The 325821-nt window shown below is 71.8% G+C and carries 261 protein-coding genes, 1 tRNA gene, 3 pseudogenes and 1 riboswitch; of the genes and pseudogenes, 158 read left to right on the forward strand and 107 right to left on the reverse strand.

Annotated elements, in window-relative coordinates:
* Positions 1–228: 228 nt before the first annotated feature.
* Positions 229–301 (forward strand) — tRNA-Thr (locus ACIRRU_RS11230).
* 63 nt (positions 302–364) lie between these two features.
* On the opposite strand, the gene ACIRRU_RS11235 is transcribed toward ACIRRU_RS11230, so the two are convergent.
* On the reverse strand, positions 365–2992 hold the full coding sequence (locus tag ACIRRU_RS11235) for a SpoIIE family protein phosphatase (protein ID WP_403678758.1): 2628 nt from the start codon (positions 2990–2992) through the stop codon (positions 365–367).
* A gap of 401 nt (positions 2993–3393) precedes the next feature.
* Between ACIRRU_RS11235 and ACIRRU_RS11240 the strand changes: the two genes are divergently transcribed.
* From ACIRRU_RS11240 to ACIRRU_RS11290, 11 genes are all read left to right on the forward strand, one after another.
* Entirely contained in the window at positions 3394–8871 is a 5478-nt protein-coding gene (locus ACIRRU_RS11240) for a HAMP domain-containing protein (protein ID WP_403678759.1), read from the forward strand.
* A 244-nt stretch (positions 8872–9115) separates the two neighbouring features.
* A complete protein-coding gene (locus ACIRRU_RS11245; RefSeq protein ID WP_363201856.1) occupies positions 9116–9799 on the forward strand; it encodes a response regulator in 684 nt (227 codons plus the stop codon).
* Positions 9800–9991: 192 nt separating this feature from the next.
* Complete coding sequence (locus ACIRRU_RS11250) at positions 9992–12763, forward strand: DNA translocase FtsK (RefSeq protein ID WP_403678762.1); 2772 nt, start codon at positions 9992–9994, stop codon at positions 12761–12763.
* Positions 12764–13101: 338 nt separating this feature from the next.
* Complete coding sequence (locus ACIRRU_RS11255) at positions 13102–13902, forward strand: helix-turn-helix domain-containing protein (RefSeq protein ID WP_403678763.1); 801 nt, start codon at positions 13102–13104, stop codon at positions 13900–13902.
* Between the two features lie 163 nt (positions 13903–14065).
* Positions 14066–15550: a 30S ribosomal protein S12 methylthiotransferase RimO gene (rimO, locus tag ACIRRU_RS11260; RefSeq protein WP_403678764.1), complete on the forward strand. Its 1485-nt coding sequence runs from the start codon at positions 14066–14068 to the stop codon at positions 15548–15550.
* On the forward strand, positions 15547–16428 hold the full coding sequence (gene pgsA, locus ACIRRU_RS11265; protein ID WP_403678766.1) for a CDP-diacylglycerol--glycerol-3-phosphate 3-phosphatidyltransferase: 882 nt from the start codon (positions 15547–15549) through the stop codon (positions 16426–16428). Before rimO ends, pgsA begins: the two co-directional genes overlap by 4 nt.
* Complete coding sequence (locus ACIRRU_RS11270; protein ID WP_403678768.1) at positions 16425–16949, forward strand: CinA family protein; 525 nt, start codon at positions 16425–16427, stop codon at positions 16947–16949. Before pgsA ends, ACIRRU_RS11270 begins: the two co-directional genes overlap by 4 nt.
* Before the next feature lie 94 nt (positions 16950–17043).
* A complete protein-coding gene (locus tag ACIRRU_RS11275; RefSeq protein WP_069169097.1) occupies positions 17044–17427 on the forward strand; it encodes a helix-turn-helix domain-containing protein in 384 nt (127 codons plus the stop codon).
* A gap of 265 nt (positions 17428–17692) precedes the next feature.
* A complete protein-coding gene (locus ACIRRU_RS11280) occupies positions 17693–18163 on the forward strand; it encodes a DNA starvation/stationary phase protection protein (RefSeq protein WP_363201850.1) in 471 nt (156 codons plus the stop codon).
* 78 nt (positions 18164–18241) lie between these two features.
* Positions 18242–18418, forward strand: coding sequence for a CsbD family protein (locus ACIRRU_RS11285; protein WP_363201867.1), 177 nt, complete (start codon positions 18242–18244; stop codon positions 18416–18418).
* A gap of 223 nt (positions 18419–18641) precedes the next feature.
* On the forward strand, positions 18642–19100 hold the full coding sequence (locus tag ACIRRU_RS11290) for a hypothetical protein (protein ID WP_403679149.1): 459 nt from the start codon (positions 18642–18644) through the stop codon (positions 19098–19100).
* On the opposite strand, the gene ACIRRU_RS11295 is transcribed toward ACIRRU_RS11290, so the two are convergent.
* The 3 genes from ACIRRU_RS11295 to ACIRRU_RS11305 form a co-directional block, all read right to left on the reverse strand.
* Entirely contained in the window at positions 19048–19812 is a 765-nt protein-coding gene (locus tag ACIRRU_RS11295) for an SDR family NAD(P)-dependent oxidoreductase (RefSeq protein ID WP_403678770.1), read from the reverse strand. The two genes, ACIRRU_RS11290 and ACIRRU_RS11295, sit on opposite strands and share 53 nt — an antisense overlap.
* A gap of 123 nt (positions 19813–19935) precedes the next feature.
* Complete coding sequence (locus ACIRRU_RS11300; protein WP_403678772.1) at positions 19936–20787, reverse strand: Fpg/Nei family DNA glycosylase; 852 nt, start codon at positions 20785–20787, stop codon at positions 19936–19938.
* An 84-nt stretch (positions 20788–20871) separates the two neighbouring features.
* Positions 20872–25557 (reverse strand): DEAD/DEAH box helicase, encoded by a 4686-nt coding sequence (locus ACIRRU_RS11305; RefSeq protein WP_403678774.1) that lies wholly within the window; start codon positions 25555–25557, stop codon positions 20872–20874.
* Positions 25558–25704: 147 nt separating this feature from the next.
* Between ACIRRU_RS11305 and ACIRRU_RS11310 the strand changes: the two genes are divergently transcribed.
* Genes ACIRRU_RS11310 through ACIRRU_RS11320 form a run of 3 tightly spaced genes read left to right on the forward strand, consistent with a single transcriptional unit; the run spans position 25705 to position 27807 of the window.
* On the forward strand, positions 25705–26568 hold the full coding sequence (locus ACIRRU_RS11310) for an AraC family ligand binding domain-containing protein (RefSeq protein ID WP_403678776.1): 864 nt from the start codon (positions 25705–25707) through the stop codon (positions 26566–26568).
* A 10-nt stretch (positions 26569–26578) separates the two neighbouring features.
* Positions 26579–27505 (forward strand): AzlC family ABC transporter permease, encoded by a 927-nt coding sequence (locus ACIRRU_RS11315; RefSeq protein ID WP_403678777.1) that lies wholly within the window; start codon positions 26579–26581, stop codon positions 27503–27505.
* The gene (locus ACIRRU_RS11320; RefSeq protein ID WP_403678779.1) at positions 27502–27807 is read left to right on the forward strand and encodes an AzlD domain-containing protein; all 306 of its coding nucleotides are present in this window, start codon (positions 27502–27504) and stop codon (positions 27805–27807) included. Before ACIRRU_RS11315 ends, ACIRRU_RS11320 begins: the two co-directional genes overlap by 4 nt.
* Before the next feature lie 103 nt (positions 27808–27910).
* Here the strand turns inward: ACIRRU_RS11320 and ACIRRU_RS11325 are convergent, their stop codons facing one another.
* Positions 27911–28825, reverse strand: a complete 915-nt coding sequence (locus ACIRRU_RS11325) for a hypothetical protein (RefSeq protein WP_403678781.1) — start codon at positions 28823–28825, stop codon at positions 27911–27913.
* Positions 28826–28904: 79 nt separating this feature from the next.
* On the opposite strand from ACIRRU_RS11325, the gene ACIRRU_RS11330 reads away from it, so the two are divergent.
* The 4 genes from ACIRRU_RS11330 to recX all read left to right on the forward strand — a co-directional run bounded on the left by ACIRRU_RS11330 (position 28905) and on the right by recX (position 32635).
* Positions 28905–29099: a DUF3046 domain-containing protein gene (locus tag ACIRRU_RS11330; protein ID WP_403678783.1), complete on the forward strand. Its 195-nt coding sequence runs from the start codon at positions 28905–28907 to the stop codon at positions 29097–29099.
* 185 nt (positions 29100–29284) lie between these two features.
* Positions 29285–30412 (forward strand): AI-2E family transporter, encoded by a 1128-nt coding sequence (locus tag ACIRRU_RS11335; RefSeq protein WP_403679128.1) that lies wholly within the window; start codon positions 29285–29287, stop codon positions 30410–30412.
* 273 nt (positions 30413–30685) lie between these two features.
* Positions 30686–31816 (forward strand): recombinase RecA, encoded by a 1131-nt coding sequence (recA, locus tag ACIRRU_RS11340; protein WP_403678785.1) that lies wholly within the window; start codon positions 30686–30688, stop codon positions 31814–31816.
* 3 nt (positions 31817–31819) lie between these two features.
* Positions 31820–32635: a recombination regulator RecX gene (recX, locus tag ACIRRU_RS11345; RefSeq protein WP_403678787.1), complete on the forward strand. Its 816-nt coding sequence runs from the start codon at positions 31820–31822 to the stop codon at positions 32633–32635.
* A gap of 191 nt (positions 32636–32826) precedes the next feature.
* Here recX and ACIRRU_RS11350 read toward each other — a convergent pair whose 3' ends face one another.
* The 9 genes from ACIRRU_RS11350 to ACIRRU_RS11390 all read right to left on the reverse strand — a co-directional run bounded on the left by ACIRRU_RS11350 (position 32827) and on the right by ACIRRU_RS11390 (position 41144).
* Positions 32827–33531: a hypothetical protein gene (locus tag ACIRRU_RS11350; protein ID WP_403678788.1), complete on the reverse strand. Its 705-nt coding sequence runs from the start codon at positions 33529–33531 to the stop codon at positions 32827–32829.
* A gap of 349 nt (positions 33532–33880) precedes the next feature.
* Positions 33881–34309: a rhodanese-like domain-containing protein gene (locus tag ACIRRU_RS11355; RefSeq protein ID WP_403679130.1), complete on the reverse strand. Its 429-nt coding sequence runs from the start codon at positions 34307–34309 to the stop codon at positions 33881–33883.
* A 32-nt stretch (positions 34310–34341) separates the two neighbouring features.
* Positions 34342–34881: a cysteine dioxygenase gene (locus ACIRRU_RS11360; RefSeq protein ID WP_403679132.1), complete on the reverse strand. Its 540-nt coding sequence runs from the start codon at positions 34879–34881 to the stop codon at positions 34342–34344.
* Positions 34882–35138: 257 nt separating this feature from the next.
* On the reverse strand, positions 35139–35225 hold the full coding sequence (locus tag ACIRRU_RS11365; RefSeq protein ID WP_311605579.1) for a putative leader peptide: 87 nt from the start codon (positions 35223–35225) through the stop codon (positions 35139–35141).
* Positions 35226–35557: 332 nt separating this feature from the next.
* Complete coding sequence (locus tag ACIRRU_RS11370) at positions 35558–37345, reverse strand: FAD-dependent monooxygenase (RefSeq protein ID WP_403679133.1); 1788 nt, start codon at positions 37343–37345, stop codon at positions 35558–35560.
* Positions 37346–37553: 208 nt separating this feature from the next.
* The gene (locus ACIRRU_RS11375; RefSeq protein ID WP_403678790.1) at positions 37554–38501 is read right to left on the reverse strand and encodes an amino acid ABC transporter permease; all 948 of its coding nucleotides are present in this window, start codon (positions 38499–38501) and stop codon (positions 37554–37556) included.
* Positions 38498–39145, reverse strand: a complete 648-nt coding sequence (locus ACIRRU_RS11380) for an amino acid ABC transporter permease (protein ID WP_363201836.1) — start codon at positions 39143–39145, stop codon at positions 38498–38500. The genes ACIRRU_RS11375 and ACIRRU_RS11380 overlap by 4 nt, the downstream gene beginning before the upstream one ends.
* Before the next feature lie 187 nt (positions 39146–39332).
* Positions 39333–40256, reverse strand: a complete 924-nt coding sequence (locus ACIRRU_RS11385; RefSeq protein WP_363201835.1) for a glutamate ABC transporter substrate-binding protein — start codon at positions 40254–40256, stop codon at positions 39333–39335.
* A gap of 102 nt (positions 40257–40358) precedes the next feature.
* On the reverse strand, positions 40359–41144 hold the full coding sequence (locus tag ACIRRU_RS11390; protein WP_363201834.1) for an amino acid ABC transporter ATP-binding protein: 786 nt from the start codon (positions 41142–41144) through the stop codon (positions 40359–40361).
* 352 nt (positions 41145–41496) lie between these two features.
* On the opposite strand from ACIRRU_RS11390, the gene ACIRRU_RS11395 reads away from it, so the two are divergent.
* Both ACIRRU_RS11395 and ACIRRU_RS11400 read left to right on the forward strand, forming a co-directional pair.
* Positions 41497–42189: a response regulator transcription factor gene (locus tag ACIRRU_RS11395; protein ID WP_363201833.1), complete on the forward strand. Its 693-nt coding sequence runs from the start codon at positions 41497–41499 to the stop codon at positions 42187–42189.
* A gap of 18 nt (positions 42190–42207) precedes the next feature.
* The gene (locus tag ACIRRU_RS11400) at positions 42208–43602 is read left to right on the forward strand and encodes a sensor histidine kinase (RefSeq protein WP_403678793.1); all 1395 of its coding nucleotides are present in this window, start codon (positions 42208–42210) and stop codon (positions 43600–43602) included.
* Between the two features lie 83 nt (positions 43603–43685).
* Here the strand turns inward: ACIRRU_RS11400 and ACIRRU_RS11405 are convergent, their stop codons facing one another.
* Positions 43686–44684, reverse strand: coding sequence for a TAXI family TRAP transporter solute-binding subunit (locus tag ACIRRU_RS11405; protein ID WP_403678795.1), 999 nt, complete (start codon positions 44682–44684; stop codon positions 43686–43688).
* 111 nt (positions 44685–44795) lie between these two features.
* On the opposite strand from ACIRRU_RS11405, the gene miaB reads away from it, so the two are divergent.
* On the forward strand, positions 44796–46316 hold the full coding sequence (miaB, locus tag ACIRRU_RS11410) for a tRNA (N6-isopentenyl adenosine(37)-C2)-methylthiotransferase MiaB (protein ID WP_403678796.1): 1521 nt from the start codon (positions 44796–44798) through the stop codon (positions 46314–46316).
* Between the two features lie 198 nt (positions 46317–46514).
* The gene (locus tag ACIRRU_RS11415; protein WP_403678797.1) at positions 46515–47231 is read left to right on the forward strand and encodes a class III extradiol dioxygenase subunit B-like domain-containing protein; all 717 of its coding nucleotides are present in this window, start codon (positions 46515–46517) and stop codon (positions 47229–47231) included.
* 98 nt (positions 47232–47329) lie between these two features.
* Here ACIRRU_RS11415 and ACIRRU_RS11420 read toward each other — a convergent pair whose 3' ends face one another.
* Positions 47330–47689, reverse strand: coding sequence for an antitoxin (locus ACIRRU_RS11420; RefSeq protein WP_403678799.1), 360 nt, complete (start codon positions 47687–47689; stop codon positions 47330–47332).
* 238 nt (positions 47690–47927) lie between these two features.
* On the opposite strand from ACIRRU_RS11420, the gene miaA reads away from it, so the two are divergent.
* The 6 genes from miaA (at position 47928) to hflX (ending at position 55955) form a co-directional block, all read left to right on the forward strand.
* On the forward strand, positions 47928–48866 hold the full coding sequence (gene miaA, locus ACIRRU_RS11425) for a tRNA (adenosine(37)-N6)-dimethylallyltransferase MiaA (protein ID WP_403678801.1): 939 nt from the start codon (positions 47928–47930) through the stop codon (positions 48864–48866).
* A gap of 107 nt (positions 48867–48973) precedes the next feature.
* Complete coding sequence (locus ACIRRU_RS11430; RefSeq protein ID WP_403679134.1) at positions 48974–49426, forward strand: hypothetical protein; 453 nt, start codon at positions 48974–48976, stop codon at positions 49424–49426.
* A 65-nt stretch (positions 49427–49491) separates the two neighbouring features.
* Positions 49492–50358, forward strand: coding sequence for a diaminopimelate epimerase (gene dapF, locus ACIRRU_RS11435; protein WP_403678803.1), 867 nt, complete (start codon positions 49492–49494; stop codon positions 50356–50358).
* A 216-nt stretch (positions 50359–50574) separates the two neighbouring features.
* Complete coding sequence (locus ACIRRU_RS11440; RefSeq protein ID WP_403678805.1) at positions 50575–52752, forward strand: RelA/SpoT family protein; 2178 nt, start codon at positions 50575–50577, stop codon at positions 52750–52752.
* A gap of 105 nt (positions 52753–52857) precedes the next feature.
* Positions 52858–54303: a M1 family metallopeptidase gene (locus ACIRRU_RS11445; RefSeq protein ID WP_403678806.1), complete on the forward strand. Its 1446-nt coding sequence runs from the start codon at positions 52858–52860 to the stop codon at positions 54301–54303.
* Positions 54304–54434: 131 nt separating this feature from the next.
* Positions 54435–55955 (forward strand): GTPase HflX, encoded by a 1521-nt coding sequence (gene hflX, locus ACIRRU_RS11450; RefSeq protein WP_403678807.1) that lies wholly within the window; start codon positions 54435–54437, stop codon positions 55953–55955.
* 77 nt (positions 55956–56032) lie between these two features.
* Here hflX and ACIRRU_RS11455 read toward each other — a convergent pair whose 3' ends face one another.
* Positions 56033–57256 (reverse strand): trypsin-like serine peptidase, encoded by a 1224-nt coding sequence (locus tag ACIRRU_RS11455; protein ID WP_403678809.1) that lies wholly within the window; start codon positions 57254–57256, stop codon positions 56033–56035.
* Between the two features lie 300 nt (positions 57257–57556).
* Between ACIRRU_RS11455 and ACIRRU_RS11460 the strand changes: the two genes are divergently transcribed.
* The 5 genes from ACIRRU_RS11460 to ACIRRU_RS11480 all read left to right on the forward strand — a co-directional run bounded on the left by ACIRRU_RS11460 (position 57557) and on the right by ACIRRU_RS11480 (position 65763).
* Positions 57557–58951 carry a diaminobutyrate--2-oxoglutarate transaminase family protein gene (locus tag ACIRRU_RS11460; protein ID WP_403678811.1) on the forward strand — a complete coding sequence of 465 codons (1395 nt, stop codon included), beginning with the start codon at positions 57557–57559 and terminating at the stop codon, positions 58949–58951.
* A gap of 28 nt (positions 58952–58979) precedes the next feature.
* Positions 58980–60878: an IucA/IucC family protein gene (locus tag ACIRRU_RS11465; protein ID WP_403678813.1), complete on the forward strand. Its 1899-nt coding sequence runs from the start codon at positions 58980–58982 to the stop codon at positions 60876–60878.
* A gap of 74 nt (positions 60879–60952) precedes the next feature.
* The gene (locus ACIRRU_RS11470) at positions 60953–61744 is read left to right on the forward strand and encodes a GNAT family N-acetyltransferase (RefSeq protein WP_403678814.1); all 792 of its coding nucleotides are present in this window, start codon (positions 60953–60955) and stop codon (positions 61742–61744) included.
* Between the two features lie 60 nt (positions 61745–61804).
* Positions 61805–63754 (forward strand): IucA/IucC family protein, encoded by a 1950-nt coding sequence (locus tag ACIRRU_RS11475; protein ID WP_403678816.1) that lies wholly within the window; start codon positions 61805–61807, stop codon positions 63752–63754.
* Between the two features lie 38 nt (positions 63755–63792).
* A complete protein-coding gene (locus ACIRRU_RS11480; protein WP_403678818.1) occupies positions 63793–65763 on the forward strand; it encodes an ATP-dependent DNA helicase in 1971 nt (656 codons plus the stop codon).
* A gap of 150 nt (positions 65764–65913) precedes the next feature.
* Here ACIRRU_RS11480 and lexA read toward each other — a convergent pair whose 3' ends face one another.
* On the reverse strand, positions 65914–66711 hold the full coding sequence (gene lexA / locus ACIRRU_RS11485; protein ID WP_403678820.1) for a transcriptional repressor LexA: 798 nt from the start codon (positions 66709–66711) through the stop codon (positions 65914–65916).
* Positions 66712–67244: 533 nt separating this feature from the next.
* Here lexA and nrdR point away from each other — a divergent pair.
* Positions 67245–67757, forward strand: coding sequence for a transcriptional regulator NrdR (nrdR, locus tag ACIRRU_RS11490; protein ID WP_403678822.1), 513 nt, complete (start codon positions 67245–67247; stop codon positions 67755–67757).
* A gap of 165 nt (positions 67758–67922) precedes the next feature.
* Complete coding sequence (locus ACIRRU_RS11495) at positions 67923–70817, forward strand: vitamin B12-dependent ribonucleotide reductase (RefSeq protein ID WP_403678824.1); 2895 nt, start codon at positions 67923–67925, stop codon at positions 70815–70817.
* Between the two features lie 185 nt (positions 70818–71002).
* Here the strand turns inward: ACIRRU_RS11495 and ACIRRU_RS11500 are convergent, their stop codons facing one another.
* On the reverse strand, positions 71003–71539 hold the full coding sequence (locus tag ACIRRU_RS11500; RefSeq protein WP_363201813.1) for a TerD family protein: 537 nt from the start codon (positions 71537–71539) through the stop codon (positions 71003–71005).
* Positions 71540–71778: 239 nt separating this feature from the next.
* Between ACIRRU_RS11500 and ACIRRU_RS11505 the strand changes: the two genes are divergently transcribed.
* From ACIRRU_RS11505 to ACIRRU_RS11530, 6 genes are all read left to right on the forward strand, one after another.
* Positions 71779–72384: a YdbC family protein gene (locus ACIRRU_RS11505; protein ID WP_403678826.1), complete on the forward strand. Its 606-nt coding sequence runs from the start codon at positions 71779–71781 to the stop codon at positions 72382–72384.
* A gap of 84 nt (positions 72385–72468) precedes the next feature.
* Entirely contained in the window at positions 72469–73131 is a 663-nt protein-coding gene (locus tag ACIRRU_RS11510; RefSeq protein ID WP_363201811.1) for a histidine phosphatase family protein, read from the forward strand.
* A 12-nt stretch (positions 73132–73143) separates the two neighbouring features.
* Positions 73144–74091, forward strand: a complete 948-nt coding sequence (locus ACIRRU_RS11515) for an ADP-ribosylglycohydrolase family protein (protein ID WP_403678828.1) — start codon at positions 73144–73146, stop codon at positions 74089–74091.
* Between the two features lie 227 nt (positions 74092–74318).
* On the forward strand, positions 74319–76154 hold the full coding sequence (locus ACIRRU_RS11520; RefSeq protein ID WP_403678830.1) for a DUF4153 domain-containing protein: 1836 nt from the start codon (positions 74319–74321) through the stop codon (positions 76152–76154).
* Between the two features lie 163 nt (positions 76155–76317).
* Positions 76318–77028 carry a ribonuclease HII gene (locus tag ACIRRU_RS11525; protein ID WP_363201808.1) on the forward strand — a complete coding sequence of 237 codons (711 nt, stop codon included), beginning with the start codon at positions 76318–76320 and terminating at the stop codon, positions 77026–77028.
* 63 nt (positions 77029–77091) lie between these two features.
* On the forward strand, positions 77092–77724 hold the full coding sequence (locus tag ACIRRU_RS11530; protein ID WP_403678832.1) for a hypothetical protein: 633 nt from the start codon (positions 77092–77094) through the stop codon (positions 77722–77724).
* Between the two features lie 184 nt (positions 77725–77908).
* Here ACIRRU_RS11530 and ACIRRU_RS11535 read toward each other — a convergent pair whose 3' ends face one another.
* A complete protein-coding gene (locus tag ACIRRU_RS11535; RefSeq protein ID WP_403678834.1) occupies positions 77909–78550 on the reverse strand; it encodes a hypothetical protein in 642 nt (213 codons plus the stop codon).
* Positions 78551–78880: 330 nt separating this feature from the next.
* Here ACIRRU_RS11535 and ACIRRU_RS11540 point away from each other — a divergent pair, with 330 nt between their 5' ends.
* The 7 genes from ACIRRU_RS11540 (at position 78881) to ACIRRU_RS11570 (ending at position 89894) form a co-directional block, all read left to right on the forward strand.
* Complete coding sequence (locus tag ACIRRU_RS11540) at positions 78881–81040, forward strand: RecQ family ATP-dependent DNA helicase (RefSeq protein ID WP_403678836.1); 2160 nt, start codon at positions 78881–78883, stop codon at positions 81038–81040.
* A 143-nt stretch (positions 81041–81183) separates the two neighbouring features.
* Positions 81184–82638 carry a DUF4192 domain-containing protein gene (locus tag ACIRRU_RS11545; protein WP_403678838.1) on the forward strand — a complete coding sequence of 485 codons (1455 nt, stop codon included), beginning with the start codon at positions 81184–81186 and terminating at the stop codon, positions 82636–82638.
* A gap of 599 nt (positions 82639–83237) precedes the next feature.
* Entirely contained in the window at positions 83238–83996 is a 759-nt protein-coding gene (locus ACIRRU_RS11550; RefSeq protein ID WP_403678840.1) for an NUDIX domain-containing protein, read from the forward strand.
* A 170-nt stretch (positions 83997–84166) separates the two neighbouring features.
* Positions 84167–86008 (forward strand): ATP-binding cassette domain-containing protein, encoded by a 1842-nt coding sequence (locus ACIRRU_RS11555; protein ID WP_403678842.1) that lies wholly within the window; start codon positions 84167–84169, stop codon positions 86006–86008.
* A 160-nt stretch (positions 86009–86168) separates the two neighbouring features.
* Complete coding sequence (locus tag ACIRRU_RS11560; RefSeq protein WP_363201801.1) at positions 86169–87056, forward strand: FadR/GntR family transcriptional regulator; 888 nt, start codon at positions 86169–86171, stop codon at positions 87054–87056.
* A 323-nt stretch (positions 87057–87379) separates the two neighbouring features.
* Positions 87380–88930 (forward strand): RNA polymerase sigma factor, encoded by a 1551-nt coding sequence (locus ACIRRU_RS11565; protein WP_403678844.1) that lies wholly within the window; start codon positions 87380–87382, stop codon positions 88928–88930.
* Between the two features lie 133 nt (positions 88931–89063).
* A complete protein-coding gene (locus ACIRRU_RS11570; RefSeq protein WP_403678846.1) occupies positions 89064–89894 on the forward strand; it encodes a serine protease in 831 nt (276 codons plus the stop codon).
* A 102-nt stretch (positions 89895–89996) separates the two neighbouring features.
* Here ACIRRU_RS11570 and ACIRRU_RS11575 read toward each other — a convergent pair whose 3' ends face one another.
* Entirely contained in the window at positions 89997–90227 is a 231-nt protein-coding gene (locus ACIRRU_RS11575) for a hypothetical protein (protein ID WP_403678848.1), read from the reverse strand.
* Positions 90228–90674: 447 nt separating this feature from the next.
* On the opposite strand from ACIRRU_RS11575, the gene ACIRRU_RS11580 reads away from it, so the two are divergent.
* The 3 genes from ACIRRU_RS11580 to ACIRRU_RS11590 all read left to right on the forward strand — a co-directional run bounded on the left by ACIRRU_RS11580 (position 90675) and on the right by ACIRRU_RS11590 (position 95066).
* A complete protein-coding gene (locus tag ACIRRU_RS11580; protein ID WP_403678850.1) occupies positions 90675–92801 on the forward strand; it encodes a type IIA DNA topoisomerase subunit B in 2127 nt (708 codons plus the stop codon).
* A 220-nt stretch (positions 92802–93021) separates the two neighbouring features.
* Positions 93022–93477, forward strand: coding sequence for a DUF485 domain-containing protein (locus ACIRRU_RS11585; protein ID WP_403679136.1), 456 nt, complete (start codon positions 93022–93024; stop codon positions 93475–93477).
* Positions 93474–95066: a cation acetate symporter gene (locus ACIRRU_RS11590; protein ID WP_403678852.1), complete on the forward strand. Its 1593-nt coding sequence runs from the start codon at positions 93474–93476 to the stop codon at positions 95064–95066. The genes ACIRRU_RS11585 and ACIRRU_RS11590 overlap by 4 nt, the downstream gene beginning before the upstream one ends.
* Positions 95067–95195: 129 nt before the next feature.
* Here ACIRRU_RS11590 and ACIRRU_RS11595 read toward each other — a convergent pair whose 3' ends face one another.
* Positions 95196–95879: a response regulator gene (locus tag ACIRRU_RS11595; RefSeq protein ID WP_403678854.1), complete on the reverse strand. Its 684-nt coding sequence runs from the start codon at positions 95877–95879 to the stop codon at positions 95196–95198.
* Entirely contained in the window at positions 95876–97576 is a 1701-nt protein-coding gene (locus tag ACIRRU_RS11600) for an ATP-binding protein (RefSeq protein ID WP_403678856.1), read from the reverse strand. The genes ACIRRU_RS11595 and ACIRRU_RS11600 overlap by 4 nt, the downstream gene beginning before the upstream one ends.
* Before the next feature lie 283 nt (positions 97577–97859).
* On the opposite strand from ACIRRU_RS11600, the gene ACIRRU_RS11605 reads away from it, so the two are divergent.
* The gene (locus ACIRRU_RS11605; protein ID WP_403678857.1) at positions 97860–98879 is read left to right on the forward strand and encodes a LacI family DNA-binding transcriptional regulator; all 1020 of its coding nucleotides are present in this window, start codon (positions 97860–97862) and stop codon (positions 98877–98879) included.
* A 94-nt stretch (positions 98880–98973) separates the two neighbouring features.
* A complete protein-coding gene (locus tag ACIRRU_RS11610) occupies positions 98974–100179 on the forward strand; it encodes a CobW family GTP-binding protein (RefSeq protein ID WP_403678859.1) in 1206 nt (401 codons plus the stop codon).
* Positions 100180–100217: 38 nt separating this feature from the next.
* Here the strand turns inward: ACIRRU_RS11610 and ACIRRU_RS11615 are convergent, their stop codons facing one another.
* Positions 100218–102671 carry a DNA topoisomerase (ATP-hydrolyzing) subunit A gene (locus tag ACIRRU_RS11615; protein ID WP_403678861.1) on the reverse strand — a complete coding sequence of 818 codons (2454 nt, stop codon included), beginning with the start codon at positions 102669–102671 and terminating at the stop codon, positions 100218–100220.
* Between the two features lie 260 nt (positions 102672–102931).
* Between ACIRRU_RS11615 and ACIRRU_RS11620 the strand changes: the two genes are divergently transcribed.
* The 4 genes from ACIRRU_RS11620 (at position 102932) to ACIRRU_RS11635 (ending at position 107851) form a co-directional block, all read left to right on the forward strand.
* Positions 102932–104314 carry a M16 family metallopeptidase gene (locus ACIRRU_RS11620; protein WP_403678863.1) on the forward strand — a complete coding sequence of 461 codons (1383 nt, stop codon included), beginning with the start codon at positions 102932–102934 and terminating at the stop codon, positions 104312–104314.
* 26 nt (positions 104315–104340) lie between these two features.
* Positions 104341–105711: a pitrilysin family protein gene (locus ACIRRU_RS11625; RefSeq protein ID WP_363201862.1), complete on the forward strand. Its 1371-nt coding sequence runs from the start codon at positions 104341–104343 to the stop codon at positions 105709–105711.
* A gap of 219 nt (positions 105712–105930) precedes the next feature.
* Positions 105931–106097: riboswitch (cyclic di-AMP (ydaO/yuaA leader) on the forward strand.
* A 15-nt stretch (positions 106098–106112) separates the two neighbouring features.
* The gene (locus ACIRRU_RS11630) at positions 106113–106928 is read left to right on the forward strand and encodes a M23 family metallopeptidase (RefSeq protein WP_403678865.1); all 816 of its coding nucleotides are present in this window, start codon (positions 106113–106115) and stop codon (positions 106926–106928) included.
* Between the two features lie 221 nt (positions 106929–107149).
* On the forward strand, positions 107150–107851 hold the full coding sequence (locus ACIRRU_RS11635; RefSeq protein WP_403678866.1) for a GntR family transcriptional regulator: 702 nt from the start codon (positions 107150–107152) through the stop codon (positions 107849–107851).
* Positions 107852–108014: 163 nt separating this feature from the next.
* Here ACIRRU_RS11635 and ACIRRU_RS11640 read toward each other — a convergent pair whose 3' ends face one another.
* Positions 108015–108296 carry an HPr family phosphocarrier protein gene (locus ACIRRU_RS11640; protein ID WP_007449776.1) on the reverse strand — a complete coding sequence of 94 codons (282 nt, stop codon included), beginning with the start codon at positions 108294–108296 and terminating at the stop codon, positions 108015–108017.
* A gap of 171 nt (positions 108297–108467) precedes the next feature.
* Between ACIRRU_RS11640 and ACIRRU_RS11645 the strand changes: the two genes are divergently transcribed.
* From ACIRRU_RS11645 to ACIRRU_RS11660, 4 genes are read left to right on the forward strand one after another with little or no spacing between them, the layout of a single operon-like run.
* Positions 108468–111365, forward strand: a complete 2898-nt coding sequence (locus ACIRRU_RS11645; RefSeq protein ID WP_403678868.1) for a GNAT family N-acetyltransferase — start codon at positions 108468–108470, stop codon at positions 111363–111365.
* Between the two features lie 54 nt (positions 111366–111419).
* Complete coding sequence (locus ACIRRU_RS11650; protein ID WP_363201785.1) at positions 111420–112016, forward strand: DUF5998 family protein; 597 nt, start codon at positions 111420–111422, stop codon at positions 112014–112016.
* On the forward strand, positions 112016–113203 hold the full coding sequence (locus ACIRRU_RS11655) for an alkaline phosphatase family protein (protein ID WP_403678870.1): 1188 nt from the start codon (positions 112016–112018) through the stop codon (positions 113201–113203). The genes ACIRRU_RS11650 and ACIRRU_RS11655 overlap by 1 nt, the downstream gene beginning before the upstream one ends.
* A gap of 45 nt (positions 113204–113248) precedes the next feature.
* The gene (locus ACIRRU_RS11660) at positions 113249–113905 is read left to right on the forward strand and encodes a thymidine kinase (protein ID WP_363201783.1); all 657 of its coding nucleotides are present in this window, start codon (positions 113249–113251) and stop codon (positions 113903–113905) included.
* A 194-nt stretch (positions 113906–114099) separates the two neighbouring features.
* Here ACIRRU_RS11660 and ACIRRU_RS11665 read toward each other — a convergent pair whose 3' ends face one another.
* Positions 114100–114885 carry a VOC family protein gene (locus ACIRRU_RS11665; protein WP_403678872.1) on the reverse strand — a complete coding sequence of 262 codons (786 nt, stop codon included), beginning with the start codon at positions 114883–114885 and terminating at the stop codon, positions 114100–114102.
* Positions 114886–115162: 277 nt separating this feature from the next.
* Between ACIRRU_RS11665 and ACIRRU_RS11670 the strand changes: the two genes are divergently transcribed.
* Positions 115163–115993 carry a sulfurtransferase gene (locus ACIRRU_RS11670; RefSeq protein ID WP_403678874.1) on the forward strand — a complete coding sequence of 277 codons (831 nt, stop codon included), beginning with the start codon at positions 115163–115165 and terminating at the stop codon, positions 115991–115993.
* Between the two features lie 76 nt (positions 115994–116069).
* Here the strand turns inward: ACIRRU_RS11670 and sepH are convergent, their stop codons facing one another.
* Positions 116070–117158, reverse strand: coding sequence for a septation protein SepH (sepH, locus tag ACIRRU_RS11675; protein WP_403678876.1), 1089 nt, complete (start codon positions 117156–117158; stop codon positions 116070–116072).
* 495 nt (positions 117159–117653) lie between these two features.
* On the opposite strand from sepH, the gene ACIRRU_RS11680 reads away from it, so the two are divergent.
* A complete protein-coding gene (locus ACIRRU_RS11680; protein WP_403678878.1) occupies positions 117654–118781 on the forward strand; it encodes a hypothetical protein in 1128 nt (375 codons plus the stop codon).
* A gap of 75 nt (positions 118782–118856) precedes the next feature.
* Here the strand turns inward: ACIRRU_RS11680 and ACIRRU_RS11685 are convergent, their stop codons facing one another.
* Positions 118857–120176 carry a D-arabinono-1,4-lactone oxidase gene (locus tag ACIRRU_RS11685; RefSeq protein WP_403678880.1) on the reverse strand — a complete coding sequence of 440 codons (1320 nt, stop codon included), beginning with the start codon at positions 120174–120176 and terminating at the stop codon, positions 118857–118859.
* Positions 120136–121380 carry an MFS transporter gene (locus tag ACIRRU_RS11690; RefSeq protein WP_363201777.1) on the reverse strand — a complete coding sequence of 415 codons (1245 nt, stop codon included), beginning with the start codon at positions 121378–121380 and terminating at the stop codon, positions 120136–120138. The genes ACIRRU_RS11685 and ACIRRU_RS11690 overlap by 41 nt, the downstream gene beginning before the upstream one ends.
* A 195-nt stretch (positions 121381–121575) precedes the next feature.
* Between ACIRRU_RS11690 and ACIRRU_RS11695 the strand changes: the two genes are divergently transcribed.
* Together ACIRRU_RS11695 and ACIRRU_RS11700 are read left to right on the forward strand one after the other, a co-directional pair.
* Positions 121576–122703, forward strand: a complete 1128-nt coding sequence (locus tag ACIRRU_RS11695; protein ID WP_403678882.1) for a ferrochelatase — start codon at positions 121576–121578, stop codon at positions 122701–122703.
* Between the two features lie 65 nt (positions 122704–122768).
* Positions 122769–123569: an inositol monophosphatase family protein gene (locus ACIRRU_RS11700; RefSeq protein ID WP_403678884.1), complete on the forward strand. Its 801-nt coding sequence runs from the start codon at positions 122769–122771 to the stop codon at positions 123567–123569.
* Positions 123570–123670: 101 nt separating this feature from the next.
* On the opposite strand, the gene ACIRRU_RS11705 is transcribed toward ACIRRU_RS11700, so the two are convergent.
* A complete protein-coding gene (locus ACIRRU_RS11705) occupies positions 123671–123844 on the reverse strand; it encodes a hypothetical protein (RefSeq protein ID WP_363201774.1) in 174 nt (57 codons plus the stop codon).
* Between the two features lie 357 nt (positions 123845–124201).
* On the opposite strand from ACIRRU_RS11705, the gene ACIRRU_RS11710 reads away from it, so the two are divergent.
* The 4 genes from ACIRRU_RS11710 (at position 124202) to ACIRRU_RS11725 (ending at position 127772) form a co-directional block, all read left to right on the forward strand.
* Positions 124202–124855 carry a response regulator transcription factor gene (locus ACIRRU_RS11710; RefSeq protein WP_363201773.1) on the forward strand — a complete coding sequence of 218 codons (654 nt, stop codon included), beginning with the start codon at positions 124202–124204 and terminating at the stop codon, positions 124853–124855.
* A gap of 5 nt (positions 124856–124860) precedes the next feature.
* Complete coding sequence (locus tag ACIRRU_RS11715; RefSeq protein WP_403678886.1) at positions 124861–126105, forward strand: sensor histidine kinase; 1245 nt, start codon at positions 124861–124863, stop codon at positions 126103–126105.
* A gap of 403 nt (positions 126106–126508) precedes the next feature.
* Positions 126509–126805, forward strand: coding sequence for a DUF4193 domain-containing protein (locus ACIRRU_RS11720; RefSeq protein ID WP_003965732.1), 297 nt, complete (start codon positions 126509–126511; stop codon positions 126803–126805).
* Between the two features lie 13 nt (positions 126806–126818).
* Positions 126819–127772 carry a hypothetical protein gene (locus ACIRRU_RS11725; RefSeq protein WP_403678888.1) on the forward strand — a complete coding sequence of 318 codons (954 nt, stop codon included), beginning with the start codon at positions 126819–126821 and terminating at the stop codon, positions 127770–127772.
* Positions 127773–127793: 21 nt separating this feature from the next.
* On the opposite strand, the gene ACIRRU_RS11730 is transcribed toward ACIRRU_RS11725, so the two are convergent.
* A complete protein-coding gene (locus tag ACIRRU_RS11730; RefSeq protein ID WP_403678890.1) occupies positions 127794–128252 on the reverse strand; it encodes a DUF3093 domain-containing protein in 459 nt (152 codons plus the stop codon).
* A 58-nt stretch (positions 128253–128310) separates the two neighbouring features.
* On the opposite strand from ACIRRU_RS11730, the gene ACIRRU_RS11735 reads away from it, so the two are divergent.
* From ACIRRU_RS11735 to ACIRRU_RS11770, 8 genes are all read left to right on the forward strand, one after another.
* Positions 128311–128895 carry a PaaI family thioesterase gene (locus ACIRRU_RS11735; RefSeq protein WP_363201769.1) on the forward strand — a complete coding sequence of 195 codons (585 nt, stop codon included), beginning with the start codon at positions 128311–128313 and terminating at the stop codon, positions 128893–128895.
* Positions 128895–129422 (forward strand): dUTP diphosphatase, encoded by a 528-nt coding sequence (dut, locus tag ACIRRU_RS11740; RefSeq protein WP_363201768.1) that lies wholly within the window; start codon positions 128895–128897, stop codon positions 129420–129422. Before ACIRRU_RS11735 ends, dut begins: the two co-directional genes overlap by 1 nt.
* A gap of 1 nt (position 129423) precedes the next feature.
* Positions 129424–130188 (forward strand): DUF3710 domain-containing protein, encoded by a 765-nt coding sequence (locus ACIRRU_RS11745; protein ID WP_363201767.1) that lies wholly within the window; start codon positions 129424–129426, stop codon positions 130186–130188.
* A gap of 222 nt (positions 130189–130410) precedes the next feature.
* On the forward strand, positions 130411–131145 hold the full coding sequence (locus tag ACIRRU_RS11750) for an ABC transporter ATP-binding protein (RefSeq protein ID WP_403678892.1): 735 nt from the start codon (positions 130411–130413) through the stop codon (positions 131143–131145).
* 170 nt (positions 131146–131315) lie between these two features.
* The gene (locus tag ACIRRU_RS11755) at positions 131316–133859 is read left to right on the forward strand and encodes a DUF4118 domain-containing protein (RefSeq protein WP_403678894.1); all 2544 of its coding nucleotides are present in this window, start codon (positions 131316–131318) and stop codon (positions 133857–133859) included.
* A gap of 157 nt (positions 133860–134016) precedes the next feature.
* Positions 134017–134712, forward strand: a complete 696-nt coding sequence (locus tag ACIRRU_RS11760; protein ID WP_403678895.1) for a response regulator — start codon at positions 134017–134019, stop codon at positions 134710–134712.
* 142 nt (positions 134713–134854) lie between these two features.
* Positions 134855–135280, forward strand: coding sequence for an OB-fold nucleic acid binding domain-containing protein (locus tag ACIRRU_RS11765; RefSeq protein ID WP_403678897.1), 426 nt, complete (start codon positions 134855–134857; stop codon positions 135278–135280).
* Between the two features lie 3 nt (positions 135281–135283).
* Positions 135284–136078 carry a DUF3159 domain-containing protein gene (locus tag ACIRRU_RS11770; protein ID WP_403678899.1) on the forward strand — a complete coding sequence of 265 codons (795 nt, stop codon included), beginning with the start codon at positions 135284–135286 and terminating at the stop codon, positions 136076–136078.
* Positions 136079–136187: 109 nt separating this feature from the next.
* On the opposite strand, the gene ACIRRU_RS11775 is transcribed toward ACIRRU_RS11770, so the two are convergent.
* Both ACIRRU_RS11775 and ACIRRU_RS11780 read right to left on the reverse strand, forming a co-directional pair.
* Positions 136188–136874 (reverse strand): potassium channel family protein, encoded by a 687-nt coding sequence (locus ACIRRU_RS11775; RefSeq protein ID WP_403678901.1) that lies wholly within the window; start codon positions 136872–136874, stop codon positions 136188–136190.
* Entirely contained in the window at positions 136874–137542 is a 669-nt protein-coding gene (locus tag ACIRRU_RS11780) for a TrkA family potassium uptake protein (RefSeq protein ID WP_363201760.1), read from the reverse strand. The genes ACIRRU_RS11775 and ACIRRU_RS11780 overlap by 1 nt, the downstream gene beginning before the upstream one ends.
* A gap of 321 nt (positions 137543–137863) precedes the next feature.
* On the opposite strand from ACIRRU_RS11780, the gene ACIRRU_RS11785 reads away from it, so the two are divergent.
* The 5 genes from ACIRRU_RS11785 to ACIRRU_RS11805 all read left to right on the forward strand — a co-directional run bounded on the left by ACIRRU_RS11785 (position 137864) and on the right by ACIRRU_RS11805 (position 143959).
* Complete coding sequence (locus tag ACIRRU_RS11785) at positions 137864–139921, forward strand: APC family permease (protein ID WP_403678903.1); 2058 nt, start codon at positions 137864–137866, stop codon at positions 139919–139921.
* A 133-nt stretch (positions 139922–140054) separates the two neighbouring features.
* Positions 140055–141383 carry a class I SAM-dependent RNA methyltransferase gene (locus ACIRRU_RS11790; protein WP_403678905.1) on the forward strand — a complete coding sequence of 443 codons (1329 nt, stop codon included), beginning with the start codon at positions 140055–140057 and terminating at the stop codon, positions 141381–141383.
* A gap of 588 nt (positions 141384–141971) precedes the next feature.
* Positions 141972–142673 carry a DUF3375 family protein gene (locus ACIRRU_RS11795; RefSeq protein ID WP_403678907.1) on the forward strand — a complete coding sequence of 234 codons (702 nt, stop codon included), beginning with the start codon at positions 141972–141974 and terminating at the stop codon, positions 142671–142673.
* Between the two features lie 286 nt (positions 142674–142959).
* Positions 142960–143325 (forward strand): hypothetical protein, encoded by a 366-nt coding sequence (locus ACIRRU_RS11800; RefSeq protein WP_401914188.1) that lies wholly within the window; start codon positions 142960–142962, stop codon positions 143323–143325.
* Between the two features lie 79 nt (positions 143326–143404).
* Positions 143405–143959, forward strand: coding sequence for a restriction endonuclease (locus ACIRRU_RS11805; RefSeq protein WP_366846838.1), 555 nt, complete (start codon positions 143405–143407; stop codon positions 143957–143959).
* Between the two features lie 613 nt (positions 143960–144572).
* On the opposite strand, the gene ACIRRU_RS11810 is transcribed toward ACIRRU_RS11805, so the two are convergent.
* From ACIRRU_RS11810 to ACIRRU_RS11825, 4 genes are all read right to left on the reverse strand, one after another.
* Positions 144573–145523, reverse strand: a complete 951-nt coding sequence (locus ACIRRU_RS11810; RefSeq protein WP_403678909.1) for a hypothetical protein — start codon at positions 145521–145523, stop codon at positions 144573–144575.
* The gene (locus tag ACIRRU_RS11815; protein WP_403678911.1) at positions 145511–146680 is read right to left on the reverse strand and encodes a hypothetical protein; all 1170 of its coding nucleotides are present in this window, start codon (positions 146678–146680) and stop codon (positions 145511–145513) included. The genes ACIRRU_RS11810 and ACIRRU_RS11815 overlap by 13 nt, the downstream gene beginning before the upstream one ends.
* The gene (locus ACIRRU_RS11820) at positions 146677–147984 is read right to left on the reverse strand and encodes a class I SAM-dependent DNA methyltransferase (RefSeq protein WP_403678913.1); all 1308 of its coding nucleotides are present in this window, start codon (positions 147982–147984) and stop codon (positions 146677–146679) included. The genes ACIRRU_RS11815 and ACIRRU_RS11820 overlap by 4 nt, the downstream gene beginning before the upstream one ends.
* 389 nt (positions 147985–148373) lie before the next feature.
* Positions 148374–149498, reverse strand: a complete 1125-nt coding sequence (locus ACIRRU_RS11825) for a DUF4062 domain-containing protein (protein ID WP_403678915.1) — start codon at positions 149496–149498, stop codon at positions 148374–148376.
* A 78-nt stretch (positions 149499–149576) separates the two neighbouring features.
* Between ACIRRU_RS11825 and ACIRRU_RS11830 the strand changes: the two genes are divergently transcribed.
* Both ACIRRU_RS11830 and ACIRRU_RS11835 read left to right on the forward strand, forming a co-directional pair.
* Positions 149577–150029, forward strand: coding sequence for a hypothetical protein (locus tag ACIRRU_RS11830; protein WP_366846818.1), 453 nt, complete (start codon positions 149577–149579; stop codon positions 150027–150029).
* Between the two features lie 215 nt (positions 150030–150244).
* Positions 150245–151834, forward strand: a complete 1590-nt coding sequence (locus tag ACIRRU_RS11835; RefSeq protein ID WP_403678917.1) for a hypothetical protein — start codon at positions 150245–150247, stop codon at positions 151832–151834.
* Positions 151835–152209: 375 nt separating this feature from the next.
* Here the strand turns inward: ACIRRU_RS11835 and ACIRRU_RS11840 are convergent, their stop codons facing one another.
* The 6 genes from ACIRRU_RS11840 to ACIRRU_RS11865 form a co-directional block, all read right to left on the reverse strand.
* Positions 152210–155683, reverse strand: coding sequence for a ThuA domain-containing protein (locus tag ACIRRU_RS11840; RefSeq protein WP_403678918.1), 3474 nt, complete (start codon positions 155681–155683; stop codon positions 152210–152212).
* Between the two features lie 87 nt (positions 155684–155770).
* On the reverse strand, positions 155771–156679 hold the full coding sequence (locus ACIRRU_RS11845; RefSeq protein WP_403678920.1) for a sugar phosphate isomerase/epimerase family protein: 909 nt from the start codon (positions 156677–156679) through the stop codon (positions 155771–155773).
* Positions 156676–157911 carry a substrate-binding domain-containing protein gene (locus ACIRRU_RS11850; RefSeq protein WP_403678922.1) on the reverse strand — a complete coding sequence of 412 codons (1236 nt, stop codon included), beginning with the start codon at positions 157909–157911 and terminating at the stop codon, positions 156676–156678. The genes ACIRRU_RS11845 and ACIRRU_RS11850 overlap by 4 nt, the downstream gene beginning before the upstream one ends.
* Entirely contained in the window at positions 157908–158936 is a 1029-nt protein-coding gene (locus ACIRRU_RS11855; protein WP_403678924.1) for an ABC transporter permease, read from the reverse strand. Before ACIRRU_RS11855 ends, ACIRRU_RS11850 begins: the two co-directional genes overlap by 4 nt.
* A complete protein-coding gene (locus ACIRRU_RS11860) occupies positions 158933–160021 on the reverse strand; it encodes an ABC transporter permease (protein WP_403678926.1) in 1089 nt (362 codons plus the stop codon). Before ACIRRU_RS11860 ends, ACIRRU_RS11855 begins: the two co-directional genes overlap by 4 nt.
* On the reverse strand, positions 160018–161502 hold the full coding sequence (locus tag ACIRRU_RS11865; protein ID WP_403678928.1) for a sugar ABC transporter ATP-binding protein: 1485 nt from the start codon (positions 161500–161502) through the stop codon (positions 160018–160020). The genes ACIRRU_RS11860 and ACIRRU_RS11865 overlap by 4 nt, the downstream gene beginning before the upstream one ends.
* 96 nt (positions 161503–161598) lie before the next feature.
* Here ACIRRU_RS11865 and ACIRRU_RS11870 point away from each other — a divergent pair, with 96 nt between their 5' ends.
* Positions 161599–162870, forward strand: a complete 1272-nt coding sequence (locus ACIRRU_RS11870; RefSeq protein ID WP_403678930.1) for an ROK family protein — start codon at positions 161599–161601, stop codon at positions 162868–162870.
* Positions 162871–163561: 691 nt separating this feature from the next.
* Here ACIRRU_RS11870 and ACIRRU_RS11875 read toward each other — a convergent pair.
* Positions 163562–163768: a hypothetical protein gene (locus ACIRRU_RS11875; RefSeq protein ID WP_403678931.1), complete on the reverse strand. Its 207-nt coding sequence runs from the start codon at positions 163766–163768 to the stop codon at positions 163562–163564.
* 293 nt (positions 163769–164061) lie between these two features.
* On the opposite strand from ACIRRU_RS11875, the gene ACIRRU_RS11880 reads away from it, so the two are divergent.
* From ACIRRU_RS11880 to ACIRRU_RS11890, 3 genes are all read left to right on the forward strand, one after another.
* A complete protein-coding gene (locus ACIRRU_RS11880; RefSeq protein WP_403678933.1) occupies positions 164062–166551 on the forward strand; it encodes a PQQ-dependent sugar dehydrogenase in 2490 nt (829 codons plus the stop codon).
* Positions 166548–168737 carry a ThuA domain-containing protein gene (locus ACIRRU_RS11885; protein ID WP_403678935.1) on the forward strand — a complete coding sequence of 730 codons (2190 nt, stop codon included), beginning with the start codon at positions 166548–166550 and terminating at the stop codon, positions 168735–168737. The genes ACIRRU_RS11880 and ACIRRU_RS11885 overlap by 4 nt, the downstream gene beginning before the upstream one ends.
* A 459-nt stretch (positions 168738–169196) precedes the next feature.
* On the forward strand, positions 169197–170480 hold the full coding sequence (locus ACIRRU_RS11890; RefSeq protein WP_403678937.1) for a sulfite oxidase: 1284 nt from the start codon (positions 169197–169199) through the stop codon (positions 170478–170480).
* A 126-nt stretch (positions 170481–170606) separates the two neighbouring features.
* Here ACIRRU_RS11890 and ACIRRU_RS11895 read toward each other — a convergent pair whose 3' ends face one another.
* A complete protein-coding gene (locus ACIRRU_RS11895; protein WP_403678939.1) occupies positions 170607–170972 on the reverse strand; it encodes a peptidase inhibitor family I36 protein in 366 nt (121 codons plus the stop codon).
* Positions 170973–171114: 142 nt separating this feature from the next.
* On the opposite strand from ACIRRU_RS11895, the gene ACIRRU_RS11900 reads away from it, so the two are divergent.
* Together ACIRRU_RS11900 and ACIRRU_RS11905 are read left to right on the forward strand one after the other, a co-directional pair.
* Entirely contained in the window at positions 171115–174030 is a 2916-nt protein-coding gene (locus ACIRRU_RS11900; protein ID WP_403678940.1) for an AfsR/SARP family transcriptional regulator, read from the forward strand.
* A 360-nt stretch (positions 174031–174390) separates the two neighbouring features.
* Positions 174391–175614, forward strand: coding sequence for an FAD-dependent monooxygenase (locus ACIRRU_RS11905; RefSeq protein WP_403678942.1), 1224 nt, complete (start codon positions 174391–174393; stop codon positions 175612–175614).
* A gap of 48 nt (positions 175615–175662) precedes the next feature.
* Here the strand turns inward: ACIRRU_RS11905 and ACIRRU_RS11910 are convergent, their stop codons facing one another.
* The 6 genes from ACIRRU_RS11910 to ACIRRU_RS11935 form a co-directional block, all read right to left on the reverse strand.
* Positions 175663–176391: an ABC transporter ATP-binding protein gene (locus ACIRRU_RS11910; RefSeq protein ID WP_363201729.1), complete on the reverse strand. Its 729-nt coding sequence runs from the start codon at positions 176389–176391 to the stop codon at positions 175663–175665.
* Positions 176392–176401: 10 nt separating this feature from the next.
* Positions 176402–177235: an ABC transporter ATP-binding protein gene (locus tag ACIRRU_RS11915; protein ID WP_403678945.1), complete on the reverse strand. Its 834-nt coding sequence runs from the start codon at positions 177233–177235 to the stop codon at positions 176402–176404.
* Positions 177232–179346: an ABC transporter permease gene (locus tag ACIRRU_RS11920; protein WP_403678947.1), complete on the reverse strand. Its 2115-nt coding sequence runs from the start codon at positions 179344–179346 to the stop codon at positions 177232–177234. The genes ACIRRU_RS11915 and ACIRRU_RS11920 overlap by 4 nt, the downstream gene beginning before the upstream one ends.
* A 1-nt stretch (position 179347) precedes the next feature.
* A complete protein-coding gene (locus ACIRRU_RS11925) occupies positions 179348–180547 on the reverse strand; it encodes an ABC transporter substrate-binding protein (protein WP_403678949.1) in 1200 nt (399 codons plus the stop codon).
* A 76-nt stretch (positions 180548–180623) separates the two neighbouring features.
* Positions 180624–181028: a roadblock/LC7 domain-containing protein gene (locus ACIRRU_RS11930; RefSeq protein WP_363201725.1), complete on the reverse strand. Its 405-nt coding sequence runs from the start codon at positions 181026–181028 to the stop codon at positions 180624–180626.
* Positions 181025–183382, reverse strand: a complete 2358-nt coding sequence (locus ACIRRU_RS11935) for a nitrate- and nitrite sensing domain-containing protein (protein WP_403678951.1) — start codon at positions 183380–183382, stop codon at positions 181025–181027. Before ACIRRU_RS11935 ends, ACIRRU_RS11930 begins: the two co-directional genes overlap by 4 nt.
* Before the next feature lie 550 nt (positions 183383–183932).
* Between ACIRRU_RS11935 and ACIRRU_RS11940 the strand changes: the two genes are divergently transcribed.
* Positions 183933–184865, forward strand: coding sequence for a zinc-binding alcohol dehydrogenase family protein (locus tag ACIRRU_RS11940; protein ID WP_403679139.1), 933 nt, complete (start codon positions 183933–183935; stop codon positions 184863–184865).
* A 143-nt stretch (positions 184866–185008) separates the two neighbouring features.
* On the opposite strand, the gene ACIRRU_RS11945 is transcribed toward ACIRRU_RS11940, so the two are convergent.
* Positions 185009–185389, reverse strand: a complete 381-nt coding sequence (locus ACIRRU_RS11945; protein ID WP_403678952.1) for a winged helix-turn-helix transcriptional regulator — start codon at positions 185387–185389, stop codon at positions 185009–185011.
* Between the two features lie 306 nt (positions 185390–185695).
* On the opposite strand from ACIRRU_RS11945, the gene ACIRRU_RS11950 reads away from it, so the two are divergent.
* The 4 genes from ACIRRU_RS11950 (at position 185696) to ACIRRU_RS11965 (ending at position 191729) form a co-directional block, all read left to right on the forward strand.
* On the forward strand, positions 185696–186598 hold the full coding sequence (locus ACIRRU_RS11950; RefSeq protein WP_403678954.1) for an LLM class flavin-dependent oxidoreductase: 903 nt from the start codon (positions 185696–185698) through the stop codon (positions 186596–186598).
* The gene (locus tag ACIRRU_RS11955) at positions 186595–189426 is read left to right on the forward strand and encodes an AAA family ATPase (RefSeq protein WP_403678955.1); all 2832 of its coding nucleotides are present in this window, start codon (positions 186595–186597) and stop codon (positions 189424–189426) included. Before ACIRRU_RS11950 ends, ACIRRU_RS11955 begins: the two co-directional genes overlap by 4 nt.
* A 207-nt stretch (positions 189427–189633) precedes the next feature.
* Entirely contained in the window at positions 189634–191073 is a 1440-nt protein-coding gene (locus tag ACIRRU_RS11960) for an aldehyde dehydrogenase family protein (protein WP_403678957.1), read from the forward strand.
* Between the two features lie 47 nt (positions 191074–191120).
* Entirely contained in the window at positions 191121–191729 is a 609-nt protein-coding gene (locus ACIRRU_RS11965) for an antibiotic biosynthesis monooxygenase (protein WP_403678959.1), read from the forward strand.
* Between the two features lie 118 nt (positions 191730–191847).
* On the opposite strand, the gene ACIRRU_RS11970 is transcribed toward ACIRRU_RS11965, so the two are convergent.
* The 8 genes from ACIRRU_RS11970 to ACIRRU_RS12005 form a co-directional block, all read right to left on the reverse strand.
* Positions 191848–192756 (reverse strand): TIGR03619 family F420-dependent LLM class oxidoreductase, encoded by a 909-nt coding sequence (locus tag ACIRRU_RS11970; protein WP_403678960.1) that lies wholly within the window; start codon positions 192754–192756, stop codon positions 191848–191850.
* Positions 192757–192957: 201 nt separating this feature from the next.
* Positions 192958–194040 carry an MBL fold metallo-hydrolase gene (locus tag ACIRRU_RS11975; protein ID WP_403678962.1) on the reverse strand — a complete coding sequence of 361 codons (1083 nt, stop codon included), beginning with the start codon at positions 194038–194040 and terminating at the stop codon, positions 192958–192960.
* 18 nt (positions 194041–194058) lie between these two features.
* Positions 194059–195201: an NAD(P)-dependent alcohol dehydrogenase gene (locus ACIRRU_RS11980; RefSeq protein WP_403678963.1), complete on the reverse strand. Its 1143-nt coding sequence runs from the start codon at positions 195199–195201 to the stop codon at positions 194059–194061.
* Between the two features lie 594 nt (positions 195202–195795).
* Positions 195796–196797, reverse strand: a complete 1002-nt coding sequence (locus ACIRRU_RS11985) for a hypothetical protein (RefSeq protein ID WP_403678965.1) — start codon at positions 196795–196797, stop codon at positions 195796–195798.
* On the reverse strand, positions 196794–197417 hold the full coding sequence (locus ACIRRU_RS11990; protein ID WP_403678966.1) for a hemerythrin domain-containing protein: 624 nt from the start codon (positions 197415–197417) through the stop codon (positions 196794–196796). Before ACIRRU_RS11990 ends, ACIRRU_RS11985 begins: the two co-directional genes overlap by 4 nt.
* Positions 197418–197816: 399 nt before the next feature.
* Positions 197817–198038, reverse strand: coding sequence for a hypothetical protein (locus ACIRRU_RS11995; protein WP_403678968.1), 222 nt, complete (start codon positions 198036–198038; stop codon positions 197817–197819).
* Between the two features lie 213 nt (positions 198039–198251).
* Entirely contained in the window at positions 198252–200183 is a 1932-nt protein-coding gene (locus ACIRRU_RS12000; RefSeq protein WP_403678969.1) for a S9 family peptidase, read from the reverse strand.
* A 196-nt stretch (positions 200184–200379) separates the two neighbouring features.
* Positions 200380–201114 (reverse strand): MerR family transcriptional regulator, encoded by a 735-nt coding sequence (locus ACIRRU_RS12005; protein ID WP_403678971.1) that lies wholly within the window; start codon positions 201112–201114, stop codon positions 200380–200382.
* A gap of 488 nt (positions 201115–201602) precedes the next feature.
* Between ACIRRU_RS12005 and glgA the strand changes: the two genes are divergently transcribed.
* Both glgA and glgC read left to right on the forward strand, forming a co-directional pair.
* Positions 201603–202766, forward strand: a complete 1164-nt coding sequence (glgA, locus tag ACIRRU_RS12010) for a glycogen synthase (protein WP_403679141.1) — start codon at positions 201603–201605, stop codon at positions 202764–202766.
* Between the two features lie 38 nt (positions 202767–202804).
* Entirely contained in the window at positions 202805–204022 is a 1218-nt protein-coding gene (glgC, locus tag ACIRRU_RS12015) for a glucose-1-phosphate adenylyltransferase (protein ID WP_403678973.1), read from the forward strand.
* A 79-nt stretch (positions 204023–204101) separates the two neighbouring features.
* Here the strand turns inward: glgC and ACIRRU_RS12020 are convergent, their stop codons facing one another.
* On the reverse strand, positions 204102–205088 hold the full coding sequence (locus ACIRRU_RS12020) for an aldo/keto reductase (RefSeq protein ID WP_403678975.1): 987 nt from the start codon (positions 205086–205088) through the stop codon (positions 204102–204104).
* Between the two features lie 237 nt (positions 205089–205325).
* Positions 205326–206387: an ABC transporter substrate-binding protein gene (locus tag ACIRRU_RS12025; RefSeq protein WP_403678977.1), complete on the reverse strand. Its 1062-nt coding sequence runs from the start codon at positions 206385–206387 to the stop codon at positions 205326–205328.
* A 121-nt stretch (positions 206388–206508) separates the two neighbouring features.
* On the opposite strand from ACIRRU_RS12025, the gene ACIRRU_RS12030 reads away from it, so the two are divergent.
* Positions 206509–207582: a FecCD family ABC transporter permease gene (locus ACIRRU_RS12030; RefSeq protein WP_403678979.1), complete on the forward strand. Its 1074-nt coding sequence runs from the start codon at positions 206509–206511 to the stop codon at positions 207580–207582.
* Positions 207579–208628 carry a FecCD family ABC transporter permease gene (locus ACIRRU_RS12035; protein ID WP_403678980.1) on the forward strand — a complete coding sequence of 350 codons (1050 nt, stop codon included), beginning with the start codon at positions 207579–207581 and terminating at the stop codon, positions 208626–208628. The genes ACIRRU_RS12030 and ACIRRU_RS12035 overlap by 4 nt, the downstream gene beginning before the upstream one ends.
* 89 nt (positions 208629–208717) lie before the next feature.
* Here ACIRRU_RS12035 and ACIRRU_RS12040 read toward each other — a convergent pair whose 3' ends face one another.
* Entirely contained in the window at positions 208718–209164 is a 447-nt protein-coding gene (locus ACIRRU_RS12040; protein ID WP_403678982.1) for a cold-shock protein, read from the reverse strand.
* 195 nt (positions 209165–209359) lie between these two features.
* Positions 209360–210889: a cryptochrome/photolyase family protein gene (locus ACIRRU_RS12045; RefSeq protein WP_403678984.1), complete on the reverse strand. Its 1530-nt coding sequence runs from the start codon at positions 210887–210889 to the stop codon at positions 209360–209362.
* A gap of 327 nt (positions 210890–211216) precedes the next feature.
* Here ACIRRU_RS12045 and ACIRRU_RS12050 point away from each other — a divergent pair, with 327 nt between their 5' ends.
* Entirely contained in the window at positions 211217–212248 is a 1032-nt protein-coding gene (locus ACIRRU_RS12050) for a hypothetical protein (protein WP_403678986.1), read from the forward strand.
* Between the two features lie 96 nt (positions 212249–212344).
* Here the strand turns inward: ACIRRU_RS12050 and ACIRRU_RS12055 are convergent, their stop codons facing one another.
* On the reverse strand, positions 212345–212839 hold the full coding sequence (locus ACIRRU_RS12055) for a MarR family winged helix-turn-helix transcriptional regulator (RefSeq protein ID WP_403678988.1): 495 nt from the start codon (positions 212837–212839) through the stop codon (positions 212345–212347).
* Between the two features lie 359 nt (positions 212840–213198).
* Here ACIRRU_RS12055 and ACIRRU_RS12060 point away from each other — a divergent pair, with 359 nt between their 5' ends.
* From ACIRRU_RS12060 to ACIRRU_RS12075, 4 genes are all read left to right on the forward strand, one after another.
* Positions 213199–214245: an iron-siderophore ABC transporter substrate-binding protein gene (locus tag ACIRRU_RS12060; protein WP_403678989.1), complete on the forward strand. Its 1047-nt coding sequence runs from the start codon at positions 213199–213201 to the stop codon at positions 214243–214245.
* Between the two features lie 50 nt (positions 214246–214295).
* The gene (locus ACIRRU_RS12065) at positions 214296–215333 is read left to right on the forward strand and encodes an iron ABC transporter permease (RefSeq protein ID WP_363201699.1); all 1038 of its coding nucleotides are present in this window, start codon (positions 214296–214298) and stop codon (positions 215331–215333) included.
* Complete coding sequence (locus ACIRRU_RS12070; RefSeq protein ID WP_403678991.1) at positions 215330–216406, forward strand: FecCD family ABC transporter permease; 1077 nt, start codon at positions 215330–215332, stop codon at positions 216404–216406. The genes ACIRRU_RS12065 and ACIRRU_RS12070 overlap by 4 nt, the downstream gene beginning before the upstream one ends.
* A 146-nt stretch (positions 216407–216552) precedes the next feature.
* Positions 216553–217203 carry a hypothetical protein gene (locus ACIRRU_RS12075; RefSeq protein WP_403678993.1) on the forward strand — a complete coding sequence of 217 codons (651 nt, stop codon included), beginning with the start codon at positions 216553–216555 and terminating at the stop codon, positions 217201–217203.
* A gap of 60 nt (positions 217204–217263) precedes the next feature.
* Here the strand turns inward: ACIRRU_RS12075 and ACIRRU_RS12080 are convergent, their stop codons facing one another.
* Both ACIRRU_RS12080 and ACIRRU_RS12085 read right to left on the reverse strand, forming a co-directional pair.
* Positions 217264–217926: a DedA family protein gene (locus ACIRRU_RS12080; protein WP_403678995.1), complete on the reverse strand. Its 663-nt coding sequence runs from the start codon at positions 217924–217926 to the stop codon at positions 217264–217266.
* Positions 217927–217997: 71 nt separating this feature from the next.
* Positions 217998–218897: an SIS domain-containing protein gene (locus ACIRRU_RS12085; protein WP_403678997.1), complete on the reverse strand. Its 900-nt coding sequence runs from the start codon at positions 218895–218897 to the stop codon at positions 217998–218000.
* Positions 218898–219159: 262 nt separating this feature from the next.
* Between ACIRRU_RS12085 and ACIRRU_RS12090 the strand changes: the two genes are divergently transcribed.
* The 9 genes from ACIRRU_RS12090 to ACIRRU_RS12130 all read left to right on the forward strand — a co-directional run bounded on the left by ACIRRU_RS12090 (position 219160) and on the right by ACIRRU_RS12130 (position 228626).
* Positions 219160–219957, forward strand: a complete 798-nt coding sequence (locus tag ACIRRU_RS12090; RefSeq protein ID WP_403678999.1) for a DeoR/GlpR family DNA-binding transcription regulator — start codon at positions 219160–219162, stop codon at positions 219955–219957.
* Positions 219958–220086: 129 nt separating this feature from the next.
* The gene (locus ACIRRU_RS12095; protein WP_403679001.1) at positions 220087–220491 is read left to right on the forward strand and encodes a cell division protein SepF; all 405 of its coding nucleotides are present in this window, start codon (positions 220087–220089) and stop codon (positions 220489–220491) included.
* A gap of 337 nt (positions 220492–220828) precedes the next feature.
* Positions 220829–221197 carry a nucleotide pyrophosphohydrolase gene (locus tag ACIRRU_RS12100; protein WP_363201692.1) on the forward strand — a complete coding sequence of 123 codons (369 nt, stop codon included), beginning with the start codon at positions 220829–220831 and terminating at the stop codon, positions 221195–221197.
* 124 nt (positions 221198–221321) lie between these two features.
* Complete coding sequence (locus ACIRRU_RS12105; protein ID WP_403679003.1) at positions 221322–221855, forward strand: DUF6099 family protein; 534 nt, start codon at positions 221322–221324, stop codon at positions 221853–221855.
* A 70-nt stretch (positions 221856–221925) separates the two neighbouring features.
* Positions 221926–222849: an LLM class F420-dependent oxidoreductase gene (locus ACIRRU_RS12110; protein ID WP_403679005.1), complete on the forward strand. Its 924-nt coding sequence runs from the start codon at positions 221926–221928 to the stop codon at positions 222847–222849.
* Positions 222850–222998: 149 nt separating this feature from the next.
* Positions 222999–224024, forward strand: a complete 1026-nt coding sequence (mmuM, locus tag ACIRRU_RS12115) for a homocysteine S-methyltransferase (protein WP_403679006.1) — start codon at positions 222999–223001, stop codon at positions 224022–224024.
* 264 nt (positions 224025–224288) lie between these two features.
* Entirely contained in the window at positions 224289–225521 is a 1233-nt protein-coding gene (locus ACIRRU_RS12120; protein WP_403679143.1) for an arginine deiminase, read from the forward strand.
* Between the two features lie 290 nt (positions 225522–225811).
* A complete protein-coding gene (gene argF, locus ACIRRU_RS12125) occupies positions 225812–226816 on the forward strand; it encodes an ornithine carbamoyltransferase (RefSeq protein ID WP_403679008.1) in 1005 nt (334 codons plus the stop codon).
* A gap of 370 nt (positions 226817–227186) precedes the next feature.
* Complete coding sequence (locus ACIRRU_RS12130; RefSeq protein WP_403679009.1) at positions 227187–228626, forward strand: amino acid permease; 1440 nt, start codon at positions 227187–227189, stop codon at positions 228624–228626.
* On the opposite strand, the gene ACIRRU_RS12135 is transcribed toward ACIRRU_RS12130, so the two are convergent.
* Positions 228577–229026 (reverse strand): ATP-binding protein, encoded by a 450-nt coding sequence (locus ACIRRU_RS12135; RefSeq protein WP_363201685.1) that lies wholly within the window; start codon positions 229024–229026, stop codon positions 228577–228579. The genes ACIRRU_RS12130 and ACIRRU_RS12135 overlap by 50 nt on opposite strands.
* A gap of 255 nt (positions 229027–229281) precedes the next feature.
* On the opposite strand from ACIRRU_RS12135, the gene ACIRRU_RS12140 reads away from it, so the two are divergent.
* Both ACIRRU_RS12140 and ACIRRU_RS12145 read left to right on the forward strand, forming a co-directional pair.
* Positions 229282–230109, forward strand: coding sequence for an enoyl-CoA hydratase family protein (locus ACIRRU_RS12140; protein WP_403679010.1), 828 nt, complete (start codon positions 229282–229284; stop codon positions 230107–230109).
* A gap of 131 nt (positions 230110–230240) precedes the next feature.
* The gene (locus ACIRRU_RS12145) at positions 230241–232493 is read left to right on the forward strand and encodes a bifunctional salicylyl-CoA 5-hydroxylase/oxidoreductase (protein WP_403679144.1); all 2253 of its coding nucleotides are present in this window, start codon (positions 230241–230243) and stop codon (positions 232491–232493) included.
* On the opposite strand, the gene ACIRRU_RS12150 is transcribed toward ACIRRU_RS12145, so the two are convergent.
* Genes ACIRRU_RS12150 through ACIRRU_RS12160 form a run of 3 tightly spaced genes read right to left on the reverse strand, consistent with a single transcriptional unit; the run spans position 232480 to position 235514 of the window.
* Positions 232480–232962, reverse strand: coding sequence for a hypothetical protein (locus ACIRRU_RS12150; protein ID WP_403679012.1), 483 nt, complete (start codon positions 232960–232962; stop codon positions 232480–232482). The genes ACIRRU_RS12145 and ACIRRU_RS12150 overlap by 14 nt on opposite strands.
* A gap of 53 nt (positions 232963–233015) precedes the next feature.
* Complete coding sequence (locus ACIRRU_RS12155; RefSeq protein ID WP_403679014.1) at positions 233016–233837, reverse strand: PaaX family transcriptional regulator C-terminal domain-containing protein; 822 nt, start codon at positions 233835–233837, stop codon at positions 233016–233018.
* 9 nt (positions 233838–233846) lie between these two features.
* Positions 233847–235514, reverse strand: a complete 1668-nt coding sequence (locus ACIRRU_RS12160; protein ID WP_403679015.1) for an AMP-binding protein — start codon at positions 235512–235514, stop codon at positions 233847–233849.
* Between the two features lie 253 nt (positions 235515–235767).
* On the opposite strand from ACIRRU_RS12160, the gene ACIRRU_RS12165 reads away from it, so the two are divergent.
* From ACIRRU_RS12165 to ACIRRU_RS12205, 9 genes are all read left to right on the forward strand, one after another.
* Positions 235768–237000 (forward strand): acyl-CoA dehydrogenase family protein, encoded by a 1233-nt coding sequence (locus ACIRRU_RS12165; protein WP_403679017.1) that lies wholly within the window; start codon positions 235768–235770, stop codon positions 236998–237000.
* Positions 236997–237398 (forward strand): RidA family protein, encoded by a 402-nt coding sequence (locus ACIRRU_RS12170; protein WP_403679019.1) that lies wholly within the window; start codon positions 236997–236999, stop codon positions 237396–237398. Before ACIRRU_RS12165 ends, ACIRRU_RS12170 begins: the two co-directional genes overlap by 4 nt.
* A 330-nt stretch (positions 237399–237728) precedes the next feature.
* Positions 237729–240632, forward strand: coding sequence for a Na+/H+ antiporter subunit A (locus ACIRRU_RS12175; protein ID WP_403679021.1), 2904 nt, complete (start codon positions 237729–237731; stop codon positions 240630–240632).
* On the forward strand, positions 240629–241249 hold the full coding sequence (locus tag ACIRRU_RS12180; protein ID WP_403679022.1) for a Na(+)/H(+) antiporter subunit C: 621 nt from the start codon (positions 240629–240631) through the stop codon (positions 241247–241249). Before ACIRRU_RS12175 ends, ACIRRU_RS12180 begins: the two co-directional genes overlap by 4 nt.
* The gene (locus tag ACIRRU_RS12185) at positions 241246–242898 is read left to right on the forward strand and encodes a Na+/H+ antiporter subunit D (RefSeq protein WP_363201676.1); all 1653 of its coding nucleotides are present in this window, start codon (positions 241246–241248) and stop codon (positions 242896–242898) included. Before ACIRRU_RS12180 ends, ACIRRU_RS12185 begins: the two co-directional genes overlap by 4 nt.
* A complete protein-coding gene (locus ACIRRU_RS12190) occupies positions 242895–243521 on the forward strand; it encodes a Na+/H+ antiporter subunit E (protein ID WP_403679024.1) in 627 nt (208 codons plus the stop codon). Before ACIRRU_RS12185 ends, ACIRRU_RS12190 begins: the two co-directional genes overlap by 4 nt.
* Entirely contained in the window at positions 243518–243862 is a 345-nt protein-coding gene (locus tag ACIRRU_RS12195) for a monovalent cation/H+ antiporter complex subunit F (protein ID WP_403679026.1), read from the forward strand. Before ACIRRU_RS12190 ends, ACIRRU_RS12195 begins: the two co-directional genes overlap by 4 nt.
* Positions 243859–244212, forward strand: coding sequence for a monovalent cation/H(+) antiporter subunit G (gene mnhG / locus ACIRRU_RS12200; RefSeq protein ID WP_363201673.1), 354 nt, complete (start codon positions 243859–243861; stop codon positions 244210–244212). Before ACIRRU_RS12195 ends, mnhG begins: the two co-directional genes overlap by 4 nt.
* 73 nt (positions 244213–244285) lie before the next feature.
* Positions 244286–245026 carry a CDP-alcohol phosphatidyltransferase family protein gene (locus ACIRRU_RS12205; RefSeq protein WP_403679028.1) on the forward strand — a complete coding sequence of 247 codons (741 nt, stop codon included), beginning with the start codon at positions 244286–244288 and terminating at the stop codon, positions 245024–245026.
* Here ACIRRU_RS12205 and ACIRRU_RS12210 read toward each other — a convergent pair.
* Entirely contained in the window at positions 244995–245444 is a 450-nt protein-coding gene (locus ACIRRU_RS12210) for an adenylyltransferase/cytidyltransferase family protein (protein ID WP_363201671.1), read from the reverse strand. The genes ACIRRU_RS12205 and ACIRRU_RS12210 overlap by 32 nt on opposite strands.
* 150 nt (positions 245445–245594) lie before the next feature.
* Here ACIRRU_RS12210 and ACIRRU_RS12215 point away from each other — a divergent pair, with 150 nt between their 5' ends.
* Genes ACIRRU_RS12215 through ACIRRU_RS12225 form a run of 3 tightly spaced genes read left to right on the forward strand, consistent with a single transcriptional unit; the run spans position 245595 to position 249783 of the window.
* The gene (locus ACIRRU_RS12215) at positions 245595–246857 is read left to right on the forward strand and encodes a glycosyltransferase (RefSeq protein ID WP_403679030.1); all 1263 of its coding nucleotides are present in this window, start codon (positions 245595–245597) and stop codon (positions 246855–246857) included.
* Positions 246854–248542 (forward strand): lipopolysaccharide biosynthesis protein, encoded by a 1689-nt coding sequence (locus tag ACIRRU_RS12220; RefSeq protein WP_403679032.1) that lies wholly within the window; start codon positions 246854–246856, stop codon positions 248540–248542. The genes ACIRRU_RS12215 and ACIRRU_RS12220 overlap by 4 nt, the downstream gene beginning before the upstream one ends.
* Positions 248539–249783 (forward strand): hypothetical protein, encoded by a 1245-nt coding sequence (locus ACIRRU_RS12225; protein WP_403679034.1) that lies wholly within the window; start codon positions 248539–248541, stop codon positions 249781–249783. The genes ACIRRU_RS12220 and ACIRRU_RS12225 overlap by 4 nt, the downstream gene beginning before the upstream one ends.
* Here ACIRRU_RS12225 and ACIRRU_RS12230 read toward each other — a convergent pair.
* Complete coding sequence (locus tag ACIRRU_RS12230; RefSeq protein WP_403679036.1) at positions 249752–251305, reverse strand: hypothetical protein; 1554 nt, start codon at positions 251303–251305, stop codon at positions 249752–249754. The two genes, ACIRRU_RS12225 and ACIRRU_RS12230, sit on opposite strands and share 32 nt — an antisense overlap.
* A 110-nt stretch (positions 251306–251415) precedes the next feature.
* Here ACIRRU_RS12230 and ACIRRU_RS12235 point away from each other — a divergent pair, with 110 nt between their 5' ends.
* Positions 251416–252579: a glycosyltransferase gene (locus tag ACIRRU_RS12235; protein WP_403679038.1), complete on the forward strand. Its 1164-nt coding sequence runs from the start codon at positions 251416–251418 to the stop codon at positions 252577–252579.
* Between the two features lie 12 nt (positions 252580–252591).
* On the opposite strand, the gene ACIRRU_RS12240 is transcribed toward ACIRRU_RS12235, so the two are convergent.
* The 4 genes from ACIRRU_RS12240 to gmd all read right to left on the reverse strand — a co-directional run bounded on the left by ACIRRU_RS12240 (position 252592) and on the right by gmd (position 257830).
* Entirely contained in the window at positions 252592–253431 is an 840-nt protein-coding gene (locus ACIRRU_RS12240; protein WP_403679040.1) for a glycosyltransferase family 2 protein, read from the reverse strand.
* Positions 253428–254159, reverse strand: a complete 732-nt coding sequence (locus ACIRRU_RS12245) for a hypothetical protein (protein WP_403679042.1) — start codon at positions 254157–254159, stop codon at positions 253428–253430. The genes ACIRRU_RS12240 and ACIRRU_RS12245 overlap by 4 nt, the downstream gene beginning before the upstream one ends.
* Positions 254160–254162: 3 nt before the next feature.
* On the reverse strand, positions 254163–256424 hold the full coding sequence (locus tag ACIRRU_RS12250) for a LamG-like jellyroll fold domain-containing protein (RefSeq protein ID WP_403679044.1): 2262 nt from the start codon (positions 256422–256424) through the stop codon (positions 254163–254165).
* 392 nt (positions 256425–256816) lie between these two features.
* Positions 256817–257830 carry a GDP-mannose 4,6-dehydratase gene (gene gmd / locus ACIRRU_RS12255; RefSeq protein WP_403679046.1) on the reverse strand — a complete coding sequence of 338 codons (1014 nt, stop codon included), beginning with the start codon at positions 257828–257830 and terminating at the stop codon, positions 256817–256819.
* A 115-nt stretch (positions 257831–257945) separates the two neighbouring features.
* Here gmd and ACIRRU_RS12260 point away from each other — a divergent pair, with 115 nt between their 5' ends.
* Entirely contained in the window at positions 257946–258929 is a 984-nt protein-coding gene (locus ACIRRU_RS12260) for a GDP-L-fucose synthase family protein (protein WP_403679048.1), read from the forward strand.
* 62 nt (positions 258930–258991) lie between these two features.
* Here the strand turns inward: ACIRRU_RS12260 and ACIRRU_RS12265 are convergent, their stop codons facing one another.
* From ACIRRU_RS12265 to ACIRRU_RS12310, 10 genes are all read right to left on the reverse strand, one after another.
* Entirely contained in the window at positions 258992–260542 is a 1551-nt protein-coding gene (locus tag ACIRRU_RS12265) for a sugar transferase (protein WP_403679049.1), read from the reverse strand.
* Positions 260543–260916: 374 nt separating this feature from the next.
* Positions 260917–263145, reverse strand: coding sequence for a hypothetical protein (locus ACIRRU_RS12270; protein ID WP_403679051.1), 2229 nt, complete (start codon positions 263143–263145; stop codon positions 260917–260919).
* 75 nt (positions 263146–263220) lie between these two features.
* On the reverse strand, positions 263221–263757 hold the full coding sequence (locus tag ACIRRU_RS12275) for a hypothetical protein (protein WP_363201659.1): 537 nt from the start codon (positions 263755–263757) through the stop codon (positions 263221–263223).
* Between the two features lie 167 nt (positions 263758–263924).
* Positions 263925–264554 (reverse strand): alpha-ketoglutarate-dependent dioxygenase AlkB, encoded by a 630-nt coding sequence (locus ACIRRU_RS12280; protein ID WP_403679053.1) that lies wholly within the window; start codon positions 264552–264554, stop codon positions 263925–263927.
* Positions 264555–264648: 94 nt separating this feature from the next.
* Complete coding sequence (locus ACIRRU_RS12285; RefSeq protein ID WP_363201657.1) at positions 264649–265512, reverse strand: carbohydrate ABC transporter permease; 864 nt, start codon at positions 265510–265512, stop codon at positions 264649–264651.
* Entirely contained in the window at positions 265509–266483 is a 975-nt protein-coding gene (locus ACIRRU_RS12290; protein ID WP_403679055.1) for a carbohydrate ABC transporter permease, read from the reverse strand. The genes ACIRRU_RS12285 and ACIRRU_RS12290 overlap by 4 nt, the downstream gene beginning before the upstream one ends.
* Complete coding sequence (locus tag ACIRRU_RS12295) at positions 266480–267796, reverse strand: ABC transporter substrate-binding protein (protein WP_403679056.1); 1317 nt, start codon at positions 267794–267796, stop codon at positions 266480–266482. The genes ACIRRU_RS12290 and ACIRRU_RS12295 overlap by 4 nt, the downstream gene beginning before the upstream one ends.
* Positions 267797–267993: 197 nt before the next feature.
* Positions 267994–268800, reverse strand: coding sequence for a sugar phosphate isomerase/epimerase family protein (locus tag ACIRRU_RS12300; protein ID WP_403679058.1), 807 nt, complete (start codon positions 268798–268800; stop codon positions 267994–267996).
* The gene (locus ACIRRU_RS12305; RefSeq protein WP_403679060.1) at positions 268797–269822 is read right to left on the reverse strand and encodes a Gfo/Idh/MocA family protein; all 1026 of its coding nucleotides are present in this window, start codon (positions 269820–269822) and stop codon (positions 268797–268799) included. Before ACIRRU_RS12305 ends, ACIRRU_RS12300 begins: the two co-directional genes overlap by 4 nt.
* A gap of 198 nt (positions 269823–270020) precedes the next feature.
* Positions 270021–271157, reverse strand: a complete 1137-nt coding sequence (locus ACIRRU_RS12310) for a GntR family transcriptional regulator (RefSeq protein ID WP_403679062.1) — start codon at positions 271155–271157, stop codon at positions 270021–270023.
* 125 nt (positions 271158–271282) lie between these two features.
* Between ACIRRU_RS12310 and ACIRRU_RS12315 the strand changes: the two genes are divergently transcribed.
* The 5 genes from ACIRRU_RS12315 (at position 271283) to ACIRRU_RS12335 (ending at position 277368) form a co-directional block, all read left to right on the forward strand.
* Positions 271283–272317 carry an NAD-dependent epimerase/dehydratase family protein gene (locus ACIRRU_RS12315; protein WP_403679063.1) on the forward strand — a complete coding sequence of 345 codons (1035 nt, stop codon included), beginning with the start codon at positions 271283–271285 and terminating at the stop codon, positions 272315–272317.
* Positions 272317–273372 carry a dihydrodipicolinate synthase family protein gene (locus ACIRRU_RS12320; protein WP_403679065.1) on the forward strand — a complete coding sequence of 352 codons (1056 nt, stop codon included), beginning with the start codon at positions 272317–272319 and terminating at the stop codon, positions 273370–273372. The genes ACIRRU_RS12315 and ACIRRU_RS12320 overlap by 1 nt, the downstream gene beginning before the upstream one ends.
* 67 nt (positions 273373–273439) lie before the next feature.
* Positions 273440–274420 (forward strand): polysaccharide lyase, encoded by a 981-nt coding sequence (locus ACIRRU_RS12325; protein ID WP_403679066.1) that lies wholly within the window; start codon positions 273440–273442, stop codon positions 274418–274420.
* Positions 274421–274495: 75 nt separating this feature from the next.
* The gene (locus ACIRRU_RS12330; RefSeq protein WP_403679068.1) at positions 274496–276298 is read left to right on the forward strand and encodes a glycoside hydrolase family 20 zincin-like fold domain-containing protein; all 1803 of its coding nucleotides are present in this window, start codon (positions 274496–274498) and stop codon (positions 276296–276298) included.
* Positions 276295–277368: an acyltransferase domain-containing protein gene (locus ACIRRU_RS12335; RefSeq protein ID WP_403679070.1), complete on the forward strand. Its 1074-nt coding sequence runs from the start codon at positions 276295–276297 to the stop codon at positions 277366–277368. The genes ACIRRU_RS12330 and ACIRRU_RS12335 overlap by 4 nt, the downstream gene beginning before the upstream one ends.
* Positions 277369–277395: 27 nt before the next feature.
* On the opposite strand, the gene ACIRRU_RS12340 is transcribed toward ACIRRU_RS12335, so the two are convergent.
* The 9 genes and pseudogenes from ACIRRU_RS12340 to ACIRRU_RS12380 all read right to left on the reverse strand — a co-directional run bounded on the left by ACIRRU_RS12340 (position 277396) and on the right by ACIRRU_RS12380 (position 285101).
* Positions 277396–278928, reverse strand: a complete 1533-nt coding sequence (locus ACIRRU_RS12340; RefSeq protein ID WP_403679072.1) for a hypothetical protein — start codon at positions 278926–278928, stop codon at positions 277396–277398.
* Entirely contained in the window at positions 278925–279557 is a 633-nt protein-coding gene (locus ACIRRU_RS12345) for an ATP-binding cassette domain-containing protein (RefSeq protein ID WP_403679073.1), read from the reverse strand. The genes ACIRRU_RS12340 and ACIRRU_RS12345 overlap by 4 nt, the downstream gene beginning before the upstream one ends.
* Positions 279554–280291: a class I SAM-dependent methyltransferase gene (locus ACIRRU_RS12350; RefSeq protein WP_403679075.1), complete on the reverse strand. Its 738-nt coding sequence runs from the start codon at positions 280289–280291 to the stop codon at positions 279554–279556. The genes ACIRRU_RS12345 and ACIRRU_RS12350 overlap by 4 nt, the downstream gene beginning before the upstream one ends.
* On the reverse strand, positions 280284–280856 hold the full coding sequence (locus ACIRRU_RS12355) for a CypD family RiPP peptide-cysteine decarboxylase (protein WP_403679077.1): 573 nt from the start codon (positions 280854–280856) through the stop codon (positions 280284–280286). The genes ACIRRU_RS12350 and ACIRRU_RS12355 overlap by 8 nt, the downstream gene beginning before the upstream one ends.
* Positions 280853–281419 (reverse strand): hypothetical protein, encoded by a 567-nt coding sequence (locus ACIRRU_RS12360; RefSeq protein WP_403679079.1) that lies wholly within the window; start codon positions 281417–281419, stop codon positions 280853–280855. The genes ACIRRU_RS12355 and ACIRRU_RS12360 overlap by 4 nt, the downstream gene beginning before the upstream one ends.
* A complete protein-coding gene (locus ACIRRU_RS12365; RefSeq protein WP_403679080.1) occupies positions 281409–283166 on the reverse strand; it encodes an alpha/beta fold hydrolase in 1758 nt (585 codons plus the stop codon). The genes ACIRRU_RS12360 and ACIRRU_RS12365 overlap by 11 nt, the downstream gene beginning before the upstream one ends.
* A 100-nt stretch (positions 283167–283266) precedes the next feature.
* Positions 283267–283470 (reverse strand): cypemycin family RiPP, encoded by a 204-nt coding sequence (locus ACIRRU_RS12370; protein WP_403679081.1) that lies wholly within the window; start codon positions 283468–283470, stop codon positions 283267–283269.
* Between the two features lie 495 nt (positions 283471–283965).
* Positions 283966–284246 (reverse strand): annotated as a pseudogene (locus tag ACIRRU_RS12375) (aminoglycoside phosphotransferase family protein); the annotation flags it as partial.
* Between the two features lie 198 nt (positions 284247–284444).
* A complete protein-coding gene (locus tag ACIRRU_RS12380; RefSeq protein ID WP_363201639.1) occupies positions 284445–285101 on the reverse strand; it encodes a fasciclin domain-containing protein in 657 nt (218 codons plus the stop codon).
* A gap of 803 nt (positions 285102–285904) precedes the next feature.
* On the opposite strand from ACIRRU_RS12380, the pseudogene ACIRRU_RS12385 reads away from it, so the two are divergent.
* The 5 genes and pseudogenes from ACIRRU_RS12385 to ACIRRU_RS12405 all read left to right on the forward strand — a co-directional run.
* Positions 285905–286069, forward strand: a pseudogene (locus tag ACIRRU_RS12385) (XdhC family protein); the annotation flags it as partial.
* A gap of 79 nt (positions 286070–286148) precedes the next feature.
* The gene (locus tag ACIRRU_RS12390) at positions 286149–286544 is read left to right on the forward strand and encodes a TetR/AcrR family transcriptional regulator (protein ID WP_403679083.1); all 396 of its coding nucleotides are present in this window, start codon (positions 286149–286151) and stop codon (positions 286542–286544) included.
* A 43-nt stretch (positions 286545–286587) separates the two neighbouring features.
* Positions 286588–286902 (forward strand): hypothetical protein, encoded by a 315-nt coding sequence (locus tag ACIRRU_RS12395; protein ID WP_403679146.1) that lies wholly within the window; start codon positions 286588–286590, stop codon positions 286900–286902.
* Complete coding sequence (locus ACIRRU_RS12400) at positions 286899–287921, forward strand: alpha/beta hydrolase family protein (RefSeq protein ID WP_403679085.1); 1023 nt, start codon at positions 286899–286901, stop codon at positions 287919–287921. The genes ACIRRU_RS12395 and ACIRRU_RS12400 overlap by 4 nt, the downstream gene beginning before the upstream one ends.
* A 55-nt stretch (positions 287922–287976) precedes the next feature.
* Positions 287977–288351: pseudogene (locus ACIRRU_RS12405) on the forward strand (transposase); the annotation flags it as partial.
* A 25-nt stretch (positions 288352–288376) separates the two neighbouring features.
* On the opposite strand, the gene ACIRRU_RS12410 reads toward ACIRRU_RS12405, so the two are convergent.
* Positions 288377–288586: a hypothetical protein gene (locus ACIRRU_RS12410; protein WP_403679087.1), complete on the reverse strand. Its 210-nt coding sequence runs from the start codon at positions 288584–288586 to the stop codon at positions 288377–288379.
* A 90-nt stretch (positions 288587–288676) separates the two neighbouring features.
* On the opposite strand from ACIRRU_RS12410, the gene ACIRRU_RS12415 reads away from it, so the two are divergent.
* Complete coding sequence (locus ACIRRU_RS12415) at positions 288677–288946, forward strand: hypothetical protein (RefSeq protein ID WP_403679089.1); 270 nt, start codon at positions 288677–288679, stop codon at positions 288944–288946.
* A 448-nt stretch (positions 288947–289394) separates the two neighbouring features.
* On the opposite strand, the gene ACIRRU_RS12420 is transcribed toward ACIRRU_RS12415, so the two are convergent.
* The 3 genes from ACIRRU_RS12420 to ACIRRU_RS12430 all read right to left on the reverse strand — a co-directional run bounded on the left by ACIRRU_RS12420 (position 289395) and on the right by ACIRRU_RS12430 (position 292511).
* Positions 289395–290327: a M56 family metallopeptidase gene (locus ACIRRU_RS12420; RefSeq protein ID WP_403679091.1), complete on the reverse strand. Its 933-nt coding sequence runs from the start codon at positions 290325–290327 to the stop codon at positions 289395–289397.
* Positions 290324–291826 carry an MFS transporter gene (locus tag ACIRRU_RS12425; RefSeq protein ID WP_403679092.1) on the reverse strand — a complete coding sequence of 501 codons (1503 nt, stop codon included), beginning with the start codon at positions 291824–291826 and terminating at the stop codon, positions 290324–290326. Before ACIRRU_RS12425 ends, ACIRRU_RS12420 begins: the two co-directional genes overlap by 4 nt.
* Before the next feature lie 139 nt (positions 291827–291965).
* Positions 291966–292511, reverse strand: coding sequence for a TetR/AcrR family transcriptional regulator (locus ACIRRU_RS12430; protein WP_403679094.1), 546 nt, complete (start codon positions 292509–292511; stop codon positions 291966–291968).
* Between the two features lie 291 nt (positions 292512–292802).
* Here ACIRRU_RS12430 and ACIRRU_RS12435 point away from each other — a divergent pair, with 291 nt between their 5' ends.
* The 3 genes from ACIRRU_RS12435 to ACIRRU_RS12445 all read left to right on the forward strand — a co-directional run bounded on the left by ACIRRU_RS12435 (position 292803) and on the right by ACIRRU_RS12445 (position 295622).
* The gene (locus ACIRRU_RS12435) at positions 292803–293735 is read left to right on the forward strand and encodes a PDR/VanB family oxidoreductase (protein WP_403679096.1); all 933 of its coding nucleotides are present in this window, start codon (positions 292803–292805) and stop codon (positions 293733–293735) included.
* A 98-nt stretch (positions 293736–293833) separates the two neighbouring features.
* Positions 293834–294568, forward strand: coding sequence for a dienelactone hydrolase family protein (locus tag ACIRRU_RS12440; RefSeq protein ID WP_403679098.1), 735 nt, complete (start codon positions 293834–293836; stop codon positions 294566–294568).
* Positions 294569–294671: 103 nt separating this feature from the next.
* A complete protein-coding gene (locus tag ACIRRU_RS12445) occupies positions 294672–295622 on the forward strand; it encodes an MBL fold metallo-hydrolase (protein WP_403679099.1) in 951 nt (316 codons plus the stop codon).
* A gap of 211 nt (positions 295623–295833) precedes the next feature.
* Here ACIRRU_RS12445 and ACIRRU_RS12450 read toward each other — a convergent pair whose 3' ends face one another.
* The 3 genes from ACIRRU_RS12450 to ACIRRU_RS12460 form a co-directional block, all read right to left on the reverse strand.
* Positions 295834–297363 carry a helix-turn-helix domain-containing protein gene (locus tag ACIRRU_RS12450; protein WP_403679101.1) on the reverse strand — a complete coding sequence of 510 codons (1530 nt, stop codon included), beginning with the start codon at positions 297361–297363 and terminating at the stop codon, positions 295834–295836.
* Between the two features lie 292 nt (positions 297364–297655).
* Positions 297656–298309 carry a dihydrofolate reductase family protein gene (locus ACIRRU_RS12455; protein WP_403679103.1) on the reverse strand — a complete coding sequence of 218 codons (654 nt, stop codon included), beginning with the start codon at positions 298307–298309 and terminating at the stop codon, positions 297656–297658.
* Between the two features lie 125 nt (positions 298310–298434).
* Positions 298435–299007 (reverse strand): TIGR00730 family Rossman fold protein, encoded by a 573-nt coding sequence (locus tag ACIRRU_RS12460; protein ID WP_403679105.1) that lies wholly within the window; start codon positions 299005–299007, stop codon positions 298435–298437.
* Between the two features lie 361 nt (positions 299008–299368).
* Here ACIRRU_RS12460 and acnA point away from each other — a divergent pair, with 361 nt between their 5' ends.
* From acnA to ACIRRU_RS12475, 3 genes are all read left to right on the forward strand, one after another.
* Entirely contained in the window at positions 299369–302095 is a 2727-nt protein-coding gene (gene acnA, locus ACIRRU_RS12465) for an aconitate hydratase AcnA (protein WP_363201362.1), read from the forward strand.
* Positions 302096–302841: 746 nt separating this feature from the next.
* Positions 302842–303720, forward strand: coding sequence for an alpha/beta fold hydrolase (locus ACIRRU_RS12470; RefSeq protein ID WP_403679107.1), 879 nt, complete (start codon positions 302842–302844; stop codon positions 303718–303720).
* A complete protein-coding gene (locus tag ACIRRU_RS12475; protein ID WP_403679108.1) occupies positions 303717–304502 on the forward strand; it encodes a 3-keto-5-aminohexanoate cleavage protein in 786 nt (261 codons plus the stop codon). Before ACIRRU_RS12470 ends, ACIRRU_RS12475 begins: the two co-directional genes overlap by 4 nt.
* A gap of 383 nt (positions 304503–304885) precedes the next feature.
* On the opposite strand, the gene ACIRRU_RS12480 is transcribed toward ACIRRU_RS12475, so the two are convergent.
* Entirely contained in the window at positions 304886–305062 is a 177-nt protein-coding gene (locus ACIRRU_RS12480; protein ID WP_403679110.1) for a hypothetical protein, read from the reverse strand.
* Positions 305063–305424: 362 nt separating this feature from the next.
* On the opposite strand from ACIRRU_RS12480, the gene ACIRRU_RS12485 reads away from it, so the two are divergent.
* Positions 305425–306042, forward strand: a complete 618-nt coding sequence (locus tag ACIRRU_RS12485) for a histidine phosphatase family protein (protein ID WP_403679112.1) — start codon at positions 305425–305427, stop codon at positions 306040–306042.
* A 107-nt stretch (positions 306043–306149) separates the two neighbouring features.
* Here the strand turns inward: ACIRRU_RS12485 and ACIRRU_RS12490 are convergent, their stop codons facing one another.
* The gene (locus tag ACIRRU_RS12490; RefSeq protein ID WP_403679147.1) at positions 306150–310031 is read right to left on the reverse strand and encodes a GH92 family glycosyl hydrolase; all 3882 of its coding nucleotides are present in this window, start codon (positions 310029–310031) and stop codon (positions 306150–306152) included.
* Between the two features lie 514 nt (positions 310032–310545).
* Between ACIRRU_RS12490 and ngcE the strand changes: the two genes are divergently transcribed.
* The 9 genes from ngcE (at position 310546) to ACIRRU_RS12535 (ending at position 322663) form a co-directional block, all read left to right on the forward strand.
* Complete coding sequence (gene ngcE, locus ACIRRU_RS12495; protein WP_403679113.1) at positions 310546–311994, forward strand: N-acetylglucosamine/diacetylchitobiose ABC transporter substrate-binding protein; 1449 nt, start codon at positions 310546–310548, stop codon at positions 311992–311994.
* Between the two features lie 49 nt (positions 311995–312043).
* Entirely contained in the window at positions 312044–312964 is a 921-nt protein-coding gene (locus ACIRRU_RS12500; RefSeq protein ID WP_363201368.1) for a sugar ABC transporter permease, read from the forward strand.
* A complete protein-coding gene (locus ACIRRU_RS12505; protein WP_403679116.1) occupies positions 312964–313893 on the forward strand; it encodes a carbohydrate ABC transporter permease in 930 nt (309 codons plus the stop codon). Before ACIRRU_RS12500 ends, ACIRRU_RS12505 begins: the two co-directional genes overlap by 1 nt.
* 215 nt (positions 313894–314108) lie before the next feature.
* Positions 314109–315308, forward strand: a complete 1200-nt coding sequence (locus ACIRRU_RS12510; protein WP_403679118.1) for an ROK family protein — start codon at positions 314109–314111, stop codon at positions 315306–315308.
* Between the two features lie 120 nt (positions 315309–315428).
* Positions 315429–316541: a sugar ABC transporter substrate-binding protein gene (locus tag ACIRRU_RS12515; protein ID WP_363201371.1), complete on the forward strand. Its 1113-nt coding sequence runs from the start codon at positions 315429–315431 to the stop codon at positions 316539–316541.
* A gap of 274 nt (positions 316542–316815) precedes the next feature.
* On the forward strand, positions 316816–317604 hold the full coding sequence (locus ACIRRU_RS12520; RefSeq protein ID WP_363201372.1) for an ATP-binding cassette domain-containing protein: 789 nt from the start codon (positions 316816–316818) through the stop codon (positions 317602–317604).
* Complete coding sequence (locus ACIRRU_RS12525; protein WP_403679120.1) at positions 317601–318929, forward strand: sugar ABC transporter permease; 1329 nt, start codon at positions 317601–317603, stop codon at positions 318927–318929. Before ACIRRU_RS12520 ends, ACIRRU_RS12525 begins: the two co-directional genes overlap by 4 nt.
* 162 nt (positions 318930–319091) lie before the next feature.
* Positions 319092–321005 (forward strand): 1-deoxy-D-xylulose-5-phosphate synthase, encoded by a 1914-nt coding sequence (gene dxs / locus ACIRRU_RS12530; RefSeq protein WP_363201374.1) that lies wholly within the window; start codon positions 319092–319094, stop codon positions 321003–321005.
* A 191-nt stretch (positions 321006–321196) separates the two neighbouring features.
* Complete coding sequence (locus tag ACIRRU_RS12535; RefSeq protein ID WP_403679148.1) at positions 321197–322663, forward strand: amino acid permease; 1467 nt, start codon at positions 321197–321199, stop codon at positions 322661–322663.
* Here ACIRRU_RS12535 and ACIRRU_RS12540 read toward each other — a convergent pair.
* Entirely contained in the window at positions 322660–323067 is a 408-nt protein-coding gene (locus ACIRRU_RS12540; protein WP_403679122.1) for an NTP pyrophosphohydrolase, read from the reverse strand. The two genes, ACIRRU_RS12535 and ACIRRU_RS12540, sit on opposite strands and share 4 nt — an antisense overlap.
* A gap of 38 nt (positions 323068–323105) precedes the next feature.
* Positions 323106–324185, reverse strand: a complete 1080-nt coding sequence (locus ACIRRU_RS12545; protein WP_403679124.1) for an LCP family protein — start codon at positions 324183–324185, stop codon at positions 323106–323108.
* A gap of 316 nt (positions 324186–324501) precedes the next feature.
* On the opposite strand from ACIRRU_RS12545, the gene ACIRRU_RS12550 reads away from it, so the two are divergent.
* On the forward strand, positions 324502–325632 hold the full coding sequence (locus ACIRRU_RS12550; RefSeq protein WP_403679126.1) for a hypothetical protein: 1131 nt from the start codon (positions 324502–324504) through the stop codon (positions 325630–325632).
* Positions 325633–325821 lie beyond the last annotated feature (189 nt).

Raw genomic sequence — 325821 nt, forward strand, 5'->3', positions numbered from 1 at the left:
GGTACTGCAGGGGGGACCCTGTGGGAGAGTAGGACGCCGCCGAACGATTATTGTGGGGGAGCCCCGTACCGTATGGTACGGGGCTTTCCTGCGTTTAAGGGGGCGTGGTCGGCCCGGCGTGAGGGTTTGAAAGTTGTCGGCCAAGGGCCCTTCCTGGCCTGCACACCCGGAATTATGCGTACCCCCTGATCCCGTGTATGGTTTACCTCGTTGCCGCAGCGCAACGAGGCCCCAATAGCTCAGTCGGTAGAGCGTCTCCATGGTAAGGAGAAGGTCTGCGGTTCGATTCCGCATTGGGGCTCAGGAAACGAAAGGCCCCCGCCGCTCGGCGGGGGCCTTTCGCGTTGTCGGTGCGAGTGCCGAATCAGATGTGGGGCGGCTCGGGAACACGCATCGCGAGGATGGCCATGTCGTCGGAGGCGGGTTCCGCCGCGAAGCGTTCCACCGCTCTCAGGATGCGTGCGGCGACCGCGCCGGCCGTCAGGCCCGTACAGGTGGACAGGACGTCCGCGAGGCCGTCGTCGCCCAGCATGCGGGTTCCCTCGCGGCGTTCGGTGACGCCGTCCGTGACGCAGAGGAGGACGTCGCCCGGACTGAGGGTGACCTCCTCCTCGAAGAGCTCCAGGTCGTCGATGACACCCAGGAGAGGCTGCGGTTCCGCGGCGGGCTCGACGGAGCCGTCCTGGCGCAGGCGCAACGGCAGCGGGTGGCCGGCGCAGACGACCTTCAGGAGGGCGCTGCCGTCATCCTGGGGCCACAGCTCGCCGTAAAGGAGAGTCAGGAAGCGGCTGCGGGCGCCCTCGTCGAGGATCGCCGCGTTGAGGCGTTCCAGGACCGCGGGGCCGCCGAAGCCCTCGCGGGCGAGCAGGCGCAGCGCGTGGCGGGCCAGGCCGGTGACGGCGGCCGCCTCGGGGCCCGTACCGCAGACGTCGCCGATGGCGAAGCCGTACGCGCCGTCGCGGATGGGGAAGACGTCGTAGAAGTCGCCGCCGACCTCGTTGCCCTCGCCCGCGGCGCGGTAGATGACCTCGATCTCGACGTTCGGGACGTCGGGGAGGCCCGGGGGCAGCAGGCTGCGCTGGAGGGACTGGCTGATGGCCATGCGCTCGGAGTACAGGCGGGCGTTGTCCAGGGCCAGGGCGGCCCGGCGGGAGAGGTCCTCGGCCAGCTCCAGGATCTCCTGGCGGAAGTGGTCGTCCGAGGGCTTGCCGAGCGTCAGCATGCCGATGACCCGGTTGCGGGCGACCAGCGGCAGGACCACCGTCTCGCCGCCGACGGCCTGGGCGGTGGCCAGCGTGGTACGGGTCGCCGTGCTCATGCTCAGCGGCGCGTCGTGGGCGAGGCTGCGGGTCGAGGTGGAGAGCGCGGCGCGGCGGCCCGCCTCCGAGGGGGCCGACCAGGTGCGGGCGCCGGGGGTCGGGACCGGATCCGGTGGGGTGACCTTGGAGAGGAGGGCCTTGAGGCCGTCGATCAGATCCTCGTCCTCGTGGAGCACGTACGAGAGGTACGGGTCGGAGGACTGGTCGGCGATGGTGTAGACGGCACACCAGGTGGCCAGGGTGGGGACGGTCATCTGGGCCATGAGCGCGAGGGTCTGGTCCCGGTCGAGCGTCCCGGCCAGCAGGTCGGAGGCCTCGACGAGGAAGGACAGGGAGCCGCGGCGCAGCCGTTCCAGTTCGCCCAGGCGGGCGGACTCCACGGCCAGCGCGATCCGGTCGGCGGCGAACTGGAGGCGCAGGGCCTCCTCGTTCGAGTAGCGGCCCGGGTTCTCCGCCGCGACGCCGAGGGAGCCGGTGAGGCGGCCCTCGACCTTCAGGGGGACCGTGACGACCGAGCGCATCCCGGTGTCGGTGAGGAGCGGGACGGCGCCGGGGACGGCGGTCAGGTCTTCGTGGACGGCGGGCATCCGGGCGGAGCCGTAGCGTCCCGTTCCGGCTTCGACGGGGACGCGGGCGAAGCGCTGGCGGGCCGAGGGGAGGCCCGTCGTGGCGCGGACCTCCAGCTCCGTCTCGTCGTCCGTGGCGAGCAGGAGGAACGCGGCGTCGGCGTCGAGCATGTCGCGGGCCCGCTCGACGGTCCGCTGGAGGAGGCCGTCCAGGTCGTCGGGGGCGGGGGAGCCGATGAAGACCTCGAAGGGGTCCGTGGCGCGGTGGTCGGACGCGGAGTCGGAGACGGGGGCGCGGACCGGGGTCTGGAGCACGGCGCGTTCGTCGTCGCGGACGAGGAGGCAGACCGTGGAGGGCTCGCCGTCGTTGTCGCGGACGCGCAGATGGGAGGCGTAGACGGGGATGGTCCGCCCGTCGGCGCCGCGGATCCCGTAGCTGCCCTCCCAGCGGGAGAGCCGGAGGGCGTCGGCGATGCCGGTGTTGGTGCCGGGGGTGTGCGGCCAGGCCACGAAGTCGGTGAACTGCTTGCCGGTGACCTGTTCCGCGGTGTGCCCGAAGACGTAGGCGGCGTCCTCGTTCCACGCGCTGATCGAGCCGGTGCTGTCGATCTGGACGACGGCGACCCGGACCCGCTGGTCGGTGACCGGCAGGAGCGAGGCCGGCAGGACCGGGCCCGCGGAGCGGATGCCGACCGGGCGGTCGGGCAGGTCCAGCTGGAACCAGACGTGCTTGCGGGTGGGGGAGTACTCCACGCCCCAGCGTGTGGCGAGGGCGGCGCAGAGGAGCAGCCCGCGGCCGTTCTCGCGGTCGGGGCTGCCGAAGTCGATGCCGGTGCTCTGGAGCGGCACCTCGCGTTCCGGATAGTGGTCGGAGACCTCGACGCGGACGGCGTCCTCGGAGCGCAGGCACAGGACGTCGGCCGCCGTCCCCGCGTGGATGACGGCGTTGGTGACGAGCTCACTGGTGAGGACGACGGCGTCGTCGACGACATCGTTGTAGCCCCACCCCTGGAGGGTGTCCCGGACGAAGGCGCGGGCGGTCGCGACCGAGCGCCCGACCGGTTCGAAGGTGGCGGCCGCGCGCGCGGTGATCACAGCACTCCCCATATTGGTGTCTCGTCGCTTCCCCGAGTCCTGTGCCCGTTTCTCGCCGCTTCGATTCGCCTGCCAGGCTAGACGCTAGCCCCGGGTGTCCGGTACACGAGGGCCGAGATCGGGACAGGACGGTCCGGCGGGGGCGCGCGGGCGCACAAGTATGGACCGCCGGTGCAGGGGATGGGGGGCAACGGGGGGAGGTTGCCCGTCGACCGGTCCCGGCCTGGTACGTTGCAACGATTTGACGTCCGACCGGCCTCCCGTTGACGGTGGGCCGGGGCGGTGAGCCAAAGTGGAACTGGGCAAGCTTCCGGATAGGCCCGAGCGAAACGGTCAACCCCTGCGGGAGGGACACGGTGGAGTCTGGCGTGGCGGCGCGGGGTTCGAAGGCGCGTACTAAAGGCGGACAGTCCGTGAAAAAGCAGCGCAATGGCACGGTCGAGGTCGACGCGGCAGCTCTGAACAGACTGCTCGCGGGACTCGCGGCGATGCGCGACGGCAACTTCCGCAGGCGGCTCACGGTCTCCGGCTCCGGCGACGACGTGATGTCGGAGCTCGCCGCGGTCTTCAACGAGGTCGCCGAACGGAACCTGCATCTCACCGGCGAGCTGGCCCGGGTGCGGCGGGTGGTCGGGCGTGAGGGAAAGCTCACGGAGCGGCTGGAGACGGGGCCCCTGGAGGGCTCCTGGGCGGCGGCCGTCGACGCCTCCAACGAGCTCGTCGACGATCTGGCCCGTCCGGTGTCCGAGGTGAGCCGGGTGCTGTCGGCGGTGGCCGACGGCGACCTGGAGCAGCGGATGGAGCTGCGGTCGCACACGACGGACGAGACGGTGCGCCCGCTGCGCGGCGAGTTCCTGAAGGTCGCGCGTACGGTCAACAACCTCGTCGACCAGCTGTCGGTGTTCACCGAGCAGGTGACCCGGGTCGCCGTGGAGGTGGGGACCGAGGGCAAGCTGGGCGGGCAGGCCCAGGTGCGCGGGATGTCCGGGTCCTGGAAGGACCTCACGGACTCCGTCAACACCATGGCGTACCGGCTGACGGCCCAGGTGCGGGACATCGCGCTGGTGACGACGGCGGTCGCCAAGGGGGACCTGTCCCGCAAGGTCACCGTCCATGTGGACGGCGAGATGCTCCAGCTGAAGAACACCGTCAACACGATGGTCGACCAGCTGTCCTCGTTCTCCTCCGAGGTGACGCGTGTCGCCCGCGAGGTGGGTACGGAGGGTGAGCTGGGCGGGCAGGCGGCCGTGCCGGGCGTGGCCGGGGTGTGGAAGGACCTCACCGACTCCGTCAACACGATGGCGGGCAACCTGACGTCCCAGGTGCGCGGCATCGCCGAGGTGACGACGGCTGTCGCCAACGGTGACCTGACGCAGAAGGTCACGGTGAGCGCGCGCGGCGAGGTCGCGCAGCTCGCCGAGACGATCAACCAGATGACCGAGACGCTGCGCACCTTCGCCGACGAGGTGACGCGGGTGGCGAGCGAGGTCGGTGGTGAGGGGCTGCTGGGCGGTCAGGCGCAGGTGCCGGGGGCGGCGGGGACGTGGAAGGACCTCACGGATTCCGTGAACACGGTCTTCCGCAACCTGACGACGCAGGTGCGGGACATCGCGCAGGTCACCACGGCGGTGGCGAGCGGTGACATGTCGCAGAAGGTCACGGTCGACGTGGCCGGGGAGATGCTGGAGCTGAAGAACACCGTCAACACGATGGTGGACCAGCTCCAGGCCTTCGGTTCCGAGGTGACGCGGGTGGCCCGCGAGGTCGGGGTCGAGGGGCGGCTCGGCGGTCAGGCCGAGGTGACGGGGGCCGCGGGGACGTGGAAGGACCTCACGGACTCGGTGAACACCGCCTTCCGCAACCTGACCGGTCAGGTCCGGGACATCGCGCAGGTGACGACGGCGGTCGCCAACGGTGATCTCTCCCAGAAGGTCACCGTGGACGTGGCCGGGGAGATGCTGGAGCTGAAGAACACCGTCAACACGATGGTGGCGCAGCTGTCCAGCTTCGCCGACCAGGTGACGCGGATGGCGCGGGACGTGGGTACGGAGGGCCGCCTGGGCGGACAGGCCCGGGTGGACGGTGTCTCGGGGACGTGGAAGGAGCTGACGGACTCCGTCAACTTCATGGCCGGGAACCTGACCTCCCAGGTACGGCAGATCGCCCAGGTCACGACGGCGGTGGCGCGGGGAGACCTGTCGCAGAAGATCGACGTGGACGCCCGGGGCGAGATCCTGGAGCTGAAGAACACCATCAACACCATGGTCGACCAGCTGTCGGCCTTCGCCGACCAGGTGACCCGGGTGGCCCGCGAGGTGGGCACGGACGGCCGTCTCGGCGGTCAGGCGCAGGTGCCGGGCGTGGCCGGAGTGTGGCGGGATCTCACCGACTCGGTGAACGGCATGGCGGGGAACCTCACCGCCCAGGTCCGTAACATCGCGCAGGTCGCCACGGCGGTGGCGCGCGGTGACCTGTCGCAGAAGATCGACGTGGATGCCCGGGGCGAGATCCTGGAGCTGAAGAACACCCTGAACACGATGGTCGACCAGCTCTCGAACTTCGCCGAGCAGGTCACCCGGGTCGCCCGCGAGGTGGGTACGGAGGGGATCCTCGGCGGTCAGGCGGAGGTGCAGGGCGTCTCGGGGACGTGGAAGGACCTCACCCAGTCCGTGAACGGCATGGCGAACAACCTGACCCTCCAGGTCCGCAACATCGCCGAGGTCACCACGGCGGTCGCCAAGGGCGATCTCTCCAAGAAGATCACCGTCGACGCCAAGGGCGAGATCCTCGAACTGGTCACCACCGTGAACACGATGGTCGACCAGCTGCTGAACTTCGCCGACGAGGTGTCCAGGGTGGCCCGTGAGGTGGGCACCGAAGGCATCCTCGGCGGTCAGGCGCGGGTGCGCGGGGCGACCGGCATCTGGAAGGACCTCAGCGAGAACGTCAACCTGATGGCCAACAACCTGACCAGCCAGGTGCGGAACATCTCCCGGGTCTCCTCCGCGGTCGCCAACGGCGACCTGACGAAGAAGGTCACCGTGGAGGCGCGAGGCGAGGTCGCCGAGCTGGCCGACACCGTCAACACCATGGTGACGACGCTGTCGTCGTTCGCGGACGAGGTCACGCGGGTGGCCCGCGAGGTGGGCACGGAGGGCGAGCTGGGCGGTCAGGCCAGGGTGCCGGGTGTCTCGGGGACGTGGAAGGACCTCACCGAATCCGTGAACTCGATGGCGTCCAACCTCACCGGGCAGGTGCGGCAGATCGCCACGGTCACCACCGCCATCGCCAAGGGCGATCTGACCAAGAAGATCGACATCGACGCGCGCGGTGAGATCCAGGAGCTGAAGAACACCATCAACACGATGGTCGACCAGTTGTCCTCGTTCGCCGAGCAGGTGACCCGGGTCGCCCGCGAGGTGGGCACCGAGGGTCAGCTGGGCGGTCAGGCGCGGGTGCGGGACGTGGACGGCACCTGGCGCGACCTGACCGAGTCGGTGAACGAGATGGCCGGGAACCTGACCCGTCAGGTGCGCGCCATCGCGGCCGTCGCCACGGCGGTGACGCGCGGCGATCTGAACCTCAAGATCGATGTGGACGCGGCCGGGGAGATCCAGGTCCTCCAGGACAACATCAACACGATGATCGCCAACCTGCGCGACACCACCCTCGCCAACAAGGAGCAGGACTGGCTGAAGGGCAACCTGGCGCGGATCTCCGGTCTGATGCAGGGCCGCCGCGATCTGGACGACGTGGCCTCGCTGATCATGAGCGAGCTGACGCCGGTGGTCTCCGCGCAGCACGGCGCGTTCTTCCTCGCCATCTCGCCGGGCGACTCGAAGGAGGTGGGTCCGGACAACAGCGGTGACAGCTCCTACGAGCTGCGGATGCGGGGGAGTTACGGCTACTCCGCCGGCTCGATGCCGACGTCGTTCCGGCCCGGTGAGACGCTGATCGGGACGGCGGCGGAGGAGAAGCGGACGATCCAGGTCGACAACGTCCCGCCGGGCTATCTCAAGATCTCCTCCGGGCTGGGGGAGGCGCCTCCGGCGCATGTGATCGTGCTGCCGGTGCTCTTCGAGGGCAAGGTGCTCGGGGTGATCGAGCTGGCGTCGTTCCAGCCGTTCACGCACATCCAGCGGGATTTCCTCAACCAGCTAGCCGAGATGATCGCGACGAGCGTCAACACGATCAGCGTCAACACCAAGACCGAGAAGCTGCTGGAGCAGTCCCAGGAGCTGACCGAGCAACTGCGTGATCGCTCTCAGGAGTTGGAGAACCGGCAGAAGGCCCTCCAGGAGTCCAACGCCCAACTGGAGGAGAAGGCCGAGCTGTTGGCCCAGCAGAACCGTGACATCGAGGTGAAGAACACCGAGATCGAGGAGGCGCGGCAGGTGCTGGAGGAGCGCGCCGAGCAGCTCGCGGTCTCGATGCGCTACAAGTCGGAGTTCCTGGCGAACATGTCGCACGAGCTGCGTACGCCGCTCAACTCGCTTCTGATCCTGGCGAAGTTGCTGGCGGACAACGCCGAGGGGAACCTCTCGCCGAAGCAGGTGGAGTTCGCCGAGACGATCCACGGCGCCGGGTCCGACCTGCTCCAGCTGATCAACGACATCCTCGACCTCTCCAAGGTCGAGGCGGGCAAGATGGATGTCAGCCCGACGCGGATCGCACTGGTCCAGCTGGTCGACTACGTGGAGGCGACCTTCCGGCCGCTCACCGCGGAGAAGGGTCTCGACTTCTCCGTACGGGTCTCTCCGGAGCTTCCCGCGACGCTGCACACCGACGAGCAGCGCCTCCTCCAGGTGCTGCGGAACCTGCTGTCCAACGCGGTGAAGTTCACCGACACCGGGGCGGTGGAGCTGGTGATCCGCCCGGCCGGGGCCGATGTGCCGAACACGATCCGGGAGCATCTGCTGGAGGCGGGGTCGCTGCGGGACGCCGACGCCGATCTGATCGCCTTCTCGGTGACCGACACCGGGATCGGGATCGCGTCCAGCAAGATGCTGGTGATCTTCGAGGCGTTCAAGCAGGCGGACGGCACGACGAGCCGCAAGTACGGCGGCACCGGCCTCGGGCTCTCCATCAGCCGGGAGATCGCGCGGCTGCTCGGCGGTGAGATCCACGCGGCGAGCGAGCCGGGCCGGGGCTCCACCTTCACCCTGTACCTCCCGCTGCACCCGGCCGAACTGCCGCCCCAGGGCTACCCGCAGGCGGGTTCCGGTCCGGCCGAGGCCCTGGGGGGTGCCGGCGAGAACGGGCAGGGGCAGCTCCCGGCGGGCGAGCAGGCGCCGCTCGGGGACCCGGCCAACTCCGCCGGGATGTTCCGGCGCCGGCGCAAGGCGCTCGGCGACGCGGCCCGGCGGCCCGCGTTGCCGGCCGGCCGCGGCACCGTGCGGAGCGCCCCGCCCCGGGACGAGTGGGTCCGCGGGAGCCAGGGGCCCGGCCAGGACCCGGCCCAGGAGCCGGGGCAGGCCGTCGCGGAGGAGGCGGAGCCCCGGCGGACGTTCCGCTTCCGCGGCGAGAAGGTGCTCATCGTCGACGACGACATCCGTAACGTCTTCGCGTTGACCAGCGTGCTGGAGCAGCACGGACTGGCCGTGCTGTACGCGGAGAACGGGCGCGAGGGCATCGAAGTCCTGGAGCAGCACGACGATGTGACGGTCGTGCTGATGGACATCATGATGCCCGAGATGGACGGTTACGCGACCACGACCGCGATCCGCCGGATGCCGCAGTTCGCCGGTCTGCCGATCGTCGCGCTCACGGCGAAGGCGATGAAGGGCGACCGGGAGAAGGCGATCGACTGCGGAGCTTCCGACTATGTGACGAAGCCGGTCGATCCGGATCACCTGCTCGCGGTGATGGAGCGATGGATGCACGGAGAGTGATCGAACGTTGAACAATTTGGCGTGAGTTGTTGACCGACTGTGCGCGAATGGGTGTGAACGCGCTGCATCCGGGGAACCTTCTGGTCTCTCACCGCGTTTGAGGTACGTGCACGGTGACATCGCGGTGACAGGGTGTGGTGACGGGCGGGGTGCGGCTACCATGACCGGCACAAGGACGGACGGCGTAAGGGAGTCGTCCTCTGGGGCGGCACCCGGTGCATTTCCGGGGCGAGGAGGGCGGGCCATGGTGCAGAAGGCCAAGATCCTCCTGGTCGATGACCGGCCGGAGAATCTGCTGGCGCTGGAGGCCATCCTCTCTGCGCTCGATCAGACCCTGGTCCGGGCATCGTCAGGGGAGGAGGCGCTCAAAGCGCTGCTCACGGACGACTTCGCGGTCATCCTGCTGGACGTCCAGATGCCGGGCATGGACGGGTTCGAGACCGCCGCGCACATCAAGCGCCGGGAGCGGACCCGGGACATCCCGATCATCTTCCTCACCGCGATCAACCACGGCCCGCACCACACCTTCCGGGGCTACGCGGCCGGGGCGGTGGACTACATCTCCAAGCCGTTCGACCCCTGGGTGCTCCGCGCCAAGGTCTCGGTCTTCGTCGAGCTGTACATGAAGAACTGCAAGCTCCGCGAGCAGGCCGCGCTGCTGCGGCTCCAGTTGGACGGCGACAGCCAGGCGGGCGGCGAGCACGAGAAGGAGCCCGCCGGTCTGCTGGCCGAGCTGTCCGCCCGGCTCGCGGCCGTCGAGGAGCAGGCCGAAGCCCTCTCCAAACAGCTCGACGACGAGTCGGCCGACGCCGCCGCCGTCGCCACAGCCGCCCACCTCGAACGCAAGCTGACCGGACTGCGCCGCGCTCTGGACGCCCTGGAGCCGGGCACGGGCGGCGGCGCGGGCGTGCTGCCCGCACCGGGCTGACGCCTCCGGTCCGGTCCCCGCTCCCTCGCCCGGGAGACCGCCCCGTCTCCGCCCCGGCCGCCTCCGCCCGCCCCGCGGGAGCCTCCCTCCGCCGTGAGGCACCGTCAGTTCCCGGCCCGGCGGGGACGACACGGTCGGGTGAACCAGTAGGCGAACGTGTTCACGGGCGGCGACAGCGGTAACCTCGGCACCATGGCCTCACGTACGTCCGGCAAGGGTTCCCAGGGCACGGCGGGCACCACCAAACGCGTCGGCCGTACCGCGGGCCCCGCGAAGAAAGCCGCGCCCGCCAGGAAGAGCGCGCCGAAGAAACCGGCGGCTGCGGCGAAGAAGGCCCCCGCGAAGAAGGCGGCGGCCAGAAAACCCGCGCCCTCACCCACCGGCGGCCTCTTCCGCCTGGTGCGGGCCGTCTGGCTCGGCGCGGCACACACCGTGGGCGCGGTGTTCCGCTCGATAGGGCGCGGTGCGAAGGGACTTGACCCCGCCCACCGCAAGGACGGGCTCGCGCTGCTCCTGCTCGGCCTGGCGCTGATCGTCGCCGCGGGCACCTGGTCCCACCTCCAGGGTCCGGTCGGCGATCTGGTCGAGATGCTCGTCACCGGCGCCTTCGGCCGGCTCGACCTGCTCGCGCCGATACTGCTGGGCGCGATGGGCGTACGGCTGATCCTCTACCCGGAGCGCCCCGAGGCCAACGGCCGTATCGTCATCGGGCTGTCCGCCCTGGTCGTCGGCATCCTCGGGCAGGTCCACATCGCCTGCGGTTCGCCGGACCGGGACGCGGGCACCGAGGCGATGCAGAACGCGGGCGGGCTCGTTGGCTGGGGCGTCTCCAAGCCGCTGATCTTCATGATGGGCGAGGTGCTCGCCGTACCACTGCTCGTCCTGCTGACCGTCTTCGGGCTGCTCGTCGTCACCGCCACCCCGGTCAACGCCATCCCGCAGCGGTTGCGCCAGCTCGGCGTCCGCCTCGGCATCGTCGAGGCCCCGCCCGAGCCCGAACAGGGCTACGGCGACGACGAACGCTACGACGAGCAGTGGCGCGAGGCGCTGCCCGGGCGGTCGCGCCGCGGCTCGGCACGGGGCGCGGACGCGGAGCCGTACGACCACGACCAGGCCGAGGAGGAGGCGCTGACCAAGCGCCGCAGGCCCCGGCGCCCCTCGGCGCAGCCCGCGATGAACCGGTCCATGGACGCGGTGGACGTCGCGGCCGCGGCGGCCGCCGCGCTCGACGGAGCCGTACTGAACGGCATGCCGCCCTCCCCGGTCGTCGCCGACCTCACCCAGGGCGTCTCCGCCGACCGGGAGCGCACCGGCACGCCCGTGCCCGGGGCGCGGGAGGCCGAGCGGGACGGCGGGCCGAAGCCGGGCGTCAAGCGGACCGAGCCGGCCTCCCCGGGCCAGGGCGAGTCGTCGGGAGGCGTGCCCGATCTGACCAAACCGGCCCCCGAGGCGTCGCTGGGGCTGCCCGCACGCGCGGAACAGCTCCAGCTCTCCGGGGACATCACGTACGCGCTCCCCTCGCTCGACCTGCTGGAGCGCGGCGGCCCCGGCAAGACCCGCAGCGCGGCCAACGACCGGGTGGTCGAGTCGCTCACCACCGTCTTCACCGAGTTCAAGGTCGACGCCGCCGTCACCGGCTTCACCCGTGGGCCGACGGTCACCCGGTACGAGGTGGAGCTGGGCCCGGCCGTCAAGGTCGAGAAGATCACCGCGCTGACCAAGAACATCGCCTACGCGGTGGCCAGTCCGGACGTACGGATCATCTCCCCGATCCCCGGGAAGTCGGCGGTCGGCATCGAGATCCCCAACAGCGACCGCGAGATGGTCAACCTGGGGGACGTGCTGCGGCTGGCCGAGGACGACGACCCGATGATGGTGGCCTTCGGCAAGGACGTCGAGGGCGGCTACGTCATGCACAGCCTGGCGAAGATGCCCCACATGCTGGTGGCCGGAGCCACCGGGTCCGGAAAGTCGTCCTGCATCAACTGTCTGATCACCTCGATCATGGTGCGGGCGACCCCGGAGGACGTCCGGATGGTCCTCGTGGACCCCAAGCGCGTCGAGCTGACCGCGTACGAGGGCATCCCGCACCTGATCACCCCGATCATCACCAACCCCAAGAAGGCGGCCGAGGCGCTGCAATGGGTCGTGCGCGAGATGGACCTGCGCTACGACGACCTCGCCGCCTTCGGCTACCGGCACATCGACGACTTCAACAAGGCGGTCCGCGAGGGCAAGGTGAAGCTCCCCGAGGGGAGCGAGCGCGAGCTGTCGCCGTACCCGTATCTGCTGGTGATCGTCGACGAGCTGGCCGACCTCATGATGGTCGCCCCCCGCGACGTCGAGGACTCCATCGTCCGTATCACCCAGCTCGCCCGTGCGGCGGGCATCCACCTGGTCCTCGCCACCCAGCGCCCCTCGGTCGACGTGGTGACCGGGCTCATCAAGGCCAACGTGCCCTCCCGGCTCGCCTTCGCCACCTCCTCGCTCGCCGACAGCCGGGTCATCCTCGACCAGCCGGGCGCCGAGAAACTCATCGGCAAGGGCGACGGGCTGTTCCTGCCGATGGGCGCCAACAAGCCCACCCGTATGCAGGGGGCCTTCGTCACCGAGGACGAGGTCGCCGCCATCGTCCAGCACTGCAAGGACCAGATGGCCCCGGTCTTCCGCGACGACGTGGTGGTGGGCTCGAAGCAGAAGAAGGAGATCGACGAGGACATCGGCGACGACCTCGACCTGCTCTGCCAGGCCGCCGAACTGGTCGTCTCCACCCAGTTCGGGTCGACCTCGATGCTCCAGCGCAAGCTCCGGGTCGGCTTCGCGAAGGCGGGGCGGCTGATGGACCTGATGGAGTCCCGCTCCATCGTCGGCCCCAGCGAGGGGTCCAAGGCCCGCGACGTCCTTGTGAAACCCGACGAGCTCGACGGGGTGTTGGCCGTCATCCGCGGGGAATCCGCACCCTGAGGCCGGTCGGCCGTAAGGGGCAGGTGAATCCACCCGTAAAGGTTTTGTGGGCAACCGTTTCGTGCGGCCGTACGTCCAGTTGAAGGGGAGGGACGGAACCATGCACCTGTGCGCGGCGCCGCTCCTCCCGTCCGTACCTCCACCTCGTTCGGCCCACTACCGGTTGCCCAGTCCTCGATCGGGGCTGTGCCCCGTCCCCGCTCCGCCCCCGGAGCCGGGTACGGGGCCGTCCGGCGAACCCGATGGCGTACAAAGTCGTCCCTCCCGGTTGCCCCTCCCTTTCGTACCCCCCCTAGACTGAACACCCAGCAGGTGGCTCACGCTCGAAAGGCGCCCCCGTGTCCATCGGCAACTCCCCCGAAGACGACCGGCCTTCGATCGGTCGTGCCCTCCAGCAGGCTCGAATCGCCGCAGGTCTGACGGTCGAGGAAGTCAGCAGCTCCACCCGGGTGCGCATCCCCATCGTGCACGCGATCGAGCAGGACGACTTCTCCCGCTGCGGCGGCGACGTCTACGCCCGCGGCCACATCCGCACGTTCGCCCACGCCGTCGGTCTCGATCCGGAACCGCTGATCGAGGAGTACGACGCCGGCCACGGCGGCCGTCCCGCCCCGACCCCGGCGGCTCCGCTGTTCGAGGCGGAACGTATCCGCTCCGAACCCCGACGGCCCAACTGGACCGCGGCCATGACGGCGGCGATCGTCGTCGTGATCGGGTTCGTCGGGTTCACCCTCTTCAGCGGCGAGGAGGAGAAGCCCTCCACCACCGCCCAGGTAGGGGAGGGCTCCAAGCCCGACAAGACGGCGGTGAAGCCCACCGCCAAGCCGTCCGAGTCCAAGCCCGTCCCCTCCGAGAGCGCCATCGCCGCCGCCCCGCGGGACAAGGTGACGGTCAAGCTCAGCGCGGTCCAGGGCAAGAGCTGGATCTCCGCCAAGGACCACAACGGGCGGATTCTCTTCGACGGACTGCTGCTGCGCGGCGAGTCCAAGACCTTCCAGGACAAGGAGCGCATCGACCTCGTCCTCGGCGACGCCGGGGCGATCGAACTCTTCGTCAACGGCAAGCAGGTCCAGGACCGTTTCGGTCCCGGCACCGTCGAGCGGCTCTCGTACACCAAGGGCGACCCCGAGGCCGGCTGATCCGGCCACCGTCCCGCCACGACGGGCGTCCGGCTCCGGCCGGGCGCCCGTTCGCCGTTCCCCGCCCGGAGCCCGGTCACTCCCCGTAGCGGGGACGGGGGCCGGAGCGGGGCGGCAACCCTGCACGGTGAGGGGGCCGCCGGGACAACGTAGTCTTGAGTCCATGCCCGAACGCCGTACCGTCGCCCTTGTCACTCTTGGCTGCGCCCGTAACGAGGTGGACTCGGAGGAGCTCGCAGGCCGCTTGGCAGCGGACGGCTGGGACCTCGTCGAGGACGCCTCGGACGCGGATGTCGCAGTCGTCAACACCTGTGGGTTCGTCGAAGCCGCCAAGAAGGACTCCGTCGACGCCCTGCTCGAAGCCAACGATCTCAAGGACCACGGCCGCACCCAGGCCGTCGTCGCCGTCGGCTGCATGGCCGAGCGCTACGGCAAGGACCTCGCCGAGGCCCTGCCGGAGGCGGACGGCGTCCTCGGGTTCGACGACTACGCCGACATCTCCGACCGGCTCCAGACCATCCTCAACGGCGGTATCCACGCCTCGCACACCCCGCGTGACCGCCGCAAGCTGCTGCCGATCAGCCCCGCCGAGCGCCAGTCCGCCGCCGTGTCCCTCCCCGGGCACGCCCAGGAGACCGAGCCCGCCCCCGTGCCCGAGGACCTGCCCGAAGGCGTCGCTCCGGTCTCCGGCCCGCGCGCGCCGCTGCGCCGCAGACTGGGCACCAGCCCGGTCGCCTCGGTGAAGCTCGCCTCCGGCTGCGACCGCCGCTGCTCCTTCTGCGCCATCCCGTCCTTCCGCGGCTCGTTCATCTCGCGGCGCCCCTCGGACGTGCTCCAGGAGACCCGCTGGCTGGCCGAACAGGGGGTCAAGGAGGTCATGCTCGTCTCCGAGAACAACACCTCCTACGGCAAGGACCTCGGCGACATCCGGCTCCTGGAGACCCTGCTGCCCGAGCTGGCCGCCGTGGACGGCATCGAGCGCATCCGGGTCAGCTACCTCCAGCCCGCCGAGATGCGCCCCGGGCTGATCGACGTCCTCACCTCGACGCCGAAGGTCGCCCCGTACTTCGACCTCTCCTTCCAGCACTCCGCCCCCGGCGTGCTGCGGGCGATGCGCAGGTTCGGCGACACCGACCGCTTCCTGGAGCTCCTGGACACCATTCGGAGCAAGGCCCCCGAGGCGGGAGCCCGCTCCAACTTCATCGTCGGCTTCCCCGGCGAGAGCGAGGCCGACCTCGCCGAGCTGGAACGCTTCCTCACCGGCGCCCGGCTCGACGCGATCGGCGTCTTCGGCTACTCGGACGAGGAGGGCACCGAGGCGGTCGGCTACGAGAACAAGCTGGACGCCGACGTCATCGCGGAGCGCCTCGCCCACATCTCCCAGCTGGCCGAGGAGCTGACCTCCCAGCGTGCCGAGGAGCGCGTCGGCGAGACCCTCCAGGTGCTGGTGGAGTCCGTGGAGTCGGAGGAGGACGGCGAGGTCGCGATCGGCCGGGCCGCCCACCAGGCCCCCGAAACGGACGGACAGGTGGTCTTCACCACACGCGAGGGACTCGTGCCGGGCCTTATGGTCGAGGCGAAGGCAGTGGGCACCGAGGGCGTGGACCTGGTGGCCGAACACCACGAGCTTGCGGAGGCAGCCAGATGACGGGAGTCCCGGCATCCGCGGCAGGCGGCTCCGGCGCGAGGCCGGTCCGCGGCGGCAAGCTGGGCACTGCGGCCGTCAACCAGGCCAGCCTCTGGAACATCGCCAACATCCTGACCATGGTGCGGCTGCTGCTCGTACCGGGCTTCGTCCTGCTGCTGTTCCACAACGGCGGATACGACCCGGCCTGGCGCTCCTTCGCCTGGGCGGCCTTCGCCGTCGCGATGATCACCGACCTCTTCGACGGTCATCTGGCACGGACGTACAACCTCGTCACCGACTTCGGGAAGATCGCGGACCCGATCGCCGACAAAGCGATCATGGGGGCCGCGCTCGTCTCGCTGTCCATCCTGGGGGACCTGCCCTGGTGGATCACCGGGGTGATCATCGCCCGCGAGCTGGGCATCACGCTCATGCGGTTCTGGGTGATCCGGCACGCGGTCATTCCCGCCAGCCGCGGCGGCAAGCTGAAGACCCTCGCGCAGGGGACGGCGGTCGGGATGTACGTCCTGGCGCTGACCGGGCCGCTGGCGACCCTGCGCTTCTGGATGATGATGGTCGCCGTCGCGCTGACGGTCGTCACCGGACTCGACTACGTACGCCAGGCCGTCGTCCTGCGCCGCAAGAGCCTGGCCACCGAACGCGCCGCCGTCACCGCCGAACAGGCACGGCAGACGGCGGAGGCCCTGGAGGCGGCCGGAACGTCCGGGCCCGGGAGCGCCTCGGCGCAGGCCCGTGGCGTACGGGGCCCGGTGGAGGTCCGGGGGAGGACGGGCGCCGCTGAGGCGCGGGCGGTACGGGCGTCCGAGAAGCGGGACACCGCGGGAGCGCCGGCCGTGCGGGCGTCCGAGACGAGGGGCGCCGCGGAGGCCGAGCGGTGACAGCCGCCGCCCGGGTGCTGCGGCTGCTCGCGGAACACGGACAGTCCCTCGCCGTCGCGGAATCCCTGACCGGCGGCCTGGTGGCCGCCGAGCTGACCGCCGTACCCGGTGCCTCGCAGTCCTTCCGGGGATCGGTGACGGCGTACGCCACCCCTCTGAAGCAGCGGGTGCTGGAGGTCGACGAAGCCCTTCTGACGGAACGCGGAGCCGTCGATCCCGAGGTCGCACGGCAGATGGCGGCGGGGGTGCGCCGGGTCCTCGACGCGGACTGGGGGATCTCCACCACCGGGGTCGCGGGTCCGGGGCCGCAGGACGGGCAACCGGTCGGCACCGTCTACGTGGCCGTCGTGGGACCCTCCGGCGTCGAGAAAGTGGCCGCTCTGCGGTTGAATGGTGGGCGGGCGGATATTCGTAGAGAGAGTGTGCGAAGCGCCCTGGAACTGCTCGCGGACGAACTCTCCGGGAATGTGCGGGCACAGGATACGGAACAGAACGGGGGGAATGGATGTTTGCAGCCCTGAGTGAACACGACATCGCTCCCCGCACGGCCGCAGCGCAAGGCGGTACGGTAGGGCGTGAAGGATGCGGCTACGCGGTCCGAGGAGGGAGCCACCGATGATCCTGCTCCGTCGCCTGCTGGGTGACGTGCTGCGTCGGCAGCGCCAGCGCCAAGGCCGTACTCTGCGCGAAGTCTCCTCGTCCGCCCGGGTCTCGCTCGGTTATCTCTCCGAGGTGGAGCGGGGGCAGAAGGAGGCATCCTCCGAACTGCTCTCCGCGATTTGCGACGCGCTTGACGTACGGATGTCCGAGCTCATGCGAGAGGTGAGCGACGAGCTCTCGCTCGCCGAGCTGGCCGAGTCGGCGGCTGCCAGCGATCCGGTGCCAGTACCGGTTCGCCCCATGCTCAACTCCGTCTCCGTGTCGTCGGTGGCAGGTGTGCCGACGGGACGGGTGACCATCAAGGCGCCCGCGGAAGCGGTGGACGTCGTCGCCGCCTAATCCGCGCGGCATACGCACGACCGGGTCCCGGTCGGCCCCCCACCGGGGGTCGGCCGGGACTTTCGTGTCCGGCCGGGCCGCGGCGGAGCCGGGGTGGCCCAGGTCGGTGAGATCCGTGCTTTTTCTCCGGAAGCGGGTGTGTGAGCCGACAGGCAGCGGGCACACGGAGGACAAGGCCCACATGACCGTTTTGCTTTATATGTGCCATCGTGGGTGATGCACCGAGACGGTCAGTGAAGCGGCTGACGGAATGGGAGAAGCGCACATGTCTGTGGTCAAGAGCACGTTGTCCGAGGGGGATCTCAAGGTCGTCGGCAAGGCGCTGCAAGGCGCGCTGGTCGACCTCGTGGACCTCTCCCTGGTGGCCAAGCAGGTCCACTGGAACGTGGTCGGTCCGCGCTTCCGCTCCGTACACCTCCAGCTCGACGACGTCGTCGTCACCGCCCGGCAGCACTCCGACACGATCGCCGAGCGCGCTTCGGCGGTCGGGGTCAACCCCGACGGGCGGGCCGGCACGGTCGCCAAGGAGACCGCCATCGCGTCCGTGCCCGAGGGCTGGATCAAGGACACCGACGCCGTGCGCATCCTGGTGGACGGGCTGGGCGTGGTCATCGGCCGGATGCGCGAGCGCATCGAGGTCACCGACGAGCCCGACCCGGTCACCCAGGACCTGCTGATCGCCCTGACGGCAGAACTCGAGAAGCACGCCTGGATGTTCCAGGCGGAGAGCGCCTGATCCGGCGCCCCGTCCCGGAAGGTCCGAACCCACCACGTACGGATGGAAGGAAGTGGCATCGTGAGCGGTGACAGCGCCATGGACAAGATCAAGGGCAAGGGCAAGGAAGCGGTCGGCAAGGCGACGGGCAACCGCCGCCTGGAGGCCGAGGGCCAGGCCGACCAGGCCAAGGGCAAGGTCAAGGGAGCAGCCGACGAGGTCGGCGATCGCGCGAAGGGCGTCACGGACTCCCTCCGCCGGGACGACGAGGCCTGATTCCGCCTCCTCAATCCGCGCGCAGCGCGTCGAGTGCCCCCGCCGATTCGGCGGGGGCACTCCTGCGTGGGGCCTCGCCTGGCCCTCCATGACCCCGGTACGACCCCGAACGGGCGATCGCGGGTGCGAGGTTCTCCGGCCGGGCATTCCCGGACGTTCTGGGTGCGGAGCCGCCCTCGCCAGGGGAAACTGCCGGAAAGGACGTCGGCCGCGGGAGGCAGCCATGGGACGGCGGTGGGCACCGGCGCTGGTCCTCGGCGGGCTGTGGTGGTGGGCGGTGCTGCGGCTGGCTCTGCAACCCGAGCAGGCGGGGCTGGTCGAGGGGGCGGTCGCGGCGGGCGGCTGGGGGCTGAGCCTGCTGCCGGTCCACGTGGCTTCCGTCGTCCAGGGGGGCCCGCCCGGGAGGCGCGAGGGCGCCGGATACGCGGACGGCCGGGAGGGCGTGGGGGGCGTCGAGGGTGCGGACGGAGCGGATGGCCCGGAGGGTGCGGGGCGCGTGGGCGGGTGCGGAGACGTCGTGCGCGCAGGCGGGCGGGAGGGCCGGACGGGGTCCACCGGGGCGGCGGGTCGCGTCGTCGAATCCCTCGGCCGGGCGAGTGCCGGTTCGCTCTCCGGCGTCCTCGCGGTCCTCACCAGGGCATGGCGACGCCACCGTTCGGGCGGAGGATCTGGCCGGTCATGAAGGCCGAGGCGTCCGAAGCGAGGTGGAGCACCGTGTGGGCGACGTCCGCGGGCTCCCCGACCCGGCCCAGCGGGGAGATCCGGGTCATCATCGCCTCCGCCCGGTGCTGCCCCTCGGCGTCGTGCCGGGCGGTCATCGGTGTACGGATCCAGCCGGGCGCGACCGCGTTCACCCGGATGGCGTACGGGCCCAGCTCGGTGGCGAGCGTCCTGGTCAGCTGGACGACGGCCGCCTTGGCCGCGCTGTAGCAGAGCAGACCGGCGCTCGCGGAGTCCACGGCGCCGGACGCCATCGTGATCAGCGAACCGGGGGAGGAGCGGGCCGTCATGGACCGCGCCACCTCCTGGCAGGCGTACAGCACCCCGGTGAAGTTGACCGCCAGCACCCGGGCCAGATCCTCGTCCGTCGTCTCCAGCACGCTGCTGGAGTGCATGATCCCGGCCGCGGCGACCAGGATGTCGAGGTCCCCCGCCGCGGCGACGGCGGCGCGGACCTGCTCGCGGTCGGTGACGTCGAGAGGATGTGTGCGGCCGCTGCCGCCCACCTCGGCGACCAGGTCGTACGTCCGTCGCAGACCGGTCTCGTCGCGGTCCGCGCAGTGCACCTCGGCGCCGGCCTCGGCGAGCAGCAGGGCGCTCGCCCGGCCGATGCCGCTCGCCGCACCGGTGATGAAGGCGGAGCGGCCCGTGAGGTCGTACGCGGAGAGGGGCATGACCGGACCGTACGGCTGAATCTGACGGAGCGTCAATAAATGGGTTGTCGCCAAGTCGTCGGTAAGTCCCCGCTAGTCCTCGGTGTGGAGGGCGTCGGTGGGTGCCCGGTGCGGGTGGGGCGGTCAGGGCGTCGGCCCCGACTGGCAGCCGGGGCACCAGTAGGAGGGCCGGTCGTCCTGGTCGGCCAGCCGGATCGGGGTGCCGCAGCGCAGACAGGGGCGCCGGGCCCGGCCGTAGACGTACAGCCGCTCCCGTACCCGGACGGGGGGCAGCGGACGCCCGGGGGGCGTGGTGGGGCGGGAGCCCGGCGGGGTGCGGAGTTCGGCGGTGATCGTGGTGGTGCGGGTGGGGCGGTCCCGGTTGGCGTGCAGCAGCCGTTCGGCCAGGGCGACCAGCCGGGCCAGGACACCGTCGGGGAGGGCGTTCACGGGGAGCCAGGGCGTGACGCGGGCCAGAAAGCACAGCTCGCACTTGTAGACGTTGCCGATGCCCGCGAGATTGCGCTGGTCCAGAAGCGCCTCGCCGATGGGGCGGTCCGGTGCGGCCAGCAGCCGTTCCACGGCGAGCTCGGGGTCCCAGTCGGGGCCCAGCAGGTCCGGCCCCAGATGCCCCACGACCCGCTCCTCCTCGCTGGTGCGCAGCAGTTCCAGGACGGGTAGCCGGTAGCCGACGGCGGTGTGCTCCGTATTGCCGAGCACCGCGCGGACCTGGTAAACCGGGCCGCCCCGCCAGCGTTCCTCCGGTGCGAACACCCGCCAGACGCCGTCCATCCGGAGATGACTGTGCAGGGTGAGGCCGCCCTCGATGCGGGTGAGCAGGTGCTTGCCACGCGCGGTGACGTCCAGGACGCCACGGTCGGTGAGGTCGGCGGTGGCGAACCGGGGGACGCGGAGGTCGAACCGGGTCAGGGTTCTCCCGGCCAGCGCTCGATGGAGACGCGCGGCGGTCTGCAGGACGGTGTCTCCTTCGGGCATATCTCCATGATGGGGCCGGGGACGGAAAACGGGGCGCAGTGGGTGCGGGCACCGGGCGGGTGAGGCGGCACGGCCCCGGCGGGCTCAGGCGCGCAGTCGCAGTCCTTTCGGCGTGGCGAGGAACCCGGCCGCCTCCAGGGTCCGGCCCAGCGGAGAGGTGAGGGAGGAGACGCCGTTCGTCCGCTCCACCGTGACGGTGCCCAGCGCCCCGGCACGGGCCGAGGCGGCCAGCGCCTCCGCGGCCGCGCGCAGCGCGGGATCGTCGGGGTCGGAGGGCCAGGCCAGGAGGCTCTTGCCGCCGCGCTCCATGTAGAGGGTCAGCTCGCCGTCGACGAGGACCACGAGGGCACCCGCCTTCCGGCCCGGCTTGTGCCCCGCGCCGTCCAGGGACTCCGGCCAGGGCAGGGCCGCTCCGTAGGCGTTGGCCGGGTCGGCGGCGGCGAGCACCAGGGTCTGGGACGCGACGCCCGGGTCCCGGCGGTCGCGGGCGGTGGACGCCGCTCGCAGCCGGTCCACCGCCCCGTCCATCGCGAACTGGGCGGCCCCGAGCCCCTCGACCACATAGCCGCGCCGGGCCTGTCCGCTGTCCTCGAAGGCCGCCAGAACGCGGTACGTCGCGGAGAATCCGCCCTCGACCCCCTCGGCCTGCACGGCGCCCCGGGTCACCACACCGTGCCGGTCCAGGAGGGTCCGGGCCAGGGCGTGCGCGCGATGGGTTGGTTCCCGTTCGGCCGGGGGCAGCAGCGACCAGCGGCCGGAGACCGTCGGGGGGCCGCCGCGGGAGGCGGTACGGGCGGCGGTGGTGAGCGAGCCGTAGCGCCCGCGCGGGACGCTGCGGCGGGAGCGGTGGGCGGTGGCGCCCGCCGTCCGCCCGGAGCCCAGCAGCGAGCGCAGCGGGGCGAGCGTGTCGTTGGTGAGCCGACCGGACCAGGCCAGCTCCCACACGGCGTCGGCCAGCTGCTGGTCCGTGCCGTCCGGGTGCGTGGTGGCCCGGACCTGGTCGGCGATCTGCCGGAAGAAGAGTCCGTATCCGCCGGAGAGGGTGGTCAGAACGGACTCGTGGAGCGCCGACAGCTCCAGTGGGTGCGGTGCGGGCAGCAGCAGCGGCGCGCTGTCGGCCAGGTAGAGGGAGACCCAGCCGTCCTTGCCGGCAAGCGCCCCGGCGCCCGCCCAGACGACCTCGCCGGTGGTCGTCAGCTCGTCCAGCATCGTCGGGGTGTAGCCCGTGACCCGGCTCGGCAGGATCAGCTTCTCCAGCGCCGACGCGGGCACGGGCGCTCCCTGGAGCTGCTCGATCGCGCGGGCCAGCCCGTCGATGCCCCGCAGGGCGTTGGAGCCGAAGTGCTGCCACTGCGGGAGGAAGGAGGCGAGCGCCGCGGGTGGCACCGGCTCCAGCTCCTGGCGGAGCGCGGCCAGCGAGCGGCGGCGCAGGCGGCGCAGCACGGTGGCGTCGCACCACTCCTGGCCGATGCCCGCCGGGTGGAACTCCCCCTGCACGGTCCTGCCGGAGGCCGCGAGCCGTTGCAGCGCGCCGTCCGTGACGGCGGTGCCGAGCCCGAAGCGCTCGGCGGCCCGAGCGGCGGTGAACGGGCCGTGTGTCCGGGCGAAGCGGGCCAGGAGGTCGCCGAGCGGGTCCTTCACCGGCTCGGTGAACGCCTCCGGCACCCCGACGGGGAGCGCGGTGCCCAGGGCGTCGCGGAGCCGGCCCGCGTCCTCGATCGCCGCCCAGTGACCGGCCCCGGCGATCCGGACCTGGATCGCCCTGCGGGCGGTCGCCAGCTCCCGCGCCCAGGCGGGCTCCGCTCCCCGCTCGGCCAGCTCGGCCTCGGTGAGCGGCCCCAGCACCCGCAGCAGGTCGGCGACTCCCTCGGCGTCCTTGACCCGGCGCTCCTCGGTGAGCCACTGGAGCTCCTGTTCCAGCTCGGCGAGCACCTCGGGGTCGAGCAGCTCGCGCAGCTCGGCCTGGCCCAGCAGCTCGGCGAGGAGATGGGAGTCCAGGGAGAGGGCGGCCGCCCGCCGCTCCGCCAGCGGGGAGTCGCCCTCGTACAGGAACTGGGCGACGTAACCGAAGAGGAGGGAGCGGGCGAACGGCGAGGGTTCCTGGGTGGTCACCTCGACCAGCCGGACCCGGCGCGCCTCCAGGTCGCCCATCAGTTCCGTGAGTCCGGGGACGTCGAACACGTCCTGGAGGCATTCGCGGACGGCCTCCAGGACGATCGGGAACGAGCCGAACTCCGAGGCCACCTGGAGCAGCTGCGACGCGCGCTGGCGCTGCTGCCAGAGCGGGGTCCGCTTGCCGGGGGAGCGGCGGGGCAGCAGCAGGGCGCGGGCGGCGCACTCCCGGAACCGGGCGGCGAACAGCGCCGAGCCGCCGACCTGTTCGGTGACGACCTGCTGGACCTCACTCTGGTCGAAGACGACGTCGGCGGCCGCGACCGGCGGCTGGTCGCTGTCGTACGCCAGGGCCCCCGGCGCCGGGGCGTCGCTCTCCGGTGACGTGGCGGGCGGGCTGTCGAAGTCCAGCAGGTCCAGACCCATCAGATCCGCGTCGGGCAACCGCAGAACGATGCCGTCGTCGGCGTGCATGACCTGGGCGTCCATCCCGTACCGCTCACCGAGGCGGGCGGAGAGGGCGAGCGCCCACGGGGCGTGCACCTGGGCGCCGAACGGGGAGTGCACCACGACCCGCCAGTCGCCCAGCTCGTCCCGGAACCGCTCGACCAGGATCGTCCGGTCGTCCGGCACGTGGCCGCAGGCCCTGCGCTGCTCGTCCAGGTACGCCACGATGTTGTCCGCCGCCCAGGCGTCGAGCCCGGCGGCCAGCAGGCGCAGCCGGGCGTCCTCCTCGGACAGCCCGCCGATCTCACGCAGGAAGGCTCCCAGGGCACGGCCGAGCTCCAGCGGGCGGCCCAGCTGGTCGCCCTTCCAGAACGGCAGCCGCCCCGGAACGCCCGGTGCGGGCGAGACGAGGACCCGGTCCCGGGTGATGTCCTCGATCCGCCAGGACGTCGTCCCCAGGGTGAAGACGTCACCGACCCGGGACTCGTAGACCATCTCCTCGTCCAGCTCACCGACCCGGCCGCCGCCCTTCTTCGGGTCGGCGCCCGCCAGGAAGACCCCGAACAGCCCGCGGTCCGGAATGGTGCCGCCCGAGGTGACGGCGAGCCGCTGCGCCCCGGGGCGGCCCGTGACCGTGCCGGTGACCCGGTCCCACACCACCCGGGGACGCAGCTCTGCGAAGGCGTCGGAGGGGTAGCGCCCGGCGAGCATGTCCAGGACGGCGTCGAACGCGGACTCGGGGAGCGAGGCGAACGGGGCGGCCCGCCGGACCAGGGCGAGCAGGTCGTCGGCCTGCCAGCTGTCCAGGGCCACCATGGCGACCAGCTGCTGGGCCAGGACGTCCAGGGGGTTGGCCGGGACGCGCAGCGCCTCGATGGCCCCTTCGCGCATGCGCTCGGTGACGACGGCGGCCTGCACCAGATCACCCCGGTATTTCGGGAAGACCACGCCGGTGGAGACCGCGCCCACCTGGTGCCCCGCCCGGCCCACCCGCTGAAGACCCGAGGCCACGGAGGGCGGGGACTCGACCTGGACGACCAGGTCGACCGCGCCCATGTCGATGCCCAGCTCCAGGCTGGAGGTGGCCACCACGGCGGGCAGCCTCCCCGCCTTCAGATCCTCCTCGACCTGGGCCCGCTGCTCCTTGGAGACCGAGCCGTGGTGCGCCCGCGCCAGCAGGGGAGGAGCGCCCCTGCCCGCACCGGACTGGGCCATGATCTCGGCGGGGGCGTGTGCCTCCGGCAGCTCGGGCGCCGGGGCGTCGGGGTCGAACGCGGTGCCGGTGGCCCGTTCGTAGGCGATCTCGTTCAGCCGGTTGCACAGGCGCTCCGCCAGGCGCCGGGAGTTGGCGAAGACGATGGTGGAGCGGTGCGACTGGACCAGGTCGGCGATGCGTTCCTCGACGTGCGGCCAGATCGACGGCTTCTCCGCCTGGCCGGCGTCCCCGTCGGCGGCGGGGGAGGCGCCCAGCTCGCCCAGATCCTCGACCGGCACGACCACGGAGAGGTCGAACTCCTTGGCGGAGGCGGGCTGGACGATCTCCACCTTGCGCTGCGGGGAGAGGAAGCGGGCCACCTCGTCGACCGGCCGGACCGTCGCCGACAGCCCGATACGCCGGGCGGGCCGGGGCAGCAGTCCGTCCAGTCGCTCCAGCGACAAGGCCAGATGGGCGCCGCGCTTCGTCCCGGCGACCGCGTGCACCTCGTCCAGGATCACCGTCTCGACACCGGCGAGGGCGTCCCGGGCGGAGGACGTCAGCATCAGGAACAGCGACTCGGGGGTGGTGATCAGGATGTCCGGCGGCCTGGTCACCATGGAGCGCCGCTCGGCTGGCGGGGTGTCGCCGGACCTGATGCCCACCCGTACATCCGGCTCCGGCAGCCCCAGCCGTACCGACTCCTGCCGGATGCCCGTCAGCGGAGAACGGAGGTTGCGCTCGACGTCGACCGCGAGCGCCTTGAGCGGCGACACGTACAGCACCCGGCAGCGCTTCTTGGCCTCGGCGGGCGGCGCGCCGGCGGCCAGCCGGTCCAGCGAGGCGAGGAACGCGGCCAGCGTCTTGCCGGAACCGGTCGGCGCGACGACCAGCACATCGCTGCCCTCGCCGATGGCGCGCCAGGCGCCCTCCTGCGCGGCGGTGGGCGCGCTGAAGGCACCGGCGAACCAGTTTCGGGTCGCGGGCGAGAACGAATCGAGAGCGGAGCCGGTCATGTCCCCCATCGTGCACCCCGCCACTGACAACGGGCCGCCGACGCCGCCCGCCGCCGTCGATTCACCCCCGGGCGCGGGGCCGGGAGCTACGGGAACGGCCTCCGTTCACCCCCGGGGCGCGGGGCCGGGAGCTGCGAGAATGGCCTCATGGCGGGAACGGGCGGTGCGGAGGAGTGGGCGAGGCACTGGCGGTACGCCGAGCTGCCCGACCTCGATCTGCTGCGCGCCCACTACGTCGGCCACACCTTCCCCCGGCACAGCCACGAGGGATACGTCCTCGGGGCGGTCACCCACGGGGTCGAGGACGTGGGGCTCCCCGGCGGCACGGTGCACGCCGTCCCGGGGACCGTCGTCATGATCAACCCGGAGGTGCCGCACACGGCCCGCTCCGGAGCGCCCGAGGGCTGGTCGTACGCCACGCTCTACCCCGCGGCCCAGGTCGTCAGCGCCATAGCGGCCGAGGTGACGCGCCTGCGGGGCACGGTCGGCTTCGCCGAGACCCGGGTGACCGACCCCCTGGCCTCCCGGCTGATCACCGAGGTGCACCGGGCGGCGGAGGAGGGCAACGCACTGGCCGCCGACAGCCTGCTGCGGGTGCTGGTCGTCCGCCTTCTCGACCGGCACGGCGGCCCGCTGCCCGGCCTGACCGCGCGCGCCGGGGGAGCCCGGGACGTCGTACGCGCCCGTGCCCTGCTGGAGGAGCGGATGGCCGCCCCGCCCACCCTGGAGGCGCTCGCCGCCGAGCTGGGAACGGGTACGTTCGCGCTGCTACGGGCCTTCAAGAAGGAGTACGGGATGCCCCCGCACACCTGGCTCACCGACGCCCGGGTGCGCAGGGCGCGCCGTCTGCTGGACGCGGGCGCCGCCCCCGCCGAGGCCGCGACCGTCGTCGGCTTCACGGACCAGCCGCACCTCAACCGGCACTTCACCCGGATCGTGGGGGTGCCGCCCGGCGCGTACCGGCGCGAGCGCGCAAGAACGTACAAGACCGGTCCCCGCCCGTCCCCGTAGCGTCCCGGTCGTGGCAGAACGGACGACATCACCAGAGGGCACCGGATCCCCGCAGGACACCTGCGTCGGCGGTGCCACAGCCGTAGGCCGGACCGGCCGAACGCCTGACGGTCGAACGCCTGACGGCCCAGCGCCGGACAGCAGGACGTACGGGCCCGTCACCCGTGGCGGCGCACCTGGAGGCCCCGCCAAGCCCGACGCGGCCGTCGTCCGGGACGCGCTCGGTGTCGGTGTCGCCGTCGGACTCTCCGGATTCGCCTTCGGCGTCACCTCCGCGGGGGCCGGGCTCAGCCTGCTCCAGACCTGCGCCCTCAGCCTCCTGGTCTTCACCGGCGCCTCGCAGTTCGCGCTGATCGGCGCACTCGCCGCGGGCGGCAACCCCTACACGGCGGCTGCCGGGGCGTTCTTCCTGGGGATCCGCAACGCCTTCTACGGTCTACGGCTCTCGCAACTGCTCGCCCTGCCCCGCGCGGTGCGGCCCCTCGCCGCCCACTGGGTGATCGACGAGACGACCGCGGTCACCCTGTCCCAGCCCGGCCGGCGCTCGGCGCGCATCGGCTTCACGGTCACCGGGCTCACCCTGTACGTCCTGTGGAACCTCACCACGCTGCTCGGGGCGCTCGGGGCGGGGGCCCTGGGCGACACCGACGCCTGGGGGCTGGACGCGGCGAGCCCCGCGGTGTTCCTCGCACTGCTCGCCCCGATGCTGACCAGCACCGTCGAACGGCTCACGGCCGGGCTGGCCGTGCTGCTGGCCCTCGGCCTGCTGCCGGTCCTGCCCGCGGGTGTTCCGGTTCTGCTGTCCGCACTCGCCGCTCCCGTCGTCCTCTTCCTCGGGGGACGCGCGAAGCGGCCGGTGCCCACAGCCGACACAGCCGACCCCGTCGACACAGCCGATGCCACCGGATCCGCCGGTGCCTCCGGGGCGGGACGATGACCATCTGGATCGCCATCGGACTGACCGCCGTCGGCTGCTATCTCGCCAAGCTTCTCGGGCTGCTGGTGCCCGCAGGGGCTCTGGAGCGGCCGCTCGTCCAGCGGATGGCCGCGCTGCTGCCGGTGGCGCTGCTGGCCGCGCTCACCGCGCAGCAGACCTTCGGGACCGGCCAGGAACTGGTCCTCGACGCCCGGAGCGCCGGGCTCGCCGCCGCGGCCCTGGCCCTGGTCCTGCGCGCCCACTTCCTGGTCGTCGTCGCGGCCGCGGTGGTCGTGACGGCCGCCGTCCGCGCCCTGGGCTGACCCGCGCCCGCCCGAGCACGCGGCGGAGCGGGAGGCCCGGGAGGACAGCGGCGGGGACGGTCCGCACGGCCCGCACGGTCACCCGAGCGGGAGGGCCGGGACGTCAGCCGAGCGGACGGCCGTACGCGCGGAGCGTTTCCAGCGCCCTGAGGGTCACCAGGGGGCGTCCCTCCAGCGCGGTCCCCGGCGCCCACTGCCGCCAGGTCACGGGCCAGCCGCCGTCGTCCTGCTGCTGGTCGGACAGATGGTCCAGCGAGCGGTCCAGCTCCTCGTCGGTGAACCAGCGGCGGGCCAGGGAGCGGGGCGTACGGGCGTAGTCGTGCGGGAAGTGGTGCTCCCCGGGGGCGTAGCCCGCCGCCACCGGGTACTCCGCCCGTCGGGACGGATCGAGGACCGCGAGCCGCTGGTCGCGCACCAGCCGCCCGATCCGGTCGGCCGCCGCCTCGGCGCGGGCCCGGTCCGGGGCACCGTCCAGGAAGGCGACCGCCGCCTCGATCTCGTAGGGGTGGGACTGCTCCAGGGTGTCGACCGCGTTCCAGCAGAAGTCCGTCGCCCGGAACAGCCAGGCGTGCCACACCTGGTTGCCGTGCAGCAGTCCGACGACCGGGCCGGTCGCCAGCAGCTCCGCCGGGGGATCGTCGACGACCGGGATGAAGGGCGCCGCGGGGTAGCCCCGCTGCGAGGGGAGCAGCGCCGGTAAAGCTCCCTCTCTGGTGGACACCTCGGTCAGATAGCGACAGATCCGCTCCACGCGTGGTCCGTTGCAGCGACCGATCGAATCGAGAACGCTCAAAGCGTGGGCGGTGTGCAGCGGCTGGCTGACGGGCCCCCGCAGGTCGGGCTCCAGCGCGTGACCGTAGCCGCCGTCCTCGTTCAGATAGGCGGTGAGGGCCGTCTCGACGGCATCGGGATCTCCTTCCAGAAAGCCGTGGGCGAACCTGCGCTGTTCGAGGACACGGGCCGTCAGCCAGATGAACTGCTCGGCGCGGGCGAGGGGGTCTGATCCGGTTCCAGCCATGAGCCGACCGTAGAACGGAAGAGATCCCGGCACACGCCCGGCGGACGGGCTGCACTCTCAGGAGCGCGATACTGGTGGCATGCGGTTGACGATTTTCTGGGAGCGGATGGCGGACCACTTCGGTGCGGCCTACGCGGACTCCTTCGCCCGTGACCATGTGATGGCCGAACTCGGCGGCCGTACGGTCCTTGAGGCCCTGGACGCGGGCTGGGACGCCAAGGACGTCTGGCGCGCGGTCTGCGCCGCCATGGACGTTCCCGCGGACAAGCGCTGACCTTCGCCGGACTCTCCTCCCGGCCGGGGCGGGGCACTCGGGCCGGGGGACGGACCGCCGGTGGCATGGGCCAGACTTGTGCCGTGTCATCGACAGACGAGACCGCCCCGGCCCAGCCGCCCACCTCACCGCCCGTCCCGCCGGCCTCGCCGCCCGCGCCCCCGCCCGGCGCGGGAGCGACACGGATGCCCGGCTGGCTGCCGCGCGCGATGGTGCTGGCTCTCGCGCTCTACGCCTGCTTCCAGGTCGGCAGCTGGGCCTTCGACCAGCTGCTGGGGCTGCTGACGAACGTGCTGATCGCGTTCTTCCTCGCCCTGGCCATCGAGCCCGCGGTCGGCCGGATGTCGGCGCGCGGCATGCGCCGAGGACTGGCCACGTTCCTGGTCTTCCTCGGCCTGCTGGTCTTCGGCGCCGGGTTCACCGTGCTGCTCGGGTCGATGCTCGCGGGCCAGATCGTCGACATGGTCGACGACTTCCCCCAGTACATCGACTCGGTGATCAACTGGGTCAACCACACCTTCCACACCGAGCTCTCCCGGGTCGAGGTCCAGGACAGCCTGCTGCACTCCGACTGGCTTCAGAAGTACGTCCAGAACAGCGCCACCGGCGTCCTCGACATCTCCACCACCGTCCTCGGCGGACTGTTCCGACTGCTGACGATCTTCCTGTTCTCCTTCTACTTCGCGGCCGACGGCCCCAGGCTGCGCCGCGCCCTGTGCTCCGTGCTGCCGCCCGCCCGGCAGACCGAGGTGCTGCGGGCCTGGGAGATCGCGGTCGACAAGACCGGCGGCTACATCTACTCCCGCGGGCTGATGGCGCTGATCTCCGGCGTCGCGCACTACATCCTGCTGGAGATCCTCGACGTGCCCTACGCCCCGGCGCTCGCGGTCTGGGTCGGTCTCGTCTCCCAGTTCATCCCCACCATCGGCACGTACCTGGCGGGCGCCCTGCCGATGCTGATCGCCTTCACGGTCGACCCCTGGTACGCGCTATGGGTGCTCGGATTCGTCGTGGTCTACCAGCAGTTCGAGAACTACGTCCTCCAGCCCAAGCTGACCGCGAGGACCGTCGACATCCACCCCGCCGTCGCCTTCGGCTCGGTCATCGCCGGGACGGCCCTGCTGGGCGCGGTCGGCGCGCTGATCGCCATCCCCGCCATCGCCACGCTCCAGGCGTTCCTCGCCGCCTATGTGAAGCGGTACGACGTCACCGACGACCCCCGGGTGCACGGCGGCCCCCGCCCGCGGCGTGGGGAACCGGTCCTCTCGCGGATGCGCCGGGCGCTCGGCGGCCACGGCCGGGCCGAAGGCTGATCCCGGGCCGGGTCGGGGGCTGACCCAGGGCCGGACCGGTGCCTGGCCGCCGGGAGCGTGGCCGATGGCGTTGTCCACAGGTCCCGCGTGGTGCGCTTGACACGGAAATCGAACATCCATTCTGATGGGATTTCCGGCCCGGGATTCCAGGGGTTTCCCAGGCTCGACCGTGGAGTTTTCCACAGGCCGGGAGGACGTCGAGGCCCATTGTCAGTGGCAGGGGTTAGCGTCTTTGACGTGAAGCGATCGACTCAAGCAAATCGGGTGGAACCCATGGCAGGAACCGACCGCGAGAAGGCGTTGGACGCCGCACTCGCACAGATTGAACGACAGTTCGGCAAGGGTGCGGTGATGCGCCTCGGCGAGCGTCCCAACGAGCCCGTCGAGGTCATCCCCACCGGATCGACCGCGCTCGACGTCGCGCTCGGCGTCGGCGGCCTGCCGCGCGGCCGCGTGGTCGAGGTGTACGGACCGGAGTCCTCCGGTAAGACGACGCTGACGCTGCACGCCGTGGCCAACGCTCAGCGCCTCGGCGGCTCGGTGGCCTTCATCGACGCCGAGCACGCGCTCGACCCGGAGTACGCGAAGAAGCTCGGCGTCGACATCGACAACCTCATCCTGTCCCAGCCGGACAACGGTGAGCAGGCGCTGGAGATCGTCGACATGCTGGTGCGCTCCGGCGCCCTGGACCTGATCGTCATCGACTCGGTCGCGGCGCTGGTGCCCCGTGCGGAGATCGAGGGCGAGATGGGTGACTCGCACGTGGGTCTCCAGGCCCGTCTGATGAGCCAGGCGCTCCGTAAGATCACCAGCGCGCTCAACCAGTCGAAGACCACCGCGATCTTCATCAACCAGCTCCGCGAGAAGATCGGCGTGATGTTCGGTTCCCCGGAGACCACCACCGGTGGCCGGGCGCTGAAGTTCTACGCCTCGGTGCGCCTCGACATCCGCCGGATCGAGACGCTGAAGGACGGCACCGACGCCGTCGGCAACCGCACCCGCGTCAAGGTGGTCAAGAACAAGGTCGCCCCGCCGTTCAAGCAGGCCGAGTTCGACATCCTCTACGGCCAGGGCATCAGCCGCGAGGGCGGCCTGATCGACATGGGCGTGGAGCACGGCTTCGTCCGCAAGGCGGGCGCCTGGTACACGTACGAGGGCGATCAGCTGGGCCAGGGCAAGGAGAACGCCCGCAACTTCCTCAAGGACAACCCCGACCTCGCCAACGAGATCGAGAAGAAGATCCTGGAGAAGCTGGGTGTCGGTGTCCGCGCGGACACCGCGTCGAGCGAGACGCCGGCGGCAGCGGCGGACGCGGCGGGACCGGGGGCCGAAGCGGCGGCGAAGCCGGCGGCCGGTGCGGCACCCAAGGCCAAGACCGCCAAGACCGCGGCGGCCAAGAGCTAGGCCGTGACACGTCGTACGGAGTGGCCGGAGGTTCCCGCAGGGCCCGGCCCCGGCGCGTCAGGTTCCAGCACCGACGACGGGTCCGGGCACGGGGCCGGACCCGTCGTCGGGTACGGAGCCGGTTCCCGGCTCGGCGACGACGCGCCCACCGGGGCGTTCGCGGCCGAGCCGGGGGCCGGTGGTGGTGCGGGGCGCTCCCGGCGCCGCTCACCCGGAGGGTCCGACCCGGACGGCGGGTTCGGCGAAGGAGCGGGACGCCGTCCCCGCTCCGGCAGAGGCAGCGGCTCCCCTTCCTCGTCGAGGGCCGAGAAGGGGGAGCCGCGCGATCCGGTCGAGCAGGCGCGCTCCATCTGCCTGCGGTTGCTCACCGGCACGCCGAGAACGCGCAAGCAGCTCGCGGACGCCCTGCGCAAGCGGGAGACCCCGGACGAGGCCGTCGAGGAAGTCCTCGCGCGCTTCGAGGACGTCGGGCTGATCGACGATGCGGCCTTCGCCGGTGCCTGGGTGGAGTCCCGGCACCACGGCCGGGGGCTCGCCCGCCGGGCCCTCGTCCGTGAGCTGCGGACGAAGGGGGTGGACTCCGCCGTGATCGACGAGGCGGTCGGCCGGCTCGACTCCGACCAGGAGGAGGAGACGGCCCGCGAACTGGTGGCCCGCAAGCTCCGCTCCACCAGAGGCCTGGACCGCGACAAGCGGCTGCGCCGACTGGCGGGGATGCTCGCGCGCAAGGGGTACGGGGAGGGCATGGCCCTGCGCGTGGTGCGCCGGGCGCTGGAAGAGGAGGGAGAGGACACGGAGGGCCTGGACGAGCCGTTCTGAGAACAGCGGGTCGTTGCGGGCGAGGGCGAGCGGGGCCGGGGCGAGCGAGGTGAGCTGTGTTGTGCGCGTCAGTGTGCGTGTGAGCAGCGTGAGCCGTTGTCCGGGCGAGCAGGGCGTGCGGGGGTCGTTGTCGCCTGAGCGCTTCTGACCCACGTCTTCGCGTCGGCCCGGAGCCGCCGTGTGGAGGGGCCCTAGTGACCGGCGAGGGCGGCGCGGCGGATGGTGGCGTCGAGGAGGGCCAGGGCGTCCGCGGCGGTGCGGCCGGGGTGGCGGTTCCAGGGGCCGATCAGGCCGGGCCAGCCCTGTGAGCGCAGCTCCGTGACCAGCCAGGCTCCCGCCCGGTTCACCGTGTCGGGGGACCCGTATCCGAGGCGGTGCGCGGAGAGCATGGCGCCGCAGACGCAGCGTGCGCCGCGAGCGTTCCGCAGTCGGTACGGGGTGTTCTGCCAGCCCCATTCGGTCAGGATCCGCCGGGCGTAGCCGAGATGGGCCGAGGGCCGCAGGTCGCTCTGGCCGACCCGCCGCCAGACGTGGAGGCGGTCGGGCAGCACCGCACCCAGGCGTCCCGGCAGCGGACGTTCCCGCGGAGGCGCGGCGGGTAGCGTCCGCAAGGAGTCGTCGATGAGCCGGTCCACGGGGACGGAGAGCAGACTCCGCCAGTCGGCGGGGCGTGCGGGTGCGGGGTCGGGCTCAGAGGCGGTCCCGTACGTCACCCCGTGCGCGATCCGGTGCTCGGACGGGGCCCCGGGGCCGTGCTCCGCCGGACGGGTCAGGGTGGGGGCGGACTCGGCGGCGGTGTGCTCCCAGCCCGCGATGATCCGCTGCCATGCCTGGGTGTCGTGGAGCTGGGCCGCTTGGGCGTCGAGCTCGTCGGGGGTGAGGAGAGCGGTCGCCATGAGTGCGTCATCTCCGTACATTTCGGTCCTCGGTGTGAGGTGAATGTCGGTCACGCACGGCGATCGCTCCACTGGAGCGTGGCGTTCGGGTGTGTGTCGTTCGTGGGCGGGTGACGTCAGGGCTCCGGGCCCGGCCCGGAGCCGGGGACGTTCGGCCCTCGGCCCCCGCGCCGGGCCCGGACCTGGCGACGTTCGGCCCCCGGGCCGGGCCTGCCCTCGCGGCGCCTGACTGGACCCCGCCTGGGGCCCTTCCCACCCCGGGCCCCTTCCGCCCCGGCCCCTTCCGGCCCGGGTCACTTCCCGCCTGGGGCCTGTCAGGCTCCGTCGGCCCTCGCGGGGCCCGTGGGCGCTACGTTCCCTGGGGTGGGGTGACCGGGAGGCCGGTGGCGCGCCATGCCTGGAAGCCGCCGATCAGGTCGGTGGCCCGACGCAGTCCCAGCTGCCGTAGCGAGGCGACCGCGAGGCTGGACGCGTAGCCCTCGTTGCAGATCACGACGACGGGGAGATCGTGGCCGACCGCCTCGGGGGCCCGATGGCTGCCCTGGGGGTCGAGCCGCCACTCCAGCTCGTTGCGTTCGACGACCAGCGCGCCGGGGATCAGCCCGTCGCGGTCGCGGAGTGCCGCGTAGCGGATGTCCACCAGCAGGGCTCCGGCCTCGGCTGCCGCGGCGGCCTCCCGCGGGCCGATCCGGTCGTACCCGGCCCTGACCCGCTCCAGCAGTTCGTCGATGCCCACGGGGGCCTCGACGCCCTCCGGGGCCGAAGCGCCCGTGCTGATGGCGTCCGAGGTGTTCTCGGTCCTGTTCTCGCTCACTGCCAGTCCTCCGGACTCTCGGTCTGCTCCAGGCGGAGCACCGGGCCGGTGCGGCTGAAGCGGCGGATGCGGGGCAGCGGCGGGTAGTAGGCGTGGACGGAGACGGCGTGCACATCGACGGAGGCGTTGAGCACCTCGTGGACGTGGTTCCTGCCGAAGGCCCTGCCCTGGCCGCTCGTCAGCTCCCTCGACCGGTCCACCCCGTCGGTCAGCTCCAGAGTCTTCCAGCCGTCGGTGGGCAGCCGTACGGCCAGCGAGTGCTCCTGGAGGGTGCCCGCGGCAGTGGTGAACGCGCCGACCGAGTCGGCGTGATCGTGCCAGCCCGTGCCGGTGCCCGGAGGCCAGCCGATCAACCAGGCCTCACTGCCGCCCGGCCCGTCGAGCCGGATCCAGGTGCGGCCCTCCGGATCGAGCGGGAGCGAGGCGATGAGCGCCGCGTCCCGCGCGGTGCGGCGGACGAAGTCGAGCAGCTCCGTGACCGTGGGGCCGGAGCCGGACGGGCCCGGCCGCACCTCGGGGGAGCCGGGCGTCGGCAACGGGTCGGAAAAAGCGAGCCCGGACCCCAGCACGGATCCGGAACCGGACCTGGAAGCGGGCGAGGGCCCCGGCGTCGGGACAGCGGCAGCGGCCAGCACGTCGGAGGCGGCGGCAGGGGGTACGGATACGGGTGCGGAGTCGGCCGCGGGCGTGGGCACGGCGGCGGTACGAGGGGAAGACACGAGGACCGTCCTGAGAGTTCGCGCGAGAGGCCGACCGCGCGCACAACAGCACGGGACCGGCGGAGGAAGGCGATTCAGCAGGACGGGCGACACACGCAGCCCGCGTAACGGACGAGGTCCATATGGACCCGCCGCCACAGGCGCACGTCGGTGTCGGTCATGATCTGGAGTACACCATGTGCGTCCGTGAGGGTCAATGTGCGCCCCGGACCGTCGATGTACGCGGTCAAGGGCTTGCGTGCGCCGGACAGTCAGCACGCGTCAGCGAGGGCATACGTACCCACCAAGGGCATCCGCACCGCACCAATCCGCACCCCCGAAAGTCGGCGCTGCCCGTGCTGGGCCTCGCCCGTGCGGGACTTCGTCCGTACGAGACTTCGCCCATGCGGGACCTCGTCCGTACGAGACTTCGCCCATGCGGGGCCTCATCCGCCCTGTCCCTCATTCGCCCTGATACCCCGCGCGTTCGCGACAGCCGCCGCGCGCGCGAGGATCAGCGGGGCCGGGCGGCCCCGTCGGCGTGGACCCGGGCGCGGGACCCGGGGGGCTGTTCCGGTCCCGGGTCCTCGTCGGCGGGGTCCTCCTCGGAATCCCCGGGCGTCACCGGCCGCGCCCTCTCCGGCTCCGAGGGGTCCTCCACGGCGCGGGGCCCGCGGCCCAGCGCGGCCAGGGTCGCGGTGTGCAGCTCCGCCGGATGGACGCCGCTGAAGGCCGCCGTCAGATGCCCGTCCGGCCTGACCAGCAGCACGGTGTGGGCCGATGCCCCCGGGTAGCTCTCGGTGACCAGCAGCTCCGCCGTCACGGGCAGCGCCGCCACGGCGTCCGTCAGACGCGGCATGACGCCCGCCGTCCGCCAGTGCCGCCGGTCCCACACACCCGTTCCGGGCGCGACCAGGACGACCAGCGGATGCCCCTGACCGAGCCGCTCCCGCAGCCGTACCGTCGTCCCGTCCGGGGCCGTCACCCGTACATCGGCGACCGGCGCACCGGGGGGCGTACCGACGGCCGTGTGCGCCTCGGAGTGCGGCGGTGCGAGGGGGGAGTGCGAGTACGAGGGGGGCGCGCCCAGTGCGCCACGCCCCAGATGCCCGTCGGCGAGCAGGCTGTCGTGACCGCGAGCGGCCCCAGGGATCAGGGCCCGCAGGCCGCCTCCGCCGCGCAGTATCGGCAGGGACTGGTCGGCGGCGCGCAGCCGGGAGGCCACCGCGGCCCGCCGCTCGGACTGGTAGCTGTCGAGCAGTGGGTCGGCGGGACCGTCGTGCCAGGCGTGGGCCAGTTTCCAGGCCAGGTTCTCGGCGTCCCGGATCCCCTCGTCCAGGCCCTGGGTGCCCAGGGCACCCAGCAGGTGCGCCGCGTCCCCCGCGAGGAAGGCGCGCTGCCGTCGCCAGCGGCGGGCGAGCCGGTGGTGGAGCGTGTGGACGCCGGTGTCCAGCAGCTCGTACGCCGGGGTCTCGCCGCACCAGCCCGCCAGGCTGTCCCGGATACGGGTGATCAGGGCTTCGGGGGTGACCAGTTCACCACGAGGCGGCAGCAGCCAGTCGACCCGCCAGACCCCGTCCGGCAGCGGGCGGGCGCTGATCTCGGCGCCCGCGGTGCGCCAGGGGGGCTGCCGGTGCAGGACGGCCTCGCCGGGCCAGGGCAACTCGGCCCGGAGCGCCGCGACGGCGTGCCGCTCCACCGCCGTACGGCCGGGGAAGCGGATGTCCAGCAGCTTGCGCACGGTCGAGCGGGCGCCGTCGCAGCCGACCACGTAACTCCCGCGCCACCAGGTCGACGAGGGGCCCTTGGTGTGCACCGTGACACCGTGCGGATCCTGCTCCAGGGTGTCGATCCGGCTCGGTGGCCCCATCTGGACCAGCGGTTCCGCCGCGGCCGCGGCCCGCAGCGCGACGCTCAGCGCGTGTTGCGGGATGTGCAGCGGGGCGGGCGGCAGCGCTTCCGCGGACCGCACGTCCGGCGCCGGGCCGTCGCCGTCGCCCGGGTTCTCGCCCTGGACCCCGGCCCCGAGCGCGTCGCCGTCCAGCGGCACGTGGCGGACCAGTTGCTTCCGGCGCATCGAGCGCCACCCGGACCAGCGCAGCCCCACCCGGTCCAGGTCCCGGCAGCCCAGACGGTCCATCAGGTCGGCGGTGTCCTCGCGCAGCACGACCGTACGGGCGAGCCGGGGCTCCTCCGTACCGGTGCCCTCGCCGAGGACGACCGAGGGGACGCCCTGGGCGGCGAGGGCCAGCGACAGGGTCAGACCGACAGGTCCGGCGCCGACGACGATCACCGGGTCCACGGCGCTCACTCTCCGGCCCGTACGGTCGAGCTGACGGACCGTACGGTCATGCTGACGGCCCACAGAGACCTGTGGGCCGTGGCAGGGGAAGCCGGATACGTGATCACAGAACGTATGCAACCCACTGGTGGTGCTTGCGTCAAGTGACCGAGGCAGCGGCGCGTGCGCCGCTGCCTCGAATGCTCCTGCCGGGAGAACCCGGTGGGGGTCAGTCCTTCGTCGCTCCGGTCCCACCGGCACCGTCGGTCCCGGTGCCCGCGCCCCCTGCGCCCCCGGTGTCCTGGCCGGCCCCGGCGGTCACCGCGTCGACGGTTCCGGGCGCCGCCTGGACGGCCGGGGCGACCGCGATACCGGTCTTGGCGCGGCGGCCGCGCTTCTCGATCCAGGTGGCCAGCGACGACAGCAGCAGACACAGCAGGATGTAGATCGTGCCGATGACGGCGATCGTGGAGACGTACGGGTACTGCCCGTTCACCTGGGTGTTGGAGGCGATCAGACGCGCGGTCTGGAGCAGCTCCGGGTACAGGATGATGAAGCCGAGCGAGGTGTCCTTCAGGGTCACCACGAGCTGGCTGATGATCGTCGGCAGCATGGACCGGACGGCCTGCGGCATCAGGACGGTGACCATGACCTGCGTCTTGCGCATGCCGAGCGCGTACGCGGCCTCGCTCTGGCCGCGGGGGACCGCGTTGACACCGGCGCGCAGCACCTCGGCCTGGACACAGCCGTTGTAGATCGACAGCCCCGCGGCCAGCGCCCACATCGAGTAGTCGGTGAGGAAGCCGACCCAGATCGCGTAGATCGTGATCAGCAGCGGGAGCGAGCGGAACAGCTCGATGAACGTGGTCGCCGCCCAGCGGACCGGCTTGTGCTCGGAGAGCCGGCCCACCGCGAGCACCACTCCGAGGACGAGCGAACCGACCGCGGCCAGACCGAACGCCTTCAACGTGGCGACGAGGGCGTCGGCGATGTTCTGCCGGATCCCCGCGTAGTTGAAGATGTCCCACATCTCGGGGGCGAGGTGCCCCTTGTCGGCCAGCCGCACCACGCTGATGACGATCAGCGCCGCGATGAGGAGGGAGCCGACGACGGCGTAGATCCGGTTGCGGACGAGAGCCTTGGGGCCCGGTGCGTCGTAGAGAACGCTGGCGCTCATCGGGCGACCTCCATACGACGCTCCAGCAGCCGGAAGAGGCCGCTGATGGTAAACGTGACGACCAGGTAGCCGAGGGCCACCCAGATGAAGACGGGGACGATGTCGTACCCCTTGTCGCTCATCAGCTTCTGCCAGCCGAAGAGCTCGGCGTTGCTGAAGGCGCCGGCGATCGCGGAGTTCTTGGTGAGCGCGATGAAGATGCTGCTCATCGGCGGGATGACGGTCCGCGTCGCCTGGGGGAGCACCACGATGCTCAGGGTCTGGGAGAAGGTCATCCCGATCGAGCGGGCGGCCTCCGCCTGGCCCAGCGGCACGGTGTTGATGCCGGAGCGGACCGCCTCGCACACGAACGAGGAGGTGTAGAAGCCGAGCGCCAGCGAGCCGAGGACGAACGGGCTCATCCCCGGGAAGAGGATCTCCGGGACGACGAAGAAGAAGATCAGGAAGAGCAGCGTCAGCGGGGTGTTGCGCATCAGCGTCACCCAGGCGGTGCCGAAGTACCGCAGCGGCGGCACCGGCGACACCCGGAACCCGGCGATGGCCACACCGAGAACCAGGGCGATAACCGAGCTGACGGCGGTGATCGACACGGTTCCTATGAAGCCGTCGCGGAACGCTGGGAAGTTGTCGAGCAGTACGTTCATGAGGTCTCCGCGTCGGCGGTCATCGGCATCGGGGGCAGGGGAAGGAGGGCGTCCCGCTCGCCCGCCGCGCCCGAGGCGGTTCGGACAGGGCGGGCGGCGTACGGGACGCCCGGGTCACACGCGAGGCATCGGTGACGAGGTGTCGGCCCGCGGACGGCTGAAGGGGGTCGGCCGCGGACCGAGGGCGTCAGTAGCGCTCGATGGCCGGCGGCTCGGTGTAGTCCGAGCCGGACAGGCCGAGGGTGGCCTCGTAGATCTTCTTGTACGTGCCGTCCTTGACGCGGTCCTCCAGCGACTTGCTGATGGCCTCGCGCAGCACCTTGTCGTCCTTGTCCAGGCCGACGCCGTAGGGCTCGTCGGTGAACGGCTTGCCGACGACCTTGAGCTTGCCGTTGTTGGCCGCGGCGTAGCCCTTGAGGATCGAGTCGTCCGTGGTGACGGCGTCGACCTGCTGGGTCAGCAGCTGCTGCACGCAGTCGGAGTACTTGGCCAGCTCGACGACGCTCGCGCCGTACTCCGGCTTCTTGATCTCCTGGAGCGGCGTGGAGCCGACGATCGAGCAGACCTTCTTGCCCTTCACCGCGTCCTTGCCGGTGATCGACGTCTCGTCCTTGCGCACCAGGAGGTCCGCGCCCGCCTTGTAGTACGGACCGGCGAAGCCGACCTGCTTCTTGCGCTCGTCGTTGATCGTGTAGGTGCCGACGTAGTAGTCGACCTGGCCCTTGGAGATGGCCGTCTCACGGACACCGGAGTCGACGGTCTTCCACTCGATCTGCTTCTCCGAGAAGCCGAGGTCGGCCGCGACCATCTTGGCGATCTCGATGTCGAAGCCGGAGCGCTCCTTGGTCGCCTGGTCCTCGAAGCCGAGGTAGGGCTGGTCGGCCTTGGCGCCGATGATCAGCTTGCCCCGCTCCTTGGCCTTCTTGAAGACCGGCGAGTCCAGGGTGACGTCCTTGGCCGCGGTGTACGTGGGCAGCTCGGGGGCGTCGGAGGAACCGGGCTTGGTGCCGCCCGGCTTGTCACCGGCGGAGCCCTCCTTGCCGCCGCACGCGGTCGCGGTCAGGGCGAGTACGGCGATGGCCGCGACGGCGGCCGACTTGCGGAGCTTCATGCGAGCAGTCCTTAAGGTCGTGGGTCGTTGTCATCGGGCGGTCGGGCACTCAGGCGTTCAGTGCCTCGCGCCTTCGGGCGGTCCGCCCCGGGTGGTCCGCCGTCAGTGGTGAAGGATCTTCGACAGGAAGTCCTTGGCCCGGTCGCTGCGCGGATTACTGAAGAACTGCTCCGGCGTGGCCTCTTCGACGATCTTGCCGTCGGCCATGAACACCACGCGGTTGGCGGCGGAGCGGGCGAAGCCCATCTCGTGGGTGACGACGATCATCGTCATCCCGTCCCGGGCCAGCTGCTGCATGACCTCGAGGACCTCGTTGATCATCTCCGGGTCGAGAGCCGACGTCGGCTCGTCGAACAGCATGACCTTCGGGTCCATCGCCAACGCCCGCGCGATCGCGACGCGTTGCTGCTGACCGCCGGAGAGCTGGGCCGGGTACTTGTCGGCCTGTACGCCGACTCCCACCCGGTCGAGCAGGGTCCGGGCCTTCTCCTCCGCGGCCTTCTTGTCGGCCTTGCGGACCTTGACCTGGCCCAGCATGACGTTCTCCAGCACCGTCTTGTGTGCGAAGAGATTGAACGACTGGAAGACCATGCCCACGTCGGCGCGCAGCCGGGCCAGCTCCTTGCCCTCCTGGGGCAGGGGCTTGCCGTCGATCGTGATCGCGCCCGAGTCGATCGTCTCCAAGCGGTTGATCGTGCGGCACAGCGTGGACTTGCCGGACCCGGAGGGCCCGATGACGACCACGACCTCGCCCCGGGCGACGGTCAGGTCGATGTCCTGGAGCACATGCAGCGCGCCGAAGTGCTTGTTGACGTTGCTCAGTACGACCAGGTCGGTCGCCGCAGGTGCGGCCTCCTCGGCGGCCTTGGTCACTGAAACTCCGCTCATCGGCTTCTTGCTCCGTCCTCCTCGGTTGCCAAGGACCCTAGTGACGCAGTGCGACCAGCGTCATTACATCTGAGCGGAAATTGAGGATAACGATCCGGCCGCAACCGGACACTCCGTGTGAACGGGACGCTCCGCTCCGCCGTCGGGGCGTACCGGGTGCATAACGGAAACCCCTGGGAAACCGACGGGCTCTTGACTGGGTGCCGGTCATCGGCGTGGATTCCTTGAGCGGTGCCGATGTGAAGCGGCGCTGAACGGGAAGCCTCACCGGGGCTGCCCCGGCTGAAGCGCCGATTAAGGTCGGGCTTTCAGCCGGTGACGCCGTGCGACGGAGAGGACGGAGAGGAGGCCCGTGAGACTGCTGCTCGTCGAGGACGACGACCATGTCGCGGCGGCCCTGTCCGCCGTGCTCGCGCGCCACGGGTTCCAGGTCAAGCACGCCCGCAGCGGCGAGGAGGCCCTGCGCGCGCTGCTGCCCGCCGAGAAGGAGCCCTTCGGGGTGATCCTCCTCGACCTCGGCCTGCCCGACCAGGACGGATACGAGGTCTGCGGCAAGATCCGCAAGCGCACCGCGACCCCCGTGATCATGGTGACCGCCCGCGCCGACGTGCGCTCGCGCATCCACGGACTCAACCTCGGCGCCGACGACTACGTCACCAAGCCCTACGACACCGGCGAACTGCTCGCCCGTATCCACGCGGTGGCCCGGCGCACCACCAGCGGCGAGGACACCGGGCCCACCCCGGTCGCCGCCCTGCGCCTGGGCCCGGTCGCCATCGAGCTGCCGACCCGGCGGGTCAGCGTCGGCGGCGAGGAGGTCCAGCTCACCCGCAAGGAGTTCGACCTGCTGGCCCTGCTCGCCCAGCGGCCCGGCGTCGTCTTCCGCCGCGAGCAGATCATCAGCGAGGTGTGGCGCACCAGCTGGGAGGGGACCGGGCGCACGCTGGAGGTCCACGTCGCCTCCCTGCGCTCCAAGCTGCGGCTGCCCGCCCTGATCGAGACCGTGCGGGGCGTCGGCTACCGGCTCGTCGCGCCGTCCGCGTAACAGGCGGGTACGTCCCCGGTGCGCACCCGTCTCCTCCCGCTGCTCATCATGCTGATGGCGGCCATCCTGATCACCCTCGGCCTCCCGCTCGGGGTGAGCGTCGCCGCCGCCGAACAGCAGCGCCTCGTGGTCGACCGCATCGACGACACGGCGCGGTTCGCCGCCCTCGCGCAGTCCATCACCGACACCTCGCCGGACAGCGAGGAACGCCGCCGGATCCTCCAGACCGACCTGGAGGTCTACACCTCGGTGTACGACATCCGGGCGGGCGTCTTCTTCCGGGACGACCGGGCTCTGGCGAAGGCGCCCAGCCTCTGGACCCTGCCCGCCGAGGGGGAGGGGCGTACGGCCTTCAAGGAGGCGCTGCTGGGGCGCCGCTCGCACGACCCCCCGCAGGTGTGGCCCTGGCGCGACGGCCGGGTCGTCGTCGCCTCGCCCGTCGTCCGCGACGGGGACGTCGTCGCCGTGGTCGTGATCGACTCGCCCACCGGCGAGATGCGCTCGCGGACCCTGCGGACCTGGCTGTTCATCGGCCTCGGCGAGGCCCTGGCCCTGCTGGTGGCGATCGGCGCGGCCGTCCGGCTCACCGGCTGGGTGCTGCTGCCCGTACGGACCCTGGACGCGGCCACCCACGACATCGCCGGGGGGCGGATGCGCTCCCGGGTCGCGGCCCTGGCGGGGCCGCCGGAACTCAGACGCCTGGCGCGTTCGTTCAACGAGATGGCAGACAACGTCGAAGACGTTCTGGAGCAGCAGCGCGCCTTCGTAGCCGACGCCTCCCACCAATTGCGCAACCCGCTCGCCGCCCTCCTCCTGCGCATCGAACTGCTCGCCCTGGAGCTGCCCGACGGCAACGAGGAGATCGCCGCCGTGCGCACCGAGGGCAAGCGGCTGGCCCGGGTCCTGGACGACCTCCTCGACCTCGCGCTCGCCGAGCACGCCGAGGCGGACCTCCAGCTGACCGACATCGTCCCGCTCACCGCCGAGCGCGTCGCCTCCTGGCGCCCGATGGCGGAGGAGAAAGGCGTCCAGCTCACCCTGGACGGGGTTCCGGCGGCCACCGCGTGGGCCGACCCCATCGCGCTCTCCAGCGCCCTGGACGCGGTGATCGACAATGCCCTGAAGTTCACCCCCGCCGGAGAGGACGTACGGGTCACGGTCGCCGCGACCGCCGACGCGACGAGTGTCGTCGTCGCCGACCGGGGCCCGGGGCTCAGCGAAGCGGAGCTGGAGCGCGTCGGGGACCGCTTCTGGCGCAGCACCCGCCACCAGAACGTCAGCGGGTCGGGCCTCGGCCTCTCCATCTCCCGGGCCCTGCTCGCGGCGGGCGGCGGCTCGATCGCGTACGAGCACCACGAGCCGCACGGGCTGCGGGTGAGGGTGTCGGTGCCCCGCCACTCACCGCGCGGCTGAAGGCCCCGCCCCGCCACTCCGCCCGGCCCGACGACGTCCCCGCTCACCGGCGGTGGACGTCAGCCCTCATCGAGCGGTGGATGTCACGGCTTCACCGAGCGGTAGTAGTCCTTGGCGCCCTCGTGCACGTCCAGCGGGTCGGTGTAGATCGCCGTCCGCAGGTCCACCAGCTGAGCGGCGTGCACCTCCCGGCCGATCCGGTCCCGGCTGTTGATCACGGTCCGGGTGAAGGCCTCGGTCAGCGCCGGGTCCGTGCGGTCGGTCGTCACCAGCAGATTGGAGACGGCGACCGTGGGCACCGCCTGGCCCTGCTGGGCCGCCGGGTAGGCGTCGGCGGGCATCATCGCGGACCGGTAGAAACGGGTGGGACCGTTCGCCGCCTGCAACCTCGCCACCAGGTCGGCCTCCAGCGGCACCAGCCGGACGTCGAAACGCCCCGACAGCTCCTGGACCGCCGCCGTCGGCAGCCCGCCCGACCAGAAGAACGCGTCGAGCTGCCCGTTCACCAGCCGCACGGGCATCGTGTCGATGCCCACCTGCACGGGGGTGATGTCCTCGTCCGGGGCGAGCCCCGCCGCCGTCAGCAGCCGGTCCGCGACCAGCCGCACCCCGGAACCCTGCTGGCCGACGCCCACCCGCTTGCCCCGCAGATCGGCGACCTCACGGACGTCGGAGTCGCGGGGGACGATCAGCTGGACGTAGTCGTCGTACAGCCGGACACAGCCGCGCAGCCGCTGGGCCCCGGGCCTGCCCTCCCGCAGATAGGTGGCCACGGCGTCGGCGGTGGCGATGGTGAAGTCGGCCTCGCCCGCCGCCACCCGGGCCAGGTTCTGCTGGGAACCCTCGCTGGTCCGCAGCCGTATGGACACCTCGGGCATGTCCTTGGCGAGCGCGCCCTCGAGCCGCTCCCCGTACCGCTGGTAGACCCCGCTGGGCACCCCGGTCGAGAAGGTGAGCGTCCCGCTGGGCTCCCCCTCCCGCTGGGGCAGCAGCCACCACGCGAGCAGCCCGAGCACGACCGCGAGGACAGCGCCCGCCTGAAGGCTGCGCCGGAGGCCGAATCGGGACAGAGCGTGGGGCATGCGCGCGATCCTGCCAGCTCACCCGCCCACTGACCAGGTCTCCCGGTGAGGCCCGGCCCACAGCCGACGGCCCGGGACGCCCCTGTCCGGTGACCGCCTACCCTTGTTCCCATGAGCAGCGGCAACCGGAGCGAAGCAGTGGACGTCCAGAAGAGCTACGAAGTGCGCACTTACGGGTGCCAGATGAACGTCCACGACTCCGAACGGCTGTCGGGTCTCCTGGAGGACGCCGGTTACGTCCGCGCCCCCGAAGGCGCCGACGGCGACGCCGACGTCGTCGTCTTCAACACCTGCGCGGTGCGGGAGAACGCCGACAACAAGCTGTACGGGAACCTCGGCCGGCTCGCGCCCATGAAGACCAAGCGCCCCGGGATGCAGATCGCCGTCGGCGGCTGCCTCGCCCAGAAGGACCGCGACACCATCGTCCGGCGCGCCCCCTGGGTCGACGTCGTCTTCGGCACGCACAACATCGGCAAGCTGCCCGTGCTGCTGGAGCGCGCCCGCGTCCAGGAGGAGGCGCAGATCGAGATCGCCGAGTCCCTGGAGGCCTTCCCCTCCACGCTGCCCACCCGCCGCGAGTCCGCCTACGCGGCGTGGGTCTCCATCTCCGTCGGCTGCAACAACACCTGCACCTTCTGCATCGTCCCGGCGCTGCGCGGCAAGGAGAAGGACCGCCGCACCGGCGACATCCTGGCCGAGATCGAGGCCCTGGTCGCCGAGGGCGTATCCGAGATCACCCTGCTCGGGCAGAACGTCAACGCCTACGGCTCCGACATCGGCGACCGCGAGGCCTTCTCCAAGCTGCTGCGCGCCTGCGGAAAGATCGAGGGCCTGGAGCGCGTCCGGTTCACCTCGCCGCACCCCCGCGACTTCACCGACGACGTCATCGCCGCCATGGCCGAGACGCCGAACGTGATGCCGCAGCTCCACATGCCGATGCAGTCCGGCTCCGACCGCGTCCTGAAGGCGATGCGCCGCTCCTACCGCCAGGAGCGCTTCCTCGGGATCATCGAGAAGGTGCGGGCCGCGATGCCGGACGCCGCCATCTCCACCGACATCATCGTGGGCTTCCCCGGCGAGACCGAGGAGGACTTCGAGCAGACGATGCACGCGGTCCGCGAGGCGCGGTTCGCCAACGCGTTCACCTTCCAGTACTCCAAACGCCCCGGGACCCCTGCCGCCGACATGGACGGCCAGATCCCCAAGGAGGTCGTGCAGGAGCGGTACATGCGGCTGTCCGCCCTCCAGGAGCAGATCTCCTGGGACGAGAACAAGAAGCAGGTCGGCCGCACCCTGGAGGTCATGGTCGCCGAGGGCGAGGGCCGCAAGGACGGCGCGACGCGGCGCCTCTCCGGCCGGGCCCCCGACAACCGCCTGGTCCACTTCACCCAGCCCGAGCAGAGCGTGCGCCCCGGCGACGTGGTGACCGTCGAGATCAGCTACGCCGCCCCGCACCACCTGCTCGCCGAGGGCACCCCGCTCGCCGTACGGGCCACCCGCGCGGGCGACGCCTGGGAGAAGCGCACCACGGCCGCGGCCGCCAAGCCCGCCGGTGTGATGCTCGGCCTGCCCGGAATCGGCGCCCCGGCCCCCCTCCCGGCCGTCGCGGCCCCGGCCTGCGGGACGGGCTGAACCGGCCCGGTACAGGGGCGCGAACGGCTGCCGGGCCGCGCGACCGGATCGCGGGCACGACCGGCCGGACCGGCTGACGCATTTCCCCGCGGGCGCAACCGCTGGACGGACCGGACCGCGGGCACGACAGGCTGACGGGCGGACCGGCCACCGGTCTCCCCGGCCCGGCCCGGGGAGACCGGCAGTACGCTGACCGGCATGCTTGTCGCCGCCGCCGTGTGCCCCTGCCCGCCGCTCCTGGTGCCCGAGGTCGCCGCCGGGGCCGCGCCCGAGCTCGATGCCGCCCGTGACGCCTGCCTCGACGCCCTGGGGGTGCTCGCCGCCGCGCGCCCGGACCTGCTCGTCGTCGTCGGGCCGGGCGACGAGGGGGAAGCCGGTTTCTACCCGGCCGGGGCGCGCGGCTCCTTCCGGGGCGTCGGCGTCGGCCTCGACGTGGCGCTGGGCGACGGGCGGGACGGTGCTCCGGGCGGCCGTCCGCTGCCGCAGTCCCTCGCGGTGGGCGCCTGGCTGCTGGGCCGGACCCGCTGGACGGGCGCACCCGTCGAGGGGCTCGTGGTGGACACCCGGAGCGGTGCCCGCCAGTGCGCGGCGGCCGGAGCGGACCTGGCCCGGCGGGCGGAGCGCGTCGCGCTGCTTGTGGTGGGCGACGGCAGCGCCTGCCGGACGCTCAAGGCACCCGGCTACCTCGACGAGCGGGCCGCCGCGTTCGACCACGGGGCCACCGAAGCGCTCGGCTCCGCGGACCTGGACGCCCTCGCGGCCCTCGACCCGGGGCTCGCCCGCGAACTCAAGGCCGCGGGCCGTGCCCCCTGGCAGCTGCTCGGCGGCGCCGCACGGAGCGCCGGACTGGCCGGACGACTGCTGTACGAGGACGCCCCGTACGGCGTGGGCTACACCGTCGCCGCCTGGTCCTGAACAGGCCGGGCGCCCGCTCCGCGCGACCGGCCCCGGACAGCCCGATGGCGGGTGCGGAGCTTGAAGCTCCGCACCCGCCATCGGGGGGCGTCACCGCGTCAGGAGGCGGGCGGCGGCGGAGGCGGGGTGTGGCCCGGGGTGCCGGGGGGCGTACCGGGAGCCCCGGGGGTGCCGTGTGCCCCCGGAGCTCCAGGGGTGCCGGGAGTGCCGTGCGCCCCGGGGGCGCCCGGCGTACCGGTCGGACCGCCCTCCTTCTGGCCCAGCTTGTCCACCGCTTCCTTGGCCTTGCGCGTGCCCGAGTCGATCTTGTCGCTGTACTTGCCCTTGGTCTTCTGGTCGACGGTACGCGCGGCCTTGTCGAGACCCTGCTCGATCTTGCCCCCGTGCTGCTGCGCGAGGTCGCCGACCTTGTCCTTGGCCGGTCCCAGCTTGGCCTTCAGGTTGTCCAGGAACCCCATTGGGTCACCTTCCGTGCAGTGAGGACTGTCTGCGGGAGCGTTCTCCCACCCCCATTGTCCGCCACCTGCCCCTCCCTGCCGACTTTACTCGCCCTTTAGCGTTTCCCTGACGCTTTCAGGGACCCCTGGCGGAGGTCCGGGAGGCCGCGGGAGGTGGCGCCGGAGGCCCCGGGGCCGTGGTCCGGGCAGGCCCGTGCAGTGGTGCGGGAGGGGCCCGGGGATTTGGGAGACTGTGACGGTGATCCCTCCCGCTTCCGCCCCCCGCGTCATCACCGTCGTCGGCCCCACCGCCGCCGGAAAATCGGATCTGGGGGTCTTTCTCGCCCAGCGGCTCGACGGCGAGGTGATCAACGCCGACTCCATGCAGCTCTACCGGGGGATGGACATCGGCACGGCGAAGCTGACGCTCCCCGAGCGCGACGGGGTACCCCACCGCCTGCTGGACATCTGGAACGTCACCGAGGCCGCCAGCGTCGCCGAGTACCAGCGCCTCGCCCGGCAGGAGATCGACCGGCTCCTCGCCGAGGGCCGCACCCCGGTCCTGGTCGGCGGTTCCGGGCTGTACGTGAAGGGCGCCATCGACGCCCTGGAGTTCCCCGGTACGGACCCCGGAGTGCGAGCCCGCCTCGAAGCGGAACTGGCCGAGCGCGGTTCCGGTGCCCTGCACACCCGGCTCGCGGAGGCCGACCCGGAGGCAGCCCGGTCCATCCTCGCGAGCAACGGCCGCCGGATCGTCCGCGCCCTCGAAGTCATCGAGATCACCGGCAGACCCTTCACCGCCAACCTCCCCGGGGAGCGGCCCGTCTACGACGCCGTCCAGATCGGCGTCGACGTGGACCGCCCCGAACTAGACGAACGCATCGCCGCCCGCGTCGACCGGATGTGGGAGACGGGGCTCGTGGACGAGGTCCGGGCCCTGGAGGCGGCCGGGCTGCGCGAGGGACTCACCGCCTCCCGGGCGCTCGGCTACCAGCAGATCCTGGCAGCGCTCGCGGGGGAGTGCACCGAGGACGAGGCGCGGGCCGAGACCGTACGCGCCACCAAGCGTTTCGCGCGCCGTCAGGACTCGTGGTTCCGCCGTGACCCGCGCGTCGTCTGGCTCGGCGGCGGGCGCCGTGACCGGGGGGAACTCCCGCGGCGCGCCCTGACGTTGATCGAACGGGCGGTCACAGCCTGATCACGTGATGGCATCGGGACGCCCCGCCCGTCAGTTCGGCACCCGTGACCGTGCCATCATCGAGCATCGATCCACCAGTGGAGTCCGAGTTGGGAGGGCGCGTGGCGATGGAGGCCGGCCCTCGCGACACGGAGCAGCGCGACACCGAGCACGACGTACCGCCGCCGCGGGAGAGCGCGGGACGGCTGAGCCCGGACGGGCCCGACGAGCAGGACGTGACCCCGGAGGTCGAGGTCGAGCTCCGGCCCGCCGGGAGACTGCGGATCTGGCAGCTCGCGCCCATCGTGATGCTCGCCGCGGTCGGCTCGCTGATGTTCGCCTTCCCGCTCGCCTTCGAGTTCGGTGACGGCGGCGCCGTGGTCGCCATGCTGGGGCTCCTGATCAGCGGCTGCGCCGCGGGCTGGGGCATGATGGCCGCCCGCCGCGTCGGCCACACCTGGCCCGGTCTGCCCGCCCGGGGCTCGGGGGACCGCCCCGACTGGCGGGTGATCGCCCTGTACGCCGCCACGGCCGCCGCGCTCGTCGCCCTCGCCGTCTGGCGGGTCGCCCGCCTCCGCTGAGACGCGCGCAGGGGCGGGCCGGGTCGGCCGGGCGGACTGTCGGCGCCGCCTCGTACAGTTGACCCGTGAGCACCTCGCAGATCGCCTTCCTCAAGGGTCACGGCACCGAGAACGACTTCGTGATCATCCCCGACCCGGACAACGCCCTGGTCCTGCCCGCCTCCCTCGTCGCCCGGCTCTGCGACCGCCGGGCCGGGATCGGCGGAGACGGACTGCTGCACGTCGTGCGGTCCGCCGCGCACCCCGAGGCGCGGGCCATGGCGGACGAGGCCGAGTGGTTCATGGACTACCGCAACGCGGACGGATCGATCGCCGAGATGTGCGGCAACGGGGTGCGGGTCTTCGCCCATCACCTCCAGCGCGCGGGCCTCGTCGAGGAGGGCGACCTGGCCGTCGCCACCCGGGCCGGCGTCAAGCGGGTGCACCTCGCGAAGAACGGCGACATCACGGTCTCCATGGGGCGCGCCCTGCTGCCCGAGGACGGTGTCACGGTCAGTGTCGGCGACCGCAGCTGGCCCGCCCGCAACGTCAACATGGGCAACCCCCACGCGGTCGCCTTCGTGGAGGACCTGGACCACGCGGGCGACCTGCTCAGCGCCCCGCCCGTCACGCCCGAGGCCGTCTACCCCGAAGGCGTCAACGTCGAGTTCGTCGTCGACCGGGGTCCGAACCACGTCGGGATGCGCGTCCACGAGCGGGGCTCGGGCGAGACCCGCTCCTGCGGCACCGGGGCCTGCGCGGTCGCCGTCGCCGCCGCCCGCCGGGACGGCGCCGACCCCGCCGGGACCGGCCTGCCCGTGACGTACACGGTGGACCTCCCCGGCGGCACCCTGGTCATCACCGAGCACCCCGACGGCGGCATCGACATGACCGGACCCGCCGTGATCGTCGCCGAGGGCACCATCGACCCGGCCTGGCTCGACGCCCCCTGACGGCTCCCGGAGCCCGGCATCCGGGGCACCGGCAGCCGATGCCCCGGCGCCCCGCCCGCTCGAAACGGTGATCGGGCGGAGGTTCCCTCGAATGGGTGATCCGTTTCACGCTGGGCGAGAGCTGGACTGCGCCACGTGGTGGGCTCGGTAGCATCAAGCACCGGCCCCGAGGCGCATCCAGCCCTCGCCCCGCCGGTCGACGCCGGAGGTGCCCCGATGAGTGCAGAGGCCGCCGATCCCGGTGCTCCCCTTCGCAGGCGGAGCCGCCCCCGGATCGATCTGCGCAGACTGGGCCGGGTCGCGCTGCGCGGGCCGGTCTCCCGCGACCGGCTGCCGGACGCCATCGGCCACGTCGCCGAGGCGCACCGCGCCCACCATCCCGACGCCGACCTGACCATCCTGCACCGGGCCTACGTCCTCGCGGAGTCCTCGCACCGCGGCCAGATGCGCAAGAGCGGCGAGCCGTACATCACGCACCCGCTGGCCGTCACCCTGATCCTCGCCGAGCTGGGCGCGGAGACCACCACCCTCACCGCCTCCCTGCTCCACGACACCGTCGAGGACACGGATGTGACGCTCGATCAGGTGCGGGAGCAGTTCGGCGAGGAGGTCTGCTACCTGGTCGACGGCGTCACCAAGCTGGAGAAGGTCGACTACGGCGCCGCCGCCGAGCCGGAGACCTTCCGCAAGATGCTCGTCGCCACCGGCAACGACGTCCGGGTCATGTCGATCAAGCTCGCCGACCGGCTGCACAACATGCGCACCCTCGGGGTGATGCGCCCCGAGAAGCAGGCCAGGATCGCCAAGGTCACCCGCGACGTCCTGATCCCCCTCGCCGAACGGCTCGGCGTCCAGGCGCTCAAGACCGAGCTGGAGGACCTGGTCTTCGCGATCCTGCACCCCGAGGAGTACGAGGGCACCCGCGCGCTGATCACCGCCGCGAACGGCGCCGACGCCCCGCTCGACACCATCGCCGACCACGTACGGACCACCCTGCGCGACGCGGGCATCAGCGCCGAAGTCCTCATCCGGCCCCGCCACTTCGTCTCCGTGCACCGGGTCCGCAGGAAACGCGGCGAGCTGCGCGGTACCGACTTCGGGCGGCTGCTCGTCCTCGTCGGGGAGGACGCCGACTGCTATGCCGTCCTCGGTGAGCTGCACACCTGCTTCACCCCGGTGATCTCCGAGTTCAAGGACTTCATCGCCGCCCCCAAGTTCAACCTGTACCAGTCGCTGCACACCGCCGTCGTCGGGCCCGGGGGCGCGGTCGCCGAAGTTCTCATCCGTACGCACCGGATGCACACGGTGGCCGAGGCGGGCGTCGTCGCCCTCGGCAACCCGTACGCCCAGGACCCCGGCGCGGCCCCGTCGGCCGAGCCGTCCGACGAGCGCGCCGACCCGACCCGGCCCGGCTGGCTCTCCCGGCTGCTGGACTGGCAGGAGTCCGCCACCGACCCCGACACCTTCTGGACCACCCTGCGCGCCGACCTCGCCCAGGACCGCGAGATCACCGTCTTCCGCACCGACGGCGGCACCCTCGGGCTGCCCGCCGGGGCCAGCTGCGTCGACGCCGCCTACGCGCAGTACGGCGACCGGGCGCACGCCAGCATCGGGGCCCGCGTCAACGGCCGCCTCGCCACCCTCAGCACCACCCTCAGCGACGGCGACACCGTGCAGCTGCTGCTCGCCCAGGACACCGCCTCGGGCCCCTCCCCGGACTGGCTCGACCACGTCCGTACCCCCGCCGCACGGATCGCGATCACCGGCTGGCTCACCGACCACCCCGACGAGGCGAAGCCCGACCCGGAGACCGTGGACCCCGGCGACCCCACCGAGCCCCTCGTCGGCGCCCCGGCCCGCGGTGTCCCCGGCCGCGCCGCTCCGGGGGCCGCCGCACCCGCCCGCACCCGGTCCGGGCCGCGCACCGCCGACGTCGTCGTCGACGGACCCGACGCCCCGGTACGGCTCGCCGGATGCTGTACGCCGGTGCCGCCCGACGAGCTGACCGGCTTCGTCGTCCGCGGCGGCACGGTCACCGTCCACCGCCGGGAGTGCTCCGCCGTGGCCGCCATGCGGGAGATCGGCCGTGCCCCGGTCGCGGCCCGCTGGGCGGACGCCGAGAGCGGCGGAGCCGCCACGGGCTGCCGGGTCACCCTGGTCGCGGAGTCCTTCGGCCGCCCCCACCTCCTCGCCGACCTCACCGAGGCCATCGCCACCGCCGAAGCGGCGATCGTCTCTGCCACCGTGGAGCCGCCCAGCGAACAGCGGGTCCGCCACACCTACACCCTCCAGCTCCCCGACGCCGCCGGGCTGCCCGCCCTGATGCGGGCGATGCGCGAGGTCCCCGGGGTCTACGACGTCAGCCGCGCCCAGCACCCGGCCGCGACGGGCTGAGCGGCCGCACGGCGGGTCGCGGCCGGCAGACGGGGCGGGCCCCGTTCGGGTGGTGCGGCGCGCGGCTCCCCGGCCCGGCCGCCGCACGCTGGTAGCGGTAGGGGCATGCCGCTCCTCTCCCGCCGCCTGCGGGCCGCCCTGCTGGCCACCGCCTCGGCCACCCTCGTCGCCGCCACCCTGCCCGCGCCGGAGCCCCTCGGCCTCGGCGACCGGCTCTTCCCCGAGCTGGGCAACCCCGGCTACGACGTCCTCGCGTACGACATCGCCTTCACGTACCACGGCTCCAACACCAAGCCGCTGGACGCCGTCACGAAGATCAGCGCCCGCACCACCGCCCCGCTGGACCGGATCAACCTCGACTTCGCCCGGGGAACCGTCCGCGACGTCGAGGTCGACGGGCGGCGCGTCGACTTCGGCAGCAAGAACGAGGACCTCGTCCTCCAGCCGCCCCGCCCCCTCCCCGCGGGTGCCCCGCTGAACATCACCGTCCGCCACACCAGCGACCCGGCCGGGGCCGCGGACGACGGCGGCTGGGTCCGTACCGCCGACGGGCTCGCCATGGCCAACCAGGCCGACGCCGCCCACCGGGTCTTCCCGGGCAACGACCACCCCTCGGACAAGGCGTTCTTCACCTTCCGGATCACCGCCCCGCGCGAGCTGACCGCGGTCGCGGCCGGGCTGCCCGTGGGAGAGACCCGGCACGGTGCCACGACCACCTGGACGTACCGGACCCGGCACCCCATGGCCACCGAACTGGCTCAGGTCTCCATCGGCCGCTCGGCCGTCGCGCACCGCACCGGCCCGCACGGGCTGCCGGTGCGCGACGTCGTCCCGGCCGCCGACCGCGAGAAGCTGGAGCCCTGGCTGAAGAAGACCCCGGCCCAGCTGGAGTGGATGGAGCAGCAGATCGGCCGCTACCCCTTCGAGACGTACGGGGTGCTCGTCGCCGACAGCCCCATCGGGTTCGCCCTGGAGACCCAGACGCTGTCGCTGTTCGGGAAGTCCTTCTTCACCGAGCCCGCCTACCCCCAGTGGTACGTCGACTCCGTGATGGTCCACGAGCTGGCCCACCAGTGGTTCGGCAACAGCGTCTCGCCCGGCACCTGGTCCGACCTATGGCTGAACGAGGGGCACGCCAGCTGGTACGAGGCCCGCCACGCCGCGGAGAACGGCGGACCGACCCTGGAGCGCCGGATGCGCGAGGCATACGAGCTGTCCGACGGCTGGCGCGCGGACGGCGGCCCCCCGGCGCACCCGGACGGCCCGGCCCCGGGACAGAAGCTCAGCCTGTTCCGCCCGGTCGTGTACGACGGCAGCGCTCTGGTGCTCTACGCCCTGCGCCAGGAGATCGGCCAGGCGGCCTTCGACCGGCTGGAGCGCACCTGGGTCCGGGTCCACCGGGACTCCACGGCCACCACCGCGGACTTCACCCGGCTGGCCTCCGGCATCGCCGGACGCGACCTGACCGCCTTCTTCGACGGCTGGCTGTACGCGAGGAAGACGCCGCCGATGCCCGGCCACCCGCAGTGGCGCAGCGCGAAACCCGCGTGACGGGCCCGCCGGGGCCGTGCCACCATCGACGCGTCGGCACGGCGCAGCGCACCGGGGTTCCCGTCGGGGGAATCATCCGGGAAGATCACACGTTGTGACTGGCGTACGTACTTCTCTGACGTAAGGATCCAATGACCTCCTCTTCCTCTCTTCCCCAGGACGCGCAGAACGCGCGGAGCGCCACGGAGTACACCACCGAGAGCCTCACCGAGGCCCGCCGGGCCGACGCCCTGATGGAAGAGGACGTCGCCTGGAGCCAGGAGATCGACGGAGCCCGGGACGGCGAACAGCTCGACCGCACCGAGCGCGCCGCCCTGCGCCGGGTGGCCGGTCTCTCCACCGAGCTCGAAGACGTCACCGAGGTCGAGTACCGGCAGCTGCGCCTGGAGCGCGTGGTGCTGGTCGGCGTCTGGACCTCGGGCACGGTGCACGACGCGGAGATCTCCCTCGCGGAGCTGGCCGCGCTCGCCGAGACGGCGGGCGCCCAGGTGCTGGACGCGGTGTACCAGCGGCGCGACAAGCCCGACCCGGCGACCTACATCGGGTCCGGCAAGGCGCTGGAGCTGCGTGACATCGTCCTCGAATCCGGCGCCGACACCGTCGTCTGCGACGGTGAGCTGAGCCCCGGCCAGCTGATCCACCTCGAAGACGTCGTCAAGGTGAAGGTGGTCGACCGGACCGCCCTGATCCTCGACATCTTCGCCCAGCACGCCAAGTCCCGTGAGGGCAAGGCGCAGGTCTCGCTCGCGCAGATGCAGTACATGCTGCCCAGGCTGCGCGGCTGGGGTCAGTCGCTCTCCCGTCAGATGGGCGGCGGCGGTTCCAGCGGCGGTGGCGGTATGGCCACCCGCGGTCCCGGTGAGACCAAGATCGAGACGGACCGGCGCCGGATCCGCGAGAAGATGGCGAAGATGCGCCGGGAGATCGCGGAGATGAAGACCGGCCGCGAGATCAAGCGGCAGGAGCGCAAGCGCAACAAGGTGCCCTCGGTCGCCATCGCCGGATACACCAACGCGGGCAAGTCCTCCCTGCTCAACCGCCTGACCGGGGCCGGCGTCCTGGTCGAGAACGCCCTGTTCGCCACCCTGGACCCGACCGTCCGCCGGGCCGAGACCCCGAGCGGCCGCGTCTACACCCTGGCCGACACCGTCGGGTTCGTCCGGCATCTGCCGCACCACCTCGTCGAGGCGTTCCGCTCCACCATGGAGGAGGTCGGCGAGTCCGATCTCATCCTGCACGTGGTGGACGGCTCCCACCCGGTGCCCGAGGAGCAGCTCGCCGCGGTGCGCGAGGTGATCCGCGAGGTCGGCGCGGTCGGCGTCCGCGAGATCGTCGTGATCAACAAGGCGGACGCGGCGGACCCCCTGGTCCTCCAGCGCCTGCTGCGCAACGAGAAGTACGCCATCGCGGTCTCGGCCCGCACCGGCGAGGGCATCGAGGAGCTGCTGGCGCTCATCGACTCCGAGCTGCCCCGCCCGTCCGTGGAGATCGAGGTGCTCGTGCCGTACATCCAGGGAGCGCTGGTCTCCCGGGTGCACGCCGAGGGTGAGGTCCTCTCCGAGGAGCACACCGCCGAAGGCACCCTGCTCAAGGCCCAGGTCCACGAGGAGCTGGCCGCCGAGCTGGAGACCTTCGTCCTCGCCGCGCGCTGACGGCCGCACCACCCCGCACACGCCGAAGGCCCGGCCCGCACCCTGCGCAGGGTGCGGGCCGGGCCTTCGGCGTACCGCTACCGGCCCGCGTACTTCTCGCTCACCGCGCGGTAGACGCCCTCGGCCTCCTCGCCGAGCCGCGGACCGGCCAGCCAGCCCGCGGTGACCGGTCCGATCGAGGTGTTCGAGACCAGGGCGGGCTTGCCGTCCCGGCCCGTCGCGACCCAGCCGCCCCCCGAGGAGCCGCCGGTCATGGTGCAGCCGATGCGGTACATCGTCGGCTGGCCCTCGCGCAGCGCCAGCCGGCCCGGCTCGTCCTCGCACCGGAGCAGCTTCTGACCGTCGTAGGGCGGCGCGGCCGGGTAGCCGGTCGCCGTCATCCCGTCGATCTCCGGCACCGCGGGAGCGTCGAAGTCGACCGGCAGCGCCGAACCGACCGTCTCCTCCAGCGACTTGCCGCCCGCGCCCTTCTCCGGCGTCACGTGCAGCACCGCGAAGTCGTACGGCGCCCCCTGCCCGCCGACCGACGCGCCCTGCTCGATCCACTGCTGGGAGGTCTGGGCCCACCGGCCCCACCACACGCCGTAGGGCGCGATCTTCTCCCTGGGCGCGGCCTCCAGCTCCGCCTGCGACAGACCGTCGTTGTTGTACGAGGGCACGAAGGCGATGTTGCGGTACCAGCCGCCCTTCTTGCCCGCGTGCACGCAGTGCCCGGCCGTCCACACCATGTTGGACCTGCCGGGGTTGGCGGGGTCCTTCACGACCGTCGCGGAACAGACCATCGAGCCCTGCGGACCGTCGAACAGCAGCTTCCCGGACTCCGGGGCATTGTCGTGGTACGGCGTCGCGACACCGGCCGCCCGGACCGGGGCGGGCGTCGGATCGGTCACACCCTCGTCACCGGAGATGTCGTTGTCCACCGGGTTCTCCGGGGGCTTGTCGGCCTCCCGCATCCGGTCCGGGTCCCAGAGCCCCTCGATGACCGGGTTGACGAAGTCCCTGGCCTCACGCAGCCACTTGTCCTTGTCCCAGTTCTTCCACTCGCCGTCGCGCCACTTGTCCGGGTCGATCCCGTGCTCCTTGAGCCGGTTCTTCAGGTCGTCCGGAATCGCGACCTTGCCGTCGGAGCCCTGGTCGGTTGAGGCGCTGGGCGAACCGCCCCCGTTGTCCTCCTCGGGGCCGCAGGCGGTGGCGGTGAGCGCCAGGACGGCGGTGATAGCCGTCGCGGCGAGCGCCGTGGAGCGCGTGCGCCGAACGCGCCTGCCGCGGCGCGCGGTATCGGTCGGGCGAATGGGTCGCATCTCGTGATCCCCCTGGGACTTCGTCACTCGGTACTCGGTGCTGCACTGCGGACAATCCGGCGCGGAGGCGAGTGCTCCGCACCGCTGTGCGCCCCCACTATGCCGGGTGCCGATGGTGACGGTTCCCGGCAGGTCCGCGGTTCCGCCGCCGCGTGGATGTCCCGACGCACCCGTGATCCATCGGGTCCGGCGTCGTTGGTACGTACGGGGGACACCAGGACAGCGTTCACCCCCTCAGTCCGTCCGCGCGAGAACGTGCCGACGTGCAACGCAACTGTTACCGCAGGAGGATCAAGAGCCGTGTCCGTGACCGAACCCGCTCCGGTGGCACCGCCTCCCGCGCACGAGGGCATCCTGCGCCGCCAGTCGCTGCGCGAGTCGGCGGCCCGCACCTACGCGCGGTCCCTGCCGATCGTCCCGGTCCGGGCCCGCGGGCTCACCATCGAGGGCGCCGACGGACGCCGCTATCTGGACTGCCTCTCCGGCGCGGGCACCCTGGCGCTCGGCCACAACCACCCCGTCGTCCTCGAAGCCATCCGCAAGGTCCTCGACTCCGGCGCCCCCCTGCACGTGCTGGACCTCGCCACCCCGGTCAAGGACGCCTTCACCACCGAGCTGTTCGCCACCCTGCCCCCGGAGCTGGCCGGGAACGCCCGCATCCAGTTCTGCGGCCCCGCCGGTACGGACGCCGTCGAGGCCGCCCTCAAGCTGGTCCGCGCCGCGACCGGACGCACCGGACTGCTGTCCTTCACCGGCGCGTACCACGGCATGACCGCCGGGGCGCTGGAGGCCTCCGGCGGCGCGGCCGACGTCCGGGTGACCCGGCTGCCCTTCCCGCAGGACTACCGCTGCCCCTTCGGCACCGGCGGTGAGCGCGGCGCGGCCCTCGCCGCCCGCTGGACCGAACACCTGCTGGACGACCGCAAGGGCGGTGTGCCCGCCCCGGCCGGGATGATCGTGGAGCCGGTCCAGGGCGAGGGCGGCGTCAACCCCGCCCCCGACACCTGGCTGCGCGCCATGCGCCGGATCACCGAGGAGCGGTCCATCCCGCTGGTCGTGGACGAGGTGCAGACGGGCGTCGGCCGCACCGGCGCCTTCTGGGCCGTCGAGCACAGCGGCATCGTCCCGGACGTCATGGTGCTGTCCAAGGCGATCGGCGGCTCCCTCCCGCTCGCCGTCATCGTCTACCGCGCTGAGCTGGATCTTTGGCAGCCGGGCGCGCACGCGGGTACGTTTCGGGGCAACCAGCTCGCCATGGCGGCGGGCGCGGCCACGCTCGCGTACGTCAGGGAGAACCAACTGGCGGAGCGCGCGGCGGTCCTGGGGGCCCGGATGCTCGCCCGCCTGACGGAGCTGCGGGCTCACCATCCGGCGATCGGTGACGTACGGGGGCGTGGACTGATGATCGGCCTGGAGCTGGTGGATCCCGAGCGCGCGCCCCTGTCCGCCGACGCGGGCGACGCCGACCCGGCGCCGCCGCCGGACCCGGCCCTCGCCCTCGCCGTCCAGCAGGAGTGCCTGCGCCGCGGCCTCATCGTCGAACTGGGCGGCCGGCACGGTGCCGTCGTGCGCCTTCTGCCGCCCCTCACCCTCACCGACGAGCAGGCGACCGCCGTCGTCGACCGTCTCGCCGACGCGCTGGCCGCCGCAGAACGCGCGCCGCACCGTCGGGCCACCGCCGGATCGATCAGCTGATCCCGGAATCCTCACAAGGAAGAGCGCCGTGAACCCCACCCCCGCGCCCGAGGCCGACGGCCCCGCCACCCCCCAGCACCGAGGGCAGGACCGAACGGCCGCCCCCGAGACGGCCGAGGCGACGACCGTGCCCCGCCAGAAGGACGTCCACCGGGACGATGCCGAGCCCCTGACGCCCGCCGCCGGTCCCGCCTCCGGCCGCGCGCAGGGCGCACCCGACGCGCTCGACGACCCGGACCCGCTGCGGGCCGCCGACGCCGCGGGCACCGAGAGCCTGCTGCGGTGCTGGACCCGGGAGACCGGCCTCGCCCGCCCCGACGGCGACACCCTGCGCATCGCCTTCCCCGCCAGCGGCACCGCCCTGCTCGTCCCTGTGCGCTACTGGTCCGCCACCGGCGCCCACCGCTTCGGCGCCCCCGCCCTGGAGAGCGCCCCCGGGGCCCCGCCCGCCGACGCCGTCACCGTCGCCGCCCTCATCGCCCGCGAGGGCGGGCGGAGCGGGACGGCCGACCTGGTCGCCCGGGTCGCCGACTCCGTACGGCACACCGCGGGCTTCATCGAGCAGCGGCGACGCGCTCCGGCCGACCCGGCCGGGTCGGGCCCCTTCCTCACCGCCGAACAGGCGCTGCTGCTGGGCCACCCCCTGCACCCGACGCCCAAGAGCCGCGAAGGGCTCTCCGAGGCGGAGTCCCGCCGCTACTCGCCGGAGCTCCACGGCTCCTTCCCGCTCCACTGGTTCGCCGTCGACCGGACCCTGACCGCCACCGACTCCGCGTGGACCGAGGGAGGCCCGGCCACCGCCGAGGAACTGCTCGCCCCGCACGCCGAAGGGCTGACCCGGCCCCCCGGCACCGTCGCCGTCCCCGTCCACCCCTGGCAGGCCGCCGACCTCCTGCACCGCCCCCAGGTCCGCGCCCTCGCCGACGCCGGTCTGCTCCACGACCTCGGCCCGCACGGCGAGCAGTGGCACCCCACCTCCTCCATCCGCACCGTCCACCGGCCCGGGGCGCGGGTGATGCTCAAGCTCTCCCTCGGCGTCCGCATCACCAACTCCCGCCGGGAGAACCTCCGCAAGGAGCTGCACCGGGGCGTCGAGGTCCACCGCCTCCTGTCGACCGGGCTCGCCGAGCAGTGGCGGCGGGAACACCCCGGCTTCGACATCGTCCGCGACCCCGCCTGGATCGCCGTCGACGACCCCGAGGGCGACCACGTCACCGGGCTGGACGTGATGCTCCGCCACAACCCCTTCGGCCCGTACGACGACGCCGCCTGCGTCGCCGGACTCACCGCCCAGCGCCCCCGGCCCGAAGAGCCCGCGCTGCGCTCGCGGCTGGCCGAAGCGGTCGCCCGCCTGGCCACCCGGACCGGCCACACCTCCCACGACATCTCGGCCGAGTGGTTCCGGCGCTACCTGGACCATGTCGTGCGTCCGGTCCTCTGGCTCGACGCCCACGCGGGTGTCGCCCTCGAAGCCCACCAGCAGAACACCCTGGTCGTCCTCGACCCGGACGGCTGGCCCGCCGGAGGCCGCTACCGCGACAACCAGGGCTACTACTTCCGCGACTCGCGCCGCGCCGAGCTGGAGAGGCGGCTGCCCGGCATCGGCGCGGTCAGCGACACCTTCGTCTCCGACCCGGTCACCGACGAGCGGTTCGCGTACTACCTCGGCATCAACAACGTCCTCGGGCTGATCGGGGCGTTCGGTGCCCAGCGACTGGGTGACGAACAGGAACTCCTCACCGTTCTCCGCCAGTTCCTCACCGAGAACGCGGAACTGGGATCGTCTCTGCCCGGGTATCTCCTGGAGAACCGCCAACTGCGCTGCAAAGCCAACCTGATGACCCGACTGCACGGCCTGGACGAGCTGGTCGGTCCGGTCGACACCCAGTCCGTCTACGTCACCATCGCCAACCCGCTCTACAGCTGAACCACCGCACCGGTCACCGTCCGACCGCGCCCGCACCCACCGACCGCACCCGGTCCAGAGAGGAGAGCGCCACCGTGCCTCCCGCCGACGCGCCCGCGGAACCCGACACCGCACCGGAGCCCGCGGGCCCGGCCGCACCGCACGACGCCGACAGCGGGGGCGGCGGAGGCGAGGACACCCTCGACCTGGGGCTCACCGAGGAACTGCTCGCCCTGATCGCCGAGGAGCACGCGCAGGCCCGGGGCGCGCGGCCGGGACCGGCGGGCGGGAGCAGCAGGTCCGCCGCACCCCTCCCGGACCTGCTGGGCGCCCCCGCGACCTGGCCGCCCGCGGCCACGCGGGCGGGGGAGTTCCGCCTGCTGCCCGTCCGGCCCGATCGCGATCTCCCCCTCCTGACCCGCTGGATGAACGACCCCGCCGTGGCCGCCTTCTGGGAGCTCGCTGGGCCCGCGTCCGTCACCGCCGGCCATCTGCGGCCCCAGCTCGAAGGGGACGGCCGCAGCATCCCCTGCCTCGGCCTGCTCGACGGAACCCCCATGAGCTACTGGGAGATCTACCGCGCCGACCTCGACCCCCTGGCCCGTCACTACCCGGCCCGCCCCCACGACACCGGCCTGCACCTCCTCCTCGGAGGCGTGAAGAACCGGGGCCGGGGCGTGGGCACCACCCTGATCCGCGCCGTCGCCGACCTCGTCCTGGACAATCTCCCGCTGTGCGGGAGGGTCGTCGCCGAGCCGGACCTGCGCAACACCCCGTCCGTATCCGCGTTCCTCAGCGCCGGCTTCCGCTTCTCCGCCGAAGTGGAACTCCCCGACAAACGCGCCGCGCTGATGATCCGCGACCGACCACACCGAGCACAGCTGTGACCAACTCGCCGCACTGTCCACACCGCTCGAACCTCATAGGTTCCATCCGGAGGAGTCCCCGTGCCGACATATCCCGCGAGCCATGATTCAGCCGAGTCCCCGCAGCTGTTCAGTCCGCCGGAGCTGAACCGGGAGATCTGGGACCGCGCCGGAGCCCGGCTGCTCGCCAAGATGCTCGGCGAGTTCGCCTACGAGGAGATCATCGAGCCCCTCCCGCAGCCCGGCCCCGGCGGACTCCACCTGCTGACCCTCGACGACGGGGGAGTGCTCGGCTTCACCGCCCGCCGCGGCGTCTACGGCAGCTGGCGCGTGGACCCCGACTCGATCGAGGAGACCCGGCGTCCCCCGGGCGCCCCCACGGCGCCGCCCGCCGACGCGCACCCGAACGGCTCGCCCGCGCCCGCCGACGCGCCCGCCCCCGGCCACACCGACGCCCGGTCCAACGGCTCGGCCGCCGCACCCCGCCCGTTCCGCGACCCGCTGCGTTTCCTCACCCGGGCCCGGGACCTCCTCGGCCTCGACGGCACCACCCTCGGCCACCTGATCCGCGAGCTGACCCTCACGCTCACCGCCGACGCCCGCCTGGACCACAGCGCGCTCACCGCCGACCGGCTCGCCGCCCTGGACTACGCGGAGCTGGAGGGCCACCAGACCGGCCACCCCTGGCTGGTGGCCAGCAAGGGGCGGCTCGGCTTCTCCGCCGCCGACGCGGCCCGCTTCGCCCCCGAGACCCGCGCCCCGCTCCGGCTGCCGTGGATCGCGGTCAGCACCCGCATCGCGGAGTACCGGGGCGTCGGCCGCCTCACCACCCCCGGCCGCCTCTACGCGGAGGAGCTGGACCCGGACCTGCGGGACGCCTTCGCCGAGACGCTGCGCGCCCGGGGCCTGGACCCGGAGCGGTACTTCTACCTCCCCGTCCACCCCTGGCAGTGGGACGAATGGATCGTCCCGCTCTTCGCCCCGGCCATCGCCGACGGCGACATCGTCGCCCTGCGCACCGACGGCGACGAACGCCTCCCGCAGCAGTCCATCCGCACCTTCGTCAACGTGGCTCGGCCCGACCGGCACACCGTGAAGCTGCCGCTCTCCATCCTCAACACCCTGGTCTGGCGCGGCCTTCCGACCGAGCGCACCGTCGCCGCCCCTGCCGTCACCGCCTGGGTGCAGGGCCTGTGCGAGGGCGACGCCTTCCTCCGCGAGACCTGCCGGGTGATCCTCCTCGGCGAGGTCGCCTCCGTGACCGTCGAACACCCCCTGTACGACCGCCTCCCCGAAGTGCCCTACCAGTACAAGGAGATCCTCGGCGCGATCTGGCGCGAACCCCTGCCGCCCCGCCTCGCCCCGGGCGAACGGGCCCGCACCCTCGCCTCCCTCCTGCATACGGACCCGGCCGGCCGCGCGTTCACCGCCGAGCTGGTCGAGCGCTCCGGACTGGCCCCGGCCACCTGGCTGAAGCGGCTCTTCGCCGCCCTGCTGCCGCCCCTGCTGCACTTCCTCTACCGCTACGGCACCGTCTTCTCCCCGCACGGCGAGAACGCCATCGTCGTCTTCGACGAGAACGATGTCCCCGTACGCCTCGCCATCAAGGACTTCGTCGACGACGTCAACATCAGCGCCCACCCGCTGCCGGAGCACGCCACCATGCCCGCTGAGGTCCGGGCCGTCCTCCTCACCGAGGAGCCGTCCTTCCTCACCCAGTTCATCCACTCCGGTCTCTTCGTCGGCGTCTTCCGCTACCTCTCGCCGTTGTGCGAGGAGCAGCTCGGCGTCCCCGAGGACGAGTTCTGGTCACTCGTCCGGGCGGAGATACTCCGCCACCACGCCCGCTTCCCGGAGCTGAAGGAACGGTTCGAGCTGTTCGACATGCTCACCCCGGAGATCGAACGCCTCTGTCTGAACCGCAACCGCCTGCATGTGGACGGCTACCGCGACCGGGCCAGCCGCCCGCACGCGGCGATCCACGGCACCGTGCCGAACCCCCTGCACCCCTGCGCCCGGGACCGGGAGTGACCGCCGTTGTCACTGGTGCGCCGTAGGGTGGTCGGGCTATGACGAAGCCATCCCTCCCCGAGCTCCTGCACGCCGCCGTCACCGCCGTCGGCGGTACGGAGAGGCCCGGCCAGGCCACCATGGCCGAGGCCGTCGCCGCGGCCGTCGACGACCAGTCCCACCTCCTCGTCCAGGCGGGCACCGGCACGGGCAAGTCGCTCGGCTATCTGGTGCCCGCCCTGGCACACGGGGAGCGGGTCGTCGTCGCCACGGCCACCCTCGCCCTTCAGCGGCAGCTCGTGGAGCGGGACCTTCCGCGTACGGTCGAGGCGCTGCACCCGCTGCTGCGCAGACGCCCCCAGTTCGCCATGCTCAAGGGCCGGTCGAACTACCTCTGCCTGCACCGCCTGCACGAAGGGGTCCCGCAGGACGAGGAGGAGGGGCTCTTCGACCAGTTCGAGGCGGCCGCGCCCTCCAGCAGGCTCGGCCAGGACCTGCTGCGGCTGCGGGACTGGTCCGACGAGACGGAGACCGGTGACCGGGACGATCTGACCCCGGGCGTCTCGGACCGGGCCTGGGCGCAGATCTCGGTCTCCTCGCGCGAGTGCCTGGGCGCGACGAAGTGCGCGTACGGAGCGGAGTGCTTCGCGGAGGCGGCCCGGGAGCGCGCCAAGCTCGCGGACGTGGTCGTCACCAACCACGCGCTGCTCGCGATCGACGCCATCGAGGGCGCGCCGGTGCTGCCGTCGCACGAGGTCCTGATCGTCGACGAGGCCCATGAGCTGGTCTCCCGGGTCACCGGGGTCGCCACCGGCGAGCTGACCCCCGCCCAGGTCAACCGCGCGGTCCGCCGGGCGGCGAAGCTCGTCAACGAGAAGGCGGCCGACGCCCTCCAGAGCGCCGCCGAGGGGTTCGAGCGGGTCATGGAGCTGGCACTCCCGGGCCGCCTCGAAGAGGTCCCCGAGGACCTGGGGTACGCGCTGATGGCCCTGCGCGACGCGGCGCGTACGGTGATCTCCGCCATCGGCGCCACCCGCGACAAGTCCGTGGAGGACGAGAACGCGGTCCGCAAGCAGGCCCTGGCCTCGGTCGAGTCGGTCCACGGCGTCGCCGAACGCATCACCCAGGGCTCCGAGTACGACGTCGTCTGGTACGAACAGCACGACCGGTTCGGGGCCTCCGTGCGGGTGGCTCCGCTCTCCGTGTCGGGGCTGCTGCGCGAGAAGCTCTTCACCGAGCGCTCCGTGGTGCTCACCTCGGCCACGCTGAAGCTGGGCGGCGACTTCAACGGGGTGGGCGCGTCCCTGGGCCTGGCCCCCGAGGGCATGGCGGGCGAGGACGTGCCGCAGTGGAAGGGGCTGGACGTCGGCTCCCCGTTCGACTACCCGAAGCAGGGCATCCTCTATGTCGCCCGGCACCTGAACACCCCGGGCCGTGAGGGCTCCCGTACGGACATGCTCGACGAGCTGGCCGAGCTGGTGGAAGCGGCGGGCGGGCGCACGCTGGGCCTGTTCTCCTCCATGCGGGGGGCCAAGGCCGCGGCCGAGGAGCTGCGCGGCCGGCTGGACAAGCCGATCCTGCTCCAGGGCGAGGAGACCCTCGGTGAGCTGATCAAGAACTTCGCGGCCGACCCGGAGACCTGCCTCTTCGGCACCCTGTCGCTCTGGCAGGGCGTCGATGTCCCGGGCCCCAGCTGCCAGTTGGTGGTCATGGACCGCATCCCGTTCCCCCGGCCCGACGATCCGCTGATGAGTGCCCGGCAGAAGGCGGTCGAGGAGGCGGGGGGCAACGGGTTCATGGCGGTGGCGGCGACGCACGCGGCTCTGCTGATGGCTCAGGGCGCGGGCCGGCTGGTCCGGGCGACGGGCGACAAGGGGGTGGTGGCCGTCCTCGACTCCCGGCTGGCCAACGCCCGGTACGGCAGCTATCTGCGCGCCTCGCTCCCGGACTTCTGGTACACCACGGACCGCAATCAGGCGCGCCGCTCACTGGCCGCCATCGACGCGAAGGCGAAGGCCGAGGGGGTCTGACGAGGCCCCTCCCGGGGACTCGGGGCTCCTGCCTGGCAGACGACGGGCGGAGCGGACATGGCAAAGCCCCGGGACCGACGTCATGACCGACGTCCTGAGATGTCCCCGGGGCGGTTGCCGAGACCGGCGTGCGCAGCAGGCCTTCGGGCCTCAGACCCGGCGCAGCACCGCCACCACCTTGCCGAGAATCGTCGCCTCGTCGCCGGGGATGGGCTGGTACGCGGCGTTGTGGGGGAGCAGCCAGACGTGGCCGTCCTCGCGGCGGAAGCGCTTGACCGTGGCCTCGCCGTCGAGCATCGCGGCGACGATGTCCCCGTTCTCCGCGACGGGCTGGCGGCGCACGGTGACCCAGTCGCCGTCACAGATCGCGGCCTCGATCATCGAGTCTCCGACGACCTTGAGAACGAACAGCTCGCCGTCGCCGACGAGCTGGCGGGGGAGCGGGAAGACGTCCTCGACGGACTCCTCCGCGAGGATCGGGCCACCGGCGGCGATCCGGCCCACCAGCGGTACGTAGGAAGCGGCGGGCTTGCCCGTCGTGTCGGTGGGCTGGGTGCTGGGCTGGTCCGAGCCGCGCACCTCGTAGGCGCGGGGCCGGTGCGGGTCGCGGCGCAGGAAGCCCTTGCGCTCCAGAGCCATCAGCTGATGGGCGACGGACGACGTGCTGGACAGACCCACCGCCTGGCCGATCTCCCGCATCGACGGCGGGTAGCCCCGCCGCTGCACGGAGTCGCGGATGACCTCGATGACCCGCCGCTGCCGGTCCGTCAGCCCCGAGCTGTCCGCCCGGATGCCCGGCGGCCTCCCGGGCAGGGACCGCCCGGCGCGCGCGGGCTCGGTCCCGTCCGTGTTCGTGACTGAGTCATTCATGGCATGCACCGGCTCAAGTCGGCTCGGGGAGCGGTGGTCCCGGGCGGTGATGGTGGCACTGTCTGCGGTGGTGGTCACGTCGGCCCCTCTCGAATGGTCTCCCTAGCTGGACAACGGTAGTAGCTTTCGAAAGGTTGCGCCAAACACACGTTCGAGTGAAAAACGAATAAAGCCCTATCGCGGGGCTTCCCGCAGGTGTATGAGCGCACTGGGCGCGGCGCCGGGCCGGGTGGCGGAGGACCGGGGCGCCGCCCTGTGTCGCCCGGAGCCGCGCCCAGTCTTTCATCAGGTTCGCGGCTTCTCGCCGGGGCTCGGCGGCCGGGCTCCCGGCGGCCGGGCGCCCCGGCCCGTCCCGTGCCCTCCTCCCTGGCTTCCCCGGCTTCCCCGGTCGGCGCGGCTCCCGGCCGTCGTTCCGGGCTCCGACACGCGCGGGGGTCGATAACGCGACCCAACCCTAGATCTAGTGGTTGGATTGTTCCGGTCACCCAGAAGTTGTGGTCCCGGTTCGGTCGAGCCGAGGTCATCGCCTATGCTGGGGACTGCCTCCAAGGGTCCGCGACGGGCCCCCAAGGGGCTCCACAGTCGTGCGTGTGAGGGAGGGGTTGGGAGCCATGCACTGCCCCTTCTGCAGGCACCCCGACAGCCGGGTCGTCGACAGCCGCACCACCGATGACGGGACGTCGATCCGCCGCCGTCGGCAGTGCCCCGACTGCACCCGCCGCTTCACCACGGTGGAGACCTGCTCGCTGATGGTGGTCAAGCGCAGCGGCGTGACCGAACCCTTCAGCCGTACCAAGGTCATCTCCGGCGTCCGCAAGGCATGTCAGGGACGGCCCGTCACCGAGGACGCCCTCGCCAAGCTCGGCCAGCGGGTCGAGGAGGCGGTGCGCGCCACCGGCAGCGCCGAGCTGACCACCCACGACGTGGGACTGGCCATACTCGGCCCCTTGCAGGAACTCGACCTCGTCGCGTACCTGCGCTTCGCGTCCGTCTACCGGGCGTTCGATTCCCTGGAAGACTTCGAGGCCGCCATCGTGGAACTGCGCGCTCAGCGGCCCCCCGCGGAGGCTTGCGGGAGCGGCGAGACCCTAGAGGCCCCCGCGCCCGCCGCCGTCGCCGACTGAGCGGTACCAGCCCGTCACGGTCCGGACTCACGTCCACCGGCCGCTGACCGGGCCCTTCAGACCTGTTCCCCCTGGCCGAGTCGGTCGGCGGGGCGACGAGACACACACTGTGCCTGGGAAGAACTGGGCACTTCTGGGCGTTTTCGCCCGTATATGGGAGGCGGCATGACAGAGACGGCGAGCGGCCCGGCACGAGGTTCCCGCACCAAGAGCGCCAAGGCGAGCAAGGGGCTGCGTATCGAGCGCATCCACACCAGCCCCGGCGTGCACCCGTACGACGAGGTGGCGTGGGAACGCCGTGACGTCGTCATGACCAACTGGCGCGACGGCTCGGTCAACTTCGAGCAGCGTGGCGTCGAGTTCCCCGACTTCTGGTCGGTGAACGCGGTCAACATCGTCACCAGCAAGTACTTCCGCGGAGCCGTCGGCACGCCGCAGCGCGAGACCGGTCTCAAGCAGCTGATCGACCGGATCGTCAAGACCTACCGGAAGGCCGGCGAGGACTACAGCTACTTCGCCTCCCCGGCGGACGCCGAGATCTTCGAGCACGAGCTGGCGTACGCGCTCCTGCACCAGGTCTTCAGCTTCAACTCCCCGGTCTGGTTCAACGTCGGCACGCCCCAGCCGCAGCAGGTGTCCGCCTGCTTCATCCTGTCCGTCGACGACTCCATGGAGTCGATCCTCGACTGGTACAAGGAAGAGGGCATGATCTTCAAGGGCGGCTCCGGCGCCGGCCTGAATCTCTCCCGTATCCGCTCCTCCAAGGAGCTGCTCTCCTCCGGCGGCAACGCCTCCGGCCCGGTCTCCTTCATGCGCGGCGCCGACGCCTCCGCCGGAACCATCAAGTCCGGCGGAGCCACCCGGCGCGCGGCCAAGATGGTCATCCTGGACGTCGACCACCCCGACATCGAGGCCTTCATCGAGACCAAGGTGAAGGAGGAGGAGAAGATCCGCGCCCTGCGCGACGCGGGCTTCGACATGGACCTGGGCGGCGACGACATCACGTCCGTCCAGTACCAGAACGCCAACAACTCGGTGCGCGTCAACGACGCGTTCATGAAGGCCGTCGAGGACGGGTCCAAGTTCGGCCTGCGTTCCCGGATGACCGGCGACGTCATCGAAGAGGTCGAGGCCAAGTCCCTCTTCCGCAAGATGGCCGAGGCCGCGTGGGCCTGCGCCGACCCCGGCATCCAGTACGACGACACCATCAACGCCTGGCACACCTGCCCGGAGTCCGGCCGGATCAACGGCTCGAACCCGTGCAGCGAGTACATGCACCTGGACAACACCTCGTGCAACCTCGCCTCGCTCAACCTGATGAAGTTCCTCAAGGACGACGGCCTGGGCAACCAGTCCTTCGAGTCGGAGCGCTTCGCCAAGGTCGTCGAGCTGGTCATCACCGCGATGGACATCTCGATCTGCTTCGCGGACTTCCCCACGCGGAAGATCGGCGAGAACACCCGCGCCTACCGTCAGCTGGGCATCGGTTACGCCAACCTCGGCGCCCTGCTGATGGCGACCGGCCACGCGTACGACAGCGACGGCGGCCGCGCGCTCGCCGGAGCCATCACCTCGCTGATGACCGGCACCTCCTACAAGCGCTCCGCCGAGCTGGCCGCGGTCGTCGGCCCGTACGACGGCTACGCACGCAACGCCGAGCCGCACCAGCGCGTCATGAAGCAGCACTCCGACGCCAACGCCAAGGCCGTCCACGTCGACGACCTGGACTCCCCGGTCTGGGCCGCCGCCACGGAGGCCTGGCAGGACGTCCTCCGCCTCGGCGCGAAGAACGGTTTCCGTAACGCGCAGGCCTCGGTCATCGCGCCCACCGGCACCATCGGCCTCGCGATGTCCTGCGACACCACCGGCCTGGAGCCCGACCTGGCGCTGGTCAAGTTCAAGAAGCTCGTCGGCGGCGGCTCCATGCAGATCGTCAACGGCACCGTGCCGCAGGCCCTGCGCCGCCTCGGCTACCAGCCCGAGCAGATCGAGGCGGTCGTCGCCCACATCGCCGACCACGGCAACGTGGTCGACGCCCCCGGCCTGAAGACCGAGCACTACGAGGTCTTCGACTGTGCGATGGGTGAGCGTTCCATCTCCGCGATGGGCCACGTCCGGATGATGGCGGCCATCCAGCCGTGGATCTCCGGCGCGCTCTCCAAGACGGTGAACCTCCCCGAGACGGCCACCGTCGAGGACGTCGAGGAGGTCTACTTCGAGGCGTGGAAGATGGGCGTCAAGGCGCTCGCGATCTACCGCGACAACTGCAAGGTGGGCCAGCCCCTCTCCGCCAAGACCAAGGAGAAGGAGAAGGAAGAGGTCACCGCGAAGGCCGAGGAGACCATCCGTACGGCGGTCGAGAAGGTCGTCGAGTACCGTCCGGTCCGCAAGCGCCTCCCCAAGGGCCGTCCCGGCATCACCACCTCCTTCACGGTGGGCGGCGCCGAGGGCTACATGACCGCCAACTCCTACCCGGACGACGGTCTCGGCGAGGTCTTCCTGAAGATGTCCAAGCAGGGCTCGACCCTCGCGGGCATGATGGACGCCTTCTCCATCGCCGTCTCGGTGGGGCTCCAGTACGGCGTTCCGCTGGAGACGTACGTCTCGAAGTTCACCAACATGCGCTTCGAGCCGGCCGGAATGACGGACGACCCGGACGTGCGGATGGCCCAGTCGATCGTCGACTACATCTTCCGCCGCCTGGCGCTGGACTTCCTGCCCTTCGAGACCCGCTCCGCCCTCGGTATCCACTCCGCCGAGGAGCGTCAGCGTCACCTCGACACCGGTTCCTACGAGCTCGCCTACGAGGCGGACGTGGACACCGAGGCGCTGGCCCAGTCGGCTCCGGTGCAGCCGGAGCCCCTGCGGGCGGTGGCCGCCTCCGGCGAGGCCGCCCCGAAGCCCGCACCGGCGGCGGCGCACACCTCCGCCGAGCTGGTCGAGATGCAGCTGGGCATCAGCGCGGACGCCCCGCTCTGCTTCTCCTGCGGTACGAAGATGCAGCGCGCCGGCTCCTGCTACATCTGCGAGGGCTGCGGCTCGACCAGCGGATGCAGCTGACCCGGGCTGACGCCTGAGCGGTGACCCCGGTGCGGTGACGCACGGACAGCACGGAGGGGACCGGCCGATGGCCGGTCCCCTCCGCCGTTCCGTCGTTCCCGGCGCCCCGTCCCGCCCCTGCGACGTCTCGGCCGGGTTGGCCGGAACCGGACCCCGGCGGACCGGCGGACCGGGCGGGCCTGCGGTCAGGCTTCGGCCTGCCGGTCACCCATCACCGCGGCGAACGCGTCGGGATCGCCGTCGAATCCGCGCACGGACGACCGGAACACCCAGGGCCCCGCGCCGTCCCGGGCGAACTCGCCGACGACGGCCGCGGTCGCCCCCGCGACCTCCGAGAAGTCGCTCCCGGCGAGTTTCGTGTACCCCTCGCCGATCTCCATCGCCGTGCTGCCGATGTCACCGAAGGTCTTGCGGCCGTCGCGCTGCTGGATGGCGACACCGATCACCACCCGCGTGTAGCGGTCCGCCAGCCGGTCCAGTTCGACGGTCATGACCTCGTCGAAGCCGAAACCCTGGCCCGTCCTGCTGTCGCGGTTCAGCGTGATGGTGCCGTCGGGCGAGCGGCTGTCGAAGTGCACCAGATACGCGGGGCTGCCGTACGGATCCCCCGCCTCGTACGTCGCCGCGATGATGTCGAGGTCGTTGGCGGCCTCCCCCGGGGCACTCGGGTCCCACTTGACCCGTACTTCCACCTTGTCGATGTCCTTGTTCGGAGTGCTCAACGGACTTCCCTCCCCGGCGGACGGCCCCTGGGCCGTTCCCATCACCCGATACGCGGTACCCGCACCACCCGATCATGTACGGAACAGGCCACGAGGCCAACCGCGGTGGTGACGGACGACGGATTTCGCGCCATGGGCGGCGGCACCGCTCACCGCCACCGGTGCGGTATCCGGAGCGGGGGCTTCCAGCGGGCCCACGCGCGTGACCCGCGCCACGTTCCGCGCCGTACGATGGCGCGGTGCTGGTGAAGTGGATTCGCTGCTCCGTGGTGGACCGTCATGGTTTCGAGCGGGGACAGCGTCAGTGGGCGGGGCTGCTCGGCGAGCCGGGGTTCAGGGGGCAGAGCGGCGGGTGGAGCCGAACGCGCCCCGATGTCGCGCACGTCTTCGCCTTCTGGGAGAACCGGGTCTTCTACGACTCCTTCATGGCCCGCGGCCACGACCGGCTGGCGGCCGGGCAGTCCGGCATGTTCCGCGACATGCAGGTCACGCTGTTCGAACGCCGCTTCGACGTCAAGACGGGGTTCGAGCCGCACTTCGACGAGGCGGACGTCGTACGGGTGGCGCACAGCCGGGTCCACGAGGACCGGGCCGAGCACTTCGTGCTGATGCAGCAGCAGGTGTGGAACCCGGCGATGGCCGGTTCGCCCGGGATGCTGCGCGGGGTCTTCGGTGAGGCCCCCGGCAACGAGTTCCTGGTGCTGTCCCTGTGGAAGTCGAGCGCCGAACGCGGAAAGTACCGCGCGGTCGGGGCGGAGCGACTGGCGGCCCGCGCGCAGACGGAGACGGACGTGGCCGCCCTGACGGGGGACGTGGTGGAGCTCGAACCGTCCTGGACGGTCTGACGGACCGATCGCCCCGGTCTCGGGGGCCGCCGGACCGCAGCGACCCGCCGGACCCGGTCTCCGCACCTGCTTTAGGGTCGGGGCATGGCACGACCGCAGCGCATTGTCCTCGTCCGGCACGGCGAGTCCGAGGGCAACGCCGACGACACGGTGTACGAGCGGGAGCCCGACCACGCGCTCCGGCTCACCGGCAGGGGTCTGCGGCAGGCCGGGGAGACCGGTGAGCGGCTGCGCGAGCAGTTCGGCCGGGAGCGCGTCAGCGTCTACATCTCGCCCTACCGGCGCACCCACGAGACCTTCCGGGCCTTCGGCCTCGACCCCGGGCGGGTCGTCCGGGTCCGCGAGGAACCCCGGCTGCGCGAGCAGGACTGGGGCAACTGGCAGGACCGCGACGACGTGCGGCTCCAGAAGGCCCACCGGGACGCCTACGGGCACTTCTTCTACCGCTTCGCCCAGGGCGAGTCCGGCGCCGACGTGTACGACCGGGTCGGGGCGTTCCTGGAGAGTCTGCACCGGAGCTTCGAGGAGCCGGACCACCCGGAGAACGTCCTGCTGGTCACCCACGGGCTGACGATGCGGCTGTTCTGCATGCGCTGGTTCCACTGGTCGGTCGCGGAGTTCGAATCGCTGTCCAACCCGGACAACGGTGAGACCCGGACCCTGCTTCTGGGCGCCGACGGCCGGTACACCATCGACCGGCCGTTCCGGCGCTGGCGCACCCCTGAGCCCTACGGCGCCACCGGATAGAGTGGCAGGGCGATGACCGCTGATTCTGCTTCCGAGCGGCGCCTCGAACGCGCCCTGGCCAGCCTGCGTGGGCTGTCCGTGGGAGACGCCCTGGGCTCCCAGTTCTTCGTCCCGGCCCACTACCCCCTGCTGAAGCGGCGCTCTGCGCCGCCCGGCCCCTGGCAGTGGACCGACGACACCGAGATGGCCTGCTCCATCCTGGCCGTGCTCGTGGCGCACAGCCGTGTCGACCAGGACGCGCTGGCGCTGTCCTTCGCCGAGCACCACGACATCGACCGTGGCTACGGCCCCGCCGTCGACCGGCTGCTCCGGCTCGTACGGGAGGGCGGCGACTGGCGGGAGCTGGCCTCGGGACTGTTCCAGGGCCAGGGCTCCTGGGGGAACGGTTCGGCGATGCGCGTCGCCCCGCTCGGTGCCTGGTACGCCGACGACCCGGAGCAGGCCACGCACCAGGCCGAGATCTCCTCGTACACCACTCACCAGCACCGTGAGGCCGTCGTCGGCGCCATGGCCGTCGCGGCCGCGGCCTCGCTCGTCGCCGCCCCGGGCGGTCCGCCGAGCCCGGAGGGCCTGCTGGACGGTGTCGTCGCGCTCGTCCCCCGCAGCGCCGTGGGGGCGGGGCTGCGCCGGGCCCGCGACATGCTGGACTACCGGGACGCGGGAACGGTCGCCGCGGTCCTCGGCAACGGCCGCCGCACCAGCGCTCACGACACCGTGCCCTTCGCGCTCTGGTCGGCCGCGAGGAGCCTCGGGGACTTCGAGGAGGCGTTCTGGGTGACGGCGCAGGCGGGCGGCGACGTGGACACCACCTGCGCCATCGTCGGCGGCGTCGTGGCCTCGGGTGCGGCCGGAGTTCCGCCCGCCGACTGGTCGGGGCAGACCGAGGAGCTGCCGGGGTGGCTGTCCGCCGCCTCGTCCCCGTACGCGCGCTCCACGCCGAACAGCCCCGACCCGAGCTGACCGGTCCCGACCCGGCCTGACCGGCTCCGACTCGCCTGACCTGTCCTGGAGCGGTGACTGTCACGGTCCTGCCACAGCATCACTCCGCCTGCCTGCGAACACAGGTGCGGGACTACTGTTTCGGCCACGCCGCCCCTGATCGATCTTGATGGGTGTGCGCCGAGGGAGATGCCGGGGCGGGGACGGGGGTTGAGGCCCATGCCCGGACCCGGTGGGGGAGGGGTCCCATGTCTGATCAGCCGTCCGAGCCGTCGCAGCCATCCGAATGGTCGGATTCATCAGAACTGTCCAGGCAGCCGCAGAAGCCGCGGAAGGCCGGTGATCCGCAGTCCGACGTACCGGCACCCGGAGCTTCCCCTTCCGGTGCGACGTCATCAGGGCCACCGGCGTCCGGGCCGGCAGGAGCAGGAGCAGGAGCAGGAGCAGGAGCAGGAGCAGGGGCGACGGCGGCGTCTGCTGCCGGCGTAGCCGCCGCCGGACGCCCCGCAGGTCAGCCCGCCAACCCCTGGCAGCACGGGGCGGCGGCCCCCGGCGGGCGGAGCGCGGGGGCGACGGCCCGGCTTCGGCCCGCCGCCCCGGAACCCGCCACCGCGCCGGTCCTCTGGTCGGCCCTCGCCACCGCTGTCCTCAGCGCGATCCTCCTGGGCGACGGCCTCGGGCCGAATCTGCTGATCGTGGCCGCGCCCGCCGCACTGGCCGCCTTCTTCGCCGCGCGCTCGGCCGGACGGCGGCTCCGGCCCTGGACCCTGACCTGGGCGGTCGGCGGGCTCGCGCTGCTCGCCGTGCCCGCGCTCCGGGACGCGGGCTGGCCGGTCTTCCTCGCGGTGGCGTCGGCCTTCGCGCTCGGCTCGCTCGCCCTGCACGGCGGCCGGGGCTGGCCGGGGGTGCTGATCGGCTCGGTGGGGCTGGTCGACTCCGTCGTCCCCGGCGCCCGCTGGGGCTGGCGAGGCGCACGGGAGCGGGCCGGTGGTTCCCGGGTCCGCTGGGGTGCCGTCCTGCGCACCACGGCGGTGGCGCTCGTCCTGCTGGTGGTGTTCGGGACGCTCTTCGCGAGCGCGGACGCCGCGTTCGCCGACCTGCTCGGCGGCCTCGTCCCCGACATCTCTCTCGGCGACGGGCCGTGGCGGGCCTTCCTGTTCGCGCTGGGTCTGGCCGGTGCCCTCGCCGCCGCCCGCACCGCCGCGGCCCCGGTCCGCTGGGACGCGATCACCGTACGGCCCGGAAAACCGCGGGGGCGGGCGGAGTGGGCACTTCCGCTCATCGTGCTCAACCTGCTCTTCGCCACGTTCATCGCCCTCCAACTGGCCGTCCTCCTCGGCGGATACGGCACGGTGTGGGAGGAGACCGGGCTCAGCCGTGCCGCGTACGCCCGTCAGGGCTTCTGGCAGTTGCTCTGGGCCACGCTGCTCACTCTCCTGGTGATCGCGCTGGCCCTGCGCTGGGCGCCGCGCGGCGGCCCCCGGGACCGCACCCTGGTGAACACCGTGCTCGGCGCCCTCTGTCTGCTCACGCTCGTCGTGGTCGCCTCCGCGCTGCGCCGCATGGACCTGTACGTCGCGGAGTACGGCCTGACCAGGCTGCGGATCTCCGTGGCCGTCATGGAGCTCTGGCTCGGTGTGGTGCTGCTCCTGATCCTGGCGGCCGGGGTCTTCGGCGCGCGCTTCCTGCCACGGGGGATCGCGGTCAGCGCGGCGACCGGGGTGCTGGCCTTCGGGCTGATCTCGCCGGACTGGCTGATCGCCGAACAGAACGTCCGGCGCTTCGAGGAGCGCGGCACGATCGACGTCGACTACGTCAAGGGCCTGTCCGCCGACGCCGTACCCGCGCTGGACCGGCTTCCCGAACCGCAGCGCTCCTGCGCGCTGCGGGTGATCCAGAGCGACGTCCACTCCTCCGACTCGCCCTGGTACGCCACCAGCTGGGGAGAGGCGCGAGCCGAGGAGATCCTCAGGAAGCGCCCGGCGGCGGCGGAGTTCCGCGAATGCCACGCCCTGGGCGGCGACGGGGTCCGCGGCGGCTACGAACCGGACGACGGCGGGTATGACCCGTACGACCCGTACTGATCCCGCGGCACACGACGGGCACCACCACGGGCGGCGGCCCCGCCCCAGGCCCCGGAGAACCGGTGCCGCCCACCCTCGGACCCGCCCGCGGTGGCCGATTCGCAGAACGCACGGTGCCCCGGGGTGTCGCTGCCGTGGCACGCGGCGTACGCTGTCTCGCGCCATGCCGTACGAACCACCCACGCACACCGTCGAGCGCTCGCTCCGCGCTACCACCGGTGCCAGGACCGTCGCCGGTGTCGACGAGGTCGGACGCGGTGCGTGGGCCGGACCCGTCACCGTGTGCGCGGCGGTCACCGGTCTGCGCCGACCGCCCGAAGGCCTCACCGATTCCAAGCTGTTGACCCCCCGGCGGCGCGCCGAACTCGCGCCCCTGCTGGAGAACTGGGTCACCTCCTACGCCCTCGGCGAGTCCTCGCCGCAGGAGATCGACGACCTCGGCATGACCGCCGCGCTCCGGCTCGCCGCCGTACGGGCCCTGGAGGGGCTGCCGGTGCGGCCCGACGCCGTGATCCTCGACGGCAAGCACGACTACCTCGGCGCCCCGTGGAAGGTCCGCACCGTGATCAAGGGCGACCAGTCCTGCATCGCGGTCGCGGCCGCCTCGGTGATCGCCAAGGTGCGCCGGGACCGGATGATGGCCGAACTGGGCGGCCCGTCCGAGGACTACACCGACTTCGCCTTCGGTGCCAACGCGGGGTATCCCTCGCCGGTGCACCGGGCGGCGCTGGAGGAGCGGGGGCCCACGCCCCATCACCGCCTCTCCTGGTCGTATCTGGATGCGCTGCCCCGGTGGCAGCACCTGAAGAAGGTCCGTTTCTCCGCCGAAGCGGCCGCACTCGAAAGCGGGGGCCAGCTCGGCTTCGAATTCTGATCGCGCGCACGCGCCCCCTGCCCGGCGCCGACTGCGTCGGCGTCCGACCCCCAGACCACCGTCATGCCTCTGATCTCCGAGGAGCCTCAGATTCCCGAGAGCGCCCAGGGTCCCCGCGTCACTTCGGCCGCAGGCCGTACCGCGCCGACCCCACGTCCCGTACCCGGCCCGCGTTCCGCGGCCACCCCGCGTCCCGGCCGCCCCGGTCCGGCGCGCCCCGCGCCCCCGGCGCAGCGTGTGCACCCCGCACCCGCCGCTCCGGCCGCCCCCGTCCCGCCTCGTCCGCAGCCGGCGGAGAATCGTTCCGCGCCGCAGCTCCAGCTGATCCCGGCCCCGGCCGGGGGCGCCCTGGACGCCGCCGACGAGGCGGTCGACCTGCTGCTGGACTCCGGCCGCGCACCGGGAGACATCCTGGTGCTGACCACCGGTGAACCGCACCCGTGGACCGCCCACGAGCTGTCCTTCGGCGAGGCCGCCTACTGGGCCCAGCACGAGACGGCCGACGACGTCTTCTTCGCCCAGGCCTCGGCCGTGGACCGTGCGGCCTCCCGCCCCGTGGTCGTCGTCGCGGTCAACGGCGGCTCGGACGAAGCGGTGGCCCGCGCCCTGCCCGTCGCCCGTCGGCGGGCTTCCACCCTGCTCATCGTCTGCGGCGACCCGCAGACGATGAGCTCCGCGCTCGGCGCGGGGGTCTGAGCGACACCGCCCCGTTCTCCGGCGGGCCGTCTAGGCGGCCGCCGGAGAACGGAGCGGGTCCCGGCCGGCCGGGTGGCCGGTTGGCTTCCGGCGCGTTTCGGTCCGTCTACGGCTCGGTGCGCGCCGGTCTGCCGAACTCGTCTGCCTGCTGTACTCGCTGGTGCTGGTGCTGGTGCTGGTGCTGTCAGCGGGCGGCGGTGCGCCGCAAGGCGTCCAACGCTCCGCCGCCCGTCCGGGACGGGGCAGGCCCCGGGGCGGCGACGACGTCGGCCAGGGGAGGCGGGGCGGACAGCGCATTGGGCCGCCGTCCGCCCCGGCCCTCCCCGAGCACCTGCCAGCCCCCACGCGTCAGCGTGATGTACGCCCCGCACCGGAGCCCGTGCAGGGTGCAGGCGTCCCGCAGCCCCCACATCCACGCACCGTCCTCCTCGGTCCACCGCTCATCGCCCTCGCGGCAGTACAGCAGGACCGCCGTACGCACCGGGGTGCGGCGCCGGAGATCGTGCGGGACGACCCGCCGGAGGTGGGCCAGCAGGGCGTTGCGGAACTCCCAGCCGTCCGCGGCCGCCGTATCCCGGCGGACGAACGAGGCGCTGGCGGTGAGCCGTTCGTCGTGATCGAGGACCGCGACCACGGCGGTGGACGGTGTGGGCCGGTGCCGGGAGTGGAGGCCGCTCACGACCTCCCGGGGGCTGGCGAGCAGAGGAATGCCCGCGGAAGCCCACTCGGCCGGCTCCAGCATCCGGGCAAGCCGGTTGACGGAGTCCGCGGCAACCGAGGACGCCGCTGCCGACGTGGCTGTGGACGGGGCGAATCCGAAGGTCACGGTCCTCCCTTCGCTACGCGCCCATGGTGCGGGCAGGGTCGGGTGAGGGCGCGCCGCGGCACAGCCCTTTCGGGCCCGACAAGTAACTGTGCGGGGGCGAGTCCAATTCTCCCTGGCCTACCGGCGGGCGGCAACGAGCAATTGCGGTAGCTGACGGGAATCAGCCGGAATGACACTGATATCCCTGCCCCGTCACACCCGGTGCGACTCCCCTTGTCTCCCCTCAACCTCAGGGACCAGCGGAAACAACGTCCAGGACCGGCGACGACACCCCCGGTGCGCCGGGCCGCGGATTGGGCCGTTGTCGGTGGTGTGGGGTTGCATGGGTGCATGAGCAACCAGGAGCTGCGTGCCGAAGCCGACGCCATCCTCGCTGAGCTGGTCGGTGATCCGGGAGGCCCGGCGCGGCTGCGGGAGGACCAGTGGCAGGCGGTGGCGGCGCTGGTGGAGGAGCGCCGCCGGGCGCTGGTGGTGCAGCGGACCGGCTGGGGCAAGTCCGCGGTGTATTTCGTCGCCACCGCCCTGCTGCGGCGGCGTGGCGCCGGTCCCACCGTGATCATCTCGCCGCTGCTGGCCCTGATGCGTAATCAGGTCGAGTCCGCAGCGCGGGCCGGAATCCAGGCCCGCACCATCAACTCCGCCAACCCGGAGGAGTGGGAGACCATCTACGGAGAGGTCGAGCGCGGCGAGACAGACGTTCTCCTGGTGAGTCCGGAGCGGCTCAACTCCGTCGACTTCCGCGACCAGGTGCTTCCCCGGCTCGCGGCCACCACCGGTCTGCTGGTGGTCGACGAGGCGCACTGCATCTCCGACTGGGGCCACGACTTCCGCCCCGACTACCGCAGGCTGCGGGCCATGCTGTCCGAGCTGCCCGACGGGGTGCCGGTGCTCGCCACCACCGCGACCGCCAACGCCCGGGTCACCGCGGACGTCGCCGAACAGCTGGGGACCGGTGCCGGAGAGGCCCTGGTCCTGCGCGGCGCTCTGGACCGGGAGAGCCTGCGGCTCGGAGTGGTGCGGCTGCCGGACGCCGCGCACCGCCTGGCCTGGCTCGCCGAGCATCTGGACGAACTGGCGGGCTCCGGGATCATCTACACCCTCACCGTCGCCGCGGCCGAGGAGGCCACCGCCTTCCTCCGGCAGCGCGGTTTCCAGGTCGCCTCGTACACCGGGAAGACGGAGAACGCCGACCGGCTCCAGGCCGAGACCGACCTCCAGGAGAACCGGGTCAAGGCGCTCGTCGCCACATCGGCCCTCGGTATGGGCTACGACAAGCCCGACCTGGGATTCGTGGTGCACCTCGGCTCGCCGTCCTCACCGATCGCCTACTACCAGCAGGTGGGGCGTGCGGGGCGCGGAGTGGCCCACGCGGACGTCCTGCTGTTGCCGGGCAAGGAGGACGAGGCCATCTGGCGCTATTTCGCGGACACCGCGTTCCCGCCCGAGGCCCAGGTCCGGCAGACCCTCGCGGCGCTCGCCGACGCGGGCCGGGCGCTGTCCGTGCCGGCTCTGGAAGCGGCGGTGGAGCTGCGACGGACCCGGCTGGAGACCATGCTCAAGGTCCTCGACGTGGACGGGGCGGTCAAGCGGGTCAAGGGCGGCTGGACCGCCACCGGCGAGCCCTGGGTCTACGACTCCGAGCGGTATGCCTGGGTGGCGCGGCAGCGGGCGGCCGAGCAGCAGGCCATGCGCGACTACGTGGACGCGTCGCAGTGCCGGATGGAGTTCCTGCGGCAGCAGCTGGACGACGAGGGGGCCGCGCCCTGTGGCCGTTGCGACAACTGCGCGGGTCCCTGGGCCAGTGCCTCCGTCTCGTCCGAGGCGTTGACGGGGGCGGCCAAGGAGCTGGACCGCCCCGGCATCGAGATCGAGCCGCGCCGCATGTGGCCCACCGGAATGCCCGCACTGGGCATCGACCTCAAGGGGCGTATTCCGGCCAAGGAACAGTGTTCCACCGGGCGCGCCCTGGGGCGGCTCTCGGACATCGGCTGGGGCAACCGGCTCCGCCCCCTGCTGGCCGAGAACGCTCCCGACGGCCCGGTCCCCGACGATGTCCTCCAGGCCGCGGTGGCTGTCCTCGCCGACTGGGCGCGGTCGCCGGGCGGCTGGGCGTCCGGGGCCCCGGACGGGGCCGCGCGCCCGGTGGGCGTCGTCGCCGTCCCGTCGCTGTCCCGCCCGCAGCTGGTCGGCTCCCTGGCCGAGGGGATCGCCACCGTGGGGCGTCTGCCTCTGCTGGGCACCTTGGCGTACACCGGCCCGGACGGCGCGCACACGGCCCGCCGCAGCAACTCCGCCCAACGCCTCAGGGCGCTGTCCGGCGCCTTCGCCGTGCCCGATGAGCTGGCCGACGCCCTTGCCCGGACCGCCGGCCCCGTCCTGCTCGTCGACGACTCGACGGACTCCGGCTGGACCCTCGCCGTCGTGGCCCGGCTGATCCTGCGGGCGGGCGCCCAGCAGGTCCTGCCCTTGGTCCTCGCCACGGCGGGCTGACCGGGGCGCGCTCGGCCGGGGCTTCGCTCGCTCTCCTCCAGGAAACCCGATGGGCCCACCGTCCGTGAAGCGCCGGGCCAGCCCTGTGGATAACGTTATCCACAGGGCTTTCGGGATGCGGCGGAGCGCGGGACCGTCGAGACATGGACAAGCGCCACGAATCCACCGGTCCGTCCGACGAGCAGCAGATCACCTTGCGCGGCCCCGCCGAACTGGCCGACGCCCTGCCGTATCTGATGGGCTTCCACCCCAATGACAGCGTCGTGATGGTCGCTCTGCACGGGGGCCGCGGCCGGTTCGGCGGCCGTCTGCGGCTCGGCATTCCGCAGGCGCCCGGCGAGTGGGGGCCGGTCGCCGACCAACTCGCCGAGTGCCTGATCTCCGGGAGCGAGCGCCGCGAAGGGCGGCCCGACGCCATCGTGATCTTCCTCTGCCAGGACTCGCCGGACGGCTCCGGCGGGCAGCTGACCATGGAGCGGCTGCGCCCGTTCGCGCAACGCCTGCGCACGGCGTGCGGAGCGCTCGACGTGCCCGTGCTGGAAGCCCTCTGCATCTCCGACGGCCGCTACTGGTCCTACTGCTGCCCCGACACCCGGTGCTGCCCGGAGCAAGGCAAACCCCTGGCCATGCCCGGCACGACGGTGATGGCCGCGGCCGCCACCTACGCGGGGGTCCACGTCCGGGGCACGCTGCGGGACATGGAGGCACGGCTCCACCCCTGGCGGGATGCGGCGGCGGTGTCGGCGCAGGAGCGGGCCCTGGACGAGGCCGCGCCGGTGATGATGATCCGGATGCTCGACGAACGGGTCCGGCGCTCCGTCGCGTCCGAGACTCTCGAACAGGCCCGCACGCTCATGGCCCGCATCGAGGACGCGCAGCCCGCGCCGCCCGCCCTCTCGGACGCGGGGGACGACCAGCTGATCGCTCCCGACGAGGCCGCCGCCGTCATTTTGGGGCTCCAGGACCGGGAGACCCGGGACAAGGCCGCCGCCTGGATGGAAGGCCCCACAGCGCAAGCCGCACTCCGTCTCTGGCGGACACTGGCCCGGCGCTGCGTCGGGTCGTACGGGGAGCACGCGGCCGCCCCTCTCACCCTGGCGGGCTGGGTGTCCTGGTCCACGGGTGACGAGCCGGGCGCCCGGGTCGCCCTGGCGCTGGCCCTGCGCGCCGACCCCGCCTACACCTTCGCCCACCTGCTCCACCGGGCCTGCAACGAGGGCCTCGACCCGGAGGCCGTCCGCCGCTGCCTGCGTGAAAAGCCCGAGACCTCCGAGGAGCGAGGGAAGCCGGAGAGCACGGGGGAGCCGGCGGGTGCGGCGGATCTGGAGGGTGCGGCGGATCCGGAGGGTGCGGCGGCCGGGGCCGAGAACGCCGGGGCGGCCCCGGGCGCCGTCGTCGCCCGGGGCAGCGCCCTCCGCATCCGCCGAGTCCGCGCCCTGCCCCACGGAGGGCCGAGGCGAGGCGGCGCCGCCAAGCCCCCGAAAGCCGGCCGGAGGACCCACCTCCCCACCACGAGCCGCCCAGGCCCGCCGGTGACCGGGCGGCGCCCGAGGGAGGCCCGGAGGTCCGGCCGAGGCGGTCCCAGGACGCGTCGATGACCAGCGTGCCGGATCACTGCGCGCGGGCGTCACCCCGTCCGGTGCGTCAGACCATCGTCGTCCCCCTGGCACCGGACCCCCGGAGCCGACCAGCGGGGCCGGAGACATGACGGGCCAAGAGAGCCGCGGGTACCTGCGGTCCGGGGGCGCTGCCGACCCCGCCAGGCGCGCTCAGGCGCGAACCACCCCCGGACGCGAGCCGGACCACCCCAGGGACGCGGCCCGGACCCCACGTGGACGCGGGCCGGACCCCACGTGGACGCGGGCCGGGCACTGCCCGGACGTGGGCCGGAGACCACCTGGACACGGGCGTGTGTGGCCGGGCGCGGGCTGGGCCGGACCCGGATTCGCGCACGTGGACCCGCACCCGCACACCTGGGCGCGGAGCGGACCGTGACCGGGCGCGCGGGCCCGCACGCGCACCCCGGACGCCGACCGGAACGGGTCCAGGTCCGGCCCGGTCCGCCCAAGCACGCCGTACCGCACCTGGACCGGCCCGCTCCGGTGGGGCGGCACCGGTCCCGCCGCCCCGGGGATCACCTGATCACAAGGATGCCGAAGGGAGTGTTTATCGTCAGGCAGACGACTATGATCGCGGCATGCCGCCCTACGACCCGTCGACCTTCCCGCCCTTCGCTGTCACCGTCGACCTGGTCGTGCTCACGGTGCGCCGTCACGCGCTCTGCGCGCTGGTCGTGCGGCGCGGGGAGACTCCGTTCCAGGGCCGGTGGGCGCTGCCCGGCGGTTTCGTCAGGATCGACGAGGATCTCGGCTCAGCGGCGGCGCGTGAACTCGTCGAGGAGACCGGCCTCACCGCCCACGACCCGGCGAAGCCGTCCCTGGGCAACGGCGCCCACCTGGAGCAGCTGGCCACCTACGGTGATCCGGCGCGCGACCCCCGGATGAGGGTGGTCAGCGTCGCGCATCTCGCCCTCGCGCCGGACCTCCCGGCTCCCCGGGCGGGCGGCGACGCCAACAGCGCCCGCTGGGCCCCGGTGGAGGAGCTGCTGCACCCCGGTGCCGGGCGGGAGGGCGACCAGGCGGTGCCGCTGGCCTTCGATCACGCACGGATCCTGGCCGACGGAGTCGAACGTGCTCGCTCCAAGATCGAGTACTCCTCGCTGGCCACGGCGTTCTGTCCGCCGGAGTTCACGGTCGGGGAGCTGCGCCGGGTGTACGAGGCGGTGTGGGGTGTCGTCCTCGACCCCCGTAACTTCCACCGCAAGGTCACTGGCACCCCCGGATTCCTGGTGCCGTCCGGCGGGACGACCACCCGGCAGGGCGGTCGTCCCGCACAGCTGTTCCGGGCCGGGGCCGCCACGGTGCTCAATCCGCCGATGCTGCGGCCCGAGGTCTGATCCCTGGCCACATGCCCCCGGCTTCGGGGGCGGCCGGAGCGCTGTGATGGCCCAGCGGAACGCCCGTCGCCTCAACCCTGCGCCAAAAGTCTGAAATGTCGCGTTATGTTGCTGCGGTACCCATCTGCCGCCGAGCGGTCTCACCTTCCGCGAGAGACGCGAGATAAGCGATGCTCCAGGCCATCGGACTCACCAGCACCCCCCGCCGCGACGCTCGCCCCGTCGTCGGCGATCTGACCTTCGAAGCCCCGTCCGGCCGCGTCACGGCGCTCCTCGGCGCGCCGGGGGCGGGCAAGACGGCGGCCCTGCGTCTGATGCTCGAACTCGACGCGGGGCGCGGCGTCGCCTACTTCCGGGGGCGGCCGCTGCATCGCATCGCGCATCCGGCGCGCGAAGTGGGGGTGCTGCTCGGTGATGTCCCGGGCCACCCCTCGCGGACGGTCAGGGGGCAGCTCCGGATGCTCTGCGCCGCCGCCGGGGTGCCGGTCTCCCGGGCGGACGAGGTGCTCGAAGTCGTCGGCCTGGCCGGGCTCGGCGACCAGCGGCTGGGCACCCTCTCGGTGGGCATGGACCGCCGGCTCGGGCTCGCCTGCGCCCTGCTCGGGGACCCGCACACCCTGGTCCTCGATGAGCCTGCCGAAGGGCTCTCGCCGCGCGAGAACAGCTGGTTGTACGGACTGCTGCGCGCTCACGCGGCTCAGGGCGGAACGGTTCTGTACGCTACCGGAGACCCCAAGGAGGCGGCCCGCACCGCCGATCACGTCGTCACCATCGACGAGGGGCGCCTCATCGCCGACCAGGATGTCGTCGACTTCGCCCGTACCCGCCTCCGGCCCCGGGTCGCGGTCCGCACCCCGCACGCCCCCCGGCTGGCCGCCGTGGTCGCCAGGGAGGCGCGGGCGGCCCGGCACTCCGTCGAGGTCGTCCAGGAGGGGAGCGGCCGGCTCGCGGTGTACGGCAGCAACTGCGCGGAGATCGGCGACACCGCCTACCGGCACGGCATCCCGGTGCACCAGCTCGCCGACGAGATCGGTGACACCGGACCCGCCGTGCCGCCGGGCACACAGGCGGACGCGGACATGGGAACGGGGACGCAGGTGGGGGAGGAGAGGACGGAGAGCGGCGCACGGCAAGGAGCCGTTCCGGTGCCGACTGCCGTCTCCGGCGCGTCCTTCCCGGGACGGCAGGCCTCCGACGTGGCTCTCTCCGAGCTGCCGCCCCCGATCCGGGTCCGCCCCGCGCGCGGTCCGCTGCGTCCCATCCGCTACGAACTGCGGCGCTCCCTCGGTGTCCGGACAACGGCCGCGATCACGGCGGTCGTTCTGCTGACGTCCGCCGTCCTGTCGGTCCTGCTCGCCCGTACGGACGGCACCGCGCTGCCCCGGCTGCTCGCGGCCTGGCCCGAACTGCTGCCGCTGCCTCCCGCGGTGCTGGGCGCGGGCCTGCTCGGAGCGCTGTCGTTCGGCGACGAGTTCCGCTACCCGGCGCTCGCCGCCGGTCGCGGCACCGTGCCCCGGCGGCTCGGACTGCTGGTCGCGAAGCTCCTCGTCACCGCGGGCTTCGCACTCCTGATCGCCGCCCTCGCAGTGGTGTGCGACGCGCAGAGCCTGCGGCTGGTGTACGGACCGGAGTTGGTCAAGGTTCCGGAGAATTACCTCGCCCTCGGCGCGAGTTGGGCGGGCCTGTCCGTCGGCTGCGCCTGGGCCGGGCTGCTGGCCGCCGGAGTCTTCCGGGTCGCCGGGGCGGGCATCGCCGCCGTCCTGGCCGTGCCGGTGCTGGTCGTTCCGCTGGTGCAGAAGGTCTTCGCCGCTCCGTCCGCACGGTCGGTCACCGGGCTTCCGGGACGGCTGCGGGAACTGGCCTGGTGGCAGCTGCCGCAGGACGCGGACCGCTGGGTTCTGGCCATCGCCCAGGTCGTGGCCCAGCCCGTGGGGGCCGCACTGGCCCTGTCGTTGTCCGTCCTGGTCTGTGCGTATCTGTTCACCAGCCTTCGCGGAAAGGTGCGTTGGTGATCGCCGCTGTCCTCCACGGGGAGCGAGGCCGCGAAGCGCCTTAAGAAATGGCTGATTTGTAGGTATAAGGCGTCAATTGTATAGCGGGCGCCGATCACCCTTTCGTGTGCTTTTCACCAAAGACCTCAAGGGGCGTGCGAGCCGCGCCGACAAAGGATGCGTGAGTACCCTTGCGCACACCATGATGACCGCCGCCCGCTCCGCCGACTCCGGCCTTGCCGGTCCGGGCGAACTCGACCGCTACCCCTACACGGAGGCGCCGCCCGGCGACCGTTCCGCTTCCCGGGCCTGGAGCGGTTCCGACTCCGAGCTGGGCCGGGCGAGCCGACGGGGGGCTGCCAGCCGGGGGCGCGGTCTCCATGGCCAACTCGTCCAGCAGCTGGGCCAGATGATCGTTTCCGGTGACCTCGGCGCGGACCGCCCTCTCGTTCCCGAGGAGATCGGCCAGCGATTCGAGGTCTCCCGCACCGTCGTCCGCGAATCTTTGCGTGTCCTCGAAGCCAAGGGCCTGGTCAGCGCGCGTCCCAACGTGGGTACGAGGGTCCGCCCGGTCAGCGACTGGAACCTGCTCGACCCCGACATCATCGAGTGGCGGGCCTTCGGGCCGCAGCGCGACGACCAGCGCCGTGAGCTGGCCGAGCTGCGCTGGACCATCGAACCGCTCGCCGCCCGCCTCGCCGCCGGGCACGGCCGGGACGACATTCAGCAGCGCCTGGGCGACATGGTGGAGATCATGGGCCACGCGATGGGACAGGGGGACGCGATCACCTTCTCCCGTGCCGACGCCGAATTCCACTCCCTGCTCATCCAGGCCGCGGGCAACCGGATGCTCGAACACCTCTCCGGCATCGTCTCGGCCGCGCTGCATGTCTCCGGCGGCCCGGTCACCGGCTGCGACCGGCCCGGCGAATCCTCCCTCGCCCACCACGCGCGGATCGCTGACGCCCTGGCCTCCGGCGACTCCGCGGCCGCCGAGGCGGCCATGAGGCAACTCCTCGTCGTCCACCCCGACGTCGAACGTGTGGTGCCCGCCCCGCGCGAGCACTGACCGACGCAGCGCCGGGCGCCGGGGCCCTGTGCCGCCGGACCCGCGCGGTCCGGCGGCACCCTTGTGGGGAGATGTCACCCCTGGGTCCATTCATCGCAAATGAGGTGTGACTCGGGCCACGCGGATGGGGCGTAACACTCCTCGAAGCAGCGCGATGACCTAAGAGGTGACCGCCGCGGAAGGAATACAGCTTGCCTCGCAGGCGCTGTGCAGTTCCGAGGCCAAACCCGCGCCGTCGGCGACATCCCCAGTCGACGGTCGTCGGTTCCAGCCCTCTCCAGGGCGGGGCCGGAAGCCGTTTCCATCGTTCCGAGAGGTTGTTCGTGTCGGCCAGCACATCCCGTACGCTCCCGCCGGAGATCGCCGAGTCCGAGTCTGTGATGGCGCTCATCGAGCGGGGAAAGGCTGATGGGCAGATCGCCGGCGATGACGTGCGTCGGGCCTTCGAGGCTGACCAGATTCCGCCAACCCAGTGGAAGAACGTTCTGCGCAGCCTCAACCAGATCCTCGAGGAAGAGGGTGTGACGCTGATGGTCAGTGCCGCGGAGTCGCCGAAGCGCGCCCGCAAGAGCGTCGCAGCGAAGAGCCCGGTCAAGCGCACCGCCACCAAGACCGTCGCGGCGAAGACCGCCGTGCCCAAGCCCGTCGCGGCCACCGCCGCCCCGGCGGCCGAGAGCCCGGACGCGGTGGCCGAGGACGCCGTCGCGGCCGCTCCCGCGAAGAAGGCGGCGGCCAAGAAGACGACGGCGAAGAAGACCGCCGTGAAGAAGACGGCGGCCAAGAAGACAGCGGCGAAGAAGTCCGGCAAGCAGGACGACGAGCTGCTCGAAGGCGAGGAGGCGGCCGAGGAGGTCAAGGCCGGCAAGGGCGCCGAGGAGGAGGAGACCGAGGGCGAGAACAAGGGCTTCGTCCTCTCCGACGACGACGAGGACGACGCGCCCGCTCAGCAGGTCGCCGTCGCCGGTGCCACCGCCGACCCGGTCAAGGACTACCTGAAGCAGATCGGCAAGGTCCCCCTCCTCAACGCCGAGCAGGAGGTGGAGCTGGCCAAGCGCATCGAGGCCGGTCTCTTCGCCGAGGACAAGCTGGCCAACGCGGACAAGCTCGCGCCGAAGCTCAAGCGCGAGCTGGAGATCATCGCGGAAGACGGCCGCCGCGCCAAGAACCACCTCCTGGAGGCCAACCTCCGTCTGGTGGTCTCCCTGGCCAAGCGCTACACGGGGCGCGGCATGCTCTTCCTGGACCTGATCCAGGAGGGCAACCTCGGTCTGATCCGCGCGGTCGAGAAGTTCGACTACACCAAGGGCTACAAGTTCTCCACGTACGCCACCTGGTGGATCCGGCAGGCGATCACCCGCGCGATGGCCGACCAGGCCCGCACCATCCGTATCCCGGTGCACATGGTCGAGGTCATCAACAAGCTCGCGCGGGTGCAGCGCCAGATGCTCCAGGACCTGGGCCGCGAGCCCACCCCGGAGGAGCTGGCCAAGGAACTGGACATGACCCCCGAGAAGGTCATCGAGGTCCAGAAGTACGGCCGCGAGCCGATCTCCCTCCACACCCCGCTCGGTGAGGACGGGGACAGCGAGTTCGGTGACCTCATCGAGGACTCCGAGGCCGTCGTCCCCGCGGACGCGGTCAGCTTCACGCTCCTCCAGGAGCAGCTGCACTCGGTGCTCGACACCCTCTCCGAGCGTGAGGCGGGCGTGGTCTCGATGCGCTTCGGTCTCACCGACGGCCAGCCGAAGACGCTGGACGAGATCGGCAAGGTCTACGGCGTGACGCGTGAGCGCATCCGCCAGATCGAGTCGAAGACGATGTCGAAGCTCCGTCACCCGTCGCGTTCGCAGGTCCTGCGCGACTACCTGGACTGAGCACCCGGAGACACCCGCCGAGGGCCCGGAACCCGCAAGGGATCCGGGCCCTCCGGCGTGTCCCCGGGGGTGGACACCGCGCGGCTGCATGACGCTGGGTGGGTTGTCCGTCACCTCAGCGTCAGGAGCCTTCATGCCCCGTCCCGTCGTCCGCACCCTGACCGGGGCGCTCGCCCTGACCGCCGCCGCGGCCGTACTGCCGCTCGCCTCGCCCGCCCCGGCGACGGCCGACAGCGTCATCGTCGGCGGGCAGCCCGCTCCGGTGGCGCAGAGCCCCTGGGCGGTGGCCCTGTCGAGCCGCGACCGGTTCGGGGATGCACGCGCGGGGCAGTTCTGCGGCGGGGCGGCCGTGGCGCCCACGAAGATCCTGACGGCCGCCCACTGTCTGGGTGACGAGGCGCTCGGCGGACCCGCGGAGAGCGTGAAGGATCTGCTGGTGATCTCCGGGCGGGAGCGGCTGAGCGAATCGGGCGGACGGGAGATCCCGGTCCGGGACATCTGGGTGAACCCGGCGTACGACCCCGACTCGAACGCCGGTGACCTCGCGGTGCTCACCCTGGCCCGGCCGCTGCCCAAGGACAGCGTCATCCCGGCGGCGCGGGAGGGGGACGCCGCCTACCGGGCCGGGACGCCCGCGGACGTCTACGGGTGGGGCGACACCACGGGCAGCGGCACCTACGCCTCCGTACTGCGTTCCGCGCGGATCCAGGTCCTGCCGGACCGCGACTGCGCCCGTGCCTACCCGGGCGGGCGGGAGGGGACGTACGACGCCTCGGCGATGCTCTGTGCGGGTGAACCCGCTGGGGGCCGGGACGCGTGCCAGGGGGACAGCGGGGGACCGCTGGTGGCCCGAGGGCGGCTCATCGGCCTGGTGTCCTGGGGCAGCGGCTGCGGGCGGCCGGGCAGTCCTGGGGTCTACACCCGGGTCTCCGCCGCTCTGGAATGGGCCGCGGGCCGCGTCTGAGGGCCGCGGCGCCGCCGACGAGAACGGGCGGCTCCCCCCGGTGGGGGAGCCGCCCGTCGGCCGGCCTTGGACCGGCCCCTGGCTCGTCGTGGATGCGAGGTGTCAGTGTTCCTCGTCTGCGGCGGTCGCCGACACGGCGGTGAGCCGGTCCGTCTCATCCTGTATTTCCGCGGCGATCTTCTTGAGTTCCGGCTCGAACTTGCGCCCGTGGTGGGCGCAGAAGAGCAGTTCACCGCCGCTGATCAGAACGACGCGCAGATATGCCTGGGCGCCGCAACGGTCACAACGGTCGGCCGCGGTCAGCGGGCTCGCGGGGGTCAGAACAGTAGTCACGTCGCCTCTTCTCTAGCTCGACGAGCTGTCGTACCAGGGTCAACATCCAACCAGGCCGAAAACGTTCCCGCTCGTGGCTTTTCTTCGAAACTTCTTCTCGGTGTGGCTGTCTGTTGCCGGTTGGCGGCGAATGTGCCGTATGCGGAGCGCTACGGTTTCGCATTGCTTGTCTAGGGGGTGTGTCCCGCCGGCCGGCTTGCCGGTTTGTTCATGAGGACGTGCCCGGAGCCTAAATGGTTCATGCCTCGAAGGGAACGTGATGTGCGCGTCACCCCGACGAATGATCGAACATGCATGCGAGCTCGGATGCGGCTCGACTAGCATGAGGATTCCCCGAGGGTGGCGTTACAACCGCTCTACCAGGCCTCTGTAGGCTCTCAGCGGCAACCGAAGCACAGCCCGATGCCCACCGGGGACCCAGATGAAATTCAGCGAGGAGCGAACCGCGTGACCGCCGAAACGTCCGTGCCGTCCACCGCGATGCTGGCCGCAGCAGGCGGCGACCGGGGCAGCTCCAACTACACCGCGCGGCACCTCCTCGTCCTCGAAGGTCTTGAGGCGGTCCGCAAGCGCCCCGGGATGTACATCGGGTCCACCGACAGCCGTGGCCTGATGCACTGCCTGTGGGAGATCATCGACAACTCCGTCGACGAGGCGCTGGGCGGCTACTGCGACCAGATCGAGGTCATCCTCCACGACGACGCCTCCGTCGAGGTCCGGGACAACGGCCGCGGCATCCCGGTCGACATCGAGCCCAAGACGGGCCTCTCCGGCGTCGAGGTCGTCATGACCAAGCTGCACGCCGGAGGCAAGTTCGGCGGCGGCGCCTACGCGGCGTCGGGCGGCCTCCACGGCGTCGGAGCCTCCGTCGTCAACGCCCTCTCCGCCCGGCTGGACGTCGAGGTCGACCTGCACAGCGCGACCCACTCGATCAGCTTCCGGCGCGGCGTCCCCGGCATGTTCACCGAGCAGGGGCCGGACAGCCCGTTCGACCCCGCCAACGGTCTGCGCAAGGGCAAGCGCGTCCCGAAGACCCGCACCGGCACCCGGGTGCGGTACTGGGCGGACCGGCAGATCTTCCTCAAGGACGCCAAGCTCAACCTGGAGACGCTCTACCAGCGGGCCCGCCAGACGGCCTTCCTCGTGCCCGGTCTCACGATCGTCGTCCGCGACGAGCGCGGACTCGACGGCGAGGGCAAGACCGAGGAGACGTTCCGCTTCGACGGCGGCATCAGCGAGTTCTGCGAGTACCTGGCCCAGGACAAGGCCGTCTGCGACGTCCAGCGGCTCAGCGGCTCGGGCACCTTCAAGGAGACCGTCCCGGTCCTCGACGACCGCGGTCACATGATCCCCACGGAGGTCACCCGCGAGCTGGGCGTGGACATCGCCCTGCGCTGGGGCACCGGCTACGACACGACCGTCAAGTCGTTCGTGAACATCATCGCCACCCCCAAGGGCGGCACCCACGTCACCGGGTTCGAGCGCTCCCTGACCAAGACGGTCAACGAGGCACTGCGGTCCGCCAAGGTGCTGAGGGTCGCCGAGGACGACATCGTCAAGGACGACGCCCTCGAAGGTCTCACCGCCGTCGTCACCGTACGGCTGGCGGAGCCGCAGTTCGAGGGGCAGACCAAGGAGGTCCTCGGCACCTCGGCGGCCAACCGGATCGTCGCGAACGTGGTGGCCAAGGAGCTCAAGGCCTTCCTGACCTCCACCAAGCGGGACGCCAAGGCCCAGGCGCGGGCGGTCCTGGACAAGGCTGTCGCCGCCGCCCGCACCCGGATCGCGGCCCGCCAGCACAAGGACGCCCAGCGCCGCAAGACCGCGCTGGAGTCCTCGTCGCTGCCCGCCAAGCTCGCCGACTGCCGCAGCGACGACGTCGACCGCAGCGAGCTCTTCATCGTCGAGGGCGACTCGGCGCTCGGCACCGCCAAGCTGGCCCGCAACAGTGAGTTCCAGGCGCTGCTGCCGATCCGCGGCAAGATCCTCAACGTCCAGAAGTCGTCCGTCTCGGACATGCTGAAGAACGCCGAGTGCGGCGCGATCATCCAGGTCATAGGAGCTGGGTCCGGCCGGACCTTCGACATCGACGCCGCCCGCTACGGCAAGGTCATCATGATGACCGACGCCGATGTCGACGGCTCCCACATCCGCACCCTGCTGCTGACCCTCTTCCAGCGCTACATGCGTCCGATGGTCGAGGCCGGACGGGTCTTCGCGGCGGTACCCCCGCTGCACCGGATCGAGCTGGTCCAGCCCAAAAAGGGCCAGGACAAGTACGTGTACACGTACTCCGACGGCGAACTGCGCCAGACGCTGCTGGAGTTCCAGCGCAAGAACGTCCGCATCAAGGAGTCGATCCAGCGCTACAAGGGCCTCGGCGAGATGGACGCCGACCAGCTGGCCGAGACCACCATGGACCCGCGCCACCGGACGCTGCGCCGCATCAACATCGGGGACCTGGAATCCTCCGAGCAGGTCTTCGACCTCCTGATGGGCAACGAGGTCGCGCCGCGCAAGGAGTTCATCACCAGCTCCGCCGCCACCCTCGACCGCTCACGTATCGACGCCTGACACCCGGCGCACCCCGGCCCCCGCTCCGTCACCCGGAGCGGGGGCCGCGTGCGTCCGCCCCGGGGCCGTCCGCGACTTCTGTCACCTGAAGGGGTGAAGTCGGGCGAAGGGCGCGCCCGCGATCCTCCCGGACCGCCCATGGTGGGCCGTGCGGCCGAAAAGGTCCGCGGATCAGGGGAGTTGTTCGGTGGAGAAGGAAGCAGGGCCGCGGACCGCGGGAGTGCGGCCCGACGACCCGTGGGACGACGGGCCGGCCCGGGACCGGGACGGCCAGGACGGTACGGGAGGCGACGCCCCCGGCGCGGCGGAGCCCGACCAAACCCCCGGCGCGGCCGAGATCTATCTGGAGGTGCACCGCAGCCCCGCCTTCCGCGAGGTGCGCCGCCGCTACCGCCGTTTCGTGGTTCCCGCCGCCCTCGCCTTCCTCCTCTGGTACCTCGCCTATGTGGTCGCCGCGACCACCGCCCCCGGGCTGATGGCCCGCCCGGTCGCGGGCGCGGTCAACGTGGCGATGGTGGCGGGCCTGGGGCAGTTCCTCAGCACGTTCCTGCTGACCTGGGCGTACGCACGGCACGCGCGGCTGCGCCGGGACCGGGCCGCGCTCGATCTGCGGTGGGAGACGCAGGAGATGACGCGGGGCATGGGCCCCGCGACGACGAGAGGGCCCGTGCGGTGAGAGGCGACCACCAGACACTCGCTCTGCTGCTGTTCAGCGCGTTCATCGCGGTGACGCTCTTCATCACCACCTGGGTCGGCCGCAACCGGCAGGGCTCCGCCGAGGAGTTCTACGCGGGCGGACGGCTGTTCTCGCCGCTGGAGAACGGATTCGCCATCGCGGGCGACTACATGTCGGCGGCCTCCTTCCTCGGGATCTCCGGCCTGATCGCCCTCTTCGGCTACGACGGCATGCTCTACTCCGTCGGCTTCCTGGTCGCCTGGCTGGTCGTGCTGCTGCTCGTCGCCGAACTGGTCCGCAACTGCGGCCGCTTCACCCTCGCCGACGTGGTCGCCGCACGCATGGCCGAGCGCCCGGTGCGCACGGCCCTCGGCACCTCGTCCGTCACCGTCTCCGTGCTGTACCTGGTCGCCCAGATGGTCGGCGCGGGCAGCCTGGTGGCGCTGCTGCTCGGCGGTACGAGCGACGCCGCCCGGTCCTGGACGGTCATCGGGGTCGGCGCGCTCATGGTGATCTACGTGTCGTTCGGCGGGATGCGCGCCACCACCTGGATCCAGATCGTCAAGGCCGTCCTGCTGATGGCGGGGGCACTCGCCCTCACGGTCCTCGTCCTGGTCCACTTCCGCGGCGACGTCAACCACCTGCTGAACACCGCCGCCGAACGCAGCGGCCACGGCAAGGACTTCCTCGCCCCCGGCCTGCGCTACGGCGGGGACTGGGTCTCCCGCTTCGACTTCATCAGCCTGGGCGTCGCCCTGGTCCTCGGCACGGCCGGGCTGCCGCACATCCTGTCGCGCTTCTACACCGTGCCCACCGCCCGCGCCGCGCGCCGGTCGGTCGTCTGGTCCATCGGGCTCATCGGCAGCTTCTACCTGATGACGATCGTGCTCGGCTTCGGCGCCGCCGCCCTCGTCGGCTCCGCCGAGGTGCGTGCCTCGAACGCGGCGGGCAACACCGCGATCCCGCTGCTCGCGCTGAACCTCGGCGGGGGCGAGGGTTCCACCGGCGGAACGGTTCTCTTCGCCGTGGTCGCCGCCGTCGCCTTCGCCACCATCCTGGCCGTCGTCGCCGGAATCACCCTCGCCTCCTCCGCCTCGGTCGCCCACGACCTCTACGCCTCGCTCCGCCGCCCCGGCCGCAGGAAGCGCGGCGAGGTCGCCGTGGCGCGTACCTCCGCCGCGGGCATCGGCGCGGTGGCCATCGGACTCGGCCTGCTCGCCCAGAACCTGAACGTCGCCTTCCTGGTCGGTCTCGCCTTCGCCGTGGCCGCGTCGGCGAACCTCCCCGCCCTGCTCTACTCCCTGTTCTGGCGCGGCTTCACCACCCGGGGCGCGGTCTGGGCGGTGTACGGGGGACTGGTCCCGGCGGTCGCCCTGGTGGTCGTCTCACCCGTCGTCTCGGGCAGCCCCGGCGCGCTGTTCCCCGGGGCCGACTTCCAGCTCTTCCCGCTGGAGAACCCGGGCCTGGTCTCGATCCCGCTCGGTTTCCTGGCGGGCTGGATCGGTACGGTCACCTCGCGCGAGAAGCCGGACGAGGCCAGGCACGCCGAGGCCGAGGTCCGGGCGCTGACGGGCGCGGGCGCGGCCTGAACCCCTCGGGGCGGTGTCCGGCAGGCTCGTGGCGGCCGGACGCGCCCGCCCCGGGCAGCCCGGCCCCTGGCAGCCCGTCCGGCCCCTGGGGTCCCCCGACCCTTGGGCACATCGGCCCTGGGAGGGGCCTCAGCCTCCGGAGCCTCCGGCCCAGGCGTAGCGGTGCTCCGGGCGGCCCGTCTCGCCGTACCGCAGGGTCAGCCGGACCTTTCCGGTGCGCTCCAGCAGCTTCAGATAGCGCTGCGCCGTCTGCCGGCTCATCCCCGCGCTGTCCGCGATCTCCTGGGCGGACAGCGGCCCCTCGGCCCCGCGTAGGGCCTGCCGGACCAGTTCGGCGGTGGTGGGGGAGTGGCCCTTGGGGAGGTCCGGCTCGCCCGCCGCCCACAGCGCCCCGAAGAGCCGGTCCACCTCCACCTGCTCGGCCTCCCCGCCGCCGTCGAGGGCTTGCCGCAGGGCCGCGTAAGCCTCCAGCTTCGAGCGCAGACCCGCGAAAGTGAACGGCTTCACCAGGTACTGGAGCGCTCCGTGCCGCATCGCGTCCTGCACGGTGGCCACGTCGCGGGCGGCGGTCACCATGATCACGTCGACCTGGCGGCCGAGGCGCCGGAGCTCCTGTACGACGGCGAGGCCGTTGCGGTCGGGGAGGTAGTGGTCCAGTAGGACCAGGTCCACCGGGACCTCCTCGACCGTCGCCAGCGCCTCGGCCGCCGAGTGGGCCTGCGCGGCCACCCGGAAACCGGGCACCTTCGCCACGTACGCCGCGTTGATCCGCGCCACCCGGACGTCGTCGTCCACGATCAGGACCTGGATCACCGGTTGTCTCCCCTCGTGGCCGCCCGGGGCGTCGTGGCGGAGTTGTCCGGCGCCGCCGAGGCCGATTCCGGGTCCGGCTCGGCCAGCGCCTCCGGGAGGACGACCGTGAACACCGCACCGCCCTCCTCCGCCCCGGAGACCGTCGCGCTGCCGCCCTGGCGCTCGGCCAGCCTGCGGACCAGGGCGAGCCCGAGGCCGCGCTTGCCGTGCGCCGGAACGTCCTTGGTGGTCCAGCCCTCCGTGAAGATCCTCGCGTGCTGGTCCGGGGGGACTCCCCGGCCGCTGTCGCGCACCCGCAGCACCACCGTACGGCCCTCGGCCCGCAGTCCGACCTCGATCAGCGCCCCGTCCGACCCGGCCGCCGCGTCCGTGGCGTTGTCGACGAGGTTGCCGACCACCGTGACCAGCTCCCGCGGGTCGACGACCTGGTCGGGCAGCAGGGTGCCGGGCGCCAGCCTGAGCGAGACGCCACGCTCGGCGGCGACCGTGGCCTTGCCGACGAGCAGAGCCGCCAGCAGGGGGTCCTGGACCTTCTCCGTGACCTGCTCGGCCGTCGCCCGGTGGACGCCCACCACCTCCGTGACGAACTCCATCGCGTCCTCGTGCATCTCCAGTTCCAGCAGGCCCAGCAGGGTGTGCAGCCGGTTCGCGTGCTCGTGGTCCTGGGCGCGCAGCGCGTCGATCAGCCCCGTGGTGGAGTCGAGTTCCCGGCCCAGGCGCTCCAGTTCGGTCCTGTCGCGCAGCGTGACCACGGCCCCGCCGTCGTCCGTCGGCATCCGGTTGGCCAGCAGCACCCGGCTCCCCCGTACGGTCAGCAGATCGTCGCCCACCACCCGCCCGGTCAGCACGTCCGCGGTCCGTCCGCCGTCCAGCACCTCCTCCAGCGGGCGCCCCGCCGCCTCCGGGCCGAGGCCGAGCAGCCGCTGCGCCTCGTCGTTGAGCAGCCGGACGCGCCCGGCCGCGTCGAGCGCGACGACCCCCTCACGGATGCCGTGCAGCATGGCCTCCCGCTCGGTCAGCAGCGCGGAGATGTCGGAGAACGCCAGGTCGTGGGTCTGCCGCTGGAGCCTGCGGGAGATGAGGTAGGCGGCGAGCGCCCCGACGGCCAGGGCCGTGCCCGCGTACGCGAGCAGGCCCGGGATCGCCCCGAGGAGCCGGGCGCGGACGCTGTCGTACTCGATGCCGACCGAGACCGCGCCGACCACCTCGGTGGAGCCGGGGGAGCCGTACAGCGGCACCTTGCCCCGCGCCGAGCGGCCGAGGGTCCCGCTGTCGATCTCCATCACCTGGCGGCCGCGCAGGGCGTCACGGGGGTCGGTGGAGACGACCTCCCCGATCCGGTCGGTCTCCGGGTGCGACCACCGCACGCCCCGCCGGTCCATCACCACGACGTACTCCGCACCGGTGGCCTGCCGGACCCGCTCGGCGGCCGACTGCACGGGCCCCCGGGCCGAGGGGTCGGTGGTGCGCAGCCCCTCGACGATGCCGGGCTGGGCGGCGGTGCTCTGGGCGATGGCCAGCGCGCGGCGCATCGCCTGGTCGTCCAGCTGGGCGCTGAGCGGGGCCAGGAACAGGCCGGTGACCAGGACGGTGACGCCGGTGATGATGGCCAGCTGCATCAGCAGCACCTGGGAGAAGACCCGCTGCGGCCAGCCGAACCGGCGTGGTCCTCGCCCGGGGGTCGGTGGGGCGTTCATCGTACGAACGGTAAAGGCCGAATCGGCGCGGCGGAAATTCGCCCGGGGTCCCGTTCCGTCGGGGGCCTCTTGGCGGGACGGAACCCGTGAGGCCTGCGGGGAGGTTGCTGGGGCGCGCCCCTTCAGCTGCCTGCCTGCCTACCGTCTGCCGGTCTGCCGATGTGGGTGGTACTCCCTTGCCTGGCGGTGTTCCTTCTGTGAGCGTTCGGGGGAGCCGGGGGCCTTCCGGAAGACTTCGTCCGTCATGCAATCCGCTTGCTTTTCTTGCGCTAATCTTGCGGATATGACGCGAAGACTTGCTCAAGTGGCCCAGAAGGTGGGAGTCAGCGAGGCGACGGTCAGCCGGGTGCTGAACGGCAAGCCAGGCGTCTCCGACGCCACCAGGCAGGCCGTGCTCTCCGCGCTGGACGTCCTCGGGTACGAGCGTCCGACCCAGCTGCGCGGCGAACGGGCCCGGCTGGTCGGCCTGGTCCTGCCGGAGCTGCAGAACCCCATCTTCCCGGCCTTCGCCGAGGTGGTCGGCGGCGCGCTCGCCCAGCAGGGGCTGACCCCCGTGCTCTGCACCCAGACCAAGGGCGGCGTCTCCGAGGCGGACTACGTCGAACTCCTCCTCCAGCAGCAGGTCTCCGGGGTGGTCTTCGCGGGCGGCCTCTACCACCAGGCCGACGCTCCGCACGAGCACTACAAGGTGCTCGCCGACCGCAAGATCCCCGTCGTGCTGATCAACGCCGCCATCGAGCACCTCGGCTTCCCGGGCGTCTCCTGCGACGACTCCGTCGCCGTCGAGCAGGCCTGGCGCCACCTGGTCTCGCTCGGCCACGAGCGCATCGGACTCGTCCTCGGCCCCGCCGACCACGTGCCCTCGCAGCGCAAGCTCGCCGCCGCCCGAGCGCTGGCGCGGGAGGCCGGCACGAGCGTCCCCGACGAGTGGGTGGCGCGCGCGATGTTCTCGCTGGAAGGCGGGCAGGCCGCCGCGATGCGCCTCCTGGACCGGGGTGTCACCGGCATCATCTGCGCCAGCGACCCGCTCGCGCTGGGCGCGGTGCGTGCCGCCCGCCGCCGCGGACTCTCCGTCCCCGGCGACGTCTCGGTCGTGGGCTACGACGACTCGGCCTTCATGAACTGCACCGAGCCGCCCCTGACCACCGTGCGACAGCCCATCGAAGCCATGGGCCGCGCGGCCGTGGAACTGCTCTCGGTGCAGATCGGCGGCCGGGCCGTACCCTCGGACGAACTGCTCTTCGAGCCGGAACTGGTGGTGCGCGGCTCCACCGCCCAGCCGCCGCGCGACACCCCCCGGTGATCCGCCGCGTGACACCCCCCCCCGGGGGTGATCCGCCGCCGATGAGCGCCGGACCGCACCTGCCGTGAGACGACGAACCCCGGAAAGGCCCCCGTTGACCCCGCCCCCCACCCCGCGCATCCCGGTCGTCGTCCTGGCGGGCTTCCTCGGCTCCGGCAAGACCACGCTCCTGAACCACCTGCTCCGCAACCGTGAGGGCACCCGGATCGGAGTGATCGTCAATGACTTCGGCGCCATCGAGATCGACGCCATGACCGTCTCGGGGCAGGTCGGCTCCACGGTCTCGCTGGGGAACGGCTGCCTGTGCTGCGCCGTCGACGCGAGCGAACTCGACACCTACCTGGAGACGCTGACCCGGCCCTCCGCCGGGCTGGACGTGATCGTCATCGAGGCGAGCGGTCTGGCCGAACCCCAGGAACTCGTCCGTATGCTGCTCGCCAGCGACAACCCGCACGTCCTGTACGGCGGTCTCGTGGAGGTCGTCGACGCGGCGGAGTTCGACCGCACCCGGGAGCGGCACCCCGAGATCACCCGCCACCTCGGTGTCGCCGATCTCGTCGTCCTGAACAAGACCGACCGGATCGGCGCGACGGAACACGAGGCGCTGCGCGCGGAGGTCGCGGCGCTCAGCAAGCCGGCCGCCGTCGTCTCCGCGACGCACGGCCGGATCGACCCCGAGCTGCTCTTCGACCCGGCCCTGCGCCCGGACCATGACGAGAGGGTCCGTCAGCTGACCTTCGAGGACCTGCTGCGGGAGGAGAGCTGCTCGGGGCACGAGGACCATCTGCACGCGGCGTACGAGAGCGTCGACTTCACTGCGGACACTCCGATGGACCCCCGCCGCTTCATGGCGCTCCTGGACTCCCGGCCCGAGGGCCTATACCGGATCAAGGGATTCGTGGACTTCGGCGCGGGGGACCGGGACAACGCGTACGCGCTGCACGCGGTCGGCCGGTTCCTCCGCTTCGTCCCGCGGCCGTGGACACGGGGCGAGCCCCGGCTCACCCAGCTCGTCCTGATCGGGGCCGGGATCGACACCCGGGCGCTGCGCGACGGGCTGGCGGACTGCCGGGCCGGCCAGGCGGACGCCCCCGTCTCATCCGGCGCTCCCCAGGCTGCCTCCGGTGCCCCCGCCGCCCCCGGCACCTCCGATACCCCCGGCACCTCCGACGCGGATGACGTCGAGCGCGCCATGTGGGGCGTGCTTCGCTACGTACAGCAGGAGCAGGAGCAGGACCGGGGCCCGGACCCCGTGGACGTACCGGAAGCGGACGTACCGGAAGAGGTCCCGGAGGCGTGATGCCCCCGGGCCGCTTTCCTACGGGGTGACGGACCGGCCTACAGCGGCGGCCCCGCGACCACGGCCACCGGCTGGAGCAGCGGCGTGCCCGAACCGTCGCGCCTCGGGTCCGGCTCCGGCAGCTTCGACGGGGAGCCGTTCTCCTGGGCGGCTCGGGCCGGGGTGGCGCCCGCCCAGGCGAAGACCAGGACGTCCTCCCCCTTCAGGAACCGCTGGCAGCGCACCCCGCCGGTCGCCCGGCCCTTGCGCGGATACTGGTCGAAGGGGGTGAGCTTCGAGGTGAGCACCGAGTCGTCCAGCGTGCCGTGCGAACCGGCCACCGTGAACACGATCGCCTCCGCCGCCGGGTCCACCGCCGTGAACGACAGCACCTCGGCCCCGGCCGCCAGCTTGACGCCCGCCATGCCCCCGGCGGCCCGCCCCTGCGGCCGCACCGAGCCCGCCTGGTAGCGCAGCAGCTGGGCGTCGGAGGTGATGAAGACCAGGTCCTCCTCGCCCGTACGCAGCTCCACCGCGCCCACGACGCGGTCGCCGTCCTTGAGGGTGATGACCTCCAACTCGTCCTTGTTGGCCGGGTAGTCCGGCACCACGCGCTTCACCACACCCTGGAGCGTGCCGATCGCCAGACCCGGCGAGGCCTCCTCCAGCGTGGTGAGACAGACCAGCTCCTCGTCGGCCTCCAGGGTGAGGAACTCCGCGACCATCGCCCCGCCCGACAGACTGGGCTCGGCATGGGTGTCGGGCAGCTGCGGCAGGTCGATCACCGAGAGCCGCAGGAGCCGGCCGGTGGAGGTCACCGCTCCGACATCGCCACGGGCCGTGGCCGCGACCGCCGACACGATCACGTCGTGCTTGACCCGCCGGGCGTCCTCGGAGATCTCCACCGGCTCGGCGTTCGCCGTGCGGGCCAGCAGGCCCGTGGAGGAGAGCAGCACCCGGCAGGGGTCGTCCGCCACCTCCAGCGGCACGGAGGCGATCTGCGAACCGGCGGACTCCAGCAGCACCGTGCGCCGGTCCGTGCCGAACTTCTTCGCCACCGCGGCCAGCTCGGACGAGACCAGCTTGCGCAGCTCCGCGTCCGACTCCAGGATCGCGGTCAGCGCCTCGATCTCGCCCTTGAGCTTGTCGCGCTCGCCCTCCAGCTCGATCCGGTCGAAGCGGGTGAGGCGGCGCAGCGGGGTGTCCAGGATGTACTGCGTCTGGACCTCGCTCAGCGAGAAGCGCTCCATCAGGCGCTCCTTCGCCTGCGCCGAGTTGTCGCTGTCCCGGATGATCCGGATGACCTCGTCGATGTCGAGCAGGGCCACGAGCAGGCCCTCGACCAGGTGCAGCCGGTCGCGGCGCTTGGCGCGGCGGAACTCGCTGCGCCGGCGCACCACCTCGAAGCGGTGGTCGAGATAGACCTCCAGCAGCTCCTTGAGGCCCAGGGTGAGCGGCTGGCCGTCGACCAGCGCCACGTTGTTGATGCCGAAGGACTCCTCCATCGGCGTCAGTTTGTAGAGCTGCTCCAGCACCGCTTCCGGCACGAAGCCGTTCTTCACCTCGATGACCAGCCGCAGCCCGTGCGCCCGGTCGGTGAGGTCCTTGACGTCCGCGATGCCCTGGAGCTTCTTCGCCGAGACCAGGTCCTTGATCTTGGCGATCACCTTCTCCGGGCCGACGGTGAAGGGCAGTTCGGTGACGACGAGACCCTTGCGGCGGGCCGTCACGTTCTCCACGGCGACGGTGGCGCGGATCTTGAACGTGCCGCGGCCCGCCGTGTACGCGTCCTTGATGCCGGCCAGTCCGACGATGCGTCCGCCGGTGGGGAGGTCGGGGCCGGGGACGAAGCGCATCAGCGTCTCGACGTCGGCGCCCGGGTGCTTGATCAGGTGGCGGGCGGCGGCGATGACCTCGCCCAGGTTGTGCGGGGGCATGTTGGTCGCCATGCCGACCGCGATCCCGGAGACCCCGTTGACCAGCAGGTTGGGGTAGGCCGCCGGGAGCACGACGGGCTCGCGCTCCTGGCCGTCGTAGTTCGCCTGGAAGTCGACCGTGTCCTCGTCGATCGCCTCGGTCATCAGCGACGTGGCGTCGGCCATCCGGCACTCGGTGTACCGCATGGCGGCGGGCGGGTCGTCGTTGCCCAGGGAGCCGAAGTTGCCGTGCCCGTCGACCAGGGGCAGCCGCATCGAGAACGGCTGCGCCATCCGCACCAGGGCGTCGTAGATCGACGCGTCACCGTGGGGGTGGAGCTTGCCCATGACCTCGCCGACGACGCGCGCGCACTTCACATAGCCGCGGTCGGGGCGCAGTCCCATCTCGTTCATCTGGGAGACGATGCGCCGGTGCACGGGCTTCATGCCGTCGCGGGCGTCGGGCAGGGCCCGGGAGTAGATCACCGAGTACGCGTACTCCAGGAAGGAGCCCTGCATCTCGTCGACGACGTCGATGTCGAGGATCTTCTCCTCGAAGTCGTCCGGCGGCGGGGTCTTCGTGCTACGGCGGGCCATCGCGGCTGCGACTCCTTCTCGGATTCACGGATTCTGATCGGACAACCTGGGGTACTGACGCGGACCATTGTGGACCGCCGCACTGACAACGCGGACCTCGACCCGTCCGAAGCGGCCCCAGGCAGCGCCGCCTGAGGCACGATCGACGGAAACTTCCGCGGAACGGGAACTTCGCCAGGTGCCGCCGCGCTTGCTTAGAGTGGCAGGTCTGGCAGGAAGTACCGGTCAGGAAGTCCAGTATCGCGATCGAAGGGACGTACATGCCCATGGGTCACACGGCCACCGAACAGGCCGGTTCCGGCGGCTTGACAGCGACCGAGCACCGCCTGGCCAACGGCCTGCGTGTGGTGCTCTCCGAGGACCATCTGACCCCGGTCGCCGCGGTCTGCCTCTGGTACGACGTCGGTTCGCGCCACGAGGTCAAGGGGCGTACGGGCCTGGCTCACCTCTTCGAGCACCTGATGTTCCAGGGCTCGGGCCAGGTCAAGGGGAACGGCCACTTCGAGCTGGTCCAGGGGGCCGGCGGGTCGCTCAACGGGACGACCAGCTTCGAGCGGACCAACTACTTCGAGACCATGCCCACCCATCAGGTCGAACTCGCCCTGTGGCTGGAGGCCGACCGCATGGGCTCCCTCCTCGCCGCGCTCGACGAGGAGTCCATGGAGAACCAGCGCGACGTCGTCAAGAACGAACGGCGCCAGCGCTACGACAACGTGCCCTACGGCACCGCGTTCGAGAAGCTGACCGCCCTCGCCTACCCCGAGGGCCACCCCTACCACCACACCCCGATCGGCTCCATGGCCGACCTGGACGCGGCCACCCTGGAGGACGCCCGCGCGTTCTTCCGCACGTACTACGCCCCCAACAACGCGGTGCTCTCGATCGTCGGGGACATCGACCCCGAGCAGACTCTCGCGTGGGTGGAGAAGTACTTCGGCTCCATCCCCTCCCACGACGGCAAGCAGCCCCCGCGCGACGGCACCCTGCCCGCGACCATCGGCGAGCAGCTGCGCGAAGTGGTCCACGAGGAGGTCCCGGCGCGCGCTTTGATGGCCGCCTACCGCCTGCCGCACGACGGCACCCGCGCCTGCGACGCCGCGGACCTGGCGCTCACCGTGCTCGGCGGCGGCGAGTCCTCCCGCCTGCACAACCGCCTCGTCCGGCGCGACCGTACGGCGGTGGCGGCCGGGTTCGGGCTGCTGCGGCTCGCCGGGGCGCCCTCGCTGGGCTGGCTGGACGTGAAGACCTCCGGCGGCGTCGAGGTCGGGCAGATCGAGACCGCGGTCGACGAGGAGCTGGCCCGGTTCGCCGCCGAGGGACCCACCCCCGAGGAAATGGAGCGGGCCCAGGCGCAGTTGGAGCGCGAGTGGCTCGACCGCCTCGGCACGGTCGCCGGGCGCGCCGACGAACTGTGCCGCTACGCGGTCCTGTTCGGCGACCCGCAGCTCGCGCTGACCGCCGTGGGCCGGGTCCTGGACGTCACCGCGGAAGAGGTGCGCGCGGCGGCCCAGGCGGCCCTGCACCCCGACAACCGCGCCGTGCTGGTCTACGAGCCCATCGAGCCGTCCGAGGAGACCGAGGGCGGCCCGGAGGCCGCGGCGGACACCGAGGGCACCGACGCGCACGAGGGGGCGGACAAGTGAGCGACGCCGCCACGACTGGAGTAGCCATGGACTTCCACCCGCAGCCCACCGCCGGCACCGCCCGCCCCTGGGCCTTCCCGGCGCCCGAGCGCGGTGCCCTGCCCAACGGGCTGACCGTGCTGCGCTGCCACCGCCCCGGCCAGCAGGTCGTGGCCGTGGAGATCTTCCTGGACGCGCCCCTGGCGGCGGAGCCCGCGGGCCTGGACGGCGTGGCCACGATCATGTCCCGGGCGCTGTCGGAGGGCACCGACAAGCACAGCGCCGAGGAGTTCGCCGCCGAGCTGGAGCGTTGCGGCGCCACGCTCGACGCGCACGCCGACCACCCCGGTGTCCGGGTCTCCCTGGAGGTCCCGGCCTCCCGGCTGGCCAAGGCCCTCGGGCTGGTCGCGGAGGCGCTGCGGGCCCCGGCCTTCGTGGAGAGCGAGATCGAGCGCCTCGTCGGCAACCGCCTCGACGAGATCCCGCACGAGCAGGCCAACCCCGGCCGCCGCGCCGCCAAGCAGCTCTCCAAGGAGCTGTTCCCGGCCACCGCCCGGATGTCCCGCCCGCGCCTGGGCACCGAGGAGACGGTCCGGCGGATCGACGCGGCCGCGGTGCGCGCGTTCTTCGACGCCCACATCCGCCCGTCCACCGCGACGGCCGTGATCGTCGGCGACCTCACCGGTATCGACCTGGACGCGCTGCTGGCCGAGAGCCTCGGCGACTGGTCGGGCGACGCGGGCCAGGCCCGCCCGGCGGAGCCGATCACCGCGGACGACACCGGCCGCGTCGTCATCGTGGACCGCCCCGGCGCGGTCCAGACCCAGCTGCTCATCGGCCGCATCGGGCCCGACCGGCACGAGAGCGTGTGGCCCGCGCAGGTGCTCGGCACGTACTGCCTGGGCGGCACCCTCACCTCCCGGCTGGACCGGGTGCTGCGTGAGGAGAAGGGCTACACCTACGGGGTGCGTGCCTTCACCCAGGTGCTGCGGTCCTCCGGCCCCGACTCCGGCGGCGCGGCCATGCTCGCCATCAGCGGCTCGGTGGACACGGAGTCCACCGGACCGGCGCTGGAGGACCTCTGGAAGGTGCTGCGGACGCTGGCCGCCGAGGGGCTGACCGACGCCGAGCGCGAGACGGCCGTGCAGAACCTGGTGGGCGTCGCCCCGCTGAAGTTCGAGACCGCCGCCTCCGTCGCGAGCACCCTGGCCGACCAGGTCGAGCAGCACCTCCCCGACGACTACCAGGCCCACCTCTACGCCCGGCTCGCCGAGACCGGCACCGTGGAGGCCACCGCCGCCGTGGTCAACGCCTTCCCGGTGGACAAGCTGGTCGCGGTCCTGGTGGGGGACGCGGCGCAGATCGCGGAGCCCGTCAGGGCGCTCGGCATCGGAGAGGTGTCCGTCGTCACCGGCTGACACGGACCGGCCTGCCAGGCCGAACGGGACCCCGGCGAACGAAAGTTCGCCGGGGTCCTCCCTTTTGCCCGATTAATGCGGTTAGCACGTTTAGTAAGGCTATGCGCGGTCCGTCCTGTGGGATGCGCGACAAATGCCCTGGTCCGTTTGGAGCGGGGAAGGCGGCCCGCTTAGCGTCGGCTCCGCTGTCCGTCACCCGTTCGCCGCAGCCGCGGCGCCGGGCAGCCATCGCCGAGTCCCCGTCAGGCGCGAGCCTGGGGAGCCGGGGACCCACGCAGTCCCTGGGGTGAATCGGGGAGCCGTGCCGTGAACCGGCGTGGTGCTCCGTAGGAGACCTTCCTGCTCCGAACCCGTCAGCTAACCCGGTAGGCGAGAAGGAAGGAAAGGAACCAGCCCCTCTCATGGCGTTCACCCGTGCCACCGGGAAGCACCGTGCCCCGAGCCGTCTCACGCGCCGGAGCGCCCAGGCCGCCGGGATCGCGGCTCTGGCCACCACCGGAGTCATCGGCTCGCTGTCCTCCCCGGCCCTCGCCGCGGACACCGACACCGCCCGGACCGCCGACACCGGCCTCACCCAGGCCATCGCCCTCGACGCCACCCTCGCCGAGCAGATCGACGCCCAGGCCCAGGCGCAGAAGCAGCGGGCCGATGAGGTGGCCCGGGCGAAGGCCGAGGCCGCCGCCGAAGCCAAGGCCGAGGCCGCGAAGGCCAGGGCGAAGGCGGAGGCCGAGCGCAAGGCCGAGGCCCGCGCCAAGGAGATCCGCGAGGAGAAGGCCCGTGCCGCCCGCGCCGCCGAGCGCGCCCGGCAACTCGCCTTCCACCTGCCGGTCGCCGGATCCCACGTCACCACCGGCTACCAGTCCGGCGGTTCGCTCTGGTCCTCCGGCAGCCACTCCGGCGTGGACTTCATGGCCGCGTCCGGCAGCTCCGTCGTCGCCGTCGGCGCCGGGACGGTCGTCGAGGCGGGCTGGGGAGGCGCGTACGGCAACAACGTCGTGCTCCGGATGGCGGACGGCACGTACACCCAGTACGGCCACCTCTCCTCGATCGGCGTCACCGTCGGCCAGAGCGTCACGTCCGGCCAGCAGATCGGCCTCTCCGGCTCCACCGGCAACTCCACCGGCCCGCACCTGCACTTCGAGGCCCGCACCACCCCCGACTACGGCTCCGACATGGACCCCGTCGGCTACCTCCGCGCCCACGGTCTGAACGTCTGACCCCACCCGCGCCCCCCGCCCACCGAAGGCCCCGACTCCCCGCCGGGGCCTTCGGTGATTGTGCCGGAGCCCGCGCACCGGGGTATCCGGCCGACCGCTGTCCGGCCAAAAGATATCCATGGATTCCGACCCCCCATCGGAAATTCCGGCGGATTGCCATAGAGTCACGGAACAGACGTCGGGTGGCCGCGTTTCGCGGGGATTAAGGCGGAGGTCCGGACATGCGTATTCCCGCTCATTCGGTGTGCACGGCAATCCGTGACGACATCGTCTCCGGTGTCTACGAGCGCGGCGGCCGCCTCACCGAGGAACTGCTGGCCCGGCGGTACGGGGTCTCCCGCGTCCCGGTCCGCGAGGCGCTGCGCACCCTGGAGTCGGAGGGCTTCGTGGTCACCCGCAGACACGCCGGCGCCTGTGTCGCGGAGCCCACCGAGCAGGAAGCGGCCGATCTGCTGGAGGTGCGGACGCTGCTGGAGCCGCTGGGCGCCGCGCGGGCCGCGCAGCGGCGTACCGACGCCCACCTCAAGGTGCTGCGCGGACTGGTGAGGCTGGGCCAGGAGCGGGCCCGCCGGGGGGAGGGGGAGGACCTGCGCTCCCTGGGCGGCTGGTTCCACGAGACCCTCGCGCAGGCTTCCGGCAGCCCCGGTCTGATCGCCCTGCTCACCCAGCTCCGGCACAAGATCGCCTGGATGTACACGGTCGAGCAGCCCGCCCGACCGGCGGAGTCCTGGGCCGAGCACGGCGCCATCGTGGACGCCGTGGCGCGGGGCGACGCCGAGCGGGCCAGGGCCCTCGCCGCCCATCACGCGGAACGCTCCACCGCGGCCCACCGGCTCCGCCGGCCGGACAGGAACGCGCACCGCCCGGCTTCCCGGGTGAGCACTTCGCAACACGGCCTCAACATTGCGAGTGGCCGCCATTAACACTTGCGCCGTATACAAGAGAAAGCGGCGACCGGGAGCGGTATTCGCGCTGCCCGGAATTCGGTTTTCCGGCTTTTCCCGGGAAAAGCGAAAGAGCCGCAGACCCCTGAGGGGGCTGCGGCTCTCGTGCGGGCGAACGGCTCGGACGGTCCGGCGAACGGCGTCAGACGGTCTCGGGAAGCTCTTCCAGTCCCTCGGCGACCAGCTTCGCCAGCCGGTCCAGGGCGGCCTCGGCGTCGTCCGCGTCCGAGGCGAGCACGATCTCCTCGCCGCCCTGCGCGCCCAGGCCGAGCACGGCGAGCATGGAGGCGGCGTTCACCGGGTTGCCGTCGGCCTTGGCGATCGTCACCGGGACGCCGGACGCCGTGGCGGCACGGACGAAGATGGAAGCGGGGCGGGCGTGCAGGCCCTCGGCCCAACCGACGTTTACGCGGCGCTCAGCCATGGTTCTGCCCTTCACATATCAACGGTTGTCTAGACCAGTCTCTCATGCGGTGCGCGGTGCCGTGCCCGGCCTCCCGTCCGGCGCTGCGTCCCGGGGCCCTCGGCCGGGCCCCCTCAGACTGCCCCGGCACCGGTCCCTCCGCCACCGGGATGCCCGCCGTAGGCTTTGTCCATGCAGCCCGCGCCGGAGCAGAGTCCGCACCACGCGTACCCCGACCACTGGGAAGCGGACGTGGTGCTCCGCGACGGAGGAACCGCGCGCATCAGGCCGATCACCACGGACGACGCCGAGCGGCTGGTCAGCTTCTACGAGCAGGTGTCCGACGAGTCGAAGTACTACCGCTTCTTCGCCCCGTACCCCCGGCTGTCCGACCGGGACGTGCACCGCTTCACCCATCACGACTACGTCGACCGGGTGGGGCTCGCCGTCACGACCGGCGGCGAGTTCATCGGGACGGTCCGCTACGACCGCATCGACGAACGGGGCCGCCCCGCCTCCGCCCCCGCCGACGAGGCCGAGGTCGCCTTCCTGGTCCAGGACGCCCACCAGGGCCGCGGCGTCGCCTCCGCGCTGCTGGAACACATCGCCGCCGTCGCCCGCGAGCGCGGCATCCGGCGGTTCGCCGCCGAGGTGCTCCCCGCCAACAACAAGATGATCAAGGTGTTCCGGGACGCCGGATACACCCAGCGCCGCAGCTTCGAGGACGGCTCCGTCCACCTCACCCTGGACCTCGAACCCACCGAGAGGTCCCTCGCCGTCCAGCGCGGCCGAGAGCAGCGCGCCGAGGCCCGCTCGGTGCAGCGCCTGCTCGGCCCCGGCTCCGTCGCGGTCATCGGCACCGGGCGCACCCCCGGCGGCGTGGGCCGCACCGTCCTGCGCAACCTTTTCGCCGCGGGCTTCACCGGCCGTACGTACGCGGTGAACCGGGCCTTCGACGAGGGCCTGACCACCCTGGACGGGGTCCCCGCCCACCGCTCGCTCGGCGAGATCGGCGAACGGATCGACCTCGCCGTCATCGCCGTCCCCGCCCACCGGGTCCCCGAGGCCGTCGCCGACTGCGGGGAGCACGGCGTCCGGGGGCTCGTCGTCCTCTCCGCCGGTTACGCCGAGCGGGGCTCCGAGGGGCGCGAACTCCAGCGCGAACTGGTCCGCCAGGCCCGCTCGTACGGCATGCGGATCATCGGCCCGAACGCGTTCGGCATCATCAACACCGCCGAGACCGTCCGGCTCAACGCCTCGCTCGCCCCGGAGCCACCGGCCCGCGGCCGGATCGGCCTGTTCACCCAGTCCGGCGCGATCGGCATCGCCCTGCTCTCCGGCCTCCACCGGCGCGGCGCGGGCCTGTCCTCGTTCATCTCGGCGGGCAACCGGGCCGACGTCTCCGGCAACGACTTCCTCCAGTTCTCCTTCGAGGACCCGGACACCGACGTCGCCCTGCTCTACCTCGAATCGCTCGGCAACCCCCGCAAGTTCACCCGCCTCGCCCGCCGCACCGCCGCCGTCAAGCCCGTCGTCGTGGTCAAGGGCGCCCGGCACAGCGGCACCAACCCGCCCGGCCACGCGGTCCCGGTCAGCCGCATCCCCGACGCCACGGTCTCCGCCCTGATGCGGCAGGCGGGCGTCATCCGCGTCGACACGGTGACCGAGATGGTCGACGCCGGGCTCCTGCTGGCCGGCCAGCCGCTCCCGGACGGCCCCCGGGTCGCGATCCTCGGCAACTCCGAGTCCCTCGGCCTCCTCACCTACGACGCCTGCCTCGCCGAAGGGCTCCGCCCCCGCCCGCCGGTCGACCTCACCACGGCCGCCTCCCCGCGGGACTTCCAGGACGCACTGGCCGACGCGCTCGCCGACGGCACGTGCGACGCCGTGATCGTCACCGCCATCCCGTGGGTGGGGGAGAACGGCGAGGCCGAAACCGGCGACGGCGAGGTGCTGGCCACCGCCCTCCGCGGAGCCGCCGCCGGGGGACCGGCCAAGCCGGTGGCCGTCGTCCACGTCGAGATGGGCGGGCTCGCCGAGGCGCTGGCCGCCGCGACCAGCACGGCCGCCCCCCGCACCCGCACCGGCCCCGCCCGGCCCCCCGCCGCCCAGGCCGCCTCCGCCCCCGCCCCCGAGGCCGGACCGGGCGCCGCCACCGGACCCACCACCGGCACCGGCGCCGATGGTGGGCAGCCGCCGCGCCCCGCCCGCCCCGGCCGCATCCCCGCCTATCCCGCCGCCGAACGAGCCGTACGCGCCCTCGCCGAGGCCGTGAGGTACGCCCAGTGGCGGCGGCAGGCGGCCACCCCCGGGAAGGTGCCCGAGTTCCTCGACGACACCATCGACGCACCGGGCGCCGCCGCCCTGATCGAGGAACAGCTCGCCACCGCCCCCGACCCGCGCGGGCGCCCGCTCACCCACGACGAGGCCCGCGAACTGCTCGGCCGGTACGGCATCCCCGTACGCCCCACGCTCCCCGCGCCGGACCCCGGCGCCGCCGTCGCCGCGGCCGGGACCCTCGGCTACCCGGTGGCGCTGAAGACCACCGCCCCCCACCTCCGCCACCGCGCCGACCTCGGCGGGGTCCGCCTCGACCTCGCCGACGAGGAGGCGCTGCGCCGGGCGTACGGAGACCTCACCGAGCTCCTCGGCAAGCCCGCCGAACTGCTCCCGGTCGTCCAGTCGATGGCCCCGCGCGGGGTGGACACCGTCGTACGGGCCTCGATCGACGCGGCCGCCGGGGCGGTGCTCTCCTTCGGCCTGGCGGGCGCACCCTCCGAACTGCTCGGCGACACCGCGCACCGGCTGGTACCGGCCACCGACCGGGACGCCGCCGAGCTGATCCGGTCGATCAAGGCGGCCCCCGTGCTGTTCGGCTGGCGGGGCTCCGCCCCGGTCGACACGGCGGCGCTGGAGGAGCTGCTGCTGCGGCTGTCCCGGCTGGTCGACGACCATCCCGAGGTGGTCTCCGTGGCGCTGGAGCCGGTGGTCGTGGCCCCGCAGGGCATCAGCGTGCTCGGTGCGAGCGTCCGGCTGGCCCCGCCGCCCCCGCGCGGCGACCTCGGCCCGCGCCGCCTCCCGAACTACTGACGGCGGGCGCCGGGGCGTCCCCGGCAGTCACCGGCCCGCCGTAGGATGGTGCACATGGCAAAGACCGGTACGACGACCCAGGGGCTGCGCGCGGCCATCGAGCGCAGCGGCTACTACCCGGCCCTCGTGGCCGAGGCGGTGGAGGCCGCCGTCGGCGGGGAGCCGGTCGCTTCGTATCTGGTGCACCAGGAGACCACCTTCGACTCCAACGAGGTGCGCCGCCATGTGACGGTCCTGGTCCTGACCGAGCACCGGTTCATCGTCAGCCACACCGACGAGCAGGCCGCCGAGAGCGGTTCGGCCACCGCGCACGCCACCACCTCCACCGAGTCGGTCAAGCTCGACCGGATCTCCTCCGTCGTGGTCAGCCGGGTGGTGGCCGACCCGGAGAAGTACGTCCCGGGCACCCTGCCCCGCGAGGTCGTCCTCACCATCGGCTGGGGCGCGGTCTCCCGGATCGACCTGGAGCCCGCCGCCTGCGGCGACGCCAACTGCGAGGCCGACCACGGCTACACGGGCAGTTCCACCGCCGACGACCTGAGCCTGCGGGTCAGCGAGGCCGGTGACGGCCCCGACGCGGTCCGCCAGACCCTGGCCTTCGCCCAGTCGCTCTCCGAGGCCACGGCCGCCATCGCGGCGAGTGGCCGCTGATGGCCCAGCCCGCCTGGCAGGACCCCGTTCCGCTCTCCCCGGACACCGCGCCCGTCCCCGAGTACGGCAGCGGTTCGCTCGCCGACCTGCTGCCGACGCTGGTCGCGGGGCAGGAGGTCCCGGGATTCAGCGCCGCGATCCCCGAACTGACCCCGGCCGACCGCAACTGCGTCTTCCTGATCGACGGCCTCGGCTGGGAGCAGATCAAGGGCCACCCCGACGAGGCCCCCTTCCTGCACTCGCTCCTGCCCACCTCGCGCGGCGGCACCGGCCGGCCGATCACCGCGGGCTTCCCCTCCACCACCGCGACCTCGCTCGCCTCGGTCGGCACGGGCCTCGCCCCCGGCGAACACGGCCTGCCCGGCTACACCGTGCGCGACCCCGGGACCGGCGCGCTGATGAACCAGCTCCGCTGGCAGCCGTGGACCGAGCCCAAGGTCTGGCAGCCCTACCCCACGGTCTTCCAGCTCGCCGACGCGGTGGGCGTGCACACCGCGCAGGTCTCCGCTCCGGACTTCGAGCGCACCCCGCTCACCAGGGTCGCGCTCAGCGGCGGCTCCTTCCTCGGCCGGCTCTCCGGCGAGGACCGGATGGACACCGCCGCCCAGCGCCTCGCCGCCGGTGACCGCTCGCTCGTCTACACGTACTACAGCGAGGTCGACGGCAAGGGCCACCGCTTCGGCGTCGACTCCGACGCCTGGCGCGGCCAGTTGATGTACGTCGACGGGCTGGCCCGGCGGCTGGCCGAGCAGCTTCCGCCGCGCTCGGCGCTCTACATCACCGCCGACCACGGCATGATCGACATCCCCTTCGACGAGCGGTCCCGGATCGACTTCGACGAGGACTGGGAGCTGAGCGCCGGCGTCGCCCTCCTCGGTGGCGAGGGCCGGGCCCGCCACGTCTACGCCGTCCCCGGCGCGCAGGCCGACGTCCTGGCGGTCTGGCGCGAGGTGCTCGGCGAGCAGTTCTGGGTGGCGAGCAGGGACGAGGCGATCGCGGCGGGCTGGTTCGGGCCGCGGATCGACGAGCGGGTGCGCGGCAGGATCGGCGACGTGATCGCCGCCGCCCACGACGACGTGATCATCACCGCCTCGGTCAACGAGCCCAACGAGTCCGCGATGGCGGGCGTGCACGGCTCCCTCACCCCCGTGGAACAGCTCGTCCCGCTCCTCGAAGTACGCTCGTAACCCGCGTTTCCCCCTCCGCCGCCCTCGAAAGGTGCTCGACCCCTCATGCCCGAGCTCGTGTTCTTCTCCGGAACCATGGACTGCGGAAAGAGCACGCTGGCCCTGCAGATCGGCCACAACCGTTCGGCGCGCGGACTCCAGGGCGTGATCTTCACCCGGGACGACCGCGCGGGACAGGGCAAGCTCTCCTCCCGGCTCGGCCTGGTGACGGACGCCGTCGAGGCCGAGGAGGGCATGGACGTGTACGCGCACATCGTGGACCGGGTCAGCCGCGGCGGCCGGGTCGACTACGTGATCGTGGACGAGGCGCAGTTCCTCGCCCCGGTCCAGATCGACCAGTTGGCCCGCGTCGTCGACGATCTGGGCCTGGACGTCTTCGCGTTCGGCATCACCACGGACTTCCGCACGAAGCTCTTCCCCGGTTCCCAGCGGCTGATGGAACTGGCCGACCGGATAGAGGCGCTCCAGGTCGAGGCGCTCTGCTGGTGCGGCGCCCGCGCCACGCACAACGCCCGCACGGTGGGCGGCGACATGGTCGTCGAGGGCGCGCAGGTCGTCGTCGGCGACGTCAACCGGCTGGCCGACGAGGTCGGTTACGAGGTGCTGTGCCGACGCCACCACCGCCGCCGGATGACCGCGGAGACGGCCCGCGCGGGCGCGCTCTCCCCGGACGTGCTGCCGGTCGCGCCGGACACTGCCTAAGGGCTGTCCCGTAATCCCTGGTGGGCGCGCGACGACAGCTACGGCACCTCGCCGCGTTGTCGGAACGCCCGAATACATCCAGTATTCGGACGTCCCTCCGCCTTGCGATGCACCGCATCTGACGCCGCACGCTGATCCACCAGGGATTACGGGACAGCCCTTAGATCCCGGGAAGGCACCCCCGGGACGACCGCCTAGGAAGGCGACTCCGGCGAGGACCGGATGACCGTGAACACGGCCCCCTCCGGGTCGGCGACCGTCGCCAGCCTCCCGCTCGATCCCTCGCGCGGAGGTTGCAGCACCCGTCCGCCCAGCTCCACCACCCGCGCCGCCGCCCCGTCGGTGTCGGCGACCTCGAAGTACGTCATCCAGTGCGGACCCCGGTCGCGCGGCAGCGCGTGGCCGACCCCGTGCAGCGCGGCCACCGGGACGCCGTCCAGGTGCAGCGTCTGGTAGTCGAAGTCGGCCGAGACCACCGCCTCGGTCTCGTAGCCGAAGACCGTCTGGTAGAACTTCGCGACCATCGAGGTCTCCCGGGTCACCAGCTCGTTCCAGACCGGCGTGTTCGGGGCGCCCGCGGCCGTGGTGCCGATGTGGTCCGCGCCCTGCCAGATACCGAAGACGGCCCCGCCGGGGTCCGAGGCGATCGCCATCCGCCCCGCCTCGCCCGCGTCCAGCGGGCCGACCGCGACCGTCCCGCCGCACGAGCGGATCGCCTCGGCGGTCGCGTCCGCGTCGTCCGTGGCCAGGTAGGTGGTCCAGGTGACCGGGAGGTGCCGGTCGGGCGGCAGCTGGCCGATGCCCGCCACCTCCCGCCCGTCCCGGAGCCCGCGCACGTACGGGCCCAGTTGGTCGGGGCCCGGCCGGAACTCCCAGCCGAACAGGGCTCCGTAGAACTCCTGGGTGGTGGACAGACCGTGCACGATCAGACTCACCCAGCAAGGTGTTCCGGGCGTGCGCCGAGCGGCAGCCTCGGTCATCGTCGTCTCTCTCCTCGGACCGTTGTGGGGGCCGTACGGGGGAAGGGGGCGGGCGGACCGCCCCGGGTCAGGGCGGGTTCGCGGGCCCCGTGCAGATGCTCGCACCACCCGGCGGCACACGCGCTCCGGCCGCGCCGCTCTCTCCGCCCTCTCGACGCAGGTGTTTCGCCGGGGCGCCCCTCTCCGTGGCGGGCTTCCCCACGGAGGACGGCCGCGGTGCCGCCGAACGTCCGCCCGCTGTTACGGGTGCCGGGGCCGCTGCGCGAGGATGGCACTCATGAAGCCCATCATTACCGCATCCGCATACGCCGGCGAGTCGGCGGGTCCCCGGCCGCCGGTTCTCCTGGACGTCCGCTGGCAGCTCGGCGGCCCGCCCGGCCGCCCCGACTACGAGGCCGGTCACCTGCCCGGGGCGGTCTTCGTCGACCTCGACACGGAGCTGGCCGGCCCGGCGGGCGACGGCGGCCGCCACCCCCTCCCGGACCCGGAGGCCTTCGGAGCCGTGATGCGCCGGGCCGGGGTCGGCCAGGACACTCCCGTCGTGGTGTACGACGGCGGGCAGGGCTGGGCGGCGGCGCGGGCCTGGTGGCTGCTGCGCTGGACGGGACACGGGAACGTACGGGTGCTGGACGGCGGCCTCGCCGCGTGGACCGGCGACCTCACCACCGCGGTTCCGGAGCCCGCCGAGGGCGATTTCCGGCCGCGGCCGGGGGCCCTGCCGACGCTGGACGCGGAAAGTGCGGCGGCCTTCGCCCGGTCGGGTCTGCTGCTCGACGCGCGGGCGGCCGAACGCTACCGGGGCGACGTCGAGCCGATCGACCGGGTCGGCGGCCACATCCCCGGGGCGGTCTCCGCGCCCACCACGCAGAACGTGGCGGACGACGGCCGCTACCTCCCCGTCGAGCGGCTGGCCGCCCGGTTCGCCGGACTGGGCGCGGAGGACAGCGCCGGGGGCGTGGGCGTCTACTGCGGATCGGGGGTCTCCGGCGCCCACCAGGTGCTGGCCCTGGAGATCGCGGGGTTCCGCGGGGTGCTGTACCCGGGGTCCTGGTCCGAGTGGTCCTCGGACCCGTCCCGCCCGGTCGCCACGGGGCCGGAGCCGCGATAAGTGGCAGTCGGCGGACGCATCGGGGGCCGTACGCGGCTGCGTACGGCCCCCGATCCCGCCGGTCGTCATCGCCCGGTCAGTCCTGCTTCTTGCGGCGGGTGCCGAAGACGATCTCGTCCCAGCTCGGCACCGCCGCGCGGCGGCCCGGCCGGACCCCGTCCGCCTCGGCCTGGCGGTCCGTCGTCCCGGTCAGCCGGTCGCGGTGACCGGCCACCGCCCGGGGCATCAGCACATCCGCGTAAGCCGATCCGGCACCGGCCGACGCGGCGGCCGCGGGCGGTTCGTCCGCCTCGGCCTCCTCCACCACCGCCGGTTCCAGCGCGGGCGGCTCCGGCTGGGAGGGCCGCTCGGGCACCACCATGTCGCCGCGGAAACTGGGCACCGCCTCCAGCAGGCTGGTCAGCGAGTCGCGCTCACCGGCCGGCCCGCCGCTGACGTACTCCTCGGGCTCCGCGGCCGGGGCGGGCCGCTCGATCCCCCGGTCCAGCGGGCGGTCGCGGTCGATCTGGCGGTCCAGGCTCCGGTCCAGCGGCCGGTCGCGCGGCAGCCGGGCGATCCGGGGCACGAACGGGAAGCTCGGCTCGGGCGCGGCGTCGTCGGTCTCGCCGATCAGCGAGCGCGCCTCGTCGTCCACGGCCTGGACCAGCCTGCGCGGCGGGTCGTAACTCCAGCTGGCCGAGTGCGGTTCGCCCGCCACCCGGTAGACCAGCAGGACCTCCCAGGTGCCGTCGTCGCGGCGCCAGGAGTCCCACTGGACGGTCTCCTTGTCGGCGCCGCGCAGCAGAAGACGCTCCTGCACCGCCTCGCCGAGCTGGGGTCCGGTGTTCTCGCCGGGACGGCGCACAGGAGTCTTCCGCGCCCGCTCGGCCATGAACGCGCGCTCCGCGAGCACGGGGCCCTCGAAGCGGCGTACTCGGTCGACGGGGATGCCCGCGAACTGGGCGACCTCCTCCGCGGAGGCACCGGCTCGTATCCGGGCCTGGATGTCGCGGGGCCGGAGGTGGCTCTCCACCTCGATCTCGATCTGGCCGAGCCGCGCGCGGTCGTTGCGGACGGCGGCGCGCAGCCGCTCATCGATCGGAAGCGTGTACTCCGTGCTGTCCGCAGCCTTGAGCACCAGTCGTGTGCCGTCGTTGGAGACGGCAACGACACGCAGTTCGGGCATGGGGACCTCCCGGGTGGTGCCTGCCGACGTCACGTGCGTCGCTGCTTCCGTTAGTCGAGTGTGGCCTGCCCGGGTGCAGCCTGCCACAACCTTGCCAAGTTGCCCGGCGTGTCGGGCGCTCTCCGTGGAACGCCGCCATGACACGGTTACCGATTACGACCAAAGTGACCGATTTGGTCGCTCTGTACGGCAAACTCCCCTGCGATGCCTTGGCGTCGCTGGATCGAGTGCCGCTGTCGGCCCCCTTCCGTAACCACGGAATCCCACGTGGGAGTCCGCCCCAGGGCTCGTCACAGTACTCCATTCGGGCCACCGGGGTGGAGCGGCGCGCCGCTCCAAGTTCTCGTGCGGCACAGGAGTTGGCGTACCCAGTTCTTCGCACATCGGTCGCGTCGCGTGGTGTGCTTCACACAATCGCCGGAAACGGAACTATCCACTTCGCTCATTTGTCCCTTCCTGTTGCAGGGTGGGAGAGATGTCAAGCAGGGACTGGTAATGGTTCAGAAGCCGGAAAGTGACACGGAACCCAAGGAAAGGCGCATAGATCTGAGCGTCCCCCAGGTGGCGGGGAGCGCCGTGGCGGCCGTCGCGGCGGCCGTGCTGGCCTCCCAGCTGGGGGTGTACGGCACGATCGTCGGAGCGGGCGTGATGAGCGTGGTCGCCACCTGCGGCGGCTCGGTCTTCCAGCACTTCTTCCGCCGCACCGGCGAGCAGATCCGCGAGGTGACGGTCCAGGTGACCCACCCGGACGGCCGTCAGGTGACCGCGCACACGAAGGAGACGACCCCCTCGGCGCAGCGGGCCGCCGAGCGGCGGGCCGAGCCGGAGCCCGCCGAGGACGCCACCACGGTGCTCCCCACACTCGACCCCGGCCAGGCCCCCGGAGTGGACCCGGACCCCGAGAGCACCCAGGTGCTGCGGCCCGGCCCCGACCGGACCCAGATGCTGGACCTCGGCGACGCCCGGACCCGGATGCTCCGGGTCCCGCCCGCGCACGAGGCCGCGGTGGACGAGGGCCGTACGCGCCAGCTGCCGCGGGCCGGAGCGGACGACGGCCGTACGCGAGTGCTGCGGCAGGCCGGCCCGGACCCGGCCGGGGACGACGGGGCGTTCGGCGACGGTGTCACCCACGGCACCCGGCTGCGCGGCTGGAAGCGCCCGGTCCTCGCGGCGGCTGTCGTCTTCGGCGTCTCCATGGCGGGGATCACCGCCTACGAGGCGATCGCGGGCAACGACCTGAGCGGCGGCACGGGCACCACCCTCGGCTCCGTCGTCCGCGGCGGCGGCGACCGGGACGCCGGACCGGCCGACCCCACGCCCTCCGGCGGCACCGGCCGGAACGAGGACGGCGATGCGCAGCGGGAGACCCCGGGCGACGGCACCGGTTCCAGCCCGGCCCCGGTGCCGAGCGACGGCGGCGCGAGCCCCGACGCCGGTACGGGCACGGGCGGCGTGGACCCGACCACCGAGCCCACACCGACACCCTCGCGCTCGGGCGGCGGCGACCCCACGTCCGCCCCGACGCCGACCTCCTCGGCCTCCGGGGACGGCGAGACCGGCACTCCCCGGCCGACCGGCACCGCCCCCGGTGCGGGTGAGCCGACTCCGCCCGGCGCCGGGTGACCTCCCGGCGGACCGCGTCGGCCCCGGCCCTCTTCGGAGAGGGCCGGGGCCGTTCGCGTACCGGAAGGCGCCGCCTCAGTCGCCGAGGACCCGCCGCAGGTAGTCGTTGCCGAACACCCGGTCCGGGTCGAGCCGGTCGCGCAGCGTGGTGAACTCGCCGAAGCGCGGGTAGACCCCGGACAGATAGGCCGCGTCCCGTGTGTGGATCTTGCCCCAGTGCGGGCGGCCGGAGTGCGCGGTCATGATCCGCTCGACCGCGGTGAAGTACGAGCGGTGGGGCGTGCCCCGGTAGAGGTGGACGGCGATGTAGGCGCTGTCCCGGCCCGAGGCCGTCGACAGCGTCATGTCGTCGGCGGGCGCGGTGCGCACCTCGACCGGGAAGCTGATCTTCAGCGGGGAGCGTTCGACCATCGCCTTCACCTCCCGCAGCGCCGCCACCGCGTGCTCGCGCGGAACGGCGTACTCCATCTCCACGAACCGCACCCGGCGCGGGCTGGTGAAGACCTTGTACGGGATGTCGGTGTACGTACGCGTCGACAGCGCCCGGCTGGAGAGCCGGGCGATCGAGGGGATCGTCGCCGGGACCGCGCGCCCGAGCGCGCAGGCGACCCGGAAGACCCCGTTGGACAGCAGCTCGTCGTCGACCCAGGCGCTCGCCCTCCCGGGCGGGGCGGCCGGGCCCGCGCTGCGGTTGTTGCGCTTGGTGGTGCAGTTGCCGGTGTGCGGGAACCAGTAGAACTCGAAGTGCTCGTTCTCGGCGACCAGGGCGTCGAAGTCCGCGGTGACCCGGTCGAAGGACATCGGCTCCTCACGGGCCGTCAGCAGGAAGACCGGCTCCACGGCGAGGGTGACGGCGGTGATCACCCCGAGGGCGCCGATGCCGACCCGGGCCGCGGCGAAGACCTCCGGATCCTCCTCGGGCGAGCAGACCCGTACCGTGCCGTCGGCGGTCACCAGCTCCAGGGCGCGGATCTGCGCGGATATCGACCCCGAGTCCCGGCCCGTGCCGTGCGTCCCGGTCGCGGTCGCCCCGGCGATCGTCTGCTCCATGATGTCGCCCATGTTGGTGAGCGAGAGACCCTCACGGGCGAGCGCGGTGTTGAGCCGCTTCAGCGGAGTGCCCGCCTCCACCGTGACGGTCATCCTCGTACGGTCGATGTCCCGGATCCCGGTGAGCAGGTCCGGGCGTATGAGCACCCCGTCGGTGGCGGCCGTCGACGTGAAGGAGTGGCCGGTGCCCACCGGCTTCACCCGCAGCCCGTCCGCCCGCGCCCGGAGCACCACGTCCACCAGCTCGTCCACGGACGCGGGGGAGGCGATCCGGGCGGGCCGGGCGGTGACGGTTCCCGCCCAGTTACGCCACGTGCTCGTCGTCCGTGCGTAGGTGTCGGTCATCTTCCCCGCGCCCTCCCGTAGCGGCCGGCCCGGCCAGCCGGCGGTACCCCAGGAACGCCACCGCCGCCGCGAGCGCTCCCGCCACGGCGGGCACCACGTACCCCGACTCCGCCCCGGCGGCGTCGACCACCCAGCCCGCGGCCGAGGAGCCGAGCGCCACTCCGACCGCGAGCCCGGTACTGGTCCAGGTCATGCCCTCGGTCAGCTTGGTGCGCGGTACGTGCGCCTCGACAAGGGCCATGGTGGTGACCATCGTCGGTGCGATGGCGAGGCCCGCGACAAAGAGCGCCACGGCCAGCAACGGTAGGTTCCCGGCCAGTTGGAGGGGGATCATACTCACGGCCATCGCACAGACACCCAGCAGCCACCTGGTCGCGGGCCTCCCCTTGAGGTGCAGCAGCCCGAACACGGCCCCCGCGAGGCAGGACCCGAGCGCGTACACGGCCAGCACCAGGGAAGCGGCGGCCTGGTGGCCGCGCTCCTCGGCGAAGGCCACGGTCACCACGTCGACGGCGCCGAAGATCGCGCCCGTCGCCACGAACGCCGTCACCAGGACCTGGAGACCGGGGGAGCGCAGCGCTGAGCCGCCGGTGTGCTGGGTCCTGGGGTGCGGCACGGGCTCGGTGGCGCGCTGCGCGGTCAGCCAGAAGACACCGACCAGCAGGAACGCCGCGGCGAGCAGGGGACCCGCCTCCGGGAACCAGGCGGTGGACAGACCGATCGAGATGATCGGCCCGAAGATGAAGCACACCTCGTCCACGATCGACTCCCACGCGTACGCGGTGTGCAGATCGCGGCCGGAACCCCGGTAGATCTCCGCCCAGCGGGCCCGGACCATCGACCCCACGCTCGGCACACAGCCCGCACCCGCCGCGAAGACGAACAGCGTCCAGTCCGGCATCCCCTGCTGGGCGCAGATCAGCAGCCCCGCCACGGCCGCCACCGCGACCAGGGTGAACGGGCGCAGCACCCGCCGCTGCCCGTAGCGGTCCACCAGCCGGGAGATCTGGGGGCCGAAGACCGCCGCCGCCATCGCCAGGGTCGCGGCGAGCGCACCGGCCAGGCCGTAGCGGCCGGTGAGCTGGGAGACCATCGTCACGATGCCGATGCCCATCATGGACAGCGGCATCCGGCCGAGGAAGCCCGCTGCGGAGAACCCCTGCGAACCGGGGGCGGAGAAGATGGCGCGGTAGGGGCTGGGCAAGGGGTACTCCGGTCGTACCTGTCAGGCGTATAGCTGGCTGATACAGCTTACGGCCGGACGGGGCCGCCGGACACCGGATCGCGGGGGCGGCGGGGGAGCGGCCGGGGCGCGCGGAGCCGGGGGTTCCGCCGCCGCCCGGCGGCCCGTCGGATGTCGGTTGCCGCGCTGTCAGCGGCGGGTGGCAGGATCGACGGCATGTCCGATCCGCGCGATCCCGCTCCCTACGACGCCCTGCTGCTGCTCTCCTTCGGCGGCCCCGAGGGCCCGGACGACGTGGTCCCGTTCCTCGCGAACGTGACCCGTGGCCGGGGCATCCCCGAGGAACGCCTCAAGGAGGTCGGCCGGCACTACTTCCTGTTCGGCGGGGTCAGTCCGATCAACGCCCAGAACCGCTCCCTGCTCGACGCCCTGCGCAAGGACCTCGCCGGACACGGCGTGGACATCCCCGTCCACTGGGGCAACCGCAACTGGGCGCCCTACCTGACCGACACCCTGCGCGAGATGACCACCGCCGGTCACCGCCGGATCGCGGTCCTCGCCACCAGCGCCTACGCCTCGTACTCCGGCTGCCGCCAGTACCGCGAGAACCTCGCCGAGTCACTGGCCGTCCTGGAGGACGAGGGGCTGGAGGTGCCGCGGGTCGACAAGCTGCGGCACTACTTCAACCACCCCGGCTTCGTGACGCCCATGGTGGACGGGGTCCTCGCCTCCCTCGCCGACCTCCCCGAGGACGTCCGCGCGGGCGCCCACATCGCGTTCACCACCCACTCCATCCCCACCGCCGCCGCCGACGCCTCCGGTCCCGCCGAGGCGCACGGCGAGGGCGGCGCGTACGTCGCGGAGCATCTGGACGTGGCCCGGCTGATCGTGGAGGCGGTGCGCGAGGCGACCGGCGTCGACCACCCCTGGCAGCTCGTCTACCAGTCCCGCAGCGGCCCCCCGCACATCCCGTGGCTGGAGCCCGACATCTGCGACCACCTGGAGACCCTGCACGGCGAGGGCGTCCCGGCCGTCGTGATGGCCCCCATCGGCTTCGTCTCCGACCACATGGAGGTCCTGTACGACCTGGACACCGAGGCCACCGCCAAGGCCGCCGAGCTGGGTCTGCCGGTCCGCCGGTCCGCGACGGTCGGCGACGACCCGCGGTTCGTCGCCGCCGTACGGGACCTGCTCCTGGAGCGCGCCGAGGCCGAGCGGGGTCTGCCCGTGCGGCCCTGCGCCCTGGGCTCCCTCGGCCCCTCGCACGACCTCTGCCCGGCCGGCTGCTGCCCCGCCCGCGCACCCAAGCCCGCCGCCGCGGGCGCGGACAGCCCGTACGCGTAACCCCCGCGCCCACCCTCGTACACACCCCCCACGCCCCCGCCCTCCGCCGATCCCCTGGGAGCACCGTGACCGACCCCGCCCTGTCCGAGCTGCTCGACCTCGCCCTGGAGGCCGCCCGCCGCGCCGGAGCCCTGCTGCGCGACGGACGCCCCGCCGACCTGGGGGTGGCGGCGACCAAGTCCAGCCCCATCGACGTGGTCACCGAGATGGACATCGCCGCCGAGAAGCTGATCACCGGCTACCTCTCCGAGCGCCGCCCCGACGACGGCTTCCTCGGCGAGGAGGGGGCCAGCTCCCCGGGCAGCACCGGCATCCGCTGGGTCATCGACCCGCTGGACGGCACCGTGAACTACCTCTACGGGCTGCCCACCTGGTCCGTCTCCATCGCCGCCGAACGCGACGGCGAACGCGTCGTGGGCGTCGTCGCGGCGCCGATGCGCGGCGAGACCTTCCAGGCGGTCCTGGGCGGCGGCGCGTACCTGAACGGCGACGCCGTGCGCTGCCGCCCCGCCGCGCCGCTCGACCAGGCCCTCGTCTCGACCGGCTTCAACTACGTCGCCCACGTCCGCGCCCACCAGGCGGACGTGGCCCAGCGGCTGATCCCGAGGCTCCGGGACATCCGGCGCGGCGGCTCGGCGGCCGTGGACCTCTGCGACGTGGCGGCGGGCCGGCTGGACGGCTACTACGAACGCGGACTGCACCCCTGGGACCTGGCGGCGGGAGACCTGATCGCCCGTGAGGCGGGCGCGCTGACCGGCGGCCGCCCCGGGCTGCCCGCCGACGGCGACCTGACCGTGGCCGCGACCCCCGGCGTCTTCGAGCCGTTGCAGGCCGCGCTGGACGAGCTGGGCGCCTGGCACGACTGACCCCCGAGCCCCCGGCCGGTGCTCGGGGAGCGGCACAGCGGCACGGCACAGCAGAGGGCCCCGGACGCCTGGACAGCGCCCGGGGCCCCTCGCCGTTCGGTTCAGACGGTCGTGGCGCCGATCTCCACGCCGTGTTCGGCGGCCAGGCGGTGCAGGTCGTCCAGCTCGCCCTGCTCGACATCGGCCAGATAGTCGTCGCCGTCCTCGCGCGCCCGCGTGAGGTCGGACTCGGTCGTCTTGATGCGTTGCAGCAGACCTGCGGTGAAAGCGTCCATGATGCGCCCCCTCATCGTGGGTCGGTGGCACGGGGGTGTGCCCGGGATTCCTCCGGCGCGGCGGCCGGAGGGGCGGGTGATCTCGCCGCTGCCCCGGGGAAAGGAGCGGGTCGTGGCAGGCCACGTGACGGGCGTGATCGCGGGTGTGCACCCCTCATCCCCATGGCCGACCTCAGGGAAACCTCAACTGACCGGTAGATCCGCCGCCTTCCCCTGGGCGGTTCGCCCCCGCGCCGCCTTACCGCCGGTTTATACGCGTTGCGGGCAGGATGGGAGCCCACGGTCGGCCTTCTCGGGAGCTGTTCCCTGGGTGAATCCGTGGTGAATCCGAAGAAGGACCTAAGGAAGGACTGCGCTGTGCGCGTACTCGTCGTCGAGGACGAGCAGCTGCTCGCCGATGCGGTGGCCACCGGGCTGCGCCGGGAGGCCATGGCCGTCGACGTCGTCTACGACGGTGCCGCGGCCCTGGAGCGCATCGGGGTCAACGACTACGACGTCGTCGTGCTGGACCGGGACCTCCCGGTGGTGCACGGCGACGACGTCTGCCGCAAGGTCGTCGAGCTCGGCATGCCCACCCGGGTGCTCATGCTCACCGCGTCCGGCGACGTCAGCGACCGGGTCGAGGGCCTGGAGCTGGGCGCCGACGACTATCTCCCCAAGCCCTTCGCCTTCAGCGAGCTGACCGCCCGGGTGCGCGCCCTGGGCCGCCGTACGACGGTCGCGCTGCCGCCCGTCCTGGAGCGCGCCGGCATCAAGCTCGACCCGAACCGCCGCGAGGTCTTCCGGAACGAGGCGGAGATCCAGCTCGCCCCGAAGGAGTTCGCGGTGCTGGAGGTCCTGATGCGCAGCGAGGGCGCGGTGGTCTCGGCCGAGCAGCTGCTGGAGAAGGCGTGGGACGAGAACACCGACCCCTTCACCAACGTGGTGCGGGTGACGGTCATGACCCTGCGCCGCAAGCTCGGTGAACCGCCCGTCATCGTCACGGTGCCCGGCTCCGGATACCGGATCTGAGGACCATGGCCACCACCTCCGAGCCCCCCGCGGCGCCTCCGAAGCCCACCTGGGAGCCCAAGCCACCCGAGCCCCCGTACCCCTGGCTGCGCCCGACCATCCGGATACGGCTCACCCTGCTCTACGGGGGGATGTTCCTGATCGCGGGCATCCTGCTGCTCTCGATCATCTACATGCTGGCCGCGCAGGCCCTGCACGTCGGCAACGAGCTGCCCTTCAAGCTGCTGCCCGACAGCAAGATCCAGCTCACCAACAACGCCTGCCCGGCCCTCACCCCGGGCCTCTCGGCGGACGAGGCGAACGCGGCGCTCAAGGCGTGCAACGGGGAGCAGCGCCAGCAGGCCCTGGACACCCTGCTCAACCGCTCGCTGCTCGCCCTGGTCGGGCTCAGCGTGATCGCGTTCGCCTTCGGTTACGCCATGGCGGGCCGTGTCCTGTCCCCGCTCGGCCGGATCACCCGCACCGCCCGCCGGGTGGCCGGGACCGATCTCAGCAGGCGGATCGAGCTGGACGGCCCGGACGACGAGCTGAAGGAGCTGGCGGACACCTTCGACGACATGCTGGACCGGCTGGAGCGGGCCTTCACCGCGCAGCAGCGGTTCGTCGGCAACGCCTCGCACGAGCTGCGCACGCCGCTGGCGATCAACCGCACGCTGCTGGAGGTCCACCTCTCCGACCCCGGGGCGCCGCCCGAGCTGCACCAGCTCGGCAAGACGCTCCTGGCCACCAACGAGCGCAGCGAGCAGCTGGTCGAAGGGCTGCTGCTGCTGGCCCGCAGCGACAACCAGATCGTGGAGCGCAAACCGGTCGACCTCGCCGAGGTCGCCGAGCGCGCCATCGACCAGGCGCGGGCCGAGGCGGTGGCGCGGCACGTCGAGATCCGCGGCGAGCGGGCCGGGGCCGTCGTCCAGGGCAACGGCGTCCTGCTGGAGCGGATCGCGCTGAACCTCGTCCAGAACGCCGTCCGCTACAACGTGCCCGAGGGCGGCTGGGTGGACGTCACCACCGAGCTCCAGCAGGGGCAGGCCGTGCTCGTCGTCTCCAACACCGGCCCGATGGTCCCGGCGTACGAGATCGACAACCTCTTCGAGCCCTTCACCCGGCTCCGTACGGAGCGCACGGGCAGCGACAAGGGGGTCGGGCTCGGCCTGTCGATCGCCCGGTCCGTCGCGCGGGCCCACGGAGGCCGTATCATCGCGGAGCCCCGCGAGGGCGGCGGTCTCATGATGCGCGTCACTCTTCCGGTCTGAGGAGCGGTGGGAACTGATGTCGCCCCTGATCCTCGTGTTCGCTTTGGGCGGAAATTTCAGAATCCGGCCCCGGGCGATTCGTGTGTGATCGATCACAGAGGCGTTCCGTGGGCCATCTACTCTCCGTGATCACGAATCCTTCGGAAACCCGGTAAACGCCCGAGTTTTCGTGGATCGTCATTACGGGAAGTAAACGGGGTGGCGCCCGTGAGCGGCACACCCGGGACCGTGTACGGTCCCCCTCGCCACCCAAGCCGAGTCTCCCTGAGACGTCCGGTTGGGTGTCGATTGAGTAACAGACCTTGATGTGAGGCAAAATCTCCGCCTCAGGTCGGGCACAAGTCCGGCCTCTCATGCGTTACGTGCGCTGAGACACCTATGAACCCAAGAGGGGGAGAGCGACATGGCAACGGACTACGACACCCCACGCAAGACCGACGACGACGTCGACCAGGACAGCCTCGAAGAGCTCAAGGCACGCCGGAGCGACAAGACGGCGTCCGCCGTCGACGTCGACGAGTTCGACGCCGCCGAGGGCCTGGAACTGCCCGGCGCGGACCTCTCCAACGAGGAGCTGGCCGTCCGGGTGCTGCCCAAGCAGGCGGACGAGTTCACCTGCATGAGCTGCTTCCTGGTCCACCACCGCAGCCAGCTGGCCCGCGAGAAGAACGGTCAGCCCATCTGCCGCGACTGCGACTGAGACCGGGTCGGCCGTGGCAGACACACCGTTCCGGAAGCGGCGCCCCTGGCGTCGGCACGGCCCGGAGGCACACCAGGGCGGTACGAGCGGCACAGGCCCGGCGGAAGGCGCCCACGCCCCCGCCGAGCGGTCCGCCACCGCGTCGGACGCCTCCGGTATCCCCGACGGCGAGCGAGGCCGGCCGGCCTCGCTCGATGGGGCCCCGGCCCCGGTGGACCGGCCGGACACGGACGAGCAGGACCAGGCGGGGCCCACGACCGGGGCAGGCCGCCTGAACGCGGTGAGACGGGGGGTACGCAAGGGCGGGGAGAGCGCGAAGGCGATGGCCGGCCAACTGGCCGACCGGATCATCGAGACAGCTCCCCGCGTCCCGGTGCGCGACCTCGCCACCCTCCGGCAGCAGTTCCCCGGGCTGGGGCCCGAGGAACTGGCCGACAAGCTGGTCACGGGGGCCTGCCGGGGTACCGCGACCGTCGGCGCGGGCATCGGGGCCGCCGCCATGATGCCCGTACCGCCCGCCATGCTCGCCGAGCTGGCGGCGGAGGTCACCGGCGTCGCCGCGATCGAGATGAAGCTCGTCGCCGAGCTCCACGAGGTCTACGGCCTGCGCCCGCCCGGCAATCTCGGCCAGCGCAGCACCGCGTACCTGACCGCCTGGACGGAGGAGCGCGGCATCGACGTCACGCGTCCCACCACGCTCAACGCGGCCCTGGGCGGTCAGATGAAGCGCGAGCTGCGCCAGCAGATCATGAAGCGCATGGCGCGCAATCTGCCCAACCTGATCCCGTTCATGGTCGGCGCCGCCGTCGGCGCCACGATGAACCGCCGCGACACCCGCAAGCTCGCCGACCGGGTCCGCGGCGACCTGCGCAAGCAGCAGATCCCCTGGGACCGGCTGAGTGAGCTGCCGCCGCTGGAGCAGCCCGCGCTGCCCGCCCCGCTCCCCAAGGAGATCGAGGGGCCCTGACCCCTTCGAACCCCCCGGTCGTCAGGTCGCCGGTACGGCGCTCAGCGCCGCCGCCAGGCCCTGCGGGTCGCGGGTGGAGAGATAGATGTACGGCGTGGGGTCCTGCGGGTCGGTGACCTCCACCCGTACCGCCGTCTCCACATAGCTGCGCATCAGCATGAAGGCGCGCGCGTCCGCCCGGTACGTACGCCAGGCCCGCGCCTCCTCGGCGTCCAGCGCCTCGGGCTCCCCGAGCGCCGACAGCGGAATCCGCGCGTCCCCCGCCACCAGCGCACCGGCGACCACCCGGATCCGTGCGGAGCCGTAAGCGCTCACCGCGAGCGCCGCCGCGGCGGTGCCGCCCACCAGTCCGGCGAGCAGCGGCAGCGTACCGAGCGGCAGGAGCATCAGCGCACACGCGAGACCGACGCCCACGGCGATGAACCACCAGGACCGGGGAGCGGTGAGACGTTCGTCGAAGGCGGGAGCGGAAGGCTGCATGGAGCCAAGCTTGGCACGGCGTCCCCGGTGCTCCACCGCGCGGGTAAGGTCTGCGCCTGTGAGTGGAACATCAGCAGCTCTGACACCCCCGGCCGACGCCGCGGTGCCCGTCCGGCACCCCGGCGCGCCCGCCCCCGGGGAACTCCTCGGGGCGCACTACGAACACTGTTTCGGCTGCGGCGGGGAACAGCCGCACGGACTGCACCTCCAGGCGCGGGCCGGTGAGGGCGTGAGCGTCACCGCCGAGTTCACCGTGAAGCCCGCCCACCAGGGGGCCCCCGGCCTCGCCCACGGCGGCGTCCTCGCCACCGCGCTGGACGAGACCCTCGGCTCGCTGAGCTGGCTGCTGCGCACCATCGCGGTCACCGGACGGCTGGAGACCGACTTCGTACGGCCGGTCCCCGTGGACACCGTGCTGCACCTCGACGCCCGGATCACCGCCGTGCACGGCCGGAAGATCTACTCCACGGCCACCGGCCGGATCGGCGGGCCCGAGGGCCCCGTGGCGGTCCGGGCCGACGCCCTCTTCATCGAGGTCAAGGTCGACCACTTCACCGAGAACGGCCGCCCCGCCGATATCCAGGCCGCCATGTCCGACCCCGACCAGGTCAGGCGCGCCCGCGCCTTCGAGGTGAACCCCTGATGCGCAGTCCTGTCGACGTACTGATCCGCCTGCTCGACCCGGAGGTTCCCGTTCCGGCGTACGGGCACCCGGGGGACGCCGGGGCCGACCTGGTGACCACCGAGGCCGCCGAACTCGCCCCCGGCGAGCGCGTGGTGCTGCCCACCGGCGTCTCGATCGCGCTCCCCGACGGGTACGCCGCGTTCGTGCACCCGCGCTCGGGCCTCGCGGCCCGCTGCGGAGTGGCCCTCGTGAATGCCCCGGGGACGGTGGATGCCGGGTACCGTGGGGAGATCAAGGTGATCGTGGTCAACCTCGACCCGCGCGAGAGCGTGCGATTCGAACGGTTCGACCGGATTGCCCAGTTGGTTGTCCAGCAGGTCGAGAAGGTGCGCTTCCACGAGGTGGCGGAACTTCCCGGCTCGGCGCGGGCCGAAGGGGGCTTCGGGTCCACCGGCGGCCATGCGTCGGTGGACGTCGCCGAGGGCGGGATCACCCACGGTGGGAACAGCTACGCTTCGGTCGTATCCGACCGGGAAGGACAGTGACGTGTTCGGACGTCGCAAGAAGAGTGGTTCCGCCGAGGACGCGGCGGACGAGGTGCGCGAGGCCGAGCAGGTCGACGAGCTCGACGGTGCCGACGGGGACACCCGCCGCCGGATGAACCTGCCCCCGGCCCCCCGGCCGGACGGGCCCTGGGACAGCACCGAGGTCTCCCAGCCCGGCGAGGGCCGGGTCGACCTGGGCGGCATCTTCGTCCCCGGCGTCGAGGGCATGGAGCTGCGCGTCGAGGTGGCCGGGGACGCGATCGTCGCCGCCACCGTGGTGCTGCGCGACAGCGCGGTCCAGTTGCAGGCCTTCGCCGCCCCCAAGAAGGAGGGCATCTGGGGCGAGGTCCGCGAGGAGATCGCCTCGGGCATCACCCAGCAGGGCGGCGTCATCGACGAGGTCGAGGGCCCGCTGGGCTGGGAGCTGCGGGCCCAGGTCCCGGTGCAGCTCCCGGACGGTACGGGCGGGGTGCAGCTGGTGCGCTTCATCGGCGTCGACGGGCCGCGCTGGTTCCTGCGCGGTGTGATCTCCGGTCAGGGCGCCGTCCAGCCGGAGGCGGCGGGCCTGCTGGAGACGATTTTCCGGGACACCGTGGTCGTCCGCGGCGAGGGCCCGATGGCCCCCCGCGACCCGATCGTCCTCAAGCTCCCCAACGACGCCCAGATGGTGCCCGAGGGTGTGCAGCAGGAGGACCAGGAGAACTCCAAGTTCTCCGGCGGCATGGGCCAGCTCCAGCGCGGCCCCGAGATCACCGAGGTCCGCTAGGGGGCGTCGTCGAACCGCTGCCTGCCGCGCGGCGTTCGACGACACCCCCCAGCCCCCGCGCTGCCCCGCACCACGGCGAAGGCCGGCGGGCCGCACCCCCTTCCCGGGTGCGGCCCACCGGCCTTCGCACGTACCGGCCGCCGGCCATTGCCCGGCTGTGTGCCGTACGCACATACTTGGCGGGCCGCGGCGTGGGCCGGGCAGCGACGACGGGGGAGCGGCATGACCGAGAGCACCAGCGGGCAGTCCGGCACGGTCCTGGCCGAGGACTCCGCCCGCACGGTCATGGTCCGGGTCGAGGAGCTGCACCGCTCCTACGGCAGCGGCGCCGGGGCCGTGCACGCCCTGCGCGGGGTCTCCTTCGAGATTGCCCGCGGCGAGCTGGTCGCGCTCAAGGGCCGCTCCGGCTCGGGCAAGACCACCCTGCTCAACCTGGTCGGCGGCCTGGACACCCCGGACGGGGGCCGGATCACCGTCGACGGCACCGAGCTGGCCGGACTGGGGGAGAAGGGCCTGCTGGAGCTCCGCCGCGACCGGGTCGGCTTCATCTTCCAGTCCTTCGGCCTGATCCCGATCCTCACGGCGGCCGAGAACGTCGGCGTACCCCTGCGGCTGCGCAAGGCCGACCCGGCCGAGCGCGAGGAGCGGGTCGCGCTGCTGCTCTCCCTCGTGGGCCTCGCCGACCACGCCGAGCAGCGCCCCGGCGAGCTCTCCGGCGGCCAGCAGCAGCGCGTCGCCATCGCCCGCGCCCTCGCCAACCGCCCCGCCCTCCTGATCGCCGACGAACCCACCGGCCAGCTGGACGCCGAGACCGGGCTCGCCGTGATGGAACTGCTCCGCGCGGTCGTCCGCAGCGAGAACGTCACCGCCCTCGTCGCCACCCACGACCCCCAGCTGCTGGGCCTGGCCGACCGGGTCCTGGAGCTGGGCGACGGCCACCTCCTCGAACAGGTCTGACCTCGTCGAACGGCCCCGGCGGCGCATCAGGGTTCCGTCAATACGCCCCTCGCCCCTGCCGTCGGGTACCGGACCACGCCTTCGGGCGGAGTAGCGTCGAAGGCGGCAGCCGTAGCGGGTGCCACCGGCCGTCGTCGTGACTCCGCCGGGCGGAGGAAGACAATGGGGCCATGGGACGCGGCATATTCCGGATCTACCTGGGCGCGGCACCGGGCGTCGGCAAGACGTACGCGATGCTCAGCGAGGCCCACCGCAGGGTCGAGCGCGGCACCGACTGCGTGGTGGCCCAGGTGGAGCACTACGGAAGGCCCCGCACCGAAGCCCTGCTGAACGGTCTGGAGCAGGTCCCACGCCGCGAGATCGTCCACCGTTCGGCGGTATGCACCGAGATGGACGTGGACGCGGTCCTGGAGCGCGCCCCGGCCGTGGCCCTGGTGGACGAGCTGGCGCACACCAACGTCCCCGGGTCGCGGAACGGGAAGCGCTGGCAGGACGTCGAGGAGCTGCTGAAGGCCGGGATCGATGTCATATCGACGGTCAACATCCAGCACTTGGAATCGCTCGGCGACGTCGTGGAGTCGATCACGGGCGTAAGGCAGCGGGAGACGGTGCCCGACGAGGTGGTGCGCCGGGCCGACCAGATCGAGCTGGTCGACATGTCGCCCCAGGCGCTGCGGCGGCGGATGGCGCACGGCAACATCTACCAGCCGGACAAGCTGGACGCGGCGCTGTCCAACTACTTCCGGCCCGGCAACCTCACGGCCCTGCGGGAGCTGGCGCTGCTGTGGACGGCGGACCGGGTCGACGAGTACCTCCAGCAGTACCGGGGCGAGCACGACATCCGCACCACCTGGCAGGCCCGCGAGCGCATCGTCGTCGGACTGACCGGCGGGCCCGAGGGCCGCACCCTGATCCGCCGCGCCGCCCGGATGGCGGCGAAGGGCTCCGGCAGCGAGATCCTCGCCGTCTACATCGCCCGCAGCGACGGCCTGACCTCCGCGTCCCCGAAGGAGCTGGCCCTCCAGCGCACCCTGGTCGAGGACCTCGGCGGCACCTTCCACCACGTCATCGGGGACGACATCCCCGCGGCCCTGCTGGAGTTCGCCCGCGGCGTCAACGCCACCCAGATCGTGCTGGGCTCCAGCCGCCGCAAGACCTGGCAGTACATCTACGGACCCGGGGTCGGCGCGACCGTGGCCCGGGAGTCCGGGCCCGACCTCGACGTCCACATCGTCACCCACGGCGAGGTCGCCAAGGGCCGCGGGCTGCCGATCGCCCGGGGAGCCCGGCTCGGCCGCGCCCGTATCCTCTGGGGCTGGCTCGTCGGGGTCGGCGGCTCCGTCCTGCTGGCGCTGGTGCTGCGCGGCATGGAGGACGCCCCCGGCCTCGCCAACGACGTCCTGCTGTTCCTCTTCCTGACGGTGGCGGCGGCCCTGCTCGGCGGACTGCGGCCCGCCCTCGCCTCGGCGGCCGTCGGCTGCATGCTGCTGAACTACTGGTTCACCCCGCCCACCCACACCCTGACCGTCCAGGACCCGGAGAACTTCGTCGCCATCGTGATCTTCTTCGCGGTGGCGGTGGCCGTCTCCTCCGTGGTGGACCTGGCGGCCCGCCGTACCCACCAGGCCGCCCGGCTGCGCGCCGAGTCGGAGATCCTGTCCTTCCTCGCGGGCAGCGTGCTGCGCGGCGAGACCGCCCTGGACGCCCTGCTGGAGCGGGTCCGCGAGACCTTCGCGATGGAGTCCGTGGCCCTGCTGGAGCGCAGCAGCGACGTGGAGCCCTGGACCTGCGCCGGGTCGGTCGGCCCCGCCCCGGTCACCCGCCCCGAGGACGCCGACGTGGACATGCCGGTCGGCGACAACATGGCCCTCGCGCTGTCCGGCCGGGTGCTGCCCGCCGAGGACCGCCGGGTGCTCGGCGCGTTCGCCGCCCAGGCGGCCGTCGTCCTGGACCGCCAGCGGCTGGTCTGGGAGGCGGACCAGGCCCGTCGGCTGGCCGAGGGCAACCGGATCCGGACGGCCCTGCTCGCCGCCGTCAGCCACGACCTGCGCACCCCGCTGGCCGGGATCAAGGCGGCCGTCAGCTCGCTGCGCTCCGACGACGTCGCCTGGTCCGAGGAGGACGAGGCGGAGCTCCTCGAAGGCATCGAGGACGGCGCCGACCGGCTCGACCACCTGGTCGGCAACCTGCTGGACATGTCCCGCCTCCAGACCGGCACGGTGACCCCGCTGATCCGCGAGATCGACCTCGACGAGGTGGTCCCCATGGCGCTCGGCGGGGTTCCCGAGGGCAGCGTCGAACTGGACATCCCCGAGACGCTGCCCATGGTCGCCGTCGACCCGGGCCTGCTGGAGCGGGTCGTCGCCAACATCGTGGAGAACGCCGTGAAGTACCACCCCGGCCGGGAGCCCGTCCTGGTGGCCGCCAGCACCCTCGGCGGCCGGGTCGAGCTGCGGGTGGTCGACCGCGGCCGGGGCGTCCCCGACGAGGCCAAGGGGCGCATCTTCGAACCGTTCCAGCGGTACGGGGACGCCCCGCGCGGCGCCGGAGTGGGCCTCGGGCTCGCCGTCTCCCGGGGCTTCGCCGAGGCGATGGGCGGCACCCTCGACGCGGAGGACACCCCGGGCGGCGGACTCACCATGGTGCTGACCCTCGCCGCGGCGCCGGGCGGCGCCCGCGCCGACCCCGGCCTCACCGCCCAGGTCACCCCATGACGTACGCCGCCCGCCCCGGGGACTCCCCGCCCCGCTCCCGTACGGACAGCCCCGCTCTCCGCCACGACAGCCCCGCTTCCCGGCACGGGACCCCCGTACGACTCAGCCCGCACATCAGCCGGCTCAGCAGCCCGTTCAGCAGAAAGGCAGGTCCGCGATGACCAGGGTGCTCGTGGTCGACGACGAGCCGCAGATCGTCCGCGCCCTCGTGATCAACCTCAAGGCGCGCCGCTACGAGGTCGACGCCGCCCCCGACGGGGCCACCGCGCTCCAGCTGGCCGCCGCCCGGCACCCGGACGTCGTCCTCCTGGACCTCGGGCTGCCCGACATGGACGGCGTCGAGGTGATCAGGGGACTGCGCGGCTGGACCCGGGTCCCGATCCTCGTGCTCTCCGCCCGTCACACCTCCGACGAGAAGGTGGAGGCCCTGGACGCGGGCGCCGACGACTACGTCACCAAGCCGTTCGGCATGGACGAGCTGCTGGCCCGGCTGCGCGCCTCCGTACGCCGTGCCGAGCCGGTCGGCCAGGAGGGCGGCGGAGATGACATCGCGCTCGTCGAGACCCCCGGTTTCACCGTCGACCTGGCCGCGAAGAAGGTGCACCGGGCGGGCCGCGACGTACGGCTCACCCCCACCGAATGGCACCTGCTGGAGGTCCTCGTCCGCAACGGCGGCCGCCTGGTCAGCCAGAAGCAGCTGCTCCAGGAGGTCTGGGGGCCCTCCTACGGCACCGAGACCAACTACCTGCGGGTCTACATGGCCCAGCTGCGCCGCAAACTGGAGGCGGACCCGTCGCACCCCCGGCACTTCGTCACCGAGCCGGGGATGGGCTACCGCTTCGAGCGCGGCTGACACCGACGGTACGCGGGGGACCCGGGCGGGGCAGGGCTCCCCCGGGGGCTTGTCGCCGCCTTGTCGCCGCCCTTCTAGTCATCCTTTCGAGTGGTCCGCCCGGAGCCCCGACCTCGGTGCCCAGGACCGGTACCCTTCGGGTATGAGTGCTGTTCCCCGATCCGAGAAAGCCGGGAAGGCCGGGAAGGCGGCGAAGCCTTCCGGGCGCTTCCGCCGTATGCTCGACCGGCTCTCCAGCTCCCAGGAGGACCTGGAGTCCCAGGAGCTGCGGGAGGACGCGCGGGCCACCGGATGCACCCGGATCTCCGAGTGCTCCGACCGCCAGATCGTGAAGGTGGCTGGTACGTTGCGGACCGTCACCCTCCGCCCGCGGGCCGGAGTGCCCGCCCTGGAGGCGGAGCTCTTCGACGGCACCGAGCCGCTGGACGTGGTCTGGCTCGGCCGCCGCTCCATAGTCGGCATAGAGCCCGGCCGCAGGATCATCGCCTCGGGGCGGGTCGCCATGAGCCACGGCCGCCGGGTGCTGTTCAACCCCACATACGAACTCCGACCGCTCGGCAAGGAGTAGCCGGTGACGTCTCTCGACAAGCCGACGTCCGAAACGGACCAGCCCCCCCGCACCGCCCAGCAGGTGCCCGGGGGGAAGCACGCCGCCCAGCAGGACGCCGGGTCGAAGGCGGTCACCGAGGCGGCCCTCTTCGAGGCCTTCGGCGGGGTCCGCGGCATGGTGGAGACAGTCCTTCCCGGGCTGCTCTTCGTCACCATCTTCACCATCAACAAGGACCTGCACATCTCGGCCATCGCGGCCCTGGCCGTCTCCCTGGCCCTGGTCGCCGTACGGCTGATCCGCCGGGACACCGCGAAGCACGCCTTCAGCGGCGTCTTCGGAGTGGCCTTCGGTGTCGTGTTCGCGATGATGACGGGCAACGCCAAGGACTTCTACCTGCCGGGCATGCTCTACACGCTCGGGCTGGCCGTGGCCTACCTCGGCACCGCCGCCGCGGGCGTGCCGCTCATCGGCCTGATCCTCGGCCCGGTCTTCAAGGAGAACCTCTCCTGGCGGACCCGTAACCCGGGCCGTAAGAAGGCGTACACCAAGGCCAGCTACGCCTGGGGCTTCATCCTGCTGGCCAAGTGCGCCATCCTCTTCCCGCTCTACTGGTGGGCCGACACCACCCAGCTCGGCTGGGTGCTGATCGCGCTGAAGATCCCGCCGTTCCTGCTCGCCGTCTATCTGACCTGGGTCTTCCTCGCGAAGGCCCCGCCGCCCATCGACGTCTTCGCCGAGATGGAGGCCGAGGAGCGGGCTGAGAAGGAGCGCGCGGCACAGGCCACGGCCGCGGCACCGCGCGAGCCGGAGGCGTGAGGGCGTAACCCGTACCCGTACGCCGCCACCCGAGCGCGTAACCCGTACGTACACCAGGGGCCCGGAACCGCACCAGCGGTTCCGGGCCCCTCGCGCGCGGCTCCCCGGCTCAGTCCTCCGCGGGCTCGGCCGGGTCCCGGCGGACCGACAACAGGTCCTCCAGCTGCTCCTCGCGCGCCTGCGCGGCCACGAACAGCAGCTCGTCACCGGCCTCCAGGGACTCCTCGGGGCTCGGCGTCAGCACCCGCGTACCCCGGATGATGGTCACCAGCGAGGTGTCCTCCGGCCACGCGACGTCCCCGACGCGGGTACCCGCGAGAGCCGACTCCGGCGGCAGCGTCAGCTCCACCAGGTTGGCGTCCCCGTGACTGAAGCGCAGCAGCCGGACCAGATCGCCGACGCTCACCGCCTCCTCGACCAGGGCCGACATCAGCCGCGGCGTCGAGACGGCCACGTCCACGCCCCAGGACTCGTTGAACAGCCACTCGTTCTTCGGGTTGTTCACTCGGGCCACCACCCGCGGCACGCCGTACTCGGTCTTGGCGAGCAGCGAGACGACCAGGTTCACCTTGTCGTCCCCGGTCGCGGCGATCACCACGTTGCACCGCTGCAACGCCGCCTCGTCCAGCGACGTGATCTCACAGGCGTCCGCGAGCAGCCACTCGGCCATCGGCACCCGCTCCACCGAGATGGCGCTCGGCGTCTTGTCGATCAGCAGCACCTCGTGCCCGTTCTCCAGCAGCTCGGCGGCGATCGAACGGCCCACCGCGCCCGCCCCGGCAATCGACACACGCATCAGTGACCGTCCTCCTCGGGACCCTGGGCGAAGGCCTCCTCGACCTTGGCGATCTCATCCGTCCGCATCATCACGTGGACCAGGTCGCCCTCCTGGAGAACGGTCTGCGAGGACGGCAGTACGGCCTCGCCCAACCGGGTGAGGAAGGCCACCCGGACCCCCGTCTCCTCCTGGAGCGTGCTGATCCGGTGGCCGATCCAGGACGGCGTCGTGTGCACCTCGGCGAGCTGCACACCCCCGCTCGGGTCCCGCCACAGCGGCTCCGCGCCCGACGGCAGCAGTCGGCGCAGCATCTGGTCCGCCGTCCAGCGCACCGTCGCCACGGTGGGGATGCCGAGCCGCTGGTAGACCTCGGCGCGACGGGGGTCGTAGATCCGGGCCGCGACGTTCGTGATGGAGAACATCTCGCGCGCCACCCGGGCCGCGATGATGTTGGAGTTGTCGCCGCTGCTGACCGCGGCGAAGGCCCCCGCCTCCTCGATGCCCGCCTCGCGGAGGGTGTCCTGGTCGAAACCGACCCCGGTGACCCGGCGGCCGCCGAATCCCGATCCGAGGCGCCGGAACGCGGTGGGGTCCTGGTCGATCACCGCGACCGTGTGCCCCTGCTGTTCGAGGGTCTGCGCGAGAGCGGCTCCGACGCGCCCGCAGCCCATGATGACGATGTGCACCGTTCGCCTACCCCGCCGTCCTGGTCATCCGGCTGACCTGCGAAAACACGCTGCTCATACTTCTCTCTCAGCTTGCCGGGGCAACAACGGGCCCGCACCCGCGGTGCGTCCCGGCCCTGAGCTTATGTGCCGAGGGCGCCCCCGCTTCATCCGAGTCTCCCCATCTCGGCGCACCGCGGCAAAGGGAAAGTAAAAAGGAGGGAGCGGGCGCAAGGATTTCGTTAAGGAACGGCACGGCATTCTCCGCCGACCGCAGGAGATTGCGGGGCCACGGGAAAAGGACGGCCGTCCTTGGCCGGAACTCCCCTTACGATCCTCAGCGTGTCCAAACTGACCGACGTGCCCAAACGGATCCTGATCGGCCGGGCGCTGCGCAGCGACAAGCTGGGAGAAACGCTCCTCCCCAAGCGCATCGCGCTGCCCGTCTTCGCATCCGACCCCCTGTCCTCGGTGGCGTACGCGCCCGGAGAAGTCCTCTTGGTGCTGTCCATCGCGGGGGTCTCGGCGTATCACTTCAGTCCCTGGATCGCCGCCGCGGTCGTCGTCCTCATGTTCACGGTCGTCGCCTCCTACCGGCAGAACGTCCACGCCTACCCGAGCGGCGGCGGCGACTACGAGGTCGCCACCACCAACCTCGGCCCCCGGGCCGGACTGACCGTCGCCAGCGCCCTGCTCGTCGACTACGTCCTCACCGTCGCCGTGTCGATCTCCTCCGGCGTGGAGAACCTGGGCTCCGCCATCCCGTTCGTCGTCGAGCACAAAGTGTTCTTCGCCATCGGCGCGATCGTCCTGCTCACCCTGATGAACCTGCGCGGAGTCAAGGAATCGGGAAGGCTCTTCGCCATCCCCACCTACCTCTTCGTGGCCGGTGTCTTCCTGATGATCCTGTGGGGTGCGTTCCGGGGCCTGGTCCTCGGCGACACCATGCACGCCCCCACCTCGGACCTGGAGATCAACCCCGAACACCAGGGGCTCGCGGGCTTCGCCCTCGTCTTCCTCCTGCTGCGCGCGTTCTCCTCCGGCTGCGCCGCCCTCACCGGCGTCGAGGCCATCAGCAACGGGGTGCCCGCCTTCCGCAAGCCCAAGAGCAGGAACGCCGCGACCACGCTCGCCATGATGGGCCTGCTCGCCGTCACCATGTTCTGCGGGATCATCGGCCTCGCCATGGCCACCGGCGTCAAGATGGCCGAGAACCCGGCCGTCGACCTGATCCGCGACGGCTCCCCGGTCGGCGCGGGCTACACCCAGAACCCGGTGATCTCCCAGGTCGCCGAGGCGGTCTTCGGCCACGGCTCGTTCCTCTTCATGATCCTCGCCACGGCCACCGCGCTCGTCCTCTTCCTGGCCGCGAACACCGCGTACAACGGCTTCCCGCTGCTCGGCTCGATCCTCGCCCAGGACCGCTACCTGCCCCGCCAGCTGCACACCCGCGGCGACCGCCTCGCGTTCTCCAACGGCATCGTCCTGCTGGCCGGGGCCGCCATCCTGCTCGTCTGGATCTACGACGCCGACTCCACCCACCTCATCCAGCTCTACATCGTCGGCGTCTTCGTCTCCTTCACCCTCAGCCAGATCGGCATGGTCCGGCACTGGAACCGCCACCTGAGCACCGAGAAGGATCCCGCCCAGCGCCGCCACATGATCCGCTCCCGGGCCATCAACGCCTTCGGCGCCACCTTCACCGGCCTGGTCCTGGTCATCGTCCTCGCCACCAAGTTCACCCACGGCGCCTGGGTGGCCCTGCTCGGCATGGTGATCTTCTACGGCACGATGACCGCGATCCGGAAGCACTACGACCGGGTCGCCGCCGAGATCGCCGTCGACGAGGCCCCGGCCGACGAGAGCCTGCGCCCCTCCCGGGTGCACGCGATCGTGCTCGTCTCCAAGCTCCACCGCCCCACGCTGCGCGCCCTCGCCTACGCGAAACTGATCCGCGCCGACCGCCTGGAGGCGCTCTCCATCAGCGTCGACCCGGACGAGACGAAGGCGCTCCGCGCGGACTGGGAGCGACGCGGCATCAACGTACCGCTCAAGATCCTCGACTCGCCCTACCGCGAGGTGACCCGGCCGGTCATGGAGTACGTCAAGAGCCTGCGCCGCGAGAGCCCGCGCGACGTGGTCAGCGTCTACATCCCGGAGTACGTGGTCGGCCACTGGTACGAGCACCTCCTGCACAACCAGAGCGCCCTGCGCCTCAAGGGCCGTCTGCTGTTCACCCCGGGCGTCATGGTCACCTCCGTCCCCTACCAGCTCCAGTCCTCCGAGGCCGCGAAGAAGCGGGCCCGCAGGCGCGCGGACTGGAGCGCCCCCGGCTCGGTGCGCCGGGGCCCGGTGGAGCGCAGGACCCAGCGGAACAAGGAGCCGAACGCCAGGAAATGAGCGGCGGTGACGCTCGTGGTCGGCGCCCCACCGGCACGCCAGTAGACTGGTGGGCTGCTGTCCGCTGCCCGCAGCGGAGCCGACGGACAGCGGTCCCGCCGTACGACTCCCCGCCACCCTGGAGCCTCCCCACATGCAGAACGCACCCACGTCGTCGCTGATCGGGGAGGAGTACGAGGTCGAGGTCGGGCCCGTCGCACACGGCGGCCACTGCATCGCCCGCACCGCCGGTAACCAGGTCCTCTTCGTCCGCCACACCCTCCCCGGCGAGAAGATCATCGCGAAGGTGACCGAAGGGGACACCGACTCCCGCTTCCTGCGCGCCGACGCCGTACGCATCCTCGAACCGTCCAAGGACCGCGTCGAGGCCCCCTGCCCCTACTCCGGCCCCGGCCGGTGCGGCGGCTGCGACTGGCAGCACGCCAAGCCCGGCGCGCAGCGCCGCCTCAAGGGCGAGGTCATCGCCGAGCAGCTCCTGCGCCTGGCGGGGCTGACCCCCGAGGAGGCCGGCTGGGACGGCACGGTGATGCCGGCCGAGGGCGACAAGCTCCCGCCGGGCGAAGTACCGGCCTGGCGCACCCGTGTCCAGTACGCGATCGACGCGGACGGCCGGGCGGGCCTGCGCAAGCACCGCTCGCACGACGTCCAGCCGGTCGACCACTGCCTGATCGCCGCGCCCGGCGTCTGCGAGCTCGGCGTGGAGAAGCGCGAGTGGCCGCAGATCGCCGCGGTGGAGGCCATCAGCGCCACCGGCTCCCACGACCGCCAGGTCATCCTCACCCCGAAGCCCGGCGGCCGCCTGCCCCTGGTCGAGCTCGACAAGCCGGTCTCCGTGCTCCGCGTCGAGGAGAAGGACGGCGGCGTCCACCGCGTCCACGGCCGCGCCTTCGTCCGGGAACGCGCCGACGACCGCACCTACCGCGTCGGCTCCGGCGGCTTCTGGCAGGTCCACCCCCAGGCGGCCAACACCCTGGTCCGCGCGGTCATGCAGGGCCTGCTGCCCCGCAAGAACGACACGGCCCTCGACCTCTACTGCGGCGTCGGCCTCTTCGCCGGAGCCATCGGGCAGCGCATCGGCGAGAAGGGCGCGGTCCTCGGCATCGAGTCCGGCAAACGCGCGGTCGAGGACGCCCGCCACAACCTCAAGGACCTCGACCGCGTCCGCATCGAACACGGCAAGGTCGACCAGGTCCTGCCCCGCACCGGCATCACCGAATGCGACCTGATCGTCCTGGACCCGCCCCGCGCGGGCGCGGGCAAACAGGTGGTCAAGCACCTGACGGGCCTGGGCGCCCGCAGGATCGCGTACGTGGCCTGCGACCCGGCTGCCCTGGCCCGGGACCTGGCGTACTTCCGGGACGGCGGGTACGGGGTGCGGACGCTGCGGGCGTTCGATCTGTTTCCTATGACGCACCATGTGGAGTGCGTGGCGATTTTGGAGCCGACGGGCAAGGGCTCCTGACCTGCGGTTTTGTGTGTGCGCATTATGCGCGGTGTGGGCGTTACGGGCGATATCTTGACGCCGAAATGACGCTCGTGACGCTCATTTGACGCTCGTTCTGATGGGGTGTCAGGCGCTCTGCGAGGGTGGTCAGGTGGCCTGCTGATCGCATGCGCGTGGAAGGCCGCTGGGGCTTCGTGGCGCTGAGTGGTGTACGTGATCTACGGGAGTAGAAACGCCCAGGCGTGGGCGCACCACCGCGGCCGCCCTCAGAAGGCGGGGCAGCCCCGGGCGCTGTCCTGTGCGGATGCCGGGATGCAATGGTGTGGCGCGGCGTGAACGCGATCGCCTGGATTCGGAAATTTGTTCGGCGAAGAGAATCCGGATGTCTGCTTTCATGCTACGCCCTCCCTCTCCGAGGAAGTCCTGGTCCGCCTGGCTGCGTGCTCTGTCGAGACCCAATGTCAGTGGTGGGCTCTACGGTTCTTTGTGGCTGGAGCGGAATGCCAGTGGGCAGCTGCGCAGGCAAGCCGCACCGACTGGGGTGCGGGGTTTCGCTGTCGGCGGGAAATGCGGCCGTACCCGCTGGGGTAGTGAGAGGCAGAGCGTATGGATCTGGACTACGACCGTCTGGTCGCCTTGCGGAAGCAGAGCGCGGCTTGGCGGATGCTGAGGGCCGACCACGCGGCGCTGATGCTGAGCTTCTTCAACAAGGTTTTCGTCGAGCAAGGGGTGCGCTCGATTGCCGGCGCGGAGCTTGTCGAACGCTTGGACGACGAGTTGTTCGCGCTCAATGAGCGGCTGGGGCGGAGTGCATTTCCCAAGTCCGCGAAGGCTTACCTGGACGTCTGGTCAGCACCGGAGAACGGATGGTTGCGCAAGTATTACCCGCCGGATTTGGACGAGCCGCACTATGACGCCACGGCCGCGGTCGAGAAGGCCATCGCGTGGGTCCGGTCGCTGGAAGAGCGCTCGTTCGTCGGTACGGAGTCGCGACTGAACACGATCTTCGATCTGCTGCGACAGATGACGTTCGGCACCGAAACCGACCCCGAGACGCGACTAGCCGAGCTCACGCGGCGCCGACACGAAATCGACCAGGAAATCGCGCGGGTTGAGGCCGGCGAGGTGGACGTCCTTGATAGTGCGGCGCTGAGGGACCGCTACCAGCAGGTGACCACGACGGCGCATGGGCTGCTGGCCGACTTCCGTGAGGTGGAGGCGAACTTAGCCGAGATGGCCAGCCTTCCCATCATGAGGGGGGAGCTGCCCAAGGGAACGGCCCCTGCTCCATCCATTCGAGAGTTTTGAACTTTCCCACCAGCTTGCCAGGCGGCAGCGCCATCCTTGACCCATGCTCGCATCCAGCCCTACCCAACGGCTCGCCGACCACGTTCGACATTTCCTTGGCAGCGGACCGTTTCTCCAACCCGGCGGATGGACCCACATGGGTGCTGTCATCTGCGACGTCAGCTTCCAGCCACGGTGCAACTACGAGAGGACTCTCCGACCGCGGCTCCTCCATTTGCAACTGAGCTGGGCTGATGCAAGAACAGTCCGCGGATTCCAGCGCCGGCTCGTCACGGAAGACCTCGCCGTGGCCATGAAGTTCAACCACGCACAGAAGGTCGCGACGGCTCACGCCATCACCGACCTCCTCGCTGCCGACGGGGTCGATACCCGCGAGGACCTCCACGCCTGGCTCGATCATCAGGCCAATCGCGCCGCTCTGCGCACGGTGAAGGGAGTGGGCCCGAAGAGCATCGACTACATAGGCAATCTCGTCGGCCGTTCGCACGTCGCCGTCGACGTACACCTGCGTGCCTTCGCCGGGGATGCTGGCGTTCCGGACCTGCCATACGACCAGTTACGCGCCGTGTATGAGGAAGCCGCCGCGCTTCTCGGGCACGACAAAGGCGGGCTGGAGCACGCCGCTTGGCGGCATAAGTCGAAGGCCACGTAGCCAGCCAGCGGGCCTGGCCGTTGTAGATGCGGTTGCAGCAGTCCCGAGGTGGCGAAAATCGGGCTAGCATGCGGCGGTGATGCGACAGGGAGTGAGGAGCCAGAGCGGTCAGGTTCGAGGGAAGAAGCAGGAGCCGTGGCAGCACTTCGAGCAAGAAGTCGCCGAACTCGTCGAGAGCCTCGATTCAGGCGCCACTGTTGAACCGGACGCCCACGTGACCGGCCTGGTCAGCGGGGCTACGCGGCAACTCGACGCCTTGGTGCGCGGGCAGGTTATCGGCCAAGGCATCACGATTGCCATCGAAGCCAAGCGATACAAGCGGCCGGTAAGCATCGGGACCATTGACGAGTTCGTTGGCAAACTGCTCGACGTCGGCTGTGACCGCGGAGTGCTCTACGCCGCGGGTGGTTTCTCCGAAGCTGCTCTGTCCCGGGCAAGCAATGCGCGGAATCCCGGGATCGGGTGCGTGCACCTTGCTCCGCGCGCAGACGGAGCCCTGATGTGCTCCTATACGAGGCTGGGCCCAGTCGAGCTGGCGTTCGAGGAGCACCTGGATCGGATCGTCGGAGTCCACCGGACTCAGGAATACGATGTATGGCTGCGGAGCGGAGTAGCCAATCTGTACCGCCACTAGGCTGCGCCGCGCTTCATCGGCCCTGGCTAACCCGCCTGCTTGACGCTCGCCCACCACGTATCCGCGAACCCTTGCGTATCGCAGTTGCGTATCGCACCTCATGCAGCAGTTGGTCGGCGGGCGTGCACTGCGGACTCGCGGATTCCCTAGCGTCCCCGTACTGGTCATCCCTGGCGGCAGGAGGTGGCCGCTGTCGCCAGGGCAAGACCTGCCGGTCCCTGATCGCGCCGGCTTTGCGGGACCCCCTGGATGCGGTGTGTCGTGTCCATCTTCGCGAGCGGGCGGCCGTCGCCTTCCGTGTTCCGCAAGGCTTCCAACGTCGCCTCCGCCTGGATCCCGTGGGGGTGACGATGCCGGTGCTTTTGCCCTCGCGAGTGGTAGTCCACCAGTGCCCTGGCGATCAATGATCCGAGGGCTCGTGCAGGGGCCTAACCGTGGCAACCTGTTCCGTCCCGAGGAGGAAAGGACTGTTGGTCATGACGCTCGTTTGACGCTGTTTCTGACGGAGTGTGAGGTGGTCTTCCTGGACCAGATGGCGCGGGTCAATCGACTACGGACTGCTCAGCTCTCTGACGCCGCGGGCATTCAGCTTTCATACTCTCGTAGCACGCCTCTAAGCCCACCACTCCGTAGGCATCTCCCGCACGAGGTAGCTCCACGGATCGTTCCGAAGAGCCGGTGGTGGGTCTTCCTCGTACAGCAGGCGAGAGACCTCCTGGCAGACGAACTGCGTGAGCCCACGGAGGGTCACCCGCAGGTGCTCCCAGCCGTGCGTGTCCTCGACGACTTCCACGAACCGTTCTGGACGACGCGCATCGTCCGTGACGTGTGACAGGGTGTTCCGGCGCGCCCCGAAGCGGCTGAAGTGATTGTTGAGCTGGGAGAAGGCTGGCTGTGAGAGCAAGGGCCGCGATTCCGCTAGCAGTTCCAGAAGTGCTCGGCCGCCATCCCCGGCCCCCGGTTTCAGTGCCTCTGCGATCCCGTAACCGCGCCAGTAAGTGGACGTCTGCATCATCTCGGGCCACGGCTCGGCCATGCCCTCCAGCGCAAGGACGTGGTTGACGAGCCCGAGGTACGCCGCGACGAGGTTATCGTCGTCAGGCATGCTCGCCGGAGCGACGGGTTCGACCGGTACGTCAGTCGAACTCAGGCTGACGACTTTGCCGAGAGTCCACCCGTATATGACCGGGTTGAGGACCGATGGTAGAGGCATCTTTAGATCGGGGACCTCGCTGATCGCACGCCTAAAGACGTTCGCCCTGAGCGCCGAACTCAGCGTGTTGTCGTCGCCTGTGTTGCGAAGGCCGGCCAGTATCCAGGTAGCCAGGAGGGCATGCTCGGAACTCCCGACCGAGATGTTCCCGACGCCTTCCGCGCCGACCAGTTCCAGCTGCTTCGCCCAGTACTCGTCGTAGGCGTCGGCAGCGGTACTCAGCCACGCGGGGGCGTACCCGATCTCGCTCAGCCGCTCTTCGATGTCGTCGTACCGCTGCTTGTCCGCGGCAAGCAACCGGTACAACTCGGCGTAGACGAGGGGCGAAAGCGTGCAGCTCATGCCGTCCACAAGACCTGCTCCAATTGGTCCGCCAACCCCACGTCCGGATCGACGTCTCCTTCGAACTCGAGGGCTTCTGCAGGGATCGGGAATCTCTCGATGTCCGTCCTCCGCAAGGACGGAACCGTCATGCCCCGCAAGAACATGCGCCTCCTGGTCTGCCCCTCGCGCCCGTTCAGGAAGTGCGCGAGCGCAGGCCCCTGTGACTGGTCACGCAACCGGAGGACGAAGATGCCCGGATCCGCGACGGCCGGGCGTTGTGCGACGGTGGCGTACGAGTACTCGCCCACGCGGGAGATCAGGAGGTCGCCCGGGGTGATGAGGGTGACGGCGGTGGACTGCGGCGCGGCCCATCGCCGGGTCGGACGGCCCCCCAGGACACTCACGTCCACGACCGGAAGCGTGCCCGGCAGTTCCGTCGGCACCTCGAAGCTGCGGGTTGAGCGGGAGGGCTTCATCTCGCGTACGAAGGAACCGAGCGGTTCGCCGTCCTCCAGGAGCTCGGGACGAGGAGTGGCGAGCATGATCCCCCAGTCGTCCCGAAGCCGAAGGTCAGCCGTGACCCACCACGTCGACTCCGACGGCTCCTCCTCGCGATGTGTTCTCGCCTCGATCGAAGCCAGCACTCCGTCGAGCCGCTGGACCTTCACAAGGGGCGGCAGGGGCACGCCCATCTCCAGCAAATCCGGCATCTTCACGGACGCCATGGTGGTACCTGTCGCCAGCGACGCCCGGCGAGCCTGTCCCGCCCGCGAGTTCAACACGGCCCAGATCCACCGGGAAAGCACCGGGTCGAGAGGCCGGAGGGCTATGAACCGGGATGAGAGGAGCGCACCGTTCAGCCGGTCGTCGACAAGAACGGCCGGCCCGGACGGCGAGGGCGGCACCAGGACATCACCACGCCGAAGGCCGCGCGTCCCGATGGTGAATGCCTTGCCTTGGTACTTGGTGCTCCGCCGCCGAATCGCCCCGGTGCGCGCCACCAGGCCAGCGGGCGCGATGACCGGGGAACCAGCGGTCGCGACACTCCCCGCCCGGACAGTGGTAACGAGTTCCCGCAATGGGACCACCGGCGCCGCTGTCGGCCAAGCGAAGGTGGAACCAACCAGGCGTCCTGGATCCCAGTCGGCCTCGCCCCGCAGATCAACTGCCAAGAAGCTGCTCATGACCGTCCTGCGGTACGTGGCCGGTCGTCTTCTGCGTCGACGAACTCCAGGACGGCGTTCAGCCCGGGACCTTCCGGGCCGAGTTGCGTCTCCCAGTCCTCACCGAGATGGGCGACCAGCGTCTCCGCGGGCTCAGTGCGGTCGATGACGACGAGAACGGAACGGACACCGGTGCCCGTGATCGCTCCTGCCGGAAGCCCGATAAGAGCGGCTACGTGGAAGTTCTCGGCCAGGAACATCCTGTACGCCGCGTACCGGTCCGCGAAGGTGAACGAGTGAGCGATATGCAGGACAGCGCGTCCTCCGGGCTTCAGCCCCCGCACACACTTGTCCAGCGCTGCGACATTGCCGTCGGACGTGGTCGATCCGTCCAGGAGAAGGTGGCGGTCGGCCAGGGAGAGACCGACAGGCGGCGCCGTGACAACGACGTCGGCATCCGCGAGGTCCCTCTGGAAGGAGTCGCCCTTCTCGATCACCACGTGCCTCGGCGCGTCCCGACCGATCCCTGCCGCGAGTTCGGCGAGCTGTGCGTCGAACTCGTAGCCGATGAACTCCGCCGCGACGCCTTGCTCCGCAGCACGGTCCAAGGCCGCCCAGAGGAACGATCCGGTTCCGCAGAACGGATCCAAGACGGTGCCAGCCAGATGTTTCTCAACCAACGCCGAAACGGCGGAGGCAACCACTCGGGGTGAGCTGAACTCTCGGTGTCTGCCACGAGAGGCGAACTCGGTCAACGCGTCCCGCTTCGCGCGCCAGAGTACGTCTGCCCGAACCGGCACGAACCCACCGTCGGGCAGTTCGATACCCGGCCTCCCATTTCGGGAAGACGTCAGGACGTTCCCGGAAGGAAAGTACCGGTCGGCTGAGACCCCGGAGTTGCGGAGACGGTCCGCCTCAAACCACAGACGTTGCACCAGGAGGGAGGTAGCCAACGACCGGTCGGTGACCAAGCCTTGCGAGCCGTGCTCGGGCGGAGTCGGGCCGTCGACCGGCTGCAAGGAACGGACACCACGGTCGGCCTTGAACCACTGCCCATTGATCACCGCGTAGTGCTCGAGCGTACCCAGCAGGTCCCGGCTGCCCGCCAGAGAGGGAAGGACGAGCTCGGGCTGCCTGAGTTTCTTGTTCTTGTACTCGACAACTGCCCACGGCACGAGTTCCCCGTCGGCATTCGACGCCCACGCCAGTACATCCGGCCGAAGGTTCGACAAGTTTTCAAGCCGCGGCTCTACCTGCAGAATCGTGTAGCCGACGGCACGCATCGCGGCACGAACCTCGGCGATGTCGGACCTGTGATTCGGCATCGGGCTCCCATCCCTTCTGCCGCCTTCCGCAACAAGGCAGCCCGGCAGGCTATCGCGTCTGATCATGCCCTGCCAACGGAGGCGCGACGGGTACGGAGGCCGGTCCGCGCCTTCGACTCGGGCACCGGTGTCGAGGCTGGGGCGCGACTGGCCCGTGCGGCCCCGGAAACACGAAGTGACACTGGCGTTGACCTGCACCCTTCCGTCCGGTACATGGTTCACGCGGTGGAACTCGGCTGGACGGCCCGGTCAGGATGGTGTGCTCAGTAGGTCGACCGTCCGCTTCAGTCGCTGGAAGAAGAGGGCGTCGATCGCCAAGCCGGTTCGGACCTTGTCAAGCGTCAAACGAGTGCAGGCGGTGGCCGTGCCCGCTTGCTGTCGAAACTGTCTCAGGCAGCGGAGGGGTGATGCGCGATCAGTGCCCGCGCGAGATGTTCGGCAACTTCCTCGGCTCCGGCCTGCAGGGCCGCCAGGGTGACGGACTCGTCGGGTTCGGTACGCAGGGCGAATGACCTGCCGAAGCCGGCGAGACTGGCTGTGCGCCGTGACTGACGTGGGTCGAAGGTATCGATGCTGGTCATGGCGGGCTCCGACACGCCAGCAGCCACCACGATGCAGTCCTGCCTGATGATGTTCAACGCGCCGGTGAACCTGAGCAGTTCGGCGATCTGCTTGGGCAGGGCGTTGGAATCGAGGATCGGCCCCATACTGTCCTGGGGAAGCAAGGCCCGGGTGGAGAACTGGCCCGTCTTGTACAGGCGGACCTCTACGAGCCGGCCCGGACGGGGCGTGTCCCACGAACGGGGGCGGCTGGCAGGGACGGAGACGGCCATATGTCCCTGCGTCCGGGAAGAGCTTAGGGGGACATCGTCTTCGACCATACGGGTCGCGCGTATACGGCCCGGCAGCGACTGGCCGAGCGCCTCCAGTTCCCTGGCTGAGTAACCAGCAGAGTCCAGCGGTAGGACGTGCAGCTCCAAAAGGGTGGTCACGCCGGCGGTCTGCAGACCGCCTGTGCCCTCCTCAAGGGTCCAGTTCAGGGCGGGTGGCTGGGCCAGCTTGGCGAAGGCCAGGGGGGACGGGCCCGACTCCAGCTCCCGGATCTTCCCGGCGACCTTAGGGAGCAGATCCGCGGCCGTGCGGAAGCTGTCGCGGAATACTCCGGTGGCGTACGCCTCCACTACGCGCACGAACTCGTGCTGATTGGGCTCGAAGGTCACGTCCAGCTTGCGATAGACGAGGCGGGGCATACTTGCTTGCTGGGCTGTTACCCACTCGTCATGGGTTGCTGACTGCCCTGTCTCGGGGAACACGTGGCCGTAGTTCGGGCCTAGGAGGAAGAGGCACGCGTCGGCGGTCGACAGAGCTTTCAGGCAGGCTTCCCGGCTCGGCGTGGTCTGAGCTGAGAAGTCCTCGAACCGGACCGGGGTGTGGCCGAGAGCGCGGACCAGCCCGTCAAGGGCGTCACGCTCCTCCTCCAGACCCTTGCGGGCACTGCTGATGAAGATCCTCACGCTACGGTGTCTCCACTGCTGAGGGTTCTGCTGTGAGGCGAACCGGGTGGCTGGTGCCGGCATTCAACTGGGGGTTTGATGGCCGAGACGTCGGAAGAGGCGATACGCGCCTATTGGAAGGAGCACCGCGAGCAACTGCGGCAGTGTGAGACCCAGCGCTCCACATTGACGAACCTCCTGCTCATCGTCACGGCAGCCTTGAGCGGTCTGATCGTCCAGCAGAAGTTCACGCTGAACGTCATGCCTTTGTGCCTCTTCGTCGCGATGACTGGAGTCTACGGCGCTGTGGCGGTGGCCAAGTACTACGAGCGGGCCTCCTACCACCTCACCCAGGCACGGGCGTTGACCCGAGACCTGGCGGTCCGGGGCGTGCTGGGGTCCGATGAAGGGCTCGCCCGGGCACGCGCGGCGCACTACCGCGAGTTTCCCCGGCTGCACCGCATTCGGCTTCACCGCCTGTGGGTAGGGCTGCACCTCGCTATAGCACTCTACGGGCTCGCCCTCCTTCTCGTCTGTGTGATTGTCGCCTGACGACTCAGGGAGAAGGAGCACAACACACGTGCGGCGGGCCCGTCGGGGCCAGCAGGTATGGCGTTCGGTCGACCGGACGGTCGGCCCCGAAGATCCGCCCAGGGCATTACTGGCATGGGCGGAGCGGTATTAGGGTTGCTCTCCGAGTGGTGCCCTGACCGCTGCCGAGGGGGAAACGGTCGTCGCCCAGGGCATCGGGGGTGAGGGGAGCCGCCGTGCAGGCGCTGTACGCCGTCAGTTTCGACATCCGGTCCGCCCAGGAGCAGCCGGGCCGCGCCTACGAGAGCCTTCGCGGCCATCTCGCCGACTGGCTCGGCCACCACGGACGTATACCGGCACCTTCGGTGACCGAACTCGACCGGGATGGCCGGGCGGTGCTCGTCGGCAAGTTTCCCGGCCATGGTGACCGCAAAGTGAGCTGGACCGTGGCGGGCGACGAACTCACCCGCGCGCTGCGCGTGACCATCCATCAGCCGCTCTCTACGGGACCGGCCCAGTTCGTCACCCGGGTCACGGTCTCCCAGTCGGAGGAAGGCGGTGGCGGGCTCAGAATCGTCATGGGCAGGGAGATCCCCGACGGCTGGATAGCACCGGTGCAGGATCCGCAGCTCAAGCGCCCGAACCTGCTGCGGGCGGTGCTCGGCGACCAGGAGCTCGAAGTGCGGGTGCTGGGCCAGCTCGCCACGGGACGGTACGAGAGGATCCGGGAGGAGAGCCATGCTGACGTACTCCTCGATGTCCTGGCGCTGCGCACGCGGCTCCCCATTCTCCTGACACATCCCAGGGACCAGACGGGGTGGAGCGCGGCGGCCGACGCGTCGGGACAACTGGCCGGCCTGGCCCAGGTGGTGACCCTGAACTACGTGACTGCACAAGCCGTCCGGCGGGCCCACGAGCAGTTGGCCGTACCCAGCGGTGGCGCCCGGCTGGTCTGGCCCGACCTCGGCTTGGAACACCCCTCGTACTCGCGTGAGGAGGTGTCCCAGGCGTCCTTCGTGGAAGGGCGGTTGATGCTGTCGCTCGCCCATCTCTCTGTCATCGCCCGTGGCAGTGACACGGCGTGGGAACGTGCGCGGCAGGCTTCGTACCGCGCGGGAGCCCGTAGGGCGGCGGAGCAGTTGTCGCTTGCCCAAGCCGCCGGAGACACGACCGCCGAGCTCGAAGCACTGCAGAAACGTGTCCGGCAGCTCGAAGAGGACGCCACGTCCTGGGAAAACATGGCACAGAGCTGCATGGAGGAACGCGACAAGGCGCGAGACGATGCCGCCACCGCTGAGGCCCTGCGTCAGGACCGGGACTACTGGAAGAACGAGTACCTGGGCCTGTCGAAGGGCGGGAGCGGGCGGGCGGCCACATTCGATGCCTGGAGCGAGATCCCTTCTTTGGGATCGGATGCTGTGCTCACTTTCGAAGCTCTCGCCAAGGCGTCGGAGGAGCACATTGTGTTCACGGCGAGAGCGGCGCGCGCCTGGAAGGACTCCCGCTACCCGTACCCCCAGGAGATGACCGACCGGCTGACCGCCCTCGCGCAGGCTGCGATGGACCTGTACTCCAATTCCGGCAAGATGCCCAGGCTGGCCCAGTGGTTCTACGACAACCACGGACTGAAATTCGCGCCCAACGACGAGAAACTCAGCAAGGACAAGGACAAGCGTTACTTCACGTTCAACGGGAAGCGCTGGGACGGACTGCCGCACATCAAGGTACGGGACGCCGTCTCGCCCAACGAGGTCGGACGCATCTACTTCGCCCTCGACTCCGAGGAGAAGCGGTTCATCGTGAACCATGTGGGTCTGCACCTGTAGCCGGCCCTGGCGGGCACTTTGGCGGCCTGTTCACCGACTGTCGGCTGTGACGCTCGTTTGACGCTCCAGGTAACCACACGCAGGACGACGAGCTGAGAAATGGTCTCTGACCTGGTCTTTTCCATCACACCCTCAGGCCGACATCTTTTCTATGACGCATCACGTGGAGTGTGTGGCGATTTTGGAGCCGACGGGCAAGGGCTCCTGAACTGGGGTTTTGTGCGTGTGCATGGGGTGCGGTGTGGGCCCGAGGCGGCCCGTGCGCGGAATGCGCCCCCCGGCGGCTCTCCCGCGGGAGCCCCGGAGTCTACGGATCCTGGAGTCGCGGAGCGGGGGTCGGCCCCCGTTCCGCGACCGTGGGTCAGCCGTGTCCGGTCAGGTCACCGTCCACTTGTGCGACGCGCGGCCGTCGCACCGGTTGATGATCAACTGGGTTCCGTCCGCTCCGGTGCCGCCGACTGTGTCCAGGCAGATGCCGCGGTTGCGGATGGTGCCGTCCGGCTGGACGGACCAGTCCTGGTTGGCGCCGCCGTGACAGTCCCACAGCTGGACCTTGGTCCCGTCGGCCGTGGCCCGGGCGTCCACGTCGAGGCACTTGCCCATCGACCGCAGTGTGGCGCCGTCGGCCTGCCACTTCTGGTTGTCACCGCCGTTGCAGCCCCACAACTGGACCTTGGCGCCGTTCGTCGTGCTCCGGCCGTTGACGTCGACGCATTTCCCGTCGATGCCGGTGATCCGTGCCGGGACGGCTGGACCGCTCTGACCGACGCCTTTCCCGACGAAGGTCATCGAGTCGATGTCGTAGGAGTTCGCCGACCCGGTCCTGAAGACCAGATAGAGCTCGGTCGTTCCGCCGGGCCTGGTGACGTCGACCGCCGGGGTGCTCCGGTAGTCGTCCCAGCCGCCGGTGCTCGGGACCGGCACCGTGGCGATCAGCGCGCCGGTCGGTGAGCCGTCGCGCAGCTCGACCGTGCCGCCGCCCGAGGGTGAGGACAGCCGCAGTGAGACCTTGTCGATGCCGGTGAAGTTGACCGGCGAGTAGGAGACCCAGTCGTTGTCGCTGATGTCGCCGAGCCGGCCACCGGACTCCGCGCCGCCCTGCGAGACGACCCGGATGCCGGACTGCCGGGTGTAGAACTCGGCCTGCTTGCGCTTGGGCTGGAGTACCACCTTGGCGCTGCCGGCCAGGGCGGGCGCTCCGGGGGCGCCCTTGTCCGTGTAGCTGGAGGAGGCGACGTACGACACGTCCAGGTCGGCGTGGGCCGTGTCCGTCTCCGGGACGATGGTGCCCGAGCAGCCGGTGATCGCGTCGGTGTCGTGCGCGTGCTCGTCGTGCCCGAGCGAGGGCACGGTCCTGACATCGGCGCAGTCGACGGTGCCGTCCTCGGGGTCGGTGACGTCCACCGTGTACGGGATCCGGTCGCCCCAGTCGTACATGCCGCCGTTCGGCAGGGAGAGCCTGACGGTCGGCGCCGTGTTGCCGGAGGTCACGGTGAGGTTGGCGGTGCCGTCGCGGCCACCGGTGTCGGTGACGGTGAGCTGCGCGGTGAACTGCCCCTTCGCCGTATAGGTGTGGGTGGGTGACGCCTCGGTCGAGGTCGCACCGTCGCCGAAGTCCCAGTGGTAGGTGAGCGTGCCTCCCTCCGGGTCGCGCGAGCCCTCACCGGAGAACTCCACGGTCAGCGGTGCGGGCCCGGACGTGGGGCTCGCGGTGGCCACGGCGAGGGGACGCCGGTCACCCGAGCTGTAGTCGATGCGGTAGAGGCCGGAGTCCGGGTTGTCCCGGCCGAAGCCGCTTCCCCACTCCAGCAGGTACATCGCCCCGTCGGGGCCGAACTTCATGTCCATCGGGGACTTGAAGCCCAGGTCCGGCAGAAAGTCGTTGATCTTGAGCAGCTTCCCGTCGTCGTCCAGCCGGAACTCGTGCAGGTTGTTGCGCGACCACTCACCGAAGAACGGCGTCTTGTCGAAGTAGGCCGGGAACTTCGTCTCCGACGGGTTGTCGGCGTCGTAGTGGTACACGGGGAAGGCGGCGGGCGCCTCGCCGCCGTCGCCCATCTCCGGGAACTTCCCGCCGTTGGCGCCGTTTCCGTACCAGACGTCTGCCTTCTTGGCCGCCGGAAGGCTGGTGATGCCGGTGTTGTTGGGCGAGTCGTTGACCGGGGCGGCGCAGTCGAAGGCGGGCCCGGACTGACCGGTGGCGAAGTCGTAGTCCCGGTAGGGGATGTTGTCGCCGACACAGTACGGCCAGCCGTAGAAGCCGGGCTCCTTGATGATGTTCCACTCGACGATCGCCGCCGGTCCCCGGTCCGCGCTGTCGGAGCCCGCGTCGGGACCGTAGTCGGCGGCGTACAGGGTGCCGTCAGCGGGGTCGACGGAGAACCGGAAGGGGTTGCGGAAGCCCATCGCGTAGATCTCGGGCTTGGCCTTCGCGGTACCCGGGGCGAACATGTTGCCCGCCGGGACGGTGTAGGTGCCGTCGGCCTCCGGGTGGATGCGAAGGATCTTGCCGCGCAGGTCGTCGGTGTTGGCCGACGTGCGCTGGACGTCGTTGTCGGCGCGTCCCGGGCGCTCGTCGATCGGGGTGTAGCCGTCGGAGCGGAACGGCTCGGTGTCGTCGCCCGTGCCTATGTAGAGGTTGCCGTTGGGCCCGAAGGCGATGTAACCGCCGGTGTGCCCGGGCTCCGGCGACTTGCGTGACGAGGGGACCTTCATGACGACTTTCTCGCTGGCCTTGTCGAGGCTGTCGCCGTTGACGGTGAACCGCGACACCCGGGCGATGTCCTCGGTGCCGCCGGCCGGGGAGTACATCAGGTAGATCCAGCGGTTGGTGGCGAAGTCCGGGTCCAGTGCCAGGCCGGTCAGTCCGTCCTCGCCGCCGGTGTAGACGTCGATCGTGGCGGCGGTGACCACCTCGCCGCTGCCGGGCTTGTGGACCTTCACCTTGCCGCCGTACTCGGCGTAGAACACCCGGCCGTCATCGGCGATGTCCAGGGCCGCGGGACCGGTGGTGTTCTCGTCCAGCGGGACCTTCTCGTAGGCGCCCCAGGTCGTCGGGCCGCAGTCCGCCTCGACCTTTCCGCCCGCGCTCTCGACGCCGCCCACCACGTGGTCGCGGAACTGCGGGTCCGAGTAGCTGGCAGCGTCGTGGCCCATGGCGGTGGCCCATACGCTGCCGCCCTCGGCGTCGCGGCACCAGGAGATCGGGTGGTCGGCCCCCATGGCCTCGCTGCCCGGGTCGTACGTGGTCTCATCGGCGGTGACCAGGACGTGCACATCGCCGCGCGGGTTCGGGTCGAAGTTGTACCACTCCTCCGTGCGTACCCAGCGGTCGGGCAGGTGCGAGGTGGAGGGGTGGACCCGGTCGGCGACCTTGGCGGTGCCCCGGAGACTGCCGGGCGAGTGCGCCGGCATGTGGGCGCCGCCGTTGACGAGCTCGTCCCACCAGGGGAAGTCGTTCTCGATGCCCATGTCGAGCGTGTTGTGGACGGCCGCGATGCCTCCGCCGTCGCGCACGTACTTCTGCACGGCCTGGCGCTGGGCGTCGGTCTCCCAGACCATGCCGGAGGTCTGGACCATGGCGACCACGTCGTACTCGGCGAGGTCGGCGTCGTTGAAGACGGCCGCGTCCTCGCTCTTGGTCAGCTCCCATCCGCGGTCGGCGGCGACCTGGTCGAACATCGTGATGGCGGCCGGGATGGAGTCGTGCCGGTAGGCGCCCGGCGCGGTCTTGGTGAACAGGAGGACGTGGAAGCCTTCCGGATGGGCGGTGGCCGGTGCGGCCAGGCCGGTCACGAGGAGCGCGGAGCTGACTAAACTCAGCACCCACCTCGTCATCGTCGATCTCATGTGCGGCTCCTGCGGTCGTGAATCGGACAGCGGAAATCTCGGGGAATCCTGACGAGGTGCGGGGGACACGAGCGGCGCGCCGGCGTGTCAGGCCACCGGCGGTCGGGAAAGGACCGGGCGGGCGGGGCGGCGTCCGGCCTCCCGGAGGAAGGCCAGCCCCCGGGTGGCGAGGGCGTCCTGGCTGGGGGCGAGCGGCCGCCACACGGAGGCGGCGACCGCGATGGTCACGTTGTGCGCGGTGAACGACTCGATGCACAGCGGCCCCTGGTGGCCCTCGTCGTCCAGGGCGTCGAGGAAGCCCGGCCAGTCCAGATGGTCGTCGCCCGGTGCGCCCCGGTCGTTGGCGCACACCTGGACGTGGAAGATGCGGCCGGTGGCCCGGCGTACGGCGTCGGGCAGTGAGCGTTCCTCGATGTTCTGGTGGTACGTGTCGAGAGCGATGCCGATGGTGCGGGCGGGCAGCCCGTCCAGCGCCGCCACCGTCTGGTCGACGGTGTTGAACAGGCTCGTCTCGTACCGGTTGAGCGGCTCGACGGCGATCCGGACGCCCGCCCCGGCGGCGTGCGCGACGACCGGCGCGATGTTCTCCCGCCACTGCTCGTACGCCCCCCTCCGCTCGGCATCGTCCATCCGCCAGGTGCGGCCGACGGCGGCGTATACGGGACCGGCCACGACCGGTGCGCCGATCCGCGCGGCCGCGTCGACGCACTGCCGCAGGTAGTCCTGGGTGGCGCGGACCGCGGAGGGCTCGGCGCGGACGAGATCGCGTCCCGACGGCATCACCGCGAGCACCGCGGCGGGGATGAGGCCCTGGTCGCCCAGGAGTTCGGCTGTGGTGGCGGGCTGCCAGTCGCCGGACTGCTCCAGCGGGATCTCGACGCAGTCGAAGCCCCACGCGGCCAGGCGCGGCAGCACCTCGGCGAGGGCCTTCTCGTCGACAGGTGAGTGCCAGATCCAGGGGTTGGCGCCGATCGCGCGCCGCGGGGCCGGTTTCACTTGCCACCCCAGTCACCGGGGTAGCCGGGCAGCTTCTCGCACCCGCAGGCGCCGTAGTGCAGGGGCGGCATGCCCTCCTTGTAGTACTGGTCGAAGTTGTCCTCGGTCACGACCGGCTGCGGCAGGGTCCACTGCTTCGGGACCTCCTGACCGCCCAGAATGCGCAGTGCGGCGATCACGGGCGTGCGCCACTGGAAGGTCGGGTACGCCGGTGCGATGGCGGTGAGGTCCTTGTCCTTCCACGCCTGGAGGAAGTCCTGCTGGTCCTCGCCGGTGATGGGCGGCACGTCCTTGCCCGCGTCCTCGAACGCCTCGACGGCCGCGACGGCGGTGGCACCGGAGTCCATCCAGACCCCGTCGATCGTGCCGTGGCGGGCGAGTGCGTCGGTGACGATCGATTTGGTCTTCGAGGGGTCGCCGTCGGTGAACTTCACCTCGGCCACCTTGAGTCCGGCCTTGTCGAGGGCCTTCTCCGCCGCGCCCCAGCGGTTCTCCAGGACGTCCACACCGGGCGAGATGCGCAGCGCGACGATCTTGCCGCCTCTGTCCACCTTGTCGACCAGGAAGTCGGCCGCTGCGGCGCCGTAGGCATAGCCGCCGATGGGGCTGATGAAGGTGACTCCGCAGTCGGTCTGCACGCCCCGGTCGAAGACGATCACCGGTAGCTTGCCGCATGCCTCCTGCACCGCCGGAGTCAGGGTGGCGGTGGTGTTGGGAGAGACGATCAGCGCGTCGCAGTCCTTGCCCGACAGCTCCTGGATGTCCGATATCTGTTTGTCGTCCTTGCCCTGCGCGTCCAGAACGGTGAACTTCGTGATCCCGTCGTGCAGTTCCACCTCCGCCTTCATGTTCTTGAGCCCCACCTGGCGCCAGGGGTTGAAGACGCCGGCGTTGGAGAAACAGAGGTGGACGTCTTTTGCGCCGCCCGTCTTGGCGTACTTCGACGTGTCGGTCATCTCCGGGTCCAGCATCTGCTCCCAGGGCTTGTCCGCCGGGCCCTGAGGTGTTGTCCCGGCGAGGGTGAGCTGGCGCTCGTACGCCGCCGGATCGAAGAACTCCGACCCTCCATCGTTCTTCTGCGACTGTGCCGAGGCGGTGGCGCCGCCCGCCGCGTCGTCCTGTGGTACGTCGGACGAGCAGGACGACAGCAGCGCCGCGGCCAGCAGGGCGGCGAGTGGGACGGCTGGACGGGCGTAGCCGCCGGGGCGTCCGGTGCGAGGTGCTCGGCTCATGAGGAGGTGCCTCCGGATGGTTGTGAGCGGTGACGGCGTAAGCGGTTCGGTCCCGGACGCCCGGCGGCTCCGAGACCGACGGCCGTTATGACGATGACGCCCTGGACGGTGGACTCCAGCGCGCCCGAGACGCCCAGGAGGTTGAGGAGTGTGAAGAGCGCCTGGAGGGAGAAGGCCCCGGCCATGGCGGCCACCACGGAACCGCGCCCGCCGCCGAGGAGGACTCCGCCCAGCACGACCGCGGTGATGGCCTCGAACTCCATGCCGCGGCCGGCCTGGGCGGAGACGCCGGAGAAGCCCGCGACCAGCACCGCCGCCAGGGCCGCGGCCGTGCCCGAGAGCACGAACGCGAGAGTGCGGACGCGGGGCACGCGAACGCCCGCGAGGGCCGCCGCGCGTTCGCTGTCCCCGGTGGCGAGGAGCGTGCGGCCGAAGTCGGAGCGCATCAGCCACACCGCGGCGGCGCCGACCACGGCGCAGGCGATCACGGCCCAGGGCAGCCAGCCCCCCGCGGCGCCACGGCCGAACTCCCGGAAGTTCTGGGGCAGTACGCCCTGCGGAGAGCCGCCGGTCCAGTAGAAGACGGCACCTTCGAGGATCAGCATCATGCCGAGGGTGCTGATGAACGACGGCACTCGGAGCCTGGTGGTGATGAGCCCGTTGGCCAGCCCCACCACCGCCCCGGCCACCAGGAGCCCGGCGGTGACGAGCAGCCAGGGCGCGTCCGGGTACGAGCCGTAGAACTCGGCCCCGGCCACCACGCCGGCGGTCACCACCGCGCCGACGGAGAGGTCGAAACCGCCGGAGACGATGACGAGGTACTGTCCGGCGGCGAGGATCACCAGGGGGGCCGCGCGTTTGACGAAGGCGAGGAAGCTGTCGGGCCCGTAGAAGCCGGGATCCGTGATCGCCAGCGCGACGAGCAGGACGACGAGGAGCCCGCAGACGGGGGCGCCGGTGCCCAGGCGCCGGACCGCCCGGACGGCGGTGTTCGGGGTGTGCGTCTCGGTCGTGGTGGTGGTCATGCGGACCGCTCCTGCCCCGGGACGCCCGGCGCCCCGCCCTGTTTCGCCCGTCCCCGGCCACCGCGGCGCGGCCGTGTCGAGGCCCGGCCCGGTCGGGGCCGGGCGTAGAGGGCGACGGCGGCGATGATGACGACGCCGCGGACGACGTTCTTGAAGAACGGGTCGACGGAGAGCTGGTTGAAGATGCTGTCCAGCACGGAGAGGACCAGGACGCCGCCGAGGGTGCCGGTCACTCCGCCGCGTCCCCCGGCGAGCGCCGTGCCGCCGAGCACGACGGCGGCGATCGACTCCAGGTCGTAACGGGCGTCCGTGCCCGCCCAGGGGGCGCCCGCGCCGAGCCGGGCGGCGAGGAACAGCGCGGCGGCGCCGACGCACAGTGAGCACAGGACGTGTGCGAGAACGACGGTGCGTCCGGTGCGCACGCCGGACAGCCGGGCGGCGTGCTCGTCGCCGCCGGTGGCGTACATGTGGTGGCCCACGCGGGTGCGCTTGGTGATCAGCCAGGCGACGACGGCGACCGCGACCAGCAGGAGCACGGAGACGGGCACGAAGCCGATGCGGTCGTAGCCCAACCGCCGGAAGGAGGCGGGTACATGGCCCGCCGGGCCGGTGTAGGTGTTCTCGATGTAGCCGCGCAGGACGAACGCCATGCCGAGCGTCGCGATGAAGGCGTTGACCTTCAGCCCGGTGACGATCAGGCCGTTCGCGACGCCGACGGCGGCGGACAGCGCGAGGACCGCCAGGATCGCGGTGAGGACGCTGCCGCTCGCCATCATCTCCGCGGCGACCAGGGTCCCGAGGCTGACGAGGTATGCCACGGAGAGGTCGAGGGACCCGGTGACGATCACCACCGACTGGCCGACCGCGACCAGGCCCAGGGCGACCGAGTTCTGGAGGATGCCCGTGATGGTGGACCGCGTCAGGAACTCACCGCCGTCCGCGGTCACGACGATCCAGCCGATGAGGGTGACCGCGAGGGCGGCCAGCCACACGGCGACCACGGGGTCTCCGAGGCGGATACGGCCCAGGGCGTTCGGTCCGCGGGGCGCGAGGGGTGCCGCGGATCCGTCCGGGACGGCCGTCATGCGGCACTCCCCTCGGACCTGCCGGCCGTGTCACCAGTTGCCAGGTGCATGACATTTTCTTCCGTGGCGCCCGCGGGCAGTTCGCCCACCAGCGCCCCGTCGGCCATCACCAGGATCCGGTCGCTCATCCCGATCAGCTCGGGCAGCTCGGAGGAGACGATGAGGACGGCGAGGCCCTCCCGGGCGAGTTCGCGCACGAGCGTGTGGATCGCGGACTTCGCTCCGACGTCCACCCCACGGGTCGGTTCGTCGAACAGCAGCACCCGGGGACGGGCGGCGAGCCACTTGGCGATGACCACCTTCTGCTGGTTGCCCCCGGAGAGGTAGCGCACCTCCTGGTCCAGGCCGCGGGAGCGCAGCGCGACCCGCTCCAGCAGCTCGGCGACCTCCTGTTTTCCGACGCCGGACACGGCCCGGGTGACGAGCAGGGCGTTGTCGCGCACGGACTGACGCAGCGCCAGGCCCTCGGCCTTGCGGTCCTCGGTGACCAGCGCGATGCCGACGCGGATCGCCTGCCGCGGGCTGCCGGGCAGCAGCTGTCGGCCGGCTACGGTCATCCGGCCGCGGGTGAAGGGCGCGGCTCCGAACAAGGCCCGCATCAGCGAGGTGCGGCCCGACCCTTGCAGACCGGCGATCCCGGTGACCTCACCGGCGCGCAAGGTCAGCCCGATGCCCGCGAGGCGCTCGTTTCCGCCGTCGGTGACGGTCAGCAGCGGCTCGCCGATCTCTCCGGGCTCGGCGCGGGGCGGGTAGTAGGAACCCAGTTCACGGCCGACCATGGCCCGCACCACCTCACCGGGCGTGGTCTCGGAGGTGGTGAGGGCGGCGACCTTGCGGCCGTCCTTCAGCACGGTGATGCGCTGGGAGAGGTCGAAGACCTCCCGCAGCCGATGGCTGATGTAGAGAATGCCGATGCCGCGGGCGGCGAGCCGGCGGATCAGTGCGTACAGCAGCTCCACCTCGTGGTCGGCGAGTGGTGCGGTCGGTTCGTCCATGACCAGGACGCGGACCTCGGAGGCGGCCAGCGCCTTGACGATCTCCACTGTCTGCTGCCGGGCCACCGACAGATCCCCGACCTGGGTACGGGGGTCGATCCCGGTCTCGCCCAGCTCGGCGAGCAGTTCGGCGGTGCGCCCCTCCATCGCCCGTCTGTCGACCAGTCCCCGGCGCACCGGCTCACGGCCGAGGAAGACGTTCTCCGCGACGGTGCGGTACGGGAGGAGGGCGAACTCCTGATGGATGAGAGCGATTCCGGCGGCTTGTGCTTGTACGGGGTGGGAGAAGGTGCAGGTGGTGCCGTCAAGGGTGATGGTGCCCTCGTCAGGGGCGTGCTCCCCGGCGAGAACCTTCATCAACGTGGACTTGCCCGCGCCATTCTCTCCGACCAGGGCGTGAACCTCGCCCGGCTCCAGGTCGAGTGACACTTCGTGTAACACCCTCGCCCCGAGGAAGCTCTTCGAGACACTGCTCATCGTCAGCATGTTCGGCAGGATTGCGAGCGAACTTTGTCCTGTCAACAGATAAAGCAAGAAATTGTGCGGCCCGGCGCTCCGCACTTTGCTTGATCATCGAACAAAGTGTGGTCCGCGATCGAGACGATCTCTACAGTTGCTTTGGTGAATGCATTCTTCTTTTCGGCGCTTTCGTCCGATCATCGCTCCGCGTCGGGTTCGCTCCCGGGGCAGACGCCCGGCGAGGTGTTGGCGCTGATCGGTTCCGGCGTCGCCGTCACCCGCGCCGAGATCGCCCGGCGCACCGGGCTCGCCCGCTCCACCGTCTCCCAGCGTGTCGACGCCCTCATCGCCCATGGTTTCGTCGACGAGGGTTCTGATGCGCCCTCGACCGGCGGCCGCCCACCGCGCCGGCTCGCCCTGCGCATCCACGGGCACGCCATCGCCGGTGTCGACATCGGGGCCTCGCACTGCCGAGTGGGGCTGCTCGACGTCAGTGGCAATCTGCTCGTGGCCAGAGAGGACCCGCTGACCATCGCGGACGGGCCCGAGACGGTCCTCGGCCATGTCGAGCGGACCCTGCGTGCGCTGCTCGAAGCAGCCGACGTCAAGGCAACGCGGACACTGCGGGCCATCGGCGTCGGCGTGCCCGGCCCGGTCGAGTTCTCGTCCGGCCGGCCTGTGGATCCGCCGATCATGCCGGGTTGGCATCACTACCCCATTCCTGGATTCTTCGAGGAACGCTTCGGCGTCCGGGCGCTCGTGGACAACGACGTGAACGCCATGGCCCTGGCCGAGCAACGCCGTGCCTTCCCCGGCACGCTGCACCTGCTGTACCTGAAGGTCGGCACCGGCATCGGCTGCGGCATCGTCGCCGACGGCAGTATCCACCGGGGCGCGCGAGGGTCGGCCGGAGACATCGGGCACATCCGCGTCGGTGAGCGGGATGAGCCGTGCCGCTGCGGCAACTCCGGTTGTCTGGAGGCCGTCGCCGGTGGTGCGGCACTGGCCGAGCGGCTGCGGGAACTCGGGCTGGAGGCCGCGGGCAGCCTCGACATCGTGCAGTTGGTCAGGGAGGGCAACCCCGATGCCGTCAGGATGGTGCGTGAGGCCGGCCGTGCGGTCGGCGAGGTGCTGTCGGGGCTGGTGAACTTCTTCAATCCGGAGACGGTCGTTGTCGGCGGCGCCCTCGCCGCGGTGCACGACCAACTCCTCGCGGGCATCCGCGAGGCGGTCTACCGCCGGTCCAGCCCCCTGGCGACCGACGTCCTGCGGATCGAGCCGAGCCGGATCGGCGAGAACGCGGGCGCGATAGGCGCCGGCACCCTGGCGATCGAGCACGCACTGTCACCCGCTCAGGTCGACCGCGCCCTCGCGACGGACGCGACAGCAGTGTGAACGCGTACGACGCAAGGGCGCGAACCCGACGACCTGTGGCCAAGCGTCCGGCGAGCGCGACACGGCCTGAAGGGTGGCCGCGACGGGGTCAGGAGGCGCGGATCCAGAACTGGATCGCGTGCGGGGGAGTGACCGCCATGGTGGTCCCCTCTTCGCTCTGGTATTCGCGTTGTCGGTGGTCGGCCCGGTCAGGATGCGCCGGTCGACCAGGGCCCAGGGCTTGTCGACGGTGTAGCGCACGGAGTTCCATGGCAGGTGTTTCACGAAGCCCGCGATGCCGTTTCGTTCTGCGGGTTGTACATCCAGTGGCCGGGGGCGAGGCCGGGAAACCGGGAGAAGTCCGTTTCGTGGGGCGGGCGACGGAATCCGAGGGAACAGCCGGACGATTCGGAGTTGCCGACGGGCTTCAGCGCATGGAGGCAGAACCAGGTGGGGGAGCCCTGGGAGGTCGTCCAGTTCATGATCGACCGGGCATTGTTGGTGCATAGCCGGTCGGACGCTCCCCCTTTCAGGTACGCGAATTCGTTGGTGAACACCGGCGTGCCGAGCGCTGGATCAACTCGGCGAAGGAAGCGAACCCAGGACGGTCTCGGGAAAGCAGAAGCTGATCTCCGCACATCGTTCCCCGACGCCTTTTCGTCTCCGGCCAACCCGCCCCGCACGAGGCGACGCGAGACCGCATGGACAGCCCTTAGGTGAGGGCGAGCTGCGCGCCGAACTCTTCACGGCCCTGGCCGCCGGACGCCGGGCCGCTTCCCTCGGTGGCCGGTCCGCGGGAGTGGGGGCCGGGCCGGTCGCGATGCGCGCCGAACGGGGTCGAGCCCCTGGGGATCTGGGCGGCGACCGGCAGGCGGTCTTGTGGTTCCGCGGCGCCGGAGAGGGCTCCGGGGCGCTCCACGTCCTCGCCTCCGGACTGGCTGCACGGGACACCCAACCGCAATTTTGACACGACCTTGACAATTTAATTCCCCGTTGCCAGCATGCAAAAAGCCTCCCGGGCCACGGCGTTGGAGCGCTCTCCGGAAGTAAGAAGCTGCCTGCGCCCGGCACCGGCGCAGTCAGCGCCCACCCGGACTCGGCATGTCGGCACCTCGTACGCTCCGCCGCCGGGCTCAGTACCCGTACGTCGCAAAGCGCGACAGCGCCTTGCCTGACCGACCCCACGCGCCGTCAGGAAGGAACCATCCGGCCATGTCCCCCGCACTCCCACGGTGGTCCAGACACGCCATCGCCCTCGCCGCGCTCCTCGCGGCCACGCTCACTGTGCCCGCCGCCGGCCCGGCCCTCGCCGCCGGTCCCGGGGCCCGTGCCCCGCGCGCCGCGGCCGACATTCCCGCCGCCGACTACCAGCAGGTCCAACTGGCCCTGGGGGCAGCCGAACTGGGCGAGGCCATGTCGCTCGCCGTGCTGCCCGACCGCTCCGTGCTGCACACCGCTCGCGACGGCACGGTCCGGCTGACCGACGCCGCGGGCTCCACGAAGACGGCGGGCAAGCTCGACGTCTACACCCACGACGAAGAGGGCCTCCAGGGCATCGCCGTCGACCCCGGTTTCTCGACGAACCGCTATGTCTACCTCTACTACTCACCGCTCCTGAACACCCCGCCCGGCGACGCCCCCACCACCGGCTCGGCCGCCGACTTCGCACCGTGGAAGGGGCACCTCAACCTCTCCCGCTTCGTCCTCAAGGCCGACGGCACGCTCGACCCCGGCAGTGAGAAGGTCGTCCTGGAAGTGGAGAGCGACCGGGGCCAGTGCTGCCACGTCGGCGGGGACATCGACTTCGACGCCGCCGGGAACCTGTATCTGACCACCGGAGACGACACCAACCCGTTCGAGTCGGCCGGCTACGCGCCGATCGACGAACGCACCGAACGCAACCCGCAGTTCGACGCCCAGCGCTCCTCCGGCAACACCAACGACCTGCGCGGCAAGCTGCTGCGGATCAAGCCCACGGCGGACGGGGGCTACACCGTCCCGGCGGGCAACCTCTTCGCACCCGGCACCGCGAACACCCGCCCGGAGATCTACGCGATGGGCTTCCGCAACCCGTTCCGGATGTCCGTCGACAAGAAGACCGGTGCCGTCTACATCGGCGACTACGGCCCGGACGCCGGAACCACCGACCCGAACCGGGGCCCCAGTGGCCAGGTCGAGTTCAACCGCGTCACCCAGCCCGGCAACTTCGGGTGGCCCTACTGCACCGGCACCAACACGGCCACGGAGACGTACGGCGAATACACCTTCCCCAGCGGCCCCTCCGGCGCGAAGTACGACTGCGCCTCCGGCCCCGCCAACAACTCCTTCCGCAACACCGGTCTCTCCACCCTGCCGCCCGCCCAGCCCGCCTGGATCCGGTACGCCGGTGACGCGGGCTCCCCGCCGGAGTTCGGCGGCGGCTCCGAGTCCCCGATGGCCGGACCCGTATACAACTTCGACGCGGACCTCGACTCCGCCGTGAAGTTCCCCGCCTCCCTCGACGGCCGCTTCTTCGCCACCGAGTACGGCCGCAAGTGGATCAAGCCGGTCGAGGTCAAGGCCGACGGATCACCGGGCGTCATCGACACCTTCCCGTGGACCGGCACCCAGGTCATGGACTCCGCGTTCGGACCCGACGGCGCGCTCTACGTCCTCGACTACGGCACCGGCGCCAACAACCAGGCCCTCTACCGGGTGGAGTACCTCGCGGGCAGCAACCGGTCCCCGGTCGCCCGGGCCGCCGCCGACAGGACGTCCGGGCCCACCCCGCTCGCGGTGGCCTTCTCCTCGGCGGGCAGCGCCGACCCCGAAGGCGGAAACCTCAGCTACGCCTGGGACTTCGGCGACGGAGCCACCTCCACCGACCCGGACCCCAGCCACACCTACACCACCGCCGGGACCTACACCCCGACGCTGACCGTGACCGACCCCGAAGGCCTCACCGGCTCCACCAGCCTGGTCGTCACGGCGGGCAACACCGCACCCACGGTCACCCTCACCACCCCGGCGGACGGCAGCCTCTTCTCCTTCGGCGACTCCGTCCCCTTCACGGTGAACGTCAGCGACCCCGAGGACGGCACGGTCGACTGCTCCAAGGTCAAGGTCACCTACCTCCTCGGCCACGACAGCCACCGCCACCAGATCACCTCGAAGAACGGCTGCTCCGGCACCATCGACGTCCCCGTCGACGGGGAGCACGACAGCGCCGCCAACATCTACGGGGTCTTCGACGCCGAGTACACCGACGCGGGCGGACTCACCACGCACAGCGACTCCGTCCTCCAGCCCCGCCACCGCCAGGGCGAGCACTTCTCCGCCCAGAACGGCATCGAGGTCGCCCCGCACGGCCCGGCCGAGGGCGGCGCGACCGTCGGCTACACCGACAACGGCGACTGGGTCTCGTTCCGGCCGTACGTGCTCTCCAACGCCACCTCCCTCACGGCGCGGGTCGCCTCGGGCGGCGCGGGCGGCACCCTGGAAGTGCGGGCCGGCTCTCCGACGGGCACGCTGCTCTCCTCCCTGCCGGTCGCCCCGACCGGCGGCTGGGAGAACTTCGTGGACGTCACGGCGGACGTGAACAACGCCCCGGCCGGACCCACCGAGGTGTTCTTCGTCTTCACGGGCCCGACGGGCCAGGGCAGCCTCTTCGACCTGGACGCCTTCACCTTCACCACCCAGGGAGCGCAGGTGAACGACCGATGAGGAAGTCCCGCACCCGCCGACTCGCCTGCGCCGTCGCCCTCACCCTCGGGGCCGCCTTCCTGAGCCCCGGCGTCCAGAGCGCGGCAGCCGCCGACCCGTACCAGGTCCTGGTCTTCTCCAAGACCGCCGGATTCCGCCACGACTCCATCCCCGCGGGCATCACCGCCCTCGAACAACTCGGCGCGGCCAACGACTTCACCGTCACCGCCACCGAGGACGCGAGCGCCTTCACGCCGCAGAACCTCGCCGAGTACGAGGCCGTCGTCTTCCTCTCCACCACCGGCGACGTCCTGAACGACACCCAGCAGAGCGCCCTGAAGGGGTACGTCGACGGGGGCGGCGGCTTCGTCGGCGTCCACGCGGCCGCCGACACCGAGTACGACTGGCCGGAGTACGAGGACCTGGTCGGAGCGTGGTTCCAGAGCCACCCGGCGATCCAGGAGGCCCGCCTCACCACCGAGGACCACGTCCACCCGGCGACCGCGCACCTGGACGACACCTGGACGCGGACCGACGAGTGGTACAACTACCGCTCCAACCCCCGCGACAGCGTCCACGTCCTCCAGTCGCTGGACGAATCCAGCTACAGCGGCGGCGAGATGGGCGGCGACCACCCCATCACCTGGTGCCACCAACAGCAGCAGGGCCGCTCCTTCTACACCGGGCTCGGCCACACCATCGAGTCCTTCGCCGACCCGGACTTCCGCCAACTCCTCCTCGGCGGCGTCCAGTACGCCTCCGGGGCCGTCGAGGCCGACTGCTCCGCCGGTGACCCAGGCCCGGGTCCGGGCGGTGACAGCGCCGAGGCGGAGGCGTACACCTCCTCCTCCGGGGTCCAGTCCGCCGCCCACGGATCGGCCAGCGGCGGAGCCACCCTCGGCTACATCGACCACGGCGACTGGGCGGGCTACTCCTCCCTCGACACCGCCGGGGCGACCGCCTTCACCGCCACCGTCTCCTCGGCCGGCGCGGGCGGCACGATCGAGATCCGCTCGGGCTCCGCCACCGGACCGCTCCTCGGCGCCGTGGACGTCGCGCCGACCGGCGGCTGGGAGACCTTCACCGAGGTCACCACCACCCTGGCCGCCGGGACGGGCCCGCTGTTCCTGCGGTTCACCGGGGGAGCGGGCGCCCTCTTCGACGTGGACCGCTTCACCGTGTCCCGCGCCCCGGCCGCCGTGGAGGAGGGCTCGTCCGACGTGCACCTCTTCTACTACCCCTGGTACGGCACCCCCGACGGCCCGGCGGGCACCTGGCGGCACTGGCAGCAGGGCGGCCACACCCCGCCCGACGCCATCGGCGCCGACCTCTACCCGAAGCTCGGCCCGTACGACTCCGGGGACGTCGCCGGAGCCGTCGACCAGCACATGGAGTGGGTGAAACGGTCCGGCGCGGGCGTCATCGTCTACAGCTGGTGGGGACAAGGGGGGTACGAGGACGGCCTCGCCCGTGACGTGATGGACGCCGCCGCCCGCCACGGCATCGAGGTCGCCTGGCACATCGAACCGTACGGCGGCCGCACCGCCGCGTCCGTCGTCGACGACATCGCCTACCTGGAAGGGAAGTTCGGCGACCACCCCGCGTTCTACCGGGACGCGGCCCACGGCGACCGCAACGCCTACTACATCTTCGAGAGCCTGAAGATCCAGGACTGGTCGGCACTCGACGCCGTCAAGGACACCGCCATCGTCCTCGCCCAGACCACCGACACCAGCAAGGTCGACCACTTCGGCGGGATCTACACCTACGACGGCATCGCCGGTGCCACCGCCCCCGGCTGGAAGAACGCGGGCGACTACGCCAAGGCCAACGGCCTCGTCTGGGCGCCCTCGGTCGCCCCCGGCTATGTCGACGACCGGGCCGTCCCCGGCAACACCACCCCGACCCTCGGCCGCGAGGACGGCGCCTCCTACGACCTGGAGTGGAACAACGCCCTCGACCCGGCCGTCGGCGGCGACCCCACCTGGGTCTCCGTCACCTCGTTCAACGAGTGGCACGAGGGCAGCTCCATCGAACCCGCCTCCTCCAGCCCGCCCCCGGGCCACGGGTACGAGACCTTCGAAGGCGCCTACGGAAAGACCGGGGAGGCCGCCGAGACGGCCTACCTGGACCGGACCGCGTACTGGGCCGACCGGTTCGAACAGAAACGACGACAGGAGGGCGGCCGGTCCGGCGGAACCCGGTGAGCCGATGGCTGGTTCCGCTCCCGGCCCGACTCGGGAAAGAACCATGCTCAGGGCCCGCGGCTGACAGCCGCGGTCGGACGCCGGGCTTCTCACGGTGGCCGGGGAGAGTGCTGCGGCGCAGGTCACGAGAGGGTGCGAACAGCCCACCGCCCACCGAGCCCGGCGATCCGTGGGCCGGCGGGCATCTCGCCGTCGTGGACCGGTGATACCGGGTGGGGCGTCGCCAGTTCGGGCGGCAGGCGGTTTCGTTGACACCGGAGCCGCCTCGTGTTTGCATCCCGGCATGGCGATGCCCCAGCCGTTGACGCGCCGCAGGACCGTGGATCTCCTCCGCGTTGCCGCCGCGCTCTGTCCGGTTGTCGGCTGACCTCTTCTCGTTCTCGCCCATCCGGCCCGATGCGGGCCGGTTCCTTTCGTGCGCCCCAGCCCGTGACTCCCCTGAGATGACGAGGAATCTCCATGCCTGCTGACGTGTCGAACTTCCGGACGAGTGACGAAGTCGCCTACGACCGAACACGGTTGCGGCAGTGGCGAGAGGGGAGGGCAGGGGCCCACGGGGTGAGCCGGCGGGCGATGCTGGGCCTGTTGGCCGCGGCCGGCTCGGCGGCCACGGTGCCGCTCACGGCTCCGGCGCGGGCGGTCGCCGCCGAGCCGACGATACGCAAGCCGCTGCCGCCGGAGTGGTTCGTCCCACGGGGGACGAACGCGGAGACGCGGTTCGAGGCGTTGCGGGGGACCGGGCACACGACGCCGAACGAGCGGTTCTTCGTCAGGAACCACACCTTCACGCCGGTGCTCGACGCGGGTGAGTGGCGGCTGAAGGTCTGGGGGAGCGGGCTGCGGGGCCGACGCGGGGAGGACCGGCCGTTGGAGTTCGGGTACGACGACCTGCGGCGGCTGCCGTCGACCACGCGGACCGCGTTCGTCGAGTGCGCGGGCAACGGGCGCAGCTTCTACGCGAGCCAGCAGGGCGAGACGGTGACGGGCACGTCGTGGACGCTCGGAGCGATCGGGGTGGCGAGGTGGCGCGGGGTGCGCCTCGGGGACGTACTGTGGCGGGCAGGTGTGACCAGGTACGCCCAGGACGTCCAACCCCGTGGGCTCGACGCCGATTTCCTCACCAACGGCGAGAACCTGGGGCGGGTGCGGCGGCCGCTGCCGCTCGCCAAGGCACTGGACGACGTACTGCTCGCGTACGAGATGAACGGCGAGCCGCTCCCGGCCGACCACGGGTACCCGGTGCGGGTGGTGGTGCCGTCGTGGATCGGTATCTCGTCGGTCAAGTGGGTCGGCGATCTGGAGGTGTCGGAAGAACCCCTGTACTCGCCGTGGAACACGACGCTGTACCGGCTGTTCGGGCCCGCGCATCCGCCGGAGGGCAGCGCACCGCTCACCCGGCAGACCCTCAAGAGCGCCTTCGAGGTGGCGAGCGGGGCCACGTTCCCGCAGGGTGTGCGGACGAGGCTGCACGGCCGTTCGTGGTCCGGCGCGGGCGCCGTCGTGAAGGTCGAGGTCAGTACCGACGGCGGTGAGCGATGGCGGCGCGCCCGGCTGCACGACGTGCCGCGCGCCGACGTCTGGACACGCTGGTCGCTCGACTGGCGTCCCGGCGCACGGGGCCCGGCCACCCTGCTCGCCCGCGCCACCGACGCCCGCGGCCGTACCCAGCCCACGACATCGGTGCCGAACACGCAGGGCTACCTCTTCGACGCGGTGGTCCGGCACCCGGTCACGGTGGTGTGAGCGACGGTGCGGGCGACCGTCGGGCCCGCTTCGCCGGGCGGGGCAGTGGCCGGAGGGCCGGAGTGGTTCCGTCCCTCCGGCCACCGATCCCTCAGCGGTGCGGCCGAGCGATGGTGCCGTCGTGCGTCAGCACCGGGTGTCGACCGCGTCGATCTTCGTGCCGAAACCCTGGTCGTAGCGGGTGGCGTAGTGGCCGCTGCTCACCGTGCGGCACACCTTCTGGCCGCCGCTCCAGTCGATGAAGCCGCCGGCGCGGTTCGCGATGAAGGAGTAGGAGTGGTCGCGCCAGGCCGCGGGCAGGTCCTTGTAGCCGCTCGTCCAGGTGTACTTGACGCCGGTGTAGTTGACGCCCGTCCACAGGCAGATCGCGTTGCTCGCGCACTCGTCCATGGCCTGCGGGGGCGCCGCGTGGGCGGACTGCGTGGTGGACGCCGCGGCGAGGGCCATGACGCCCGCGACGAGCGCGGAGCGCAGGGGGTGGGTCGACTTCATCTCGGTCTCCTCGGTTGTTCCGGTACGGGTGTGGCAGTTGCAGGGGCAACCGTCGCGCACACCGTCCTCATGGCGTCCCCGTCCCGTCATCGCCTGCCGGACAGACCTGGCCGACGCTGTGTGATCGCTATGCTGCGCATCGGTGAGCACCGGCAGGGAGAGGGCCCCGAGGATGGAGTTCCAGGTGCTCGGGCCGCTGGAGGTCCGGGCCGGCGGTGACCGGTTGCCGGTGCCCGGAGCGCGCCGTCGGCGGCTGCTGGCGGGCCTGCTCACCGCCCCCAACTCCCCGGTGCCGCTGAGCCGGCTCATCGAGACGGTCTTCGAGGACGAGCCGCCCGGTACCGCCGTGAAGCAGGTGCGGAACTGCGTCTCGGTACTCCGGGAGCATCTGGACGACAGCGAACGGCGGCTCATCGTCACCGAGGAGTGCGGCTACCGGATCCGCGTCGGTGAGAGCCAGCTCGACGCGCTCCGGTTCACCGCCCGGCTGGCCGACAGCCGCCGCCACGCGGACGAGGGCCGACTGGACCAGGCGGTCCGGGTGATCCGGTCCGCCCTGGCCCTGTGGCGTGGACCCGCGCTCGACGGGCTGGGAGGCGCGACGCTGAGCGGACCGGCCGCCCGGCTGGACGAGCAACGGCTCGCCGCGCTGGAACTCTGTGCCGGGTGGCGGCTGGAGCTCGGGCAGCACGGGGACGTCGTCGACGAACTCAGCGGCCTCGTCTCGGAGAACCCGCTGCGCGAGGGACTGCACGCGCAGTTCATCACCGCGCTCGACCGGTGCGGCCGCCGCGCGGAGGCCCTGCACGCCTTCCACCGCCTCAGCACGTCCCTCGCCCACGAGCTGGGCGTCGGCCCCGGAGCCGGTCTGCGGCGACTGCACGAGCAGATCCTGGCCGGGGATTCCCAGCCGTCCCGGACACGGTCCAGGCGTCCCGGCGGGGCCGTGTCCGGGACGGCTGGGTCCGTGCCCGCGCCCCGTCCTCCTGCGGCTGTCGCCCCCTCCGTCCCCCGGCAACTACCGCACACCATCCGCGACTTCACCGGTCGGGAGGGGCATGTGGAGGCGCTCGACGCCCTCCTGCCGCCGTGCGGACAGGAACCCGGCAGCGGCCGGGCGGTGGTGATCTCCGCACTCGACGGCTCGGGCGGCGTGGGCAAGACGACCCTCGCCGTGCACTGGGCCCACCGGGTCCAGCACCGCTTCCCCGACGGAACGCTCCACACCGACCTGCGGGGGTACGGCCCCGGCAGGCCCGCCACCCCCGACGAGGTCCTCGAAGACTTCCTCGTCGCGCTCGGCGTCCCGCCGGCGGCCGTACCTGCCGGAACCGGCGCCCGCTCAGGGCTCTTCCGCACCATGCTGGCCGGACGCCGCGTGCTCATCGTGCTGGACAACGCGTGCGCCGCCGAGCAGGTGAGGCCGCTGCTGCCGGGAACAACCGGGTGCATGGTGCTGGTGACCAGCCGCGACAGCATGAGCGGTCTGGTGGTCACCGAAGCCGCCCACCGGCTCACCCTCGACGTGCTGCGCCCCTCGGAGGCGGCGGCCCTGGTCATCGGCGTCATCGGTCCTCGGCGGGCCGCGGCGGAACCCGCCGCCGTCGACGGTCTCGTCCGTCTGTGCGCCCGGCTGCCGCTGGCCCTGCGGATCGCCGCCGGACGTGCCGCCGCCCACCAGCACCTCGCGCTCGCCGACATCGTCGCCGAGCTCATGGAAGAGAACTCCGCCCTCGACGCGCTGAGCCGGGACCAGGATCCCCGCGCGGCGGTCCGCTCCGTGTTCGCCTGGTCCTACGACCGGCTGACCCCACCGCAGGCCCACCTCTTCCGGCACCTCGGCCTGCACCCGGGCCCGGACATCTCCACCGCCGCGGCGGCGGCCCTGGTCCACCTCCCGCCACGCGAGACCCGGGTGCTCCTCGACGCGCTGGCCGACGCCCATCTCATCGTACCGGTCGCTCGCGACCGGTACCGCTTCCACGACCTCCTGCGCGCGTACGCGGCCGAGCTCACCCACCACCGCGACCCCCGGGAAGACCGCCACCGCTCCCTCGAAGCGGTCCTCACGTGGTACACCCACACCGCCCACTCCGCCGACCGCCACGTCTACCCGACCTGCACCCGCCTGACGACCGGCCTCCCCGCGCCGCTTCACCCCCACCCCCTGAACGACCGGGACCACGCCTGGACCTGGCTCACCGCCGAGCGGACCAATCTCGTCGCCGCGCTCCACCACGCCGTCGACCACGGGCTGGACGACCACGCCGTGCACCTCATCGACGCTCTCGGATTCCTCGTCCTCACGGGCGCCTGGGAGGACCGCATCGCCACCGCCACCGCGGCCCTCCGAGCGGCGAGGCGTACCGGCCGGCGCGAACACGAGGCCAACGTCCTGCTCGCCCGCGGAGAGGCACTGGCCCACCTGCGGCGTCCCGAGGCCGAGCCCGACCTGACCCGCGCGGCCGGCCTGGCCCGGGACGTCGGCGACATCCACCTCCAGATCGCCGCCCGCACCGAGCTCGGCCAGGTCAAACGCCTCCAGAACCAGCTCACCGAAGCTCTGCGGCACTTCGAGGAGGTCCTGGCCCTCAGCCGCGGATTCGGCCCCGGACGGTGGGAAGCGGTCGCGGAGGGCAACCTCGCCGACCTCCACGCCGACCTCGGCAACCACCACCAGGCCATCAGCCACGGCACACGCAGCGCGCGCCTGCGCCGCCTCATCGGCGACACCGACGGAGAGGCATGCGCCCTCGCGGTCGTCGCCCGCGGCCGGCAGGGCACGGGCGACCACCACGCGGCACTCGTCCACGGCCGGCGCGCGGTCGAACTCGGGCGGGCGTCGATCGGCTGCCACGACGCGACACTCGCCCGGCCCCTCGCGGTCCTCGCCACCTCGCTGCACCACCTCGGGTACGCCGCCGAAGCCGCCGCCTGCTGGCAGGAGGCCGCCGGGATCTACACCGACCGGGGAATGCACGCCGACGCCGACGCGATGCGCCGGCACATCCGGGAGAACACCCGCTCGCCCGACGGCAGCCCGCATCTGGGTACCTGAGCAGCGGTCGCCGCTGACCGGACGGGGTCGCGCCCGACGCGGACCGGCCGTCCGTGATCCGCGTACCGCACCCGCGTGCGACCCGTACAGGTCCGGCATCGCGTCCACCCTCCTGACGCTCAAGCAGCCCGGCGGCGAGGCCTCCGGCCCCCGCCTCCTCCACCGGGCCCGCGCTGACGCCTTCGCCAACCCCCCTTCTTCGCACGGCAGATGATCGATAAGGTCGGAGGACTGTCCGTGCGGTCGTCGCCGGGAGCCGCGGCTCGACCGCCGACGGCGCAGCGCGACGTACGACCGCGCCGTCTCCTCGCCCGAGCGTGCGCGAGGGCGGCTCCCCAGGTGAGGAAAGAGGTACCACTGGTGCGCGGAGGCAGCATCGCCGTGGTCGGAGGCAGCATCGCGGGATGCGCGGCGGCCCTCGCCGCGGTCCGCGGAGGCGCCGAGCGGGTCACGGTGCTGGAGAGGGCCGACGCCGAACTCCGGGACCGCGGCGTCGGGATAGCCCTCCAGGCCGACCGGTACGAGGAGTTGAGAGCGGCCGGTTACGTCACCCCGGAGATGCCCTGGGCGCCGCTGACCCGACGGGTCTGGAGCGCGCGGGACGGCGACGCGGAGTACGGCCGGGCCGTGGGCGAGCAGCCCTTCCCCTTCCGTGCCTACAGCTGGGGCTCGCTCTGGAGCGAACTGCGCCGCCGGGTCCCCGAGAACGTCGACTACCGCTCCGGCGCGGTCGTCACCACCGTGGAGGCGGACACCGACGGTGCGTCGGTGGTCTTCGGCGACGGGCGGCGGGAACGTTTCGACCTGGTGATCGGCGCGGACGGATACCGCTCCGTGGTACGCGAGGCGATGTTCCCCGGCGCGCGACCGGCATACGCCGGATACGTCGGCTGGCGCGGCACCTCGCCGGACGTGACGGGCCTGCCCTCCGAGGGCCGCGACGCGCACAACATCGTCTTCCCCGGCGGCCACTGCATGATCTACCGGATCCCGGACGGGAAGGGCGCTCACGTACTCAACTGGGTGCTCTACACCAGCCCTCCGCGGATCGACGGCCTCCACCCCGACCTGCGCACCCCCACCTCCCTGCCGCCAGGCCGGCTCACCTCCGAGCTCACCGGGCACCTGCGCGCCCTGGTCGCCGACCACTTCCCGCCGTTCTGGGCGGCCAAGGTCCTCAGCACCCCCGCCGGCACGACGTTCATCCAGCCGATCTACGACCTGGAGGTACCGCACTACACCTCCGGGCGGCTGGCCCTCGTCGGCGACGCGGCGAGCGTGGCCCGTCCCCACATAGGCGGCGGCAGTGTCAAGGCGCTCCAGGACGCCACGGCGCTGGAGGCCGCCTGGCGGGACGGCGGAAGCTGGAAGGAGATCCTGGAGAGCTACGACACCCGGCGCGGCCCGGTCGGAGCGGCCATGGTCGCCCTCGCCCGCCGGATGGGCGCCACGCAGGTGGAGCGGACCCCCGACTGGTCGTCGATGGAGCAGAGCCGGTTCGACGCCTGGTGGCGGGATCAGAACCAGGGCTCCGACGGCCGCAGCGGATTCGGCGGCCACAGCATGAAGCCCGCGGACGGCTGAGGGCGGGGCCCGGACGGTCACCCGCCCCCGGCCCCGGGCGGAACCGCCTCAGCGCGGCGCCGGAGCCAGTTCGAGCGCCGCCCGCAGCACGGAGTCGTCGCCGCGGGCGGTCTCTCCGTCCACCCGCAGCGTCACCCGGCCGGAGGTGAGGACGGTGACCGTGTGCGCGCACCTCGCGGCCTGCGCCGGACTGGGGGAGACCAGGAGGACCGCGATGCCCTCGGCGGCGAGGATCTCCACCAGGTCGTGGACCTGCCGGACGAGTGCGGGCGCCAGCCCCTCGGTCGGCTCGTCGAGCAGCAGCACGCGGGGCGAGCCGAGGAGAGCGCGGGCCAGCGCCAGCATCTGCTGCTCGCCGCCGGAGAGGTCGCTGCCCCGGTTGCCGCGGCGCTCGCCCAGCCGGGGCAGCAGTTCCAGGACCCGGGCCGGGGTCCACACACTGGGCCGGGTGGTGTCCCCCCGGGCCGGCGGACGGTAGGACAGCCGCAGGTGCTCCTCGACGGTGAGCCCGGCGAAGACCCGGCGGCCCTGCGGTACGAGACCGATCCCGGCGCGGGCGGCCCGGTGCGTCGGGCGGCCCGCCGTCTCGCGGCCGTCCAGGCGCACGGACCCCGCGCTCGGGCGGACGAGCCCGGCGACGGCGTGCACCAGGGTGGTCTTCCCGGCGCCGTTGTGCCCGACGACCGCGTGCACGGTTCCGGCGGGAACCGACAGGTCCACCCCGTGCAGGACGGTGCCGCCGTGGTAACCGGCGCTCAGGGCGTTCAGTTCGAGCATCGGGGATCTGTCATCCTCTCGTCTCCGCGGCGGCCACCTTGTCGGCACCGGCCGGAGGGCCGCTGTCCGCGGCGGTCGCGGCCGCGGTGCCGTTGTACGCCTCACGGACCCGCGGGTCCGTGAGGGCCTCGCGCGTCGGCCCGGTCACCAGGACCCGGCCCGCGGCCAGCACCGTCACCGTGGAGGCCAGTTCGGCGACCACCTCCACGTGGTGCTCCACGAGGATGACGGCGACGCTCGCGGGCAGCGCCCCGAGGACGCTGAGCAGGCGCTCGATGTCGACGTCGGTCAGTCCCGCCGCGGGCTCGTCCAGGAGCAGCAGCCGGGGCGCTCCGGACAGGGCGGCCGCGAGGTCCAGCATCCTGCGCTGCCCGTGGGAGAGCGTGTGAGCCGGGCGCCGCGCGAGAGGGGCCAGGCCCACGGTCTCCAGCCTGGCGAGGGCGGACTCGGTGTGCTCCCGGTAGCGGGAGGGGCTGCGCCAGGCGCCGCGACGGCGCGGGTGGTGCGGCCAGCCGGCCAGGGTGACGTTGTCGAGCACCGACAACTCCCCGATGACCACGGGGTGCTGGAAGCTCCGGGCGATGCCGAGGCGACTGCGCCGGTGCGGGGCCTTGCGCGTGACGTCCGCGCCGTCCAGGACGACCGTGCCGTGGTCGGGCCGGTCGGTGCCCGCGATGAGGTTGAGCAGGGTGGTCTTGCCCGCCCCGTTGGGGCCGATCACGGCGTGCCGGGCGCCCGGGGGCAACCGCAGGCTCACGTCGTCGACGGCGGTGAACGCGCCGTACCTGCGGGTGAGGGCCGACAGGTCGAGTACCGGCGACCCGGCGGCCGGTGCGGCTGTCATGGGGAGACCTTTCCGGCGGGCTGGGAGGCGGAGGCCGCGTCGGCCGGGGACACCGTGCCCGTGACGGGACCGTCGGCCGGGGCCGTCGCGGGGGTGCTCCGCAGACCGGCCAGACCGCGGGGCAGCAGGTAGACGGCGGCCACGAACAGGACGCCGAGCAGCAGGGGCCCGTGGCCGGGCCACGCACCAGCGAGCCAGTCCCGGGTGGCGACGATGAGCCCGGCCCCCAGCAGGGCGCCGACCACGGAGGTCGATCCGCCGATGACCACGGCGAGCAGGGCGAACGCCGCGATCTCGAATCCCACGTCGGCGGGTGAGAGGTACTGCTGGACGGTGACCATCAGCGATCCGCCGACCCCGGCCAGCGCCCCCGCGCAGACGTGGGCCACCAGCAGATAGCGTCCCACCGGGTGTCCGGAGGCGCGCATCCGCGCCTCGGCGCCCCGGGTGCCGGTCAGCAGCTTCCCCGCCGGGGAGCGCAGGACGAGCAGGGTGATGGCCACCGCGACGGTCGCGACCGCCAGCGCGTAGAGGTAGAGGTCGCTCTCGTCGGTCATTCCCTCCCCGCCCCAGAGCGCCTGGGTGGCCGGAAAGCCGACGAGACCGTCCGCGCCTCCGGTGACGGACTTCAGCTGGTTGACGACGGCGCCGGTCAGCTCGCCGATCGCCAGCGTGATCATGAGCACGGTGGTGCCGCGAGCCCGGATCACCGCCGGTCCGACGACGGCGCAGAACACCGCCGCGCCGATCGCGGAGAGGACGATCTGGACGGGACCGGAGGTCCACCCGGCGTCCGCCAGGTTGGCGGTCGCGTACGCGCCCACGGCGAAGGGCGCCGTCTGTCCGAGCGTCGGGAGCCCGGCGTATCCGGTCAGAACGGTGACGCTCACCGCGAGCAGTCCCAGCGCCAGGGCGGAGCCGGCCAGGGAGATGCTGTAGGCGTCGAGGACCCACGGCAGGGCGCAGAGCACCGCGAGCAGCACGAGCAGCGGAGCGGCCCGCCGCAGCCCGCCCCGGTCCGCGGCGGCGGTTCCCTGCACTCGGGCCACCGCCCGGCGGACCGCGATGAGCGTCCCGCCGACACCACTGCCCTCGTCGGACGGGCGGGTGCCGGGGTGGCCGGGTGCGTCCGCCCCGGGCGGGGCCACGGGCGGGCCGTCCGGCCCGCTCCGGTGGCGCAGTCGCACCGCGAGAGCACGGCGGAGCCGGTCCACCGGGTCCCGGGGGGCCTTCTGGCCGCCGTGCTCCGCCGCCGGTTCGGTGAACCGGGACCGCAGCACCAGCACCGCGGCCATCGCGGCGAACAGCAGGTACGGCGCCAGCCACGGCGCCAGGGAGACGCCGAGCGTCTGCACCTGGCCGACGGCGACCGCCGCGGCCAGGGTCGCCCAGAGCGAGCGCAGCCCACCGAGGACGACCACGACCAGGGAGAGCATCAGCACGTTCTCCGAGGTGCCGGGCCCCGGGCCCAGGATCGGGGCGCCGAGCACCCCGGCCGCCCCTGCCAGCGCACCGGCCGCCGCCAGGACTCCGGTGTGCACGGCCCGGGGGCTGAACCCGGTGGCTGCCAGCATCTGCGGGTCGTCGGCAGCCGCCCGGACCGCGGCCCCCATCCTGGTGCGGGTCAGCACCCAGGTGCCGAACGCGGCGAGCAGCACGGCCATCACGATGAAGCAGAGCCGGTAGGCGGGGTAGCGGTGCCCCAGCAGCATCACCGACGAGTCCAGGGCCTCGGGGACCCGGACGGGCAGTTCGTCCGCCCCGAAGATCTGGATGAGCAGATCGCCGCCGATCAGGGCCAGCCCGAACGTCAGCAGGGCCTGCGCCAGGTGCCCCCGCCCGGCCAGCGGAGCGGTCGCCGCCGCGAGCCCCGCCCCGGCCACGCAGGCGGCGGCGGTTCCGGCCGCCAGCCCGAGGACCAGCCCGCCCCAGGTGCCGTCGCTGAGGGACGCGCCGGTGTAGGCGCCGACCGCGTACAGCGCGCCGTGCGACAGGTTCAGCACGCCCGCGGTACCGAACGCGAGACTGAGTCCGGCGGCGACCACGAACAGCAGCAGCCCGAAGGCCACGCCGTCCACCGCCGGCACCAGATGGGCATCCAGCAGGTCCATGTCAGCTGCCGAGGGTCGCCAGGTCCTGGACCATCACGTTGGACAGCCGGGAGCCGTCCGGCCGCACCTGGCGCAGGTACCAGGTCTGCACCGGGGAGTGCGCCTTGTCGCCGAACTCCCAGGCGCCGCGCGGGCTGTCGATCTGCCCCAGCCCGGCGATGGCCTTGTTGATGGTCTGCGGCGTCACCTCGCCCTTCGCCGCCGCGTCGGCGATCGACTTGTCCAGCACGGCGGCCGCGTCGTACGAGGCCATCGCGTAGGTGGTCGGCAGGGTGTCGTGCGCGGCGGTCCAGTCGGCGGCGAACGTACGGTTCGCCTCGTTGTCCAGGTCCGGCGCGTAGTTCAGGACGGAGTAGATGTCCTCCGCCGCGGGACCCTGGGCCTGGAGCACGCTGCCCTCGGTCACGAAGGCCGTGTAGAGGGGCAGGTCGGCGATGTCCGACTGGGCGTACTGCTTGGCGAAGTCGATGGCGGCCTTCCCCGCGTAGAAGCAGTAGACCGCCTTGGCGTCCGTCTTGGCGATCTCCGCGAAGTACGGCATGAAGTTGGTCGTCTTCGGGAACGGCGTCCAGGTGGTCTTTCCGCCGGGGTTGGCGAGCTTCCCCTTGACCCGCTTGAACTCATCGGTGAAGCCCCGGAGTTCGTCGTAGCCGCCCTGGTAGTCCGGACCGATGGCGTAGACCGGTCCGTCGACCTTCTCCTTGATGTACGGAGCGATGGCCCTGCCCGGCTCGTCCGACAGGAAGCTCGTGGTCCAGACGTACTCGAGGTCCTTGACCGGGGGCCTGGCGTTCGACCCGAGCAACGGGATCTTCGCCTGCTGGACCAGGGGCAGCACCGCGTTGACCGACCCGCCGCCGACCAGGCCCGTCAGGACGTCCACCTTGTCCTTCTTGACCAGCTTGGTGGCGGCCGGGACCGCGGTGGGCGGCCCGTCGCCCTCGTCCGCGACGATCAGTTCGACCTCGCGGCCGCCCAGCTTGCCGCCGTGGGTGTCCAGATACAGCTTGAAGCCGTCGCGCAGTTCCGTGCCCACGGGCTCGTAGGTGCCCGAGAGGGAGGCCACCAGACCGACCTTGACGGTGCCGTCGCCCGAACCGGCGTCTCCGCTGCACCCGGTGACGGCGGCGAGGCCGAGGGCGAGGGCGGCGGCTCCCAACGGCCGGACTCTGCGGGGGAGATGGGATGTACGGAAGAACATGAGGACTCTCATCACATGAGGGGGACAGCGGGGTGGGTGCGCCGGCCGGCCGACGGCCGGCGGGGGCCGGGGACGCTCAGTGCGGAGAGGCGAGAGGGGAGTCGCGGATCTCCGGGGAGAGCGCGTCACCGACCTGGTTGATCAGCTCCGACATCAGATAGCTGACCTCGCCGATGTCCGCCTCGCGTGTCGTGGTGACGAGGAGCGAGGCGCCGTTGGAGATCGCCATGGAGAACAGGTATCCGCCCTCCATGGCGGTGAGGCTGTGCTCCACCGGGTCGGTCTCGGTCAACTGGGCGGCCGCGGAGAGCAGGTTGACGACTCCGGAGGCGATCGCGGCGAGCCGGTCGGCGTCGTCGCGTTCCACACCGGCGTAGGCCACGGCGAGTCCGTCCACGGAAACGGCGATGGCCCTGGTGACTTCCGGCAGCCGCTGGGTGAAGTTGCCCAGCATCCAGCTCAGGTCGGAGGGGGTGGTCATGTCTCGGTCCGTTCGGTGTCGTCCGGGGTGCTGCGCCCCCGGTGAAGCGTGCTGCGGTTGATCCCCTGGGTGTAGGCCGCCAGTACGTCGGAGACCTGCCGGGAGTTCCGGCGGCGCGGGGAGTGGTCGGCGGTGGCGCCGGGACGCCGCTCGGCGGTGCTCCGCTTCCCGGCGGCGGGCCACTGCTGGGGCGCCTTGCGCTGACGCAGCGGCAGCCCCGCGGAACTCGTGCCCGCGATCCGCGAGGCGGGTTCACCCGGGCCGGAGCCGGGGTTGGGGCCGAGGTCGGAGGGCACGGGGCCGCCGGACCGCGCGGGCGCCCGGGAGGCGGGTGCGGTGTCGCGGGCCGCCTCCCGCGGGTGGTCCGGGCCGCCGGGCGGACCGGGCGGCGCTCCGACCGCCACGGGCTGCCGGGGGGCCGGCCTGCGGGTCCGGCCGACGTCCTCCGCACCGAACGGGCTCTCCTGGAAGTTCTGGGCCAGGACGTTCGCGGGCAGCGTCACCTCGGCGATGGTGCCGGGCCCCGAGGAGTCGCGCAGCTCGACGACGATGCCGTGACGGGCCGCCAGCCGGGCCACGACGTGCAGACCCATGCTCCGCACGTCACCGATGTCCGTCTCGGGCGCCCGCAGGGCGCTGTTGAGCACGGCGCGGCGGTCGGCGGGGATGCCGATGCCCTCGTCGACGACCTGGACCACGGCCCGGTCCCACAGCCGCCAGACCGCGACCCCGACCCGCTTCTCCGGGGCCGAGTAGCGCGTCGCGTTGTCGAGGAGCTCGGCCAGGATGTGGGCCACGTCGTGCACGGCCCGCGCCGTGATCCCGATGCCCGCCTCGATCGCGCCCAGCGACACCCGCTCGAACTGCTCGATCTGCTGGGCGGCGGCCATGATGACGGTGGAGCATCCCGCGTCGTCCGGACGCACCCGGGCGTTTCCGTAACCGCCCAGCACCAGCAGGTTGTTGGTGTTGCGCTCCATGCGAATGGCGAGGTGGTCGAGTGCGAAGAGCGTCCTCATCCGGGCGGGATCGGCCTCGTCGCGCTGCACGGTGTCCAGCTCGGACACCATGACGGCGGTCATCCGTGCGCCCCGTCGTGCCACGCTCACCAGCGTCTCCGCCAACTGGACGCGGGCGTTGGCCTGTTGAGCGGCGAGCCGGACGGCCTCGTGGTGCACGGAGTTGAACGCCTCGCCGACCTCCCCGATCTCGTCCTCGCCGGTGATCCTGACCGGATCACCGGTCCGGCGCGCCACGTCCTCCGGCGAGGCCCCGCGCAGCGCCCCTGGCTGGGACAGCTCGCTCATCACGGCGGGCAGACCGGTGTGGGCGACCTCGTGGGCGGCGTTGCGCAGCTCGCTCAGCCGCCGGATCATGGCGCGTCCCAGCCGGATCGCGACGATGATGACCACGATCAGGGTCAGCACCACCAGGGCGATCTCCGCCACGGCGGTCCAGACGAGCACGGTCCGCGCGTCGGAGACCTTGGCGATGACGGCCTGGTCGACCCGCTCCTCGACCGAACGCAGCAGGTCACGGCGGTCCGCGGAGGCCTTCCGCCACTCCTGGGCGGTGACATCGATGTCCGTGCCCACCTCCGTGCGCCCGATCCGGTCCTCCAGCCGGCGGGCCTCCAGCGCCTTCGCACCCGAGAGCGTGCGCTCCAGCCAGGTCCGCCACTCGCCGGGACCGAGGTCGTACAGCGAACGGACGGACTCCGTGTAGCCGAGCCGCGTTCCGTCGAAGGTCCGCCGCGACGCAACCGTGAAGCCGCCCGCCGCCTGCGCTCTCATGACGGTGACCTGCTGTTGCGCCGCGTGCTCCGACGCCTCGGACAGGGCGGCGGCGGCCCGGATCCGGTCCGCGATGTCGGCGTCCACGCCATCCGCCTGGGCGATGCCGTCGCGGTAGTTGTTCAGGTCGGCGATGCCGATGCGGTAGCCGAAGGTGAGGGCCGAGATGGTGCCGGCGCCCGAGCGCGCCTGCGCCCGCAGCCCCGGTATCTCCTCGATGAACAGCTGGATGCGTTCCAGAGCTCCCCGGGAGCCGCCCGGCACTCCCGAGAGCCCGGTGGTCCGGTCCTGGAACGTGGAGATGCTCGCGTCCGTCGCCGCGCTGCGGGAGCGGAAGTCGTCGCTGTCACCCTGGTCGGCCGCGAGGACGGTCGCGGCGGCTCGCTCACGTTGCAGCTGGTAGGCCAAGTCGGTTGCCGCGTCAGCCGCTTGGACCATGGACGTCAGCCGGTCGGCCTGGAGGGTCTGCTGGGCCGCGGGCGCCAGGGCCAGCACCGAATAGGCGACGGCCACCGTGAGGGGCGCGCTGACGAGGAGGATGAGACGGCGGTTGATTTTCACTGCGCGGCTCCTAAGCGAGAACCGGCGCTCTGCGTCGATGGCACGGAGATACCTGTTAACGGATCGTGGGGGGCGTGCAGATCAGCGGGACACGAGGGCTGCCAGGGGCTGGTGATACCCCTGAGCCCAAGGCAGCGCGGCATGATCCTAGACAGACACGTGATCCGATGAACAGGGAAAGATGGCATTGGTGCGCAGAAAAGAGCACTCTTCAATCGACCTTGCTCACAAGTAGGTGCAAAGCGGGTAGCCGTCGAGAGGGATTTGTCTCGGAGGTGCGGGGGAGCGCACCGGCGATGCTGTGACGGCAACCCCCCGCCCCGACCGCCCTGTCCGACCGGAAGCCCGGCGTCCGCCCCTCCCGGGGCGGTGCGCGCGGCCGACGGGCCGGGCCGAGGAGCACGCTCCGTGACGACGATGGTGTCACCGCTCCGGCCCCAGCGACGCGGTGATGGCCGCGAGGAGCACGGGTGACGCGGTGAAGGAAAAGGAAAAGGAATAGCGCACTCCGCGGTGCCGTTCCCGTGGCATGAGAGAAACGATTGCGGTGGTGGCGGGCGCTTACGGTGGCCCGGAAGTTCTGTCGGTGGTCGACGTCGATGTCCCGGAGCCGGCCAAGGGCCAGGTGCGTGTCTCGGTCCGTGCGGCCGGGGTCAATCCCTTCGACCACAAGTCCTACAGCGGTGCCTTCGGCACCGACCCGAAGGCGCTGCCGGTGCGGCTCGGTGCCGAGGCGGCGGGCGTGGTGACCGCGGTCGGTGCCGGGGCGGTCGGGCCTGCGGGGCCGATCGCGGTGGGGGACGAGGTGATCACCTACGGTGCCCCGGGCGCCTACGCCACGGAGTTCGTCGTACCGGCCTCGACCGTGGTGCCGAAGCCTGACGGGCTGCCGTGGGAGCAGGCCGCCGGGCTGCTGGGGGCGGGCGTCACCGCCGTGCACGTCCTCGAAGCGATCGGCCTGAAAGCGGGGGAGACGGTGCTGATCCACGCCGCCGCGGGAGGGGTCGGGCTCATGGCCGTGCAGCTCGCGGTGGCTCGTGGCCTCACCGTCGTGGCCACCGCGAGCGAGCCCAAGCACGGGCTGCTGCGCGAGCTGGGAGCGGTGCCCGTGGCGTACGGGCCGGGACTGGAGGACCGGGTGCGCGAAGCGGCGCCGGGAGGTGTGGACGCGGCGGCGGACCTGGTCGGTACGGACGAGGCGGTGGACGTCTCCGTGGCACTGGTGCGGGACCGCTCGCGTATCACCACCATCGCGGGCTTCGAGCGAGGGGCGCGGGCCGGGATCAAACTGCTGGGGGGCGAGCCGGGCGCGGACCCCGGCACCGAGATCCGGCGGGCCGCCCGCCTCCAGCTCACCGAAGCCGCGGGGGCGGGTCGGCTGAAGGTGATGGTCGAGGAGAGCTACCCCCTGCGTGAGGCCGCCGCCGCGCACCGCAGGAGCATGGCGGGCCGCACCACCGGGAAGATCGTCCTGGTTCCGTGACGACGTGACGATTCCCTCCCGTACGTGGGAGGCGCGCCGCGCCGCGCCTCCCACGTACGGGACGAGGACGGCGGGGAGTGCGCCGGTCCGATCTCGGCCGCGCTCCTTGCCGCCGCCTCGCCGTCCCCTACCCCTTCACCCCCCTATTCCTCGTTCCGGTCGCTCCACTCGATGAGCGGGTGGAGAACGCCCATGAGGCTGACCCCTCGATCGGTGGGCAGGTAGGTGATCTGGACCGGCGTCGTCGGTACGACGACGCGCTCGATCAGTCCGTGACTCTCCAGCTCGCGCAGGCGCTGGGACAGCAGCTGGTTGGAGATTCCGGGGATCCGCGTCCGGTACTCGGAGAAACGGCGCGTCCCCTGCGTCGCGGCGAGCAGCACCGCGGCGCTCCACTTCCTGCCCACCGTCTCGACCGCACGCTGGAACTTGCGGCAGGTGTCCTCGTCGATGTGCCCGGAGTCCGTCTGTGGCTCGCGGCCGGTGTCGGTGGCGGAGCCGTGAGGCTGTCGAGAGGCGGTCATGCGGTCATGTTACGGGAGCTGGTCAGCATTGATGACCTGGTCATGTCGCGTTTGCCGTGCCTGGTCACCGGCATGCAGCCTGGAACCGGGCCATGCGGGCCGGGCCCACTCGGCGCCCGGGGATCAGCGGGCGCCCGCTGAGGCCGGACGTGTCGATCCGCCGACATCGCTCAGGGGCTCGCCAGTTGACCTGACCGTGCGGCGAGGCCCTGGGGCGGACCGGGAGCCCGGCGTGGGCGGGGCTTCCACCGGAGGCGTCGTCCACGCAGCAGACCTTTCCTGTGCACCACTCCGGAGGAACGCCATATGCCTGATTACGGACACCAGTTGTGGTTCGGCAGCTTCATCACCCCGGTGGCCCAGCCGGCCGCGGCGCCGGTCGATCTGGCCGTCACCTCCGAGCAGGCGGGACTCGACGTGGTCAGCTTCCAGGACCACCCCTACCAGTCGGCGTTCCAGGACACCTGGACTCTGATGGCGTATGCGGCGGCCCGTACCGAACGGATCCGGATCAGCGGCAACGTACTGAGTCTTCCGCTGCGGCCCCCGGCCGTGCTCGCCCGCGCGGCCGCGAGCCTGGACAGGCTCACCGGCGGCCGGGTCGAACTGGGCATCGGCGCCGGTGCGTTCTGGGACGGCATCGTCGCGATGGGCGGCCGACGGCTCCAGCCGGCCCAGGCCGTACAGGCGGTGGAGGAGGCCGTACGCGTGATCCGGGGGCTGTGGGCCACCGACGAGCCGGGGCCGCTGCGGATCGAGGGCGACTTCTACTCGGTGAACGGCGCGAAGCGAGGACCCGCGCCCGCCCACCCGATCCCGATCCGCATCGGCGCCTACAAGCCCCGGATGCTCCGGCTGACCGGCCGGATCGCCGACGGCTGGCTGCCCTCCCTGGGGTTCCTGCCGGACGGCCCCGCGTCCCTGGAGACGATGAACCGGCAGATCGACGAGGCCGCTTCGGACGCCGGCCGTGAACCCGCGGAGATCAGCCGCCTGCTCAACGTCACCGGCCGCTTCACGACCGGCAGCGGCGGCGGCCTGCTGGAGGGCACTCCCGACGACTGGGCGGAACAGCTCGCCGGGCTTGCCCTGCGGTACGGCGTCTCCGGATTCATCCTCGCCTCGGACGAACCTTCCGACCTGAACCTGTTCGGCCGCGAGGTCGCCCCACGCGTCCGCGAACTCGTCCGGATCGAGCGCGCGGGATGACCTCGACCGTCCCCGACCACACCCCTGCTCCGGCCCCGGCGGCCGCGGGGCGGCGGCAGCTGTTCGGCCGTCACGAGGAGACCGCGGCGCTCGACGAGCTGCTGTCCCGGGCCCGCGGCGGGGCCGGAGGCGGGCTCGTGCTGTGGGGCGAGCCGGGCATCGGCAAGTCGGCGCTGCTGAGCTACGTACGCGAACAGGCCGCGGACTTCCTGCCGCTGACCCATACCGCTGTGCGGTCCGAGTCCGACCTGGGCCATGCGGGGCTGCACGGTCTGCTCCGACCGGTGACCAGGCGCGCCGGGTCACTCGCCGCGCCCCATTCCGCCGCACTGCGCGCCGCGCTCGCGGGGAGCGACGAGCCGACGGACCGCCTCGCGGTGGGATCGGCGGCGTTGTCCCTGCTGTGCGGACTCGCCGAGCGGCAGCCCGTGCTCCTCACGCTGGACGACGCCCAGTGGCTCGACGCCCCCACCGCCTCAGTGCTGGGCTTCGTCGCCCGGCGGGTCCGGGAGCACCCGGTGGTGGTCGTGATCGCCGATCACAGCGATCCGGCCGCCCGTCCCTGGGAGGGCATCGGCCAGCTGCGCGTGAGGGAGCTCACCGAGGTGAGCGCCAGGCGGCTTCTGGCGTCCGCGGCACCCTGGGCCGAGGAGGCCACGCTTCGCGCCATGACCGGGGAAGCGGCGGGCAACCCCTTGGCCCTGCACGAGACGGCCTCACTCAGGGCCGACGCCAGCGGCGAGATCAGCACCGGCGTCAACGGCGACACCACCACCGGCATCGGCGACGGCGGTGAGGCCGACCGCCACGGGACGCACGAGGGGCCGCCGTACGTCGGGCCACGGCTGCGGCGCGCCTTCCGCTCGGGAATCGAAGCCCTCAGCGCCTCGGCGCGGTTATTGACCGTCCTCACGGCGGCCGAGGAGCACGGCAGCCGCGACACGGTACGACGAGCCGGCTACGCCTCGGGGGCCGACGACGCCGCCTGGGAGGAGGTGACCGACGCGGGCCTGGTGCGCGCCGACGGCGATCGCGTCGGCTTCCGGCACCCCTTGGTGAGGAGAGCCGTCTACGAGGGCTGCCGCGCCGCGGTGCGGGAGCGGGCCCACCGGGCTCTGGCCGCGACGCTGCCCGAGACGGCGGAGGAGCGGGCCTGGCACCTCGCCGCCGTCACCCACGACCCGGACGACGGCGTCGCGACGCTACTGGAGCGGTCCGCGGTCCGCTTCCGGCTCCGTGGGGACACCGAGGCGGCGGCACGCGCGCTGCTGCGTGCGGCGGACCTCTCGATCACGCCGGTCGCCGCGGCGCACCGACGTGCCGCGGCGGCCAGGGCCGCGTGGGATTCCGGCTGGGCGACCACGGCGCAGCGCCTGCTCGACGAGGCCGAACAGCGTGCTCCCGGAGCTGACACGGCCTCGTACAGCCGGGGTCTGCGCGGGGTCGTCGAATTCGCCCGGGGCACACCCGAGCAAGCCCATCGCTACCTGACCGCCGACATGGGCCGAGTCCCGGATCCGGCCACCTCCGAGCGACTGGGCACTCTGGCCGCGCACGCCGCCTGGTGCGCCGGACGCGCCGATCTGGCGGCCGGAGCGCTTGAGCTCCTGGTGGCGCGGGCCCCTGAGAGCCGGACCGAGCCGCCTGGCCCGTCGGCCGGGCGGAACGGCGTCGCGCCCGGTGACGCGGGAGCGGCGGACGAGGCGGAGGCCGGTGACGCCCTCGCGTGGACCCGCACCGCCGCGGCGCCGTCGCTGCCCCCCGTAGCCCTCGGGCTCGCCTGGGGAATCGAGAAGCGGATGCGGGACGCCCTGCGCTCCCACCTGCCCCACCTGCGGCAGGGGTACGGGCGGGCTCAACTCGGCCTCGCCGTGGCCCTGGCGCAGACCGCGACGCTGGACATCGTCGCCGGGCGGTGGGCGGAGGCGGAGTCCTCGGCCGCCGAGGGACTGCGGCTCGCCGAGGCGATGGGAGCCGACCACGTGGCCTCCTCCGGCCGGAACGGCCTCGGGTGGCTCGCCGCGCTCCGTGGCGAGCAGGACACGGTCGCGGAACTCACCGCCGAGACCCTGGAGACGTCACTTCCCCGGGGCGTACGGGCGTTGAGCGCGGCCGCGCAGTGGAATCGCGGTATGTCGTCGCTGTTCGCGGACCGTGCCGACGAGGCGCTGGCGACACTGCTGTGTCTGTCCGAGCCCGGCCACGGCGCGCGGCACCCGACCTTCGCGCTGCTGGCCGCCCTCGACACCGCCGAGGCGGCCGTACAGACCGGGAGGCGCGATGTCGTCAAGGCGCAGGCCCACGCGTTGGAGGCCTGGGCGCGCCGCACCGGGGCACCCTGGGCCCGCGCCAGCGCCCAACTCACCCACGCGCTCCTCGGAGACGTCGACCCGGAGACGTCCTTCCGCGGCGCGCTCGACGTCCCGGGCGCTCGATCACACCCGCTGCTCCACGCCCGGGCCCAGTTGCTGTACGGCGAGTGGTTGCGACGCGACCGACGACGGCTGGACGCGCGCCTCCACCTCGACGGCGCCATCACCTCCTTCGCGCGGCTCGGGGCGGACCCGTTGCGCCGACGGGCGCAGCGGGAGCGGGAACTCACCGGACCGCCGGGACGCCCGGCAGGCCGGAGGGCCCACCAGATCAGACCTCTCACCTCCCAGGAACGGCGCGTCGCCCAGCTGGCGGCCGGGCACCTGACCAATCGCGAGATCGCCCTGCGCCTGCGGATCAGCCCCCGCACCGTGGGCCACCACCTCAGGAACGTCTTCGGGAAACTCGGCATCAACAGCCGGACGGAACTGAGCCGGACACACCCCGGGCACTGAACCGCGGTGGCGGCGCGGACGCGCGACGCGTTCGCCCCACCCGGGCCCCGTCCGCCCCACGGATCCGCGTCCCGCCGACTTCCCCGCCCGCCTTTCCCTCGACTCCCCCCGGCGAACTCCCGCGCGGCTCTCCCGCGCCTTGACCCCTGTGCCGGTGTCCCACACCGCACCGACCCCTTCCCACCGACGCACGACGACAGGTCACCCATGCCCACCACCGAAAACCTGCCCCACGCCCCGCACTACATCGACGGGACCTGGCACGAGTCCAGCGCCCGCGGTCAGTCCCGCAATCCCGCCACGAACGAACTGCTCGGCACGTTCGCCGACGGCGGCGCGCAGGAGGCGAGGCTGGCCGTAGCAGCGGCCCGACGCGCCTTCGACTCCACCGCGTGGTCCCGGGACCGCTACCGGCGCGCCTCGGCGCTGACCGAACTGGCGGACGGGCTCGAACGCCGCGCGGACGAACTGATCTCCCTGCTGGCACGGGAGAACGGGAAGACCAGTTCCGAGGCGGCCCTCGAAGTCACCGGAGCCATCGCCAAACTCCGCTACTACGCGGCGCTCGCCGTCACCGACCACGGGCGTGCGGCGGAAGTGCGCCCCGGCGTGTACTCGATGACGCTGCGCGAAGCCGCCGGTGTCGTCGGCGTGATCGTGCCGTGGAACTCACCGGTCATCCTCGCGGTGCGCTCGTTCGCACCGGCTCTGGCCGCGGGCTGCACGGTCGCCATGAAGATGCCCGCACAGACCGGCCTGGTCAACGGCGTTCTGAGCGAGGTCGTCGCGCGGACTCCGAGCCTCTCCCCCGGGGTGGTGAACGTGTTCACCGAAAGCGGGAACTCCGGCGCCCCGGAGATCGTCGCCGCCCCCGAGGTGGACGTCATCAGCTACACCGGCTCCACGGCGGTCGGCCGCGTGATCGCGGAACAGGCCGCTCCGACGCTGAAGGCGCTGTCCCTGGAACTGGGCGGCAAGACCCCGATGATCGTGTTCGACGACGCCGACCTGGACGCCGCCGTCCCCGTACTCGTGAAGGCCGTCACCACGTTCGCGGGACAGTTCTGCATGACGGGCAGCCGGGTGCTGGTCCAGCGCGGCGCGGCCGACGAACTCCGGCGACGGCTCGTCGCGGCGTTCGGAGCGGTTCGGACCGGGCCCGGCGACGACCCCGCGAGCGAGATGGGCGCCATGATCGACGAGAGCAACGCCCGGCGCGTCGAGGAGACCGTGGCCGCCGCGGCGGAGTACGCCACCGTGCTCGTACGGGGCGAACGCGATCACGCGCTTCTGGGCCCCTCCCTGATCGAGGTCGTCGACGTCTCCGCGCCGATCGTGCAGCGAGAGGTCTTCGGACCGGTTGCCACCTTCGAGGTCTTCGACTCGGAGGACGACGCCGTCGCCCGTGCCAACGCCACCGAGTTCGGTCTCGCGGCGAGCGTCTGGACCCGTGATGCCGACCGCCCCCTGCGCGTGGGCCGCGAGCTGCGGTGCGGGACCGTGTGGACCAACACCTGGGCCGTGATCCACGACCAGTTCGAGGAAGGGGGCTTCAAGCAGTCGGGAGTCGGCCGCCTGAACGGGGTCCGCGGGATCGAGGAGTTCCAGGAGACCAAGCACCTCGTCCACGCCGCACCGCGGCGCTGACCGGCTCGACGGCATCCGGCACCATCGACAGCAGGGGACGAGAAGCGATGACCGAGACGGACGACGTCACCTCGACCGACGTGACGCTGCTCACCGCGCGCTCGGTGGAGCCCGGCTACGAGCGGGAGTTCAGGGAGTGGTTCGGGCGGGTGACCAGAGCCACCGCCACCTTCCCGGGCCACCTCGGGGACGGTCTGTTCCAGCCTCCCACGGCCTCCGGACCATGGGTCCTCATCCACCGGTTCCGGGACCGTGAGGCCGCTCGGGGGTGGTCGGCGTCGCCCGAGCGGGCAGCACTGTTCGACAACTGCGAGGGCCACCACCAGACCGAGGTGGCCCGTCGTGAACTCTCCGCGATGGAAACCTGGTTCACCCCGCCGCCCGTGACGGCCGCGGCGCCTCCGCCCCGGTGGAAACTGGCGCTCGCCGCCTTCGCCGCCGTACTGCCGGTCTCCCTGGTGGGCAACGGGCTCCTGGGGCCCGCGCTCGCGGACGTCCCGCTGCCCGTGCGGGTGCTGGTGCTCGCTCTGCTGTTCAGCATGCTGATGACGTACGTGATGATGCCGGCCACGACGCGGGTCCTTCGCGGCTGGCTCTATCCCTCCGCCGCCCCCGCGCACGGACGGGCACCGGCCCCTCCGCGTCGGGGCGGGTGAGACGCGGCGCCTGCCCGGGGCGTGGTGCCCCGGGCAGGCCCCGCGTCTCGGCCGGTGGTTCAGCCGGAGGACGGCCCCGGCCGCGACGCCCCGGGGAGCATCCTGGACGCCGAGATGCTCAACGGGCCAGTTCCATGATCTGGCGGACCAGCTCCAGCGCCTGGTCGACGCCCTTGTCGGCCAGGTAGACCAGCTCCACGAAGACGTGATCGACGTCGGTCTCGTCCTCGGTCCGGAGGATGATGTCCACGAGTTCCCGGACCGTCGACTCGGGGGCCGCGTTGACCCGCAGAATGGCGTCGATCTCCGCCGGGTCGCGTCCTTCGGCCTCGGCGACGCGGCGCACCTGCTCCAACGGCCTGCCGACCACGGCGGCCGGGTCGTAGACGGATCCCCGGACGGGCACCGCCACGGGAAGGATGCCGTCCGCGCGGCGGGCCGCCCGGCGCTGGGAGGCCGGGGCGAAGCCGGACAGGTAGACCGGGGGCCGCGGGCTCTGGACCGGCTTGGGCCCGATGTGGGCGGCCGGGAAGGCGTAGTGCCGTCCGGCGTGCCGGGCGACCGGGTCACCGGCCCACACCGCCTCCAGCACGTCCAGGCACTCGTCCAGCCGCGCACCGCGCTCGGTCCAGGGAACGCCCACGCCCTCGTACTCCTCGGGCGACCACCCGGTACCGAGACCGGCGACGAGACGTCCGCCGCTCACCACGTCGATCCCGCTCAGCGAACGGGCCAGGAGCAGCGGGGAGTACCAGGGGGCGATGAGGGTGGAGGTGCCCAGCAGGGCCCGTCGGGTGACGCCCGCGGCGACGCTCAGCGCCACGAACGGGTCGAGCATGGTGCGTAGTTGCCAGGGAATCGTGTCGGTGCCCATGTAACCGACGCTCGGGTTCACGGCCGCCAGCACGCGGTCGCCCACCCACAGACTATCGGCTCCGAGTTCCTCGGCCTGACGGGCGAAGTCGGCCAGTTTGCCGAGTTCCTGGGACATCGCACCGTACTGCGGAAGTGAGAAGCCTATGCGCATGCGGACTCCTGTCGGGATTTCGGCGAAATCGATGGAGCGTCACTTTCGATGTTATCGAGGTCGCGTCGCCCCGGGCCATCGGCTGTCCAACGGACCGGACCCGCGCGGAGCTTGACCAATCCGCGCGGCAGGCCGGCCGCGTGGTGCGGCGAGTGGCGCCGAAGGCCGCACCACCCGCCGCGCGTGTTCCTGAGAGCGCGGTCAGGTCAGGAAGACCGGGGGGTTCTCGCCGCGCAGCCGGTAGTCCGGCCGCGGACGCTCCAGCCGGATCGACTCCAGCACCGTGTACGCGTGGTACTTGGTCTGGGTGGTGGCCCCCGCCAGCCGCTCCCACCAGAGCCGGCCGTCGCTGGTCCTCTTCTCCAGCACATGGCGGGTGGTGTGGTTGGCCATGGAGTTGATCCAGTTCTCGGTTCCGACGAACATCCGGTTCCACCCGGTGTCGGAGACGATGTCGACGAGTGCGTCCGACCGGCTGAACCGCTCGACCGCCTCGGTCGCCCCCTCGAGAACGTCGGCGAAATACTCCACGCACGTTTCGACCTGCTCGTAGGTGCCGTAATGCATGTGGTGGCCGCCGACGAAGAAGTCGAAGTCGTACGCGAGGATCTGTGCGTGGGCTTCGTACCAGCCCGAGATGTTCTGTGAGGCGTCGCAGTGCATGAAGGTGACGCTTCCCGGACTCAGGATGTCCACGGCGGTCAGCACCTTCTGCCGCGGTGCGTAGATGAAGATGTTCCCCGGGCAGTGGTTTTCCCCCTTGTAGGAGAGCTCCAGGGTCACGCCGCCCACGTCGAGGACGAGTTCGTCGTCGAAAACCGTCGTCGGCAGGGGACGCTTCGGGTCCGGGAAGCGCTCCAGGAGATCCCTGGTGAGGCGGTGGGCGACGATCTCGACACCGGGTCCGAACACGGAGGCGGCACCGATGTGATCGGCGTGCCAGTGGCTGTAGATCACATGGGTCACGGGCTTGTCGGTGACGTCCTCGATCGCCGCCAGCATGTTCTCGCCCAGCGTCGGCGGGGCGTCGATCGCGACCACGCCCTCCTCGGTGACGACGAACGCGGCGTCGTAACCGGCGCTGGTGACCCAGTAGAAGCCGCCACGCAGTTCCTCGACGTGGTAGCCGTACTTCTGGAAGTGCTCACTCCGGAAATACGGGGGGTAGTACCCCTCGGGGTCCAGGGGGTCGTCCGCGCCGGCGCGGGGGAACCCGTAGTGGTCGATCCCGTAGAAGCCGGATGTGTGGTCGACGCCGATGGGCTTCTGTCGGTTCTCGCACATGTGCGGGATGCCTCTCTGTTACGGGGTGTCGGTCGGACGGGGCGGCTGTCGCGGTGCCGCGAACCGGAGGACCGCCTTGGTGGCGCGGCCCGAACCCGCGTCGTCGAACGCGGTGTCGATGTCGAGGAAGTCGTAGAAGGACAGCAACCGGTCGATGGGGAACCGCCCGGCCCGGTAGAGCCGCGCGAGGTCGTTGATCAGCAGCGACGAGACGGCGTCGCCCTGGATGATGCCCTGCAACGACTGGCCGAGCGTGAGCCGTCCCGCGTCGACCGACGCGCCCCCGCCCTCGTGGAACGCCACGAAACCGAACCGGCCCAGCGGAGCCAGGGCGCCGACACCGGCGTCGAGGTTCTCCGGGCGGCCGCTCGTGTCGAGGACGTACTCCAGCCCGCGTGCCTCGACGGCTCGGAGCGCTCCGGTCAGGTCCCGGACCTCGGCGGGGTTGACGGTGTGCGTCGCCCCGAGGTCGCGGGCCAGGGCGAGCCTGCTCGCGTCCACGTCGACGGCGATGATCGTGGTGGCGCCGGTGACGCGGGCCGCCATGACCGAGGCCAGTCCCACCGCGCCCACGCCGAAGACGGCGAAGGACGCCCCCGGCGGTACGGCGAGGGACTTCAGGACCGCTCCCGCCCCTGTCTGCACCCCGCACGCCAGCGGAGCCATGACCTCCAGAGGCAGGTCACGGGGAACCTTCACGGTGTTGCGCCGGTGCGCCAGCGCGTACGTCGCGAAGGAGGACTGCCCGAAAAAGTGACCGTGCGGCTCCGTGCCCTGGGCGACGTGCAGGCCGTTGGAGCCGTCCAGGCGCGCTCCCGCGAAGTTGGCCGCCCAGACGTCGTCGCAGTAGGCCGGGTGGGAGGACGCGCACGGCCTGCAGCGGCCGCACGAGTGGTAGGACAGGACGACATGGTCGCCGGGCTCGACGGTGGTGACAGCGGCCCCCACCCGTTCGACTACCCCGGCGCCCTCGTGCCCCAGCACCACGGGGAGCGGGGTGGCCATGCGTTGCGCCCGTACGTGGGCATCGGTCGCGCAGATGCCGGTCGCGACCATGCGGACCAGTACCTCGTCGGGGCGCGGGTCCTCGATCTCGATCTCCCGGAACGTGAAAGGTCCGTCCCGCGTTTCGACGACGGCTGCGCGTGCGGATGTGGTCATACGTCGTGTGCCTCCTGCGGGGCGCCCATGGCGCCGCGATGGGAAAGGTGTGCCGAGAACCTCTGTATTCCTTTACGGAATGGTGAGTTCATGAGCTCCGCGCGACTCAACCTATGTCGGCTGTCGTGTCAGCGGATCGGCCGTCCTATCCGTCGCCGTATCGGTCGTGACGCCGGCCGGGGCGCGATCCTCGACGCCGGTGGCCCGAAAAGCCGGGGCCACATCCGAAGGGCGCCGATGCGTCTTGTCCCAGGGCTTTCGGCGGTATCGCAGAGGGCGCCGCCATCAGGAATGCCGACGGCGATGTACGGACCGAGTTCATCTCGACCGGATGGCCGCCGACCGCGGCTCACATCCGAACCGCACTCCGGGCGGGAGCCGGAGCGGGCCGCGGGGAACTTTGAGAACACCGCTCGCGGACTCCGGAACAAGCCGATGGCCCACGGAGACGGGTGGAAGCGCACCCGTGACGATCCCGTGGGCTCCGTGGGCGTGGCGGTGTACTACCAGCAAACGCCGAGCGGCCCCGCCCTCCCGTCCCTGCCCGACACCGCGACGGGCAGGGACGGCGATGGCCGCGTCGATGGGCGCGGGTCAGGCGCCGTGGTCGGGAAGAGGCTTCTGCCGCTGAGCTTCGGCGACCTTCCGCAACCGGTCGGTGGTGCCGTTGCGACCGGCCTTCCGGACACCGTGTTTGGCCAGCAGCCCGTTGCCCAGCGCCTGGACCGTGCGGTTGGGCGGCGCGGCCAGTCCGGTGGCGGTGTGCGGGGCGTAGCTCGCTTCCGTACCGTCGTGGACCTTCAGCCAGCCGGTGCAGGTCGTCATGGCCAGCCCGACGTTCTGGGGGCGGAAGGAGTGAGCGAGGAGCCCCGCGCGCCTCCCGCCGGGCGGGAGCAGACCGGGAGGCGTCAGAAGGCGGAATCCGGTGCGGTCGTGTCCGGTGATCTTGACGGGCACCACGACGGGGTATCCGTCGGCTCCGCGGTAGGCGAGCAGCCGGTGCGGAAGGGAGCCGACCTTACGAGCGAGCTTGTCGACGTCGAGCCGGGGCGCTGTGCCTTTCTGCGGCGGCCGCTGCTCCGCGGGGGGATCGGGCCAGGCGGCCCCGGTGACCTGGTGCGGCCCGTCCGCCGCCGGATCGGGCCATGTGGTGATCCTCCGGACGTCGACATCGACGCACACCCGGGCCCGGCGGTACTCGCGCAGCAGCCAGTCCCAGATCCGGCCGCTCTTCCCCGGGCCGAAGAAGCGTTCGGTCGCGCTCAGGACATCGTCGAGACGCTGTGCCGAAGGGTGCATGTCGACGACCGCGTCCCCCTGGGCCAGCACGAAGTCCTCCGGGCGGGCGAAGCCGTGTTCGCGTGTGTGGTAGGCGAAGGCGACCTGGGGGTTGTCGAGGATCCGCTCCAGCTTCCGGGGGAAGCCGAGCGAGGTCGTGAACCCGATCCGGCCGGCGCTCCGGTCGGTGAGACCGAGCGGGGAGACACTGACGACGACGGCGCCGCCGGCCGGGGTGACGTAGGCGACCGCGACGTTCAGGTCTCCGGACATGATCTCGTGCGTCGTGTCGGACCAGTGGAGGGGAGTGGAGGTCATGACGGGATTCCTCGCAGTACGCGCAGGTCGGCGGCGGCCTGGCTCTTCATGGCCGGAATGAGCGCGCTGACGTCCTCCGGCATGGTCGCCAGGGCCGCCCGCACCTCCTCCGGGGTGCCCACTTCTTCGAACAGCCCGATCGTGAGATGCCCGGCCACCGTGGGGGAGGACGCGATCACCCGGCGGGAGAACGCGTCCCACCGGTCCGGGGTGATGTGGTCACGGAGTGCGGGAAACAGGACGGACTCCTCGTGTTCCAGGTGAGCGTGGACCCTGTCCCGCACCTCGACGGCCGCATCGCGGAGGGCTGGGCGGCCGGTCCGGGGTCCGCCGTCGACCTCCGCTTGCGCGAGGCGGTCGAGGGCGGTGTCCAGGCGCTCGTGCTCCCGGCTGAGTTCGTCGAACACCTGGCTCTGCTCCGGTGCGGCCGACAGGATCATCGGCCAGAGCCACGCGTCCTCGCTCTCATGGTGATGCCGCAGATTCGCCACCACGAAGTCCCGGAAGACCGCGAGGTTCTCCGCCGGTACCGATGCACGGTCACTGGCGTCGACGAGCAGGCTGGTCGCCACGCGGTGCATGCCGTGGCCGAGGCGGGTCTCCACGCCGGCTCTGGACATGTGCTGCGAAGGTTCTTCCACCGACAGACCTTTCTTGAACGGGATCATCCAGGCCGGGAAGACGGTCACTGGGTTGTCCACCGGATCGTGCGTGCGGCCCGATCCGCGTGAGGAGGCACCTGTTTCCAAAAAACGGTGCGTTTCCCGCGGGGGGCTCGCGCCGGAACCCCGGCTCATCGGCCCCGGGGCCGGAAGGACCGCGGCGACGAGGGCCGAGGCGGGAGCGAACGTGCCGCCCTCAACCTGTCCGGATCCGCGTCAGGCAAACGCACCCACCACACCAGGCCCAGGCACCTCCACCGTACCGTGGTCGGCCGTGCGGCGCGGCCGGCCGGTGAGGCCGGCGGCTCTGCTGTCCGGCCCTTCCTGAGCTGCGCGGGGACCGGAGGCACCAGCCTTTCACCGCTCGGTGGAGCGGGTGACGATCCGTACGGCGACGAGGAGTCGTCGCCGGTACTCCTCAAGGCTCGCGGACTCGTACTTGGCCCCGGCCGACGCGTCGAAGAGGTGCTGGGCGAGGTCGGCCGGGGTCAGCCCGTTCTCCTTCCAGGGCGCGACATGACCGGTCCGTTCCAGCAGGCGGCCGGTATCGGCCACGAGGTCGCGTTCGAGCCCGCTCATCGTGTCGGCGGCGAAACTCTGGGCCGCCTGGAGGACTTCGGCGAAGATCAGCCGGTCGACGGCCGCGACGGTGACGCCGTGGAACGCCTCGAACGCGTCGGCCGGCCGCCTCTCGACAGGGTGGTCGTCGCGGCCCAGGGGTACGGGCGGAGGCCCGACGCACGGGCGATGGCGGGAGGGCGGGGGCGGCTCCGGGATCCGCGGGCCGGCGGGTCAGCCGCTGACGTCTGTCCCGGGCCGGGCGGGGGCCCGTCCGCCGAGATGCTCGGCGAAGAAGCGTTCGAGGGTGCGGTACAGCTGGATGTTGCTCTCGGGGTTGAGGAACCAGTGCCCCTCCGACTCGTTCAGCAGGTACTCGACCTCGGCCCCGCGCGAGCGGAGGGCCTCGACCACGCGGTCGGAGTGCCGACGGTCCACGCGTACGTCGTTGGCCCCGTGGATCAGCAGCATCGGCGCGGTGATGTCGTCCACCCGGCTGATCGGGGAGCGGGCGAGCATGTCGGCGCGCTGGCGGGGGTCATCCGGGTCGCCGATGTAGCGCAGATAGCTGTTCTCGACGGCGCGCCGGGCGATGGGGATCACCGACTCGACGAGATCCACCAGGTCGGACATCCCGGTGTAGCTGACCGCCGCGGCGAACCGGTCCGGCGTGAACGAGGCGCCGACCAGTGCGGCGTAGCCGCCGTAGGAGGAGCCGAAGATCGCGGTCCGGCCCGGGTCCGAGTAACCCTGCCCGACCGCCCAGTCGAGGGCGTCGATCAGGTCGTCGTGCATGCGCCCGGCGAACTGGCCGATCGCGGCCCGCATATGGGCCTTGCCGTATCCGGTCGAGCCGCGGAAGTTGACCTGGAGCACCGCGTAGCCGCGGTTGGCCAGGAGCTGCACCTCCGGGTCGAAGCTCCAGCTGTCGCGGTACCACGGGCCTCCGTGCACCAGCAGCACGGTCGGCAGATCGCGGTCGCCGCCGCCGGGCGGCAGCGTCAGGTGGCAGGGCAGTTCGAGGCCGTCGCGGGCGGTGACGGTGACCGGGGTGACCGGTGCCAGCTCATCGGGGTCCAGGTGCGGGAACGGGCGGAACAGGCGGCGTGCCCGTCCTGTCGTGTGGTCGTAGAACCAGGTGACATCGGGGTCGCGGTCGTGGGTGAAGTCCACCACCCAGCGTTGCGCGGTGGCGTCGCAGGACACGTGCTTCAGGTCGCCGTCGGACAGTTCGGCGAGCCGCTCCAGTACGGACGCGAAGTGCGGGTCGAGCGCGTGGATCTCCTGGCGGGCCCCCAGGTAACGGGTGCCGAGCAGCTCTCCGGTGCGCGGGTGGAGGATCAGCGAGGACGGAAAGCGCGGGTCGGCCTCGGGGCGAGGGGTGTCCAGGTCGAACACCGGGTGGCCGTCCACCTCGGTCACCTCGCCGGTCTCCAGGTCGAGGCGCGCCAGGTAGGTGCGGTCCGAACCGCGTGACGTGCCGATCCACAGCCCCGTCCCGTCCGGTGTGGGCGCGATGGGGAGCACCGCCAGGAGGACGTCGGTGCCCGGGAAGCGCGCGATCGTCCGCTTCCCGTCGCCGTCCCACTGGTGCAGGACGTGGTCGCCGCCCTCCTCCAGGGTGAAGGCCAGCAGCCGCCCGGGGGTGGGCAGCCAGGACACCACGTCACCGGGGTTCTCGGCGGCCGGGACCAGCAGGCCCGTCTCCAGGTCGAGTTCGTACAGGTCGTTGAGGTCGGGGCGGCGCCTGTTGAGCTGGACGTACGCGATCTCCGGCCGGTCGGGCGCGAGCGTGACCGCGAGGAGGCGTACGCCCTCGTACGGGGTCAGATCGACGGCGGGCTCCTCGGGCCGGGCGGGGTCGGCGTGGTACAGGTGCCAGTTCTCGTCCCCGTCGGTGTCCTGCTGGAACAGCAGGTGGCGGCCGTCCGCGGACCAGAAGAACGCGTCGACGCCCCGGCGGGTCTGCGAGGTGACGCGCCGTGCGTGCGGGCCGTCGTCGGGGGTGGACCAGTCGGAGTCCACGTCCCGGACGAACAGGTTGAGCCGGTCGCGCCAGGGCGCGAGGTAGGCGACCTTGGCTCCGTCCGGGGACAGGACGGCCCGGCTGCGGGCGGGCGGGCCGAACAGCTCCTCGACGGGGATCAGTCTGGAGGGGGTGGTCATGGTGATCCTCCTGGCGGGTCGGGGGTACGGACGCGGAGGCCGCCGCTGACCGGAGCGCACACGCTCCTGTCCGGCGGGCCCTTCCGAGTCCAGACCCCGACGTCGCGTCGGACTCAAGCCGAGGTGCTGTGATGTGCATCACATGGCTGAAGGTGACCAGGCGACCAGAGCGACCAGGGTGACGGCAGGGGCGCCGTCAGCTCCCGTCCCGGGCGACGAGACGCCGCTGCACCAGGCGCAGCACGCGGTGCTGCACCGGCCGCAGCGCGTGCTCGCTGAACTGGTCCACCAGCCGTGCGGCCCGCCGGTCGAACAGGGCGGGCGGGCCGAGCCGTGTCAGCAGGGGGACGAGGTGGGCGACGAGGTCGTCGGCCAGGGCCGCGACATCCTCTTCGGGAGTCCCGGCGTCGAGGGCGTAGAAACGCGCCGTCAGCCCGGCGAACGCGGCCTCGTCCTCGTCGGCCCCGCTGAACAGCGCGGCCAGCCCCGCCGGGTCGTCCGCCAGCAGGTGACCGGCCAGGATCAGCAGCTCGTGCTCGTAGCGGGCCATGCCGGGGGACTGCTCCGCGTCGGCGGAGCGCCGGGCGGCGAGCGCGGGATCGAGGTCCGGAGGCGTGCCGGTGCGGCGCAGCGCGGCGATGCTGGCCCGGCGGGCCGTGAGCCGTTCGATCTCGGCGGCCGTCCGGCGGTCGAGATCGTCGAGCAGCTCCTCGGCGGCCGCGGAGTCGTCGAGGACCGACGGCAGCTCGGACAGCGGCACGCCGAGCGCGGTCAGCCGGGTGATGCGCAGGAGCCGGACGAGGTGGTCGACGCCGTAGTGCCGGTAGCCGCCCGCCGAGCGCGGCGGCTCGGGCAGCAGCCCGATCTGGTGGTAGTGGCGCAGGGTACGGACGGTGACACCGGCCAGTTCGGCCAGTTCACTGCTGCGCATCGGCGCGCTCCTTCGCTTCGGGGCCGCGCCGGGCGCGCGACGCGGTCACGGTGAACAGGGCGCCGCCGCACAGGGCGTCGACGCGCACCCGGCGCGGTTCGCGCCCGGCACCGGTGACCCATACTCCGCAACGACTCCGCCGCCGCTCCGCAGCCACCCCGGCCGGAGCGTCCCGGCAGCCGGTTCCGGCCGCCCGGATCCCCGGCCGCCCCGATCCCCCGCCCGGGGGCGGTCCCGCCCGGAGTGATCCCCGCCGCAGCGTTCCTCCGGGCGGTGTGGCACCCTTCGGCGTAGAACCTTCACGTGACGGGAAACCTTTCCCGCCGCGTGCCGCGTCCGGCCCCGAGCCGTCGCCGCGGGTGCCACGACCTGGGCAAATCGCACCTTCCCGGGACAAGGGAGGGTGCGCCGCGGCGCTCTTTCCCCGCAGGCGCATGGTGAGTGACCATCAAGGGCAGAAGGTCATCGACGAGACGAGGGGGACCGGCGTGAAGGTGGGACTGCTGAGCCGTGAGTACCCCCCGGACGTCTACGGCGGCGCCGGTGTCCATGTCGAGTTCCTGGCCCGGGAGTTGCGCGAGCTCACCGATCTGCAGGTCCACTCCTGGGGCGAAGGGGCCTCGGACGGCCTGATCCGCCACCGGCCCGGCCGGGAGCTGGACGGTGCCAACGACGCGCTGCGCGCCTTCTCCGTGGACCTGTCCATCGCCGCCGCGCTCGAAGGCCGCGACCTCGTCCACTCGCACACCTGGTACGCCAACCTCGCCGGCCACCTCGCCGGACTGCTCTACGGCATCCCGCACGTGATGACCGCCCATTCGCTGGAGCCCCTGCGGCCCTGGAAGGCCGAACAACTCGGCGGGGGCTACGCGTTGTCCAGCTGGGCCGAGCGCACCGCGGTGGAGTCCGCCGACGCGGTGATCGCCGTCTCGCACGGAATGCGTGCCGACATCCTCGGCTGCTACCCGCGGCTGGACCCCGACCGGGTCAGGGTCGTCCACAACGGCATCGACACCCGCCTGTACCGGCCCGTGCCCGGCGTCGACGTACTGCACCGCCTGGGCGTCGATCCGGACCGCCCCTTCGTCCTGTTCGTCGGCCGCATCACGCGCCAGAAGGGTGTCCCGCACCTGCTGCGCGCCGCCCACCGGCTCGACCCCTCCGTGCAGGTGGTGCTCTGCGCGGGCGCTCCCGACACGCCGGAGATCGAGGCGGAGTTCCGTGAACTCTTCGGCGAGCTGGACCGCTCGCGTGACGGGGTCCACTGGATCCCGGACATGCTGCCGCGCCCCGACGTCATCCAACTCCTCAGCAGGGCAGCCGTGTTCGTCTGTCCTTCGGTGTACGAGCCCCTGGGTATCGTCAACCTCGAAGCGATGGCGTGCGGCACGGCGGTCGTCGCCTCCGCGGTCGGCGGCATCCCCGAGGTCGTCTCCGACGGCGAGACGGGACTGCTCGTGCCGTACGAGGCCGACCAGCCCGACCGGTTCGAGGCGGATCTCGCCGAGGCGATCGGTCAGGTGCTCGCCGACCCTGCGGGGGCCCGGCGGATGGGGGAGGCGGGCCGTGAACGTGCGGTGCGTGAGTTCGGCTGGGACATGGTCGCCCGACGGACTCTTGCGGTGTACGAGGAGTTCGTCAAAAGCGTGTAGTCCGGAACGGTTCGGTGTTTCAGCAGGGGAGAGTGGCCATGCGCGCTGGACCTTCGGTGCTCGGGATCGTACTCGCGGGAGGAGAGGGCAAACGGCTGATGCCGCTGACGGCCGACCGGGCGAAGCCCGCGGTGACGTTCGGCGGGACCTACCGACTGGTCGACTTCGTCCTGTCGAACCTCGTCAACGCGAACATCCTGAGGATCTGCGTCCTCACCCAGTACAAGTCGCACTCGCTGGACCGCCATGTGACCACCACCTGGCGGATGTCCAGCCTGCTCGGCAACTACGTCACGCCGGTCCCGGCCCAGCAGCGCCTCGGCCCGCGCTGGTATCTCGGCAGCGCGGACGCCATCCTGCAGTCGCTCAACCTCGTCCATGACGAACAGCCGGACTACATCGCGGTGTTCGGCGCCGACCACGTCTACCGCATGGACGCGGGCCAGATGCTGGAGCGGCACATCGAGAGCGGTGCGGGCGTGACCGTCGCCGGCATCAAGGTGCCCCGTTCGGAGGCCTCCGCCTTCGGCATCATCACCCCGGCCTCCGACGGCTCCCGCATGGAGCGGTTCCTGGAGAAGCCCTCCGACCCGCCCGGCCTGCCCGATGACCCGACCAAGGTCTTCGCCTCGATGGGCAACTACATCTTCTCCACGAAGGCCCTGGTCGACGCCCTCCACCAGGACGCCGAGGACGACAACTCCGTCCACGACATGGGCGGATCCATCCTGCCCATGCTCACCGAGCTCGGGACCGCGCACGTCTACGACTTCGACGAGAACCACGTGCCGGGCGAGACCCGGCGCGAGCACGGGTACTGGCGGGACGTGGGTTCCCTGGACAGCTACTACGAGGCCCACATGGACCTCATCTCCGAGCAGCCGCTGTTCAGCCTCTACAACCGGCACTGGCCCATGTACACCCACGCGGGCCACCAGGCCCCGGCCCGTTTCGTCTCCGGAGGCATCGCCGGCGAGTCGATCGTCAGTCCGGGCTGCGTGATCCGCGGCCAGGTCACCGGCTCCGTACTCTCACCCGGAGTGATCGTCGAACAGGGCGCGGTGGTCCAGGGCTCGGTGCTGCACCACGGTGTACGCGTCGGCAGGGGAGCGGTCGTGCGCAACGCGATCCTCGACAAGAACGTCGACGTCCCGCCCGGGGCGACGATTGGCGTCAACCCCGAGCGGGACCACGAGCGCTACACCGTCTCCCGCAACGGCGTGATCGCCCTCGGCAAGGGCCAGGCGGTGCTGTAGCAGCCACTGGACGCTCTCCGGCGATGGCGATGACGGTAGCCGCAGCTGTGTGGCGGGGGCGATCTGCGCGCCGCCGTGCTCAGCGGTCGACGTAGCCCATGTGGACCGTGTCGTAGCGGTCGCCCTGTACGCCGACACGCGCCGCCAGGCCGTCGAGCGCGGCGAGTTCGTCGGAGGAGAGCGCGACCGCGGTGGCCCCGGTGTTCTCGCTGATCCGGGAGACGCGGCGGGTCCCCGGGATCGGCACGATCCACGGATGCTGGGCGAGCAGCCAGGCCAGGGCGATCTGCCCCGGCGTGACCTGCTTGCCCGCGGCGAGTGAACGTACGTGGTCGACGATCGCCTGGTTCGCCGCGAGGTTCTCGCGTTCGAAGCGCGGCAGACGGTTGCGGATGTCCCCTTCACCGAACGAGGTGCCGGCGGGGACCGTTCCGGTGAGGAACCCCTTGCCGAGGGGGCTGAACGGAACGAAACCGATGCCCAGTTCGGCCAGGACCGGCAGGACCTCCGCCTCGGGGTCCCGCGTCCACAGCGAGTACTCGCTCTGCACCGCCGTCACCGGGAACACCGCGTGGGCCCGCCGGATGGTGGCCGCGGCGGCCTCGGAGAGACCGAAGTGCCGCACCTTGCCCTCGGCGACGAGTTCCCCCACGGTCCCGGCGACCTCCTCGATGGGTACGCCGGGGTCCACGCGGTGCTGGTAGAACAGGTCGATCACATCGGTCCGCAGCCGCCGGAGGGAGGCTTCGGCGACACGGCGGATCTGCTCGGGCCGGCTGTCGAGCCCCGTGCTGACGCCGTCGCGGATGTCCCAGCCGAACTTGGTCGCGAGCACCACCTGCTCGCGCAGGGGACGCAGCGCCTCGCCGACGAGCTCCTCGTTCACGTACGGGCCGTACACCTCGGCCGTGTCGAAGAAGGTCACCCCCAGATCGACCGCGGTACGCAGCACCTTGACCATGTCGTCGCGATCGCCGGGATTGGGGCCGTAGCTCTGCGACATCCCCATCGCGCCGAGCCCGACGGCGGAGACCTCCAGACGCTGTCCGAGAGTGCGGGTGTGCATGGCCTGCTCCCTTGCGCTGTCGTGCGCCCAGCTCGGTACCCGGCGCCGCGAGGCCATTGTCCGCCGGAGCCCCCTGCCTTCGCCGGAGGCCCGGCGAAGGCGGTGGGGACATCGGTAGGACGTTCCGTGCCGGAGGGCCGACTGGCAGCACGGCGGGCGGTGCGGGCGAACCGTACGGTGGGCGGTGTACGCGACACGGGTGGCGTCCGCCTGGCTCAGGCCGCCGGGTCTCCCCGTCTACTGTCCGCCGAGCTGCTTCTGGAGGACGGAGAGCACGCTCCGGGCCGCGGTGGGGCCGGTGTTGAGGTAGAACACGTCGTCGTCGACGGAGACGGCGGTCTTCCCGGCCACCGCCGAAAGAGTGGGCCACAACGGAGCTTTGCGGAGCGCCGCCGCCTTCGTGTCGCCGCCCTGGACCCCGTAGAAGATCCAGTCGGCGTCCGCGCGGTCCAGCTGCTCGTTGCTGATGTCCTCGGACGTCTCGTCGAACTGCTGGCTCTCGGGGCGTCGGAGACCGGCGTCCTCGGCGATGCTGCCGGTGAAGGACGGCACCCCGAAGACTCGGAGCCGGCTGCCGTTCATGCGCAGGAAGGACACCGAGACCGGCTTCTTCACCTGCTCGCCGAGGGCGGCGGCATCGGTGTGGAAGGCGTCCAGGAACTTCTGCGCCTGCTGTGTCCTGCCCACGGCGTCGGCGAGCAGGAGGAAGTCCTGCTTCCAGTACACGCCCGTTCCCTGGGTGGCGACGGTCGGGGCCAGCGCGCTGAGCGAGGTGTACAGGCTCTTGGCGTCCTTGCCCGCGATGTTCATCAGGATGAGGTCGGGCTTGATGTTCGCGACGGCCTCAAGGCTCGGCTCGAAGCGTGAGCCGACGTCGGCGACGGACGCGAGCTGCTCGGCGTTCCGGGGGAACGCCTTCCTGAGGTAGGAGGGGAGCAGACCGGCGCCCTCGCCGCGCGTGGAGCCGGCCGGAACGACGCCGAGGGTGAGCAGGGCGTCCGCCTGGCCGGTGGAGATGACCACGACCCTCTTCGGGGCCGCCTTCAGCTCCGTTCTGCCTTCGAAGTGCGCGACGGTCCGGGGGAAGACGCCGTCCCGCTCGCCGCTGCCCATGCCCTTCGGGACGGAGCGGGGGGCCGTCGGGGTGGCGGGCGAGGCCGCCGCGGAACTGCCGCCCCCGGCGGCGTTGTTGCCCGCGCTGTCCGTCTCCCCGCCGGAGCAGCCGGTGAGGGTGACCAGCGCGCCGAGGGCCAGGGCGGAGGTGAACCGCGCGAACCGAGGGTAGTTGAATCTTGTCATACCCGATAGCTTAGGCTTACCTAAGTGACGTATCCGCCGGTCAGCCGGTGGGGTGCGTCACACGACAGGCCGGGATGTGGCCCGGCCCGGGACGTTTCCTCCATCGAAGAGAACAGCACCAGTGAAGACCACTTCGGAGCCGCTGAAGGCTCCGTGGCACACCCCGGCGACACCAGCGCCCCGCCGGACGCGCCGCGCCCGCAACTCGAAACTCTCCCTGGGCTGGGCCCTCGGTATGAGCGCGGTCCTCGCGCTGGCGGTGGTCAGCCTCGGCGTAGGGTCGCGCACCATCGCCCTCGACGCGATCTGGGCCGCGCTGACCGGCCACGGGAGCGCCGCGGACACCGCCGTCGTCTGGCAGTTGCGGATGCCGCGCACCCTGCTGGGGTGCGTCGTGGGCGCGGCGCTGGGCGTGGCCGGTGTGCTGATGCAGTCGCTGACCCGGAACCCCCTGGCGGAACCCGGCCTGGCCGGAGTGAACGCGGGGGCCTCCTTCGCCGTCGTCCTGGCCATCTCCCTGTTCGGGGTGACGGACACCTCGGGCTACGTGTGGTTCGCCTTCGCCGGAGCCGTACTCGCCGCACTCGCCGTCCATGGGCTCACACGGCGCGGCATGGCCGCCGGGCAGCACACCCGGCTCGTCCTGGCGGGCGCGGCGGCCTCGGCCACCCTGGGGGCGATCACCGGCATCCTGACGATGTCCGACGCGACGACCTTCGACTCCTACCGCTTCTGGGTGGTCGGCGCCCTGGAGAACCGGGGAGAGCCCGCGTTGCTCGCGGCCGCGCCGTTCGTGGCCGTGGGGATCGCCCTCGCGCTGCCGCTCGGCCCCGCCCTCAACGCCCTTGCCCTGGGGGAGGAACAGGGCTCCGCGCTGGGGCTGCGGACCGGGGCGGTCCGTGCCGTCGGCATGATCTCGGTCATGCTGCTGTGCGGAGCGGCCACCGCGGCGGCCGGCCCGATCGCCTTCGTCGGACTCGTCGTCCCGCACCTGCTGAGGATGCTCCTGGGCCCCGACGTGCGCTGGCTCCTGGCCTACGCGATCCCGGCCGGAGCGGTCCTCGTCCTCACCAGCGACATCGTCGGCCGTGTGATCGCCCCGCCGGGCGAGATCGAGGCGGGCATCGTGACGGCCTTCGTCGGCGCCCCGGTCCTCATGTGGCTCGTCAACCGCGGCAGGGCGGTGGGCGCATGAGGACGGGAAGCGAGCAGAACGCGGGGCGGGTGGCGCTGTCGCTGCCGGGCGGCAGGTCGGTACGGTTCGCCCGGCGGGCCTGCTGGGCCGGACTGCTCATGGCGGTGGCGTGCCTGCTGGTGGGTGCGCTCGGCGTGTTCACCGGGACCTACCACATCACCGCGGGGCAGGTGCTGGACGTTTTCGGCGGCGGGGGCGGCACCACGGACCGCTTCATCGTGATCGACCAGCGCCTCGCCCGCCTGTGCGCGGCCCTGGTGGTCGGCGCGTCCCTGGGACTTGCGGGCTCCCTCTTCCAGGCTCTGACCCGCAACCCGCTCGGCAGCCCCGACATCATCGGGTTCACCACCGGCTCCACCACCGGAGCCCTGACCGTCCTGCTCGTCGGCGGCGCCGGTACGGGGATCGGCGCGGGCGGCGGCGCGGTGCTCGGCGGCCTGGCCACCGCCGTCCTCGTGCAGGTGATGTCGGCCGGCGGAGGAACCCGCGGCGGCAGCCGTCTGATCATCACGGGTATCGCCATGGGGGCGATGCTGGCATCGGTGAACGACTACCTCATCACCCGCGCCGACATCGAGTCGGCGGAGAGCGCCAAGGCCTGGACCTTCGGGAGCCTGAACGCCATCACCTGGAACCAGTCGCTGCCCGCCCTGCTCGCCTTTCCGGCCCTGCTCGCCGTGTCCGCCGCGCTGGCCCGGCCGCTGCGGATGATGGAAATGGGCGACGACACCGCCGCGGGCCTCGGCATCCGGACCCGGCACGTGCGTTTCACGGCCCTCGCCGTGGGGGTCGCCCTGACGGGGACGGCCATCGCGGTCGCCGGACCGATCGGCTTCCTTGCCCTGGCCGCCCCCCAACTGGCGCGCCGCGTCGCCCGCGTCCCGGCGGCGCCCGTGGGGACGGCGGCCCTCACGGGAGCCCTGCTGCTGTGCACGGCCGACTACGCGGCCCAACGGGCACTCGCACCGTTTCAGATCCCGGTCGGCCTGGTGACGGGAGCCCTGGGAGGCGTGTACCTGCTCTGGCTCCTGTGGCGCCAGGACTGACCACCGCCGACGGCCCCGACCCGCCCTGGGCGGAGGGCGTGCCGGAGGCAGTCAGCGGAGGGGAAAACCGGAGGCCGGGCCCGGCCGGATCAGCCGTCCGTCCAGCCGTGGTTCTTCGCGAACCGGGCCAGCCCCTCCCGGACCAGCAGGATCTGCTGACCGGTCAGCGACGGGGCCGACGACAGCAGGACCTCGGTGACCTCCCGGGAGAATTCCCCCGCGCTCAGCACGTCGCACAGCGAATCGTCGTACGCGATGGACTGCCCGCTCTCCGCTCCCGCCACGGTCCGCGGGCCCTCTTCTGCTCCCGGCGCGGTACGGACGCCTTCCGTGCCCGGGGCGAGACGGACCGCGGACGCCTTCGGGCCGCGTTCACCGTCCTCGATCTCGAACTCCACCATGACACCGGGACGCACGTAGTGCTCGGACACCCGCATGTCGTTCACGTGCAGGAACACATCGTCCCCGCCGCTCTCCGGCGCGATGAACCCGTACCCGCGCGCACTGTCGAAACGCACCACACGACCAACAACCATGACCACTCCCAGCGGAACGGGGCCCAGCGCCCCCACGGGCCCCTTGCCCGAAGATTCCGTCGGCGAGCGTAGCCGCGTCCCCGCGGTCGGCGCGAGGACCGCGGGCGCCGACCGCGGCCGGCGTGCTGGGCGTCGACTGTCCGGCGCCGGTGCCGTGCCTCGCCCGTTCACCCTCCGGCGTCCCGCGGCCCGGTCTCAGGGAGCGAGGTCGCCACGGTCCTCGGCCGCGTCGAGGAGTTCGTCGAGGTCCTTCAGCCGGTCGAGGCCCTTGACGGCTCTCGCCATCCGGTGGTTGGCGCTCAGCGTGGTCCGGTGGCGGTGGAGGAAGGCCCAGTAGCCCGCCGTGTACGGACAGGCGTGGTCGCCGGTCCGGTGCGTGGGCCGGTAGGCGCAGGGGCCGCACAGGTCGCTCATCTTGTTGATGTAGGCGCCGCCGGAGGTGTACGGCTTGGTCGTCATCAGGCCGCCGTCCGCGTACTGCGACATGCCGACCACGTTCGGGAGCATCACCCAGTCGTAGCCGTCCACGAAGCAGCGGTGGAACCAGTCGGTGACGGCCGCGGGCTCCCAGCCGTCCTGGAGCGCGCGGCTGCCGAGGACCATCAGGCGCGGGATGTGGTGGGTCCAGCCGGTGTCCCGGACCTGGGCCAGCACGGTGGAGAGGCAGTTGGCGGTGATGGCGTCGGCGTCCAGCTCCAGGAACCAGTCCGGCAGCGGCGCGGTGTGGCGCAGGGAGTTGCGGGTGCGGTAGTCCTCACCGAAGTGCCAGTAGAGCTGCCACACGTACTCCCGCCAGCCCGCGATCTGCCGGACGAACCCCTCGACGCTGTTGAGCGGAGCACCGTCCTCGCGCCAGGCATTCTCGGCCCGTTCGACGCATTCGGCCGGGTCGAGCAGACCCAGGTTGAGGGGTACGGACAGCAGGCTGTGGCTCATCACCGGATCGGCGGCGAGCATCGCGTCCTCGTAGCGGCCGAAGTCGGTGAGGCGCTCGGACACGAAGCGCCGGAGCGCGGCCAGCGCCTCCCGCCGGGTGACCGGGAAGCGGCGCGGGCCGTCGCGGCCGACGAACGAGACGTCCCCGTCGCGCTCCCAGCGGTCGAGGTCGTGGCGTACCTCCGCGTCGATCTCGTCCTCGGTCGCGCTCCACGGCTCGGGGACGCCCAGGGTGGAGCGGTTCTTGGGCGGCGGCTCGCGGTTGTCGTGGTCGAGGTTCCACGTCCCACCGGCCGGGCTGCCGCCCTCCATCAGCAGATCGTGCCGCCTGCGCGTCCACCGGTAGAAGCCCTCCATCCGCAGGCTGCCACCCGAGTGCTCCTTCACCCACTCCGCGAACTCGGCGTGATCCAGCAGAAAGCCACGGGGCTTCAGGATCTCGATCTCGGCCTGGTCCAGTGAGGACACGAACGTCAGCGCGGCGCGTGACGTCGGGTGGTGGACGGTCAGCCGGGGCGGGTCCTTTCTCCTGCGGTCCCTCGCCTCCGCCAGTCCCTGCGCGTAGGTCTCCGCCTGTACGTAGCGGACGCGGTCGCCCAGTTCGGCCGCCCGGTGCCGCATCGCGGAAAGGACGAGGTGTGCCTTGGCCCGGTGGAAGCGGCGTCGGCGGAACACGGACCGGGCCTCGATCATCAGGACGGGGGCGTCCTCGTCCGGTCCGCCGTGGCGCGGGTCGAGGAAGTGGGGGCCGAGCTGGTCCCCGAAGAGCCAGTGCGTTCGTGGTGCCATGAGGGGGTTCTGTCCTGCCGGTTCGATCGGGGACGGGGGCTGGGGCGGTTCCCTCCACGCTAGGGACGACGCCCGGCGGGGGCGGGGACGCCACGCCACGGCTGGTGCGGTGACGTCGGTTCGGCGGTCCGGTGAGGCTCCGGCGGATGGCTGCGGGGCCGGGACACCGGGGCGTGGACGTCCCGCTCATGGGTGGCGGGGAAGCGGCCCCTCCTATACCCCTGGGGTGTATCCCTCGCGGATTCGGATCCCGGTTGACTTTATACCCCTAGGGGGTATCGTCGGACGTGTGGTCGCGACCCGGCGACCCCGACCAGGGAGTGCGTCATGAACACCGGCCTCAAGATCACGGCCTTCGCGGCGGCACTCGCGGCGACCTTCGGGACGGCGTACGCGGTGGGTGGCGCGATGGACCCCGTGATCACCGAGGAGAAGGAGCCGCCCCGGCACGGCGACGTCCATGGGGCGAAGGAGTCACCGACGGGGGAGCGGAGCCATGACGAGCAGTCGGGGGAGGGGAGTCACCACGAGGAGGGGCGGCGGGTGGGGGGAGAGGCGGAGTTGCCCGGCGGGCTCCAGATTTCCGAGGGCGGCTTCGCCCTCGACCTCAGGACGCCGATGGTCGAGGCGGACAGGAGGGCCGAACTGAGCTTCGCCGTCGTGGACGAGGAGACCGGCCGCAACGTGACCGCGTTCCGCCGCGAACACGGCAAGGAACTGCATCTGATCGTCGCGTCGGACGACCTGACGACCTACCGGCATCTGCACCCGGTCCGGGCCGCCGGCGGCACGTGGTCCACGCCCGTCGAACTGCCGGAGGCGGGCGGCTACCGGGTCTTCGCCGACTTCACCCCGGACGTGAAGAACGCCGAAGGCCTCACCCTCGGCGCGGACCTCTCCGTCGCGGGCGACACGCGCCCCGAGCCGCTGCCGCGCGCCACGGAGACAGTGACCGTCGACGGGTACGAGGTCACGCTCGACGGGACCCTGAACCCGGGGGCGGGCAGCGAGCTGAAGCTGAACGTCGCGAAGGGCGGCAAGCCGGTCACCGACCTCCAGCCCTACCTCGGTGCGTACGGGCACCTCGTCGCCCTGCGCGCCGGCGACCTCGCCTATCTGCACGTTCACCCGAACGGGGAGCCGGGCGACGGCCGGACGAAGCCGGGGCCGGAGATCTCCTTCACCGCGACGGCTCCGAGCAAGGGCGCCTACCGCCTCTTCCTCGACTTCCAGCACGAGGGGAAGGTCCGTACAGCCGCCTTCACCGTCCACGCCGGTGCCGGTGCCGGAACCACGGAGAAGCCCACCCCGGAGAAGTCCGCCCCAAGGGACGCCGAATCCGTCCCGCACGGGCACTGACCGGCCCGCTCTCCCGCCACGGCCCTGCGCCGCACAATCGTCGTGTCGCGGTATGCGCACTGCGGTACGCGTTGCGAGGCCGGGAGCCGAGGGCCGTCAGCTCGCGGAGAGGATCTTGCCCACCAGCCGGGTCAACGTCCGCCGCTCGGCCGCCGTCAGCGCGCCGAAGACCCGGTCCAGCAGCTGCGGCACCCCGCCCTCCACCCGCGCCAGCGCCGGTCCCGCCTCGGGGGTCGGGGTCACGGCATAGGCCCGGCGGTCCCGCGGGTGACGCTCGCGCCGTACGAGGCCGGAGCCCTCCAGGCCGTCGATGCAGCCGACCATCACGCTCCGGTCGATGCGCAGCTGCTCGCTCAACTCCTGTTGGGAACAGGGCCCCACGGCGTCCAGCATCTTCAGCACCAGGTGCTGTGCCGCCGTCAGGCGATGGCCGGACAGTTCCTCGTCGACCGTGCGGGCCGCCTGGGCCGCCGCTCGGCAGATCGCGATGTCGGGGCGCTCCTGGGCCAGCGTGGCGAAGTAGCGGGCACGCCCCCCTGCCTCCGGTTCCCGGCCGGGCGAAGTCTGGCGCGCGGGCTGTGCGGGGGTCATGACTGCTCCTCCGGCGGTTCAGGGCGGCGAGCCATCCGGCGTCAGACAGTTCCTGGCCAGAACGTTTCCCGGCCCAGCCTAGCGGCGAGATCACCGAACGGCCTGCCGTGTCCGAAGGCCCCTCGGGTGTCCGGGTGCCGGCATCCTCGCCTGTCACCGCCGGTCGGGGGTGTGCGGCCCGAGGTGTCAGAGCCCTCCGTGCGTCATCTTTCTGAAGATCATCCGTTCCCGGACTGCCTGCCGGGCGATGGTCTCGCACGTCGTTTTCTGTGCGCGCGGAGGAGGTGTGGTTGGAGCTGCCGAAAATTTAGCTTAGGGTTGCCTAACCTTCGCTCGCTCGGCCAACCTGAGGACCCTCCATGCCCGGCTTCCCCCGTGTCCGTCGCCACACCCTCGCCGCCTCGGCCACCCTCGTCACTCTCGTCGTCGCCCTGAGCGGCTGCTCGTCGGATGGTGGCGGCGAGGACGGCGCGAAGGACACGGCCCAGAACGGCGGCGCCTTCCCCGTCTCCATCAAGAGCTCGCTCGGCACCGCGAAGATCGAGGAGAAGCCCGAACGTATCGTCACCCTCGGCCAGGGCTCCGCCGAGACCGCGATAGCCCTCGGCCAGACCCCGGTCGGCATCGAGAGCTATGCCTGGGGCAGCGACAAGTCCGGGTACCTTCCCTGGATCAGCGAAGCCGTGAAGAAGTCCGGCGACAAGCTGCCCCAGCAGTTCACCGGCGGCGAGGAGATCGACTTCGAGGCGATCACCGAGCTGGAGCCCGACGTCATCCTCGCCCCCTGGTCGGGCATCACGCAGAAGCAGTACGACGTCCTCAAGGACATCGCCCCCACGGTCGCCTACCCCGAGCAGGCGTGGAGCACCGACTGGGACCAGCAGATCGACATCATCGGCAAGGCCCTCGGCCGGACGAAGGACACCGAGGGCCTCAAGACGAAGATCGAGAAGCAGCTCGCCGACGCCGCGGCCACCCGGCCCGGCTACAAGGACGTCTCCTTCTCCTACATCTACAACTCCGGCCCCGGCACCCTCGGCGTCTTCAAGCCCGAGGAGCAGCGGGTCAAGATGGTCTCCTCGCTCGGCCTGAAGGTCGACCCGGTCGTCAACGGCTTCAAGGAGACCCCCGGCACCGACTCGGCCCTCATCGGCCTGGAGAACGCCGAGAAGCTGAAGGACAGCGACGTCGTCTTCACGTTCTACACGGACGAGAAGAACCGCAAGGAGATCGAGGGGCAGAAGCTGTACGGCGCGATCCCCGCGATCAAGAAGGGGGCCGTCGTCGCGAGCGACGACAACTCCTTCGTCACCGCGTCCTCGATCATCAACCCGCTGACCGTGCCGTGGACGATCGAGCGCTACTTGCCGCTGATCGACGAGGCTGTCAAGACCGCTGGTAAGTAATTTCGGCCAGATACCCGGACCACCGAGGCCACGAGGCACACTCCACTCCCATGGCAACCACCACGGTCGCGCCGCCGGGCGGCGCCGGTACCTCCCGTACCGGCGCCGCCCGATCGGCGTTCCTCCTGCTCACCGGACTGGCCGCGCTGGCAGTCGCGCTCTGCGCCAGCGTCATGTTCGGCAGCCGCTCCACCTCCCTCGGCGACGTCGTCGACGTCCTTCGGGGGGTCGGCGACCCGGGCGTCACCGTCATCGTCGAGAGCCGGTACCCCAGAACCGTCCTCGGCGTCCTGGCCGGACTCTGCCTCGCGGTCGCGGGCACCCTCATGCAGGGCGTCTCGCGCAACCCGCTCGCCGAACCGGGCCTCCTCGGCATCAACGCCGGGGCCTCCGCGAGCATCGTCGCCGCCACCGCCTGGCTCGGCGCCTCCGGCGCCACCGACACCATGTGGTGGGCGCTGCCCGGGGCGCTGATCGCCGGTGTGCTCGTCCACGTCATCGGCTCGGCCGGTACGGGGACGAGCGTGGTGCGGCTGGTGCTCGCCGGTGCGGTGCTCACCGCCGTACTGATGGCGTTCATCCAGGCGGTGACCCTCAGCAAACCCGAGGTGTTCGACAGCTACCGCTACTGGGTCGTCGGGGCGCTCGGTGGACGGGACTTCGAGGTCTTCTGGTCCGTCCTGCCCTTCGCCGCCGTGGGCTTCCTGCTCGCCCTGGCCCTCGGCCCCGGCCTCAACGCCCTCGCCCTCGGCGACGCCACCGCCCTCGCCCTCGGTTCGCACCCCGGGCGCACCCGGGGCGGCGGGCTGCTCGCGGCCACCCTGCTCAGCGCCGCCGCGACCGCCGCCGTCGGCCCGATCGCCTTCGTCGGCCTCGCCGTCCCGCACGTCGTACGGGCCCTGGTCGGCGTCGACTTCCGCGTCCAGATCCTCTTCTCCGCCCTGCTCGGCCCCACCCTCCTGCTCCTGGCGGACGTGGTGGGCCGGGTCGTCATGCGCCCCACCGAACTCATGGTCGGCGTCGTCACCGCCTTCATCGGCGCTCCCGCGCTGCTCATCGCCGTACGCAGGATGCGGAGCACGACATGACCGTCCCCGAACGCACCGCCCCCGCCCGCAGGGCCCGCACCGTTCCTCGTGGCTACCTGGTCATCGGGAGCACGGTGGCCATACCCGTGCGCCGGGCCTCGGTGTACGCGGCCGCCGGGCTCCTCGTCCTGCTCCTCGCGGCCGCCGCCATGACGCTGACCTGGGGCCGCCTCGGCATCGACCTCGCCGACCTGCCCGCCGCCCTGCTCGGGGACGCCGAGGGCAAGGACCGCTTCGTCTTCAACCGGCTGCGCGGCCCCCGGCTCACCGTCGCCGTCGGGGTCGGTGCGGCCCTCGGCCTGTCCGGAGCGCTGTTCCAGTCCGTCACCCGCAACCCGCTCGGCAGCCCCGACGTCATCGGGCTCTCCGCCGGAGCCGGGGCGGGCGCCGCGATCTCCGCGCTGATGTTCCCCGACACGATCCCGGTCGCCGTGGGCGCGCTCATCGGCGCGGTCCTCGCGATGACCCTCGTCTACGTCTCCACCGGCACCGGCTTCCGCAACCCCGCCCGGCTCGTCATCGCCGGGATCGGCGTCGCCGCGATGGGCGCCGCCGTCACCCAGTACGTCGTCTACGCCCTGGAGCGCGACAAGGCCTCCGTCCTCACCGCCTACGTCAACGGCAGCCTGACCGCCCGTTCCTGGACCGACGCCACCACCATCTGGCTCGTCCTGGCGGCGGCGGTGCCGCTGGCCGCACTGATCTCGCGGCGGCTCGACATCGGCGAGATGGGCGACGACATCGCCGAGGGGCTCGGTTCCGAGCCGAAGAAGGCGAAGACGCTGGCCGTGGTCCTGGCGATCGTGCTCTCCGCCGCGGCCGTCAGCGTCTCGGGGCCCATCGCGTTCATCGCCCTGACCGCCCCGCAGATCGCCCGACGCCTCACCCGCGGCTCCGGTCCCCACCTGCTGCTCTCCGCCCTGACCGGCGGCCTGCTGCTGGTGCTGGCCGACCTGTGCTCGCAGCAACTGCCGCTCTTCGACGATCTGCCGGTCGGGATCTACACGATGGCCATCGGCGGTGCCTACCTCGGCTACCTGCTGGTCCGGGAGTGGCGCAGGGGCGTGCTGTGAGGGCTGAAAACCGTCCGTCGCGGGACAGCGGCGGCGCGCCGGTGTCCCGCTCCGGGGGAGGGGTTCGCCCGCGCGACGGGGGCCCGCCGGGGTGCCGGAGCGGTGACGACTGGTCACGTACAGGTTCGTCGGCCATACTGCCCGCCGTGGAGCAGAGCATAGATTCGAACAAGAAGCCCGAGTTCGCCGCAGGTACCGACCCGGCGTTCATCCCCCTGCCCGGCCTGGCGGCGCCCGCCCCCTCCCGCAAGGCGGACGCGGACGCCCCTGACGACGCGGACGCCGCTGCCGATGCTGTCGAGGCGCCGGAGGCCGACGCCGGCAAGGGACCGCAGGCGGAACCGGAGACAGGCGCCGCACCCCGGACGCAAGCTGCCCCGGAAGCGGAAGCGGAAGCGGAAGCGGAAGCAGAAGCAGAGCCGGAGACAGGGGCAGGGACCGCACTGGAAGCGGGGACTGGGCGTGAGGCGGGGGCCGGGCGGGAAGCGGCGGCCGAGGAGGAATCCGAGGCCGGAAAGGGCCCGGTCTTCGAGGTCAGCGACCGCCGGGGCTCGATCCGGGTGGCCCGCGAGGGCGTCCGCTTCCGGCTGGACGACCAGGAGGCCGAGTTCGACTGGGACGAGATCGGCGCGGTGGAGACCACCCCGGCCCGGTTCGGCCGCCGGTTCACCGTGACCGTCCATCTGTCGAGCCGCCGCTGGTTCAACGCGGAGGTCGAGGCGCCGTCCCGGGCCGAGCTCAAGACCTGGCCCGCCGAACTGGACGCGGTCCTGGACGCGTACTTCGAGGAGGCCTGAGCTTCGGCGAGGGCACGGGCAGGGCCGGACCGGAAGCCCCCGCGGCCGCGCCGCCGCGTCTCACCCGCGGCGGTGCCGCCCCTCGCTGCGGCTCCTGACCCGGATCGCGATGTAGAAGATCAAGGCGGCCACGGCGAGCCCCAGGACGACCTTGGACACGATGCCGACGTACGCGCCGACCGTGTCCCACTGGTCGCCGAGCAGGTAACCGGCCATGACCAGCGCGGTGTTCCAGATCAGGCTGCCCACCGTGGTCAGCGCGACGAAGGTCGGCATCGGCATGCGCTCCACGCCCGCCGGCACGGAGATCAGGCTGCGGAAGACCGGCACCATACGGCCCAGCAGGATCGCCTTCGTGCCGTGCCGGGCGAACCACTCCTCCGTCCGCACCAGGTCGGACGCCTTGACCAGCGGCAGCTTCGCCCAGAGCGCGTGCATCCGCTCCCGGCCGAAGACGGCTCCGATCCCGTACAGCGCCACCGCGCCGACGACCGAGCCGAGCGTCGTCCAGAACAGGGCCGAGACCAGACTCAGCACGCCCTGCGACGCGGCGAACCCGGTCAGCGGCAGGATGATCTCGCTGGGCAGCGGCGGGAACAGGTTCTCCAGCGCGATCGCGAGACCCGCGCCGGGTCCGCCGAACCTGTCGACCAGATCGGTCGCCCAGCCCGCCACACCTCCCTGCGGCTCCTCGGCGGCGATGACGTTCAGTGCGAGGTGCATGAGGGCTCTCCGGCGGGTGGCGGTCGGGTACGCGGAGGGGCGGCCGCGTCGTCCTGCCCGCCCATGATCCCTCAGGCCCCGTCGAGGACCACCGACCGGGTCAGGTGACGCGGCAGATCCGGGTCGAGCCCCCGCGCCGCCGCTCGGGCCAGCGCCAGCCGCTGTACGCGTACGAGATCGGCCAACGGGTCCAGACCACCGCTCTCCACCCACCGGGCGCCCGTCGCCCGCACCTGCTCCGGCAGACCCTCGGGCGGGTCGCCGAACATCCACGTCGCGGTCCCCGAGGTAGCGATGCTGATGGGGCCGTGGCGGTACTCCATCGCCGGGTAGGACTCCGTCCAGGACAGCGACGCTTCCTTCATCTTCAACGCCGCCTCATGGGCGAGACCCACCGTCCAGCCACGGCCGAGGAAGGAGAACTGGCCGCTCTCCAGCAGCCCCTCCGGCAACGGCCCGGCGAGCGCGGTCTCCGCGTCCCGCACCACAGCGTCGGAGTGCAGCCCGAGGTGGGCCCGCAGCAGCGTGAGCGCCGAGGTGGCGAACCGGGTCTGCACGACGGACCGTTCGTCCGCGAAGTCGAGGACCACGAGCTCATCGGCCGCCGCCCGGACCGGCGTCCGCGGATCGGCGGTGACGGCCACCGTGCGGACCGCGGGAGAGGTGCCGCGCACTTGGTGCAGGAGCTCCAGCACCTCGGTCGTGGTCCCCGACCGGGTCAGCGCCACCACCCGGTCGTAGGGGCGGCCGGGCGGGAACTCCGAGGCGGCGAAGGCGTCCGACTCGCCCTGGCCAGCGCCCTCGCGGAGCGCGGCGTAGGCCTGCGCCATGTAGAAGGAGGTCCCGCAGCCGACGACGGCGATCCGCTCACCCGGGGAGGGCAGGGCAGCCGCCGCCGGGCCTTGTGCCAGCTCCGCGGCACGCCTCCAGCAGGTGGGCTGACTGGCTGTCTCGGTCTCGGCATACGACACGTCTGCACCTCGTACGGGAAGGAGATGGGGAGGGCGGGGGAGCAAGGGGAGGGGCGGGGCCTGCATGAAGAATTCTGCACGTTACATGCAGTTATCGAGCAAAAACAAGCAAGATGGAGCGGGTGAAACGCCCTGACGAGTCAAGGGAAATGCCGGGGAAGGGCCGGTGTCCAGGCTTGTGCGACGCTTGCGGCTGTCCGGTCTCCCGGCGACCGCGTTCCCGTGAAACGAGGTGCCGACACCGGGCGGTGAGGAGACGCACTTGTCCAGGGACGCCCGGTGGGACGCGCTGCTGGAACTGGTCGGCAAGCACGGCAGGGTCGACGTCGAGGAGGCGGCGGCCACGCTCGCCGTCTCCGCCGCGACCATCCGCCGCGACCTGGACCAGCTCGCCGAACAGCACCTGCTCACCCGCACCAGGGGCGGCGCGGTCGCACACGGGGTCTCCTACGAACTGGCCCTCCGCTACAAGACGGGGCGCCACGCCCCGGAGAAGCAGGCCATCGGCCGCGCGGTCGGCGAACTGGTGGCCGTCGGCGAGGTGGTCGGCCTGACCGGCGGCACGACGGTGACCGAAGTGGCCAGGGCGCTGGCGGTACGCCCGGACATCGTGGGCGAGACCACGTCGGCGGGCGGCCAGCCGACCCTGACCGTCGTGACCAACGCCCTCAACATCGCGAGCGAACTGGCCATCCGGCCGCAGATCAAGATGGTCGTCACGGGGGGAGTGGCGAGGCCCCAGTCGTACGAGCTGACGGGGCCACTGGCCGTCGGCGTGATGAACGAGATCACGCTCGACGTCGCGGTTCTCGGGGTGAACGCCATCGACATCGAACGGGGCGCGTACGTCCATCACGAGGGCGAGGCGAGCGTCAACCGGCTCCTGGCGGAACGAGCCCAGCGGGTGGTGGTCGCGGCCGACTCGTCGAAGATCGGCAAGCGGGCCTTCGCCCGGGTCTGCGATCTGGGGCTGGTCGACGTCCTGGTCACCGACACCCACATCGCGGCGGAGGCGAGGGAACGGTTCGGTGAGGCGGGGGTCCAGGTCGTCACGGTCTGACGCGCCGGTAACGAGACGGCCTTTCGCCGTGTCGCTGGTACGCCGAACGAGTGAGGGGCGAGAGGATTGCCCGATGAACAGTGAGTGCAGTCGGCGGGCATGCCACCGGCTCGACGACGGGGTGGCCCTGTGAGCAGGTACGACAGGTATGACCGATACGACGCCACGGACGAACAGTGGGAAGGGCTGGCCGAGGTGGTCCCCCTGCGCGGTCGTGACGAGTGGCCGTCCAGGATCGACCACCGCACCGTCCCGGACGAGCGCGCCGTCGAGCAGCGCCGCATGGTCGTCCTGCGGGTCCAGGTCTTCGCGGACGCGCGCGAGGTCGCCGAGTACCTGGTGGCCCAGGTGCCGGTCCTGCTCGATCTGACCGCGGCGGAGACGGACGTGGCGAAGCGGATTCTCGACTTCAGCAGCGGCGTGGTCTTCGGGCTCGGCAGCGGCATGCACCGCGTGGACCGCAACGTCTTCCTGCTGGCGCCGGTCGGCATGGAGGTCGAGGGAGTCACCCCCGCGGGGCTGGCCCAGTCGTAGGCGGCGGGGGAGGGGCGGTCGGGGCGGCCGTCGGCAGGTTGGTTGCCGCTGAGCCTGCTGGGCCTACTGGGTCGGCTGGTTCTGCCGGGCCTGGTTCTGCTGGGTCTGGGCCTGCTGGGTCGGCCGTCGGCACTTCGGTTACGGCGGGGCCTGCTGGGTCGGCCGGAGTGGCCTCCGGCAGAACCCGGGCCGCCCTGGGCCGCCTTGGGGCACTGCGCCTCCGGGAGAGTCCCGTTCCGCCCGGCGCGGGGCTGGTGGCAGTGGCGGCGGGCGGTGTCGAAGGGGGCTGTCACGGGGGTGGCGGGCGGTGTCAGTGTGCGGTGATAGACCTGGGCCCGTGACAGAAACAGATGTGGCGGAACTCCAGCGGAAACTGGTCGCGTTCGCGGCGGCGCGGGACTGGGAGCAGTACCACTCCCCGAAGAATCTGGCGGCCGCGCTGAGCGTCGAGGCGTCCGAACTCCTGGAGATCTTCCAGTGGCTGACGCCCGAACAGTCTGCCAGGATCATGGACGACCCCGAGGCCGCCCACCGGGTCGCCGACGAGGTCGCGGACGTGCTCGCCTATCTCCTCCAGTTCTGCGCGGTGTTGGGCGTGGACGCGACGGCGGCGCTGGCGGCCAAGATGGAGCGGAACGAGAAGCGGTTCCCCGTATCCGGCCCGCCAAGCCCGCTGAAGACCAGCGATCGTCACTCTTCGGAGTGATCGAGTTATCCACAATCGACTTCGTGTCCACAGATTTCCGATTTCCTCTGGCCTTACGGTGCCATCTACCTCACTGTGGGTAATGAATGAGGTGAGCGGGTTTTCGTACGGACGGGGGAAGGTCATGGAAGCGGAGCGACTCATCGAGACGGGGCGGCGGGCTCTGGCGGACAGCCGGGGTGCGCTGGACGTGATGGCCGAGGCCTGGCAGGCGCAGGCCCTCGCCCGCGCGGTCGGCAGTCGGCTGGCGCTGTTCGGGCCGAAGGAATTACGGGCCGAGGCGCGGTCGATGGGCGACATCGACAGCGGATGCCCGGGCCTGGACCACCCGAAGGTGCTTCCGGGCGGGGCCAGAGCCGTGCAGCTGTCCGGGATCGCCGACGTGCGGGCGACGCTGGCCGGGCTCGCGCTGCTGCTCGGCGAGGCCGGGATCGCCCTCGTGGGGGTGGCCTGCGACACCGGGGAGGACGGCTTGTACTGGCAGTGCATCGAGGCCATGGACGCCGCCGACGAATCGCTGGACCACGTCCACGGGATGCTGAGACGGCTCGCTGAGCGCGAGCGGGACCACGACCGAGAGCGGGACCGGAGGGGCCAGGAGCGTGACGGGCCGTTCGGCGGCATACGCGGCCCCGCGGCCTCGGCGGCGGGGCCCTGAAGAGGAGGATGCGTGGAGGTCCGGCCGGGCTGCCGAGGGGGAGAGGCCATCGGAGAGGCAGGATGGGGGCATGGATCTTCGCATCTTCACCGAGCCCCAGCAGGGGGCTTCCTACGACACCTTGCTCACGGTCGCCAAGGCCACCGAGGACCTGGGCTTCGACGCCTTCTACCGCTCTGACCACTATCTCCGCATGGGCTCGGGCGACGGGCTGCCCGGACCGACCGACGCCTGGATCACCCTGGCCGGACTGGCGCGCGAGACCCGGCGGATCCGGCTCGGCACGCTGATGACCGCGGGCACGTTCCGCCTTCCCGGAGTGCTGGCCATCCAGGTGGCGCAGGTCGACCAGATGTCCGGCGGCCGGGTCGAATTGGGCCTGGGGGCCGGCTGGTTCGAAGAGGAGCACCGGGCCTACGGCATCCCGTTCCCGAAGGAGAAGTTCGGCCGCCTGGAGGAGCAGCTGGCGATCATCACCGGCCTCTGGGCGACGGAGACCGGCAAGACCTTCGACTACGACGGCACCTACTACCAGCTCACCGATTCGCCCGCGTTGCCGAAGCCCGCGCAGGCCAAGGTGCCCGTCCTGATCGGCGGCCACGGCGCGACCCGTACCCCGCGCCTCGCCGCTCAGTACGCGGACGAGTTCAACATTCCGTTCGCCTCCCTGGAGGACAGCGAGCAGCAGTTCGGCCGGGTCCGGGACGCCGCGCGGGCCATCGGCCGCTCGCCCGACGACCTGGTGTACTCCAACGCGCTGGTCGTCTGCACCGGCAAGGACGACGCCGAGGTCGCCCGGCGGGCGGCGGCCATCGGCCGGGACGTGGAGGAGCTCAAGGCGAACGGCCTCGCGGGCTCGCCCGCCGAGGTCGTCGACAAGATCGGCCGGTACGGGGCGATCGGCTCGTCCCGGATCTACCTCCAGGTGCTCGACCTGGCCGATCTGGACCATCTGGAACTGATCTCCTCCCAGATCCAGTCCCAGCTGACCTGACCTGACCTGACCTGACCTGACCTGACCTGACCTGACCTGACCTGACCTGACCTGAGCCGAGCCGATCCGATTTGAGTTGAGCAGAGTCGGGCCGGGGCGGGGCGGGCCGACCGGTCTTCAGCAGCCGGGTGCACGACGAGAGGAGCGCAGTGAGTACGGGCCGAACGCTTGCCGAAGCGCTGGAGGCCGGGCCTGTCCTGTTGGACGGCGGGCTCTCCAACCAGTTGGAGGCGCAGGGCTGTGATCTGTCCGACGCGCTGTGGTCGGCCCGGCTGCTGGCCGACGCCCCGGAGCAGATCGAGGCCGCCCACCTCGCCTACTTCCGGGCGGGGGCGCAGGTGCTCATCACGGCCAGCTATCAGGCCACCTTCGAGGGGTTCGCGCGGCGCGGCATCGACCGGGCCGGGGCCGCGGAACTGCTCGCGCGCAGTGTGGGGCTGGCGCGGCGTGCCGCCCGAGCGGCGCGCCCGGCCGGGCCCGGCCGGGAGGTGTGGGTCGCCGCCTCGGTCGGCCCGTACGGGGCGATGCTGGCCGACGGCAGCGAGTACCGGGGGCGGTACGGGCTGAGCGTCCGGGAGCTGGAGCGCTTCCACCGCCCGCGGGTGGCGGCGCTGGCCGAGGCGGGGCCCGACGCGCTGGCGCTGGAGACGGTGCCGGACGTGGCCGAGGCCGAGGCGCTGGTCCGGGTGGCAGAGGAGACCGGGCTCCCGTTCTGGCTGTCCTACAGCGTGGCGGACGGACGGACCCGGGCCGGGCAGCCGTTGGAGGAGGCGTTCGCGGTGGCCGCCGGGCGGGACCGGGTCCTGGCGGTCGGGGTCAATTGCTGTGAGCCGGAGGAGGCGGCGGCCGCCGTGGAGACAGCGGTGACGGTCACGGGCAGGCCCGCCGTGGTCTACCCGAACAGTGGTGAGGGCTGGGACGCCGAGGCCAGGGGATGGACCGGGCGCAGCACCTTCGACCCGGGGTGCGTCCGGGCCTGGAGCCGGGCGGGGGCGCGGCTCGTCGGAGGGTGCTGCCGCGTGGGGCCGGAAGGGATCGCGGAGCTGGCGGAACACCTGACAGGAAAGGCGGCGGAGCAACCAACAGGACGACGGGAAGGACGACCAGCGGGACGACCGGCAGGACAACCGACTGGACGACCGGCAGAACGGCCGTCGGCGACTCCGGAGCGCTGAAACTGCGTGGTGGGGCAGGGGCGCTCCCCGGCCGCCGTCCCGCACGACGAGCAGCCGGCCTGGCTGGACCGGTTGGACCGGCTGGTCGGGCACGATCCGACGGAGCTGCTCCGGGCCACCCGGAGGTTCGTCGTCCACACCGGGGACGCCCGGTTCCGGCCCGAGGGCGGAGAGCGGCCGCGACGCGGATCGGGGACGGGCCTCGTCGGCAACCGGTGGGCGATTCGCGGGGTGAACGGTGCTCCGCCCGGTGAGGATGAAGGCATGGGATTCCATGTCGACTCCGAAGCCGGGCGGCTGCGCCGCGTCATACTGCACCGCCCCGATCTGGAGCTGAAGCGGCTCACACCAAGGAACAAGGACGCGCTCCTGTTCGACGACGTGCTGTGGGTGCGCCGCGCCCGTGAGGAGCACGACGGCTTCGCCGACGTGCTGCGGGACCGGGGTGTCGCGGTGCACCTCTTCGGGGATCTGCTGCGCGAGTCGCTCGACATCCCGGCCGCCCGGCGGCTCGTCCTGGACCGGGTCTTCGACGAGAAGGAGTACGGCCCGCTCGCCACCGAGCATCTGCGGGCCGCCTTCGACGAGTTGTCCTCGGCCCAGCTCGCGGAGGCGCTGATCGGCGGGATGACCAAGCGGGAGTACTTGGCGCGGCACGGCGAACCGACCTCCGTCCGCTTCCATGTGATGGACCCGGACGACTTCCTGCTGGGCCCGCTGCCCAATCACCTCTTCACCCGGGACACCTCCGCCTGGATCTACGACGGGGTCTCCATCAACGCGATGCGCTGGCCCGCCAGGCAGCGCGAGACCGTTCACTTCGAGGCGATCTACCGGCACCACCCGCTGTTCACCGGCCCGGAGGCGGGCGTCTTCCACCACTGGTCGGAGGGGCAGGACGACTACCCCTCCACCATCGAGGGCGGGGACGTCCTGGTCATCGGGCGGGGCGCGGTCCTGATCGGGATGAGTGAGCGCACCACCCCGCAGGCGGTGGAGATGCTGGCCCGGGGGCTGTTCGACGCAGGTTCCGCACGCACGATCGTCGCGCTCGACATGCCGAAGGCTCGGGCGTTCATGCACCTGGACACGGTGATGACGATGGTCGACGGCGACACGTTCACCCAGTACGCCGGTCTCGGGATGCTCCGCTCGTACACCATCGAGCCCGGCAGCGGCCCCCGCGAGCTGAAGGTCACCGACCATCCGCCCGAGCACATGCACCGGGCCATCGCCGCCGCTCTCGGTCTCGACGCGATCCGGGTGCTGACCGCGACCCAGGACGTGCACGCGGCGGAGCGCGAGCAGTGGGACGACGGCTGCAACGTCCTCGCGGTCGAGCCCGGTGTCGTGGTCGCCTACGAGCGCAACGCCACCACCAACACCTATCTGCGCAAGCAGGGCATCGAGGTCATCGAGATCCGGGGCAGCGAGCTGGGCCGGGGACGGGGCGGGCCGCGCTGCATGAGCTGCCCGGTGGAGCGGGACCCCGTCTGAGAGGCCGGCGGAGGGGCGACACGAGGGTTACCTCGAAGGGACCGGCTCAGGGGGCGACGGGAGGGCTGCCTGGAAGGGACCCGGCGGAGGGCGACGGAAGGGGTGGTGGGGGACCGGCGGAGGGTGGGCCTCCGGACTCGCACCGGGGTCTGTGCGGGCGCCGGTGCGGGCCGGGCAGCGGGCCGTATAGGGATGCGGGCGATCGTATAGAGTTCCACTGTCATTTCATTTCAGCAGCCTGTCAGCAGCCCCTCAGTGGCCCGTCAGCAGTCCGACCAGGAGCAGTCACCATGGCCATAGACCTCACCGGCCGCCACTTCCTCAAGGAGCTGGACTTCACCTCCGAGGAGTTTCTCGGTCTGGTCGCGCTGGCCGCCGAGCTCAAGGCGGCCAAGCGGAGCGGGGCCGAGGTCCAGCGGCTGGGCGGCAAGAACATCGCGCTGATCTTCGAGAAGACCTCGACCCGTACGCGCTGCGCGTTCGAGGTGGCCGCCGCCGACCAGGGGGCCCGCACCACCTACCTCGACCCCTCCGGCTCCCAGATGGGCCACAAGGAGTCCGTGGAGGACACCGCCCAGGTGCTCGGCCGGATGTTCGACGGCATCGAGTACCGGGGCGACAGCCAGCAGGTGGTCGAGGAGCTGGCCGCCCACGGCGGGGTCCCGGTCTTCAACGGGCTCACCGACGACTGGCACCCCACGCAGATGCTCGCGGACGTCCTCACGATGACCGAGCACAACGACCGGCCGGTCGCGGAGATGGCCTTCGCCTACCTCGGCGACGCCCGCTTCAACATGGGCAACTCCTACCTGATCACCGGTGCCCTGCTCGGCATGGACCTGCGGATCGTCGCCCCCGAGGCGTACTGGCCGGACGCGTCGGTGGTGGCGCGGGCCCACGAGCTGGCCAGGACCAGCGGCGCGAAGATCACCGTCACGGACGACGTGGCCCAGGGTGTGCGGGGCGCCGACTTCGTCGCGACCGACGTCTGGGTCTCCATGGGGGAGCCCAAGGAGGTGTGGGCCGAGCGCATCGCCGCACTCGCGCCGTACGCCGTGACGATGGACGTCCTGCGCGCCACCGGCAACCCCGACGTGAAGTTCCTGCACTGCCTGCCCGCCTTCCATGACCTCGGCACCCAGGTCGCCCGGGACATCCACGCCGCGTACGGGCTGACCGAGCTGGAGGTCAGCGACGAGGTCTTCAAGTCCGCGCACTCGGTCGTCTTCGACGAGGCGGAGAACCGGATGCACACCATCAAGGCGGTTCTGGTGGCGACGCTGGCCGGGGTGTAGGCGCGGCGTACGGCCCGTCCGGACCGCTGTGGTCCGGCCTCCGGGCCTCCGCGCCGAGGGCTCTCGCATCCCCCCCCATCACGCATCCCCCCCCATCACGCATGCCCCCCGCCGCGCTTCTCGTAGTCCGTGTTCCGTATCCCGAGACCTGGCGTGTCCGGATACCGGGGAGGGGTTCCGCATGCTCATACACCCGATTGGGTGAACATACGCGGTGATGGTTACGATGTCGCCTCTGGTGGGGTTCGGGCTCGTGCGTCCGGACCCCCTTCCCATGCGCGGACCGGGCCCAGCGTCCTGTGGTGCGTACGGGAGCCGTCCCCCCCCACCCCGCACCACCCCGTGCACCACCAGAGATGAGAACGTCCGCATGAGCCCCGGTCCGCGCCGCAAGAGTCCCCAGCAGCTCATCGCCGAGTCCGGCGGCGACCTCGAAGGGCACGGCCTCCAGCGGACCATGGGGCTCTTCCAGCTCGTCTGCTTCGGGGTCGGTGCCATCGTCGGCACCGGCATCTTCGTCGGGCTGTCCGACAGCGTCGCCGAGGCCGGGCCCGCCGTCGTGATCTCGTTCGTCCTCGCCGCGATCACCTGCATCTTCACCGCGCTCTCGTTCGCGGAGCTGGGCAGCGCGATCCCGGTCTCCGGGAGCTCGTACTCCTTCGCCTACGCGGCCCTCGGCGAGCGCACCGCTTTCCTCGTCGGCTGGTGCCTCCTGCTGGAGTACGGCGTGTCCGTCTCGGCCGTCGCGGTGGGCTGGAGCCAGTACGTCAACGAGCTGCTGAACAGCCTCGTCGGCTGGGAGCTGCCCGCCGCCCTCTCCTCCGGGCCCGGCGACGGCGGCGTCGTCAACCTCCCGGCGATCATGGTCATCGCCATGGCCGCCACCCTGCTGGTGCGCGGCATCCGGGAGAGCGCGACCGCGACCGCCGCCATGGCGGTCCTGAAGATCGGCATCCTGCTCGCGTTCTGCGCCGTGGCCTTCAGCGCCTTCGAGGACGGCAATCTGATGCCCTTCGCGAGCCACGGGCTCGGCGGGATCACCGCGGGCGCCTCGCTGGCGTTCTTCTCGTACATCGGCTTCGACGCCATCACCACCGCGGGCGAAGAGGTCAAGAACCCCCGGCGCAACATCCCGGTCGCCATCCTGATCTGCATCGGCGTCGTCACCCTGCTCTACTGCGCGGTGGCGCTCTCGGCCATCGGCGCGCTCGGCCCCGACGCGGTCGCCGACAAGCCCGCGGCGCTCTCGATCGTGGTCAACCAGGTCACCGACTCGGCGATCGGCGGCGGCATCATCGCCTTCGGTGCGGTCGTCGCCATCGCTTCGGTGGTGCTCGCGGTGATGTACGGGCAGACCCGCATCCTGATGTCGATGTCCCGTGACGGGCTGATCCCGCGCGTCTTCGAGAAGATCTCGCCCCGGACCCACACCCCGGTCGCCAACACCTGGATCGTGGCCTGCGTCTTCGCGGTCCCGGCCGCGTTCGCCTCGCTCGACGTCGTCGTGAACCTGACGACGATCGGCACGCTCGCCACCATGGTCGCCGTCAATGTGGCGGTCGTGGTGCTGCGTCGCACCCACCCCGGGCTGGAGCGGACCTTCCGGGTTCCGCTCTACCCGCTGAGCCCGGTGCTCGGCGTCGCGTTCTGCCTGTACCTGATGTACGGGACCGGGTGGACGACGTGGGTCCAGTTCGCGGTCTTCCTGGCCGCCGGATCACTGCTGTACGCGCTCTACGGCCGCAGGCGCTCCCGGCTGGTCAGCTCCCCGGGGACGGGCCCGGCTGGGCCGGTATCGAAGGAAGCGTGAACCACACCGCCTTGCCGTGCTCCGTGGTGCGGTGACCGCAGGCGGAGCTGAGGGTCCGGATCAGCAGCAGGCCGCGGCCGTGCTCCTGCCAGGGGTCGATCTCGTATCCGGGTCCGGGCCGGGACAGGTCGCCCGGCGGGGCGGGGTCGTGGTCGTGCACCTCGACCTGGCAGCCGGTGGGCAGCAGCTCGACGACCAGCTCGATCGGCTCGCCGCCCCGCGTGTGCTCGACCGCGTTGGCCACCAGCTCGGCGGTCAGCAGCTCGCAGGTGTCGCTGTCGGCCGGCGCGTCGATGTCGGAGAGCGCCGTACGGACGAGTGCGCGGGCGATCGGCACGGCTGCCGTGGAGTGCGGCAGGGCGATACGCCAGGAGGCGGGGACGGGGACATCGGGCGGCACGGCAGGTTTCCGTTCGGAGCGACTTCTCGGGTACACGCAGTTCTCGTGGCGAGACTTCCTGGTTTCAACCTTACGAACCGCTCCGGCGCTGCCATAGGGGCGGTCGGCCGGAGCAAAGGGGACTTTCGCCACAACAGTCTCATGGAAGGGGTATTGCGGTGTCGTGACGGGAGTCACGTATGAGTGATAACTTCGGGATCGGAACGCGACCCAGGCACGGCCGGCACCCGCCCGATCGCTGAGGGGGACCCCTCCATGAGCCCGTTTCCCAGCTCGGCCCCGAGCACCGCGGCATGGCGTCACCTCCGGGTGACCCGGGACGAGGGTGTGGCCACCGTCACACTCGCCCGCCCCGAAAAGCTGAACGCGCTCACCTTCGGCGCGTACGCGGATCTGCGCGACCTGCTCGCCGAGCTCTCCCGGGAACGCTCCGTGCGCGCCCTCGTCCTCGCGGGCGAGGGGCGCGGCTTCTGCTCCGGCGGCGACGTCGACGAGATCATCGGCGCGACCCTGGCGATGGACACCGCGCAGCTCCTCGACTTCAACCGGATGACCGGCCAGGTCGTCCGGGCCCTGCGGGAGTGCCCCTTCCCGGTCGTCGCCGCGGTCCAGGGGGTCGCGGCGGGCGCCGGGGCGGTGCTGGCCCTCGCCGCCGACTTCCGGGTCGCCGACCCGTCGGCCCGGTTCGCCTTCCTGTTCACCCGGGTCGGCCTCTCCGGCGGTGACATGGGCGCGGCCTATCTGCTGCCCCGCGTCGTCGGGCTCGGCCATGCGACCCGGCTGCTGATGCTCGGCGACGCCGTCCGGGCCCCGGAGGCGGAGCGGATCGGGCTGATCAGCGAGCTGGCCGAGGAGGGCCGGGCCGACGAGCGCGCCCAGGAGCTGGCCCGCCGCCTCGCCGACGGTCCCGCCCTCGCCCTCGCCCAGACCAAGGCCCTGCTGACCGCGGAACTGGACATGCCGCTCGCCGCCTCCGTCGAGCTGGACGCCAGCACCCAGGCCCTCCTGATGCACGGCGAGGACTACGCCGAGTTCCACGCGGCCTTCACCGGGAAGCGGCCTCCGCGGTGGCGGGGGAGGTGACCGTGCCCCGCGCAGCCGCCGCCGGCCGCGCAGCCGCCGCCGGCCGCGCAGCCGCCCCCGGTCGGGCAGCCGCTCCCGCCCCGGCCTCCGACCGTGCCCAAGCCCCCGCCCCCGTCCGGAGCGTCGCGGTCATCGGTGGCGGTCCCGGCGGGCTCTACGCCGCCGCCCTCCTCAAGCGGCTCGACCCGGCCCGCGAGATCACCGTCCACGAGCGCAACGCTCCCGACGACACCTTCGGCTTCGGCGTCGTCCTCTCCGACGAGACCCTCGGCGGCATCGAGCACGCCGACCCCGAGGTCTACCGCGCGCTGAGCCGCGCGTTCGTCCGCTGGGACACCATCGACATCGTCCACCGCGGCCGCACCCACACCTCCGGCGGTCATGGCTTCGCCGCCCTCGGCCGCCGGCGCCTGCTGGAGATCCTGCACGCGCGCTGCACTGCTCTCGGCGTCCGGCTCCGCTTCCGCGCCGAGGCGCCGCCCGCCGCCGAGCTGGCCGCCCACCACGATCTCGTCGTCGCCGCCGACGGGGTGCACAGCGCCACCCGCGCGGCGCACGCGGACGCCTTCGGACCGACCGTCACCGGACACCGCAACCGCTACATCTGGCTCGCCGCCGGCTTCGCGCTCGACGCCTTCCGCTTCGAGATCGCCGAAACCCCCTACGGCGTCATGCAGCTGCACGCCTACCCCTACGCCGCCGACGCCTCCACCGTCATCGTCGAGATGCGCGAGGAGGTGTGGCGGGCGGCCGGGCTCGACACCTGCGACGTGACCGAATCCGCCAACCGCTGCGCGGCGTTCTTCCCCGGGATCCTGGCCGGCGGGCCGCTGCGCTCCAACAGGTCCTCCTGGCTCGCCTTCCGTACGGTCACCAACTCCCGCTGGTCGCACGGGAACACCGTCCTCATCGGGGACGCCGCGCACACCGCCCACTTCTCCATCGGCTCCGGGACCAAGCTCGCCGTCGAGGACGCCCTCGCGCTCGCCGCCTGCGTCGGGGAACACCCCGACCTGCCCGCAGCGCTCGCCGCGTACGAGGCCGAGCGCCGCCCGGTCGTCGCCTCCACCCAGCGGGCCGCCGCCGCCAGCCTGCGCTGGTTCGAGGAGCTGGCCACCTATGCCGACCAGCCGCCCCGCCGCTTCGCGTTCAACCTGCTCACCCGCAGCCGCCGGGTCACCCACGACAACCTGAGGCTGCGCGACGCCTCGTTCACCGCCGCCGTGGAGGAGGAGTTCGGCTGCCCGCCCGGCACCCCGCCGATGTTCACCCCGCTCCGGCTGCGCGGGCTGGAGCTGCGCAACCGCGTCGTCGTCTCCCCGATGGACATGTACCGCGCCACCGACGGGCTCCCCGGGGACTTCCACCTCGTCCACCTCGGCGCCCGCGCGCTGGGCGGGGCCGGGCTCACCATGACCGAGATGGTCTGCGTCAGCCCCGAGGGCCGTATCACCCCGGGCTGCACCGGTCTGTGGACCGACGAACAGGGCGCCGCCTGGCGGCGGATCACCGAATTCGTCCACGCCTCCGCTCCCGGCGCGGCCATCGGCGTCCAGCTCGGTCACTCCGGCCGCAAGGGCTCCACCAAGCTGATGTGGGAGGGCATCGACCAGCCTCTGGAACACGGCAACTGGCCGCTGTCGGCCGCCTCCCCGCTCCCGTACGAGCCCGGCGTCAGCCAGGTCCCCGCCTCGCTGGACCGGGCCGGACTGACCGCCGTACGCGAGCAGTTCGCCCGGGCGGCCCGCCGCGCGGCCGCCGCCGGATTCGACCTCCTCGAACTGCACTGCGCCCACGGCTACTTGCTCTCCGGCTTCCTCTCCCCCCTCACCAACCACCGCGCCGACGCCTACGGCGGCCCGCTGGAGAACCGTCTCCGCTTCCCCCTCGAAGTCTTCGACGCGGTCCGTGAACTCTGGCCCGAGGACAGGCCGATGACCGTGAGGATCTCCGCCACCGACTGGGCCGACGGCGGCACGGACGAGGCGGACGCCGTGGAGATCGCCCGCGCCTTCGCCGCCCACGGGGCCGACGCCATCGACGTCTCCACCGGCCAGGTCGTCCCGGACGAGCGCCCCGAGTTCGGCCGCTCGTACCAGACCCCCTACGCCGACCGCATCCGCAACGCCGTGGGCGTCCCGGTCGTCGCGGTCGGCGCGATCTCCTCCTGGGACGACGTCAACTCCCTCCTCCTGGCGGGCCGCGCCGACCTCTGCGCCCTCGCCCGCCCCCACCTGTACGACCCGCACTGGACCCTCCACGCGGCGGCCGAGCAGGGCTACACGGGACCGGGCGCACCCTGGCCCCTCCCGTACGGCGCGGGCAGCCGCCCGCCGCCCACCGGCCGCACGGACGGGCCGAAGCCGCGGCTCACCCTGGGGTGACCAGGCAGGTGTGACAGCGGCACGGGCCGGGGTGGGGCGCCCCGCCCCAGTGCTCCTCGCGGTACCGGGGAGCCAGCGAGCCGAGCAGCGCCGTCAGCTCCTCCGCGTACTCCCGGGTGGCCCAGGTCCCGTCGATGCCCAGGGCCGTCAGCCGCCGCAGCACCGCGGGGCTGTGCACCGAGGCGGGACGGAACGTGTGCAGATGGCGGGTCGCGGTGTCGATGGTGATGTACGCGCCGGTGTGCCGGCCGCGCCCGACCGTGGTCACCTGCTCGTGGCCCATGCCCGCATGCGTTCCGACGACGTACACCTTCGCCCCGCCCCGGTACGCCTTGGTCCCGGGCCGCAGCTCCTGCCCGCCGTTCCCGTAGCGCCGCCACCGCACGACGTTCGCGGCGACCAGCCAGAGCGGCCCCGGCACCGGCCGCTCCGCCGTCATGGGCGGCTCCTCGTCCAGGTCATGGCTCATCCTGCCCGTCGGAGCGGGGCCGGGGCACCTGGTTTCCGGCGGACCGGCGGGACTCACGGCCGGACGAAGCGCTCCCCGGCGTCCCGCAGCCGCTCGTGGAGCCGGCCGAACACATCGGCCGAGCGGCCGCCCGGCCAGTCGTCGGGCAGCAGCTCCGGGGGCAGACCCGGGTCGGCGTAGGGGAGTTGGCGCCAGGAGTCCAGGGCCAGGAGGTAGTCGCGGTAGGCGGCCTGCGGGCGGGGCTCGGTGTCCGCGGGCACGGTCGCGTCCCAGTCCCGCAGCACCGGTTCGTGCAGCTCCAGGAAGTCGTGGTGGAGGCGGGCCACCGCGGCCAGGTCCCACCAGCGGGCCACCGCCTCGCGGGTCGCGGCGAACCCCAGGTGCTCGCCGCGGAACAGATCCACGTACGGGTCCAGTTCGAGCCGCCGCAAGGTGTGGCGGGTCTCCTCGTACAGTCCGGCGGGGGCGATCCACACCCCGGGCGCCGCCGTGCCGAAGCCCAGCCGCGCCAGCCGTGAGCGCAGCACATGGCGCTTGCCGCGCTCGGTCTCGGGCACCGAGAACACCGCGAGGACCCAGCCGTCCGCGAGCCGGGGCGGGGTGCGCCGGTAGATCCGCCGGTCGCCGTCGTCCAGCAGCTGCCGGGCGTCCGGCGACAGGGCGTAGCCCGCCGAACCGTCGGCCGCGCGGGCCGCCACCAGCAGCCCGCGCCGCTTCAGCCGCGAGACGCAGGAGCGTACGGAAGGGGCGTCCACGCCCACGGCGTGCAGCAGGCGGATCAGCTCCGACACCGCGAACGGGGCGTCGGCGGAGGGGCGACCGTAGGCGCCGTACAGCGTGACGATCAGGGAACGGGGGGTGCGCAACTCGGCCACGTGATCACTCTAGGACAGCCCCCAGGGGGCGTCCTCCCGGAGCAGGAAGCGCTGGAGTTTGCCGGTCGCGGTCCGCGGCAGCGCCTGCTCGAAGACGAAGACGCGCGGGCACTTGTGCGGGGCCAGGCTCGCCTTCATATGGGCGCGCAGCGCGTCGGCCGTCTGCTCCGAGCCCTCCGTGAGCACCACGTGCGCCACCACGATCTGACCCCGCAGCTCGTCCGCCCGGCCCACCACCGCAGCCTCGGCGACCTCCGGGTGGCGCAGCAGGGCCTCCTCCACCTCGGGGCCCGCGATGTTGTAGCCGGAGGAGATGATCATGTCATCGGCGCGGGCCACGTAACGGAAGTAGCCGTCCGGTTCGCGCACGAAGGTGTCGCCGGTCAGGTTCCAGCCGTGCCGGACGTACTCCGTCTGCCGGGGGTCGGCGAGGTAGCGGCAGCCGACCGGACCACGCGCGGCGAGCAGCCCCGGCTCGCCGTCGGGCAGTTCGTCGCCGCGCTCGTCCACCACCCGGGCCTGCCAGCCCGGCACCGGGACGCCGACGGTGCCGGGGCGGATCGCGTCGTCCGCGGCCGAGATGAAGATGTGCAGCAGCTCGGTGGCCCCGATGCCGTTGATGATGCGCAGCCCGGTCGCCTCGTGCCAGGCGTGCCAGGTGGCGGCGGGCAGGTTCTCCCCGGCGGACACACAGCGCCGCAGCGCCGACAGGTCGTGGCCCGCCAGCTGGCCGAGCATCGTGCGGTACGCGGTCGGCGCGGTGAACAGGACCGAGACCCGGTGCCGGGCCAGCGCGGGCAGCAGCTGCCCGGGGCCCGCCTGCTCCAGCAGGAGCGTCGAGGCTCCGGCCCGCAGCGGGAAGAGCAGCAGCCCGCCGAGGCCGAAGGTGAAGCCCAGCGGCGGGCTGCCCGCGAAGACGTCGTCGGGCGAGGGGCGCAGCACCTCGCGGGAGAAGGTGTCGGCGACGGCCAGTACGTCCCGGTGCAGATGCATGCAGCCCTTGGGGCGGCCGGTCGTCCCCGAGGTGAACGCGATCAGCGCGACCTCGTCCGCCGCCGTGTCCACCACCCGGTAGGGGCCGCTCCGCGCGGCGGCCAGCCGGGTCAGGTCCCCGGGCCCGTCCCCGCCGAACTCGGTGATCCGCAGCCCCTGGACCCCGGCCGCCCGCAGATCCCCGGTGGAGCGGGCGTCGCACAGGGCGTGGCCGACCCGCGCCAGCGAGCAGATGGTGGCCAGCTCCGGGGCGCGCGCCTGCGCCAGTACGGTGACGGCGACCGCGCCCGCCTTCATGACGGCCAGCCAGCAGGCGGCGAGCCAGGGGGTGGTGGGCCCGCGCAGCAGCACCCGGTTCCCCGGCGCCACGCCCAGCTCCCCGGTCAGCGTGTGGGCGACCCGGTCCACCGTCTCCCGCAGCTCGCCGTAGCTCCACACCTCCCCGTCGCCCGAGCGCAGCGCGGGGCGGTCGGGCCCCCGCTCCGCGATGGTGCGGTCCAGCAGTTCGTACCCGCAGTTCAGCCGTTCGGGGTAACGCACCAGGGGGTCGTCCAGCAGCAGTTCCGGCCACTGTCCGGGGGGCGGGAGGTGATCGCGCGTGAACGTGTCGGTGTGCGCACCGGGGACGCGTGCGGACGCGTCGGCGGCGGCTGCGGGCGTGTTCGGCGAGGAATTCGGCTCCATGAAGGATCGCCCCCTTGTCGCCTCTGGAGCGTATCGTTTGGGTGACGGTAGTCAACGGTCCGCGATATGGCAGGGAAGCGGCCGGACCTCCGTGAGCGCGGCCGGGCCCTTCGGGCGAGGGTGGGGCGGCGGGCGCGGCGGGCGGTGACGCGGCCGGGTGGTGACGTGGCAGGACAGCGGCGCGGTGCGGCAGCAAGGACGCGGTACGTCGGAGACGGGACAGGACCGGACACGCGACAAGAGAGGCGCCGCCATGACGGCATTCTCCCTCGAACCCCAACAGACCGCCTGGTGCGAGGAGCTTCGCACCCTCGCCGAGCGGCGGCTGCGCCCGCTGGCGGAGAAGGGGGAGCCCGGACGCGTCAACCGGCCGTTGCTGGCCGCCCTCGGTGAGCTGGGGCTGCTCGGGCGGATGTTCGGATCGGGCGCGCTCGACCTGTGCCTGCTGCGCGAGTCCCTGGCCCGGGGCTGCACCGAGGCCGAGACCGCGCTCGCCCTCCAGGGCCTCGGCGCCACCCCGGTCGTCCGGGCGGGCACCCCCGTCCACCGCGAGCGCTGGCTCCCCGAGGTCCGGGCCGGGCGCGCCGTCGCCGCGTTCGCGCTGACCGAGCCGGGCGCGGGGTCCGACGCGGCGGCCCTGAGCCTGGCCGCCGAGCACACCGCCGACGGATGGCGGCTCACCGGCGAGAAGTGCTGGATCTCCAACGCCCCCGAGGCCGACTTCGCCGTGGTCTTCGCCCGCACCACCCCCGGCGCGGGCTCCCGGGGTGTCACCGCCTTCCTGGTCCCCGCCGACCGGCCCGGCCTCACCGGCTCCGCCCTCGACATGCTCTCCCCGCACCCCATCGGCACCCTGGAGTTCGACGGCGTACCGGTCACCGCCGCCGACGTCCTCGGCGAGCCCGACCGGGGCTTCGGGGTCGCGATGAGCACCCTCAACCTCTTCCGGCCCAGCGTCGGCGCCTTCGCCGTCGGCATGGCCCGCGCCGCCCTGGACGCGACCGTGGACCACACCGCCCGCCGCACCGCTTTCGGCGGACCGCTGAGCGACCTCCAGGCCGTCTCGCACCAGGTCGCCGAGATGGCCACCCGCACCGAGGCCGCCCGCCTCCTGGTGTACGCGGCGGCCGCCGCGTACGACGCGGGGGAGAGCGGGGTCCCGCGCCGCGCGGCGATGGCCAAGCTGTACGCCACGGAGACCGCGCAGTACGTCGTCGACGCCGCCGTCCAGCTGCACGGCGCCCGCGCCCTGCGCCGCGGCCATCTCCTCGAACACCTCTACCGCGAGGTCCGCGCGCCCCGCATCTACGAGGGTGCGAGCGAGGTGCAGCGCGCCGTCATCGCCAAGGACCTGTACGCGGCCGCCGCCACCCGGGAGCCCGGCGGCCCGGCCGCCACCGCCGCCCCCACCCCTGCCGCCGGACCGGAGCGCCGGGGGACTCCGCCGCCTCAGCAACCCCAGCCGCCTCAGGAGCCGACCGTATGAGCCCGTCCCACCGGATCAACCCGGCCCAGCTCTCGCCGCCCACCGGCTTCTCGCACGCCGTCGTCGCCACCGGCGGGCAGCTGGTCTTCCTCGCCGGACAGACCGCGCTCGACCCGGACGGCGAGGTCGTCGGGGCCACCCTGCCAGAGCAGTTCGCCACCGCGCTGGGCAATCTGCTCACCGCCCTGCGCGCGGCGGGCGGCGCCCCCGCCGACCTGGCCCGGGTCACCGTCTACGCCACCGATGTCGCGGACTACCGGGCCCACGCCGCCGAGCTGGGCCGGATCTGGCGCGGCCTCGCCGGACGCGACTATCCGGCGATGGCCGTCATCGGCGTCGCCCGGCTCTGGGACGAGTCGGCGTTGGTCGAGATCGACGGGGTCGCCGTCCTGCCGTAGCCCCGCCCTGCCCCGAGCCGGTATCCCGTGCCGGTCGCGGGGGCGGGAGCGGCCGGGGGGCGTGGTTCTTCAAAGAGGCGGAAAGACCCCCGTAAAGAAGTCGTCAAGATGGTCGCGTTAGGCTCTGCGGGTGCGGTACCACACGGAACACCCTCACCTCCGGTCGCGGCGTTCGCCGCGCCCCCAGCTGACGCTCCCTCGGGTCCGCGTCCGGTCCCGGCGCACCGGTGTGCGCGCGGCGTGCCGGTCCGGTGAATCCACCGGGGCCGTATATCTGTATTCGGTGCCCCATACTCCGGTTGTTTCGCCGCCCGGCCCGGACACCGTGCTGTGATCGCGCTCATCATCGGCCACTTCGTGCTGGCCGCCTTCGCGAGCCCGCTGGTGCACCGGCTCGGCAGGCGTGCCTTCCTCGTCCTGGCCCTGCCTCCGGCCGCCGCCACCGTCTGGGCGCTCACCCAGTGGTCCACCGCGGCCTCCGGTGAGGCGGTCACCTGGTCCTGGCGGTGGATTCCGGACTACGACGTCGCCCTCGGCCTCCGGCTGGACGCGCTCTCCGAGCTGATGGTCCTGATGGCCGCCGGGGTCGGCGCCCTCGTCCTGGTCTACTGCGCCTCCTACTTCCGCGACGACACCCCGCAGCTGGGCCGCTTCGCCGGGAACCTCCTGGCCTTCGCGGGCGCGATGCTCGCCCTGGTGCTCGCCGACGACCTGATCACGCTGTACGTGTTCTGGGAGCTGACCACGGTCTTCTCCTTCCTGCTGATCGGCCACGGCAGCGAGCACCGGCACAGCCGACGCTCCGCCCTCCAGGCCCTCACCGTCACCACGCTCGGCGGTCTCGCCATGCTGGTCGGCTTCCTGATCGTCGGTCAGGCCGCCGGGACCTACCAGATCTCGGCCATCGTCGCCGACCCGCCCGAGGCGACCCTCGCCGTCTCCGTCGCCCTCGTGCTGATCCTGGCCGGAGCACTGTCGAAGTCCGCGATCTGGCCCTTCTCCATGTGGCTGCCGAACGCCATGGCCGCGCCCACCCCGGTCAGCGCCTATCTGCACGCCGCCGCGATGGTCAAGGCCGGGGTCTACCTGGTCGCCCGGCTCTCCCCGGCCTTCGCCGACGTCCCCGTGTGGAAGCCCGTCATCCTGGTCCTGGGCGGCGCGACCATGCTGCTCGGCGGCTGGCGCGCGCTGCGCCTCAACGACCTCAAGCTGGTCCTCGCCTACGGGACCGTCAGCCAGCTCGGCTTCCTCACCCTGCTCGCCGGGACCGGCAACCGGGACGCGGCCCTCGCCGCCGCCGCGATGATCCTCGGCCACGCGCTGTTCAAGGCGCCGCTCTTCCTCGTCACCGGCATCATCGACCACGCCACCGGCACCCGGGACCTGCGCAGGCTCTCCGGCGTCGGCAGCTCCCTGCCGTACGTCGCCGGGGTCGCCGTCCTCGCCGCCGCCTCCATGGCCGCCCTGCCGCCGCTGCTCGGGTTCGCCGCCAAGGAGGCCGCCTTCGAGGCGCTGCTGCACGGCTCGGCCGCCGACCGGTGGGCGCTGGCCGCCGTCGTCGCGGGCTCCGCCCTGACCACCGCGTACACCCTGCGGTTCGTCTGGGGGGCCTTCGCCCGCAAGCCCGGCGTCCCCGACACCCCCGTCCACCGGGTGGGCCTCGCCTTCCTGGCCCCGCCCGCCCTGCTCGCGGTGCTCGGCCTGGTGCTCGGCCCCGGCGTCGGTCTCACCGACCGGCTGTTCAGCGCCTACGCCGACACCTATCCGGTCCCCGCCGACCCCTACCACCTGGCGCTCTGGCACGGATGGGGCGTCGCGCTGCTGCTGTCCGCCGTCGCCTGGGCGGCCGGCGTCGGCCTCTTCCTCGTCCGCGACACCGTCTCCCGGATCTCCCGCCGCGTCGCCTGGCCCACCGCCGACAGCGTCTTCGGCCATCTGCTGCTCGGGCAGGAACGGCTCGCCCTCCAGGTCACCGGCTTCATCCAGCGCGGCTCCCTCTCGGTCTACCTGGCGACCACGCTGCTGGTGATGGCCGGGGGTCAGCTCGCCGTGCTCGTCACCGACACCCCCTGGCAGAGCGCCCCGGCCCCCCGGCTCTGGGACAACCCCCTCCAGGGCGGCCTCGCCGTGCTCACCTGCGTGGCGGCCCTGCTCTGCCTGACCGTACGGCGCCGGATGAAGGCCGTCGTCCTCAGCGGCCTGATCGGCTACGGCACCGCGCTGCTCTTCGTCGTCCAGGGCGCGCCGGACCTGGCACTCACCCAGTTCTGCGTCGAGACCGTGGCGATGATCGTCTTCGTCCTGGTGCTGCGCCGGATGCCGGTCCACTTCGAGGAGACCGTCTCCCCCTGGCGGCGCGCCATCCGCATCCCGGTGGCGCTCCTGGCCGCCGGTACCGTCGGCGTCGCCGTCTGGGTGGCCGCGGCCGCGCGGACCGCGGAACCCGCCGGGGCGGCCATGGTCAAGGAGGTCGAGGAGCACGGGTACAAGGACGTGGTCGCCACGATCCTCGTCGACCTGCGCGCCTGGGACACCCTGGGGGAGTCCGCGGTGCTGGCCGCCGCCGCGATCGGCGTCACCAGCCTCATCTACCTGCACCGCCGCAGCGACGGGCCGATGACCTCGGACGAGCTGAACGGCCGTACCGCCTGGTCGATCGCGGCCGAACACACCGCGCGGCTGCCGCAGGGCGACGAGGGGGCGCCCGAACGCGACTGGCTGGCGGCCGGGTCCACCCTCGCCCCCGAGCACCGTTCGATCGTCTTCGAGGTGGTGGCCCGGCTGCTCTTCCACCCGATCCTGATCCTCTCCGTCTACCTGCTGTTCTGCGCCGAGAACATGCCCGGCGGCGGCTTCGTCGCCGGACTCGTCGCCGGGGTCGCCCTCATCACCCGCTACCTGGCGGGCGGCCGCTTCGAACTGGCTCAGGCAGCGCCCCTGCAACCGGGGCTCTTCACCGGACTCGGCCTCTTCATCTCGACCGGGGTCGGGCTCCTCGGCCTGATCGACGGAACCGTTCTGCACGCCTTCACCTACCACGGCCACCTGCCGGTCTTCGGCGACTTCCACATGAGCACACCGATCCTGTTCGACTTCGGCGTGTACCTGCTGGTGCTCGGCGTCGTCCTGGACATCGTCCGGGCGCTCGGCGCCAAGATCGACCGGCAGATCGAACGCGCCGCCGGGGCGCTCACCGCGCCGGGCGGCGCCGAGGCGGGAGGGGACCCGCGATGACCGTCAGCGCCTCACTCCTCGTCACGGCCGTGGTGCTCTGCGCCGTGGGCGGCATCCTCATGCTGACCCGGCCGCTGACCCGGATCCTGCTCGGGGCCGTCATCCTGAGCAACGGGGTCAACCTGCTGATCCTGGCCTCCACGGGCACGGCCGGGGCCGCCCCGCTCCTCTACGGCGTCGACCTGCGCCGGGTCACCGACCCGCTGCCGCAGGCCATCGCCCTGACCGCGATCGTGATCACCCTCGGCACCACCGCCTTCCTGCTCGCCATGGCCTACCGCAGCCACCAGATCACCGGCACCGACGAGGTCCACGACGACCTGGAGGACCGCCGCGTCGTGCTCCGCGCCGAAGTGTTCTCCGAGCGCGCCCAGTTGCGCGAGGACTTCCGCTCGGGCGCCGAGCCCACCGCGGACGAACGCGAACGCTACCGGGAGGAGCGCCGCAGACTCCGCGACCGGCTCCGCGCCGACCGGGCCCGCCAGGCCCGCGGCCGCGACGCCTCCGGCGACCTCTGGCACGACGTCATCGGTGCCGACCCCGAGGACTACGAACGCGACGGCGACGCCAGGGCCGACGACCGCTACCCCCGAGACGAAAGAGGAGCCGCCGGATGAACGCGCTCGTCCCGCTTCCGGTGCTCCTGCCGCTCTGCGCCACCGGACTCAGCCTCACCTTCGGCACCCGGATGCAGCGCTTCCAGCGGTTCATCAGCGTCGCCGTGCTCACCGCCGTCCTGGCGCTCTCGGTCACCCTGATGATCGCCGCGGACCGGCAGGGGCCGCTCTCCGTCCACCTCGGCGACTTCGCCCCGCCGCTCGGCATCACCCTGGTCGCCGACCGGCTCTCCGGGCTGATGCTCACCGTCTCCTCGGCCGTCACGCTCTGCGTGCTGATCTACTCCCTCGGCCAGGGCATGACCGACCGGGACAAGGAGACCCCGCTGGCGGTCTTCCACCCGGCCTATCTGATCCTGGTCGCCGGAGTCTCCTGCACCTTCCTCGCGGGCGACCTCGTCAACCTCTTCGTCAGCTTCGAGATCATGCTGGTGGCCAGCTTCGTGCTGCTCACCCTCGGCGGCACCGGACCCCGCATGAGGGCCGGTTCCACCTACGTGATCATCTCGCTGTTCTCCTCGATGGTCTTCCTGATCGCCATCGCGATGACGTACGCGGCCCTGGGCACCGTGAACTTCGCCCAGCTCGCCGAGCGGCTCCCCGGACTCCCGCTCGGCGTGCAGACCCTGATCCAGGCGATGCTGATCACCGTCTTCGCGATCAAGGCCGCCGTCTTCCCGCTCGCCGCCTGGCTTCCCGACTCCTACCCGACGGCGCCCGCACCGGTCACCGCGGTCTTCGCCGGACTGCTCACCAAGGTCGGCGTCTACTGCATGATGCGGACCGAGACCCTGCTCTTCCCGGGCAACCGGATCGGCGACCTGCTGATGGCCGTGGCGCTGGCGTCGATGGTGATCGGCATCCTCGGAGCGGTCGCCCAGACCGACCTGAAACGGCTGCTCTCCTTCACCCTGATCAGCCACATCGGCTTCATGGTCTTCGGGATCGGCCTGGCCACCCGGGAGGCGTACGGCGGCGCCATCGTCTACGTCGTCCACCACATCACCGTCCAGACCACCCTGTTCCTGGTCGCCGGACTCATCGAGCGCCGGGGCGGCACCACCGAGCTGACCCGGCTCGGCGGCCTGGCCAAGGCCGCGCCGATACTGGCCCTGCTCTTCTTCGTCCCCGCGATGAACCTGGCCGGCATCCCGCCGCTCTCCGGCTTCATCGGCAAGCTCGGGCTGATGCGGGCGGGGGTCGCGGACGGCAGCGTCTGGGCCTGGGTCCTGGTCGCCGGATCGGTGGTCACCAGCCTGCTGACGCTGTACGTCACCGCGAAGGTGTGGAACCTGGCGTTCTGGCGGGCCGCGCCGCCCGGACAGGCCGCGGCGGGCACGGTCCTGGAGTCGGGCGACGACAGCGACGACGACACCGACGAGGGCCCCGACGGCGTGCCCGGCACCGGCGACGAGGGCATCGCGCCCCTGAACCCCCCGGCCGGCCGGACCGGCACCACCACGCTCCACGGGCGGGCGGTCACCACCACCAGCCGGCTGCCCCGGCCCATGATGGCGGCCACCGCGGCCACCGTCGCGCTGGCCCTGTCGTTCACGGTGTTCGCCGGACCGCTCACCGCCTTCACCGACCGCGCGGCCGTCGAACTGCTCCAGCGGACGCCCTACATCGAGGAGGTGCTGGGCCGGTGAGCCGATTCCTGCGGCTGTCGTTCCGCAACGCCGACCTGCCGCCGCTGAGCTGCCGGGTCGGCCGCGGCGGCCGGGTACTGGACCTGCCGTTGATCGCCTGGCTCACCCTCATCTGGGTGCTGCTCTGGTCGACCTTCAACCTGGCCAACATCATCACGGGCGTGGTCGTCGCCTCCGCCGTCTGTCTGGCGTTCCCGCTGCCGCCGGTCGACCTCGGCCTGCGGCTCCACCCCTGGGGCATCGTCCGGCTCGCCGGATATCTCCTCTACGACATGTACACCTCCGGTGTGAAGGTCACCCGGCAGATCTTCGCCGGCACTCCGCACCGGGCCGCCGTCATCGGCGTACCGCTGCGCTGCCGCAGCGATCTGATGCTCGCCGCCGTCGCCGTGGCCGTCTCCAACGTCCCCGGCGGCTCCGTCATCGAGATGCGCCGGGCCACCGCCACCGTCTTCCTGCACGTCCTGGACGCGGACCGGCCCGAGGAACTCGAAGCGGCCCGGCGGCAGGTCTGGCGGCTGGAGGAACTGACCGTACGGGCCTTCGGCACCGCCGACGAGATCGCCCGGGTCGCCGAACCGCCCCCACCGCCGCAGCTCACCGCCGGAAGGCCCGCCCCATGAGCGTCCTCGAACAGATCGACCGGGTCCTGCTGACCGCCGCCATCGTCCTGGTCCTGGCGGCCGGGCTCCTGCTGCTGGTGCGGGTCTGGCGCGGCCCCTCCATGCTCGACCGGGCGATCTCGCTGGACGTCATCGCCGCGCTGATCATCGCGGGGCTCGGCGCCAAGTCCGCCGTGGCGCTGGACTCGTTCTACTTCCCGATCATGCTGGTGCTGGCCTTCCTCGGCTTCACCGGCTCGGTGGGCATCGCCCGCTTCATCGCCGTGCGCGACCGGCCCCAGGCCATCACGGCTCCACCCCCCGGCACCGCCACCGGCGAGACCACAAAGGACCCGAAGTGACCGTCTGGCTCCAGATCCTCGACACGTTCGGCGCCCTCCTGGTCCTGATCGGCGCCGCGATCTCCCTGCTCGGGGTGATCGGCATGCTGCGGCTGCCCGATGTGCTCTCCCGCAGCCACGCCGCGACCAAGCCGCAGACCCTCGGCATGCTCCTGGTGCTGGCCGGGGTCGCGCTGCGGCTGCGCAGCGGGATGGACCTGGCGACCCTCGCGCTCATCGGCTTCTTCCAGATGCTCACCGGCCCGGTCGCCTCCCACCTCGTGGCCCGCTCCGCGTACCGCACCGGGCAGGTCGACCACGACGAACTGCTCTTCGACGAACTCGACGAGCAGCTGACCGACACCAAGTGACGGGCGGTCAAAGACCATACGGCCCCCGGGTCCGCGTGCCATGATGCGGGCACTGCCGGACGCTGGGGGGCGTATGGAAAGCACGGGCACGGTGCTGCGCGAACTGCGCGGCGCACAGAAGAGCGCCAAGGGCGTGTCGCTCTACTCGCGGTACGTGAACCGGCCCGCCGGCCGGGTGCTCGCGGCCGGGGCCTACCGAGCGGGACTGACGCCCAATCAGGTCACGCTGGTCAGTGCGGCGTTCACCTACGGGGCGGTCGCGGCCCTCGCGCTCGTCGAGCCGTCCTGGATGCTCGCGGTCACGGTCTACGCCGCACTCGCGGTCGGCTTCGCCTTCGACTCCGCCGACGGGCAGCTCGCCCGGCTCACCGGCAGGGGCGGGCCCGACGGGGAGTGGCTGGACCATGTGGTGGACTGCGGGAAGCTCGTCCTCCTCCACGCCGCGGTCCTGATCTCCTTCTACCGGTTCGGGGAACTGCCCTCCGACGTCTGGCTGTTGCTGCCGCTCGGCTTCCAGCTCGCCGCCGTGCTCACCTTCTGCGCCGGGCTGCTGCGGGACCAGCTGGGAAAGGCGGCGGCGAACGCCCGGGGGCCCGCCTGGGCGGCGCCGGACCCGGCCGCGCCGGTCTCCCGGGTGCGGGCCGTGGCACTGCTGCCCGCCGACTACGGGGTGTTCTGCCTGGTGTTCCTGCTGCTCGGCGCACCCGGGGCCTTCCGCGCCGGGTACGCCGTGCTGGCCGCGGTGCACACCCTGTTCCTGGCGGCCTTCCTGGCCAAGTGGTTCAGGGAGCTGACAGCGCTCCGGGCGGACTGACCAGGACGTCCAGCGCGCGCCGCAGCTGGGTGCTGGAGGTGTGCACGGTGTACGGGAAGTAGACGACCTCCACGCCCACTTCGGCGAAGTCGCGCTCCAGCTTCTCGCCCTTGTCCGTCCCCCGCCAGTCGTCGCCCTTGAAGATCACGTCGAACCGGACCTGCTGCCAGGTCTCCACCTTGTCCGGCACGGTCTCCACGAACGCGGCGTCCACGAACCGCACGCTGCGGACGATCTCCAGCCGTTCGCGCAACGGGATGACCGGCCGGTGGCCCTTGGCCAGGGCGGCCATCTCGTCCGAGACGACCCCCGCGACCAGGTAGTCGCACTGGCTGCGGGCATGCCGAAGGATGTTCAGATGCCCGACGTGGAACAGGTCGTACACCCCGGGCGCGTACCCCACCCTGTGCTGCACCATCCGTATCTCTCCCCCCACGGTGAACGTGATCCGGTGATGTCCCGACGACCTTACTGTGGAGAACACCTGTGCAAGCCGTGAACGGATAAGCTCGGCAGGGCTGTTGCCCGGTGGGAGCAGCGGCAGTCGTGGGGGGAAGGCGATCGTCCGATGTCCGATGTCGTAAGGCCCAGGCCGCTCAGGGGCCGCCGCCTTCTGGTGGTGTCGACCAACTACGCCCCGGAGGTCACGGGCATCGGCCCGTACGCCACCCAACTCGCCGAGCACTGGGCCCGGTCGGGCGCCCGGGTCAGGGTCCTGGCCGGGATGCCGCACTACCCCTCCTGGCAGGTGGGGGAGGGCTACCGGGGCGTGTGGCGGACCGTGGAGATACGCGGCGGCGTCGGCGTCCATCGCCGCCGCCACTATGTGCCGACCCGTCAGACCGCGCTGCGGCGGGCCGCGTTCGAGGCGAGCGTGCTGGCCTCCGGGCTCCTCGCCCCCCCGCCCGGACGGCCCGACGCGGTGGTCGCGCAGATGCCCAGCCTCGCGGGCGGGGTCATCGGAGCGCGCCTCGCCCGCCGCCACCAGGTGCCCTATCTCCCCGTGGTCCAGGACCTGATGGGCGCGGCGGCCGCGCAGAGCGGCATCCGGGGCGGGGGCCGGGCCGCCGCCGTCGCCGCGGCCGCCGAGCGGTACGCGCTACGCGGGGCCGCCTTGGTCGGCGTGATCCACGAGAGCTTCGTCCCCGGGGTCACCGCCCTCGGCGTCGACCCCGGCCGCATCCGGATCGTCCCCAACTGGACGCACGTGCAGGGGCCCACCGCGGAGCGGTCCGCCACCCGGGCCCGGCTCGGCTGGGACCCGGACACCCCCGTCCTGCTGCACTCCGGCAACATGGGCCTCAAGCAGGGGCTGGAGGTGCTCATCGACACCGCCCGGCTGGCCGGGGACGTGCGCGTCGTCCTGATGGGTGACGGCAACCAGCGCGACGCCCTGCGCGCCCGCGCCGAGGGGCTGCCCAACGTGGAGTTCCTGGCGCCCGCGAGCGCCGGGGAGTTCCCCGACGTGCTCGCCGCCGCCGACGTCCTGGCGGTCACCCAGCGGGCCTCGGTCCTCGACATGAGCGTCCCCTCCAAACTCACCTCCTACTTCGTCTCCGGGCGGCCCGTGGTCGCCTCCGTCGCCGACGAGGGCGGCACCGCCGACGAGGTCCGGCGCTCCGGCGCCGGGGTCCTCGTCGCCCCCGAGGCCCCCGAGGCCCTGCTGGCGGCCGTACGGAAACTCGCCGCCGACCCCGCCGCCGCCGACGCCCTCGGGGCGGAGGGGCCGCGGTACGTCGCACGCCACCTGAGCCGGGAGGCGGGACTCGCCCGCTTCGACGACCTGCTCGCCGAGGTCCTGCGGGACGGACAGGGGAGCCTTCGCCGATGACCTCCGTGAACCGGGTCCCGGACGACCAGGACGAACCGGCCCTCCTGCGCGACCAGTTCCGCCAACTCCTGCGCTACCGCTCACTGCTGGCCGCCGGCGTGGTCGTCGGACTGCTCGGCGGCGGCTATCTCGCGCTCGGCGGCGAGGAGACCTGGACCGCCACCGGCGAGGTCCAGGTCCGGTCCGCGATCGCCGACCCCTTCGCCGCCGGAGCCACCGCCGACAAGGGCATCAACATCGGCTCCGAGCGCCAGACCGCCGTCAGCGACACCGTCGGCACACTCGCCGCGGCCACCCTCCTCAAGGCGGGCGACGACGTCACCGCCCGCACCCTGCTCGCCGGACTCCAGGTCACCAACCCGCCCAACACCCTCACCCTGCGCTTCTCCTACACCGGCGCCACCCCCGAGCAGTCCCGGGCCCGCGCCGAGGCCCTCGCGGGCGCCTATCTGACCCACCGCAAGGCGCGCACCGAGGAAAGCATCGAGAACATGGCGGGCGGCTACCGGGCCCAGCTGAAACCCCTGGAGGAGAAGCGCGACCAACTGGAGGAACAGGCCGGATTCGGCGCGGCCGACGACGTCACCAGCGCCCGCGCCAACCTCATCGTCTCCATCTCCGAGCTGAGCCGGAAGATCTCCGAGCTGAAGGCCCTGGACACCACCCCCGGCTACCTCAACAAGAAGCCGGTCGCCCCGACCACGCCCACCGGCGCGGGCCTGCCCCTGCTGCTCGGGCTCGGCGGCGTCGTCGGCCTGGCGCTGGGGCTGCTGCTGTCCTGGGTGCGGCTCGTCTTCGACCCCGCCGTACGCTCCGACCGCGAGCTCGTCCGCTCCCTCGGCGCGCCGCTGCTGGGCACCCTGCCCCGGGAGCGCGTGGCGCCGGACGGGCTGCTCGCCATCGGCCGGGGCGGCTCCCGGCTCGCCGAGGAGTACCGCGCGGTCGCCTTCCGGCTCGCCTACGACCCCTCGTTCGCCGAGAGCCGCCGCCTCCTGGTCACCGCCCCGCGCGGGGACAACGCGGCGGCCGCCGCGGCCGCCGCCAACCTCGCCGCCGCCTTCGCCGAGATGGGCCGGGACGTCCTGCTCGTCGAGGCCGACCTGCGCACCCCGGGCCTCGCCGGAGAACTCACGCGGGCCGACCACGGGACACGCGCCCCGCGCTGGGCGGAGAAGGACGGCGACGGCGACGGCGGCTGGCCCGCCACGAGCCGCGTGACCGTGGACGTCCCCGGCTCCGGGGCCTTCACCCTGATCCCCGGCGCCACCGTTGACAACGTCCCGCGCGCCCTCACCTCCCCGCCCGTCGGCCGCCTCGTCGCCGAGGCCGACCACCCCGGCACCGTCGTCATCGTGCTCGCCCCGCCGGTCCTCTCCTACGCGGACGCGGTGGCCCTCGTCGACCGGGTCACCGGCGTCATGATCGTGTGCGATCCGCGTGAGGTGCACCGCGGCGACCTGGAGCGCATCCGCGAGATCATCAGCGCCTCCGGCGGCTCCGTCCTCGGCGCGCTGCTCCACCCCTCCCGGCGACGGCTGCGCCACGCCGGGCGCTCGAAGTCCGCCCGCCGCCCCGGTGGGGGCCCGCCCGCCCCCACCGCCGGACCGGACACCTCCGGGACCACCGGCGACCCCACCGAGACCCTCGGGCTGCGCGCCCTGCCCCTCCCGGCCTCCCGCCGGTGAGAGCCCGCACCGCCGTCCTGTGCTCGGTCGCCGACCAGGGCGTGGCGGCGCTCACCAACATCCTGGTGCTCGTCGCCGCAGCCCGGCTCTCCACCCTCGCCGACTTCGCCCGCTTCTCCGCGGTCTACCTGGTCTTCACCGTGCTGCTCGGCGTCTCGGGGGCGTACACCGGGCAGCCCCTCGTCCTCAGGCGCGGGGCGGGGGAGGAGATCCGGGGCGCCTGCCGCTCGGCCGTGACCTTCACGGTGCTCGCCGCCGCCGTGCTCGGCGCGGCGCTGGCCGCCGTCTGCGCCCTCGTCCCGGGCGAGGCGTCCCGGGCCCTGCTGATGCTCGGCCTGGTCCTTCCGGTGGTGCTGGGCCAGGACGCCGTACGGTACGCCTTCTCCACCCTCCAGCGGCCCCATCTCGCCCTGCTGTCGGACCTGTTGCGGCTGGTCTGTGTGCTGGGGGTCCTCGCCGCGCAGGACCACGGGGCGTCCCCGGCCCGGCTGATCGCCGTCTGGGGGCTGTCCGCCCTGCCCGCCCTGCTGCTCTCGGCCCTCCTGCTGCACCGCGTCACCGCCGGAGCCCCCCTCGCGCTGCGCCCGCTGCTGCGCCGCGGCCATCTCGGGCAGCGCTTCACCGTCGAGTTCGGCGTCGGCAACGCGAGTGGCCAGCTCTCCGTCCTCGGCCTCGGCGCGGTCGGCAACCCGCTGCTGGTGGGGGCGCTGCGCGGGGCAACCACCCTCTTCGGGCCGCTGAACGTGCTGTTCACCTCCGCCACCTCCTTCGGCCCCCCGATCCTCGGGCGCATCGGCGACGAACGGCGCCGGGTCCGGGCCACCGCCGCCCTCGCCGCCGTCCTCGCCGCGACCGCCGTGCTCTGGGCCACCGCACTGGCCCTGCTGCCCGACCGCGCCGGACGCCAACTCCTCGGCGAAACCTGGCCGGTGGCCGCCGGTCTGCTCCCGGCGACCGGCAGCCAGTACGCGGCGATGGCGGTCGGCACCTGCGGGCTGCTCGCCCTGCGGATGCTCGACCCGCGCACCACGCTCGCCATCCAGGTGGTCTTCTCGCTCGCCGCCGTGGCGTTCCTCGTCGGCGGATACGCCGTGGGCGGCGTCCTCGGGGCCGCCTGGGGGCTGTTCCTCGGCTCGCTCGGCAAGGCCGTCGTCACCTGGGTCCGGGTGGCCCGGCTGCGCCGCCGGACTGCCGCACCCGGCCGGGGCGTCAGCGCCGACGCCCTGCCCGCCGCTCCCTGAACGTGGTGATCGCCAGCAGACACAGCGCGGCGATCGCCAGCTTCCCCGCCGCCTGGAGGAGCGGACCGCGCAGCAGGATGAAGGTGTATCCGGCGATCAGCGGCGCGGCGATGGCCAGCACACTCCCGGGGCCCGGCCCCGCCCGGGTCACGGCCAGGGCGTAGCGGCGGTCGGTGCGGGCCGACGCGTAACCGATCAGCGCCATCCCGCCGATCATCCCGGACCCCCCGAGGTCGACCCACAATTCCGTCCACACCGGGGCCGACAGGTTGGTCATCCGCAGCCCCATCCACTGCCCGACCCGCACCCCGGTGTCCTCAGGCTTCCCGCTCCACACCGCGCGCGGCACGAAGAACAGTGCTGAGCCCGTCAGTTGGCGGCCGAAGGTGTGGCCCCGGGTGTCGACCCAGGAGACGCTGTTGGCGAACATCACCATCTGGTCGTAGTCCTTGGTCACCAGCGGCTCGAAGACCGAGGCCGACTGCACGGCCCGCTGCCCCCCTTCCTCGTACCGGAACCTGTCCGCGTACGGGAACAGCACCAGCGCCCCCACCACACCCGTCGTCAGCACCGCCCGGTAGACCGCCGCGCTGCTGGGGAACGTGGCGAACACGAACGCCACCACCACCGTCAGGAACCAGTAACGGGCGTTGGAGACCGGGTTGTTCACCACCAGGTTCAGCCCCGCCAGCGCCATCCACACCAGCATCGTCGACGGAGTGCGCCGGGCCCGGCGGGAGGTGGCCAGGCGCCGGGTGTAAAAGAGCAGCGCCAGCAGCGCCGGGACCTGGCCGAAGCCCTTGAGGAACGCGGAGCCCACGTTGGAGCCCTGCGCGGCGACCCCGCTCGCCGCGACCGTCTCGTTGATCTCCTGGCGGCTGGAGAAGAAGACCGCGGGCCCGCCCAGCTTCATCACGTAGAACGCGCTCGCCGCGAACGCCAGCAGCACCAGCAGCCGCAGCCGCACCGGATGCGCCACGGCGGGCCCGCCGCCCGTGCCCCGCGCCGAGGGAGCCCGGCGGCGCAGGGGGCGCCGTGAGGCCAGCAGCGCCCCCAGATCGTAGGCGGCGCACCCCACCAGGACCATCGCGATGGCCGTGACCAGGTCCTGGCGCGGCCCCACCATAGGCGTCGGCGTCTGCCCGATCACCACCTGGGCGAACGGCGCCACGCCCATCGCGATGTACACGAACATCCAGAAGACACCCTGGAGCAGCCGCCGCCGGGTGGAGAGGATCATCGTCGCGAGCCGGGCCCCCGCGTAGCAGGTCAGCACCAGCTGGAGCCAGTAGGCGGTGTCCCGGACCCCGTCGCCGGGCTGGGCGGCGATCACCGCGGGCAGGAAGCAGACCAGGCCCAGGGTGAGCGGCACGGACAGCGCCCGCGACAGCATGGACCAGGCGATCGGCCGCTCGGGCGGCAGCGGGGGGCCGCCCGGGGCCCCGGGCAGTCCCGGGCCCCTCTCCGGAGCGGAAGCCTCGTCCGCCGCCCGCCCCCGCGCCGACGTGTGCACCGACGTCATGCGCTCCCCCCGGGGGTCAGTGAACCGCTGGACACTCTAACGAATCGGCCCCTGCGCGGAGGGCCGATGACTACGCTGTGAACACGTGGCCATGGTCGAGGGGAACTCTGGTGAAAATCCTGCACGTTGTCACACTCCACACTCCGGACCACGCGTTCGGCGGACCGACCCGGGTGGCGTTCAACCTCTCGAAGGTCCAGCGGGCCCATGGAGACGACGCGCGGGTCATGGCGCTCGGTGACGGCTTCCCCGGCGGCCAACTGCCTCGCCGGGTCGAGGGAGTTCCGGTCCATCTCTTCCAGGCCCGGCACCTGCTCCCGGTGTTCGAGGTCAGCGGGATCACCTCCGCCGCCCTCCTGCGCACCGCGCACCGCATGATGCGCGGCGCCGACCTCGTCCACGTCCATCTGATGCGCGATCTGGTGACCCTGCCCGCCGCGCTCCTCGCGCTCGCCACCCGGACGCCCCTGGTCGTCCAGACCCACGGGATGATCGACCCCACCGAGAAGAAGGCCGCCCAGCTCACCGACGTCCTCGGGGTGCGCAGGGTGCTGCGCCAGGCCGACGCCGTGCTGCATCTGACCGAGATGGAGCGGCTCGACGTGAACGCCGTGGCCGCGCCCGTCCCGCTCACCCGCACCGTACGGCTGGTCAACGGGGTCCGCCCGCAGGAGCGCAAGCCCGCCCGCGAACCCGGCCGCCCGCCCACCGTGCTGTACCTGGCCCGGATCCAGGAGCGCAAGCGGCCTGAGGACTTCGTCGCCGCGATGCCGCACGTCCTCGCCCGCCACCCGGACGCCCGCTTCGTCCTGGCCGGTCCGGACACCGGGGCGCTGGCCGGCACCCTCGCCCTGGCCCGCGAGCTGGGGGTGGCCGCCGCGCTGGACCATGTGGGGCCCCTGGAGCACGACGAGGTGCTGGCCGCCGACCGCGAGGCCGATGTGTACGTGCTGCCCGCGATCGAGGAGCCGTTCCCGGTCTCCGTGCTGGAGGCGATGTCCGTCGGCACCCCGGTCGTCATCACCCGCACCTGCGGGCAGGCCCCCGACGTGGCGGCGGCCGGTTCGGGCCGGGTCATCGACAGCCGGGTCGGCGAGGACGCGTCCAACGCCCGCAAGGTCGCCGACGCGATCCTGGAGCTGCTGGAGCCGGAGGCCGCCGAGCAGGCGGGCAAGGCCGCCTGGGAGCTGGTCAACGAGCAGTTCACGATCGAGGCCGTCACCGCCACCCTCCGGCGGACCTACGAGGACGTGGTCCGCCGGAGGCGCGGATGAGCGCCGCACCGGTCACCGCGGGGGCTTCTCCCGTGACTTGAGCGCGATCTGCCAGCGGTAGAAGCTCATGGCCAGGGCGAAGTCGAAGCCCGCCCGGCCGTCCAGGAAGCCCCGCCGGTAGAGGTACATGTACGCGAAGGACACCACCGGCTTGAACGGCGCCTTGTGGAACAACTGCCCCTGGCGCGACTTGACCTGACGCACCTGCTCCTTCACCTCGGGGTGGTGCTCCAGCCACGCCTCCCAGTCCGAGTAGCGGTTGTGCCGCTCGAACCAGGCGGTGACCGGGTCGAGATCCTGGTGCTCGATGGGGTGGGTGAGGGCCCCCACGCTCGCCGCGACCGGCTGGTAGTGCCCCTCCACCTCCCCGATCCCCGGCGCGTCCAGGTCCCCGACCTCCGGGTAGCGGCAGCGGGTCCGGTCGGTCAACGACCTTTTACGGATGGTGTATCCGTGCCGCAGCCGCTTCCCGGAGAACCAGTAGCCGAGCGGGATGTCGTAGGCGGCGGGCTTCGGCGCCGCCGGGTCCCGGAAGGTCTCGCGCAGTTCGGCCAGCAGGCCGGGGCTGAGCCGCTCGTCGCCGTCGAGCAGCAGGATCCAGTCCAGGTCGGTACGGACGTTCTCCAGGCACCACTGCTTCTTGCGGGGATGGCCCCCGTCCCAGGTGTAGGAGACCACCTCGGCCCCGCACTCCTCGGCGATCTTCGCGGTGTCGTCGGTGCTGTGGGAGTCCACCACCACGACCGCCTCGAAGTGGCCGAGCACCGATCGCACCGCCTCCGCGATGTTCAGGCCCTCGTTCTTCGTGGGGATCGCCACGGCTATCGGCAGCCGCTCGGCACCTGCGGTCATCCCTTGGCTCCTTCGGGCAGCCAGGCGTAGCAGCCTGTGGAGGTGAACGTCCGGGCGGAGGCGGGGACGGTGATCGTGCGGGACTTCCCGGTGGTGGAGGAGCCCTGCGCCAGCTCCTTGCCCCCGGCCCCGGTGATCTGCCAGGAGCAGTCCGTGGTGGGGGAGGCCGAGCGGTAGGTGCCCGGCCTCAGCCGCTCGCCGGAGTGCTTGCCGTCCGGGTAGCCGTACGCCGCCTCGTCGACGAGGTCCTGGTGCTGGGTGCAGAGCCCGGCGACCGCGTCCGCCGCGTCCGGGATCTCGCCGGTCACGATCGCGCCGACCGCGGTGTCCCGGTCGGCCCTGACGAGGTAGCGCAGCTTGTCGCAGGTCTCCTGACCGGTCTGGAGCACGGCGGCCGGGTCCATGCCCCGGGGTACCCGGTCCTTCAGATACTCCTTCTGCTTCCGGGTGAACGTGCCCGTCGCCGGGGTGATCTCGTCGGCGGGGGTCCTCGGGCCGTCGGCTGCGTCGGAGGTACCGGCCGGACCGGCGTCCACCGGCTCCCCGGCCGCAGGGGTGGCGGGCGGGGTGGCCGTGGCGGCGTTCGGACCGGGGGCGGCGGGCCCGGAGGCCGCGGGGCGCTCGGCGCCCGCGGCCCGCGGGTTCGTCCCGTCCGCGGAGGAGCCGCAGGCGGCCAGCGCCGCCGCCGTCAGGACGACGGCGGCGCAGGCCAGGAACGGGTTTCTCATCGGTCAGCCGTTCCTCAGGGCGTAGTGCGCGCTGATCTGCGAAGCGCTCAGCGCGGTCGGGTAGACGGCCGTCTCGTCGATCCGGCCCTCGAAGAAGTTGCTGGTCGGACGGTTCGGCCAGCCGGCCAGATTGTCCCCGCCGACCCGCCAGTAGCCCGGCTGGCTCTCGTTGCCGGAGACCAGGATGTTGGAGGCGCGCAGCTGCCCGTCCACGTACAGCGCCATGCCCTGCCCCAGAGGGCCCTGGGTGGCGACGACGTGGTGCCACTGACCGTCGTTGTACGCCCCCGGGGTGGCGATGGTACGGGCCCCGCCGCTCTGCACGCCGAAGACCAGCCGCCCGTCGTTGCGCAGGTAGATGTGCTTGTCGTGCCGGGTGCTGTTCTGCTGGGTGAGATTGCCGAAGCCGACGATCTTCCCGCCCCGGGTGGTGGTGGTCCTGATCCAGGTCTCGATGGTGAACCGGGCCGGCTGCGGGTGCTGGCGGTTGCTGTAGACGTACTCGTCGGTGCCGTTGAGCCCGATGGCCGTCGAGGGCCCGGAGACCGCCGCCGGGGTCTGCCGGTAGGCGGGGCCGTTGCGCATGAAGCCGTTGTTGAGGTTGCGGCTGCTGTCGTGCGCGAAGGTGGAGGTCCCCTCGTCGTAGCGCCAGTAGAGACTCGCCCCGTCGGCCCTGACCCGCGCGGGGTACGCCTCGGTGGTGCTCGCCACGGTGGCCGACTGGGCGGGGGACTTGGCGCTGGTGTTGACGCCGTCGCTCGCGGTGATCCGGTAGGAGTGCGTCTCGCCCGGGGCGACGTCGGTGTCCGTCCAGGTCAGTTGCGGCCGGTCCCAGAAGACCGAGTAACCGGTCGTGGTGTGGACCGGGGTGGAGGAGCCGTCCTTGTAGATCCGGTAGGTCAGCTCACCGTCGTCGGTGTCGAAGCTGGTCTGCCAGTTCACGTCGATCCGTCCCGGGGTCAGCGTCGACAGGCTGACGTTGGGCACCCAGGGCGCCCCGGTGTCCGGCCCGTCCGCGAACCGGGTCAGACCCTGCTGGGGTCTGCTGTTGACCGTGGTGAACTCCCCGCCCACCCACAGGTAGTGGCGCCCGCCGCTGCCCGTCTGGGTCATCACGCGGGGTCCGACCGGCTCACCGATGCCGTCGTTGGTGTCCGGGAACCACGGCAGCAGCTTCGGGTCGTCGACCGACTGGGCCAGCAGATGCTTGCGCGGCTGGTCCGGGAAGGCCCCCATGCTGGCGCAGTCGTGCGCGTGGCTGCCGCTGTACAGCACCCCGGAGTACACCGCGACCGCCTGGGTCGCACCCAGGCAGGTGTCCCGCCAGCGCTGCTGGAAGTCGCTGAGGTCCAGGGCGATGCGCCCGTCGAACACCCCGCCGCCGGTGCCCTCGTTGGCGGTGTAGAAGCCGCTCGCGTCCGTGGTGATGTCCTGCACCGTGGAGTTGTCGTGGATGAACCCCGGGTAGGACGTGGTGAGCTGCCCGGTGGTGGGGTTCACCACGGCCAGGGCGTGGGTGCTGGTGCCGTTGATCCGGAAGAAGTCCCCGCCCAGCAGCACGTTCCGGCCGTCCGGGGTCAGCTCGACGGCCCGGCCCACCTCGTCCGCGTCGGCGGTGAACGGCAGCAGCGAGGCGTTCGCCCGGGAGACCGCGGCGAAGTGGCCGCGGGGCTGCCCGCCGACGGTGGTGAAGTCGCCGCCCAGATACACCGTGTCGTCGGTGACGGCGAGCGCCCGTACGGTCGCCGAGACGCCGGTCTTGAAGCTGGTGCGGACCGTGCAGGTCCTGGTGTCGATGGCCGCGATGTTGCTCACCCCGACGCCGTTGACCGCGCCGAACTGGCCGCCCGCGTACAGGGTGTCCCCGTCCGGGGACAGCGCCAGGGACCGGACGGTGGCGGTCCCCGACGAGACCGTGAACGACAGGGAGCAGTCGGTGGGAGCCCCGGTCGCCGCGTCGAAGGCGGCGAAGTTCACCGCGGGCTGTTCGCCGGTGCCGGGCGCGGCCGAGGGGGGCCGCAGGGTGGAGAAGGTGCCGCCCGCGTAGACGACGCCGTCGCCCGCGGCCATCGCCCAGACGATCCCGTTGGTCTGCCAGGTGGTGAGGTCGTCCGCGGTGATCGCGACCGGTGGTGTCAGCGCCGCCGCCGGGGATGCCCCCACCGCGGTCGCGGACAGGGCTCCGGCCAGCAGGCCGAGAGCGGCGGTGGCGGCCCGCACACGGCCGCGCCCCCCGCTCCCTGGCCCCGTACTTCCGTTCATCATTCAGCTCCGAAGGTGAGATTCGAGCTGCGGCCCGGGGGCCGCGGATGCTGCCTCGCCCGGTCTGCGGCGCGGACGGGGTGTCCGGTCGCCGCCGGGGGCGAGTGAGGAGGCGGAGCCGAGGGCCCCGCCCGGTGCCGGCGCGATGAGCTCCACCGCGTGATCGGTGGAGACGGCGGTTGCGCCGGTGGTGCCGCCCGGCCCGGACGCGTTGAGCGCCGGCCGGGAGTCGTGAGGGACGGCGGGCCCGCCGCGGGCGCCGGTCACCGGCACCCCGCGGTCGCCGTCCGTGGGACCCGCGGGCGGGTCCGGGAGCGGGCGCACGGGGCGGCGGGCCGGTCCGCCCGTCACCCGGGGGCCGGTGGACGCCGGGCGTCCGGGGCGGCCCGGGGCCCTCATCGGTCCACCCGGACGGCGGCCCCGGACAGCTGGTCCCCCAGCAGGCGGATGTCCGCGTCCACCATGATCCGGGCCAGCTCCCGCGACCTGACCTCGGGCTTCCAGCCCAGCCGCTCCTCGGCCTTGGAGGCGTCGCCGATCAACGCGTCGACCTCGCTGGGCCGTTCGTACTTCGGGTCGTAGCGGACGTGCTCGGTCCAGTCGAGCCCCGCGTGCTCGAAGGCGAACTCCAGGAACTGCCGGACGCTGACGCCCTCGCCGGTGGCGACCACGTAGTCGTCGGGGGCGTCGCACTGGAGCATCCGCCACATGGCGTCCACGTACTCCGGGGCGTAGCCCCAGTCCCGGACCGCGTCCAGGTTGCCCAGGTGCAGCCGGTCCTGGAGCCCGGCCCTGATCCGGGCGACGCCCCGGGTGATCTTCCGGGTCACGAAGGTCTCGCCCCGGCGCGGCGACTCGTGGTTGAACAGGATCCCGTTCACCGCGAACATGCCATACGCCTCGCGGTAGTTGACCGTCGCCCAGTACGAGTAGACCTTCGCCACGCTGTACGGGCTGCGCGGGTGGAAGGGGGTCTTCTCGTTCTGCGGCGGCGGGCTGGCGCCGAACATCTCCGAGGACGAGGCCTGGTAGATCCGCGTCCGGACCCCGCTGGCCCGCACCGCCTCCAGGAGCCGGACGGTGCCGAGCCCGGTGACGTCACCGGTGTACAGCGGGGCGTCGAAGGAGACCCGCACATGGGACTGCGCGCCCAGGTTGTAGACCTCGTCGGGCTGGATGTCACGCAACAGGTTCACCAGCGCGACCCCGTCGGACAGGTCCGCGTGGTGCAGCACGAAGGAGCGCTCCGGTTCCTCGGGGCCCTGGTAGATGTGGTCGATGCGCTCGGTGTTGAAGCTTGAGGAGCGGCGTATCAGCCCGTGCACCGTGTATCCCTTGCCGAGCAACAACTCGGCGAGATACGAGCCGTCCTGGCCGGTCACCCCGGTGATGAGCGCGGTCTTCGCCACGGTTCCCCCTTCTCTGCGATCGCCTGCGCGGCGTATCGTCCACCGACATATCGGAATTCGAGCGTTCTGCGGCAAAACATCACCGCAGTCCCTTGCTGCTGGCACAATCCGAGCCATGACGAGCGAACTCCCCGTCCCTCCACGGGAATCCGACCGCCCCCTGCTACGCCCCGGCTCCCGCGTATTCGTCGCGGGACACCGGGGGCTGGTCGGTTCGGCGGTGGCCCGCCGCCTCGCCGACGACGGCCACCAGGTGCTCACCCGTGACCGTGACCTCCTCGACCTGCGCGACGCCGCGCGGACCGAGACGTATCTGCGGGAGATCCGTCCGGACGCGGTGGTGCTGGCCGCCGCCAAGGTCGGCGGGATCATGGCCAACAGCACCTACCCGGTGCAGTTCCTGGAGGACAACCTGCGCATCCAGCTGAGCGTGATCGCCGGTGCGCACGCCGCCGGGACACGACGGCTGCTCTTCCTCGGCTCCTCGTGCATCTACCCCCGGCTCGCGCCCCAGCCGATCCGTGAGGAGTCGCTGCTCACCGGTGAGCTGGAGCCCACCAACGAGGCGTACGCCCTGGCCAAGATCGCCGGAATCGTCCAGACCCAGTCCTACCGGCGGCAGTACGGCGTCTCCTACATCAGCGCCATGCCCACCAATCTCTACGGCCCCGGCGACAACTTCGACCTGGAGACCTCGCACGTCCTGCCCGCACTGATCCGCCGCTTCCACGAGGCGCAGCGGGACGGGGCGAGCGAGGTGACCCTGTGGGGTTCCGGCTCCCCGCGCCGCGAATTCCTCCACGTCGACGACCTCGCCGCCGCCTGCGTACGCCTGCTGGAGGCCTACGACGGCGACGAACCCGTCAACATCGGCTGCGGGGAGGACCTCACCATCCGCGAACTCGCCGAGATCATCGCAGAGGTGACGGGCTATCAGGGCAGGATCGGCTGGGACGTCTCGAAGCCCGACGGGACCCCGCGCAAGCTGCTCGACGTGACCCGCCTGACCTCCCTCGGCTTCACCCCGCGCATCCCGCTGCGCGACGGCATCGCCCGCACCTACGCCTGGTGGCTCGGTCAACTGCCGCCCTCGATCTGACCGTTCGTCGCCGCGCGCACCATGGCGCGCCGGGGCTCCTCGCATCCCTGCGCCCACCGCCCTCAGTACGCCCCGCGGCCGTCGGTGACGGCGCGCACCGTACGGGCGAGGAGCCCCATGTCCGTGGCCACCGACCAGTTGTCCACGTACCACAGGTCCAGCGAGACGGTCTCCTGCCAGGACAGGTCCGACCGCCCGCTGACCTGCCACAGCCCGGTCAGCCCCGGCTTCACGGCGAGCCTGCGGTGCTCCCGCTCGTCGTAGCGCGAGGCCTCCTCGGGCAGCGGCGGGCGCGGGCCCACCAGGGACATGTGCCCGAGCAGCACATTGAGCAGCTGGGGGAGTTCGTCGACGGACGTGCGCCGCAGCGCCCGGCCGATCCGGGTCACCCGGGGGTCGCCCCGGATCTTGAAGAGCGGGCCGTCGGCCTCGTTGGCCGCGGCGAGCCGCGCCTTGCGGTGCTCCGCGTCCGCCACCATCGTGCGGAACTTCCACATGGTGAAGGGCCGGTTGTGCCGCCCCTGCCTGATCTGCCGGTGGAAGACCGGGCCCGGTGAGGACAGCCGGACGCCCAGCGCCACGGCCAGGAACAACGGGGTCAGGAACACCAGCCCGAACAGCGCCCCCGCCCGGTCCAGCGCCGCCTTGGCGGCGGCCTGCGCGCCACCGCGCAGCGGCGGGGCGACGTGCAGCAGGGTCAGCCCGGCCACGGTGTCCGGCCGCACCCGCTCCGCCGCCACCCCGGAGAGCTCGGAGAGCACGCACAGGGCGACGCCCCGGTCGTGCAGCCCCCAGCCGACCCGGCGCAGGCGGTCACCCGTGAGCCGCGGCCCGGGAGCCACCAGCACCAGGTCCGCCTCGTGCGCGTACACCCCGCCGAGGACCGTGGTCACGTCGTCGTCCGCCGGGAGGGACGCGAGGCGCCCCGGGACGTGCACCCCGTCGTGGCGCAACGTCCCCGCACCCACCGGAATGGCGGCCACCAGCTGATAGCCGTGGTCCGTACGGGAGTTGAGCTGCTCGGCCGCCCGGTCCAGGCCCGCCGCCTCGCCGACCAGCAGCACCCTGCGGGTCCTCCGGGCCCGCCGTGCGGAGCGCGGCCACTGCCGCAGCCCCACCGCGGCGGTCGCGACCAGCAGCCCCGGCGCGACGGCCACGACGGCCGCGGCCGGGTCCACCGGGCTGCCCGCCGCCGTGTGCAGCACGGCCAGCACCCCGACGAGCAGCAGCCAGTCGCCGACGGCGCCCGCCGCGCCCCCCGGCGCGGTCCGCGGCGGCTCGGCGTAGCGGCCGCGCGCCCCGCGCAGTCCGGCCCACACCAGCCCCGCCAGGGTGGCGGTCACCAGCGGACGGGGCTGATCACCCGCCCGCAGCAGCAGCCAGGCGGGTCCGGTCAGGCCCACCAGGTCGGTCAGTGCGGCGAGCGCCGTGCCGTGCCCCGGCGTGCGGCGGTCGGTCGTCCGCCCCGCCGGGTCGCGCTGTGCCGTCGGGGCCCGCCACAGCTGCTCCAGGGCCGCCGTGCGACTCCGGGCGGCGGCGGTGCGGGGGCGTGGCGCGCCCCTGAGCCCCACCGGCCCGGATATGCCCGTCTCCGGTATTTCGACATGCCCCATGAACCCCCCAGTCACAGTCGCACCCCTACAAACGGGACGCATCCGTCGATCCAGTGGACAGACGGATGCGCCCTCGCTCGGTGCACGATATCCACACACGTGGCATTTCGCTGGAGTTCCCGTGAAGTTCAGACGGTCTGCTTTCCGGGCCCTTGATCCGCGGGAACCGTCCGATACTCCGGAAGCAGTAAGGAAGCTGACGGTGCGTCGGGCACGCAGGCGCCCCGCCGGTCCGCGCGCGCCCGGCGGGGTCGGAGGCGTTCACTCCGGTGCGTACCCCGGCGCAGGTGCGAACCCCCTGGCCGGAGGTGTTCCCGGCCAGGGGGTTCGCTACCCCCGACGCCTCCGGAGTGGCGGGAAGATGCGGTTCGGGGTCAGAGCGCGCCGGTCGCGCGCCTCCTCGCGCGCCGGTGGACCAGCAGTCCTGCCCCCACCAGGCCCGCCGCCGCGAGAGTCGCGGACATCACAGTGACACCCGTCGCGGCCAGGCTGCCTCCGCCGGAGGCGGCCGACGTACCGCCCCCGCCGACCGTGCCGCCCCCGACCGTGCCGCCGGAGCCGGAGCCGCCCGTCGTGCCGCCGGTGGTGGACCCGCCCGCGTCTGCGCCGCCGGACTGCGTACCGCCGTCGCCGCCACTCGTGCTGCCAGAGCCTGACGTGCTGTCACCACCCGTGCCGGTGGCGCCTCCAGAGGTGTCGCCGGTGCTCCCGCCGGTGTCCCCGCCGCCCGCGTCCCCGCCTCCGGTGGCCGCGGCGACGGTGAGCGTCACGGGGGCGGTACGCGTGGTGCCCGCGTCGTTGCGGAACTCGGCGCGGTAGCGATGGCCGTCCTGGGCGGTCCTGGCCGTGAACGTGAACACCGGCTCCGCCGCGCCCTCGACGTCCTGCCAGGTCCGCGCGCCGTCCGTACTGACCTGCCAGCGGACCGAGGGCTCCGGGGCGCCCTCCGCGCGGGCGGTGAGCGACACCTCCTCCCCGTCACGGGCCGCGCGGTCGGCGGGTGCCTGGGTCACCAGGGGCGAGACCTGCCGGACCAGTTTGGTGATCTTCCCCTCGGCGGGGCTGGTCACGTAGACCGTCGCGCCGCCCGGGGCGACGGCGAGCGCGGCCGCGCCGAGCTGGCTCTGGTTGCCGGGCAGCGACAGCTCCTGCGCGGCCACGGTGTGCTCCGCGCTGTCGTACACGCTCAGTGTGCCGTTGTTGTCGTTGGCCGGGTCGGAGAGGTCCCCGCCGTCCTGCCAGACGACGAAGGCCCGCCCGCTCTCCGCGTCGAAGGCGGCGTCCCGGGCCAGATCCTTGCCGACGAGCGTCTTCACCAGGGCGCCCGAGGCGTCGAGGACCAGCACCGACCGGTCGAGACCGACCCAGACCGCGCCGGTGGCCGGGTCGGTCTCGGTGAACCCGGCGACGCCGTTCGCGCCGGGGAGGTCGAAGGAGCCGGTGACGGTGAAGGACGCGAGGTCGACCCGGTGCAGCTTCCCGGCCGTGAAGTCGCTGAACCACAGGGTCCCGCGCGCGGGGTCGGCGGCGAACTGGGTGCCGCCCGGCAGGGTGAGGGTCCGGGTGGCCGTGCCGGTCGTCCGCTCGATCTCGGAGAGCTTCGCGCCCTGGGCGACCAGGACCGTGTCCGGGGCCGTCCCGGGGGCGATGTCCGTGATGGTGGCCCCGGCGAGCCAGACGCCCGAGGCGGAGGTGTCGCCCGTCCTGGCGCTCCCGACGCCCCGCAGCGGGTAGGAGTAGACGACGCCGTCACCGGGCAGCGGGCCGGAGATCCGGGCCGCTGCCGAGGCGCGCGGCTCCCCGGTGGGGCCGGGGGCCCGGCTGATCCAGCTCTCGGCCTTCCCGTCGTCCGGATCCAGCACGTACAGTCCGCGCTCGTCGACGTCCGCCGTGTCGGGCAGGTTGTCGGCGCCGACGTACAGCTTCTTCGCGTCGGGGTGCAGCAGCAGGTCCAGCGGCTTGCCCGCCGAGGTGAAGTCCGCGGCCGCCCGGTAGGAGACGGTGCCGGGCGGCACGTCGACGCCCTCGCCCCCTCCGCCGGGCTCCTGGCCCGCGAAGGTGACGGGTATCCGCACGTCCTGCGTACGGTCGCCGCTGGAGCGGTGGTCGGCGCGGGTGACCACCGAGCAGGGCATCTCGGCGCAGTCCAGACCGTCGCCCTTCGCCTTGATCTCGATCTCCACGTCGAAGGCGCCGCCCGGCCCGAAGGCCTGGGCGAGGTCGCCCTCGTACGGGTCGCCCGGGGGCACGATCCACCGCGAGGTCCGGGAGCCGCCGCTCATGTCCGCGCCACCGAGGCAGGGGGAGGGGACCCGGTTCTCGCCGTTGTCCTTGCACAGGGCGACGTAGATGCCCGCGGTCAGGCCGTACCCCTCGCCGGTGACGCGGATCTTCTGGGCGGCCGGGTCGAGTCCGGTGGTGGCCGAGACGGTGAGCTTCTGCCCCTGCGGGCCGGTGGCGGTCCTCGGGGTGCCGGCGTCGGCGCTGACGGCCGTGCCCGCGGGGACCGCCGCGAGCAGCAGGGCGGCGACGGCGGCCCCGCCGGCCAGCCGCGCCGGTCTGCCGCGGCGGCCGTTCGGCGGGGCGTCCGGTGTGGGTGTCATGTGATTCCTCGTCAACAACGCGGGGAGCCCGGCCCCGGAGCGAACCTCCGGGGCCGGGCGCGATGGGCTGGGGTGTTACACGAAATCGATCGGGGCGTGGACGTCGTACTTGCGGTCGTTGGTGTCGGTGTGGTCGGCGCGGGTCACGATGGCGCACTCGACGGTGTCGCCGCAGACGTTGCCGCCGCCCAGGTCGGCCTTGACGTGTATCCGGACGCTGAAGGTGCCGCCCGCGCCGAAGGCCGAGGTGTTGGGGAGGCCGCCGCCCTGGCTCGACACCCAGTGCGAGGCGCCGGTGGTGCCGGACTGGTCCTGGCCGCCGAGACACGGCGACGGCTTGTTGGCGCCCTGCGCCCCGTCCACCACGCACAGGCTCACGTAGACGCCCTGGCCGGTGTTGTAACCGCTGCCGCTGACCGTGATGTTGGCGCCCGCGGCGGCCGCGGTGTCGGGGGCGGTGAGCGACAGGTTGTAGGTGGTGCCCCCGTCGGTGATCGTGCGGGTGCCGGTCGCGGCGGCGGCCGGGGAGGCGAGGGTCACGGCCATCGCGGCGGCGGCGAAGGCGGCGACGCCCGCACGGGCGACGGTACGGGTGGAGGGGACAGCACTCATCTGATGAGCACCTTTCTCGGCATCGGTAACCAGAACCACGGACACCCAGTCGACTTAGGTAAGGCACACCTAAGTCGAACTCCTCTGCCTTGTCAACAAGCCGACGGGCAGGCCGGTATGACCGCTCCTCGGGCCGGATGGGGGCGGGTCGGCCGCGCCCGCCGGGGTCAGCGCACCCCGGCGGGCCGGAACTGCACGCTGACGCGGGGTCCGACGCCCCGCGCGGTCTTGGGGACCGCGTGCTCCCAGGAGCGCTGACAACTGCCGCCCATGACGATCAGATCGCCGTGCCCGAGCGGCCTGCGGACGGGGGCGGGACCCGGGCGGCGCGGACGCAGCGCGAGGTGGCGGGGTGCTCCGAGCGAGAGGATCGCGACCATGGTGTCCTCGGAGCTTCCCCGGCCCTGGGTGTCCCCGTGCCAGGCGACCCCGTCCCTGCCGTCGCGGTAGAGGCACAGTCCCGCCGTCGTGAACGGCTCACCCAGCTCGGCCGCGTAGTGGTCGCCCAGCTCGGCGCGGGCGGCCTCCAGGGCCGGATGGGGCAGCGGGTCGCGGCGGCCGAAGAAGGCCTGCAACCGGGGGACCGCCACCACGCGCTCGTACATGACGCGCTGCTCGGCCCGCCAGGCCACGTCGCGCACCAGCGTCTCGAACAGCGTGTCCGCGCCGTGGAGCCATTGCGGCAGCACGTCGATCCAGGCCCCGTGGCCCAGATCGGTCCTCCGCAGCCCGCTCAGGGAGCGGGTGCCGACCTCGGTCTCCTGGTCGAAAAGCGAACTTTGCAGGTGTACGGCCATGAAGGCAGCGTAGCGCCATTCGATTGTGTGTGCGAATAGTGGCCCGGGGGCGGCGCGAGCGGGAGGCCGGCCGGGCCCCCGGGAGGATCGGGCGTCACTTCACGCTGCCCGCGGTGAGCCCGGACCGCCAGAAGCGCTGGAGCAGCAGGAAGGCCACCACGAGCGGGAGCAGGGCCAGCAGCGACCCGATCACCATCAGCGGGTAGTAGTCCGGGTTGATCGGGGCGGTGGAGTTCCAGCTGTACAGGCCGAGGCTCAGCGGATACAGCTCGGTGTCGTTGAGCATCACCAGCGGCAGGAAGAAGTTGTTCCAGATCGCGGTCAGCTGGAACAGGAAGATCGTCACGTACCCGGGGGCCAGCATCCGCAGCCCCACCGAGAAGAAGCTGCGCAGCTCGTTCGCCCCGTCGACCCGCGCCGCCTCCAGCACCTCGTCGGGAACGTAGGACGCGGAGAACATCCGCGCCAGATACACCCCGAACGGGTTGAACAGCAGCGGGATCAGCACCGACCACACCGTGTTCGCCAGCCCCAGGTCGGAGGCGAGCAGATACAGCGGCAGGGCGATCACGGTGGCCGGGACCATCACCGAGATCAGGATCAGCGCGAACAGCGGCCGCTTGCCGGTGAACTCGAACTTGTCGAAGACGTATCCGGCGGCCGTGCTGATCAGCGCCCCCACCGCCGCCCCGCCCACCGCGTACAGCAGGCTGTTGCGGTACCAGGTCAGATACGCGCCGTCGTCCTGCGCCAGCAGCGCCCGCACGTTGTCCACCAGCGCGAAGTTCGACAGGTCGAAGAAGTCGGACGCGAACAGCGCCTCGGAGTCCACCGTGGAGGCCAGCAGCAGCCACACCAGGGGGAGCAGCGCGTACAGCACGCTCAGTCCGACCACGGCGTTGACGACGATCCGGCCGTAGGGGCGGACGGAGGAGAGAGGGGCGGCGGGGGAGGTCATGAGCGTGCCTTCCGGGAGGCGGCGCGTCCGCCGCGGGCCGTGCCGCGGGTGACCGCGTAGGACAGGGCGCAGCACACGACCAGCAGCAGGACCGAGGCGGCCGAGGCCAGCCCGTAGTTGTTGCGGGTGAAGGCCGCGTCGAAGATGTACATGTTCGGCGTGTAGCGCGGACCGACCAGCGGGGTGGCCCGGCTCAGCAGCATCGGTTCGGTGAACAGCTGGAGCGCACCGATGGTGGTGAAGATGGCGACGGTGGTCAGCGTCCCCCGGATCAGCGGGACCTTGACGGTGAGCGCGGTGCGCACCGCGCCCGCCCCGTCGACCTGCGCGGCCTCGATGAGCTCGCGGGGGACGGCCCGCAGGGCGGCGAAGAAGATCACGGCGGTGTAGCCGAGGCCGCTCCACAGCGCGATGTTCACCAGCGACGGGATCAGCATCCGCAGCCCGAGGAAGTCGATGGTCACATCGCCCTTGGCCAGGACGTCCAGGACCGGCGAGATGCCCGGGGTGTAGAGGTAGAGCCAGATGACGGTGGCGATGATGCCGGGGACCGCGTGCGGTACGAACAGGGCGGTCTGGCTCAGCTGGCGGGCCCGGATCAGACCCGAGTCGAACAGCAGCGCCAGCAGGAGCGCCCCGGCCAGCACCAGCGGGATGAAGACGAGCGCGTACAGCAGGGTGGTGCCCACGCCCCGGACGAAGCTGGGGTCCGACAGCACGGCCAGATAGTTGCGCAGTCCCACGAAGGTGGTCCGGGCGTTGCCGAAGCCGAGGCCGCTGTGGGACTCGGCGTAGAAGCTGAGTCCGACCGCGTACAGCACCGGGATCAAAAAGACCCCGAACAGCAGCAGCGTGAACGGTCCCAGCAGGACCGCCACGGCCTGGCGGCGGGGACCCCGGGAGCGGGTCGCGGAGGAGGCCCGCCCGGTCGCGGCGCGCGTCCGCTCCGGTGCGACGGTGCTCGTGCTCATGTCTGCCTCACCTTCAGGCCCAGGCTGCGCATGTCGGGCAGGGTTTCGGCCTGCGCGGTGCGCAGGGCTTCGGTGATCCTCGTGCCGTAGGAGAGCCGCGCGAGGCCGTTGTGCAGGGAGGTCGCCGTCGCCTGCATCCGCGGGCCCCAGGTCCAGCCGGTGCGCAGCAGGCGGGCCTGGCCGGTGACCAGCGCGTAGAGGTCCTGGCCGTCGTAGAAGTCGGTCTTGAACTGCCGGGAGGCGGCCTCCACCTGGTTCCGCGAGGCGGGGAAGAGGCTGGAGCGGCCGCTGGAGAGCCGGGCGGCGATGGCCTCCGGCGTGGTGCACATCCACTCCAGGAACCGCATGGCGCGCTCCTTGCGGGGGCTGTCACGGGTGATGGCGTGCAGGGAGACGCCGTCGGTGCCGAGAACGGGCTGGGCCGGGTCCCACTGCGGGAGCGGCGCCACCCGCCAGCGCCCGGCCGTTCCGGGGACGGAGGAGGCGAGGGCGGCCAGTCCCCAGGGGCCGACGATGTGCCCGGCGACCTTGCCCCGGGCCAGGGCGGACAGCCACTCCTGGCTGCTGCCCGGGGCGACCAGCAGGACGTCGTCGTCGATCAGCCGCTGCCAGTAGTCCGCGACCCTGCGGGTGGGCTCGTCCAGGAAGTCGACCGCCCAGCTGTCGCCGTCGATGGCGAACCACTGACCGCCGCTCTGCATGGTGTGCCCGGCCAGCACGTTGTAGGCGTTGGGGTGGAAGGTGCCGAGGCTGATCCCGGACTGCCGCCTGAGCTGGCGGGCCGCCTCCTGGAACTCCTCCCAGGTGGTGGGGGTCTCGATGCGGTGCGACTCCAGGATGTCGGCGCGGTAGGCGAACAGCATCGGCCCGAGGTCGAGCGGGATGCCGTAGACCCGGCCGTCCAGCCGCCCGTTCGTCCAGGCCTGCGGGCCCAGTTGGGTGCGCAGGGCGGGGGTGACCAGGTCGGTGACGTCGGCGCAGACCCCGTCGATGGCGAACGAGGGGAGGTCGGCGTCGACGATGCTGACGATGTCGGGGGCGTTGCCCGCCCGGGAGGCGTTCGCCAGCTTGGCGTTGCCTCCCGCGAGCCCGGAGGTCATCGGCGAGAACTCCACGGGGTCCTCGGGGTGGGTGGCGTTCCACTCGGCGACCAGGGTGTCGGTGCCGCGCAGCGCGGACCAGAGGGTCAGCGGGCCGTCGGGGTCGCCCCCGCCGCCGGACCGCCGGGCGCAGCCGGTCGCCCCGGTCGCGGCCAGGGCGGCCATCGCCCCGGCGGCGAGGACACCGCGCCGGCCGGGCGTACGGCTAGTCATGACAGCCTCCTGGGCGCGGGGCGGGGGAGGGGAGGGACGGGCGGATCATGGTGAACCTCTTCCGGAAGGGGGCGGGGAAGCCGTGGTGTGCCGGGGAACGGCGGCGGCAGGGGGCGCGGGGCCAAGGGGCCGTGAGGCCGTGGGCTCGTGGGGTCGTGGGCTCGGTCACGGGGCTGTGGGGGCAGGGGACGGGCGGGTCAGGGCGCCGGGGGTGGCGGCGGTGGCCCGGCCAGGGCGTCCAGTACGCGGTGGAAGGCGTCCAGGGCGGTGTCCAGGGCGGGGACGTCCGGGTACCAGGCCCGCTCCCACTCCAGGGAGACCCAGCCCCGGTACTCCATGCGCCGCAGCTCGGCGAGGACGTCGGCCACCGGGAGGACGCCCTCCCCGGGCAGCACCGGGCGCAGGTCGGCCGGGGAGGCCACGTCCTTCAGCTGGACGTGCCGGACCCAGGGCCCGAGGACGGCGGCCGTGAGCGCGGGCGGCTCCCCGGCGCGCCACGGGTTGACCGCGTCCCAGACCGCGCCGACCGCCGGGGAGCCGACGGCCGCGAGCACCCCGGCGACCTCGGCGCCGGTGAGGAACTCGTCGTGGGTCTCCAGCAGCAGCGCGACCCCCGACCGGGCCGCGAGCGGGGCGGCTTCGGCGAGCCGGCGAACGGCCCGTTCGCGGCGGCCCTCGGGGCGCTCCGCACCGCCGCCGAAGACCCGGACGGCGGGCGCGCCGAGCCGCGCGGCCAGCCGCAGATGTCCGGCCAGCTCCTCCGCCACCCCCGGGCGGTCTGCGGCGACCTGGACGTAGGAGGCCAGGCACACCGGCTCAAGACCGGCCCGCGCGAGCCGCGCGGCGACCGCGTCGGCTTCGGCGTCGGACATCTGCGGATAGACCAACTGGCCTTCCGTGCAGCGCAGTTCGACCCCATCGCAGGGACCGGACCGCGCGAGGCTGATCACCTCGTCCAGGTCGGAGCCGGGGCAGCCGAGGGTGCTGAAGGCGCGGCCGTTCACACCAGCGCCCCGTCCGGGAGGAGTTCGACGCGGGTGGAGCCCGTGGCCGCCGAGCGGTAGACGGCCAGCGCGGCGGCGACCACGGACCGCCCGTAGGCCGCGTCCACGTACGGGGCGTCCAGATCCCCCCGGGCGGCCGCGACGAAACCGTCCAACTGGGCGCGCAACGCCACCTGCTGGCGGTCCTGGGCGGGCGGCATCAGCTGCTCGGAGCGGCCGTCGCGGAGCAGGTGGAGCCCCTCGGTGGCGGAGAGCCGCAGGGTGGCCCGGTCCAGGGCGATCTCGGTCTCGTCGAAGTACGGCGCGCCCCGGCTGGTGAGGGAGAGCGCGGCGCCGGTGCCGTCGGCCAGTTCCACCAGCGCGAGGGCGTCGGTCTCCACCTCCATGCCGTCCCGGCCCCGCACGGTCCCGCTGACCGTGCGGACCGGGGAGCCGGTCAGCCACTGGATGCGGTCGAGGCCGTGCGTCCCGACGTTCAGGACGATGCCGCCGCCGGCCAGTTCCCGGTCGAAGAACCACGGGGGCCGGGATCCCGGGTCGTAGTGCGCCGAGCGCCGGTGGGTGATCAGGACCGGGCGGCCCAGCTCGCCGGAGGCGATCATGCGCCGGGCCGTCCCGGCGAGCGGGTCGAAGTGGATGACGTGGGCGACGGCGAGGAGGGTCCCGGCGCGTCGGCAGGCCTCCGTCATCCGCGTGCAGTCCTCGACGGTGGTCGCCATGGGCTTCTCCACCAGCACGTGGAGCCCGGCTTCGGCGGCGTCGGCGACCATCGGCGCGTGCAGGAAATGCGGGGACGCCACGATGACCGCGTCCAGCCGGCCCGCCGCGAACATCGCCCGGTGGTCGGTGAACACCGGCACCCCGGGGGGCGCCAGGGACTGGGCCGCGTCCCGGCGGGTGTCGCAGACCGCGGCGATCGCGTACCCCGCCGCGTCCTTGGCCGCCGCGACGTGGGCGGCGCCGACGCTGCCCGCGCCGATGACGCCGATCCGGAACCGGCCCGGGGCCGGAGCACTGCTCATGTGTCTCTCCTGTCGATGGAACGCGAAGCGGAAAGGGTGAAGGGTGGGAGGGGACAAGAAGTGAGAAGGAGGGAAAGGAGTCTGATAGATCGAAGAATGCTGAGAAAAAGGGTGTGCGAAGGGACGCCACCGCCCGGTGCGGGCAGGCGGTGACGGTGGTGGCCGGGTGACGGCGGGCGGTGGGTTACGGACCCCCGGTCAGCGGGTGGCCGCCGCCCGCGCCGCACCGCACGAGGCGCGGACGACCAGCCTGGGCAGGATCTCCACCCGTCGGCAGAGCGCGCCGTCCCCTTCCGTCATCCGGCGCAGCAGCAGTTCGGCGGCGGTGGCGCCCACCTCCGACTTGGGCGGGGAGACCGCGGTCAGCGGGACGTCCCCGACCTCCGCGACCTCGTCGTCATAGGCGACGACCGCTAGGTCGCCGGGGACCGAGAGGCCCTGGCGGCGGGCCTCGACCACCAGCGCCGCCGCGTCCCGGTCGCCGTGGCAGAAGACGGCGGTGACGCCCTCGGCGGCGCAGGCACGGACGTAGGCGGCGATTCCCTCGGCGTCCCACAGGTCCCGCCGGGCCACGGCCGCCCCCACCGGGTCGAGGCCCAGCAGGGACACGGCGGCGTCGTACCCCTGCGCGACGAACGCGGAGGTGCCCGTGTGGTCCCGGCCCAGGTGCCCGACCCGCCGGTGCCCGAGTCCGCGCAGGTGCCGCAGGGCCAGGCAGACCCCGCCGTGGTGGTCGGTGCCGACGTAGGAGGTGGGGTCGTCCGGCGCCGGATCCGGGGGCCTGCGCTCCATCAGGACGTACGGGAGCGGGAGTTCCCGCAGCCCGTCCGCGTAACCCTGCGGATCGGCCATCATGTGCAGGTTCGGCGCCAGCAGCAGCCCCTGCACGCCGCTGTCCCGCATCCCCTGCAACTCGTCGCGCTCCACGGCCAGGTCGTACTTGGAGGAGGCGAGGACGACGCCGACCCCCGCGTCCCGGAGCACCCGTTGGACCCCGTCCACGACCCGCGGGTAGTAGTACGTCGTCGACGGCACCAGCACCCCGACCAGCCGCCGCCCGCCCGGCGTCACCGCCGGTCCGGCCGGCGCCGCGGCGGGCGAGACGAAGGTGCCCGCACCCTGGCGGCGCTGGATCACCCCCTCGGCGACCAGCACCCCGACCGCCCGGCGCACGGTGTTGATGCTGACCGACAGGGTGTCGGCCAGCTCCCGCTCGACGGGCAGCTGGGTGCCGGGCGCCCACAGGCCGTTCTCGACGTTCCGGCGGAGGCGCTCGGCGGCGTGCAGGTATTTGGGACCCGGAAGGAATGAATCCTTCTCTTCTGCCGACTTCATGACCGAGAGATTGCGCCAAACATTCTCTTGCGTCAACAGGTTGGCGGTGCTTTTCTGGCCACGGCGGTAAAAAGACGAAGAATTCATTCCCTTTAAAGGAATGAATATGTGGCACAGGAGAAACGATGAAGGCATTTCTGACCGGAGTCGCCGGACTCCAGGAGGAACTGGCCCGGCCCGGCCCCGGACTGGTGGACGAGGCCCGGACCTGGACCGGCGACGTACTCGTCCTGGGCGCCGGCGGCAAGACCGGCTCCGGCATCGCCGCCATGGCCCGCCGCGCGCTGACCGCCGCGGGCCGCACCGACAGCCGGGTGCTCGCGGTGTCCCGGTGGACGGACACCGAGGCCCGCGACCAGCTCGCGGCTTACGGCGTCGAGACGGTCACCGCCGACCTCTCCGACCCGGACGCCCTGGCCGCGCTGCCCGACGCCGGGGCGGTGATCCACCTGGTGGGCGCGAAGTTCGGCACCGCGGGCGCCCCCGAACAGGCCTGGATGACCAACACCGTCCTGCCGGACCACGTCGCCCGGCGCTGGCCCGCGGCCCGGATCGTCGCCCTGTCCACCGGCAACGTGTACGGCATGACCGCCCCGGTCACCGGCGGCTCCCTGGAGACCGACCCGCCCCGCCCCGAGGGCGACTACGCCCTCACCTGCCTCGGCCGCGAACGCGTCCTCACCCACGCCGCCGCCACCCGGGGCACCCCGGTCGCCCTGATCCGCCTCAACTACGCGGTCGAACCGCGCTACGGGGTCCTCGCCGACCTCGCCCGCACCCTCCTCGCCGGGCGCCCGGTCGCCCTGGACACCGGCGCGGTCAACGTCGTCTGGCAGCGCTACGCCAACGAGGTCGTCCTGCGCGCCATCGGCCACGCCACCGGCGGCGCCCCCTTCGTGCTGAACCTCACCGGACCCGAGACCGCGGGCGTCCGCACCCTGTCCCAGCGCCTCGCCGAACTGCTCGACGTCAAGGCAGAGTTCACCGGCGAACCGGCCGCCACCAGTCTCCTCAGCGACGCCACCGCCTGCCACGCCCTGTTCGGCTACCCGGACCGCACCCTTGGACAACTCGTCGAGATGCAGGCGGCCTGGCTGCGCGCGGGCGGCCAACTCTGGGACAAGCCAACCAAGTTCGAGCGCCGGGACGGGCGGTTCTGATGACCGGCACACCCCTCGCCCCGCCCCTGGCCGCCCTGCTGCGCCGCGGCACCGTCATCCCCGCCCACCCGCTGGCGCTCCACGCCGACCGCACCCTGGACGAGGAGCGGCAACGCGCCCTGACCCGCTACTACGCGGCGGCCGGTGCCGGAGGCGTCGCCGTCGGCGTCCACACCACCCAGTTCGCCGTCCGCGACCACGGACTGCTGCGGGACGTCCTGCGACTCGCGGCCGAGGAGGCCGAACAGGCCGCGCCCGACCGGCCGTTCCTACGGATCGCCGGAGTCTGCGGACCGGTGGACCAAGCCGTCCGCGAGGCCCGTATCGCCCGGGAACTGGGCTACCACGCCGTCCTGGTCTCCCCGGCCGGGCTGCCCGGAGCGGACCTGGACGCACTGCTGGACCGCAGCGCCGCCGTCGGCGAGATCCTGCCCGTGGTCGGCTTCTACCTCCAGGAGGCGGTCGGCGGACGCTACCTGCCCCGCTCCTACTGGCGGCGGCTGGCCGACCAGGAGTCCACCGTCGCCGTCAAGGCCGCCCCGTTCGACCGCTACCGCACCCTGGAACTCGTCCAGGGCACCGCCGAATCCGACCGGGGCGAGGAGGTCGCCCTCTACACCGGCAACGACGACGCCATCGTCACCGACCTCCTCACCCCGTACCACGTCACCGGCCCCCGCGGCCCCGCCGTCCGGCACTTCGTCGGCGGGCTCCTCGGCCACTGGGCGGTCTGGACCCGCTCCGCCGTACGGCTCCTCGCGGACGTGCACGCCGCACGCGACGGCGACCCCGCCGCCCGCGCCCGCGCCGAAGCCCGGCTCGCCGGGGACACCGACGCCAACGCGGCCGTCTACGACGTCCGCGGCGGCTTCGCCGGATGCATCGCCGGAGTCCACGAAGTGCTGCGCCGCCAGGGCCTGCTCACCGGCACCTGGTGCCTCGATCCCGCGGAAGGACTCTCCCCCGGCCAGGCCGAGGAGATCGCCCGCGTGCACACCGCCTACCCCTGGCTGCGAGAGGAGGACGCGTTCGTCAGCGGCCGACTGCCCCGCTGACCGCACCGGTGCCCCCCACCCACTCCCGCGGTCCGCCGCCGGACCGCCCACCGGAAGAAGAGGACGAATGAAGCTGACAGCACGCGGCACCCGCCGGACCCGACAGGCCGCGCACGCCCCGGCCCCCCGCCGGAGCCTCAGGACCAGGGCGCTGCTCCTGGTCGCCACCGCCACCGGCGTACTCGCCACCCTCACCCTGGCCCCCCAGGCCATGGCCGACCGCACCGACGAGGCCCGCACCCTGGCCTCCCTGCCGCCGAACGGCTTCGAGCGGCCCGCCGCCGGAGGCCCGTACACCCTCGACCAGTGGGCCCAGGACGGCTGGAACCTCGACCCGAAGTACACCCCGCAGGGCTGGCAGAACCGCACCCGCGTGGACACCAGCACCCCCGCCCACACCGGCTCCAAGTCCCTGCGCGTGCACTACCCCAAGGGCAAGATCGGCCCGCTCGACTCCGGCGCCCTGGCACCGTTCGCCCTCCCGAAGGCCCGGGAGTACTACCTGTCGTTCTGGGTGAAGTTCAGCAGCGACTTCAGCTGGGGCACCAGCCTCTACGCGGGCAAGGTCGGCCTCGGCCTCGCGGGCGGCAAGGCCTGCTCGGGCGGCCAGGCGTGCGACGGCACCAACGGCTTCACCTCCCGCCCCATCTGGGACAAGAGCAGCGGCAAGGCCGGGATCTACTACTACAGCATGAACCACGAGAGCCAGTACGGCGACGCCATCATCCTCCAGCGCAACGGGACGGACATCAACTGGCCCAAGAACCAGTGGGTCAACATCGTGCAGCGCCTGAAGGTCAACACCGTCTCCGGCTCGACCGTCAACCCCGACGGTGAGATCGAGGTCTTCTACAACGGCCAGTCGGCCGCCAAGAAGACCGGACTGCGGTTCGTCTCCAACGGCGACCAGATCGACAAGGCGTACTTCGCCAGCTTCGCCGGCGGCGGCACCCCCGAATTCGCCCCCACCACCGACGGCTACATCTGGGTCGACGACGTGAAGGTGTCCACCAACCGCTCGGACATCTGCGAACTCAACGGCTGCTGACCCGCCCGCACCCCGTGCCGGGAGGCCCACGCGGGCCTCCCGGCACCCTCCACACCACCCTCCCCGAGGAGCTTCGTGCCCGTCACGCCGTACCCCGCGCCCCGCGGCCTCCGGACCTTCCCCGGCGGCGCCCCCGCCGACGCCCCGGTGACCGCCACCCCCGACCCCGAACTGCCCGCCCAGGGCTACCGCCTCAGCACCGGCCCCGACGGCATCACGATCCGGCACCGGGACCCGGCCGGACTGCGCTACGCCCTCCAGACCCTGGACCAGCTCCGCGCCGACCCGGACTTCCCCGCCACCGGCTACGAGATCACCGACCACCCCGACTTCGAACGCCGCGGCTTCCTCCTCGACACCAGCCGCGACCGGGTACCCACCCGGCGCACCCTCGCCCGCTGGGTGGAACTCCTGGCCCTCGCCCGGTTCAACCAGTTCGAGCTGTACACCGAGCACACCTACGCCTTCCGCGACCACCAGGAGGTCTGGCAGAACGCCTCCCCGCTGACGGCCGATGACCTGCGCTGGCTCGACGCCCGCTGCGCCGCCGCCGGGATCGACCTGGTCGTCAACCAGAACACCTTCGGCCACATGGAGCGCTTCCTCGCCCACCCGGCGTACGCTCCCCGCGCCGAGAACCCGGACGGCTTCGAGCGCGGCGGCCTCCACCACCCGCCCAGCACCCTGGCCCCCACCCCGGAGAACGCCGAGTTCGCCCACCGGCTGCTCACCGAGATCACCGCCGGAGTGCGCACCCGGCGGCTCAACATCGGCGCCGACGAACCCTTCGAGCTGGGCACCGGACGGTCCCGGGAGCGGGCGGCCGCCGACGGGCTCGGCACGGTCTACTTCGACTACGTCACCGCCCTGCTCGGGCCCTGGCTGGACGCCGGGTACACCGTGGAGTTCTGGGCGGACGTCTTCGCCAACCACCCCGAACTGCTGGACCGGGTGCCGCCCGGTGCGATCCCGGTGATCTGGCAGTACGACAGCCCCCAGCACACCGCCGAGGCCGTCGCCGCCGACAACGGGGAGGCGGCCGCCTGGCAGCGCCGGGGCACCGACCTGACCCGCCTCGCCGACGGGTTCGCCGCCCACGGCAAACTGCTCGCCGGGGCGGGCCTGCCGTACTGGGTGGCCCCCGGAGCGGCCAACTGGAACGGACTCGTCGGCCGCCTCGACAACGCCGTGGAGAACATGGCGGACGCCGCACAGGCGGGCCTCGCCCACGGGGCGACCGGCTACCTCCTCACCTCCTGGGGCGACCACGGGGCGTGGGACCCGCCGTCCGTCGCCTTCGCCCCGGTGCTCTACGGGGGCGGCGCGGGCTGGTGCCTGGAGACCAACCGGGACCTCGACATCGCGGCCGCGCTCGACACCCACGTCCTGCTGGACGCGGCGGGACTCGCCGGAGCGGCCCTGGTCCGCCTCGGCGGGGTGTACCGGCTGTTCGGCGTCCCCATGCTGAACGGCTCCGCCGTGGCCCGCGCCCTGTTCGAGGACCCGTCCCTGCCGCTCCCCGCCCTGCCCGCGCCCGAGGCCCTGGACACCGTCGCCCGGTCCCTCGCCCGAAGCGCCCGCGACCTGCGGGACGCGGACCTCGCCGCCCCCGACGGCGACACGACCGTACGGGAGTTGCTGCACGCCACCGCCCTGGCCGAATTCGCGGTCGACGTGCTGCGGGCCCGCGCCGACACCGGGGGAGCGGCGGACACGATCCCCGCGGACACCGCCCGACGCCTGCTGCGCCGCCTGGACCCGCTGCTCGCCGAACAACGGGCGTGCTGGCTGCTGCGCTCGGGCCCCGGCGGCGTGGACGACAGCCTGGCCCGGATCGAGCCGCTGCGCCGCCAACTCCTGCGGGCGGCCGCCCGATGACCCGTACGACGACGGCGGCCGAGGTCCGGACATGGCTGGACACCCTGCACGGGGGCGCGGGGGCCGGGCCCACCGCCGAGGCCGGCCCGGTGGGCGGCGAGGGGCTGCGCGCCGGACCGCCCGACGCTCCCCCCGAGCCCCCGTCCGCCGACGGACTCCGCCACCGCGCGGAGCTGCTTGACCTCCCCGCCCCCGACCGGGACCGGGTCCTGGCCACCTTCCCGGACCCGGAGCGCGACCCGGAGCTGTGGCGGGCCCTTCGCCGCTGCCACCGCACGCTGTTCGCCCCGGACGTCTCCGCCGCGCCGACGGCCCCGGTGCCGACCGGCGCCGACTGGCCGGACGCCCCCGCCGCCCTCGGCGAGGCGGGCCGCTACTTCTACGTCCACCTGTGCCTGCTGGCCCTCCCGGCCGCGCTGGAACGACAACGGCGGCTCGGTGTCCCGCCCGAGGTCGTCGCCGCGACCTTCGCGGACGTCGGCGCGAAGCTGGTCACCTACCGGAAGGCGCACCGGACGGGCGGCTTCGACCGGCAGCGCTGGGTGGTCCGGCACTTCCGGGGCACGCTCTTCCGCCTGGGCCGCCTCCAGTTCGAACGCCTGACCCTCGACACCCGGGCCCTCGGCGGAGCACCCGGACCGGACGGGCCCGCCGACGGCGACCGGGTCCTCGGCGTGCACATCCCCGCGGACGGCCCGTTCACCCCGGAACGCTGCGAGGAGTCGCTGCGCGCCGCGCCCGGCTTCTTCGCCCGCCACTTCCCCCACGAGCCGGTCCGCCACGGCACCTGCTCCTCGTGGCTGCTGGACCGCCAACTGGCCAGCCACCTGCCGCCGGAGTCCAACATCGTCCGCTTCCAACAGCGGTTCACCCCCTTCGGGGCCCGGCCCGTCGGGGACGACGACATCCTGGAGTTCGTCTTCCACACCCCGCCCGGCACCGCCGACCTGGAGCGTCTGCCCCGGTCCACCACACTGCACCGGGCCGTCGTGGACCACCTGCGGTCCGGACACCACTGGCGCTCGGTCCACGGGTGGCTCCCCCTGCCGCCCGTGACACCGGGAGGCTGAAGCCGTCCACGGGACCGGCTCTCCCGGCTACGCCCGGCGGAGCCGGGAGAGCAGCGCGCGGCGCGCCCACCCGGTACGGCGCAGCCCCATCCAGACGCAGCAGAGCCCCATGCCGACCGCCAGACCCGCCGCGCCGGGAGCCGAGGGGACGGCGTTCATCACGGCGACGCCGATCACCACGGCGACGATCCCGTCGAACTGCCACGCCAGCACGAGCAGCCCGGACAGGTCACCGAGCGGCGTGATGACCGGGAGCAGCAGCTGAAGGGGCAGCTGCTGCTTCATCTCGCGCAGGAACCGGGCACCCAGCACCAGCACCACCGACCCCGCGACGAGCAAAAGCGTCTCCAGCGGGGACGCCCCGTGCCGGGGCCACGGCAGGACCAGGGCGAGCGCGCCGCCCACGAGGGTCCCGGCCGCCACCGCCACGCCGGGCCAGGTCAGCGCGCGGCCGAGCGCCCCGCCCCACCATTCCCCGTACAGCGGCGGCAGGGTCAGCTCGTCGCGCAGACCGCGCCACGTCTCGCTCACCCACCCCGAGCCCAGATACACGCAGACCGCGCCCGCCAGCCATGCCGCCAGCGCCGGCCCGTCCCCGGGACCGGCCGCACCCGCCGTCAGCGCGGCGCCGCCGGTCAGCAGCGCGGCACCGGCCGCCGCCGCCCGGCCCGGCGTCCGCAGCGCACGCACCGCCCCCTGCGCGAGACGGCCGCGCAGCCGCCCGTCCGCCCGGAGCAGCGCGGAGGTGCGGCCGCGCGGCTCCGGACGGTACAGGTCCAGGGCGTGGTGGAGCGTGCCCGTCACGGCGTACGTCTGCGCCTGCGCGGCACGGGCCGACTCCCGGGCGAGCCGGGCCAGGTCCACCGACGGGACCGAACCGAAGGCCGCCCGCCCGAGGACCGCCGCCCCGGCCGCCAGCACCCCCGCCACGAGCCACAGGCCGCCCGCGCCGCCCAGCAGCGCGAGCAGGAGCCCGACGCCACCCGCCCCGGCGGCGGCCATCAGGTTGTCCCGCACCGGGCGGACCTGGCCCCACAGCCAGGCGGGCGCGGCGAGGACACCGAGCCCCACCACGACCGCGAGCCCCTGCGCGGCGTCGCCCGGCCGGTCGAACAGGTCGGTCGTCAGATAGGCCGCCGTGCCCGCCGCCACCAGCACCGCCCCGCCCGCGTACGCCAGCCGGCGGCGGGCGATCGTGCCCAGGTAGGACGGCGGGGGCAGGTCCGTGGAGGTGAACACGTGCAGCAGGAAGGGCTGGAGGACCAGCGGCCCCCAGAACCGGCCCGCCAGCTGGGCGCACCAGCACACGAGCACCGCCAGCGCGCAGACCACCGGCGCCGACTCGGCGGGCGGCCGCACGGACACCAGCGCGGGCGAGGTGCTCGCGGCGTGGAAGACCGGCACCAGGTAGAAGACGGCGAACAGGGCGACGAGATACCCCGCGTACGCGCGCCGGTCGCGCACCTCCGCGGGATCGCCGCGCCGGGCGTACCGCTGGCGTACGGCCTGGACGCGGTCGGGGGCGTCCGCCTGCGACACCATGGTGCTCTGCGCCGTCATACCAGCTCCACGAGACCGTGGCACGCCTTCGTCAGGGCCGGTTCGTGCGTGGCGACCAGGAACGCCGTGCCCTCCCGGGTCCGTTCGAGCAGGAGGTCTGCCACCAGACCGACGCGGTGGCTGTCCAGGTGCCGCTCGGGTTCGTCCAGCAGGACCACCTCGGCGGGACGCACCAGCGTCAGCGCGAGGCTGAACAGCTGGAACTGCCCGGAGGAGACCTGGTGGGGAAAGCGCTCGCCCAGTGGGGACAGCCCCAGCCGCTCGATGACCTCCTCGGCGCGCTCGGCCGTCCGGGGAGCGTTGCCGTACCAGGAGGCGGCGACCAGCGTCACCTGCTCCCGCAGCGTCATGTCCCGGGCCACGGGGATGGGCTCGACGAGCGAGGCCAGCAGCCGCCGGTGCCGGGGCCTGGCCAGGTCGACGGGCTCGCCCAGCACCGAACACGAACCGTCCGTCAGGGACCGGCCGCCCAGGAAGGCGCGGAGCAGCGTGGTCTTCCCCGAGCCGTTGCTCCCGGTCAGACACCAGAACTCGCCCGGCCGGACCGCGAAGGTGGTGGGGGCGAGGAGGGTGGTCTCGCCCAGGACGACCGTGGCTCCCTCCGCCGCGAGGACAGGGACTTGAGTCACTTCCGCTCCAGAACCACGAGCATCTCCCGTGAACGCGCGTTGTATTCCTCACCGGCGTACGACCCGTTGACGCCCGTCACGCTCAGGCCGGCCAGCCGTGCCATCAGCCGGATCTCCGGCAGCGTAGCCCAGGTCGCCAGCTCGTGGAACGCGGTCAGTTCCGTGGCGCCCTGCACCAGGAAGATGCTCATGACCGCCTGCGCGGCGCGGTCCGCGGTCTGCGTGATGGTCACCATCCGCTCGCGGCCCAGCGGGTAGGTCACCGACGCCGCGTCGCCGCCCGCCCGGAGGTACTCGGCGGGATCGGTGCAGTCGAGGAAGGCTGTGCCCCCGGGCTTGAGATGCCGCTCGACGACCTGGAGGAGAGCGATCTTCTCGTCCTGGCTCTGGGCGAGGAAGAAGGTGTTCCGCGACAGCGTGACGATGTCGAACCGGGAGTCGAGCCTCAGATCGCGGAAGTCGCCCTCGACCGCGTCGACCTCACGCTCCCCGCGTCTGTCCGCGAGCAGGTCCAGCGACGGCCGTGACGCGTCGACCGCCACCACCCGCGCACCGGCGTCGGCCAGCGCGAACGAGGACACCCCCGTCCCGGCGCCCAGGTCCAGCACGTCGGCCCCGGCGAGCGGCCGGTGCGAGGACACCCAGGCCACCAGGCCGTCTCCGGGGGAGAGCATCGACGACACCAGGTCGTAGGCGCCGATCGCCGCCGCGTCGTACACACTCGGGTCAGTCACTGGTACGGCCTTTCTTCACCATCTCGTTGGCCACTGTGATGGCCCCCGGCAGGTTGAAGCCGATCTCGGTCGCCGAACGGCTGCTGGCGCGGACGCCGGTCACCCGGGGCGCGAACCCCACGTTGGGCCGCAGCCGCAGCACCCGAAGATGGCTCTCCACGATCTCGTTCGACCCGGGAAGCGTGTCGGCGATCACGATGGGCCCGGTCGTGACCTGGAGCATCAGCAGGGCGGGGGAGTCCGCCCGCCCCTGCGCCAGGCGCATCAGGGTGTCCAGGGTCGCGGGAAAGACGAGGAAGCACTCGGAGCCGCCGCTGCGGCCGTGGTTGACCTCGGCGGGCAGTCCGGGGTCGTCCCAGCAGTCCACCCACACCTGCCCGTTGACCAGGTGCCGCAGCGCCCGGACGGTCACGAAGCGCGTCGCGGACCGGGTGACCGAGACGTTCACCGTCAGCCCGGGGTGCAGGTCCCGCAGCCAGTGGACCCACCAGGGGACCAGCGCGGCACTGATCGAGCCTGTGACGTGGAGGTGCAGTTCCTCGCCGTCGAACGTCTCCACGTTCATCCGGCGGCCTCCGCCCCGCCCGCGGGGGAGTCGAGGGGGATCCACTCCGACGTCAGGATCGGCTTCATCCGGTGCTCCGGCGGCGCGCTGGGGAAGACGTTCATCAGGAGGAACTGAAGAGCCCCCGCGTCGGCGGCCACCGCGGCCCGGCTCGCGGAGAACACCAGCCGGTAGGGCAGGCTCCGGGTGACCCAGGTGAAGTCGGCCTGGTTCGAACTCATCACGGACAGCTGCTGCATGGCGTCGAACAGCGCCTTCGGACCGCGGCTCCCCGGGTTCCAGAGGACCTGCTTCCAGCCGTGCTCCACCCCGGGCGTCACATCGCGCCACGGTGTCGCGGCGCCGCCGTCGGGGGTGGTCTCCCGCACCAGCAGATGAACGTTCTGCACCCCCGGATTGGGGGCGAAGAACCGCCAGCCGGGCAGCGGCCAGCCCCCGGTGAACTTGCGGAGGTCCTGATTATAGGAATCGGGGGTGTTCTGGAGAACGGTCGCTACCAGATGCGTCGCCAGCGCCCCCACGGCGAAAGCGCCGGCCGCTCCACGGATTCGGTCACTCAGCATGAATGAACTTTCTGATGGCGCCTTCGACCTGCTCGGCGTGGTGGCGGAATCCAATCATCGAACGGTGCGCCGAACCGGGAATCACCTCGATATCGGCCGCGAGTTTCTTTGCGAAAGCGGACTGCTGCTCGGCGTTCTCGCCCGAGGCGACGACGAGAACCGACGGGACGCCGCCCAGATTCTCCAGAGCCGTATCGGTGTTCACGGTGCGGTACTCCCGGACCGAGTTGACGATGTTGCGCGGCGAGAAGACGAACTGCACATGGCTGTACTGGATGTCGGGGGTGTATCCCGCCTGCCGCTCCACCGCGTTCGGAGCCCATTCGTAGATTCCGGTCACGGCGGCGAACAGCGTGTGCACCTGTACCTGGACGAACTTGCCCAGCCGTCTGCGGTCCGAGCGGTCCGTATCGAGGAGATCCGGGTCGGTACCGTCCACGATCACGACGTTGCGGATACGGTCGGCGAAACGGGGATCCGCGACATACGAGGCGGCACTCAGCGATCCGATGGAATGGGTCACCACCACGATGTCGCCCTTGGCCCCGACCTCGTCGAGAACGGCGCCGAGCAGTTCCCCGCCGGGGGCGCGGGACGTCGTGAAGCCGTACCCGGCCCGGTGGTAGCGGACCACCGTGTGGTCCAGGGCCAGCCGCTCCGCGACCCAGTCCCACGACTCGAGGGACTGGCCCAGGCCGCACTCCAGGACGACCACGGGCCTCGGCCTGCCCGGTTCCTCCGCGGGCCGGTCCACGACGTACTCGACGGTGCCCGACGCGGTCGTCAGCAGCGAGGTGCCCTTGGGGCCGAGCCGCCGCTGTTCGGCGATCTTCCGCTTCTCGCGGGCGATCAGCCCGCTCGCCAGAGCCACTCCGGCGGCGGTCGCGATCACCGCCTTCTCGAAGGTCCGTGGCAGGCCCCGGGTGTCCAGCACATGGCCGACCGCCCCGTGCGAACCGATGAACCCCCACACGAAGCGCGGCAGTTCCATGGTCGCCGCGACCCCGACGTGGAAGGACTTGACCGCGGCGAGGGCCCAGGAGGCCTGCCTGCGCGGCAACAGGTAGATAAGGGGAAAGGACGTCTCCCACACGACCGTGCCGATGGTCAGGGCCCGGCAGAGCCTCGGGTGCCCGCGCAGGATCTCCGCGAGCGGACCCCGCCCGTACGCCTCCGTCCGCAGGACCTCCGGCAGGGCGTCGCCCTGCACCCAACTGCTGCCGAACGCCTTGGAGATCCCCGACACGGCGTAGCTGAGCCCGGCCTGGAAGTTGACCGCGCGCAGGAACAGGTCGTCGGACAGCCGCGGGTCGGGGACGAGCGCGGTGAGCGTGCGGTACTGCGTGATCACCGCGGTCATCTGGTCGGCGCCGTCACGGCCGTAGGGGGTCCGGACCTCGCTGATCCGGTTGCACGTGCCGATGACCGCGGCCGCGGCGATCTGCGCCCTGCGGTTGCCCCGGGCCAGCACGAGCCCCACCGAGGCCGCGAGGGTGACCCCGGCGAGCACCTTGGGGGTGCGCGGGTGGTCGAGCACCCGCGCGAGCCGGTGCCGCAGACTTCCGGACGGGTACTGCTGGGCCGAAACACCGCGGAGATAGCCGTCCTCGTCGAATTCCCTCGTGAGGCTCAGGGTCTCCGCGGAGGCGAGAATCTGCCCGACCGCGATCGGCAGGAAAACTCGGTCGGCCGCCTTCTGCGCGGCTGTCGTGCTCGAAGTGCGCCGTCTCCACCCTCGTACACTCAACAAGCTTTTCGTCTTTCCGTCTCGGACGCCGCTGGGATGCACCGGAAGCGTGCCGGAGAGCCATGGTGCCCGGCTCTCCGGCACGCGCGTCAGCGCTCCGTCAGCAGACCAGGCAGATCGTGCTGCCCTGAATCACGAACTGGGCAGCCGTCGGCGTGGCCGGAGTGGCCATGGCCGGAATCTCGGAGTCCGAATGGAACCCCGGGGCCGCTCCGCCGAGCACGCTGTTGGCGAACTCCTGCGCTTCGAGCGACTCCGGGCGTGCCGCAATGCCGTTTTCCTGTGCAATCGAGTCTAGTCGCATGTCGCTACCCTTCCTCGGTGTTCACGGTGAGCGAAAGGGTCATGACGGTGCTCACGTTGCTCATCCCCCGTCGCTCGCTCTGAATTGAACGTGCTTTACAACGTCGGCAACTCAACATTGCGCATTCACCGTAACTAGCCGATCCGGAGCCGTCAACAGTCATTTTTCGCGCCACCGGTAACGGCCATCCGCGTGTAAGGCCCCCTGTTCCCTGTGCCAGTTGGCAATCGCGCCGGGGAACACCGGCACTCGCGATCCCGCCGTCGGCGAGTGACCGGTGTCATGCGGCCGTAACCCCTGAGCGTGCGTCAGATACAGGGCGGCCGGGGCCACTTGCTCGACTCGAAGCCCGGGGAAACAGGCTGGAACAGAGCCAGTTGGGCTGCGGCGGGCCGTGGGTCAGGTCTGCTCGGGACGCTCGATCGACACCTCGGGCAGCTTTCGGTCCAGCCATCCGGGCAGCCACCAGGCCCGTCTGCCGAGCATCTGCATCACGGCGGGGACGATCACCAGCCGGGCCGGCACCTCGCCCAGGACCGTCACCGCGGCCCGGACGTCTGCCTCGCGCGACAACGGCCGCCGCTCGTCGAGCCGCTCCAGCAGCAGCGCACCGCTCACCGGGTCGTGGTCGGGCAGCTCCACCGCCCCGGCCCCGCGGCGGTCCAGGCGCGCAGCGCCACCGGTTCGCCCGCTGTCTCCTCGTCCACCAGCTGGAGCTTCAGCGCGGCGGGCAGCCCGTCCGCCTCCCGCACCACCGGCAGGACCAGCACGGCCACGATCCCGGCGGGTTCAGCGGTCGGCAGATCCTGGTCCTGCGCGTTGCGCGGCTTCTCCGCCCACCTCGACGTGGAGGTCGTCGGTGCCGATGTCCTGTACGATGTCGCCGACCTTGCCGACGTCTGACTCTGACCGGCACCGGACGCGAGCGGGCCCCGAGTCGAGGAGGACGACTCGGGGCCCGTGCTGTTCAGACCTCAGCTCTTGGGCATGAGGACGGTGTCGACGATGTAGACGGTGGCGTTGGCGGTGGGGACGTTGCCGCAGACGACCTTGGAGGTGTCGTTGACGGTGTAGTTCTCGCCGGAGCCCTTGGTGGCGAGGGTGGACTTCTGGAGGGTGTCGAAGGTGCCGCTCTCCAGCTGCGTGGGGGAGAGCTTCTCGCCGACCACGTGGTAGGTGAGGATGTTGGTCAGCATCTCCTTGTCGGCCAGAACCTTGTCCAGGTCGGCCTTCGGGATCTTGGCGAAGGCGTCGTTGGTCGGCGCGAACACGGTGATGTTCTGGGCGTTGTTGAGGGTGTCGACGAGACCGGCCTTCTTCACCGCCGTGACCAGGGTGGACAGGGCCGGGTTGTTCGAGGCGGCGGTGGCGACCGGGTCCTGGGCCATGCCGTCGAAGGAACCCGCACCGTCCTTCGGGACGGTGGCGCAGGCCGGACCGAACGGGCCGTCCGCCGGGGTGGCGCCCTCGGCCGGTGCGCTCGACTGCTCCTCCGCGGGGGCGGAGGACGAGGACTTGTCGGCGGCGGCGTCGGAGGAGCTGTCGTCCCCGCCACAGGCGGTCAGCGTCAGAGGCAGGACGGCGGCGGCGGTGAGGGCGAGGGCGGCGCGGCGGTAGCGGAAGGCGGTCACGATGATTCTCCTGCGTGTTCGTTCGGATGCACTGCGTGTGCGTCGGAAGGTGCCCCGGTGTGGGGCTTCGATGCCTCGCAGTGCCGACTACGGGTCGGATATCACCCCTGAGGGGGGTGGTTGGGGTCAGAGCGCGCGCTCGTGAGGCGGGTCGGGGGGTACATCCGCTCTACGGCGGATCGGCTGTGCGGCTCTGATCGTCACATCGCTTATCCGGAGCCGTCGCGGCGGCGGATTGGTCGGCACGAGAAAACTTCATCCGGCGTGCTCCGGCCGTCCGGTGTCCTGCGCCGGTAGCCCGTACGGGTGTCATGCCGGGACCGGCCAATCCGGTGTGCCGGCGGCGGCGAATACCCGATGTGAGTGGACGCCGGGAGGAGGCTCCGCGCACGGTGGGGTTCTCCGGCGGCTGCGGGGAACCCCGCCCCGCCCCTGCGGTGGAAGCCCGCGAAGGGCCCCGGGCGCGGCGGCCGGTGAGAGCGGGAAGGCCGACGACGGCACCCACGGACCGGCTGTCGGCGTCCGCATGGCGGCAGCGTCGTCGCGTCAGATGTCGCCGAAGGGGCCAGCCGGCGCGGTGACTTGCCACGATGAGGAGTCCTACATCGCTTACCTGCGCGAAGAGTCTTTGAGTTGTTTCACGATCATGCCGGTTGACGGGGTTCGAAGTCCCAGGAAAGTCCCGGAGGACTCGCGCGGCAGACGGCCCCTTCGGTTACTGGACGTGGGACGGAGCGCAGTCGCCGAGACCTTGGCGCCGGCGGTCGCCGTGACCGAGCGGCAGTGCGGCCATCCCTGGCGGCCTGCCCGCCTGCTACGTCAGCGCTACGGGTTCCTGGCGCACCCGCGAGGAGCGCCTGCGTCTCCTGCGGGAAGCCGGAGGGGGATAGCAGCTGGCCTCACTGCATTCCCCCATCGGTCTCGATCCAGGCGCCCGTACACCCGAGGAGGCGGCCGTGTCGCGCGCGGTTTGATGACCGATCGTTCTTGACTGACCGTTCCTCAAAACCCTAGGGTTTGTCCATGGGACGGCGACGGTCTTTCGACGTGGACGAGGTTGTGGCGGCAGCGGTGGACGTGTTCGCCCGCCGCGCCTACGACGGTGTGTCCGTCGACGACCTGGTCATCCGGCTCGGCGTGCACCGCAACAGCCTTTATGGCGCGTTCGGCAGCAAGCGCGGCCTGTACCTGGCGGCGTTGCGCCACCACATCGAGCATGACGTCCGCCCGCACCTCGATCGGGTGGCCCAGCCGGATCACGTGCCGACGTGGGACCTGCTGCTGGTAGCAGCGGTCGATCGGGCGCCCGATGATCCCGAGGTCGCCGACCTGGTGTTGTCGGTCTTTGCGGAGATGGACAGGGCGACGGCTGATCCGCGTGCCACCGAGGCACTGCTGGGGCGCTGGCTGCTCCAACGGCCGCTTAAAGCGAAGGAGATCTGACGTGGCGGTAATCAGTGTGCAGGGCCAGGAACTGGTCGTGGAAATGGAGGGGTTGGACAAGTTTTGGGCGCTGAAGAGCAGGCTGACCATTCCGCTGGCACATGTGCGGGGTGCCACGATGGACCCGGGGATACTGGGCGAGCCCAAGGGGATCCGGGCTCCGGGCACGCATGTCCCAGGGGTGATCACGGCGGGCACCTTCCACCGGGACGGCGAAAAGGTCTTCTGGGCGGTTCGTGACGCGCAGAAGGCCGTGGTCGTGGAGCTCACCGGCGCCGAACGTTTCACCCGCCTGGTGGTCGAGGTCGAGGACCCGCGCGCGGCCGTTGCCCTGGTCGAACAGGCGACGAACCGATGATCTCGCGCATCGCGTTCTTTCTCGCGATGGTCTCCATCGCCGCCGTCATGGTCGCCACCCCGTCAGCCGCCAGCAGCAAGCACGGAGCAACCTGGCTGCCCGCCCACGACGAGCAGGTCTCGTTCGTCGTGGACGGCACCACCACGTACGGCACGCTCCATCTGCCGGCGCGGCGCCACGGCGAGCGCCTCCCCGCTGCCCTGCTGCTGCCGGGCAGCGGTCCCACCGACCGTGACGGCAACCAGCCGCCCTCGATGACTCCCGGCACCCTGCGAGATCTCGCCGGTGTCCTGGGCCAGAACCGGGTCGCGACCCTCCGGTTCGACAAGTACGGCACCGGCCGTACGGGCCTGGGGGCGTACGCCGGACACCCGGAAGACCTCGACTACCCGGCCCTCGTCCGGCAGGCCGGAGCGGCCCGCGACTACCTGCGACGCCGCACCGAAGTGGCGCCGCACCGGGTAGCGCTCGCCGGGCACAGCGAAGGAGCGATGACGGCCCTGGTGCTCGCCGCGCAGGCTCCGCCTCACCGCCGTGCTGCGGCACTCGTCCTGCTCCAGCCCCAGGCATTGCGGTTCCTGGACCTGGTGGCCATGCAACTCCACGACCAGACCGGGCAACTCGTCGAGTCGGGGGAGCTGTCACCGGAGGAGGGAAAGGTCGTGGACCGGGCGATCGACGTCGCCGTCGTGGACCTGCGCGGCGGACGCCCCGTCGACACCTCGGCCATGCCGGCACCGCTCGCCACGCTCTTCCAGTCGCTGGCCGGGCCCAACCGGCGGTACGTCGTGACCGACGACGCGGTCCACCCGCCGCACGTCGCCCGTCGACTTCCGCCCCTGCCCGTCCTGCTGACCTGCGGTGAGCTGGACAGACAAGTGCCCTGTCACACCACCGATCAGCTCACGGCCGTCGTCCGCCAGCGTGTGGTCCTCCCCGGCGTCGGCCACCTGATGACCACCGCCGACGGAACGCTCTCGACCACCCTGACCAGGGAACTCAGCGACATGCGCTGGTGACCGCGGTCGCTCGGCTCGACTCCATCGGATCCCCTCTCGACCCCGTCGTCAGAGGCTGAAGTCGATCCGCGCCGCCAGGCCCGACGGCGCCCCGATCTACGTCATCCTGGACAACCTGTCCGCCCACAAGGGCACCCACATCCGCCACAGGGCGAAGAGAAGCAAGGCCGAGCTGTGCTTCACGCCGACCTACGCCTCCTGGGCCAACCCCATCGAAGCCCACTGCGGCCCCCTGCGACAGTTCACCCTCGCCAACTCCCACCACCCCGACCACACGGTCCAGACCCGTGCTCTGCGCGCCTACCTCCGCCGGCGCAACGCCCACGCCCGCCACCCCGACGTCCTCGCCTCCCAACGCAAGCAACGCGCCCGCATCCGCGGCGAAAGCGGCGTCCGCTGGGGCGGACGCCCCCTCGTCATCACACCTTGAGCGACCTGCCCGATGCTCCGAGCGGTCACACGTTCATGCCGTAGCCAAGCTCCTCAGCCGCGACGTGCCAGAACGAGTTCTCGTCGGCAACGGCCTCGGCGTCAAGCATCTCGAATCGCTCCAGGAACGCTTCCGAGAGCGCGTCCGCGGCCTGCACGGCCAGGTCCTCGTCGTCGTCCAGATCATCATCGGGCCTCTCGTGGGCTTCGGCGGGCAAAGCGCCCGATTGATCCACCCGCAACGAACGTCATGTCGGCAGCCGCGACGAATTCCGCGCCGCCGGCGCGCGGTACCGGCAGCCGAACTGGACGCGTTCGTCGACGGAGTGGCGAAAAAGATCGCCGCGCTCTCTCCGGAGCTCATCGCCGCCACCAAGCGCCTGCTGCCTCCGGCGGACCTGACCGACGGCCTGCGAGCGGAGAACGACGTCTGGGCCGAGCTGGTCGGCGGGGACCTGCCGGGAAGGCTCATGACAGGAGCCCTCCAGAACGGAGCGCAAACCAGCGCAGGCGAGCGGGATCTGGAATCGGTTTTGCGAAAGGTTGCCGGCGGTCTCCAGAGCCAAAGCCATCAGCCGGCGCGTCCGCAGATCTGAATACTCCCTGCTTTCCGTGAGCTCTTTCCGACCTCACGCTGATGCGTGGTGAGGGACGGGGACGGCCTTCCCGATGTTGGTGATGTGGTTGGTGCTGCATCGGGGTTTCCGCGGGAGGCGCCACCCCCTTGAGGGTGGCCATGGCCTGTTCAGCGGCACAGCGGATCTTGGCTCGGGTGGTGTTGTGGCGGCGCTTCCGTCGCTTGAGGTGGACAAGTCGATCGAGGACGGGTGAACAAGCACGCGGAGCTCCTGGCGGACAAGGGCGATCCTGGTCGAGAACCCGTCTACCAGGAGCTTCGTCATTGCGCAGACCTGTCCAACTCACGGTCAGCTCTTTCAGCTCGCAAGAGGCTGAGTGCCGCGGCCTTTGCCCGGCGCGAAGGGGACGATGTTCCCTATGACGCCGGGTCAGCATGCACGGCCCGGTGCCGGTAAGCCCCGCAGCTCAACGAAGGATGTGTGCGACCGCGGGGAGAGCCAGGAGCGGGGGCAGCAGGGGAGCCACCCCCGTGGACAGGGAGACGACTGCCTTGCGTGGAAAGGACAGGCGGGCGGGTGGCTGGAGGAGGCGGTCGACTCGTTGGTGGAGCAGGGGGCGGGTGGTGGCGCAGGTGAGTACGCCACGGTGTTGGTTGAGTTCGATGAGGGCGAGCGCGGTGGTGCGGTGGCCGCAGCGGCGTGAGGCGGTGTCGTCGGCGGCGAGTTCGACCAGGCGGTGGGTCTGGTCGCAGAAGTGGGCGAAAAGGGGGATGCGGGGGAAGCCGGTGGCGAGTGCGGTGGACAGGTGGAGCAGCCAGTGGTGGTGGGCGTGGACGAGTTCGTGGGTCAGGACGGCTTCGATCTGCTCGGCGTTGAGCTTTCGCAACGCTCCGGTGGTCAGCACGAGTTGGGGCGGGAAGCTGGGCGTGAGCCAGGCGTCGGGGTACTCGTCCTCCAGGACGAGTACGGGTCCTCGGGCGGCGGGCAGGGTGCCGGGAAGGTCGGGCGCTCGTTCACGCAGGTATGCCAGGCGTGCGCTGCGGTGGCGGAAGGCGTGGAAAAGTTCCCTGCTCAGCGACACCGCTGTCCATACGGCGCCAGCTGTCAGGAGCAGGGCGAAGGCGGTGGCCCAGGGGTGGGCGAAGGCGAGGTCCCAGGCGGCTGTCACTGCCGGGGAGCCGGGGCCGGTGGGCCAGGCCCGGGCGGTTTCGATGACGGGGGCGGCGCTGAGCAGCAGCGCGCAGAGGCAGCAGAGCAGGGCTGTGGCGGTGAGGCATTGCCAGGCCCAGAGGCCGAGGACGGGTTTGCGGGTGGGCCAGGGTGAGCGGGTGAGGACCCGGGGCGCCCAGAGAGCGGTGACCAGCGCGAGGGCTGCCAGGGGGAGAAGGTAGAGGCTCATGCCGCCGGTTCCTTCTCCGTCGGCGTCTGCGCGGGGGCGGGGCTGGAGAGATGGCGGGCGGTGAAGATGCCTCCTGCCGCCAGGACCGCGATGGTGATCAGGAGGGTGAGGGTGTAGCCGTTGTCGAAGGCCGAGTGGGCCGCGTCCAGCAGCACGTCGGCTTGTCCGGAGGGCAGTTCGGCGGCGGCGGAACGCGCGGCGTCCAGGCTTTCGGCCGCCGTGCCAGGAGTGTCGGGAGGCAGGTGGACGGTGGCGGTGTAGAGGGAGCCGAGGACGCTGCCGAGGATCGCGACGCCGGAGAGGCTGCCGAGTTCGTAGGAGACCTCCTCGACCGAGGCGGCCATTCCGGCCCGGTGTGCCGGAGCGTTGCTCATGATGGTGGCAGAGGCGGCTGTCATGGCCAGTCCGACACCGGCTCCGGCGACCGCCAGGCCGGGGGTGATCCACAGGGGGTGGTCGGGGTGGACGTCGAGGAACGGCACCAGCCCAGGGGTGAGAAGCAGGGTGAGCAAGGCCCCGGCCGCACCGATGGCGAGGCCGCCGGCGATCAGGGGGCGGGGGCCGGTGCGGTAGACGAGGGAGCCGGCGACGATGCCGGAGGGCAGGCAGCCGACCGCGAAGGCCGCCACCAGGAGCCCCGCGTACAGGGGGGTGAGGTCCATGACGAGCTGGAGGCGCTGGGTGAGGACCAGCTGGATGCCCGCGGCGGCGAACATCGCCAGGGCGGCGGCCACGATGCCGGACAGGATCCGGGGGTCGCGCAGCAGGGCGAAGTCGATCAGCGGGTGGGCCTGGCGGCGTTGACGCCGTACGAACAGCGTGAACCCAACGGCCGCGACCAGCAGGGCGATGACGATGGCGAGCGGGTTGCGGCCGGGCTGGGTGGCTTCCTTGACGGCGTACACCAGGCCGACGAGTGCGGCCATGACCTGGAGTGAGGCGAGGAAGTCCCAGGGCCTGTCCGAGCGTCCCGAGCCCCCGGGTGCGAGAACGGCCCCGGCGATCAGGGCGAGGATCACGACGGGCACGTTGATCAGGAAGACCGAGCCCCACCAGAAGTGCTCCAGCAGGAAGCCGCCGAGGACCGGGCCGATCGCGATGCCGACGACGGACATCGTGCCCCAGATGCCGATCGCGATGTTCCGTTCGTGCTCGTCCTCGAAGGTGGTGCGGATCAAGGACAGGGTGGCGGGCATCATCGCGGCGGCGCCGACCGCGAGGAAGGCGCGTGCGGCGATGAGCACGGTGGGCGAGGGGGCGAAGGCCGCCACCGTCGAGGCGACGCCGAAGAGGACGAGGCCGGCCAGGAACATCCGCTTGTGGCCGATGCGGTCGCCGAGGGTGCCCGCACCGAGCAGCAGGCCGGCCATGACCAGCGGGTAGGCGTTGATGATCCACAGCTTCTGCGACGGGTCCGCGTGCAGGTCCTCGGTGAGCGTCGGCAGAGCGGTGTAGAGGACGGTCATGTCGACCGAGATCAGTAGCAGCCCTGCTGCCACGGTCCCCAGCAGCCATCAGCGTCGGGAACTGGTCATGCTCTTACTCGTCTTTCGTCCGGTTGACGGTCTGGATCGGTCAGGCAGGTGGAGGCCGCCTCGCACCGGTATGTGCTGCGGGGCGTGAAGGCGCGCTCGGCGTTCAGGCGGGGGCCGAACCGTCGGTGAGGGCGAGGAGCCGACGGCGTACGGCTTCCCGGACCGGTTGGGGAAGCGGGGTGCCGCTGGTGGCTTCGTGGAGCCAGAGGCCGTCGATGACCAGCCGTGCCAGGAGCAGGTCGATGTCCTGGGGGTCGGCGGATTGGGTCGGGGCGTCCAGGTGCCGCATGAGGTCGGTCCAGACGTTCGCCAGCTCCGGATGGTTCACGGACTCGATCATGAAGGCGAGTTCCGCCTTACTTGCCCCGAGTTCGGTACCGACCCGGGCGTAGGCGGCGGTCAGCTCGCGCGGCTCGGCCTCCCGGAGCGGCTTCCCGACCTCCGCCACCAGGCGCTCCTCCCACGCCGCGGTCAGGTGGCGCTGGATCGCGAGCAGCAGGTCGTCCCTCGTGCGGAAGTGGTACATGAGTCCGCCCTTGGTGACACCGGCCTCCTCGGCCGCCGACTCCAGGGTCAGGCCGGTGATGCCCTCGCGCTCGGTCACACGGACCGCGGCGTTCAGGATCAGGTTCTTCGAGCTTGGTCGCATACTCTTAACTGTACCATCCGGAAGGTATAGTTACGGAGCCGCACCGCGTGGCCGGAATTCGTCTGCGCGCGGATTCTTCTGTAACGAATCGATAACGCGCGGGGGTGTATGTCGGTTAGGGTTCCCCACGGACAACGCCTTCCGTTGCTTGCCTTCCGTCGCGCGCTCCATGACCTGACTTGTCCCCAGCGTCAGCCGCGTCGGCATGATCTTTTCCTGGCGCGGGTGCCGCTCCGACTCCTGTGAAAGCGGGAATCCTCTGTGAGCACCCCCCACTCTCCCGATGGTGAGATGCATCTGACCGTCACGCGGCGGGCCGAGGCCGCCGACGGGGTCATCGCCCTGACGCTGGCCCGTCCGGACGGCGGGCCGCTGCCGGTGTGGCAGCCCGGTGCGCACGTCGAGCTGCTGCTCGGCGACGGCCTGGTCCGGCACTACTCGCTCTGCGGTGACCCGGCCGACCGGTCGGGCTGGCGGATCGCCGTCCTGCGCGCTGCGGAGAGCCGCGGAGGCTCGGCGTACGTGCACGACAAGCTGCACGTCGGCGCGCACGTACGGGTACGCGGGCCGCGCGAGAACTTCGCCTTCCGGCCCGCTGGGCGCTGCCTGTTCGTGGCGGGCGGAATCGGGATCACGCCGCTGCTGCCGATGATCGCGGCGGCCGAGGCCGCCGGGACGGAGTGGCGGCTGCTGTACGGCGGGCGGACCCTCGGCTCGATGGCCTTCCTGGGCGAACTGTCCCTCTACGGGGACGCGGTGCGCGTCGTGCCGCAGGACCGCTTCGGGCTGCCCGACCTCGACGGGTTCCTCGGGGCGCCGCAGGAGGGGACGCTCGTCTACTGCTGCGGCCCGGAGTCGATGCTCTCCGCCGTGGAGGACCGTTGCCGGGCATGGCCGGAGGGAGCTCTCCAGGTCGAGCGGTTCCAGGCAGCCGAACTCCCCCCGCATGCAGCGGAGTCGGCGTTCGACGTGGTGCTCACCGGCTCTGATCTCACCCTGCGGGTGCCGCCGGGGCGCAGCATCCTGGAGGTCGCCCGTGAGGCGGGGGTCCCGGTGCTCAGCTCGTGCGCGGAAGGCATCTGCGGGACGTGCGAGACGGAGGTGCTGGAGGGCGAGCCCGACCACCGGGACTCCGTCCTCAGCACGGAGGAGAGGGAGTCGGGCGAAACGATGATGATCTGCGTCTCCCGTGCCCACAGCCCGCAGTTGGTCCTCGACCTCTGACAACGGAGCCCGGCGCGCCCTCCCCGCGGGCCCGTAGGACGATCTCACGCCTGGTGACGCCGGCTCCGGACACCACCACCGAAAACTGGAGATACGCAATGCCCTCTCCCCAGACCGTTGACCTTGGCCCGCTCAGCTCTCCGGACGGCGGTTCACCCCGGCTCACCGGACACCTGGCCCGCCCCCGGGGGACGGGCCCCTGGCCCGGCGTGGTCGTCGTGCACGAGGCGCTCGGCGTCGACGACGTCATGCTGCGCCAGACACAGCGCCTCGCCGAGGCGGGCTACCTGGCCCTGATGCCGGACCTGTTCACCGACGGCGGCACCCGGCGCTGCCTGGTGCCGACCATGCGCGCGGCCCTGTCCGGCCGGGGTCGCGCCTACCGGGACATCCACGCCGCCCGGACCTACCTCACCGAACACCCGGACTCCACCGGTAGGACGGGCATCATCGGCTTCTGCATGGGCGGAGCCTTCGCCCTGATGTCCGCCGGCCAGGGAAGTTTCCAGGCAGCCTCCGTCAACTACGGCGTCCTGCCCAAGGAGTTGGACACCGTCCTGGAGGGCGCCTGCCCTGTTGTGGCGAGCTACGGCGGACGCGACCGGATGCTCAGGGGCTCCGCCGACCGACTGGACGCCGCACTGAACCGGGCCGGCGTCGTCCACGACGTACGCGAGTACCCGCAGGCCGGCCACAGCTTCCTCAACGACGCCGAAGTCGGCCCCCGGCCGCTGCGCCCGCTGTTCCGGATCGGCGGCATGGGCCCGCACCCCGAAGCCGCCGCCGACGCCTGGCAGCGCATCGAAGCCTTCTTCGCCACCCACCTGACCTAGCCGCCCGGCCCCCGGCATCACCGTCCGGGCGCCGTACGCCGGAGACCCTCCCGGCACCACCAGCCCCCGCACGGGGGCGTTCACCCCACAGGAGACCGATCTCGTGAGCACCACACCGGCCCAGCAGGACACCCCCATGGCACAGACGGAGGCCGGGGCGGAGACGGGGTGGCAGGTCGATGACCGCTGCATGAACTGCAACATCGCCCGCGCCTACGCCCCCGGCATGATCACCTTCGCCGAGGGCGGCCGGTACGGCGGCCTGTCCAAGGTCACCCGCCAGCCGGAGACCGCGGCGGACGAGGAGAAGATGTACCTGGCGGCGCACGCCTGCCCGACGCGCTCCGTCCACCCGCCCACCGGGCCGCTCACCGCGGACTCCGACCCCTACCCGGTCGCCCTGGACGACGCCCAGACGGTCTACCTCTGCGGGCACGCCTCCCCGCAGACCTACGGCGCCACCTCCTACCTGCTGCGCCGCCCGGACGGCACGGCGATGATGATCGACACCCCCAGGTGGCGGCCCGCGCTCGCCCGCCGCTACGAGCAGAAGGTCGGCAGGGTCACCGACGTCCTGATCACCCACCTCGACCACGTGGCCCACGCCCGCAGGTACGCCGACGCCTTCCGGGCCAGGCTCTGGATTCACGAGGGGGACCTGCACTCGCTGCCCGACGCCGACCACGTCATCCGCGGTACGGAGCCCGTCGAGATCGGTCCCGGCGTCATCGCCCACCCCTTCCCCGGACACACCGAGGGCAGCACGCTGTTCGTCGCGGACGACACGTTCTGCTTCACCGGGGACGCCTTCTTCTGGTCCAACGGCCAGCAGGCCCTGGAAGTGGCCCACAGCGTCGTCTACGACTCCATCGAGACCCTTGCCGGATCGGTGGCCCGGGGGGCGGAGGAGCTGACCTTCGAGTGGGTGCTGCCGGGCCACGGCGACTTCCACCACCTGCCCGCCGAGGAGATGCGCGAGCGCATGCGCGGGCTCGGCCGGCGTACGGCGACCTACCCGGCCGAGCCCGTCGACTACGGCGCAGTCCGCTACTGACCCTCCCCGTGCCGCCGGGTGGCGGGCCCTGGCCCTCCGGCCTGTCCGGACCCGGCAGACATCGACGCGGTCTTCGCCGCGACCGGTCGGCCGGGCCCGTGGCTCGTAGCCCGCCGCAGGCCCAAAGTCCCAGAGAAGCCCAGGCATGCCGCCGCACCCCTCCTTGACCCGCTGAATAGCAGCTCAGGCGGGGTGCGGCGGCATCCGCGAATCAGATGTCGCGGAAGATCTCGATCTGCGCGCCCACCGAGTTGAGCCGCTCCGCCAGCTCCTCGTAACCCCGGTTGATGACATAGACGTTGCGCAGCACGGAGGTGCCCTCCGCCGCCATCATCGCCAGCAGCACCACCACGGCGGGCCGCAGGGCGGGCGGGCACATCATCTCGGCGGCCCGCCAGCGGGTCGGGCCCTCCACCAGGACCCGGTGGGGGTCCAGGAGTTGGAGGCGGCCGCCGAGGCGGTTGAGGTCGGTCAGGTAGATGGCGCGGTTGTCGTAGACCCAGTCGTGGATCAGGGTCTGGCCGTGCGCGGAGGCCGCGATGGCCGCGAAGAACGGGACGTTGTCGATGTTGAGGCCGGGGAACGGCATCGGGTGGATCTTGTCGATCGGAGCCTCCAGCTTGGAGGGCCGCACCGTCAGGTCGACCAGCCGGGTGCGCGCGTTGTCGGCGGCGTACTCCGGGGTGCGGTCGCAGTCGACGCCCATCTCCTCCAGGACCGCCAGCTCGATCTCCAGGAACTCGATCGGCACCCGGCGGATGGTGAGTTCGGACTCGGTCACCACCGCGGCGGCCAGCAGGCTCATCGCCTCGACCGGGTCCTCGGAGGGGGAGTAGTCCACGTCCACGTCGATCCGCGGCACACCGTGCACGGTCAGCGTCGTCGTCCCGATCCCGTCGACCCGTACGCCCAGCGCCTCCAGGAAGAAGCACAGGTCCTGGACCATGTAGTTGGAGGAGGCGTTGCGGATGACCGTCGTGCCGTCGTGGCGGGCGGCGGCCAGCAGGGCGTTCTCGGTCACCGTGTCGCCGCGCTCGGTCAGCACGATGGGCCGGCCGGGGGAGACCGAACGGTCCACCTGCGCGTGGTACAGGCCCTCCGTGGCGGCGATCTCCAGGCCGAAGCGGCGCAGCGCGATCATGTGCGGCTCGATGGTGCGGGTGCCCAGGTCGCAGCCGCCCGCGTACGGCAGGGTGAACTGCTCCATCCGGTGCAGCAGCGGCCCCAGGAACATGATGATGGAGCGGGTGCGGCGCGCGGCGTCGGCGTCGATCGCGGCCATGTCCAGCTGCGCGGGCGGCACGATCTCCAGGTCCACGCCCTCGTTGACCCAGCGGGTGCGCACCCCGATGGAGTTGAGCACCTCCAGGAGCCGGAACACCTCCTCGATCCTGGCGACCCGGCGCAGGACCGTGCGGCCCTTGTTGAGGAGCGAGGCGCACAGCAGCGCGACACAGGCGTTCTTGCTGGTCTTGACGTCGATGGCGCCGGAGAGGCGGCGGCCGCCGACGACCCGCAGATGCATGGGCCCGGAGTAACCGAGCGACACGATCTCACTGTCGAGGGCTTCACCGATGCGCGCGATCATCTCAAGGCTGATGTTCTGGTTGCCGCGCTCGATGCGGTTGACGGCGCTCTGGCTGGTGCCGAGCGCCTCGGCCAGCTGCGTCTGTGTCCAGCCCCGGTGCTGACGGGCGTCACGGATGAGCTTGCCGATGCGTACGAGGTAGTCGTCTGACATGGCGGCAGGTTATCTCAGATATGAGATGAGGCCGCTGTGGGGCTGTGCTGTTCGAGTGACGAACGCGCACCGGTCCGGGGGAGAGTTGGTCCGGTGCGTCCATGCTCCTTCGGGTACGCGTCCGCGGCGAGGGATGCGCGTCCGTACGGGGCGACCGGCGGCGTTCGTACGAGGTGACTGGTGACATTCGGACGGGGGTGACTGGTGACGTTCGTACTAGGTGACGCCCCCGCGCTGCTGGGACCCGCCGTACGGGGTGACGCCCCCGTGGTGCCGGAGCCTCGCCGCCCTGTCAGCGCGCCCCGGACCCCGCCTCCCCCTGCCTCCGGCGCACCACGCGATAGGTCACATGGGTGCCCCCGTCCCCGGCGCGCGCCTCCACCTGTTCGAGATCCAGCTGCGGGACGCCGTCGAAGAGCCGGGTGCCGGCGCCGAGCGTCAGGGGCACGATGTGCAGCCGCACCTCGTCGATCAGGCCCGCGGCGAGGTACTGGTTGATCGTGGTCGCGCCTCCGTGGATCGACACGTCGCGGTCCCCGGCCGCCTCCCGCGCCCGCCGCAGCGCGGATTCGATGCCGTCGGTCACGAAGTGGAACGTCGTGCCGCCCTCCATCGGCTGCGGATCGCGCGGGTGGTGGGTCAGGACGAAGACCGGTGCGTGGTACGGCGGTTCGTCGCCCCACCAGCCCATCCACGGCCGGTCCCACGCGCCGCGCACGGGGCCGAACATGTTGCGCCCCATCACGAAGGCGCCGATCGTCCTCAGCCGGTCGAGCTCGGCCTGCCGCTGTTCGGGGGTGGCGAACATCCAGCCGTGCAGCCGGTCGCCCCAGCCGTCGCCGCCGTCGTCCCCGAAGGGACGTTCCTCGCTCTGGCCCGCTCCGGCCGCGTATCCGTCGGCCGAGACCGAGAGTTCACAGGTCACCCTGCCCGGGTGTCCGCTCATGGTGCAGCCCTCCTGGTGGAGACGGTGGCGGCCCTGTGCCGCCCTCGTGGTGCGCCGCCCGCCGCGGCCGCCATCTGGGTAGACCGCTCCGCCGCCGCGAACTCATCGCGCGAGGGCCCTCGGGCTCACCCCCCGTGCGCGGGCCGCGGGTCGCGGCGCAGCCGGTCCTCCAGCGCGTCGAGCAGACCGGGCAGGTCGGGGGCGACGGCGAGGTCGTCCAGGGTGGAGGCGGCGAGGAACCCGGCGTCGGTGAGGCCGTGCAGGGCGCCGATCAGCGGAGTCCAGAAGCCCCCGGCGTCCAGGAAGCCGACCGGTTTGGCGTGGAAGCCCAGCTGGCGCCAGGACCACACCTCGAAGATCTCTTCCAGCGTCCCCAGCCCGCCGGGCAGGGCGACGAAAGCGTCCGCCCGCTCCGCCATGACGGCCTTGCGCTCGTGCATCGACGCGCAGATCACCAGCTCCGTGAGCTCCTCGCGTGCCCACTCCCGCTCGATCATGCTGCGGGGCATGACGCCGGTCACCTCGCCGCCCTCCCGCATCGCGGCGTCCGCCAGGACACCCATCAGCCCGGTGCTGCCGCCGCCGTAGACGAGGCCGATCCCGCGCCGGGCGAGTTCGCCGCCGACGTGGTCGGCCAGCGCGGCGTGGGCGGGGTCGTGTCCGTCGGAGGAGGCGAGGAAGACGGCGAGGCGGCGCATACGGACTCCCGGGGGACGGTCGGGCGCGATCGCGGGTACACGGCGGTGGTAGGCGTCCGGTTCTACCACGGGCCTGCTCGGATACCACGGGCCTGCTCGGACGGGCCGGACCGGGAGCAGGGCCGTCAGGTGTCCCTGTCCACAGCACGGGGGCACCTGGGCATGACCGAGCGGCGGCTATGTACTAGAGTTATCTCGACATCGAGATATCTGCCGAGGCGCACCACAGCCGCCGCCCGGTAAGGGTTACCTAACTAATCCTTACCTTAGCGGATGGCCGGGGCCGTAGGTGGCACAACGCGGCGCCGGCTGCCAATGAGGCGCGGCGCGGTAGACGCGCACATTGAAGAAGGAGACTGTCGTGTCGGCGAACAGCTTCGACGCCCGCAGCACGCTGCGCGTGGGCGACGAGTCGTACGAGATCTTCAAGCTGGACAAGGTAGAGGGCTCCGCGCGCCTCCCGTACAGCCTGAAGGTCCTGCTGGAGAACCTGCTCCGCACCGAGGACGGCGCGAACATCACCGCCGACCACATCCGGGCCATCGGCGGCTGGGACTCCCAGGCACAGCCCAGCCAGGAGATCCAGTTCACGCCGGCCCGCGTGATCATGCAGGACTTCACCGGCGTGCCCTGCGTCGTCGACCTCGCCACCATGCGTGAGGCCGTCAAGGAGCTCGGCGGCGACCCGGCGAAGATCAACCCGCTCGCCCCGGCCGAGCTGGTCATCGACCACTCCGTCATCGCCGACAAGTTCGGCACGAAGGACGCCTTCGGCCAGAACGTCGAGCTGGAGTACGGCCGCAACAAGGAGCGCTACCAGTTCCTGCGCTGGGGCCAGACCGCCTTCGACGAGTTCAAGGTCGTCCCCCCGGGCACCGGCATCGTCCACCAGGTGAACATCGAGCACCTGGCGCGCACGGTCATGGTCCGCGGCGGCCAGGCCTACCCCGACACCCTCGTCGGCACCGACTCCCACACCACCATGGTCAACGGCCTCGGCGTGCTCGGCTGGGGCGTCGGCGGCATCGAGGCCGAGGCCGCCATGCTCGGCCAGCCGGTCTCCATGCTCATCCCGCGCGTCGTCGGCTTCAAGCTGACCGGCGAGCTGAAGCCCGGCACCACCGCCACCGACCTCGTGCTGACCATCACCGAGATGCTCCGCAAGCACGGCGTCGTCGGCAAGTTCGTGGAGTTCTACGGTGAGGGCGTCGCCGCCACCTCGCTCGCCAACCGCGCCACCATCGGCAACATGTCGCCGGAGTTCGGCTCCACCGCCGCGATCTTCCCGATCGACGAGGAGACCCTGAACTACCTGCGCCTGACCGGCCGCGACGCCCAGCAGGTCGCCCTGGTCGAGGCGTACGCCAAGGAGCAGGGCCTCTGGCTGGACCCGAAGGCCGAGCCGGACTTCTCCGAGAAGCTGGAGCTCGACCTCGCCACGGTCGTCCCCTCCATCGCCGGACCCAAGCGCCCCCAGGACCGCATCGTCCTCGCCAACGCCGCGCAGCAGTTCGCCCAAGACGTCCGCAACTACGTCTCCGACGACGAGGAGGCGGGCAAGGAGTCCTTCCCGGCCTCCGACGCCCCGGCCTCCGCCAACGGCGTGCCGACCAAGCCGACCACCGTCACGGCCCCCGACGGCTCGACGTACGAGATCGACCACGGCGCCGTCACCGTCGCCGCGATCACCTCCTGCACCAACACCTCCAACCCCTACGTCATGGTCGCCGCCGCGCTCGTGGCGAAGAAGGCGGTCGAGAAGGGCCTGACCCGCAAGCCGTGGGTCAAGACCACCCTCGCCCCGGGCTCCAAGGTCGTCACCGACTACTTCGACAAGGCGGGCCTGACCCCGTACCTCGACAAGGTCGGCTTCAACCTCGTCGGCTACGGCTGCACCACCTGCATCGGCAACTCCGGCCCACTGCCGGAGGAGGTCTCCAAGGCCGTCAACGACAACGACCTCGCGGTCACCTCGGTCCTCTCCGGCAACCGCAACTTCGAGGGCCGCATCAACCCCGACGTCAAGATGAACTACCTGGCGTCCCCGCCGCTGGTCGTCGCGTACGCCATCGCCGGCTCGATGAAGGTCGACATCACCAAGGACGCGCTGGGCACCGACCAGGACGGCAAGCCGGTCTTCCTGGCCGACATCTGGCCCACCGAGGCCGAGGTCAACGACGTCGTGGCCAACGCCATCGGCGAGGACATGTTCAACAAGTCCTACCAGGACGTCTTCGCGGGCGACGCCCAGTGGCAGGCGCTGCCGATCCCGACCGGCAACACCTTCGAGTGGGACGCCGAGTCCACCTACGTGCGCAAGCCCCCGTACTTCGAGGGCATGGCGATGGAGCCGTCCCCCGTCGAGGACATCACCGGCGCCCGCGTCCTCGCCAAGCTCGGCGACTCGGTCACCACCGACCACATCTCCCCGGCCGGTGCCATCAAGGCCGACACCCCGGCGGGCAAGTACCTTACGGAGCACGGCATCGAGCGCCGTGACTTCAACTCCTACGGCTCGCGCCGCGGCAACCACGAGGTCATGATCCGCGGCACGTTCGCCAACATCCGCCTGCGCAACCAGATTGCGCCGGGCACCGAGGGCGGCTACACCCGCGACTTCACCCAGGCCGCGACCGCCGACGCGGCACCGGTGTCGTTCATCTACGACGCCTCGCAGAACTACCAGGCCGCGGGCACCCCGCTCGCGATCCTCGCGGGCAAGGAGTACGGCTCCGGCTCGTCCCGCGACTGGGCGGCCAAGGGCACCGCGCTCCTCGGCGTCAAGGCCGTCATCGCCGAGTCCTACGAGCGCATCCACCGCTCGAACCTCATCGGCATGGGCGTCCTCCCGCTCCAGTACCCCGAGGGCCAGAACGCCGAGAGCCTCGGCCTCACCGGCGAGGAGGCCTTCTCCTTCACCGGCGTCACCGAGCTGAACAACGGCACCACCCCCCGCACGGTCAAGGTCACCACCGACACCGGAGTGGAGTTCGACGCGGTCGTCCGCATCGACACCCCCGGCGAGGCGGACTACTACCGCAACGGCGGCATCCTGCAGTACGTGCTCCGCGAACTTGTCGGTAGCTGAGCTGATGTGAACGATCGCCCCGCCCCCTGCGTCTCGCGCGGGGGGCGGGGCGATCGAGTTCGGCGGGGCGGACGGTCCACCGGTGAGCTCCCGTCGTTATCATCGTCAAGCGCACGCTGTGCATCGTCACCTTCTGACACCCCTAGGTGGCTGAAACAGGAGGATGCGTCTCGGGTTCTGTGCGGACTCTGAAATCGCTGCGGCGCACCAGGCCGATGTTCGATTCGGCCGTTCACACGGCTTGGAACGCGCACGGAGGCGGAATGCCCAGCACTTGTGGCTCGCGTCCGCACGGTTCGTGACGAACTCGCCCAGCGGGAACGGCGCCTCGCCCAGCGCCGGAAGATCCTCGACGGCTATCTCGCCGGCGAAGCCGCACCCCGCGGCATGATGGCCACCTCTTCCCAGCGGACCGCAGACGCCGGCCCTCAGCCCGCCGTGTGACGTCCGGCCCGCTCTCACCCCGCAACAGCCTGAAGTGCGTCACGGGCTCTCCTGGGCCATGTTTGCTCTACGGAGCCAGCGCAACCCCGGAGCGGACAGCCCACCCATCCCACCCGTCCCACCACAGGTCAAATGGGGCACCACTCCGTAACGGCGTGCTGTCGAGCGTATCGAGCTGTGCTCCCCGTCCTTCATTGCCTCTCCTTCAGCTCTAACCCCTTAGATGCGCTTGACAGGTTAGATCTGAAGAGGCACGCTCGAAGGGTCGAACTGACCTCACTGACGGCACGAAAGGGTTAGCCATGGCCGCGGTACGACACCACTACACGTCCGTGCACGGACATCGCGTCTTCTACCGGGAGGCCGGCCCCGCCGACGCCCCGACCATCGTCCTGCTGCACGGTTATCCCACGAGCTCGCGCATGTTCCGGCACCTGATTCCCGCCCTGGCGGACCGCTACCACGTGATCGCCCCCGACCACCTGGGCTTCGGCCAGTCCGCCACGCCACCGGCCGACACATTCGACTACACGTTCGACGCGCTGACGGACGTGACCGAGGCCCTGCTCACCCAGCTGGGTGTGCGGCGCTATGCGATCTACGTCCAGGACTACGGCGCACCCGTCGGCTGGCGCCTGGCTCTGCGCAACCCCGATGCCGTCACGGCGATCGTCTCGCAGAACGGCAACGCTTACGACGAAGGCTTCGTCCCCGAGTTCTGGGCCCCGGTCTGGGCCTACGCGCAGTCCCCGGGTCCGTCGACGGAAGAAGCGATGAGAGGGGCTCTCAGCGAGGAAGCCATCCGCTGGCAGTACCTGCACGGCGTCGCCGAACCGGAGCTCGTGGACCCGGACACCTGGGCCACCGATCACCACGAGATCTCACGCCCTGGTCTCGACCGGATCCAGCTCGCCCTCTTCCAGGACTACGCCAGCAACCCTCCCCTCTACCCCCGGCTCCACGAGTACTTCCGCTCCAGCCAGGTCCCGCTGCTTGTGATCTGGGGCGCGGAGGACGAGATCTTCGGCTCCGACGGCGCACGGGCATTCGCGAAGGACCTGCCGAACGCGGACATCCAACTGGTCTCCGGCGGCGGCCACTTCCTCCTCGAAAGCCACCTCGACACGGTCGTCGGCGCGATGCGCGGCTTCCTGGGTCAGAACACGTCAGAGCGGGCATGACCAGGCGTCGGCGCGGCGGCGCGCAGGAAGCCGGTGAGGCTGCGACGCCCGGACATCGGGCACCGCGGCCAAACCGGCGCACGCTGCAGGTGGCGCTGAACGGAGACAGTTCCCACCCCGCGATGCCCCGCACCGCCGAAGAGACCGCCGCCGATGCCGCGGCGTGTGTGGCGGCCGGTGCGAACCTCCTCCACCTGCATGCCTTCGACGACGACGGTGAGGAGACTCTGGCCGAGGGGCCGGTGGCCCGAGCCATCACAGCCGTACGTGCGCTCTGTCCGGGCGTCCCCATCTCCATGACCACGTTCGCGCAGATCGAACCCGATGCGACGAGGCGACTGAAGCTGATCGCGTCATGGACCACGCTCCCCGACCTCGTCCCCGCGAATCAAGGGGAAGCCGGAATCGTGGAGCTGAGTGAGCTGCTGGCACTGAGGGGGGTGGGTCTGGAGGCGTGCCTCCTGTCCGTCGCCGATGCTGAGCTCTTCGTGCGCCGGAACACTCCCGAGCTCTTCCGCCGTGTCGTCATCGAGGCACTGGACACAGACCCGTCCACTGCCGTCGCCGACGCGGCCGCCATGGAACAGATGGTGACCGAGGCGGGAATGTCACTGGACCAGTTGCATCACGGGTACGGCATCGCGACCTGGGACGTGTGCCGCCGAGCCGCCGAGCGGGGACACGGTATCCGCATCGGTATCGAGGACACGGGCCTTCTGCCGGACGGCCGCCCCGCGGCGGGCAACGTAGAGCTGGTTCAGGCCGCGCGCGACCTGTTGTGAACGTGTGGACCGCCGGGCGGCTCTCGTGGTTCGCCCCGGCCTGAACCATCAGGAGCGTCAAGCCCACCTCCGGCGTCGCCCCGACCGACGGGGCTCCGGCCGCCGACTCCCGACGGCTGGTCCTGTCCAGGGCCTGGTCGGACGTCCTGGAGACGGTGCCGGTGGCGAGGATCCGGCAGGCTCACCTCCGGAGAATTCTTCCCGATCGCCTACATGCCGGGGCCGGTCCAGCAGGTCGCGGCACTCGTCCCGCTCAAGCGGACGGCTCAGGGCCGGTGTTCCGGGAAGGCCCCGGCCGATCGCCTCGATGATCTGGCGAACTCTGAGGAAGGCGCGCTGCCCGTGACGGGGCGCGGTGACGGGAGAAGGTTCCTGTCGGACCTCTACCTGTCGATGACGAGCAGTTCGACGTCGGTGTCGGTGAGCGAGTCAAGGGAGTTCAACTGTTCCGCCGCCAGGACGAGGTCCTCGTACTCCGACCGGAGGACGGGGAGGCGGTAGTACTGGATCAGCAATCCGATGTCGTCCATGGCCAGTTCGGCTTCGTCGTTCTCCACCATACGAACAACTGACGTCAGAGCGCCGACTGGCTTGGGCTGGTCGGCCAGCCGACGGGTCATGCGCAGGGCGACGGAGCGGATGAGAGCAGCGGGTGGATTCAGAGGCGGGTTACCGGGTGGGTGTGCGGAACGCATATCCCGATTCTCTCCTCATGAGGATGGTGGAGCGGGGGAAAGACCGGACCCCGGGTGCCGGAGGGGAGGAATCTTTCTCCGGCACCCGGGGTTGATCACGTCAGAGCGGCCGGATGAGAGCCTTGCCCTACGTGCCTCCGCCACCCGGCCGCCGCCGGGTGCGATCGTGAACCGGGGGCCCGAGCCTGCGAGCCCCCGAACCCGGCACCTGGAGCGAACGGAGCACCATGGGAGAGTTGATCCTCATCCGCCACGGCGAGACCGCGTGGTCCCGCTCCGGGCAGCACACGAGCTGGACCGACATCCCCCTCACCGAGGCCGGGGAACGCCAGGCCCGCGCGCTCGTCCCGCTGCTGGCCGACCGGAACATCGGGCTCACCCTGGTCAGCCCCGCCGTCCGGGCCCGCCGCACCGCCGAGCTGGCCGGACTCCACGCCCCCCGGGTCACCCCCGAACTGCGGGAGTGGGACTACGGGGGCTACGAGGGCATCACCACCCAGGCGATCCGCCGCACCCGGCCCTTCTGGAACCTGTGGACCGACGGGGTCGACCCCGGCTCCGACGAGCACCCCGGCGAGAGCCCCGCGGAGATCGGCCAGCGGGCCGACCAGGTGCTCGCGGGCGTCCGGTCGGCCGCCGACGGACTCGGGGACGCGGACATCGCGCTCGTCGCGCACTCGCACTTCCTGCGTGTCCTCACCGCCCGCTACCTCGGGCTGACCCCGGCCGAGGGCCGCCTCTTCCAGCTGGCCACCGGCGCGGTCTCCCGCCTCGGCACCGAACACGGCCGGCCGGTCGTCGCCGCCCTCAACGTCGCCCTGCCGGAGAGTCTCCAGGTCCGGTGACGAGCCCTCGGCGAAGCCCCTGAGACGCCGGTGGCCGGTACCCCGTCCTCCGGGGTACCGGCCACCGCCCGCACCTGCGCGTGCGGGTCAGGAGATCACCGTACGGGTCAGGAGATCAGCTCCACCTCCGCCAGCGTGGCCGCACCCGTCAGCACCAGCCGGTACTTCGCCCAGGCGCCCGGCCGGTCCACCGAGAAGGCCCGAGTCTGCTTGTCCCAGGCGAAGGACTGGCCCTTGCGGCGGTCCAGGTCCGTCCACCTCTTCCCGTCCGACGAGCCCTGGAGCGTCCAGCCGGTGGGCGCCTTGTCCGCCGACGCCGACGTCAGCGTGTACTGGAGCGCCTTGGTCCGGGCGGTCACCGGCAGTTCCACCGAGGTGACCTCCGCCGTGGTGGCCGAGGTGTTGTCGAAGAGCGCGCCGTCACCCTGGAGCACGTCGCCCTCGGGCGCGGGCACCCGGTCGTCCCGCTGGATGGAGACCGGGGCGGCCTTCTGGCCCGTCCCCCACGAGGAGGGCTCCGGGCCCATGTCGAACTCCAGCGTTCCGCCCCTGGCCAGCACGGAGTGGGGGAGTGCCGTGGAGGTCCACTTCTTGCCGTTGACCTTCACGCCCTGCACGTAGATGTTCCGCTGGCTGTTCTTCGGGGCCTTGACGGTCAGCTTGCGGCCGTTGTCCATGCGGACGGTCATCTTCTTGAACTGCGGCGAGCCGATCGCGTACTCCCCGCTGCCCATCACCAGCGGGTAGAAGCCGAGCGAGGAGAAGAGGTACCACGCCGACTGCTCGCCGTTGTCCTCGTCGCCGTGGATGCCCTGGCCGATCTCGCTGCCGACGTAGAGGCGGCTCAGCACCTCGCGGACCTTCTCCTGCGTCTTGTGGGGCTGCGAGGCCGCGTTGTACATGTACGTGGCGTGGTGGGCGACCTGGTTGCTGTGCCCGTACTGGCCCATCCGCACGTCCCGCGCCTCGGTCATCTCATGGATGACCCCGCCGTAGCTGCCGACGAACTCCGGGCCCGCCGTCTCCGGGGTGGCGAAGTACGTGTCCAGCTTCTTGCCGAGACCCGCGCGGCCGCCGTACAGGTTGGCCAGGCCCCGGCTGTCCTGCGGGGCGGTGAAGGCGTAGCCCCAGCCGTTGGTCTCCGTGTAGTCGTAGCCCCAGACCCGGGGGTCGTACTGGCCGGAGGGCACCCGCCAGTCGCCGTTCGGCTTCCTCCCCTGGAAGAACCCGGCCTTGTCGTCGAAGAGCTTGACGTACTTCTGCGCCCGGTTCATGAAGTACGCGGACTCCTCCTTGTACCGCGCCTTCTTCGTCTTCCGGTACAGCTCCTCGCCCATCCGCGCGATGCCGTAGTCGTTGAGGTAGCCCTCCAGCGACCAGGACAGGCCCTCGTGCGTCGCCGTGTTCGCGTAGCCGGTGAAGACGGAGGTCTCCATGCCCTTGCGTCCGACGCCGGAGGACGGCGGGGCCACCGTGGCGTTCTTGACCGCCGCGTCGTACGCCGCCTCCGCGTCGAACTTCACGCCCTTGACGTACGCGTCGGCGAACGCCACGTCCGAGCTGGTGCCGGTCATCAGGTCCGCGTAGCCGGGGGAGGACCAGCGCGAGGTCCAGCCGCCGTCCTTGAAGTGCTGCACGAAGCCGTCCACCAGCTCACCGGCCTTCTTCGGGGAGAAGAAGGAGTAGGCGGGCCAGGTCGTGCGGTAGGTGTCCCAGAAGCCGTTGTTGACGTACACCTTGCCGTCGACGATCTTCGCGCCCGTCCGCGTCGGGGTGTCGGCTCCGACCGGCTTGGAGAAGGGGCTGGCGTACCGGTTCTTGCCGTTCACCTTCTCGTGGCCGGAGTTGGGGTAGAGGTAGAGCCGGTAGAGGCTGGAGTACAGCGTGGTGAGCTGGTCCTCGTTCGCGCCCTCGACCTCGATCGTCCCCAGGATCCTGTCCCAGGCCTGCTGCGCGGTGCGGCGCACCTTCTCGAAGGAGGCGGACTCCGGGATCTCCGATGCCAGGTTCTTCTTCGCCTGGTCGACGCCGATCAGCGAGGTGGCCAGACGCAGGTTGACCGTGCGGTCCTTGCCCGCGTCGAAGCGGAAGAAGCCCGTCACGTCGTCACCGCCGCCGCCCTTCAGCCTGCCGCTGTCGGTGACCGGCGCGTCGAAGACGCCGTAGACGAACATCCGGGTCGCCCCGGTGGACAGACCGCTCTTGACGTCCGTGTAGCCGGAGAAGGAGCGGGTCTCGGGATCCAGGGTGAGGCCGCCCGCGTTGGAGACGTTGTCGAAGACCAGGCTGGCGTCCTTGCCGGGGTAGGTGAACCGCATCCGGGCCGCGTGGTCGGCCGGCGCCATCTCCGCCTTGAGGCCGTTCTCGAAGGTGACCCCGTAGTAGTGCGGCCTCGCCACCTCGTTCTCGTGCCGGAAGGGCAGGGCGCGGGCGGTGCGGGCGGCGTCCGGGGTGCTGCTCGCGACCGAGGGCATCACCTGGAAGGTCTGCCGGTCGCCCATCCAGGGGCTCGGCTCGTGGCTCGCGCTGAAGGCCTGGAGCGTGGGGAGGTTGTCCGCGTTGTTGCCCCGGTGGTAGTCGTACAGCCAGCTGAGCGAACCGGCGTTGGTCACCGGCGTCCAGAAGTTGAAGCCGTGGGGCACCGCGGCGGCCGGAATGTTGTTGCCGCGCGAGTAGCCGCCGGAGGAGTGGGTGCCGCGGGTGGTCAGCGCGTAGTCCGACAGGTGCGCCTTGGGCTTCTCCGGCTTCCGCGGGGCGATCGAGAGGTCGTCGATCCAGCCCTGGAACTTGGCCTTCCCCTTCGGCGAGTCGTACGCCACCAGGATCCGGTCGACCGTCTTGCCGGCGGCGACGCCGCCGATCCGGGCGGAGACCTTGTTCCACTGGTTCACATACAGCCGCTTGGCGTCCGCCTGGCCCTGCGGGGTCAGCAGCCCGCCGTGGCTGTCGGTGGCCTTCAGCTCGCTCAGATAGGTGCCGTCGGTGAAGGCGAGGTCCACCGCCACATGCGTCGCCGGGTAGGCGAGGTCCGTCTCGCTCATCTGCGGATGGACCAGGTAGGACAGCTCGGTGTCCCGGGTGACGACGGTGTTCACGTCGAAGATCTTGTTGTACGAGTACGCCCGCCCGTCCGCCTGGTGCGTACCCGCGTAGCGCAGTGCCCTCTTTCCGGTGAATCCCACGCCCGACTTCGCGGTGGGGGAGCCGGAGGGGCCGCGGTCGGGGTGGCTGCGCATCTCCTTGGGCACCGGGGTGGAGGCGTCACCGTTCGAGAACTGAACGTCGGCGAGCTGGAGCGCGTCCGCACCGCCGTTCGCGGTGATCTCCAGCCGGAAGTGCCGGTAGGCGGTGCCGGAGGCGAAGTCGTACGTCTTCGTCTCGAGCCGCTTGGCGAAGGTCTCGCCCTTGCGCGTGTCGAGGGCGGTCCACTCCTTCCCGTCCGCCGAGCCCTGGAGCGTCCAGTCCCTCGGGTCGCGCTCGGCGTGGTCGTTGGCCGAGGTGAGGGCGTACGTCACGACCTGGATGGGTTCGTCCAGATCGAACTCGACCCAGCCGGTCTTCGCGAACGCCAGCCACTTGGAGGCCGGTTCGACGTCGACCAGGTTCTCCTTGACCTCGCCGCCCGCCGCGTTCTCCGCGCTGGCCCGGACCTCGGTGACCCGGTCGGTGACGTTGCCCGGGATGCCGGAGGAGAACCCGCCGTCGATCCCGGAGGCGCGCTCCTTCCCGTCCGGGCCGGCCTCGACGGTGTCGCGCCAGTCCGGCTGCCTCTCGTCGGCCTCGAACGAGCTGGTGAACGTCCGCTCGCCGGAGGGCTTACGGTCCGGCGCGGCCGGCTGGGCGGAGGCGACCGCCGGGGCGATCACCACCAGTGCGAGGGAGGCCGCCAGGGCGGCCGCTGTGGGGGTCCGTCTCCGGCGCCGGGCCGGGCGGGGGACCGTGTCGGGCGCCTCGTCGGAGCCGTGGTGAAGACCGCGTGGTGGCTGCATACCGAGCCATTCCTCCCCGGGAAAATGCATGGACAACGTTGTCATAGCGGGATGCAAGGACCAGTAGGTGGTCAAGCGACAGGGCGTGTCAAGGGTGTTGGCGCTCCGTGGCCCGACGAACCGGCCGCAATGCGGAGATAGCCGCCCCGGGGGGCGGGTGTGCGAGGAAGAGGTGTCCGTGAGGTCTCAACTCGGGAAAGACTGCCGCCCAAACCTGCTTTCGATCTTGCTCAGTTGGCGGCGAGTGGACTATACCTGTCGGCGTCCGTACGCCGGTTTTCCCGCGGGTGTACGCGCGCGGGAGACTTGAGGACGGTCGCGAGGACGCCGGGGGCGTCCGCGCTGTAGTCTCCCGAAACCTCAACGACACCGGCCGGGCCGGTGCGTCGGCACATCTGCATATCCGCACCACCCAAGCGCAACTGACCGCGGTGGCGGGGCCCTTCGCCTGAGGCGAGTTTTCGACGGGCGACCGGCACACCGCCTGAGTCCTGGAGAAGGCGAGGACTTGAGCATGGGATCCACCTCCGCCCACAACAATGAGGGCCTTGGCCGTCGCGATCTGATCAAGCGTTCTGCCGCACTCGGCCTGATCGCTGTTCCGACGATGAGCTTCCTGTCCGCCTGCGCGAGCGGCAGCGGTGACAGTAGCGACAACAAGGTCGAAAAGGGCGAAAAGACCGAGAAGAACCCGCTCGCCGTCAACGGCAGCGCCCCGCTGGAGATCGTCATCTTCGACGGCGGTTTCGGCACCAAGTACGCCGAGGACGCCAAGGCCGTCTACGAGAAGACCTACCCCGAGGCGAAGGTCAAGTTCTCCGCGACGCAGAAGATCCAGTCGGTCCTCCAGCCGCGGTTCAACGGTGGCACTCCGCCGGACCTGATCGACAACTCCGGCGCCCAGCAGATGGACATGGGCGTCCTCGTCGGCAAGAAGCAGCTCACCGACCTGACGGCACTCCTGGACGCCCCCTCCGTCGACGACCCCGCCAAGAAGGTCCGCGACACCCTGCGGCCCGGCATCGTCGAGATGGGCCAGTTCGACGGCGACCCGGTCTGGATCATGTACTACGCGTACACGGTCTACGGCGTCTGGTACTCCCAGACCGCGCTGGAGAAGCTCGACGCCACGTACCCGGAGAACTGGGACGACATGCTCGCGCTCTGCGCGAAGGCGAAGAAGCAGGGCATCGCCGGCTGGACCTACCCCGGCAAGCACCCGTACTACATCCCCTTCTCGCTCTACCCCTTCATCGGGAAGATCGGCGGCGTCGAGGTCCTCGACGCCATCGACAACCTGGAGCCGAAGGCCTGGGAGCACCCGGCGGTCAAGGCGGCCTTCGAGGCCTACTACGAGCTCTACGCCAAGGGCTACATCCTCAAGGGCACCCCCGGCCTGGACCACCGCGGTTCGCAGGGCGCCTGGGCCCGCGGCAAGGCGCTGTTCATCCCGAACGGCTCCTGGGTGGAGAACGAGGAGGCGGCGATCATCCCCAAGGACTTCAAGCTGTCCGTGGGCGCGCCCTCCAGCCTCGACTCCTCGGACAAGCTGCCCTTCGGCACCCTCTGGGCCTCCGGCGGGGAGCCGTTCATCGTCCCGAGCAAGGCGAAGAACCCCGAGGGCGGCATGGAGCAGCTGCGCATCATGCTCAGCGAGGCCTCCTCCAAGTCCTTCACCAGCAACACCAAGTCGCTCTCCGCCTTCAACGGCGGCACCGACGGCATCGAGCTGTCGGACGGCCTGAAGTCCGGTGTCGCCGCGCTGGAGAAGGCGGGCACCAACGTGGTCAACCCCCGCCTCCAGGACTGGTACGTGAAGCTCCAGAAGGAGCAGATCGGTGTCGCCGCGCTCGGCGAGATGATGGCGGGCCGCGCCACCCCGGCCGAGACCATCAAGAAGATCCAGGCCTTCGCCGACGCGACCGCCAAGGACCAGTCGATCAAGCACTTCAAGCACCAGTGATCACGCGTCACCAGCGGCGGGCAGCACGGGAAGGTCGGAGTCGGTAACGATGCAACACGGTAAATACCGGTTCATAGTCGGGTTCTTGGTGGTGCCGATGACGTTGTACGTCGTCTTCGTCATCTGGCCCTTCATCCAGTCCATCTACTACTCGTTCACGGACTGGACGGGGCTGAGTCCCGACTTCAAGATGGTCGGGTTCGACAACTACACCAAGATGCTCGACGACGACGTCTTCTGGAAATCGCTGCAGCACAGCGTGCTGCTGGCCGTCCTGCTGCCGCTGGTGACGCTGGGTCTCGCGCTCTTCTTCGCGTTCATGCTCAACGTGGGCGGGCGGCGTCGCAAGGGCGCCGCCGTCACCGGAGTACGGGGCTCGGGCTTCTACAAGATCGCCTACTTCTTCCCGCAGGTCCTCTCGATCGCGATCGTGGCCATCCTGTTCCAGTTCGCCTTCGACCCGACCCAGGGCATGATCAACGGCATCCTCAAGGGCGTCGGCTTCTCCGACGTACCGGACTGGCTGGGCGACCCCCAGCTGGCCCTGTGGGTCATCATGGGCGTCCTGGTCTGGGGCACGACCGGCTTCTTCGTGGTGCTGTTCTCCGCGGGCATGGCTTCCATCCCCAAGGACTTCTACGAGGCCGCCCTGCTGGACGGCGCGAGCCGCTTCACGACCTTCTTCCGGATCACGCTGCCCCTGCTGTGGGACACGGTCCAGTCCGGCTGGGTCTACATGGGCATCCTGGCCCTCGGCGCCGAGGGCTTCGCCATCGTCCACATCATGAGCGTCGGCCCCGGCGGGCCCGACTACTCGACGACCGTCCTGCCGCTGTACGTCTACCAGGCGGCGTTCCGGGACGGGCAGGCGGGCTACGCGACCACGATCGGTGTCGCCCTGCTCATCGTCACGCTGGCGTTCGCCGCCATCGTGATGCGGCTGGGCCGGCGCGAGCGGCTGGAGTACTGATGAAGACCACTGACACCCCTCCCGCCGGGGCCGAGGCGGCGAAGGTACCCGCCCAGCGCTCCGGGACCACCGGCGGCGACGCGCCGGGCCCCGCGAAGACCACCGGGGGCAACGTCCTCAACGTCTTCTCGCACGGTGTGCTGATCGTCTGGGCGATCATGGTCGTGCTGCCGCTGTTCTGGGCGGTGATGTCCTCGTTCAAGACCGACTCGGACATCTTCAACACCCCCTGGTCGCTGCCCGGTTCGCTGAGCTTCGACGCCTGGGGCCGGGCCTGGAGCCAGGCCCACATGAGCGAGTACTTCCTCAACACCATCATGGTGGTGGGCGGTTCGCTCGTCGGCACCCTGGTCCTCGGCTCGATGGCCGCCTATGTGATCGCGCGCTTCGAGTTCCCGGGCAACCGGTTCATCTACTTCCTGTTCGTCGGCGGCATGAGCTTCCCGATCATGCTGGCGCTGGTCCCGCTGTTCTACGTCATGGACAACATGGGGCTGCTGAACACGATCCACGGCCTGATCGCGGTGTACATCGCCTACTCGCTGCCGTTCACCGTGTTCTTCCTGACCTCGTTCTTCCGTACGCTGCCGACTTCGGTGGCCGAGGCGGCGATCATCGACGGGGCCTCGCACACCCGGACGTTCTTCCAGGTCATGCTGCCGATGGCGAAGCCCGGCCTGATCAGCGTCGGGATCTTCAACTTCCTGGGGCAGTGGAACCAGTACATGCTGCCCACCGTGCTCAACACCGACCCGGAGAAGCGGGTGCTGGCCCAGGGCCTGGTGGAGCTGGCCGCCAGCCAGGGCTACAAGGGCGACTACTCCGGCCTCTTCGCGGGCCTGGTGATCGCGATGCTGCCGGTGCTGGCCGCGTACATCGTCTTCCAGCGCCAGGTGGTCTCCGGACTGACGGCGGGCGCGCTCAAGTAGGTCACAGCTCCACAACGACCCGGTGCCCCGGCGGACTCGATCCGCCGGGGCACCGGGCTGTCACGGCCGTGCCGGTGCTCAGGTCTTGACGGGAGGCACCCCCGAACGGTCAGCTTAGAGTTCACATGTTGGAGGAAGCCGGGGTCTCGTCGCTGCGGCCCCGGCCGGGGCGGTCCTCTCCGGGCCGCCCGCCAAGGGCAGGAGTGGATGAGTCGATGGAGACTCCCGGGTCGCAGACATCGCTGCACAGGGCCAATCTGGAGCGGGTCGTCCGCGCCGTACGGATGGCGGGATCGCTCACCCAGGCGGAGATCGCCCGGAGCACCGGGCTGTCCGCGGCGACCGTCTCCAATATCGTCCGTGAACTGAAGGACGGCGGCACGGTCGAGGTCACCCCCACCTCGGCGGGCGGCCGCCGGGCCCGCAGCGTCTCGCTCAGCGGCGACGCGGGCATCGTCATCGGCGTCGACTTCGGCCACACCCACCTGCGCGTCGCCGTCGGCAACCTCGCCCACCAGGTGCTCGCCGAGGAGGCCGAGCCGCTGGACGTGGACGCCTCGTCCGCCGAGGGGTTCGGCCGGGCGGAGGTGCTGGTCAAGCGGCTCATCGAGGCCACCGCCATCGGCCCGGACAAGATCATCGGCGTCGGGCTCGGCGTCCCCGGCCCCATCGACGTCGAGTCGGGCACGCTCGGCTCCACCTCGATCCTGCCGGGCTGGACCGGCATCAACCCCAGGGAGGAGCTGGCGGGCCGCCTCGGCGTCCCGGTCTACGTCGACAACGACGCCAACCTCGGGGCGCTCGGCGAGCTGGTCTGGGGGAGCGGCCGCGGCGTCAAGGACCTGGCGTACATCAAGGTCGCCAGCGGGGTCGGCGCCGGTCTGGTGATCGACGGCACCATCTACCGCGGCCCCGGCGGCACGGCGGGCGAGATCGGGCACATCACGCTCGACGAGTCCGGCCCGGTCTGCCGCTGCGGCAACCGCGGCTGCCTGGAGACCTTCACCGCCGCCCGCTACGTCCTGCCGCTGCTCCAGCCCAGCCACGGCCCCGGGCTCACCATGGAGCGGGTCGTCCAGCTGGCCCGCGAGGGCGATCCCGGGTGCCGCCGGGTGATCGGCGACGTGGGCCGCCACATAGGCAGCGGGGTGGCCAACCTGTGCAATCTGCTGAACCCGAGCCGCGTGGTGCTCGGCGGTTCGCTGGCGGAGGCCGGGGAGCTGGTCCTGGGGCCCATACGGGACTCCGTGTCGCGGTACGCGATCCCCAGCGCCGCCCGGCAGCTCTCGGTGCTCCCGGGGGCGCTCGGCGGACGTGCCGAGGTGCTCGGCGCGCTGGCCCTGGTGCTCAGCGAGATGGGGGATTCGACCCTTTTGGAGAGCACCCTCCCCGCGGCGACTCCTGCCTTCACTTAGATAACGAATGGCACCGTTGTCATCTCGTTAAGGATTTACTCCTTGACGCTGAGGCCCTGGCCGAGTTGACTTCCAGCCACCTCGGCCGCAACGTCGCGGCCTCGTCAGGGAGGTTCGAGAATGAACACGCGTATGCGACGTGCCGCCGTTGCCGTAGCCGCCACCACGATGGCGGTCTCGCTGGCCGCCTGCGGGAGCGCCAAGGAGTCCGGTGACAAGGCCGAAGGAGGCTCGGAGAAGAAGGGCGACGACCTGAAGATAGGTCTGCTCCTCCCCGAGAACCAGACGGCCCGTTACGAGAAGTTCGACCGCCCGATCATCGAGAAGAAGATCGGCGAGCTCACCGGCGGCAAGGCGGAGGTCACCTACGCCAACGCCAAGCAGGACGCGAACACGCAGTCGCAGCAGGTCGACACCATGATCACCAACAAGGTCGACGCCCTCATCCTGGGCTCGGTCGACTCCAAGGCGATCGCCAACAGCGTCAAGAAGGCCAAGGACGCGGGCATCCCGGTCGTCGCCTTCGACCGCCTCGCCGAGGGCCCCATCGACGCCTACACCTCCTTCGACAACGAAGAGGTCGGCCGGGTCCAGGGCAAGGCCCTGCTGGAGGCCCTGGGCGACAAGGCCGACGGCGGCCAGATCGTCATGATGAACGGTGCGATCACCGACCCGAACGCCGCCCTCTTCAAGAAGGGCGCCAAGTCCGTCCTGGACGGCAAGGTGAAGTACGGCAAGGAGTACGACACCAAGGAGTGGAAGCCGGAGAACGCCAACGCCAACATGGAGGCGGCGATCACCGCCCTCGGCAAGGACAAGATCGCGGGCGTCTACTCCGCCAACGACGGCATGGCGGGCGGCATCATCACCGCCCTCAAGGGCGCCGGCCTCTCGCCGCTCCCGCCGGTCACCGGCCAGGACGCCGAGCTCGCGGGTGTGCAGCGCATCGTCACCGGTGAGCAGTTCATGAGCGTCTACAAGTCCTACCCGGCCGAGGGCATCGTCGCCGCCGAGATGGCCGTGGCCCTCGCCAAGGGCGAGAAGCTCGACTCCATCGCCACCTCGGAGGTCGACAGCGCCACCACCAAGGGCGTCCCGACGGTCCTCGTCCCGGTCGTCTCGCTGACCAAGGACAACATCAAGGACACCGTCATCAAGGACGGCATCTGGACGCTGGACGAGATCTGCTCGGCCAAGTACAAGGCCGCCTGCGACAAGATCGGTCTGAAGTAGTCCGCCGGGCCCGGCCGCCCCGCGCGGCCCGGCCCCGCCCGAGCCGTACCCCGCCGCCCGCGCGGCGTCCGTACGGCGGCACCGCCCGCGTACGCGGCGCCGCAGCCCGGCCCGCACGCGCCACGAAGCCCGTCCGGCGCCCCGCCCACCCGACTGTCCCGCTGCCGGGCGGGGCGCCGGACGGAACAGCTTCCCCGTTCCTCTGTTCTCTTCATGCTCGACCGCCGCGCCTTCCCCCGGTCGCGGCATCCCCGCCGGTCAGGCGGCGAAGGAGATGGTTCACGTGTCCGCTACGCCCGTGTTGGCGTTGCGAGGGGTCTCGAAGCGATTCGGTGCCGTACAGGTACTCACCGATGTCGAGCTAGAGGTCCACGCCGGTGAGGTGGTCGCCCTGGTCGGCGACAACGGCGCCGGTAAATCAACGCTGGTCAAGACGATCGCCGGAGTCCACCCCATCGATGAGGGCGTCATCGAGTGGGACGGCCGGGCCGTGCGGATCGACAAGCCGCACGACGCCCAGAACCTCGGTGTCGCGACCGTCTATCAGGACCTCGCGCTGTGCGACAACATCGACGTCGTCGGCAACCTCTACCTGGGCCGGGAGCTGCGCAAGTTCGGCATCCTGGACGAGGTGGAGATGGAGCGCCGCTCCCGCGAGCTGCTGTCCACGCTCTCCATCCGCATCCCGAGCGTCCGCATCCCGATCGCCTCGCTCTCCGGCGGTCAGCGCCAGACCGTGGCCATCGCCCGCTCGATGCTCGGCGAGCCCAAGCTGGTCATCCTCGACGAGCCGACCGCCGCCCTCGGCGTCGAGCAGACCGCCCAGGTCCTCGACCTCGTCGAGCGACTGCGCGAGCGGGGCCACGCCGTCATCCTCATCAGCCACAACATGGCCGATGTGAAGGCCGTCGCCGACAAGGTCGCGGTCCTCCGGCTGGGCCGGAACAACGGGGTCTTCGATGTGAAGACCACCTCCCAGGAAGAGATCATCTCCGCCATCACCGGCGCCACGGACAACGCCGTGACCCGACGTGCGGCCCGTAACGCGGAGGTTTCGAAGTGACCACCGACGAGACCTCCACCACGCTGGACAAGACCGGCTCCGCGGACGCGACCGGCACCGCCTCCGGCGCCCCGGTGGGCAACCCGGAGGCCGCCGACGGCGCCGCCACGGTCGTCGACCCCCGCCTGCTCATCCGCGAGCAGGGCCTCGGCGGCTACCTCACCGAGTTCAAGCGCAAGATCAGCGGCGGTGACCTGGGGTCCATCCCCGTGGTCGTCGGCCTCGCGATCATCGCCATCGTCTTCCAGAGCATGAACTCCGAGTTCCTCTCCGCGAAGAACATCAGCGACATCGCCGTCACGATGGTCGCCACCGGCATGATGGCCGTCGGCATCATCTTCGTGCTGATGCTCGGCGAGATCGACCTCTCGGTCGGCTCCGTCTCCGGCGTCTCCGGCGCCCTGGTCGCGGTGCTCAGCGTCACCCAGGGCATGAACGAGTGGCTGGCGATCGTCGTCGCCATCGTCAGCGGCGCGGCGATGGGCGCGATCCACGGCTTCTTCTTCGCCCGGATCGGTGCCCCGGCCTTCGCCGTCACCCTGGCCGGTCTGCTGTTCTGGCTCGGCTTCATGCTCCAGCTGCTCGGCGACTCCGGCACGATCAACCTGGACGGCGACGGGGTGGTCGGCAAGCTGACCACGTACTACTTCACCGACGTCGCCGCCGCCTACGGGCTCGCCGTCGTCGCGGTCGTGGGCTACTTCCTCTCCGCCCTCCTGGACACCCGGCGCCGTGAGGCCGCGGGCATCCCGTCCCGGCCGGTCGTCGACATCGCGGTGCGCACCGCCGTCCTCGCGGTGTTCGCGTTCGCCGCCGCGTACATGTTCAACCAGTACCGCGGCCTGCCGCTCGCCCTGGTCCTCTTCCTGATCGTCCTGGTCGGCACGGACTTCCTGCTCCGCCGTACGGCCTACGGGCGGAAGATCTTCGCGCTCGGCGGCAGCGTCGAGGCCTCCCGGCGCGCCGGTATCAACGTCACCGCGATCCGGATCTCCGTCTTCTCCATCGCGGGGACCTTCGCGGCGATCGGCGGCCTGTTCTGGGCCTCCAAGATCGCGGCGGCCAACCAGGGCTCCGGCACCGGCGACCTGCTGATGAACGTCATCGCGGCGGCCGTGATCGGCGGCACCAGCCTCTTCGGCGGCCGCGGCCGCACCTGGAACGCGCTGCTCGGCGTCATGGTGATCGTCTCCATCCAGTACGGACTCTCGCTGGAGGGCATCGCCACCCCGATCCAGTACATGGTCACGGGCGCCGTGCTCCTGGCGACGGTCGTGATCGACTCCGTCACCCGGAAGACCCAGAAGACCGCGGGCCGCGCCTGACGGCTCAACCCCGCGCGGGTGCCCGGCGTCCCCAGGGACACCGGGCGCTCGCGCATGTCCGGGTACCGCTACAACCGGGCCGCCCGCTGCCCGCGTCCGGGAGCGGAACATTAGACTCATCGGATCGGCACGCTCGATCAGCTCAAACGCAAGGAGGCACGGGTGGATCTGCTGACCCGCATCAAGGGACCGCGCGACCTGGACCGGCTCAGCCTCGGTGAGCTGGAGCAGCTCGCGGACGAGATCCGCACCTTCCTGGTGGACGCGGTGTCCAAGACCGGCGGTCACCTCGGACCCAACCTGGGCGTCGTCGAGCTCACCATCGCCCTGCACCGCGCCTTCGACTCGCCGAAGGACAAGGTCCTCTGGGACACCGGTCACCAGGCCTACGTCCACAAGCTGCTCACTGGCCGCCAGGACTTCTCCCGGCTCAAGAGCAAGGGCGGCCTCTCCGGCTACCCCTCCCGCGCCGAGTCCGACCACGACATCATCGAGAACAGCCACGCCTCCGGGGTCCTCGGCTGGGCCGACGGCATGGCCAAGGCGAACGAGGTCCTGCGCAAGGACGACCACGTCGTCGCGGTCATCGGTGACGGCGCGCTCACCGGCGGTATGGCCTGGGAGGCGCTGAACAACATCGCCGCCGCCAAGGACCGCCCCCTGGTCATCGTCGTCAACGACAACGAGCGCTCGTACGCTCCCACCATCGGCGGCCTGGCCAACCACCTGGCCACGCTCCGTACGACCGACGGTTACGAACGGTTCCTGGCCCGTGGCAAGGACTTCCTGGAGCGCACGCCCGTCGTCGGCCGCCCGCTGTACGACACCCTGCACGGCGCCAAGAAGGGCCTGAAGGACTTCATCGCCCCGCAGGGCATGTTCGAGGACCTCGGCCTGAAGTACCTCGGCCCGATCGACGGCCACGACATCGAGGCCCTGGAGTCGGCGCTCCAGCGCGCCAAGCGCTTCGGCGGCCCGGTCATCGTGCACTGCCTCACCGAGAAGGGCCGCGGCTACACCCCGGCTCTCGAGGACGAGGCCGACCGCTTCCACGCGGTGGGCAAGATCCACCCGGACACCGGTCTGCCGATCTCCTCCTCCGGCCTCGACTGGACCTCCGTCTTCGGCGAGGAGATGGTCAAGCTCGGCCACGAGCGCGAGGACATCGTCGCGATCACCGCGGCCATGCTCCAGCCCGTCGGCCTCGGCAAGTTCGAGGAGGCCTTCCCGGACCGGATCTACGACGTCGGCATCGCCGAGCAGCACGGCGCGGTCTCCGCGGCGGGCCTGGCCACCGGCGGCCTGCACCCGGTCTTCGCGGTCTACGCCACCTTCCTCAACCGCGCCTTCGACCAGGTCCTGATGGACGTCGCCCTGCACCGGTGCGGCGTCACCTTCGTGCTGGACCGGGCGGGCATCACCGGCACCGACGGGGCCTCGCACAACGGCATGTGGGACATGTCGATCCTCCAGTGCGTGCCCACGCTCCGGATCGCCGCCCCGCGCGACGCCGACCAGGTCCGCGCCCAGCTGCGCGAGGCCGTCGCCGTCGACGACGCGCCCACCGTGGTCCGCTTCTCCAAGGGCGCCGTCGGCCCCGCCGTCCAGGCGGTCGGCAAGGCCGGCGGGATGGACGTCCTGCGTGAGCCGAGGGCGGACCGCCCGGACGTCCTGATCGTCTCCGTGGGCGCGCTCGCCCCGATGTGCCTGGAGATCGCCGACCTGCTCGACGCCCAGGGCATCTCCTCCACCGTCGTCGACCCCCGCTGGGTCAAACCGGTCGACGAAGCGCTCGCCCCGCTCGCCGAGCGCCACCGCGTCGTGGTCACGGTCGAGGACAACAGCCGCGCCGGAGGCGTCGGCTCCGCCGTCTCCCAGGCGCTGCGCGATGCCGGGGTCGACGTACCGCTGCGTGACTTCGGCATCCCGCCGGTCTTCCTCGACCACGCCTCCCGCGGTGAGGTCATGGCGGAGATCGGGCTGACCGCGCCGGACATCGCCCGGCAGGTCACCGGCCTGGTCGCCAAGCTCGACGGCCGTTTCGCCGGCCGCGCGGTGGAGCCCGCCCGCGACTGACCCGAACCGATCTGTTTTCGGGCCCACGGGCCGGGAAGACGACCCCTGTCCGGGTGGTTCTCCCGGCCCATTCGCATGAAACGGGCCAACTGGCGCGTTCTGGTGCCTCGCGGTCCTCATCATGGCGTTCACATCGAGTGCGTGGAGGTACGCAGGTGAGCGCGCAGGTCACACCGCCCAGCGGAAAAGGCATCTTCCGCACGAAGTCCGTCGAGCAGTCGATCCGCGACACCGAGGAGCCGGAGCACGCGCTCAAGAAGTCCCTCTCCGCGCTGGACCTGACGGTCTTCGGCGTCGGCGTCATCATCGGCACCGGCATCTTCGTGCTCACCGGCAAGGTCGCCAAGGAGACGGCCGGACCGGCCACCGCCATCGCGTTCGTGGTCGCCGGGGTCGTCTGCGCACTGGCCGCCCTCTGCTACGCCGAGTTCGCCTCCACCGTCCCGGTGGCCGGATCGGCGTACACCTTCTCCTACGCCTCGCTCGGCGAGCTGGTGGCCTGGATCATCGGCTGGGACCTGGTGCTGGAGTTCGCGCTGGGCACGGCGGTGGTGGCGGTCGGCTGGTCCGGTTACGTCCGCTCGCTGCTGGACAACGTGGGGTGGGCGCTGCCCGACGTGCTCTCCGGCACCGACGTGGCAAAAGGATTCGGCTTCGACATCCTCGCCTTCGTCCTGGTGCTGCTCCTGACCTGCGTCCTGGTGGTCGGGATGAAGCTCTCCGCCCGGGTCACCTCGGTCGTCGTGGCGATCAAGGTCGGCGTGGTGCTCATCGTGATCATCGCGGGGCTCTTCTTCGTCAAGGCCGACAACTACAAGCCCTTCGTCCCACCGTCCGAGAAGCAGTCCTCCGGCTCCGGCTGGGACGCCCCGATGGTCCAGCTGATGTTCGGCTACGAACCCACCAACTTCGGTGTGATGGGCATCTTCACCGCCGCCTCCATCGTCTTCTTCGCCTTCATCGGCTTCGACGTCATCGCCACCGCCGCCGAGGAGACCAAGCTGCCCCAGCGTGACATGCCGCGCGGCATCCTCGGCTCGCTCGTGATCTGCACGGCGCTCTACGTGGCGGTCTCCATCGTGGTCACCGGCATGCAGCGCTACAGCGAACTCACCGTCAGCGCCCCGCTCGCGGACGCCTTCAAGGCCGCGGGGCACCCGTTCTACGCGGGAGTGATCAGCTTCGGCGCGGCGATCGGCCTCACCACGGTCTGCATGATCCTGCTGCTGGGCCAGACCCGCGTCTTCTTCGCGATGAGCCGCGACGGACTGCTGCCGCGCTTCTTCTCCAAGACGCACCCGCGCTTCCGGACCCCGTACCGTCCCACGATCCTGCTCGGCGTCATCATCGCGATCGTCGCCGGGTTCACCAGCATCGACGAACTGGCCACCCTGGTGAACATCGGCACGCTCTTCGCCTTCGTGGTCGTCGCGCTCGGCGTCCTGGTGCTGCGCCGCACCCGCCCCGACCTGCCCCGCGCCTTCCGCACCCCCTGGGTGCCGGTGCTGCCCATCGCCTCGGTGGCCGCCTCGGTGTGGCTGATGCTCAACCTGCCCGCGGAGACCTGGCTGCGGTTCGGGGTCTGGATGGCGCTCGGCGTGGTGATCTACTTCGCCTACGGGCGCTCCCGCAGCCGGATGGTCAAGGAAGGCCGCTAAGGGCTGTCCTCGGATCGCGGCAGCGGTCGGACCGTGCGCGGGCCCACGCACCGGGCCCCGTGCGCCTCGACCCGCTGCCGCAGTCCGCGGTCGGCGGTCACCACGACGCACTCCCGGCCGGGGGCCGCCGCGGCCGCCAGCCCGGCGATCAGGTCGTCACCGCTGCCCGGGGCGGAGACCACGTCGACGCCCGGCACGGACGCGACGCCCCGGGCGGCCCCCTCGACGACGAGCACGATCTCCACCGGGCCGGGCAGCCCCGGCAGCCCCTCCGCCGCGTACCGCACCAGCGAGTCCCGCAGCCGCTCGGCGGCCCCGCGCCGGTCCCGCCACCACCCGTCGGGAACCGAACCGACCACGTTGGCCGCGTCCACGATCAGCAGCGCCGCTTCGTCCTCACCCATGCGGGCAGGGTGTCACGCGCGGGTGGCGCGAGACACCGTCAGCCGCCGGTGGCGGGGGACTTCTTCGCTTCCTCGGGGATCGTGGCGTCCTCGCGGATCGCCTTCCACAGCTGACCGGCCTGCGGCTCGGCCGCGACCACCCGGTTCGGGTCGATCCTGTCGTACGCCACCGGCAGCATGATCGTCTCCATCGACGCCGGGTCGACACCGTCCATCGAGCGGGCGAACTGGGCCAGCGAGGTGAGCGAGGCGAGCCCCGAGTCGGTGGTGAGCGCCTTGGTGGCGGCGTTGGCGATCCGGTAGGAACCGGCCGGACTGCCCAGCAGGTCCTGGGACCTGACCTCGCTCAGCAGGGCCAGCAGGAACTGCTGCTGGAGCCCGATGCGGCCGAGGTCGCTGCCGTCGCCGATGCCGTGCCGGGTCCGGACGTACGCGAGGGACTCGGTGCCGTCCAGTCTCTGCGGGCCCGCGCTGAGGCGCAGTCCGCTCGCCTTGTCGTCGATGTCCTGGGGGACGTCGACGGTGACTCCGCCGATGGCGTCGACCAGGTCCTTGAAACCGGCGAAGTCGATCTCCAGATAGTGGTCGATGCGCACACCGGACATCTTCTCCACCGTCTTCACCACACAGGCCGGACCGGCCTGCGCGTAGACGGAGTTGAACATGACCCGTTCCCTGGCGGGCAGCGGCGAACCGCCGTTCCCGGCGCACTCGGGCCGGTCCACCAGGGTGTCGCGCGGCACGGAGACGGCGACGGCCTTCGACCGCCCCTCGGGTATGTGCACCACCATTGCGGTGTCGGAGCGGGCGCCGCCGACGCTCCCGCCTCCGCCGAGCTCCTCGTTCTCTGCCCCGGCCCGTGAGTCCGACCCCAGGACCAGCAGGTTCTGCCCGCTGGTGGGCAGCCTCTCCGGACGGTCCTCGCCGAGCGCCTTGTCGATGTCGACGCCCTTGATGTTGCCGTCCAGCTCGCTGTACAGCCAGTAGGCCGTGCCGCCGCCGGCGAGCAGCAGGACGAGCAGGACACCGAGCGCGATCCTGAGCCCGCGCCGGCGCCGGGGCGGCCTGGCCGCTCGTCGGGAGGTGCGGGAGCCCGGGGGTATGCCGTCGTCGCTCATCCTGTGCCAAGTCCCTTGGTCTCGCGGCCCCGTGGGGCTGTGGCGGGTGGACTCGGGTGGGGGAGGGGCCGGTCCGACAGTCGTGGTCCGGTGAACTATAGACAAGGAGTCGAGCATCCGTGCGAGTCCTGTGTAGGCTCGTCCGGCCCGCCGGAGCGCCGTGTCGCCGTCGACCGGCGGGTGATCCTCGTCGACCGGGGACCGGCTGTTCACCCCGGCGCACGCCTCCCGCGTCCAGCCGCGGTACTGACACCGTACGAGAGCCCGGGGCGCGTCGGCCGACGCCGGGACCCCGCCAGAACCGGAGAGCGCCACCATGTCCGCAGCACCGTCCGGCCTGCACACCGGCATCGACACCTCTGACGCGTATCCGGTGCACTACCGCTTCAGCCCGGCCAAGAAGGGCAACCAGCACCTCGTCGTCGTCTTCGCCGACATCGCGGCGCCCGACGACTACGGCTGGTCGAACGGCGTCTTCGACAAGCTGCGCGCCAACGTCCTGTGGATCCGCGACCACTTCGACGGCCGCAACAGCTACTACCTGTGCCGGGGGATGGACTTCACCCTGGAGCGGTCCGTCCTCGCGCTGATCGCCACCGTGAGGAACTCCCTCGGGCTCACCCCCGGCCAGTGCACCCTGTGGGGCGGCTCCAAGGGCGGCAGCGCCGCCCTGTACTTCGGGCTCAAGTACGGCTTCGGCAACATCGTGGCGCTCGTACCGCAGTTCCTGATCGGCACCCATCTGCGCAAGCACCCCGAGACCGCCCGGTTCATGATGGGCGAGGTCACCGAGCGGAACATCCAGGTCCTCGACCGGGTCATCCCGGACCTGGTGACCTCCGGGGCGAACCGGGGCGCCCACATCTATCTGCTCTCCTCCCCGCAGGACGAGCAGTACCCCGTCCAGGTCGAGCCGTTCCTCCCGCTCCTCCAGGGCTACGAGAACGTCAACCTCATCCTCAGCGACTCCCCGCACATCAGCGGCCACACCGAGGTCATCCGGCGCAACGTGCCGATGCTCATGGGGCTGGTGAACTTCCTCATCGACGGGATGCCCCCGCGCCTGGGCCACGTCGTCAACGGGCGGGAGCGCCCGGAGGCCGACCGGTCGGCCATCGACGCCTTCCTCAAGGCCACCTCACAGATCCGGGACACCTTCCCCGCACCCCTGGTGCACACGCCGGTACCGGGCCAACACGTCGGGGCGGCCGTCCGGTTCACCGGCTTCGCCCCGGGCGCGGTACGGGTCGGCCTCCGGGAACGCGGCGCGTCCCTCGGCTCCCCGGACGTGGCCGCCGACGGCAGCTGGTCCTGGGAGCCGCCCGGACCCATGGCGCCCGGCGACCACCTGGTGCGCGTCTTCGCGGTGGACCCCGCCGGATTCGCCTCCCCGACGACCGACGTCGCCTTCCGGGTGGGGAACGGCCACGCCGCGTCCCGCCGCTGACCGCTCAGCCGGTGGTGAAGCGTGGCAGCGGCACTCCGGTGACCCCGGCCGGCGGCAGGCCCGAGGGCATCTTCCCTGCCCTTCTCCGCATGACGGAGCGGGGGGGGGGGGGGGGGGGCCGCGGGCGGGCCCCCCCCCCCCCCCCCCCCCCCCCCCCCCCCCCCCGCGCCCCCGCCCCCCCCCCCCCGG

Source organism: Streptomyces sp. NPDC101181, from assembly GCF_044767975.1.
Taxonomy (GTDB): domain Bacteria; phylum Actinomycetota; class Actinomycetes; order Streptomycetales; family Streptomycetaceae; genus Streptomyces.

Bases quoted from the DNA above. Each gene is read 5' to 3' on its own strand.
- ACIRRU_RS11235 (WP_403678758.1), bottom strand. From the start codon at position 2,992: ATGGGGAGTGCTGTGATCACCGCGCGCGCGGCCGCCACCTTCGAACCG.
- ACIRRU_RS11245 (WP_363201856.1), top strand. From the start codon at position 9,116: ATGGTGCAGAAGGCCAAGATCCTCCTGGTCGATGACCGGCCGGAGAAT.
- ACIRRU_RS11250 (WP_403678762.1), top strand. From the start codon at position 9,992: ATGGCCTCACGTACGTCCGGCAAGGGTTCCCAGGGCACGGCGGGCACC.
- rimO (WP_403678764.1), top strand. From the start codon at position 14,066: ATGCCCGAACGCCGTACCGTCGCCCTTGTCACTCTTGGCTGCGCCCGT.
- pgsA (WP_403678766.1), top strand. From the start codon at position 15,547: ATGACGGGAGTCCCGGCATCCGCGGCAGGCGGCTCCGGCGCGAGGCCG.
- ACIRRU_RS11275 (WP_069169097.1), top strand. From the start codon at position 17,044: ATGATCCTGCTCCGTCGCCTGCTGGGTGACGTGCTGCGTCGGCAGCGC.
- ACIRRU_RS11280 (WP_363201850.1), top strand. From the start codon at position 17,693: ATGTCTGTGGTCAAGAGCACGTTGTCCGAGGGGGATCTCAAGGTCGTC.
- ACIRRU_RS11285 (WP_363201867.1), top strand. From the start codon at position 18,242: ATGGACAAGATCAAGGGCAAGGGCAAGGAAGCGGTCGGCAAGGCGACG.
- ACIRRU_RS11290 (WP_403679149.1), top strand. From the start codon at position 18,642: ATGGGACGGCGGTGGGCACCGGCGCTGGTCCTCGGCGGGCTGTGGTGG.
- ACIRRU_RS11295 (WP_403678770.1), bottom strand. From the start codon at position 19,812: ATGCCCCTCTCCGCGTACGACCTCACGGGCCGCTCCGCCTTCATCACC.
- ACIRRU_RS11300 (WP_403678772.1), bottom strand. From the start codon at position 20,787: ATGCCCGAAGGAGACACCGTCCTGCAGACCGCCGCGCGTCTCCATCGA.
- ACIRRU_RS11305 (WP_403678774.1), bottom strand. From the start codon at position 25,557: ATGACCGGCTCCGCTCTCGATTCGTTCTCGCCCGCGACCCGAAACTGG.
- ACIRRU_RS11310 (WP_403678776.1), top strand. From the start codon at position 25,705: ATGGCGGGAACGGGCGGTGCGGAGGAGTGGGCGAGGCACTGGCGGTAC.
- ACIRRU_RS11320 (WP_403678779.1), top strand. From the start codon at position 27,502: ATGACCATCTGGATCGCCATCGGACTGACCGCCGTCGGCTGCTATCTC.
- ACIRRU_RS11325 (WP_403678781.1), bottom strand. From the start codon at position 28,825: ATGGCTGGAACCGGATCAGACCCCCTCGCCCGCGCCGAGCAGTTCATC.
- ACIRRU_RS11330 (WP_403678783.1), top strand. From the start codon at position 28,905: ATGCGGTTGACGATTTTCTGGGAGCGGATGGCGGACCACTTCGGTGCG.
- ACIRRU_RS11335 (WP_403679128.1), top strand. From the start codon at position 29,285: ATGCCCGGCTGGCTGCCGCGCGCGATGGTGCTGGCTCTCGCGCTCTAC.
- recA (WP_403678785.1), top strand. From the start codon at position 30,686: ATGGCAGGAACCGACCGCGAGAAGGCGTTGGACGCCGCACTCGCACAG.
- ACIRRU_RS11350 (WP_403678788.1), bottom strand. From the start codon at position 33,531: ATGGCGACCGCTCTCCTCACCCCCGACGAGCTCGACGCCCAAGCGGCC.
- ACIRRU_RS11365 (WP_311605579.1), bottom strand. From the start codon at position 35,225: ATGACCGACACCGACGTGCGCCTGTGGCGGCGGGTCCATATGGACCTC.
- ACIRRU_RS11375 (WP_403678790.1), bottom strand. From the start codon at position 38,501: ATGAGCGCCAGCGTTCTCTACGACGCACCGGGCCCCAAGGCTCTCGTC.
- ACIRRU_RS11380 (WP_363201836.1), bottom strand. From the start codon at position 39,145: ATGAACGTACTGCTCGACAACTTCCCAGCGTTCCGCGACGGCTTCATA.
- ACIRRU_RS11385 (WP_363201835.1), bottom strand. From the start codon at position 40,256: ATGAAGCTCCGCAAGTCGGCCGCCGTCGCGGCCATCGCCGTACTCGCC.
- ACIRRU_RS11390 (WP_363201834.1), bottom strand. From the start codon at position 41,144: ATGAGCGGAGTTTCAGTGACCAAGGCCGCCGAGGAGGCCGCACCTGCG.
- ACIRRU_RS11405 (WP_403678795.1), bottom strand. From the start codon at position 44,684: ATGCCCCACGCTCTGTCCCGATTCGGCCTCCGGCGCAGCCTTCAGGCG.
- miaB (WP_403678796.1), top strand. From the start codon at position 44,796: ATGAGCAGCGGCAACCGGAGCGAAGCAGTGGACGTCCAGAAGAGCTAC.
- ACIRRU_RS11415 (WP_403678797.1), top strand. From the start codon at position 46,515: ATGCTTGTCGCCGCCGCCGTGTGCCCCTGCCCGCCGCTCCTGGTGCCC.
- ACIRRU_RS11420 (WP_403678799.1), bottom strand. From the start codon at position 47,689: ATGGGGTTCCTGGACAACCTGAAGGCCAAGCTGGGACCGGCCAAGGAC.
- ACIRRU_RS11430 (WP_403679134.1), top strand. From the start codon at position 48,974: ATGGAGGCCGGCCCTCGCGACACGGAGCAGCGCGACACCGAGCACGAC.
- ACIRRU_RS11440 (WP_403678805.1), top strand. From the start codon at position 50,575: ATGAGTGCAGAGGCCGCCGATCCCGGTGCTCCCCTTCGCAGGCGGAGC.
- ACIRRU_RS11445 (WP_403678806.1), top strand. From the start codon at position 52,858: ATGCCGCTCCTCTCCCGCCGCCTGCGGGCCGCCCTGCTGGCCACCGCC.
- hflX (WP_403678807.1), top strand. From the start codon at position 54,435: ATGACCTCCTCTTCCTCTCTTCCCCAGGACGCGCAGAACGCGCGGAGC.
- ACIRRU_RS11455 (WP_403678809.1), bottom strand. From the start codon at position 57,256: ATGCGACCCATTCGCCCGACCGATACCGCGCGCCGCGGCAGGCGCGTT.
- ACIRRU_RS11480 (WP_403678818.1), top strand. From the start codon at position 63,793: ATGACGAAGCCATCCCTCCCCGAGCTCCTGCACGCCGCCGTCACCGCC.
- nrdR (WP_403678822.1), top strand. From the start codon at position 67,245: ATGCACTGCCCCTTCTGCAGGCACCCCGACAGCCGGGTCGTCGACAGC.
- ACIRRU_RS11495 (WP_403678824.1), top strand. From the start codon at position 67,923: ATGACAGAGACGGCGAGCGGCCCGGCACGAGGTTCCCGCACCAAGAGC.
- ACIRRU_RS11510 (WP_363201811.1), top strand. From the start codon at position 72,469: ATGGCACGACCGCAGCGCATTGTCCTCGTCCGGCACGGCGAGTCCGAG.
- ACIRRU_RS11515 (WP_403678828.1), top strand. From the start codon at position 73,144: ATGACCGCTGATTCTGCTTCCGAGCGGCGCCTCGAACGCGCCCTGGCC.
- ACIRRU_RS11520 (WP_403678830.1), top strand. From the start codon at position 74,319: ATGTCTGATCAGCCGTCCGAGCCGTCGCAGCCATCCGAATGGTCGGAT.
- ACIRRU_RS11525 (WP_363201808.1), top strand. From the start codon at position 76,318: ATGCCGTACGAACCACCCACGCACACCGTCGAGCGCTCGCTCCGCGCT.
- ACIRRU_RS11530 (WP_403678832.1), top strand. From the start codon at position 77,092: ATGCCTCTGATCTCCGAGGAGCCTCAGATTCCCGAGAGCGCCCAGGGT.
- ACIRRU_RS11540 (WP_403678836.1), top strand. From the start codon at position 78,881: ATGAGCAACCAGGAGCTGCGTGCCGAAGCCGACGCCATCCTCGCTGAG.
- ACIRRU_RS11545 (WP_403678838.1), top strand. From the start codon at position 81,184: ATGGACAAGCGCCACGAATCCACCGGTCCGTCCGACGAGCAGCAGATC.
- ACIRRU_RS11550 (WP_403678840.1), top strand. From the start codon at position 83,238: ATGCCGCCCTACGACCCGTCGACCTTCCCGCCCTTCGCTGTCACCGTC.
- ACIRRU_RS11555 (WP_403678842.1), top strand. From the start codon at position 84,167: ATGCTCCAGGCCATCGGACTCACCAGCACCCCCCGCCGCGACGCTCGC.
- ACIRRU_RS11570 (WP_403678846.1), top strand. From the start codon at position 89,064: ATGCCCCGTCCCGTCGTCCGCACCCTGACCGGGGCGCTCGCCCTGACC.
- ACIRRU_RS11600 (WP_403678856.1), bottom strand. From the start codon at position 97,576: ATGAACGCCCCACCGACCCCCGGGCGAGGACCACGCCGGTTCGGCTGG.
- ACIRRU_RS11605 (WP_403678857.1), top strand. From the start codon at position 97,860: ATGACGCGAAGACTTGCTCAAGTGGCCCAGAAGGTGGGAGTCAGCGAG.
- ACIRRU_RS11615 (WP_403678861.1), bottom strand. From the start codon at position 102,671: ATGGCCCGCCGTAGCACGAAGACCCCGCCGCCGGACGACTTCGAGGAG.
- ACIRRU_RS11620 (WP_403678863.1), top strand. From the start codon at position 102,932: ATGCCCATGGGTCACACGGCCACCGAACAGGCCGGTTCCGGCGGCTTG.
- ACIRRU_RS11625 (WP_363201862.1), top strand. From the start codon at position 104,341: ATGGACTTCCACCCGCAGCCCACCGCCGGCACCGCCCGCCCCTGGGCC.
- ACIRRU_RS11630 (WP_403678865.1), top strand. From the start codon at position 106,113: ATGGCGTTCACCCGTGCCACCGGGAAGCACCGTGCCCCGAGCCGTCTC.
- ACIRRU_RS11635 (WP_403678866.1), top strand. From the start codon at position 107,150: ATGCGTATTCCCGCTCATTCGGTGTGCACGGCAATCCGTGACGACATC.
- ACIRRU_RS11640 (WP_007449776.1), bottom strand. From the start codon at position 108,296: ATGGCTGAGCGCCGCGTAAACGTCGGTTGGGCCGAGGGCCTGCACGCC.
- ACIRRU_RS11645 (WP_403678868.1), top strand. From the start codon at position 108,468: ATGCAGCCCGCGCCGGAGCAGAGTCCGCACCACGCGTACCCCGACCAC.
- ACIRRU_RS11650 (WP_363201785.1), top strand. From the start codon at position 111,420: ATGGCAAAGACCGGTACGACGACCCAGGGGCTGCGCGCGGCCATCGAG.
- ACIRRU_RS11655 (WP_403678870.1), top strand. From the start codon at position 112,016: ATGGCCCAGCCCGCCTGGCAGGACCCCGTTCCGCTCTCCCCGGACACC.
- ACIRRU_RS11660 (WP_363201783.1), top strand. From the start codon at position 113,249: ATGCCCGAGCTCGTGTTCTTCTCCGGAACCATGGACTGCGGAAAGAGC.
- ACIRRU_RS11665 (WP_403678872.1), bottom strand. From the start codon at position 114,885: ATGACCGAGGCTGCCGCTCGGCGCACGCCCGGAACACCTTGCTGGGTG.
- ACIRRU_RS11670 (WP_403678874.1), top strand. From the start codon at position 115,163: ATGAAGCCCATCATTACCGCATCCGCATACGCCGGCGAGTCGGCGGGT.
- sepH (WP_403678876.1), bottom strand. From the start codon at position 117,158: ATGCCCGAACTGCGTGTCGTTGCCGTCTCCAACGACGGCACACGACTG.
- ACIRRU_RS11680 (WP_403678878.1), top strand. From the start codon at position 117,654: ATGGTTCAGAAGCCGGAAAGTGACACGGAACCCAAGGAAAGGCGCATA.
- ACIRRU_RS11685 (WP_403678880.1), bottom strand. From the start codon at position 120,176: ATGACCGACACCTACGCACGGACGACGAGCACGTGGCGTAACTGGGCG.
- ACIRRU_RS11695 (WP_403678882.1), top strand. From the start codon at position 121,576: ATGTCCGATCCGCGCGATCCCGCTCCCTACGACGCCCTGCTGCTGCTC.
- ACIRRU_RS11705 (WP_363201774.1), bottom strand. From the start codon at position 123,844: ATGGACGCTTTCACCGCAGGTCTGCTGCAACGCATCAAGACGACCGAG.
- ACIRRU_RS11715 (WP_403678886.1), top strand. From the start codon at position 124,861: ATGGCCACCACCTCCGAGCCCCCCGCGGCGCCTCCGAAGCCCACCTGG.
- ACIRRU_RS11720 (WP_003965732.1), top strand. From the start codon at position 126,509: ATGGCAACGGACTACGACACCCCACGCAAGACCGACGACGACGTCGAC.
- ACIRRU_RS11730 (WP_403678890.1), bottom strand. From the start codon at position 128,252: ATGCAGCCTTCCGCTCCCGCCTTCGACGAACGTCTCACCGCTCCCCGG.
- dut (WP_363201768.1), top strand. From the start codon at position 128,895: ATGCGCAGTCCTGTCGACGTACTGATCCGCCTGCTCGACCCGGAGGTT.
- ACIRRU_RS11750 (WP_403678892.1), top strand. From the start codon at position 130,411: ATGACCGAGAGCACCAGCGGGCAGTCCGGCACGGTCCTGGCCGAGGAC.
- ACIRRU_RS11755 (WP_403678894.1), top strand. From the start codon at position 131,316: ATGGGACGCGGCATATTCCGGATCTACCTGGGCGCGGCACCGGGCGTC.
- ACIRRU_RS11760 (WP_403678895.1), top strand. From the start codon at position 134,017: ATGACCAGGGTGCTCGTGGTCGACGACGAGCCGCAGATCGTCCGCGCC.
- ACIRRU_RS11765 (WP_403678897.1), top strand. From the start codon at position 134,855: ATGAGTGCTGTTCCCCGATCCGAGAAAGCCGGGAAGGCCGGGAAGGCG.
- ACIRRU_RS11775 (WP_403678901.1), bottom strand. From the start codon at position 136,874: ATGCGTGTGTCGATTGCCGGGGCGGGCGCGGTGGGCCGTTCGATCGCC.
- ACIRRU_RS11790 (WP_403678905.1), top strand. From the start codon at position 140,055: ATGCAGAACGCACCCACGTCGTCGCTGATCGGGGAGGAGTACGAGGTC.
- ACIRRU_RS11795 (WP_403678907.1), top strand. From the start codon at position 141,972: ATGGATCTGGACTACGACCGTCTGGTCGCCTTGCGGAAGCAGAGCGCG.
- ACIRRU_RS11805 (WP_366846838.1), top strand. From the start codon at position 143,405: ATGCGACAGGGAGTGAGGAGCCAGAGCGGTCAGGTTCGAGGGAAGAAG.
- ACIRRU_RS11815 (WP_403678911.1), bottom strand. From the start codon at position 146,680: ATGAGCAGCTTCTTGGCAGTTGATCTGCGGGGCGAGGCCGACTGGGAT.
- ACIRRU_RS11820 (WP_403678913.1), bottom strand. From the start codon at position 147,984: ATGCCGAATCACAGGTCCGACATCGCCGAGGTTCGTGCCGCGATGCGT.
- ACIRRU_RS11830 (WP_366846818.1), top strand. From the start codon at position 149,577: ATGGCCGAGACGTCGGAAGAGGCGATACGCGCCTATTGGAAGGAGCAC.
- ACIRRU_RS11840 (WP_403678918.1), bottom strand. From the start codon at position 155,683: ATGAGATCGACGATGACGAGGTGGGTGCTGAGTTTAGTCAGCTCCGCG.
- ACIRRU_RS11850 (WP_403678922.1), bottom strand. From the start codon at position 157,911: ATGAGCCGAGCACCTCGCACCGGACGCCCCGGCGGCTACGCCCGTCCA.
- ACIRRU_RS11855 (WP_403678924.1), bottom strand. From the start codon at position 158,936: ATGACCACCACCACGACCGAGACGCACACCCCGAACACCGCCGTCCGG.
- ACIRRU_RS11860 (WP_403678926.1), bottom strand. From the start codon at position 160,021: ATGACGGCCGTCCCGGACGGATCCGCGGCACCCCTCGCGCCCCGCGGA.
- ACIRRU_RS11865 (WP_403678928.1), bottom strand. From the start codon at position 161,502: ATGCTGACGATGAGCAGTGTCTCGAAGAGCTTCCTCGGGGCGAGGGTG.
- ACIRRU_RS11880 (WP_403678933.1), top strand. From the start codon at position 164,062: ATGTCCCCCGCACTCCCACGGTGGTCCAGACACGCCATCGCCCTCGCC.
- ACIRRU_RS11885 (WP_403678935.1), top strand. From the start codon at position 166,548: ATGAGGAAGTCCCGCACCCGCCGACTCGCCTGCGCCGTCGCCCTCACC.
- ACIRRU_RS11890 (WP_403678937.1), top strand. From the start codon at position 169,197: ATGCCTGCTGACGTGTCGAACTTCCGGACGAGTGACGAAGTCGCCTAC.
- ACIRRU_RS11895 (WP_403678939.1), bottom strand. From the start codon at position 170,972: ATGAAGTCGACCCACCCCCTGCGCTCCGCGCTCGTCGCGGGCGTCATG.
- ACIRRU_RS11910 (WP_363201729.1), bottom strand. From the start codon at position 176,391: ATGCTCGAACTGAACGCCCTGAGCGCCGGTTACCACGGCGGCACCGTC.
- ACIRRU_RS11915 (WP_403678945.1), bottom strand. From the start codon at position 177,235: ATGACAGCCGCACCGGCCGCCGGGTCGCCGGTACTCGACCTGTCGGCC.
- ACIRRU_RS11920 (WP_403678947.1), bottom strand. From the start codon at position 179,346: ATGGACCTGCTGGATGCCCATCTGGTGCCGGCGGTGGACGGCGTGGCC.
- ACIRRU_RS11925 (WP_403678949.1), bottom strand. From the start codon at position 180,547: ATGTTCTTCCGTACATCCCATCTCCCCCGCAGAGTCCGGCCGTTGGGA.
- ACIRRU_RS11930 (WP_363201725.1), bottom strand. From the start codon at position 181,028: ATGACCACCCCCTCCGACCTGAGCTGGATGCTGGGCAACTTCACCCAG.
- ACIRRU_RS11945 (WP_403678952.1), bottom strand. From the start codon at position 185,389: ATGACCGCCTCTCGACAGCCTCACGGCTCCGCCACCGACACCGGCCGC.
- ACIRRU_RS11950 (WP_403678954.1), top strand. From the start codon at position 185,696: ATGCCTGATTACGGACACCAGTTGTGGTTCGGCAGCTTCATCACCCCG.
- ACIRRU_RS11955 (WP_403678955.1), top strand. From the start codon at position 186,595: ATGACCTCGACCGTCCCCGACCACACCCCTGCTCCGGCCCCGGCGGCC.
- ACIRRU_RS11960 (WP_403678957.1), top strand. From the start codon at position 189,634: ATGCCCACCACCGAAAACCTGCCCCACGCCCCGCACTACATCGACGGG.
- ACIRRU_RS11965 (WP_403678959.1), top strand. From the start codon at position 191,121: ATGACCGAGACGGACGACGTCACCTCGACCGACGTGACGCTGCTCACC.
- ACIRRU_RS11970 (WP_403678960.1), bottom strand. From the start codon at position 192,756: ATGCGCATAGGCTTCTCACTTCCGCAGTACGGTGCGATGTCCCAGGAA.
- ACIRRU_RS11975 (WP_403678962.1), bottom strand. From the start codon at position 194,040: ATGTGCGAGAACCGACAGAAGCCCATCGGCGTCGACCACACATCCGGC.
- ACIRRU_RS11980 (WP_403678963.1), bottom strand. From the start codon at position 195,201: ATGACCACATCCGCACGCGCAGCCGTCGTCGAAACGCGGGACGGACCT.
- ACIRRU_RS11985 (WP_403678965.1), bottom strand. From the start codon at position 196,797: ATGACCTCCACTCCCCTCCACTGGTCCGACACGACGCACGAGATCATG.
- ACIRRU_RS11990 (WP_403678966.1), bottom strand. From the start codon at position 197,417: ATGTCCAGAGCCGGCGTGGAGACCCGCCTCGGCCACGGCATGCACCGC.
- ACIRRU_RS11995 (WP_403678968.1), bottom strand. From the start codon at position 198,038: ATGAGCGGGCTCGAACGCGACCTCGTGGCCGATACCGGCCGCCTGCTG.
- ACIRRU_RS12000 (WP_403678969.1), bottom strand. From the start codon at position 200,183: ATGACCACCCCCTCCAGACTGATCCCCGTCGAGGAGCTGTTCGGCCCG.
- ACIRRU_RS12005 (WP_403678971.1), bottom strand. From the start codon at position 201,114: ATGCGCAGCAGTGAACTGGCCGAACTGGCCGGTGTCACCGTCCGTACC.
- glgC (WP_403678973.1), top strand. From the start codon at position 202,805: ATGCGCGCTGGACCTTCGGTGCTCGGGATCGTACTCGCGGGAGGAGAG.
- ACIRRU_RS12020 (WP_403678975.1), bottom strand. From the start codon at position 205,088: ATGCACACCCGCACTCTCGGACAGCGTCTGGAGGTCTCCGCCGTCGGG.
- ACIRRU_RS12025 (WP_403678977.1), bottom strand. From the start codon at position 206,387: ATGACAAGATTCAACTACCCTCGGTTCGCGCGGTTCACCTCCGCCCTG.
- ACIRRU_RS12035 (WP_403678980.1), top strand. From the start codon at position 207,579: ATGAGGACGGGAAGCGAGCAGAACGCGGGGCGGGTGGCGCTGTCGCTG.
- ACIRRU_RS12040 (WP_403678982.1), bottom strand. From the start codon at position 209,164: ATGGTTGTTGGTCGTGTGGTGCGTTTCGACAGTGCGCGCGGGTACGGG.
- ACIRRU_RS12045 (WP_403678984.1), bottom strand. From the start codon at position 210,889: ATGGCACCACGAACGCACTGGCTCTTCGGGGACCAGCTCGGCCCCCAC.
- ACIRRU_RS12050 (WP_403678986.1), top strand. From the start codon at position 211,217: ATGAACACCGGCCTCAAGATCACGGCCTTCGCGGCGGCACTCGCGGCG.
- ACIRRU_RS12055 (WP_403678988.1), bottom strand. From the start codon at position 212,839: ATGACCCCCGCACAGCCCGCGCGCCAGACTTCGCCCGGCCGGGAACCG.
- ACIRRU_RS12060 (WP_403678989.1), top strand. From the start codon at position 213,199: ATGCCCGGCTTCCCCCGTGTCCGTCGCCACACCCTCGCCGCCTCGGCC.
- ACIRRU_RS12065 (WP_363201699.1), top strand. From the start codon at position 214,296: ATGGCAACCACCACGGTCGCGCCGCCGGGCGGCGCCGGTACCTCCCGT.
- ACIRRU_RS12070 (WP_403678991.1), top strand. From the start codon at position 215,330: ATGACCGTCCCCGAACGCACCGCCCCCGCCCGCAGGGCCCGCACCGTT.
- ACIRRU_RS12080 (WP_403678995.1), bottom strand. From the start codon at position 217,926: ATGCACCTCGCACTGAACGTCATCGCCGCCGAGGAGCCGCAGGGAGGT.
- ACIRRU_RS12105 (WP_403679003.1), top strand. From the start codon at position 221,322: ATGGAAGCGGAGCGACTCATCGAGACGGGGCGGCGGGCTCTGGCGGAC.
- ACIRRU_RS12110 (WP_403679005.1), top strand. From the start codon at position 221,926: ATGGATCTTCGCATCTTCACCGAGCCCCAGCAGGGGGCTTCCTACGAC.
- ACIRRU_RS12120 (WP_403679143.1), top strand. From the start codon at position 224,289: ATGGGATTCCATGTCGACTCCGAAGCCGGGCGGCTGCGCCGCGTCATA.
- argF (WP_403679008.1), top strand. From the start codon at position 225,812: ATGGCCATAGACCTCACCGGCCGCCACTTCCTCAAGGAGCTGGACTTC.
- ACIRRU_RS12130 (WP_403679009.1), top strand. From the start codon at position 227,187: ATGAGCCCCGGTCCGCGCCGCAAGAGTCCCCAGCAGCTCATCGCCGAG.
- ACIRRU_RS12140 (WP_403679010.1), top strand. From the start codon at position 229,282: ATGAGCCCGTTTCCCAGCTCGGCCCCGAGCACCGCGGCATGGCGTCAC.
- ACIRRU_RS12150 (WP_403679012.1), bottom strand. From the start codon at position 232,962: ATGAGCCATGACCTGGACGAGGAGCCGCCCATGACGGCGGAGCGGCCG.
- ACIRRU_RS12160 (WP_403679015.1), bottom strand. From the start codon at position 235,514: ATGGAGCCGAATTCCTCGCCGAACACGCCCGCAGCCGCCGCCGACGCG.
- ACIRRU_RS12165 (WP_403679017.1), top strand. From the start codon at position 235,768: ATGACGGCATTCTCCCTCGAACCCCAACAGACCGCCTGGTGCGAGGAG.
- ACIRRU_RS12170 (WP_403679019.1), top strand. From the start codon at position 236,997: ATGAGCCCGTCCCACCGGATCAACCCGGCCCAGCTCTCGCCGCCCACC.
- ACIRRU_RS12180 (WP_403679022.1), top strand. From the start codon at position 240,629: ATGACCGTCAGCGCCTCACTCCTCGTCACGGCCGTGGTGCTCTGCGCC.
- ACIRRU_RS12185 (WP_363201676.1), top strand. From the start codon at position 241,246: ATGAACGCGCTCGTCCCGCTTCCGGTGCTCCTGCCGCTCTGCGCCACC.
- ACIRRU_RS12195 (WP_403679026.1), top strand. From the start codon at position 243,518: ATGAGCGTCCTCGAACAGATCGACCGGGTCCTGCTGACCGCCGCCATC.
- ACIRRU_RS12205 (WP_403679028.1), top strand. From the start codon at position 244,286: ATGGAAAGCACGGGCACGGTGCTGCGCGAACTGCGCGGCGCACAGAAG.
- ACIRRU_RS12210 (WP_363201671.1), bottom strand. From the start codon at position 245,444: ATGGTGCAGCACAGGGTGGGGTACGCGCCCGGGGTGTACGACCTGTTC.
- ACIRRU_RS12215 (WP_403679030.1), top strand. From the start codon at position 245,595: ATGTCCGATGTCGTAAGGCCCAGGCCGCTCAGGGGCCGCCGCCTTCTG.
- ACIRRU_RS12220 (WP_403679032.1), top strand. From the start codon at position 246,854: ATGACCTCCGTGAACCGGGTCCCGGACGACCAGGACGAACCGGCCCTC.
- ACIRRU_RS12230 (WP_403679036.1), bottom strand. From the start codon at position 251,305: ATGACGTCGGTGCACACGTCGGCGCGGGGGCGGGCGGCGGACGAGGCT.
- ACIRRU_RS12240 (WP_403679040.1), bottom strand. From the start codon at position 253,431: ATGACCGCAGGTGCCGAGCGGCTGCCGATAGCCGTGGCGATCCCCACG.
- ACIRRU_RS12245 (WP_403679042.1), bottom strand. From the start codon at position 254,159: ATGAGAAACCCGTTCCTGGCCTGCGCCGCCGTCGTCCTGACGGCGGCG.
- ACIRRU_RS12250 (WP_403679044.1), bottom strand. From the start codon at position 256,424: ATGATGAACGGAAGTACGGGGCCAGGGAGCGGGGGGCGCGGCCGTGTG.
- ACIRRU_RS12260 (WP_403679048.1), top strand. From the start codon at position 257,946: ATGACGAGCGAACTCCCCGTCCCTCCACGGGAATCCGACCGCCCCCTG.
- ACIRRU_RS12265 (WP_403679049.1), bottom strand. From the start codon at position 260,542: ATGGGGCATGTCGAAATACCGGAGACGGGCATATCCGGGCCGGTGGGG.
- ACIRRU_RS12270 (WP_403679051.1), bottom strand. From the start codon at position 263,145: ATGACACCCACACCGGACGCCCCGCCGAACGGCCGCCGCGGCAGACCG.
- ACIRRU_RS12275 (WP_363201659.1), bottom strand. From the start codon at position 263,757: ATGAGTGCTGTCCCCTCCACCCGTACCGTCGCCCGTGCGGGCGTCGCC.
- ACIRRU_RS12280 (WP_403679053.1), bottom strand. From the start codon at position 264,554: ATGGCCGTACACCTGCAAAGTTCGCTTTTCGACCAGGAGACCGAGGTC.
- ACIRRU_RS12285 (WP_363201657.1), bottom strand. From the start codon at position 265,512: ATGACCTCCCCCGCCGCCCCTCTCTCCTCCGTCCGCCCCTACGGCCGG.
- ACIRRU_RS12290 (WP_403679055.1), bottom strand. From the start codon at position 266,483: ATGAGCACGAGCACCGTCGCACCGGAGCGGACGCGCGCCGCGACCGGG.
- ACIRRU_RS12295 (WP_403679056.1), bottom strand. From the start codon at position 267,796: ATGACTAGCCGTACGCCCGGCCGGCGCGGTGTCCTCGCCGCCGGGGCG.
- ACIRRU_RS12305 (WP_403679060.1), bottom strand. From the start codon at position 269,822: ATGAGCAGTGCTCCGGCCCCGGGCCGGTTCCGGATCGGCGTCATCGGC.
- ACIRRU_RS12310 (WP_403679062.1), bottom strand. From the start codon at position 271,157: ATGAAGTCGGCAGAAGAGAAGGATTCATTCCTTCCGGGTCCCAAATAC.
- ACIRRU_RS12315 (WP_403679063.1), top strand. From the start codon at position 271,283: ATGAAGGCATTTCTGACCGGAGTCGCCGGACTCCAGGAGGAACTGGCC.
- ACIRRU_RS12320 (WP_403679065.1), top strand. From the start codon at position 272,317: ATGACCGGCACACCCCTCGCCCCGCCCCTGGCCGCCCTGCTGCGCCGC.
- ACIRRU_RS12325 (WP_403679066.1), top strand. From the start codon at position 273,440: ATGAAGCTGACAGCACGCGGCACCCGCCGGACCCGACAGGCCGCGCAC.
- ACIRRU_RS12335 (WP_403679070.1), top strand. From the start codon at position 276,295: ATGACCCGTACGACGACGGCGGCCGAGGTCCGGACATGGCTGGACACC.
- ACIRRU_RS12340 (WP_403679072.1), bottom strand. From the start codon at position 278,928: ATGACGGCGCAGAGCACCATGGTGTCGCAGGCGGACGCCCCCGACCGC.
- ACIRRU_RS12355 (WP_403679077.1), bottom strand. From the start codon at position 280,856: ATGAACGTGGAGACGTTCGACGGCGAGGAACTGCACCTCCACGTCACA.
- ACIRRU_RS12360 (WP_403679079.1), bottom strand. From the start codon at position 281,419: ATGCTGAGTGACCGAATCCGTGGAGCGGCCGGCGCTTTCGCCGTGGGG.
- ACIRRU_RS12370 (WP_403679081.1), bottom strand. From the start codon at position 283,470: ATGCGACTAGACTCGATTGCACAGGAAAACGGCATTGCGGCACGCCCG.
- ACIRRU_RS12395 (WP_403679146.1), top strand. From the start codon at position 286,588: ATGGAGGGGTTGGACAAGTTTTGGGCGCTGAAGAGCAGGCTGACCATT.
- ACIRRU_RS12400 (WP_403679085.1), top strand. From the start codon at position 286,899: ATGATCTCGCGCATCGCGTTCTTTCTCGCGATGGTCTCCATCGCCGCC.
- ACIRRU_RS12420 (WP_403679091.1), bottom strand. From the start codon at position 290,327: ATGAGCCTCTACCTTCTCCCCCTGGCAGCCCTCGCGCTGGTCACCGCT.
- ACIRRU_RS12430 (WP_403679094.1), bottom strand. From the start codon at position 292,511: ATGCGACCAAGCTCGAAGAACCTGATCCTGAACGCCGCGGTCCGTGTG.
- ACIRRU_RS12435 (WP_403679096.1), top strand. From the start codon at position 292,803: ATGCATCTGACCGTCACGCGGCGGGCCGAGGCCGCCGACGGGGTCATC.
- ACIRRU_RS12440 (WP_403679098.1), top strand. From the start codon at position 293,834: ATGCCCTCTCCCCAGACCGTTGACCTTGGCCCGCTCAGCTCTCCGGAC.
- ACIRRU_RS12450 (WP_403679101.1), bottom strand. From the start codon at position 297,363: ATGTCAGACGACTACCTCGTACGCATCGGCAAGCTCATCCGTGACGCC.
- ACIRRU_RS12455 (WP_403679103.1), bottom strand. From the start codon at position 298,309: ATGAGCGGACACCCGGGCAGGGTGACCTGTGAACTCTCGGTCTCGGCC.
- ACIRRU_RS12460 (WP_403679105.1), bottom strand. From the start codon at position 299,007: ATGCGCCGCCTCGCCGTCTTCCTCGCCTCCTCCGACGGACACGACCCC.
- ACIRRU_RS12470 (WP_403679107.1), top strand. From the start codon at position 302,842: ATGGCCGCGGTACGACACCACTACACGTCCGTGCACGGACATCGCGTC.
- ACIRRU_RS12475 (WP_403679108.1), top strand. From the start codon at position 303,717: ATGACCAGGCGTCGGCGCGGCGGCGCGCAGGAAGCCGGTGAGGCTGCG.
- ACIRRU_RS12480 (WP_403679110.1), bottom strand. From the start codon at position 305,062: ATGGTGGAGAACGACGAAGCCGAACTGGCCATGGACGACATCGGATTG.
- ACIRRU_RS12485 (WP_403679112.1), top strand. From the start codon at position 305,425: ATGGGAGAGTTGATCCTCATCCGCCACGGCGAGACCGCGTGGTCCCGC.
- ACIRRU_RS12490 (WP_403679147.1), bottom strand. From the start codon at position 310,031: ATGCAGCCACCACGCGGTCTTCACCACGGCTCCGACGAGGCGCCCGAC.
- ngcE (WP_403679113.1), top strand. From the start codon at position 310,546: ATGGGATCCACCTCCGCCCACAACAATGAGGGCCTTGGCCGTCGCGAT.
- ACIRRU_RS12500 (WP_363201368.1), top strand. From the start codon at position 312,044: ATGCAACACGGTAAATACCGGTTCATAGTCGGGTTCTTGGTGGTGCCG.
- ACIRRU_RS12505 (WP_403679116.1), top strand. From the start codon at position 312,964: ATGAAGACCACTGACACCCCTCCCGCCGGGGCCGAGGCGGCGAAGGTA.
- ACIRRU_RS12510 (WP_403679118.1), top strand. From the start codon at position 314,109: ATGGAGACTCCCGGGTCGCAGACATCGCTGCACAGGGCCAATCTGGAG.
- ACIRRU_RS12515 (WP_363201371.1), top strand. From the start codon at position 315,429: ATGAACACGCGTATGCGACGTGCCGCCGTTGCCGTAGCCGCCACCACG.
- ACIRRU_RS12520 (WP_363201372.1), top strand. From the start codon at position 316,816: ATGGTTCACGTGTCCGCTACGCCCGTGTTGGCGTTGCGAGGGGTCTCG.
- ACIRRU_RS12540 (WP_403679122.1), bottom strand. From the start codon at position 323,067: ATGGGTGAGGACGAAGCGGCGCTGCTGATCGTGGACGCGGCCAACGTG.
- ACIRRU_RS12545 (WP_403679124.1), bottom strand. From the start codon at position 324,185: ATGAGCGACGACGGCATACCCCCGGGCTCCCGCACCTCCCGACGAGCG.
- ACIRRU_RS12550 (WP_403679126.1), top strand. From the start codon at position 324,502: ATGTCCGCAGCACCGTCCGGCCTGCACACCGGCATCGACACCTCTGAC.